Origin of the sequence: Staphylococcus condimenti (genome assembly GCF_001618885.1) — a bacterium.
Taxonomy (GTDB): domain Bacteria; phylum Bacillota; class Bacilli; order Staphylococcales; family Staphylococcaceae; genus Staphylococcus; species Staphylococcus condimenti.
The window spans coordinates 57,672-519,044 of sequence record NZ_CP015114.1 but is presented as its reverse complement, the minus strand read 5'-3'; the positions used below and the strand labels follow the sequence as shown (position 1 = coordinate 519,044).

The window sequence follows — 461,373 nt, the reverse complement described above, 5'->3', positions numbered from 1 at the left end:
TTTTTGAAAAATGAATTTATTATCGGTGAAAAAACAGAGATTTGTGTAAAAAGAAGAAACTTAACTAAAGTACTTAAATATATTCCAGAGGGTTACCGCGTTCGTTATTTTGATACATATGGCAATACTAGTGATAAATTACGAGATATGAAATTTTCTGCATTAACTCATTTAGAAATTGATAAAGATAATAAAAACATAATGAGTATTTATGTGTATGATGTGCAGAATGATGAGTGGATGTTTAGATTTAATCATGGTATACGATTACCTGAAAAGCATATTTATTTTCATTCATTACCTTGGGGTGTAGATTACATCAAACCGGAAATTGTTTTGATGTATGAGCTGCTTAGACCAAGAGAATATGGTACTGAAGATAACAATAAAGCTGTGATTGATGCTTTGAGTTACTATCAATTTGTGATTCTAAAAGTAGTAGTGGGTGAGGAAAAATTGCATAGCGCCTTATCGGTTCATTATTAAAAAGCAAGAGCGTTGCCAAACTCACATGTCTGACAATACTCTTGCTTAAAATGATGAAATTTATAATTTAATTAATATTCTTTAAATTCAGATTATTCTGCTGGCGCTTTAATTTTATCTGCGCTGCAACAACAACCTTCATAAGTTGCACGTACAGCATTATCTGCATCTTTTACAGAAATACCGAACATCATTGAAATTTCAGAAGCACCTTGGTTAATCATTTTTAAGTTGATATTCGCCTTCGCAAGTGCCTCAGTGATTTTATTAGCAGTTCCAACCATTTGGCTCATTCCTAAGCCTACTACCATTAAAATTGCCAAATCACTTTCAATACTTAGTTCGTCAACGTCACACTGTTTTCGAATTTCATTTAGTACTTTGTTTTCTTTACCCTCAATTTGATGTGAACGCATAATAATACTTATTCCATCTATGCCAGAAGGCATATGGTCAAAAGAAATATCATTATCTTCTAAAACAGTTAATACTTTTCGAGTAAACCCAACTTGTCGGTTCATCAAATATTTGCTGATATTGATGACAGTGAATCCTTTATCACAGCTTAGACCGCTGATTAAATGATCGGGTTTTATTTCTCTGTCATAGCGAATATAAGTACCGGGATCTTGTGGTCTATTAGTATTTTTTATAACCACAGGAATACGTTCTTTTTGAACAGGTTGGAGTGCTTCATCATGGAAGACGCTGAAACCTGCATAAGATAATTCACGCATTTCGCGGTATGTGACTTCGCCCATGATTTCGGCATCTTTAATTAAATTAGGGTTGGCACGATATATACCAGAAACATCACTATAGTTTTCATAAAGTTCTGCACGCACACCGCGTGCTAAGATAGCACCTGTGATATCAGAACCGCCTCTAGGGAAAGTAACGATATTTCCTTTTTTTGAATAACCGAAGAAGCCGGGGACAATGATTTTTCCTTTAATATCTCTTAATTTATAAATATTATCATAAGACTCTTCTAATATTTGTGCGAATTGTGGAGTGTCAGTCACTGTTATACCAGCATCAAGAGGTGAGATATATGTAGTAGGCACACCTTGACTATTGTTATATTGAGCAATAAGACGTGCATTAAAATCTTCACCACACGATAGAAGCGCATCTTTTAAACGTGGAGAATGTTCGCGATATTTTTCAATACGCTCTTCCAAAATTGTTGAAAATTCATCTAATATTGCTGTGTCCATATTTAAATCATGAACAATATCAGCATATCGATTGATAATTTCATCTTTTTTATTTTGATAATCTAATCCTGCAACGCTTTTTTCATAGAGTCTAAGAAGTAAATCTGTAGTTTTGATATCTTCTGGATGCCTTTTTCCTGGTGCAGAAACCACAATGATTTTTCTGTCATCGTCACTATTAGCGATGTTTAACACCTTTTGAATTTGGCTTGCTGAAGCGACGGAACTACCGCCAAATTTAGCTACTTTCATATTAACGCAACCTTTCTTTAAATCTTAATAATTTACTGCTTTGTTTTTTGGGTTAAAAATGCTAAAATTTCAACATATTCCAAATTTTTTGAACTTTACAATTTTGATGAATGAATTTATACTAAACCATATTCAAGTATTTTTCAATAGTACAGTTGTTTTTTTAGAACGAACAAACGGAGGAATGAAGAATGAAGAAGTTAAACATCGCTTTGCTCGGTCTTGGGACAGTGGGCTCAGGTGTAGTTAAAATAATTGAAGAGAATCACCAACAAATCAAAGATACGATTCAAAAAGATATTCAAATCAAACATATTCTTGTACGTGATAAAAAGAAAAAACGACCTCTGAACATCAGTCAATATCATCTAACTGAAGATGTCGACGAAATCCTAAATGATGACGATGTTGATATTGTTGTAGAAGTAATGGGTGGTATTGAACCGACTGTTGAATGGCTGAAAAAATCTTTAGAACAAGGTAAGCACGTGATTACTGCAAATAAAGATTTATTAGCAGTCCACTTACGTACAATGGAAGATTTAGCACAAGAAAATGGTGTAGCGTTAAAATTCGAAGCGAGCGTAGCGGGAGGTATTCCGATTGTCAATGCGATTAATAATGGGTTGAATGCAAATAATATCAGTAAATTTATGGGTATTTTAAATGGTACATCCAACTTTATTTTAACGAAAATGACACAAGAAGGCGCAAGCTTTGAAGAAGCATTGGCTGAAGCACAAAGACTCGGCTTTGCAGAAGCAGATCCTACGGATGACGTGGAAGGTGTTGACGCGGCACGTAAAGTTGTAATTGTTACATACCTTTCATTTAACAGAGTTATTAATTTAAATGATGTCAAACGTACTGGTATTTCTGAAGTGACAGTAGATGATATCAATGCAGCTAAAGAACTTGGTTATAAAATTAAATTGATCGGTAAAGGTACGTATGAAAACGGTAATATTGAAGCTTCCGTTGCTCCGACTTTAATCGATGCAAGACACCAATTAGCATCAGTAGAAAATGAATTTAATGCTATATATGTTATTGGTGACTCTGTGGGTGAAACAATGTTTTATGGTAAAGGTGCTGGTAGCTTAGCAACAGGTAGTGCAGTGGTCAGTGATTTATTAAATGTAGCGCTGCAATTTGAATCAGACCTGCACACTTTACCACCGCATTTTGAATTGAAAACTGAAGATGCTAAAGAAATGATTGATGCAGATGAACCTACGAAATTGAAACAAAAGAACAGTTATTACGTTGTATTAAAGACAAACGGTGCTCCGCTTAAGCGCGTTGAAGAAGAAATCAAATCACAATTACCGCTTCACAAGTCACTTAAACTAAGTGAACATAATGCTGATACAGCAGCAGTGGTAGTTGAAGGCACAGATGTCCCAGTAAGCGACATCTTATCTCAAGGAAAATATCCAGTTGAAAAAGTATATCCAGTAGAAGGGGTTTAATTAATATGAAAAGATGGCAAGGTTTAGTTCAAGAATATAAGGATTATCTACCCGTAAATGAAAATACACCTAACGTAACTTTAAACGAAGGCCAAACTCCGTTAATTCATTGTGATACGCTCTCTGAAATGTTAGGCATTAATTTATTTGTGAAATTCGAAGGTGCCAATCCGACAGGTTCATTTAAAGATCGCGGTATGGTGATGGCAGTTACAAAAGCCAAAGAAGACGGCAAAAAAGTAGTTATTTGTGCTTCTACAGGTAACACTTCAGCTGCAGCAGCAGCTTATGCAGCTCGTTCAGGCTTAAAAGCAATCGTCGTAATTCCAGAAGGTAAAATAGCATTAGGCAAATTGTCACAAGCAGTAATGTATGGAGCTGAAATTGTTTCTATTGACGGCAATTTCGATGAAGCATTAGAAATTGTTAAAGAAGTAGCCGATGAAGGCGGCGATATTGAATTAGTTAACTCAATTAATCCATACCGTATTGAAGGTCAAAAAACAGGTGCCTTTGAAGTCGTGGAACAATTAGGTGGACATGCACCAGATGTATTAGCAATTCCAGTGGGGAATGCAGGTAATATTACTGCTTATTGGAAAGGTTTCAAAGAATTCAATGATAAACATGGCACAGGATTGCCGAAATTATTCGGTTTCCAAGCTGAAGGTGCTTCACCGATTGTACAAAATAAAGTAGTTAAAAATCCTGAAACAGTAGCTACTGCAATCAGAATCGGAAATCCTGCAAGTTGGGATAAAGCGGTCACAGCTTTAGATGAATCAAATGGTTTAATTGATAGTGTCACAGATGAAGAAATCTTAGAAGCATATCAATTATTGGCTTCAAAAGAAGGTGTATTTGCTGAACCAGCAAGTAACGCATCGATTGCCGGCTTAATTAAATTGCATAGAGCAGGCAAGCTGCCAAAAGATATTACTGTAACTGCAGTATTAACTGGTAATGGATTGAAAGATCCAGATACAGCTATCTCATTATTAGATAATCCGATTAAATCCTTGCCGAATGATAAAGAAAGCATCGTTAAATACATCAAAGGAGTTATGCATTAATGTCGGAACGTTTAAAACTTAAAGTACCTGCTTCTACAGCAAACCTAGGCGTCGGTTTTGATTCTATAGGGTTAGCATTGAATAAGTTTTTGTATGTAGAAGCTGAAATCAGTGATGATCAAAAGTGGCATTTCCATCATAAAGGAGAAAATCTGCATGACCTACCTACAGATGAAAATCATTTAATTTACCAAGTCGTACAATTCTTAGAAAAGCGATTTGAAGTTGCAGTCCCTCCTTTAAATATTACGATGCGAAGCGAAATCCCTTTGGCAAGAGGGCTTGGATCATCGGCTTCTGCTTTAGTAGCAGGTATTTATTTGGCTGATTTCTTCGGTCAACTGCAGCTATCAGAATTCGAAATGGTAGAAGCAGCAACTGAAATTGAAGGCCATCCAGATAATGTTGCGCCTGTAATTTATGGCGGAATGGTATCAGGATTTTACAATAATCATACTAATGAAACTTATATTTCGTTTATAGAACCGCCAAGAGTCAATTTAGTGATTACAGTACCGAGTTATGAATTGAAAACACGTGATTCAAGACAAGTGCTGCCTGATAGTTTTCCGCACGGAGAAGCTGTTCAATTCAGCGCCATCAGCAACACGATGTTAAGCGCACTGATTCAACACGACTATGTATTAGCTGGAAAATTAATGGAAATGGATGGTTTCCACGAACCTTATCGACAAAAATTGATTCCAGAATTTGAAAAAGTTAAAAGTATTGCTAAAGAATATAAATCATATGCAACAGTAATAAGTGGTGCTGGTCCGACGATTTTAACACTGATTGATCCATCTAAAAGTGGTAAGCTGGTCAGAAGGTTAAATAAAGAACTGAATGAATGCAGTTCTGAGATTATTACAATCAATAAAAGTGGAATTATTGCTGAAAAAGTTTATGAATAAAACTGAAATAGGTTATAATTTGATGTAATAGCTTGAAAGGAGCACTTACATCCCATGACTAAATATGAAATGATTGTAATGGATATGGATGATACTTTATTAACATCAGATAATGAGGTAAGTCCGAAAACGGCACAATACTTAATCAATCTTCAAGAAGAAGGATATCATGTTGTACTGGCTTCAGGCCGACCGACAGAAGGTATGCTGCCGATTGCTAGATCACTTAAATTGAATGAACATGATAGTTATGTCATTAGCTATAACGGTGGCAGAACAACGCGTGTTAAAGACGATGAGCTAGAAGATGAAAAAAGTATATCCAAAGATGATTTTGATAAGATTGTAGATTATTGCAGGGAGAACAAACTATTTGTTCTGACTTATCAAGATGGCCATATTATTTATGAAGGCACACATGAATACATGAATATTGAATCAGAATTAACAGGATTACCTATGAAAAAAGTAGATGATATCAAATCATTTATTCAAAATCCTGTTCCAAAAGCGATGGGGGTAGATTATGTACCTCATATCGAAGAAATTTTCCAAAGTTTAAATGGTGAATTTAATGCGCATGTAGATGTGACGACAAGCAAGCCGTACTTCTTAGAATTTATGGCACATGGTGTTTCAAAAGGAAACGCGTTAAGAGCACTTTGTAAGAAAGAAGATATAGACATCTCAAAAACGATTGCTTTTGGTGATAGTCTAAATGACTATTCAATGATAGAAGCAGCTGGCTACTCTGTAGCGATGGGCAATGCTAAAGAAGAATTAAAAGAAGCAGCAGATTACGTAACGCTCGATCACAATTCAGATGGTATTGTAGCAGCTTTAGAAAAAATATTGAAATAAAAAACAAAGGATACTCGTCTAGAATAAACGAGTATCCTTTGTTTATGTTTATTTTGCGGTATGTGTCCATTCATGCATTCCATGGTTGCGTTTAACAAGTGCATAAATATTATCAGCGGAATAATCTAAGTTGGTATAAACTGTTATGATATATGCAGATTGTCCAGTTTCAAATGGTTCATTGAGATACACATCTTTTAAGTGCTCAAATAGTGGAACCATCTGATCATGTTTCAAACTTGGATATTCTCTTAAAGTTCTTTTAACAAGGTTGCCTTGCTTATCTTCAAGAGATTGAACAACGATGACAAAACGTTCGTCTTCTTTCAAAACATCGTCAAATAAATTAGTTTGTCCTACCATGTTGTAACACCTCGATTTGTTCTTATTATTAATACTATTATACTACATATATTTCCTTGAGAAAATCAGTTAAATGAAAAACAGGTTGGAAATACCAACCTGTTTAAAGTATGTTACTTTTTATTAACTTTATTGAATTCTTGGAAACTTCTCAAGTCCATATCTTTTAAACGCACATACTTTGTTTTATTAACTGTTTTATGAAGTAGATATACTACAACAAGAATAACAATAGGCAAGAAGTCTTTCGTTAAACCGCCTGCATTTAACGTTACAATGTCCTCAAATGATCCTCCGACGAGTAAAAAGACTAACGTTGCTAAAACAATGATAGGGCCTAAAGGATACAACGGCGATTTATAAGGAAGCAGCTTATTGGCATCTAAATCTTGCGCTTTGATACCTTGACGCAAGCGTATAAGAGAACAAACAGCAGCTGCCCATATAAAGATAATAAGTTGTCCGATAATACCTAACAATGTAAATATTGTATCTGCGTAAAAATTAGCAATGATAATAACAGCAACTACAATAATGTATGTTGTTATAATAGCCGGAAGCGGCAGTTTAGTTTTTGAATGCAGATGACTTAAAAACTTAGGTGCTTGTTTTTCATTACTAAGTGAAAATAACATACGGCTTGTTGTATAAATACCAGAGTTGGCTGCTGATAATAATGAAGTTAAGATAACTGCATTAATAACTGATGCTGCAAAGGCGATACCTACTCTGTCAAAGACAATGGTAAAAGGACTTTGTGCTACAGATTCGCTTTTGTTTAATAATAAAGGATCTGTATAAGGCAAAATCGCTGAAATTACAGCAATCGATAGAATATAGAACAATAAGATTCTCCAAAATACAGATTTGATTGCACTCGGCATCGATTTTTCAGGATTATCAGATTCACCCGCTGTGACTGCCACAACTTCTGTGCCCCCGACAGAGAATCCAGCAACAAGTAATACACTTAAGAATCCGGATATACCACCGACGAATGGTGCTTCACCTGTAGTGAAATTTTTAAAACCGTACGTGTGGCCGCCTAAAATACCGAATATCATTAAAATACTCACAACAATAAATATGATAATAGTTGCAACTTTAATTGCAGATAACCAGAATTCAGCTTCACCAAAGGCTCTGACTGTAAAAATGTTCAATAGCAATAATAACGTGATAAAAATCAAACTCCATGTTAATGGAGAAAAGAATTTAAAAGTGTCCCAATAATATAGTACGTTAGATGCGATAATGACATCTACACTTGTTACAAGCGACCATATTGCCCAGTAGAGCCAACCTACCGTAAAACCGAGAGAAGGATCGATGAATCGTGTTGAATATGAACTAAATGATCCTGAAACTGGATAAAATGTTGCCAATTCTCCAACTGATGACATTAAGAAATACAACATTATCCCAATTACTACATAGGCAAGAATAGCACCGCCGGGTCCAGCTTGAGAAATAACTCCTCCAGTTGCAATAAATAGACCGGTACCGATTGCACCCCCAATAGCAATCATTGATATATGCCGGGAACTCAGCCCCCTGTTCATTTTGTTTTCATCCATAAGCGTTACCTCTAATCTTAAATTTTAAAAATGATATGTAGTCTATTTTAATCGTTTTTTAAATAGTTATCAATGGAATTTAGGACTTTAAAGCGAAAAAATTTAAAAGATTCAGAAAAATAAAGGGGATTTCTTTTCAGATCCTCTCTATCACAGCAAAAAAGGATAGGGGATAGACAAAACTGCCTTAAAGGTGTATATTGAATACCCGTTAAAAATAAAAAAAGTGAACTTAAACGTTATATTTAACGGTAAGTTCACTATCGTCGTTTCGTCGTTATCATTTTGAAAAGATAACTTAATTTCATTAGATTATTTAGTTTCGCGGTGTAATGTATATTTTTTTAATCTTGGACAATATTTCATTAATTCAATACGTTCAGGATTGTTACGTTTGTTTTTAGTAGTAATATAATTACGGTCGCCGCATTCTGTGCAAGCTAAAGTTACGTTTACGCGCAATGTAGACACCCTTTCTATTAAGTTATTAGCAATACTTACGCACTTAAATTTACCATAATCATGCATAACGTGCAAGATATGGTTTGAATAATGGTGCATAAGCTCAATGTATTCTATTCTATAGAAAAAATTCCAATTAGTAAACAACTTTGCTCGGAAAAATGAGCAAAATGTATTGATAAAGTCCAAATTTGTGTTATGATATAAATCGTAATAATTACGATTATAAACAATTATTAATGAAAGGTAGGAACTTTAATGGCAAAAAAATCAAAAGTTGTTAAAGAACAAAAACGAGAAGAACTCGTTGCTAAATATTACGCAAAACGTCAAGAGTTGAAAGCTAAAGGTGACTATGAAGGTTTACAAAAATTACCAAGAGATTCATCACCTACACGTTTAACTCGCAGATGTAAAGTTACTGGAAGACCACGTGGTGTAATGAGAAAATTCGAAATGTCACGTATCGCATTCAGAGACCATGCGCATAAAGGTCAAATTCCAGGCGTTAAAAAAGCAAGTTGGTAAGATTATCAACCATATAATGAGTGCTTAGTTTTAGAATACACATTTCTTTTATGAAATGTGTTCTTTTTTGTTCAAATTTAACTCGAAATATGAATTTTTAGTTGGTAAATTGTACTCCTAGATAGTATGATATACATTGGATATTTTGGAAAAAATAAATAAAGAGTATGGGTAAGGTGTTTTAAATGAAGATATTTGATTATGAAGATGTACAATTGATTCCAAATAAATGTATCGTAAAGAGCCGTTCAGAGTGCGACACAAGCGTTCAATTCGGTCCTAAACGATTCAAATTGCCAGTCGTACCAGCAAATATGCAAACAGTTATGAATGAAAAATTAGCTGAATGGTTTGCTGAAAACGATTATTTCTATATTATGCATCGTTTTGATGAAGAAGGTCGTATTCCTTTCATCAAAAAAATGCAAGATAAAGGATTATTCGCATCTATTTCAGTAGGTGTTAAAGATAAAGAGTATGATTTCGTTAAAGAATTAGCAGAAGAAGGATTAAAACCGGAATATATCACAATTGATATTGCACATGGACATTCAGAACAAGTAATTAATATGATCCGTCAGATTAAATCTTATTTGCCTGATACTTTTGTAATTGCAGGAAATGTAGGTACACCTGAAGGAGTAAGAGAACTTGAAAATGCAGGAGCAGATGCTACTAAAGTAGGTATCGGACCTGGACGTGTATGTATTACTAAAATTAAAACTGGTTTTGGTACAGGCGGTTGGCAATTAGCTGCTATTAACCATTGTAGCAAAGCAGCTCGTAAACCAATGATTGCTGATGGCGGTATCAGAACACACGGTGATATTGCTAAATCTATCCGCTTCGGTGCTTCTATGGTTATGGTCGGATCATTATTTGCTGCACATGAAGAATCACCTGGAGAAACTGTTGAATTAGACGGTAAACTTTATAAAGAATACTTCGGCAGTGCGTCAGAGTTCCAAAAAGGCGAACATAAAAATGTTGAAGGTAAAAAGATGTTTGTTGAACATAAAGGTACATTAGCTGATACATTGACTGAAATGCAACAAGACTTGCAAAGTTCAATTTCATATGCAGGCGGTAAAGATTTAGATTCTTTACGCAAAGTAGATTATGTCATTGTGAGAAATTCTATTTTCAACGGTGACAGAGACTAAGGTTTTGTACTAATGTGCGGAGGTGTCCAAAATTAGAAAATGGTTTGGACTAGTCACGGTGTTTTTACTTATCGCATTATGCATGCCGGTAAAAGAAACACCGTGGATGGAACATATACAAGAACAAGCAAGAGGCAAAATCCAAGCTTTAGCAGCAAAAGAAAGCGTCAATGATGAAGCGTTGAAAGTTCCTGACAAACAAGATTTTGCGATTAGAAATATTCAGATGAATATGGATAAAACGCAAGTGGAAAAACAGTTAGGACAACCTCAAAGGGTAACTGCCAATGAATATGGTTTGAAATGGTATACCTATCATAATCAATATCATTCATTTATCATGATCAGTTATATTGATAACAAAGTAAATGCGATGTATACGAACCAAAATGTTATTTCGTCTAAATCTAAGATTAAATACGGAACACCACAAGATACTGTCCGAACACGCATGGGCAAACCGCTAGATTCAATTACTAAAGGGAATTATCGATTTGAGTTAGATAATGATGAGTATGATGTGTTTAATAAAGACAATATATATACGACTGTATTTTATGATCAACATGAAAATAATCAAGTGAAGGGACTCTTGCAAGTGAGTAAAACAATGGAGAACCGTCTAGCACAGCAATATGGAGCACCTTCATCTTCACTTGAAAAAGGTTTTGAATTACAAGATTTTGATTTAGTCAATTCAGAACGTGTTCAAAAAGATAAATCAGTATTAAAATACAATCAACCATTATCGGATACTGCACGTAAACATAGTAAGGATATGGCAGATAATCACTTCTTTGATCATAATAACCTTAAAGGTGAATCACCTTTTGATAGAATGCAAAAAGATGGCATCGAATATCAATCAGCAGGTGAAAATTTAGCTTATGGCCAACAAAGCAGTATTTTCGCACATGAAGGTTTGATGAATTCAGCGGGCCATCGAAAAAATATCTTGCAATCTAACTTTAAGAATTTAGGCGTGGGTGTAAGTTTCAACGAAGAGAGACAACCGTTCTGGACAGAAAACTATACAGGTTAAAAAAATAAATCACCTCGGGTCTGAAAAATTTCAGTCCTGAGGTGATTTTTACGTTCTGGATATTAAGAAGAGATAATATGCAAACAGAAAAGGTATATTATAGTTCTCTGAATAAACCTACAACTTTACCTAAAACGGTAACGTGTTCTAAATAAATAGGATCCATCGTGCTGTTTTCTGGCTGCAAACGATAACGATGTTTCTCTTTGTAGAAACGTTTTACAGTAGCTTCATCATCTTCAGTCATTGCTACGATAATATCGCCGTTTTCAGCAATTGTTTGGCTGCGGACAATGACTTTGTCGCCATCGAGAATACCAGCTTCAATCATACTGTCTCCAACTACGTTTAAGATGAAAATGTCGCTATTATGAGTAGAAGTTAAGTGTTCGGGAAGCGGGAAATATTCTTCAATATTTTCAACAGCAGTAATAGGAACACCGGCAGTAACTTTACCGATTACAGGAACATGGATAGTACCTTCCATTTCAGCATTTTCTTCAAGTTGGTCACTTACAATTTCAATTGCTCTTGGTTTTGTAGGATCACGTCTGATGTAACCTTTACTTTCAAGTCTGGATAAATGTCCATGTACAGTTGAACTAGACGCTAATCCGACAGCTTCTCCAATTTCTCTTACACTTGGCGGATAACCTTTTGTATGGACAACTGTTTTTATATATTCATAAATTTCGCTTTGACGTTTCGTTAATTCTGTCATATTAAAGCACATCCTCTTCTAGTTTGTTCTTATTATAGCATGCGAACAGCACATTTACAAACATTTGTTCGCAAAAGTATTGACAGCGAACAGTCGTTCTGATATTGTGTTAATACAAACAAATGTTCTGGGAGTGTTGGAAAATGATTAAGAAATACCAATCAGCTTTTTTAGCTTATTCTGCAGTGTTGTTAACTTCTTTTGTACTATTCTCAGCTTTTATTATAAGTGCAAACCAAACAGATGGCAAAGAACAAGTGTACGAAATGACAGATCATACAATATCGACTAAAGCAGAACAAAAAGCCGAACGTGAAGGATATATTAAAGCAGATGGCGAACAAGAAAGTAAACCTTTAATAGCTGTTCTGCATTAAAATCTTTAGTTCTAATGAAGTGTATTACCTGTTGAAATAGGGAAAACAAAAATAAACAGAGTATCATTTTTGTTTTAAAGAATAATTTGATATTATAAATGATTATTAACGTGATGGAGGGTATACACATGTCTGAAGAACATAAAAGAACAATTAATAGAATTAATGAACTTTCTAAGAAGAAAAAAGAAGAAGGTTTAACGAAAGAAGAAGCTAAAGAAAGAGCGGAATTACATCAAAAATATCTTGATACTTTCCGCGAAGGATTTAAGCAACAAATCGAAAATACGAAAGTATTAGACCCTGAAGGTAACGACGTAACTCCGGATAAATTGAAAAAGATACAACGTGATCAAAATAAAAGAAGCTAAAATCAAGAGTTGAATTTGATTTCGAATATAGAACCATACCGCCTCAGCGTAGTGTTGAGACGGTATTTTTTTATAAAAAAGTAAAAGAGTAATTAATTTATTTAGATTGGTAACGGTTTCATAAGAACAATAAATGTAAAACCAACTATAGATAATGTATAATGGCATAAAATGATGCTGTATAGAAAGGAAGTTTTATTGATGTTTGACAAAAAAGATGAACTTGCAGTTAATACGATAAGAGCATTAAGTATTGATGCAGTTGAGAAAGCAAATTCTGGTCATCCAGGTTTACCGATGGGTGCTGCGCCAATGGCATATACGCTTTGGACACGTCATTTGAACTTTAATCCTAATTCAAATGAATACTTTAATAGAGATAGATTCATCTTGTCTGCAGGACATGGTTCTGCATTGCTTTACAGCTTACTTCACGTATCAGGCAGCTTAGAATTAGAAGAGTTGAAACAATTTAGACAATGGGACTCTAAAACACCTGGACATCCTGAATTTAGACACACACAAGGTGTAGAAGTTACAACAGGTCCACTTGGCCAAGGTTTTGCTATGTCTGTGGGAATGGCAATGGCTGAAAATCATTTAGCAGGTAAATTCAATAAACCTGATGCAAACGTAGTAGATCATTACACTTATGTATTGGCTTCTGATGGTGACTTAATGGAAGGTATCTCTCATGAAGCAGCTTCATTAGCAGGCCACTTGCAATTAGATAAATTAATTGCACTTTATGATTCAAACGATATCTCATTAGACGGCGACTTAGATAAAGCCTTCTCTGAAAACATCAAACAACGTTTTGAAGCATATGGTTGGAATCACATTTTAGTTAAAGATGGTAATGATTTAGAAGAAATCAATAACGCTATCGAAGAAGCTAAAAAACAAAAAGGACCTACAATGATTGAAGTGAAAACTGTTATTGGTTATGGTTCACCGAACAAATCAGGTACACATGGTGTGCATGGTGCACCACTAGGTGAAGATGAACGTAAATTAACAATTGAAAACTATCATTTAGATCCTGAAAAACGTTTCTACGTTCCAGATGAAGTCTACGATATTTTCAATAACACAATGTTAAAACGTGCTGATGAAAATGAAGCAGCATGGAAAAAATTAGTAGATAAATATTCAGAAGAATATCCTGAACTTGCTGATGAATTCAAAAAAGCAATCAATGGAGAATTACCAAAAGATTATAAAGAATATTTACCAGAATTCGAAGTTGGAAGCGAAAGCGCAACAAGAGCTGATTCAGGTGAAGTAATTCAAGCATTAAGTGAACATGTTCCTTCATTCTTTGGTGGTTCTGCTGATTTAGCTGGTTCTAACAAATCAAATGTAAAAGAAGCAGTAGACTATGATCGCAATACACCTGAAGGTAAAAACATCTGGTTTGGTGTACGCGAATTTGCAATGGGTGCTGCTGTAAACGGTATGGCTGCACATGGCGGATTAAACCCATACGGTGCAACATTCTTCGTATTCAGCGACTATTTAAAACCAGCATTAAGATTGTCAGCAATCATGGGATTAAATTCAACATTCATCTTCACACATGATTCAATCGCTGTAGGTGAAGATGGTCCAACTCACGAACCAATCGAACAATTAGCTGCATTACGTTCATTACCTAATATGAATGTTATTCGTCCAGCCGATGGTAACGAAACACGTGTAGCTTGGGAAGTTGCATTAGAAACTGAAAACACACCAACTTCATTAGTTTTAACACGTCAAAACTTGCCTGTTTTAGATGTACCGAAAGAAACAGTTGAAGAAGGCGTTCGTAAAGGTGCATATGTTGTTTATGAATCAGATGCTGAACCAGAATATTTATTACTTGCTACAGGTTCTGAAGTGAGCTTGGCAGTTGAAGCAGCAAAATCATTTGCTGAAAGCGGTAAAGGTATTCGTGTAGTATCAATGCCTAACTGGCACGCATTCGAACAACAATCAAAAGAATACAAAGATGAAATCCTTCCACCTTCAATTACAAAACGTTTAGCTGTAGAAATGGGTGCAACACTTGGTTGGCATAAATATGTCGGCTTAGAAGGCGAAGTATTAGGAATCGATAGATTCGGTGCAAGTGCTCCAGGCGGCTTAGTTGTTGAAAAATATGGTTTCACAAAAGAAAATGTGCTTAAGTTATTGAACAATCTATAATAAATGCAATACAATGTAAGTAAGAGAGAGCTATTCCATACTTGAAATACTGTGTATGACAGTTAAAATTTCAACGGGCTAGGAATAGCTCTTATTTTGTGAATTCAATACAATAGTGTAATAGAACAACTTGAAATGAATTTATAAGTTTAGTAAAATGCTAAAGGATAAAGAAAGTGGGTGAGACAATGGCAACTTGGTTAGCAATTCTTTTAATTGTTGCTGCACTTATCATCGGTTTAGTTGGTGGTTTCTTCCTAGCAAGAAAATATATGATGGATTATCTTAAAAAGAACCCGCCAATCAATGAAGAAATGTTAAGAATGATGATGATGCAAATGGGTCAAAAACCATCTCAAAAGAAAATCAATCAGATGATGACGATGATGAACAAAAATATGGATCAAAAAATGAAATAATCTATTATAAGAAAAAGAAACTTTGCCGACTCACTGGTTAAGTTTCTTTTTTTGTTCATATTAAAAAGTTAAATGAGAAATCATTGAATAATAGCCTAGTTTATAGACAATTTTATAGTATACAAAGGTAACGGGTATATTTAATTAAATTAAAGAAATGGAAGTATAAATAAAATTATCTTGAAAAAAGTGAACGTTTTATATGGAAAATTTGAGACGCAATGATATACTATACAATGATTTAAATTAAATATTTAACCATGTAAAGAGGGTGTCATTGTGTTATATCTCGTATTTTCTATCGGTATAGCATTCATAATGGGCGCTGTTGTTATAGTAATTAGAATGAAAGCACAACAATTTCCTGTTAATGAAAAGAAATTAATTTTACCACCTATATTTATGTCTACAGGTGCATTAATGTTCGTTGTTCCTTATTTTAGATTATCAGGTATGGAAATTATTGAAGCGATTATTTTAGGTGTACTTTTTTCAACAGTACTAATCTGGACATCTCGTTTTGAAGTAAAAGGTTCAGAAATCTATATGAAACGTTCTAAAGCGTTTCCGATTATTTTAATCTCATTGCTCGTTATCAGAACATTTATTAAAGTGGTTGTCAGTAATCAAATTGATCCTGGACAACTTGCAGGAATGTTCTTCTTGCTTGCATTCTGTATGATTTTACCATGGAGAATTGCTATGTTAATGAAATATAAAAAACTGAAAAAAGAACTTATAAATTAATACATTTTTACAAAAATGGGCGCTTTCTTATTTAGAAAGCGTCTATTTGCTTAAAAAGGGTATGGTATTAAAAGAAAATTATTAAACGAGGGTGATTAAGTTGAAACTTAAACATGTTGTAAGTTTAATCGGTGTTATTATAGCTGGACTAGCATTAACGTTTTCTTTCTTCCAAAAATTATATTAGTAATAAAATCAGTTGAATAAATGAAAACCAAACCGCTTATTTTCAATGAGAAGATAGGCGGTTTATTATATAATTGAGATATTGAGGTGATTCTTTGAAAGTTATACATACAGCTGATTGGCATCTAGGTAAAATTTTAAATGGCCAGTCATTTTTAGAAGATCAAAAGTATATTTTAAAACAATTTATTAAAGCCATGGAAACAGAAAATCCTGATTTGATTGTCATTGCAGGAGATTTATATGATACAAGTTATCCAAGCAAAGAAGCAATCCAACTATTAGAAACTACAATTAGTGAATTAAATTTGAAGTTGCAAATACCCATTATTATGATAAGCGGTAATCATGATGGTAAAGCACGATTAAATTACGGCGCTTCTTGGTTTGAGCACTCACAACTCTATATTCGTACAGAATTAGCGACAATGCATCAACCTATTTCATTTGAAGAAGTGGATTTTTATACGTTGCCTTTTGCGACGTTAAGTGAAATGCAACATTATTTCCCTGATGAAAATTTAAAATCTTATGATGAAGCAGTAGAATGTTGTTTAAAGCATATGAGTGCAGAGTTAGATAAAAATAAGTTGAATGTATTAATTGCCCATATGACCGTTGCAGGAGGAATCAGAAGCGAATCAGAACGACCTTTAACAATCGGTACTGTTGAGCAAGTACCAGAGAAATATATGGCGCATTTTGATACTGTGATGCTTGGGCATTTGCATCATCCGTTTAGTATCCAATCGAATTATGTTTTTTACAGCGGCTCGCTTTTACAGTATTCTTTTTCAGAAACAAACCAGCCGAAAGGTTACCGCCGTGTTTTATTAGAACTGCCGCATGAAGTAAAGAGTACTTTCGTAGCGATGCATCCTTTACGAGAACTTGAAGTGATAGAAGCAACTTATGATGATGTCGTTCAAGACAGAATTACAGTTAAAAATAAAGACAATTATATCCATTTCAAATTAAGTGAGATGTCACATATTTCAGATCCGATTATGAACATTAAACAACTATATAAAAATGTCCTCGCATTAACTAATGATTCTCAAACTTTTGAACACCAATTTACAGATCGTGAAATAAAAAAATTACCCGATCAAACTATCATCGAAACTTTCTATGAAGAAATGACACATAAGGATTTATCAGAAATACAAAAGAAAAAAGTAACACAGCTGCTGAATGAAATTATGAGAGGTGACAATATATGAAACCATTAAGACTTCATTTGCAAAATGTCGGTCCTTTCATGGAAGAAACGATAGACTTTACTCAACTGAAAAATAATGAGCTTTTTCTCATCAGCGGTAAAACGGGTTCAGGCAAGTCAATGTTATTTGATGCAATTGTGTTTGCTTTGTACGGAAAAGCATCAACAGCTTCAAGAAAAGAAGCAGCATTAAGAAGCCACTTTGCTGATGGAAAATCTCCAATGGAAGTAGAACTTGTTTTTCAATTGAAAGATAAGCAGTTTAAAGTTGTAAGACAAGGTGCATTTGTCAAAGAAGGTAATAAAAATCCAACAAATCCTAATTTATCCATTTATGAGCTGGAAGATGGAAAGTATGAACTGAGAGAAAGCAAAGTGACTGCGGGTAATAATTATATAGAAAGTTTGTTAGGTGTTGATATAGAACAATTTAGACAATTGTTTATTCTTCCTCAAGGAGAATTTAAAAAGTTTCTTTTTTCTAAGAGTTCTGACAAGCAAGAAATACTTAGAACCTTATTTAACACAAATCGATTTGAAGCATTGCAGCAAAAATTAGTGAATCAAAATAAAGAAGAAAAGAAAAAAATTGAAGCAAGACACCAACAAATCGAACAGTTATGGAATAAAGTAGAGGATTTTGAAAACGAAAGCCTGCAAGCACATAAAACACTTCCGAGTATACAAACTGAAAAATTATTAAATGCGATTCCTGATTTTGAAAATATTGGAAGAGATATTTATAAGGATTTAGAAAAAGAAAAAATACAACAAGAAGAAATTAAACAAAAAGCTGAAACATCTTATAGAAATGCTGAAGATTTAAATCAAAAAATGAATAATCAAAAAGCGTTAATAGAGGAATTAAAAGAACTTGAAAAACATGAATCTGAAATTGAAGCGCTCGAAATAAAACTGAAAAAAATACAAGAAGTACGACCACTGCATCAAATCGTCGAAAATATCGATGTACAAACTCAAAAGTTGAATGAATTAAATGTTAAGTGTGAGGAAGTTGAAAATAATATTCACCAAAACCAATCTAGTCTGCAGAAAATTACAGAAGAACAAAAAATACTGTTTGAAAGAGAAAATGAGATAGAAATGCAGCGTAAATTCATCAATGATACGCAGTATTTTTACCAAAATATTAAACAATACCAAAGTGCATATAATTCAAAAAATCAAGTGCAGAAAGATTATGAGCAATCGAAAAAAGATTTAGCTGAAAATGAACAGTTATTAAGTGAAATCCAAGCGATACATCAAAATGAACGACCTGATTATGAAAGACTTAATCATCTTACGCAACAAATGTTTGATTTGAAACAACAAATTAAAGATACAAAAGAAATTATAGAAAAAGATAAAGAACAAAAACAACGCTTAGAAAAAATAAAAGTATTAGAACTAGCGATGACCGACAAAACTCAAAAGTTAGATGAAGTTCAAGAAGCAATTTCACAATTTAATACAAATCAATTGGAGCTGGATAACCAAGAAGCAATGATTAAAAAACTTCAGTCGATGCTGCAACCTGGAGATCAATGTCCTATTTGCGGTAATACTATTAATTCATTGTCAGATCATTTGGACTTTGAACAATTAAAAGCTCAAAAAGAAAAACTGAACTACTTGAACGAAAATAAAGAAGCTATTCGAACTGCATATTCAAAATTAGAAGCTGAATATAGTGTCCTCAAAAATGAAAGCGACAAGTATAACCTCAAAGAATATCCGGACAATAACCAACGAACACTTGATGAGTTGGATGAACAATTCAAAAAAGCAGAAAAAGACAAGCAGTACCAAGATGACCGTAATAAAGAAATTGAAAAAACACAAACTCGAGTTCAGGAAATTAAAGAAGCGATTCAAAATCTTCAACTCGCGCTCACTCAGAAAAAAGCAGAGACAGAAAGAATTAATCGTTTAATTGAAGCGTTTGAAAATGGAACAGGTTTTAAAAAGACAGATGATTTTATATGCGATTTTATAAAAAAAGAAGAAGCTGTTGAAGCATACAAAAATAAAACTGAATCGTTGAAACAACAAGAAACAGATGCAAAACAAAAGTTAGCAGTTGAGCAAACAAAACTCACATCAGCACAAGATCAACTCAAAGAAACGAAAAAGAGAAAAAACAACTAGAACAACAATCTAAAATAGAGATGGATAATATCGGTATACAAAGCACTGAGGAAGTTCAAGAAATATTAGATTTGATGCCAGAAAAAAATCAAATTGAAACACAAATTAAATCATATAAAGAAAAGCAAAATAACTTATCGCATCAAATTGCTGAATTGAAAGCACATATTGGCAATCAAGAGAAACCGGATTTAGAAAGGTTATCAGAAGATCTTGAATCACAAAAGAACGTTCTTGAAGAAAAATCGAAGCGATTAAATGAACATGAATTTAAACTTCAATTAAATGATGGCAATTTCAAAGAAATAAAAGAATATATTGATGTCTTAGAAAAAGAATTATCTGAACAACAAGAGATTTTTGATTTAGCAGAAATATTATCAGGTAAAAATATTCAAAAACTGACGCTAGAAAATTATGTCTTAGTTTATTATTTGGAAATGATTTTAGAGTATGCTAATAAGCGTTTTATGAACATGACAAATAATAGATATATTTTAAAACGCAGCGAAGTTGTAACGCAAGGTTATAGTGGATTAGAAATTGTGGTATTCGATTCACATTCAAATAAAACCCGCCATATATCCACACTTTCAGGAGGAGAATCCTTCCAAGCGTCATTAGCTTTAGCGTTAGGATTAAGTGAAGTTGTACAACAAGAGTCCGGAGGAATTACTTTAGAATCTATGTTTATAGATGAAGGGTTCGGTACACTGGATCAAGAAACTTTGGAAACTGCATTAGATACATTGCTAAATATCAAATCAACAGGCAGAATGGTTGGTATTATTTCTCACGTGAGTGAGCTTAAACAACGGATTCCTACAATTTTAGAGGTCAAAACCGATGCATACCAAAGCACAACACAATTTAAGTTTTAACATATAAAAAAACGACTTGCGATTCAGCAAGTCGTTTTTATTTAGCTAGAACTAAAATTTCTTATTGTCAACATCTTCAGTTTCGGTGATGATGTCAGTTGTTTCGCTTGTAACAGTACCATTTTGTTGTTGTAATAAGTCTCTGATTTCAGTAAGTAAAACAATGTTTTCTTCTGGTTCTTCTTCCGCTTCTTCTTTTCTCATTAAAGTATTTGCTAATTTAACGAAAAGGAATAGGGCGAAAGCAACGATTAAGAAATCGATGACAGCTTGAACAAATAAACCGTACTTAATTCCCATGAATGACCAGTTTTTCGCAAAATCTACAGTACCGAAGATAACACCGATTAACGGCATGATGATGTACGTTACTAACGAAGTGATGATTTTGTTGAAAGCAGCACCCATTACTACAGCGACTGCTAAGTCTAATACATTCCCCTTAAAGGCAAACTCTTTGAACTCTTTAAACATAAGTATAGATATCCTCCTAAATTTACTAAAGTATATTATACAATAAATCTTTTAAGAAAAAAAATAGTTGTTTTGGGTCATTTTTACAAATTTTCGTAAAAGGAATAATTTTCGTTTTTTAAAACGCTTACATATTTATAAAGCGAAAAAAGGGGTATAGACCATAAGTATGATGTCTGATATAAAAAACAAATAATCAAATTAAGCTAAAAAATATTTATGATTTAATCAATAATTAATATATCATATATTTATTTTGGACAAATTTGATTATATGCTAGTCCTTTGTTATGCTAGTAAATGGTTTTTCACGAAAATGATTTTTTCTTATAAAATCAGTTTTATATTTTTTGGACAATAAAATAAATAGAAAGGGAGTAATTGATTATGAATTCTTCTCAGCATGGTAATAATGGCAAGAAGCTATCACCGGTATTTATTTACGGATCGATTCTAGTATTAATCGTTGTTTTAGCCGGAGCTATCTTTCCTAGCCAGTTTGACAAAATTACAAATAGCGTCAAACTTTGGATTACCAATGATTTGGGTTGGTATTACTTAATTCTAACTACGATAATCGTATTCTTCTGTGTATTCTTGATTTTCAGCCCGATCGGTAAACTTAAACTAGGGAAACCGAATGACAAACCTGAATTCAACACTATTTCTTGGTTTGCAATGTTATTCAGCGCTGGAATGGGAATTGGATTAGTGTTCTACGGCGCAGCTGAACCTATGGGAGATTTTGCTGCACCACCGAATGCTAAGCCAGAAACAGCACAAGCTTATACGGAAGCATTACGTTCTTCTTTCTTCCATTGGGGCTTCCACGCTTGGGCAGTATATGGCGTAGTTGCTTTGGCACTCGCTTATGCTCAGTTTAGAAAAGGAGAAGCTGGCCTATTATCTAAAACTTTACGTCCGATTTTAGGAGATAAAGTAGATGGACCTATCGGCACAATCGTTGACGTATTAGCAGTATTCGCAACAGTTGTCGGTGTTGCTGTATCACTAGGTATGGGTGCACTGCAAATCAATGGTGGATTAAATTACTTATTTGGAATTCCAAACAATGTTTGGGTTCAAGGTGTAATTATTATTATCGTTACAATTCTCTTTATCGCTTCAGCTTGGTCTGGCCTAAGCAGAGGTATCCAATATTTGAGTAACCTTAATATTGGATTAGGGGCAATATTAATGATTATCGCTTTAATTGTCGGACCAACAGTTCTTATTTTGGATATGATGACAAGCTCAACAGGTAGCTTATTCAATTCATTCTTATTCAACAGTTTTGACACTGCGGCATTAAATCCCCAAAAACGTGAATGGATGTCATCATGGACGCTATACTATTGGGGCTGGTGGTTAAGTTGGAGTCCATTCGTGGGTGTATTTATTGCCCGTGTTTCTAAAGGACGTTCAATCAGAGAATTTATGTCAGGCGTATTGCTAGTACCAGCAATTGTCAGCTTTATTTGGTTCAGCGTGTTTGGTGTACTAGGAATTGAAACTGGTAAAAAACACCATGAATTATTCAAAATGGCGCCTGAAACTCAATTATTCGGTGTGTTCCATCACTTGCCAATGGGCTTTGTATTATCTATTGTAGCGCTATTGTTGATTGCTTCATTCTTTATTACATCAGCAGACTCAGCAACATTCGTTTTAGGTATGCAAACTTCATTCGGTTCGTTAGAACCATCATCTTATATCAAAGTTTCATGGGGTATTGCACAATCACTTATCGCTTTCATTCTGTTATTTTCTGGTGGAGATACAGGATTAAACTCATTACAAAGTGCTGCGATAATCAGTGCGTTGCCATTCTCCATTATCGTTATACTGATGATGATCAGCTTCTACAAAGATGCGAACCGAGAACGTAAATTCTTAGGCTTGACATTAATGCCTAATAAACATCGCTTAGAAGAATATGTAAAATATTCTCAACAAGATTATGAAGAAGATATTTTAGATAAACGTAAAGCGCGTCAACAATCAGAACAATCTCATTCATAATACTAGGTAATAATGAACTACCTCGCAAATTATGCGGGGTAGTTTTTTTATTGAAAATAGCAGGGTTAATTGAAAACAATTCTCAATCAATAAAAGATACTTATTACACGAGGTGTATATGATAAATAATACTTATACTTACTGATTAAAAAACAAAAACGATTTAGAAGCGTTTTCTACTGTTTAATAGTTGTAATCCCTTACTTATATCTATACAATTTAGATAAAGGCATAATATTGAATCAGGGGGGATTATACATGTCTTCTAACTTAAAAGAGCAAGCAAAGAAAACGTTTTCTCTTAATGACAAAACGTACACTTATTATGATTTGCAAGCATTAGAAGAACAAGGTTTAACAAACATCAACAAATTACCATACTCAATTCGAGTATTGTTAGAATCAGTTTTGCGTCAAGAAGACGGGTTTGTTATTACTGATGAGCATATCGAAGGGTTATCAAAATTCGGCAATGGCGGAGAAGGCGAAGTTCCATTCAAACCTTCACGCGTAATCTTACAAGACTTCACTGGTGTTCCAGCTGTAGTAGATTTAGCTTCATTACGTAAAGCGATGGATGATGTAGGTGGAGATATTAACAAAATCAACCCAGAAGTACCAGTTGATTTAGTTATTGACCACTCTGTACAAGTTGACAGCTATGCTAATCCTGATGCTTTACAACGTAACATGAAATTAGAATTTCATCGTAACTTTGAACGTTATCAATTCTTAAACTGGGCAACTAAAGCATTCGATAACTACAATGCAGTACCACCAGCAACTGGTATCGTTCACCAAGTAAACTTAGAATATTTAGCAAATGTTGTACATGCTAGAGACGTAGACGGCGAAACAGTAGCTTTCCCTGATACATTAGTAGGTACAGACTCACATACAACAATGATCAATGGTCTTGGCGTTCTTGGCTGGGGTGTTGGCGGTATCGAAGCTGAAGCAGGTATGCTTGGCCAACCTTCATATTTCCCAATTCCAGAAGTTATTGGTGTACGTTTAACAAATGCATTGCCTCAAGGCGCAACTGCAACTGACTTAGCGTTACGCGTAACTGAAGAATTACGTAAAAAAGGCGTTGTAGGTAAATTCGTTGAATTCTTTGGTCCAGGTGTACAACACTTACCATTAGCAGACCGTGCTACAATCGCTAACATGGCTCCTGAATACGGCGCTACATGTGGTTTCTTCCCAGTAGACGAAGAATCTCTTAAATATTTACGTTTAACAGGTCGTTCTGAAGAACAAATTGAACTTGTTGAAGAATATTTGAAACAAAACCATATGTTCTTTGATGTAACAAAAGAAGATCCATCATACACAGATGTTGTTGAATTAGACTTATCTACTGTTGAACCTTCTTTATCAGGCCCTAAACGTCCACAAGACTTGATTAAATTAGGCGACATGAAAGAATCATTCGAAAAATCTGTAACTGCACCAGCAGGTAACCAAGGCTTTGGTTATGATGAATCAGAATTCGATAAAAAAGCTAAAATTGAATTTGAAGATGGCAGAACTGCTGAAATGACTACTGGTGATATTGCAATTGCTGCGATTACATCATGTACAAACACATCTAACCCTTATGTAATGTTAGGTGCTGGTCTAGTAGCTAAAAATGCTGTTGAAAAAGGCTTGAAAGTTCCTGAGTTTGTTAAAACTTCATTAGCACCAGGTTCAAAAGTTGTAACAGGTTACTTAGCTGATTCTGGTTTACAAGAATATCTTGATGAACTAGGATTCAACTTAGTAGGTTATGGTTGTACAACTTGTATCGGTAACTCTGGTCCGCTTTTACCAGAAATCGAAAAAGCAATTTCAGGAGAAGACTTATTAGTAACTTCTGTATTATCAGGTAACCGTAACTTTGAAGGACGTATCCATCCATTAGTAAAAGGTAACTACTTAGCATCACCTCCATTAGTTGTGGCTTATGCTTTAGCAGGTACTGTTGATATCGACCTTCAAAATGATTCATTAGGTAAAGATAAAGACGGAAACGATGTTTACTTGAAAGATATCTGGCCTTCAATTAAAGAAGTAGCAGATGCAGTTGATAGTGCTGTTACACCTGAATTATTCCGTGAAGAATACTCAAATGTATACACTAACAACGAAATGTGGAATGAAATTGATGTAACTGATGAGCCATTATATGACTTTGATCCTAAATCAACTTACATTCAAAACCCAACATTCTTCCAAGGTTTATCTAAAGAACCTGGTACAATCGAACCATTGAAAAACTTACGTGTAATGGGTAAATTCGGTGATTCTGTAACAACTGACCATATTTCACCAGCCGGTGCAATTGGTAAAGATACTCCTGCAGGTCAATACTTGCAAGAAAACGATGTACCAATCAGAGAGTTCAACTCTTACGGTTCAAGACGTGGTAATCATGAAGTAATGGTTCGTGGTACATTCGCGAATATCCGTATTAAAAACCAATTAGCTCCTGGTACAGAAGGTGGCTTCACAACTTATTGGCCAACTGATGAAGTAATGCCGATTTATGACGCTGCAATGAAATACAAAGAAGACGGTACAGGCTTAGTTGTATTAGCAGGCAATGACTACGGTATGGGATCTTCACGTGACTGGGCAGCTAAAGGTACAAACCTTTTAGGTGTTAAAACAGTTATCGCGCAAAGTTACGAACGTATTCACCGTTCAAACTTAGTTATGATGGGTGTACTTCCATTACAATTCCTAGATGGCGAATCAGCTGACAGCCTAGGATTAGACGGCAGAGAAGAAATTTCTGTTGATATCGATGAAAATGTAAAACCTCATGACAAAGTTAAAGTAACAGCGAAAAAAGAATCAGGCGAAGTTGTTGAATTTGAAGCAATCGCTCGTTTCGACTCACTGGTTGAATTAGATTACTATCGTCATGGTGGTATCTTACAATTAGTATTACGTAAAAAATTACAAGACGCTTAAGTTAACCATTAACTTTAGACTTGAATAGATTGAGGCTGAGATAGTGTCCTTACTATCTTAGTCTCTTTTATTTGTGATATGATAATTTAGCAAATGAGTACAGAAAGCGTGGTAAAAACATGATTTATAGTATTACTGAAATTGAAGCAAGATACCAAGAAACCGATAAGATGGGCTTCATCTATCACGGTAATTATGCGACGTGGTTCGAAGTCGCACGTACCGATTACATTAGCAAGTTAGGTTTTAATTATGCGGATATGGAAAAACGCGGTATTATCTCACCTGTTACTGATTTAAATATTAAGTATATTAAACCTGTGACTTATCCAGAAAAAGTAAGAATCAAAACGTGGGTAGAACGTTATTCTCGCATTCGCTCGTTATATTGTTATGAAATTTATAATGAAAATGATGAAGTTACTACAAAAGGTTCTACAGAATTAATTTGTATGACAGAAGATACACGTACACCTATACGTTTAGATCGTCATTTTCCAGATTGGCATGAAACTTATCAAGAAGTTGAAAAAAGAAATAGAGCTGGAGAAAATTTCGAGGTTACAAACGGAATTGAATAGATAATAAAAACGCGCAGCTGATTTAACAACTGCGCGTTCAATCTAACTCTATATTTTATGACGCATGAGAAGCGTTATTGTGTACAAATTCTATTTCATCGCGATTATCTACATCAATAGTTAAATCTTCACCATCGAAATACCATAAGTCTTTTTCGGCAATAATGACATCTACTCCATTGAAATCTTGTTCAAATCCGATTTCTACGGCTTGATCTGATTTATTGTCAATGTTAAATGCTGGACTGAAACCTTGTTTTAATTGTTTCTCTCCACCATAACGTACAAAAAATTTGATAGCTTTATCTGATTGCGGCAACTCAAATTCATCTTTAAACCATTTCACTGCGTTATCTGTAAGTTTGAATTCCATGGTAAAAACTCCTCTCATTATTACCGGATATTTATAAATCAAAGTGAGTGATGATTTATATAATGCATTATAACCGTTTTGGTGTGTAATTTAACATGAAATCGCAAAATTTTTTAGAAAAATTTACTCAGAGTACAAATATTCTTCATAATTGATTTAAAATAATAAAAACCGGAACATTAAAATGCCCCAGTTTGTTTCATTTACATCCATTTAATTTTAGGTTCCTCACCTTTAAAGATACGTACGATATTGGAACGGTGTCTGACAATCAAGAGGATTGCTACAACCACACTTACGGCCAATAGGATGTAATCATGAATAATCAGTGATCCGATGACACAGCAAATAGCCGCAACAATACTTGATAAAGATACGTATTTTGTTAAATACAAAGTAAGGAAGAAAATTGCTGCTAATATTAATAATAATATTGGGGCAACTCCTAATACGACACCCGCACTTGTTGCAACGGCTTTACCACCATGAAATTTCAAGAAAATCGGGTAAACATGGCCTAAAATCGCAAAGACACCGACAATTAATCCATGTGTGAAAAACTCACTGATTGAACCTGTCGGATGTACTGGGAACCATAACGGGAAGAAAACCACAATAAAACCTTTAAATATATCTAAAAATGTTACGGCAAAACCTGCAGGTCGTCCTAACACACGAAAGCTGTTTGTGGCGCCTGTATTGCCGCTTCCAAATTGTCTGATGTCTTTCTTGAAGAAAATTTTACCGATGATAACTCCGCTCGGAAATGAACCTACAAGGTAGGCGAGCAAAAGCATAAGCACAATCATCATTTTGCATGACACATCCTTTGTTGATGATAACGTTATTTTACCATATCTGAGTTATAGTTTGAGAACCTATCAAAGAAATTTTTCTACACATTTTACAAATGATAGAATAAAACGTCAATATATGAAAAATACAAGATAGAAATTTGTATACACAAGAATATATTTTACACATAACTCAAATTGATACGTCATTAAAAATAATTTCTGGCTTGCAATTTGCCAGATTTTAAGTAAGAATGTTTAATGTAATGTTTTATAAACGAACGTATGTTTGTAGGAGGCGAAGAATCGATTGGCAACAAATAAACGACAAAATTATTCGGATGATTCAATTCAAGTTCTTGAAGGATTAGAAGCAGTCCGCAAAAGACCGGGGATGTATATTGGGTCAACCGATAAAAGAGGTTTACACCATTTAGTATATGAAATCGTTGATAATTCAGTCGATGAAGTATTGAATGGTTTCGGTAATGAGATTAAAGTAACTATCAATAAAGATGATAGTATTACAGTAGAAGATAACGGACGAGGTATGCCGACGGGTATTCATAAATCAGGAAAACCAACTGTTGAAGTTATCTTTACGATATTGCACGCCGGCGGTAAATTCGGCCAAGGCGGCTATAAAACTTCTGGTGGTTTGCATGGCGTTGGTGCTTCAGTAGTCAATGCATTAAGTGAATGGCTGGATGTAGAAATATATCGAGATGGATATATTTATGAACAAAAATTTAATAAAGGCGGATTGCCTGCAACAGGATTAGAAAAGAAAGGGAAAACACGTAAAAAAGGTACGAAAGTCACTTTCAAACCTGATCCTGAAATCTTCAAATCAACAACAGCCTTCAACTTCGATACATTAAGCGAACGTTTGCAAGAGTCTGCATTCCTTCTTAAAAATTTAAAAATTACTTTGACAGATTTACGTTCTGGTAAAGAGCGAGAAGAAATCTATCATTATGAAGAAGGTATCAAGGAATTTGTAAGTTACGTCAATGAAGGAAAAGAAGTTTTACATGATGTTTCTACATTTTCTGGAGAATCACATGGTATCGAAGTAGATGTTGCCTTCCAATACAATGACCAATACTCTGAAAGTATCTTGAGTTTTGTCAACAACGTACGTACCAAAGACGGCGGAACACATGAAGTCGGATTCAAAACAGCGATGACACGTGTCTTTAATGATTACGCTCGTCGAATTGGTGAATTGAAAGCAAAAGATAAAAACTTAGAAGGTAATGATATTCGTGAAGGTTTAACTGCAATTATTTCGGTACGTATTCCTGAAGAACTATTGCAATTCGAAGGACAAACAAAGTCGAAATTAGGAACTGCAGAAGCGCGTAGTGCTGTAGATTCTGTAATGGCAGAAAAGTTGCCTTATTATTTAGAAGAAAAAGGACAACTTTCAAAAGCGCTTGTAAAAAAAGCAGTAAAAGCACAACAAGTCCGTGAAGCTGCACGAAAAGCGCGTGAAGACGCTCGTACAGGCAAGAAAAATAAGCGTAAAGATACATTGTTATCGGGTAAATTAACGCCAGCTCAAAGTAAAAATACTGAGAAAAAAGAATTGTATCTTGTAGAGGGTGACTCTGCAGGCGGTTCAGCTAAATTAGGCCGTGACCGTAAATATCAAGCAATTCTGCCTTTACGCGGTAAAGTCATCAACACAGAAAAAGCACGTTTAGATGATATCTTTAAAAACGAAGAGATTAATACTATCATCCATACAATCGGTGCAGGGGTTGGTAACGAATTCAAAATTGAAGACAGTAACTATAACCGTGTCATTATTATGACAGATGCTGATACAGACGGTGCGCATATCCAAGTATTGTTGTTAACTTTCTTCTTCAAATATATGAAACCACTCGTACAAGCAGGACGTGTTTTCATCGCATTGCCGCCACTTTATAAATTAGAAAAAGGAAAAGGCAAATCTAAAAAAGTAGAATATGCTTGGACAGATGATGAATTAGAAAAATTACAGAAGAAACTTGGTAAAGGATTCAGCTTGCAGCGTTATAAAGGTTTAGGTGAAATGAACCCTGACCAATTATGGGAAACAACAATGAATCCCGAAACTAGAACGTTAATCAGAGTCCAAGTCGAAGATGAAGTGCGCTCATCCAAACGTGTAACGACACTGATGGGCGATAAAGTAGCTCCGAGACGTGAATGGATTGAACGCCATGTTGAATTCGGACTTCAAGAGGATCAAAGTATTTTGGAAAATGACGAAATCCAAATATTAGATCAAGATGAATACGGTGAGGAGGAAGAGAATTGAGCGAAATTATCCAAGACCTTTCGTTAGAAGATGTAATTGGTGACCGCTTCGGCAGATACAGTAAATATATCATCCAAGAACGTGCATTACCTGATGTACGTGACGGATTAAAACCTGTACAACGTCGTATTTTGTATGCGATGTACGACAGCGGTAACACTTACGATAAAAACTTCCGAAAAAGTGCCAAAACAGTCGGTGATGTTATCGGTCAGTACCACCCGCATGGTGATTCATCTGTTTATGATGCAATGGTACGTTTAAGTCAAGAATGGAAATTACGTCATGTCTTAATTGAGATGCATGGTAATAATGGTAGTATCGATAATGATCCACCTGCTGCGATGCGTTATACAGAAGCAAAATTAAGCCAGTTATCAGAAGAATTGCTGCGTGATATCAATAAAGACACAGTACCTTTTGTACCGAACTACGATGATACTACAACAGAACCTATGGTGCTCCCAGCAAGATTCCCGAACCTTTTAATCAATGGTTCTACAGGTATTTCAGCAGGGTATGCAACAGATATTCCGCCGCATAATTTAGGTGAAGTCATTCAAGCTACACTGAAGTATATTGATAATCCTGATATTTCAGTCAACCAATTAATGAAATATGTGAAGGGACCTGACTTCCCGACAGGCGGTATTATCCAAGGTGTAGACGGCATTAAGAAAGCCTACGAAACAGGAAAAGGCCGCATTGTTGTACGCTCTACTGTAGAAACAGAAACGTTAAGAAGTGGACGCCAAGAATTAATTGTCACTGAAATTCCATATGAAGTGAATAAAAGCGCCCTTGTGAAAAAAATCGATGAATTACGTGCTGATAAACGTGTGGATGGCATTATTGAAGTACGTGATGAAACAGATAGAACAGGTTTACGTATTGCGATTGAATTGAAGAAAGATGTAAATAGCGATGCCATCTTAAACTTCTTATATAAAAACACAGATTTACAAATCTCTTATAACTTCAACATGGTCGCAATTAGTGACGGCCGTCCTAAATTAATGGGAATCCGTGAAATTATCGACAGTTATTTAAATCACCAAATCGACGTTGTCACTAAACGTACACGCTATGATTTATTCCATGCTGAAAAACGCATGCATATTGTAGAAGGTTTGATGAAAGCTTTATCAGTATTAGATGAAGTCATCGCAATCATCCGCGGTTCTAAAAATAAAAAAGATGCAAAAGATAATTTAGTAGCTGAATTTGATTTTACAGAAGAACAAGCAGAAGCGATTGTGACTTTACAATTATATCGTCTAACAAATACTGACATTGTTGCGTTAGAAAAAGAACATGATGAATTAGAAGCTAAAATTAATGATTTACGTAATATTTTAGATAATCACGATGCTTTGTTAAATGTGATTAAAGACGAATTAAAAGAAATTCGTACACGTTTCAAAACAGATCGTTTGTCTCGTATTGAAGCGGAAATCGCTGAAATTAAAATTTCTAAAGAAGTCATTGTTCCAAGCGAAGAAACTATTTTAAGTTTATCTCGCGATGGATATATCAAACGTACGTCTGTACGTAGTTTCAATGCAAATCGTGTAGATGAAGTTGGCTTGAAAGAGGGCGATGCATTACTGCGTCACCTTGAAACCAATACACAGCATATTGCTTTAGTCTTTACGAATAAAGGGCGATACCTCTATCTTCCAGTGCATAAATTGCCAGATGTAAAATGGAAAGATTTAGGTCAGCACATTTCACAACTCGTGCCGATTGAAAATGATGAATATGTGCTTGATGTCTTCACAGAACCAGACTTTAAACAAAAAGCTGATTATATCATGGCGACGAAAAACGGCATGATTAAGAAAAGTGAACTTGAACTCTTTAAAACAACACGCTTTAATAAACCATTAATTGCGATGAAATTAAAAGACAATGATGAATTAATCAATGTGATGCGTATTGAAGCAGATCAACTGATTACGATTGTGACACATACAGGTATGTCACTTACTTATTCAACAGATGAATTATCTAGTACCGGTTTACGTGCAGCTGGTGTTAAATCTATCAACCTGAAAGACGATGATGTGGTAGAAATGACACAGCTCATTCAGCCGAACGACACGATATTGATGGCGACACAACGCGGTGCTGTTAAACGCATCGGATTTAAAGTTTTATCAGAAGCCAAACGAGCACAACGTGGTATCAAGCTTCTGAAAGAATTGAAGTCAAGACCACATCGTATTGTTGGTGCTGATGTTATCACAAACCCAGAAAGTATCTATACTATTTATTCAAATAAAGATAGTTTTTCTGGAAAAGTAAGCGATATACATCTTACTGAACAATATACGAATGGTTCATTTGTAGTGGATACAGATGAATTCGGTGAAGTGAATGCACTATCTGTTAGTGCGCTTGATACTTCAAAGGATGAATAATTAAATGAATTGCTGTTTGAATAGGTTACGACCTACTCAAACAGCTTTTTTAATAAGTGAAATTCTATACTTTTCAAAAAAATATAGTCAGGAATATTGTAAGATGATAAAATAGAAAATAGATTAACCAAATAACAAGCGGTAAACATTCTCTTGCAGAATTGAACCACTTGCTATTTTTTTGATTTAAAGGAAATAGAAATTTGAGTCTTATCGCAAGGCTTGAATTTCAAATTCAATGTGTAACGTTTTACATAAATTTAAAGAGAATATGAGGTTTTAACATTGAAAGACTTTGATAGTTTAATCCCTGGTTGGTTTAAAGCCTTTATCAGTGTTGGAAATGATTTAATTTGGTCACAATACTTGATCGGCTTATTGCTGACTGCGGGAATTTTCTTTACCATCAGTTCTAAATTTATCCAGTTCACATCATTTAGAGAAATGCTGCGTGCATTAGTTGAAAAACCCGAAACACTAGAAAACGGCGAGAAAGGTATTTCTCCTTTCCAAGCATTCGCAATCAGTGCGGGCTCTCGTGTAGGTACTGGTAATATTGCGGGTGTAGCAACTGCAATTGTGCTGGGTGGTCCGGGTGCAGTATTTTGGATGTGGATTATTGCTTCAATTGGTGCAGCAAGTGCCTTTGTAGAAGCAGTGTTAGCTCAAGTATATAAAGTGCCTGATAAAGACGGCGGATATCGAGGAGGACCTGCGTATTATATTACAAAAGGTCTTAATCAAAAATGGTTAGGTATTGTTTTTGCAGTCTTAATTACTGTAACGTTTGCTTTTGTATTTAATACAGTACAAGCTAATACGATTGCAGAATCATTGAATACACAATACCATATTAGTCCTGTAATTACAGGTATCATATTAGCAGTATTAACAGCAATTATTATCTTCGGCGGTGTGCGCAGTATCGCAACATTATCTTCTATTATTGTACCGATTATGGCAATTATCTATATCGGTGTGGTTCTCGTAATTTTAGCGATGAACTATGATCAAATCATCCCGATGCTTGCGACAATCTTCAAAAATGCATTCGGCGTTGAACAAGCAACAGGCGGTGCTGTCGGTGCAGCTGTATTACAAGGAATTAAACGTGGTTTATTCTCTAATGAAGCTGGTATGGGTTCGGCTCCGAACGCGGCTGCAACAGCAGCGGTTCCACACCCAGTTAAACAAGGTTTATTGCAATCTTTAGGTGTATTCTTCGATACAATTTTAGTATGTACAGCTACAGCGATTGTTATCTTGTTATATGGCGGTTTGAAATTCGGTGAAAGTGCACCTCAAGGTGTCGCTGTAACACAATCTGCATTAAATGAACATTTAGGCAGTGCAGGCGGTATTTTCTTATCAATCGCAATTACATTGTTTGCATTTTCATCTGTTATCGGCAACTATTACTATGGTCAATCTAATATTGAATTCTTATCATACAATAAGACAATATTATTTATATTCAGATGTTTAGTTGTAGTGCTTGTATTCTTCGGTGCTGTTATTAAAACTGAAACAGTATGGAGCACAGCAGATGTATTCATGGGCTTGATGGCTATTGTTAACTTAGTTGCAATCATCGGTTTATCGAATATTGCGCTTGCGGTTATGAAAGATTACTTCAGACAACGTAAAGAAGGTAAGAAACCAATTTTCAAACCAGAAAACTTAGATATTAATTTATTCGGTATTGAATGTTGGGGAGATCCATCAAAACAATTAACGCGTCGTAAATAAATATGACTCAGAACATCGAAGCTGCTTCGATGTTCTTTTTTTATAAAAACACTTCAAATTCTATCTCAAGTGGATAAAAGAATGTGGTAGAATGGACACTAATATTGAATAAGTATATTCTGTTTTAGAATAATGAGTACTATAATAATGATAAGAACGTAACAGAAAAGGTGGTTAGCATGAGCAACTACGTCATAGAGAAAGCACTTAATAATAACGTCATTATCTGTACAGACGACCGGCACCATGAAGTTGTTCTGATTGGTAAGGGTATCGGCTTTAATAAAAAGAAAGGGATGGAACTTTCTGATTCTGTAATGATTGATAAAGTTTATAAATTAGAACAAAAGAAAGATCAAGAACATTACAAAGCATTAGTTGAAATTGCTGATGATAAAGTCCTGCAAACGATTATTGAAGCAATGGATATCATTACAAATGCTGACCGAACTGTAGTAGATAAAGATTTGATGGTTGCACTAACGGATCATATTATTTTTGCGTATAAACGTATTAAACAGCAGCAGTTCATCAAAAATCCTTTCTTGATTGAAACGAAACAGCTCTACTCTGAATCCTATGAAATTGCTGTTAATGTGATTCAGCATTTAAATAAACTTTTAGATATTGAGTTTCCAGAAGATGAAATTGGTTTTATAGCATTGCATATTGCAAGCAGCAAAGATGATTTATCAATGCATGAAGTTCGTTTGACAAATGAGATTATTAATAAAAGTATTTTGATTATGGAACATGATTTGAAATATAAAATTGATACGAATTCAATTCAATACCAGCGCTTTATCCGTCATATCCAATTTTTAATCAGACGGCTGCAAAAAGGTGAAGTGATACAAGTTAATGACGAATTCGGAAACATGTTGAAAGCGCATTATCCGCTATGCTATAATATAGCTGTTAAAATCATTAAAATGATGCAGCAGCATCTGGATGTGGAAGTATATGAAGCGGAATTAATCTATTTAACACTGCATATCAATCACTTCACACAACAAAATGAAAAGAATACGAACGTGTAACTAATTCGATTAGGCATGAGTGATGAAGTTTGGAGCAATCCAACTTTCTTACTCATGCCTTTTTTGTTTGCTGTTGAATCTATTCTTGATATTTACAATTTCATATTTGGGAGGAAACTTTTATGTGGAAAAAGTTTTTCGGCCAGTTGCAACGTATTGGTAAAGCTTTAATGCTTCCGGTTGCAATCTTGCCAGCAGCAGGTTTACTGCTCGCATTAGGTAATGCATTTCAAGGCGATGCATTGCAAAGCCTTATGCCATTCATTAAAGCAGAAGGTTTTCAAAATGTCGCAAAAATGATGGAAGGTGCTGGCGGGATTATCTTTGATAACTTGGCCATTATCTTCGCACTTGGTGTTGCCATTGGTTTAGCGTCAGGTGATGGTGTTGCAGCGATTGCAGCGTTCGTCGGTTTTATCGTTTTAAATAAAACGATGGGAATGTTCTTAGGGGTTACACCTGAAAAAGCAGCAGATGCTGCAACAGGATTTGCCAACGTATTAGGTATACCTACACTTCAAACAGGTGTGTTCGGCGGTATCATTATCGGTGCGCTGGCCGCTTGGTGTTATAACAAGTTTTATAACATATCGTTACCGAGTTATTTAGGATTCTTTGCTGGTAAACGTTTTGTGCCGATTATGATGGCAACATGTTCGTTTATTTTAGCTTTCCCGATGGCGATTATTTGGCCGTCAATCCAAGGTGGATTAAACGTGTTCAGTGAAGGGTTATTAGCATCTAACACAGGTCTTGCCGTATTCTTATTCGGTTTCATCAAACGTTTATTGATTCCATTCGGATTGCATCATATTTTCCATGCACCATTCTGGTTTGAATTTGGATCATATAAAAATGCAGCAGGACAAATTATTCACGGTGACCAACGTATCTTTATCGAACAAATCCGTGATAATGTACCTTTAACAGCAGGTAAATTCATGCAAGGTGAATTCCCTGTGATGATGTTCGGTTTACCGGCAGCAGCTTTAGCGATTTATCAAACAGCTAAAAAAGAAAATAAAAAAGTGGTCGCAGGTTTAATGTTATCAGGTGCATTAACTTCATTCTTAACAGGGATTACTGAACCTTTAGAGTTCTCATTCTTGTTTGTAGCACCATTATTATTCTTTATTCATGCTGTGTTGGATGGTCTATCATTCTTAATTTTATACTTATTAGACCTTCATCTCGGTTATACGTTCTCAGGTGGATTCATCGACTTCTTCTTACTCGGAATATTGCCGAATAAAACACAGTGGTGGTTGGTTATCCCTGTAGGATTGGTTTATGCAGCGATTTACTATATTATCTTCCGCTTCCTTATCGTTAAGTTTAACTTCAAAACACCAGGTCGTGAAGATAAAGAAGTTAAATCTTCAAACGTAGCAGCGAGTGAATTGCCATTCAAAGTGTTGGATGCTATGGGTGGAAAACCTAACATTAAACACTTAGATGCTTGTATCACACGCTTACGTGTTGAAGTCAATGACAAAGCAAAAGTAGATGTTCAAGAATTAAAAGACTTAGGTGCATCAGGGGTACTTGAAGTAGGCAATAATATGCAAGCAATCTTCGGACCGAAATCTGATCAAATCAAACACGATATGCAGCAAATTATGGATGGTAAAATTACATCGCCAGAAGAGACAACTGTCACTGAGGAAGGCGATAAAGAAACAGCTGAAATCGCAGCAGCAGGCGGCGGTGTTGTATATGCACCGATTAAAGGTGAAGTTGTGGATATTGCAGAAGTACCAGATAAAGTTTTCTCTGAAAAAATGATGGGTGACGGTATCGCAATCAAACCTGAAACAGGAGAAGTCGTGGCACCGTTTGATGGCACAGTTAAAATGGTCTTCCCGACTAAACACGCTATTGGTTTAGAATCTAAAGATGGTATCGAATTATTGATTCACTTCGGTTTAGAAACAGTGAAATTAGAAGGTAAAGGCTTCGATATCTTAGTGAAAGAAAATGAAAATATTGTATTAGGTCAACCATTAATGAAAGTTGATTTAGATTACATCAAAGAGAATGCAGATAGTACAATTACGCCGATTGTTGTAACGAACTTAAATGGTCGTACGATGGAAGTATTGCAACATGGTGAAGTTAAACAAGGTGATAAAGTTATTTTAGTGAAATAACATCACTACTGCGATAAATGATAAAAGTATAAATTCTTTGCATGTGACAGATTTCAGACATGGACAATGAACCTAGTGAAGCTGGTTTTGTTCATGTCTTTTTTAGAATTTACAACTTAGGAGGAAACAATGAAAAATCTGTTAAAAAGGTTTTTCGGTCAGTTACAACGAATTGGTAAAGCATTGATGCTGCCAGTTGCGATTTTACCGGCTGCTGGTATTTTATTAGCATTTGGTAACGCGATGCACAACGAACAAATCTTGCACTTTGCGCCATGGATGGAAAATCATTATATTCAATTAATCAGTCAGATTATGGAATCTTCAGGACAAGTTATTTTTGACAACTTGCCATTGTTGTTTGCGATGGGTACTGCACTCGGATTAGCAGGCGGAGATGGTGTAGCAGGGATTGCAGCTTTAGTCGGATACTTGATTATGAGTGCGACGATGGGAAAAATTGCAGGTATTACGATTGATGATATTTTCAGTTACGCAGATGGTGCGAAAACACTGGGGCAATCTGCTAAAGATCCAGCGCATGCTTTGGTTTTAGGTATACCGACATTACAAACAGGTGTATTCGGAGGTATTATTATCGGGGCACTTGCAGCATGGTGTTATAACAAGTTCTATAATATCCAGCTCCCTCAATTCTTAGGCTTCTTTGCAGGTAAACGTTTTGTGCCGATTATTACATCTCTTGTAGCAATCGTGACAGGGATTGTATTAAGTTTTGTTTGGCCGCCTGTACAAGATGGTTTAAACAACTTATCTAATTTCTTATTAGGTAAAAACTTAGCATTAACGACTTTTATTTTCGGTATTATTGAACGTTCTTTAATTCCGTTCGGTCTGCATCATATTTTCTATGCGCCATTTTGGTTTGAATTTGGACATTATGTTAATGAAGCGGGCAACTTAGTACGTGGTGACCAACGTATATGGATGGCGCAATATCAAGATGGTGTTCCATTTACATCTGGTGCATTTACAACAGGTAAATATCCATTTATGATGTTCGGTTTGCCGGCAGCAGCATTTGCGATTTATCGTCAAGCCAAACCAGAACGCCGTAAAGTAGTCGGTGGGTTAATGTTATCTGCTGCTTTAACATCATTTTTAACGGGTATTACTGAACCTTTAGAATTCTCATTCTTATTTGTCGCACCGATTCTTTATGTGGCACATGTTATTTTAGCAGGTACTTCATTCTTGATTATGCACTTGCTGCATGTTCAAATCGGTATGACATTCTCAGGCGGATTTATCGACTACATTCTATATGGTTTATTATCATGGGATCGCTCAAATGCATTATTAGTTATTCCAGTAGGTATCGTGTATGCTGTAATTTACTACTTCTTATTCACATTCTTAATTAAAAAATTAAACTTGAAAACACCAGGTCGTGAAGATAAAGAAGTTGAAAGTAAAGATGTTTCTGTTAGTGAGTTACCGTTTGAAGTATTAGAAGCAATGGGCAATAAAGAAAATATTAAACATCTAGATGCTTGTATTACGCGTTTACGTGTAGAAGTCAGAGACAAAGAATTAGTAGATGTAGAAAAATTAAAACAACTTGGTGAATCAGGTGTGCTTGAAGTCGGTAATAATATGCAAGCGATTTTCGGACCGAAATCTGATCAAATCAAACATGATATGCAGCAGATTATGGATGGCAAGATTACTTCTCCAGCTGAAATAACTGTTACAGAAGATGGAGATGTCGAAACAGCTGAAATTGTAGCTGAAGGCGGCGCATTGATTTACGCACCGATTACAGGTGAAGCGGTTGATTTAAGTGAAGTGCCAGATAAAGTCTTTTCTGCAAAAATGATGGGTGACGGTATCGCAATCAAACCTGAAACAGGAGAAGTTGTTGCACCGTTTGATGGTACAGTTAAAATGATCTTCCCGACTAAACATGCTATCGGTTTAGAATCTAAAGATGGCATTGAACTTCTGATTCACTTCGGTTTAGAAACGGTTAAATTAGAAGGAGAAGGTTTTGAAATCTTAGTGAAAGAAAATGAAAATATCATCTTAGGTCAGCCATTGATGAGAGTAGATTTAGATTACATCAAAGAACATGCAGATGATACAATCACTCCGATTATTATTACAAATGCAGGCAGCGCAAATATCGAAGTCTTGCATACAGGAAAAGTAGAACAAGGTGAAAAGTTAATTTTGATCAATAATTAACATACTGTGAATTGAAAGGGCAATCTGATACAGGTTGCTCTTTTTTGTATTTAGCAGACGACGTATAATCAACACTTTTAAAAAATTGTTCGGTTTCTTTTAGAATAGGCGTGGTAATATATATAGGTAAAACAAGCATTTTAGCATTAAAAGTTTCTTTTTTTACAAAGAAGCGATAGAATATGTTTAATTAAGCACAAGGAATGGTGAATTATATGGCAAATAACGATAAGCCACAGCGTTTCTCATTGAGTGAAACACGTTTTATGAAATTTATCGGAGGCAAGAATTTGTTATTTGGCTTAGTCATGTTGATACTTATCGGTATTACGATTTTTATTTTTGATAAAGTCTCATACATATTCCAGCCTTTTGTGATTATTTTTAATACCATAGCGGCACCTGTTATTCTAGGACTCATTCTCTTTTATTTATTTAATCCGATTATTAATCTTATGGAACGTTATCGTATACCAAGATTATGGGGAATTATTATTTTATACTGTGTCGCAGCAGCAGTCATTGCATTGATTGTTAACTTATTAATTCCTATTATCGGCGGTCAAATTAAAACTTTCAGTCATCATATGCCGCGATATGTTGATAAATTCAATGATATTGTTGATCAGGTGACGAGCATGTCGAAAGGTACAGGATTATCCAACTTTTACGGTCAGATTCAAGATCAATTAGATAAGTTTGCTAGAAAAGTACCAGGGATGGTTTCAGATTATTTTGATGGATTCGGAACAAAAGTGATGTCGTTTGCTGAAGCGGTTGTTAATGTCGGAGTAGTTTTGGTTACAACACCATTTGTACTCTTTTTCTTCTTAAAAGACGGTCATCACTTTAAAGAAACAGCAATTAAAATCGTACCGCCGAAATTCCGTCAAGATTTTCATGAAGTGATTGAAAGCATGAGCTTGCAAGTAGGTTCATACATTCAAGGACAAATGTTTGTATCATTATGTATCGGTATTCTGCTGTTTATCGGATATTCGATTATCGGATTAGATTACAGTTTAGTGCTTGCATGTATCGCAGCAGTAACAAGTGTAGTGCCTTATTTAGGTCCTACCATTGCAATTTCACCTGCGATTGTCATTGCATTGATTACTTCACCGATTATGTTATTAAAATTAGTAGTTGTATGGACATTAGTTCAATTCTTTGAAGGTCACTTCATTTCACCTAACGTAATGGGTAAAACTTTAAAAGTCCATCCATTAACAATTATTTTCGTGCTTTTATGTGCCGGAAATCTATTAGGTGTTGTCGGTGTAATTCTAGCAATACCAGGTTATGCTGTCTTAAAAGTGTTAGTGATGCATCTCTTTGATATCTTCAAACGTCGCTATAACCGTTATTACGGTCAGGATTCGGAACCTTATGAAGTATCAAGCGAAGAGTGGAAAGATAATCCTAACAACGAAGTACGTTAATACAGGAAATCAAACAGGCAATGACACTTTTGTTAGGTGTGATTGCCTGTTTTTACATTTTTAAAATTTTAGGAATGTGGTATATTTCTATTATGTAGTTTGGAATTATTTGTTAACAAATGAATCAAATAATTAATTTCTGATAAAATAAGAAAAGAGAATTGAGTGAAAAAATGTCAAAAGAATTAAAAAGCCGTCTCCTGACAATTGCGAAAGTGGTTTTTGCGACCGTATTATTCATTATCGTTGCCTCCATTTTGTACCAAGAGGTTTCTAAAATGGATTTCAAAAAGGCGTTTATTCTTTTTGAAAAATTAAACAGAGCAGAATTAACAGGTGTATTTGCGTTAGGCGGCGCCTCTATCTTACTGCTCAGCTTTTATGACTTTATTATGGTACGTACCTTGAAATTGAAAATATCAGCAGGGAAGATATTCAGAATCAGCTATATCATTAATGCGCTGAACTCCATTATTGGTTTTGGGGGTTTCATTGGTGCAGGCATGCGTTTGGCCATTTATAAAAATTACACTAAAGATACCAAAACACTGATGCATTATATATCATTAGTTTTATTATCTATGCTGACAGGATTAAGTTTTTTATCTATTCTTGTTGTAACGCATATCTTTAATGCCTCGCATCTTCTAGATAAATATCAGATTGTACATATCATGATGTATATCGTGGCCTTATTCTTGCCGGCCTTTATTATTTTCACAATTAAGAAACCCGTGCAAAAAAATCATCGTTTAACAGGTGTCTATTTAACACTGGTTTCTGCAGTTGAATGGATTGCAGCAAGTACTGTCTTGTACTTCTCATTACGTGTTGTGCATTTAGAGGTACCTTATACATCTGTAATTGGTATCTTTATTATTGCTGCAATTGCAGGTCTGATCAGTTTTATTCCAGGTGGATTCGGTGCCTTTGATGTCGTGATTTTAGTAGGACTGAAATATTTAGGGTTACCTGAAGAAAAAATAGTTTTAGGCCTCTTAATGTATCGTTTTGCGTATTACTTTATTCCGCTTTTAATTTCAATGATATTATCCATTTTTGAATTCGGAACATCTGCAAGACGTTATATTGAACAATCTCGTTACTATACACCGGCTAAAGAAGTTACATCGTTTTTATTCTCATATCAAAAGTCAATGTTCTCTAAAATTCCTTCATTATCTTTAGGTTTACTCGTTGCGTTGACGAGTTTAATGTTCTTGTTGAATAACGTATCGATTATTTATGATGGATTATATGATCCTAACCATATGTTTTATTATATTATCGTAACGATTCATACGAGTGCTTGTTTAATTTTAATGTTGAATGTACGCGGTATTTTCAAACAAAGCCGACGCGCTATTTTATTTGCACTCGTTGCGATTATTTTAATATTCGGAATCACGCTCTACTTGAATACATCGATATTGTTGATGTTTTGGCTCGTTGTTTTATTTGCATTGCTGGTTTACTCATTCAATAAAACAACAATTTTAAAACGCCCATTACGTATGCGTCATATTGTAGCGATGTTTATTGTCAGTGCACTGATGCTGATTTTGAACCACTATGTCATTAAAATCGTGCTGAATGCTTTAGATGCCTATAAAATTGAGCTGGATACGTCTTTATTGCGCTATTATCTATGGATGACTGCGATTGTTATCTTTATCATCGTCGCATTTATTGTATGGTTATTTGAACAAGCTTATTCTAAAGCACGTCCAACACCGGATTTTGAGCGTTGTTCAGAAATTATCGAACAATATGGCGGCAACTATTTAAGTCACTTGATACACAGCGGAGACAAAGATGTCTTTATGGATGATTCACAAGAAGCATTTGTTATGTATCGTTATAAATCCAATACACTGGTTGTATTAGGAGATCCTATCGGTAATCCAGCACGTTTCAATCATTTATTGGAATCGATTTATGATTATGCACTTACAATGGGTTATGAAATCATCTTCTATCAAGCAAGTGATCGTTATATGCCTTTATATCACGATTTTGGTAATCAGTTCTTTAAATTAGGTGAAGAAGCGGTTATTGATCTGACTACTTTTACGACATCAGGCAAAAAACGCAGAGGTTTCAGAGCAACCTTAAATAAAATTACAGATCAAGAAATTGAATTCGAAATAGTAGAACCGCCGTTTTCAAAAGAAATGTTTGCTGAGCTTAAACATGTCAGTGATGCATGGTTGGATGGCAAAAATGAAATGCATTTTTCTGTAGGTCAGCTTACAGAAAGCTATATCTCAAAAGCACCTGTCGGTATCTTGAAAGAAAAAGACGGCCGAATTATTGCATTTTGCAGTTTAATGCCGACGCACTATAACGATTCCATTTCAATTGATTTGATCCGCTGGCTGCCGGATGTTGATTTACCGTTAATGGATGGTTTGTATCTGCATATGCTGTTATGGGGTCAAGAACATGATTATAAAGCGTTCAACATGGGCATGGCGACACTTTCTAACGTAGGCCAAACTGAATTTTCATATTTGAATGAACGTATTGCCGGTCGCATTTTTGAACATTTTAATAATTTATACCGCTTCCGAGGTTTAAGACAGTATAAAGAAAAATTCAAACCGAATTGGGAACCGAGGTACTTAGTGTATTCAAGACATAGTTCGCTTGGACAGAATATGGTCAAAGTACTTCGTGTCATCCGTTCTAAAAATTAGCAGCTTAATATTAAACCTGATTGTCTGAATAAAGGCAATCAGGTTTTTTGCTTTAGAAAGATTGACTATAATCAAGCTGCTTTATTAAAAAAGTGTGAAGCCAGGATAAATTTATTTAAATTTCAGAAAAATATGAATAGTCTGTTGACAACCGACAAGATAAGTTTTATACTCTGAATTAAATTAAATAAAACTTATCCAGAATGGTGGAGGGACTGGCCCGACGATACCAGGCAACCTATTTAAGTTAGGTGCTAATTCCAGCAGGTGAAGACCTGAAAGATAAGAGATCTTTAAGTCTATCTTTTCAGGTAGGCTATTTTTTTATGTTAAATAAGGAGGAAATGGAACATGACAAACGATTTTAAATTTGAGACATTACAATTACACGCAGGACAAGAAGTGGATTCCGCTTCAAATTCGAGAGCAGTACCAATTTACCAAACGACATCTTTTACATTTGACGACACACAGCACGCAGCAGATTTATTTGGTTTAAACGCACTGGACAATATTTATTCTCGTTTAACGAATCCTACCGTAGCAGTATTTGAAACACGTGTAGCGGAATTAGAAGGCGGTTCTGCAGGGGTAGCCGTATCTTCTGGTATGTCAGCAATTACGTATGCAGTACAAACTGTTGCTGAAGCAGGAGATCATATTGTAGCAAGCTCAACATTATATGGCGGTACATTCACATTATTCAACCATACTTTGCCAAAATACGGAATCGACGTTTCTATTGTCGACAGCAAGAATTTAGATGAAGTGAAAAATGCGATTAAAGATAATACAAAAGCTATCTACATCGAAACTATCGGTAATCCTGAAGGTAACGTAGAAGATGTAGAAGCATTAGCGGAAATTGCGCATGAAGCAGGTATTCCTTTAATCGTGGATAATACATTTGCTTCTCCCTATTTATTCAGACCGATTGAACACGGTGCGAATATTGTAGTTCATTCTGCAACTAAGTTTATCGGCGGCCATGGTACTTCTATGGGCGGGGTTGTTGTAGATGGCGGCAACTTTGACTGGAAACAAAATGATAAATTCCCTGGATTGACAGAACCGGACCCGTCTTATCATGATTTAGTATTTGCGGATGCTTTTGGTGAAGCGGCGTTAGCATTTAAAATCAGAACAACATTATTACGTGATACAGGTGCTTGTTTGTCTCCAATAAATGCTTTCTTATTACTTCAAGGTTTAGAAACATTATCTCTCAGAATGGAACGTCATGTTGAAAATGCTGAGAAAGTGGCTGAGTTCTTGAATAATCATGAAAAAGTAGAATGGGTAAAATATGCAGGTCTGCCTACAAGCGAGTATTATGATTTAAAAGAAAAATACCTTCCTAAAGGTGCATGTTCTATTTTCACTTTCGGTGTCAAAGGCGGTTATGATGCAGGTATCAAATTTATCGAGTCCTTAGAATTGTTCTCATTGCTTGCGAATGTAGGGGATGCGAAATCATTAGTGATTCATCCTGCTTCTACAACGCATGCGCAATTAACACCTGAAGAACAATTATCTGCAGGTATTACGCCTGAAACAATTCGTATTTCTGTAGGACTTGAGCATATTGATGATATCCTTAATGACTTAGAAAAAGGATTAGACGCAATTTAAAATGCTGTTTACTGAAGGAATTCCTATTCTGCCTGCATTAAAAGCGGAACATACCGCTTTTACAGATCAACGGATTAGTAAGGGGTTGAATCTGTTGATTGTTAATTTGATGCCGATTAAAGAGGATGCTGAAAGACAACTGTTACGTTTATTCGGACAAACGGATCATTCAATTAATGTTGATTTTATTTATCCTGTCACACATCAAAGCCGAACTTCTTCTAGTGAACGTGCTGCGCAGTATTATAAGGAATTTGATGATATTAAGGATCATTATTATGATGGTTTGATTATGACAGGTGCGCCTGTTGAACATCTTTCTTTTTCTGAAGTAGATTATGTTGAGGAATTGAAAGAAATCTATGATTGGTCTGATACGCATGTGAAACAGCGTATGTTTATTTGCTGGGGCGCACAGTTTGCGCTGAATTATCGATATGGGATTCAAAAAAGGATGTTCCCTGAAAAGATGACGGGCATTTATCGTTATCATATTATGCAAGAACATCCTGTATTAGAGGCGATTCCTGAATACATTATTCCGCAATCGCGCGGGTCTTATATGGATCCTTATGAGGTGATGGGGGAAGCGGATTTAGATGTGATTACGTATAGTCCTTATACGGGAATGGATTTTATCTCTAATCAAGCGCAGACGGATTTATATATCGGCGGTCATTTTGAGTATGAAGCGGATACGTTGCTGAATGAGTATGTGAGAGATAGAGAGAAGAATGGGGAAGCGGCTGCTAAACCTAAAAATTACTTCCGTGGAGACACACTTAAACCACTGCCAGCATATTGGATTCCATATGCACAGCAATTATTTCAAAATTGGACTGATATGATGGAAAAAAATAGATGGCGCCATGATGAAATTAATATTTTAGAATGATAATAGATTGTTTATAAAGAAAATATGGTAAGAGAGTCAAAAACAAGAGGCTCTCTTACCATATTTTTATATTGCTTATTGACTTTTTTGCTGCTTGATTGCTTCGCGTTGTTGTTCTTCTTCAGCAAAACGTTCAGGATTCTTTTTATAAAAGTCTTGATGATATTCTTCTGCTTCATAAAATTCAGAAACAGGTAAAATTTGAGTGGCAATCGCTTTATCTCGATCAATCGTAGATTTTAGTTCTTCAATATATTGTTCTGCAGTTTCACGTTGATCTTCGTTCGTATAGAAAATAGCAGTACGATATTGAGAACCGCGATCTTGATATTGTCCTTCTGCATCAGTAGGATCGATGACAGAGAAGAAAATTTCTAATAATTTATGATAAGAAAACAGAGCCACGTCATATTCTACTTTAACAGTTTCTAAATGGCCTGTTTCACCTTTTTTTACTTCTTCGTAAGTCGGATTTTCTACTGTGCCGCCCATGTAACCAGATGTCACTTTTTCAATGCCATCATATGAATCGAAAGGCTGGGTCATGCACCAGAAACACCCGCCTGCAAAGTATGCAGTATTGATATTCATGTTATCTATCCTTTCTTTTTCTGGGACCTTAGTACCATTTGCCTATAAAACACTTGATTTTTAAAAGAAATTTATATAACTTTAGTATGTATTAATTATATTACATAGACTGTTAATTTTGAAGATATAAGGTTGGTTAAAATGACTGAAGAAGACAAACAAAAAGAAAATTATAAAAGAAGTAACAACAATCCACCTCCACCTCGCAAAAAAAGAGTGAAGAAAAAGATACGCAAATTGCCTTTTATTTTACTTGGTGTACTTATTATTTTTATAGCGTTTATTGTTTATGCTGTTTCAGGGTACAAAAGTGGTATCGATTACGCGAAAAAACATAATTCAAATATGAAAGTTCAAAAATTTAACGGTCCTGTTAAAAATGATGGAAAAATTTCAATTCTGCTCTTAGGTGCTGACAAGTCTGACGGCGGTAAATCTCGTACAGATTCAATTATGGTTGCACAGTATGATTATATTCATAAAAAAATGAAAATAGTATCTGTGATGCGTGATACCTACGCTAAAATACCCGGCTATAGAGATTATAAAATTAATGCAGCTTATTCATTAGGCGGACCTGAATTATTACGTAAGGCATTGGTAGAAAATTATGGTATTGATCCAGAGTACTATGCGGTAATTGATTTTAAAGGTTTTGAAAAAATGATTGATGAATTAGCACCCAAAGGTGTGCCTATTGATGTAGAAAAAGATATGTCTGAATTAATCGGTGTTTCATTGAAAAAAGGTCATCATAACTTAAATGGTAAAGAATTACTTGGTTATGCACGTTTCCGTCATGACGCAGAAGGTGACTTCGGGCGAGTGCGCAGACAGCAACAAGTAATCCAAGCACTTAAACAAGAGATGACAAAACCAGGTGCAATATTTAAATTGCCAAAAGTAGCAGGTATTTTAAGAGGTTATCTAAATACTGATATTCCAGATTCTGCCTTGATGCAAACAGGTATTAATTTTGGTATCAGAGGAGATAAGGATGTTCAGACACTAACTGTTCCGATAAAAGGAACATACCAAGATATCCAGACTGCTGAAAGCGGCAGCGCATTAGAAGTAGATAAACCGAAGAACAAAAAAGCGATTCAAGAATTTTTAAATGATAACTCTAAAAAGGGTAATCAGCAAAGTAAAAAATAATTAAAAAGCCTGAGAAGTTAAGTTCAAAACTTAATTTCTCAGGCTTTCTTTTTTAAGTATTATTGATCTGATTTTCTTACGCCGCCCACACCATAATGAGTAGGTTTCATTTCTTCTAATACAACGCTGATAGCATTGCGGTCTGCTTTAGTTGTTCTTTCTACAGCATCTGTTACTTCTTTTACTAAATCTTTTAATTGTTCATCAGAACGACCTTCGATTAATTTGATATTCACGAGTGGCATGTGAATTCCTCCTTTTGTTTAGTTCATAGTTATTATAGCACTTTTAAATTAGAATATTCAAAATTTGAACTGCAACCAAAAACAGAACATTTGTTCTCAAAAATGTTGAACAAGAACGTTTGTTCGTATATAATGAAATTATCAAGTTGCGGGGGCGATAATATGTATGATTATCATTTGTTAGAGGACAGAGATATATTGTGTATTGATCAAAAAAGTTTCTTTGCAAGTGTTTCGTGTATATCTAAAGGGCTCGATCCCATGAAAACAAAATTGGCAGTTGTTGCAGATACCAAACGTCAAGGTTCTGTTGTATTAGCAGCAACCCCGCCATTAAAAGAAATTGGTATTAAAACAGGTTCAAGGTTGTTTGAAATACCGCATCGTAATGATATTTACATTATTAATCCAAGTATGCGCAAATATTTAGATGTATCAATTATGATTTCTAAAATCGCTTTACAATATGTTCCTCCAGAGGATTTGCATCAATATAGTATTGATGAGTTTTTTATGGATGTGACAGACAGTTATCATCGGTTCAGCAGTACACTTCATTCTTTTTGTATCAAACTCATGAAAGAAATTTATGATAAAACACAAATTTATTGTACTGTAGGTATCGGTTCTAACATGTTGCTGAGCAAGTTGGCAATGGATATTGAGGCAAAACATCAGCCTAATCGTATTGCTGAATGGTGCTACCAAGATGTTCCTGAAAAATTATGGAATATAAAACCGCTTAATAAATTTTGGGGTATTAATAAACGAACAGAAAAGAAATTAAACAAGCGCGGTATTTTTACTATTGGAGATTTAGCACATTATCCTTATCGATATCTTAAAAGAGATTTTGGAATAAAAGGTATCGATATGCATCTGCATGCACACGGAATAGATCAAAGTAAAATCCGAGAAAAATATAAGACTACTAACCCTTCTATATGTAAAAGCCAGATTTTGATGCGAGATTATGAATACAACGATGCCAAAGTTGTAATGCAAGAATTAATAGAGGATGCAGCAATGCGGGTTCGAATACGCAAAATGCGTGCGCGTACAATTCATTTTTCTTTTGGTTATAGAGATGGAGGCGGTGTACATAAACAATTTACATTACAAGAGCCGACCAATTTAGATAAAGAAATTTGGGAAATGGTTGAAAAATGGGCGGATAAATTATGTGAAAAAGATATGTTGTACCGCACTCTAAGTATTTCGTTGACACAGTTTGTACCTGAAGGTATTCAGCAATTAAATCTATTTGTGGACGAATATGAAAGAAAACGAAGTGAAGCTTTAGCTAAAACCATCGATCAACTTCAACAAAAGTATGGAAAAGGGATTGTATCTAAAGCAGTTTCTTACACAGATGCGGGAACCAAGTATGGACGCCTTGGTTTAATGGCAGGACATAAAATGTAAAAAATGAAAAAAGCTCGTTGTCCTTATCAAAGTAGGATAACGAGCTTAATGCACTAGTTTTATAGGCTATAAGTGTCAAATTCATGTAATGATTCTATTCCAGATTCGCGATCTTCAGGAGATTTGAAACTGATACGCAATGCACCATATATATCTTCTCGAGCTTCTACAATATTTATGTTACTTATAGAAATATTATGTAAACCCAATATAGAAGTGACTTTGCTGATCATACCTGGTTCATCAGGGATGTCGACATAGAGTTCATAAGAACTAGATACCGCACCAGGTGTTTTAGCAGGCAATTGATTGCGGTAATTACGTGCATTTTCAAAAAATTCATAGATACTATCACTGTCTTCAGATTCGATTTGTGCTTCTAATGTTGCAAGTTGTTTTTGCCATTCACGTATGCCTTCAAGGATATATGATTTATTTTCATGCATGATATCTCTCCACATTTCTGGACTGCTGCTTGCAATGCGAGTAATATCACGAAATCCTCCAGCTGCTAATTGTTGAATCAAAGGGGAGTCTTGTTGGTGATCTCGACTTAAATTAACTAAAGAAGAAGCTGCAATGTGCGGGATGTGGCTTACTATACTTGTTACAAAATCATGTTCAGAAGGGGATGTAGCAATAATCTTAGCCCGTGTTGCTTGTAAAAGATTTTGGATTTTTTCTGATGCTGCATCATTTTCAGGTTCAGAATGTACAAGAACATAATACGCATTTTCAAATAAATTCTTTTTAGCGTTTAAAATCCCGGATTTATGGCTTCCTGCCATAGGATGTCCGCCCACTAAGTGAATATCTTGTTCTAATAATTGTTTTTCAAAACCTTGGATTGTTCCTTTAGTACTGCCTGTGTCTGTAACGATTAAACCAGACTTAGTCTTAATATCAGATAAATTTTGTAAATACTCAACAGTTTGTTGAACAGGCGTAGCATAGATAATAATATCTGCTTCAGCAACTGCTTCTGTATAGTCTTCCGCTTTTTTATCAATTAAACCTATTGAAAGTGCTTTATCTAACTGGCTAGGGTTTGTATCATAGGCTGAAACTTCAATGTCTTCTTGATAATATTGAAGATTACTAGCAAGACTGCCTCCAATTAAACCCAGACCTACAAACAAAATATTTTGTGTCAAAAGACTCACCTCTGTCGAAATTTTCAGAATAGCGATATTATAGAGGAAATATCCCGATGATGCAAGTAGGAATAAAGTGAATTCAATTTCTATTTTCGTTTTAAATCGGTACAATAAACACAAGGAGGGGTTAAAATGGTTAAACAAATTTTAGAAACAATCAAAACTTTAACTGAAATTCCAAGTCCATCGGGAGATGCTTACAAAGCCATTGATTATGTGAAGGATTTTGCAGAAAAATTAGGATACCCGACGAGCGTTACAAACAAAGGAGCTTTAATGATTACTGTAAGAGGGGAAAATGATGTAGAACAACGTTGTATTACAGCACACGTTGATACTCTCGGTGCAATGGTTAAAGAAATTAAAGAAGACGGCCGATTGGCCATTGATTTAATCGGCGGTTATGCTTACAACGCAATTGAAGGTGAATATTGTACGATTCATACTGATTCTGGAAAAAACTATACAGGCACAATCTGTCTACATGAAACTTCTGTCCATGTTTATAGAGATAACCAAAATATTCCAAGAAATCAAGAACATATGGAAGTGCGAATCGATGCTGTGACACATAACGATGAGGATACACGTAAATTAGGTATCGAAGTAGGCGATTTTATTAGTTTAGATCCTAGAACAGAAATTACTGACAATGATTTTATCAAATCACGTCACTTGGATGATAAAGCAAGTGTAGCGATGATTATGGAGTTTTTGAAAGAAAATAAAGAAAATGGAAAAGAATTGCCTTATACAACACATTTTTATATTTCAAATAACGAAGAAATCGGTTATGGTGCAAATGCTTCAATTCCAAGTAAAGTTGTTGAATATATTGCATTTGATATGGGCGCATTAGGTGATGGACAAACTTCAGATGAATATACGGTATCCATCTGTGCTAAAGATGCATCAGGACCTTATCATAAAAAGCTGCGTCAACATTTAACGCAATTATGCGAAACAAACAAAATTCCTTATAAAGTTGATATCTATCCGTATTACGGGTCGGATGCATCAGCGGCATTGCGTTCAGGTGCTGATGTGAAACATGGTTTATTCGGTGCAGGTATTGAATCTTCACACGCTCTAGAGCGTACACACATCACATCCATAGAAGCAACTCAGGCACTATTAAAGGCTTATATCTTTTCTGATATGGTGGAAGATTAAAAGACAATTGTTAGTTTTTTGTAAAGATGACAGAAAATTTAGAGTTGAGTGTTGACATTCTATAAAACCAAGTGTAAGATACTAACTACATTATTAAAAAATTAAAAGTAAACGTAGCTGATATGTTTTGTAGCACACAGAAAACTGATGGTTGATGTAAATCAGTACAGCATATTATGTGAATTGGGCTTTTGATAGAATGCTTAAAACTTAAATATAAGAATGAGAACATTTTAAATGTTGAACTAAGGTGGCACCACGGTAACACGTCCTTATTGGGAATAGTGTTATTGTGGTGTTTTTTAAATTAAAAGAAAATACAGTGATGAGATAAAATGAAGTAGATCAGCAGATAAGAGAATTCAGAAAGTTAGTGGTGGATGCGAACTAACCTCTCTGCTGAACGAAATGGGTTTTATTGGAAGCTGCAAATTAAATCGGGAAATGAGTGAGCAGTTATAGTTAACTGCTAACAAAGGTGGTACCGCGCAGAGAGCGTCCTTGTTTAAATACAAGGGCGCTTTTTTGTCGCCGAAAGGAGAGAATAGGTAAATGGAAGTTGTATACGATAGATTGAATGCTGATATTACACCAGAAGCATTAGCACAATTAAGAGATAAGAAAATCATTTTAGAAAGTGCAAGTCAAAATAAAACGAAAGGGCGCTATTCAGTAGTTGCTTTTGATATATACGGTGACGTAACACTTACTGAGGATAAACTGACAATACGCACGCCAAATCAAACAATTACAGAAACTGAAGCGCCTTATGAAAAATTAAAAGATTACGTCCAAGAATATTATGCTGAAGTAGAAGATGAAGAATTAAAAGATTTGCCTTTCATTTCAGGTTTTATTGGTTCTTGCAGCTTCGACTTAGTCAGACACGAGTTTCCAGTATTAAAACGACGTGAAATCAATTCAGACCCAGAGCAAGCTGATGTGAAATTAAACATGGTTGAGAATGTATATGTATTTGATCATTACAAAGAGTATCTCTATGTAATCTCTACTAACTTATTCTCTAAAGAACATAAAGGTGAAGTAAAACAGCGTGTACAAAACCAAGTACAAGCATTACAGGATATTGTATTGTATCAACCTGATACTTCATTCCATGCATCGCAGAAAGAAATAATTCCGAATATTCCTGATAATCAGTTTATTCAGACAGTTTCTCGATTTAAACAGCTTATTACTGAAGGAGATATGTTCCAAGTCGTACCATCTAGAATATATCGTTATAAGCATGAATTCGGAGAGAAGTTGCAGCCCTTATCATATCAACTTTATCGCAAATTGAAACGACAAAATCCTAGTCCGTATATGTATTATTTAAATATTGATAATCCAATTATTGTAGGTAGTTCACCAGAAAGCTTTGTCAAAGTAAAAAATAATGAAGTTGTTACAAATCCAATCGCTGGAACGATTAAACGTGGTGCTACTAACGAAGAAGATGAAGCAAATGCAGCGCAACTATTAAGTGATGAAAAAGAATTAAGCGAACATCGTATGTTAGTCGACTTAGGACGTAATGACATTCATAGAGTAAGCCAAACAGGCACATCAAAAATTGAAAGATTGATGGAAATTGAAAAATATGAACATGTCATGCATATCGTAAGTGTAGTTACAGGTCAGTTAAAAGAAAAGACTTCACCAATGGATATCATCGCAAGCTTATTGCCAACAGGAACAGTATCAGGAGCACCTAAGTTAAGAGCAATCGAACGTATTTATGAAGTGCATCCATATAAAAGAGGCGTTTATAGCGGAGGTGTTGGTTACATTAACTGTAATCACGATTTAGATTTTGCATTAGCTATTCGTACAATGCTGATTGATGACACATACGTCAATGTGGAAGCAGGCTGCGGTGTGGTATATGACTCAGTTCCAGAAAAAGAACTACAAGAAACATTGTTGAAAGCCAAAAGTTTATTGGAGGTTACACCATGATTTTAATAATAGATAATTACGATTCATTCACTTATAACTTAGTAAATATCGCAGCAGGTTTTACAGATGTAGTTGTGAAATACCCGGATGATCCAACGGTATTTGATTTAAATCCAGATGGCATTATAATTTCACCGGGACCTGGGCATCCAGAAGATACTGAAGATTTAAAAAATATCATTAATCATTATCATGAATTACCAATCCTTGGTATTTGCTTAGGATCACAAGCACTGACTTGCTATTACGGTGGAAAAGTCATTCAGGGTGAAACAGTGCTGCACGGCAAAATTGATACTATGCATCAAACAAAACAAACAGTTTTATATGAAAACTTACCAGAATCATTTAAAATCATGCGATATCACAGTCTGATTAGTGACCCAAAAACATTTCCTGAAGTATTAGAAATCACAGGTGAAACTGCTGATTGTATTCAATCTTTTGCACATAAACAATATCCGCATTACGGAATTCAGTACCATCCAGAATCATTTGCTACAGAACATGGAGCCGATATTATTCAAAATTTCATTCATAATGTAGAGAAAGGGGCGCATCGCCATGACACTCATTCAAAAAATTCAACAACAAAACAACTTAACACAGCAGGACATTAATGAATTTATCCAAACACTGATAAACCCTGATATTGCAAATGAGGAAAAAGCTGCACTATTAGCAGAATATACAAATCGCCCATTAAATCAAGTTGAAGTGACATATTTAGTTCAAGCTATGATTCAAACGATGTATCCAGTTCAACCGGTTTATCCTGAAGCAATGTGTGTATGCGGTACAGGCGGCGATAAGTCAAATAGCTTTAATATCTCTACAACAGTTTCTTTCGTAGTTGCAGCAGCAAATGTGAATGTACTTAAACATGGTAATAAAAGTATCACTTCCGCTTCAGGCAGCAGTGACTTACTTAATAAAATGGGAATTGCTGCAACGCTTGTCCCAAATGTAGAAGAAAAAATGAATCAGACAGGATTAGCTTTCTTAAATGCCACAGATACTTATCCTGTAATGAAACATATTCAACCAATTCGAAAAATGATGGATGGTCCAACCATTTTTAATATTTTAGGACCAATGATTCACCCTTACCAATTAGATTATCAAGTAGTAGGTGTCTATAACCCGGATTTCGTTAAAACGATGGCAGAGACATTATATGATTTGAAACGTAAACGTGCCATTGTGCTGCACGGGGCCAACGGTATGGATGAAGCAACATTATCAGGCGATAATCTCATTTATGAAGTTAATCAAGAAACAGGTGTAACATCTTATTATTTAAACGCAGAAGATGTCGGTTTGAAACCAGCAGAAAATGAAACACTTCGAGGCGGTACACCTGCTGAAAACTTAGAAATTACATTAGATATACTGACAGGCAAAGATCATTCCAGTAAACGTGATGTTGTTGTTTTGAATGCGGGTATTGCTTTATATGTATCTGAAAAAGCAGAGTCTATAAAAGAAGGTGTAGCGCTTGCACAACAACTTATAGATGACGGTAAAGCATTTGAACAATACAAGAAAACAGGAGGCCAAGTATATGACCATATTGGATGATATTGTCGCATATAAAAAAGAATTACTTGAAGATGGCTATTATGATGACTTATTAAGAAGTTTGCCATATACAGATGTCAGATATAAGAAAAAATTAAGCACACGATTAGCAGAAAGAGAACGATTGTCGGTTATTGCGGAAATTAAATCTAAAAGCCCTTCAGTTCCTGTTTTACCTAATCGAGATTTAACAAAGCAGGTCAAAGAATATGAAGAATATGGCGCTCAAGCTATTTCAGTGCTGACAGATGAATATTACTTTGGCGGAAGTTATGAGAGATTAAACAAACTTACTAAAGAAACAGATTTACCAGTGCTGTGCAAAGACTTTATGATTGAACCGATTCAAATTGATGTTGCGTATAAAGCAGGTGCTTCAGTCATATTGCTTATCGTTAATATTTTAACCGATGATCAAATGCATGAATTATATCAATATGCTAAATCTTTAGGGTTAGATGTATTAGTTGAGGTGCACAGCAAACAAGAATTACGTCGTGCATACGATTTACATCCTGAAATAATTGGCGTTAACAATCGTGACTTAACACGATTTGTAACGAAAGTCGAACATACCAATGAAATCCTAGAAAATAAACGTAAAGGATACTACTACATTTCAGAAAGCGGCATTCATAATAAAGAAGATGTCGAAAAAATTGTAGGTTCAGGAATTGACGGTATATTAGTCGGAGAATCATTGATGAAATGTGATAACCTTGCTGAATTTTTACCGAGCTTGCAATTAAAAAAGGAGTGACAGTATGTTCTTAAAATATTGCGGCTTTCAAACACAAGATGACATTAAATACGCAGCCGATCAACAAATAGATGCCATAGGATTTATTCATTATCCTAAAAGTAAAAGGCATCAATCTATCGATGAAATCGAAATACTTAGTAATTTAGTGCCAGACACTATTTATAGAGTGGCAGTTGTAGTAAATCCCGCTGACGATATTATAAATCAATTGCTGAGCAGAACGAATATTAATGCAATCCAGTTTCATGGTGATGAAGATAGGGTGATGCTGCGATGGTGTAAAAATAAATACCCTGATGTCAAAATCATCAAAGCATTGCCTGCTGATGATGCTATATCAGAGCGTATACAGTATTATAAAAAAGATACAGATTTATTTATTATCGACACGCCTTCGATTCATTACGGTGGTACGGGACAATCATTTGATTGGCGGATTTTAGAAGAAATAAAAGATGTTCCGTATTTAGTTGCTGGCGGTATGACAAAGAAGAAAATCCAAGAATTTGAAGCATTGCATTTGAATGCTACAGGTTATGATATTGCAAGCGGAATCGAAACAGATGGAACTAAAGATCCGGTGAAAATGAAAGAAATCTCAGAATATATAAAAGGAGAGAAACAAATATGACAAAAGACACAAAACAACCCATTCAAACAGAAGTTGATGAATTAGGATTTTTCGGAGAATACGGTGGACGTTATGTTCCTGAAACGTTAATGCCAGCTATTCAAGAATTAAGACAAGCTTATGAAGAAGCTAAAGATGATCCAGCATTCCAAGAAGAATTAGCAGGTTACTTAAAAGACTATGTAGGACGTGCTACTCCGCTTACTTATGCTGATTCATACACAAAACAACTTGGCGGCGCTAAAATTTATTTAAAACGTGAAGATCTGAACCATACAGGTGCACATAAAATCAATAATGCGTTAGGACAAGCATTACTTGCTAAACGAATGGGCAAAAAGAAATTAGTTGCTGAAACTGGTGCCGGGCAACATGGAGTTGCGAGTGCTACAGTAGCTGCATTATTTGATATGGAACTTGTTGTATTTATGGGAGAAGAAGATATTCAACGACAAGCATTGAATGTTTTCAGAATGGAATTATTAGGCGCAAAAGTAGTATCAGTCACTGATGGTCAAGGTACGTTATCAGATGCTGTAAACAAGGCGCTGCAATATTGGGTCAGTCATGTTGAAGACACTCACTATTTATTAGGATCAGCATTAGGACCAGATCCATTCCCAACTATGGTGCGTGATTTCCAAAGTGTTATCGGCAGTGAAATCAAAGAACAATTACAAGAAAAAGAAGGGCGTTTACCAGATGCGGTTGTAGCATGTGTAGGCGGCGGTTCTAATTCAATCGGTACATTCTATCCATTTGTTGAAGATGAAAGTGTTAAATTATACGGCGTAGAAGCAGCAGGTGATGGTGAAGATACAGACAAGCATGCACTTGCCATCGGTAAAGGTTCTGTAGGTGTATTGCATGGTACTAAGATGTATCTTTTACAAAATGAAGAAGGACAAATTGGTCTTGCACATTCTATCTCTGCAGGATTAGATTATCCTGGTATCGGACCTGAACATAGCTATTACAGTGATATCGGCCGTGCTGAATATCCAAATGCTTCTGATGATGAAGCGATGGAAGCATTAGTACGCTTCACAAAAGCAGAAGGTATCATCCCAGCTATTGAAAGTGCACACGCATTAAGTTATGTAGAAAAATTAGCGCCGACGATGGATAAAGATGAAATTATCGTTGTAACAGTTTCTGGGCGTGGAGATAAAGATATGGATACTATCAGAAAATATATGAAAGAAAGAGGTGCTGATAATGAGTAAATTATTCATTCCTTATATCATGGGCAACAAAGATTTTATTTCTAATTTGAAAGTATTAAGTGAAGAAGGGGCAGATATTGTAGAAATCGGCTTGCCATTCTCTGATCCGGTTGCTGATGGCCCTACTATTATGGAAGCAGGGAATAAAGCAATTGAAGAAGGTATGAATGCACACAAGATTTTACAAGAGTTAAAAGCACATAAAGAAGAATTAAAAGATACGAAATATGTACTGATGACATATTATAATATCATTTTGCACTATGGTGAAGAACAATTCATCAAAGATTGTGAAGCAGCAGGTGTGTATGGTTTAATCATTCCTGACCTGCCATTTGAATTAGGAGAACAATTGAAAGAACGTTTTAAAGAAAGCAGTGTTAAAATCATTTCATTGATTGCAATGACCGCTTCTGATGACCGTATTCAAAAGATTGCACAACATGCAGACGGCTTCATCTATACCGTTACAATGAATGCAACAACTGGAGAAAATGGTCAATTCCATCCAGAACTGCAAAGCAAAATTGAATATATTCAAGAAAATGCCGATGTACCTGTAGTAGCTGGATTTGGAATCAGAAATCCAGAACAAGTATCAACATTATCTGAATTTACAGATGGTATCGTCATCGGCAGTGAAATTGTAAAACGTTTTGCAAATGACAGCGAAACTTCAATTCGTCAATATTTACAAAGCATTCGTCGTGCATTAGATGAAACGAAAGCAGCAGCAAATTCATAAAATATTTGATTTTAGAGACTGGAAAAGAAATATATTCCAGTCTCTCTTTTTTAGGAGTTATCATAAGCAACATACCCTGGCTGCATGTTATGATAAAAGAACAAGGAAAATATGAAGTGTTAAACAAACATTAAAAATAACAAAAATTAATATTGCAGCGTTGCACTGAATACATAAAAATTCATTCCATATTTTGAATGGTTTCAATTTTAGTTTTTTATACGGGTATTGTATAATGGTTAAGATTGAAATTTATACTTGCAAATGATAAATGAAATAGAGAATACGAATTAGGAGTTATTAAAATATGAAGTTTACCAATTTAACTACAGCTGAATTCGGAGCATTTACAGATCAAATGCCATACAGCCATTTTACACAAATGGTTGGTAATTATGAGTTGAAAGTTGCTGAAGGAACTGAGACACACCTTGTAGGCGTGAAAGATAACAATGACAACGTTATTGCAGCATGTTTACTCACAGCTGTACCAGTGATGAAATTCTTTAAATATTTCTACTCAAATAGAGGACCTGTTATTGATTACGAAAATAAAGAACTGGTTCACTATTTCTTTAGAGAATTAAAAGCTTACGTTAAGCAATATAATGCATTATATATGCGTGTTGATCCATATTTACCTTACCAATACCGTAATCATGATGGTGAAATTACTGGTAATGCAGGTAATGATTGGATTTTTGATAAAATGGAAGAGTTAGGCTATCATCATGAAGGATTTACAACAGGTTTTGACCCAATTATCCAAATTCGTTTTCATTCAGTTTTAGACTTAAAAGATAAATCGCCACAAGATGTATTGAAAGGCATGGATAGTCTACGTAAACGAAATACGAAAAAAGTAAAACGTAATGGCGTTAAAGTCCGCTTCTTGGGCGAAGAAGATATGGATATTTTCCGTGGATTCATGGAAGATACAGCAGAAGCTAAAGATTTTGATGACCGTGAAGATGCCTTTTATTATCATAGATTAAAACATTATAAAGATCGTGTACTAGTACCGATGGCTTATATTGATTTCGATGAATACTTGAAAGAATTGGGAACTGAGCAAGATAATTTAGAAAAAGAAATTAATAAAGCTGTTAAAGACCTTAACAAAAATCCAGATAATCAAAAAGCGGCTAAAAAGAAAGAAAATCTAGAAAAACAATTAGAAGCACATCATCAAAAAGTCGCAGAAGCCAGAGACTTACAGCAAAAACATGGTAATGAACTTCCGATTTCAGCTGGGTTCTTTATTATTAATCCATTTGAAGTTGTGTATTATGCTGGCGGTACTGCAAATGAATTCCGTCATTTTGCAGGCAGTTATGCGGTACAATGGGAAATGATCAATTATGCAATTGAGCACGGTATCGATCGTTACAATTTCTATGGAATCAGCGGTCATTTCACAGATGATGCAGAAGATGCTGGTGTAGTTAAATTTAAAAAAGGTTTTAACGCAGATGTGATTGAGTATGTTGGAGACTTTATTGCACCTATCAATAAACCAATGTATAAACTCTATACAACTTTGAAAAAAATCAAAGATAGATAAACATAAGGTAGAAGGGAAATAAATCAATGAAATTTACAGAGTTGACAGTTAAAGAATACGACAATTTTGTTCAAAATCCATCACTCGAAAGCCACTATTTCCAAACTAAAGAGAATATAGGGACGCGTGAAGCTGACGGTTTTGAAGTGGTGTTATTAGGGATTAAGGATGATGACAACCAAGTAATCGCAGCAAGTTTATTCTCTAAAATTCCGACTATGGGAAGTTATGTTTATTATTCAAATCGTGGACCGGTCATGGATTATAGTGATTTAGGTTTAGTAGAATTTTATTTGCGTGAGTTAGAAAAATACTTGCGCCAACACCAATGCCTATATGTGAAGATGGATCCGTATTGGATTTATCAAATCTATGACAAAGATGTTAATCCTTTCCCAAGCCGACAACAAAATGATGCGATTGTAAACTTATTTAAAGCGCATGGTTATCAACACCATGGTTTTACAACACAATATGATACATCAAGCCAAGTGCGTTGGATGGGTGTATTGGACTTAAAAGATCAAACACCTGCATCTATTAAAAAGAAATTTGATAGCCAACGTAAACGTAATATCAATAAAGCTATTAATCATGGAGTTAAAGTGAAATTCCTTGGTCCAGACGAGTTAGTTCGTTTCTTCAAATTGTATCGTGAAACAGAAGAACGCGCAGGATTCGTATCAAAAACAGATGACTATTTCAAAAACTTTATTGAACATTACGGTGATAAAGTTTTAGTACCTTTAGCTTATATTGATTTAGATGAATACATCAAAACATTGCAAGAAGGGCTTAACGATAAAGAAAGCCGACGCGACCAAATGATGTCAAAAGAAAATAAATCAGATAAACAATTGAAGAAAATATCTGAACTTGATAAACAAATTGATCATGACCAAAAAGAAATGCTTAAAGCAAGCGAATTACGCCAAACTGATGGTGCTATACTTGATTTAGCAGCAGGTGTTTACTTCACAAATGCTTATGAAGTTAACTATTTCTCAGGCGGATCTTCTGAAAAATACAATCAATATATGGGTCCTTATATGATGCATTGGTATATGATTAACTATTGTTTCGAACACGGGTATGAAAGATATAACTTCTATGGCTTATCAGGCGACTTCACTGAAAACAGTGAAGACTATGGCGTTTATCGATTTAAACGAGGATTTAATGTACAAATAGAAGAGTTAATCGGGGATTTCTATAAACCGATCCAAAAAGTAAAATATTGGATATTCACAACATTAGATAAAGTTAGAAAGAAAATCAAAAAGTAACTCAAGCTACTGAAACCAAGGAAGATGCAGTAATGTCATGCGAAAGTAATCGGATATCATTGCAAACCTATGAAATGGAGTAGGGAAGAAAGAACATAAAAAGATGCTTTTAAGGAAGTCCTTAAAAGCATCTTTTCTATATCATCAAGATTAATGTGCAAATGCATCGAAGATATAGTTTATACCGATAAGTAAGAACATTACACTTACGAAGAAAGCAACTGCTAAAGCACCTAATAAAGGATTGAATAATAAGATGATACCAGCGATAACACCGATGATATTAATTAAAACTGAGAAGAAATGGTACCATTTACTTGTGCGTTCTTCAGGTGTAACAACAAAAATACCGAGTACAGAACTGAATATAAACCAGAATGCAAATACATAAATAACAAATGTAGATCCGGCATTTGGGAATATGATAAGCAAGATACCGAAAATAATATTAAGAATACCTAATAAAATTGTCCAACCACCAGATATTCCAACAAAAGCTTTTGTTAATCTTCTGAAAAAGATTTCCATAATACCGTTAGCAATAAAGAAAATACCAATGAGCCAAGTAATCGCAAAAATATTTTGAATTGGGAAACTAACCGCTAAAATTGCGACAATGACGAATAAAATCCCAATAATGATACTCGACCATCTTATGTTTTTAGTTGACATAAATATTAACACCTCATTATAAAAGTATATATTCAAGAAATACCCTTTAAGTGAAGTAATATGTAAAAGTAAAGTAAAAAATATAAAAAAATGTGTCTTAATAGTGAATAAAGTACATGTTTTATTGATAGGCTTAAGTGTAACAGCAAAGCTTAACCATAAGAATAATAGCAAGTATGCTCAAATTATTGACTGATTCTTGATTATTATCAATAATTGAGTAACTTTGATATAAATGTTAATTAAAAAGTTGCAGATAACAACATTTAAGAACAGAATAAATATAACTATATCTATGTTATGTAAACTAAAATAGATATATATTTTAGTTTAGTTCTGTGGTTTAGGGTTTTGAAATATTGATTATTACCTATGATTAGCTATATTGCAGCAATGATCGAACTGATATTGAATCTATTGCAATTAGAAAAATGGAACTTCAAAATACGCTTTTGATAATAAAACGTTCCAATATACGTATTATTGATATATGAGTAAATATAACGTATTGATTGATGTATTAAATCAATCACAATAATTCATTATTATAGGTATGTAGATTCAGCTTAAATACAATGTAAACAGATATGTATCAAGATTGTGGTACGATTTAGGATGCTGAGAGAACGTCTGAGTTGCATTGAGAAATGCTTGAGATGGATATTTGTACGTTGACGTTACAATTAGAATTGCATGATGAGACACAAAAATGAATCTCAATAAAGTGTGTTATGAAACTTCATTTAAAATCATAGATCTAACAAGTTATTAATGAAAACAAGCTGAGCTACTGGTGAAATTATAAAAGAAGCTCCGAGAAATTAATTCGTATGTAACACAGTAGATTGAAGTTAAAGCATAAAGTATAAACATAAAAATCAGCGCTAAAAATGAAATATAGATTGTATTAGTAAAAACAGCAGAAAGACAGATATATAGGACAATGATTTTCCTTTTTCTTATTTTAGTTTACATAATATATATTATAGGAAGTTATATATAGAACGGAAGAGAGTGCTTTGCTTAACCCTATTTATACTTATATGTCTTATTTTGTTATGTTATTGAACTTGCTTCGTTTGTCTATATGTTAACGAGTTCTAATTCTAGTCGTTTATGTGTTTGTAATTATATAGTCATTAGGTTTACGTTTCGACTATATCGATATGTAATCGTAATTACACTAATATATAGCAGCTAAAGTAAGTCATATGAAACTATGTATAAGGATACTTATACATATAGGGATTTGAATAACTGAGTTAATGATATAGATACTATATGGACATACCTTAAAATCTTATTTAGTTTACATAATCTAAAATACACTATTAAAAACACACCAGATGTTTATATCCGGTGTGTTTGCTGTATTATTCTTGATAGACATCTATTAATGATTTGGTATAATCATCACGTTCTGCACTGAATATATCTTTTGCTTTAAAATCATCTACAATTGTGCCGTGATTTAATACAATCATACGATCAACAATTTGATAGAGTACTGCAATATCATGCGAAATGATAATCATCGTGGATTTTTGTTCTTTATGAATATTCTTTAATATATCGATTAATTTACGTTCAGCAATTACATCTAAACTTGCTGTTATTTCATCACAAATTAAGATATCCGGCTGCAACATCACTGTTCTGAGTACATTAAAGCGTTGTAATTGACCACCACTAACTTGATCTGGATATCTGTTTAATAAAGTTGTATCTAAATCTAATTTTTTCATGAGCGGCAACACAATTTGATCAAAAGAATATTCAGCATTCGCGTAGTACTTCAATGGTTCTTCAATTGCAGTTCTTAGTTGTTGTCTAGGATTAAAGCTTTGAGTTGCTTGCTGGAAAATGGGTAGAATACGTTCTGTATCACTTTCTATTACACCTTGAACTGGATGTAATTCACCTAATATTAAATCCATTAGCGTACTCTTTCCAGAGCCGCTCTCCCCTATAACTCCAACTAACTCCCCCGCCGATATAGTTAGATTAATATGGGTTAATACTTCTTGATCAGGATAAGAAAATGCTACATTTTTAAGTTTAAGCATCATCATCTTCCTTTCTGATCAATTGACTGCGGGCGTTAAATAATTTTTTGGTATATGGATTTATTGATGCGTTATTAAAGTAATCTAATGACCCATGTTCAATGGTTTTACCGTCATTTATAACGTGAATGTTATCAGCGTATTTTAAGACATGTGAAAGATTATGTGTAATAAGAAGCAGCGTTGTGTCATGTTCTTTTGCAATATGTTGTATCAGTTCCATAATTCGATTGCCATTAATTACATCTAAAGCAGCGACAGGTTCATCAGCTATTATCAGTTCAGGTTCCAACATTAAGACACTTGCGATATACACTCTTTCTAATTGTCCTCCTGACAACATAAAACGATATTTCCCTAATATTTCTTCGCTGTCTAAATTAACCCATCCGAGTGCCCTTTCGATTTGTTTAAGTGCTTCACCTTTGGATGCATCACGATGTGTACGATATATCGCTATTAATTGTTTTTTTAATTTAGTATGATCGTTAAAACTGCTAGCATAGTTTTGAGAAATATAGCCGATTTTGCTGCCTAGTAAATGTCTTACATTTTGTACTGGCTGCCCTTGGTACAAATAACTGTCGAAGGTCACAGTCAAATCGGTTGGATATTGTTGTACGAGTGCACTTACAGTTAAACTTTTACCTGATCCACTTTCACCGATTAACACATTGACTTTATTTTTTAAAATATCGATATTTAAATCTTTGATAAGAGACGCTCCATCTCTATCTGTAATGTTTAAATTATGCAATTGTAAGAGATATTCAGTCATATAAATCCCTCTTTTCAGATAATCTGTCACGTAATGCATCACCAGCTAAATTGAATAATAAAATTGTTAATGCAATCATGAATGCAGGCGCAATGAGCATAATTGGGTGTTGTGTAAGAAAGTCTCTGCCTGCTGAAAGCATTGCACCCCATTCTGGAGAAGGCGGCTGTGCGCCTAATCCCAAGAATGATAGAGACGAAATATATAATATAATTTTACCAACATCAACAATCATTAAAACGATTAATGATGGAATGACTTGCGGTAAAAGATGTTTGAAAATAATGATATGTGTTGGAGTGTGAAATAAACGCGCGAGTTGAATGTAATGTTTACTCATTTCAGTATTTACAATAGCACGCGTTACTCTTGTATATGTCATCCAATTAAGTATGGTGATTGCAATCACTAAATTCCATATACTTGGTTTGAAGAAACTGGCGAAGGCAATCATCAGTACAAACTCTGGAATACCAAGACCGATATCAATTACACGCATGATAATTGTATCGAGGATACCTTTTTTATACCCTGCAATCAGTCCTAATGGTACACCGATGATTACAATCATCAAGAGTGTCATAATGGCAATGGCTAAAGTATAACGTGCACCTATCATAATACGCGCATATAAATCTCTCCCATAATCATCTGTGCCTAACCAATGATGAAGACTCGGATTTTGTAATGCCTCATCTAAATGAACTGTAAGCGCTTTGTCAGTAGATGTAGTGAATTGCAAAATGATTAAGAGCAGTATATAAATGATAAATAAATAGAAAATAAAGTTTTTCCACTTGAATTTCATCGTTGTTTCACCTGCCCTTTACGAGAATTACGTAATCGCGCTTTCTTTTTCAGATGAATATAACGTTGTTTCGGATCTAAAAAGAGCACTATAATATCAGCGATTGCATTAGAAACAACAACAAAGCAGCCGATCATCAAAACGGCGCCTTGTACAACAGGATAATCTCTAGAGCGAATACTTTCTACTAAGAAATAACCGATACCAGGTATATCAAATAAATTTTCAATGACAACAGTACTGCCGATTAACCCGCCCACTGACATTCCTAATATGGATATAACAGGTATTAAAGCAGGCTTGAAAATATCTGCAAAAAGGATATAACGCTCTGACATACCTCGTGATCTAGAAGCAGCAACTTCTTTGCTTTGATATAAATCAATCAAAGTTGAACGCATTAAGCGCACATGATATGCACATAATCCGATACTTAAAGCAATGACAGGCATAATATAACCAGCAGCTGAATCAATGCCTGAAGAAGGCATTACATGCAACTTTTGAGAAAATAGATAGATTAAAATAATATCTAAGAAAAATGAAGGAATACTGACAAAAGCAGACGTTAATATTCTTATCAAACGATCTATCCAAGTATGATAATAAACAGCAGCCAATGTGCCTAAACTAACAGAAATCAATAATGTAAGTATTAACGTAAACCCTGCGATGATTAAAGTTGGCGGTGTAAAGTAAAACAATTCAGATATTACAGGTTCGCCTGTTTGAATACTTGTACCGAAATCTAAATGCAGAATATGCGTGAACCATTCCCACCATTGAAATAATATAGGTTGATTCAACCCTAATTTATCCCTGACAGCATCTATTTTATCTTGAGAAACATTGGCAACATCGATATGAAGTAATTTATTTACTGGATCCCCAGGCGAAAGTTTCATCAGGATGAAAGTAATGGTAGAAAGGACAAATAATACAATGATCATTTGCCCTAATCTAGAAAGTATTTGTTTAATTATCATTTTTCTTTATCTACCTTGTAATCAATCAAGTAAATGCCTTCAGGTGTAACTTTGAAGTTTTTAACATCTTTATTGATGGCATCAATTTGATCGTTATACGTAATATAACTATTTGGTACATCTTTCTTAGATACCTTTAAAATTTCGTTTGTGAGTTCATGACGTTTGTTTTTATCAACTGTGTGGTTCAATTCATTAATGAGTTGATCAACTTTCTTATTATGATAATCTCCTTTATTAACAGCACCCTCTTTTTTATAAGCCATATTAAAGAAGTAACCTGTATCACCGCGTGGGATGGTGCCGAAGCTATACATTGAAGCATCCCAGTCTTTTTTATTTTTCAAGAATCCTTCGATATCATCAACGTTTTGTATTTTAATATTGATATTTGCTTTTTTAGCATCGGATTGAATAACTTGGGCAATTTTTGTTAACTCAGGTCGGCCAGAATATGAAGAGACATTTATAGTAAGTGGATGTTTTTTAGAATAACCCGCTTTTTCCATCAAAGCTTTTGCTTCTTTCAAGTTTTGTTTATGTACCTTTTTGTCTTGAATAAAGTCTAATTTTGTATTGAATGGACCCGTAGCTGGTTTTGCGTAATTATTAGCAATTTTAGAAGTGATTTGTTCACGGTTAATTACATTATCTAGCGCTTCTCTCACTTCTTTAGTCATTTTTGGACTTGTATGATTATAAAGAAGTAATGAAGTTCTGAACCCAGATGTTGCTTTTAATTCTGCATTTTTAGATGATTTAACAGATTTAATTTTATCAACAGGTACATTAGTTGTGATATCTGTTTTCCCAGATAGAACATGATCTGTACGAGAACTGCCATCTTCATTAAATGTAACAGCCAGATGTTCTAACTTTGGTTTGCCCTGCCAGTAATCTTTGTTTTGATTTAAATCTATTTTTTGTGAACGTTTAAAATCTTTGATAGCATAAGGCCCTGTTCCTACAGGTGTCTTTTTCACATCTGATTTGGCTTTTGTATCATATATTGCAGTGAATGGACTCGCTAATTCTGATACTAATTCTGGAAAAGCTCCGTTTGTTTTAATAGTAACTTCTTGTCCTGAAGATTTGATAGATTGAATAGGTAAAGTGGCTTTCAGCAAGTCACTCTCTTTTAATCCTTTTTCTAAACTGTCTTTTACAGCTTGGCCTGTTAATTTATGCCCATTTTGGAATTTGATATTATTTTTGAGTGTAAGTTTTAAAGTATCGTCAGAAGGTTGTTCATAGGATTTAACGAGATATGGTTGGATTTTTCCATCAGATGAGGTTTTAAAAAGTGTTTCAGCAGCACCGATAGAAACGGGTACATCTGTATCATAAGGTGCTAATGTATTCGTTTTTAAAGGGAGTTCTATATTCAGGTTATCGGCTTGATTATGATTTTCCTCACTTTTACTGCAACCAGTAAGAATTAAAACACCTGCAGCTGTGGAGCAAATAAGTTTTTTCAATGTAATCATCCTTTCATCTCTTCATAACACTATGCTTTAATATTATAATACTAATCAATATTATTTGAAAGAAAATAATAAATTATAATTTCAAAAGAGTATACTTACACTGAAAAAACAAAAAATAGTAAGGTGTTTAGTTTACCCTACTATTTTCTAACGTATTATTTTCGATTGTGGCGATATAATCGCTCATGTCGTTCATCTGCTTTTCGTTCTTGTTTAGCTAAACGTTTTTCTAATCGTTTACGTCTCCAATTTCTTGTGAAATACCAAATAAGAAAGCTTTCAATTAAGCTGATGATTGCCATAAATGCGGCATATCCTAGTAATGGTTGGTACGTAATTTTTATAAAATTAGGGATAAAGAATGCCAATACTCCTAAAATGATAAATGTTGCAATTGCGGGAGCAACCCACTTTCCTAGTGCTAATCCGCAAAATGCTGTAAGTATAAGCACTATGACTACTGAAATCCACAAGAAATTCGGCATATCAAATATCGTCATAAAATTTCTCCTCTCATTATTATGAGAATTTAATGATTTTCTTTCTTTTTATTGTACCTTAATCTATATTAAATCAAAACTATATAGCAATTGGCGCGAGATGCTTTCATAGTTTGCATGTTGTATACTTTAATTATATTTAATTCTAAATTGCAGGAGGAATGCAAAATGAGTCAAGGATTACCATTAAGAAAAGATATTCCTGAGCAAGAAAAATGGGATTTGTCTGATCTGTTTGTATCAGATGAGGCATTTTATCAGACTTTAAATGATGTATTAGAAACTACAGAGCAATTTAAAGATAGATACTCTGGACAACTTGAAACTGTTGAAAATGTAAAAGCGGCTTTACCTGAGTTAAGTGAAATTCTTATTCAAATAGATCGTCTCGGCAATTTTGCAGAGATGCGTTATAGTGTTGATACTACTGATGAAGCTGGACAAAAATTGAGTGCGAAATTAAGTACTTCTTATGGAAAGATTGCAAGCAGACTTGCTTTTGTTGAATCTGAAATTTTAGCTTTGTCCGATGATCAACTTGATCAGTTAATTGCAGAAACACCTTATCCGCACTATTTAAAAAAATTGAAAAAACGTAAACCGCATCAACTTTCGTATGAAGTAGAAAAAACGTTAGCAGCCCTTTCTCCTACATTCAGTGCTGCTTATGATATGTATGGTATCACTAAGATGTTGGATATTCATTTTGAAGCATTTGAAGTGGATGAGCAACAATATCCATTAGATTATGCGACGTTTGAAAATGAGTATGAGGATAATCCGAATACAGAGTTCAGACGTAAAAGTTTCCGCTTTTTCAGTGATGCATTACGTAAATATCAAAACACGACTGCTGCGATTTATAATGCACATGTGCAACAAGAAAAAATTGAAGCGGATTTAAGAGGTTATGATTCTGTAATTGATTATTTATTAGAAGAACAAGAAGTAACGCGTGAAATGTATGATCGTCAAATCGATGTTATTATGAGCGAACTAGCACCTATTATGCAGCGCTATGCAACTCTATTGAAGGAAGTTCACGGTCTTGAAAAAATGAAATTTGAAGACTTGAAGGTTTCTATTGATCCTTCTTATGAACCAGAAATTTCTGTTGAAGATTCTAAACAGTATATTTTTAATGCGTTGAAAGTACTTGGCGATGATTACTTGCAAATGGTACAAGACGCTTATGAAGACCGTTGGATTGATTTTGCTCAAAATAAAGGTAAAGAAACAGGTGCTTATTGTGCAAGTCCGTTTGCTTCACACAGTTTTGTATTTATTTCTTGGACTGGAAAAATGAATGAAACTTTTGTTCTTGCACACGAGTTAGGTCATGCTGGACATTTCAACCTAGCACAAAGTCATCAAAACTTCCTTGAATCTGAAGCATCAATGTATTTTGTAGAAGCACCTTCAACAATGAATGAAATGTTAATGTCTAATTATTTATTCGAAACAAGTGATGATCCGAAATTTAAACGCTGGGTTATCGGTTCAATTATTTCACGTACTTATTATCATAATATGGTTACGCACTTATTAGAAGCAACCTATCAACGTGAAGTATATCGCTTGGTTGATCAAGGAGAATCATTAACAGCTTCTACGTTGAATGAAATCACAAGAAAAGTTTATCAAGATTTCTTTGGTGATGCTGTTGAAATTTCAGATGGTGCTGAATTAACTTGGATGCGTCAACCGCATTACTACATGGGCTTGTATTCTTATACGTATTCAGCAGGATTAACAATTGGTACGGTAATGTCTCAACGTATTAAAAATGAAGGTAAACCTGCTGTTGAAGATTGGTTGAATACCTTAAAAGCTGGCGGCAGCATGTCACCTGTTGACTTAGCAAAAACTGCGGGTATTGATATCACAACAGATGCGCCATTAAGAGAAACGATTTCTTATATTGGATCTTTAGTAGATGAATTAGAAGTACTTACTAAAGAAATTGAACAAGAAAACAACTAAATTATATAAACAAAAACGGGGTATCACCTTTATGGCGATATCCCGTTTCTTGTTTAAATATAAGATTCGTATGTTTCTCCTGTAATGTAGTAATAGATATTTTCAGCGATATTCGCAATATGATCGCCGATTCTTTCTAAGTGTCTGGCTGCTAGATGAGCTTGACCTGCTACAAAAGGATCATTATCAATCAGATAAGTTGTATTGACGATATCTTTGTATAAATCATCAATGTCTTTATCTCGTTCTATAATTTCTAAAATTAAAGTAACATCTTTATTTCTAAATGCAGTATCGAGGTCTTTCAACATTAATAATGATAAATCCCCCATTGTTTTTAAACGAGTCAGAATATAGTGGTCTGTAATTTTAACTCGTTTACGAATTTTAGCAATGCTTGCTGCATTATCTCCAATACGTTCAAATTCAGAGGCAATTTTTAAAGCTGCAATCATCATTCTTAAGTCAGTCGCAATAGGTTGTTGTTTCGTAATCAGCATAATTACTTTTTCATTGATTTCATCTTCTAATTGGTTAATATCTAAATCACGTTTAATGACTTGACGAGCATAGTTGCGATCCTCTTTACTTAGTGAAGCTACAGCACATTCAATACTGTAATACACTTTGAGTCCGAGGTTACGCAAGTCTTTGATTAAGTCTTTTAATTGCTCTTCATAATGTTGACGAATAACTGTCATTAACCGAAACGTCCTGAGATGTAGTCTTCTGTTTGTTTATCTGAAGGATTAGAGAAGAGCTTATCAGTGTCGTCATATTCATTTACGTAACCATTTAAGAAGAATGCTGTTTTGTCTGAAACACGAGCTGCCTGTTGCATGTTATGAGTTACCATGATGATTGAGTATTGTTCTTTTAATTCTTGAACTAATTCCTCAACTTTTAATGTTGAAATTGGGTCAAGTGCTGATGTTGGTTCATCCATTAAGATAACATCTGGTTCAATTGCTAAGCATCTTGCGATACAAACACGTTGTTGTTGACCACCAGATAAACCATAAGCATTTTCATTTAATCTATCTTTCAATTCATCCCAAATTGCAGCACCGCGCAGTGATTTTTCAACGATTTGATCTAATGTTTTTTTATCTTTAATACCATGGATTTTAGGTCCGTATGTGATATTATCATAAATTGATTTTGGGAATGGGTTTGGTTGTTGGAAAACCATACCTACATTTGTACGTAATTTTTCAACAGATTGTTTTGAGCTGAAAATATCATTACCGCGATATAATATTTTACCTGCTGTTTTAACAGATGGTACTAATTCAACCATTCTGTTTAACGTTTTGATATAAGTTGATTTACCGCAACCTGAAGGTCCGATAATTGCTGTTACATTATTTTCTAAAATATCTAAATTGATATTTTTCAATGCATGATTTTCCCCGTACCATAAGTCTAAGTTTTGAGTAGAATAAACGACGTCTTTTTTAGCATCCTCTTGTTTTCTTTCTTGAGGTGTTTTTTCAGCTTGTCTTTCAACCTTGATTGGTTGGTCGTTTGTGTCTTGTCCTTTTTTATTTTTAACTGTTTCCATTGTTAAAACTCCTTTATGAAAAAGTAATCGTGAGTCTTATATTGACATGATTAATATTTTTTACTGAATTTGTTTCTTAAGAATATTGCTAAGCCGTTCATTGCAAGTAACAAAACTAATAGAACGATGATACCTGCTGATGCAACGTGTTGGAATGCCTCTTGAGGCATTTTCGCCCAGTTGTAAATTTGAATCGGCATTGCTTGGAATTGATCGAAAATACTGCTTGGTAAACGAAGTAAAATTGTTGGAATACCAATTAAAATTAATGGTGCTGTTTCACCTAAAGCACGTGATAATGAAAGGATGAAACCAGTTAAAATACCAGGCAATGCTGCAGGTAATACAATTTTATAAATCGTTTGCCATTTGTTTCCTCCAAGACCATATGATGCTTCACGTACTGATTTAGGTACTGCACGGATAGCTTCTTGGCTTGCTACGATAATTACCGGCAAGATTAGTAACGACATTGTTAAAGCTGCTGCTAGAACTGATTTTCCGAGCGATAAAGATTCGATACCCATGCCACGTACAAAAATCGTAAGACCTAAAAGTCCGAATACAACAGATGGAACGCCGGCTAAGTTTGAAATACTAATTTTGATGAAGCTTGTAAACGCATTATCATGTGCGTATTCTTCTAAATAAATTGCTGTACCTACACCTAAAATAATAGAGATAGGAATAATTGTAATCATCAACCATAATGTTCCGACGAATGCACCTTTAATACCAGCCATTTGCGGCATTGAAGATGAGAAATTAGTAAAGAACGATGGTTTTAAATATGGAACACCTTTTATTAGTGTGTCGAGTAATAATGTTGCTAAAACGAGTAATCCAATTAATGTACAACCAAAGAATACCCATTTAAGAATTTTGTTTTTTGTAATTCTACTAGAAATATTTTTTTCGACTTTATTTTGATCCACAAGTGCATGTGTTTCTTTTGGATTTGATGATGCTGTAGTCGCCATCTTAATACTCCTCTCTGAAACGTTTTGAAATCCATTGTGAAATTAAATTCATTACAAGTGTAAAGAGGAAGAGTGTGAACCCTACTGCATAAATACTGTAATAAATATCTGAACCGAACGTTGCGTCACCAGTTGCAACCTGAACAATATAACCTGTCATTGTTTGGATTGAACCCGTTAAGCTGAATGACGAATCTGGTGTACTACCAGCAGCTAATGATACAATCATTGTTTCACCAATTGCTCTTGAAATTGCAAGAACAATTGAAGCAACGATACCTGAAATTGCAGCAGGTAATACTACTTTTAATGACACTTCAAATTTTGTTGCACCTAAACCTAATGCACCTTCTCTGATTTTGTTTGGAACTGATGCCATAGCATCTTCACTCATACTTGTAATAAGTGGAATAATCATAACACCGACAACCAATCCTGGACTTATAGAGTTGAAACTTCCTAAATCTGGGAAAAGGTGTCTCAACGTTGGAGTTACAAACGTTAATGCAAAGAAACCGAAAACAATAGTTGGAATACCAGCTAAGATTTCTAAGATAGGTTTAATGATACTGCGCATACGCTTTGAAGCATATTCGCTTAAGTAAATTGCTGCGCCTAATCCAACAGGTACTGCAAAAATTGTTGCAATAAACGTTACTTTCAATGTACCTAAAATTAAGGCCCAAATTCCGTATTTCGGTGATGATGAGAATGGATTCCATTCTTTAGTGAATAAGAATTCAGTAAGTGAAACACGTGTAAAGAATGTGATTGTTTCAGTTAAGAGTGTGACTAAAATACCTATTGTAGTTAAGATTGAAATAATAGCGATTATAGCTAAAATGATAGGTACTAATTTATCACTTATCCCTCTTTTTTTCCTTTGGTTATTTGCGATCATCTCTCTGATAGATCCTTGAGATTTCATAATTCCCTTCTTCCTTCCCTTGGAATAATTAATAAGTTTTAATAGAGTTGTTTTTCAATGAAATAAGTACACCCGAGACACAGCTCGGGTGGACAAGTACATATGTGAAAGAGGTTTAAAGCCTCTAACTGCAAAGTGATGTTCAACTTGAGTGTTGCTGTGATTATTTAGTTAAATCTTTTAACTTTTTAAGTTGGTCATCATAGTCTTTTTTAGGAAGTGCTACATATCCAGCTTTTTCAGCTGATTTACCTTTATCTTCAAGTACAAACTTCATAAATGTATTAAATGCTTTGTTATCTTTTAGTTTTTTGTCGTTAGTGTAGATGTATAATGGACGACTTAAAGCGTATGAAGAATCTTGGATTGTTTTCTTAGTTGGTGCAATTGCTTTACCATCTTTACCTTTGATTTTAACTTCTTTCAACTTATCTTTATTTTGTTCGTAGAAGTTATAACCGAAGTAACCAATACCTTCTTTGTTGTTAGTAACAGATTGAACGATTACGTTAGTATCTGCATTTTTCTCAGCTTTGATATCACCTTTATCCATTACTTCTTCACTGAAGAAATCATAAGTACCATGAGATTGGTCAGGTGAGAATGCTTTGATTTCTTTTGAAGGATATTTAGGATTAACGTCTTTCCAAGTTTTAGCTTGTCCAGAGTAGATTTTTTTCAAATCATCAATTGTTAATTCTTTAACGAAATCATTGTCTTTGTTAACTGCGATTGTTACACCGTCTTGAGCGATCTTGAAGGCACTGAATTTAACATTTTTATCTTCCAATTTCTTTTTCTCTTCTGGTTTAATAGGACGTGATGCATTTGAGAAGTCTGTTTCGCCAGCGATGAATTTTTCGAATCCGCCACCAGTACCTGATGTTGCAGATGAAACTGTAATGTTTGGATATTTTTTATTAAATTTCTCATTTAAAATCTCGACAATTGGTCCTACAGTTGAAGAACCGTCACCTTTAACTTCTCCTTTAGCGTCACTTTCCTTGCTGTCTCCGCCGCCGTTACCGCCGTTGCCACATGCACCTAATAATAATGAAGCACCAATTACTGTAGTTCCTAATACTTGCCACTTTTTCATTGTAAGAAATCCTCCTAAAAATAAACATTTGAGCTTTGTGAATTTTTTGTTTGCTCAAGCTGTATGTAATTACTTTCAACTCATATATTACATGCGCTTTGTTAATTGAAAATAGAGGAATTGTAAATAAATCATTAATGGTAACAGTGAAATTATTTACAATCTTTACAAAGTTAACAATCGTATTTAAAACCCTGATATGACAACGTTTTAATAATGCTTTAATATTAAGTTCATAATTGCTCAATGGAAAATTAGTGAATATTTTTTTGGAAGATTTTAGAAAAAGATTTAGATGTGAGAAAAAATGAAGAGATTTTGTAGTATAAAATTTGATTTTGCTTTATTTTTTACAGCTGTGTTACAAATGAAAATAAAAAAACTAGGGCTAAACACCCTAGTTGATTAAATATTTGTATCTAATTAGTTATTCTCAGAAGCTGCAATAGCTTCCCCTTTTTTAGTTAAACGTATTTTACCAGTTTCGATATCAATAATTTTCTTTTTATAAAGATGGCCTATAGCGCGTTTGAATGAACCCTTGCTCATATTAAACACTTCTTTGATTGCTTCAGGACTCGATTTATCCCAAAATGGTAACTCTCCATCATATTCTACAAGTAAATCAAAAACAACTTGTCCATCATCATCAAGACGCTCATGAGCTAACGGTAAAAATGAACCATTTAATTCACCTTTCTCATTGTGACCGATGATACGTACTTCTACAAGTTCGCCTAATCTTGGTTCTGATTTACGTTCTGTTTCGTGAACGAAGATTTTATACCCATCTTTGGATAATAAGAAACTGCCCACTTTTAATACACGATACGGACGAGCTTCAATTATTTTGTTTTGTAACTCATCATTATGAACTGGAGTGAACATTTGACTGACTATTGTTTCAGAGGCTAATCGTGCAAACATTTGTTTTTCACTATCAATACGAAGTGTTGCCAAGACATAATCACCATTTTGCGGCCATAACGATTTTACTTTCGGTAGATCTTCCCAAGGAATTAATACCTCTCTCGGCAATCCGGCATCTACTTTAGCACCATCTCTGTCTGTTTTTAATACTTTTACATAATCATATTTACTTGTTGTAATATCAGGCATATTTTGTGTTGCGAAAAGTTCGCCTGAACGGTTTGGATAAATGAAGAAACTATACTCTTCACCAATTTCCAATTGATCATCTTCGTCAACTTCGGATTGATTTAATTTCACTTTTTCGCCGTTTGGGCCTTCCAATTCATAAGTAGAACCATTTAACCCTACAACTTTGAGAAATTCTATTGATCCGATAATATCATTATCTCTTATAGCCATATAAACTCCTTTGTCTTTCAGTATTAGAAATATTATAACATGAGTAAGTAATAGAATTACAGTTACAACAAAAATAGCATCACTTTTACTTTATTTACAATGAAGAAACACGTCAAAAACATAGTCCATCGAAAGAATTGCTTATCTGTGGTATAATTCATGCGTTAGAAATATCAATTAATGGAGGAAATTCATGTTACAAGTTACTGATGTGAGCTTGCGATTTGGTGATCGCAAATTATTTGAAGATGTAAATATCAAATTTACAGAAGGTAATTGCTATGGTTTAATCGGTGCAAATGGTGCTGGTAAATCTACATTTTTAAAAATACTTTCAGGCGAGTTAGATTCACAAACTGGTCATGTTTCTATGGGGAAAAATGAAAGATTAGCAATTTTAAAACAAGATCACTTTGCTTATGAAGACGAACGTGTTCTAGATGTTGTTATCAAAGGTCATGAACGTTTATTTGAAGTGATGAAAGAAAAAGATGAAATTTATATGAAACCAGATTTCAGCGATGAAGATGGTATTCGTGCTGCTGAACTTGAAGGCGAATTTGCAGAAATGAACGGTTGGAACGCTGAAGCCGATGCTGCTACACTTCTTTCTGGTTTGGGTATTCCTGCTGAATTGCATGATAAGAAAATGTCTGAACTTGAAAACAATCAAAAAATTAAAGTGTTATTAGCCCAAAGTTTATTCGGCGACCCAGATGTTTTATTACTGGATGAGCCTACTAACGGTTTAGATATTCCTGCAATCAGCTGGTTAGAAGATTTCTTAATCAATTTTGAAAACACAGTTATTGTTGTATCTCATGACCGTCATTTTTTAAATAATGTATGTACACATATTGCTGACTTAGATTTCGGCAAAATCCAAGTGTATGTCGGAAATTACGATTTCTGGTATCAATCAAGCCAACTAGCTCAAAAAATGGCGCAAGAACAAAATAAGAAAAAAGAAGAAAAGATTAAAGAATTGCAAGAGTTCGTTGCACGTTTCTCTGCTAACGCATCTAAATCTAAACAAGCAACAAGCCGTAAGAAACAATTAGAAAAAATTGAATTAGACGATATTCAACCTTCTTCACGTCGTTATCCATTTGTTAAATTTACACCAGAACGTGAAATTGGTAATGATTTATTATTCGTTGAAAATGTTTCTAAAACAATTGATGGCGAAAAAGTACTCGACAATATTTCATTTACAATGGATCCTAATGATAAAGCAGTTTTAGTCGGTGATAGCGAAATCGCTAAAACAACATTATTGAAAATTTTAGCTGGTGAAATGGAACCGGACGAAGGTACAGTTAAATGGGGTGTAACGACTTCACAAACATATTTCCCTAAAGATAACTCAGCTTATTTTGATGGTGTTGATATGACATTAGTTGATTGGTTACGCCAATATGCTCCTGAAGATGAGCAAACTGAAACATTCTTACGCGGCTTCTTAGGACGTATGCTATTTAGCGGCGAAGAAGTTAAGAAAAAAGCTAGTGTGTTATCTGGGGGCGAAAAAGTACGTTGTATGTTAAGTAAAATGATGCTTTCAAGTGCTAATGTACTTTTAATGGATGAACCTACAAACCACTTAGACTTAGAAAGTATTACTGCAGTGAATGATGGATTAAAATCATTTAAAGGTTCAATTATTTTCACGTCTCATGACTTTGAATTTATTAATACAATCGCAAATCGAGTGATTGATCTTAATCCAAAAGGTGCTGTTTCTAAAGAAATCAGTTATGAAGAATATCTTAAAGAAACTGGTGTGTTAAGTTAATTTATTCATTGATAAAGGTTGGGATTTAATTCCAACCTTTTTTCTATGTTTTAATGTTTTGATTTAGGTTATAATGTTTTTAGCAAGGTAAGGATGAATGCGAAATGTATATACGCCCTACTTTTGTAGTATTTACACATATTTAGTAAATAGGATTCAGAATTGAGGTTTTTTTCAGTAAATTTTTAAAAATCTTAAATTTCTGGTTTACATCTTAAATCTAACTATGTATAATGTGAGACATACTAATTGAATAACTATTTTGATGAGGCGCATCAATCATAAGTATTTGTCGTATTAACTGTCTGCTTACAGTCGGCAAAGAAAGGGTGAGATGCCGAAGTAATCATAAAGGCGAGTTATGGTTATTGGACTTTCAGGTTAAGAGCTAAAAGTCTGTCATTATTACCAAATAATGGAGTGCATCACTTGTATATAAAACTACGAGCAAGTTCGCATTCCGGACTTGCTTTTTTATATATGTGATTCTCCCCTATTTTCGAGGAGGACATTTAAGAAATGAAGAGAAGTGTTTTAAAATTCGGCGGTTCGTCGGTCAGTGATTTTACGAAAATTAGAAATATTGCTGAAATGCTGAAAAATAGAATAGAGAATGACGAACAATTAATTGTAGTGGTCAGCGCTATGGGGAAAACAACTGATCAACTCATGGAAAATGTTGCTGCATTAACAGCTGAACCAAAACAACAAGAACTTGCCCTATTACTTACAACTGGTGAGCAGCAAACAGTTTCATATCTGTCGATGATTTTAAATGACATTGGGGTCAATGCAAAAGCAATGACAGGTTATCAAGCCGGAATTAAAACAGTAGGTCATCATTTGAAAAGTAGAATCGCTGAAATCAATCCTGAAACATTTGATAAAGCTTTTGAAAAAAATGACGTTTTAGTTGTAGCAGGATTCCAAGGTATTAATGATGAGTTTGAAATTACAACATTAGGACGCGGCGGATCCGATACAACTGCTGTAGCCTTAGCGGCCGCAAACAATACACCTTGTGAAATCTATACTGATGTTGATGGTGTTTATGCAACAGACCCGCGTGTCTATAAAGATGCAAAACGACTCAGCGTTGTTTCTTATGAAGAAATGATGGAAATGAGCGCATTAGGTGCAGGTGTATTAGAAACTCGCAGTGTAGAGTTAGCAAATAATTACAACATTCCATTGTATTTAGGAAGAACATTATCAAATGTGAAAGGAACGTGGATTATGTCACAAACAGAAATTTTAGAAAAGAAAGCAGTAACCGGTGTTGCATTAGATACACATATGATGCACGTTACAATCAGCTATCCTCTTTCAGATAACCAATTAATGACAGATTTATTTTCAGAATTAGAAGAAGGACAAGTAAATGTTGATATGATTTCTCAAATCGTCAATCTAGATGGGCTGCAGCTTTCTTTCTCTATTAAAGATACTGACTTAACACAAATTAAAGGTATTTTAGAAAAATTGTCAGAAAGTTATAAAGCTTTAGATTATAAATTAAATGATGAATATGCAAAAATTTCTTTAATCGGTTCTGGTATGAGAGATATGTCTGGCGTAGCTTCAAAAGCATTTATAAGTCTTATTAATGCAGGCGTTCCTTTTTATCAAACGACGACATCAGAAATCAGTATTTCTTATGTTATTGATGCTAAAAATGGCGAACGTGCTGTTGAAGAATTGTATCAAACTTTTGATATTTAAATTTATCCGTTCTATAGCAACTCAGAAATTACAGTGGAAGCAAAACTTTTCCACCTTTAAATAATAAAATGGAGTGAAGTAAATATGGCAAAATTAGCAATCGTAGGTGCAACAGGTTTAGTAGGAAGAAAAATGTTAGAAACAGTAGATCGTAAAAATATCCCGTTTGATGAACTTGTATTATTTTCATCACCAAGATCTGCAGGCACTAAAGTTGAATTCCAAGGAGAAACATATACAGTTCAAGAATTAACAGATGAAGCGGCAAGCGAACATTTTGATTATGTATTAATGAGTGCTGGTGGCGGAACAAGCGCACACTTCTCCCCTATTTTTGAAGAAGCAGGTGCTATTGTTATTGATAATTCTAGCCAATGGAGAATGCATGATGATATTGATTTAGTTGTTCCTGAAGTAAATGAACCGAAGTTTACACGCGGTATCATTGCTAATCCTAACTGTTCAACAATTCAATCTGTAGTTCCATTAAAACCACTAGAAGATCAATTCGGATTAAAACGTGTAGCTTATACAACATATCAAGCTGTATCAGGTTCTGGTGTAGCAGGTAGAGAAGATTTATTAAATGGTGAAAAAGGTGAAGCGCCTAAAGCTTACCCTCACCCTATTTATAATAATGTCCTTCCTCATATTGATGTTTTCTTAGAAAACGGATATACAAAAGAAGAACAAAAAATGATTGATGAAACACGTAAAATTTTAAATTTACCAGAACTAAAAGTAACTGCTACATGTGTACGTGTACCAGTTCAAGATAGTCATAGTGTTGAAATGGATGTAACTTTAGACAAACCTGCCACTGTTAAAGAAATCCAAGAGTTATTTGAAAAAGATGACCGTGTTGTGCTTGTAGATAATCCTGAAAACAATGAGTATCCATTAGCGATTAATTCTACAGGTAAAGACGAAGTATTCGTTGGTCGTATCCGTAAAGATGATTCATTAGATAACACATTCCATATTTGGGTAACTTCAGACAATTTATTAAAAGGTGCAGCATTGAATACCGTTCAAATTCTAGAACAAGTTTTATCATTGAAAGGAGTTTCTTAATTATGAGTCGTTTATTTGAAGGAGTTGGAGTAGCTTTAACTACCCCATTCACTAATAATGAAATTGATTACGAAGCACTTGAAAAACATGTTGATTATTTATTGGATAATAATATTCAATCTATAATTGTAAATGGTACTACAGCTGAAAATCCTACATTATCCGATGAAGAAAAAGATGAAGTACTAAAAGCTGTTGTAAAACAAGTTGATGGACGTGTTCCTGTAATTGCAGGTACAGGTACGAATGCTACTAAAAAATCATTAGAAGCATCATTACGAGCAAAAGAAATCGGTGCAGATGCAATTATGCTTATTACACCATATTATAATAAAACGAGTCAACGCGGTTTGATCGCTCATTTTACTACAATCGCAGATGCGGTAGGTTTACCAGTTATCCTTTATAACGTACCTTCTCGTACTAATATGACAATTGATGTAGATACAATGGTTGAATTGGCTAAAAATCCATTTATTGTAGCAATCAAAGATGCAACAAATGACTTTGATTACCATAATAAATTGAAAGAGCGTTTAGATTTATCAGAGTTTTCATTGTATAGCGGTAATGATGATAATGTTGTACGTTATTTTGCTGAAGGCGGAAACGGCGTAATTTCAGTTGTTGCGAATGCGATACCTGGAGATTTCCAAGTGCTATATGAAAAAGCAAAACGTGGAGAAGCAATTGATAAAGACTTTGAACCAATCAGCAGATTATTGAATGCATTATCTGTAGACGTGAATCCTATTCCGATTAAAGCACTTACTGCAGTTGAAGGATTTGGGAATTATGAAGTACGTCTACCGCTAGTCACATTAGAATCATCTGATCGTAAACAATTAGAAGAAGCGTATGCAAAATATAAAGCAGGTGAACTATAATGAAGATTTTGTTAATCGGATATGGTGCAATGAACCAACGTGTAGCGCGTCTTGCTGAAGAACAAGGACATGAAATAGTAGGAATTATTGTTCCTGACAGAGATAACGACTACCCTTATCCAGCTTTTGCCCATATTAGTGAAGCTGAATCAGCAGATGTTGCGATTGATTTTTCAAACCCAGAATTATTGTTGCCACTTCTTGATGAAGACTTTGAATTGCCGCTTGTAGTTGCTACTACAGGCGAAAAAGAAAAAATTACTGAAAAACTTGAATCATTAAGTCATAAAATGCCTGTTTTCTTCAGTGCTAATATGAGTTACGGCATTCATGTTCTGACAAAATTATTAGAAGTAGCAGTTCCTCTTTTAGAAGGATATGATATCGAATTAATCGAAGCGCATCATAACAAAAAGGTAGATGCACCAAGTGGTACGCTTGTTAAATTGTATGATGTCATTAAAGAATTAAAGGATAATGTAAATCCTGTATATGATAGACATGAAAAAAATGAAAAAAGACAACCTGATGATATCGGAATCAGTGCGATTCGCGGCGGCACTATTGTGGGTGAACATGATGTGTTATTTGCAGGCGTTGACGAAACGATTGAATTAACACACCGTGCTCAATCCAAAGATATCTTTGCAAATGGTGCTTTAAAAGCTGCGGAACGATTGGTTGCAAAACCTAAAGGGTATTATACATTTGATAACATTAATAATTAATAACAGAGGAGATGGAATTTAAATGGTTAAAGATTTTTCAGCTGAGGAAATTATTCAATATATTAGTAATGCAAAGAAATCAACACCGCTTAAAGTATATGTAAATGGTGTATTAGGACAAGTTACCTTCCCTGACAATTTCAAAGTTTTTGGAAGCGAAAATTCAAAAGTGATTTTCTGTGAAGCTTCTGATTGGGAAGATTTCTATAATGACAATAAAAACTATATTGAAGAAGTAGAAATTGAAATGGATCGTCGTAATTCAGCTATTCCATTAAAAGATTTACGTAATACAAATGCACGTATTGAACCAGGTGCATTTATCAGAGAACATGCTGTAATCGAAGATGGTGCTGTAGTTATGATGGGTGCTACAATCAATATTGGTGCTGTTGTTGGAGAAGGCACAATGATTGATATGAATGCTACTTTAGGTGGACGTGCCACTACTGGTAAAAATGTCCACGTTGGCGCAGGTGCAGTGTTAGCTGGCGTAATTGAACCGCCAAGTGCCTCTCCTGTTATCATTGAAGATAATGTATTAATTGGTGCTAATGCAGTTATTCTTGAAGGTGTTAGAGTTGGAGAAGGCTCAATTGTAGCTGCAGGTGCAATTGTAACCCAAGATGTACCTGCCGGTGCTGTAGTTGCAGGTACACCTGCAAAAGTAATTAAACAAACTTCTGAAGTTGAAGACTCTAAACGTGAAATTGTTTCAGCATTACGTAAGTTGAATGACTAAGTGATTTATCACACTTATATAATTTTATGATTAATTAAAAAGGCGTATTGTGTGCGTTGTATAGAGTAGCACATACGCCTTTTATACATATTATAGTGAATAAAGGAAGGATATTATGACTCAAAGTGAATTAGAATTTGTTATTGAACATCGTCGCCATTTACATCAAAATCCCGAATTAAGTTTTCAAGAGTTTGAAACTACAGCACACATTATAGAATTTTTGGAAGCCCTCGGAGTTCCTTATACTCGTCCATTAGAAACAGGAGCAATTGCTTATTTAGAAGGAAACAGCCAGCATACTATCGCTTATAGAGCTGATATTGACGCCCTACCTATACATGAAGAAAATGAAATTGATTTCAGAAGTAGTAAAGATAACGTCATGCATGCTTGCGGCCATGATGGTCATACGACTGCTCTGCTTTTATTTGTTAAACGTTGCAAATCATTGGCTGATAAAGGAGAGCTACCTCATAATGTTGTTTTTATATTCCAACCTGCAGAAGAAACAGGCGGTGGTGCAAATCACCTCATAAAAGCTGGCGCATTTGAGCAATACCCTATTGAAGCCATTTTCGGTATACATGTGATGCCTTTCAATGATGAAGGAACAGTTACAATACTTAATGAGGAAATCACTGCAAGCGCTACTGAATATAGATTTTTCCTAGAGGGTCAATCAAGTCATGTAGCTAATAAAGAACAAGGACTTTCTTGTGGTGAAGGATTGCAGCATGTATTAAATCAAGTTAGTACAATTCAACAATACCACCTTAATGGATTGCAATATAACATTGTGCATATTGGACGATTTGAAGCTGGAGAAGCTATTAATACAGTCCCTAGCCACGGTTACTTAGAAGGTACAATACGTACGTATGATACTGAAGATTTACAAATTGTAAAAGATCAAATGACTAAAATTGCACAGAGTGTTCAACTATTGTTTGGCGTTAATTGTGAAGTGAAGTTTGAAGAAGGATATCCCCCTACTTATAATGATCCAAAATTACATGATCAAGTTGTAAACGCATTGCATAAAGCAGATTTTGAAGTGGTGGAATTAGATAAGCCTTATTTATTTGGTGAAGATTTTAGTTTCTATAGTCAAATTGCACCAAGTTACTTCGCATTCGTAGGTATTCGAAATGAAGAAAAAGATTGGGTTCATGGTTTACATACACCTAAACTTAATTTCGATGAAAGCCAACTTATTCGTATTGCCGATTATTATGAGAACTTATTGTTTCAGTATGGTCAGGAGGGTTAAATATGACAGCAGTTTGGTCAGTTGATAGAAAGAAATTTATTGATAATGCAAAACAAGTAAAAGCAAATCAAAATTTAATGGCAGTTGTTAAAAACAATGCTTATAACTATGGATTGGAATTTTCTGTAAAAGCATTTCAAGAAGCTGGTATTGATACGTTTAGCACAACTTCATTGAAAGAAGCAGTTAGAATCAGAAAAATAGCGCCTAAAGCAACTATCTTTTTAATGAATGCTGTATATGATTTCGATACAGTGCGCAATAATGAAATTCATATGACCCTCCCCTCTTTGAATTTCTATAATAAATATAAAGAAGATTTGAAAGGTATTCATGTACATTTAGAATTTGAAAATCTTTTACATCGTTCTGGGTTGCGAAATTTAGATGAATTTAAAGAAGTACTTCAAGATCATGAACAAAATAAAAGTGATGATAAAATGGTAATTTCAGGTATTTGGACACATTTTGGGTATGCTGATGAATTTGATGTACCTGAATATGAGATTGAAAAAGAAGCATGGTTGAATATTGTTCATTCACTTTTAGAAGAAGGATACGAATTTGAATTAATACATGCACAAAATAGTGCAGCTTTTTATCGTGAAAATCAACAGCTTTTACCCAATCATACACATGGGCGTGTAGGTATCGCTTTATATGGCTCTCGTCCATACAGCAAATTATCAGAAGACCAAATTCAACAATCGCTTACTGTTAAAGGAAATGTTATTCAAGTGAGAGATGTTCAAAAAGGCAAATATTGCGGATATAGTTTTGCTTATGAAGTAGAACAAGATCATACAAAACTTGCTGTAGTTGATGTTGGATATGGAGATGGAGTATTACGAACTAGAGCAAAACATGAAGCTATAATCAATGGTAAACGCTACCCGATTAAAGCGTTGATGATGAGTCATATGTTTGTAGCTGTAGATGATTCAGTTACTGCAGAAGACGAAGTCGTATTATATAATGAAGATATGCGTATAGATGAATATACGTTTAAAGGGGTCGGCGCGAATTCTGAGCAATTAAGCGCGCTAAACCATGATTCTTTAATAAAGGAGATCAGATAAAATGGTTGTAGAATATAAAAACGGCGAATTGACAATGGGCGGCACAAGCTTAAAAATGATTGCTCAAAGTTTCGGTACGCCTACTATTGTTTATGATGAAGATCAAATCCGCAATCAAATGCGACGCTATAAAGAAGCATTTGACAAAAGTGGTATTGATTATAATATTTCTTATGCGTCAAAAGCATTTACATGTATTCAAATGGTGAAATTAGTACAAGAAGAAGGTCTAGATTTAGATGTTGTTTCTGAAGGTGAACTTTATACAGCTTTAGAAGCTGGCTACAATCCATCGCATATCCATTTTCATGGTAACAATAAAACAAAGCATGAAATCCAATATGCTTTAGAAAATAAAATTGGATACTTTGTTATTGATTCATTAGAGGAAATTGAATTAATCGATAAATATGCTTCTGATGTTGTAGACGTTGTTTTACGCGTTAACCCTGGCGTTGAAGCACATACTCATGAGTTTATCCAAACTGGTCAAGAAGACAGTAAATTTGGTCTTTCTATTAAACATGGTCTTGCAGATAAAGCCATTCAAAATATTAATTCAAGCAAACGTTTAAATTTAAAAGGGATTCACTTCCATATTGGTTCACAAATTGAAGGTACAGACGCAATGATTGAAACTTCCAATATTGTAATTCAATGGCTAAAAGGTTTAAATTTAGAAGTTGATTTGTTAAATATTGGCGGAGGATTTGGTATTCACTATGTTGAAGGTGATGTAAGTTTCCCAATTGAAACAGGTATTAAAGAAATTACAGATGCATTAAAAGATATCGCTGAAAAAAACAACTACCCTCTTCCAACAATCGGTATCGAGCCAGGACGTTCAATTGTCGGCGAAGCAGGTGTTACTTTATATGAAGTAGGCACAATCAAAGAAATACCGGGTGTAAATAAATATGTATCAATTGATGGAGGGATGAGCGATCATATTCGTACTGCATTATATGGAGCTAAGTATGATGCTTTGCTTGTAAATCGCGAAGAACCTGCAAACGATACAGTTACGATATCTGGTAAGCTATGTGAATCTGGGGATATTATTGCACGTGATGTTAAACTCCCTGAATCTGTTCATCGCGGAGATTATTTAGCTATTCTTTCAACAGGTGCGTATCATTATTCTATGGCTTCAAATTATAATCAAATGCAGAAACCATCAGTATTCTTCATCAAGGATGGAAAAGCAAGAGAAGTTATTAAACGTCAATCATTACGACAATTAATCATTAACGACACTAAATAATGAATAGATAAACTGAGATAGTTGATTTAAAATTTGCTATCTCAGTTTTTTAATTGCTTATGAGTTTAGTAGTATTGAAGGCAAAATAAAAAACACTTTACTAGCGTAAAGTGTTTTAAGTGATAATCAATAAAAGTAATCTATTAATTATAGTTTAACAACGTTTGCAGCTTGAGGACCGCGGTCGCCTTCAACTACTTCAAATTCTACTGCTTGACCTTCTTCTAATGATTTGTAACCTTCTTGGTTAATTGCTGAGAAGTGTACGAATACGTCGTTTTCTCCTTCAACTTCGATAAAACCGAATCCTTTTTCAGCGTTGAACCATTTAACTGTACCTTGTTTCATAATTTGTGAAACCTCCAAGACTAAAATTCAATATGCGTTATTCGCATATTACAAAAAATACTTAAAAATTCAGATTCTGTTTATCGCAAGTATTGTGCAGATCTTTCTTTGTTAAAAATCACTTCTCAACTGTATTATGTATAAGCTACAGGTGGATAATTAACTGTCATTGACTCAACAATTTATAAATCGTACGATACCACCCTTGCTGAAAATGCAAAAGTAATGCTATCAGTATGTTTCTATATATGTTTGAGCTAAATATTCTTTGCAATATGGAATAATACTATTGCTTAAGACCAATTATAGTCTATTCGCCTTACCAATGCAATACAAATAGTAAAAATTAATTAGTCAATAATTGGAAGGTCATAATAAACTTCATCATTACATAAAACAATGAAACTATAAAATATTTGCATATCTTCATCGCAATCCTCACAAAATCTCATATCACAATTATTGTAAAAAGCGTAAATGTTATATTTTCCTTTTACAAAATTGTCATATTTTAATTTGGACCAGCAAATTAATTCTTTATATTTTTTTACCATATCTTCATAAGAAGAGAATTGATATTGTTCAGTGATTAAATCTCTCCAATCATCAAACAACCACCAACCTTCATAATCCGCTCTGATTTTATTTACAGTCCACATGACTAAATCCCCTTCCAGTCAAAAACTTTTCTATTTAATTTTAACTTTCGTAAAAATAATTTCAAGCAATGTGAACTGAGCAACAAAAGTTATAGTGTTGTAGTAAATATTAGGATTTTCCCCTAAAAATTCGTATAATATAAAAAAGAGGTGATCTTATGCAACATAGAAAAATTCAAGTGTTTGGACAAGTTCAAGGTGTAGGATTCAGATATTTTACCGAACGTCTTGCACAAAAATATAACATTGTGGGAACAGTTCAAAATGTTGAGCAATATGTAGAAATATTTGCACAAGGTGAAGAGAATGAATTAGAACAATTTACTCAAGCTGTCATTGAAGGAGCTTCCCCTGCTTCAAAAGTAACTGATTATAAAATAGAACAACTAGATATAGATTCATCTTTAAAAAGATTCAGAACTATTTAAAAAGGAAGATGTAAATTGAGATATTACATTTCTCGAATTTATGGAACGCTTATAGGAGTTCCAGCTGCAATTGTCGCTTGGGTCACAAGTTTATATGCATTCGATATATCATTTATATATGATTTTGGTATTGGTATAGCAGCATTTTTTGCACTATATGTACCGACTCAATTGCTAACATCTAAACAATATTTAAAAGAAATCGGGTTAACTCGCAGAGATTTTCGTTTTGTGCGTCATCAATTAGGAAATGCACAAATTAAAATTCGTAAACTTCTGCGTTCTTTCATAAATGTTCGTTCAATTAAAGATTTTAAACAGGTAAATGAAATTCATCGTTTAGCACGAACTATTTATTTCACAGTGAAACAACAACCACAAAAATTTTTTATTGTAGATAGCTTTTTTTATTCTCATTTAGATAATGCACTGAACTTAATTGAAAGCTATACACGCCTTTCAAGGATGCCTGGAAAATCAAAAGAAGAAAAACAAAAATTAGAACAAACACGTATTACCTTAGATGAAGTAAAACGCACACTGGTTGCTGATTTGAAAAGATTGAACGAAGATGATTATAATCGTCTAGATGTTGAAATGGAAATGAATAGAATAGAGCAAAATCGTAAATAAAAGCGAAAGGAGAAACTTAAATGCCGAATGAAAAAGATATACCGAATCATCCACAATTAGAAAATGACATCAGTACAGACCAAACTTTAGTAGAATCTAATAAAGAGTTTACACCAGAACAACAACAAAAAATCCATGATTTAGCTAATCAAATTGAGCCGTTGAATTATGATTCATTGATGAAATTCGGTTCTAATGCACAATCTAGTATGTCTCAGTTTTCTCACAAAATGTTGAGTGAAGTTAAATCTAAAGACACTGGCCCTATCGGTGATACTTTAAATCAATTAATGCTTAAATTGAAAGAAGTACAACCAGATGATTTCAAAGAAGGCAAAGATTCTTTTATTAAAAAAATCTTTAAACGTGCTAAAGCATCAGCTAATGAGATTTTTTCAAGAATGCAATCTGTCGGTTCACAAGTAGATCGTATTTCTATAGAATTGACAAATCACAAAGATTCATTAAATAGAGATATTCAATTATTGAATGGTTTATATGATCAAAATAAAGATTATTTTGATGAATTGAATTTATATATTGCTGCTGCACAAGAAAAGAAACAAGATATTTTAGAAAAAGAATTGCCAGAAAAACGTAAAAAAGCTTATGAATCTGGAAATCAAATGGATATTCAAGAAGTGGCAGACTTAGAGCAATTTGCTGATAGATTGGATAAGCGCATATATGATTTACAGCTATCACGACAAATATCTTTACAAACTGCCCCGCAAATTCGTATGATTCAAAATGTGAATCAAACTTTGGCTGAAAAGATTCAAAGTTCAATATTAACAAGTATTCCATTATGGAAAAATCAAATGGCAATTGCTTTAACATTGATGAGACAAAGACAAGCAATGTCAGCACAACGTGCTGTAACAGACACAACCAATGACTTGCTCACTGCTAATTCTGAGCTTTTAAAACAAAATGCAGTTGATACAGCAGTTGAAAACGAACGCGGAATTGTTGATATTGAAACATTAAAATCTACACATGAAAATATCATTGAAACAGTTGAGCAAACATTGCAAATTCAAGCTGAAGGACGTGAAAAACGTCAACAAGCAGAAAAAGAATTACAACATCTTGAAAGTGATATGAAAGAAAGATTGCTAACGATGAAAGATAATAAAATTCAATAAGCAATCATATATACGGTTATCCCTATAATTAAGGATAATCGTTTTTTTGTAGAGTAGTTCATGATTCTGTTTGCACATATGCTCATTGGGTATTTATAACAGAACGGATAATAAAGGAGTACGACGATATGGCTCAACATTTTCATAAAGGTATACTATTTTATCATCAAGCAGCAGGACAAGGTAACTTGTATAAATCCTTAGGTCAAGTTACTGAATGTCTAACTCAAATGTGCGATGATTTAACCTTGAAATTAAGCAAAGAAGAAGGAGATATTGCTAAATTTTGTGATGACTTAATAGAAAAACAAAACGGAATTAGTTATGATGTTTTCTTTGTATTAGGTGGAGATGGTACAGTAAATGAATTGGTAAATGGTGTAGCTCGTAATGATTTAGAAATACCGATCGGAATAATACCTGGGGGAACATTTAATGATTTTACTAAGACCCTTAACCTCTCCCCTAGAACACCTGCAGCTGCAAACGAATTATTAAATTCTAAAATCAAGTCGTTTGATGTATTAAAAGTAAATGATACGTATGCATTGAATTTTGCAGGAATCGGTATGATGGTTCAAAACTCAGAAAATGTAGATGCAAACAAAAAAAGGATTTTAGGGAAATTCAGTTATGTTTTTACAACATTAAAAGTAATCGCTAACCCAGAAACGTATCAGTATACGATTAAAGCAAATAATGAGGAGTATTCAGGTGAAACTTCTATGATACTAATTGCTAATGGCAACTACGTTGGAGGAAGTAGAATTCCACTAGAAGATCTTTCCCCTTGTGATGGTGAAATGAACATCTTCATTTTCAAGAATCATAATATGAGTTTGATTAAGGACTTTTTCCAAGTAAAAGATAGTTTGAGATGGAACGATATTACGGAAAATATCAGATTAATCACGACGGATGAAATGAAAATGGAAACACACCCTTCTACTAAAATAGATATAGATGGTGAAATTATGTTCGATACACCAGTTGATATAAAACTATTAAAAGATAAAGTCAAATTACTCTATATTGATGTAAATAATTAATTAAAAGCTGGCCTTCATTGAGAAAGCCAGCTTTTTTAAGTGATATAATTATTCTTTTTCATAAACGATTGGTTTTTGGTTTTTAAACCCTAGACTAATTAGATAGCCGATAATTAAAGCTAAAATTGCAATTGGGAACCATTCTAAACTGTGTTCAACTAAAGGAAGGTTTTTCCATACATTCAATTGGATCCATCCATTTGCAACTGCAACACTGATGATTGAAACGATTGTTACAACGCTGATTGTAAATTGCTGCACAATAGGTTTCATTGGAACAAAACGTGCCATTAAAATCAACAATACTGTCGTAATACCGATTGGATATAAAATACTTAATACTGGAACTGATAATGAGATAACTTGGTTCAATCCCATATTTGCAAGTACCAAACTAATTAAAGTAAATACAACTACATAAGTTTTGTAAGAAATCTTAGGAATAATGCTATGGAAATATTGACTTACTGCCACTACAAGTCCACAAGCTGTAGTTAAACATGCAAGTGCAACAATAATTCCCAATAAGTATTTACCGAATTCACCATATCCTGTGCTAGCAATTGTTGTTAAAAGATAAGTACCGATATTTTGATCTGCATCAGTCAATTCTTTTAATTTTGCTGCTGAAACCACCATATGGTTTCCAATAAATCCTAATGAAATATAGATGAACATTAAACCTGCAGCAGCAATCACTCCAGCCATTGCTGTTTGTTTAAAAATTTGGTTAGCATGTGTAATACCTGTTGACTTAACTGCATTGACTACAATCATAGAAAAGGCAATAGCTGCAATAGCATCCATTGTTAAGTAACCATTAGTGAAACCTTGTCCAAAACCTGCAAGATTTGAAGTATAAGCTTCTGATCCTGGACTTGAAGGATTTCCGCCGAAATCTACAAAGCCTTTGATAATCATAGCTACAATTGTAATTAATAGCACTGGTGTTAACAATGAACCGATACGATCAACCATTTTACCAGGACTTAAACATAAATATAGTACAACTGCAAAATAGATTACTGTAAATATAAATAATCCGATGGGACTATGACTATGTGTAATTGGTGTGATTGTCATTTCAAATGATGTTGAAGCTGTACGCGGAATAGCGAACAACGGTCCGATTGTTAAGTAGATTGCTACTAAGAAAATTACTGAAAAAACAGGTGAAACTTTATTAAAAGATCCGATATATCCTTCTTTGTCTAAAGCCCCTACTACCACACCTAATAAAGGCAATCCGATACCTGTTATGACAAATGCTAGAATTGCTGGCCAGAAATAATGACCGCTATCTAAACCCAAATTAGGTGGGAAAATAAGGTTTCCGGCACCAAAGAAAATAGCAAACAAGGTAAACCCGATAATCCATGTGTTTTTATTCATTTTTATGTGCTCCTTCTATTACGATAAAGTCTTAAATAATATTGTTTAATTTTAGCATACAGGTTTTCAGAAATCTATATAAACTTTCTGAAAATTTAAAAATCGAACGTGTTAATGTTTAACAACGCTTGGTTTCAAGTTTTTTTATTGAGAGCTGCATACTAATATAATTATAAGAAAATGTAAAACACAGATAAGAATTCTCATAATCATTCTTATCTGTGCATAGAATCATATCACAATTAATTATTGTATCATTTATACAGATTTCAGCAACAATTTTTTTAGAAGTGGTGACAACTGACTTGGCAGATTTTCAACACCTTCTACAAATAATGAATATTGACCATAAATATTGTGGATTGTTGTTTCGATATCTTCAGTAATTGGTTCTTGACTTAAAAATACATTAAAGACTTCTAAGCCATATTTTCTAGCTTCTTCTACAGCCTCGTAAGTGTCGATAATACCATCTTGATCATAATTGTAAGCAGATGGTTCACCATCTGAAAAGATAATTAGAAAACGTTGATGATGTGGACGTTGTAAGAGTCGTTCGCTCGCGACACGTATCGCTACTCCATCACGATTATCATCTTGCGGTTTTAAAGCCATAATACGCGGACTGTCTTTTGAAATAGTTGAATAATCGTAATCAATAATTTCATCTATAATATTAGGTTGTTTTTCATCATCGGCTTCAAAGGCATCTTCATTGAATGCTAATATTTCATGTTTAACATTTAATGATTTTAATGTTTCATGGAATAGTACAACACCTTTAATTGTTTCTTCCATTTTATCGAACATACTCGCAGATGCATCTATAAGCAAAGTAAATGTAGCATCAAATGAACGACTTAAATCTTGTTTTTTATAAAACATTTTATATTGGTCATCAATAAACCAATTAATCAAGTCTTTTTGCAGTCGTCCTTTTGTTAAATTATAACGTGCATCAATTTGTTCCCTATCGATAGTTTTTTGAATAATTTGTGTTAAGTCCTTAATTTCAATTTGCACATCTTTATGCACTTCGTGATATTCTGTAATGTATTCTGGTAAAATTTCAGGAACATTCCATTTAATTTCAACATTTTCATTTATACCACGTAAAGTAAAAGGTTGATTGCCGCCTGTTTGACCGCCTTCTTGATTATCAATTGTATCATTTGATCCTTTACCTTTTTTAGCTGTCATATCTGTCATATCATCTGAGGCATCACCTTCACGCGCTGTATCATTGTCACTCACAGCTTCACTATTTTCACCTTCATGTAATTCCATTTCCAAATATGCGCCGCCTTGAGATTTAGAATCCTCAGCTTTTGTTTCAGCTTCTGCAGTTGCTATATCATCTTCTTCAGATGAACTGTCATTACCATCCACATTACTTGCATCTGTTCGTTTCAAATCTTCAAAAGTTTGTTCTTGTAATTCTTTATATACTTTACGAGGGATATGATAGTATTCATTTAGCATATCTTCATCTAAAAGTTCATCCAACTGAAAACAAATTCTTTCGGCTAAATATTTATTATCTTCAGAAGTATAATTCATAAAGAAATTCGGTAAATAAAGATACATATTTTGAATAATAGGATCTAAATCAGGACGTATTGATGGAACATCGTAAAAATCTTCTGTTAAAAGAGATTTTTCCAAGTATAAAAAAATTAAATCTGTATATGTTGTTTTAGTACGATATACGTTAATTTGAGATTCTGTAAAGTTGAGACGAATTTGTTTCCTCATCTCGATCGCTTCTTTCATACTTGGACGAATGCGCTTAATTGCATTTAATACGCGCATATCTTCAAGCAACTTGAAAATTTGTTGGAAGAAACTTTGATGTATGAATTCTGTATTATCCAATACTTCATTCACAATAAATTCATCCATGAGTTGATATCCATAAGTTGCAAGCAGTACGTCTGTTTTCAAACCTGTAATCTCAATTTGACTTGGACGATGCGTCCAAAAAACACTCGCAATGAGTTCATTGTTAATAGGGTCATAGTAAGGAAATTTTTGGATTTTTACATGAGTTTGATTATTTTTCAATAATAAGCGCGCTAAATCTTGCAGCATCATTACTTTTTTAGCATCTAAGATTTCATCATTAAATTTGATAAATCGATTGCTCATAATTATCCCTCACTAGAAATTCAATTCGATTGCATTGATTATTGCTTGTTGTTCACGCTCATCTTCTAATTTATCAATAATTGCACGTTTAACTGCACGTTCAATAGGCATTACAGTAGCTAAATCACTTAAGTCGATTAGTGCACGAATACTTGCAGCTTCTTCTGATATTTGCCCTTGTTTAGACATAGTGCGTAAATCTTCATTAAATGCAATGATTTTAGAAATTAATTGCTCGTCTTCTAATAAACTTTGCTCTTTGATAACGCGTTTCAAAATTTCGCCATCAATATAGTCAACTTGGATGACTACAAAGCGGTTTTTTAAAGCTTCATTCATTGGAAGTGTCCCAACATAACCTTCATTGATAGCAGCAATGACATTAAATCCAGGTTTTGCTTTGATGACTTCTCCTGTATATGGATTCGTTAAACTACGACGATAATCTAATACACCATTTAGTATTGGTAATGTTTCTGGCTTTGCCATATTGATTTCATCAATATATAAAATGTGCCCTTCTTTCATTGCTTGAATTACAGGACCATCTATAAAAACAATTTCTTGATTACCATCAGCACTTGTTTGAATTGTTTTAAATCCTAGTAAGCTTTCAGCATCTAAATCTACAGAACAGTTTACTTGGTGCATTGGAACATTGACTTTTTCACTTAATGTTTCAGCTAATTTTGTTTTACCAGAACCTGTAGGGCCTTTTAGTAAAATGTTTTTATTCAATCGCATCATTGAATAAGCATCGCCGAATACTGACTGATCTGAGTTAATGTATTGGTGTTGTTCCATCATTCATTCTCCTTTATGAATACTAAAAAATAGACCGGGGCATTGAAATAAGCCCTAGTCTCTTTATTTTATATAATTATTATTTTTAAATTATACTTCTTTAAAGTAATCTTTGTAATAACCGCCGACTTTTCCTGAATTATCAATGATTTGATAATATTCTTCAGTTTCATTGATGACATCATATTGTTTTCCAACTGTCAGCATATCAGAAACGGTAAATTTCTTTGCGTCTGTGTGAATTACTTCTACTTTCTTAATTGGTTCTTTATCTTTCCATGTTTCGTGTAACATCATATCAAACATTCCTTTCTTCGGTAATTTTAAGCTTTTTCGTGTGTAAAAATAAATGATAAACCACTATTTTCTGTGATTCTAAGTGATTCTGAATCATCTTGTTTCAGTGTTTGGTATGGAATACCTATAGATTCTAATTGTTGCAGTGCTTTACGATATTGTTCTTTAGAATCGATACTGATTTCAATTTGATCAACTGCACCGTATTCAGGAAGTGGTATATTTTCTGCTGCTTCAAAGATGTGTAATTCCCCACCTAATCCGCCTTCACCTAAACGGAACACTTGTACTTTAAAATCGGCATCAGTTGTAGGTGCGTATTCAGCAAAATGTTCTAGGCCGAATACTTGAGATAAAATTGAAGTCGTTAGCAATAATTCATTTACTTGTATAATGACGGGACCTAAACCTTGTACTTGATGAAGCGGATTAACAGTACTGTTTTCTGATGGCATTCCTAACGGGACTCCACTATTATGTTCATTAGAATATATATCAATAAACTGACCATTATTGTCTTTAAACTCAAAATGCTTATGGTTGTTCATTTCAATTATCTCACCGTGCTTGATATCATGAGAATCTAAAATCTCTTGATATTCTTCTAGACCTGAATCAGTCGGTGTTCTCAGGCCAAAACTGAGTACTTGATTTGTTTCAGCTGTATAATTTGGCACTTCAATAAAATGGATTCGTGTACCAGGACTTAAATCAGCATCTCCAAAACGAACTGCATTTTTTGAACTTTGTTCTTCATAATTCAAGCCTAAAACATCATGAAATAAATTGATGGTTTCCGATAAATTTTGCGTACCAACTGTAACACTTCGTAATCCTGCCATAATACCCCACACCTTCTTATATGTTTTCCTAATCATTATAACTTATTTGAGTTAATTTTTATATGATGAGATGATTATTTGAATAGAACCTTAGAATTAAAGGTATAATAGTAATATAATAGATTAAAGTGGACATTGAGTATTGCTCTAAATAAAGGAGATGAGTAGCATGGTAAACTTTATGATACTCTTTGCGATTACAGTTTTAGTCGCCGCATATTCTGGTATTATGTATTTTACTGGCACAATTAAAGAAAATGCTAGGCTAAAAAAATCACATTATGGTGTACTGTGTATTGTTTTTATAATATTAGCAGTAATTGAATTAATCGTTTATAACGTTATGTGACAAAATATTAAAACAGCGACAATTTTTTGTCGCTGTTTTTTATTTTATATTGTTGAAACGTTGTATATTATTAATCGATATTCACAATAAGCTCTTCTTGAATTATGCTCAGTATTTAAACTTCTGAACTTCCCTTTTATAAATTTTGTATTCTACGAGCAAAGTTATAATATCTTTTTAATACCATTTGGCTGTATTCAGTTTTATGTATAAAAATACGACGACTATAAAAGCCGTCGTATCAACGTTTATAACATCTATTAAGTTTAAGATTAAGATTCTAATAGTAAATCTTCTGGATTTTCAATAAGATCTTTAATTGTTTTCAAGAATCCAACTGCTTCTTTACCATCAATAATTCTGTGGTCATAGCTTAATGCTAAGTACATCATTGGACGGTTTTCAATAGTGTCTTTATCGATAGCGATTGGACGAGTGATGATTGAATGCATTCCTAAAATAGCAGCTTGGCTTCCGTTAATGATTGGAGTAGACATCATTGAACCGAAAATACCACCATTTGTAATTGTGAATGAACCATTCATTAAATCACCAAGTGATAATTTATTATCACGTGCTTTAACAGCTAAGTCTGCGATTGAGCTTTCAATTTCAGCAAAGTTTTTCTTATCACAGTCACGTACGAACGGTACAATTAATCCATTGTCAGTAGATACAGCAATACCAATATCATAGAATTGTTTAGTAATCATATCATCGCCATCGATTTCAGCGTTAACTGCAGGATATTTTTTCAATGCTGCAACTGCTGCTTTAGTGAAGAATGACATAAATCCTAATTTTGTTCCATCATGATCTTTGATAAATTGTTCTTTTTTACGTTTACGTAAATTCATAACATTTGTCATATCTACTTCATTGAATGTTGTAAGCATTGCAGTGTTATTAGATACTTCTAATAATTTTTTAGCAGCTGTTTGCTTACGACGTGACATTTTTTCACGTACAACTGGTTTAGTAGGTTCTTGATTTTGTTTTTTGGCAGGAGCCTCTGATTTAGAAGCTTGGCTACCTTGGTTTGATTGTCCGCCTTGTTGTTTACGATCAATATCGTTTTTACGAACAACATCAGAATTTTTAGCTTCAACTTCGCTTAAATCAATACCTTTTTCACGTGCATATTTACGTGCTGAAGGTGTTGCATTAACGCGTTGATCACTGCTTGAACTGCTTTCTTCTTTAGAAGAAGATTCTGATGCTGCTGGTTGTGATTTTTCTTCTGTTTTTTCTTCTGATTTAGAAGTGTCTTCTTTAGAAGAAGTATCTTCTTTTTTATCTTCAGAAGATGATTGTGATGGGCTTCCGCTGCCTTCCCCAACTGTTGCAATTGCTTGCCCAACTTCTACTGTATCTCCAGCTTCTGCTAATAATTCTTGAATTACACCTGCTTCTTCAGAAACGACCTCAACATTTACTTTATCAGTTTCTAATTCAACAACTGCTTCACCTTTATCTACTGAGTCACCTGGATTTTTTAACCACTCAGCAATTGTACCTTCCGTAATAGATTCTGCTAACTCTGGAACTGTAATCTCAGACATACTATTTCCCCCTAATTTTTATTAAGACTCTCTTCAATAATAGAGTTTTGAACAAGTTTATGATTTTCGCCGTCACCTTCAGCTGGTGCAGAACGCTTAATACGACCACTATATTGTAATTCGTATTTATCGCTTGCTAAGTCACTTAAGTAAGGATATACAAATGACCAAGCACCTTGGTTTTGCGGTTCTTCTTGAACCCAAGCAATTGTTTCAAGATTTGGAAGTGAGTTAATTACTTCGCTGATCTCTTCAACAGGGAATGGATATAATCTTTCTACTGCAACGAGTAAAATAGAATCATCAGGTTCTTTTTGCAAGCGTTCTTTTAAGTCGATAAATACTTTACCTGAAGCTAAAATAAGTTTTTTAACCTTTTTCTCTTCGTGTGCTTCAGGAAGAATAGGTTTGAAGTAACCTTCTGTAAATTTGTCGATTGTATCTGCAACAGTTTTATTTCTCAATAAACTTTTTGGTGACATTACTACTAACGGACGCATAGCATCTGTGTCTAAGCTTGCTGCTTGCGCACGTAACAAGTGATAGTAATTGGCACTGCTTGACAAGTTAACAACTGTTGAGTTGTTTTCAGCTGAAGATTGTAAGAAACGTTCTAATCTTGCTGATGAATGTTCAGGTCCTTGTCCTTCATATGAATGAGGTAGGAATAGTGTCAATCCAGAACGTTCTCCCCATTTGGCATAACTGCTGAATAAGAAGTTGTCAAACATCATTTGTGCCATATTTGCGAAGTCACCATATTGTGCTTCCCAGATATTCATAGTACCCTTGTTCTCTACATTATAACCATATTCAAAGCCTACTACCGCAGCTTCAGATAATGGTGAGTTGTGTACATCAAATGAAGCTTTTTGGTTCGGAACATTTTGTAATGGAATATATTCGTCGCCGTTGTCTGGATTATGCAATACTGCGTGTCTGTGGCTGAAAGTACCACGTTCACTATCTTGGCCTGTTAAACGGATTGGTGTGCCGTTTTGCATGATTGTAGCAAATGCTAATTGCTCAGCTTGTGCCCAATCTACTAAGCCATCTTCTTTTTCAAATGGTTCTCTACGTTTTTCAAGAACTTTGTTTAATTTTTTCAATACTTCAAAGCCAGTTGGATAAGTTAATAAAGCATCGTTAATTGTTTTAAGATCTTCATAAGATACATTAGTCTTATCTGGTTTAAGTGGTTCATCAATACCTTCAGGCTTAGACATATCTTTTGTTGTAGTTTTATCATTCTTATCAATTTTATCATGCGAATTACGCAATTCTTTTTGAACATCGTCTAGAACTTGGTCCATTTCTTCTTTAGAAATGACACCTTCATCTACAAGTTGTTCACCATAAATCTTATCGACAGTAGAATGCTTACGAATCGCATGGTATGGAATTGGGTTAGTAATTGACGGTTCGTCCATTTCGTTGTGACCATAACGACGATACCCTACTAAATCAATGACAACATCTTTATGGAATTCTTTTCTGAAGTCCATAGCTATATCAATTGCTTCAATTGTAGCTTCAACATTATCAGCGTTAACATGCATGATTGGTATATCATAACCTTTTGCTACATCAGTAGAATATGTTGTTGAACGTCCATCTTTAGCTTCAGTTGTAAAGCCAATACGGTTGTTCGTGATGATATGCAATGAGCCCCCAGTAGAATATCCGTTTAAGTTGCCTAAATTCATAGCTTCGAAATTGATACCTTGTCCAGGATAAGCTGCATCACCATGAATTAAAATAGGCATTGATTTTTTGAAATCAGTTTGCACTTTTCCGCCTTCATGTGTGTCATCTTGAACTGATCTAGTTTTACCTAATACAACAGGTGCCACGATTTCTAAGTGACTTGGGTTGTTTGCAAGTGAAATACGTTGTTCAGTACCATAAGTATCAGTTGTTTTGATACCGCCCAAATGGTATTTAACATCGCTTGTCCAAGCATTACCAGATGTCAGTTCCAGACTTCCATCCTCAGGTAAAAATTTCATTGGATCTGTGTGCATAAATTCAGAAATCATCATTTCATATGGTTTTTCTAAAACGTGTGTTAACACATTTAAGCGACCGCGGTGAGCCATACCAATTTGAATATTTTTAATTTCTTCTTTTGCTGCACGTCTTAATGTTTGTTGCAACATCGGTACAAGTGTATCTACACCTTCAATAGAGAAACGTTTTGCTCCTACGAAGTTTTTATGAAGATACTTTTCAAACCCTTCTACATGTGCCAATGTTTTGAAAAGATTAATTTTTTCGTTTTTGTTTAAATTTGCTTTATATGGCGTTTCAATACGTCGTTTGAGCCATGTACGCTCCGTATTATTATTGATATGTGTGTATTCAAAAGCAATTGGTCCTTTATAACGTTTCTCCATACGTTTAATTGCTTCATATGCGTTGTCATAAATATCAGAAAAATGATCTGATACTATTCCTGGAGAAATTTTTTCTAAATCATCTTTAGAAAGGTTGAAATCTTCAATTGTCAATTTAGGAACGTGTTTACGTTCTGGTCGATTGACTGGATAAATATCTGCTTGCAAGTGCCCGTATTGTCTGATGTTATCAACTAAACGCATAACTTGTTTAATTGTACTATCGCTAGAACTAGATGCAGGACTCGCAGCTACCTCTCTGTTGTCGTTATTGATTGTACTAAATAAAAATTGTAAATCTTCAGAGACTGAAGTTGGATCTTGTAGATATTGATCATATAAATCTATGATAACCCCTAAGTTAGCTCCGAAATTTACAGGTGCTTCACTTACCTGTTTGTCTTTCGTCATATTACTCCCTCCACAATATATTGAAACGCTTACAAATAAATAATATCATTAAATCTTCACAAATTAAAGGGAGAATAACCAATTGACGCATAGAAAAAGAGCCGTAATGACGGCTCTTTGTAAACATATATAAACTATAATTTCAAAGTAAACAAATTGAGTATAATTATTATTTAGGTAATAAGTTGCACATTTATTAAATATTGAAAGTAATACTGAAAGTTGTGTAAGAATTCACTTCACTTTTAACTTGAATCGATCCATTATATAAACTTACTATTTTGCTTGCAATTGACAATCCTAGTCCATTTCCGCCTTGCTGTCTTGAACGTGACTTATCAACTCGATAAAAACGATCAAAAATAAAATCTAATTCTTCTTTCGGTATACCAGCACCATGATCTGTAATTTCTATTGTTGCTTGACGGTTTTTTAAACTAGTTGAAATATCAATTTTTTTATCTCGAATATCATATTTAATAGCGTTATCTAAGAAAATCAATAATACTTGTTCTAACTGATATCGATTAATATCTAAAATTATTGGTTTGTTGGATGGGTTGAATGTAAAAGTATAGTCAGGATGCAATTGCTTAAGGGATTTAATACGTGATTTAATCTCATTATTCACATTGACAGGCTCTACATCTTTGGCGTCTTTATAGGTAGATTCTTTAGTAAGCATTAGTAATTCTTCTACAAGTTTCGTAATACGATTCATCTCTTCAATTGTTATATTTAAGGATTCTTCCAAAATTTCAGGATCTTTTTTGCCCCATCGCTTAATTAGATTTAAATGGCCTTGTATAATTTGTAAAGGTGTTCGTAACTCGTGAGATGCATCTTCTACAAATTGTGTTTGTTGATTAAAGAGTTCTTCTATCTGTAACATCATATCATTAAATGTATCAATCAAATCATTGGTTTCCTCGTAATTAGTGGGTAGTTCCAACTTCTCTTGGAAGCCATCTCTTCTGATTTTCCGCATTTTATTGGCCATTATGATAATTGGTTTTGCAATTTGGGCAGAAAATATATAACTGATTGTAGATGTTATTATAATTGCTATAACTCCAAACAATACCGACAATATAACAAGTGAATGCATAACGCTGTCATAACTTGCAAGAGAATGGATAATTACTGAATATCCTTGGAACTTATCAGTATCAATCGGATGTGAAACAACTAAAAAATTTGCATTCTTTAAATGAACAACATAAACACTATGATATTTTGATGGTTTTATTTGTTTGGTGTCATTTATATATTCACCCATAGTTGAAGTATCAGCTATTTTTTTGCCGTCTTCATCAAATAACATTACTTTCTGGAAATTTCCCAATGAAGCATTTAAATCAAGGGGTGTAACATTTTCCAATGATTTTGTTGCTAATAAAGAAGAAACATTATCAGCACTTTTTTCCGCATCATTAATTTCATTATCGCGTAATGTAATACTTAAGAAATAAATAATGACAAGACTAAAGATAAATATTATAAGAAAAGTAATACTCGTTGTAACAAGCATCCATTGTGTTTTTAATTTTCGTTGTTTCATTGTCTGATCACATATCCGACACCGCGGACAGTTTCAATTACTTTTTCCTTGTTAAAAGGTTTTAATTTATTTCGCAAGTATCGAATGTAGACGTCTACAACGTTTGTTTCAACCTCACTATCATAACCCCACACATGATTTAAAATTTGTTCACGCTGCATAACATGATTTAGATTTTCTGTTAGCAATTGTAATAAATCATATTCAGTTTTTGTAAGTTCGAGTTCTTGTCCATCGATTGTCACACGAAAAGCTGCCTTATCGATTTCAATACCTTTAATTGTAATTGTATCTTTAACAGGCTGCCTTCTCAGAGTAGCACGTATTCTTGCCAATAATTCTTCAATATCGAATGGTTTTACAATATAATCATCTGCACCGTAGTCTAAACCTGCTACTTTATCATATGTATCACCCTTAGCAGTAATAATGATAATAGGCGTTGATTTAACTTCGCGAATTTTTCTGCATATTTCTAAACCATCCATATGAGGAAGCATTAAATCTAATAAATATAAATCATACTCTTTAGAAAGTGCAGTCTTCAAACCTTCTGCGCCATCATTCTCAATATCAACTTCATAATTTTCATGTATCAACTCTAATTCAATAAAACGTGCAAGATTTTGTTCATCTTCTACGATTAAAATTTTTGTCATGGTAAGCACCTCAAAATAGATTTTAACACAAACGAGATATCAAGTATTTAAATAAGCAGATAGCTATTAAAGATATTCATTTTTGTGGTCCTTGTATCAAAAAAAAGAAAATTTAAAAAAATGGATATTTCTAATTGACAATCATTCTCACTAATGTATAATAGTAATTGAAAATGATTATCAATACCAAATGAGACATCCCCCCACAATTTCGTTCTTATAGTATTGGTCATTTTCATATCCCCTTTTATATATGCCCGTAAATACTGACGTTATGGTTATACATAACGTGACATACTTACCGATTTTGCTTTTATCAGCAAAATCGGTTTTTTGATTAATAAAAAAGCATTCATGAAACTTTCTCAATTGAGAATTTATCATGAATGCTTTAATCATATTTTAATTAGAAACGAATTGGTTTTAACTTACCTTTGAAAAATACAGAGACTGTCAAGATACAAATGAGTCCAGCAGTAATTCCGCCTATTATATCAGTTGGATAATGAACGCCTAAATAAATACGAGACAGACAAATCATTGCAATCATAAAAATACAGAATGATGTCATCATGACTCTTGGAGTACCATGCAAATAGCGAGATGCAATAAATATGATACTTCCGAAAAATGAAGTAGAGCCCATTGCGTGTCCGCTAGGGAAACTATATCCGCCGATTTCAACTAAACGTAATTTTGATGGGCGCTCTCGGTCAAATGTATTTTTCATTATCGGATTTGAAATACTTGATACTGCCATCACAATTGCAAAGAATAAAGCATCAATTTTCATTTTACGTAATAATAAATAACTGACTACACATAGTGAAAGACAAATCATTGAAAACACTTCTCCAACCCAAGTTGCTCCCATAAAAATACTTGTTGTAATTACGCTATGCGATGCATAAATTAAATCATAGACTTCGGTATCAATCCAGTTGCCGATTCTACTTTGATGGAAAGCAGCAATAACACTGAATATTAAAGTGAATACCAAAATTAATGAAATCCTTTTAATTCGGCTCAATTAGCTTTCCCTCGTTTCCTTTTGATTAGTATCTTTTAAAAGTTTATCAAGTAAATCTTCTTTGGTGAATAATTGATGATATTCATGCATTTGCTTTTCAATATTATTTCTATTAGATTCGATTGCATGTAGAGATTCTATAAAATTAGCTGTATCAGCTTGATCTTCAGGTAATGTTTTGGCATAACCTTTATTTTGGAAGTTTTTGGCATTGTCAATTTGATCTCCGCGTGACTGATCTAAACCTAATGGGATGAGTAACATAGGGATATTTAGCGTTAAGAATTCATAAATAGCATTTGCACCTGCTCTGCTGACAACTGTATCAGTTATTGCCAATAAATCTGTCAATTCGTCTGTTACAAATTCAAATTGCTTATATCCTTTTCGTTGAATTGTTTCATCCATTAATCCTCTGCCTGTTAAATGAATGATTTGATACTCTTTTAATAATGTATCTAAGTTTTGACGTATTAATTCATTTATTTTCTTACTGCCTAAACTACCACCCATTACTAATAGCACTTTTTTATCGTCATTAAACCCTGTAAGTTGAAAACCATTTGCACGACTTCCTTCTTTTAAGTCATCACGTACAGTGGCACCTACGAAATCGGCTTTGTCTTTTGGCAAATATTTTAAAGTATCTTCAAATGTTGTATAAATCTTTTTAGCAAATTTCAAAGAAATTTTATTAGCTAAACCTGGTGTAATATCTGATTCATGAATTACAACAGGAATATTTAATGAACGTGCTGCAATTACTACAGGCACAGATACAAATCCGCCTTTTGAAAAAAGAAGATCAGGTTTCTGTTTTTTTAATACTTTGCGTGCATCTAAAATGCCTTTTAGTACTTTGAATACATCTTTAATATTTTCTACAGAAATGTATCTACGCAACTTACCACTTGAAATTGGAAAATATTGAATTCCTGGAAGTTGTGATTCAATCATCTCTCTTTCAATACCATTTTTAGAACCTACATAGAAAGTTTCGTATCCTCTTTCTTGGGCGATCGGAATCAAACTTAAGTTGACTGAAACATGACCGACCGTACCACCGCCAGTAAATGCAATTTTCGTCATTTTTTTATACCTCTATTCTTCTTCTAAAATTCTATAATATGCATAAAAAGGTTCTTCTTTATCAAAAGGGTGATAATCTAAATCAGCTTCGCCTACTTTTTTAAAACCGAATTTTTCAAAAAGGTTTTGTGCTCGACGATTTACTGCATACGTGTCAGTCAAAAGAACATGTATATCATGATCTAATGCACGTTTTACAGCAAAATCAAAGAGTGCGGTTGCTGCCCCTTTATAATCCGGTGAACCTGCTAACCTATGAATTACGTAACCGCCTTTTCTATCAATAGGCCATTCAAGTTCATCATACCATTTCGACTGATTTTGGTCGATAACTATATAACCGTAAATCTTACTTTCTTCTTCTAGTACAAACAAAGATTGATTTGCAATATCTTCCTCGAAATGTTCAATTAATGGATATTTTTCATCCCATTGAGGATTATTATCTTGTTGCATAATTTTCTTAGCATCTTCTGTTAACTCTGATATTGATTTTAAATCATTATGTGTAGCTGTACGTATCATATGGTTTGCCCCTTTATTTTAATTTTTTCAATAAAGTTTTAAGAACCTCATCATCTTTACTAGATTTATCAACTAATTTTTCAGTGAATTTACGATTGGTTTCTTTATCAAAAGTACCATTTACATCGAGTTTATTGTCTTTTTGGAAAGATTCAACTGCTGATTTTAAAGTAGCATCAAAATCATTATTTTCAGTTCCAGTATTATAATTCAAAGCTTTCAAACCAATTTTAATTGATTTTACATTTTTATTGTTATCTCCCTCTTTTAATATCTTGTCATCTGGAATCATGCTTAATGACTGATATTTAGGTGCAGAAATTTTAACGTCCGGTTGAATACCTTTACCGTGTATATAGTGACCTTTCGGAGTTAACCATTTCATCTCAGTATATTTGAGTAGAGATCCATCTTTATACTCTTTAGTTGTTTGTACAATACCTTTACCGAAAGTTTTGTCGCCGTAAATTTTAGCTTTTTTATAATCTTTCATTGCTCCAGTGAATACTTCTGAAGCACTCGCAGAACCTTCATTAACTAAAATAGAAACTTGCATATCTTTAGCTTCTTTTAAAGGATCACTTGGTGCACGCACCACTTCTGTTTCATTACCCTTTTGTAGTTTTACTACAGGTTTATTTTTATCAATAAAAATATTCGACATTTTTACAGCTTCATTTAATAAGCCACCAGGGTTATTTCTTAAACCGAGAACAATTTTTCTCACACCCTCATTATGTGCTTTTTTAATCCCTGTTTTTAGTTCGGATGCTGTATTATCTTGGAATTTGTTGATAGTGAAAATACCTACATTCCCTTCTTTTTTGTATTCAACACTTTTAACATGAATTTTATCTCGCTTGATTTTAAGTGTATGTTCTTGGTGTGCACGTTCAATCGTTAGAGTTACAGTTGTACCCTTTTTACCGCGTACCATTTTAACTACATCTGTAAGCGGTTTTCCCTTAATGGATTTACCATTAACTTTTTTAACGATATCTTTTGGTTTTAAACCAGCTTTTTCTGCCGGAGATCCTTTCATTGGGCTTGTTACACTGATTTGATGATTTCGTTCTTGCATTTCAGCACCAATTCCTACAAAATCACCTGAAACATCTTCATTAAATGATTTTGATTCGTCAGTCGTCATATATTGAGAATATGGATCTTTTAATTCTTTGACCATTCCGTCGATGGCAGCTTCTGATAATTTATCTGGATTTTGATGCTTGTAGTAATCATTTGCTAAAGTACCGTACGCAGATTCTACTTTTTTGAAAGATTTTCGTTGATCTGCATCTAATCCGCTCATTTTATGTGAAATAGCAATTGTTGATAATACTGTTAAAATAACAGTTATTAAAATAATAGCTATTAAAAAAATGATAAATTTCCAACGCTTAATTTTAAATATTTTCGGAGAGTTATGTAAGTCTTTTTGTTCTTGGTTTTGAGACTGTTCATTATTTTGATTTTGAACCAACTTTAAGTCTCCTTTCTAGAAATATGTTCTTTTGCGCTCCAATTCAGTAAATGAAACGATAATTAATTTTACCAAATACATAGTAATCATCAAGAAATATTATCTTAAGCACAATAAAAAGGATTGATGCACGAACATCAATCCTTTTTAAACGTATTAAAATTTTAACCACTCTTGATATTCTTCGTATAAGTCGTCAAAGACAAACATTGGTTCACTTATAGACGCTTCAGTTTCAATGTAATCTGATAATGAGTGAAAATCAGACTCATGTTTAGGAAAAGACAAATCATCAAAGATTTGCTCTGCCAACTTTCCTTTTGCATCTGGCCGTCCTCGTACTGTTAATGCAAATTGATAAAAAGAATAATCTTTCATTATGACATCGTCACATCAATAACTTTTGTTTCATTTCTTTCTAAGTGATCATTTTTTTGAATATCAATATTTTCTGTTTGGTCAGTATTAGTAATAATGACTGGAGAAATAATTGATTTTGCATTTTGATTAATAAAATCTAAATCAAATTCTACAAGCGGATCACCCACATTTACAGTGTCACCGCTTTCAACCAATACTTTAAAACCTTCTCCGTTTAATTGAACTGTATCTAAACCAATGTGAAGTAATAACTCTAATCCATTATCAGCTTTAAGACCTAAAGCATGGCTAGTAGGAAATACATTATCTACTTTGCCATCAATTGGTGATACAACAACACCTTCAGTTGGTTCAATGCCAAAACCTTCACCCATCATTTTTTGAGCAAATACTGGATCTGGGATATCTTCGATATCTACAAATTTGCCTGTAATAGGAGCATAAATTTCAATATGCTTATCTGCTTGGTTTTCTTTACCGAATAATTTTTTAAACATAATTATTTCTCTCCTTAATCCTTGAAATGCGGAATTAAATCGCCGTATCCAAGTTCTTCTAATTTATCATAAGGAATAAACTGGACAGCAGCAGAGTTAATGCAATATCTCAAACCGCCAGTTTCAGCTGGACCATCATTAAATACATGGCCTAAATGACTATTACTGTCTTCTGAACGTACTTCAGTTCTTACCATACCAAATGATTTGTCAACAAGTTCTACCACTTCATCATCACTTAATGCTTTAGAAAAACTTGGCCAACCACAGTCAGATTCAAATTTTTCTTCTGAAGTGAATAATGGCTTACCTGATAATTTATCGACATAGATTCCTTTTTCAAAATGATTCCAGTATTCATTTTGAAAAGGTGGTTCAGTTCCATTTTCTTGAGTTACAAGATATTCGAGATCGTTTAGTTCATCTTTATTTTTTTTAAGCATCTTGATTCCCCCAATGTTTTTCTATAAAGTCTTTTCGTCCAGAACCTTTTTGGTATTGTTCGTAATGCATAGGATTCTTTTTATAATAATCTTGATGATAACCTTCAGCAGGATAGAAATTTTTGTAAGGTTTAACTGGAGTGATAACTGGTTTATTAAACACCATTTGTTCATTTAATTCTTGAATTTTAGCTAAAGCAGCTTTCTTTTGATCTTCATCATGATAAAAAATGACTGGTTCATAACTTTCACCACGGTCGAAAAATTGTCCTTTGTCATCAGTAGGGTCGAAAGTTTTAAAATAAACGTCCAAAATATTTTCAAATGAAGTGACTTCCGGGTCATATTCTATTTGTACTGCTTCTACATGACCTGTTGTGTTTGTACAAACTTCTTCATAAGTTGGATTTTCTACATGTCCGCCACTGTATCCAGAAACTATATTTTTAATGCCAGGATACGAAGTGAACGGTTTTACCATGCACCAGAAACAGCCACCGGCTAATGTTGCATATGCCAAAATAATTCCTCCATTCGATTTCTAGTTAATCCTTAAGTTACCACGAATATTTAGATTTTTCTATTAGTTTGCTTTGGATAATATACAAAGCTGTATTTTTTAAGAACGTAAAAAAGTTAGTCCAAGTGCACCTTGTCCTGTATGTGTAGAAATTACAGGAGTTGTGAAGTTAACCATATATTCTGGAGGGTTATCGCCATTTACAAATTGCTCTTTTGCTTTTTCAACAAAATCAAGAGCATTTGCATGAGTGAGACCTACTTTCTTAAGTGAATGATTTTCTAAGAACTTCATTAAATCTTTTTTGATAAATTGCAGACTTGCTTTTTGAGTACGGGGATTGTGCATTAAATTAATGCGCCCATCTTCAAGTGAACCAGTCGGTTTTAATCTCATTAGATTACCAATCATGCCTTTAGCTTTACCAATACGGCCGCCTTTGATTAATTGTGTTAATTGCCCAATAACAACATATACTTTGATATTGCTCTGTAGTTGTTCCACTTTTTCCACAATTTCTTCAGTAGAAAATCCTTCATCAATCCACTCAACAATATGTTCAAGTTGTGCACCTAAGCCATAAGAAATAGATTTTGAATCAATTACTGTTACATTTGAGTCTGTCATTTGGCTGGCTTGATAAGCAGTTTGATAAGTTCCGCTTAATCCAGATGTCATATGGATGCTGATAATTTCAGACCCATCTTTTCCTAACTCATCATATAATTCGATAAATTTACCAATAGGAGGCTGACTTGTCTTAATGTCAGCATCATCTTCAATGAGGCGAATCACCTCTTCAGACGAAACATCTATTTGATCGATATATGATTCGCCATCTATTGTTAGATTTAAAGGAACTACATGTATATCGTGTTCCTTTAAATATTCTTGAGGTAAATCTGATGTTGAATCTGTAACAATTTTTTTACTCATATAAAAGCCCTCCTATTGATCCTTACGAACTAAATGTAAAAATGTATGTGGAATTGTATTTTTTTCATCTAGTTCCCCTTTAACTGCTGATTCTACTTCCCAATTCTCAAAAGTATAAGGCGGGAAGAATGTATCACCTTGAAACTTATCTTCTACAACAGTAATATACATATCATCAACTTTATCTATAAATTCTTCAAATAAGGTTTGACCTCCAAATATAAAGACGTGGCCTGGTAAATCGTAAATCTCAGCTAAATCATGAATAACATCCACACCTTCAGGATGAAAAGTAGAATTACGTGTTAATACTACATTTCTGCGATTAGGAAGAGGTTTTCCAATAGATTCATAAGTTTTACGACCCATAACAAGTGTATTACCTGTTGATAATTTTTTAACGTGTTTCAAATCATTAGGCAAATGCCAAGGTAATTGATTATCTTTCCCAATGACCCTGTTTTGATCATGTGCTACAAGGATTGATAAAGTCATTAAAAGATCCCCTTTCGTTTTTCTGTAAATTGAGAAATTGGTTATACTGCGATAGGCGCTTTAATTCCAGGATGAGATTGATAATTTACAATTTCTAAATCTTCATATTGAATATCAAAAATTGATTTATCTGTATTGATTTTTAATTGCGGCGGTTCAAAACTTTCTCTTGAAAGTTGTTTTTGAATAGCATCTATATGATTTGAGTAAATATGTGCATCTCCAAATGTGTGAACAAATTCTCCGACTTCTAAACCGCATTCTTTAGCTACTAAATGTGTTAGTAAACTATAACTCGCAATATTAAAAGGTACTCCTAAGAAAATATCTGCACTTCTCTGGTAAAGCTGACAACTTAATTTGCCATCTTGTACGTAAAATTGAAACATTGTATGACATGGCGGTAAAGCCATTGTATCAATTTCTGATGGGTTCCAAGCAGATACAATATGTCTGCGTGAAGTTGGATGTTTTTTAATTTGTTCAATAACAGTAGCAAGTTGGTCATAATGTTCACCATCTGCACCTACCCAATCACGCCATTGTTTTCCATATACATTTCCTAAGTTTCCATGTTTTTCAGCGAACGCGTCATCATTTAATATATTCTTTTTGAATTTTTCCATTTCTTCTTGATAACGTTCATTGAACTCCGGATCTTGTAAAGCACGATGACCAAAATTGGTCATATCAGGACCTGTATAATCTTCTGATTGAATATACTTTTCAAATGCCCACTCGTTCCAAATATTGTTATTGTATTGAAGTAGATATTTAATGTTTGTATCTCCTTTTATAAACCAAACTAGTTCAGTAGCTAATAATTTAAAAGAAACTTTTTTTGTAGTTAGTAATGGAAATCCTTTTGATAAATCAAATCTTAATTGGTGGCCGAATTTTGAAATTGTTCCTGTATGTGTACGATCATCACGTTCATTTCCGATTTCGAGAATCTCTTTGCACAAACTATGGTATGCTTCATCAAACGTATTCATAAAAGCCTCCTCCTTTTTATGGATATCTTTATAGAAAAAGGGACAAATGATGTTCTGTAAGTCATTTGTCCCTTTCCATTACATGATATTAATATGATAACTTAGCAATTTTCGTCAAACATATCTTTAATATCCATGCAGATATCTTGAATATCTCTGCCTTCTATATATTCACGTGGCATAAAGTGTTTAAGTTCAGTACCTTTGAATAAAGCGTATGAAGGGCTGGATGGAACTTGTTGAATAAATTCTCTCATCGCTTGTGTAGCTTCTTTATCTTGACCTGCAAAAACAGTAACCTTATGATCTGGTTTTTTGTCATTTTGTTCAGCGACTGCAACTGCTGCAGGGCGCGCTAAACCAGCAGCACATCCGCAAGTAGAATTAATGACTACGAAAGTTGTTTCGTCTTCTCCAACGTTTTTCATATAATCATTTACAGATTCTGCTGATTCTAAACTTTCAAAATCATTTTGAGTTAATTCACTTCTCATACCTTGTGCTAACTCTTTCATATATGCTTCATATGCATTCATGCATAACCACTCCTTGTAATTATTATAATTTATTTTACATGAATTTTGAACATTTGTAATGCAACTGATTTCTCAAAAATATAATTATTTATTTCGATTGGCTATTTGTTTCCATACAGAGCCTAATGCTTCGTCTCCATTTTCAATTCTTGAAATAGCCATTTGAATTTGTAATTTCACTTCGTAAGCATCATCATTTTCATGAGCTCTTAAAGCAGGTAGTTGTGCCTCCCCGCCTTCATCAAAAATAAACATTGCAGCACGCCAACGTACAATTTTTTGTGGGTCATCTAATGCTTTTTCCATTTCCGGCAGTGCTTCCTTATATCCTAAATCACTTAACCCATCTCCTGCTGTGCGTCTTACACCAGGATTTTTATCATTTAATCCTTGGTAAAGATACGGTAAAACAGATTCATCTTCAACCATACTAGCTAAAACAACTGCTTCACGTCTGATAGGTACTTTCGGATGGTCCAATGCTGTTTCTAACAGTGGATAATCTGCTTTTGTAGGCGTTGGGAATGATTTCAACATTCTAAGTTGCGCTTTCCAATCTTCAGCTTGATTAAATTCATCAAGTGTTACATGTTGATATTGAGTTGAAGGGACTACAATTTCTGTTTGTAATGCCTCTTTAAGTAATTCATCTAACTTTTCAGTTGGATAAAGTGCAATGATTTCTTCTTCAACCTCTGACATCACATCATCTATATCGCCATATCGAGTTCCTAAGTCTTCCCATTTACGCATGAAAACAACATTATCATCATCTTTTTGTGCATCTAACATAGTATCCACAAATTTAGCGGGTAGTTGTTTTCTTTCTTCCTTTTCAGTAGTAGATAATTTAATTTGATAAGGAATACCTTTGAAAACTAAAACTTCTGCTTTGATTTCGCCATAATGTTCATCTGGTACAGGTTCATCCGTTTTTCCGGCTCCTGCATCGTCATTTAAAACAGCAGTGATTTTTGGAAGTACTTCTTCCCAATCTGCTTTTGGTGTTTTATCTATCGCAAGGAAATCAATAACGTAAAATATTGATTTTACACCTTCTAAATCTAATAAGTGATTAATAAATTCTGGCTGTCCTTCTTTAACTTCAGTGTATGTGGAGGATTGATTGTCCTCTCTTTGTTTATTTAATACTACTTTCATAGTATTAGGACTTGGTGTCGGTTCTATGCGAACGATCTCCATCGATATTCCCTCCAGTTATTGTAATTCGTTGCCAAATTGCTTGATTTGTTTTCCTACTGAACACTCATAAATGCAAAAGTGATGTGCATATGTTTTGCCGTGTTCTTTTCGATTATATAGTTTCAATTCACAGTTTTTGCAATAAGTGTTCAGTAATTCATCAATAGAATCAAGCGCCTTTTTTTCTGATTTAGTAAAAATAATCGTCACTCCCTTATTAATTGATACTTTTACGATTATAGTTTCTAGACGATTAATTTTAGCATCATTATATCACGAGAGCAGAATGAGTTCATCTATTGAAACTATCATTAATGAAATAGACATTGCATTCAGTAAATAAATCTAATAGAATATATAGGTTGAGTTTGCGGTTTCTAAACACCCGCATTATCAAAATTTAGGAGGAATAATATGTTTTTTAATGAAATAATGGGGATTATCGCATTCCTAGTAACCTTTACTTTAATGGTAACAATGTTTAGATTGTTCGGTAAACAAGGCTTAATAGCATGGGTGGCTATGGGGACAATTATAGCCAATATTCAAGTTATTAAAACGGTTGATATATTTGCGATATCAGCAACTTTGGGTAACGTGATGTTCGCATCTATTTATTTAGCAACTGATATTTTAAATGATATCTATGGTAGAAAAGTGGCAAAACGAGCTGTTTGGATGGGATTCACTTCGTCATTAATAATGATTATATTAATGCAATTATCCTTACACTTCATTCCTGCCCCTGAAGATATGTCTCAAAAAGCTTTGAGCACAATTTTTAATATTGTACCTCGAATTGCGTTAGGTTCAATTATTGCATATATAATAGGTCAGCATATTGATGTGTTTATCTTTAATGCAATCAAAAAAGTATTTAAATCAGATCGTACTTTTATTATAAGAGCTTATGGAAGTACAATTTTGAGTTCAATTATTGATACAGCATTATTTGTATGTATTGCTTTCATCGGCTTACTGCCTGGTAATGCAGTTTTTGAAATATTTATAACTACTTATATTTTAAAACTTGTAGCTACTATTTTTAACGTACCTTTTGGATATCTAGCAAAATCAATGTATAGAAACGGTAAGATTCAAGCGAAAGATGAAGGATATTAATAAAAGGGTAATGATAAATGTAGTGATACATTGAGGTGATAGATATGGCTAAAATATTTTTTGATGCTGCTGTAAAAGGCAACCCTGGACCTGCATCAATTGCAGTGGTAATTGTTGAGGAATCAAATCATCAAATATATACGAAAGATATTTCACCAACAGATAATCATTCTGCTGAGTGGGAAGCATTTATTTTTGCATTAGAAAGTGCTGAACAACAGGAAATTGATACTGCGTTAGTTTCAACAGATTCAAAACTTGTTGTAGATAGTCTAGAAAAAGGTTTTACAAATAATGAAAAGTTTAAACCTTATCTAATGGAAGCAGCCAAAAAAATGAAAGTCTTTGATTTATGTTTGATTAATTGGATACCTCGTGCACAAAATAAAGAGGCAAATCACCATGCCCAACAAGCTTTATATCAACAATTAAAATAAACAGGAATGAACAAAACCTCACAATGATGTGTTTTGTTCATTCCTGTTTTTCATTTTAGAATGGCATGAATTCTCTATTGATAAACTTGCTTGAAACTTTTAAATCATTATCGTCGCAAATTTGTATAGCATTAATATAATCTACTTGATATTTCATTTTGTTAAATAACGCATCTATATCTAAAGGAACTTCAGTATGGATGGCAGCAAGTTGTTTAGACAATTTTAAATCATCCATGTGGCTGATAATTTTCTTTTGCTGGCCAGGTGTTAACTCATCAATATGATTTATAACATTTTCAACAGATTGGTATTGTTGAATCAATTTTAATGCAGTTTTTTCACCAATACCCTTTACGCCTGGGTAGCCATCTGCACTGTCGCCCATAAAAGCTTTAATATCAATAAGTTGAAGCGGATTTAAATTATATTCCTCTTGATATCGTTTTAAATCATATCGATTATAGATATTAAATCCTTTTTTGGTTAACCAAACTTGAACATTTGGATTGATGCATTGTAAAATATCTTTATCTCCAGTAACGATATAAATTTCATTTTCTTTTGATAAATTGTTACTTAAAGTGCCTATTACATCATCTGCTTCATAATTTTGCACACCTATATTTATAAAACCTAATGCCTCTGAGATTTGCTTAACTAAATCAAATTGCGGCTTAAGTTCATCGGGTGGCGCTGGACGGTGTTGTTTATAACTTGTAAACACTTCATTTCTGAAAGTTTGTTGTCCCATATCCCAACATACAGCAATATGAGTTGGATCAATGTCATCGATAGCCGAAAAAACATGTCTGACAAATCCTTGCACACCATTTGTAGGTGTACCTTCCCTATTTCTCATAAATTGGTTATGGATACTTGTAGCATAGAAATGACGAAATAAAAGCGCCATTCCATCTACAAGCAATACTCTATTACTCATGTAATTATCCTCTTTCTAAATTATAAAATTGATTTTAATTCTGCATGAGCTGAATCAATTTGCTTAATTAGTGATGTATCTAACTTAACTTTAAGCAATTCTTCAGCTTGTTGATGTATTTCATCTGATATTGCTTTTATTTGTTTTTCAGCAGTTTGGCCCATCAACTTCACTTGTTGTTCTAATTGTTGACGTAAAAGATTAATATCATCTTGCAATAATTCTACAGTATTCATTGTAACGTCTTCTTGGATTTCTTTTTGTGCTTTTGGTTGTAATAAACGTTTCTTAGACAATTTTTTTGGAAGCGATTGATACATTTGCTCAAAATCAATGTGTAAAGTATCAATTTCATCTTTATTCATATCGATATTAAAATGAGGATGTATCAATATGTGCAGTTGATTTAATTGTTTAACCACTGGAGCTAGTTGCTCTTCTAATTGTTGATTCAAGAACTTTTTAATGCGCTCAGCTATTAATGTTTGTTCCATATAAAGTCTTGCATGAATTTGTTCTAAGTACGTTTTTACTGCAATGCGTTTTTCATCTTCAAAATCTTTATTCTTAGTCATTTGGGCATTAAATACAGTTCTGACTTCATCAAAAAGTTGAAGTTTCAAGCGTTCATTTAAGTGATAAATTTGATCTTCTACTTCGTTATAAGCATGTTGTTTAGCTGTTGATAAAGTGGTTTCTGGAATTGCACCCTTCTGGTTGATTTCTTGTATTTTAGATTGGCGTTTTTCCATTTCCTGACGATTATTTTGGAAATCCTCAGACATTTCAGCAAAGGAATTGCTGATTTGTTCTAATTGTGATTTCATTTGATGTTGTAAAACTACTTTAGATTCAACAGAAGCAAAATAATCTAAACTTTCTTTGAGTTTATCTATGCCCTCATCGCCTTCTTTTAATGAACGTCTGCTGGAAACAGAATAGATATCTGCAGGCATGTTTACTTGTTCAAGAGCATCTGATACATAATCTTCAACAGCATCTAAATCACTTTGGGATTCAGCTAAGTCAACAGCGTTTATAATCATTTTGAACGTTTGGTTTTCGTTTAATTGATTCATTTCTTTCATATACTCGATAAAGGCTTTGTCATTATCCGTAAATGAATGGTTGAAGTAGCTGACATATAAAATTAAGTCTGAAGAAGTCAAAATCTTTTCAGTTTCGTTAGAATGTCTTTGGTTATTTGAATATAAACCTAAAGAATCCACGATAATTTTATTCTTAAGCCAATCAATAGGTAATTTTAAATGAACTGTTTCGACAAATGCAGCATAAGCATCTTCAGCACTCCATTTTTTAACTTCATCTTGATTAATATTGTGAGTAAGACCATCTTTTAACATATCTTGATATAACTCTAATTGTGATTTAACTGGTTTACAAAAGCTAATTGTTCCTTTTTCAAAGAGTTTTTTAAAGCAGTTGTATCAGTATCTTTAAAATCATTTAAATTATCAAAATGAAATTGTTGTGTTTCTACAAGTTGATTTAACTCTGCTAATAATTGCTCTTCTTTTTTTAATGTAATCGCACTTGAATCGCCATAAGAAAGTTCTGTTGTAGCAGCTGTTGTCGGATTCGGTGAACTTACAAGATAGTTATCACCAAGCAACGCGTTTATTAAACTGCTTTTACCAGCACTGAACGTACCAAAAACGCCGATTTTCACAATCTGTTGATCCATTCTTTCGATTGCTGCATTCAAATCATCTTTTGTTTGTTGGAAAAGCGGTACTGGTTCAATAATTTCAATACCTTTCTTGATTACAGAAAGATCAATATTTTCCTCTTTATCATTATGAGTTGTTTTGTTCGCTTTTTCTTTTCGTTCAGGTTGTTCTAATTCTTCTTTTGTATATTTGATTTCAGTACGATCAATCAACTTATCTAATGAGTCGTCTAAATGAATATAATAATGTTGATAATTATGTGTTTCTAGAGATTCTTGCAATTCACGTAATTTGATATATTTTTCGTATTCGCTATAATCAGTAGATTCATCTTCTGCTTCAATGTTTTGTGACTCTGCATATTTTACTGCATCTTTTAAAAGCGGATTAGAATCTTTTTTCACATAATTATGGATTGCTTTGACTACGTCATCACAGAAATTTAATACATATTGATTACTGATACTCATCTGTTCTTGATACAAATCAGAAATCAACGTTTTTGGAATTTCATAATGCTGGTTTAAAATAGCGTTGCTTACAGATGATTGATTAATGAATCTAGTTAAGAATGACATGTCTTCACGCATAGGCTGTCTTACTTGTTGATTCACTAAATCTTGTAATTCAGACATTACGTTTTCTAGACGAGCCTGACGTTCTTCTTCGGTTTTTTTCTTTTTGTTAAATAGACCTCCGACTTTAAAAGTCTTTACCCTACTCTCCAAATACACTCTTATTTTTTCTCGCATTTCATGGGGCATAAGATAAGCATTATCCAGAATTTTTTTACGTTGATATTTAAGATAATTCATTAATTTTTCAGGATCATTCAGTAATTGTGCTTCTTCACTTACTGATTTATTTTGTTGGAAATTTAGATATGCTTGATCGAATTGTGCTTCTTCAATATCTAAGATACTTAATATATCTTGCATTTCAGATTGAATATACGAAAGCTGATCATCAGTAATAAATTCCGTAATACGTTTAATATAATCTTCCATTGATTCTCGATGATTATCTTGATAAACCAAGAAATCTGACAGTTCATTAATTTGGTTTTCTGGATAATCAAATTTTGATACATAGAATGTTCTTAGTATATCTAAATCCCATTCATTAATTGCATTATCAATATTTTGTTTAAACTCTGAAAATGATAATTCATCATCATTATGCTTATCAATTTGATTGATTACAAAGACAACAGGAATCCCTGCATGATTAAGTCGTTTCATAAATTGAAAGTTCATAGCAGATTGTACATGGTTATAATCGACAGTATAAAATACGATGTTACTTGTGAACATGAATTGTTCTGTAGAAGCTTGGTGCAATGATACATTTGAGTCAACTCCAGGTGTATCTTGTAAAGTGAAACCTTTGTTGAATTTATTAGAATCGAATTTTATTTCTACAGATTCAACATCCCCGTTTTGTCTGTTTAATTGTTTAACTTCTTCATAATCACTGAGTTTTGTATATTTTTGTCCCTCTAAGTTCGCAATAATTTCACTTTCGTCTGATACCGAAACAATCGCTGTATTACTTGTTGTCGGCACAGGAGAACTTGGTAAAATTTCTTGTTCTAATAATAAATTGATTAGAGTAGATTTACCGGCTGAAAAGTGACCTACAAAAGTCAAAGTGAATTGATTTAAATATACTTTCTTGATGACTTGATTAATAATATGTACTAAATCTTCATGATTAGATTTTTCTACTTCCTTTTTTAATTTATATAAAATATCTAATTGGTTCGTACTAGACATATATGTTGTTCCCCTTTTTTAATAACGTTGTGTTAATTGTATAACAAAAGCGTCAGACTCTAAAGGATAATATTCTTTCTTAAACAAAATCAAAAAGACACTTAAATTTCTTTCATCATAATTGATGAGATTTAAGTGTCTTTTAATGCATTATGTTGCAGGGTTATTATCTTTTTTCATTTGAACGTATTGGGAGATACAATAAACTATAATACCTGCCCAAATGAATATAAATGTAATTAATTGATTAATATCAAACGCTTCTTTATAAACAAAAATACCTAGAATAAACATTAAAGTAGGTCCTACATACTGGATGAAACCCATTAGAGATAAAGGTATTCTCCGTGCACCTGCAGAAAAGCTGATAAGTGGTATTGCAGTGATAGCACCTGAAAATAATAACCAGAAAGTAGGCATATTAAAACCGACCGTTGTTTGATGTGTAGTCCATAGATAAATGATATATATTAAAGCAGCAGGTGTGGTTACAATACACTCATACGTGATACTGCTGAGTGCATCTATTGGTACAATTTTTTTCAGTAAACCATAAAAACCGAATGATAATGCAAGCATGATTGAAACGATAGGAAATTCTCCTATTTTGATGGTCATGTATAATACGCCGATAACAGCAAATATAATGGCCAACCATTCCATTTTAGTAAAACGTTCTTTTAGGAATATCATCGCTAAAAGAATGCTGACTAATGGATTAATATAATAACCTAGGCTTGATTGTAAGACATGATTATTGTTTACAGCCCAAATAAAAGTACCCCAGTTTATCGTTATAATATAACCAGCAGCAGTTAAAGCAATAATCTGCTTCACTGTTAATAACTTTATGTTATTAATAAATTGTGTGTATTTACCCATCGCATAGATTAAAACAACCATGAATATCATAGATAAGATAATTCTGTATGCAAGTATTTCAAATGGACCTATATCGTTAAGTAACGACCAGTAAATAGGAAGAGTGCCCCATAAAATATATGCTATTAAGGAATATAATATTCCGCGTTTAAATTCTTGGTTCAATAGTAGTCCTCCTATTCAGTTGTATTTATTTTTTGTTTGCCCAATATTGGTAATACGTACATTCAATGTAACCATTGAATAATTTTCTGCGTTTTGTTGCTTTGCGTTGTGTTAAAAACTCAAATTCTTTATTGCTTGTTAAAATGTATTCTGAAAGATTTGGATGTTCTTTCATTAACTTACCTAAATAACGATACATTTCTTCAACTTCTTCACGATCTCCGATACGTTCGCCATATGGCGGATTTCCTATAAGTGCAATAGGTTTGTCAGTATGGATATCTAAAGTATTGACATCTTTCACTTCAAAATGGATAACCTCGCCTAAACCGACTTCATCAGCGTTTCGTTTTGCGATTTCAACCATTTCATGATCGATATCATATGCATAAACTTCAACTTCTTTATCGTAATCAGCTTGTTGATCTGCCTCATCACGTAATGTGTCGTAAAGTCCTTCTGGCATAATGTCCCAAGTTTCTGAAACGAACGAACGGTTAAATCCAGGGGCAATGTTTTGCGCAATTAAGCAAGCTTCAATTGCTATTGTACCTGAACCGCAGAAAGGATCGATTAATGGAGTGTTTCCGTTCCAATTCGCTAAACGAATTAAGGCTGCAGCAAGTGTCTCTTTGATAGGTGCTTCACCTTGAGCAAGTCTATAACCGCGTTTATTCAAACCTGATCCGGAAGTGTCAATCGTTAATAATACTTGATCTTTGTGGATTGCAACTTCAACGGGATATTTAGGACCAGTTTCATCTAACCAGCCTTTATGTGAATATGCTTCTTTTAATCGTTCTACAATTGCTTTTTTAACAATTGCTTGAACATCAGGAACACTGTGTAATGTAGATTTCACACTTCGACCTTGCACAGGGAAATTGCCGTCTACAGGGATGATTGTTTCCCAAGGTATATTTTTAGTTTGTTCAAATAATTCTTCGAAAGTTGTGGCTTTGAAGCGGCCTATTACTATACGTACTCTATCTGATGTGCGTAACCAAAGATTACTTTTCGCAATGGCTTTTTCATCACCTTCAAAGAATATTCTGCCGTTCTCGACTTCAGTTTCATAACCAAGTTCATTGACTTCTTTAGAAACTACTGATTCAAGACCCATGGGACACACAGCTAATAATTGATACATGCGCATTTTCCCTTCCTTCTCTATAATATTTCCTTTTCAATTGTAGCAGAGTTTTCGTATCTTATGTGGAATGTTTCTGCTTTTTCAAATCAAATTAAAAAAGCTCTCCGTCGCGGGAGAGCTAAACTAGTAATGATATCTCTGTAAGCCATGTTCTGTACCTTAGTACTCATCACGTGCACTAGTATGCACTGGTACGCCGGTGGTAACCATCTGTCTGAAATACCGATTCATGTACGGTGATTTCCTCGTTTATACGTTGAATTCCGCTAAACAAGTGCTCCTACCAAATTTGGATTGCTCACTCGAGGGGTTTACCGCGTTCCACCTTTTATATTTCTATAAAAGCTACGTCACTGTGGCACTTTCAAGCTATTTTAACCTTATTCTAAGAACTTAGGTTATTTCGCTGCCGTCATATTGCCTTGACTTATTGTTTCATCAAGCACGAACACTACAATCAATCTCAGATTGTGTGAGCATGGACTTTCCTCTATATCGCTATAGCGATTACCCGAAATATCACTTTTAAAATTATAACACGGTTAATCAAGCATGGTAAAGGCAATCTTAAATAGATAAAGTATTCAGATTTTGATTACTTATCTATTTAAGATTTTATTTACCGAATACTGCTTTTTCTAAATTAGAAATGCGTTTTAAAATGTCTACATTATTCGTACTCGCATTTGATGAGAAATTCTTGTTTTCTTGTGGTCTAGAAGTTGCAACACGTAAACGCAATTCTTCAAGTTCTTTTTTTAATTTGTGATTTTCTTCATTTAACTTAACGACTTCACTATCTAAATCGGCCATTTTTTGATAGTCTGCAATGATGTCATCTAGGAATGCATCTACCTCTTCCCTTCTATAGCCGCGGGCAAGAGTTTTTTCGAAATCTTTTTCATAAATATCTTTTGCTGATAACTTTAAAGATACATCTGCCATTTTTTTCTCCACCTCATTCGAAACTTTCTTCTTCTGACCACTGCAAATCATTGATGAAAACGTTAATTTCATCAAATGTTACAATATCACAAGTATAATTTGTTTGTTCTGCAAAATCAACTAACATCCGCTTGAAGAACTTTGGGCTCGCTTCCTGTTCTTCATTATATAACAAAACTGTTATATCTGTATGGTCTAACATAAATTGATCAGTTTGTTTAAATTGAAAAGGCCCTTCATATGGAGCATGGTGAACAGATTCAGTGAAATCTGCTTTTTCGAAAATTTTTTGATACTGGATTTGGCTTTGTTCATTCCACCGTTCAGTATGATTTTCAAAAGGAGTGATAATACCTAATTTTAAATCCGGGTATTCATCTTTTAGTGATATAACTACTTCTGCTGTCCACATTTCGATGCCCAATTGCCCTTGTATTAATACCCATTCCAATCCTTCTTCAACCAAAGACTTAATCTTATTTTTTATAAATGCTTTTAAATATTTGATTTCTGGTGCATTTTCCTTAAAAATATTGAGCTCATATGATTTATATCCTGTTATATAAGCAGTTTTAACCATATTGTTTTTCACTTTCCTTTATATAATTCAAGTCGTATTTCACACTTTTAAGTTTATCCATAAAAACTTTTCTGCTTGTACCAGAATAGTGGCATTCCACAGATAAAGTTTCAAGGTTTTGTATCAAGATTTGGTATTTCATTTTATTCATATAAGGAAGTGAAACGATAAGTTCTGCTTTACTGTTCAGTTTGTCAATTAGCGCATCAATTTCTTTCGTAAAAGGTACAACGTCGTTATGAAAAGAATACTGAGTGCCTTCACGTGCGTTTTGATATCTGTCTTTCATCATTTGTGTATATCGAATCAATTGTTGAACGACTTTATACATCATTTATAACCCCCTGCTACTTTAATTTATCATAATGAATAGGATACGTCATTCAGGTTAAGCCTTGTTGTAATGGACTTTAGTTTGTGTATTATGCTAAATAACGTTAAAATTAATGACATATACATATATGATTGGATAAGTTGAAGAGCTTCAAATAACTTATTTTATTCTTAGTATATAAATATGTTCACGGAATTTGCATAAACCTGTCAGTTGTGTATAATGATTACGGTTTTACAAACCTATTGTGTGGTGAAAATAATGAATTATCCAAATGGCAAACCATTTAATAGAAATAAGACTAAAGTTGGACGCACAAATGACCATATGTCGAGTAAAATCAAATATGGTGGTCGCGGTATGACTTTGGAAAAGGAAATAGAATTAACGAATGATTACTACCTTTCGATAGGAAAAGCTGTTATTCATAAGAAACCGACACCAGTCCAAATCGTGGACGTTTCTTATCCAAAACGCAGTAAAGCAGTCATCAAAGAAGCATATTTCCGAACACCTTCTACAACTGATTATAATGGAATTTATAATGGCTATTATATTGATTTCGAAGCAAAAGAAACTAAAAACAAAACTTCTTTTCCTTTGCAAAATATACATGAACATCAAGTCATGCATATGAAAGCAGTGCACGAACAAAAAGGTATCGCTTTTCTTCTTATACGTTTTAAAACTTTGGATGAAGTGTATCTATTACCATATGTACCATTTGAGTATTTTTGGAAAAGGTATCAACAAGAAATAAAGAAATCAATTACAGTTGAAGAAATTAGAAAAAATGGTTACCATATTCCTTATCAGTATCAACCACGTTTGAATTATCTCAAAGCCGTTGATAAGTTGATATTAGATGAAAGTGAGGACCGCGTATGACGGAAAGAAAAGGGACTTCCAATTCAAAAAATGGAAAGTCCGGTAAAAAACAGAATAAGAGTATTAAAAGGACAATCATCAAGATTATTGGCTTTATACTTATTGCCTTTATCGTTTTAGCACTGATTGGGGTCCTTTTATTTGCATATTACGCATGGAAAGCACCTGCTTTTACTGATGCGAAATTGCAAGACCCTATTCCAGCTAAGATATATGATAAGAACGGTGACTTAGTTAAAACGCTTGATAATGGTCAGAGACGAGCGCATGTGGATTTGAAAGATGTTCCAACCCACATGAAAGATGCAGTATTAGCGACTGAAGATAACCGATTTTACAAACATGGCGCATTAGACTATAAACGTTTATTCGGCGCTGTCGGTAAAAACATTACAGGTGGCTTCGGTTCACAAGGTGCATCTACTTTAACACAACAAGTTGTTAAACGTTCATTCTTAACAGACCAAAAATCAATTGGCCGTAAAGCACAAGAAGCGTACTTATCATATCGCTTAGAGCAAGAATATAGTAAAGATGATATCTTCCAGATTTATTTGAATAAAATTTACTATTCTGACGGTGTTTATGGTGTTAAAGCAGCAGCGAAATACTACTTCGATAAAGACTTGAAAGATTTAACTTTACCTGAAGAAGCTTATTTAGCTGGTTTACCTCAAGTGCCAAACTTGTATAACGTATATGATCATCCTAAAGAAGCGGAATCACGTAAAGATACAGTCTTATACTTAATGCATTATCATCACAGAATTTCTGAAGCTGAAATGAAAAAAGCACAAGATACTCCTATCGAGAAAAATCTTGTGAAGCGTAATGCGGAACAACGTTCGATCAAGGCTGATAATAAAGATTCAGAAATGGATTCTTATGTGAACTTTGTTAAAACTGAGTTGATGGCTCACCCTAAATATAAAGATAAAAATTTAGGTGATATCTTGAACAGTGGTGTTAAAATTTACACTAACATGGATTCTAGCGTTCAAAAATCATTACAAGACCATATCAACAATGGTAATTATTATAAAAATGATGACCAACAAGTCGGTTCTACAATTGTAGATAGTAAAAATGGTGGACTTGTAGCTATTTCAGGCGGCAGAAACTTCAAGGATGTTGTCGATAGAAACTTAGCAACAGACGCTCACCCTACCGGCTCATCATTAAAACCATTCTTAGCATATGGACCTGCAATTGAAAATATGCAATGGGCTACAAACCATGCTATCCAAGATGAGTCAGAATATATGGTAGACGGAACGACGTTCCGAAACTATGATACGAAGAGTCATGGTACTGTATCGTTATATGATGCATTGAGACAAAGTTTCAACATCCCGGCACTTAAAGCTTGGCAACAAACTAAACAAGATGCTGGCGGCGATGCACCTAAGAATTTTGCTAAAAAAGTAGGCCTTAACTATCAAAGTGAAATTGGTCCATCAGAAGTACTCGGTGGTTCATCTTCTGAATTCTCACCTACAGATTTAGCATCTGCATTCGCAGCTTTAGCTAATGGCGGTGAATACAACCAAGCTCACGCAATCACTAAAGTAGTTGATCAAGATGGAGCAACAACTGAATTTGATTGGAAGCATCACAGAGCTATGCACGATTACACAGCATATATGCTGTCAGAAGTCTTGAAAGGTACATTTGAAGCTTGGGGTTCTGCATATGGACACGGCGTTTCAGGTGTTAACCTAGCAGCCAAAACTGGTACAGGTACTTACGGCAGTGAAACATATCAACAATACAACTTACCTGATAATGCAGCTAAAGATGTGTGGATTAATGGTTTCACCCCTAAATATTCAATGTCAGTTTGGATGGGCTTCAATAAAGTAAAAGATTATGGTGAAAATTCATTTGTTGGTCATAGTGAACAAGAATATCCACAATATTTACTTGAAGATGTAATGTCAGACATTAGTCCTCGTGACGGTGCAGATTTCCAAAAACCTTCTTCTGTTGAAGGATCAAGTAAAGAAGATTTATCTGTTGCTGGACACCCAGATAACGACACTACTGGCAGAAAAGTTAATGGTAATGGTACTGCTGTAAATGGTGGTAGCAGCAGTAGTAACAGCGGTTCAAATAATAGTTCTGGACAAAGCAGCCAACAAGGTAATAATAGCCAAAACAATAGTAATCAACAAAGCGGGAACAACAATCAACAAAGTGGAAATGCATTAACTAAATTCTTTAACCTTAATGCAATTTTCAATAATAAAGCATCATAACAAAAAAGTGCAGTTGCTAGAATTATTTTTCTAGCACTGCACTTTTTATTTTTTTTGATGCGCTTGTCTAGTTTTATAGGCAGCATTCATTTTAATTAGTTCAGAAGCTAAGGTTTTCATTTGTCGATACCCCATGAAATGATGACAACGTTCATTAATATATTCAAAGCGTTCTTTAAAATTTATTGGAACGATTGGATAATTGTCGAGACTATCAAAATCAATACTAGATATATTATTGATTTCACAGAAATAACTTTGTAGTAAATAAAAATAAGCATCAAGCTGACTTTTTCCTTCTTGTGAAGTCAGTCTTTTATTTTTTGAAAGTTGATCAAGGGATTCTTCTTGCTTTTCAAAGTCTGATTTCGTAATCAAATTTAACAACTCCTATGATTTTTCGGCTTCTTTTTTAATCTTCTGTCTAAACCTTTTTTGCCCTTCTCTACATTCATTGAATAATGGACAAATATCACATTTCGGTGCTCTAGCTAAACAATGATAACGCCCGAAGAAAATGAGTTGATGATGACTTTTGGTCCATCTATCTTTAGGTATAATAGAACAAAGTCTGTTTTCAACTTCTTTTACGCTATCTTTCCAACGGCAAATACCTAGTCTTTTGGAAACTCTTTCAACGTGTGTATCTACAGCTAAAGCAGGTTCACCAAAGGCCACGCTCATTACGACATTTGCAGTCTTTCGACCTACACCAGCTAAACTTTCTAAATCAGCTCGATCATGAGGTACTTTACCATCAAATTTATCAATCAATGAGTGGCATAGTTTTTTAATATTTTTAGCTTTGTTTCGATATAACCCAATTGAACGAATATCTTGTTCAAGTTCTTCGAGGCTTACATTTATATAATCTTGCGGCGTTTTATATTTTTGAAATAACTTAGCCGTTACTTTGTTGACTAAAACATCTGTGCATTGAGCTGATAACAAGACCGCAATTGTAAGTTCAAAAGGATTGTCATGTTTTAATTCACACTCAGCATCTGGAAACATTTCAGCGATGACGTCAATCATACTCAATGCTTTCTTTTTGCTTAACATTTAAGAGTCCCCCTCGTTTAACCAATCGAATTTGGGTATATTTTTTACAGTATGTTTCATTTGAGGTGCATGATATTGTTGACTGATTTTTTTAGATTCATCAACTGTTTTGACATTGTTCTTTTTCCAATTCAATAATATTCGATCGATGTATTTAAAGTTAACTTTCTCCTGACTCAAAGCCTCATTAACTGCAGCTTGGATTACTGAAATATCATGTTTATCAACATCAATCCATTGATTTAAAGTATCAATTTCAATTGGTGAAAGCGGACGCCCAAAAGATTGTTCGATAAATTGAAAAAGTTCTTTAAAAGTCTCTTCATCCGATTGTTCTTTTTGATTTAAAGCTTCTTTTTCTAGTATCTTTTTAAATGAATTATAAAATCCATCTAAATCCATAAATTCTGCAAAACGACCTTCTTCATCTTTTTGGACAGTTAGGTTAAATAAATCAAGTTGTATTAATCGTTGAATTACACCAGTTACTTCCCGTTCTTTCATTGTTGTTCCCTGGCATAAATATTGAATTGAGGGTTGCTTATTGGAATGTTCATTCTCATAGATAAGTTTCATTAAAATAACTAAATCAGTTTCTGTTAAGCCTAGTTCGCTATAATGATCTAGTAATTCTCTTCTAAAAACCATCGGACGTTTTCGCAAAAAATTTATATCCAAATCCATATCCCCTTTCTATTTGAAAAGGCCCAGCCGAATGAAAGAAAGAAAAATCATTTGACTGGACCATTATATATTTTCTGTTGGCAATTTAATATTATGGGTATAATCGGTTCAATAGACGTGGGAATGGAGCTGTTTCTCTAACGTGTTCTACACCAGAAATCCATGCTACTGTTCGTTCTAATCCCAGACCAAATCCACTGTGCGGAACTGAGCCGTAACGACGTAAATCTAAATAATAGTTATAACTTTCGCGATCTAATTGATGTTCTTCAATACGCTCTTCTAATAAATCTAAATCATTAATACGTTCAGAACCACCAATAATTTCACCATAACCTTCGGGTGCAATTAAATCTGCACATAATACAGTATCCTCATTTTCAGGGTTTGGCTGCATATAGAATGGTTTGATTTTAGTAGGATAGTTAGTGATGAAAACAGGTAAATCATAATGATTCGCGATTGCTGTTTCGTGCGGAGCACCAAAATCTTCGCCCCACTCAATGTCATCGAATCCTTGTTCTTTTAAATATTCAATAGCATCATCATAAGTGATACGTGGGAACGGCGTTTTTACTTTTTCTAATTTAGAAGTATCTCTATCTAAAATTTTCAATTCAAGTTCACAATTTTTAAGTACTGATTGTACTACATGTGTAACATATTGTTCTTGAACTTCTAAACTGTCAGCATGTTCATAAAATGCCATTTCGCCTTCAATCATCCAGAATTCGATTAAGTGTCGGCGTGTTTTAGATTTTTCAGCACGGAAAGTTGGACCGAAAGAAAATACTTTTCCATAAGCCATAGCTGCAGCTTCAAGATATAATTGACCACTTTGAGATAAGAAAGCATCTTCATCAAAGTATTTAGTATGGAATAGTTCACTTGTACCTTCAGGTGCGCTTGCTGTTAAAATTGGCGGATCAATTTTAACAAAACCAGTTTCATGGAAGAATTCGTATGTTGCACGTATGATTTCATTACGAATTTTCATTACTGCGTGTTGTTTTTTTGAACGTAACCATAAATGACGATGGTCCATTAAGAATTCTGTACCGTGATTTTTAGGTGTAATTGGATAATCATGTGCTTCTTGAATAATATCAATTGATTTCACTTGCATTTCATATCCTAAATCTGAACGATTATCTTCAGTGATTGTACCTGTCACATAAAGTGAAGATTCTTGAGTAATATTTTTTGCAGTAGCGAAAGTATCTTCATCCACTTCTGATTTTACAACGACACCTTGCATAAATCCTGTGCCATCACGAAGTTGTAAGAATGCAATCTTACCGCTTGAACGTTTATTATGCAGCCAAGCACCAATTGTTACTTCTTGGCCGATATGGTTCTTAGCTTCTTTAATTGTTGTCTTCATAACCAAACTCCTATACTTCATTTGTATTATTTTTTAAGTTCATAAAAAGAACTTTATTTAAATCGAATTGATAATTTTATCGATTTTTCACGTTACATTAATTTAAACCCGACTTTATTTTATCAAAATTACCGTCCTACTTCTAGTTGATAATTTTTACTATGTTTTTAAATTTTTCAATATTTTTCCAAACTGTTGAATATTTCCATTCACTTTTTTAAAGGACTCTAATGCTTGTGTGAAAAAATGCTGGTAATTACTTTTAATAAGACGATCATCAAAAGAAACAATGATTCCTTTATCATTTTCGTTTCTGATTAATCGTCCAAGTCCCTGTCTAAAACGAATAACAGCATCTGGTAAGACATAATCTTTAAAAGTTGAAACGAATTCAGAATCCATTAACCAATATTTTGTATTGTTTTGGTTCATAAATGGTAGTTTAGCAATCATTACACATTTAATACCGTCACCTTGAAAGTCGAAGCCTTCAAAGAATGTCCCTGTTCCTAGTAAAATTGATTTATCAAAACTATTGAATTGTTGTGCGATTTTGTAATTTTGATTATTATTTTGCTGCGATAAAATAATATAATCTTCAAAATCAGGTAATTCATTCAGCAATTCCTGCACGTGATACATCATTTTATAGCTCGTAAACAGAACTAAGCATTTAGACTGTGTCACATTTACGTATTCTGTAATATAACTTACAATCGCATGTTCATATTTTTCCACGTCTTTGTAATGATAAGGTGCAACATCATCGGGGATAAATATTGTTGCTTTGTTTTCGTTTTTCACTACATCATCTATGATAAATGTGTTAAAGTGCTCATCCTCTTTAAACCAGTTTTTAAATGATTCAAAAGAACGATTAAAAGTTAAAGTACCCGAAATGAAAGTAAGTGATTTAAATTTATCAAGTATTTGTTGAGTCAATATATCTCTCACTTTGTAATCTTTGACATAAATTGTAATCGTTGATTTTTGTTCCATATTTTTAATAGATAAGAAACAAGTATGATTATCTTTTATGCTTTGTTCAATCGCACGAAAATGATCATTCAAATATAGTAGATGCTTACGTACTGATTTAATAGTTTTATGACTCATACCATTAAAATACTCTAACGTTAAATTGAGTTTATGAATGATATCGTGTATATCTTTTAAAATTGGAGCAGTGTCAAAATTATTTACAAAATGTATTTTGTGATTATCATCGTCATGGATATCTGATTCATGGATAATATCAAATATTGTTGTAAATAATTTTTCATTCAACTCGTGTATATCATTTATTGCTGATTTCAAGCCAAAAACGTCTATTGGTGGAATATCTAATTGTTCTAAAATTCTCTTTTGTTCTAAATTATCAACTGCTTTTAGCAACTTCTCATTTTCTGTTTTGCCAATAAGTCCTAATTGATATTTGATATCCGAGTAGCTTAATTCATTCGTTACTTGATCTAACGCATAATCGGGTAATCGATGTGCTTCATCTACAATACAATCTTCAAATAATTGATAGATACTATTTTCTTGAGATGCATGTATTAAATGAGCGTGATTAGTAATACCGATTTGAATATTTTGAGCATTCCTTTTTAAGAAATTATAGTAATGAATATCGTTACGGACAGGCACATAAGTCTCTGATTTTTGTTCCAGATACATTTTTTGCCCGCCTTTAAGATTCAACTCTTGAATGTCTCCAGTGTCTGTTTGAGTTATCCAAACAAGTAATTCCATTTTTAATAATGACACATCATAATTTTGTGTTTCATCTTTTAAAATTTGGCTGATTAAGCCTAAAGAAATATAATCTCTTCTACTTTTTATAATTGCTGCGTTGATACGATAACCTAATACTTGCTCAAGTGTCGGTATATCATGTTCTAACAGCTGGTTTTGCAGTAACTTAGTGTTTGTAGATATCATGACATGCTGTTTTGTTTCAATATTATACATTAAAGCGGCAATCAAATAAGCTAAGGATTTTCCTGAACCCAATGGTGCTTCTATAAGCGCTTTCTCACTATGCATCAATTGATCCAATATTGTTTCAGCTAAGTAAAGTTGTTGCGGGCGGAAAGTATAATCTAATGCCTTAATCACTTTTCTATAAAAATCTTCAGTTGTCCCTTCGAAATCAATTTGAGGTGATTTAAAGTCAACTTGCTTTTTATAAATGATTTGTTCAAACTTTTCATACTTGTTATCTAATGGTTGCGTGCCTTTTTGGCGTACCATTTCAAAAATAACATCGTGTAACTGATATTTTAAATTTTTACTTAAATAATAAAGTTGTTTTAGTGTATCAGCTGGTAAACCATATAAAACATTAAAAGCTTTAATCATCAGTTTAGCTGTCGTTGCTGCATCTTCGTCAGCGCGGTGGGCATTTTCCAATGGAATATCATGATATTCCGCTAATTCGCTAAGTTGATAGCTTTTATCTGTTGGGAAAGCAATTTTAAATAGTTCTACTGTATCAATTACCTTCCTAGGTTGGTAAGTTATATTGCTTTTTTTAAAAGCTTTTTTTAAAAAAGTTAAATCAAAGGCAACATTGTGAGCAACAAACACACTGTCTTTCATTAATTCATATATTTCTTCAGCCACTTCATTAAAGTAAGGTGCCTGCGTTAACATTTGATCTTCTATTGAAGTGAGTGCTTGTATAAAAGGTGGTATTTCCAGGTCTGTTTTTATTAAAGAATGATAAGAACCAACAATCTCAAAACCTTTCACAAATGTGATACCGATTTGAATAATATCATCATAGTCTTTTTGATTGCCTGTTGTTTCTAAATCTACCACGGCATAAGTTGTTTGACCCACACTATCGCCTCCTTTCTATAAATCTATATCTGCACTCATTAATCGATGCTTTTCGCCTTTTTCATCTTCAACGAGTAAAAATCCATCTTTATCTATACCTATTGCTTTACCCGGAAATTGTTCATCATTTTCTGTGAACTTTAATTTTCTATTCCAAATATTTGAGTGTTCGATATATTCTTCGCGTATGGATTCAAATGGAACAGTCAAAAATTGAATATAGCGCTTATTAATATTTTCTAATAGGTATTTCAAGAAAGCATAGCGATTTACTTTTTCATCAAAATGATTAAATATACTTGTAGCTCGGTGAGCAATTTCATCAGGAAATTCACTGGCTTCTTGATTCATATTAATACCTATTCCACAAATGACAGCTTCGATACCATCGCTATTTGCAGACATTTCTGTAAGGAAGCCACACACTTTTTTATCACCTATATAAATATCATTAGGCCATTTTACTGCGACTCTGTCATTAGAGAATTCTTGAATTGTTTCTCTGATTGCGAGTGCCATAAATAGATTGAAAGTCGTAATCATTGAAAAAGGAACATTTGGACGGAAAACTGCACTCATCCATAGGCCTTTGCCTTTAGCAGAATCCCATGGTCTATTAAAGCGTCCACGTCCTTTTGTTTGTTCATTACTTAATACAAGAATACTATCTTGATTTCCAACAAGTTTTTGTTTAGCCGCAAGTTGTGTGGAATCGATAGTTGGGAAAACAAAAGTTTCTTGGAAGAATCCTTGCGCATCAACTATTTTTTCTACAATACCCGGATACCAAATATCTGCCAATTGTTTAAGTTGGTGCCCTTTCTGGTTTACAGAATTAATTTCACAACCCTCTGCTTTTAACTGATCAATTATTTTTTTTACTGAAGTTCTAGAAATATTTAATTGCTCAGCAATTGTTTGCCCTGATACAAATTCTGGTTGATTTTCATATAATATTTGTACGACATCTTGACTATATTTCGACATGTGTTCTCACCCAATTTATGATTTCACTTTTTTGATTTGGAATTTCTTGGTTGATAATGGCACATTCAATTTCACGCAGCACATTTTTCAACCAAGGTCCTCCTTTTAAATTTAAGGACTCTAAAATATCTTTACCATTTACCATCATATCACTACGTTGGTGTATGATTAAATTTTGGTTTATATCATTTATAGTTTTAATATTAAAAATAAGCGGATGTCCTAATTTAATCTGATTGGCTGCTAATGTATCTCTCATATCCAGTATATAAGAAAGTATTGAGATACCATAATCATAAACGAATACCTTTAACGCTTTCTTAGTTTGAATTTCTGGCAGCTTTTTTAAAATTGTTATATATTTCTGGATTTCTTTCTTACTATCATTGCTTATTTTTAGTTTTGATAATGAAATATTTGAAGGTTGTTTGAATAACATTATTGCAATTAACATCTCTAATTTAATAGGTTCATTAATCTTGATATCCTCAGTGTCAAATGAATTGAAAAACGGCACATATTTAAAGAATTGTAATTCATTTAATAAAGGATAAACAACTGATGCATCCGTTCCTTCTAATAATTTGCGTAATTCTATTATAATACGTTCAATTGATAAATATTCAGTGTCAGCAATTTTTTCTTGCATGGCATTATAAGTGTTACAATCAATATCAAAACGTAATTGCGATTTGAAACGCAATCCACGTAAAATACGCAAAGCATCCTCATCAAAACGCTCATAAGGGTTACCCACTGTTTTTATCAATTTATTTTGTATATCAGTATATCCGTTGAAATAATCTTTAATATTAAATTGATTATCCATAGCTATCGCATTAATTGTAAAATCACGGCGTTCGACATCTTTATATAAATCTCTGACAAAAATGACTTCGTTAGGTCTTCGATGATCCTCATACTCACCCTCAGCTCTAAATGTTGTCACTTCATAATTTTCGCGGTTATATACGACATTAATTGTGCCATGTTCTTTGCCAATGGGAATAGTATGAGCAAAAATACTTTCTATTTCATCAGGAGAAGCACTTGTTGTAATATCAATGTCATGTATCGGTCTACCCATTAAATAGTCACGAACTGCTCCTCCTACATAATAGGCTTCAAATCCATTATCTTGAATTTCTTGTAAGATTGGGGCTGCTTTTAAAAATAAATCTTTATTCATAATTAATCCTCTAGCATTTGTTTATAGTAATATTCATATTGATCAGCAATTAAATCCGAATTAAAACGTTCTGAAATATCTTTAAGCATATTTTTACGTATTTTTTGATATAAAGTATTATCGGTTAATAATGAAATAGCATATTCACTTGCTTTTTCACTGTCCCCTATATCCACGACAAAACCAGTTTCTTCGTGTTTAATAACTTCTTTAATTCCGCCTGCTGTAGAACCAATAGGTACAACTCCTGTCTTCATTGCTTCAAGCAGGGTTAAACCAAAACTTTCTTTTTCACTGAGCAGTAAAACTAAGTCAGACATTTGGTAAAATTGATTCACAAATTCTTGCTTGCCTAGAAACATAACGTCATTTTGAATGCCTAAATCTCTAGCAAGTTTTTTCATCTCCATTAACTCAGGTCCATCGCCTAAAAGTAATAATTTAGATGGAATGCGATCATGTACTTTTTTAAAGGTTTCTAGAATAGTATCAATACGTTTAACTTGTCTGAAATTAGAGACATGTATTAAAACTTTTTCGTCTGGATCAATACCATACAATTCTTTTAATTTATCGTTCCTTTTGGTTGGAAAATCTACTTCACGTACAAAATTATAGATAGGTTCAATTTCCTTTTTAGTACCAATAATTTCTTTTGTCTGTTTAGCCAATGATTGACTGACGCTGGTCACTACATCACTATTTTCTATACCGAATTTTATAGCATCTTTTAACGAATGATCATATCCTAGGACTGTTATATCAGTACCGTGCAATGTGGTCATAATTTTTACATCTTTCCCAGACATTTGACGTCCTAAAATTCCGCATATTGCATGTGGTACAGCATAATGCATATGTAAGATATCTAAATCATATTCTTTAATAACGGAGGCTATTTTGGTACTGAGGCTGATGTCATAAGGTGGATATTGAAATACAGCATATTGATTTACTTCAACTTGATGAAACGTAATATTTGGAAGTGGTTTACGGATACGAAACGGTAAGTTTGAAGTGATGAAGTGTACATCGTGGCCACGTTCAGCGAGAATTATCCCTAGTTCAGTCGCAATGATGCCAGAACCTCCCATAGAAGGATAACATGTAATTCCTATTTTCATAATTATAAAGTCGCTCCTTTGTATACCATCATTTACGTTCAAAGCGATTTTTATCACGTATATTGAATTTATGCATTGTTTCATTGAAACTTTCTGTCATATCAATATCAAGTGAATTTGCGATACATAGTAGCACAAATAAATTATCACCTAACTCAGCTTTGATGGTATTTTCTTCTTCTGTGTCTTTCTTTTTCTTTTCACCGTAGACATGATTGATTTCCCTAGCTAATTCGCCTACTTCTTCTGTTAAACGTGCTAAGTTAGCTAAAGGTGAAAAATACCCTGCTTTAAATTGACCGATGTATTGATCAACTTCTTTTTGCATTTCTTCCATTGTTTTCATTTCAATCATCTCCTAATTCTATTATTTATAGTATATCTCATATTTTTTAGTTATGCATTTTTAGCGGATTTCAAGCAACAAAAAAACCTTGCCGAATTATCGACAAGGTCTCATTATATTAATAAGTTTAATTATCACTAGAACGAGCTATTAAGATAAATCTTAATAATTCAGCTACAGCTACTGCAGTTGAAGCAACATAAGTCATTGCAGCTGCAGTTAGAACTTTGCGCGCATGTTTATATTCTTTATCATTTACAATATGCAACGCTTCAATATTTCGCATTGCGCGTTTACTTGCATCGAATTCAACAGGCAATGTAATAATCGAGAATAATACAGCAAATGCCATTAAGAAAATACCAATCCATAATGCTGTAGAACCAATTGCCATCTGCATAGATGTCAAAATGATACCAGCCATGATTAATAGATATGATAAATTACTGCCGATATTTGCTAATGGGAATAAAGCATTTCTGAAGCGAAGGAAGAAATATCCTTGCTGATGTTGAATTGCATGTCCCACTTCATGCGCTGCTACAGCTGTGGCAGCAACACTTGGACGACTGTAGTTCGCAGGAGATAAACGAATTACTTTTTTAGATGGGTCATAATGGTCTGATAAGAAACCTTCGCCTTCTAAAACTTCTACATCATTTATACCATTGGCGTTTAAAATTTCTTCAGCCACTTCTCGTCCAGTTTTGCCGCTTGTAGAACGAACTTGTGAATATTTTTCATAAGTTGATTTAACTTTGTGCTGAGCCCAAAGCGGTAAAATCATTAATATAGCAAAATAAATAATAAGACTAATGAAAGACAAAATTCTCACTCCTTTATAACATTATTTTACTGAGAACGTAAAGATTGGTCAAACAATATGTGTTGAGTCCATTTCCCTAAGTAGAAGTATAATAATATACTAACGCTGCTTAAAATAAAAGCAATATAGGCTACTAGCTCTAGATGAGAATCTATAAATGGATAAAATGGAAACTGCATGAAAACGTAATCTATTAAATCATTATGAAAAATCCAAAGTATTGATATGATTCCGCCAAATAAACTTATTTTAAATCTTGGGTAGAATATAATAGCTTCTAAAGCCATAATACCATGTGAAATCAGCAACATCATCCCGTTAATAGAAATCTCATCGTATTGATAAAATAGTATAAGATTCATGACTACAGCCCACACACCATATTTTATGAGCGTCATAAATGCTAACGCTTCTATAATAGAATTGTTTTTTCCAAGTAATAAAAAAATCAAAGCAATACATAAAAATAAGGATGCTGTAGGACTGTCAGGTATAAAAATTTGGAAATACCAAGGTGCAGTTTTTAATTGACTTCCATACCATATATAACCATATATCGTTCCTAATATATTGCACAATAATGCAAACAAAAGAAATGGGCGAGAATAAATCGCCCATCTCCACCAATTTGATAATGTCATAATTTCAATCCTTTGTTGGGAAATTGATTGATCTTGCTTTAAGTGTATTTAATAAATGAGACAATCTATAGAAATATTCAGAGTCATGTATCTGCAAGCTAATATCAATCGTATTTTGCAACCTATTCATCAACGATATTTCAGCTTGCGGTGTCATAGTGACAGCATATAAATCATGGAGGTGCAATGAATAGTCAGGAGAAAGTAATAATTGTGACAAGAGTATTTCGTCTAATCTGATATCTCTATGCGGCAAATTGATTTTAATATCGAATTTAGGTTTTTCATAAGCAATATGTCTGAATATCTCATTGGTATTTCTATAATCTACTTGTTTATCGTAATATTGAATTGCTATTTTTTCTGTATCGACAACAGATATTTCTAATGTATGATGATTGGGTATAGATTGGTCTACAAAATATATATCATCTAATCGTTCAACATCAGATTTTATTAGATTAAGTAACCATACGCTTATTCTAGATTTAAACTTATATTGAAATAATAAATATTCAATAAAGTTCTTTTTCTTTAAATTGAGACTTTCTTTATCAATCATATTTGCTTCACCAACATCTTAATAAAGTTGAAGACGTTCTGCTTCTTGTTGCCATTCTTCGTTATTTGGATCTAATTCTAATAATTTCGGCAACAATGCTTTTGCTTGTTCAATTTGTCCTGTTTCAATCAAGAAGAAGTAATAGTCGCCAAGAAAATCAGGATTATTTTCATAGGTTGGTTTTGCCATATCGAAGAAATGTTGTGCTTCTTTATCTCTTTCTTCTGCTCCTAATGCATAAGCTAAATTCCACATGAATCTAGGATCTAAATCATCTTCATTAGCAAATTGCATCAACGAAATAATACCTTCATTGTTTTCTTGTGTTCGATACAAACTACTTAATTCAATTAAAGGTTCTTGATAAGAACTGTCTAATTCAAGTGCTTTTAGTAACAACTCAATACCATTTTGCTGATCGCCATGATCGATTTCTATTTTACCAGTAGATAACATTAATTCTTTATAAAATTGATTTAAACGTAAGCCTTCTTTACCTACTTCGATTGCTGATTTATAATCTTTTTGTTGTAAGTATAGTTGTTGAATATAATAATAACCTTGCATGAAGTCTGGATCTTTATCCATTAATGTACCCATAATTTTAACAGCTTCTTGCAATAAGTCATTTTTTTCATATGCTAAGGCTTTCTTCATATAATCTTCAGAGGTCATATCTTGTTCTGAGATTTCTTCATAAAGCTTAACAGCATCATCATAATTACCGCTCTGCAAGGCACTATCTGCCATACGTGCATATAGATTCACGCCGTTTACCATGTATTCACCTGTTTCAAGTACAGTTTCATATTCTGCTGAAGCACGTAAATACTGACCATCAAAATACATTAATTCAGCTAGTGCAAAGTGTAGAACTGGGTCATTTTGTTCAAGTTCAATAGCTTCTTCTATTTTATCGATAGCTACTTCTAACATGTTTATTTGTTGGTATAAATCAGCTTCTAGCATTAATCTTTCAGTTGATAGATCAGCTTGGCTCAGATATTCTAATGCTTCATCTGTCTTATCCTCTGCAATTAATCCTTCTATAAAGTAACTCAAAAGTTCAGTTTCATCAGGGAATTTATTATATAATGCACGGAATACTTCTAATCCTTGAGGGGTTAATCCATAATTATATAATGTTTCACCTAATAAAAATAATGTATCATCATCTGATGTTGTAATCGCTTCTTCAACTCGACTATCCAGATTATCTATTTTTTGCAGGTGTATATCATCGATTAATTTATTTGTGTCTTCCATAATATTATCCTTTCTGTGAAATCGATTTTAATAACGGTAAGAATTCAGGGAAAGAAGTATTAACTGAATCAAAGTTTTTAATTGCTAATGCTTCATCACTTAATAAAGATGCAATAGCAAGGGTCATGCCGATGCGATGATCGGTATATGAACTTACTGATGCAGCATGTTCAAATTTTGAGGGGTGAATAATAAAACCGTCATTAGTCGGATGTACTTCGAATCCAAGCAAACCTAGTTCGTCTGATGTTGTTTCAATACGGTTTGTTTCTTTATACTTCAACTCTTCAGCATCTTTGATAACACTTGAACCTTTTGCTTGCGTACATAAAAGTGCTACTATCGGTATTTCATCAATTGCACGCGTAATAAGTTCTCCAGATAGCTCTGCAGGTTGCAAATCAGGAGTATATTGTATTCTGATAGATGCAGTAGGTTCTGAAGTACTTGTTTGGTTAATAATTTCAATATTCCCCTTCATTTCTTTTACGATATCAATAATACCCGAACGTGTCGAATTCATGCCTACATTATGGATAGTGATATCACTGCCAGGTGTAATCAAAGCGGCGACTATAAATAATGCTGCTGATGAAATATCTCCTGGTACTGTAAAGTCTTCGGCTTTAATCGATGTAATTGATTCTGGAATAGTTTTAATCACAGTGCCGCTGATTTTTAGCGGGATGTGATAGTGCTCAAACATTGTCTCAGTATGATTTCTTGTAATGCCGATTTCTGTTATTGCTGAAGCACTTTTAGAAAATAAACTCGCAAACAAGATTGCGCTTTTTACTTGTGCGCTAGCAACAGGCATTTTGTAGTCAATACCATGTATTTCAGATGGATTTATTACAAGTGGTGTATAGTTATTTTCTATGCCTGTAATTGAAGCACCCATTTCTTTTAACGGATCAATTACCCGATTCATTGGACGTTTTCCAATGGATTCGTCACCTGATAGTACTGACTGGATTCCTAGACCGCTTAATAAGCCTGCCATAATGCGTGTAGTGGTCCCTGAGTTGCCAGTATATAAAGTTTGATGCGGAGTTTTAAAGTTTTTATAACCAGGCGAAGTGACAATTACTTTATCATCTTTAACTTCAAATTCAACGCCCAACAATTCAAAGATTTTCATCGTTCTTAAACAATCTTCAGCTAGAAGCGGTTTTGTTATTATAGATTGCCCTTCGGCCAAAGAGCTTAACATGATTGCACGGTGAGTCATTGATTTATCACCTGGAACCTCAAATTCCCCTTTTAAAGGACCTTGTAACTTAATTGTTTCAGTTTTAGTCATTCATTTCACTCACTTTAGGTAATTTTGTAATGTTTCAAAAGACTTCTCGAGTATTTCGTCATTAACATGCGTAACTTCAGGGTTTCCGATATCTTTTAATAATACCATTTGAATACCGGATTTATCATTTTTCTTGTCTTTAGACATTAATGATAATAATGAATTAAAGTTGCTGTTTAAGACTATTTCAATAGGATAATTCAAGTTTTTGAAATAGTTAATATAGTGCATAATGTCATACTGTGTATTTAACAATTCATTTGCAACAATGAATTGATATAAAATACCGATTATAACAGCATGCCCATGAGGTATTTTTTGGTTATATTCTATCGCATGTCCAAATGTATGGCCTAAATTCAAAAACTTACGTTTTCCTTGTTCATGTTCATCTTCTAGTACTATATTTAATTTTGTTTGAATACCTTTGAGTAAAAATTCATCTAAATTTTCAAGTGATTCTAACGCTTCTTTATTAGGAAAAGCAGTTTCAATTTCTAATTGAGCATCTTTACCGTTTAATAGTGCATGTTTATATACTTCAGCGTACCCGCTAGATATTTCTGTATAAGGTAATGTGTTCAAAAACTCTAAATCATATAAAACTGCTGTTGGACGATAAAAAGCACCTACTAAATTTTTTCCTTGTGGTGTATTTATCCCCACTTTTCCACCAACACTTGAATCGTGCGCTAATATAGTTGTAGGTACCTGAATAAAGTCTACTCCTCTTAAAAGAGTTGCAGCAACAAAACCTGCAAAATCTCCTGTGACACCGCCACCAATTGCAACAATACAAGTGTTTCTTGTAATACTCTGTTCTAATAGTTCTTCCACAATTTGTTGATAAACAGGAAAAGTTTTAGTTGTTTCATTGCCCTCGACTTTTAATAGATGTGTAAATTGGTCTGAACTAGCAGAAGATAGTGCCTGTTGAATTTTTTCTGGAAGTGCATGCTCAACATTTTTATCTACAATAAATACAACGTCTCGATATGGTGAAAGTAAATCTTTTAATTCTGTAGTCGCATTATTTTTTATTATAATTGGATAGTTATTACTTTTATAAGTTGTCATTAATTCCATTTGAAATCACCTTTTTTAAAATTCAATATTGCGCAAGCGTCTCTCGTCAACTTGTTGTTGCAACTGTTCCATATAGTTAGATTGAAACTCTTCTACTAATGTCTTTGTAATTTCAAATGCAACAGCATGCTCACATACAATACTAGCAGCAGGCACAGCACAGCTGTCCGAACGTTCTATTGTAGCTTTAAACGGTTCTTTAGTTTCAATGTCAACTGAGGCTAACGGTTTATATAAAGTAGGTATAGGTTTCATTACACCATTTACGATGATAGGCATACCATTACTCATACCACCTTCTAAACCTCCTAAATGATTAGAAGCACGTGTGTAACCTTCTGTTTCATTATAAAGAATTGGATCTTGAATTTGACTTCCTGGTTTTTCAGCTGCTTTAAAACCTTCACCAAAGCTTACACCTTTAAAGGCATTGATACCTACTACACCTTGAGCGATTCTACCATCAAGTTTACGGTCATAGTGTACATAACTTCCAACACCTACTGGCATATTTTCTACAATGACTTGTACAACGCCTCCTAAAGAATCTCCGTCTTTTTTGGCTTGATCAATTTTGTCTCTGATTTCTTGTGCGATATCTTCATTTACAACACGTACATCATTACTGTCTTCATGTTTTTTTATAGTCTCTAAATCGTAATCTGTATCATCTTTGATACCTCCGATTTCGACAACACGACTTAATACATTTATGCCAAGTTGTTTTAATAAGATTTTGCAAACAGCGCCTACAGCAACTCTTGCAGCCGTTTCACGTGCTGATGAACGTTCTAATACGTTTCTTAAGTCACGGTGGTTATATTTAATACCTCCGATTAAATCCGCATGCCCAGGGCGTGGTTTAGAAATAGTACGTTTCATTTGTTCTTGTTCTTCTTCAGAAATAGGTGCAACACCCATAATGTTTCTCCAGTGTGTGAAGTCATCATTTGTTACTACAATTGTTACTGGACTGCCAAGCGTATATCCATTTCTAACGCCGGATACAATTTCGACTGCATCTTTTTCAATTTTCATTCTTCTACCGCGTCCATATCCACCTTGACGTTTAAACATCTCTTCATTTATGTCCTCTGCGGTAATTTTTAAATTGGCAGGAACACCTTCTATGATAACTGTTAATTGAGGACCATGGGATTCTCCCGATGTTAAAAATCTCATTACGCTTTCACTCCATTCAATATTTTAAGTTACTATTATTAAGTATACCCTTTATCATATCATAGGTAAAAAGTATGAAGTACAAAAAATTTTTATAAAAGACGAAGGATTTAGAATCTTTTGATAACTTTATGGAAATTAAGTGAAAAAATAAACCAGATTGAAATAGAAAATTTCAATCTGGTTTATTTGGATAAAATGAATTTTTAAATGTATACTTTATATTAATTTTCGTATAACCATTCTTCGTCGTTTGCAGTGTAAACACTTAGTTCATTAGGTTCGAACCAAAGGCTGATTTCTCTCTTAGCAGATTCAACTGAATCTGATCCATGAATCACATTACGCCCTACAGTAAGTCCTAAGTCACCTCTGATAGTGCCTGGTGCTGCTTCAGTTGGATTTGTTTTACCAATCATATTTCTTGTTACTTCTACTACGTTATCTCCTTCTACTACCATAGCAAATACTGGTGCTGAAGTAATGAATGAAACTAAACCTTCGTAGAATGGCTTATCAGCATGTTCACCATAATGTGTTTCTGCTTTTTCTTTGGAAACAGTCATAAATTTCCCGCCAACAAGTTTTAATCCTTTTTTCTCTAAACGAGTGATGATTTCACCAACTAATTTGCGTTGTACGCCGTCTGGTTTAATCATTAGAAAAGTTCTTTCCATTTCTCAAATCCTCCTGAATAATTGTGTATTTTGATGCGTTAAATTAAATACAATATAATTTTAACAGTTTAGTGAAACGCTTTCAATAATTATTTGCCTGATTTATCAAGCGTTTCGAGATTCCATACGTTTGATTAGTTTTTTAAACCAAGAGGATGCTGGACTGATTTCAAGTTCATCCAAAATTTTTAGAGCCTTATTGAGATAATGCTTACTGATTTCTTTTGAAGTTTTTATGCTTTCTGATGTTCGAATATAATCAACACAGTAGTCAAAGTCTTCTTTTGGACTACTAGGACTTAAAGATTTAATCACTGCTTTGAATTGAGGGTTTTTTCTCGTTTCTAAAAGCACCGGCAATGTAAGATGTCCGTTCATTAAATCACTGCCGACAGGTTTGCCAAGTTGTTTTTCGGTGCTTGTAAAATCTAATACATCATCTACAATTTGAAAGCTCATTCCAATATAATGGCCTATACGTTTTAGTTTATTAGCAGTCTTTAAATCTGCATTCGCAGACAATGCTCCAAGCTCAGTTGCAAGTTGTATCAGCAAGGCTGTTTTACGATTAATCCTACGTAAATAATTTGTAATGGTTTGATTACTATTGAATTGGTCTTGGAATTGGAACAATTCACCTCTGCACACATCTACAATAGCATTCGATAAAATCATATGTATTCTTTTATCTTGAATTGAAGAAATATTATTAAGTGCCAGTGCCAATAAGTAGTTGCCGGTTAAAATGGCAGTTTCTTGATCCCATTTTTTACTAATTGTAAGACGCCCTCTTCTTTTATCACTACGATCAATGACATCATCATGAACTAATGTAGCCATATGAATAAGTTCCAAAGAAACAGCTATTTTATAAGTATCTTCGTTTCGAGGGTCTACGCCATACTCACTACTTAATATAACAAATGAAGGACGGACTCTTTTACCACCTGATGATAGTAGATGCAAAGACGCTTCTTCTAAGATAGGGTTACTACTTTTTATAGTATTTTTTAATTCTTTTTCAATTTTCTTAATCTCTCTATTAATGTTCAACTTATCCACATTAATCACCTTTTGCTGTTTCTTTTTCCTTATATCCTAAATGCATCGCTGCTACCCCGCCAGTAAAGCTTTTGATTTCAACATTTTTAAATCCAGCAAGTTGAAAAAGTGCTTTTAGTTCATCACGATCTGGGAAGTTGAATGCAGATTGTTGTAACCACTCATATTCCTCTTTTGATTTAGCAAATAATTTACCAAAAATTGGCATTATAAATTTAAAATAAAGTTGATAACCTTGTTTGAAAACAGGAATGGTTGGTTGACTTGTTTCTAAACATACAGCCATTCCACCTGGTTTTAGTACACGATTCATCTCTTTTAAGGCAATTACATAGTCAGGAATGTTTCTGAGTCCAAAACCTATAGTGACATAATCAAATTCATTATCGTCAAAAGGTAAATCCATTGCATCACCTTGTACAAGTTGAATATTAGACATATTTTTAGTCTTTTCTTCTCCAACTTTCAGCATATTTTCACTGAAATCTAATCCAATTACTTCTCCTGTAGGACCAACAGCTTTACTTAATGCAATTGTCCAGTCCGCAGTACCACAACATACGTCTAAAGCTTTGCTTCCTTTTTTAACTTGCATTGACTTCATAACACGTTTACGCCAAACTTTATGTTGTTCAAAGCTGATGATGTTATTTAGTTTATCGTAATTTGTAGATATGTTTTGAAATACTTTATGGACTTTCTCTTTTTCTGCTTTATTTTTAGCCATTTTAATTACCTCTACTTTGTTTTATGTTACTATTCATTTCTTCAAAAATTTGATTGAGTTCTGTTTCTGAATATTCTTTTAAATACGCTGGATGATTTTCGGCAGCATACACTGTTAAACTTTCTGTAATACCGCTTAAGTCTGATTGCGGTTTGAAATGTTGAATGGTAATCGTCGGAAATATAGTTTCGATGTAAAGAATTGCATCTTTAATTTTTTCTCTATCTAGTTGTTTATAGTGTAATGAAGTTTTAAATTCATTCACTTTTATAATTGCACTGCTCATTGCTTCTAGATATGCTGAATCATTAATTTCAGCAGTAAGAGTATAAAAATGCGCACTAATTAAATCTCCGATTAATATTGCATTCTTAGACAAATTATTGCCGGAAATAGAATCGAGATGACTCATAGATGTATCTATCGCGAGGCATGCCAATTTTGTTTGAATCGGAATGTTTTGTTCATCAAGTACATGAGCCAATTGTTGATTGTAATGAATTGGTTCATGACTATGTATGCCATTAAGTTTTTGTTGTATTTGGTTTTTTAATGTACTTAATGTTGAATCCATGTCTGCACCTCACGTTATTAATCAATAATTATCTTAACATTATATAAACAAAAATAAAATCACTTTTGTTCAGCTGACGGTTTTATTCTGGTTTTTAGAGTTTTTCAATCAAAGTAATTCTATAAACGGCATTTTCTATGTATATGTATTTTTTCTATAATTTTAAAGATAAAAAGAAAAGCCCCGAAGAGGGCTTTTCTTTTAAGTATTTATTCCATTATTTAACTGCATCTTTCAATGCTTTACCAGCTTTGAATGCTGGAACTTTACTAGCTGGAATATCAATTTCTTTACCAGTTTGCGGGTTGCGACCTTTACGGGCAGCGCGTTCGCGTACTTCGAAGTTACCGAAACCGATCAATTGTACTTTTTCACCTTTAGATAATGAGTTTTGAATTGATTCGAATACAGCATCAACTGCTAAACCAGCTTCTTTTTTTGTTAATTCAGCTTGTTCTGCAACAGCGTTAATTAAGTCTGTTTTGTTCATTATGAGTCACCTCCCCAAGGGTTTGGTAATGATATTGTTATATCATTATGGTATGACTTTAACACAAGGGCTGTAGCAATCGCAATCATTTATAAGCGCAAAACCGCGATTTATAAGGATTTTTGCCAGTCTATGTGTAATTATACTATATATGGAAAATAATATGGTATTTATTCTGACTTCTTATCTCTTCCCATTAATAGCTTTAAGCTTTCATCTAATGGCACTTGTTCAAATAATACACCATAAAGTGCGGAAGTAATAGGCATCTCAATATTTCTTTGTTTTGCTAAATGATATACAGATTCAGTTGTATAAAAACCTTCTGCCACCATGTTCATTTCCGAAAGTGCTTCATCAACTGTTTTGCCCTGGCCAATTTTAAATCCGAGTGTATAGTTTCGTGAATGTGTGGATGTACATGTTACGATTAGATCACCAATGCCGCCTAAACCTAAAAATGTCATAGGATCGGCACCTAATTCTTCACCTAAACGGCTTATTTCTGCAAGCCCTCTAGTCATCAAAGCAGCTTTAGCATTATCACCGAATCCCATACCTGATACGATACCGCTTGCTACAGCAATGATATTTTTTAATGCGCCGCCAAGTTCTACACCGACTAAATCGTCATTTGTATAAACACGTAAGTAATCATTCATGAAAAGATCTTGAATCAGTTTGCTGACTTTAGGATCTGGAGAAGAGGCAGCTACTGTAGTTGGTTGTTGAATAACTACTTCCTCAGCATGGCTCGGTCCTGACAAGACTCCGATTCCTCCATTATGTTCAGGAGAAAGTGAATCTTGAATCATCTCAGAAACACGTTTGAAAGTAGCATTTTCAATCCCCTTCGCGACATGTATGAACACTTTTTTAGAATCTAATAGTGAATCTATATTTTTAATGACTTCTCTAATGGCTTTTGTAGGTAATGCAATTAAATAAGTATCTGAAAAATTAACGGCTTCATCTAGATTGGATGTTGCTCTAATAGATGTATCTAATTGCGCCCCGTTTAAATAACGCGAGTTACTATGGTACTGATTCAACTCATCAATACTTTGTTTGTTTTTCCCCCACATTAAGACATCGTGACCGTTTTGTGCAAGCACATTGGCAAGAGCTGTACCAAAGCTGCCCATGCCGAATACGGCGACTTTACTCATAAAATCATCCTCCCAAAATTTTGAATCACTAGTTTCTTTTTCTCGGAATAATTCGTATTGGTGTACCTTCAAATCCGAATGCATCTCTAATTTGATTTTCTAAATATCGTTTGTATGAAAAGTGCATCAATTCTGCATCATTAACAAATACTACAAATGTAGGTGGTTCTATTGCTACTTGCGTTGCATAGAAGACTTTTAATCTTCTGCCTTTATCTGTAGGTGTTGGATTCATAGAAATTGCATCAGTAATAACCTCATTAAGAGTGGAACTTTGAACACGTTTTTTATGATTCTCACTAGCTTCTTTTATAAGTGGGAATAACGTACGTAAACGTTGTTTTTCTTTAGCTGACACAAACGCGATTGGAGCATAGTCTAAAAATTGGAATTCTTGACGGACTTTGTCTTCGAATTTTTTCATTGTTTTACTATCTTTTTCCAATGTATCCCATTTATTTACCACAATAACGACTGCTTTACCTTCTTCATGAGCATACCCTGCAACTCGTTTATCTTGTTCAATGATTCCTTCTTCTGCGTCAAGTACAACTAAAACTACGTTAGATCTTTCAATAGCTTTGAGTGCACGTAGAACAGAATATTTTTCGGTAGATTCGTATACTTTACCTTTCTTTCTCATACCAGCAGTGTCAATTAACACGTAGTCTTGGTCTTCATATGAATATTCGGTATCAATTGCATCTCGCGTTGTGCCGGCAATATTAGAAACAATGACACGGTCTTCACCTAAAATGGCGTTTACAAGGCTTGATTTTCCAACGTTAGGTCGACCAATTAGGGATAATTTAATTGTATCTTCATCGTATTCATCGTCTTCTTCATCTTTGAAGTTATTTGCAACTTCATCTAATAAATCCCCTAATCCTAAACCGTGTGATCCTGAAATTGGGAATGGTTCACCGAATCCTAATGCATAGAAGTCGTAAATATCTGTACGCATTTCTGGATTATCAACTTTATTAACAGCTAAAACAACTGGTTTATTGGTTTTATATAGCATTTGGGCAATCATTTCATCAGTTTGTGTCAAACCTTCTCTTTGATTGACCATAAAAATTATTACATCAGCTTCATCAATAGCAATTTCAGCTTGCGCTCTAATCTGAGTTTGGAATGGTGCATCAGTTAATTCGATACCGCCAGTATCGATAACGTTGAAATCATGTGTCAGCCATTCTCCACTAGAATAAATACGGTCTCTTGTTACACCAGGTGTATCTTCAACAATTGAGACACGCTCGCCGACGATTCTATTGAAAATTGTCGATTTTCCTACATTTGGACGACCAACAATTGCTACAACAGGTTTAGTCATAAGCTAACTTCCTCTCTTTAATATATCTAATTAATTTTATCACATGCGCTATTTAAAGCAAAAGATTAATTGAAATCAAAAAAAGCCAAGACTGAGACGCGCACAATAAATATACACTGTCTACAGTCTTGGCATAATTTAATAAATCAAACCTTAAAATTTAAGGTTTTTTAATTTGTCACCGAATACTTCACCTAAAGTAGGATTGTCATCGTCATCGTTGTTTTCGATATAATCACGAGATTCATCATCATCAATTTGCAATACCTCTTCTTCAGGTAATGCAGCTTTGATTGATAATGAAATACGTTCATTTTCTTCATCGATGCTTAAAACTTTAACAGTGACTTCTTGGTTTGGTTCAAGTACTTCACTTGGTGTGCCGATATGCTTACGGCTGATTTCTGAGATATGAACGAGTCCTTGAACGCCAGCTGCAATCTCAACGAATGCACCGAAATCAGTTAAACGTACTACACGTCCTTCAATAATTGAATTAGCGTTGATTTCACCTTTAATGCTTTCAAAAGGACTAGGTAAAGTATCTTTAATAGAAAGTGAAATGCGTTCAGAATCTTGTTCGACAGATTTCACTTTTACATTAACTTTATCGCCTACAGATACAACGTCTTCTGGTTTATCAACATGTTCGTGAGAAAGTTCAGATACATGAACTAAACCATCAACGCCGCCGATATCAACAAAAGCACCAAAGTTTGTTAGACGAGCAATTGTACCTTCAATTACATCTCCTTCTGATAGAGATGATAATAATTCAGCTTTTTTAGCTTCATTTCTTTCTTGTTCAACTGCTTTTCGGCTTAGGATGACGCGATTATTTGCTGGATCAAGTTCTTCAACTCGTAATTCTAGTACTTGTCCATCAAAGCTTGAAAAGTCTTCAATGAAATCAGTAGAAATTAATGAAGCTGGAACAAAACCTCTTTGTCCTACATCAACAACTAAACCGCCTTTAACGACTTCAGTTACTTTTGCTTCTATAATTTCATTGTTATCTTGTTTTTCTTGTAAATATTCATAAGACTTCTCTTGTTCTAATTGACGAATTGAAAGGATATATGCACCTGATTCATTTTCTTCGTCAACTTCCACTTTAGTCACATACGCTTCTACTGCGTCCCCTTCTTTCACCACTTCGTTAGGGCTGTCAATATGATGCGTTGATAATTGACTAATTGGAACGATACCGCTAAATTTGCCTCCGTCGACATCCACAATCACTTGTTTTTCTTCGACTTTTTGGACTTGTCCAGAGATTTTATCTCCTTCTTTGATTTCATTAATCATTGATTCATTGAATTCTTCAGTCATCTTGTATGCCTCCTTGTACACTACATAATTATAACATCTTACAAACTGACAGAATTGTCAAGAAATTTAACTCTATTCATTTTTATAGTAAAAATTTCTTAAATATCTGTGGTAATAAATATATTTGGATGGTGTACCCGTGTACATTTATTCTCTCTACTTATATACCACAAATATTCAGTTTTAATAATAATTATACCGATTTATTGAAAAAAATATTTAAGACTCTACTTTGTCAATCAAATTAGATATAATTTCAGTTACTTGTTCTATAGATTTTCCTGTTGTATTGACTGTTACGGCATCATCTGCTTTACGAAGTGGAGATATTTCTCTGTTCATATCATAATGATCACGTGCTTCAATTTCTTTTTTTAATTCATTTAGAGAGGAAGGAATCCCATGTTCTTCATTCTCCTTTTGTCTTCGTTCGGCACGCTCTTCCACAGAAGCTACCATATAAATTTTTAATTCTGCATCAGGTAATACTACAGTACCAATATCTCTTCCATCCATCACAATTCCTTTTTCTGCAGCTAATTGTTGTTGAACTTCTACAGCAAAAGTTCTGACCGGTTCTTTTGAAGCAACGTATGAAACATTTTGCGTAACTTCATTTGAGCGAAGAAAGTCAGTGATATCTTCGCCATTTAAAAGTACACGTTGCCCTTTATCTTCGTCATATACAAGCTTTAAAGAAACGTCTTCAATTAAAGATTGAAAATCATCATTCTTACCTTCTTGTAAATATTTATATGTGATGGCACGATACATTGCTCCTGTATCAACATAAATCATTGAATGACTTTCAGCGACTCTGCGTGCAATTGTACTTTTCCCAGCAGCCGCAGGTCCATCAATTGCTATATTAATTAAGTTCATATTTAGAAAACCTTCCTTGTCGTTTTATCTTATATATTTTATCATAAATACGTATACAAAATATAGGAGCGTTGTTTATGAAAAAAATCTTAGTTATCCATACTGGCGGGACAATAAGCATGTCTGAGGATGAAACAAATAAAGTAATTGAAAATGAACAAAATCCAATCTCAAAACATCAAGATGTTATTAGTCGATATGCTGATGTAACTGAGATTAATCCAATCAATTTACCGTCTCCACATGTGACAATTGCTGATGTTGTAAAATTACGAAACATTATAGAAAAAACAAGTGAAAATAATGAATATGATGGTTTCGTCATCACTCATGGAACTGATACATTGGAAGAAACAGCATACTTATTAGATTTAACTACTAAAACTGAGAAACCTATTGTCATTACTGGAGCAATGCGTTCTTCAAATGAAATCGGTTCTGATGGACTATATAATTTTATTTCTGCTTTGCGTGTTGCTGTTGATAATGATTCATCAGATAAAGGTGTTATGGTTGTGTTTAATGATGAAATACATACTGCAAGAAATGTTACAAAAACTCATACGTCAAACACTAATACTTTCCAAAGTCCGAACCATGGCCCGTTAGGTGTTTTAACTAAAACAAGTGTGCAGTTTCATCACCGTCCATACAGTCACGAAATTTTGCATAAAGTGGACTCAGAGTTATATGTACCAATTGTTAAAGCATACATGGATATGAAAAGTGATGTCCTTAAATTCTATAGTGAACAAAATGTAGACGGTATAGTTATTGAAGCGTTAGGTCAAGGTAACTTACCTCCAAGAGCTCTTGAAGGATTGATGGCTTGTTTGAATAAAGGGATACCTGTAATTCTTGTATCGCGTTCATTTAATGGGATTGTTGGTCCTATTTATGCTTATGAAGGCGGTGGCTATGATTTAGAACAACGCGGAGTTATATTCTCAAATGGTTTAAATGGTCAAAAAGCACGATTGAAATTATTAGTCGCAATAAGTAATCATCTTAATGAAAAACAATTAAAATTATATTTTGACGCACAAGTTTAAAAAAGCAGTTACCAGTCAATTTGCTTCAACTGGTAACTGCTTTTTGATTTTTTCCGTTATGATTCTAGAGGTGTTTGTTTTTTTGCAATAATATTTTGAGCAATGATTCCGCCATGGAATTTACCATTTTCGATAAATATTGTATTGGCATCATTACCTGCAGCAATTACACCTGCAATATAACAATTATCTACATTTGTTTCATATGTTTCTTTATCGTAAACTGGCGCAGTACCATACTCATTAGTTTTGATGTCAATCCCAATATTTTGTAAGAATTCATAGTCTGGATGATAACCAATCATCGCAAATACATAGTCATTAGGAATTTTGTATGTTTCACCATCTTGAATATAAGTAACACTGTCTTCATCGATTTTAGTAACCTCAGCATTAAAATGCATGTCAATTTTTTCATGTCTCACAAGGGATTCAAAGTTGGGTAGAATCCATGGTTTAATTGCTGAAGAATAATCTGCACCCCTATATAACACTGTGACATTTGCACCAGCTTTTTCTAATTCAAGTGCAGCATCAACTGCAGAGTTTTTACCTCCGATTATAACAACGTTTTGATCAAAATATGGATGTGCTTCTTTAAAGTAATGGAATACTTTTGGCAATTTAGCACCTTCCACTTCTAAATCATTATGTTGTCCATAATAGCCAGTAGCTACTGTAAGGAATCTGCATTGATAAGTATCTTTCGTCGTTGTAATTGTAAATCTTTTACCAATTTTTTTAACTGTGAGGACCTCTTCAAACGCATGTATATCAAGCTGATGATATTTAACAACTTCTCTGTAATAAACTAACGCTTGATTTCTGTGGGGTTTATATTCTTCAACTATAAAAGGCACATCCCCGATACTTAATTTGTCACTAGATGAGAAAAAAGTTTGATGTGTCGGGTAATTATAAATAGCTTCAACCACATTTCCCTTTTCAATCACTAGCGTTTCAATTCCTTTTTTCTTTTGCTCGATTGCAGCACTTAGTCCGCATGGACCTCCGCCAATAATAATACTTTCAACTGTTTGCATCGTATTGTCCTCCTTCACTCACCCCTAATATTATATCAGTCATATTTAAATTTAAAAGAGTTTTACTTGATTTAAAGGTATAGTATTCCATAAAAATAAAACTCCGCAATGAAATTAGATATTCATTGCGGAGTTTTAAAATACTATTGTGGAATCACAAGCTGTTGGCCATTTGAAATATTATTACTGTTTAAACCATTTGCACGTTTGATTTTATCTACGTTTGCTTGTGTACCTTCTCCGTAATAACGGATTGCGATACGATAAAGATTTTCTTTACCATAAACAGTGTGTGTTTGACCACCTTGTTGTGCTTGTGTATTTTGGTTTTGGTTATTTTGATTATATTGACCATTTTGTTGGTTTTGCTGACCTTGTTGATCTTGATTATAACCGTTTTGATTATTCATATTATCTGAACCATTAGCATCATTTTGTGCTGTAGGATCATTTGAATTTGCATTGTCGTTAGTATTGCTGTCGTTATTTGCTGAATCATCAGATTGGGCATTGTTGTCTTCAGATGTATTTGCATCATCTTTAGATTTGTCATCTTTCTTGTTGCTTGCAGAAGATTTATCTTTTGCATCATCTTTTTTATTGTTTTTAGAATGGTCAGCCGTTTTATTATCGTTGTCACCCTTGTGATCGCCTTGGTTTGTTAAGGCCATACCACCGAAAATAGCAATAGCGGCAATGATAATTAAACCTAATAACAATGGTAATAACTTTTTAAAGCCGCCTGACTTTTTAGGTTCATTGTTATTGCCATCTTCATGACCATTATTATTCCCTGAACCATTACCGCCATTTCCGCCGCCACCATTACTTGAGGCATTTACAGAAGATGCGCCCGCTGCTCCAGCAGCGCCTGCTGCGGTACCCGCAGCTGCAGTTTTTCCAGCTTTATTTTTAGTATGCTTATCTTCGTTTTCTTTTTTATCATTCTTTTTGTTATTTTCTTTATTTGAATGATCTTTAGCTGCTTTACCAGCAGCAGCTCCGCCGACTGCAGCAGCACCCACAGCAGCTGCTTTTCCAGTCTTATTGCCCTTTTTATCTGTATTAGCTGATTCTTTTTTATTATCTTGTTTGTCTACTGATTTATCATTTTTTGCTGCTGTACTTCCTGCAGCGGCACTTGCTGTTTTGTCAGTTTCTTTTTTCTTTGTGTCGCTTTCTTTAGATTTATTAGCTGATTCATTTTTATTTTTATTTTTATCTGCTTGATGCTTAGCAGCAGCTCCACCTGCTATTCCTGCTGCTCCAGCAGCCGCGGCTTTTTTACCAGTATTATTTGACTCATTATTTTTATTATTTTTATCTTTACTATCGTAAGATTCAGCTGAACGATCATCTAAACTTCCAACTTCATCTTTATTATTTTGGGATTTAGTGTCATTTTTATGATTTTGTTGAAGTTTTTTTCCAACAATGCCTCCACCTACACTAGCAGCGGCTGCACTATTCCCTTTATTTTTTGAGTCGCTTTTTTCAGTAGAAGTATTTTTCTCTTCAGCTTTTTGTTGATTGTCTGTATGTACCTCTTCTTGTTTACTAGTTTCTTCTTGTTTGTGAGTAGCCGTTTCTCTTCTTCTGCGACGTCTACGTTGTGATCCTCTAGGAGGAAAATGTGTTGCTCCCGTTTTAGGTTCTTGATTGTTTGTTTCACTAGAATCAACTGACTTGTCTGATTCTTCTGTTGTTCCCTTGTCTTCATTAGAATGGGAAGGATCAATTGATTGACGGTTACGTTCAAAATCGTCTTTAAAATTATTGTTAGACAACGCCATCATCCTTTCTATTTAAATTAATTACTGTATTTCATATGTAGTACTCATACCCCAAATATGAAAGCTGAAAATCTAAATCTTGGTAATATTATTATAACTTGTGCTGATATGCTTAGCCAAACAAAAAATGTGTATTGAAACATGTTTTTTGATTAATATTACATTTAAATTCTTAGTAAGCTTCTTATCAACCTTATGTTACAGAAATTCATCGTTTAAAACAGTTGATTTTAGAGTGTAAGTAAACTACGTTCTATCCACATTAACATTTATTATGGATAAAAAATTTAATTATTTGTGAAGATTTGATTGAGTTTTTCTAAATAGTTCATTTTTCGCGTTACTTTTTTAGGGTTTTTCACATTTATAATTTCTTGGATTCCATCATTATCACAACAAGATTCAGGTTTTTGTACATTTTCACCAAAATAAGACATTAAATATTCTCTTCTGCAAGTAGTGAGGTTTTTGTAACCCAACATTCTAATGTACCCTTCTTTTTTACGGGATTCTGAACGTTGGAATATTTGATGAATTTCATTAATAGAATATCTGGTACGTAAAACGTCAATAATACTTTGTTTTTCGACAGGTAACAGCATACCGTTTTTATATGCATTTATATCTGCGTCTGTAATCATATCTGAAAAAAGCAATGTTTCTAACAGGAATGCATCATCCGATTGATATAAACTAATTGCTTGGCTGTATATGCCATCTCTACCTGCTCTGCCAATTTCTTGTATATAGCTTGATGGGCTCGTAGGAAGGTGGAAATGTATGACTGTTCTTATATCGGGTTTATTAATCCCCATTCCGAAAGCACTGGTTGCAACAACAATAGGAATATCGTTTTGAATAAATTGTTGTTGCACTGTTTGCCGTTCTTGATAAGACATATCACCATGATATATTCCAGTTAAATAACCTGCTTTATATATTTCTTGTGCAAGTTCTCGACATTTTTTCTTTGACGATACGTAAATAATTGTGGGGCCGCTACAGTTGATTTTTTCTAATAGCCACTTCATTTTTTCATTATCATTGTCAAAATTGAAATGTGTTAAGGATATATTGCTACGATCCATTTTCGTTTTGATTTCACGAAATTGAGTATTTACCACTTCGTTCAAATCTTCTTTTAAATGCTTTGGAGCTGTAGCAGTCAAGGCTAATACAGTTGCTTTTGGGAATCGATCAGTAATTTTACCTACAAGTGCATAATGGGGTCTGAAATCATAACCCCACTCTGTAATGCAATGTGCTTCATCCAGAACAATCAAACCTAAATCTATGTCACGTAGAAAATTGATATTATCACGGTTTAAAATGAACTCAGGACTTAAAAAGATAAACTTTGATTTTTTTATAAACTTAAGATTTTTATTCTTTTCTTCTAAACTCATCCCAGAATGTACGTAACATACGGAACGTTCTCCTTTTTTCTTCATTTGCATCACTTGATCATCCATTAATGATATTAATGGAGATATAATCAACGTAGGTTTTTGATTGATATAAGTTGGAAGTTGATAGCATAAACTCTTACCACTGCCAGTAGGTAAAATACCTAAAGTATTTTGATTATCTAGGACACTCTGAATGATTGCTTCTTGTCCAGGGTTAAAATCATCAAATCCAAACCACTCTTGTAATGCTTTTTGTAACATGGTCACTCCTCCCTAGAAAAACGTACGATAGCTAATTTAATTTCGAAATAACTGTGATCTGGAAATTTTAATTTGAATTCTTTTAGTCGTTCTTCTTTGTTATTTTGATAAAATGATTTAAATGCAGAATAAAAAGTTTGATTTATATATAAATCATAATTAGAAAGATATCCTTTAATAAAGAGCTCGAGCACATGATCTTCAACTGTATTTTCTTTTACGCTTTCAATAACAGCAATTTCCTGCATATTTTTATCATTTTTAAGATGACGATAAGTTTCATATGCATTTTGTGATAATTCAGGCAAAATGATTGTTTTATGTAAAATTTTAAATTTTTCTTTATCTTCTATTTGATTCATCATTTCAACTAAATCATTCATTTTTATTCTGATTAATTCTTCATCTGAAATTAATTCGATCATTCCCACCTGTTGATTCGTATACATTGTTTCTTCGTATCCTTGTAAAAAATAATGAAGAATGGACAATTCATTGTTAGAATTTATAGATGCAAATAGATTGTATATTTCTTTTTCAAATAACTTCTCATCATTATTATTTAAAATTTGATAATAAAGTTGCTTGGCTTTCTTTTGCACTTTTTCAATCTGTGAAACAGGTATAAATGAAAAGCTTTGATGCTGATGATTCGAAATTGTTTGAGTTAATAATTGGATGACTTGAAATGTTTGTTGCAAACTCTCAAAAGTGTAACGCGGTGAAACTTTTAATGTATTGCTGTTACTGTTATTATTTTCATCAGTGTCATTGAATATTCGGTCGAATGATGGATATTTTAAATTTGGATGACTGTGATATAATGATAAAAGTTGTTGGCTACATGCATCAAAATAAGTTTGATGAGTTTTAGCACCAACGATTATATTATAAAGACTTTTATCAGTTTTATAATGATAAGCATTTGTTTTTATGTATTGAATTATTTCTTTCAAGTCAATCATCACCTTAATAATCTGTTGTATTGAAAAAAGAATTTCTGGTGTTAAAATAAAAATTACGTTATAAGTGTAGCATTTTTATAAAAGGAGGCGAAGTAAAATTGGCTAAATATACGATTGTAGATATGGATACATGTATTGCATGTGGTGCTTGCGGTGCAGCAGCTCCAGATATTTATGACTACGACGATGAAGGCATTGCATACGTGATTCTTGATGATAATGAAGGTACCGCTGAAGTACCTGAAGAATTATATGAAGACATGGAAGATGCACTGGAAGGTTGCCCTACTGATTCTATTAAAATAGCAGATGAACCTTTTGATGGAGATGCACTAAAATTCGAATAATGATAGTCAATCGTCAATTCAGTTAGTATTCTTCGCTAATTATAGATTGAATGGAAGAGATCAAAACATATTGCTTGTTTTGGTCTCTTTTTTAATTAAAAACCCAGAAATTATTTTTCAAATTTCTGGGTTTCTGAATATTAATAACTTAATGCTTTTTTTAGTCGTTTATATAGTAAAAGGAAAATAGCTGATACTGCAATTCCTTTTATAATGTTGAATGGGATAATACCTGATACTATAATTATTTTTAAATTTTTCACTACATCTGAAAGATTCATAATCATTCCGTATAAAGGTAATAGAACAAAGTAGTTTAAAATGCTCAATATTAGAGTCATAACTAAAGTGCCTGCAATTAAGCCGATAACTAAGTTCCATTTGCCTTTAATTAATTTACTTACATAAAACGCAGTAAGTAAAAAACTGACTGCAGCTGAAAAGTTTGCTACAGGTCCGATTGGATCCCCCATATTGAAAAGGAAGTTAAGTAAATTTTTAATAAGTTCTACAATAACTCCTGCCACTGGTCCAAATAGAAATGTTGCAAGCAATGCTGGAACATCACTAAAGTCCAATGTTAAGTATGGTGGTAAAAATGGCAGCGGAAATTTGATAAACATCAAAATAAACGCGATTGCACTCATCATACTTATAATGATTAAGCGTTTGTTTTTTTGTTGATTCATAAATACTCCTTCCATTCATCTTACGCGAATAGGAGGAATTTAAGCACAACAAATAAACCCTCCATCTTCTCCCATCCAGACTATACTGTCGGCTCTAGAATCTCACTAGATCAGCCATATTTATAATATAAATACAGGTCGCAGGCTTAATTTACTGCCGGTTGGGACTTTCACCCGACCCCGAAGATGAATTTCATTATTATTTTATTTTCTTATCTATTATATCGGATTAGATACAATCATTCAATTCGATTGCTTAAAAAAAGCATCCAGTAAAATGGATGCTTTAAAAATAGTATTAATTATTTTTTGGCGGCTTAGGCAATTTAATTATAAATGTAGTCCCTTCACCTAAACGGCTTTTTAAGTCAATCGTTCCACCTTGTGCTTCAATAATCATGCGACAAATAAAGAGTCCTAATCCTGTTCCCTCTTTACCACGTTTTCGAGAAGCATCTACTTTATAAAATCTATCGAATACTAAATCAATATGCTCAGGTGCAATGCCGCTGCCTGTATCTGCTACATACAAAATGTCGTATTTATCAGATTCTGAAGCACTGATAGTAATCGCGTCTCCCGGTGAAGTATAACGAGAAGCATTGTCCACTAAATTTGTTAATACTTGCTCCATTCTATCTGTATCGTAATACCAAAGTTGACCAGATGTATCAGGTGCTAATTTAATATCAATTTGTAAATCTTCAGCTTGTTGTCGATATTTCAATTGCATACGCTCTAACAAATCATCAATAGGTTGTACTTCTTTATTAACTGATAGGCCTTCTGCGTCCATTCTCGCTACATTTAATAATTCATTTACGAGACGATTTAAACGCTGCGTTTCGTCCAGTACAATTGAAAGTGAATCTCTGATTTCATCAGGTTCTGAAACAACCCCATCAACAATTGATTCTGTATAACCTTGTAATAAAGCAATTGGTGTACGTAATTCATGAGATACATTAGCTATGAAATCTTTTTTCATTTGATCCAATTGATGTTCATTGGTCATGTCTCGAATAATCGCTACAACACCGCTTTGATTCGGCTGAAATTGTTCGATGTAACTCATGATAACGACATAAAATCGATTATTCACTTCGTAGTCTTGGAATTGAATTTCTTTTTCTTTGAATGTGCGATCCATTTGGTCAGTAAATTGTTCTTTTTTAGTAGTTCGAAGCTGTTCAGCCATTTTTTTTGCCATTTCATTAGAAAGAATAATTTCTCTTTTTTCGTTGATACCTAACACGCCTTCTACCATCGAATTGATTAGGCTGTCTCTGATATTTTTAGAAGCTGATATTTCATCAATATGTCTTTGTATATCACTACTCATTATATTGAAGGAATGTGCTAGTTCTCCTATTTCATCTTTTGAATTGATATCATTGACTTGTGAATAGTCACCTTCAGAAAGATTTAGAGCTTGCGTGCGTAATTGGCGAAGCGGTTTTGTAATTCGTGATGATAAAAAGAATGCAAAAACAGTGGTAATAATTAAGAAAATTACAGCTGTTACTAAAATAATAATAGTAATGACATTATTTGTATCATCTATACTTTTAAGGTCTTGATAAATGAATACAGCACCATGGGGGTTATTTGTATCAATTTTTGTCGGATAGCCAAGTAATACGTATGTTCTGACTTTCCCATCGACTTTTAATTTAATGTGCTGTGATGTTTTTTTATTATTAGTAAATACTTTTTGATATTTCGGGTTTTTAGTAATAACATTCATCATTTCATTTTTTAACTTAGAGTGAGAATTATAATATTCATCATTCTTATTTTTCATGATGATTAAACCACTCGGATCTTCAATTAAAGCTTTACTATGTTTAATAGCTAATGACTTATTGTCTGATTCTTCAAGTAACATGCTAATTCGTTTAGCATCTTTTATTAAAGATTGCTCAGTATCTTGCGTATAATAGTTTTGAATAAAAGTAATTAAGGCTGCACTTAGTAAAATTAAAACTGTCGTTACTATAAGAATTATAGTTAACCACAGTTTTATGACAACACTATTAAGTCGTTGCATCATTATTGTTGACCTCAAATTTATAGCCTACACCCCACACGGTTTGTATCATATGTGCTGCATCAGAAGATACGCGGTTCAGCTTTTCTCTTAGACGTTTAACATGAGTATCTACAGTACGCAAGTCACCGTAGAATTCATAATGCCAAACATCTTTTAATAATTGTTCACGATCAAAAACTTTGTTAGGTGTTTTGGCTAAGAATATTAAAAGTTCATATTCTTTAGGTGTTAAATTGACCTGAGTGCCATCTGCAAGTACACGATGTGCATCATTATCAATGACAAGGTGTTTAAATTCAATCAAGTCTCTTGCGTGAGGTTCATTTTGTTCTGAAGTTGCTGTTAAAGTGCGTCTAAGTAATGCTTTAACTCGCAAGACTACCTCACGTGGTGAGAAAGGTTTGACAATATAATCATCTGCACCTGATTCGAATCCTTCTACGCGATTCGTTTCTTCGCCTTTTGCTGTTAGCATTATAATTGGTGTGTCTTTGTATTCTCTCAAACGGTTTGCAACTTCAATACCATCTAGTTCAGGAAGCATTAAATCTAGTAAGATACAAGCATAATCAGTATTTAATGCCTTATCTAATGCTTCTTTGCCGTCTTGAGCTTCTTCGATATCAAAAGATTCTCTTTCTAAATATAATTTAAGCAGTCTTCGAATTCTTTCTTCATCATCAACGACAAGTATTTTTGTCATAATTATTGTTACCTCCCATGTGAGTATCCAAAAGTATTGATATGACTCAACAAATAAAGTAGATACATAATTTGGGTATCTAGTATGAATTTATTTGTTCATATCTTTTATTTTTATTGGATAATTAAGATTTGACTGTATCATTGTTTAGGCGCCAATTTTATTTAGCTACTTTATAACAAATGACTTTTCACTTCAATATATATTATATCATAAGCATATATCAACAAGATAATTGAAACTTATCGGCTGCTTTATTTTCATAATATATTTAAATGCCCCAATAAGCACATTGTTTTTATGAATCTATTAGCCGTTTTCCGCTAAGTTTCTAAGCTTTTTCACTTCATGCGGTGTCAGCACACGACCTTCTCCCGCATTTAGTCCTTTAAGTGTAAGGAAATCTGCAAGTTCAATCCGAGATAATTTTGATACCTCGTGACCAAAATGTTCGAACATACGTCTTACTTGTCGATTTCTTCCTTCTGAGATTGTAATCTCTACAACAGTTGTGTTTTTTTCTTTATTTTGGTTTTTAATTTTAACTTCAGCTGGACCGGTTTTCCCATCTTCTAATTGAACGCCTTTTTCTAGAGCTTTTACTTCATCTCTCATCAAATACCCTTTTAATTTAGCAACATATTTTTTCTTGATTTTATATCTAGGATGCGTCATTAAATTAGTAAATTCTCCATCATTTGTTAATAATAAAAGCCCTGACGTATCGTAATCTAATCTTCCAACTGGATAAATACGAGTTTCTAAGTCATCAAAGTAATCAGTTACAACTGTTCGACCTCTATCATCAGAAACACTCGTGATGACTTGCGCTGGTTTATAAAACAAAATGTATAATTTGTCTTCTTGTTCAAGTTTAACGCCTTCAACTTCTACATTGTCTGATGCTTTAACTTTCGTACCTAATTCTGTAACAGTTTCACCGTTAACTTTAACTTTGCCTTCAACAATTAAAGTTTCTGCTTTTCTTCTTGAAGTATAACCGCTATTTGCAATTCTTTTTTGTAATCTTTCTAATTCTTTACTCATTATTATCTCCTTTTTGGTTAATCAGATTATTGAAAAATGATTCGATTTCTTCTTCCTCTTCTTCTGTTGTTGGAAGTTCATCCAAATTTGTCATACCAAAAACATTTAAGAATAAAGGGGTTGTATAAAGTTGCTGACTGCGAGAATTATCTTCAACTTTAGCTTCAACTAATCCTCTCGCAATCAATGTTTTAGCTGCACCATCTGAATTTATGCCACGTATAATTTCAATATCACTTCTAGTTACTGGTTGATTATAAGCGATAATTGATAATACTTCCATTGCAGCTTGTGAAAGTTTCATATTTGATTGATTCTTCACCAATTTTTCTACATAAGATGCAACTTCTGATTTTGTAGTTAAAACTAATGTAGAACCATATTGTTGAATAATTAAACCTGGAGAATTATAATTTGCAACAAGTTCACTTAAAGCTTCTTCAGAAATCTCTAAGATTTCCGTGAGTTGTTCAATTTCCAACCCCTCGTCACCTGCTGTGTATAATAATCCTTCAAGTATTCCTTTAAGCTCCAATACCATAGTTTACACCTCTAGTAATGTTAATATCTGCAAAATCTTTAACTTGGTTAATTTGTATAATTCCCGTTTTCGACATTTCTAGTATAGCCAAGAAATGTGTAACGACTTCTTCTGTATTCTCATTGAAAGTAAACAAACTAAAAAAGTTAATGGAGCTAGAAACTGCAAGTTTTTCAGTGACTTGTTTAGATGCTTGTTCAATCGTAAAAGTTTCTTTTTGAATCGTAACACTTTTAGGCGTGTTGAAAGATGTTCTTGTTTTGATTCTTTGATAAGCCATAATTAATTCGGTTAAATCAATTGTTTGAGTATCATCCCAAGTTTCTATAGATTCTAAATGACTTAGATCGGTCGGATGCTTGCTGTAAAATTGCTCGCGCTGCTCTTTGAGTTCATTTAGAAATTCAGTATATTCTTTGTAATTTTGATACTCAATTAAACGACCTACTAAGTCTTCCCTTGGATCTTCAATCTCATCATCTATTTCAGTATCATGTTGTGGTAAAAGCATTTTACTTTTAATCATCAATAATTCAGAAGCCACTACTAGATATTCACTCGCTATATTAATTTCTAGTTTTTTCATTGCATGAATATAGTTCATATATTGCTCTGTTAAAGCTTTCATTGGGATATCATAAATATCGATTTCATACTTATGTATTAAATGGAGTAATAAATCTAAGGGACCATTGAAAGCATCTAGTTTAACTTCGTACATTTCTTTCTGCTACTAAAAACATATTCAAATGTCATTAGAGAATTTCTCTTTTCAACGAGGTTGATTCCATTTGAAATCAAGTCTATAAACCTCTCCCAGAGCGTTACTTCCGATGTAGCCCACCGTAGTTTGAAACTTTATAGAGACATTTAAATTGTGTGATAACCTTTCAGCAGTTTTCCTTTCTTTATTTTTATTACACTATCACGATGTAATCTGTTGCTTGTTTCAAATTAATACTGGCATTGTTATCTCTGTCTTAAATCATTCCAAAATGATGATAATGGTACGTTCTTTGATTCAAAGACATGGGTTGTATGTGGCCGCAATCCGAACATATTTGACTGGAGGGATAGAATCTGTCGACATAGCGTAATTCAATACCATAATCATGGCATTTGATTTTTAATCATTCAACAATGTAACCGAGTCCGATCTGTTGAAAACTATTGGCCCATCTTTTGTTTCTCATCATGCCTTTGCGTTTGATTTTTCTTTTAATGTTTTTAATACGTCGGTATAATCTTTGTACTTTCAACAACTGCTTATTCCAATTATGAGAACCTTTTTTCTTCCTGGATAATTTTCGTCGTTGTCTTTTCAAAGATTTATCAAGTTTAACAATCGTTTGATTCGTTTTGAAGCTTCTGATTTTCACACCGGAGGGTGTGAATACAGCTTCTTTCAGTCCCAAATCAATACCGATGTCCTCTGTCTGTTTTGATTTAAAAACAGGAGAAAGGCGTTGATCAACTAATACCGAGACATAATATCTGTCATATTCTTTAACAATGGTTGCGGATTTTATATTATTTGTTAGAATGTAACCTTTTTCTTTTATTTTAGTACATCCCATTGCGATGGGTTCGCAGCCCGATTGTATGCTGTATATTTACGATTAGACGGATTGGAAACAGCATTGCTTATTTTTCCAATTATGTCTTTAGTCTTATACATCATTGTCACCTCAATTCAATTATAAATATATTTGGATATGCTTATAATCGTTTGATTGTATTATTAGTAACAGTCTTACTCCTTCTTTAATTGCATATTGCGTATATCATTCAGTAAAATATTATACATGAATGCTGAAAATAAATAAATGAGAAGCAGGAGGTGAATAAATTGAATGAAGCACTTTTGTCATTTTATTATCAATTTCATGCGCAACAACACTATTTTTTATGTCATGACATTTTAGAAGAAGCATGGAAGGAACAACCCGACTTTACAAAAGAGGATGCAGTAGTCAGCTTAATTTTATGCGCTACAGGCTGTTATCACTTTAGAAGAGGCAATTGCAAAGGGGCTGCTACATTATTTAAACGTGCTTCTCGTGTGGCAAATCATAATTTGAGCAATTTAGAGCAATTAGGTTTAAAGAAACATAAGTATATAGAGTTACTAGCTCAATTAGAAAAACAAGCAGCTCAAAATAACACGTTCCAAGTTGTAGAATTACCTCTATTAAAATCTACAAAAAACAGATTGAAATCCAAATATCCTGATTATCAATTGATGACGAAAATAAATGACTCTCCTTATATTTACGACCATCATTTATTAAGAGATCGTCATGCAGTTGAACTTGCTCGCAATGAGGCATTAAAAAGACGAAAATTAAAATAATGCACACCCAATTTTCGAATGGATGTGCATTATTTTAAACAGTCAGGCTCTTGGATGGAATTCATTATACATTTTTCTGATTTGTGATTTTGAAACATGTGTGTAAAGTTGAGTTGTAGAAATATCCGAATGGCCCAACATTTCTTGTACAGCTCTCAAATCAGCACCATTTTCAAGCAAATGCGTCGCAAATGAGTGGCGAAGTGAGTGAGGTGTTAATTTCTTATTAATATTTGCTTTAACACCATATTGTTTTATAAGCTTCCAAATACCTTGTCTTGATAAAGGTTTACCATGAAGATTTAAAAATAATACATCTGTTACAGTTTGTTTTAACAGTTGCGGACGCACTGTTTCAATATATTTTTTTAAATAATCGATTACAGTTTCGCCTAAAGGTATGATTCTTTCCTTACTCCCCTTACCGAAAACACGCACAAATCCCATTATTAAATTCACATCTTCAACACGAACATGTATCAATTCAGTCACCCGCATACCAGTCGCATATAATAATTCCAGTATTGTTCGGTCTCTATAACCATTATTTTTAGATAAATCAGGTGTTTCAAGCAAAGCAAGAACATCCTCTACATCTAGAACATCAGGCAACCGACGTTCATACTTAGGTGTTTCAATCAATACAGTCGGATCTTTAGCTGCATAACGCTCTCTTAATGCAAATTGATGGAAACTTCTGACTGTAGAAATAAAACGCGCTATTGATTTAGCTGAATGGCCATCGTCATGTAAATATCCTAAACATTGTTGAATAATCTCACGATCAATAAAATCTATATTATTAATCTTTTTTAACACTAAATATTCTTTGTATTTATTCAAGTCCCGTCTGTAAGCACCAATCGTATTAGCGCTTAATCCTTTTTCAATTTGAATAAATTTTAAATATTCTTCGATAACAACATCATAACTTGTTTCCATCACATTTCACCCTCTTACTATGTCAAACTTCTTTCTTCTTTTGCTGGCATTCGCTGCAAATACCATGAAAAGTAAGACGATGATCTAAAATTTTAAAGTTAAACTCATTTTCAACGCGTTCTTCAACTTTCGGCAATAAATCTTCAGCAATTTCTTCAACTTTTCCGCATTCCATACAAACTAAGTGATGATGGAAATGTTTTTCGCCTTCTTTTTTCAAATCAAATCGTGATACGCCATCTCCAAAGTTGATTTTATCCACGATTTTTAACTCAGCAAGCAACTCCAATGTTCGATAAACAGTTGCCAGTCCGATTTCTGGTGCTTTGTCTTTTACTTTTAAATACACATCTTCAGCACTAAGATGATCAGATTCATTTTCAATCAAAACTCTTAAAGTTGCTTCACGCTGTGGAGTTAATTTATACGATGATTGTTGTAATTGTTGCTTCACGCGTTTTAATCGTTCTTCCACGGAAGCCTCACTCCTCTACTAATAATTATAATCATTTTAATTTGTTTAATGACTCAACTATTAAATTACCAGTATTTTGTTAAAAAAGCAACTCATTCTCACTACTTATTTATAATGATTATAAATTGATAATAGATGTTGAAGTGCAATTAAAGTTTTAGCATCTGTAATTTTCAGATTTGCTACTAAATCGTTGATTTCATCTATACTTAACTCAACTTGTTCAACGAATTCATCAGGGTCTAAATGGATAGTTCCTTTCTCTAATTTATCAGTAAAATAAATTGATATTTTCTCATTTGCAAAACCTGGTGAAGTATATACGTCAGCGATTAGTTCTAAATCTTTTGCGATATAACCTGTTTCTTCTTCTAATTCGCGATACGCTGCTTCTTTAGGATCTTCTCCCTCTTCTAATTTACCCGCCGGTATTTCGAGCAATACTTTTTCAACAGGTTTACGAAATTGTTTTACAAATACTACTTTGTTTTCAGGCGTTAATGCGCACACAGCTACAGCTCCTGTGTGATTTACAATTTCACGTTTAGAAGTGTCACCGTTCGGTAATAACACTTCATCTACATCAACATCGATAATTTTCCCGGAATAAATATTCTGTTTACTAAGTGTTTTTTCTATTAAGTCCATAATAATCACGTTCCTTTTAACTATTTTGATTTATTGCTAAACTAGGATTGTTAGACAACTAAAGTGTATCGAAAGGAGTAACAACATGCAAAAGAATGTTTTAAAGAATGGTTTAGAGATATCTGAATTAGGATTAGGCTGCATGAGTTTAGGTACCGAGAAAAAGCATGCACAAGCTATTATAGAACGTGCTATTGAATTAGGGATTACTTATTTTGATACAGCTGATATGTATGATAAAGGGATAAATGAAAAATTAGTCGGAGAGATTTTAAAACCGTATCAAAATACACATGATATTGTAATTGGAACCAAAGTAGGTAATCATCTTAAAGATGATGGAACCACATTTTGGGACCCGTCAAAAAAGCATATAAAAGAAAGCGTCAAACAATCTCTCAAAAATTTAGGTGTCGATGAGTTGGATTTATATCAATTACACGGCGGTACTATAGATGATCCATTAGATGAAACTATCAGTGCTTTTGATGAATTAAAACAAGAAGGACTTATTCGTGCGTATGGTATTTCTTCTATTAGACCTAATGTTATCAATTACTATTTAGAACATAGTGATATTGATACTTGGATGGCTCAATTTAACCTAATTGATAATCGTCCTGAAGATTTAATTCAAGCTGCTCATAAAAAAGGTGTAAAAGTTTTAGCTCGCGGGCCTGTTTTTAAAGGACTTTTAACAGCTTCAAGCAACCAAGTTTTAGATGATAAATTTGAAGATGGTATTTTTGATTACAGCTACCAGGAGCTCGGCAGTACAATTGCCTCTTTAAAAGAGATTGAACATAATCTAACAGCATTAACATTTAATTATCTACGTTCTCAAGATGTATTGGGCTCTATAATAGCTGGTGCAAGTAGTGTAGAACAGCTCGAAGAAAATGTGAAAAACTTAAATATCGATTTAGATTTCAATCGAATTCAAGCAGCACGCAAACGTGTCAAAGATCTTCACTATACAAATCATTTAAATTAATTGCTGGAAAAGAATGACGCTTCGTCATTCTTTTTTATTGTTAAATAGTGACGGAAATGTTTTTTCGATTTTTCTTGGCGCTAATTGATAAAATTTGAGAAGTGTATACAACCATTTAGGTCTGTTGATTTCAAATTTATTCTTCAACATACTATCGATGATGTCTTCAGCCAGTTTGTCTGGGTCTAGCATGATGTTATCTACCTGGACTGCATATTTTAAAGTGGGATCGGCTTTTGCATGAAATGGTGTACGTATCGGTCCTGCATTTACTAACATAACATGGTAATGTGGATGTTCTAGCCGGTAGGTATTCAAAACTTGATTTAATCCTGCTTTACTTGCAGCATAATGACCGCTATATACTTGTGTTGAGAAAGCGGCTAAGCTGCTTATACCAACAATATAAGGATGTTTTCTAAAATATGAAGCTAGGTGTTTCAATAGTACATTGAAATTAATAAGATTGATCTCATAGGTCTCTATCATTTCCTTTTCCTCATGTGTATCTATCGACTTAAAATAACCCAAACCTGCACTATGTATCAGTCCATCAATGGAATCTTTCTGAAAGGTTATTTTTTTAATGTCTGAACGAGAATTTAAATTACATAATTGAACGTTTAATAAATGTGCATTATATGGATAATAAATTTTATTGAATTTATCAATGTTTCTAACAAGTAATGTAACCTTTGCGCCTCTTTTTAATACAGCATTTGTTATTGCATAACCTAACCCGCTTGTACCGCCTGTTATTACAAAGTGTTTCCCAATTAAATTTTTCATCAAAAGCTTGAATCCCCCTCTTTTTTTATGCTACGAAAATGTTTGATTAAAAGGATAATAGGTAAATAATAACATTGTTGTGTAAAATATGTGCATTAATTGTGCTATCATATAAATAAACTTAACACTAATACAGGGAGTGCTAATTAAAAATGAAAATTGTATTTTATGGTTCAGGCAATATGGCACATGCTATTTTTTCAGGCATCATCGATTTAAATGTGATTGATCCCAATGATATATATATTACAAATCGTTCCAACGAAGCTGTACTTAAGGGGTATGCTGATGAATTAGGCGTAAATTACAGCTACGATGATGCTGCTTTATTAGCAGATGCAGATTTTGTATTTTTAGGTACTAAACCTTATGATTTTGAATCTTTAGCTGACCGTATTCGCCCATATATTACTGAGCGCAATAAGTTTATCTCTATAATGGCAGGTATTTCGATTCAATATATCCGTAAAGAGTTAGGTCATGACAATCCTATTGCGCGTATTATGCCTAATACTAATGCACAAGTTGGTCATTCAGTGACTGGATTAAGTTTTTCAAAAAATTATCCGGATGCGGACCGTCAGAAAGTGATAGATATTGTTAATGCTTTCGGATCAGAGATGGAAGTACAAGAAGATGCGTTGCATCAAGTAACAGCGATAACAGGAAGCGGTCCTGCCTTTTTATATCACGTATTTGAAAAATATGTAGATGCTGGTGTAAGACTTGGATTAGATAAAGAAGAAGTAGAAGAATCAATTAGAAATTTAATTATTGGTACAGGAAAAATGATTGAGCGTTCAGATTTGAGCATGGAACAATTAAGACAAAATGTTACCTCTAAAGGTGGTACAACTCAAGCTGGACTTGATGCATTATCACAACATGATATCGAAGGTATATTTGAAGATTGCTTTAATGCAGCAGTAAAAAGAAGTAAAGAACTTTCAAATAAGGAATAATAAAAAATTGCCGAGGCAGAATTTGATGAGAATTCTGCCTCGGCAATTTTTATATTTCAAAAGTATCAAAATCTCTTACAAATTTAAATTTTAAATCCGGGTAATGATTCTGTAATTCGGCATAGATGACATCTATATCACTTAGGTTATATCGGTTACTTATATGATTTAATAAAGCTTGTTTTGAATTTGATACTTCAAGCAAATGTAAAACGTCATTGATATGACTATGATGGTGACTATCTGCTAAGGTCTTATCTCCATCAATATATGTAGCTTCATGCACTAACAAATCAACGTTATCTGCTAATTTCAATTCATTTTCACAAGGCATAGTGTCTCCGAAAATTGCAATTTTCGGCCCTACCTTTTCTTCTCCTTTAAAATCAGAAGATTGATAAACTTTGTCATTGAAAATAAATGAGTCAGAGTTTTTAACCTCTTGGTATTTTGGGCCCGGCTCCATACCAATCTCACGTAATGAAGCAACATCTATTTTCCCTGGTGTTGTAGGAGCTTCTATTCTATATCCGAATGAAGGAACACCATGATTTAAATTATAAGCAGATACAGTAAATCCTTCGTGATGGTAATGTAATTGATCATCTATTTCTATAAAGGTCACTGGATAATTTAATCTGGATAATGAGGCTTGAAGCGTTATTTCAACATAATTTTTAATACCTCTTGGGCCAACGATAGTTAATGGTTTATTTTCACCGCCCTGAAAAGAACGACTTGTTAAAAGCCCAGGTAACCCATAAATATGATCACCGTGCATATGGGTGATAAAAATGTGATTTATTTTACCAAGTTTTATAGAATGATGTAATATTTGATGTTGCGTTCCTTCCCCTACATCAAAAAGCCAAATAGAGTTAGAATAAGGTTCAAGGTTGAGCGCTATTGCTTGTGTATTGCGTTCTTTAGTCGGCAATGCGGCACCTGTGCCGAAAAATGTAATTTCCATATCAACGCTCCTCTCTATATAGGTAAGTTTACCATATAATTAGAATTACAATCACTCATAAATTTAAGCAAAAATGTGTTATAACAATTCAGCATAGTCTATAATAATAGCATAACTTATTTAGAATTGAGGTTTTGAATCTTGAGTACAAAAAGAAAGCATATACCATGTTTGATTACAATATTTGGAGCTACTGGCGATTTAAGCCATCGTAAGCTATTCCCATCTCTTTTCCACTTATACCAACAAGATAATTTAGATCAACATGTAGCAATCATTGGTATTGGCCGACGAGATTATTCTAACGATGAATTTCGTAAACAAGTTAAAGCATCAATACAAGCTCACGTAAAAGATACAAAACACCTTGATCAATTTATGGAACATGTATTTTACTTCAAGCATGATGTAAGTGACGAGCAGAGTTATGATGAGCTATTGCAATTCAGCAATAAATTGGACTCTGAATTCGGATTAGAAGGCAATCGACTATTTTACTTAGCTATGGCGCCTAATTTCTTTGGTGTAGTAACAGACTTCTTGAAATCTTCAGGTTTAACTAAAACTCGTGGATTTAAACGTCTAGTTATTGAAAAACCATTTGGTAGTGATTTGGCATCTGCAGAAAAATTAAATAAGCAAATCCGTAAATCATTTAAAGAAGAAGAAATTTATCGTATCGATCATTACTTAGGTAAAGATATGGTTCAAAATATTGAAGTGTTAAGATTTGCTAATGCTATGTTCGAACCGCTTTGGAATAATAAGTATATTTCAAATATCCAAGTGACTTCTTCAGAGGTTCTAGGAGTTGAAGACCGCGGCGGTTATTATGAAACAAGTGGCGCATTGAAAGATATGGTACAAAACCATATGTTGCAAATGGTAGCGTTATTAGCAATGGAACCACCTATAAGCTTGAATAGTGCTGATATTCGTGCCGAAAAAGTAAAAGTATTAAAATCATTACATCCGCTAGGTTCTGAAGACGTGCGAACTAATTTTGTCAGAGGTCAATATGGGCCTGGTGAAATTAGCGGACAACCTGTTATCGGCTATAGAGAAGAAGATCGTGTAGCAGATGATTCAGATACCCCTACTTTTGTATCCGGAAAAGTTATGATAGATAATTTCCGTTGGGCAGGAGTACCATTCTACATTAGAACTGGTAAAAGAATGAAGCGTAAATCAATCCAAGTTGTAGTTGAATTTAAAGAAGTACCAATGAATTTATATTATGAAAAAGATAAGCATTTAGATTCAAACTTACTTGTTATTAATATACAACCTAATGAAGGTGTTTCCTTACATTTAAATGCCAAGAAAAATGTTCAAGGTATTGAAACAGAACCTGTACAACTTTCATATTCTATGAGTGCTCAAGATAAAATGAACACGGTAGATGCTTATGAAAACTTATTATTTGATTGCTTAAAAGGTGATGCGACTAACTTTACGCATTGGGAAGAATTAAAATCAACATGGAAATTTGTTGATGCAATTCAAGAAGAATGGGATCAAGTTATTCCAGAGTTCCCTAACTACAAATCTGGAACTAATGGACCACTTGATAGTGAATTACTTTTAAGTCGAGATGGATTCCATTGGTGGGACGATATTCATTAAGAATTAACTGATAACGAATAGTTAAACAAATAGACAAGTCTGTACCTTAAATATAAAGTACAGACTTGTCTATTCTTTAACCCTTTTTTAAAAGCAAAAAAATAGAAAATACGGTATAATAAAAAACAATAGTAATTTAAGGTAGTTTTAGGAGTGAACAGTTTGGACGTTATCAAGCAAATACAGCAGGCAATTGTTTATATCGAAGATCGAATTATTGAGCCTTTCCATTTGCAAGATTTAAGTGATTACGTCGGTCTTTCTCCAATGCATCTTGATCAATCATTTAAAATGATTGTTGGACAGTCTCCAAGTGAATATGCTGAAGCAAGAAAACTTACAAAAGCTGCCGAAGATGTAATACAAGGCTCATATCGTTTAGTAGATATTGCTAAAAAATATCATTATAAAGATACTAATGAATTTGCAAATGCATTTAGTGATTATCATGGAGTTTCACCAATTCAGGCAAAGATAAAACAAGATGAATTGCATATGCAAAAACGATTATATATAAAAATTTCAACAACGGATCACCCTCCTTATACATATCGTTTAGAAACTTCAAACGCTTATACTTTGGTAGGGCATGCAAGATTCGTTAATACTGAGGATTTAAGTAATCCTTTTGTTGTTGCAGATTTTATAGAAGACTTGTTAAATGATGGCAGAATTGAAGAATTAAAAAAATATAATGATATAAGTCCTCACGAGTTATTTGTTGTGAAATGTCCCTTAGATAATGGAGCTGAAATATTTGCGGGTGTTCCGAGTGAACGCTACCCTGCTCATCTAGAAAGTCGCTATTTGCCTTCTAGACAATACGCAAAATTCAATTTACAAGGTGAAATAGATTTTGCGGTTAACGAGGCATGGCACTATATTGAGACAAGGTTACAATTAACATTGCCTTATGAACATAATAGCTTGTATGTTGAAATTTACCCTTTTAATATTTCTTTCGAAGACCCTTTCACTAAAATTCAATTATGGATTCCGATTGACCCAGATGTTAGTAATGATTAAATAAAGAAAGACACGATTGATGATTTCAACCGTGTCTTTCTTTATTTTATATAATTATTTTTCTTCAGCCCAATGAGTATGGAAAGTACCTTCTTGGTCTTTACGTTGGTAAGTGTGAGCACCAAAATAATCACGTTGAGCTTGAATTAAGTTTGCCGGTAAGTTTTCTGAACGATAACTATCATAATAGTTGATACTTGCAGCAAAACCTGGTGTTGGAATACCATTTGCTACACTTTCAGCTACAACATCACGTAGCGCTGATTGATAGTTTGTAACAACATCAGTGAAATAAGGATCAAGTAATAAGTTTTGAAGTTCTGAATTATTATCATAAGCATCTTTAATTTTTTGTAAGAATCGTGCACGTATAATACAACCAGCTCTCCAGATCATTGCTAAATCACCAAGTTGTAAATTCCAATTATTTTCTTCACTTGCTTTACGCATTTGAGCAAATCCTTGAGCATAAGAGCAAATTTTACTCATGTACAATGCTTTACGAATTTTTTCTAAAAATTCTTCTTTATTACCATTAAATTTAGGTGACGGTCCGTCTAAATGTTTAGAAGCTTCAATACGTTCTTCTTTCATTGAAGAAATAAAACGAGCAAATACTGATTCTGTAATAATTGTCAATGGAATACCTAATTCTAGAGCATTGATAGAAGTCCATTTTCCTGTACCTTTTTGGCCAGCTTTGTCCATTACTTTCTCTACTAATGGTGTACCGTCTTCATCTAATTTATTAAAGATTTCGCCTGTAATTTCGATTAAATAACTATCAAGTTCACCATTATTCCATTCTTTAAATGTTCTAGCAATTTCAGAATGAGACATATGCAATGCATCTTTCATTAATGAATAACTTTCAGCGATTAATTGCATATCAGCATATTCAATTCCGTTGTGGACCATTTTTACATAATGGCCAGCGCCGTCAGGTCCGATATAAGTTACACAAGGAGCTCCATCATCAGCTTTAGCAGAAATAGCTTCTAAGATATCAGCAACCTTATCATATGCATCTTTTTGACCGCCAGGCATGATTGAAGGTCCAGTTAAGGCGCCAACTTCTCCGCCTGAAACACCAGCACCAATGAAATTAATGCCGCTTTCTGCTAATGCTTTATTACGACGGATAGTATCTTGATAATTTGTATTACCGCCATCAATTAAAATGTCACCATCATCTAATAATGGTAATAAACCTTCAATAGTTGCGTCAGTTGCAGGTCCTGCTTTAACCATCAATAAAATTTTGCGAGGACGTTCTAAAGAGTTAACGAATTCTTCTAAAGAATATGTGGGGTGAATATTTTTTCCTTTAGACTCTTCAACCATTTGTTCAGTTTTTTCTTTTGAACGATTGTAAACCGATACTGAATAACCACGTGATTCAATATTCCAAGCTAAGTTTTTACCCATTACGGCTAAGCCGACTACACCTATTTGTTGCGTCATATTACTTACCTCTCTTATTAAAAATTTTCTATCTCATTGTATCATAATTTAAGGGCTTCCTCACTTAATCGAGCTTACTTAGAGTTACTTACAATTTTTACAATTTCAATAAGTTGTTCAGCTAATAAATTTAATGATTTTATTTCCATTCTCTCCTCTGTAGTATGGATATTTTCATAGCCGATTCCAAGTATGACAGTCGGTAAACCTAAAGCATTAATAATATTGCCATCTGAACCACCGCCAGATATGACTGTATTGCCGCTTAAACCTAATTGTTCAGCACTTTTAATTGCGATTTGAGTAACTTCAGCTTCTTCAGAAACTTTAAAGCCTTGATAGCTTTCTTCGATTTCTACATCTGTAGTACATCCAAATTCTTCAGCTGTATTTTTGAACACTTCCTCCATATGATGTATCTGATCGATGATTTTTTGTTTTGAATGAGATCGTGCTTCGGCATGCAATGTTACTTCATCTGCAACGATATTAGTAACTGAGCCGCCATGAAAACTACCGATATTTGCTGTTGTTTCCTCATCAATTTGTCCTAGTTTCATTCTGCTTACTGCTTTTGCAGCGATGTTAATGGCGCTTACACCTTTATTTGGTGTACTAGCATGCGCTTTTTTACCATGAATAACTGCAGCTATTTTCATCTGTGTAGGTGCTCCTAAAACTGTCGTGCCGACTGGTGCACTAGCGTCAACAGCATATCCGAATTTGGAATCTAATAAATCTGGATTTAATGCTTTTGCGCCTAATAATCCTGATTCTTCACCAACCGTAATCACAAATTGAATCTGACCATGCTTAATATTATTTTCTTTTAAACTTCTAATCAATTCGAAAATTGCTGCTAGGCCTGCTTTATCATCTGCACCTAACACTGTAGTACCATCCGAATAAATATATCCATCATCTTTTACGATGGGTTTTACATTGATTCCTGGGATTACAGTATCCATATGACTTGTGAAATAAATTTTATCAATTTGATTGGCATTAGTATTAACCGCAGGTAAAGTACATACTAAGTTATTTGCACCTAATTCATTTTGTTCACCTGCATGGTCTTCTTTAACTTCTAGACCTAAATTTTCAAATTTCTCTTTTAATATTGGTTGGATTATTTCTTCATGCCCTGTTTCTGAATCAATTTGTACAAGTTCTAAAAATGTATCGAGTAAACGTTGTTTATTTATCATGTGTATCCTCCTTCGCTTATAATATAAGTGTATATGAATATTTAATTTCGGAAAACTTATATGTTTCAAAAAATGAAGTAAGTTTATGATATAATAGTGAAAAATCATGAGCATTGCAAAGTCATTCTATGTAGTTTAAAATATAGAAAATCATGCTGAAAAAGAGTAATTGCTAGAGGAGAGTTAAAATTGTTTAAAGGTAAAGTATCTAAGGTAGTTATTATCGTAATGTTAGTTGCAGTTATTGTTGCGCTTATTTTATCAAGTTTAGCACCATTGATGCAGTAATTGAATTAATTAAAAAACTCGCACAGACATATTTTTATAATATATCTGTGCGAGTTTTTTAATACTAAACTTCATGATACAATTTTAATGATCCAAATTGGGATTTAACTTGCAAATATCTTTCTAATTCATTAACGATTTGTATTTCATTAGCGCGATTTATCAAAACTTCCTTACTTTCAGGCAATGGTTGTTCGTATAATTCAATATGCAGATCATATAATGAATATAACCTCATTGCTGTATAATCATTACTGTTAACATTTTTGGCTATTTCCGCAAATAATTTACCTAATCGATGTAAAATTATGTCTTCTGATTGCATTGACTTTAAAATTTGCTGAATACGTTCAATTATTTCTAACTGTTCTTCTCGCATATCGAAATAGTGATAATAGGAATTTTCATTACGTACATAATGGTTTTTTACATCACGGAAAGCAAAAGATTTCGCCTTTTGAATCTCAGTTGATACTTCCTTTAAAGGAACTTCTAAACTATAATTTACATCAAAACAGGTTTTACTGAATGTATAGAATATTTCAGTAAACTGTTTTTCGATTTTATGTTTATATTCTTCTAATTTATTATCCATACTTGGCATTATCATATTCATTAAAAATGCTATCCCAAGCCCAACTATAAGTAGTAATACTTCATTTACAAATAAATGAACATCAATCACTTTTGCATTAAATACATGTAAGAGAATAACGCAACTTGTAACTATTCCTTCTTGTACGCCTATCATTACAGTGAGTGGAATAAAGAGTAGTACGATAAGTCCTAATACAATTGCATTTTGACCAAGCAAGCTAAAAATAATAGAACCTAATATAAGTATGAGAATACAGGATACAAAACGTGAAATAATTGCTTGTAGGGAATGTACTTTTGTGTGTTTAATACATAAAACAACTAAAATGGCACTTGAAGAAAAATTATCTAGACCAATTAATTTGGCAATAATTATTCCCAGTGCCATTCCTACAGCAGTTTTAATCGTTCTAAATCCTATTTTATAGGGATTCAAACGTTTCATCTGCTTTTCCTCTTATCGTTCTTCACAGTATTTTTCAAATAAGTTTTGAAGTTGATTGATTACATCCATGATATCATGACCTTCAATTTGATGACGTTCTATCATTTCTGTAATTTTACCATCTTTCATAAGTGCAAATGAAGGACTTGATGGTGCGTAACCTTCAAAATAATCGCGTGCTTGTTGTGTTGCTTCTTTGTCTTGACCTGCAAATACTGAAACTAATCGATCAGGCATTTTATCATAATGTAATGCATGTTCTGCAGCTGGTCTTGCAATACCACCTGCACATCCGCATACTGAGTTAATCATAACTAAAGTAGTTCCATCTTGTTTGAAAACAGAATCTACTTCCTCTGGAGTTGTTAATTGTTCATAGCCAGCGTTTTCAATTTCATTGCGTGCTTGCTTTACAACATCATTCATATATAAATCGAAGTTTAAATCCATATCGATATCACCTTTCAGTTCTTAGTAGAGTTCATACTTTATTTTACTAATTAATTAAGTAATCTTCAACAGGCTTGTTCATAATAGAAAAGATGGTTTAATAAATATGTGTATGTTCTACTGAATATTGTTCAATACGGTTTTTGATAAAATTCATAAATCTTCCTGCTTGTAACCCGTCTAGTATTCGATGATCTAATGAAATACAAAGATTAACCATACTGCGTATTGCTATCATATCATCAATTACAACAGGTTTTTTTACAATAGATTCAACTTGCAGAATCGCTGCTTGTGGATAATTAATAATTCCCATTGAAGAAACTGAACCAAATGTTCCTGTATTATTAACAGTAAAAGTTCCTCCGCTCAAATCATCTTGTGTTAATTTATTTGTTCTTGCTTTTTGAGCTAATGTATTAATTTCACGCGCAATTCCCTTAATAGATTTTTCATCAGCATTGTGGATTACCGGTGTAAATAATTTATCTTCAACAGCAACTGCGATTGAAATATTTATATCTTTGTGTATCTTAATTTCAGAACCCTGCCAACTACTATTAAGCATTGGAAATTCTTTGAGCGCTTCAGCTGCAGCTTTTACAAAGAAGGCAAAGAAAGTAAGGTTGTAACCTTCTTCTTTTTTGAATTTATTTTTATAGTGATTACGTGTTTTTACTAAATTTGTAGCATCTGCTTCGATCATCATCCATGCATGTGGAATTTCTGTTACGCTTGTAACCATATTTTTAGCAATCTGTTTTCTAATTCCATTGACCGGCATAGATTCAGAATTTAATGTATCAGTATCACGAGATTGTGAAATCTCAGTATGTTCAACATCAGCTTTTTGAATTGGTGTTTTATCTTGGACATTTGATTGTTCAAGCATCATATCTGGGTTTTGAATAACATTTTCAATATCTTTTTTGGTTACTCTACCCTCAAAACCTGTCCCTTTTACTTGAGTTAAATCGATTTGATGTTCGGAAGCTAATTTGAAAACTACCGGAGAAAAACGTCCATTGTTTAAAGGTTTATTTGAATCTTCACTTTTCAAATTATTATCATCTTTCTTAGAATCGACATTTTCATTAGAAATTTTCTCGTTTTTAACGTCTTCTTGTTCTTTTTTTATATTAGCTTCAGAATTATTTTCGTTTTCTGATTCAATTTCACAAATTGGTGCTCCGACTTTAATTGTTTCACCAGCATTGACTAATATTTTAGTGATAGTACCTGCTTCAGTTGATGGAACCTCTGCTGTAACTTTATCTGTAATTACTTCACAAATAGGTTCATATTCTTCTATTTTATCTCCTACTTCAACTAGCCATTGTTCAATTGTTCCTTCGTGTACACTTTCACCTAATTTAGGCATATTGATTTCCATTTGTAGTCCTCCTAGCGATTAAAAGCGCGCTAATTCAAGCATTTTTTCTTTGATTTTATCTGGATTCATCATAAATTCATCTTCTAAAACAGGAGAAAAAGGCATTGCTGGAACATCTGGACCAGCAAGTCGCATGATAGGTGCATCTAAATCAAATAAACAATTTTCAGCTATTATAGCTGATACTTCAGACATAATACTACCTTCTAAGTTATCTTCTGTCACTAGTAGGATTTTTCCAGTTTTTTTAGCACGTTCTATGATTGTCTCTTTATCAAGTGGATAAACTGTGCGCAAATCAACAATTTCTGCGTCAATACCTTCTTCATCTAACACATCTGCTACTTGCAAACAATAGTTTACACATAAACCATATGTAAATACTGTTAAATCTTTGCCTTCACGTTTAACATCCGCTTTACCTAATGGAACTGTATAGTATTCTTCTGGTACTTCTTCTTTTAATAAACGATAAGCTTTTTTATGTTCAAAATAAAGTACTGGATCATTTGATTCTACTGAGGCTAATAATAAACCTTTTGCATCGTAAGGATTTGAAGGTATTACAATTGTTAGTCCAGGAGTTGATGCAAAGACACTTTCGATACTTTGTGAGTGATATAGACCACCATGAATTCCACCACCAAATGGAGCGCGGATAGTTAACGGTACATTCCAATCGTTGTTAGAACGGTATCGCGTTTTTGCAGCTTCACTCATAATTTGATTAGTTGCTGGCAAAATATATTCAGCAAATTGAATTTCTGCAATTGGTCGCTTACCAAGCATTGAAGCACCAATTGCGGTACCAACAATGTTTGATTCAGCTAAAGGGGTATCTATAACACGTTCAATCCCAAATTTTTCTTGTAAACCCAAAGTTACACCGAATACGCCGCCTTTTTTACCGACATCTTCACCTAAAACAAAAACATTAGGATCTTTTTCCATTGCTTGGAAAATAGCTTGTTGAATAGCGGATAAATAAGTTAATTTAGCCATTATTGAACTCCCCCTTTTTCATAGACAAATGTATATGTTTCGCTTGGATCTGGATAAGGAGAAGCTTCAGCTTCTTTTGTTGCCTTTTGAACAATATTTTTATTATCTTTCTCGATTTCAGCTAACCAACTCTCATCAATAATTCCAAGTTCTAATAGATGTGTTTTAAATTTCACATTACAATCTTGTGATTTTAATCCTTCACGAATTTCTGCACTACGATATTTGTCATCATCATCAGAAGAATGTGCAGTCATACGTGTGCACATGGCTTCTAATAATGTCGAACCGTCTCCGTTAATTGCTCTTTCTCGAGCATCATGCATTGCTTTGTACATAGCAATCGGATCATTTCCGTCGACTCTTTCTCCATGAATACCATAGCCAAGTGCTCGGTCTGACAACTTTTCAGCTGCATATTGTAGATTTGTTGGAACAGAAATAGCATATTCATTATTTTCTATAACGCAAATAAACGGTAGCTTTTGAACACCTGCAAAGTTCAATCCTTCATGAAAATCGCCTTGATTAGAAGTACCTTCCCCTAAAGTAGCCATGGCAATATTAGGCTTTTTATCCATTTTCAAAGCAAGAGCTGCTCCTACACCTTGCAGTACTTGTGTACCAACCGGTGAACTTTGTGAAAGAATATTTACTTCTTTTTTACTATAATGAGAAGGCATTTGTTTGCCTGCCGAGTTGATATCATCACGTTTACCAAATGCAGACATCATTGTTTCAGTTGGCGTAATACCTAGATAAGTAATTAATGCTAAGTCCCGGTAATACGGCGCTGAGACATCCCCTTTTTCCATTGCAAAAGCCATGCCGATTTGAGCTGCTTCTTGACCCTGACAACTTATGACAAAAGGGATTTTACCAGCTCTATTTAATAGCCACATTCTTTCATCTAACTTACGGCCTAAATCCATCCATTTGTACATTGATTTTAAATCTTCTTCAGTTAACCCGACAGATTTATAATCCATCATAATAATTTCCTCCTTAATTTAAGCATGAACTGATCGTTTTGATGCTTTAAGCCCAGCTTCCATTAACACTTCAGATAATGAAGGATGTGCATGTGTTGTTAATCCTAACTCAAGTGTTGATCCGTTCATAAATTGCAATAATGCAATTTCATTTATTAACTCCGTAACATGAGGACCTATCATACTTAATCCCAATACAGAATCAGTAGATTGATCTACAACAATTTCACAAAATCCATCTTGTTGATCTGCATCCTCAATTACTGCTTTACCAATAGCTTTAAAAGGTATTTTAAAAACTCTTGCTTTTTTGATATCGGCTTTTTTTGCTTCATCAAGAGTCATGCCGATAGAAGCAATCTCAGGATAAGAATAAATACATCTTGGGATAGTATTGTAATCGACTGGGATAGCCTTATCCTCGAACATAAACTCTACTGCTGCTGTTCCTTCTTTTGATCCAGCATGTGCAAGCTGAAGTTTTCCAATACAATCCCCTGCAGCAAAAATATGCTGTTCAGCAGTTTGCTGGTTTTCATTTACTTCAATAAATCCTTTAGAATCTAATTTGATTTTTGTATTATTAAGCCCTATATCTGAAGTGTTAGGTTTTCTGCCAACTGCTAAAAGCAATTTATCAGCTGTCACATTAAGCTCGTTATTATTAATTTCTATAGATTCATTATTTATTTTGATATTGTCTTCAGAAAGTAATACATTTTCGTGAATTTTAATACCTCTTTTTGCGAAATGGTCCTTTAAATTACTAACAATGCTTTTGTTTTCATTCGGTAAAATACTTTCGCCAGCTTCAATTACGGTGACATCTGTTCCGAAATCGTTGAGTAATGAAGCAAATTCTATTCCTATCACACCACCACCAACAATTACTATAGAATTTGGCAGTTCTTTTGATTTAAGCAGATCAGTACTTGAAACGATTGTCTTATGATTGAATTTTAAAAACGGGAGTTCTGCAGGTTGTGAACCTGTTGCAATTAACACGTAGTCATTTGGAATTAATTCAGACTCTCCATTTTCATATTCAACGGAAATAGTACCTGGTCGAGGAGAAAAAATTGAAGATCCTAAGATTCTTCCATTACCGTTATAAATATCAATATGATTATGCTTCATTAGATGTTCGATGCCTGTATACATTTGTTTTACAATTTCATCTTTTCTATCTAATATTTTACTGTAATTAATTGAATATTCATCTGTATCAATACCGTATAACGATGATGTTTTTACAGTATGTAATACTTCTGCTGATTTTAATAAAGACTTTGTAGGAATGCAGCCTTTATGTAAACAAGTTCCACCTAATAACTGATTTTCTACTATAGCGACTTTTTTTCCTAATTGAGATGCACGGATACCTGCTACATAACCTGCAGTTCCGCCTCCCAATATCACTAAGTCATATTGTTCTTCTGCCATAATCGAACCCCTAACTATAATTTTTTACTTGTTCTTTTTTATTAATAACATCATCTACTCTGATTGCAAGTGACTCCATCTCTTTTTCGCCCGGATATACTGTCATAGGGGCAATCCAATTAACATAATCACTTAATTTTTTAGTGATTAACTCGCTCTTAGCTATTCCGCCAGTTAATATAATTTGGTCAATGGACCCTTTTAAGCTAACTGCGCGCTCACCTATTTGCTTTGCTATTTGATAAATCATTGCATCAATTGCTAAATGAATTTCTTGGTTTTTTTCATATTCTTGAATTAGTTGCTTTATGTTATTACTTCCACATAAAGCAATAAGTCCTGATTCTTTACTTAATATATTATTTAGTTCTTTCGGTGTTAAATTTTGCTGATATGCCCAATGATATAATGCGTCATTAGGGAGATTACCTGCGCGTTCAGGACTAAGTGGTCCTTCTCCTAATAATCCATCATTAACATCGATAACTTTACCTTGTTTATGAGCACCTATGGTTATACCGCCACCCATATGAGCAACTATAACATTTACTTGGTCGTATGACTTTTTTATCGACTGTGCATATTCTCTAGCAACAGCTTTTTGATTCAGCGCATGAAATATACTCTTTCTTTGAATGTCTTTCACGCCAGTTATACGAGCAATATCCATTAATTCATCTACTACTACCGGATCAACCACATAAGAAGGGATATTTAATTTTTGGGATAACTTGAATCCGATTACGCCGCTTAAGTTTGAAGCGTGTACTATATATTTAAAAGTACGTAAATCATTATACATCGTTTGGTTGATAAAATATGTTCCACCAACTATAGGTTTTAATAATCCTCCACGACACGCTATTGCATTTATAGTGTTTAAAGAAATATTATTTTCATATAAAAATGATTCTATTGATTTTACCCGATAGGTTTCTTGTTCTAATAATGAAAGTTGAGTAATACTTATATCATGTTGCAATAATTCCTCTGCAACACAGACCTTATTATTAAAAACTGCTACCTTTGACGAAGTGCTTCCTAAGTTAATTATTAAAATTTGCGACATGTTTTCACCTGCTTCAGTTTAAATTCTACGATGATTTTAAAATCTCAATAGTGCTTATTAAACTAACCCTTTATATTCTACCTTATGTAATGTGATTTTTTAAAGTAATCATGATATATTATTATAACTTGTTACCATCAAATAGTTATTTTCCAATAAAAAAAGTTCTTCTTCTAAAGCGAAGGAGAACTTATAAAAGTATTAAGTTATAATAGCGTTCTTAACGCGAGAATAGCTGAATTAACTTTATTTTCTTTTGTATCAGCGCGTGATGTTAAAATAACTGGAAAAGTAGTTCCCAAAATTAAACTTGCAACTTTTGCATGCGCAAAATAAGTTAGTGATTTATATAAGGTATTTCCAACATCTAAATATGGAACTATCAATGCGTCAAGATCACCTGCTATTTCTGATTCTATACCTTTTTCGATTGCACTTTCTTTATCAATCGCATTGTCAAAAGCAAATGGACCTTCAACATTAACAAATGTATCATTAGAAAAATGCATGGAAATTTCAACGGCATCTATGGAAGAAGGTATTTTACTAGTGGGTTTTTCTACTGATGATAACAAACCAATATTTAGGTGACTGTAGCCAATATTTTTTGAAAAACGTTCTATATTATTAATCATTTTTATGCGGTCATCAATACTAGGTGAAATATTAAGTGCTACATCACTTATCATCAACATTTTATGGTAAGACGGAATTTCAAAACAAGCAATATGATTTAGAAAATTATTTTCATCAATAAATGATTTATGTTGTAAAATGAAAGACAATATTTCTGCAGAGGAAACATTACCTTTCATTAATACATTTATAGTCGAATCTTTTAAATCAGCAGCACACTTGTGATATACCATTTCCTTTTCTTTATAAGTTCTTAAATGAATGCGATTTAAAAAATCGCCGTCTATATTAAATGAACGTATTAATTCAGTCGGATCTTTTATTCCATACAAAGTCACATGAGTATTTGTTTGTTTGAGAATTTCAATCACAGCTGAAATGATTAATTCATCATCAGCAAACAATACACCAATATTTCCTGATAATGATTTAGAATCTGATACTAAAGTTTGGAATTGCATTTTTCAAACTCCTCTCAAACTAATATTTATATTGCAGAATGATTTTGTTCTATCATTTCTTTTGCATTTTCTCTTGTGATTTTAGTAACATTAGCTCCTGATATCATACGTGCTACTTCATCAATTCTAGCGTCGCCTGTTAGTTCTTTAACATTTGTCGTTGTTCTCTCATCTGAAGATGCTTTACTAATTAATAAATGGTGATTACTCATTGAAGCTACTTGTGGTAAATGCGATATACAAATTACTTGTATAAATTGGGAAATATCTCTCATTTTTTCAGCCATCTTCTGTGCTGCTATTCCTGAAACGCCTGAATCAACTTCATCGAATAATATTGCTGTTTGCCCTCTCGATTTAACAAAAATACTTTTTAAAGCTAACATAATCCTTGATAGCTCACCGCCAGAAGCAATTTTACCTAAACTTTTTAAAGGCTCTCCTTTATTAGGACTGATAAGTATCTCTACCTTTTCAATACCCTCTGAATTAGGTTCATCAAGCGCTTTGAATGAAATTTCTAAATTTGCATCCTTCATTTGTAAATTTTGTATCTCTTCAACGATATGATCTCTAAGCTCCCTAGCAACTATACGTCGTTCTTTAGAAAGTAATTGACCGTCATTTAATAATTTTGCTTTTAACTTATTAATCTCTTCTTTTAAATTTGCAGTACTCTGCTCATAATTTTCAATTTTATCAATCTCACTAATTAATTTATCTTGGTATTGAATTAAATCTTTAATGTCTTTACCGTATTTTCTTTTTAAGTTATTTAAGAGATTCATTCTTGATTCTAATTCGTTTAAATACTGTTCATCAAACTCAGTATTTGAGATTTCATCGTATAACTGATGTTTCGCATCTTCTAAAGTGTAATAAAATTGATCAACTTGTTCTTTTAATTCTTTGAAGTCATTTGGGATAATTTCATTTATTGTATCCAATTGTTGACTTAATTCATAAAGTCTATCTGGAATAGCTTGTTCATCTGTTAATGTAGAATGTGCGGCATTTAAGGCAACACTTAAATTTTCAGAATTTTGAATGCGTTTTATATCAACCTCAAGTTGCTCGATTTCATCTTCTTTTAAATTAGCTTCTGATAATTCTTCCGCTTGGAATTTCATTAAATCCAAACGTTGTAATAAAGCTTGATCGGCAGATTCTAATTCATTCAATTCGTTTTTCTTTGTTTTATAAGTTTGATAGGTATCTTGATATTGCTTAAGGTATTGATCATATTTTCCGTCAGCATATGAATCTAATAGTTGCAAATGATATTTTTGTTTTAACAATGATTGAGTTTCATGCTGGCCATGGATATCTAATAGTTCTTGCATTATTAATCTTAAATCATGTAAAGTTACGTTTTGATTATTGACTTTACAAATGCTTTTTCCTGAACTGAATATTTCTCTCTTTACTAAAAGAAAATCTTCATCTATATCAATATCTAATTCTTTTAAAGTTTCAATTACTGATATATTATCATCGATATCAAAAATTCCTTCTATTGTTGATTTTTTTTTACCATGACGAACAAAATCCGAGGAAGCACGCATTCCAATTAGTTGACCGATAGCATCGATAATAATAGATTTACCTGCACCTGTTTCTCCGCTTAAAACTGTCAAACCATCTGAAAAATTAATTTCTAATTCATCAATAATGGCAAATTGTTTAATTGTTAATGTTTGTAACATGGTATATCGCTTCCTTATAACAAATTAAAAATCCGAGTTTTTATGGCATTTGCAGATTCTTCATCATGACAAATTAACAGACAGGTATCATCACCGCATATTGTGCCTAAGACTTCTTCCCAATCTATTTGGTCAAGAATTGCACCGATGGACTGAGCATTGCCCGGTAATGTTTTTAATACAAGTAAGTTTCCTGTTCCTTCTATATTGACGAAAGAGTCCATTAAATATCTTCCTAATTTTTCAAGCGGATGATATTTGCGATCGTTAGGTAAACTATAAATATACTGTCCTGTAGGTGCAGGTACTTTAATAAGTTGTAATTCCTTAATATCTCTGGAAACTGTTGCTTGTGTTACGTTTAAATCGAATTGATTTAAACGTCTAACCAATTCATCTTGTGTTTCAACTTGTTCAGTGGAAATAATTTCTCTGATTTTTATATGTCTAACCGATTTTTTAGCCACTAATTAACACCTCAAATTACGAATATTTATACATTTATATTATCATAATATTTATAAGAATAGCTAGTTTAAGTCCCATTTACGTAAACTGATTTTTGTATATGATTGTATCTTTATTAACAAACTTCATAATTACAAATAAGCTGAAACCATTTTTTGATAGTAGCTTTTCAAAGTAAATTATGATCTAAATAAAAATTTACTTTGAAAAACATGATTTTAATAGTCTCAGCTTATTTATTAATTTAATGGTCTCGATTATAGAATAATTTAGTAAGCTCTTCGAGTTGTGCTGTATCGTAACCTGAATTTTTCAGTTGAGCTAAAGAATTTTCCGCTTGGTTAACATGATATTCAAGTTTAATTTCAGTTTCATCTTGGCCTAATAAGGTTACGTAAGTATTTTTATGATTTTTTTCGTCGCTACCTACTGGTTTTCCTAATTTCTTTTCGTCCCCATAAACATCAAGCAAATCATCTTTAATTTGGAATATCAAACCTAGATGTTCGCTATAATTATAAAGAATATTAGAAATCTCATTAGTTGGCTTTACTATTGTTACAGCCGCCATAATTGCAAAAGTTAATAATGCTCCAGTTTTCTCTTTATGAATTTGTTGGAGTGTTTCTAGTGAAATCTTTTTGTTTTCACTTTCCATATCTAGAGTTTGACCGCCAATCATACCTAAATGACCACTCGCATTGGATAAAGATCCAACTAATTTAATTCGTGTCTCAGCATCCAATAAAGCATCGGTACTAATCAGATGAAAAGCTTTAGTAAGTAAAGCATCACCAGCAAGCAAAGCTTTCCATTCTCCATATATTTTATGGTTTGTCGGTTTACCTCTTCGATAATCATCATTATCCATTGCAGGAAGATCATCGTGTATTAAGGAATAAGTGTGAACCATTTCTAACGCTATAGCTGTTTGTAATCCCTTACTGTAATCAGAGCTGTCAGATAACATTTTAAGTGTTTCAAGTAATAATAAAGGGCGTATACGTTTTCCTCCTGCTTCAAGAGAATAACGCATACTTTCTTCGAGATTTGTATCGAGTGGCGAGCAAGGTATGGATTTTAAAAGTAATTCGTTTATTTGTTTTATAATTAAATTATTCATCTGTTTGCTCAGCTTCTTCTCCATCGTTATCTTGCATTAATTTATTCACTTTTTTTTCAGCGTTTTTTAATGTTTCATCACATGAAGCTGATAATTTCATACCTTTTTGATATAAATCAAGCGCATCTTCTAAAGGCACAGCTTCATTATCTAATTTTTTTACAATCGATTCTAACTCTTCCATCATTTCTTCAAAAGTTTGCTTATTACTCATTATGGTTACACCTTACTTTCTTGACGATTGCATCTACAGTTCCATCTTTCATCTGTAAATTAATTTCATCATCTTTTTCTAATGACTGAGTACTCGTAATCACATGATCATCTTTATTAACTATAGTATATCCTCTCAACATTGTATTAGAGGGGCTTAAGCTATTTAAATTTTCTATTCGCTGGTTGAGCCTCTTTTTTGAATTGCTTATTATAGTAATAATTGATTTATTTAGTAAATCATTAAGTTGCAACCTTGCTTGCATTCCTTGTAACGTTCTTTGTTTTAAATCTTTCAAGTTAATACGATTGGTAAGTAATTCTATTTGTTGTCGTGCATAATTGAGTTTTGTAGTTATTGATAGATTTAACTGACGTTCAAATTCATCTTTTTTTTGAATTTGTTGATCATACAATAATGAAGGTTGCTTGAATTTATAATAAGAAGCAACATGTTCTAAATGTTTTTTCTTATTATTAATCAACTGAATTATATGTCTGGATAAATTAAGTTCTGTTTGCTTTATATATTGACTTAATTCAACTTGATCAGGTGTTGCGATGACCGCTGCTTGTGTTGGAGTAGCAGCTCTGATATCTGCAACAAAATCACTTAATGTAAAATCTGTTTCGTGTCCCACAGCAGAAATCACAGGTGTTTTTGCTTCAAAAATTGCTCTTACTACCTCTTCTTCATTAAAGTTCCATAAATCCTCAATTGAACCTCCGCCACGACCTACAATCATCACATCAGCATTTAAAGTGTCAGCATATTTAATTTTATCAACTATGTCATCTTTTGCTTGTTCACCTTGAACTAATGTACTTATCTGAATTTGTTCAACTAATGGGTATCTACTATTAATAGTGGAATAGATATCTCTAATTGCTGCGCCTGTACTTGCTGTGAGCACTGCAATCTTTTTCGGAAATCTTGGTATTTCTTTTTTGTATTTAGAATCAAAAAGACCTTGCTTTTTCAACTCTTTTTTTAACGCTTCTAATTTTTGATATAAATTCCCAATCCCATCTAAGTGCATCTTATTGACATAAATCTGATAATTCCCTCGACGTTCGTAAACAGAAACACGTGCTTCGATAAGTACCTCGTCACCTTCTTTAGGATCGAAGTCCAGCTTACTAGCATGAGCTTTGAACATCATTGCGTTTACTACGGTATTTTTATCCTTTAAATTGAAGTAGAGATGCCCACTGCTATGTTTTTTAAAATTTGAGAGTTCTCCTTTTAACAAAACAGACTGCAAATGAGGGTCTTGATCAAATTTATATTTAATGTATTTTGTTAATGCGGTAACACTTAAGTAATCGGACATTTTCATCACTCAATCTTATTAATTTAAATTGCTTAATACGCCGTTAATAAAACGATAATGATCATCATCGCTGTATTGTTTCGCAAGTTCAACTGCTTCATTAATAATAACTTTTGGAGGAGTATCACTATTAGCTAGTTCAAAGGCGGCCATGCGTAAGATGATGCGATCGGTTTTAAGTAAACGAGAAATTTTCCAGTCTTTTAAATTGTTTTGAATTTTTTCATCTAGGACCGGCTCATGGTCTTTTACACCTGAAACTAACCAATGAATAAAATCAAATTCTAAGTCAGGATAGTCATCTTTAATAAAATTGATTGCTTCATCAATAGATAAATCTGTATTTTCCATTTCAAGTTGGAATAATGCTTGAAATGCTTGGCTTCTTGATTCTTTACGACTCATATGGAGTAACTCCTTTTTCTTATTTCTTTGTATTTTCAACTTCGATATGTGTAATATGAATATTGATTTGCTTAGGTACAATTGTTGTCATAGTACTTAAAGAATTGAAAATTGTTTCTTGGATTTTCGTAGCTGTTTTAGAAATGTTAATGCCATATTTGAATTCACAGAAAACATCTATATAAATACCGTCATCTTTCGTTTCTAATTTAATACCTCTTGTTAAATTTTTACGATTTAATTTCTCTGGTGAAGCATTTTTCAGTTCTGCAAAGTGTCCATGTAACCCATCTATTTCTGAAGTCGCAATACTGGCAATAGAAATAAGTACTTCTGGTGATATTTCAACTTTGCCTAAATCTTTATGAGAATTATCTAAGACTTTTACCATGAAATTACCTCCTCATATAAACTATTCTTCATTCATAATATTATTTTGCTCTAGGAACTTGGTGCTATACTCTCCGCCTCGGAAAACATCGTTTTGTAGAAGGCGTATATGGAAAGGAATAGTGGTATCAATGCCAAGAACTAAGTATTCACTTAATGCACGCATACCTGCCATAATTGCTTCTTTTCTAGTTGGTTCATGAACGATTAATTTTGCAACCATAGAATCGTAATATGGAGGGATTGTGTAGTTAGTATAACAAGCAGATTCAACTCTTACTCCATAACCGCCTGGCGCTAAGTACTGTGTGATGTTTCCTGGGGAAGGCATAAAGTTTTTGTACGGATTTTCTGCATTTATACGAAACTCCATTGCATGTCCGTTTATTGTAATATCGTCTTGTGTGAATGGAAGAGGCTCACCCATTGCTACTAATAACTGTAACTTCACTAAATCAACACCTGTTACCATTTCAGTCACTGGATGTTCCACTTGTATACGTGTATTCATTTCCATAAAATAAAAATCATCAGTATCTAAATCATAAATGTATTCAATTGTACCTGCATTTTCATAATTCACTGCTTTAGCAGCTCTGATAGACGCAGCTCCCATTTCTGCTCTCTTTTCTGCTGTTAAAATAGGAGAAGGAGCTTCTTCAACAAGTTTCTGCATTCGACGCTGTATTGTACAATCGCGTTCGCCTAACTGAATAACATTGCCATATTGATCACCTATTATTTGGAATTCAATATGTCTAAAATTCTCAATAAACTTCTCTAAATAAAGGCCGCCGTTACCAAAAGCAGTTTCAGCTTCTTGTTGAGTCATTTTATATCCATTTTCAAGCTCTTTTTCGTCTCTTGCTACACGAATTCCTTTTCCGCCGCCCCCTGCTGTTGCTTTGATGATTACTGGGTAACCAATTTCTTCTGCAGTTTTTTTAGCATCCTCTATTGATTCGACTAAACCATCACTACCTGGAACTACAGGTACATTAGCGCTAATCATTTCTTCTTTTGCTACATCTTTAATCCCCATTTTTTGGATTGATTCATAGCTAGGGCCAATAAATTTTAATTGACAAGCTTCACATAATTCTGCAAAGTCCCCATTTTCTGATAGAAAACCGTAACCAGGGTGAACAGCGTCACAACCAGTTGAAGTAGCTATTGATAAAATGTTTGGGATATTCAAGTAAGAGTCTTTTGATTGTGTAGGACCAACACAGTATGCTTCATCCGCCATTTGAGTATGTAAAGCGTCTTTATCCCCTTCAGAATAAATTGCAACTGTATGTAGACCTAGATCTTTGCAGGCTCTTATTATTCTTACAGCAATTTCACCGCGGTTTGCGATTAATACTTTTTTCATAATTACTTCACCTTAAATAACGGTTGGCCATACTCTACCATTTGTCCGTCTTCGACTAATATTTCAGTAATTTCCCCAGAGATTTCAGCTTGAATTTCATTAAATAACTTCATAGCCTCTAAAATACAAACTGTTGTATCATTTGATACTGTATCTCCTACTTGAACATAAGCACCTTCTTCAGGCGATGGAGATTTATAAAATGTTCCAACCATAGGAGCATTTATTGTTTTACCACTGTCTTCTTCTACTGAAGAAGATGCACTATTGCTTTCAGTAATCTCATTTTGGGAAGTGGCTGGTGGCGCAGCTTGTGTTGGGACTGGTTGTGATGAAATCTGAGGTGTAATAATTTCTCTTTCTTTTTCTTTCTTTAAATTAATAATACTTCCTTTATTGTCTTCTATATTAATTTCAGTAAGGTTCGAGTTATCTAAGATTTCGATTAACTCTTTAATTTCTTTAAAGTTCATAATACTGCTCCTTCAGATTGTTTTTACTCTTCCTGTACATTTTACTTGAGTGAAAACCCCAATTCAAGCATATCAATGTAACATTGCACAGAGTCCTTTTTATAAATATTATTGATTTTATTATAAGAAAAACCCCTCTTTTCTTAAATATCAATAATAAGTGCGAATAAAATTATAACATAATCTTTTCACAACTTGCTTGAAAACTGATATTTAATCAAAGAAAGGTTAATTAATTTAATATGGTATTAAGCTCTTGAAACATAGCTGCCATCGCCAGTGTTGATGACAAGTACATCTCCTTCATTTACAAAAAGAGGCACATTTAAAGTATATCCTGTTTCTACCGTTGCAGATTTTGTTGCGCCAGTAGCAGTATCACCTTTAACACCAGGTTCTGTTTCAGTTACTGTTAATTCAACAGTTTTAGGTAATTCTACACCGATTGTTTCGCCTTCATATGTTTGAATTTGTACTTCCATATTAGCTTTTAAGAATTTTAACTCATCTTCAAGATAATCTCCAGGAAGTTCAGTTTGTTCAAAAGTTTGATTGTCCATAAATACATGCATATCTCCATCGGCATATAAATATTGCATGCGACGATTTTCAATCATTGCTGGTTCTACTTTTTCTCCAGCACGGAAAGTTTTTTCTTGGATTGCTCCTGTACGTAAATTACGTAATTTTGAACGTACGAACGCTGAACCTTTACCTGGTTTTACATGTTGGAAGTCGATGACTTTCCAAATGCCATTGTCTACTGAAATTGTTAAACCTGTTTTAAAATCATTAACCGAAATCATTCAGTTTCCTCCTCATATACGCTTTCATTATAAAATAATAAGGTCTTTTGTGCATTTAGTAAAGACTTCATTTCCATTTTCAGTAATTATTATATCATCCTCAATTCTTACACCGCCTAATCCTTCTATATAAATACCCGGTTCTACTGTTACACAATTATTTGGTACTAATTTTGTTTTAGCAGTTTTAGCAAGCATAGGCTTTTCATGGATTTCAAGTCCGATACCGTGACCAGTTGAATGGCCGAAATATTCACCATAGCCATAATTTTCGATGATATCCCGTGCAATTGCATCAGCTTCTTCTCCAGTCATACCTGCTTTAATTTTATTTACAGCGGTTTGTTGAGCTTCTAATACAATATTATATATTTCTATCAATTTTGGATCAGGTTGTCCAATAGCAAATGTGCGAGTAATATCTGAAACATAACCATTATAATAAGCACCAAAATCTAGCGTAATCATATCACCTTCTTCTATTTTTTTGTCACTTGCAACTCCATGTGGTAGTGCGCCGCGATAGCCGGAAGCAACAATAGTATCAAAAGATGGACCGCTAGCTCCTAGACGTAACATTTTGCTTTCTAATTCAGCCTTTAACTCTTGTTCAGTCATACCCACTTTTGCAATAGATAGAATATACTCATAAGTTTTATCAACTATCTCAGCAGCTTTTTTAATAGTGTTGATTTCTTCTTGATCTTTTATAGCTCTAATATCTTCAATAGCATCTGAAATACTTTCGAATGAAACATTGTCTTGATTTAATTCAGTATAAGTATCATAACTAACTAAATGGCCTTCAAAACCGACCTTTTGAACATCTAATTGTTTTAACACTTCAATAACTTCTGGTACTAATCCTTTTGAACGTTTGATAATTTCAAAGTCAGGAGCTTGATCTGAGGCTTGGTCAATATATCGAAAATCTGTGACTAAATAATTATTTATTGGAGTAATAACTAATGCACCGCTTGTGCCTGTGAACCCCGATATATATCTACGATTGTAATCAGAGAGTACAATAATCGCATCTAAATTTTTTTCTGAAAAAAGATATCTTAACTTATCAACTTTTGACATTTTGATTCCCCCTATGTAATAAACAACGATAATTTTCTGATTTATGAATATTTTTTATATTATGACTAAAGTTTATCATAAACACGTACTGAACTATAAGTTTATGGGTTGAATATTCCAAATTATTAGCTATATTCTTTTGATTCTCATCTTTAAATGGCTTTAATAAGATTCTGCTCGGTGAATATGATAGTATATTAATATAATTATTGCTTAGGGATTGGAAGATTGTTATGAAAAAAGTGTTAACTACTGTGCTTGGAGCATCTATACTTTTAGCTGGTTGCGGGAGTCAAAATTTAGGCCCCTTAGAACATAAAACAACTAAGCTTAGAGAAAAAAATCATCAACTTAAATTAGATAATCAAGAATTAAATCAAAAAATTAGTGATTTAAAGGAAAAAGAAAAATCATTAAAAGCTGATAAGGAAAATACCAAAGCAGCAGCGAAAAATGATTTGAAAACAAAATCTGCAAATGCTTCTTCAAAATACTATCAACAAATTACTCAGACATTAAATGATTATCATAATGTAGAAGCAGATGTTGAAAAAAATAAGCGTAATGAAAAAATTGTAAGTAAATTAGATAAAACAGTAACAGATTTACAAAGTGCTCATGATAAATACAAGTTAGACCGTGAGCAAGGAGAAATGTCAGAATCAGATAAAGCTGAGGATAAGGACATCCAAAACTTAAATAACAAATTGGTTAATTCATTTAAATCTATTCGGGATGGTTATTCAGAAAAAGATAAGAAAAAAATTAACCAAGGTCAAAATCAACTTTCACAAATAAATGTGAAAAACCCTCAACCCTAAATCAATAGTTTTAAAGAGGTGAAATGACAATATGATAAAAAAAGGATTGTTTTATTCAATTTTACTTGTTGCATTGATAGGTTTAATTATAAATTTAGATGCAATTTTGTTTTCATTAGTTAGAATGGTAATCAGCTTAGCAATATTAGCAGGTATTGCTTATTTAGTTTATTTCTTTTTCTTTTAACTGAAGATCAAAGAAAATATAAAAAAGCGCGTTGGAGATATAAATGGCGTAATAGATAAAAGTATAGCTTGCGATGTTTAGATAAAAACAACGCAAGCTATATTTTTATTTTCTATATGTCCATTCATCAGATTTGTATTTTTCTTCTAATTTTTTGATTTCTGCTTTTTGAGCTTCTGTTAATATCAAAGGTTTAAAATTTATGTTTAATCCTTTTTGGAACCCCTTTTCAAATGCATCTTCCATTTGTTTTAAGGTAATCTCTGATTCCGAAATATCATTTATTGCAACAGCTTTATCCGTGAAAGCAGTTTTCATTTTATCTTTTAAACGTTCGTTTTTAAAAATAAACATATCAAACAAGTCATCAACATCTATATCCTTTAAAATAGAACCATGTTGCAAAATAACGCCTTTTTGTCTTGTTTGTGCACTTCCTGCTATTTTTCGACCTTCTACAACAAGTTCGTACCAACTTGGCGCATCAAAACAAACAGAACTGCGAGGTTGTTTTAATTTTTCTCGTTCTTCTTTGCTTCTTGGAATTGCAAAATAAGTTTCGAAGCCAAGTTCTTTAAACCCTTCGAGTAATCCTTGTGAGATTACCCTATATGCCTCAGTAACAGTTTTAGGCATATTTGGATGAGATTCTGACACTATCACACTATATGTTAGTTCCTTATCGTGCAGAACCCCTCTACCTCCTGTTTGTCTTCTAACAAGTCCGTAGCCCTTTTCATTTACTTTATCAATATCAATTTCTTTTTTTAATCTTTGAAAATAGCCGATTGATAAAGTTGCTGGGTCCCAAGTATAAAATCGAATTACAGGATCGATTTCACCTCGTGAAACAAAATTAAGTAACGCTTCGTCCATTGCCATATTATAATATGGATCATGGCTACCTGAATTTATAAAATTCCATGTTTCTTTCAATTTAAAAATCTCCAATCACCTTGAATTAACTGTTCTGTATGTATATTAACATATTAAATTAATATTCGTTCATTCATTACTCATATAAATAAAAAAGACTTATATTGTTCGAGAAAAACATTTTGATAATTGCATGAAACAGTCTTATAATTATAGTATCGGTAAATTAGGGAGGAAGCAAAATGAGTAACTTTTGGTTTATCATTTTAGCTGTTTTAATTATTATCGCTTTATATATGTTAATCCAGTTTTTTATCAACCGAAGAGCTGTTACTGAATTGAATCAGGATGAATTTCATAATGGACTACGTAAAGCTCAAGTTATTGATGTAAGAGAAAAAGTTGATTATGATTATGGTCATATTATTGGAGCAAGAAATATTCCAATGACTTTGTTTAGCCAGCGATACAAAGGTTTGAGAAAAGATCAACCGATTTATCTAGTTGATGCTAACGGTGTTGCAAGCTATCGTGCCGCACGTATTTTAAAGAAAAATGGATATACAGATATCTATATGCTTAAAGGCGGCTATAAAAAATGGACTGGTAAAGTTAAAGCAAAAAAATAATATACAGCAAAACCTGTTAACAGCAATATCTTTAAAAGATAATTGCTGTTTTTTGCATATAAAACCCCTTGCCTATTTTTAAAAAGACAAGGGGTTTAGTGCTTTTATTCTTTTTCTTCATGAAGATTATCAAATTTCAATACTGGATGACGTGCTGCTTTTGTTTCATCCAATCTATCGATAATAGTATTATGAGGAGCTTCAAGAACTTTGTCTGGATCCTCTTTTGCTTCATTAGCAATTTGAATCATAGCATCACAGAAGTAATCTAATGTTTCTTTAGATTCTGTTTCTGTTGGTTCAATCATCATACCCTCTTCAACATTAAGTGGGAAATAAATTGTAGGAGGATGAACTCCAAAATCAAGAAGACGTTTGGCCATGTCTAACGTACGCACACCTTCTTTTTTCTGTTTTGAACCACTTAATACGAATTCATGTTTACAGTACTGAGAATAAGGGATTTCGAATGCATCTTTTAAACGGGCTTTAATATAATTTGCATTAAGTACTGCTGCTTCAGAAACTTCTTTCAGTCCACTATTGCCCATTGTGCGAATATAAGTATAAGCACGTAAGTAAATACCGAAGTTACCATAGAATGGTTTAACGCGACCGATTGAATTTTCAATATCATTATCATATCGATACGTATCTCCATCTTTTATAACCATTGGTTTTGGTAAGAAACTAGCTAATTCTTTCTTAACTCCAACGGGTCCAGAACCAGGTCCACCTCCACCATGTGGACCAGTGAATGTTTTATGCAAGTTTAAATGAACCGCATCAAAGCCCATATCTCCTGGACGAACTTTGTCCATAATCGCATTTAAATTGGCGCCGTCATAATACAATAAACCACCAGCATCATGGACAATTTTACCAATTTCCATGATATTGTGTTCAAAAATTCCTAATGTATTAGGATTTGTTAGCATTATTGCAGCAGTATTTTCATTGACTAAACGTTTCAAGTCTTCAACGTCTACCTCGCCATTTTCGTCTGATTTAACTGTTACAGCTTTGAAGCCAGCAAATGCTGCTGATGCTGGATTAGTACCATGAGCTGAATCAGGAACAATAACCTCGTCACGGTGTCCTTCACCATTTTTTTCATGATAGGCTTTAAAAATCATGAGTGCAGTCCATTCACCATGTGCACCTGCAGCTGGTTGTAGTGTCACTTCATCCATACCAGTGATTTCTTTCAATTCTTCTTGTAAACTATGAATAATTTCTAAAGAGCCCTGAACTTGAGATTCCTCTTGCAATGGATGAGATTCTGCGAAACCTGCAATACGAGCTACTTTCTCATTTATTTTCGGATTATATTTCATCGTACATGAGCCTAGGGGGTAAAAACCAGAATCTACACCAAAGTTTTTGTTTGAAAGTTCAGTATAATGTCTAACTAAATCTAATTCAGCAACTTCAGGAAACTCTGCTTTATTTTTACGAATAAATTTTTCGTCTAATAACTCTTCAACAGCATTGTTATCAATTTCTTTTTTTGGTAAAGAATATGCATATCTTCCTGCTCTAGAACGTTCGAAAATTAATGGGCTTGATTTACTAACCATTAATTTCACCTACTTTCTTTACAAAAGTATCAATTTCATCTTTTGTTCTTAATTCAGTAACAGCAATTAGCATTGCTTGTCCTAATTCTTCGTTTACTTCACTTAAATCAAAGCCGCCAATAATACCTTCTGATAACAATTTATCATTTACTTCTTTAACTGGTTTATCTAATTTAATGACAAATTCATTGAAAGAAGTGCCTGGTAATACTTCAATTCCTGCATCTTTAAATTGATTTTTCGCATAATTGGCATTTTCAAAGTTTTGTACAGCAATGTCTTGAAGACCTTGTTTGCCTAAAGCCGACATTGCGATAGAAGAAGCAAGTGCATTAAGTGCCTGATTAGAACAAATGTTAGATGTTGCTTTGTCGCGACGGATATGTTGTTCCCTTGCTTGTAAAGTTAAAACAAAGCCACGATTTCCATGATCATCTTCTGTTTGTCCTACTAGGCGCCCTGGTACCTTACGCATTAATTTTTTAGTTGTGGCAAAGAATCCACAATGTGGTCCACCAAATTGTGCTGGGATACCAAATGGTTGTGTGTCGCCTACTACGATATCAGCACCAAACTCTCCTGGAGGTGTTAATAAACCAAGTGAAAGCGGGTTTGTATATACAATAAATAATGTTTTTTTATTTTTGATTAATGATTTGATTTTTTCTAAATCTTCTATAGAACCATAGAAATTTGGGTACTGTACAGCAACTGCGGCTGTTTCATCATCAATTGCATTTTCCAATTTTTCTAAATCAGTGATTGTTCCATCTAAATCAACTTCTACAATTTCATAGTCATTTCTGATTTTTGAATATGTGTGTAGAACTTGTAATGCTTGATAATGTAACCCTTTTGATACAACAATTTTGTTCTTTTTAGTTTGACTGAAAGCTAAAATACAAGCTTCAGCAAAAGCAGTTATTCCATCATACATAGAAGAGTTTGCTACATCCATACCAGTTAGTTCACAAATTAAAGTTTGGAACTCAAAAATAGCTTGCAGTTCGCCTTGTGAGATTTCTGGTTGATAAGGTGTATATGCAGTATAAAACTCTGAACGTGAAATCATTGCATCTACTACTGCTGGAGTATAATGATCATAAACTCCTGCTCCTAAGAATGAAGTATGATCTTCTTTTGTTATATTTTTATTAGCAATACGACTTAATCTTTTAAATAGAGTTGTTTCATCTTCTCCATTTGGAATATCTAATTCCCTATCAAGCAGAATTTCTTTAGGAACATCTCCAAATAATTCTTCAATAGAGTTAGCTCCAATTGTTTCTAACATTTCTTGTTTGTCTTTTTCAGTTAACGGTATATATCGATGACTCACCACTGCCACCCCTTTACTAATTATTTACTAATTTGATTTTTCTTAACTATTTTAGCTTTAACTTGTCTTTTTCTGATTTGTACAAGTAATTCGCGGCCCATTTCAAACTCATCACGCTTAATAATTGCTAATGCAATTCCTTTTCCAGTTGCAGGAGATTGAGTACCAGATGTTACTTCACCTATTTTATTTCCATCAAGATCAAGTACATCATATCCAGTTCTAGGAATGCCTTTATCTAACATTTCTAAACCAATAGTACGTTCCTCTGATCCATTTTCTTTTTGTTCTTTTAAAACTTCTTTTCCAATGAAATCAGCATCAATTAATGGTTTTGCAGCAAATGCAATGCCACCTTCATATGGTGTGATATCTTCAGATAAATCTTGCCCGTGTAAAGGAAGGCCTGCTTCTAAACGTAATGTATCTCTTGCACCTAAACCAGCAGGTACAAGTTTTTCATTTTCTAATAGACCGTCCAAAATATCAACTACATCTTTAGAATCACAATAGATTTCAAAACCATCTTCACCTGTATAACCTGATTGAGATAAAATGATATTTTTCCCGAAAATTGTAACATCCTTTTTGAAATCAAAAGGTTTCATATCAGTGACATCTACATCGACTAAACTACCCACATAGTCGCGTGCTTCAGGACCTTGAACGGCTAATTGACCATATTGATCAGATACATTTTCAACTTTCACATCGAAGTTTTTAGAATGTGAGTTAATCCATTCAAAATCTTTTTCTGTATTAGCTGCATTAACTACTAATAAATATTTATGATCATCTAATTTATAAGTAATCAGGTCATCAATAATACCACCTTTTTCATTACATAAAGCAGTATATTGAGCTTTGCCATCAGTAAGTTGATCAGTATCATTTGAAAGAATGTATTGAATGAAATCGGCAGCATCTTTACCTTCAATTAAAACTTCGCCCATGTGACTAACATCAAATATTCCCATAACTTCCCTAACTGCGTTATGTTCTTCTTTGATGCTAGAAAATTGAACTGGCATTGCCCATCCACCGAATTCAACAATTTTAGCATTGCTCTCAACGAAACGATTATAAAGTGGTGTCTTTTTTAAATCATTTGACATCTTGCAACCCCCTATATGTGATTAAATATTAAAAACAGGATAGCAAATAAAATTGCTACCCTGTAGTTACCTTCAGGAACGCGTCACAGTATTATCCTTTTGCCTGAGAGATTCGAACAATTATCTTGCCCCTTCGGCGATAAATTCTGACAATTTACTGCAAAACGAATTCCTCATAAATTAGCCAAAACTTATGCTCTCCAATACTGATCATCCGCATTTAAAATTTTCATCAGATTTTGATACAAAATATTAATATCGATATTTGTATCGATTCTACTGAATGCGATTTCATTATATCGTGAAAGCCTAGATAAATACAACCTTTTTAAATCATCAAATGCTTTATTTGAAGCGTTCGGTCGATTATTATCATTTTTTATTCGATTATAAATAATTTCGATATCTGTATCTAACCAAATTATATTGTTTAAATTTGATAAAGTATTCATAGCGGAAGCACTTTCAACAATACCACCGCCTGTCGATATTATATCGTATTTTTCTAACGATTCGTATAAATATTGACCTTCTAATTCACGAAATTGACTTTCGCCATCTTCTTTAAAAATTAAAGGGATACTTTTTCCAACTGCTTCCTCAATAACTTTATCTAAATCTGCAAAAGTTTTATTTTCGTGATAAGCAATGTATTCAGCTAGTGTTGATTTTCCAGTTCCCATAAAACCTATAAAAATAAGCGGTTCATTCTTTTTGATTTGTTTTTTCATGTATATCACCTTTACTGATGAGACTTTGTACTTTCTCAGTGTAATACAAATTTAAATTGTGTATTGTCTTTAATTTTAATCCAAATTGAATGCTATAGGAAGTGATTATTAAAACAATCAACATGAAAACTATTGTAGTGAAAGGTAAAATATATCCGTTTAGTCTATATAAAGAGCGTTTTATAATATTCTTGATTGTCTTCAATTAAAATTATATCCACCATAATGTATTTATTGTTTATTTTTGCGATTTTAAAATCTTTAAGATTTTGAAGTAAAGTAATATTTCCTTTTCCATCGATAGTTTTATATATCTTTTCTTTCGTAAAAGTATAGTTAGTGAGTTCATCTTCGTGTTTAACAACTAGATGATTGTTTTCTACGGTAATATTTTTTATTGGGATGTCGTTAAGTTCTCTAGTAATATCTTGAGCAAAAAATTCAAAATTTATGAGTGAAGTATCATTTACTTGTTTATTCAATACAGTCACTGTTTGAAATAGAGGCGGTATTAAACTAAGTACTATGCAAAATATACTGAAAGAAAACAACATTTCTATTAACGTGAAAGCATTAAATCTATTATTTTTGTATGCAATGTCTTTTTTTAGTTTTTTTATCAAAAGCACAAATCTTTTCATAATTATATTTAACAGAAAAGTTTGCTATTTCAACTCCTTCCTTTAACTCATCATACTTAAATCGATTTAACGAGATAAGAATAATACGGTTCATTTCTGCAATATCTAATTCATTTCGATATTGCTGATGTTGATTTATGATAAAAGGAAAAAATAGTAAAATTAATGTGATCACCAAACCAAAAGAAGTAAAAGCATCTAACAAAAAGGATGCCTTAAGCTTTTTGTTTTTCAATTCGCAAACTACCCTTTTCAATATGAAAAATAAATCGGAATAATGTTTGATCAAATTTAATGTAAATAGATCCAAATCGATTTAATTGTCCATTTTTATTAATGGTTACAATATTCATATTATGATTGTCTTTTATTATTCCGTTTTCTAATCGAATAAAAGCTAGGTTTTTTCTATCTTCAACCACCTTTACTTCATTGCTTCCGCGGTTAAATAAGAGTGTAATACTATTTTGATCCTTAATTGCCTTTGATTTTAAATATATAATTTGCGATGCAAGGTGTTTTGCTTTCGATTCACTTTGTATATTAATGTATTGAGAACCATTAAGCGCAGAAACGCTTAATAGAGTAAATAAACTTACCAAAGAAAGAACTAATAATGTTTCTAACATCGTAAAACCACTATATTTTCTAGCTAATTGAAGCTTCACCATTTTTAATTGTTATACTTTCTCCAGATTTACATTTCTTTTGCCCTTCCTTTAGATAACCTTGTGTTACAAGTTCATCGATAGAATTGGGCTTTTGGTTATTTTTAAGTGTAAAGGCTTCTATTTGACTATTCACCATTTTTTGCTGTGCCTCACAACCTGTAGATTGAACATGTTCAGATTGCTTAGCAATGTTAGGTATAATCAAAATTAATAATACACTGATAACCAACAATACGAGCAACATTTCTAACAATGTAAAAGCTTTTAAGTTTTTATTTTTAAATAATAAGTAATATTTTTTCATGTTTGGTTCCTTTCAAATTATTTAATAGATTGCATCATGTCAAACATAGGCAACATAATAACAAGATATAGAGAAACTATAAGCAATCCTAATAGTAAAAATATAATTGGTTGAATTAACTTGATTTGCTTATTTATTTTAGTTTCAATTTGGCTCAATAAAATTTGGCTGTAAATATTAAGTTCTATTTCAAGTTTGCCACTTTTTTCACCTTGTTCAATGAATTGAATAAGTTCATTTTGAAAGCAACTTAATCTTTTAAATATTTCTGGAAGTCTCATCCCGTTTTCTATATTGTTGACTGTAAATTCGCCAATATATTTAAGAAATGGATCAACACTTTGATTAATATATATTTTTGAAATCTGTTGTAACATAATACCATTTCGAAAAAATAAGGAGAGTTCATTAGCTATTTGGTATGTTTTGAATAACTTAAAATACGTATTTATAATAGGTATTTTAAGTATAAATTTTAGTCTTTGTCTAATAGACAATTTGTAGTATATAAAACAAATCATCATTAATAATGAGGAGCAAGTAGCAATAAATATTAAAATGATATGTGGGAAGTGTTTAATAAATTCATTTAAAAAATTTAAAGTTGGAGATAGTTGAATGTCCATTGTGGTATAAATTTGTTGGAATTCGGGGAGTATAAAGTGATTAATTCCAAATAGCATAGTCATAAAAATCATAACTAAAATCAAAGGGTATTGAATTGTCTTAATAAATCTTTGCTTTGTTTCAATTTTTCTTTTTAAAAAATGAAATCCATCCTGTAAATTTTCTGTGAGTACACCATATTTTTCAGAAAAATAAATTTGCATGATAATTGTTTGAGGAAACTTTAAATATTTGAGTATAGAGTAACAAGTTGCTCCCTGATTAAGAAGTTGGATAATTTCCTTGCTCGTTTCTTTTTGTTTATATTGAATGTGCATATTTAAGAATATAAAACATTCTATCAAAGTAAAACCATGATTCAATAAAATATTTAATCGATATAATAATGTAAGTTGTTCTTTTGCACTTAGCTTTTTATTAGGAATTATAGAAAAGTTAAGTATATCTTTTAAGTACTTCTTCACAGATAACACCTTCTTCACTCATTTGAGTTAACACTTTGCTTAACTTCATAAAATGCTTAGGCATTGTGTGGTCATGTTTGAAGAAATATTGAATATCAGACTGATACATCGTTTCATAAGCCAATTCTCTGCTTCCATGCTGATTAGTTACGAGACGTTGATTTGAAATTAGAGCAATGGATTGTTGTGCTTCTTGAGGAGATATACCCATTTCTAATAACCTCAATAAAGCACCTTCACAATCATTTGAATGCAAAGTGGATAGTACCAAATGTCCGCTTAATGCTGCTTGAATTACACATTTTGCAATATGAGCATCCCTTATTTCTCCGATGAGAATTATATCGGGATCACAACGCAATATAGCTTTGAATGAATTTTCATAATCAATACCTGCTTTTTCGTTTACTGAAATTTGAGTAATACCTGAAATCCTTTTTTCAACCGGATCCTCAACAGTAATAATATTTAGGTGTAAATTTTTCAAAGCAAATGAAACCATTTCATACATCATAGTGCTTTTTCCAGATCCAGTTGGACCTGTAAATAAAATAAGTCCTTGTTTTTTATTCATTAGATGATAGAAATGTTTTGGTCCATCACAATTACCATCTTGATAGAAATATTGTGGAGAAAGTCGTATGACACAACTCTCAATTCCTAAAGATAGCGGTAATGTTGAAATACGTAAATTAAACAATTTTTGATGCTTAAAAGTAGTCTGTCCACTTTGCGCTTGATGATAATTAGACACATCGAGACCTGCTTGAAATTTCATAAATGTAAGTAACTTTGAATATGTCAGAATCTCTATGTTGTCATAATTTATCAGCTCATCATGAATTCTGAACTTAATTAAAACTTCTTTTTCGATAGGAATAAAATGAATGTCAGAAACATTTTTAGAAATAGCATCTGTCAGAATTGTATCTAAAAGTCTTTTCATAAAAAATCACCTCCTACAATAATAAACGTAGGAGGTGTCCTTATTTCTTTAATTATTTTAACTTTTTTAATTTATCCATGAAGATAAGGATTCATTTGTTCGTCATTTACAGTTGTAGACGGGCCATGTCCTGGATATAAAGGTAAATCACCATCAATTTCAAATATTTTATCTTGAATAGAATCTACTAAAGTTTCATAGTCTCCACGATATAAATCTGTACGACCTATACCATTGTTAAATAGCGTATCGCCTACTACTGCAAAATCATTAAATACATATGTTAAACTTCCTGGTGAATGGCCGGGAGTGTGCAATACATCAATTTCAAATCCGCCTATTTTATTAGGACCTTCCTCTAACGGTTGAGGCGATGCATTACTTATCACTGGTTCTAAACCATATTGCTTGAATTTTGCTGAGCCGTTTTTACTAGGGTCTAAGAAGAAATCAAATTCTTCTGTATGAAGGTAAACGGGCACATCAAATTCCTCTAACACTTCGTCTAAAGCACCAATATGATCAAAGTGTGCATGGGTTAAAATAATAGCTTTTAATGGTTTGTTAATTTCATTTAATTTTTTAATAATTTTATTTCCATCACTAGAAGGGTCTACAAGTAAAACATTGTTCTCATCTTCTATAAAATAGGTGTTTGTATCTGCAATACCTAGCGTCAAAGAAGAAATATGCATTATTTTTCACCACTCATTTTATCTAATTGATTTTGAACTGATGTTAGCTTATCGTTCATTTTACGAGATTTATCACGACGATCATCAATTCTTATATTAGTACATACCCGGTCTACCCCTTTATTAAAGGGTAATTCATGAATGGCTTGAACTACAGTAAACAAATCTTTTAAATCACCTTCTATCAATGTATTCATTGGTGTCAATTGATAATCGATTAAACCTTGTTCTTTATACTCTTTTAATTTTGTTTGAATTTCTGCAATATATTTACTCACACTTGGTCCCTCAGTACCTACAGGTATGACTACAACGTCTACTATTGCCATTATTCAACACGCTCCTCATCAATTACGTAAGTTTTAATTAAACCAGCTGCTCCTGCAATTCCAGCATCATTTCCAAGTTGGGCTTTAACAATTTCAGTCCCGTTTTGAGCAGGAGTGAATGTTAAATTGCGATATTCTGTTTTAATATTTTCAATTAGAATATCTCCTGCTTCTGACATTCCGCCACCTAAAATAATGTATTTTGGATTACTCATAACACTGATGATACTACAAGCATAAGCAATATAGTTTGCCACTCTTTCAGTTATAAACAAACAGAATAAATCACCTTTTTTCGAAGCATCAAATACATCTTTAGCTGTTACTCGGTCTTCTTTAATAAGCTCTAAAATTGAAGATTTAATAGTTAATTTAGGATGATAAAATTTAACTAAGTTAACAACTCCTGTTGCAGAGGCAACAGTTTCTAAACAACCATATTTTCCACAATTGCAAGCAAATCTTTGATCAAAATCTACTCGGAAATGTCCAATTTCTGCACCAGAACCGTTATGTCCATGTACTAATTTTCCGTTTGAAATAATTCCGCCACCTACACCTGTTCCCAGTGTGATTGCCACTACATCATCGGCATCATGGCCAGCTCCTTTATGCTTTTCGCCTAATGCTGCTGCATTAGCATCATTATCTACAAAAACAGGAAAACTAACATATTGAGATAAAATTTCTCTGATATTTACATCTCCTGGCCAATTTAAATTTACTGCTCCGTGTACTATTCCAGTTTCGAAATCGACAGGACCTGGTACTCCTACTCCTAAACCAATTACATCTTCCATTTTAAAATTAAGCTCATTTAATTTTTGTACAAAAGCACTATAAATGTTCTTGAGTAATACAACGCCTGTCGGATCACTGATATCTGTTTGTATTGACCACTTCGCTAGTCTGTCTAGATGATTATCAAAAATTCCTAATTTACATGTTGTACCGCCAACATCAGCTGCCAATATTAAATTTTTCATTACTTACTCATCCTTCTTTGATTGATAATTAGAATACATTTAATGAACGTCTCTTTGGATATAAGTTGATATTCGTGGAGTTCTCTAATTTCTTGTTCCATCATTTCGAGCATATCGTGTTTATCTTTAAAATAGACAATAAATCCGAATTGCTTTAATAACTGTTGCACATCATAAAAATTATTTATCTCTTGATTCATTTTCTTTAGTCATCTCTTCTTTAAGATATTTATATTTTTTATTATGCGGGTTATTTTTATAAGCAACCTCAATATGTTTTAATGCAGATTTTTTATCACCTAATGAACGATTCGCAATCGCGAGTTCGTAATGCAGTATGCTAGAGTTAGGATAATATTTGAGGCCTCGTTCCCAAGTAGAAATACCTTCAGCTTTAGAATCATTAGTTGCTTTAATCAGCCCACTCAAATAATAAGTTTCATCATCTTCATAACCTTTGTTCATCGTATGTTCAACAAGTTTTTCTGCTTTATTATAATTCCCTTGACTCATTTCGTCTTTAATTAACTTATCATAAATATTGTCTTCTTTGATAGTTAAAGTTCTTATAATTAGGATAATAATTATTAAGACAAAAACTCCTGTTAATATCCAAAATTTTTTTCGATCTATATTGAAATAGAAACCGATAAAAGTAATTAGAATACCGCCAATAAACCCGCCTATATGAGCATAAATATTCACATTGGAAATAAATAAAGAAATAATTGTCAATATTATTAAAACGCCAATAAGCTGAAATAATGTCTTCCGGTCATATTGTTTACTTATATACATCATTGCGAAAAGAGAACCAATCAGTCCGAAAATTGCTCCACTAGCACCTACTGAAATAGATACATTATCTATTGCGAGTGAAACAAGGTTACCAAATATCCCAGAAATCATATAAATTCCTAACATTTTCCAATGACCAGCTATTGCTTCTACAAGTTTGCCGAAAATAAATAGTGAAAGCATATTCATGAGTATATGTTCAAAATTAAAATGTAAGAACATTGAGGTTACGAGGCGATACCATTCGCCATGCACTACGTTAAAATGTACTAATCCACCTAGATCAATTAAACGTGTGTCTGAAAATGCATTCAAAACCAAAAACATTATAAGCCATACTATAATATTTATAGATATCAAAGAATATGTTATAGGCGCAAATTTCATCATATATTTTTCAAGTGGATTCGAACTTAAAACTCTTCGCTTATAGTAAAGAGAGGTTTTGTCATCTTTTCTTATATATATTTTTTTGAATAATGGATTAGGGAATATATTATTCAAATCCTTTGAATTACGAATTACATTAAATTTCGTTTTCAAAGGATGGACTTCATTGAGATTTTCGTAAGTAAACATTTTTTCTGTAAGATAATTAAATACTACCTCATTTACTTTGAAACCAGTATAATCCTTTATTTCTTCTTGATGTTCTAAAACACGACTTTTATCAAAGCGTAACTCCTGCGAACTACTAACATCTGTTTTGAAAATTACTAATTTTTGTTTTTGCTTATTGCTTAACCAAATTTCTCTATCTTCTTTATCTCGATATACAATTTGATAATTTAAATACTTTATCCAGTAAAATATAAGTTTCCAAAATTGTTTTTCTATTGTCATGATGCCTCCAAATAACTTACTTTGTTTCTGCTACTATCAAATGTTCAACCTTCTCATCATGATTTTCAGGTGTAAAATCGTTGTTTATTTGAAGGTCATAAATAAGACTTACTGACTTTGTTTTGTGCTTATTTAAAAATTTATCAAAATATCCGCCCCCGTATCCGATACGATATCCTTGTTCATTGAAAACTACACCGGGCACTATTAATAGATCTAAATCATTTGTTTTTTTAGTATCCGCATTGACAAATTTAATTCCTTTTTCATCAACGGACAAACTTTCTAAGTCAGTTAAATTTTGAAAAGTCATTTTCTTTGTTGAATATTCAGTCGAAGGAACAAAAACTTGTTTTTTTAGTCGTAGCATTTCCTTAATAATTGGATATGTATTAACTTCATGGTCCATAGCCAAAACGATTCCTATTTTCTGTGCGTTTATAAATTCTTTTGTTGAATAAAGTTGTTCTGCAAGCCACTGATCAGCACGATTCTTAATACTTATATCTATATTTTTCATTTGTTGTAAGGTTTCTTTTCTAAAATCAGATTTTCTCATAATCCACCTGCTTTTCAGTTTTATTGTTATATATATTATAACGTTTATCAGACTTTGTGTCATTAAAGGGAAAATTAAGGTTCTATACTAAATCGGACTGGTGAGAAAATCACTCGTCCGATTTTTTGATATAAAAATAGCGCAATTATCTTTATAATTTAAAGTGACCAAACCCAAATTAAAGGAGATAAGTTGCGCCTATGAATCATTTTATATCAACTACACTGGGAATTAAAGATAAAAATATAGAATTCGATACTAAGGTTGAAGAAAAAGAGTATAAAGGAAAAACGTGTCTATTCTACTTTGGAAAATTGACGTACGTTCCTGAGCACTGTGAAAACTGCGGCTTTAAAAATACCGAGTACTCCATTATAAAAAATGGAATGAAGAATTCCCGTATTACGATACCTAAGGTATCTGAAAGACAAGCCTATTTGAACCTGAAGAAGCAGCGTTTTTACTGTAAGCACTGCTGTACGCACTTCACTGCTGAAACAAAAATAGTTGAGAGACATTGCCATATTTCGGATAATACCCGTTTAGCTGTTTTGCAGAAAGCTACCGAAATCCGTTCTCAAAAATCAATTGCTGAATCGTGTGCTGTCGGGGCTTCTACAGTTGCTCGGATGATAGATAAAGCTGCTTCTCAGATTGCTCAAAAGCCGTTCAGCGCTTTGCCTGAACATTTAATGATGGATGAATTCAAAAGTGTCAAACATGTCAGCCATAATATGAGTTTTATTTATGCTGATGCTGTGTCCCATCGTATCGTAGATATTGTTCCCGATCGCAGATTGGCAGCTCTGAAAACGCACTTTTATCGTTATTCACTAGCTGAAAGACAACGTGTGAAGACGGTATCTATCGATATGTACGAACCTTATATGTCTTTGATCAACGAAGTATTCCCTAATGCCAAAATTATTATAGACCGATTCCATATTGTACAATCATTGAATCGTGCTTTGAATATGACTCGTGTCAGTGTTATGAATACTTTCCGAAATAACGACAGACCGCTTTACAATAAATATAAGCGTTACTGGAAACTGCTTTTGAAACCTTATGAACAATTGGAGATGTTCGAATATAATAAAGTTCCTCTGTTCAAACAATGGAAAACCACCAAAGGAATTGTAGATTTCTTATTGGATTTTGATGATAAATTGTTAAACACGCATCACTATGTCCATCAGCTGCGTTACGCTTTAAAAGAAAATGATGAACAGTTATATACATCAACCATACAGGCAATAACCATGGGAAACATTGCCCCCAAACTTCAAATTTCCATCAGAACACTTAAAAATTATCATGACATGGTACTGAATACTTTGGAATATTCGAATCTGACCAACGGTCCGCTCGAAGGTATTAATAATAAGATCAAACTGATAAAAAGGGTTTCTTTCGGTTATAGAAACTTCACTAATTTGCGCAATCGTATTATTTTATGTACGAGACTTTTTTCCTCGAATCCTAAAAAAGAGATTAAGCAGCTAAAAGCTGCTTAACCTCTATAATTTGAGCCACCAGTCCTATTTGACAGAGAGCCAAAATTAAAAACTGGCACTCACCAGTTTGATTATCTTCTCATAATATTTACGCTTTTTAGCGTTTATTTTATGAAAAAATACTGCTATGAGTGCCAGTTCAGATTATTTTTTATTTTTAAAGTAATAGTTGATAACATCTCTACCTAAATCTCCGCCTTGTAACCAAGGTTCTGGGACAGGTTGATTTGTATATACAATTGAAAATGCGAGTTTAGGATTGTCTTGAGGTGCATAGCCAATATACGTGGAGTTAACTCTAGGCTCTCCATCTTGGAATACTTCAGCGGTTCCTGTTTTCCCAGCTGATGGTACTACAGTATTGTGGAAACTTTGATAGCCTGTACCAGGTTGTTTATTGAATGCCATATCAAAACCTTCTTGTACCTCTTTTATTTGATCAGGAGTATTATTAACTCTATTTAGTACATTACCGTTTATTTTATGTTTAATAGGACCAAGGTTATCTTTGTTCGTTGCTTTCCTAATTTCTAAGCCCACATGAGGCTGTATACGATAACCATTGTTCGCAATAGTAGACACATACTGCGAAAGTTGCAGTGGTGAATAAGTATCATATTGACCGATTGCTAAATCGAGATAGTTACCACTATTAGTATCAAGTTTTTCTATTTGCCCAGCAACTTCATTTGGTAAATCAATACCTGTTTTAACACCTAATCCAACTTGGTTTAAGCCTTTTCTTAGTTTTTGTCCAGCATCTGAAATATTATTTGGAAGTGCCATATTATAATGATATGGATCTTTTGCTAATTTTAAAGCTGTTTTAAACATATAAACGTTAGATGAATGCATCAAGGCTTCTTTATCGTTTATGTTAACTTTACCATTTTGGTTAAAGTATGAACGCTTAGTTAAGCCTCCTTGGAAATGCAGTGGTTCATCGACCATTTCTTCACCAACATGTATTGCTCCATTTTGATAACCAGCAAGTAATGTGCCACCCTTAACGGAAGAACCAACAGTATATTGAGAAGTAAAATTCCCTATATCATAATCAGTCATTTCTCCATTCGGTTTAATTTTCTTCCCTGCCATTGCTAAAATATCACCGTTTTTTGGATCTTGAACAACAATCATTGCAGTGTCCATGTTTTTAGCACCTTCGCCGCGTAATTTATTAATTTGTTTTTCTAATAAATCTTCAACTTTTTTCTGTAAATCAATATCGATTGATAAAACTAAATCATCACCACGTGATCCCGGATTGATAACCTCTGTGTTTGTAATCGCACCTGACTTATCAGTGGTATATTTCATTTCTTTTTTCTTTCCTCTTAAAATACTTTCGTATTGATATTCTAGATATGATTTACCAACACGATCATTTCGAGAATAACCCTTAGATAAATAATAATCAGTTAATTCTTTTGGTATGCCTTCTTCGGTTGTAGAAACATCTCCATAAAGACCTTTTAATAGATCGCCATATGGGTATTTTCTGTCCCAATCCATCGAAGTATTAATACCAGGTAATTTTGATAATTGTTGAGATACTGCAGCATATTCTTTATCCGTTACATCTTCGTTTTTAATTGTTTGAGGATTTAACGTAGAACCTGCCATCATTTCTCTATAAATTGCCAGAACTTGTAAATCTTTTTTAGTTAACTGATTTAATTGCTTTTTCTTTATTTTCTGATGTAGTTCTTCATCATATTGATCTTGAGATATGTCGCCATTGTTCAACATTTTCTCTTCTTTTTTCATCATTTCTGCAGCTTTATCAGGGTGCAATTGAATCCAATAGTCTTGTTTATCTCTAGTAGTGATACGATCAGTATTCATTTTAATAAGTTTTGATAAACGTTTTGCTGTATTTAGAATTTCTTTTTGTGACGTTTTCCGCCCTCTAGTGTATGTAATAGACTTTTTAGATGCATTATCTACAAGAATTTTACCATTTCGATCAAGAATTCTTCCTCTTGGTACAGACTCATTGACAGTAATATTTTCATCATTTTGATTAGTTGTTTGTAATGAGAACCTTGTGCAATTTGTAAGTAACCTAATCGTAAAACAATAATTACAAATACTATGACGACTAAACCAAAGAAGAAATTGATTCTTTTGTCCATCAAATTTCTAGTTTTTTCATCATTTGTTTTTTCTTTTAATCTTTTTAGCAATCCAACCTACCTCAATTCAACAGTTCTCTAAACAAATGATATATGAAAACTGAACTTTTTTCTATGATTTACATTGATTTCCTTCTATAAATTTAATTTTACAAAATAAGCTGTAGTTTATATGAATTATGTAATAGAAAAACAGCAATCGGAGTTCCGATTGCTGTTTTCATTATAAAACGACTCATTTATCATGAATTATTTTATTTTGTTGCAGCTTCATAAAGTTCATCAACTTTATTCCAGTTTACAACATTCCAGAATGCATCAATATAATCTGGACGTTTGTTTTGATATTTAAGGTAGTAAGCATGTTCCCAAACATCAAGTCCTAAAATAGGAGTTTTGCCTTCTGTAATTGGGTTGTCTTGGTTTGGAGTAGAAACGATTTCTAAGTTACCGTTTTTATCTACAACTAGCCAAGCCCAACCTGAACCAAATTGTCCAGCAGCTTTTTTAGCAAATTCATCTTTGAATTTGTCTAAAGAACCCCATTCTTCTTTGATTTTATCAATTACTGTACCTTTTTCTTCAGAATTAGGTGTTAGAAGTTGCCAGAATAATGAATGGTTTAGATGTCCACCACCATTATTACGAACTGCAGTTTGGATGTCAGATGGTACGCTGTCTAAATTTGCAACGATTTCTTCGATAGATTTATTTTCTAAATCAGTACCTTCGATTGCTGCATTTAATTTTGTTACATAAGTGTTGTGATGTTTGTCATGATGGATTTCCATTGTTTCTTTATCGATATATGGTTCCAATGCATCAAACTCATATGGTAAATTTGGTAATTCAAAAGCCATAAATAATCATCCTCCTAATTTGTTTTCACCTTTACTATATCAAGTCATTTGCAGCGTTACAATTTTTCTGCTTAATATTGGCTTGATAATGGGTTCTTTTGCTTCCTCTTTTAATTTATCACATTGCAGTATCTCTTAAACATTAAAAAAAACAGATTCTAAGAAATTAGATAGAATCTGTTGAATAGATATTTATTGACAATTTTCGCATATACCATAAACTTCTAATTTATGAGTATGAATTAATACACCAGGTAATTGAGCTTGAATTTGTTCCATTGGACAATAATCAATAATCTTAGTATCACCACATACTTCACAAATAAAGTGATGGTGATGATGATGTGCACATGCAATTCTGAATTTCATTTCGCCATCTAGTTCTGTGTTTTCAATGATACCTAAATCTTTGAATAAATATAGATTTCTATAAATAGTATCAAAAGAAATGCCTGGGAACTTCGCATCCATCCTTTGTTGTATTAATTTTGCACTAATATATTTATCTTCGTTTACAAATATATCGATAATCATTTTTCTTTTATCTGTGTATTTATGTCCTTCGTCTTTTAAAATTTTAATAGCATCAGTTGTGTTCATACTAATTAACTCCTTTTTTAAACTTCACTCGCAATGTTTGTAAAAGCATTGTGGCTACTAAAATCAATACTAATAGTACTACTATGACCCCACCAGGTGATAAGTTTAAATAAAAGGCTATAATGAGACCTCCAATAACTGAAGCCTCTCCTAATATAATGCTAAAAACAATAAGTTGCTTGAATCCCTTGGTTATTCTCATAGCGATTGCTACAGGAAGCGTCATAAGAGCACTTACTAAAAGTATACCTACAACACGCATCGATGCTGAAACAACCATTGCCACAATTATAATAAATAGAAATTGTATCCACTTTGGAATACCTATAACGTTACTATATTCCTCATCAAAAGAAAGAATAAATAGTTCTTTGTAAAATGAAAATATAAATGTTAATACAATAATAGCAACAATTAATACAGTAACCATATCACTTAAAGAAACAGCGCTAATTGACCCAAATAATAAACCTACAAGCTCCTGATTAAAACCGTCAGCTAACGATATGAAAATTGCGCTTAAACCAATACCTGCACTCATGATGATGGGTATTGCGATTTCTTGATAGTTTTTGTAGGATGTTCTTAATTTTTCTATTAACAGTGCACCTACTACTGCAAAAAGAATTCCACCCCACATTGGATTAATTGAAGCAAATAATGGTGATAATGTGGTAAGAAGCATACCGAAAGATATTCCACCTAAAGTAACATGGCTTAATGCATCTGCAATTAAAGATAATCTACGTACAACGATAAATGCACCAATAAATGGGGCGATAAAACCTATTAAAATACCGCTTATTAGAGAGTACCTCATAAAATCAAAGTTTAATAAAGCATCAATCATTAATTACAGCACTCCCTTTCGTGTTGATGATCTACGAATTTAACTGGATAACCATAAATTTTAGAAATCTCTACTTGATCTAAAGATTTGAATTCTTTTGCAGAACCATGGAAATGTAAATGTTTATTTAAACAAGCAACTTGAGTAGCAGTGTCTACAACTACACCAATATCATGAGTAACTAAAATTATTGTTACACCTTCTTGTTTAAGTTGTTCTAATGTATCATAGAATTCACTAACGTGTTTTGCATCGATACCATTAGTCGGTTCATCTAATATCAGTACAGATGGATTTGATATTAAAGCGCGTGCTATTAATACCCGCTGTTGTTGTCCCCCTGATAATTCAGCAATATTTTTATGGAGCAAAGATTCAATATTTAGGCGTTTTAATATGTCTTTTACTTTTTGAACATCTTTTTTATTAAACCATTGAAATAAGCGCTTTTGTTTAGTTAATCCGCTTAATACTACTTCTTTCACGCTTGCTGGAAATCCAGCATTGAAGGCAGATGCTTTTTGAGAAACATAACTTATTTTCAAATCTGATGCTTTTCTTTGATATTTAATACCATCGATAAACATCTCGCCAGTTTGCAACGGTAATAATCCCAACATTACTTTAAGTAAAGTAGATTTTCCAGCACCATTTGGACCCACTATTGCTAAGAAGTCACCTTTATAAATTTTGATATTAATATTTTCTAAAACTTGCTTTGTACCAAAATGGTAATTGATATTTTTTAATTCAAAAACAGGGGTTGTCATGCTTTCACCTCGCTACAAATATAACCTTGTTTCCTAATTATGTAAATTGTAATGCTTACGATTAACAGGATAAAATAATAAGGCAAAATAATTTTGCCTTATTATCATGATTAAATTATTCTGACATTATTATTTCTTTCATATTCGGGTTAAATGTTTGGCTTTCTAACATTTCGATTTCATGTTTATATGGTGGTCGTTTATTTTTTTTATCTTCCCCAACAAACGGTGTTTCTAAAATTTTTGGTATATTTTCAAAAATTTCATGATGCACAATATAATTCAAAGCATCAAAACCGATATGACCAAAGCCTATATTTTCATGACGATCTTTATGTGCACCTATTTCATTTTTACTATCATTTACATGTAATACTTTGATTCTATCTAATCCAATTATGTTGTCAAATTCTTTCAGTACAGAATCGAAATCATCTTTAACTTTATAACCTGCATCATGAGTATGACATGTATCAAAACATATAGATAGACGGTCATTTTGAGTCACACCATCAATAATTTGAGCAAGTTCTTCAAAAGTTCTACCAACTTCTGAGCCTTTACCAGCCATTGTTTCCAAAGCAATACGAACATCATTTTCATTCGTCAGTACTTCATTTAGACCTTCAATGATTTTTTTGATACCTGCTTCAGAACCAGCTCCTACATGAGAACCAGGATGCAGTACTATATCTTTAGCACCTATAGCCTCAGTTCGTTCTATTTCTTTTTGTAGGAAATCAACACCTAATTCAAACACATGCGGTTTTTGAGTATTTGCGATATTGATAATATATGGAGCATGTACAACAATATTTGATAAGCCATATTCTTTCATTGCTTCATGTCCAGCTTCAATATTTAAATCTTCAATGGCTTTACGACGTGTATTTTGTGGGGCACCTGTATAAATCATAAATGTTTTTTCATTCAATCGATGCGCTTCTTCAGCTGAACCTTGCAGCATTTTTTTACCATTCATAGAAACATGAGATCCTATTAACACTTTTTTCCACCTGACCCTTATTTATTTTTGCGTTGCTCTCTATTTTTTCTTTTGCTGTATTGCTTGCGCTCTTTTCTTTTTAAATCTTCTAGTTCTCTCTTGAACTTTTTCTTATATCCTGGCTTTACTTTTTTCTTGTTGCCACGTTTAATTTTACGTTTAACTTGAGTAGTTAAATGATCGTCTTTTTTTGTACGTGTTTTACGAGTGTTGTGAGCTTTGATAGGTTTTATTTCTCCGTTTTTGATATCAACATCTTTGAAATGGTAACCTCTATCCTCAATTTCGCCTATTAATTCCTCTTCATCTGGTGCAAATAATGTAAAAGCTTCACCTTTATATTGACCGCGACCAGTACGACCTACACGATGAGTAAAGAAATCAATATCTTTAGGAACATCAAAATTAATCACATGACTAACACCTTCAATATCAATACCTCTTGAAGCTAAGTCGCTTGCAATTACATATTGAAAATCTAAGTTTCTAATTCGCTTCATTTGTTGTTTACGTTCGCGTGGTGATAACCCACCATGAATCATACCTATTTTTAATCCATCTGCAATTAGTTCTTCAGCTAATTCATCTGCACTTTCTCTGCTATTACAGAAAATGATACATAAATATGGATTCAAAATATCAATAAGCGCTTTTGTTTTATCAACTTTTGCTGTCCCTTTTGTAGGTATAAGGTAAAAATCAATATTTTTTTTATTTTGTGTTTTGCTGTTTACTTCAATTAATTCGGGTTGATTTAAATATTTATTTAAAAATGGGTGTAATGATTTTGGAATTGTTGCACTAAATACTGCTATATTAGCATCCTCTTCTAACCTAGAAGCAATATGGTCAACATCTTCGATTAACCCTAAATCTATCATCAAATCAGCTTCATCTACAACTAAATAGTTTGCCAAATGAGCATGTAAGGTACCATCTTTTGATAAGTCATTGATTCTAGTAGGAGTACCAATGACTAATTGCGGTTGAACATTACAACGTTGTTTATCTCTTTCAAAGTCCGTTCCGCCGATAAAGAGAGAGACTTTTATATCATTTTTAAATTCTGTTAAATGTTGTGCAGCTTTAAATAACTGCTGAGCTAACTCTCTTGTTGGAGCTACCACAATAGCTTGTGGTTCTTGAATTGAAGAATTGATTCTTTCAATCAATGGCAATAGAAACGCATGTGATTTACCTGTACCTGTTTGTGATTGACCGATAATACTTGTACCTTTTAGAATTTTTGGAATAACTCTTTGTTGGATTTCTGTTGGCTGATTGAAATTAAGATCTGTTACAGCGTCTATAAGTTTTGAGTCCAATCCAAATTGTTCAAATGGGTGCTGTTTTGCCATAAGAATCCCTCCTTTTTATTTTTTATAAATAATTAAATGGGTCTGTATTAATCTTAGAAGCATTAATTTTGAATGATGGTTGTTCTAACCATTCTTCTAGTAAGTGTTTTAATCCTCTTTTCATAACATATTCGCTATAATGATTTATATCTAGTAAATTTATATTTTCAATTTCAGCATCTAAAGCATCATGATGTTTTATGTCCCCAGTTACGAAAACATCTGCACCTTTACTTTTTGCGTATTCTTCATAACCGATACCAGACCCGCCTATTATTGCAACGTTTTTTACAAGTGTATTTGGATTACCTGTAAATCGTACACTTGGTATATTTAAGTTTTTTTTAGCTTTTAATGCAAATTCTTTTAAAGTCATTTGTTGACTTAACTTTCCAATTATACCCAATCCTCTGTCTAATCTTTTAGTAAGAGGCAAAAAGTCATAAACAGGTGTTTCATATGGGTGTAATGATTGAATATATTTTTCTGCTTTCTCACGTTGATGACTTTTAATCATAAATTCAATTTTAACTTCAGTAACTGTTTCTATTTCATTTCTTTTACCAATATAAGGGTTAGCTTGTTCAGTTGGTTTAAATTGTCCATTACCTTTAGAAGAAAAGAAACAATATTTATAATTGCCTTCTGAAGCAAAACCAGCTTCACTCATTTTTTGTTTGAATTCAGATGCATTTTCTTCTGGAATAAATACTTGTACTTTAAAATAATTTTCTGATTGGGGTTCGAGAATTTCGGTATCAATGACATCTAACGATTGTGCTAACATCGCATTTACACCTTTTTTATATACGTCTAAGTTTGTATGAAGGGCGATTAGTTGAATATTATGAGAGATAAGTCGTCTAATAATAGTTCCATAGCCGCCTTCATTTATATTGGTTACCCCTTTAAAAATAAGTGGATGGTGCGCAATAATCGTATTAATATTTTTTTCAATGGCTTCATCTACAATTTCTGCAGTACAATCTAACGCTGTTAATATACCAGTGATTTCTTGGTTTTCATCGCCAATAAGCAACCCGACGTTATCCCAATTTTCTGCTGATGAGAAAGGAACATGCTGATTAATAATATTAAGTAATTCTGAAGTTTTCATTTTACCACCTCTTGAATCATTTTTATTTCTTTATTAATCTCATTTAATCTGTTAGAATGCTTACTTTCATCTAAATTTTGCACGATTTTTTCTAAAGCTTGTAGTTCTCTTTTCCATTTTTTAATAAACAAATCATTTTTTTGTCTTAATAAAATTGGTCCGAATTTTAAATCGAATTCATCCATAAATTGATTTCCGTTTTCAGCTATAACTATTTCGTAAACGTGACCATTTTCTTCAATTAATGATTCATCAATTATATAATAACCAATTTTTGCTATTGCTTTTCTTAGAGTAATTGTTTGGATATTACTTTGTAAAATAAGTCGAGGGTGGTTTTGTAATTTAGATTCACCACTTTCAATTATAGAAGCAATTAGCGGCCCACCCATTCCGCAAATTGTTATTGAATCAATGTTATTATTTAAATCGAGAACTTCTAATCCATTTCCAAGTTTAACATCAATTCTATTATCAAGACCATATTTTTTAACATTAATTTTTGCAGCTTCAAAAGGCCCTTTAACTACTTCTCCTGCTATGGCATGTTTACAAAGGTAATTTTCGATTGCATAAATTGGTAGATAAGCATGATCTGAACCAATATCTGCGATATTATCTCCTTTAATATACTGGCTGACTTTTAGTAATCTTTGGTTGATTGAATTCATGATTAATTCTCCTCAAAATAATAAAAAAAGCGAAACAATAAAACTGTTATGTTTGTATGCAAGTACAATACATGCATTAAGAAGATACTTTTAATTAAGACCTTCTTAACCAAACATATTCAGCTTATTGTCTCGCTTAGCTTTACATAATTAGTCCATAAAATCTTTTAATCGTTTACTACGGCTAGGATGTCTTAGTTTTCTTAATGCCTTAGCTTCGATTTGTCGGATACGTTCTCTTGTAACGCCGAATACTTTACCGACTTCTTCCAAGGTACGAGTTCTACCATCATCTAAACCAAAACGCAATCTTAATACATTTTCTTCTCTATCTGTCAATGTATCTAGTACATCTTCCAATTGTTCTTTTAATAATTCATAAGCAGCGTGGTCTGAAGGACTTTGAACTTCTTGATCCTCAATGAAATCTCCTAAGTGACTGTCATCTTCTTCGCCAATTGGTGTTTCTAATGATACTGGCTCTTGAGCAATTTTTAATATTTCACGCACTTTTTCAGGCGGTAAATCCATTTCTTCACCAATTTCTTCAGGCGCAGGGTCTCTACCTAAATCTTGAAGTAATTGACGTTGTACTCGTATCAATTTGTTAATAGTTTCGACCATATGCACTGGAATACGTATAGTTCTTGCTTGGTCTGCAATAGCACGTGTGATTGCTTGACGAATCCACCATGTAGCATACGTAGAAAATTTAAATCCTTTGCTAAAATCGAATTTTTCTACGGCTTTGATGAGTCCCATGTTACCTTCTTGAATTAAATCTAAAAATAACATTCCGCGCCCAACGTATCTTTTAGCAATACTAACTACTAAACGTAAGTTTGCTTCAGCTAAACGAGCTTTAGCCACTTCGTCACCCTGCTCAATACGTTTTGCTAATTCTATTTCTTCTTGTGCATTTAATAAGTCAACTCGACCGATTTCTTTTAAATACATACGCACTGGATCGTTTATTTTTACTCCTGGAGGCGCACTCAAATCATGAGGATTTAATTTTTCGTCTGTATCTGAGCTGTCTTTTTCATTGACAAGATTGATATCATTATCATTTATTTGGTCAAAGAATTCATCCATTTGGTCAGAATCCATATCGAAATTCTGAAGTTTTTCAGCTATTTCTTCATGGCTTAGATGACCTTCTTTTTTACCCTTATCTAATAATTGCTTTTTAACATCTTCCAAAGTCAATGTGGGATCGATGGTTTGTTTCTTAACTACTTTCACTTGGTTTTCAGACATAAAAAGGCCTCCCGAAATTAATATAAGCACATTCTTATAACTAACAAAAATAAATATATTTTTCACTTGTTAATTCATTAATTAATTGTTACTTCATTCTATTCTTATTCATCCTTACTATCTTTTCTAAATAGTACTTTTGTAATTCTAAATCACCAATTCTAGCTGCTTCTCTTAGTTTTTCATTAAGAGACTCAGGTGTGTCATCATTACGATCACTAGTAATAATATTAAGGTAGTCTTGAACCTCATGTTCATAAGGATTGCGATTTAATAAGAGATTGTCAAGAGAAATTAAAGTTTCTCTGTCATCCTCTTTATTACTATATAATAATGCAGTACTCAAATCGTAATGTTCATTTTCAGCATAATAGTCGTGCAAAATATTAAATATACTCTCAAATTGACTATTTGTAAAGTCTTCTGCTTCCAATTCCTCATTAAACTCTAAAAAGACATCTTTATTAAACATAAAATGTTTTAATAATTTACGTTCCGCATCTTCTTTTTTTGTATAATGCTTAGGTTCAGTAGAAAGTTTTGATAACTGAGACGAGTAATTTTGAGGTATTTGAGATGAATGCATAGCTACTTCATTATTTAGACTGTCAAAGCTAACTTTAAACAATTCAGAAACGTCTTGCAATACTTTTTTTTGCAGAATTCCAGATTGCATTAAAGAAATATCATCTGTTATTTCTTTAAGGTATTTTTCATATGCCATATCATTATGCTCAATTTCTTCTTTGTGCAAATTAACTTTATATAATACAAATGCTTTTCTTTCATGATCTAAATAGTTTTTAAATGCTTCTTGTCCATATTTAGAAATATATTCGTCAGGATCCATTTTTGAAGGCATTTGAACTACAAAAACATTCAATCCTTCTTTCAGTAGAGCCTGTCCTGTTTTTAATGTTGCTTCTTGTCCAGCAAAATCACCATCAAATAACAAAGTAACATTGGAAGTTAATTTTTTTATAAATGTCATATGCTCTTGTGAAAGTTGTGTACCCATACTTGCTACTACTTGATTGACACCCGCTTGGTCAGCTTTAATAACATCCATAAAACCTTCTAACAGAATCAACTCGTTTTTTTGGCGAATAATCCTTCTTGCACGGTCTACATTATATAATAATTTTCTTTTTTGGAAAATTGGAGTTTCAGGGCTATTTAAATATTTTGGTTCTTGATTTTTATATGTTCGTCCGGAATAACCTACTGTTCGTCCTTGAGCATTCTTTAACGGAAACATAACTCGATCACGAAATCTATCATAATAACTAAAATTTTCTTCGTTTCTAGAAAGTAAGCCTGCTTCGTAAGCTAACTCAATGTCATACCCTTTTTTTTGTAAAAAATCATGGCAAAAATGTGAGCTGTCTGGTGCATAGCCAATTTTTCTTTCTTTCAATAATTTTTCTGTAAATCCTCTGGATTTTAAATAGTTTAATGCTTCTTCCCCTTCAACAGTTTTCATCAGAATATAATGATAATAGTCTTCCATAAGTTCATGCATTTTTATCATCATTAAATCATCAGAGGCAATTTGGTTTTGTACATCTGATTGACTGACATCTATTTTTATATTTACCCTTTCTCCAAGCTCTTTAACAGCTTCTACGAATGAAACACCTTTAATTTCTTGTGTGAATTGAAAAACATTCCCACCTTTTTTACAACCAAAGCAATGGCATATTTGTTTATCTTCCGAGACAGTAAATGAGGGTGTTTTTTCATCATGAAAAGGACACAAACCAATATAATTGCGTCCTCTTTTTTCTAATTTTACATATTCGCTTACTATATCTAATATATCTGTTTTATCTTTTATTTCATTGATTACCGATTGTTCTATTCGCAAACTAACCACCTGTATAGATTTAGTCATATTATTATATCATTTTATGTGATTTAAGAAAGTATTTTGCTTAAAAATATATTGAATTCAAAAACGCTGATTTTTATTATCAGCGTTTTAATCTTTATTCAGATTTATTTGCTTTATTTTGTTCAATAATATACATAATATCATTTGCAGTCTCTTCGATCGCTTTATCAGAAACATCAATCACTGGGCAACCAATTTTGTTTACAATATTATCAAAATACTTTAATTCCTCTTGAATTCGTTGTCCAGTAGCATATCTTGCAGAGTCACCTAGGCCTAATTGTTTTAATCGCTCTTTCCTGATTTTGTTGAGTTTTTCCTCACTTATTTTTAAAGCAATACATTTTTTGGGATCAATTTCAAATAATGCTTCAGGTGGATTAATTTCAGGCACTATTGGAATATTCATTACTTTATATCGTTTGTGAGCTAAGAATTGGGATAATGGTGTTTTAGAAGTTCGAGAAATACCTAGTAAGACAATATCAGCTTTTGGTAATCCTTTAGGATCTTTTCCATCATCATATTTGACTGCAAATTCGATTGCTTCAATCTTTTTAAAGTAAGCTTCGTCAAGTTTATGAACAATACCTGGTTCACAGTATGGTTGTTCATCAATTTTATCAGTTAGTATGCTCATTAGCGGACCCATGATATCCACATGTTTAATTTTATTTTCAGCTAATCGCTCTTCCATATACTGTTTAATGTCCGGTTTAACTAATGTAAATACTACGATATTTAATTCATTTTCTTTGGCCAATTCAATTACTTCATCTACGTTTTCATTTGTTTCTATATATGGGTAACGTACGATTTCGCTTTTGAAATTTTTAGAATTGAATTGGGAAACACACGCTTTTGCAACTTGTTCTGCTGTTTCCCCTACTGAATCAGATGCAATAATTATTTTTATCTTTTGCATTAAAAAATTCACCTACTCATCAAAAATAGATACAAATAATTTTGTAATTGTTGTTTTGGATATACGTCCGATTGCTTCAAGCTTGCCATTTTCTTTACCTCTCACGATAGGTATAGAATCGATTTCCTTTTCTATCATTAATTGAGCAGCTAATACGAGTAAATCATTTTCTTTTACGTATGTCAGATTTGGCATGCGTGTCATTATAACACTAATCGGCATAGTATGTATATCTTCCCCAATCATCGATGCTCTTAACAAATCTTTTCTAGAACACACACCGATGAAATCATAGTTTTGATTAACAACAAACAAGGTGCTGACGTCTTCAAGGAAAATAGTACATATTGCTTCATAAACCGACATATCACTTTTCAAAATAATTGGTAGCGATTGATAATCTTTTACAACATATTGTCTTAATTTTTCAGTTAATAATTGATTTGTTGATTTTCCGGAATAAAAGTAACCAACACGTGGTCTCGCTTCTAAAAAGCCTGACATAGTAAGGATTGCTAAATCAGGTCTTAATGTAGCCCTAGTTAAACTTAATTGTTCGGCAATTTTCTCTCCAGTTATCGGTCCATTGTGTTTTACTATTTCAACTATTTCACTTTGCCTATTACTCAGTTCTATATGTCTTCACCCCTTCACACTACCCTATTATTATAACTTTTTTCCTACGAAATGTATTATATAATGAGTCATACTAATTTTCCAATTATTATTATCTCATTATTTGGGGTCAATATGAAGTGTAATCGAAGTATTGAGTTTTTTAATAATTTATTGACTTATTGGGTTCTATAATTTTATATTTTAAAGTGTTTCGACATATAAAATCATTGATTACCTGTCCAATTATATCTTTTATCTCGTAAATGATATATTTACTTGTATTTAAATTAGTGATGCATTAGAATGGGTAATGAAGCGAGTTAAGGATGGTGAAAGCTTAACAAATAAATTGGCCTGACAATTTAATAATCTAAGCGAGTGTCTACACTAATTTGGGTGGAACCGCGGGTTATAATTAATTATGTTAAATTAAAATAACTCGTCCCAAGATTTCGAAATGTATGTTTCGTTATCTTGGGGCGTTTTTTTATTTGAAAAGAGGAGTGTTGAAAAATGGCAAAAGATATGGATTCTGTTGTACAACTTGCGAAGCACAGAGGATTCGTTTTTCCGGGAAGTGAAATTTATGGCGGTTTATCAAATACGTGGGATTATGGTCCACTAGGAGTTGAACTAAAAAATAATATTAAGCAGGCATGGTGGAAGAAGTTTATTTCTCAATCACCATATAATGTTGGTTTAGATGCTGCTATTTTAATGAATCCTAGAACTTGGGAAGCTTCAGGCCACTTAGGAAACTTTAATGACCCAATGATAGATAATAAAGATAGTAAAATTCGTTATCGTGCAGATAAATTAATTGAAGATTACATGCAGAATGAAAAAGGTGACGAAAATTTCATCGCTGATGGATTGAGCTTTGACGAAATGAAACGCATTATTGATGAAGAAGGAATTAAAGATCCGGTTAGTGGTACTGCAAATTGGACTGATATTAGACAATTCAACTTAATGTTTAAAACTTTCCAAGGTGTTACTGAAGATTCAACAAATGAAATATTTTTACGTCCAGAAACAGCACAAGGTATATTTGTAAATTACAAAAATGTACAACGTTCTATGCGTAAAAAGTTACCATTTGGTATTGGTCAAATCGGTAAATCATTCCGTAATGAAATTACACCAGGTAACTTTATATTCAGAACACGTGAGTTTGAACAAATGGAATTAGAATTCTTCTGTAAACCAGGAGAAGAAATTGAATGGCAAAGCTATTGGAAAGCATTTGCTGAAAAATGGTTGTTAGATTTAGGTATCAAAAATGACAGTATCCGTCTTCGTGACCATGATGAAGATGAGTTATCTCACTATTCTAATGCAACTACTGATATTGAATACAAATTCCCATTTGGCTGGGGAGAACTTTGGGGAATTGCAAGCCGTACTGATTATGACTTAAAACAACATAGTGAATTTTCAGGCGATGATTTCAAATATCACGATCCTGAAACAAATGAAAAATACATTCCTTATTGTATTGAACCATCCCTAGGTGCTGACCGTGTAACATTAGCTTTCTTATGTGATGCTTATGATCGTGAAGGTGTCGAAGGTAGTAAAGATGAAAGAACGGTATTACACTTCCACCCAGCAATAGCACCGTATAAAGCAGCTGTTTTACCATTAAGTAAAAAATTATCTGAAGAAGCAATTAAAGTATATGAACAATTAAGTGAGAATTTCACAGTTGATTTTGATGAATCTCAATCAATTGGTAAACGTTATCGTCGTCAAGATGAAATCGGTACACCTTACTGCATTACTTTTGATTTTGATTCACTTGAAGATCAACAAGTAACAGTTCGTGATAGAGATTCAATGGAACAAGTTCGTATGCCAATTTCTGAACTTAATGATTTTATCTCTGAAAAAGTAAGATTCTAATATATATGAAGAGAGAACGCCGTACCTCGACAGATACGGCGTTCTTTTCATTTTCAATTATTTTCTAATCTTTTTAATTGGTTTATTAGTTTTTGACTTTTAAAGAAAACACCAGAATATTCTCTATATAGCATAATTAATAAATCTGACATTTCATTTAAAATATCTTGATGTATATTAAGTTGATTCATTTTATTGATGGGCAATTTTTGTAAAATATCCATTAAATAAAAGGTTTTATTTGAAATGTTAATTGCATGAGGGTCGCGGTCAGTAAATTGATTAGAAATTACACCATGAAATTTAAAACTAAATGCAATCAATTTAGATTGATCAGTTTCGCCTGAGATTGAACATTTATCAAAATTAATACTAAAACCAAATGCCGGCATTTTTTTTAGTAATACTATAACTGACATCAATTGTGCACTGTCTTTTTTATTTATTCGATTTAAACAGAACTCTAAGAGGTCAAAATTGAATTGAGAAATCTCTTCATCTTCCATTGATTTGTCTATTATTTCAGCACATAAGGCAGCATAGCTACTTTCATATATATCTAATCTCAACTGATAATTTTGATTGATAACATCTATTGAGTTCAAAACACCAAGACCTCTCAGCTTAGCATAAATAAATAACCCATGGACAAATAACTGTGTATTTGCTTGCAAGCCAGTCTTGCTTTTTTTGGCCCTCCTAACCATTAATGGAACTTTTGCACCATTTTCGTTTAAAATCGTGATGATTTTATCGGATTCTCCATAGTCGACAGATTTAATGATAATTCCTTTTTGTTTCATCAACATTAGAGGATTCACCGACCTTTTCTAATTAATCTTGGTCTTCAATATAGCCCATTTGACGGATGAAATTGACTTTATTACGCCAATCTTTTTGAACTTTTACCCAGAGGTCAAGATACACTTTTGATCCTAATAAATTTTCAATATCAATTCTGGCTCTTTTTCCAATCTCTTTTAATTTTTTACCGCCTTTGCCAATTACAATCCCCTTTTGAGAATCTCTTTCAACATAAATAGTTGCTTCAATTCTAACTTTGTCTTCAGATTGTTTTACCATACGGTCAACATTGACACCGATTGAGTGTGGAATTTCTTCGCTTGTTAGATGTAATACTTTTTCACGTATTAGTTCACTAACCACAAATTGTTCAGGGTGATCAGAAATTTGACCATCTGGATAATATTGTGGGCCATCTGGCATATATGATTTCAGCACATTAATAAAGTGATCTACATTTAACCCTTCCAATGCTGACATTGGTACGGCTTCAGTAAAACGCATATGTTTCTCATAACTTTCGATAATGGGCATTATTTGGTCTGGGTGCACAAGGTCAATTTTATTAATAACTAAAAATACTGGAGTTTTAATATTTTTTAACATATCCATTATATATTCGTCTCCACGACCAATTGCTTCATTAGCATTGACCATAAAAATAACAGCATCTACTTCAGTAAGTGTATTTTTAGCGACTTTCATCATATAATCGCCTAATTTATGTTTAGGTTTATGAATACCAGGTGTATCAACAAAAATTATTTGAGCATCATCTTCTGTCATTACACCATGAATTTTATTTCTTGTTGTTTGAGCTTTATCTGACATAATTGCAATTTTATGTCCTAAAACTCTATTCATAAATGTAGATTTACCTACATTAGGTCTGCCTATAATAGCAACAAACCCTGATTTATGTTCTGTCATATATTCAAATCCTTTCCTGAAAATCCTAATGGAAGCAAGTCATTTATATTAGTTTCAATCATATCGCCTTTATGGTTAGTAAGATAGATTGGCATATCATCATCGCATAATTCTTTAATCACTTGGCGGCAAGAACCGCATGGTGATGATGGTTTGTCTGCATCTACTGTAATTGTAAGAGACTCAAAATCACCAGGCTTATAACCCTGGCTTATTGCTGCGACTAAACTTGAACGTTCAGCACAAATAGCCTCTCCATATGCAGCATTTTCAACATTTGCTCCAAAAAATTCATTTCCATCTTTCGTCCGTAAATATGCTCCTACTTTGAATTTGCTATAAGGTGAATAAGAGCGGTTTTGAGCCTCTCTTACTTTTTTAAAATGTTCATTTGTATAAGTCATATAATTTCCTCTTTTATAGATTATTTAAAATGTAAGGGATAAAAATTATAAGACCAATGGTACCTGCGGCTATTGAGATAATTAGTACGCTTAAAGCTGCTGTATCTTTTGCTCGCTTAGCAAGAGGCTTATATTCATCCGTTACTAAATCTACTACGTATTCTACTGCAGTATTTATTGCCTCAAAAGCTAATACCAATGCAATCACTAATATAATTACTATCCATTCTATCTTTGAAATACCAAAGAAGATGCCAGCTAATATTACAATAACTGCAGTAATTAGATGTAGCAGAAAATTCAGGTCTTTTTTTATTATAGTTATTAAACCTTGAATAGGATATTTAAATCGTTTCATTAATTAATCTCTCGTCAAACCATAATTATCTAAAATTAATTTTTGGCGCCCAAACATTTCTTTTTCATCGGATTCATTCATATGATTATATCCTAATAAATGTAAAAAGCCGTGTAACGCTAAAAAACCTAACTCTCTTTCAAACGAATGTCCATATTCATCAGATTGTTCCTTAGCGACATCAGCACAAATTATAATATCTCCAAGAACTCGAGGCATATCTAAACCTTCAATCTCTGGCTCATCTTCTTCTAATGCAAATGAAATTACATCTGTTACTTTATCTTTGTTTCTATAGTCTCTATTAATTTCTTGAATCTCTTGTTTATTTACAAATGTAACAGATAGTTCTGCATCATCTTCAATATTTTCTTCTTTCTTTGCAAATGTAAGCAAGTTATCAATTTGTTGATACCATTCTGTATTTACTTCACCAGTATGGTCTGTAAAATCAATCGTAAACATTTTGATTATTCATCCCCTTCATAACGGTCGATTATTTTACTAACAAGTGGATGACGTACGACATCGCTTTGATCTAATTTTTGAACGCTAATACCTTTTACTCCAGCTAATCTTTTAACTGCTTGTTTTAAACCGCTTTTAATTCCTCGTGGTAAGTCAACTTGCGTCATATCACCAGTAACTACCATTTTAGAGCCAAAACCTAATCTAGTTAAAAACATTTTCATTTGTGCATGGGTTGTATTTTGAGCTTCATCTAAAATAACAAATGCATCATCTAAAGTGCGTCCACGCATATAGGCTAATGGTGCAACTTCTATAATGCCTCTTTCAATAAATCTAGCAGTTTGTTCAGGTCCTAAAACTGTATGCAAGCCGTCATATAAAGGTCGCAAATAAGGATCAACTTTTTCTTTTAAATCACCGGGTAAAAATCCTAATGATTCACCAGCTTCAACAGCCGGACGAGTCAATACTATTCTTTTAACATTACCTTGTCTTAATTCTTTCGCAGCATAAACAACAGCTAAGAAAGTTTTGCCTGTTCCTGCTGGTCCAATACCAAAAACTAAATCATTATGCTTCATTGCATTTAGATATAATCTTTGTCCCATAGTTTTGGCACGAATTGTTTTACCATATGCATCTTTTGTAATTGATTCATCATATAAATCTACAAGATGATTGATTGAGCCTTTCTGAGCCATTTTAATTGCTGCTTCTACATCTTTGAGGTTGATTGATACACCTTGGTCTATTACTTTAAGTAAGTTTTTGATAACAGCTTCTGCTTTTTCAATTTCCTCTTGTTGTTGCCCTTTTACAGCTATTTCTTGCCCTCTCGCATGTATAATAACTTCAAACGCTTCTTCAATTGCTTGTATGTTTTCATCATTATTTCCAATTAGAGCTTGGGCTTGATTGATATCATCAATAACTATTATTCCTGGCATACATTAACTCCTTTTCGTTGATACAGCTATCATGTAGTCTGTAGTATTAAATTTAAGATGCAGAATATTACTTCGAACGGAATTTTACGGACTTAGTTATAATTCCTACATATTCATACTCTTATTATATCATGTTCTCGTGAAATAATAATCCGATAATGATTGTGGATAAAGCTAAAAAAAGATTAGAAGCCAAAAATTGGCATCTAATCTTAGTTATTTTTATTGAAGTTGTTTTGGCTTTTTTAAAATTTCAGACCATATAATTCCATTCAATATTTCATCGTCATCAAAACGCAAATTTTGATTTTGTCGATTTCCTAACATGGTTTTATCCGAAAATAATTGTTTTAATCTTGCCTGTTTAGCTCGATTTGAAAGGTATTTATCATTAATTATTTTTTGCGCACGTCTTTCAATTATGGCTAATTGCTTTTCTTTTTCGCGATCTATGTCTGATCTATATGAAGTTAATTCATTATTTAATGAATTGTTCAATTCTTCAATAGCTTCCAAGTCCTTTTGGCTCACATTTCGAGGTTGTGTTCTATTTTCTTCAACTTGATTAGTCGTCCTATCGTCTCTCCGATTAACATTTCCACTTTCATTTCTTCTAGGCTGGTTTGTACTCGATGGTTTTTCATTTGAAGACTTCTTTGAAGAATCATCAAATTCTCTTTGTAATTCTTCAAATGTTTCTCCTAGTTGCTCGAAAATACTTTTCTTCTCTTTTCTTTCAGCACTTGGCTGCTGTCTTGGTTGTTTTGTCCTAGGCTGTTGATTTTGACGCTTTTTGTGACTTTTATCATTAATTGCAGTAATTAATGAAATTACAATACTAATAATAAAAATTATGAGACCAATACTCATTTAATCACCTCTTTTACTTATCTGGTGACTCGTTATCATTTGAATGTGTTCTTTGATTAATTGACTCACGCATTCCTGTATCAGCTTCAATATTCTTTAAATTATAATAATCTTTCACACCAATATTACCTTTTCTAAGTGCTTCAGACATTGCTAATGGTACTTCAGATTCTGCTTCTACAACTTTTGCACGCATTTCTTGTACTCTTGCTTTCATTTCTTGTTCAGAAGCTACAGCCATAGCACGGCGTTCTTCAGCTTTGGCTTGTGCAATATTTTTATCAGCCAATGCCTGCTCAGTTTGTAAATCTGCACCGATATTTTTACCGATATCTACATCAGCAATATCAATTGATAAAATCTCAAAAGCTGTACCAGAGTCTAGCCCTTTGCTTAAAACAGTTTTTGAAATATTATCAGGGTTTTCTAAAACTACAGTATGATGCTCACTAGAACCAATAGTCGAAACAATACCTTCACCCACACGAGCAATAATTGTCTCTTCACCTGCACCCCCAACTAATCTAGAAATGTTAGCACGTACTGTGATTCTAGCTTTAGCTTTTACTTCAATACCGTTCATTGCTACACCCGTAATAAATGGCGTTTCAATTACTTTAGGATTAACTGACATTTGAACAGCCTCAAGTACATCACGTCCAGCTAAGTCGATAGCGGCACCTCGTTCAAATGGAAGATTAATGTCGGCACGTTGTGCAGCAATGTTAGCGTCTACAACTCTATCGACATTACCGCCTGCTAAATAATGAGATTCAAGTTGGTTAGTTGTAAGGTTTAAACCAGCTTTATGTGCTTTTATTAATGGTGCGATTACTTTTCGTGGTGAAACACGTCTTAAACGCATTCCAATTAATGTACCGATATTTACTTTTACACCTGCAGCAATTGCTGAAATCCATAATCCAATTGGTACAAATGAAAATAAGATCAGTAATGCAATTATTGCTATCACAATGATAATAATAAGTGGTATTAACATATAGACTCTCCTTTATAATTTAACTATTTTGAGGTAATTCCCTTACTACTACTCTTGTACCTTCAACTTCGGTAACTTTTACTTTAACACCACGTTGAATAAATGTACCGTCTGATACAGCATCAATACGCTCATCATTTAAAGATATTATACCTGATGGTCGAAGTTCTGTAAGAGTTTCAGCAGTTTGACCTACTAAATTAGAGCGGTCATCATGTGAAGTATATCCAGCTTCAGAAGTCGTCGAATCCCTTAATATAACTTTTTCAAATAAAGATATTTTTTTGTTAAATCCTTTCACCAATATCACCCATTCAATAATTGATAAAATAAATGCAATAACAACATTTATTAACATCCATAAAAGATTATCTCCTAGCATAATAATGCTTATAGTAATTAAAATAATACCTATTATTCCGATAATTGCTCCAACTACAAAAAATTCAATGATGAGAAGTATTACGCCAATAATAAAAAGACCGATTGAAATTAATGATACTTCTCCTTGAATCAAATAACCTAAAAAGAGTATTAATAATGATAATGCAGCGATAATTCCAGCAAAATTTGTACGTTTTGAATAAAGTTGATATAGGAAACCTAGAAAAATGATGCAAGTTAGGATTAGTGATACAAATGGGCTTGTAATAACCTCACCTATGTGTTGCATAAAGGGGCTTTGACTAGTCTGAAAAACTGAAATATTATGTAAAATTTCAGTTGGATGTGACATAAATTCACCTCGCTCTCATTTTTCATTATACATGACTGCTTAATAGAATTATAGTTATAAAAGAGTGAATTTATAGAAAATATATTTTGATATACTGGCAAAAGAAAAAGGCCATAGATACTACCTGAATCGGTAATATTTATGACCTTCGAAAACTGCATTTATATAATTCATATTTGTTGTTGAGGGAGTCAACAGACATATCAATTATTTAAATTTACGTTTACGTGCAGCTTCTGATTTCTTTTTACGTTTAACACTTGGTTTTTCGTAAAATTCACGTTTACGTACTTCTTGAATTGTACCGCTTTTTGAAACTGAGCGTTTGAAACGGCGTAAAGCATCTTCAAGTGATTCGTTTTTACGGACTACTGTTTTAGACATCTGTATTTCCCTCCCTCCAAATATCAACGGAACTTTATTTTCATATGCATAACATAACTATATGCTACGCATTCATAAGTATAATATATATGATAGTTGGGGTCAATTAGAATAATTAATTTTTTGAATCTTAAATAATAGCAGTAAATTCGCTACGGTTAGATGCATGGTCAATTACTCTGACTACATGGCCTTGACTCAATGGATATCCAGCTTGTGTAATTTTAACACGAACTAACTCTCCAATTAGTGAATCATCACCTTCAAATTCAACTTTCATGTAATTATCAGCATACCCAACTAGTGTTCCAGGTGCTTCCCCAGACTCTTCAGGTATTACTTCTAATACTTCATTTTCAAAATGAGAAGCATATTCTTTAGCTAACTGATTGCTTAATTCAATTAGTTTATGAACACGTTCATTTTTAATGCTTTCATCAATTTGATCATCCATTCTAGCTGCAGGAGTACCTGTACGAGCAGAATAAGGGAAAACATGAAGTTCAGAAAAATGATGTTTTAGAATAAAATCATACGTTTCTTGAAATTCTTCTTCTGTTTCTCCTGGAAAACCAACAATAACATCACTTGTTACAGCTAACCCAGGTAATGCTTTGTGTAATTTCATCAAACGTTCAGAAAAATGAGCCATTGAATATTTTCTGCGCATTCTTTTAAGTACAGTATCTGAACCTGATTGAAGTGGTACATGTAGATGACGTACTACTTTATTAGAATTTGAAATAACATTTATAACTTCATCAGTTAATTGGCTAGCTTCAATTGATGAAATTCTAATACGTTCGAGCCCATCAATAGTTTCAAGATCACGTAATAATTGTGCTAAATTATAATCTTTTAAATCTTGACCATAACCGCCTGTATGAATACCTGTTAGTACAATTTCTTTGTATCCTGAATTCACTAATGTTGTTGCTTGTTCAACTACTTTTTCTGGATCTCTAGACCGCATTAGACCACGCGCCCAAGGAATAATGCAAAAAGTGCAGAAATTGTTACAACCTTCTTGAATTTTAAGAGACGCGCGTGTTCTATCAGTGAAATACGGTACTTCTAATTCTTCGTATTTTCTATTTTTCATAATATTTCCAACACCGTTTATAGGTTGGCGTTCAGTCTTGAATTCTTCAATATAATCAAGTAGTTTTGTACGATCCTGTGTACCTACAACGACATCGACTCCAGGAATTTCCATTATTTCAGCAGACGAAGTTTGTGCATAACAACCTGTAACACAAACAACAGCATCTGGATTTTTTCGAATAGCACGTCTTATGATTTGTCTACTCTTTTTATCTCCGGTATTCGTTACAGTACATGTATTTATAACAAAGACATCTGCGTTTGTATCGAATTCTACACGATCATACCCAGCATCTTTAAATAATTGCCAAATCGCTTCAGTTTCATAATGGTTAACTTTACACCCTAATGTATGAAAAGCTACAGTTGACATCATTTTCACCCCATTAATTCTTTTTCATAACTTATTGCACTTAACGCATACAACGGAGCAGTTTCAGCTCGAAGAATTCGTTTGCCTAAACCTACTATTTCACTGTTTTCTTGAAATAATTCGACTTCTTCTTCACTCAGTCCACCTTCAGGACCAAAAACTATTAAAACACGATCGCCACTTTTGAATTGTTGTAGTGTTTTTTTAAAATGACTTATTTCTCCTTCTTTTGCAGCGTCTTCGTATGCGACAAGCACATAATCATATTTATCTATATTAACATATACTTGCTTTAAATTCGATATAAATTCGATAGTAGGTATAATTAAACGATAACTTTGTTCGGCAGCTTCTTTAACAATTTTATTCCATCTTACTAATTTTTTCTCGATTTTATTTTGATTAAGTTTCACAATAGATCGATCCATTTGTACAGGAATAAAATGAGAAGCACCAAGTTCAGTACATTTTTGCAGAAGCCATTCATATTTATCTGCTTTTAATAAGCCACTACAAATTGTAATCTCAACCGGTAATTCGGTATCAGAATTTAACTCTTCACTTAATTCAATTTCTATCTTTTCGTTATGTATAGAAATTATTTTGCTCTTATACACTTCACCATGATTAAATGTAACGATTATAAAATCACCTGATTGATTTCTCATTACATTATTAATATGATGTATATCTTCTTTTTCAGTTATAAAAAAACGCTGATTTTTATCAGCGTTTTGATTTATAAAATATCTTTGCATATTAATTGCTCACTTTCTCTCCAACGATACATACCCAACCGTTGTCGTGATTAATAGAAATGATATTGAAACCTACACGCTTCATATGTCCAATAATTTCATCACTTTTCTCTTCAATAATTCCCGAAGTGATAAAGCGACCCTCTTCATTTAAAGTATTATAAGCGTCTTCTATCATTTCTTCAATAATATGAGCTAAGATATTCGCGATAACAACATCATATTTATTTGTTTCGCCTTTTAATAAATTGCCGGTTGTCGTTTCAATTGCATCTTCACATGAGTTTTTTTCGAAATTTTCTTTAGCTACTCTAACAGCCAATTCATCCAAATCCACTGCTTTAATATGTTTTACTCCAAGCAAATGACATGCGATACTTAAAATTCCTGAACCTGTACCCACATCAATAACTGTATCAGTGGATTTAACATATTGTTCAATAGCATTTAAACACATGCTTGTCGTTGGATGATCACCCGTTCCAAATGCCATACCAGGATCTAATTCAATACAAAGTTCGGAATCACTTTCCTTTTGGTAGGTTTCCCAACTAGGTACTATTGTAAAATTTTTAGAAGCTTTAAAAGGATGGAAATAATTTTTCCATTCATTTTCCCAATCTGATTCTTTGATTGTTTGTTCATTATAATTAAAAATATTTTCATCTAGATTTTCTAGCGCTCGTACATTACTCAAAATTATATTTTTAAGTTCTTCAGAATAATCTATTTCATTAAAGTATGCTTTAATACGAACTCCTGTATCGGGATAATCGCTTGGATCTAGTTCATAAATTTCACCAAATTTATCGGCTAATTCTCCATCTAAATCTTTAGAGTCTTCAATCACTACACCATTTGACCCATTTTCTTCTAGTATATTTGTTACAAACTCTTGCACTTCATGATTAACAACAATTGAAACTTCCATCCAGTTCATAGCTATCTATTCTCCTTTAAAGAATCTACGAGCACGTTCTTTGAAATTTGTCGGTTGCTCAGTGATTTCTTCACCGCTTACTTCTGCGAATTCGCGCATTATAGATTTTTGTTTATCATTTAATTTTGTAGGTGTTACTACATTAATATTAATAAATAAATCACCATATCCATAACCATGAACATTTTTAATACCTTTTTCTTTCATACGGAATTGTTTACCATTTTGAGTACCTTCAGGAACACTTAGCATAACATGCCCTTTCAAGGTAGGAACTTTGATTTCATCTCCTAAAGCAGCTTGCGGGAAGCTTACGTTTAAATTATAGAAAATATCGTCGCCTTCACGTTCAAAAGTATCAGAAGGTTCTACACGGAATACAACGTATAAGTCGCCTTGAGGTCCTCCATTGTGTCCTGGAGCGCCTTCCCCTGCTAAACGGATTTGTTGATCATTGTCTACGCCTTCAGGTACTTTAACTTTAATTTTGACATTCTTAGTTTCAGTTCCTTTACCATGACAAGTTGGGCATGGTTCTTCTATTTCTTCACCTGTTCCATTACAAACAGGGCAGACTTTTTCAGTTCTTACACGACCTAATATAGTATTTTGTTCTACTGAAACATGACCTGATCCATTACAGTAATGACATGTTTTTTTCTTAGACCCTGGTTTAGCACCAGAACCTTCACAAGTCTCACATTTTACTTGTTTTCGAATTGAAATTTCTTTTTCAGTACCAAATGCAGCTTCTTCAAAGGTTACTGTCATTGTATATTGTAAGTCATCACCTTTACGTGGTGCATTAGGATCTCGTTGTGCACCACCACCAAAGAATGAGCTGAAAATATCTTCGAAACCGCCGCCAAAACCGCCAAAGTCTTGACCGCCGCCGAATCCTTGTCCGCCGAATCCTCCCTGAGGACCATCATGACCGAATTGGTCGTAATTAGCACGTTTATTTTCATCGCTCAATACTTCATAAGCCTCAGTTATCTCTTTAAACTTTTCTTCGGCACCTTCTTCTTGATTAATATCTGGGTGATATTTTTTGGACAATTTACGGTAAGCTTTTTTGATTTCGTCTTTTGACGCATCTTTGCTGACACCCAAGACTTCGTAATAGTCTCTTTTTGCCACTGTAATCTCTCCTTATCTATAAAAAAACATTTTTCAATTTTTACACTTATAAAGTATAGTTGTTTAAATAATAAAAAGTCAAAGCCAATGACAATTGACTTTGACTTAAATTTTAATTCAAGAAGCCGCAACGTATATTCGATTTTAATGCAGCTTTTAAAATTGATATAAAAATCAATTATTTGTTATCTTTTTTATCGTCGTCATCTTTAACTTCAGTATACTCAGCATCTTCAACATCGCTTTGATTTGAACCATTAGCATCTTCTTGTTGAGCTTGCTGTGCTTGTTGATATACTTTCATAGACAATTCTTGAACAACTTTTTCAAGTTCTTCTTTTTTAGTTTTAATGTCTTCTAAATCTTGACCTTCTAGTGCAGATTTCAATGCTTCTTTTTTATCTTCAGCTTGTTTTTTGTCATCCTCAGAAACATTGTCACCTAAATCTTTAAGTGTTTTATCAACTTGGAATACTAAGCTGTCAGCTTCATTTCTAAGGTCACTTTCTTCACGACGTTTTTTATCTTCTTCAGCATTTTGTTCAGCATCTTTAACCATGCGATCAATCTCATCATCTGATAGAGCAGAGCTTGATTCGATTGTAATATTTTGTTCTTTATTAGTTCCTAAGTCTTTAGCAGTTACATTAACGATACCATTTTTATCAATGTCAAATGTTACTTCGATTTGTGGAACTCCACGTGGAGCTGGTGGAATATCAGTTAATGAAAATCTTCCTAAAGTTTTATTGTCAGATGCCATAGGACGTTCACCTTGTAGCACATGAATATCAACAGCAGGTTGATTGTCTGCAGCTGTTGAGTAAACTTGAGATTTAGATGTTGGGATAGTTGTGTTTCTTTCGATTAATGTGTTCATACGTCCACCCATAATCTCAATACCTAGTGATAATGGTGTAACATCTAATAATACAACATCTTTAACATCACCAGAGATTACGCCGCCTTGGATAGCTGCACCCATTGCAACAACTTCGTCTGGGTTAACACTTTTATTAGGTTCTTTTCCAACTTCTTTTTTAACAGCTTCTTGTACAGCTGGAATACGAGTTGAACCACCAACTAAAATTACTTCATCAATATCATTGCTTGATAAACCAGCATCACTTAATGCTTGGCGAGTTGGTCCCATAGTACGACGTACTAAATCATCTGATAACTCTTCAAATTTAGAACGAGTTAATGTGATTTCTAAGTGTAATGGACCACTTTCTCCAGCTGAAATGAATGGTAATGAAATTTGAGTTTGAGATACTCCAGATAAATCTTTTTTAGCTTTTTCTGCAGCATCTTTTAAACGTTGCAATGCCATTTTGTCTTGAGATAAGTCGATACCATTTTCTTTTTTGAACTCTTCGACAAGATAATCAATAATGACTTGGTCGAAGTCATCGCCGCCTAATTTATTATCGCCAGCAGTAGATAATACCTCGAATACGCCATCTCCTAGTTCAAGAATTGAAACGTCGAAAGTACCGCCACCAAGGTCAAATACTAATACTTTTTCGTCTTGTTCAGTTTTATCTAAGCCATATGCTAAAGCTGCTGCTGTAGGTTCGTTAATGATACGTTCTACTTCTAAACCTGCAATTTTACCAGCATCTTTTGTTGCTTGACGTTCAGCATCATTAAAGTAAGCTGGTACTGTTATAACAGCTTTATCAACTTTATCACCTAAGTAACTTTCAGCTGTACTTTTTAAATTTTGTAAAATCATTGCTGAAATTTCTTGTGGTGTGTAATTTTTTCCATCAACGTCTACTTTATGATCAGTACCCATTTCACGTTTAATAGATTGGATAGTATTAGGGTTTGTAATTGCTTGACGTTTAGCAACTTCACCTACTTGTGTTTCACCGTTTTTGAATGCTACAACTGATGGTGTTGTACGAGCACCTTCTGGATTTTGAATAACTTTAGGTTCGTCGCCTTCTAAAACAGCTACGCAAGAATTTGTTGTACCTAAGTCAATACCTATAATTTTACCCATAACTAAAAATTCCTCCTATTTTCATTTGTTGTTTAGTTAATTAAAAATAATTATTGGTTTACCTTTACCATTGAAGGTCGTAATACACGATCTTTCAATTTATAACCAGTTTGAAGTTCTTGAGTAACAGCATTTGATTCAAATGAATCGTCTTCATCTTGCATAACAGCTTGATGATAATTTGGATCAAATTGTTGACCTACAGCTTCAATTTTTTCTAAACCATTTTCTTCTAAAGCTCTTAATAAACTCTCATAAACCATTTGAACCCCTTTTTGGAGAGATTTAAATGATTCATCCTCACCTTCAATTTGAAGAGCACGTTCTATATTATCAATTGTAGGAAGGATGTCTGTAAGAACACTTTGAGCTTGATAAGTTTTTAATGTTTGATTTTCATTTTGAATACGTCTTTTATAATTTTCAAATTCTGCATAAAGACGTAAATATTTTTCTTCTTGTTCGTTTACTTCCTCTTTTAATTGTTGAATTTCCTTTTCTTTATCATCAACTTCTGAGGAATCATTTTGAACATCTTCTTCACTTACAGTTTTTTCAATTTGTTCGTCAGTATTCGAGTCTTTTGCTGTGTTATCCTCTTTTTCAGCAAATTCTTCATTATTAACTGATTGATCTTTTTCTGTCATTTTCTGTCCTCCAATACTACTTAATTACTAGACTTTATATAGTAATTGAATCACATTTTGATAACGCATAGCTGTCGGTCCAATAACTGCTACGTGTCCTTTAAGATGATTGTCTATGTGATAATCGCTTAGAATAATAGAAATATCTTCTAAACCATTATCGATTTCTTGACCAATCTTTACATCGATACCAGATTGATTATCATCTTCAAATAATTTCAATATCTTATTGGACTCTAAATATTGAAGAATTTGTTGGATGGAATTAACATTCTGTTCATTCAAAGTATCAATTAAATTTGCTTTACCACCAAAGAAAATATCAGTAGTAGAATCATTTAATCGTTGATTTAACAATTCGATTAACTGATTGATAATCAAATAGTCATTTGAATGTCTAAATGTCTCATCTGAAAAATCACTTTTCTCATCAGCATTAAATATACTTTTAATATAGTTAGCTATTTGAACTAACCGGTTTTTAGAGATTTTTTCAGGGACTGCTAATTGCAGGTGTTCTACATTGCCTGATTCAAACACAATTACCATTATAACTAAATGGGCAACTGTGTTAAATAAATGAATATCAGTTATTAAATCTTTTGACTGATTCGGTTTCATAATCAACGTAGTATATTTAGTTGACATTGACAATTCATTTGCATAAACACTTAATGCATTTGATAAATTGTAATTATTATCAGCTAATATTTTATTTAAACGTTGATTATTGTATTCTGTCCGAGGAGAAGTATTTTCCAACAATTGGTCTACATAATATCTAAAACCTTTAATTGATGGCGATCTTCCAGAAGAAGCATGAACTTTTTCAATTAATCCCATGTCTTCTAAAAGTTTCATTTCATTTCGAATGGTCGCCGGACTTACATTAACTTGATGTCTCTCAATAACTGTTTTAGAGCCTATAGGCAAACCATAATCAACATAATCTTCAACAATGGCATTCAGAATGCTCTGTTGTCTATTGGTAATCATGTTTCCACCTCATTAGCACTCTCTTCTCTCAAGTGCTAATTATAATTTATCAAATTGGTCAAAGTAAGTCAATGTTAAAGCATTAGTAATGAAAAATGTTCATATTAATCGATTAAAAAAGCTTCAAAGACTTCATTGCCTATAACTTTTCCACGTTCAGTCAATTTAACATATCCATCAGTATCTTTGATTAATCCTTTTCTGATTAAATCTTGTAACTCTTTGGAATAAACATCATCAAGGCGTTTATTAAATCTATTTTCAAATATCTTTTTTGAAACACCTTTATTCATTCTGAGTCCTAAAAACATCTGTTCTTCAATTTGTTCTTTGAAATTTGGAATTGTAGATTGAAGAATGGGTTTTTCTGCATTTTCAATTTTTCTGATATAGTGATTAACTGGATTTACATTTGTGTATCTTACACCATCTACATATCCACTTGCGCCTGCACCAAACCCATAATAGTATTCATTTTTCCAATAAACTTTATTATGCTCTGATTCATGATTGACTTGGCTGAAGTTTGAAATTTCATATTGATGCATATTAGATTTTTGAATTTTATCAAGTAATAATTCATACATTTCTTCACCCAAGTCTTCATTAGGCAGCTTTAATTTACCTTTTCTATACATGTTGTAAAATTGTGTTTTGGGTTCAAGAATTAAACCATAGCTTGAAATATGATTAATGTCCATAGAAAGTGCTATATCTAAGCTTTCTTCAAATTGGTGTATTGTTTGTTCAGGTAAATGATACATTAAATCCAAACTAATCGAATTAATATTGAATTTATTCGCTAGATTCACTGCTTGGTATATATCATTTGTATTATGAGTTCTACCAAGTATTTTTAATAACGATTGGTCAAATGTTTGTACACCCATAGATAGACGATTAACTCCATAATCTTTTAATAATTGAACTTTTTCATTTGTAAGTTCATCAGGGTTTGCTTCAAAAGTATATTCATTTTTAATAATGTAGTTATCATTAATTGCTTTTAATAATTTTTCTAATTGTTTAATACTTAAAGCTGTCGGTGTACCTCCTCCGACAAACATTGTATTTAATTCTTTCTTTTCAGGTTGTCTAAATTCTTTGATTAAACAATTTAAATATTCATCCACAGGCTGGTTATGAATAAAGTACTTATTGAAATCACAATAGGTACATATTCGTACGCAAAACGGAATATGAATATAAGCGCTTTTTGTTTCCATTTGTTTACTCCTTTGCGGATTGAATTTCAAAATAAAAAGGTGGGACATTTAATTCGCCCCAACCTTATTATTAATCTTCATCCATTTTTAATACAGCTAAAAATGCATCTTGTGGAATTTCGACATTTCCTACTGCTTTCATTTTAGCTTTACCAGCTTTTTGTTTTTCTAATAGTTTTCGTTTACGGCTAATATCGCCACCATAACATTTAGATAAAACATTTTTACCCATTGATTTTATATTAGTACGAGCTACAATTTTTTGTCCTACAGCAGCCTGTACTGGAACTTCGAATTGTTGGCGTGGGATTAGTGTTTTTAGTCTTTCAACTAATGCTTTTCCACGTTCATACGCAAATTCTTTATGGACAATAAAACTTAATGCATCTACTTTATCTCCATTTAGAAGTATATCCATTTTAACTAGATCACTTTCTTTATATCCTGTTAATTCATAATCAAAAGAAGCATACCCTTTTGTATTTGATTTAATTTGGTCAAAAAAGTCAAATACAACTTCTGATAAAGGTATATCATAAATGATATTCACGCGGATATCATCTAGGTAATCCATATTAATAAATTGTCCTCGTTTACGTTGGCAGAGCTCCATAACTGCACCTACATAATCATTTGGAACCATAATAGTTGCTCGAACATAAGGTTCATATATTTCATCGATTTGGTCTCTTTCAGGCATTCTAGAAGGATTATCAACGATAACCTTTTCTCCATTTTTCAAAATGCATTCATATATTACAGATGGTGCTGTTGCAATTAATTCAATACCAAATTCTCTTTCAATACGCTCTTGAATTATCTCCATATGCAACATGCCTAAGAAGCCAGTACGGAAACCAAAACCTAATGCTTGTGAGGTTTCTGGTTCAAATTCAAGTGAAGCATCATTTAATTGCAACTTCTCTAAAGCTTCTCGTAAATCATTATATTTTTTATTATCAATTGGGAACAGTCCACAAAATACCATTGGGTTCATTTTTTTATAGCCTTTTAAAGGTTGTTCTGCGGGTTGATCAGCATGCGTGATAGTGTCACCTACACGAGAATCATCAACATTTTTAATGCTTGCAGTAATGTAACCTACGTCACCGACTGTTAATTCATCAACTGGCAATTGTTTTGGTGTATTAATTCCAACTTCTGTAACTTCAAATTCTTTACCACTAGCCATCATTTTGATTTTATCACCAGCTTTTACAACACCATCTACTATTCGTATAGAAGAAATTACTCCTCTATAAGGATCATACTCCGAATCAAAGATAAGTGCTTTAAGCGGTGCAGACGGATCACCATCTGGTGCAGGTATAGTTTCCACAATTTTTTCCAAAATTTCATCTATGCCAATATTAGATTTTGCACTCGCAAGAACAACGTCGTCTTGATCTAAACCAATTACGTCTTCCAATTCTTGTTTGACACGTTCTGGTTCTGCTGCTGGTAAGTCAATTTTATTCACAACAGGAAGTAATTCTAAATCATTGTCTAAAGCAAGATAAACATTTGCTAATGTTTGAGCTTCAATACCTTGAGCAGCATCTACAACTAATATAGCACCTTCACATGCAGCTAATGAACGTGAAACTTCATATGAAAAGTCGACGTGTCCTGGTGTGTCAATCAAATGAAAAATATAAGACTCGCCATTTTTAGCGTCATACTTAAGTTTTACTGCATTTAATTTAATTGTAATACCTCGTTCGCGCTCTAAATCCATTGAATCTAGCAGTTGTGCTTGCATATCTCTAGTTTCTACGCTTTTTGTATTTTCTAAAATTCTATCTGCCAATGTAGACTTTCCGTGGTCAATATGGGCAATAATAGAAAAATTACGTATATTCTTTTGACGTTCTAAACGTTCTTCATTGTTCATTCTATCTACTCACTTTCGTATTATTCAATAGACCGTTATGTATGATATCTTTGATATAATAACGTGTTTACGTATTTAATGCAAACTATCTTAATCTATTAAGAACTCTCATCATTAGTCTCTATTTTACTTTAAATTACGTTATCTTGAAACCCATAGTTAAAATAAATGATTGCAGTTTAATAGTACATTTGATAAAATATTTCTTGTTGTAATCAAATATTTATTTGATGAGCATAGATCACTTTTAGGAGGTGACATACAATGCCAAATATTAAATCTGCTATTAAACGTGTAAGAACAAATGAAACAGCTGAAGCAAGAAATATTTCTCAAAAAAATGACATGCGTTCAGCAGTGAAACATGCAAAAGCAGCTATCGCTGAAAATGCTGATAACAAACAAGAATTAGTACGTGTTGCTGTTAAGAAAGTAGATAAAGCAGCTCAAGCTAACTTAATCCACAATAACAAAGCTGACCGCATTAAATCACAATTAATGAGCGCAGACAAATAATGAAAAAGTTCAAGCAATTGCTTGAACTTTTTTATATTGATAAAATAAATAGTTCTAAAATTAATTGTTTATCCATATATGATGACTTTAGTTTATAATCTGTCTCGGCACACGCATTTATTATACGCATTAATTGTCTTAAATCGTATTGTCGAGATGTTCTAAGCGCAAGCTTCACGCGGAATGGATGTGCCCCAACAGTCTTGGCAATTTGTTGTTGACTATAACCTTTTTTACCTAAAATTTTACATTGATAATATAACCTAAAATTACTTGTGATTAAAGCTAACAATTTGATAGGTTCTTCTTTCATTATAATTAAGTCATTAACTAAATTTATGGCCTCTGATTTTTGCCCTCTTTGAATATAATCAGTTAGCAAGAATACATTTTGCTCTAAACTTCTATTAACTATTGTTTCCACATCTTGTTTTACAATAGTAGGACGGTCTCCTAAAAATAAAATTATTTTTTCAAGTTCTTGTTTAATTAAATTAAAATTAATACCTGTCAATTCAATAAAAAGATTTAAAGCATCTTGCTTAATGTCTTTATATTGATGATTGAGCTCATTTTTAATCCAATTCTTTATTTCATCCTCAGACATTTGTTCTATTTTAATAATCTTAGTTTCTTTTTTAACGTTTTAACTAATTTTTTTCGCTCATCTAATTTTTGATTATAGACTTCAAATATAACTAAAGTTTGGCCATCGTATTTTTGAATAAATTCTAATAACTGATCTATATTTTGATTAAGATCTTTTGGTCCTTTGTCTCCAGTGAATAAATATGCATTCTTAATAACGACAACTTTTTTATCAGAGAAAAAAGGAAGCGTAATAATTTCCTCAATACAAATATTAATTTCTGTTTCTGTCAGGTCAAAGCTAACAAAATTAAAATCATCTTTGGGTTCTTGTAAATAAGCATCCACTATTTCTTTTGATTTTTTTTCGATTAATTCAGGTACCTCTCCATATATTGTAATGATATTTTCTTTCACAAATAGCACCTCTCAACAAATTACATACTTTAAAATTATAGCACTTAAGAACTAAGAATCACACCATGATTTCTTAATGCTCTGTTAATACTTGTATTTCATTATCTAGAGTAAAAGTAATCTGGCCATCATGTTGAGTATTATATATTTTAGAACCGACTTGATTTAGCCGATTTATAACTTCTTTATTAGGCAATTTATATGTGTTATTTTTTCCACTAGAAATAACACTAATACGAGGATGTATCTTATTTATAAATTTGTCACTTGAACTTGTTTTACTACCATGATGACCTACTTTCAAAATATCAATTCTAGGTATTAGATAATTAAGTAATAGTTTCGATTCGTTTTTAACCGTAGCATCTCCAGTAGTTAATATATTATATTTAGGTGTTTTAATGATTGCCATTATAGAATGGTCATTTAAATCCTTGCTTTCGTTGTAAATAGTATCTAAAAATTGTATTTTATTTTCATCGATTGTAATTTGATTGATATCTTCAAAATTAAGCAATTTAATATGGTTTTTATCGCAAGCATCTTTCAAAGAGTATAATGACTTATTAGGATAACTTGGGAAGTTCACGATGATATTTTTAATTTTTATATGGTTGATTAAGTATTCAAGTTCGCCGATATGATCAGCATGTGGATGAGTGATAATAATATAATCCAATTTATTGATGCCTCTTTTCTTAAAAGTAGGCATAATATGATATTTACTAATGGAATTAGAATTTACTTCTTTATTTTTACCAAATTCAAAGATATCTCCTTCTTTTGTTGCTTTACCGCCAGTATCTATTAAAACACGATGCTTAGTTTTAGTTTCAAAAAGAAAAGAATCACCTTGGCCAACATTTAATGCTGTAAATCTAGTCTGAGGTTGAGTTGTTAATTTTGTAATTAAAATACTACCTATAATAAAAGTTATAACAGAACTTTTGATAAAATTGTTTGTAAATAAAGTGATAATTAATATTATCCAAATTACAATATAAGTTACGTAAAAATGATTTAACTCACCTATAAACCAGCGAAATTGGTCGAAATACTTAAATATTTTTATTAAATACTGATCGTGTAGTGAATAGAAAAAATTAATTAAACTTACTAGCAAAGTATTAGTGGTAAATAACTGGATGTAGATATAAGTGAAAATTGCGAGTGGAAAAAGAATTAACGAGTAATATGGTATAAATAACATATTTGAAATAAACCCAATCCATTGAATTTGATTAAAATAATAAGCGCTAATTACAAAAGAAGAAACTTGAGAAATAAATGTAATAGCTAATGCAGACTGTATATTATTAAAAGATTTCAGAATTGGTGCAGAGATAAGAATAAAGAGAGTTATTAAGAAGGAAAATTGAAAGCCAATGTCAAATATAATTTTTGGTGATGAAAAACATAATATAATAAACACTATTGCGAGAATATCAATTAAGGAAGTATAAAGTTTTTTGGGGAGTATAATTGCAAAAGTCATACATAATATTGCTCTTAAAGCACTTGGAGCAAAATTTGTATAGTAAGCAAATAAAAATAAAGTAAAAATTATTAGGAACTGTGTGATGAACCTGGGGACGTTAATTCTATTTAAGCAATAATAAAAAATAGCAGCTATGACAACAACATGAGAACTGCTTACCGCAAGTAAATGATATATACCTAACTCTTTTTCGATATCTAAGCTTTCAGAACTTATGTAACTTACATCCCCTGTTATCATAGCAAAGGTATTTTGCCAGTACGGAGTATAATCACGCAATCTTTTTAAAGAATAATGTTTATGAAGTGCAATATATTCTGATATGCTACTTGCCTTTTCAGTTTTACATTTAGAAATATCAAATTTATTAAAAGTTGCTGTAGGCTTGTTACCAACTGACATATCATTATTAATTTTGCCAGTTACATAGCATTTAGAATAATCAGGAAAATTTTCAAAACTTTTAAGTTCTGATATTTGTTTTGGAAAATAAGTAAAGGTAATAAATTCACCATTGACTAGTACCTTGCCTAAGATAAATTTATGATTTTTCACATGGATCTCTTTAAAAGTGTAAATATCAGATATTTTTTTGTTATTCTTAAACCAATTTATTTTATCATTTTCGTTGTTTTCATAAATAGAAAACCAATAATTACTTATTGTAGGTTGACATAATATAAATATTGTTAGTAATAGATGTACTTTTCTCCTAATAATAATCAATATTAAAAAGCCAGCAAGCATTATAGCAAGTGGCTTATTATAAATTAGTAAGATGCCGTTTAAAAATGCTAAAGCTATATAAATCAAATGATTGTCACTTCTTTGTTAGGTATTCTGCTACTTGTCTCGCATCAAATGGTATCTTTTTATATTCTATCCCGGATTGTTCTAGCAGTTGAATTGCATATTCATGGTTATGGTAATCTTGAGCATAATATATTCTTTTAATTCCTGCTTGTATTATTGATTTAGTACAATTCAAGCAAGGAAAATGAGTTACATATATAGTAGCGCCTTCAGTAGAAACACCTTGTTTTGCACATTGTAATAATGCATTCATTTCAGCATGTATTGTTCTAATGCAATGGTTATCTTCCATCAAACATCCTTCGTCAATACAGTGAACTTCACCTGCTACGGATCCATTGTATCCTCCGGCAATTATTCTATTGTCTTTTACAATTGTTGCACCAACAGATAATCTAGTACATGTTGACCTCAATGATAATAGATGACTTTGTGCCATAAAGTATTCTTCCCATTTTATTCTGTCCATCTATTAGTCCTCCTGTCGTTAAACTTAGAATAATACTATTTTATTACATTTTCACTATATTTCATATTATGATTTTTAAACTGTCAAATAATCTTTCAGTTTTTCGTAGGTTTTGTCACCAAATCCTTTTATTTCTTTCAATTGATCAATTTTATTAAAACTGCCTTTAGTTTCTCTGTATTCTATAATTGCCTTTGCTTTTGATGGACCTAGACCAGTTATAGACGTTAATTCGCTTTCTTTAGCAGTATTTAAGTTAATTTTTTGCTGATTTGATGTAATACCACTCGTTGCACTAGTATTATTTACTATTTGTGGGTTTACTGCATCCTTACCTTTTTCCGGTATATAAATCATCTTTTGATCTACAAGTTTTTCTGAAAGATTAATCAGATTTAAGTCAGCTTTGTCAGTGGGTTCAGCCTTTGAGAGAACATCTTTTATTCTTTGTGTATCTGACATTTCGTATACATTAGGATGTTTAACTGCTCCTTTTATATCGACCATGACTTTCTTAGATTTAATATTAGGATCTGATACTTTTTTACTTGCTATTTGCTGTTCATCATTTTGATATTTCTTGACGGCGTTATTCTGAGAATCCACTGTGTTTTTCTCTTCTATTTTTGTAGATGATTCGTCTGGTTTAAAAATTATTAATAATGCAATTACCGATACAATCAAAATTATTGCTAGATATCTAAACTGCTTATAATTTTCAATATAAAGTTTCAACTTCTCAAACATAAAAAATCACTCCTTTATAATATAAACGATCAAAGGAGTGATTTTACTTTATTTTTTTACTATAAAAAACAATCTATCGCTTTCAGGATTATGGTTATTAGAATCAAAATCATAAAAGGTTGTTATATTTTGAAATCCAACTTGTTCCAACATATTTTTGTATTCATTTTCATCATATGTTTTTTGATAATGTTCTTCATCAAATCGACGATAACTACCATCTTTTTGCTTTTCAAAGAATGTCATATAATGCCAAACGCTATTGGGTTCGTCTCCTGCTATTGCATCCCAACCAAGAAAAACATGTTCTGTTTCATCAATATAACTTTGATTATTAAACAACGTATTCATCTTATACACTGTATGAACATCAAATAGAAAAAAACCATCTTCATTTAAATGATTATAAACTTGTTTGAATGTATCCACTACGGCATTATAGCTATTTAAATAATTTAATGAATCGCAAAAAATTGTAACGACGTCAAATTTTTCTTTGAGATTGAAATTAGACATATCACCTTCAAGCCATCTCACCTCATCAGACTTTTGTGATGCCATCACTAACATATCTGGACTTAAGTCCATTCCGGTAACTGGACCGAGTTCAGTTAATTGATGTGTCAAACTGCCAGTTCCACATCCTAAATCTAAAATTGAACTATTATTTTTTACAGTCGATTTTACAATTTCCAACCATGATTCATATGGTTGATCTAAAGTCAGCTCATCATAATATTGGCTAAAATCATGATACTGCTCCATTATTAATATGCTTCCTCATAAGTTTGCATTGGCGCATCACGATAAAGCTTTTCAATATTATAGTAACTACGCTCATCCTTATGGAATATGTGTACAATTACGCCTGATAAATCAAGAAGAACCCATCTTGCTTCATTTAAACCTTCGAATACAGTAATATCTACACCTGCTTTATCTGCCGCTTCTTTCACCGCACGCGCAATAGCCTGCACTTGACGTTCGTTATTCCCATGGCAAATCACAAAATAATCCGCCATATCATTAATACCTTCTAAATTTAATGAAATAACTTCTTCTGCTCTTTTACTCTCGACAGCTTCAACTGCCAATTTTAAAATTTCTTCTTTTTGCATTTAATCATCCTCTATTCTTTCATCACTGAAATTATAGTAATTCAAACAATCAATCGTTGCTTTATAAACACTGATATCATTACCGATTAAGAATAAAACCGTTCTTTTAGAAATCTCATAAATTGTTTTATCTAGATTACCAGGTTTAAAAGCCATTTCTCTAATCTCTTCCACACCAGGAATCGTTCTCTTAGGCTCGATATAATCAGCGATAAAGACAATTTTTTCAGTCTTTGTCATCTGAGCACGGCCCGTCGTATGATATTTAATGGCAAGTAAAACCTCTTCATCATCAATATCATACTGTTCTTTCATCATAACTGCACAAACTGGACCATGTAAAATTTCGGAACCATAACTTAATAAATCATTATCCAAATCATATTGGCGTACAATTTGATACATTGTACCTAAATCCTCATATTTCGCATAATCATGTAAAATACCAGCTAGTTCAGCTTTTTTAACATGCCCATCATGAATTTCAGCTAATTTTTTTGCTGTCTCAGCCACACGTAGAGAATGCTTATAACGTTTTTCTGGTAATTTATCCTCTATAAGCTTTATTGCCTTCTTAGCTTTCATATAATCGCTCCTCCCTGATATAGTCTTCAACTTTTTTAGGCACCAAGACTTCAATCGTTTGTTGATTTTTGACTCTTTCTCTAATGAGCGAAGAACTGATATCGATTCTTGGAATCCGGACACTAATCATTCCCGCTTCCACCTCTTGTTCTGCCTTGTCTCTATTCACAACCACAAACGTCACAAGTTCTTTCAGCGCATCTATTTGATACCAGCGATTTAACTGTTCATATTGATCTGTTCCAATTACAAAATAAAGCTTTGCATCTCCTAATTCCTCTTTCAAAGCACGAATTGTATCATACGTATAACTGTCACCCTTACGTTCGATTTCAGCTAAACAAACTTCACCAAAGCCTAATTCAGAGGCAGCAAGTTCTAACATATGAATGCGGTGTCTGGTATTCAACTCAGTTCGATGTGCTTTTAAAGGCGACATATAACTTGGCAAAAACAAAAAGCGGTCAGGTTTTAAAGTATGATAAACTTCGCTCGCAACAACAGCGTGCGCAGTATGAACTGGATTGAATTGGCCTCCATATAAAACAACAGATTGAGTCATGTTATGGTAATTCGATTTGTTTATTTTCATTCGATTCTTTGTATAAGACAATCATAGAACCGATGATTTGAACTAATTCACTATCTGTTTTATCACTTACCGCTTCAGCCAATTCTTTTTTATCATCCATATTATTTTGCAGAATATGAATTTTAATCAATTCACGATTCTCTAATATTTCATTCAATTGCTCAATCATATTATCATTTAAACCCGATTTCCCAATTTGGAATGTCGGTGTAACATGATGCGCTTGACTTCTTAAATATCTTTTTTGTTTTCCTGTTAACATTTAATCTCTCCTTTGTAATTGTTTTAACACAGCAGTTTTCATCGCTTTTATATCTGCTGTTTCACCCGTCCATATTTTAAAACTTTCAGCCCCTTGATTGACAAACATATCAAGACCATTATAAATACGATTCCCTTTAGCTTCTGCTAATTTCAAAATTGGTGTTTTATACGGTATATAGACAATATCGCTCACTAAAGTATCAGGAGCGAGATGATCTAAAGAAATAACTACATCTTGATTATCACTCATGCCAGCAGGCGTTGTATTTATCACAATATCAAAATCACCAAGTTGTTTTTCTGCCTCTTGCAATGATAAAGTATTTACCTTTAAATCCCAATTATCGAATCGAGACATCGTACGATTTGCAACAGACAATGAGTGTTCTGCAATTTCATTCAATGCAGCAGCAAGTCCTTTGCTCGCTCCCCCCGCACCGATCAATAAGATACGTGCATCTTTTAATTGAGGATAGACGCGTTTTAAGCCTTTAACATAACCGATGCCATCCGTATTATAACCAACCCATTTACCATCAACAATTTTAACTGTATTAATCGCTCCGATTGTTTTAGCATGCGCATCCATCTCATCTAAATATGGAATAATACGCTCTTTATGCGGTATTGTAATATTAAATCCATCTATCTCTTTTTCAGCCATAATCTCTTTAATTAAATGGAAATGCTTAGGCGGAATATTGAGTGCTTCATACGTATCTGTGCGGGCTGAAGCATCAAAGTTCGCCTGATGCATAATTGGAGATAAGGAATGTTTAATCGGATGGCCGATGACTGCAAATTTCATATCTATCACCTACATGATTGAATTTCTAAGCACAACATCAACAGATTTCGGTACATGTACTACAACCTTAGCTCCAGGTCCGATTGTAATAAATCCAAGTCCTGAAATCATCACGTCACGCTTTTCTTTACCCGTTTCTAGTCGTACTGCTTTAATATCATTTAAATCGAAGTGATCTGCTTGATTAGGCGGCGTTAAAAGATGACCTAATTGTGTTTGCCATAATGTATCTGCTTTTTCAGTTTTTGTTCGATGTATATTCAAATTATTTGAGAAATAGCATACAAGCGGACGCTTACCGCCTGAAATGTAATCGATACGTGCTAAACCGCCGAAGAATAATGTTTGATTTTCATTTAATTGATAAACACGTTGTTTAATTTCTTTATTCGGCATAATTTGTTTTAATTCTTTATCCGAAACATAATGTGTCATTTGGTGTTCTTGAATAATACCGGGTGTATCAAACATAAATGTTTGGTCATCTAGCGGAATATCTATCATATCTAATGTTGTCCCTGGAAAACGAGATGTTGTGACGACATCTTTTTCACCGACGCTATGTTCAATCAACTTATTAATTAAAGTAGATTTTCCGACATTAGTTGTACCGACAATGTAAACATCTTCATGATTGCGATATTTATCTATAGCTTCCAGCAGTTCATTTATTCCATAGCCTTTTTGTGCAGAAAGTAGAATTACGGCTTCTGGATCTAATCCATATTTTTTCGCTGTTTTTTTCAACCATTCTTTTACACGGCGTTTATTGATTTGTTTTGGCAGCAAGTCAATTTTATTTGCTGCTAAAATCACTTTTTTATTACCAACAATACGTTTTAGAGCGTGTATGAAAGATCCTTCGAAGTCAAAAATATCGCACACATTGACGACGAGTCCTTTTTTATCTGCGAGATTATTTAATAAATCTAAAAAATCATCACTATCCATACCGACATCTTGAACTTCATTATAATTTTTTAATCTGAAGCAGCGTTGGCAGATTACATCTTCTTTGTGTAAACTGTGTGCTGGAACATAACCTGGTTTTTTAGGATCTTCTGATTGCAGCGGTGCACCGCAACCGATACATTTAAGCGTTTCAGTCAATCAATTTTCCTCCCATTTAATATAGCCTTTTCTTTTATATCTGTTTAACAATCTGCGTTCTATCAAGCGATTGAATTTTGTTATAAAACCGTCTGTTTTCTTTACAGGAACAACCATAACGGTATACATGCCGCGACGATTGCCTCCGATGACATCTGTCATCATTTGATCGCCTATGACCACTGTTTCTTCTGGTTTTAGGCCCATATGTTCACAAGCGCGTTTAAATGATTTGCCCATCGGTTTTCGTGCTTCAAAGATATAATCAACATTCAACGGTGTGCAGAAGCTTGCAACACGTTTTTGATGGTTGTTTGAAACGACTGTTACTTTAATATTTAATTCATTTAATTTATTAAACCAATGTATGACAGCAGGTGTAGGATCTGCTTCATCCCATCCTACGAGTGTATTATCTAAATCGGTAATTACACCGCGGATACCTGATTGTGCTAATTCGTCAAAATTAATTTGATGAATATTTTGTACATAAGCATTCGGCATACAAAGTTTACTTAAAATACCCATTACTGATTTCACCTTATCCTTATAAAGATTTCAACATTTCTAATACAATTTCACTTGAAGACTTAGCTGCTTCTCCAATAAATTCATCAAATGTCATATTCGCTTCGCCATTGGCTAAATCTGATACTGCTCTTGTAATAATAAACGGCACTTTAAATTGATAACATGTTTGTGCAATAGCAGTGGCTTCCATTTCTACAGCCATTGCATCCGGGAAGTTTGTTTTAATTGTTTCTCTTTGGCTGACTTCACCGATGAAGCTGTCGCCACTGACAATTAAACCGAGCTTTCCATTCATCTCTTTTTGTTCCACAACAGATTGGGCTAATGTTATTAAATCATCATCTGCAGCATATGCGATAGGCATATTAGGGATTTGTCCTAATTCATAACCAAATGCAGTGGCGTCAGCATCATGGTATGTAGCTTCTGTACTGATTAATACATCACCGATTTCTAATGAGTGATCTAATGCTCCAGCTGACCCTGTGTTTAAAATAACATCTGGAGAGAATGTATTGATTAATAAAGTTGTAGATAGTGCAGCATTTACTTTACCGATACCGCTGAGTGTCAAGACCACCTCTTGATTATCGATGTAACCTTTATAAAATTTTGCATGTGCAATTGAAATTTCTTCGAGATCTGTTATTTTTTCTTTTAAGATTAAAATCTCTTCTTCCATAGCACCTATAATACCTATCATGACTTCTTCCCCTTTCTTATCTGTATCACGCTTATTTTATCATAATTTCTAAAATGCCACGAATGAAGCTGTTTATGTTTAAATACGTGATTTTCATCATATCTTTTTAAGCACAAAAAAAGTTGGCGCTTTATGATGAGTTGAGAAAACCTGTGAAACACATAAGCCTTCATCTCATATAAAGTACCGCCAACTTTATCATGTCCATTCAGTTTTTATGTTTCTTGAAATTCAAGAATGCTGATTATCTTATTGTGATTGAATGTTTGTGATTTTAACTTTCATTTCAGCACCGTTTGGAAGCGGCACACGTACTTCATCGTCTAAATGTTTGCCGATTAAACTTTGTGCAATCGGTGATTCATTAGAAATTTTACCGTTGAATGCATCTGCTTCAGCAGATCCTACAATTTGGTACACTTCTTCGTCGCCATCTGGGATTTCAATAAATGTAACAGTTTTACCGATTTGTACAACATTGTTATCTCCTGTATCTTCAATAATCAAAGCGTTTCTGATCATATGCTCGATACGTTGAATATCTTGTTCGATAAATCCTTGTTCATCTTTCGCAGCATCATACTCTGAGTTCTCAGACAGGTCACCGAAAGAACGTGCGACTTTAATTTTTTCAACGACTTCTGGTCGTTTAACTGTTTTTAATTCTTCTAGTTCTTGTTCTAACTTCTCAAAACCTTCTTGTGTCATTGGATATTGTTTTTGATTTTCCATATTGGCATCTTCCTTTACTCAAAAGTTACTGTTGATTGTTAATCAATGATTGGACTTTAGTTGTCATTATGTCGATTGCGACTTTATTACTTCCGCCTTCAGGGATAATAATATCCGCATATCTTTTTGTCGGTTCGATAAATTGGTTGTGCATAGGACGCACCACATTTAAATACTGTTCTATTACCGATTCCATTGAACGACCGCGTTCTTTTGTATCACGCATTAATCGTCTTAAGATACGTAAATCTGCATCTGTATCGACATAAATCTTCACATCCATTAAATCTCTTAATGTTTTGTTTTCAAGTGCAAATATTCCTTCTACGATAATAACATCTTTAGGTTGAAATGCAATGGTTTCAGCACTTCTTGTGTGATTGACATAATCATATGTCGGAACTTCTACTGGGATGCCATTTCGTAAATCCATTAAATTTTGAATCAATAAATCATTATCGAAAGCGAATGGATGATCATAGTTGGTTTTCAACCGTTCTTCAAAAGTTAAGTGGGATTGGTCTTTATAATAGTAGTCTTGTGCAATTAATGCAACACTGTGACCTTCTAAATTATGCAAAATTTCATTTGTAACAGATGTTTTTCCAGAACCTGAACCGCCAGCGATTCCGATAATCGTTGTAGCATTCATGATTATACTTCCTTTCGCATCATGTTGTTAGGATAAATCGGATGATCGACTTTGAACTGCACGATTTGCAACGGATGACGTGCTGCATCTAGTTCGTTGCCTTCTTCATCATAAATTGTCTCAACGATTTGTTTGAAGCCTTCAATTTCTGGACCGAAAAATTCTACTTCTTGTCCAGGTTTAAAGTGATTTCGTTGTTGAATTGTCGCTATTTTAGTTGTTTCATCATAATCTAAGACTAAACCGCAGAAATCATAAGGAGATTTTTTATTAGATTCATTGCCGAACATTTGTTGTTGATAACCAGGTGTGCCTTCAAAGAATGAAGAAGCAGTGTCTCTGTTAGCGCACTTATCTAGTTCAAACAGCCATTCTGGTTTGATTTTGAAGTTTTCCGGATCTTCAGCATATGCATCAATCACTTTACGATAGACAGAAACAACGGTTGCGATGTAATGGATAGATTTCATACGGCCTTCAATTTTGAGTGAATCGATGCCTAAATCCATCATATTCGGAATAGATTCAATTAATTTCAAATCTTTAGGGCTCATCGCAAATGGTGTGACTTCTTCGTCTTTGTAAAATAAATCAAGTTCTCCATCTTCATCTACTTCTAATAAATCATAATCCCAACGACAGCTTTGACAACATCCGCCTCGGTTGGAATCCCGTGCTGTCATATGGTTGCTTAATGTACAACGTCCTGAATATGCGATACACATTGCACCATGAATAAAGGCTTCGATTTCAATATCGACTTTTTCTTTCATTTCTTTCATTTCCATCGCACCTGTTTCACGAGCAAGTACAACACGATCTAATCCTTCTTCTTTCCAATACTCAATTGCTTTATAGTTGCTTAGTGATTGTTGAGTAGAAAGGTGGATTTCTAATTTCGGTGCTACGGTTTTACATGTTTCAATAATTAATGGGTCTGCCACAATAATACCTGTTGCACCAGTAGCTTCAAGATTTCTTAAATAGTCTTCTAAGCCGTCCATATTTTCATCATGAGCTATGATATTGGTTGTGACATAGATTTTAGCACCGTATCGATCAGCAAATTCTACGCCTTCTTTAATTTCTTCCATCGTAAAATTATCAGCATTTGAACGCAATCCATATTCTTGGCCGCCCAAGAACACAGCGTCTGCACCATAATGTACTGCAATTTTTAATTTTTCTAAGTTTCCGGCAGGTGCCAGCAGCTCAGGTTTTTTCATTTGGCTTTTTGGTTTTGACTCTGCTTTTTCAGCTTGTGTAATCAAGCCATCGCCTCCCTTAATATACTGTATGTTTGAATAAGAACCCTTCATCAAATGGTCTATGTTCAGGTTGAATTGCTTCAATCGGGTCTACAAGCATGAATTTTTCATCTTCATAAGCTTCAGGGTCTTCTTGATACAAGTCAATTGCCTCTCTGTACTGTTCAGTACATACATTGATGTATTCTTCTGTATGTAATACACCATCTATTTTTAAACTGTCAATACCCGCTTCTAACAACGGCTCAAGCTCCTCTATCAAACAAATATCATTCGGAGACATAATATGTGTACCGTTATAGTCTTCAAAAACAGGATATTGATTTTCACGTTCTTCATCATAAAGCAGTAATTGTTTATCACTATCTTCATGATTGCGTTGAATCTTCATTTGACGGTCTTGGAATGTATAATAATTACCGAGCAGCATACGTTTTGATTGGAACATACAAGTCATACCATGTACTTGTACTTCAATTTCTACATCTGCATGTGCTTTAATATTTAAAATTTCTTCTAAGCTCAATTCGCGTGCAAGCACTGCACGTTTGGCACCACGTTTACCCCAATAATTACACTGGAAGTAATTTGTTACGATAGTTTCTGCATCCCAATTCAAAGGAATAGGATTTTCTTGTGCTTTCACATACATCACAACAGCCGGATCTCCGAAAATAATACGGTCGACTTTGATATCATGTAAGAATTGAATATAATCTTCTAAAGCATTCAAATGGTAATTGTGGAAAATACCATTGACTGCAGCATATGCTTTTTTACCATTCTCGTGAATAAGTTGTACTGCTTCTTTCATTGCATTTCGATCAAACTCACCGGCAAGACGCAGGCCGAATTTTTGTTCGCCTATTACAAAGGCATCTGCACCTTTTTCAATCAACACTTCAATATGTGATAATGATTTAGGTGTCACAAGTAATTCTGTCATTTTGACTCTCCTTTTATCGCGATGGCTAAACCATCTTCTATATCTAAAAAGTTTGTTTCAAAGTGTGGATTGTCATTTAACCATGCATTAAACTTTTGAATTTTCTTTACCATCTGTTTCACATTGCGACTTCTGACCACGTCAATATCAGCTACAAAATCATGATATAAAATATTATCTATAATGACGAGTCCGCCTTCTCTGAGCAATGGAGTATAGAGCTCGAAGAATTTTTGAGATTGTGCTTTTGCGGCATCAATAAATATCATATCGAATGTTTTATCTTGAACACGCTCAAATGTCTCTCTTGCATCCCCTTCAATCATATGGACTTGTGAGCCATAAGGGTATTGCGCAAAATTTTCTTTAGCGGCACTTTGCATTGTTTCGTCTCGTTCAATTGTCCAAACTTGAATATCTTGATTGACAGATGCAAAATGCATTGCGCTATAGCCGATAGCAGTTCCAATTTCTAAAATACGCTCACTATGATGTATTCGTATCAACTGTTTAATCATATCCAACGACAAAGGATGGATTATCGGAACATTATTTTTTTCTGCGTAAGGTCTTAACGCTTCTAATTCATGCGGATGTTTCTGCGATAAATTAATTAAGTAATTTTCATTTTTATCCATAATACGCTTCCTTCATCGAAAATTAACAAAAAGAAATCAGCCTTTATGACTGATTTAAAGATGTTACCAACTTCATAAACTTTTTCTTATAATTTAACTTTACATATTTTACCATAAAAGTGCTTTAAAATTAAGTGCTGACTTCAGATTGTTGTAAAATTATCTTTTCAGTTAAAATATAACGTACTTGCAGTTAAAAAATGCGAAATTTACGGGGGTTAGAACACTTGTTCGGATTGATGTATAAAGAAAAGACGGAGCTTGGTGCTCCGTCTTTTTGAAAAGTATTATTCCATTTCAGTATTAACGACTTCTTCAATCATGTCCCATTCTTCTTCAGTGTCGACTGGTAAGAATTTGCCGCCGTCGCCTTCTTCATCCGGCACATTAATCATCGGAATTAATTCAATCATATCATCATCATCTGATGATTCGCCTTCTTCAGCTAAAATCACATATTCTTTATCGAATTCTGGATGATAAAATTCTAATACTTTACGATATAAAACTTCATTACCTTCTTCATCGTATAATGTTAAAAGTTCCTCATCGTTATTGATTTGTAATTCTGCATCTTGATTATTATTTTTTTCAGACATAAATAACGCTCCTTTTTCAGGTTTATTGTAGTGAATCTAAATAACCTTGCAATATAAACACAGCAGCCATTTTATCAATTACTTTCTTACGTTTGCTTCTTGAAACATCCGCTTCTAATAATGATCTTTCTGCCGCCATGGTACTAAGGCGTTCATCCCACATTACCACTTTGAGATCCGGTAACATTTTCAGAAGTTCTTCCTTGTATTTTAACGAAGCTTCGCCTCTAAATCCAATAGAATTATTCATGTTTTTCGGCAATCCTATTACAACAGTGTCTGCATCTTCTTTTTTTATGATTTCTGCTAACTTTGTAATACCTAATTCATTTTCTTCTTCATTGATTCGGAGTGTATCTAAGCCTTGAGCGGTCCAACCCATTAAATCACTGACAGCAACGCCGACTGTTTTACTGCCTACATCTAAACCTATAATTTTATGTGATAGCATAATTAATTATCTTTAGACGCATTCAAGTAATTTGAAACAAGTTCTTCCATAATTTCATCGCGGTCGATTCTTCTGATTTGATTTCTTGCCTCATTATGACGCGGTATATAAGCAGGATCTCCAGATAATAAATATCCGACAATTTGATTCACAGGGTCATATCCGCGTTCTTTCAAGGTATTATATACATTTGTCAACACTGATTTAACATTTTCTTTTGGGACATCTTCAAGATTAAATCGCATTGTTTTATCATAATTGTTCATTTTCTTACACACTCCTTCTACATTAGTAGGCTGATACATATACCATTCTACATGAGAGTGCGCTGAAGTTATAGCGATTTAATATAGTTTTTAATGAATTGTAATGACTCTGTTATCTTGCTTGGATCGCTGCCGCCGCCTTGAGCCATATCCGGACGGCCGCCGCCTTTACCTCCGACAACAGGTGCCATATTTTTAATTAAATCGCCTGCTTTGACTTTATCTGTTTCTGCTTTAGGTACAGTTGCGACTAATGCGACTTTCTCACCAACATCGCTTGCTAAGATAATCACTGTATCTTGTAATTTAGATTTAAAATCATCCATTGTTTGACGTAAGGATTTTGCATTCTCTGCATCAACTTGCAATGCTAATACTTTTAAACCGTTGATTTCTTCGATTTGGTCATCGATACTGCCCATTTTCAATGCAGTAATTTCTTGATTACGTTGTTCTAATTGTTTATGCAATTGTTTTTCGTTGTCGATGAGTTGAGTTACTTTTTCAGCAACTTGGTCATCTTCTTTTGCTTTGACTTGTTGTTTGACTGCTTTAAATTTATTTTGAACACTTTCAAGATATAAGAATGCAGCTTTACCTGTTAATGCTTCGATACGGCGTACACCTGCACCAGTACCTGATTCGCTGACAATCTTGAATAATCCGATTTCAGAAGTATTTTGTACATGGATACCACCGCATAATTCGATTGAAAATGGTGACATGTCTACAACACGTACGATATCGCCGTATTTTTCTCCGAATAAAGCCATAGCACCAGATGCTTTTGCTTCTTCAATCGGCATTTCTTTGATTGTAACGTCAATACCTTTCCAGATTTCTTCATTGACACGACGTTCGACTTGTTCTAATTCTTCTTCAGTTACCGGACCGAAATGAGAGAAGTCAAAACGTAAGCGGTCTCCTTCAACAAGTGAACCTGCTTGGTTAACGTGATCGCCTAAAACTTCTTTTAATGCAGCATGCAATAAGTGTGTAGCACTATGGTTTTTCTTAATATCTCGTCGATCTGCATGGTTCACGGATGCTTCAACTTCAGCACCTTCAGACACCTGTCCGAATTGAACTACGCCTTTATGCAAGTTCTGACCATTCGGTGCTTTTGTAACTTCTGTCACTTCAATTTCAAAGTTTTCATTGCTCACTGTACCTTGGTCTGCGACTTGACCGCCGCTCACCGCATAAAATGGTGTTGCTTCTAATACAAAGAATACAGTATCTCCTGCATCTGCTTTTTCTACACGTTCGCCATTTACAATAATATCTGTAATTTTTGTGTTTTGATCCATGACTTCATAACCTGTAAATGTGCTTTGCGTTTTAATATTTTTTAATACTTCGCTTTGAATTTGCATAGATTCTGATTTTTGGCGTGCTTGACGTGCACGGTCTCTTTGTTTTTGCATTTCCGCTTCGAATGTTTTCATATCCACAGTTAAACCTTCGTTGTCTGCAATTTCTTCTGTCAATTCAATTGGGAAACCGTATGTGTCATAAAGTTTGAATGCCTCTTTACCATTGATAACATTGCCGCCTGCTTTGGCATCTTTAATCATATCGTTTAAGATTGCAAGACCTTCTTCTAATGTTTCGTGGAAGCGTTCTTCTTCAGATTTAATTACACGTTTGATGAAATCAGCTTTTTGTTTTACTTCTGGATAATAAGGTTCCATGATATCTGCGACTGTGTCGACTAATTGATACATGAATGGTTCATTGATATCTAGAGATTGACTGAAGCGTACTGCACGGCGCAGCAAACGACGTAATACATAACCGCGTCCTTCGTTTGCAGGTAAAGCACCATCACCAATTGCAAAAGCAATTGTACGGATATGGTCTGCAATGACTTTGAAAGCAACGTCTTGTTCTGCATTTTCTTGATATTTTTTACCAGAAATTTTTTCCACATCTTCAATAATCGGCATAAATAAGTCAGTTTCGTAGTTCGTACGTACATTTTGTGCAATAGAAGCCATACGTTCCAGACCCATGCCGGTATCAATATTTTTATTTGGAAGCGGTGTGTACGTATGATCTTTATTGTGGTTGAATTCACTGAATACTAAGTTCCATACTTCGAGATAACGTTCATTCTCGCCACCTGGATACATTTCTTCAGCTGGATCGTCTTCACCATATTCTGGTCCGCGATCATAGAAAATTTCTGTATTCGGGCCAGATGGTCCTTCACCGATATCCCAGAAGTTGCCTTCAATACGAATAATACGGCTTTCTTCTAATCCAATAACATCATGCCATAAATCATATGCTTCTGTATCTTCTGGATGAATCGTTACATATAATTTTTCTGGTTCCATACCCATCCAACGATCACTCGTTAAGAATTCCCATGCAAACTCAATCGCTTCACGTTTGAAATAATCACCGATAGAAAAGTTGCCTAACATTTCAAAAAATGTATGGTGACGTGCTGTGAATCCTACATTTTCAATATCATTTGTTCTGATTGCTTTTTGAGAGTTGACAATTCTCGGCTTTTTAGGAATTTCTCGTCCGTCAAAGTATTTTTTCAATGTTGCAACGCCTGAATTGATCCATAATAAAGAATCATCATCAATCGGTACAAGTGGTGCTGAAGGTTCTACCATATGTCCTTGTTCTTTGAAATAATCAATAAAATTTTGTCTGATTTCACTTGCTTTCAACTGCTTCATATAATCCTCACTCCTAATTTACGATGTTTAAGCTCCGTATACTTGTGCATAAAAAAATACATTCATCCTCTAAAGGGACGAATGTATCGCGGTACCACCCTAGTTATGTGTGTGATTCAACACAACACATCACTCATTGTTTTATACGGACTGACATAAAGTAGCGTTCATCAATGTTTGCGATACCTTTCACCAGCCGGCACCTCTCTCAAGCATAGTACATTGACTACTCATCTTTATGCGAATTTAGTTTTATTTTAGATGGATGGTGAGTAAATGTCAATTATATGTCGTTTCGAAGATGTTTTTATTTATCATTCGCGAAACTATAAGGTGTGACATTACCCATTCCAATCATCGGGTCAATTTCAAATATTGTTTCTTCTGATAACGCAATGACTTTTGAATTTTGTTCTGCAATTATCTCGTTTGTATCTATATCATTTTCTGTTTCATTTGTTGTTTCGCTCATTTCTGTACCGAAATAATCGCGCAATAGCTGTGCCATACGTGTCATCCGCACTTGACCATAGGTTTGCATACCAATATCAAAGGCTTGACTGTCGCCTAGAAAAACTAAAGATTGTTTAGCTCGCGTTAATCCTGTATAAATAATCGGTCTTTGCAGCATGCGGTAATATTGTTTGACTACCGGCATTATCACAATTGGAAACTCTGAACCTTGCGCTTTATGAATGGAAGTACAATAAGCATGCGTAAGTTCCATCATATCTTGTTTGGTAAATGTAATTTCATTTCCATCAAAATCAACGACTAACACATCTTTATTCAATTCATTTTCTTTTGCCCAAAAGATACCTTGAATGACGCCAATATCTCCGTTAAAAATATTATCGCTTGGTCGATTAACTAATTGCAGTACTTTATCGCCTTTTCGAAAAACAACATCTCCGAATTCGATTTCACGTGTATCTTCTTGTTTAGGATTTAAAATGTCTTGAAGTACTTTATTCAGACGCTTAATACCAGCACTGCCTCTGTACATCGGTGCAAGTACTTGAATATCACTCATATCATAACCTTTTTTCACAGCTGAGGTTACCACTTTATTAACTACATCCGGTATTTGATCGGCACTGCATGGTATAAAACTGCGATCATGAAATCGTTGTGTAATATCAATTGGCTGTCCCAGTTTCATTTTATGTGCTAATTCAATAATACTAGAACCGTCTTGTTGGCGATAAACTTCAGTTAGATTCACACGCGGCACTACTTTAGAATCAATTAAATCTTTAAATACTTGCCCTGGACCTACTGAAGGTAATTGATCTTCATCTCCTACTAAGATGACTTGCGCATCAATTGGAACGGCATTTAAAAATTGGTGGAACAGCCATGTGTCGACCATAGACATTTCGTCGATAATAATCAGCTTAGCGTTGATTTCATTTTCAAGAACGTCTTCTGGTTTTGTTTCTTGGCTCCAACCGATTAATCGATGTATCGTCATAGCTTCTAATCCCGTAGATTCTTGCAATCTTTTAGCAGCTCGGCCTGTTGGTGCTGCTAAAGCGACAGGATAATCATCTTCGTTATAATCATCATAATCAAGAGACAGACCATGGATTTCAGCATATAATTCTACAATACCTTTAATCACAGTTGTTTTACCTGTACCAGGCCCGCCTGTTAACAGCATGACTTTAGAATTTATAGCAGTTTCAAGTGCTTCTTTTTGAGATGCAGCATAATTTACATTATTGACATCTTCAATTTCTCCAATGTGTATCTGCAGGTCTGATTGTTCAATTGTCTCTAGTTTTGTTTGATGTGCTTCAATGCGATATAAATTTTGTACACTTTTAACTTCTGAATAATATAAACTTGGTACAGAAAGTGTTTCATCTGCTTCTACCAACTTTTCTTCTTCAGTCAGCTGTACAATCATCTCTTCCAACAATTGGGCATCAATGGATTCGCTATGCACTTGAGATAAAGTATCTTGTGAAGCTTCAATCACATAATCTTTCGGCAAATACGTATGTCCTTGTTTAATACATTCTTCCTCAATTGTATATAATAATCCTGCTTTTAATCGTTCAGGATCATTGTATTCAATACCAAGATTCTTAGCTAAAGTATCAGCTTTATTAAAACCGACCCCTTTAACATCATAGACAAGCTGATACGGATTCTTCTCAATTTCAGTGAGTGTTTCAACTTGGTAAACTTGGTAAATATTCATCGATAATTTAGGACCGAAACCTAAATCATGCAGACGAATCATGATTTTTTCAACTTCTTGATTACTGTAAATTTGTTCTGCAATTTGTTTTTGCTTTTTCTTAGACAGATGCGGTACTTCTGCCAATACTTGTTCATCATCAAGAATTTTATTAATCGCATTTTCACCAAGTGTGTCGACGATATTTTCTGCTGTTTTTTTCCCGATGCCTTTAAATAAATCACTTGAGAGATAACTTACAATCGCATCTTTAGTTTGCGGCAGTTCTTTTTCAAAGGTCTCAGCTTTTAATTGCTTGCCATATCGAGGGTGAGTGACAGCTTGACCTTTAAAAGTATAAACATCTCCTTCCGCAATTTCAGGAAAGAACCCTACAACGGTCGGCATACTATCAAATTCTTCATTTGTCTCGATTGGATCTACTTTTAATACAGTGTAAAAGTTTTCTTTATTTTGAAAAAGAATAGCTTCAACTGTACCTTTGACCATTGAATAATCAAATAATGTAGGGTTGCTCAAATGTTATTCCTCCTCTTGATCAAGCTGTTTGAACATTTTAATCGCATGTTGACTTAATAAATGTTTAGGATCAATTTCAATCGCACGTTCAAAATACGGCATTGCTTCCTCTGTATTTTCCGTCTTCATATAGCCTGCTAATCCGCGATTATACAGTGCATCTGTATTTTCAGGATTTTGTGAGAGTACTTTATCTAATTGCTCAACAGCTGCATCAAATATTTCTAAGTGGCACAGCACAAGACCATATTGAAACTGGATTTCTTCATCGTTTTTATCATCAAGTTCTGATGCACGCATTAAAAACGGCATTGCTTCTTTAAATGCGCCTAATTGATTGAATGACATACCAATCATGTAATTGGTATCCGCTTCATCCACACCTTTTTGCAAGGCTTGCTGATACAATTTAATCGCATCGTTGAAACTTTCAGCATTATAGTAAACATTAGCCAGATTATAATAAATCGCACCATTGTCTGGATCTATAGTTAAAGCTTTTTGGAAAAATTTTTCTGCTTTTTCTACTTCTCCTGCTTCAGCAAGCAATATACCTGAGTTGATATAATTTTCAATTGCTTCAGGGTTTTCTTCAATATTTTCAAAAAGTGCTTTTAAAGCTTCTTCAAACTTACCTTCTTTAATGAGTTGATAGATTGCTTCTTGTTTCATTTTTTAATCCTCATTTCTATCTCATTTCAAATATATATTTTAACAGATATGATGTATATTATGTAAAAAAAGAGACGAGGTAATATTCTCGTCTCTATACTATTCATTTAAACAATATATGTTAATTGTCCTGCTTCTTTATATACATCATCGATTGTTGCACCGCCAAGGCAAACATCACCGTCATAAAGTACAACTGCTTGTCCCGGTGTGATAGCACGGACAGGTTCATCAAAATCAACACGGATTTGGTTTTCTCCGATACGTGTAACTGTAACTTTTGTATCTTTTTGACGATATCTGAATTTCGCAGTGCATTCTAAACCATCTGTTAAATCGATATCATTCACAAGTGATACATCTGAAGCTATTAAGTAATCGCTGTAAAGTGCATCGTGATGGAATCCTTGTTCTACATATAAAACATTATCTTCCAAATTTTTACCTACAACAAACCATGGGTCTCCATCTCCGCCGATACCTAAACCATGACGTTGACCGATTGTATAATACATCAATCCGCTATGTGTTCCCATTTTTTTGCCGTTTAATGTACGCATATCACCTGATTGTGCTGGCAAATAGTTAGATAAAAATTCTTTGAAATTGCGTTCGCCGATAAAGCAGATACCTGTTGAATCTTTTTTCTTAGCTGTTGCTAAGTCTTGTTCTTCTGCGATACGACGGACTTCAGATTTTTCCATACCGCCTAGTGGAAACATTACTTTTGATAACTGTTCTTGTGTTAATTGATTTAAGAAATATGTTTGATCCTTATTGTTATCAACACCGCGCAGCATTTCAACATTTCCATCTTCATCACGTCTTACTTGCGCGTAATGGCCTGTTGCAACATAGTCAGCACCTAATTTCATTGCATGATCTAAAAATGCTTTGAATTTAATTTCTTTGTTACACATTACATCAGGATTCGGTGTACGTCCTTTTTTATATTCATCTAGGAAATAAGTAAATACTTTATCCCAGTATTCTTGTTCAAAGTTGACAGCATAATATGGGATGCCGATTTGGTTACAAACTGCTATTACGTCATTATAATCTTCAGTTGCAGTACAAACGCCATTTTCATCAGTATCATCCCAGTTTTTCATAAAGATACCAATGACATCATATCCTTGTTCTTTCAGTAAGTGGGCTGTAACTGAACTGTCAACACCGCCAGACATACCTACTACAACTCTTGTATCTTGGTTGCTCAAGTTTATTCCTCCTTAAATCTATGATAAATTTTTTGAATTTCTGCTACGATATATTTAATTTCCAAGTCAGTTGTTAATTCATTGAAACTGAAACGGATAGATTGTTTTGTTCTAGGGTCTTCTCCATACATTGCTTCTAATACATGAGAAGGCATTGTAGACCCTGCTGTACAAGCCGAACCAGATGAAACACTGATATTAGCTAAGTCTAATAAAGTCAGCATTGTTTCCACGTCAATAAACGGAAAGTATAAATTTAAAATATGACCTGTTGTATCTGTCATAGAACCATTTACTTCAAATGGAATACTGCGTTCTTGGAGTTGTACTAAAAATAATTCTTTCAAATTCATAAGATGCACATTATTTTCATCACGTTGTGCATCTGCGATTTTTAATGCTTCAGCCATACCTGCAATTTGAGGCATATTTTCAGTACCTGCGCGACGTTTTGTTTCTTGACTACCGCCAAGTTGTGAGAACTTAATCGGTGTTTTCTCTTTCACGAGCAGCATTCCTACACCCTTTGGTCCTCCGAATTTATGTGCAGTGACACTCATTGTATCAAATTCAAATTCGTCAAATTTGATAGGTAAATGCTCTATAGCTTGTACTGCATCTACATGCAGCAGTGTATCGTATTGCTTCACAATTTCTTCTATGTCATACATCGGCTGGACAGTGCCGACTTCATTATTCACAAACATTATAGACATTAAAATCGTATCTTCGCGCATCACGTTTTTTAATTGGTTTAAATCAATAATACCTTCTTGGTTCACATCTAAATAAGTAACTTCAAAACCTTCTTTTTCAAGCTGTTCAAAAACATGCAATACTGAATGATGTTCAATCTTAGAAGTAATGATATGCTTTCCTTTATGTTGATTTGCATACGCTAGACCCTTAATTGCAGTATTATTTGATTCTGTTGCACCACTAGTAAAAACAACTTCATTCGGCTTAGCACCTATATAAGATGCAATTTCTCTACGTGACGCATCTAAATATTGACGTGCATCTCTGCCGACGCTATGAATGGATGACGGATTGCCATAATGATGTTGATACATTTCCATCATTTTATCTATAACTTCTGGTTTTATAGGAGTGGTTGCTGCATAATCTGCATATACTTCCATTAGTCAGACACTTCCTCACAATTTTATCAATGTTCCAATTCTAGCACCATCATGTCAATTTTTCTAGTGCTCTGTTTCATTTTCATTATAACATCTGAAAATTAGTTGATAAGCAGTTAAATACTTTCTTTTGAATACCACTGTTATAATTGAGACATGATTATAAAAGGAGGCAAAATTTGTGAGTGATATAAAACTTTCAGCTTTAAACTTAGTACCTATTCGCGAAGGCGGAGATGAAAAAGAAGCAATCGATGATATGGTGACTCTTGCTCAAAATTTAGATAAATTAGATTATGAACGTTACTGGATTGCAGAACATCACAATGCGCCTAATTTAGTAAGCTCTGCAACTGTATTGCTGATTCAACATACATTAGAACATACTTCAAAAATACGTGTGGGCTCTGGAGGAATTATGCTTCCAAACCACGCACCATTAGTAGTGGCTGAACAATTCGGTACATTAGAAACAATTTACCCGAATCGTGTAGACTTAGGTTTAGGAAGAGCCCCTGGTACTGACATGATGACAGCAAGTGCATTAAGACGCGATCAGCATAATGGTGTTTATGCTTTTCCTGAGGAAGTTGCACAATTAAAAAAATTCTTTGGTCCTGAAAATCAACAAGGCTACGTAAGAGCTTATCCAGCTGTTGATAAAAATGTACCTTTATATATTCTCGGTTCTTCAACAGATTCAGCCCACTTAGCAGCAAGACAAGGGTTGCCTTATGTATTTGCTGGTCACTTCGCTCCACAGCAGATGAAAGAAGCGATTGCGATTTATAAAGAATTATTTGAGCCTTCTGATGTACTCGATAAACCATACGTTATTGTATGTTTGAATGCTATCGTAGCAGAAACAGATGAAGAAGCGAAAAAATTATCTACTACTTTAGCACAAGTGATGATTAGTATTGCACGAGGCAGAATGGAGCCGCTTCAACCGCCAGTTGATGATTTAGCATCTGTTTTAACACCTGCTGAATTACAAATGGCTGAAAAACGTGCTCAAGACTCTTTAATCGGCTCAGAAGAAACAGTCAAAGCACAAATCGAAGACTTTATTGATTTCTATGGTGAAATTGATGAGTTGATGGCTATCAGCTACATTTATGACAAAGACAAACAAATCGACTCATTCAAACGCTTGAAAAAAATAATTAAAGACTTATAAAAAAAGGCGCCTGTGATAGGCGCCTTTTTTAGATATTACTTATCTTTATTAAATTTATCTTTTAATTTATCAGTGAAGTTTTTTGCTTTATCAGCAACTTCATCGATTTTTTCGTTCATTTTACCAGATGTTTTATCTGCTTTGCCTTCTTTTTCTAAATCTTTATTATCAGTAGCGTTTCCTACTGTTTCTTTAACATTGCCTTTGGCTTGTTCAAATTTATTCTCTTCATTATTAGCCATGTGGAATCCCTCCAAAGCATTTTATATTATTTTGTATTTCATATTATCCATTTAGCAATCACTTTAAACATTATTAAGGCTTATCTGGACCACCATGTTTAACCAATTCTTCATGCATTTCATCCATTACATGCTGGCCTTTTTCTTTTTTGGATTGATGTTTTTCCAATTTTTTCGAATCTGCATGTTTTTTCGCATAAGCTTCATAATCTTTGATTTTATTTTTTTCATCTTTCATGATTATCGTCCTCCTCAAGTTACACTCTATGATGTAAAGCTTTGTTGTCACATAACTTAATATACCCTTCTAAAATAATATATAAACAAAAGAAATAAAATTATTATATATTTGCACAAAAAGCATCAAAAAAGCTTACCAACCTAACAGAAGTTGGTAAGCTTTTCTTATTTAAATATAAAACATATAATTATCGAGTTTATCAGAATCATTAAATTCCACTAAGTATTTAAGCGTTGTACCATCAAGTACTTCTCTGACTGCATCGCGCATACGTAACCACAATTCTTTTTGAGCTGGTGGTTCAGAATCTATACTTTCAACAAATGAAATCGGGCCTTCTAATAGACGGATAATATCGCCTGCTTTTATCTCATCAGCTGGTACACGAAGTTGATATCCGCCTTTTGCACCGCGGACACTTCTAATTAACCCAGCATTTCTTAACGGTCCAACTAATTGCTCTAAGTATAGATCACTAAGATTATTCTCTTCAGCTATTGTCTTTAATGATACACAACCTTGCCCTTCTCTTTTAGCAAGAGAAATCATCAAGGTCAGACCATATCTCCCTTTTGTTGAAATTTTCATGTTATTACCTCGCTTAATCCGATTTAGTTTTATTCAATTTTAGCATTTTTTACGTTAATATAGTAACAGAAAGGTGTGATTCGAGATTGAATAATGAACCTCTAGCTTCAAGAATGCGTCCACAGAACCTGGATGAGATTATTTCACAACAGCACCTTGTCGGCCCAAAAGGAATTATTAGACGAATGGTTGATTCGAAACGTCTCACATCCATGATTTTCTATGGTCCGCCAGGAATCGGCAAAACAAGTATTGCAAAAGCCATTGCAGGTTCTACCCAATTCAAATTCAGACAGCTCAATGCTGTTACCAATACAAAAAAAGACATGCAAATGGTAGTTGAAGAAGCCAAAATGTCTGGCCAAGTTATTTTATTGTTAGATGAAATTCATAGATTAGATAAAGCTAAACAAGATTTCTTATTACCTCATTTAGAAAATGGCAAGATTGTTTTAATCGGTGCTACGACTTCTAACCCTTATCATGCTATCAATCCTGCTATTCGTTCTAGAGCCCAAATCTTTGAACTTTATCCTTTAGATGAAAATGATATTCGTACTGCATTAGAACGTGCACTTTCTGAAAAAGATCGTGGTTTAGCTGAATATAATGTCAATATTGATGATGACGCGCTTCAGTATTTCTCAACTCAAAGCCAAGGCGACGTAAGAGCTGCGTTAAATGCATTAGAACTTGCCGTATTAAGTACAAAACCAGATGAAAATGGTGAAGTTCATATTACATTGCAAGATGCAGAAGATTGTTTGCAAAAAGGCAGTTTCATGAGTGATAAAGATGGAGATATGCACTATGATGTAATGAGTGCATTCCAAAAATCGATACGCGGCAGTGATACAGATGCAGCTTTACATTATTTAGCACGCTTAATAGAAGCCGGCGACTTGCCAACTATTGCGAGAAGATTACTTGTTATCAGTTATGAAGATATAGGTTTGGCATCACCTGGAGCAGGACAACGAACATTGGCAGCAATTGAAGCTGCAGAACGTTTAGGTTTTCCAGAAGCACGAATTCCACTAAGCCAGGCTGTCATCGAATTGTGCTTGTCACCTAAATCTAATTCTGGTATCACAGCCATTGATGCTGCATTATCTGATATTCGCAAAGGACATGCTGGTCAAGTTCCTGACCATATTAAAGACGGTCATTATGCCAGTGCTAAAAAGTTAGGAAGAGCCATTGGTTATCAATATCCGCATAACTCTGAAAATGGTTTTATACCACAACAATATTTACCGGATAAATTAAAAAACAGACAATATTACCATCCTAAATCTACGTCTAAAGCTGAACAGCAATTTAAACAGGTATATGATAATATTTCTAAACAGCAAAAGAACTTATAAAAAGGTTGTATAATGAAAAGCCGAGACATAGTGATACTATGTTCTCAGCGTTTCTGTTATACAACCTTTTATTTATCTTGTTTACGATCTTTAATACGCGTAACGGGTATATCTTTTAAAATATCGTTAATTACATAACCCGCAGAAATCAATCCTACTACACTTGGAACAAATGCATTTGATGAAGGTGGAATTTGCCCTTTTCTTGTTGCTGCATTTTTATCACCAACAGTTTCTTTTACATCTTCACGAATCACAATAGGGCTTTCATCAGAAAAAACCACAGGTACACCTTTTTTAATACCATCTTTTTTCAGTTTTTGACGGATAATTTTAGCGATTGGATCTGTATTTGTTTTAGAAATATCTGCAACTTGGAATCTAGTCGGATCTGTTTTGTTAGCAGCGCCCATACTAGAAATAAGTTTAACATCACGTTTCAAACATTCTTTCATCAAATGTACTTTGTACATAATCGTATCACTGGCATCGATAAAATAATCTATATCATAGTCATTAAATAATGCTTCATACGTATCTTCATTATAAAACATATGCAATGATGTCACTTTACAATCTGGGTTAATTAATTTAATACGTTCTTCCATTAATGTTACTTTACTTTGACCGATTGTAGTGGTTAATGCATGTAGCTGACGATTGACATTAGTGATGTCAACATCATCTTTGTCTATTAAAATAATATGGCCGATATTAGTTCTAGCAAGTGCTTCTGCAGCAAAAGATCCTACACCGCCGACACCTAATACTGCGACAGTTTGTTTTTTGAGTAAATCTAATCCTTCCTTGCCATAGGCCAATTCATTGCGTGAAAATTGATGCTTCATTTTAGTACTCCTTTAATTCTTACTTTTACATCTATTCATTATAGCAAATTCTAATTTTAAGTATACCGCAGCTAAAATTTTGTGAATAAAAAAATACGCAGAACCGAAGTTCTGCGTACGATAGAATCCGTTGTACCGTAGTTATAATAGCTTGATCATTTTGGCCTGCTATATACAGGTGGGTGCCCTGTTTCTTGTTTTGCAAGTCCTCCTAGTGAGGCGTGTGCGCTGCAAGAAAACCTATTGGGCTCCCTGATCAAAGAGTGTTAGGTCAAAATACATACAGCAAACTACGAATATTTCAGACGACTATCTTATGAGTTAATATTACCACATTCTACCTTAATTGCAAATTTAAACCATCGAAATTTCAAATTTTTTATTAATGACGAATGCGTAGTGATAGTTCCTCTAATTGTTTATCTGAAACTTCGCTTGGTGCTTGTGTCATTAATGAAACTGCTGATGCTGTTTTAGGGAATGCAATTGTATCACGCAAGTTATTACGTCCAGCAAGCAGCATTACGAAGCGGTCTAAACCTAATGCAATTCCGCCATGTGGTGGTGCACCATATTTAAAGGCATCTAATAAGAAGCCGAATTGTTCTTGTGCTTGTTCTTTTGTGAATCCAAGTACTTCAAACATTTTTGATTGGATATCTGCATTATGAATTCTGATAGAGCCGCCGCCAAGTTCATAACCATTTAAGACGATATCATACGCTTTGGCTTGTGCTTTTTCAGGTGCAGAATCTAATTTATCCAAATCTTCATCTTTAGGTGATGTGAATGGATGATGTGCTGCAACATAGCGTTTTTCATCTTCATCATATTCAAGTAACGGCCAATCTGTTACCCATAGGAAGTTAAGTTTGTTATTATCGATTAGTCCTAATTCATGTGCTAATTTCACACGTAATGCACCTAAACTTTGAGCTACAACACTTGGTTTGTCAGCTACGAACATCACTAAGTCTCCTGGTTCAGCACCAGTTAATTCTTTAACTTTTTCAATATCTTTATCTTCGAAGAAGCGTGCAATTGGGCCGCTAAAGCCATCTTCAACAACTTTAACCCAAGCTAAACCTTTTGCACCATAAATATTTACAAATTCTGTTAAAGTGTCCATATCTTTACGTGTATATTTATCTGCAGCGCCTTTTGCAGCAAGTGCTTTAACTTCTCCGCCTTTTTCAACAGTATCTTTAAATACTTTGAAATCCATAGTACGTCCAAGTTCAGAAACGTCTTTTAATTCCATATCAAAACGAGTATCAGGTTTGTCTGAACCATAACGTGACATTGCTTCTGCATATGTCATGCGTGGGAATTGCTCAGTAAGTTCAACACCTTTAACATCTTTCACTACTTTTTTAAGTAATGCTTCACCCATTTCCATAACATCTTCTTGATCAACGAAGCTCATTTCTACGTCGACTTGAGTGAATTCAGGTTGTCTATCTGCACGTAAATCTTCATCACGGAAGCATTTAACGATTTGATAATATTTATCGAAACCGCTGATCATTAACAATTGTTTAAATAATTGCGGAGATTGCGGCAATGCATAAAATTGCCCTTCATGAACACGAGATGGTACTAAGTAGTCTCGTGCACCTTCTGGTGTAGATTTTGTTAATACAGGAGTTTCGATATCAAAGAATCCATCTCCATCTAAGAATTCACGTACTGAACGTGTAATTTGATGGCGCATTTTAATAGTTTGTGCAAGTTCTTGTCTTCTTAGGTCTAAATAACGATATTTTAGACGGATGTTTTCATCCACTTGTTGGTTTTCATCATTAATTGAAAATGGAGGTGTTTGTGCTTTGTTAATGATATGAATATGATCTACTTGTACTTCCACGTTACCTGTATTGATTTTAGGGTTTACTGTTTCTGGATCACGTTTTGTAACTGTACCTTCAACTTCAATTACATATTCACTACGAATAGATTCTGCAATTTCTAATGCTTCTTTTGAAAAGTCAGGGTTAAATACGATTTGTACATAACCTTCTCGGTCACGTAAATCTACGAAAATTAATCCACCTAAATCTCTGCGGTTATGAACCCAACCTTTTAATGTGACACGCTGTCCTAATAAATCTTCTGTTACTAGACCACAATATGTTGTTCTTTTACTCATAAATTACTTCTCTCCTTGTTTTTCTTTCTTATTTTCAAAATAAGAAACTAAGTCAGCTAAATGAATAGAATCAGATTCTCCGCTATCCATATGTTTTATATCAATATTGCCATCTTCAAGTTCTTGATCGCCGATAACAATTGTATATTCTGCCCCTACTCGGTTTGCTTGTTTCATTTGACCTTTAATTTTTCGTTTCAAATAATCTTTATCAGCTTTGATACCGTGATGACGTAAATCGTTTAATAGATTAACTGCATATCTATCGGCTTTTTCACCCATTGTTACAATGAATAAATCTAAGTGTTCATCTTCTTCGATTTCTATACCTTCTTCTTCTAAAGCCAATAATAAGCGTTCGATACTTAAAGCAAAACCAATACCAGTTTGTTTTGGTCCATCTAATAATTCGAGCAGACCATTATAACGGCCTCCTCCACATAAAGTAGTAATGGCACCATCATAATCAGGACTATCAATCATCAATTCAAAAGCAGTGTGTGTATAATAATCCAGACCACGAACTAAGTTTGGATCTTCAACATATGGAATATTCAAGTCATCTAAATATTGTTTCACTTGGTTGAAATATTCTTTTGATTCTTCATTCAAGTAATCAGTGATGCGTGGCGCTGTTTTTACCGCTTCTTTATCTCTATCTACTTTACAATCTAGTATACGCATTGGATTTGTATACAAACGCGCTTGACAATCATTACAGAAAGTATCAATGACAGGTTCAAAATGTTCAATCAACGCTTTATTATATTCTTTGCGTGAATCAAAATCACCCACACTATTAATTACTAGTTTAAGGTGTTTCAAACCGAATGATTGATAAATATGCATCACCATAGCAAGAATTTCTGCATCAATACTTGGATCTTGCGCACCAATCGCTTCTACACCAAATTGATTAAATTGTCGATAGCGCCCTTTTTGTTTACGTTCATAACGAAACATCGGTCCATTGTAGTAAAGTTTAATAGGTTGATTTGGATCACCTTGCATTTTGTTTTCAATATATGATCGCACAACCGCTGCTGTTCCTTCTGGACGAAGTGTGATACTTCTATCACCTTTATCTTTAAAAGTATACATTTCTTTTTGAACTACATCTGTAGAGTCACCCACACCTCTTGCGAATAAATCAGTGCTTTCAAAAATAGGTGTACGAATTTCTTTATAATTATATAATTCCATTAATTCATCAAGTTTAGTCTCGATATATCTCCATTTTCTACTTTGATCTGGTAGAATATCTTGCGTTCCACGAGGGATTTTAATCATAATGTCACATCCTTTTGTAAATAAAAAAACCCTTGCATGATATCGCTATCACACAAGGGACGAATACTCCGTGTTGCCACCCTAATTGAGCCGAATTAATAAACCAGACTCCACTTTAAACAATTAACGTATGTTAGACGGAAGTTGACCTTTACAAGTCTCACTTCACCTCTTCTTGTGTTCAATAGTGACAAAATTACTCTGAATAATCTTTCAGCCAAGGATTATTTCTCTATTTGCATTTCTTAATGTCCATTCAAGAATTATAACGGTTTTAATTATTTTATTCAGATACTATCATAACGATTTTGCCCGTTGATTGCAACTATTTAATTTGAGAAGTATGTTCTAAGGCCATCAACAATAGCTTGTTCAACGATATGACGATGTAGTTTATCTGTTATCATCATTTCATCTGTAGGATTGCTAATATAACCTAATTCAATCAATACTGCTGGTATTTTTGATTGGCGCAGTACTTGATAATTTTCTTGTCTTGCGCCTTTTGGAGAAAGTATTGCTTTCTTTTGAATACTCATGCTTAGTGCTTCAGCCAAGCCTTCTTGTTGTTTTTTATACCAATAGACTGTAACGCCATTTGCATCAGAAGATTTCAGCGCATCATTATGTAAACTGATAAATGCATCTCCACTTAATTTTCTATCTTTAAGTTTGACATATTCATCTTTATCACGCGTCATTTTGACCTTTGCACCTTCTTGCTCAAGCAACTTCTTTAGTTCTAGACCTGTTTTAAGGGTATAAACTTTTTCTAAAGATTTAGAAGGTGTTGAACTGGAGGCACCCTGGTCTCCACCTCCGTGACCAGGATCCAGTACAATCACTTTATTTTTTAAGGGTTTTGCATTCGGGTCGTTATCTGGTTCGATATCTAAATCAGTGTGCCAGCCAGCAACCCATCCTTTTTCCTTGCCGTCTTGAGTAGAAACATACAACCACTTCCCTTTTTTATCAAGTTGTTTGAATGTTTCTCCTTTGTCTGCAGGAAATATTTCAGGATAGACCGCATTCGGACCAGTTCTTAACTCAGCATCTTCTTTCATTGTGACTTTATCATCATGATCAGCTTTATAATTCGCTACTACAATAATGATAAATAATAGAACAATCAACGCAATCAATGCGATAAATATAGGAATCGGTTTGAGTTTACGTTTCTTAAACCAATTTTCTATTCGATTCATATAATTTTGCCGTCCTGACTTTCATAAATAATTGTTACAGGACCATCATTCGCAATATCAACAAGCATATCAGTTCCGAACTCTCCAGTTTTTACTTCTACACCGTATTGGCGCAGAGCTTCATTCAATGCTTCGTATAGACGATTTGCTTCTTCTGGTGGTTTTGAATTAGAAAATCCTGGACGATTTCCTTTTTTTACATCTGCATACAGTGTAAATTGTGAAATTGATAATATTGCACCTTCAACTTGTTGTACATTTAAATTTAATTTTCCATTCTCATCTTCAAATATACGTGCATTCACAATTTTTTTGGCTACTGCTTCAACATCTTTTTCAGTTGAATCTTGACCTACACCTACTAAGAGACAAAGTCCTTTTCCAATTTCTTCATGAATAGATTCATTCTTAACAGATGCTTGTTTAACACGCTGTACTACTATTTTCATATTTTAACACCTCTGTTAGTTCCAAACTCTTGTTACAGTATAAACATCTCCAAGTTGTTTAATACGTTCCACAACTTTAAAGACTTCGTTTACATTTTTTACCATGACACTTAAATTAATAATTGCATTTTTTTCTACATCAGACTTACCTGAAACTTTAACTAGATTACTATCTGTTGCATTAACAGCTTGCAAGACTTCATTCAATAATCCATTTCGATCATAAGCCGTAACTTCTAAATCAACTTGATATCTTTGTGTAGAATCTTTTGATTTCACCCATTCAACATCAATTAATCGTTCAGTTTCACTTTTGATATTCGGGCAATCTGTACGATGCACTTTAATTCCGTGTCCTTTGGTAATATATCCTACAATATCATCACCTGGAATCGGGTTACAACATTTTGATAACTTGATCAGTACATTTTCGATTCCTTCAACATATACACCGCTGTCTGTTGTGATATGGTCTTTAATCGGAACTGATTTTGTGACCTCTTGTGCTGCATTCAAGGCTTTTTGTTTATCTAATATACGTTGCTTTTCCGTCAATTTATTCACTATTTGAGATGATGTAACACCGCCAAATCCAACAGCTGCAAATAAATCATCTTCATTTGAAAAGTTATATTTTTGATTAACGGCTTCAATATTTTCTTCTGTCAAGACGTCTTCAACTTTAAATCCTTGATCTTTAATCTCAGCTTCCACCATAAATTTACCTTTTTCGATGTTGGAAGAACGGTCTTGCTTTTTGAAAAAGCTTTTGATTTTGCTTTTAGCGCTTGAGGATTTAACAATTTTCAACCAGTCTCTACTTGGTCCATATGAATGTTTGCTCGTTCTAATTTCGACAATGTCGCCTGTTTGCAATACATAATCAATTGGTTCAATTTTACCATTGACCTTCGCACCGATCATTTTATTGCCGACTTCACTGTGTACTGCATATGCAAAATCAATCGGCACCGCACCATATGGTAATTCAATAACATCACTTTGCGGTGTAAATGCGTAGACTTTATCGCTTTGTAAATCGAATTTCAATGATTCCATAAATTCTTGGGCATCATTTGCTGTTTTATCTGCTTCTGCTAAATCTTTAAGCCATGATAATTTTTGTGCATAACCAGAATTATCATCCGTCACTTTCTTGCCTTCTTTATATGCCCAGTGAGCTGCAACACCATGTTCAGCAATTTCATGCATTTCTTGTGTACGAATTTGAATTTCTAACGGATCGCCATTAGGTCCAACTACGGTAGTATGCAAGGATTGATACATATTTTGTTTCGGCATTGCGATATAATCTTTGAAACGTCCCGGCATCGGTTTCCATAAAGTATGCACTAAACCAAGTACCGCATAACAATCTTTAATAGAATCAACAATAATACGTACAGCTAATAAATCAAAAATTTGATCGAATTGTTTCTTTTGTTTCATCATTTTTCGATAGATACTGTAAATATGCTTAGGACGGCCATTGATATCGCCATTAATTTGCATTTTATCCATTTCTGATCTGATTCTATCGATAGCATTGGTGATATATGCTTCACGTTCGCTGCGTTTCTTTTTCATTAGATTAACTATTCGGAAATATTGAACGCCGTCGATGTAACGTAACGCAATATCTTCAAGTTCCCATTTGATTGTGTTAATACCTAACCGATGTGCTAATGGCGCATATATTTCTAACGTCTCTTTAGAAATACGGATCTGTTTTTCACGCGGCATTGCTTTTAAAGTTCTCATATTATGCAATCTATCGGCTAATTTCACTAAAATAACACGAACGTCTTTAGCAATCGCAATGAATAACTTACGGTGATTTTCAGCTTGCTGCTCTTCTTTCGAACGATATTTAACTTTCTTAAGTTTTGTTACACCTTCTACTATCATTGCGACTTCATCATTAAACATCGCTTTTACATCATCAAATGTGTATGGAGTATCCTCAATCACATCATGTAAAAAACCAGCAACAATTGTTGGTCCATCCAAATGCATTTCTGTTAAAATTCCTGCAACTTGAATAGGATGCATGATATAAGGCAGACCGTTCTTTCTAAATTGTCCTTGATGTGCTTCATAAGCAATATGATAGCTTTTCAGCACGTGTTCATATTCTTCCTCACTTAAATAGGATTTAGCTTTATACAACACTTCGTCTGCACTATATGGATATTCATTATTCACATTAGACACCCCCACATATTCGTTTACCTTTTAAATGTTCTTATGAGGTATGTTAAATAGAATCCAATTTGAATTTATTTAAGTATTTAAAAAACTGCGAAAGGTTACCATCTCTCGCTTAAATACTTTACCTCGAACCTAATTTACCTATTAACCACATTTATTAAATAATACTTATATATTACTATAAATGGAAAGATAAATGAACCTTTTGCATTTATATACGTATTTTGAACCATGTTTGTTCTGACACTTATTGATACAACTGGCTTTATCATCATTTATCATACACAATTAATAACTCAAAAGAATAAGAATAAATCGCATACCACGACAATCGAGTAAGCGATTTATAATCATGTTGCTATTTAATTATTCATCATAAGAAATTAAACTTAAAACTTCGTAACCATCAAGCTTATCGATACCATGCAAGTATTTTAATTCTATAATAAAGGCAATACCTACAACAATACCACCTAATTCTTCTACAAGTTTAATTGTAGCTTCAATTGTTCCGCCTGTTGCTAGCAAATCATCAGTAATTAATACACGTTGACCTGGTTTAATGGCATCCTTATGCATCGTAAGTACATTAGTGCCATACTCTAAATCATATTCATAACGAATAACTTCACGTGGTAATTTTCCTTCTTTTCTTACAGGAGCAAATCCAATACCCATTGAATATGCAACCGGACAACCAATGATAAAGCCGCGTGCTTCAGGTCCGACAACAATATCCACTTGTTTTTCACGCGCAAATTCTACAATTTGATCTGTTGCATAACCATATGCTTCTCCATTATCCATGATTGTAGTAATGTCTTTGAAATCGACACCTTCTTTTGGCCAATCTTGTACTTCTGACACATATTGTTTTAAATCCATATTATCTATTTCCTCCTAATTACTTTGCTAGCTGGTCTTTAATCCAAAGTTTAACTTTTGAGAAATCATCGTAAAGTAAAAATTTTTCTACATCAATACGTTTCATTCTTGCTTGATAGAGACGACTAGAAGTAATTTCTTTCTTTTCTACATCTTTGTTCACAGTTATTATACCATTATTATCTTTAATGAAATTTAATTCATTAAAAACTTTAAGCATAAAGATTAGAACTTGCGGTTTCACATTCAGGTACTCACTTAATTGCATACCATCCTGTTTTAAATCCACTTCATTTTTTGCAAGCAATGCTTTATAGCAAGCTTTGAATTTATCTAGGTTCGGTAATCCATCAAAATAAATTGAATTTTGATGATTCAACTCTAAAATAATTTGGCTTTCTACAATTGAAGTTAAAGTCGATTGCATAGACTCAATTGTAAGTGGCAATTCTTTAAAAACATAACGCTCATATTGGTTAGGAATCATATCCCCATAAAAATATTGATGTTCATGGTCTTTATTTGATTTTTTGTTAACAATTTCAGCTGTAAGCAAATCGTCATTTGAAATAATATGTTGTCTGGCTTTGCCTCTGAAATCTAAAATTTGAAGTGCCTCTGATGCCATATCTTGAACCATAAATTGGGGAGATTGATTACCATTCCATTCATTGATTTGTAACGTACCAATCATGTTAATGGGCTGATTGGGTTCAATTTGATTTGCATATTCACCATGCTGCCAATAAAGGCTTTGAATTTTTGAGTCGCCAATTGTCATTTTAAGGTGCTTGCCTTCTTGTCCTATTCCCTTTGCTTGAACAATTTTAGCATTATTCAATTGAAAAAGCGGACTTGTGAAATCTGTCCCAAAAGGTCTCAGTTTTTGAATATCTCTAATATTTTTTACTGTAATTTCGTTTTCTTCCAAAAGTAAGTCCACAGTTTTTCGTGGAGAAAGGTCCTTTTCTTTTGAAATTTCTTTCATGTGCTCATTCAGTGCAACGCTCAACTTTTCTATATTTTCGATAGGCAGCGTCATTCCTGCAGCCATATGATGACCGCCGAATTTAGTTATTAATGCACGTTCTTTATCCAAAATGTCATACATTGATACTTGTTCAATACTTCTAGCTGAACCTTTTGCAAAATTTTGTGCCGTATCAATATTTAAAATAATCGTTGGCAAACCATATGTTTCAACGACCTTCGAAGCTGCAATTCCTAACACACCTTCGTGCCAATTCTCTTGTGCTAAGACAAGAAATTGATTACCTTTCTCTACTTGTTCGGCCGCCATTAATACAGCTTCATCCGATATTTCTTTAACAATATCTTTTCTTTCTTGATTGAAATGTTCAACTTGCTCAGCAAGAAACTCCGCTTCTTCATCATTATCAGACATCAGTAATTCAGCTGCTAAACTTGCATCATCTAATCTGCCGACCGCATTTAGTCTTGGTCCAATCACAAAGCCGATTGTTTCTTCAGTAATTGTATCTTTATAACCTGCATTATTTAACAATGCTTGAATCGATGGATATTGCGTTTGATTCAGTATATCTAGTCCATCTTGTACAATTGCACGGTTTTCATCAGTTAATGAGACCAAGTCAGCAATCGTACCAATAGCAGCTAACGCTGAATAATATGGCGAAGGATGATCTAATAAAGCTTGTGCTAATTTCAATGCAACACCTGCACCGCTTAAATATTTGAAAGGATAATTAAACTCTGGATGCATAGGGTGAACAATTGCAAAAGCTTCAGGTAATGTTTCTCCAATTTCATGGTGGTCTGTAAGTATAACATCCATACCTAATTCTTGAGCTGTTTTAATTTCAGAATGACCTTGTATACCGTTATCCACTGTTATGATAAGGTTAATACCTTCATCGTAGGCGTTTTTAAATGCTGCTTCATTCGGGCCGTAACCTTCTGTAAAGCGATTGGGTATGTACCAACCAACTTCAGCCCCTAATTCCTGTAAAACAGAAACTAAGATTGTAGTTGAAGTCACACCATCCGCATCATAATCTCCGTAAATTAAAATACGTTCATGATTATCAATTGCTTTATTGATACGATCAATTGCTTTTTTCATATCACTCATTGTATAAGGATCGTGCTTAATCGAGGATTTTTTTAATAAGGCTGCAATCTCTTGTTTATCCGTAATATTTTTACTTTCCATAATTTTACGGACAATAGGTGTTAATTTCATTTCTGATGCGATTTCATCTGAGATTTTATTAGTATTTTGTTGTAGGTCCCATTTAAATTTAGCTTTAATCATAAATCGGCTTCCCTCATTTCCACATGTCATTATACAAAAGAACGCTCTAAATAAAAAGCAACTTCTCTATCTTAACATTTTTTAAATAGAAAAACTCCCGGAAAGAATTCCGGGAGCTCAATAACAAATATAAATTATACAAGTATTTTTTCATCGTTACTGCGTTTTTCACGATAAACCACTAATTTATGGTCTGGTGATTTCTTAAGTTGACGTTTTTTCATCATACCCCATAACGGAACTGCGATAAAGATAGATGAGAATACACCAGAAATCAATCCGATAAGCAACGCTAATGAGAAGTTGAAGATACTAGAAGCACCGAATATCAATAGTGCAACTACTACAATTACAACTGTTAATACTGTATTTATAGATCTTGTCATTGTTTGTCTGATTGAATGGTTTACAATACGATCAATTTGTTCAGGCTTTGTGATTACTTTGATTTTACGCAAGTTCTCGCGAACCCTGTCGAACGTCACAATTGTATCGTTGATTGAATAACCGATAATTGTCAGTACGGCTGCGATAAATGTTACATCAACTTCTAATCTGAATAAGCTGAACACTGCAACAATCATAAAGGCGTCATGTAGTAATGCCAATATTGATGAAAGTCCCATGCGCCATTCAAATCGTAATGAAATGTAAATAATCATACCGATTGAAGCGTATATTAATGATAATAATGCGTTCTTAGCAATTTCTTGACCGATAACAGGTGATACTGTATTTACAGTCGGATCATTGCCGAATTTTTTATTTATCGTTGTTTTAACTTTAGCAACTTCATTTTTACTTAAATCATGCTTGAATTGAACAGAAGCACTATCGTTATTTCCAGATAGAGAAACTTGGTCAGGTTTCATACCTGCTTTTTCCAACGTACTCGTTACACTTTGTTGTGTTATCTTATGATCTGCTTTCATATCAACACGAGTACCGCTCGTAAAGTCAATTCCTAAATTCAATTTGAAAATGAAGAGAATAATTACGCCAGCTAAAATAACAATACCGCTGAACCAAAACAATGGTTTGGCCAATTTCATAAAGTTCCAATGATCATATGGTGTTTTCAATTCATACACATCGATTCCTTCACTGAGGTCATGTCTGTCTTTCTTATTAACACCAAATAACCAGAAACTTTTCTTAAAGTAATTTGATTGTACTAGCAATGATAATAAGATACGTGTTAAGAATACTGCTGTAACGAAACTCATTAATATTGCAAGCAATAGCATTGTAGCAAAACCTTTTACAGCACTTTCACCAAAGAAGAACAATACAGCTGCTGCTAATACAGTTGTTAAGTTGGCATCAAGTATTGTAATAAAGGAGCTTTTATTCGCTTTATGGAAAGCTTGTTTGAGGGTTCTTCCAATCCTCAATTCATCTTTTATACGTTCATACATAATAATGTTAGCATCTACTGCCATACCTACACCTAATACCAACGCGGCTAATCCTGGCAATGTTAACACACCATGTATAAAGTTAAATGCTACAAGCGTGATGTAAATATATGTTGTTAATGTAATAACAGCAATAATACCTGGCAATCTATAGAAGCCGACCATGAATAGATAGATAATGCCGACACCTAATAATGAACCGAAAATTGTTTTATCTAATGCATCTTGACCGAACTGTGCACCAACTGAGTTAGAATATAATTCTTTCAAGTGAACTGGCAATGAACCAGAGTTCAATAAGTCAGCAATTTGTTTTGCTTTTTGAACACCTTTTTCACCATTGAATCCACCAGAAATTTCAACACTGTCTGAATTGATTGGTTGGTCTACTGATGCAGCTGATACATATTTAGGATCTTTTTTATCTTTTTCTTTTTGATAACTGTCGCCTTTTTCATAATCTAACCAAACGACCATCACGTTATCTTTACGTTTAGAAATCTCTTCTGTTACCTTTTTGAATTTCTTACTATCTTTCAGTTTAAAAGTAACGGCAGGTTGGTTTGTATTTTGTTTGAATTCTTGTTTTGCAGAACCTTGGACTAAATCTTTACCTGTCAATTTAACATGATCATCAGAATCACGAATTGTCAAATTGGCTTGAGAAGATAAGATGTCTCGTGCTTCATTTTGATTTTTAACACCGGCTAATTGAACACGAATCCGATTATTATTTTCAACTTGAATTTTAGGTTCGGAAACTCCGAGTACATTGACCCTATTTTCTAAAGTTTTAGCTGTCGCTTGAACAGCCTTATCGTCAATTTTCTCACCTTTTTCGAGTGGATTAACTTGATATAAAACTTCAAATCCACCTTGAAGGTCCAATCCTAAACGGACGTCTTTAACTACACTCTTATAGGTTGCTGCCATACCTGCAAAAAGCAGAACAACCAACAGTAAGAATGTAATTATTCTACTGTTTTTCTTCACATGAACACCTCATTATTTACTTATGTAAATAGCATACTCGATTATTCAAACCTACTGCAAGTCAAAACAGAACAAATAACACGTTTCTCGTTCAATTGCAGTAATTGAATGAACTTTACAAGCGTACTATAACTTTACTTAACTTTCAAAACACCCGATTTTATAAATTTAATCGACGCAAACGCAATAGATTTAAAAACGTATTACTTTAAGTGTTGTTTATAATATTAAATTTAGAGTTAAGTCGTGTACCAATGCTTCATTATACACGCTATTTTTTCTTTTTAAAACATTGTATTAAAAACGCAACGCAAAAGTAATATTCCTTACAATTAAAAACACCTCCTATTATATCCCGAAGATAAATAGGAGGTGTTTATATAATCAATATTATGTATATAGGAAAGCCCTTAACCTTGTAACCTATATGCATTCAATATTGTTTTAATATTTAGTCTGGATTTACTTGTTTGATTGCAGGCTTTTCAAAAGTTAATTGAGTGCCTTTATCGTTTACAGAAATCACGACTGTAGTTTCATCTAAAGAACGTACAACACCTTTAATACCACCAATTGTAGTTACGTGTTGACCCGCTTCTAAACGGTTAATCATTTCGCGGTGTTCCTTTTGACGTTTTTGTTGTGGTCGAATCATAAAGAACCACATAAGAGCTAATAATGCAATAGGTAAAATAAGACCAGTTAAATTCACAAACATTACTCCTTTAAAAGTTTTTAGGATTTTCTACATTCAATCCATATTGCTCAAAGAATTCCTCTTTAAAATCTAAAAGACGATCTTCCCTAATGGCCTGTCTGATATCCTCCATTAATTTTAACAGAAAATAAAGATTATGGTAAGTAGTAAGACGTATACCGAAAGTTTCTTCGGCTTTAATTAAATGTCTTAAATATGCGCGTGAATAATTACGACATGTATAACAATCGCAATTAGGATCAAGCGGTCCTAAATCATCGGCATACTTTGCATTTTTAATGACCACACGACCTTCTGATGTCATACAAGTACCATTACGCGCAATTCGTGTCGGTAATACACAATCAAACATGTCCATACCTCGAATACTGCATTCAATTAATGCATCGGGTGATCCGACACCCATTAAATAACGCGGTTTATCTTTAGGCATAAATTGTTCAGTGTGTTCCACCATATCATACATGACAGGTTTAGGTTCGCCCACTGACAACCCACCAATTGCGTACCCAGGAAAATCTAATTTGACCAGTTCTTCAGCACTTTGTTGGCGTAAATCTTTATATTCACCGCCTTGAATAATACCGAATAGTGCTTGGTCTTCAGGACGTGCATGTGCTTTTAGACAACGTTCCGCCCATCTTGTCGTTCTTTCTATAGAATCTTTGACATATTTGTATTCAGCTGGCATCGGCGGACATTCATCAAAAGCCATCATAATATCTGAACCTAGATCATTTTGGATTTCCATTGATTTTTCAGGGCTTAAAAATAGCTTAGAACCATTTTTATGGTGTCTGAAATATACGCCTTCTTCTGTGATTTTTCTCAAGTTACTCAAGCTGAATACTTGGAAACCGCCAGAATCTGTTAAAATTGGTCCATCCCAATTCATAAATTGATGCAGTCCGCCCGCGCGTTTAATTAATTCATTTCCAGGTTGTAACCATAGATGGTATGTATTACCTAAAATGATTTTTGCATTGATGTCATGCAATTCTTCCGGACTCATTGTTTTTACTGTGGCTTTGGTTCCTACTGGCATAAACATTGGTGTTTCAAAAGAACCATGAGGTGTGTGTACAATACCGAGTCTTGCTCCAGATTGTTTACACGTTTTTATGTGTTCATATGTTACTGCAGGCTTCACCTGTTTTCAACTCCCTTAAATAATTAGCATCGCATCACCGAAGCTGAAGAAACGATATTTCATTTCTACGGCTGTACGGTATGCATGTAAGATATACTGTCTTGAACTGAAAGCAGAGACCAACATCACTAAAGTTGATTTCGGCAAATGGAAGTTTGTAATCAATCCATCAATTGCTTTGAATTCAAATCCAGGATAAATAAAAATATCAGTCCATCCGCTTGCAGCAGTAAATCTATCATAATCTCGGCGAATCGTTTCTAAAGTTCGTGTAGATGTTGTTCCGACAGAAATAATGCGCTTGTCGTTTTGCTTGGTTTGGTTTAATAAATCAGCTGTTTCTTGTGTCATTTGGTAATATTCGCTATGCATTTCATGGTCGTCTATATTATCTACACTTACAGGTCTGAATGTACCTAAACCTACATGTAAAGTGATGAAAGCAAGATTCACACCTTTAGCTTTCAGTTCATCTAATAATTCATCTGTAAAGTGAAGACCAGCCGTCGGTGCAGCGGCTGAACCTGTCGCTTTAGCATAGACTGTTTGATATCTGTCTTGGTCTTCTAAGCGTTCTTTGATATATGGAGGTAAAGGCATTTCACCAAGTTCGTCTAAACGTTCTTGTAAAATTCCATCATATGAAAGACGCATAATTCTGCCGCCTTGTTCTAGTTCCTCAATACATTCTGCTTCTATTTTTCCTTCGCCAAATGATAACTTTTGACCGACTTTAATCCTTTTGGCAGGTTTAAGCAATACTTCCCAATCATCGCCTTCAATTTGTGTCAGCATCAACATTTCAACTTTGGCTTTAGTTTCTTGTTTAACACCGAACAATCTGGCTGGCATTACTTTTGTATCATTTAATACTAATGTATCTCCTGGATTAATATAATCAATAATATCTTTAAAATGACGATGTTCTAATTCACCATTTTCTTTATGCAGCACTAATAATCGACTTGTATCTCTGTCTTTTAAAGGTGTCTGTGCTATCAACTCTTCTGGCAAATCATAATCAAATTCTTCAATATTCAAAATTGTCCCTCTTTCTATTCTTCGCTTCAAAATGCTCATATGCTAATGGTGTTGCTTTTCGTCCTCTTGGCGTACGTTCTAGGAAACCTTTTTGTATCAAAAATGGCTCATAGACATCTTCAATCGTAATTCTTTCTTCTCCGATTGAAACAGCAATTGTATCTAAGCCAACTGGACCACCATTGTATTGATTGATAATACAATTCATCATTTTATGGTCAATATAATCTAATCCATAATCATCGACTTGTAATAATTGCAATGCACGTTTAGTTGTTTCGATGTAAATCATGTCATCTTCATTGACTTGTTGGAAGTCTCTGACTCGTTTTAGGAGACGATTGGCTATCCTTGGTGTGCCGCGACTTCTTTTAGCTAATTCAATCGCACTTTCTTCGTCTATTTTTGTGTTTAGAACTTCTGCTGTACGAATAATGATATCTTTCAACTCAGATTCTTTATAATATTCTAAGCGCAAATGTACACCGAAGCGATCACGAAGCGGTCCTGTTAAGCTTCCTGCTCTTGTTGTTGCTCCAACTAATGTGAAAGGAGGTAAATCAATTCGAATACTTCTAGCTTCTTCACCTTTTCCAATTACAATATCTAAATAAAAATCTTCCATTGCTGGATATAATACTTCTTCAACTACACTGCTAAGTCGATGTATTTCATCTATAAACAATACATCACCAGGTTGTAAACCAGATAATATAGCAGCTAAATCTCCAGGACGTTCAATTGCTGGTCCTGTTACAGTACGAATGTTGACTTCCATTTCATTAGCAATAATATTTGATAGCGTTGTTTTACCTAAACCTGGGGGACCAAATAATAAAACATGATCGAGCGGCTCTTCTCTCAACTTAGCTGCTTTGATAAATACTTCCAAATTCGATTTAATAGAAGCTTGACCAATATATTGTTTTAAGAAATGAGGTCTTAATGATAATTCAAATGATGATTCATCTTCATGCAGTGATTGGTCTACCATTCTATCATCCATTTCTGTCCCCTCCATTTCGTTATATTATGAAACAAGTATTTTTAAGCCTGCTTTTACAGCTTCATCTACTGAAGTATATGATTCAGCTTGCAGTTTTTTCTCAACTTTATTTAATTCACGTTTAGAATAACCCAATGCCTCCAAAGCTAATAAAGCTTCATCTAAGATAGGTGATGCTTGATTAGTTTCAGGACCGCCGAAGTTGAGTAATGTCTCGGAATTTTCCTCAGTAATTTGAACTTTGCCTTTCAAATCTAAAATAATTTGACGTGCTGTTTTTTTACCGATTCCAGGAAACTTCGTTAAATAGGCCTCATTTTCATTTTCTATTCCGATTTTAACTTCATTAGGTGTACTTGCAGCCAAAATTGCTAAAGCAGACTTGGGACCGATACCTGTTACTTTATTTAAGCTTAAAAACATGTCTTTTTCTTCTTCGCTCATAAACCCATACAATAATTGTGCATCTTCTCTCACAACTAAAGAAGTATATATAGTCACTTCTTGCTGATAATACTGTTGAAATCTGTAAGAGTTAGGGGTTTGAATTTCATAACCCACACCATTTGTTTCTACAACAACGTGTGTTGGAAATAATTGTGATAACTTACCTTTTATATATGCGTACACGTGGTCACTTCCTTACATCGACATACTGATTATTTCAACTTTATATACATTGTCTAAATTACGTAATTCAAAGATAACATCTTCAATAGAAGTTGGACTGCCAGCTGAATTGATAGATAACGTAATAGTTGCTTTATCTTCCATAGGTATACTTTGATGAATCGTAAGTACTGACATATGGATTTGTGAAATAGTATTTAAAACTTGGGCGAGCATACCGACTTTATCATGTACATAAAGTATAATTGTAAACTCTTTAGTTTCTTCAACCTTTTCATCTAAGGGAAAAATTGTGTCTTTATATTTATAAAAAGCACTACGAGATAGCCCAAATTCTCTAACAGCTTCATATATTGAGAGTTCAGGATTTTCTTTAAGTGCATCCTTAATTTGCAATGTTTTAATAACTGACTCTGGCAACACATCTTCTCGTATCAAATAGAACTTTTTAACATTTTTCTCGTCCACTTAGACACCTCTATTCCACAAATTCAAACTCTCCACCAAGTATTCGAACAATATCACCATTTTTAGCGCCGCGTTCTCTTAATGCATCATCAATACCCATTGAACGCATTTGACGTGCGAATCGTCTTACAGCAGGATCACTATTAAAGTCAGTCATCTTGAACATACGTTCAATTGCTTTACCACTAACAACATAAGCTGCGTCATCATCACGAGTGATTGTGAATGTATCTTGTGAAGGTGTATGTTTGTATAACACTCTGTTAACACCAAGTGCTTCATCGTCTTCTTTAGTAAAGTCAACATCTTTATATTCATCCAATTTATCAGCAATTGCATAAAGTAATTGGTCTATGTTTTCTTTAGTGTATGCAGAAATAGGAATAATCTCTACATCATCGCCTACTTCTTCTTTAAATAATTCTAAATTATCTTCGGCATCTGGTAAGTCCATTTTATTCGCAACTATAATTTGAGGTCGATCTTCTAGATGTTGGCCATAAGATTCTAATTCTTTATTAATTGTTTTATAATCTTCAAGTGGATCTCTGCCTTCTGAACCGCTCATATCAATAACATGTACAATTACTTTCGTTCTTTCGACATGTCGTAAAAATTGATGGCCTAATCCTACACCTTCTGAAGCACCTTCAATTAAACCAGGTAAGTCTGCTAATACAAAACTTCTTCCATCTGGTGTAGAAACCACACCTAAATTAGGTTTGATTGTAGTAAAATGGTAAGCGCCAATTTTCGGTTTTGCCTTTGAAACAACAGAAAGTAACGTTGACTTTCCAACACTTGGAAAACCTACCAGACCAACATCGGCTAATAATTTCAATTCTAATGTTACTTCTATTTCTTCACCAGGTTCACCATTCTCACTGAAATCTGGTGCTGGGTTTCTCGGAGTGGCAAAACGCGAGTTACCACGACCGCCTCGTCCACCTTTTGCGACTACTGCACGTTGACCTGCTTCTACTAAATCTGCTAAAACTTCTTCTGTTTCTGCATCTTTAATTAATGTGCCTGGCGGTACTTTGAGTACTAAATCTTCAGCATTTTTTCCATGCATCTTACTGCCTTGTCCGCCTTCACCACGTTTTGCTTTGAATTGGCGCTGGTATCTAAAATCAAGTAAAGTTCTTAGACCTTCGTCCACTTCAAATATAACAGAAGCTCCACGACCGCCGTCACCGCCTGCTGGACCTCCGAATGGAACATATTTCTCTCTTCTGTATGCTGTAATTCCATTACCGCCGTCTCCTGCTTTTAATAATATTTTGACTTGATCGACAAACATGTTTCTCACCTCTTTTTTATTATTTTCCGTTTGAAATATCTTAATTATTATATCATTTTTCCTGTATTCAGAGAAATAAAGACAAAAATAAAACACCAGAAGTATGACTTCTGGTGTTACGTTAACAAAAATTACTCAGCTACAGCGTAAACTGAAACTTGTTTTTTGTCACGGCCTTTGCGTTCGAATTTAACAACGCCGTCGATTTTAGCGAATAATGTATCGTCGCCACCACGACCTACATTTTCACCAGCGTAAATTTTAGTTCCGCGTTGACGGAATAAAATTGAACCGCCTGTTACGAATTGACCGTCAGCACGTTTAGCGCCAAGACGTTTAGATTCAGAGTCACGTCCGTTTTTTGTAGAACTTACCCCTTTTTTAGATGCGAAGAATTGCAAGTTTAATTTTAACATCTGAGTACACCTCACTTATAATTTAATTTTATATTATCGTGATACTCATCTTCAATTGTTTGAAGTGAGACGAGCATTGCTTGCAAGATTAATTGTGCTTTTTCATCGTTAACTTGAACACTTCTGTAATGGAAATAACCTCCATCATCATCGTAATCAATATCAGGTCTTTCAGATGTTAATCCCATGATGGCGTTAACACTTCCAAACAAAACTGCTGAGGCACCAGCACAGACAATATCATGACCATACTCGCCATGTTCAGCATGACCATCCATGATGACATCTGTTACTTGACCATCTTCATTTAACGATATATCAATATTAATCATTATTAAGCGTTGATTTTGTCAATTGTTAATTTAGTGTATGGTTGACGATGGCCTTTTTTACGTTTAGAGTCTTTACGACGTCTGTAAGTAAACACAGTAATTTTTTTACCGCGACCTTGTTTATTTACTGTAGCAGATACTGTAGCACCTTCTACTGTTGGAGCACCAACTTTTACAGAGTCTCCACCTACAAATAATACTTTGTCAAAAGTAAAAGCATCGCCTTCATTTACGTCTAATTTTTCTACGTAGATTTCTTGACCTTCTTCTACTTTAATTTGTTTACCGCCTGTTTCGATAATAGCAAACATACTTTGCACCTCCTATATAATAAGTCACGCCATATATAGGTGATATTTTATAAATATACTTAAACCTATATTTGAGCGGTTGTATGTAGCTATAAACTACTCAACTGCTAAAGCTTACCATCCTCAAGCTTGTCTGTCAATTGAAGAATCTAATTTTTTTATAAGTTTTCTTGCTGGCACAAAAAGAATGAGTAGTAATAATAAATTAATAACAGCAGTCGGTATGATTCTCAATAAAATGAAATCAAAGAAGTTGAAATGGATAATACCTAACAATCCATAAATAATCACTGTATAAATTTCAAAAATAATAATAAAAATCCAAATCCCGAAGAAAACCATTGAATGATCTCGATAGTATACTTTAAAGAAATAATCCATCAAAACAACGAACAGAACATAACCGAAAGTATTAAGTCCATAAATTGTTCCATAATACAAATCCGTTGTCAGACCGAAAATAATAGCTAAAGTAATTGCAATACTCGGTTTCTTATAGATAGTAAGAATCAAAAGATACATCAATAAAAGATGTGGCACAAAGACAATTTCTTTATTTCCTATATTCATAGGTATTATCAGTGCAATTATTGAATCAACATAAAATAAAAATGCCCCAAATAAAAAATAACAGAATGTGCGCATTATTGCTCACCGCTTTCATCCGGTAACGTTTTCGGATTTCTCTTTGCAACATATACATGATCCAAGTCACTTAAGTTTGCAGCTGTTTTAACACGTACTTCTTTAGCGAGTCCATATTCATCATTATCAACTTTAGTAACTTCACCAATATATAAATTGCTTGGAAGTTGATTCGCAAGACCACTAGTTACTACTTTATCACCTTTGCTAATTTTGTCTTTATTATCAATATCACTAATCACAAGTTCGTTTGTTTTACGATCAAAATGGTTAATCAAACCAAAAACATTTTCAGATTTATGTTGAATATTTACTGAAATTTTTCCAGCTCTTGAATTCGTAGAAAGTAAATCAACTTGTGATGAGAATTGATTCACTTTAGAAATACGACCAACTAAACCTTCAGAGGTAATTACTGCCATGTTGTTTTTTACTCCAGCTTTCTCCCCTTTATCAATAATTGCTTTGTTCATCCATTGGTCTGGATTTCTAGCAATAACTGTTGAACTGATTGGATCGTATTCTGAAATGTCTTTGATCTTCAATTCTTTTCGAAAATTTTTATTTTCTGTTTTTAAACGTTGATTTTCTGTTTCTAACTGCTTAATTTTATTAGCATCTTTCTTAGAACTTTCCCCATCAAACAATCCGTTAATTGACCCTGTAACGATATGTATTGGATAGGATATTGCACGTTGCGGAACAGATACTGTATCACCTACATATTGCTCCACAGAAGATTGATGATGTGATCTGATCGATAATCCTATCAAAGCTATAAATAGAATTAGAGAACAGAAAATAACAATCAACTTGTTATTTTTAAAAAACTTGGACAACCTGAACACCTCTAATACCTCAAAATTTCATATCATAACTTATTTTATATCACTGTACCAAGTAATTAAAGCACTAACCCCTTTTATTTATATATACTTTACATTAAAAAGGAGTATCGGCAAATTTATAGCTTCTAAATTTGCCGATACTCTATAAATAACTTGAAATTTTAATTCACCTTAAAAAATCAAATGAAATATCTTATTTAGTTAGCGAGTTATTTTTTTGCTTTATCCTCACTTTTTTCGTTATCTTTTTCATCTTCTTTATATAGCGTTTCTTCTTTTCTCCATTGCTCGAATAATTTTTGAGCTTTTGATTGTTCGTCAGCATTCTTTCCATTGTTTTGCTTACTCATACATAACCAACCCTCTCTAAAATTGATTCAACCATAGGTTAACGTAATCATATTTCTTTTTCAAGATTATCACTTACAACAAAATTTTAATAAGCGTTCATTGGTTTCATTTCAATATTTTGATGAAGTGCATTTAAATCTTGTTGCAATTCAATTTCAGTTGCATAAACACGGATTTCATCGGAGCCGAATTGATACATTATAAATTGGTTGCCTCGTTGTCCAATTAAATACTTGTCATTGTAACCCATTCTGCTTAAATCACTGACATGCATAAATTCTTTTTTATTTATCATGTTAAATATATTTTTAACTTGGCTTGCAGGCATATTATTAAGCAAATCATTTTCTTCCACTGCATAATGTTGTCCAGGCTTAAATTCATCAACTGGAACACTTTCATTACTATAAGATGAATGTACTCCTTTATTACCTACAGGGTTCCATTCTTGATCTTTCAAAAATGGCGCATATTTCAATGCAAAAAATACGATAACAATGATACCTGCTACAGCGATGATATTTTTTATCAAATTTAAAATAAACCTCATTTTTGCACCGCCTATTATTCTTATCCATTTATTTTAAAATATAGCATGAATTTATACATCGGCCTAGAGAATGATAACCTTAATATGACTCTGGTCTGATGCGTAAGTGAAACAAATAAGCTAAAATTAAATAAAAGGAGTGGCATCGATGACAATTTTATCATTAATTTTACTTGTATTACTTGTAGTTTTACTATTTAGAGTTGGATTGTCAATATTAAGATTTTTAATCAAAGCCGGAATACTCGTATTAATTATATATTTAGCTTATCAAGGTGTCATTTGGATTATGGCATATATACAAAATCATCCGCTTTAATTTTAATATTCTAGATTTAAATACCAAACCTAATTGCGCTAAAGCAGTTAGGTTATTTTTAGTCGTCAAAATATCCACCTTCAACCATACTTAAATACTTTGCATCACCGATAATAATATGATCAAGCAGTTCTATTCCTAAAACTCTCCCGCATTCTTGCAATCGCTTTGTAGTCAAAATATCTTCTTTAGAAGGAGTAACATCTCCTGAAGGATGATTATGTACTACGATTATCGCATTACTTGACCATTTGATTGCTGCTTTAAATACTTCACGCGGATGTACGATTGAAGAATTTAAAGTTCCTACAAATATCACTTCATGACGTATTACTACATTTTTAGAATTTAAAAACAACACTTCAAATTGCTCATGTGTCAAATGCATCATTCTGGACAAAAAATAATCAGCTGCATCTTGCGGGGAAGTTATTTTTACTTTTGCATCTAAATCGGGTACATACATTCTCTCTCCAAGTTCAAATGCTGCTTTTAAAATGATTGCTTTGTTCAATCCTATTCCCTTAACTTTCATAATATCATTCAATGATAATAACTTAAGTTCTTTCAAACTTCTTGCCATCTTTATCAAATCCTGAGCCACTTCGATACTCGAATGTCCTTTTCGGCCTGTATTAATTAATATAGCGAGTAATTCTGAATCAGCTAAATGAGCTGCTCCTTTTGCCATGAGTTTTTCTTTCGGCTTATCGTTTTCTGGTAATTGTTTAATCATCATAAATATCACCCTTATATATAGAAATATCTAACTAAAATAGGATAAAAAATCGAAATACACAAAAAAGATAAAAAGATATACGGAATAAGTGGAACTTTAGTTATCTTCTTTTTGAATATACGAATTATAAAAAATGAAAATATACCTGCGAGTATGAAAGTAATACAAAATAATAAGTAGAAAAATTGATAAGGTGTGACCAGAGTGAAAAGAGAAAATATAGCAATATCGCCATATCCTATACTTGATTTTGAAAAAATGAATAGTAAATGCAAGAGAATTATTAAACTTATTTGATCAATAAAAATATGATTGGATAATACTATGATTACAATATACATAATAAGAATAAAATGGAGTGGAATTGAATAGGTTTGAATATCATAAAGTGCTGCGGTTAATAATAAAAGATAGGAAGCTACAAAAAGAGTAGAACTCAAACTAAGAAGATGATTGTAAATCAATATGACGGGGAGTATGGCAGCCAATTCGCCAAGGAGATGAATGAAAGGAATATTCTTTTTACAATAATGACATTTACCTTTTAAAAATATAAAACTAAATATAGGTATCAAATCGACGAATCTTAATACATGACTGCAATTTTCACATTTCGAACGTAATCTCAAATAAGAAAAGTCTAATTTGCTAACATGACAAAGTTGTAAAAGAAAGCTTTCTAAAACTACACAAAAAACGCCCGAAAAAATAAACGACAATATATGAATCCCCCTTTTCTAATTGATATAGATGATTATATCGGCTCTATATTTTAGAATCAATTAATTTAATTATAAAAATTGTTTTATAAAAAAACGTGGAGGTTATGTTCTATTTTTTCATTTTTCACATGCACTTATCATAAAAAATACAAACAGTAAAAAGGAGATGAAGCACATAGTGAGTGTGTTTCATCTCCTTTATTAATTTAAGAATTAAAATTTACTTTTGCCTTAACTTCACTAATAAAATATAGACTACCTGTAATAATTAAAGCATCACCTTGATAATTTTCAATAAAATCAACATAATTATCAACTAAGATTGTTTCAAATGTTTCAGCATCTGCAGCAATTTCTTCTTTTGGTTTAGCTCTATGGAAATCAAAATCTGTCACATAAATATGATCTGAAATTGTTTTCAGTTCCTCTAACATATGAGAAATCGGTTTGCCACTCACAGCTGAAAACAAAATATCAACTTTTTCTTTGTCGTAATATTTTTTTATTGTGTCTATAAGTGCATCAACACTTTCATTATTATGAGCACCATCTATAATCATTAATGGTTCTTCTTTTACTTTTTCAATTCTTCCAGTCCAACTCACTTTTTCAATCGCATTAATCATTTTGTTGAAATCGAGTTCAATTTGACCTTGTTCAAATAAAATGATAAGTGCCGTAATTGCAAGTGCAGCATTTTCTTTTTGATGTTCACCCAACATATTTAAAGCGATATTTTCAAGTTCATAATCTTTAAAACGATAAATAAATTCATCTTCTTCAGAAACTATTGAAATGTCCCTATCTAATTCAAATGCAGGTGCATCTTGCTTTTCAGCATATTCTCTAAAATACTTTAAAGCTTCTTCATTTTTAACTGCATATACAAAAGGTACATGGTGTTTAATAATATCGCCTTTATCTTTTGCAATATCTAAATAACTTGAACCAAGTAGATCAGTATGATCTAAACCGATACTTGTGATAATAGACATGATAGGTGCAAACACATTAGTGGAATCATTTTTAATTCCCAATCCCGCTTCTATCACCACAAAATCAACTGGACGAATTTCTCCAAAATATAAAAACATCATGGTAGTTATAATTTCAAATTCAGTTGCAGTACCATATTCAGTTTCTGCTTCTAATGCTTCACTTACTGGTTTAACTCGCGATACCAACTCCACAATCACATCATTACTGACAGGTTCTCCATTTAAACTAATGCGTTCGTTAAATGTTTCAATGTATGGCGAAGTAAATGTACCGACATCATAACCATTTTCGACTAAGGCTGAACGTAAATAAGCAACAGTAGAACCTTTGCCGTTTGTTCCCCCTACATGGATACCATTAATGCGGTTTTCAGGATTGCCTAAACGTTGCAACATCCATTCCATACGCTTAGTGCCTGGTTTAATACCAAACTTATCCCTTTCATGGATCCAATATAAGCTGTCTAGGTAATTCATAATCAGGACTCCTATGCTTTTAATTGTTCAATTCTAGCTTTAACGCTATCAAATTTTTCTTGATAATCATGCTTTTTAGCTTTTTCTTCGTTGATGATTTTTTCTGGAGCTTTATTTACAAAGTTTTCATTAGATAATTTTTTATCAACACGATCTAACTCACTTTGCCATTTATCAAGTTCTTTTTCTAAACGTGCAATTTCTTTATCCATATCGATTAAACCTTCTAAAGGCAAGATAACTTCACCTGCGCCGACAACTGAAGTCATAGCTTTATCCAGTGTTTCAATGTCAGTAGAAATCACAAGCTCACTTGGATGTCCGAATCTTTCAAGATAGTGCTGATTTTCATCTAACATTTGTTTAATTTCAGCATCTTTCGTTTTAATATAAATCGGAATCGCTTTAGATAATGGTGTATTGACTTCTGAACGTGCTTGTCTTACAGCTTTAATGATTTCAACCACATATTGCATCGCTTGTTTACTTTCTTCAAACATGTATGCTTCTTCCACTTCAGGCCAAGCACTTGTCACGATTGTTTCACCGACATGCGGCAAGTTTTGCCAAATTTCTTCAGTCACAAACGGCATATATGGGTGCAGCATACGCATTGTACGATCTAATACATAACTTAAAACTGAACGTGTAACTTGTTTTTGCGCTTCATCTTCACCATTCATCGGAATTTTACTCATTTCAATGTACCAGTCACAGAATTCATCCCAAATAAAGTTATATAAAGCACGGCCTACTTCACCAAATTCATAGCGATCGCTTAAATCAGTGACAGTATTAATCGTTTCATTTAAACGTGTCAAAATCCATTTGTCAGCTAATGAAAGATTTTTACTTAAATCAATATCTTCAAATTTAAATTCTTCACCAATATTCATAATGCTGAAACGTGCAGCATTCCAGATTTTATTGATAAAGTTCCAAACAGATTCTACTTTTTCTGTTGAATAACGTAAATCATGACCTGGTGATGAACCTGTAGCCAAGAAATATCTTAAGCTGTCTGCACCATATTCATTGATAACATCCATAGGATCTACACCATTACCTAATGATTTACTCATTTTCCGGCCATCTTCAGCACGAACTAAACCATGTAATAATACATCATCAAATGGGCGTTCTCCTGTAAATTCAAGCCCTTGGAATATCATACGTGCTACCCAGAAGAAGATAATATCATATCCAGTTACAAGTGCATTTGTAGGATAATAACGTTGATAATCTTCAGATTCTACGTCAGGCCAACCTAATGTTGAGAATGGCCACAATCCGCTTGAGAACCAAGTGTCTAAAACATCTTCATCTTGAACCCAATTCTCTGCATCTTCTGGTTCAGTTTCACCTACATAAATCTCTCCAGTTTCTTTATGGTACCAAGCTGGTATTTGATGACCCCACCATAACTGACGAGAAATAGTCCAGTCTCTGATATTTTCCATCCATTGATTAAATGTATGTTCAAAACGGTCTGGTACAAAATTAATACGGTTGTCTGTTTTTTGATTATCTAATGCTTGTTTTGCGAGAGGTTCCATATTTACAAACCACTGTGTAGATAAATACGGTTCAACTACTGCACCAGTTCTCTCAGAGTGACCAACTGCATGCACATGATTTTCAATTTTAATGACTAAATCCTGGTCTTTTAAATCTTCCACTAATTGTGTACGGCATTCGAAACGATCCATACCTTCGTATTTGCCAGCCTTATCGTTCATCTTACCTTCTTCATCCATCACAATAATTGATTCCAAATTATGTCTTTGACCGATTTCAAAGTCATTCGGGTCATGTGCTGGTGTTACTTTCATTGCACCACTACCAAATTCAACATCTACATATTCATCTGCAAGAATAGGTAATTCACGGTTTACAATTGGTAAGATAACCTTTTTACCGATAACATCTTTATAACGTTCGTCATTAGGATTAACGACAATAGCTGTATCACCTAACATAGTTTCTGGACGTGTAGTCGCAATTTCTATATAACCTTCTCCATCTGCATACGGATATTTAAAATGATAGAATTTACCTTCCACATCTTCATGAACGACTTCAATATCTGATAAAGCAGTACGTGCTTCAGGGTCCCAGTTGATTATACGTTCACCACGGTATATCAGACCTTTATTATACATATCCACGAATACTTTTCTGACTGCTTTACTCAAACCTTCATCTAATGTAAAACGTTCTCTATCATAATCCAGGCCTAATCCTAATTTTGCCCATTGTTGACGAATGAAAGATGCATACTCATCTTTCCAACTCCAAACTTCTTCAAGGAATTTTTCGCGTCCAATATCATGTCTTGAGATACCTTGTTCATTTAATTTTGCTTCTACTTTAGCTTGAGTAGCAATACCAGCATGATCCATACCTGGTAGGTATAACGTGTCGTATCCTTGCATACGTTTCATTCTAGTTAGAATATCTTGTAAAGTTGTATCCCATGCGTGTCCTAAATGTAATTTACCAGTTACATTTGGGGGTGGAATAACAATTGTATATGTTTCTTTTGATTTGTCACCACTTGGTCTGAAATAACCTTTTTCAACCCATTCTTGATAACGTCCGGCTTCTACTTCAGTCGGATTATATTTCGGTTTCATTTCCATAGAGCTTCCTCCTTAAAAATAAAAACACCCGTTCCTAAATATAGGACGGATGTTCCGTGGTACCACCTAAATTCAACATAGCATCTGCTATGAAGCACTTATATTGATTAACGCTCAATTTACGCTTTATCCTACTTTGTTTCAAATAAAGATCCTAGCGGGCTACCTTCAGCAGTTTTATTATACATTTTCACCAACCATGTACTCTCTATCAAATAAAAGACTGCATACTCTTCCCGATTTCTATTATTCACTTACTTATTTATAGTATAATAGAACTACAAAATAAGTCAATGAGGTGACAAAAAAATATGACAGAATGCGCTTTTGGAACAACGGATCCAATCTATAAAGAATATCATGATAAAGAATGGGGACAACCGCTTCATGACAGCAGAAAACTTTTTGAATTAATGGCTTTAGAGTCTCAACATGCAGGACTTTCTTGGCTCACTATTTTAAAAAAGCGCCCTGCTTATCGTGAAGCTTTTTACCATTTTGATCCTGAAAAAATTGCCTCTATGACAGATGAAGATATCGATAAACTCATGGAATTTCCGGGGATTGTCCATTATCGAAAGAAATTAGAAGCCATTGTGAGTCAAGCTAAAGGCTTTCTTGAAATCGAAAAAACACATGGTAGTTTCAGCGAGTTTTTATGGTCTTATGTTAATCACCAGCCTATTGATTTAAAATATAAAACAACAGCTGATCGTATCACTGTAGATGAGCGTGCTAAACAAATGTCTAAGGATTTAAAAAAATATGGATTTAAATTTATGGGACCTGTAACGATGTTCTCATTTTTAGAAGCTGCCGGTTTGTATGATGCCCATTTAGAAGGCTGTTCTTTCAAACCGACCCAATATTAAATATATGAATACAATCAATTGAACGAAGGTGAAATTAATGAAAATTTTAATTATAGCTTTTGATCCGTTTGGCGGAGAGAAAAAAAATCCTGCTTTAGAAGCTATAAAATTATTACCAGAACATATTAAAAACCATCAAATCACAAAATTAGAAATACCTACAGTTTTTCATAAATCTTCTGATAAAATAGCTGATAAATTAGAACAAGAATATTTTGATGCAGTTATTGCAATTGGACAAGCTGGGGGTCGTTTTAACCTGACACCTGAGCGTGTCGGCATTAATATTAATGATGCCCGTATTCCTGATAATGAAAATAACCAGCCGATTGATATACCTATTCAACAAGATGGTGCACCTGCGTATTTTTCTAACCTGCCTGTCAAAAAAATGACTCAGGCAATTAAAGATGCTGGTATTCCAGCTGCTTTATCCAACACCGCAGGTACCTTTGTATGTAATCATATTCTTTATCAACTTGGATATTTACAAGCTACAAAATATCCTGATCTACAGTTTGGATTTATCCATGTTCCATTTATTCCAGAACAAGTAATCGATAAACCTGATAAACCTTCTATGTCCTTAAGCAGTATTGTAACAGGATTAGAAGCTGCGATAGGTGTCATTTCTGAAGACAATCAAGATATTAAAAAGGCACTAGGTGAAATTCATTAATATAGAAAAACTGCCTCTTTTCAATTCAGAGGCAGTTTTGTTTATTTTTTGGACGAACGTTCTGTATAGTTCAAGAAATATTTTATCGCTGGTGCAATTAGGAATAAGATGAAAAAAATTCTGAAGATGTGGAAACTAGAAATAATCGCTACATCTGCATGTGTTTCTAATGCGACAAGTACAATTTGGCTCATTCCTCCCGGTGCGGCACCTAAGAATAAATCATTTAACGACATGTGGTTAAATAAATGAACAAAATAGACCATGACGAACGCACATAAAATCAGCATGATATTTTGAAAAGCGATTGCAATAGCAACTCTTCCTTTCAAATCACTTAATAATTTAGAAATTTGAATTCCGATTCGAATCATATAGGCAACTTGTGCACCTGCAATTAGATAATTGTCTAAGGTAAATGTAGCATTCGTAATCATATTCCAAGCAATTAATACTACAATAGGAGCTAATAATTGCTTAGTTGGAAAATTAATTTTATCCATTAAGATATAAACAACTGCTACAGCTACAATTAAGAAGACGATTTGCCAAATTGAAAGTGCTTCGCTGAGCGGTTTTAATTTTACCGCTTTTGCCGCCCCGCCTGTTGAACTTCCGCTAGACATAAAATATGAAAGCATCGGAATTAAAATCACCACAAATATAATACGTGAGGTTTGCGTCAGACTTACGACTAAAATATTTGCGCGTTTATCTTCTTCAGCCATGATTAACATTTGACTTAAAGCGCCTGGTATTACGCTTAATAACGCGGTTTCAGTATTAACACGTGCAATCTTTTTAAAGAAATAAGCAATTAAGATTGCTAACACTAGCAATAACACTGTAACTAAAATAATAGAAAACCAGTTTTGTGCAATATCATTGACTACTGTTTTGGTAAAAGTTGAACCAATTTGCACCCCGAGCAATATCAGTCCAAGTTGGCTGATCCAAAATGGCCATTGTATATCTAATTTAAATACTCTGATACATATAATGCTGGCAATAATTGGACCAAACATAAATGGCAGCATGATATGCAAAGCTGAAAAAATCAAACTAATAACTACTGCTAATAATAAAACAATCATATTATTAAGCCATTTTTTATTCACTTTTATCACTATCCTTAAATCGCCGACTTCTCTTTCGATAGGTTAATGATAACATTTTTCATTAATTCTCGTTACAAAATTGCCCAAAAATAAAAGTACACACCTAATGGTATGTACTTTTATAATTTTTCGAGTTATTTTTATTAATTAATTATTAGTTATTCTTTCAAAGGCTTTATCAAATGCTTCGATTGTACGTTCAATATCTTCTTTTGTATGTGCTGTTGATAAGAAAGTACCCTCAAATTGAGATGGTGGTAAGAAGACACCTTCTTTAGCCATTTCACGATACATTTCAGAGAATAGTTTTAAATCACTTTTATTCGCTTGTTCAAAGTTAGTCACTGGTCCATCGTTTAAGAAATAACCAATCATAGAACCTGCTCTATTTACTGTCATTGGTACATTATGTTTTGCAGCTACTTTTTTCAATCCTTCTTCAAGCAAATCTCCTAATTCATTGAAATATTCATAGCTTTCTGGCGTTAATTGGCTTAATGTTTCATAACCACTAGTCATTGCTAATGGGTTTCCTGATAATGTACCTGCTTGATAAATTGTACCAACAGGAGCAATTTTATCCATGATTTCTTTTTTACCACCGAATGCACCTACAGGTAAGCCGCCTCCAATAACTTTACCTAAGCAAGTTAAATCTGGAATGACGTCAAAATAACCTTGTGCACAGTTATAACCTACTCTGAAACCAGTCATAACTTCATCAAAGATTAGTAAAGAACCATATTCATTCGTAATATCGCGTAAGCCTTGTAAGAAACCTTCAACTGGCGGTACAACACCCATGTTTCCTGCAACAGGCTCAACGATAACTCCTGCAATATCGTCACCATACAATTCAAAAGCTTTACGAATAGCATCTAAATCATTGTAAGGAACAGTAATTGTACTTTTGGCAGTGCCTTCAGGTACTCCTGGAGAATCAGGTAAACCTAAAGTTGCGACACCAGAACCAGCTTTGATTAATAATGAATCACTGTGACCATGGTAGCAACCTTCAAATTTTACAATTTTGTCTCTTCCAGTATAACCACGAGCCAAACGAATTGTATCTTGTGTAGCTTCTGTACCAGAAGATACCATTCTGACTTTTTCAATAGAAGGAACGCGATCTATCACTAATTCAGCAAGTTTGATTTCTTCAAGTGTTGAAGCACCAAAACTTGTTCCTTTATCAACTGCTTTATGCAAGTTTTCAATTACTTGCGGATTTTCGTGTCCTAGAATTAAAGGACCCCAGCTTAGTACGTAATCAATATATTCATTGCCATCGATATCGTAAATTTTTGAACCTTTACCATGATCCATAAAAATAGCTGGCATATCTACAGATTTAAATGCACGAACGGGGCTGTTTACACCACCCGGCATAAGTTGTTCTGCTTTTTCATAGGCTTCAATAGATTTTTCGTAACCCATTTTAATCCTCCTTCTTATCTAAATAACGGCAGATATCTTTAGAGAAATAAGTAATAATCATATCTGCGCCTGCACGTTTCATAGAAGTCATTTGTTCCATCACGATTTGTTCTTCATCAATCCAACCTTGTAATGCAGCAGCTTTAGTCATGCTGTATTCCCCGCTTACATTGTAAGCAATAACTGGAACATTAGTTCTCTCTCTTACATCTCTGATGATATCTAAGAAACTTAATGACGGTTTCACAATCATCATGTCTGCACCTTCATGCAAGTCACTTTCAAGTTCTAATAAAGCTTCACGACGATTTGATGGATCCATTTGATAAGTTTTGCGGTCTCCAAAAGATGGTGTTGATTCTGCAGCATCACGGAATGGACCATAGAAACTTGAAGCATATTTAATGCCATAGCTCATAATTGGAATATTATAGTATCCTGCTTCATCTAAACCTTTTCTGATTTCTGTGACGAAACCATCCATCATATTACTTGGAGCGATAATATCTGCGCCCGCTTCAACTTGAGAAACTGCTGTTTTCACTAGAAGCGGTAATGATTTGTCATTATCAACATCATGAGTATGTTCATCAATTAAACCGCAATGACCATGATCTGTATACTCACATAAGCAAGTATCAGCAATTACTAACATATCTGGATATAATTTTTTAGATTTACGTGTTGCTTGTTGAACAATACCTTCATGCGCATATGCACCAGTGCCTACGGAATCTTTTTCATTTGGAACACCGAAGAAAATGACAGCTCTGATTCCTAAATCATAAGCTTCTTTCAACTCTTCATCCAAACGGTTCAAGCTGATTTGATAAATACCTGGCATGGAAGGAATTTCTTCTTTAACGTCATCTCTTTCCACAACAAATATTGGATAAATCAAATCTTCTTTTCTAACGTGATTTTCTCTGACAAGGCTACGGATTGTTTTATTTGCACGTAGTCTTCTATGTCTATCAAAACTCATTTACGATTCCTACTTTCTTTAATAATATTTAATAATCCATCAATCGTTTGTTCTTCAGCTATTTTTGCGGTATAACCATATTCTGCTATTTTCTCAAAAGTAGGCTTACCAATTGCATAATAATTATAATTTGAATCAAGATTCAAGTTTTTAGCTTCTTTGAAAAAATAATCTGCTGCAGAAGAACTTGCAAATGCTATGCCGCTTGCAAGATTTCTTTTCAGTAAAGAAATGGCTTGTTCTATATTTTCATTGTAAGCCTCTGGTTTATATAAATCTATTTTAGTGACCTCCGCATTTTTTTCTTGAAGTTTAGTTTGTAAATATGGCCGTGCAGCTGCACTGCTAGGAATAATAATTCTGTTTCCTTTATTCACTTCGAACTCCTTTATAAACCCTTCTTGAGAAAAATTTTCAGGGAAAAAATCAACAGATATTCCAACTTGATTACAGTAATCTTTTGTTTTTTTACCAATAGCAGCGACATGATCAACTTTTAATTGTTGAAAATAATCACTAAAATATTTCACAGCATTTTTAGATGAAAAGATAATCCAGTCATAATGATAATTTAATAACTCTTCGTCAAAGGACAAGGTTCTTATTTTTATAAACGGAAGATGGATAATATCTTCATAATCACTTTTTAAATTGCTGGATTGCGTCATAATCACTGGCGCCTGCATTCGTAATCAACTCCGATGTTTATGAATTACGACTCTTCATTCAGAGCATCAATAATTTCTTTTGCACCTTGTTCTTTTAAAATGTCGCTGACTTCTTTGCCAAGTTCAACAGGATCATTTCCAGTCACAGTTTGCTCAAATCTTTCTTTTCCATCTGGAGACATAATTAACCCAGTAAAAGTCAAACGACCATTATCATCAACTGTCGCATATCCTCCAATCGGAACTTGACAACTTCCGTTCATTTCTTTTAAGAAAGTACGTTCAGCTGTTACACATTCAGCTACTTGTTGATTATGAACTTTACTCAATAAGTCTAGAAGTTCTGTGTCATCACTTCTGCATTCTATACCAAGGGCTCCTTGCCCGATAGCCGGTACAAGTAGTTCAGGATCTAAATATTCAGTTACAATATCATCTGACCAACCCATTCTGCGAAGTCCAGCTGCAGCTAAAATGATAGCATCGTAGTCTTCAGTTTCTAATTTACTCAAACGCGTATCAATATTACCCCGAATCCATTTAATTTCCAAATTAGGATATTTCGCTAGAATTTGTGCACCACGTCGTAAAGAACTTGTTCCAACAATACTTCCATCCGGTAAATCTGCTAATTGAACATGATTTTTCGAAATAAATGCATCAAATGGAATTTCTCTATCAGGAATACATCCTAAAGTTAATCCATCTGGCAATTCGCTTGGCACATCTTTTAATGAGTGAATGGCCATATCTATTTCGTGATCGAACAACTCTTGTTGGATTTCTTTCACAAATAAACCTTTACCGCCAACTTTAGATAATTGTTTATCTACGATACGGTCGCCCTTAGTTACTATTTCCTTTATTTCTATATCTAAGTCAGGTTCTACTTTCTTTAATCTTTCAATAAATTGACGACTTTGCGTCAATGCTAATTTACTTCTGCGCGAACCAACCACAAGCTTACGCATAAATATTCCTCCAATTCAATCTGGTCATTCACTAACCAAAAAAGTTTGGGAAGTGAGAGATAAATATTAAGTTAAACATACTGAACATATATATCAACATATTAAACAAGACTTGGTTTAAGGGACTTACCCATTTTTTAGTACGCAAAATTATATATACGGCATAACAAATCATTAAAATAATTGATGAAATGACTTTCGGATCAAGCAAAATTGCTAACCCTATTGTTTGAAAGCCCCACTGTGCACCTAAAATCACACCGATAATCAAAATAATTAAACCGATGAGTGTCGAATAAAACATCATTTTCTCTAGGTTGTACACACTGCCTATTCTAAAATACTTTTGGTCAAAATGCTTCTGTTTAAGGTTACGATATTGAAGTACATACAAAGCACCGTTAACAAACGCTAAAGAAAATAATGCATAACTGATAATAGCTAGTGATACATGAATAATTAATAATTCATGATTCACATTAAATTCAGCATGTTGAATAAACGTTTCATTCGGTCTGAAAGTATGAATAGTCATAACAACAAAGCCAATTGCATTGAACAAAAATATTGAGAAGTCCAGTTGTTTAACAACGCTGATAACTATCGAAATGGATAATATCAGCCAATTTAAAAAATAGAATACATCAAATACGGAGCCTAGAGGCACCGATTGCACACTATTCACATATAAAGACAAAGAGATTGTTTGAAACAACCAAACAATCCCCAATGTATAAAAACCTAACATTCTAATTTTATGATTCTTCTTAAAAAAATCATAAAAATAGCAAGAAATACTGAGTAAATATATCAGCAACGTTACTTCATGGAAGCGTACGAAAAATATATCTTGCATATCATCACCATACTAAGGCTGTTTATTCAAAACCTAAAATATGTCTTGCCGAGAGTTTTCGTTCTTTTTTCGCTAGACTCTTTTTATATTCACTTTCAGCTTCGATATCGAAAATGTTTTGAAACAGCTCTAATTTTTCACTGCTATTCTTATCGTTACTCAATTCTTTTGCCTGTTTAATAGGGTCTTTCAACATTTGATTGATAATACTTTTAGTATGTTTAGAAATCACTTTACGTTCACGTTCGCTTAAATCCGGTAATTTTCGGTCAATACTATCCATAGTATCTTGTTGAATATGCATTGCTTTTTCTCGAAGTGCACGGATTACAGGAACAACGCCCAACATATTAACCCAATCATTATGTTCATTAATCTCTGCTGGTATTTGTTCAGCAATTTGATCTGCAGCTGCTTGACGTTCTCTTAAGTTAGCATCTACTAAACCTTTCAAATCATCTATATCATAGCTGAATACATTCATATCTGATTCAATTGCTGGATCTATATCTCTAGGTACCGCAATATCTATTAACACCATAGGCTCATGACGACGTTGGTCTAAAACATTATTCATCATTTCTTGAGTAATTACATAATTTTGTGCACTTGTTGAACTGATTACAATATCAGCGTTAACAAGTAATTCATTTAAATTACTTAAATCTGCATATTGTGTTTGATGTTTTTCAGCAAGTTGCTGTGCACGTTCTTTAGTTCTGTTCACAACTGTAATATTATCGATTCCAGCACCCAACAAGTTAAGCAATGAAAGTTCGCTCATCTCGCCTGCTCCTACAATTACAGCATGTTTTGATTTTAAGTTTCCAAATACTTTTTTAGCGAGTTCTACCGCCGCATATGAAACACTGACTGCATTATCAGCAATATCAGTTTCATGGTGCGCACGTTTTGCGAAAGTAATCGCTTGTTTGAACAAATGATTGAAAATTGTTCCAGTCGTACCTTCTTCTTGAGCTATAAAGAATGCATCACGCATTTGGCCTAAAATCTGTGTTTCCCCCAACACAATAGAATCTAGTCCAGCAGTGACTCTAAATATATGTTCTACAGCTTCATCCCCTACAAAAGCTTCAGACATCTCTTTGATTTCATCAACTTCTAAACCGAACTTACGTGCTAAAAAGCGTTGGATATAATAACGTCCTGTGTGTATTTGGTCAGCAACCGCATAAACTTCTGTGCGGTTGCAAGTTGATAAGATAACATTTTCTAAAATCGATTTAGTTTCGAATAAATCGAGATGCGATTCACGTATGGCATCAGCTTTGAAAGCAACTTTTTCTCTAAGTGCTACATCAGCGGTACGATGGTTGATGCTTATCGCAATTATATGCATTTATAACGCCCTCCATACTATTGACAATACTATAATTATAACACACATGATTAAGCCATAAAGATATCAATACATATTAATTATAAATATTCTAATCTAGCAATTTTTCTATTCATATTTTCGACAAAATTAGGGTATTGCTACTTTAAAAATTCAAAAAAGCGCCATATTTTTTAAATGAAATAAAGTTTTGGCTTCACTTATAATAGTATTTCCCTGATTCACGAAAAATAACAGCGTCTTTTTTATAATATTATCATGTAATAATTATTATAAATATCTTTCTATGGTATCCCAAATAACTTGCTGATTTTTATTATTTATTGAAGAATAACTGATAATTGCATCTTCCTCTTCAAGTTCCAATTTATCTTTTATGTTTTTTAAGTGTTTTTGGACTTTACCTTTTGCTATTTTATCTTCTTTAGTTGCAATGATTAAAACAGGCAAATCATAATACTTTAAGAAATCATACATAAGAATATCGTCTTCAGTTGGGTTATGTCTGATATCAATTAATTGAATAACCAGTTTTAATTGTTCACGTTGAGTGATATATTTTTCAATCATTTTACCAAATTGTTCACGTTGCTTTTTGCTTACTTTTGCATATCCATATCCAGGAACATCTACAAATATCATTTGATCATCTATATTATAAAAATTCAAAGTTTGCGTTTTTCCAGGTTGCTGTGAAGTACGTGCCATATTTTTACGTCCTATCATACTATTGATAAAAGTAGACTTTCCTACATTTGAACGTCCAGCTAATGCAACTTCATCTAAATGTGTTTCAGGATATTGCTCTGGTTTGACTGCACTGATCAATAATTCAATATTATTTGGATTAACTTTCATGTTTTCCCTCTTTTCTATTTATCTTTCTCTACATTGTCGCGTTATATTATATCAGATTTCCATACGCTATTGATATACTTCTAAAGACAAAAAAATACACCTCGAATCACTCAGTATTGAGTAATTCGAAGTGTAAGTTTAATTAATCAATTAAGCTGAAGTTTTTTCTAAATTAACTTCGTTACCTTCAGCATCATATAGTTCCGGATTAGCTTCATTATTAATTGTATTATCTGTAATAACAACTTTTGCAACATCATCAGATGATGGAATATCATACATAATTTCAATTAATGATTCTTCAATGATAGAGCGTAATCCACGTGCACCAGTTTTACGTTCGATTGCTTTTTCTGCAATTGCAGTAAGCGCTTCTTCTGTAAATTCAAGTTCTACATGGTCTAACTCTAACATTTTTTTGTATTGTTTAACTAATGCATTTTTAGGTTGAGTTAAGATATTTTTCAATGCAGCAATATCTAATGTTTCTAGGTTTGCAACAATTGGGATACGACCAATAAATTCTGGGATTAATCCGTATGATTGCAAGTCTTCAGGACGAATGTGTTCAAGTAAAGCACTTTCGTCATATTTTGCTGCTTCATTGCTTGCAAATCCGATTACCTTTTCACCTAAACGACGTTTGATAACTTCATCAATACCATCAAACGCACCGCCTAAGATGAATAAGATATTTGTTGTATCGATTTGGATAAATTCTTGGTTTGGATGTTTACGTCCACCTTGTGGCGGAACACTTGCAGTAGTTCCTTCAAGAATTTTAAGCAATGCTTGTTGTACACCTTCACCAGAAACATCACGTGTGATAGATGTGTTCTCAGATTTACGTGCAATTTTATCTATTTCATCGACATAGATAATACCTTTTTCAGCTTTATCAATGTCAAAGTCAGCTGCTTGAATTAAACGTAATAAGATATTTTCAACATCTTCACCTACGTAGCCTGCTTCAGTTAGGCTTGTAGCATCTGCAATTGCAAATGGTACATTTAATGTTTTAGCCAAAGTTTGTGCTAGCAATGTTTTACCACTACCAGTTGGTCCGATTAATGCGACATTACTTTTTTGCAATTCAACTTCATCATCTTTTGGTCCAAGTTGTTGAATACGTTTATAGTGATTATAAACAGCAACAGATAAAGATTTTTTCGCTTTATCTTGGCCAATAACGTAATTATTAAGTTGATCCATAATTTCTTTAGGAGTCGGTAAGTCTGTAAATTCTTCTGTAGCTGTTTGCGCAAGCTCTTCTTCTACAATTTCTGAACATAATTCGATACATTCATTACAAATGTAGACACCACTTCCAGCAACAAGTTTTTTAACTTGGTCTTGGTCCTTACCACAGAATGAGCATTTTAATTTTTCTTCATCTTCATTGAATTTGAACATTATTTTTTACACCCCTATTACATAAAGACTATACTAAAACACTCTCAATGTTGCAATTGATGTGTTTATAACCTTTATAAATAATACTAAACTTTCACCTTATCATACAAACTTGGGTAATAAAGTTTCTATAAAGGCGATTCAGTATATATGTCTATTTTATTTAAATCTTGTGTCCTTGATATATTTCTCATATTCCGAATATATCATGAATACTAACTTATGCAACAAAGTTGCTTACAAACACTATAGCACAAGTAATTCTAAATCGAAATTATTCCGATTATAAATCAACTGTAGAGGATGAGATAGCAATTGAATAACTATCTCATCCTCTACATGTTTAATTATACAAATGATTCTTTATAGATTATTTATCTTCAGATTCTTCTTCAGTAGCTTCTGAAGCTTCCACTAATTTAGCATCATCTAATAATAAGTCGATTACTTTTTTAACACGTACATCGTCTTTTACGATATCTGTGCTTCCAAGTGTTTTCTTAATATCTTCAACAGAGATATTGAATTGAGTGCTCATCGCTTCTAATTCTTTATCAATGTCTTCTTCAGTAGCTTCAACTTCTTCTGCATTAGCAATTGCATTTAAAGTCAAGTTTGTTTTAACGCGTTCTTCAGCGTCATCTTTCATTTGTTCTCTTAATTGAGATTCATCTTGACCTGAAATTTGGAAGTAAGTTTCTAGATTTAAACCTGATTGTTGAATACGTTGTGCAAATTCTTGCATCATACGATCCAATTCATTGTTAATCATTGCTTCTGGAATGTCTACTTCTGCATTATTTACTGCTTTATTGATAGCTTCTTCTTTTTCAGCATTTTCAGCGTTGACTTTCTTTTCTTCAGATAAACGTTTACGAAGATTTTCTCTGTATTGTTCAACATTGTCAGCATCAGAATCTAACTCATTAGCGATTTCATCATCTAATTCTGGAACGTTTTTATATTTGATTTCATTGATTTTAACTTTGAATGTAGCTTCTTTACCAGCTAATTCTTCAGCATGATATTCTTCTGGGAATGTAACTTTAACGTCTTTTTCATCGCCAGTATTTAATCCTACTAATTGTTCTTCAAAGCCAGGAATGAACATGCCTGAACCGATTTCTAAATCGTAACCTTCAGCTTGTCCGCCTTCAAATTGTTCACCATCAACATAACCGTCAAAGTCGATATTAACAGTGTCGCCTTCTTCAACTGAACCATCTTCTTTGATTACCATTTCAGCTAAATGACCCAAACTGTGGTCAATTGCTTCTTGTAATTCTTCGTCAGTTAAATCAGCATTTTGTTTTTCGATTTCAAGACCTTTGTATTCACCAAGTTTTACTTCAGGTTGAACAGTTACAGTTGCATCGAATTTTAAATCTTTACCTTTTTCGATTTGATTTACTTCGATTTCTGGTTGATCAACTGGTTTAATACCTGTTTCTTCGATAGCTTCGCCATAAGCTTCAGGAAGCAAGATGTCTACTGCATCTTGGTATAAAGCTTCTACGCCAAAACGTTGTTCGAAAATTTGACGAGGTACTTTCCCTTTACGGAAACCAGGAATGTTGACTTGTTTTACTACTTTCTTGAATGCTTGATCAATTGCTTGATCTACTTTTTTAGCTGGAACAGTAACTGATAATACGCCTTGGTTACCTTCCTTTTTTTCCCATGTTGCTGTCATGTATAAAAACCTCCATGATAATCCTATTTTAATTTTTCAACTTCATCATTATAGCATACGTATAATACGGTTACAAACGTTGTGATTAGCGTGTTTAACCATGATTACACACAAAATGGATAAAGTGACTATTGCTCTACAATATTTATCAATTACCCTATTTTTTATTTAATATTCTCTTGTACTTTCTCAATCCAATTATTTACTTCTTCATTAATGTTTTCAGTTTCAACGAATTTTAAATTCAACATTTTTTCAATATATACATAAAAACTGTTGACCCAATCCTTTATAGAAGCAACATTTTCTATTTCTAATGGATATAATGCAATTGAAAAGTTTTGGAGCATTTGCGCGATTTCACTGCGTAATTGGTCTCCATAGTTACTTTCAAACCTTTCCATTACATTAGGAATTACTTGTTGTGTAAAAGCTGCATATTCAAGTCCCGGCAATTGGTCAGGTCTGACATTAAATTCAACATCATATTTTGTAAACTGAATTTCATTATTATATTGACCTTTTTTCAAATACTCTAAGATAATCGTTTGAACATTTGAGTGGTATTGCTGTGAGGATAATAAGTCAGCAAATGTATCTGTAAACCCATATTGTCCTTCATGCATCAAATCAAAAATCAAATATAACTGTTGGTCTATCTTTAAGTTTGAAAAATCTTTCATTCTTGCAATATAACGTTTTTTATTTTCATTTAGCTGCATCTGAGCATCTTCTTTAATAGGAAACAATTGCATGCGTATATTATGATCTTTAACTTGATCAATGATTTGATTAAATACTTCTACACACTCAAAATATTGTCCTAAGCCATGTAAACTCGTCATATAATAAACCATTAATCTATCATAAGCATCATAACCTTGTTTCAATAATATGATTGCTTCTTCACGTAATTCTAAATATTGTTCCATTCGCAACAACATTTCACATTTCAGTAAAGCAAGTTCAGTTGTTAATTCAAACTCTCTTTCATAATTCATGAAAGCATCATACATTTGTTCATATTTTTCTTGTTCGAAAAAAGTTTTAATATCTTTGATTAACTTTTCATTGTTTTGCGGAAACGGAATGATATCTGACATTGATTACACCTGCTTTTAATTAAATGCTTTCAGTATTAAGGCACTCCATGTTTCAAAGTCATCATAGTTTTCAATACGTCCTTGGTGCATCCAGTTGATTTTAAGTGTATCTGTTTCTTTAACTTCTACATTTTCAGTATCAACACGAATTTTAAATACGATACCTAAATGCACCTCACCTACTTCATTCGTATCATCGTTGATAAACCCTAAATATTCCATATTTTGAGTTTTACTTGAACTTAGTCCGATTTCTTCTTCTAATTCTCTTTGTGCATTTACTCGTAATACTTCATTGACATTTTGTGCATCTAATACATCATTCATGTGTCCACCGACACCGATAGAAGATTGTCCGTGCAAACGCTCTTCACCGCCGCCTGAAAGACGTTCATATACTAATGTTTCTCCTTTTTCGTTTTCTAAGAGGCAATAAGAAATGAGTTGTTTAAATGCTGGATCTTCTTCCATATCCCCTCGACGTTTAACTTCATACTGATCGAGTGTATCAAAGATCTTTTCACCCACCGGATCATTTTTAGATAAAAATCCATTAAATGCATTTTTCTCATGATTAAAAACAATTTCTCTTGGAACTACAATAATTTTTTCATCAAATTTAGACATCAGTTTCTCCTTTATTCTTTTGTTATGTACTTGCTTGTATTTTATCAAAGATTTGAAAATACAGTAAAGACGAAGTCATTGTCTTCAAATAAAAAACACTCAACCATCGAATTTCTATCAATGATTGAGTGTTTTTTAAGATAAGCTTATTTTAAAGCAGCTTTTGCTTTTTCTACTAATTCACCGAAAGCTTTGTCATCTGAAATAGCGATTTCAGAAAGCATTTTACGGTTGATATCGATATCAGCTTGTTTCAAGCCGTTCATCAATTTAGAGTAACTCATACCGTGGTTACGAGCTGCTGCATTGATACGTGTAATCCATAATTTACGGAAATCACGTTTTCTTTGACGACGGTCACGGAATGCATATTGACCTGATTTCATTACTTGTTGTTTTGCTGTTTTATATAAAGTACGTTTTGCGCCGAAGTAACCTTTTGCTAATTTGATTACTTTTTTACGACGTGCTCTTGTTACTGTTCCACCTTTAACACGTGGCATATTGAATTCCTCCTTGGTTATGTTAATAACACTTATATTTTAATTAATTATGACGAAAGCAACCTTTATTGAAAAAGCTGTTGCTTTTTTATTTCTGAATTACTCAATTATTTTTTGTAAGCTAATAATTGTTTTACACGTTTCATATCACTTTTAGAAACTAAGCTAGCTTTACGTAATTTACGTTTTTGTTTAGTGCTTTTGTTAGCAAATAAGTGAGATGTGAAAGCTCTTGAACGTTTTAATTTACCAGAAGCAGTTCTTTTAACACGTTTAGCTGCTCCGCGGTGTGTTTTCATTTTAGGCATAATGAAATTCCTCCTGTAAAATTATAAAAATTATTTTTCTGCTATTGGTGCAAGCATGATAAACATTTGACGACCTTCCATTTTAGGACGTTGTTCAACTGTAGCGATATCTTTACATTCATCAGCAAATTTCTCTAATACACGTTGACCAATTTCCTTGTGTGTAATGGCACGTCCACGGAAACGAATTGAAACTTTACATTTATCGCCTTTGTTTAAGAATTTACGTCCGTTTTTCAACTTAGTTTGGAAATCATGTTCCTCAATAGTTGGGCTGAGACGAATTTCTTTAACATTGATAACTTTTTGTTTCTTTTTCATTTCTTTTTCTTTTTTCTGTTGCTCGAATTTATATTTGCCGTAGTCCATAATACGAGCAACAGGAGGTTTAGCATTTGGTGCGACAACTACTAAATCTAAACCTACACGTTCAGCCATTTCTAATGCTTCACGTTTTTGTTTTACACCGATTTGTTCACCGTCTTGACCAATGACACGAATTTCTCTTGCGCGAATTCTTTCGTTAACTTGCGTTTGATCCTTTGCTATGGTTAACACCTCCGTTATATTTACGAAATATTCCAAGTAAAAAGAGCGGACACAGAAGTGCCCGCTCTTTCTCCATTACTCAACATGATAAGATTACCACGTTGTATTGGACCTGCCAACAGCTTTGATGCGTCGCTACAGGTGAGAAGCGGGAAGCTTCTACTTGGTTCGTTTCGTATTCAACGTATATAATCATATCAACTTAGAATTATAAAGTCAATCATTTTTTTATTTAAATTGGCTCATGTCCACATCTTGACGTAAATCTACATCTTTTAAAGGGATTTTTTTAGTTCTATATCTTAATTTATGATAGATAAAGAATGCTAAGAATACTGGAATTCCCATATAAGTGATGAGGAAACGATTAAAATCAAAGTTACCAGTTTTGATGAAATCTACATCTTGCCCAATAATTACAATCACACATAAAACACCAGCAAAAATCGGTCCGAACGGGAACCATTTTGCTTTATATTTCAATTCATGTTTATTATAGTTCTGAACTTTAAACGCACGTCTGAATCTATAATGACTGATTGCGATACCGACCCAAGCTATAAATCCAGTCATACCACTTGCTGCTACAATATATTCATAAGCGCCTCCGCTTAATTTTTGTAATAAGAATATAGCAACCACAACAATACCTGTTGCTAATAATGCAATAAACGGCACACCGCTTTTAGAAGTTTTTCCAAATACATCTGAAGCTAATTTATCTTTACTCATAGAATAAAGCATTCTTGTTGATGCATACATACCAGAGTTACCAGCTGATAATACTGATGTTAAGATAACAGCATTCATAAATGAAGCAGCAAAAGCTAAACCAGCATTTTTAAATACCAATGTAAATGGTGAAGTCGCAATATCATCACCACCACCCATTAAAGCTGGGCTTGTGTAAGGTATAATCATACCAATTACAAAGATAGCTAAGATATAAAACAGTAAAATTCTCCAGAATACTTGTTTAATAGCTTTCGGCACAGCGCGTTCAGGATTTTCAGATTCCCCTGCTGTAATACCAATCAATTCAGTACCTTGGAATGAGAACCCTGCAATTAAGAATACACCGAGTATTGAAAGTAAACTTCCTCCGAGACTTCCGCCAAGGATCGGACCTTCACCTGAATTAAATGTTTCAAATCCGATAAATTTACCGCCCATGATACCTAAAATAGTTAAGATACCAATAATAATAAATACAATAACTGTTACTACTTTAATTAACGCAAACCAATACTCACTTTCGCCGTAAACGCGAACTGATAAAGAGTTAAGCGCAAATATAATTAATAAGAATAAAATACTCCAACCCCATGCGGGCATACTTTTCATTGGTGACCAATATTGAATAACTTGTGCAGCAATTGTTACATCAGCTGCTACTGTAATAACCCAGTTAAACCAATAATTCCACCCTAAGGCAAACCCAAGTGATGGGTCGACAAATCGTGTTGCATACGTACTAAATGAACCTGAAACAGGTAAATACGTAGCCATTTCTCCTAATGAAGTCATTAAGAAGAATACCATTACACCAATAATCGCATATGCCAACAGTGCTCCTAGTGGTCCTGCATCATGAATTGCTCCGCCAGAAGTAACGAACAAACCTGTTCCGATACATCCGCCTATCGCAATCATGGAAATATGACGATCTTTCAGGCCTCTTTGGATGCCTGCATCTTGACTGCTTTTGTTTTCCATAAACGTATCCTTTCTTAGGATTAGAGGCTTGCAATTAAATAAAAAACAATGGTTGCAAATTCTAAGATATGCAACCATTGTTCGACTTTATAAATATACGGTAGCACATCACATTTTGTGACAGTCCAGCTCCTATTCGGAAACTGTCCCAATATACAATAGTTATGGTTATTATATATTTCGGCATCTTTGCCTTTGACTCATTCAACATTCGCTCCATATAGCTTCTGACAAGTTAATCATCAAAGATGCAACCTCTAACACTTTTTTTAATATTTATTCAACTACATTGTAATATACCTTAAACAATCATTTATTTCAAGGTCTTAATTTTGTCTTTGTTTTTTTAAACGAATTTCATCTACTAAATTCCAGATAAACTCATCTTTTTCTACAGTTTCTTGATCTTTTGAACCATATTTTCTTACATTAACTTCATTATTTTCAATCTCTTTATCACCAATTACAAGTTGGTAAGGAATTTTGTGCATTTGTGCTTCACGGATTTTGTAACCCATTTTTTCATTACGATCATCAATTTCAACACGTACACCTTGAGATTTCAATTCATCTTGAATTTGTCTTGCATAGTCATAATGCAAATCAACATTTACAGGGATGATTTCAACTTGTTTTGGCGCCAACCAAGTTGGGAAAGCACCTTTTGTTTCTTCAGTTAAGAATGCTACAAAACGTTCCATAGTAGAAACTACACCACGGTGAATAACTACAGGACGGTGTTCCTCTCCATCTTTTCCGATATAAGCCAAATCAAATCTTTCAGGTAATAAGAAATCAAGTTGTGCAGTTGATAAAGTTTCTTCTTTACCCATTGCAGTTTTAACTTGCACATCAAGTTTCGGGCCGTAGAAAGCTGCTTCGCCAATTGCTTCTTCATATGGTAAGCCCATTTCATCAACCGCTTCTTTTAACATTGATTCTGCTCTTTCCCACATTTCATCATCGTCAAAGTATTTTTCTTTATCTTCAGGATCACGATAACTTAATCGGAAGCTGTAATTTTCAAAACCAAAGTCTTCATATACATCAAGAATCAATTCAACAACACGTTTGAATTCTTCTTTGATTTGGTCTGGTCTTACAAAGATATGAGAATCATTTAAAGTCATACCGCGAACACGTTGAAGTCCAGACACAGCACCACTTGCTTCATAACGATGCATTGTACCTAATTCAGCAATACGAATAGGCAATTCTCTGTAAGAATGCGGTTTGTTTTTATAAATCATCATATGATGCGGACAGTTCATTGGTCTAAGTACCATTTCTTCTGTTTCATCTAACTTCATCGGCGGGAACATGTCGTCTTGATAATGATCCCAGTGTCCAGATGTTTTATAAAGTTCTACATTTGCCATAACAGGAGTATAAACATGGTCATAACCAAGTGCTACTTCTTTATCAACGATATAACGTTCAATTTCACGACGAATTGTAGCACCGTTCGGCAACCATAATGGTAACCCTGCACCTACAAGCTGGCTGTTCATAAACAAGTCTAATTCTTTACCGATTTTACGGTGGTCACGTTCTTTACGTTCTTCTAACATTTTTAAGTGTGCTTTCAAATCTTTTTTATCGAAGAAAGCAGTACCATAAATACGTTGAAGCATTTTATTATTACTGTCGCCTCTCCAATAAGCGCCTGCAGTTGATAATAATTTGAATTCTTTAATTTTAGAAGTTGACGGGACATGCACTCCGCGACATAAATCAGTAAATTCACCTTGTGAATATAATGTCACTGACTCATCTTCAGGAATCGCATCGATTAATTCTAATTTATAAGGATCATCTTTAAAGAATTCTTTTGCTTCTTCACGACTCACTACTTTGCGTTCAATTTTATAATTTTCATTCACAATTTGTTTCATTGTTTTTTCGATTTCAGGGAAGTCATCAGAAGAAATTTTAACATCTGTATCAAAGTCATAATAGAAGCCGCCATCAATAACTGGTCCAACTCCGAATTTAACATCTCCATACAAACGTTTTAATGCTTGTGCCATTAAATGAGCAGTAGAATGACGTAAAACTTCTAACGCTTCATCACTGCCAGGTGTCACAATTTCAATTGAGCCATCTTCTTCTAATGGTCGAGTTAAATCCACCATTTTATCATTGAATTTACCAGCTACAGCTTTTTTACGAAGTCCTGGGCTGATTGATTGAGCAATTTCCTCAGTAGTAATTCCTTTGTCAAACTCTGTACTGTTTCCGTCTGGGAAAGTAATATTGATTTTATCCATTCATAAACGCCTCCAATATATAATCCTCTACGTAAAAACAAAAAAACCTCCTCCCTAATAAAGGGACGAGGTTATCGCGATACCACCCTAGTTCAGACAAATACATGATTCCCGCATGTATTTATCTATCTCTGCATAAGATAACGGTCTTGAGCCGGATATTCATTACGAATATCGATATCAACGAGGGAGTAACGAATTGCGTTGATAATTGCATTCTCATCAATAGCAATTTTCTGTGTATCAAGAAGCCATTCATCTTATCCTCGATTTTTTACGTTAATTCAGATTTATCTTTATTATAACTCATTTTTTCAAAATTTCAATCGTCACGATAATTCTCTCCAACAAGTTCATATGGAGTTGCTAACGATTTTATACGTTCCATAATTCTAGCAGCTTTGGTCTCTTCTGCGCCATTACGCGTTATAGAAAGATGATGTTCAAGTGCATTAAAATCTAAATTTGAACTGAACAACGTGGGAAGTTCATGCACCATCCGATAATGAAGTAATGGTCCGATGACTTCATCTCTCACCCACGGCGTCACTTCTTCAGCACCAATATCATCAAGCATTAATATATTCGCTTCTCTGATTCGCTGCAATTTCTTTTCGTAAGAACCATCTTTGAAACCATTTTTCAAAGTACGAATAAATTCAGGCAAATAAACAATGGTCGAAGGTATTTTTTTTGATTTCAATTGATTGGCAATAGCACCTAAAATAAAAGACTTGCCTGTACCAAATGAACCATAAAGATATAATCCCTTCACATTTTCTTTTTCTGCAATCACATCTTTACAAAACTTATCAGCTACCATTGCAACATTCAATCTATCCCGCTTATCCATATAAATATCTTTTAATTTAGCATTCAATGTATCTCTTTGCATATGATGTGAAGTAATAAGATGTGCTTCTCTTTGTTCTTCATCATGTTTGATCTTGCATGGACACGGTAAATATTTGATTTTAATACGACCGTTTTCAATATAAAGTTCAGGTACATGACCTTTTACAAAATTCGGACAGTCTGCAAAATCATGACCATCATAGTGTTTTTGCTGGTCTTTATATTCTTGTAAAATATTCAGATCCTCATCAATCATTCGATTCGTTAACTCTGATTGATGCGTTTCTAAAAATTGTTTTACATCTGGATCATTAATGACATCTTTCTTGATTTTTTCAAACCTTTTTTGAAAATCAGGAGATGTCTGCATTATATTACTGAACCGCTTCATTCGTCATCCTCCTTCCATGTTTCATTTAAATGTTTTAAAAAGTTCGCTCTATCTTGAGCTAAGCTTTGATCATCAGAATCAGATTGCGTTTCGTTTTTTTTGCCGCGTCTTTTTTTATGATCTCCTCTAATCAACCACTCTGGCGTGATTTCTTTTGATACCACTTGCTGACCATAATTTTTAAAGTTACGCTGACTATTGTTTTGTTTCGCTTTACGTTGTTTTTCAGCTTTTTTCATTTCTTTTACGTGATGATATGCTTGTTCAGCAGATGCCAATTCTTTCTTTTTCCAATTAGAAGCAATTTCTTGAATATATGACTTTGGTAATTGCATATCATTATTTAACATGACATATTGAAGCAGCATGTTGATAACCCCAAAAGGTAATTGTTCACGTACCATCAAATCTTCAACCATATACTTTTGTTTCAATGTAGGCTCAGATTTAGACCAACTTGCTAACATATCAATTGGACTTGTTGTGTCCATTAATTCAAACCAGCTCTCAAACTCTTCTGGCGTTTGCGGAGCTTTGGTTAATTCAACAACTTCTTGTTTTTGTGTATTAGTAGACTGCAATTCAACTTTAGACTCTAATGACGGTAATTGATTTTCATGTTCAATTGCATAGAAAGAACGTGCTTGTTTTCTTAATTCTTCATAAGAAATACGCTGGCCGCTCGTTAAAGATTTTAAAATCAATCCCTTCATTCCTTCTGGAGTGATGCCATATAAAACAGCAAGTTGAGTAATAAGACCCTTGGCTTGTTCTTCAACGATTTCTGAACTGACAAAGTGGTTGCTTAATAATTGATATAGCGTCTCAAAATCAAATTGAACTCTGTCTAGATTGATACCTTTGTATGAAGCAGTTTGTTTAATATTATTTTTTTGAACATCATCAAAAGCTTGGTTAGGTACTTTAAAAACATCAATGAAATTTCGTGTTACTTCTTGATAGTCGCTTAAATTCATTTGTTGTTGTTCAAAATATCGTCTCAATTGATGAAAGCGGTTTTTGTCCACTTCTTTATAAAGATAGACTGAAAGCATCGGATCATTAAAAAACTGCTTAGGTGTAGGCGGCTGAATCAATTCGTATACAAAATGAGAGTTTTCTTTACCGTGTTTGACGAAAGTTTTAATTAACCCGATTGCTTCTAGCAGGTTCATTTCTTCACGAAAATCTCCTAAATTGATTTTCAGTTCGCTCATAATGACATAATGGCTTATTGATTGATTAGAATCTAAATTCGCAAATTGTGATAAGTAGTGGTATATACCAACAGCTTGTGTTCCGATTAAGGGTGTCATCAATCGATTCAATACTTCTAACTGCGTTTCAGATAATTTATCAGGTTGAAGTACATTGAACGGATCTTGCGGTCGAATACCGAAATCATCTTGACTAAACATGATTAATTGTCACTCCGTTTGTTCTTTTCTTGCAATATACCTTGCATAGATTCGAGTAACTGATCAACATCTTTAAATTCCTTATAAACTGAGGCGAAACGGACATACGAAACTTGATCGACATGCATCAATAAATTCATTACATGTTCTCCTATTTCTCTAGAAGATACTTCTGCTTGGCCTTCATCTCGCAAACGCCATTCTACTTTATTGGTAATATCTTCAAGTTGCTGATAACCGACTGGACGTTTTTCACATGAACGAACTAGCCCGTTTAAAATCTTATCTCTTAAGAATTGCTCGCGTGTGCCATCTTTTTTGACAACAATCAGCGGGCTCATTTCTATATGTTCAAATGTTGTAAAACGTGTGCCGCAATTTTCACATTCTCGTCGTCTACGGATTGCATTAACTTCATCTGCATGTCTGGAATCAACTACACGAGAATGTGTTGAATTACATTTAGGGCATTTCATTCATTTTCACCTCTCATATTAATTATGCCTATTATACTATAATCTTTCTTCACACAAAAGAAAGCGAAACATTTATGATTGATTGCACTAAAAAACCAGCTGATTGGAGCCCTACTTCCAATCAGCTGGTGAAAATTTATGAAATTAACTCGCAATTAAGCTGTTGCTTTTTCTTTAGTATTTAATAATTCGCCGATTTGCACTGCAATATCAACAACACGGTTTGAATAACCCCATTCATTATCATACCATGCGATAACTTTTACTTTTTTATCATCCATAACCATTGTTGACATTGAATCAACAATTGCAGAATTAGGGTTTGTATTAAAGTCTACTGAAACTAACGGTTCATCTGAAACAGCTAAAACACCATCTAAATCAGCATCTTCAAAAGCTTTATTAACTTCTTCTGCTGTAACATCTTTTTTCAAATCTACAACTAAATCTACTAATGAAACGTTTTTAGTCGGTACACGTAATGCCATACCATGCAATTTACCTTCTAATTCCGGTAAAACTTCTTTAAGCGCTTTAGCAGCACCTGTTGAAGTAGGAATAATGCTTTCGTTGCATGAACGTGCACGACGTAAATCTTTATGAGGATTGTCAATGTTTTTTTGATCATTTGTAATTGCATGTACAGTTGTCATCAAACCATTTTCGATTCCAAAGTTATCATTCAATACTTTTGCAACTGGACCGATACAGTTTGTAGTACATGAAGCATTACTGAAAATGTCATACTCTTCAACATCTAGGCTGTCATCATTTACGCCTTTAACAACCATTTGAACATGACCGCCTTTTGATGGTCCAGTCAATAATACTTTTTTAGCGCCAGCATTGATATGTGCAATTGCTTTATCGCCGTGGTTGAATTTTCCTGTAGCTTCTATGACAATATCGATATCTAAATCTTTCCAAGGTAAGTTTTCCGGATTACGGTCTGAAACTAATTTAATATCATGACCATCGATACGAATGCCCTCTTCAGTTGGCTCTACCTCACCATCATATTTACCATGAGTCGTATCGTATTTTACTAAATGTGCAATTGTTTCTGGAGGATAGCTCGCATTAATAGCTACTACGTTTAAATCATCATTTTTAGAAGCAATACGCAGTACCATACGTCCTATGCGTCCCATTCCGTTAATTGCAATATTCGTTGTCATAAAAAGCACCCCTCGTTTTTATATGTGTTATACTTTATGGAATCAGTATAGCATAATCGCAGAAAAATGAAAGCGTTTTACAAAAATAAATAAAAAAATTACTTATCATTTACGATAAGTAATTTTAACTGTATTGAAACAAATGAAAAGGCTTACTTATTCTTCATCCTGATTATATGCAGCTTGTTGAATATATCCCTCATCCATTAATAATTGTTCCACATTTTGTTTTAATTCCAATAAAGTACCTCGATTATCAATTACATGATCAGCCATACGTCGTTTTTTATCAATTGAAATTTGACTGTAGACTCTAGCTTTTGCTTCTTCTTGAGATAAGTCATTGCGTTCCATCAATCTTTCAACTTGGATACTTTCAGATGCATATACTAACCAAGTTTCATCTACTGTATCTTGCAAGTTATTTTCAAACAATAGCGGTATATCCATAATGACGTTATAACCTTCGCTTAAATATTGTTCTTTTTGTTCATTCATGATTTCTCTAACAATTGGATGGATGATTTGGTTAAGTTCTTTACGTTTTTTAGCATCATTAAATACAATTTCTCCAATATATTTACGGTCCATTTCTCCATTTTGATCAACGGCTTTGTCACCGAATACTTGTTTTACTTGTTGTAAGCCTTCTGAATCTTTTTCAACTGCTTCTCTGGACGCTACATCTGCATCTACAATTTTAAAGCCATGAACTTCCAAAAGATTAGATACTGTAGATTTACCAGTACCAATTCCACCTGTTAATCCTATCACTTTTCCCATAAAATGACTCCTTCTTACTATTTTTGGCATTGTGGACAATAGTGTGTGTTTCTGCCCGCAATGACTTTTGTTTGAATCGGTCCGCCGCAAGCTGGGCAAACTTTCTTTTTATATACATTTAAATAATTCTGCATTTCTCCTGTTTTACCATCAGCGTGACGATAAGAGGAAATGCTTGTACCGCCATTTTCAATACCTAAACGTAATACTTTCACTACTTCATCAAATACACGTTGTTGTTCATCCGCATTTAGTGAATTCACACTACGTTCAGGATTGATTTTTGCATTAAACAAAGCTTCACAAGCATATATATTTCCGCATCCTGCAATAACTTTGTGATCTAAAATCACCTGTTTAATCGGTTTATTTTGATATATTTTTTTATTTAACTGATGTTGAAAATACGCAAGAGCTTCTTCATTAAACGGTTCTGGTGCCATTTCGGAAAAAGAAGAATGCGCAGATAAATCTGCTACATTCTTAATTTCACCAAAACGTCGTATATCTGAATATATAAGCTGTTTACCATTACTTAATTTAAAATTGACATGCCAATGTTTTTTGTAGTTTGGGACAATAATATCTTCTAATGTATCAACAACAAAGAAACCACCTGACATCCCTAAATGACTTACTAGCACTCTTTTGTCATTTTCAGTTTCAATATGAAAAAGTATATATTTACTTCTTCGTTCAACCTGTGTAATTTTATAGCCTTCTGAATATAATTTAAACATTGGTAAATCTATTTGTTTAATAATCGTATCTTTTCCAATTTCTTTCCCGTTGATGACAGCATCTGAGAATTCAACTTCATCAATACGTTGATTTAATACTAACGGTTCAATGCCGCGTTTTACATGTTCAACTTCTGGTAATTCCGGCATTCAAATTCCTTCTTTCTATTTTGCATCATACCATGTAGGACCATAATTTGTGTCTACTTGTAAAGGTACGTCTAAATCGATCGCATTATCCATTATATCTTCAATAAATGCACTAAATGCTTCTACTTCTTCTTCAGGAAGTTCAAAAATCAACTCATCGTGTACTTGTAATAGCAAATGTGCATGAAAATCTTTATTTTTAATTTCTTTATCAAAATTAACCATAGCCAATTTAATAATATCAGCCGCACTTCCTTGAATTGGAGTATTCATCGCTGTTCTTTCAGCAAAACTTCTGCGATTAAAATTACGACTCGTAATATCTGGAATATATCTGCGACGATGTAATAGTGTTTCAACATATCCTTTAGCTTTAGCATCTTTAACAATATCACTCATATATTGTTTTACACCTGGAAAGCTGTCTAAATAATCATCAATAAATTGCTTTGCAGCTTTTCTTGTTATACCTAAGCTTTGGCTTAAACCGTAATCACTGATTCCGTATACAATACCAAAGTTGACTGCTTTTGCTTGTCTGCGCATTAAACCATCTACTTCATCAGCTTCTACTCCAAATACTTTCATTGCAGTCGCAGTATGAATATCATGACCTTCTCTGAAAGCTTTTATCATACTTTCATCTTGTGTGATGTGTGCAAGTACACGTAATTCGATTTGAGAATAGTCAGCTGACAAGATAACATTGCCCGCTTCTGCCGGTTTAAACGCTTTACGAATTCTGCGTCCTTCTTCTAATCTCACTGGAATATTTTGTAAATTTGGATCTACAGAAGATAATCTTCCAGTTTGGGCTAATGTCTGATTGAAATGTGTATGGATACGATGATCTTTTTGAATAACTTTTTGCAAACCTTCGATGTAAGTCGATTGTAATTTAGAAAGCTGACGATATTCGAGTATATCATCTATAATAGGATGTTCGCCTTGTAATTGCTCAAGCACATCTACTGCAGTTGAATAGCCTGTTTTTGTCTTTTTAATAACAGGTAGTTTAAGATTTTCAAAAAGCACTACTCCTAGCTGTTTAGGTGAATTAATATTAAAGTCTTCACCTGCAGATTCATGTATACGCGCTATTAAGGTATCTAATTTACCTTGGATTTCTTTTTCCATTTCTTTTAATTCATCCACATCTGTATAAATACCCAATTCTTCCATTTCACCCAAAATACGTGCAAGCGGCAACTCTAATGACTCAAACAAATCAAGCTGATTATATTCTTCAAGCTGATCATACATAATTGGCGTACTTTCAGAAATTGCATCTAAAATAGAAGCAATATAAGTATCTAGCACCTCATCTGCAGGAATTTGTCTTTTACGTCCTTTGCCATATATATTTACTTCTTCGGCCACGTAATTTTGACCATAGTTATGAACAACTGAATAAACATCATCAATGCTTCTTGATGGGTCTAAGATATAACTTGCTAACATGATATCAAACGAAATATTTTTAATATCAATATTAAGTCGGTGCGCCTCTGCATAAGTTTTTTTAGCATCATATACACGTTTTCGAGTTTGATCATTTTCTAACCATTTTACTAATTCTGGAAAATTTTGGACTTGATCAGCATTAATGACAACAAAATGCCCATCTGCTTGAAGTCCGAACTTTAGAATATCTGCAGTTAAATAATCGCCTTCATCCACTTCAAAATGAATGGATGCTTCTGATAAATCATTGAAATTAATCGCATCAAAATCATGTTCTATTTTATATTCTCGTTTTTCTTCAGTTTTATCTTCTGCATCTACATCGATTTGATTCAACATTTGCTTGAAATCCAATTCCTTAAACAAATCAATTTTTGCAGTTTGATCTGCGTCTTCAGGTAATTTAGTATCTTTTAACGATACTTCAATCGGACTATCACGTTTGATTGTGGCCAATTGCTTACTCATAAATGCATCTTCTTGTCCATTTTCAAGTTTTTCTTTTAATTTTTTACCTGATACTTCATCGATATGTTCATACAAATTTTCAACAGTATCATATTGGTTCAAAAGCTTAATTGCCGTTTTTTCTCCTACACCCGCGATGCCAGGAATATTATCGGAAGTATCGCCCATAAGCCCTTTCATATCAATAATTTGAGAAGGTTTTAAACCATTATACTTTTCAGCTATGAATTCAGGCGTATAGTGATCAACATCTGTAACACCTTTTTTCGTATAATAAATTGTCACATTGTCTGAAGCCAGTTGTGTTAAGTCTCTGTCTCCTGTCACTATAATAGTTTTAATACCTGCTTTGTCAGCCTCTTTGCTTAATGTTCCTATGATATCATCCGCTTCATAATTCTCTAATTCATAATGCTTAATCTGATAAGCATCCAATAATTGACGGATTAAAGGAAATTGTTCGCTCAATTCTGGTGGAGTCTTTTGTCGACCACCTTTATAATCACCGAATGTTTCATGTCTGAAAGTTGTTTTGCCTGCATCAAACGCAACTAAAAAGTTTGTCGGCTGTTCTTCTTTTTTTATCTTTTCTAATAACATAGCGAATCCATATACAGCATTTGTATGAATGCCCGCACGATTTGTCAAAAGAGGTAAAGCATAAAATGCGCGGAAACTTAAACTATTTCCATCAATTAATACTAATTTTTCCACGTGATAACCTCCTGAATTGATTTAACTTTATTTTATCATAAGTCTTGATTTACTCACAAAATAAGCGCCGGAATCACTTCCGACGCATATATTATTTATGAATTTCGTGTTTTGTTGTCAAAGAAAATAATTCGGAATGTAGTACCTACGCCTACTTCACTTTCAATCTGGATACGTCCTTGATATGCTTCTACAATATGTTTCGTGATGGATAAACCAAGTCCAGTACCGCCAGAATCTCTGCTCCGTGCTTTATCCACTCTATAGAAACGTTCAAAAACATGTTTTTGTTCTTCTGGTGCAATACCAATACCATGATCTTCTACTTCTAATATGCGTTTTTCATCTTGTTGGTAAACCCGTACATGCACGGTACTTTCATCCGAAGAATAATTAATCGCATTGCTTACTAAGTTTGTAACTACTTGCGCAATTTTTGAAGCTTCAGCATCAATCATCACGTTACTTTGAATATCAGAATCAATTTCTATTGCTTTTCTTTGGGCATAAGCATATAGCGTATTCACAGCCGTTTGCGTCACTTCTGATAAATCAACACGTTCTGTTCTGATTTCAGTTTGCTGTTCAATATGAGATAAATCTAATAAATCTTCAACTAATGATTCAATACGATTTGACTCTTTTAGGATAATATTTAAAAACTCATCTAAAGAATTCTCATCATTTTTTGCACCATCAATCAATGTTTCAGCAAAACCTTTAATCGATGTAATTGGTGTTTTCAATTCATGCGAAACATTCGCTACAAATTCACGACGTAAATTTTCAAGCTTTTTAAGGCTCGTGATATCATGCAAGACCACAACCATCCCCTGCAATCTTTTTTTATTGCGGGATAGAATCGGTACACATGCAGTATCAAAATATTTTTCATGAACATTATTAATGTATACTTCAATCTGTTCATTAATCGTTTTTTCAGTTTTGAATGCATTGATGATTAATGTGTTTAGTTTGCCTTGAATAACTCTATTGTAGTTTTTATTCACAACACTTATTTCTGGATTGAACATATCATAATATGCTGTGTTTGCCACAACAATTTTCCCATACTTATCAATCATTAAAACTGAACTTGGAATGTTTTCTAATGTTGTTTTCAAACGGTTTGATTGAATTTTTTGTTCATTGTGCATTTTTTGTAAGCGACGTGCTAATTCGTTCGTCGTTACAAAAAGCGCACGTGTTTCTTTCACATTACTTTCAGGAACACGGATATGATAGTGTCCTTGTGCTAATAATTTCGTAGCATAAGTGACATCGTTAATCGGACGAATGTAGGTTCTGTTTATATTTCTAACAATTAAAAATACAACTGCTAATATAAACATTCCTATAATCACGATATATTTCCATGCTTCAAATTGTAATTGTGAAATTTCATTATTATAACCTGTAATAATAATGTGATGATCTGTGTCAATATATTTATAAGTGAATCGATGATTACCTTTGTGTGTATCGTAAAGTAAATTGGATGGATTGCCGACAACATTAATATTCTCATTAGCTGGTACATTGTTTCCAGCTCTGAATAAAACTTTATGATCTGAATTCCTATGTACAGTAATCGCAAAATCATTTAATCGAGCATATTCTTTTATAGCTTGATTTTGATGATTTTGATAGGACTGATTGACTCTTTCGGCATCATTTTTTAGATTTTCACTATCTCTAGAAGAAATAGTAGTATAAATAGCATGATTAATAAGTAATCCTAATGCGATGAGACAAGAAATAATTAATGTTACCAGCGTAAGCAGTAATCTGGTATAAAACTTCAATTAGCAGATTTCGGTCTTTCTAATTTATAACCTAAACCACGGACTGTTTTAATAAGTTTCGGCTGCTTAGGATTTTCTTCCAATTTATCTCTTAAATGACTGATATGCACATCAACAATACGTGAATCACCGGTAAATTCATAATTCCACACAGAATTCAACATATGTTCTCTTGTAATGACTCTGCCTTGTCGCTCAATCAAATACAATAACAATTCAAATTCTTTAGGTGTCAATTCTAATAGTTCATTGTTTTTATATACTTCAAAATACTCGGGTCTAATCTTGATGGAACCAATAATAACATCCTCATTATCATTCTCGTCTTCTTTGACGTTTTGAACTTGTTGAGAACGTCGTAAAATAGCTTTTACACGTGCAACTACTTCTCTAGGTGAAAATGGTTTAGTCATATAATCATCTGCACCAAGCTCTAAGCCCAGTACACGATCAAATTCATCATCTTTGGCAGTCAACATTAATATAGGAACTAAGTTCTTATCAGAACGAATTGTTTTGCATACTTCAATGCCATCCAATTTAGGAAGCATTACATCTAAAACTACCAAATCTGGCTGTACTGCATCTAACTTTTGAAGTGCTTCTTCTCCATCATAAGCAACTTCTACAATATAACCTGCAGTTTCCAAGTTGTATTTCAGCAAAGTTACAATTGATTGTTCATCGTCGACTACTAAAATTTTTTGAGACATGGTCGTACCCCCTGTGTATTTTTCAACCTAATTATAACTTATATTTTCATAAAGATAACATACTATGTATTAACTTTACAAAAACTTAACAATTAGTTCATAATTTGAATTTTTGCGATTTCAAAAAATAAAAAAGCTATACTGCCTGAGTCGACAGTATAGCTGTAATGGATTATTGATTACAGGTTCTTAATCAATTCATCAGCAAATTCTGATGTCTTAACTTCAGTTGCACCATCCATCATACGTGCAAAGTCGTAAGTAACAACTTTAGAAGCAATTGTTTTTTCAATTGAATCTGTAATTAAGTCAGCAGCTTCTTGCCAACCTAAGTGTTCTAACATTAACACTGCACTCAATAATTCAGATGATGGGTTAACTTTATCTAAATCTGCATATTTTGGAGCAGTACCATGAGTTGCTTCAAAAATTGCATGACCTGTCTCATAGTTAATGTTTGCACCTGGTGCAATACCGATTCCGCCAACTTGTGCAGCTAATGCATCAGAGATATAGTCACCATTCAAGTTCATAGTTGCAACTACATCATATTCAGCTGGACGAGTTAAAATTTGTTGCAAGAAGATGTCAGCGATAGAATCTTTAATAATAATTTTACCGTCTGCTACTGCTTGGTCTTGAATTTTGTTTGCTTCATCTTTACCTTTTTCATCAACTAAACGATCATATTGTTGCCATGTGAATACTTTATCGCCGAATTCATTTTCAGCTAAATCATAACCCCATTGTTTGAAAGCACCTTCAGTAAATTTCATGATATTACCTTTGTGTACTAAAGTAACAGATTTACGATCGTTATCGATTGCATATTGGATAGCTGAACGAACTAAACGTTCTGTACCTTCTTTAGAAACTGGTTTAACACCAATACCTGAAGTTTCAGGGAAACGGATATTTGTTGCGCCCATTTCATCTTGTAAGAATTTGATTAATTTTTCAGCTTCTGGAGTGCCTTCTTTAAATTCGATACCTGCATAAATATCTTCAGTGTTTTCCCGGAAGATTACCATATCAGTATCTTCAGGACGTTTTACTGGAGAAGGAACACCTTTAAACCAACGTACAGGGCGTAAACAAGCAAATAAATCTAATGTTTGACGTAATGCTACGTTTAATGAACGGATACCGCCGCCGATAGGTGTTGTTAAAGGTCCTTTAATCGCAATTAAATATTCTTCGATTGTATCAAGTGTTTCTTGTGGTAACCATTCACCAGTAGTGTCATAAGCTTTTTGACCTGCTAGAATTTCTTTCCACTCAATTTGTTTTTCGCCATTATAAGCTTTTTCTACAGCAGCATCTAATACACGACGTGATGCTCTCCAGATATCCGGTCCAATTCCATCTCCGATGATGAATGGGATAATTGGGTTATTTGGTACTAGTAAACCGTCTTCTTGTTTAACAATTTTTTCTGGTGCCATTAATAATTCCTCCGTTACTTAAAATATTAAATCTTGAATTTCAGAATCTAAATCAAGATGATCTATCTTTCTTCAATTGGAACATATACACGATTAGTTTCACCAATATATTTTGCACGTGGTCTCATAATACGGTTATCTCTATATTGTTCAAAGATATGTGCTAACCAACCTGAAGTACGGCTGATTGCGAAAATAGGTGTGAATAAGTCGTGTGGAATATTCATACTATGATAAACAGTCGCACTATAGAAATCAACGTTAGCAATAATACCTGTACGTTCTTTCATAATATCTTCAATTTTTACTGAGATATCATACAAGTGTTTTTGACCTGTTTCATCTGTGATTTTCTTACTCATTGTTTTTAAATATTTCGCACGTGGATCACCATCTTTGTATACGCGGTGACCAAAGCCCATAATTTTTTCTTTATTTTCGAATTTTTTGTCTAAATATGGTTCTACATCATCAACTGATTTGATTTCAGATAACATATTCATAACACGTTCGTTTGCACCACCGTGCAATGGCCCTTTTAATGAACCGACTGCAGCAACAATACCTGAGTACATATCTGATAATGAAGATACTGCACAACGTGCTGTAAATGCTGATGCGTTCAATTCATGGTCTGCATGCAATACTAAAGCTTTGTTGAATGCTTCTTCTTCGATATCAGTTGGTACTTCCCCACGTAACATATATAGGAAGTTAGCTGCATAGCTTAAACCTTCTTTAGGTTTAACTGGATCTTTACCTTCACGAACACGTTGGAATGAAGCAACTAATGAAGCCATTTTTGCTTGAATTCTGATTGCGCGTTCTAATTTTTCTTCGTCTGTTTCACTTTCAGCATTTTCATCAAAATGTGCAACGTATGAAACAGAAGTTCTTAATGCTGTCATTGGATGAACATGATTAGTAGCATAATCTTCAAAATGCTCATAAACTTTATCATCTAATGTTGCATATTTGTATAATTTTCCTTTCAACTCATCTAATTCTTCTTGCGTTGGAAGTCTGTAATTCCAAAGTAAAAAGACAATTTCTTCAAATGAAGCATTTTCTGCTAAATCATCGATGTCGTAACCGGCATATGTCAGTTGGCTATCGATAATTGAGCTCACTTTCGTTTCAGCTGCAATTACCCCTTCTAAACTTTTTTGTAATTCTGCCATATTAATTTCCCCTTTTCTATAACAAATTGAAATGGCTTTCATTTAGTATTATATCCAATTATCGCGATTTTGTGAACAATTAAGCAACTCTTATATTCATGTAATTATACATGCCAAGCTAGTATTTGTAAGGATTTCATCACTAAAAGGCCCTTCACTAGTACACTTATTACATTTAAATTGCTTTAAGTGCCTTAAAATACACTTTTTATGATGTGTCATTTTAAATATTTATCATTCATTATAACTATAATTCATTGTGAATTGCATGAAAATTTGCATTATTTGCAAAAAACATTTGTCATTACTTCCAAATATGTGCATATTATTTATGAGGTGCAAAAAGGGAGTTGTTATGAATATGGCAAATAATAATTTACAAAGAGAACTTAGCAATCGTCACATTCAGTTGATTGCAATTGGCGGCGCAATCGGCACAGGGTTATTTTTAGGGGCAGGACAAACGATTGCTATGACAGGTCCTTCCATATTATTAACATACATTATCATCGGGTTAATGTTGTTTATGTTTATGAGAGGATTAGGAGAAATTTTAATTTCCAACACTAATTTCAAATCATTCGCAGATGTTACAAACGAATATATCGGGCCTTTTGCAGGGTTTGTAACTGGATGGACATATTGGTTCTGTTGGATTATAACAGGGATGGCAGAAGTTACCGCAGTTGCTAAATATGTAAGTTTCTGGTGGCCGCAAATCCCGAACTGGGTAAGTGCATTATTCTGTGTACTACTACTGATGGCATTCAACTTATTTAGTGCCAAAATTTTCGGAGAATTAGAATTCTGGTTTGCTATTATCAAAGTCGCAACAATTATTGTATTGATTGTGGTTGGGCTTGTAATGATATTAATGGCATTCAAAACACAATTCGGACATGCTTCATTCACTAACTTGTATGAACATGGTATTTTCCCTAAAGGGGCTACAGGTTTCTTCATGTCCTTCCAAATGGCATTATTCTCATTTGTAGGGATTGAAATTATAGGGGTAACTGCTGGAGAAACTAAAGATCCAACTAAAACAATACCGAAGGCTATCAATAGTGTGCCGATGCGTATTCTTTTATTCTATGTTGGTTCATTAGCAGTGATTATGTCTATTATTCCTTGGAATAAAATAGACCCTTCAGAAAGTCCATTCGTTCGTCTATTTGCTTTAGTAGGTATCCTATTTGCAGCAGGTATTATCAACTTTGTTGTATTAACAGCAGCTGCATCATCTTGTAACAGCGGTATTTTCTCAAACAGCCGTATGTTATTTGGTTTAGCGAGACAAGAACAAGCACCACCAATTTTCAGATCTACAAATAAAAATGGTGTACCTCATATCGCAATTTTTGTTTCTTGTGCGCTATTATTAGTTGCAGCATTATTGAACTATATTTTCCCTGATGCAACATTAGTATTTACGTATGTAACTACTATTTCAACAGTATTATTCTTAGTTGTATGGGGATTAATCATCTATGCTTACATTAGATATCAAAAGCGTGAACCAGAACAACACAAAAAATCACCTTATAAATTACCAGGTGGCAGAATTTCAGGCTACATTATCTTATTATTCTTCATCTTTGTGTTTGCGTTACTATTTGTAAACCCAGTAACACGTGTAGCAATCTTCATTTCACCTATTTGGTTTATCTTATTAGGATTCATGTACTGGAGATATACACAACAAGTTAAGAAACATCAAGGGTAATTTTTATTAATTCAAGCACCTTTATTTCAATAAATAGAGAATGGGTATCTTTATCAGAAGATACCTGTTTTTTATTACATATTAGTATCTGACTATTATTACAATTTTGATACAATCCATATGTATACAAAAAAGCCTCAAACCTGAAAAAACAGGTTTGAGGCTTTTCATTTATTGATTACTTATTATTAAAGTACGTTTGCATAACCGTCATATACACGACCAGTATTAGCATCAACAGTAATCACAACATCATTTGCGATTAATTTTGTGGCATTATTTGCACCAACGATTGTTGGAATACCTTGTTCTAATCCGATGATTGCACTTGGTGAAGTAATACCGCCTTCTTCAGCAACTAAACCAGCTGCTTGTTCAATATAAGGTACGAATGTTTCATCAGTTGAATGCGTTACGATGATTTTGTTTGAAAGATCTCTTCCTTCTAACTCAATTGCATCTTGAACAACGATTGCATTCCCTACTACTGAATTACGACCAACACCTTGGCCTTTAACAAGTTCGTCACCAACTAAATGTAATTTCATCATGTTAGTTGTACCTTTTTCACCAGTCGGTACACCAGCTGTGATAATTAATAAATCACCGTTTTGAACACGACCAGTTTCAATTGCTGTAGCTACCGCATTATTTAATAATGCATCAGTAGTTTTACGTCCTTTTTTAACTACTGGGAACACACCCCATACTAATGCTAATTGACGTGCAGTTTCTGGGCTAGGTGTAACAGCAATAATATCTGAATGCGGACGGAATTTAGAAATTGTTTTAGCTGTTTTACCACTTTCAGTAGCTGCTACAATTGCTTTAACTTTTAGGTTTAGTGCTGTATGTGCTACAGAAACACCAATTGCATTTACTAAGTTAGTTTCTTCTAATTTAGTTCTGTCATTTAATAATTTTTTATAATCTTGGGCAGCTTCAGCAGCAACTGCAATGTTTCTCATTGCTTTAACTGCTTCTTCAGGATATAAACCAGCAGCAGTTTCACCAGATAACATAACTGCATCTGTACCATCATAGATAGCGTTTGCTACGTCACTTGCTTCAGCTCTTGTAGCACGTGGGTTACGTTGCATAGAGTCTAACATTTGAGTTGCTGTAATAACTGGTTTACCTAATTTATTACATTGTCTGATTAAGTCTTTTTGGATAACTGGTACATTTTCAGGTGGAATTTCAACACCCATGTCACCACGAGCTACCATTAAACCATCAGATACCTCTAAAATTTCTTTAATGTTATCGATACCTTCTTGGTTTTCAATTTTTGGAAGAATACTAATGTTTGTGTTGCGTTCTTCTTCTAAAATTTTACGGATATCTAAAACGTCACTTGGACGACGTACAAAACTTGCTGCGATAAAATCAACATGCTCATCAATACCAAATCTGATATCATCTGCATCTTTTTCTGTGATACCTGGTAAATTTACTTTTACATTCGGTAAGTTAACACCTTTTTTGTTTTTAATTTCACCAGAGTTTAAGACTTCACATAGTACTTCGCCTTTTTCTTTATCTTTAGCTTTAACTTCTAATTCTACAAGACCATCATCAAGTAAAATGAATGAACCGATTTCTACGTCATTAATAAGATCTTCGTAAGTCACTGAGAATTTATCAGCTGTACCTAATACTTGTTTCATGCTGACAATAACATCATTACCTTTTTCTAAATTGATAACGCCGTTTTCCATGTCATGAGTACGAATTTCTGGCCCTTTTGTGTCAAGCATAATTGCGATTGTTTTATTCAAACGTTGTGATACTTCACGGATACGTTCAATACGCGCTTTATGCTCAGCATGATCACCATGTGAAAAGTTTAAACGCGCAACATTCATGCCAGCTTTCATTAATTTTTCTAACATTTCTTCAGATTCTGATGCAGGTCCAATCGTACAAACGATTTTAGTTTTTCTCATTATTAAAGCCTCCTAATAAATTCACTATAAATTAATATAAATTAAATTGATAGTTCTTGTGCAAGTTTATACATTTGTTTATCAAATTTACTTCCTTTGTTATTAAAAATGTCTTCAAACTTAGTTTGTGTAAGTTGGTTTTGTTTAATACCTACACCTAACGCAGTTTTACCATCCATTAATAATTCAACTGCATGTCCGCCTAATCTTGATGCTAATACTCTATCTTGACCAGTTGGGCTTCCTCCACGTTGAATATGACCTAAAACTGATACACGTGCATCGACGTGAATGTATTTTGCTAATTCATCAGCACATACTTGTCCGCCCATAACACCTTCTGCCACCACGACAATAGAGTGTTTTTTCCCACGTTTTATACCAGTTTCAATTTTTTCAGCAACATCTTTAATATCTACTTTTTCTTCAGGAACAATGATTGTTTCAGCTCCGACAGCTAAGCCAGCCCATAATGCAAGATCACCACAATCTCGTCCCATTACTTCAACAATAAACGTACGTGCATGGCTTGAAGCTGTATCTCTGATTTTATCCACAGATTCAATAATAGTATTCAATGCTGAATCAAAACCGATTGTGTAATCAGTTCCTGGAATGTCATTGTCGATTGTACCAGGGATACCGATAGTTTGTATTTCCGGACATTCTTCACTGATGCGTTGCGCACCACGATAACTACCGTCTCCACCTATTACAACAAGTCCATCGATCCCTCTAGCGCGTAAATTCTCAATTGCTTTCGCACGCACTTCTTTGTCTTTGAATTCTGGACAACGTGCAGAATATAAGAATGTACCACCTCTTTGGATAGTATCACCCACTGATCCTAATTCAAGTTTCTTAAGATCATCATTGATTAATCCTAGATAGCCTTGATATACACCATAAACTTCAATCCCATTATAAATAGCTGTACGCACAACTGCTCGAATAGCAGCATTCATTCCCGGTGCGTCTCCGCCACTTGTTAAAACTGCAATTTTTTTCATGACGACTGACCTTCCTAACTTGTATGATTTACATTAAAAATACCATAAAAATAGAGGCTTATCCATAGAAATACAATGCATTCTATAATGTAAACGTTTTATATTTATGATTTCGAAATATAGCCACATTCTTTATTATATTCTTGTGAAAATCAATAGATAATTCTAGTATATTTTATTATAAACAATACAGTCATTTCTTATAGAAATTTTGGTTGAAAGATGTAGTCATTTCCAAATAATTATCATTTGAAAAGTAAAAAAGAGATTCTATATCGCTAAAAAGCGTATAGAATCTCTTTACCCTTATTGTTCTTTAAATTCACCAATTTGACGGAATTTTTCAAAACGATCATCAGCAAGTTCTTGCCCATTTAATGCTTCAAGTTCTGATAACTGTTTCGTAAACGCTGTTTTAATACGTTCAGCTTGCAGTTCAACATCCTTGTGTGCACCACCGAGCGGTTCTTGAATAACATCATCTATAATTTGTAGCTCTTTTAAGTCTGGAGCTGTAATTTTCATTGTTTCAGCAGCGATTTTGGATAAGTTGCTATCTTTCCATAACAACGCTGCTGCGCCTTCAGGTGAAATTACAGAGTAAGTACTATTTTCTAACATTAACACACGATTAGCAATACCAATACCTAAGGCACCCCCGCTACCGCCTTCACCAATAACTAATGAAATCACAGGTACTTTTAAACTTGCCATTTCAATCAAATTCTTAGCGATAGACTCACTTTGTCCTCTTTCCTCTGCTGCTTTACCTGGATATGCACCTTTAGTATCAATAAATGTGAAAATTGGACGACCGAATTTTTCAGCTTGCTTCATCAAACGCAATGCTTTTCTATATCCTTCAGGATGTGCCATACCAAAATTACGATAAATATTATCTTTAGTATCTTTACCGCGCTGTTGTCCAATTACTGTGACAGGCTGACCATTTAAATAGCCGATGCCACCAATCATCGCAGGATCATCACGATAATTTCTATCACCATGTAATTCTATAAATTCATCAAAAATATATGAAATATAATCTAAAGTAGTTGGTCTTTCTTGTAATCTAGCTAATTGTACACGATCCCATGGTTTTAAATGCATGTATATTTTTTCAGTTTCTCTTTCTAAAGACGCTTCTAACATGTCAATTTCCTCTTGTAAATCGACATCATTTTTCTCTTGCGATTCTTTCAAAGCATCTATTTTATTTTTTATTTCAAATAATGGCTTCTCAAAATCAAGCATCTTTATTCACCTCTTGTCCAGCATGCATTTTTAAAATTGTTTCTAAAGTGCTTCGCATTTCTTTTCGATGAACTACTTTATCTAATTGACCGTGTTCTAATAGGAATTCTGCAGTTTGGAAATCATCTGGCAACTTTTCATTAATTGTTTGTTCGATAACTCTGCGGCCTGCAAAACCAATAAGAGCTTTGGGTTCAGATAAATTAATATCGCCGACAGAAGCAAAACTTGCAGATACGCCGCCTGTTGTCGGATTAGTAATATATGAAATGTATAATAGTCCAGCATCAGAATGACGTTTCAATGATACACTTGTTTTCCCCATTTGCATCAATGAGATAATACCTTCTTGCATTCTGGCACCGCCGCTTGCTGAGAATAAAATAAATGGCAGACGATGTTCAGTACAATAATCTATAATTCGACAAATTTTTTCACCAACTACAGATCCCATACTGCCCATTCTGAATCTCGCATCCATAACCGCAACACCATATTCAACACCGCCTAATTCAGCTGTACCAGTCACAACCGCTTCGTCTAAGCCTGTTTTTTCTTGGTCTTTTGTAATTTTTTCTTCATATCCCGGAAAATCTAAAGGATTTGCAGAAGTCATCCCTTTATCAAATTCTTTAAAAGTTCCTTCATCCGAAATTGCCTCAATACGTTTATATGCAGTCAACGATAAGTGATGGTCGCAATTGAAACATACATTGAGATTTTCAGAAAGTTCTTTGGTATACATGATTTTTTTACAATTTGGGCACTTCGTCATGATACCTGTCGGAACATCGTTCTGTTTTGAATCTTGCACAGTAACATATTTTTTCTTTTTACTGCCTCGATTAAAAAAATCTTTAAACATTGGTCAACCTCCACACCACTATTATGCCGCTTCTAACCGCATAACAGCTCTTTGAAAAATAAATTTTCTAATTAAATATCAGTTAATCTCATCGTTTTATTGTATATTTCATCTGGATCAACTTCAACCCTAGACACTCCAGATTCCATAGCAGCCTTAGCAACATTACGTGCAACTGATGGTGCAACACGTCTGTCAAATGGCGCTGGAATACAATAATCCGGTGATAATTCATCAGGCTGAATTAAATCTGCAATCGCCGAAACAGCAGCTTGTTTCATTTTTTCATTAATATGTGTTGCTTCGACATCCAAAGCACCTCTGAAAATACCTGGGAACGCCAAAACATTATTGATTTGATTAGGGAAATCTGAACGTCCAGTTCCCACTACTTTAGCCCCTGCTGCTTTAGCATCATCAGGTGTAATTTCAGGGTTAGGATTGGCCATTGCAAATATAATACTGTCTTCATTCATTGATTTTACCATATCTTGAGAAAGTGCGTTTGCTACAGACACACCAATAAATACATCTGCACCTTCAATCACATCCGAAAGCTTACCTTCTTTTTTATCTTTATTTGTCCATTCTGCTACAAAATCTTTTGTAGGATTCATACCATATGGACGTCCTTCATAGATAGCGCCTTTAGAATCGCACATAATCATATTTCTAACACCATATGAATACAATAATTTAACAATAGCAATACCTGCTGCTCCTGCGCCATTTAATACCACTTTGATGTCTGAAAGTGATTTATCTGTAATTCGTAAAGCGTTCATCAAACCTGCCATTGTAACAATGGCTGTACCGTGTTGATCATCATGAAAGACAGGAATTTTTGTTTCTTTTTTCAAACGATTTTCAATTTCAAAACAACGAGGTGCTGAAATATCTTCTAAGTTAATACCGCCATAATTAGGTTGTAAATATTTTACTGTTTTAATAATTTCTTCAGTTTCTGTTGTATCTAATGCAATCGGCACCCCATTGATACCAGCAAAACTTTTAAATAGTACAGCTTTACCTTCCATGACTGGAATACTCGCCTCAGCACCAATATTTCCAAGCCCTAAAACAGCTGTTCCGTCAGTAATTACAGCTACTGTATTGCCTTTTGCTGTATAATCATATACTTTACGAGGATCTTCATAGATTTCTTTACATGGCTCTGCCACGCCTGGAGAGTAAGCTAAGCTTAATTCTTCTTTGTTGGTCACTTTTACTTTAGGTGTAACTTCTAGTTTCCCTTGATTCTTTTTATGCATTTCAAGTGCTTCATCTCTTAAAGACAAGTAAATCGCTCCTTTGTTTTAACTATTTTAAAAAACTAAATGACACTTGGATCATCTGTATTTAAAATGTTTATATGATTTAATTTATAACTTATTGTTAGTGTCTTTTTATCATACAAGTTTTGGTATTTATATCAAAATATAAAACGATTATAACACAATTATCCCTTTATCTAAGAAAGGTTTATATTAATTATAACTTTCTCTCTCTTTTCATTTTGTAATTAAAAAATGCTAAGCATTGCGCTTAGCATTGAATTAAATGTATCAGATTAAATGATTCTGACATTTTCCGGCGGAATGGCCTCAATAAATTTTTCAATTGTTTCTATATTTCTTTCTACTGCACCTATCTGTTCCATTCTATTATCTTTTACATGATATAAATTTACTGGAATTGTATCGCGATTATTCATTATTTCTGCATTATCGAAATCTAACATGTTTTCGTCTACATTACGTAGGACTAACATTTTTGCAAACTCGAATTTTTGCTGTTCAAAGGTATCCAAAGTTTCTAATTGATTGATAATTAACTGTGACTGGTTTTGACGTTCCTCAAATTTACCACGCACAATAAATGTATCATGCTCTTCCAAAACATTTTCAATTTGTTTAAAAACATTCGGGAATATGACACCGTCTAATGTTTTGATACCGTCATTCAAAGTTACAAATGCCATAGGTTGTCCGTTTTTAGTACGTATACGGTTCATTTTATCAACTTGAACTAATATGGGTTGATTATTCTTAGCATTTGAAAGTTTATATATACCAAGTAGCTGTTTATTTTCAAATAATTTTTCAATCGGATGTTTCGAAATATAGAAACCGAGATGTTCTTTTTCAAAATCACTTAATACTTTATCAGGCAGTTCTTCTTTTTCTTGATAACTTTCCTTAGGAGTAACAAATTCAAACAACAGTTCGTCTTGTTCTACGTTATTTGCTCCATCCAATACTTGATCTAATGTCGATAGAAGTGTTGCACGATTTTCATTGAACTGATCAAAAGCTCCCACTAAAATAAGTGATTCCAACAACTTACGTGTTTTAACTCTATTTGGCAATCTCCGCGTCAAATCAAAGAAATCCTTATACTTTCCATGCTCATATCTTTCATCCACTATGGCCTTCACACTTTGATACCCGACGCCTTTAACAGCACCGAGCGATAAATAAATACCTTTTGAAGTTGCTCTATAATACCAGTTGCTCTCATTAATATCAGGCGGTAGTATTTTTAGATTTATTGATTTTGCTTCAGTCACCATTAATTCAGTTTTCTTATCATTACCGATTGAGTTAGTCAGTATATTGGCATAGAAATAATTCGGATAATGCACTTTTAAATAGGCCATTGTATATGCAATTTTTGAATAACTGACCGCGTGTGCTCTAGGAAATCCATAATCCGCAAATTTTAAAATTAAATCAAATATTTGTTTGCTTAATTGTTCTGAATAGCCGTTTAAATTTGCTCCATCAATAAAATGTTGTCTTTCACTTTCAAGTACAGCTCTATTTTTCTTACTCATCGCACGTCTTAAAATATCCGCTTCACCATAACTGAATCCTGCGAATTTACTCGCTATCTGCATAATCTGCTCTTGATAAATTATGACGCCATACGTATTTTTCAGAATAGGTTCTAAATCTGGATGCAGATATTGTACTTTTGATGGATCATGACGTCTCGTAATATAAGTCGGAATTTCCTCCATTGGCCCAGGTCGGTATAATGAAGTCATCGCTACAATGTCTTCAAAATGTTGCGGTTGCAATCTTTTTAAAGCTTGTCTTACACCTTCTGATTCTAATTGGAAAAGACCTGTTGTATCTCCGCGTGAAAGCATTTCAAAAACTTTAGGATCATCAAATGGGATTGCTTCTATATCGATAGAAACATTCAAATCTTTTTTTACTTGATTAATTATTTGATGAATAATAGATAAGTTTTTCAATCCTAAAAAGTCAATTTTCAATAGCCCTAATTTTTCATCTTCCGTCATTGTCCACTGTGTCAATAAACCTGTATCCCCCATCAATAATGGGACGTGTTCATATAAAGGGCGATCATTAATTATAATACCTGCAGCATGAGTTGACGTATGTCTTGGAAGACCTTCTAATTTTTTACTTAACTCAAACCATTTTTCATGCCGATGATTACGATGGACAAATTCTTTGAAATTTTCATTTTGATACGCTTCGTTGAGAGTAATGCCTAATTTAGATGGGATTAACTTGGAGATTTCACTTAGTGTAGATTCTTCAAACCCCATAATTCTGCCGACATCTCGTGCAACTGCTTTTGCGAGCAGATGCCCGAATGTCACAATACCAGACACATGGTAATCACCATATTTCTCTTGCACGTATTGAATGACTTTTTCACGTCGTGTATCTTCGAAATCGATGTCAATATCTGGCATTGTGACACGTTCTGGATTCAAGAATCGCTCGAAAAGCAGATTATAACGCAATGGGTCTATCGTTGTTATATTTAATAAATAACTGACAAGCGAACCTGCAGAAGAACCACGTCCAGGCCCTACCATGACATTATGTGTTTTGGCGTAATGGATTAAGTCACTAACGATCAAAAAGTAGTCTTCATAACCCATTTTAGTAATAATATTGAATTCATACTCTAAGCGTTCACGGTATTTTGGCTGATCAAGATTCATTTTTTTTAATGATTGCTCTAAAATTTTCCATAAATACGTTTTAGAAGAACTATTATCCGGTGTTTTGAATTGAGGTAGAAGCGGTTGATGATAATTAATTTCTGCAGTACATAACGCTGCAAGCGACTCAGTATTTTCAATAATATCAGTCGATAATCCTAAATCCTCTACTTCTTTTTGAGAATAAAAATGGGCATGATGATTATTACCTGTATTCACTAAATCTATCGTTTGATTATCCTTAATTGCATTTAAAGCACTGAGTGTGTCAGCATCTTCAGAATTGAGATATCTTGCCTCTTGCAAGTACACCATGTTCAAATCTAATCTTTCAGCTGCGCCACTGCTTTGATGATCAACATACAAATCAGGGTGCTGCTCAAAATGATGCACAAGGTTCATTTGTTCGGAAGTCACATTTTTAAAAATAATAACTACGTCATCTTGATATTTTTTCAACCATTCAATTGGTGTTGAGTATTTTTCTTGTACCTTAATAGCAGAAGACAATTGATAAAGCGACTTCAATCCCGCTTCATTTTTGGCAAGCAAAACAGTTTCTAACTCAGTAAGTCCATCACTTAAATGAACTGTCATACCAAAAATAGGTTTAATACCCGCCTTGATGCTTGCATCATAAAATTGAGGAACAGCATGCAGTACATTTGTATCTGTAATTGCCAAAGACTCATAACCTTCTTGCACAGCCTTTTGGATAACATCCGTAACTTTTAAACTTGAATTGAGCAAGTCATAAGCAGTATGAATATTAAGATTTGCCTTCACTGCAACCATTCCTCCTTTTAATCATTAATTCTCTTCAGCTCTTTTATTTAATTCAGCTGCAAGTGCATCAAATTCTTGCCAACTATCTACTGAAACACCTGATGCATTCGGATGACCACCGCCTCCAAATTTTTGAGCGATATCATTGATAACAATTCCTTTTGAACGTAATCTGCAACGAATTTCAGAACCTTCATCTACTGCAAATACCCATACTTTTAAACCGCGTAAATCTGAGATTGTATTAACAAATTGAGAAGCTTCATTAGGTACTAAACCATATTGTCTCAAGACATCTTCAGTAATTTGCACTTTCGCAAATCCATTTTCATTCAAGTCGAAGTTTTGTAAAACATAGCCTTGGAACGGTGCTAATTTAGGATCCTTTTCAGCCATCTTATTTAATTCTGCACTGTGGTCAAAAGGATATTTCAATAGTTCAGCTGCAACTTGCATTGTATGCGGTGTTGTATTGTTGAAGAAGAAGCGTCCTGTATCTCCGACAATTCCTAGATATAACAGTTTGGCTGTATTTTCATTGATAATAGATGAATCATTAAAATATGAAATCAAATCAAAAATAATTTCACTTGTAGAGGAAGCATCTATATTAACGTAGTTTAAGTCTCCGTATTGATCAACTGGCGGATGATGGTCTATTTTAATCAATTTTTGACCTTTATCAAAACGCTGATCATCAATTCTAGGTGAATTTGCTGTGTCGCAGACGATTACAAGCGCATTTTTATAATCATCATCTTTCACTGCATCAAAAGTTCCCATGAAATCTAAAGAAGGTTCACTCTCACCTACTGCATAGATTGTTTTATCAGGAAATTTTAATTGAAGATAAGATTTTAAGCCTAATTGTGAACCATAAGCATCCGGGTCTGGACGCACATGTCTGTGAATAATAATCGTATCTGCATCTGCAATGGTATCCATAATTTCATTAAAATTGTTCATTTTTACGTCTCCTCTTCTATCTAGCTTTCCAACATTTGACATATTGTCAATGCTTTAGCCACTGGTGTTTGGCCGTTCATCATACTGACCTCTATTTTAGCAAAATGCCGTCCTATATCTAACATGTTGTATTGTATTTCTAGTTCAGTTTCGATCGAAACTGTTTTCAAATACATGATACTTAAACTTTCAATCATAACTTCTTGTTTTTTTAATTGGCGCATTTTATAACGAATCGTTTCTTCAATGATTGCCACAAATGCTCCTTTACTTAATGTACCGTATTGGCTTGTTAATTGAGGTGCGACATCGACAGTAATACTATCTTTATTTATAGAAATATATTTAGCGACTTGATCATTAATCGTTTCGCCTACTTGCGGTTGTCTGCCGATTAATTGCATCGCTCTTAATACATCCTCACGAGATACGACTCCCAACAACTTTTTATTAATCGTAGTGACAGGCAAAAGTTCAATCCCTTCCCATATCATCATATGTGCGCAACTCGCAACAGTCGTTGAATTCTGCACGTTCAAAACAGGTTTTGTCATTACTTTTTGAATACTTTCATCAGAATCTTTCGCAATTATATCCTTACTTGTAACAATACCAACTAGTTTCCAGTCATCATCTACTACAGGAAATCGAGAGTGGCCTGTTTGTTGTGAACGCTTTTTCAAATCAGACACTAACATATCTTCTTTCGCTACTGTTTCTTCTGAAACTGGCTTAACTATATCTTCAACAATCAAAATTTCTTTTCGAATAATTTGATTGTACATCGCTCTGTTAATCATATTTGCTACTAGGTACGAATCATAATTTGACGAAAGAATCGGAAGGTTATGTTCGTCAGCATACTTTTTAATTTCAGGAGTTGTATTAAAACCCCCTGTAATAAGCACTGCGCTGCCGTGTTTTAAGGCTTCCATTTGTACATCAGTTCGGTTACCGACTATTAACAATGTATGTTTCGTTAAATATTTAACCACGTTCTCAAGTTTCATAGCTGCTATCGCAAATTTAGTTAACGTATTATGCAAACCATCTCTACCTGCTAATACTTGACCATCAATGATTTTTACAATTTCACCAAATGTAAGATGTTCGATTTGTTCACGACTTTTCTTTTCAATTCTTACAGTGCCTACTCTATCTATTGTTGCAACTAAACCTAATTGCTCAGCATCTTTAATAGCGCGATATGCTGTACCTTCTGAAACCTCTAAATCTTTAGCAATCTTTCTTACAGAGATTTTCTTTCCTACAGCTAAAGATTCGATATGTGCCAGAATTTGCTCATGTTTTGTCATCTTACTTCCCTCATTCTCTGCTTTCTCTTATTATCATTATAACTTGCTTTACTCTAAAAATCGAAACAATATCACAAGTGATTTTAACATTTGATTGAAACCTTCTCTAATATAAGAATTTAATTTAGCAAGAAAAAGCTTTTTAATAATTTGGACATAAATTTAATTGGAAAAATTGTTACATCTTTATTAGAATAGAAACTAAGGAGGGATTGAGATGTATAAAAACATACTACTCGGTGTTGACACGGATTTAGAAAATAAAAAAGCACTGGAAAATGTTCAAAAATTATCTGGAGAAGGCACAATTGTTACAATTTTGAATGCGATTTCAGAACAAGATGCACAAGCATCTATTAAAGGTGGAGTTCATTTAAATGAATTAACTGCAGAGCGAAGCAAAGATTTGCAACCGACGCGTGATATTTTAGATGAGTACGGCATTGATTATGATGAAATCATTGTGCGCGGCAACCCAAAAGAAGAACTTGTGAAATTTGCGAATAGCGGCGACTATGATGTTTTAGTTGTAAGTAACCGCAAGGCTCAAGCGAAAAAGAAATTCGTATTAGGCAGCGTCAGCCATAAAGTAGCTAAACGTGCTCATATCCCTGTATTAATTGTTAAATAATAAAAATGCTTGTACAGCAATTAAACTGTACAAGCATTTTTGGTTTCAATTTAATCAAATTTCACTTCTTCACCTGGTTTTAATATTTGAACTTCACCTTTATTTACTAATTTCTTGAAGTCTTCTGGATTTTGTTCAATATAAGGGAAAGTATCATAATGAATTGGCACCGAAATTTTAGGTTGAATAAATTCATTAATCGCATAACTTGCATCTTCAATTCCCATCGTAAAGTTATCGCCGATTGGAACAAAACATACGTCTACTGGATGACGATCTGCAATTAACTTCATATCACTGAATAATCCTGTATCGCCGCAATGATAAATTGTCTTGCCATCTACTTCTAAAATTAATCCAGTAGAAGCACCTAAATAAACAGGAATTCCGTCTTCATTCGTTAAACTTGAGCTGTGAAATGCTTGTACATATTTCACTGAACCAAATTCAAATTCCCATTTACCGCCAATGTTCATAGGATGCACATTTTCAACACCTTGTGATGTAGATAAATAATCTGCTACTTCAGCTAAACCTACAACAGTGGCATTATTTTTTTTAGCTATTTCTACAGTATCTCCAAAATGATCTCCGTGACCATGTGTCAATACGATATAATCGACTTCAACTTCTTCTGCATTCAAATCAGATAATTCATTACCTGTAATAAATGGGTCTACGATGACTTTCTTGCCGTTCGCTTCAAAATAAATTGTTGATTGTCCATGGAATGATAATTTCATTAATAATCCCCCTATGTTCATTTTATTGATTATATTATAACATCTTCCCTCTTTTCACTAAAAACAATCCCTCACCTTTTGAATTATATGCGAATGTAGACTAAACTATAATTAATTATAAATATGGAGGTTGATGGATTGTGAAGACAGATGAAATAGTAAAAGAAATACGTAATCAAGACGCAGGTGCTGCTTGGATTACGACACCATTAAATGTTTTTTATTTTACAGGCTATTTAAGCGAGCCGCATGAACGTTTATTAGCTTTGTTAATTACTGCTGAAGGTGAACAAGTTCTTTTTGTTCCAAAACTTGAAGTAGAAGAAGTAAAAGCATCTCCATTTAAAGGCAAAGTTGTAGGAAATGCAGATGGAGAAGACCCTTTCAAACTAGTAGATTACCATTTTGATAAATTACTCGTTGAAAATGAACATTTAACATTAAAACGTCAAAAAGAATTAATTGATGGTTTTGGTGTTGAAACTTTCGGAGATATTGACGGAACGATTAAAGCCCTTAGAAACGTTAAAACATCAGAGGAAATCGATAAAATCAAAAAAGCAGCTGAGCTTGCTGACAAATGTATTGAAATCGGAGTTAACTTCTTAAAAGAAGGTGTAACTGAAAAACAAGTCGTACGCCATATCGAATATGAAATCCAAACAAAATACGGCGTAGATCAAATGAGCTTTGATACTATGGTTTTATTCGGCGATCATGCTGCTTCACCGCATGGTGTTCCTGGTGACCGTGAATTGCAAAAAGATGAGTATGTACTATTTGATTTAGGTGTCGTTTATGAGCAATACTGCAGTGATATGACACGTACAGTACCTTTTGGTACTCCTGATCAAAAAGCTAAAGAAGTATATGATATCGTGCTTAAAGCTGAAAAAGAAGCGATTGATATGATTAAACCAGGTGTTGTAATTGGAGACGTTGATAAGAAAGCGCGCGGTATTATATCAGAAGCAGGCTATGGCGAATATTTCGTTCACCGTTTAGGTCACGGCCTAGGATTAGAAGAACATGAATATCAAGATGTAGCTTCACATAATACGAATAAATTTGTTCCAGGTATGGTCGTTACAGTTGAACCAGGAATTTATGTTCCTAATGAAGTCGGTGTTCGAATTGAAGACGATATTTTAGTTACAGAAGACGGACACGAAATATTAACACACTACGAAAAATAATACTTTTAAAAAACAGGTTTGCTAATATGCAAATCTGTTTTTTATAAGAAAAAGCTCCAACATATTCTGTAAAACCCTAAACAGAATTGCTGGAGCTTTTATATTGATGTTTATTGAGGAAAACTAATTCATCCTCTGTGACATCCCATTAATTATTCTAATTGAATTAAATTAATGCTTTATCTACTGGTGTATACGGAAGATCAAGCGCTTTAGCGACACCTTCATTTGTAACTTTGCCGTCATAAACGTTTAATCCTAAAGATAATGGTTGGTTATCACGTAATGCATCTAAATAACCTTTGTTAGCAATTTGCAATGCATAAGGTAAAGTAGCATTGTTTAAACCAACTGTAGAAGTACGTGGAACCGCACCTGGCATGTTAGCTACTGCATAGTGAACTACACCATGTTTGATATAAGTTGGATCATCATGAGTAGTGACATGGTCTGAAGTTTCGAAGATTCCGCCTTGGTCAATTGCAATGTCAACCATAACTGAACCGTCTTTCATTTGTTTAACCATATCTTCAGTAACTAGTTTTGGTGCTTTTGCACCAGGAATTAATACTGCACCGATTACAAAGTCACTGTTTACTACAGCTTCTTCGATATTCAATGGGTTAGACATGATAGTGTTAACACGTCCATCAAATAAATCTTCAAGCTCTTGTAAACGTTTAGGGTTAACGTCTAAGATTGTTACGTTTGCACCTAAACCTAAAGCGATTTTAGCAGCATTTGTACCTGCTTGGCCACCACCGATAATTGTTACATTACCTTTTGGAACACCAGGAATACCAGAAAATAAAATACCTTTACCTCCGTAGAATTTTTGCAAGAATTGCGCACCGATTTGCGCTGCCATTCTTCCTGCAACTTCACTCATTGGTGTTAATAATGGTAATGAGTTATCTGGCAATTGAACAGTTTCATAAGCAATTGCTACAACTTTGTTGTCAGCTAATGCTTGAGTCAATTCTTTGTCGTTTGCCAAGTGTAAATAAGTGAATAAGATTAAATCTTCTCTGAAGTATTGATATTCTTCTTTGATTGGTTCTTTAACCTTAATAACCATTTCTACATCCCAAGCTTCTCCGGCACTATTTACAATTTCAGCACCTACAGCTTTATAATCTTCATCCGTAAAGAATGAACCTTCTCCAGCAGTGTGTTCGACAAGCACAGTATGCCCTTTCTCAACTAATGCATGCACACCACTTGGTGATAAACCTACTCTGTTTTCATTATTTTTTATCTCTTTTGGAATACCTATTTTCATTCCGTACACCTCCCATGCATTATCGTAACGCGAATAGAGTGAAAGCGCAATCATTATGCTAATAAATATCGATAAGTTTAAATTATTACGAATTATAAGAATATTGCAACCTTCACTTAATTGTAAATATTTCGTTTTATATAATAGTTTCTAATATTCTGTCAACTGTGATAAAATAAGATTGAATAGAAGAAGGAGGTCATTTACGATGTTAACTTACAAACATATTTTAATCGCCGTTGATGGATCACAAGAAGCAGAATGGGCATTCAATAAAGCGGTAGAAGTTGCAAAACGTAATGATGCTAAACTCATTATTACAAATGTTATTGATTCAAGAACGTATACTTCTTATGAGGTCTATGACGTTCAATTTACTGAGAAATCAAAACAATTCTCAGAAGAATTACTTAAAGGTTATAAAGAATTCGCACATAATGAAGGCGTAAAAGATGTAGAAACATTATTAGAGTTTGGTTCTCCTAAAGCAATTATTCCTAAAAAAATTGCTAAAGAAGTAGACGCAGACTTAGTAATTTGCGGTACATCTGGTTTAAATGCTGTTGAAAGATTTATTGTAGGCTCTGTATCTGAAGCAATTGTACGTCACTCTCCTTGTGATGTGTTAGTTGTTCGTACAGAAGAAATGCCTGAAGATTTCCAACCACAAGTTGCAACAGAAGAATTACGCAAACAATACCAAGCAAGATAATAAATAAGTATATACACAGTGAAATATTTAAGTTAAAACAACCCAGAACAGATGTTAAAAGGTCTGTTCTGGGATTCTTTTTGCAAAAATAACAAAAAAATCCAGTTGATAGCTTTCTCTTATTTATAACAAGAAACAAACTATCATCTGGATTTTTTAATTATAAGCTGCCGAATTTAACAGCATCTCTTGCAATCATAACTTCTTCATTTGTTGGAATAACAATGACTTTTACTGGAGAGTGAGGATAATTGATAAACCCTTCAGTGCCATGTAATTGAGCATTTTTCTTAGGATCCCAATAAACACCCATGAATTCTAGACCTTCTAATACACGAGCACGTACTTCATCAGAATTTTCTCCAACACCGGCTGTGAAAATTACAACATCTACTCCATGCATTTTAGCTGCATATGAACCAATGTATTTATGGATTCTTGAAGCGAAAACATCTAATGCAAGTTGAGCACGTGTTTTGCCTTCTTCAGCATCTTGTTCTAAATCACGCAAGTCACTTGAAGTACCAGAGATACCAAGTAGACCTGATTCTTTGTTTAAGATGTCTAATACAGCTTCTGCACTCTTACCAGTTTTTTCCATAATATAAGGAATTAATGCTGGGTCAATATCACCTGAACGTGTACCCATAGTAACCCCTGCTAACGGTGTGAAGCCCATTGAAGTATCAACTGATTCGCCGCCGTCGATTGCAGCGATAGATGCACCATTACCGATATGACATGAAATGATACGTAATTCCTCAATTGGTTTTCCTAAAATTTCAGCAGCACGTTGAGATACATATTTATGACTCGTACCGTGGAAACCATATTTACGAATACCGTAGTCTTTATAATAATGGAACGGTAAACTGTATAAATAAGCTTGTTCTGGCATAGTTTGGTGGAATGATGTATCAAATACTGCCACATGCGGGATACTCGGCAATAGCTTGCGGAATGCACGAATACCCATCAAGTTCGCTGGGTTATGCAATGGTGCAAGTTCAGTAAGTGATTCAATTTGTTTTTCAACATCATTTGTAACCAATGCTGATTCAGGGAAAAGTTCCCCACCGTGTACAACACGATGACCTGTGCCATCGATATCATTAATATCACGAATAATACCTAAATCGATTAAATTATCTAACATGACATTTACAGCTTGTACATGGTCATTAATTTCTTTTTCATCTGTAAATTTACGACCGTCATATTCAACAGTAATCTTTGAACCTTTGAGACCGATTCTTTCAATTAATCCTTTACTGACTAATTTCTCTTCAGGCATTTCGATAAGTTGAAATTTCAATGATGAGCTGCCTGCGTTAATCGCTAAAACTAAATTTGACATAAGATTATGCCTCCAATTTTTCCATTTTCTTTTACCATATCTATTTAACCATTAATACAGTTCAAATACAAGATTGTTACAGTTAAATTTTGTGATGATTTTGTTGCAGCCACTCGTTTAATTCACCCATAAATTTTTGGAATTGTTGAGGATCTTTGAAATCAGGAATATTAGCAAGCAATACCTCAACAGAGTGCGTTACGCCACTTTCTTTTTTCTGTAATATCAAAATAGATTTACGTGAATTTTCACTCTTGAATAATGTTTTGGGAAGGTTTAAAAATGCTTGCATTTCTGTATCTGTTGCAATGAATTTTTCAAGCTGTTTTACATTATCTCCTTCAAAGATATTGCTAGGTACTACTAAGAAAGCATAACCGCTTCCTCTTAACGCTTCTACAGCCTGTTCAATCAATAGATAATGTGCATAACTATGCCCTTCTTCAAAACCAAGTTTCATTTCATGACTGCGATCATCTACCGGATAATATCCTACTGGAAGATCCCCGATTACTACATCCGCTTCTTCGAAAGGTAATGGCATAATTGCATCTTGAGGATAAACATCAAAAGGTATTTCTAAGAAATTAGCAAGATGTACACTGACGCGTGATAAAACAGGATCTACCTCAACTAAATGATGCATTAAAGTTTGTTCTTTCAATACCTCATGAACCGTTGCACTTAAATGACCGCTACCGCTTGTCAAATCAACAATGTTTAATTCTTTTTTGCCTTCAGTAAATCTTTCAACTAAATAACCTAAAATTAAACCAATTGAATCTGGTGTAATTTGATGATTGGCTTGAATTTCTTGTTGTTGCATCAGACTGAGATATGCGAATTGAAAAGCTTTACGTCTGTCTGCTAGAGTGGCTTGTTCTAATAACTCTCTGTTATTTTGATAGATATCTTCCATTGCTAATCCAAGATTCTCTATAAAACTCTGTCCGTTCTCCTCATTTAATGCTTTTGTCTTACTATCTAATTCTTGAAACAATCGTTCCATTATAGTTTTTTCTTCAGCCATATTAAAACCCTTCCTAAAAAGACTGCTCATAATCAATGAGTACTACTAGCACTAATTATGAGCAGTCTAATCTAATATTTATTTACAACAACTATTTGTCTTATTTATTAGTCTAATTCTTTATAAGCTTTTAAAGCTGATTCAAAATCAGGGAAGTCAGTTCCTTCACTCACGATTTCTGAATATACAACTTTATTATCTTTATCTAAAACAAATACAGAACGTGCTAATAATTCTAAACCTTCCATTAGCACACCGAAGTTTTTACCAAATGAATGTTTTTGGTAGTCACTTAATAAAATAACGTTATCTAATCCGCTTGCTGCACACCATCTTTTTTGTGCGAAAGGCAAGTCTTCAGAGATAGTTAATACAACGCCGCCTTCTTCAGAAGAAGCTTCTTCATTAAATTTACGTGTTTGTTTGTCACATACACCTGTATCAATTGAAGGCACAGCACTGATTAATTTTTTCTTGCCATCATAATCTTTTAGTGTCACTTCTTCTAAATCGTTGTTTACAACTGTGAAATCTGGCGCTGTTTGACCTTCTTCCACTGGGTTGCCTGATAATGTTACGGGATCTCCGCCGAATGTAATTTGTACCATAAAATAAACGACCTCCTAAGATTCTGTTATTTATTTCTACTACCCTAATTATAACGATATCAATCTTAGATGACCAATGATTATGGTTCGTACAGATATATTTTTTATAACTGAACAACCCATAAAGCCTCTATTTCCTGTACAAACAATATATACACTGCCCTATTAAAAAAGATGTCTTCAACTCATTACGAGTTCAAGACATCTTCTATACTTTATGACAACCATTGATATACATAATCATATATATTTTTCAAAATCAAAGCGCTTGTAACTATTACAAACAACGCTTTAACATAACCGACACCTTGCCGCAAAGCAAATTGTGCGCCAGCATAAGAGCCTATTATCATGCTTACTGCCATCAATAATCCAATGCCATAATCCACTTTTCCTAAAATGATAAAGAGCAATAATGCTCCAATATTAGAAGCAAAATTTAAAACTTTCGCATTGCCTGCTGCACTTAAAAAGTCAAAACCGACTATTAATAATGTAAATAGGAAAAATGATCCTGTACCGCCGCCTAAAAAACCGTCATAAAATCCGATACACAACAATACGATAGTAAATAAAAAGGCTTTGCCTGGTGAGAGCTTTTGATATGTTCTGATACTGCCCCAGTCTTTACGCATCAATGTATAAATCATTACCACTGTTAAAATTACTATAACAAGCGGTTTTAAAACTGATGCAGGTAAAAATGATGCTAAACTTGCACCGCCTGCTGCTGCTATGAATATAAAAGGAAACAGCTTGCCGACAATCTTTAAATCCACTTTACCTGATCGGATAAATTTCAATGCACTTGTCAGCGAGCCGAATGAACTTGCTAATTTATTAGTCCCTAATGCTACAGCTGGCGGCATACCGATGGCTAATAAAGCAGGTGTAGAAATCAATCCACCGCCTCCCACAACCGAATCAATAAAAGCAGCTAGGAATCCAAATACAATGACAACAATAATTAAAGTTATGTCCCATTCCATGTTGTATTATCCCCTTTGTTGAAACGAAGTTAGTACAAAAATTTTAAAATAAATCTTGCATTAACGTTTCAGTATCTTTATCTTTTTGACTTTGATAATCTTTAGTGATTTCAATTGTCTCAACGTTATTAACTGCACGATCAATCATTTCACTGAAGTCGAAAACCCCTTCATATTTTTCAACTTTTTTAAAATCTGGTTCAGTAACCGGATTTTTCGGCGTGAAAATAGTACAACAATCTTCAAATGGTTGAATAGACGTTTCATAAGTACCATATGCTTTCGCTTTAATGACAATATCTTCTTTATCTAACGTCAATAACGGTCTTAAAACAGGTGTTGTTGTTACATGATTGATTGCATAAATGCTCTTGAGTGTTTGACTGGCAACTTGACCCAAATTTTCTCCATTTACAATAGCATCTGCGCCGATATTATGCACAACTTTATCTGCAATGCGCATCATCATTCGACGAGTTGAAGTCATTGTATAACGATCATAGACTACTTTGTTGATTTGTTTTTGTACTTCTGTAAAAGGTACAATATGCAGTTTAATCGGACCAACATGTTCAGCTAAAATACGAGTCAGCTCAATAACTTTTTCTTTAGCTTTTTCACTTGTAAATGGCGGGCTGTGGAAATGAATTGCTTCGATTGTTACACCGCGACGCATAATTTCCATGCCAGCTACAGGAGAATCAATACCACCTGAAAGCATTAATAGAGTTTTGCCGCCTGTTCCAACCGGTAATCCTCCTGCACCATCAATCACACGATCATAGATATAAATCGCGTCTAAACGTACTTCTGTTTTGATTATATGATCTGGTTGACGTACATTGACATGTACTTGCGGATTGTTTTCTAAAACTGCACCGCCTAGAATTCGTTGTAATTGATATGTGTCATATTGGAATTGTTTGTCTGAACGTTTCACATCAATTTTAAAAGAGTCACCTTCTGCGTATGTTTTCGCAAAGTCGCTCGCTTGTGCTTTTGCTGTTTCTACATCTTTGTCGATTTTCATAACCGGACTGATAGATTTGACACCGAACACTTTACTGATACGTCTCATCATTTCCTCGATGTCTGCTTCTTTTGTTACTTCAATATACATTCTGTCTCTATTTGCTTTTACATTGTAGCCTTGAAGCGGCATTAACGCTTGTTTAACATTAGAACGCAATTTGTTCACAAACATTTTGCGGTTTGCACCTTTTAACGTTAATTCGCCATATCTGACTAAAATATGGTCATACATCATGGTTTTAGCAACTCCTTCATTTCTTCATATACTGTTTCGAATGCTTTTTTAAAATTCTTTATATCTTCATCAGAGGTTAAAGCGCCCATAGAAATACGGATACTTCCTTCGATGCGCGATTCTGAAATATCCATAGATAAGAGCACCTCATTCAAATGTCCACGTTTAGAAGAACATGCACTTGTTGTAGAAAGCATAACATCTAGTTTAGAAAACGCATTAACCAGCACTTCACCTTTTACGCCATCAAATCCTACATTTAAAATGTGAGGTGCACTATTTTGTGGTGAATTTATTTTCACACCTTTATAGTTTTGCATGAAGTGACGTAAATCCTCATTATAATTACGTAATCGTGTATTTAATTCATCACGATGCTGTACAGCATGTTTTAATGCTTTAACAATCGCAATATCTATAGGAAGATTTACTGTACCACTTCTCAATCCATATTCTTGTCCGCCGCCGTGGATAACAGGTTCAAGATTATGGATATTACGTACTAATAATAATCCTTGCCCTTTTAACCCATTAAATTTGTGTCCACTGAAACTCATGCTATCTACACGATTAAAAGTTAACGCAACTTTGCCAATTGCTTGTACTGCATCAACATGAAAATGCGCTTTTGGATAATCCTCTAACAACTCTGCAATCTCAGCAATGGGTTGTTCTTGGCCTGTAATATTATTCACTTGCATACATGTGACCAAACCAACACGATTGTTCATCAATGTCTTTAAATGTTCTATGTCAATCTTACCTTCTTTAGTAACTTTGACATATTTTAATTTAAATCCTTCTTCTTCTAGTTGTCTCATAACTTCTAATACAGATGGATGTTCAATTACTGAAACGATAATTTCATCAGCATAAGGCTTTCTATTATATGCTGCTCCTTTCAACGCCATATTATTGGACTCAGTCGCACCACTTGTAAATATGATATCAAAGCGATCTTCAAGTCCTAATATTTGGTCGATTTGTACTTTAGCTTGCTGCAATAATTGTTCTGCTTGTAAGCCAGCTTTATGTGGGCTGTTGGGATTAAAGTATAAATCTTGATTCACTTTAACATACGTATCTAATACATCTTGTGCAGGTTTTGTTGTTGCTGCATTATCTAGATAAATCACTTATAAGTCACTTCCACTTAATTTAATTCTATTTCTGTTCCGTCTCACTTCCAATTTTTATATTTTACCATACATCAGTAATTTCTCAATACACAAAAAATCCTGAAGCTTAAGTTAGCCTCAGGATTTTAGGATATCGCTATTGGTTTTGTGAAATCACTTCGTCTTCAATACGTTGTGAAATGCCAGGATCAACTGAATCTAATGCTTGCTCTGCAATTTCAATTGCACGTTTATAACGGTTGTTTTTAAATAAACGTTCCGCTTCATTCAAGCTCTTGTCTATACTGCTGTCATCTTTACGATAACGGTTGCCGTATTGAATTAATTTTTCAGCTAGTACTGCATTAACAAGTACATCTGTTGCTTCATTTTCAAAATTATTCATATGCAGTACCATTTTTGTAACTTTATCTTTCAAGTGTTTTACATTGATTGGACGCTCGCTGAATTGACTGTTTATCTCACGAACTTCATGATCAATTTCATTTTTCATGATAATAAATCGTTCAGGTACACTTGTTAAGTTCGAAGCCAGTAAACGTCGATAAACTTCTTCTTTTTTAGATTGTACACGTAAAATATTATCTTCTGCTTCTGCTTCATCTTCACGTAATTGAATTAAATGATTTTGAAGTTTTTCTTGTTTCTCATTAATCACTTGTACATGATCTTCGATGTATGCCAAATTGTCTTGAACTTCACTATATCGAACAGCTGATTTAGCCATTTCTCTTAAAATTTCATCATATACAGCAATTAGATTTTGAATTTCATTTTCAAATTGACGTACATTTTGGATATCTGTTTCATTAATATAGTAATTTTCGCGCACATATTCAATCTCAGTTTGAAGTGTATAATTCATATCTTTCGCTTTGAACAAATCACTTGTAATGACCTCTTTGGTTTCATCCACTTTATTCTTAGCTTTAACTTCATGTTCGATAAGATCATACATTTCATCCAATTGGTCATTTATACCAATCAATTTATTGTTGGCTTCTTCTAACTCCAGACGACTGATCATCGGTTCCACAAAACTTAATTCTGTTTTAAGAGTCTGTAACGTACTGTCAATTTTCACATGATCTAAATCATAACCTTCTACTTTCAAATCACGACAACCATATTTTAAATCTTGGAATTGACCAGGTAATTCTTTTTGCGCTTCTCGAATTAATTCTGGGATTTCTTCCATATCTTTCTTCAAATAATTCATGTCTTCATTTAAAGTAGCGATATGTTCATGAGCTTGACGATAATTCCCATCCTCTTTAAGCTCTGTATACTTTATCAGCTCTGGCTCAAATGATTCGATTTCTTTTTCAAGCGGATCTGCTGCTTCTCCAAATTGATGACGATTAGCGAGCACATCACGCTTCATCTCGCGATAGTTATTCTTACTTTCTTCATAAAGTCGATCGCTATCTTTATGTAAAGCAAGAATATTGTCAACTTCTTCTGAAAGTTTACTATGTTTCAATTCGTAGCGATCCAACAATGCATTTGCATCGTCAAGTTCTGATTGGGCTGCTGAGAATTTAAACTTATCAAAGTTTTCCTCAGCGTTATGAATTTTCTCTTCAACCGGGCTTAAATTTTCATTAGTATTATTTAATGATTCGCGCTTTAAGCGGTCGTGTTCTTGTTGTGTTTCCCCTTTTAGATTTAAACCGTCCAACTCACTCAAACGATCATCTAAAGTTAGTTTTTCAACCTCTATCTTGCGCTCTTCCGTTTGCTCAACCACTTGACGTTTTGAAGAACGGAGATAGAACATGATACCGACAACTACCAATGCTATGATGATAATTGCTAAAATGATATACAGTGCCATTGTTTTCTCCTCCTATTTAATCACTTCTTATTATAGCGTAATTTTGCGTGTCATTAAAATAAAAATCTTAACTTTCTTATAACAATCTCCTTACATTTGACCTAAAAAGCAGTTTGAATTGAAATAATTTATTAAAACATATTATAATATGAGAAATTCCAGATGGAAAAGAGGTCTTATTTGTGACTCAAACTACTACCAATTATAAATCTATCCAGCAGCAACTTGAAGGTTTGAACGCTGACGAAAAATATATGATAACTTTATTAAGCAATACTTCTGCATTATTAAATGAAAATCTATCTAATATTAACTGGTTAGGTTTCTATTTAATCGAAGATGGTCAATTAATTTTAGGTCCCTTCCAAGGACGACCTGCATGTACGCCAATTCAAATCGGTAAAGGTGTATGCGGCACTTCTGTTGAAAAAGATATTACACAGCGTATAGATGATGTACAGGCGTTCCCTGGTCACATTGCTTGTGATGCACGCAGTCAATCTGAAATTGTGATCCCAATGCATCGTAACGGAGAAGTGATAGGATTATTAGATATTGACGCACCTATTAAAGGGCGTTTCACAGCTGATGATCAAACAGGTTTAGAATCCATCATGAAGATATTAGAAAAACAAATTGCTCAAACTGTGAAATAACACAATAGATTCTACTATTTTCTATAAATGTATTGACTTTAACCGTGTAAATGATACAATACTCTTTGTGTGAATTAACGAAAGTAGCAGTTGTATATTATTAGGCGCTATGTTGTTCCCAATGCGGACGTGCCGTGTAACCGTAGCTATGAGGCGAGGACACATAAAACAACATATCTTGATAAGCATACAACACTCTTTTTTGTTTTTTCATAACAAATTCAAAAAAACAAAAGGAGGAGTCTTAATATGGCTCGATTCAGAGGTTCAAACTGGAAAAAATCTCGTCGTTTAGGTATTTCTTTAAGCGGTACTGGTAAAGAATTAGAAAAACGCCCTTACGCACCAGGACAACACGGTCCTAACCAAAGAAAAAAATTATCAGAATATGCAATTCAATTGCGTGAAAAACAAAAATTACGTTACTTGTATGGAATTACTGAAAGACAATTCCACAATACATTTATCGAAGCTGGTAAACAATCTGGTGTGCATGGTGAAAACTTCATGCGCTTGTTAGCTAGACGTTTAGACGCTGTAGTATATGCTTTAGGTTTAGCACGTACTCGTCGTCAAGCTCGTCAATTAGTAGGTCATGGTCATATTGAAGTAGATGGTAAACGTGTAAACATTCCATCTTATACTTTAAAACCAGGTCAAGTTGTCTCAGTTAGAGAAAAATCTCAAAAACTAGACATCATTCAAGAATCAGTTGAAATTAACAACTTCGTTCCTGAATACTTAGACTTTGACGAAGAAAAATTATCTGGTACTTTCGTGCGCGTTCCTGAACGTAGCGAATTGCCTGCTGAAATCAACGAACAACTTATCGTTGAGTACTACTCAGGTAAATAATAGAATTTTTCAAACACTGCTTTCCTCTTGGAGGGCAGTGTTTTTTTGATGTAAATCCAATCTGAAAAATGAGAAAAGCGAGAAACTATTTTCTAGTTTTCTCGCTTTTCCCTCTTACTTATTCTTTTTAGTTTTAATAATTCTGTAAATCATTACGCTAACAATTACAATAATCCAACTTGCTAATTCTTTTTTGTCTTTAAATTTTATATTGATATCCATATCAATGTATCGAGGAAAGAAATACAATGTGATTACATGATGCCCTTCTCTCTTCCTCCTGTTATTTTGATAATTTTATAATACATTAAATTAATTCATTAGTCTAACTCGAAATAATAATTAGGACCATCAGTAATAATACCATCTACACCAAAATCAATTAATTTTTGTATTTCTTCAATGTTATTGACTGTATAAGGCATTACTTCTAAACGATGCGCATGTGCCCTCTCAACAAATTTACGGTTCACTAATTGATAATTCGGGTTTACATATTTACAGAATTTAGCAATTTTATTGAAGTTAGGCATTCTCATTAAATATTTCTTCTTACTTAAAAGCAACCCTAATTCATACTCCCGTGTTATTTCAGCGATTTTTTGCATGCTCTTTTCATCGAACGATTGTATGATGACACGTTCTGGGCTCAAGCGGTATTCTTTTAGTTCGCGTAATAATATTTCTTCAATATTAGGATACTGACTTGTTTTTTTTATTTCTATCAACAAGGTAATATCATATGTTTGTACAAGTTTGACAACCTCACCAAAAGTCATGATTCTCGTACCTTCAAAAGTACTATCCTTCCACAGCCCGAAATCATAGCTTTTCAATTCATCTAATGTATAATTTTTAATATAACCCGTACCATTAGATGTACGATCTATTTTATCATCATGAATCACGACTAGTTCTTGATCTTTTGTCAGATGAACATCTATTTCCAACATATCGACATTTGAATTTAAAGCCGCTTTATAAGCGAGCAGCGTATTTTCAGGATAATCAATATTAAAACCGCGATGTGCGATTATTTTAAGTTCATCGTCAGGCTTAATTTTATTCATGTAATTCATCCTTTTTGGTAATAGACTTTAAAAACAATTTATCATATATAATTTGGAGGTAAAAGAAAAATGCCAGAACATGATTTTATTGTAAACACTCATTGGAGTGGCGGACGTGATGAAGTTGGACGCGCTACAGGTGATGTAATTAACGAAGAAATTTCGATTCCTGCTTCATTAGGCGGTCAAGGTGCAGGTACTAATCCCGATGAAATGCTTGTGGCAGCTGCTTCTTCTTGCTACATTATTTCACTAGCTGCAGCCTTAGAACGTGCACGTTTCACTTCTGTTTCTATCAATCAGCAATCCATAGGTACTGCTTCATTAAACAATGGTAAGTTTAAAATGGAGCGTATCACCCATAAGCCACAAATCTCAGTAAATAGTTCTGAAAAAGAACACCTTGAAAAACGACTCAATTCATTACTGAAAATTGCAGATAACAACTGCATGATTTCAAATTCCATACGTGGCAATGTTGAAATTAAAATCGAACCTACAATTTTATAAATCACGAAAGATGGTCATGCGAAATAAAACCTGTATTGCTTGGCCATCCTTTTTATAAATTGGATATTAATTCCTAATAAAGTTATCTAAAACAGCAACTGATATTTATCCCCCAAAATGAAAGCGATTACATATAATATTTTTGTTAAATTGCTTCAAATACTCTATTTTTGCACTGAAATTCACTTCCTTATTTTCAGAATATTTGATAAAATGAAACAATCTTGTTGTTAGGGGGAAATCTATATGTATCATCATCCATTGTTATTAACACCGGGACCAACTCCGATTCCGGAACGTATTCAACGTGTTATCCAAGAACCTATGATTGGTCATCGTACAAAAGAATTTGAGAAAGTAGCTGAAAAGGCTTATAAAGGGTTGAAGCCAGTTTTCGGTTCAGAAAATGACGTACTTATATTTACATCCAGTGGTACGAGTGCTTTAGAAGCGAGCATGGTAAATATAGTTAATCCAGATGACCATGTTGTTGTTATAGTTTCTGGGGCGTTTGGAAATCGTTTCAAGCAAATAGCTGAAACCTATTTCAATCATGTTCATGTTTACAATGTAACGTGGGGAGAAGCAGTTAACGTAAATGAGTTTATGGATTATTTAAACTCGTTACCAAAAAATGTAACAGCCGTTTATTCACAATATTGTGAGACATCAACGACTGTAGTCCATCCTATTCATGAATTAGGAAAAGCTATACATGAAAAATATCCAGAAACTTATTTTGTAGTAGATGGTGTCAGCTGTGTAGGTGCAGTAGATGTCAATCTTAAACGAGATAATATCGATGTATTAGTTGCAGGTAGTCAAAAAGCTTTGATGTTGCCGCCAGGATTAGCATTTGCTGCATATTCTGACAGAGCACGTGATCGTTTTGCTGAAGTAGAAACACCGCGCTTTTATTTAGATTTTAATAAATATATTGCTTCTGCTGAAAAAAATTCTACTCCTTTCACACCAAATGTCAATTTGTATAAAGGCGTAGCAGCTTATGCAGAGCTTGTTGAAGACGAGGGATTCAACAAAGTAATCGAAAGACATTATGTAATACGTGATGGACTACGGGCTGCACTTAAAGTTTTAGATTTACCACTACTTGTAGATGATGAACATGCTTCGCCTACTGTTACAGCCTTTGTTCCACCTACATCTGAGGAAATTTCCTCTATTAAAAATCAATTATTAGAACGCTTCAATATTACTATTGCTGGCGGTCAAGGAAAATTAAAAGGAAAAATCTTACGTATCGGCCATCTAGGGACAATTGATACTGCTGATATTTTACAATGCGTAAGTGCATTAGAAGTCATATTAACTGAATTACGAAATGAGTCATATATTGGAAAAGGAACAAAAGCTTATTTAGAGGTGGTTAAAGAATATGTATAAAATTTTAGTATCAGACCCTATCGCTAAAGAAGGGTTACAAACTTTATTAGATGATGAACAATTTGAAGTAGATATAGATACATCACTATCTCCAGATGAACTAATCGATAAAATCAAAGCATATGATGGCTTAATTGTAAGAAGTCAAACTCAGGTTACAGAAGATGTCATTGAAGCAGCAGATAATTTAAAAATTATTGCCCGCGCAGGTGTTGGTGTTGATAATATTAATAAAGATGCAGCAACAAAACGCGGAGTTTTAGTCATTAACGCACCGGACGGAAATACAATATCTGCTACAGAACATTCAATGGCCATGATTTTAGCAATGGCGCGTCAAATTCCTATGGCACATCAATCTCTTAAAGAAGGAAAATGGAATCGTTCACAATTTAAGGGTACTGAACTTTATCATAAAACTTTAGGAGTGATTGGAACTGGTAGAATTGGATTAGGCGTAGCTAAACGTGCTAAAAGTTTCGGCATGAAAATTATTGCTTTTGATCCATATTTAACTGCTGAAAAAGCACAAGAATTAGATATTGAACGTGCATCTGTTGAAGAAATTGCTCAAAAGGCTGATTTTGTCACAGTTCACACCCCTCTTACTGCTAAAACTATAGGTATGATTGGTAAAGAGTTTTTTGAACAAGCAAAACCGCAACTGCAAATCATTAATGTAGCACGTGGCGGTATTATAGATGAGGAAGCATTAGTTGAGGCGTTAGATAAAGAGTTAATTGCTCGAGCTGCAATTGATGTATTCACTCATGAACCAGCTACTGATTCACCATTAACTAAACATGATAAAGTGATTGTAACACCGCATTTAGGCGCTTCTACTGTAGAAGCACAAGAAAAGGTTGCTGTTTCAGTATCTAATGAAATTGCAGAATTTTTCCATACTGGAAATGTACGTCATGCTATAAATGCACCAAAAATGATTTTCGGCGAAGAAGATAAAGAACTACAAGATTATATTGATCTCTGTGATATGGCCGGTAAAGTTTGCATTCAACTTCTTGGAAAAGCACCACGCGAACTTAAAATTAAATTCAGTGGTGAACTTGTTAAAGAAGATACAAATATTTTGACACGTACTATTGCTAAAGGCGTTTTATCTCAAGATTTAGGCGATCGTGCAAATCTTGTAAATTCACTTTTCTTATTAAACGAACAAAATGTCGTCTATAATGTTGAAAAAGATGCTAAATCACGTTCATTTAATAATTACATCGAACTAACAATGATTAATCGCGATCAAGTCGTTACAGTTGGTGCAACAGTTCTAAATGGCTACGGCCCTCGTATTGTAAGAATCAATGACTATCCTGTCGATTTTAAACCTGCTAAATACCAATTAATTATTAATCATACAGACCGACCTGGTATTGTAGGTAGAACAGGACAAATTTTAGGTGAGTATGATATTAATATTGCTTCAATGCATTTAGGTCGTGTTGAAGAAGGCGGCGATGCAATGATGATTATTTCAGTAGACCATACAGTTTCTGAAGACATCATCAAAGCACTTTTCCAAATTGACGGATTTAAAAATATTCAATTTGTTGATTTAAGTAAATAACCATTTAAAAAACCAGCTAGTAGAAAAATCTACCTAGCTGGTTTTAACTTTCTATAACAATATTTTTCGAATATCTAATACGTTATCAACAATATAATCGGCTTGATGTGCTGTCAATTCGCTTTCCGCCGCCTTACCTTTTAATCCTGTTAATGTACCTATAAAAGTTGCATCTGTCGTATCTGCACTGAATAAATCAGCTAAAGAATCCCCTACTATAAATATTTCCTTTTTAGAAAATACATTTTTTTGATTTTCAGCATATTCTCGATAATTCGCTTCATTATTACCATTATAAGCAGTAATATAACTGAATGGATTAGGTTTGCCTAGAGGTTTTAACTCTGGAAACTTTTCTTCAGCTAATAAAACTTCAGAAGCAGTAGCAATATGGTGAGAATCAAAATATGAAGCAAGTCCTTTATCTTCAAAAGGAACAAGAGTTTCTGTTCTAGGACGCCCAGTAGCAATCGCAAGTTGATAACCTGCTTTTTTCAAATCACTAAGCAATTCTTGAATTTGGTCAATAGGCGCTAGTTCTGCTTCTTGATAGATATAACCTGTTTTAAAATCACTACGTGGTGTTTTGTCTTCCACTTTACGATATAGACGGTGTCCTAAATACCATTCTTGATATACTTCTTGAGCAATTTCCCATAATGGGCTTCTGATTTCAAACAATTCAGTATGAGTAGTATTCAATTCTTGTTCAGCATACTTTCTTAAATCACGATAAATTTGTGATTTTCCTGCTTCAGCATTTTCCAAAAAATCCAGGGGTTTAACAAAATCTAGATTATGGTCATTTAAACACTCTCCAAGATCTTGAATCGTCACATCAGTAAACGGATGCGCTGTCAAAAAAGCTTCTTTTTCTTCGGGCGATACATTTTTTAACAAATCAATCAAATGAATCGATAAAGCGATAAATAGCATGTCCCAGTTTGAATTCAAACCTCGTGATTTCATTGCATTTAATATTTTGTCTTGATCAAAAACAACTTGACGAATCAATGTAATATCACTATCTGCAATTTTATTAAATTCGACAGTCGGCATTAATTTTAAAAATTGCTGGCTCATCAAAATTTCATACACTGTTAATGCTGAGACATCAAAACAGCGTTCTTCACTTAAAAATACACCATCAACATCAAATAATACAGCTTTCATATTTACGCACCTACTTCAGAAAATTCAGATTAATGAGTATCATTATACAAATGAATACTTAAATAAGCAATAGAGCGAAGCAATCCTTTTTTAAAAAATTCATACTCCGCTCTAATTTTTTCTTTTAATTTTGTTCTATTTGTAATTCAACTTCATCAGCAACTTGTTGAACTTGCGTACCTATAATGACTTGAACGTTATGCTGACCGTTTGTTGTCACCCCTACTGCACCTGATTGGGTAATTTTATTTTTATCTATTTGATTGGTGTCTGCAACTTCTAATCTTAATCTCGTTGCACAATTTGTAAGTGAAGTAATATTTTCTTTTCCACCGAGACCATCAATAATTTGTCCTGCCATTTTTTCATACTTACGTGGTACACCTTCTGTACTAGTACTTTCAACTGATGATGAATTCGCTGTTTCCACTACTGGGTCAGCAATTTCATCATCACCGCGCCCTGGTGTATTTAAGTTGAAGATTTGAATGACTGCTCTAAACACAACATAATAAATCACGAAGAATACAAGTCCTTGAACCATCAACATCATTGGGTGATTTGCTACAGGATTCAACAATGATAAAACAAAGTCAATCAATCCTGCACTAAATGCAAATCCTGCAGTCCAATGAAAGATTGCTGCAATAAACAATGATAGACCTGTTAATAATGCATGAATAACAAAAAGTACAGGTGCTACAAACATGAATGCAAATTCAATCGGTTCAGTTACGCCTACAAAGAATGCAGAAATTGAACCAGCAAGCATCAATCCTGCTACACGTTTTTTCTGTTCTGTTTTTGCAGTATGATACATAGCCAAGGCGGCTGCTGGGATACCAAACATCATAACTGGGAAGAAACCAGCCATATAACGCCCAGTAACGCCTTTCACAGCATCATGCCCTGTTTGGAATTTAGCGATATCATCAATACCTGCTAGATTAAACCAAAACACTGAATTTAAAGCGTGGTGTAAACCAGTCGGTATTAATAAACGGTTGAAGAAACCATATAAAAATGCGCCAAAAGGACCAAAATTAATAATCCACTTACCAAAAGTTACAATAGCATCATAGACAAATGGCCATACGAAAAAGAAAATAATTGCTATGACAGATGAAAACATCGCTGTCATAATCGGAACTAAGCGCTTCCCGCTGAAAAAGATAATGCAGTCGGCAATTCAGTGGCGCTGAACTTGTTATAAGAATAAGCAGCAACCAATCCGACAATCAGACCCACGAATACATTTTGTCCATTCATAGCAGTAAATGCTTCATTGAGATTGTTTGGTTTAACATGTAATAACTCTGTTAGTTTTTCTGGAGATAATACGCCTGTTACAACAAAGAAACCGACAACTGCAGCCAATGTGACAGCGCCGTCATTTTTCTTAGCCATACCGAGTGCTACACCAATTGCAAAGAGTATACCGAGATTTTCCATAATTACGATACCGCAATTGAAAATAAATTGCCCAATTACTGAATTAGCTTGGAAAGCTTTAATAGCATTACCAATTCCAATCAAAATAGCTGCAGCCGGCAATACAGCAACTGGCAGCATCAAAGAGCGTCCTAAACGCTGTAAAAAATTAAACATTAATTTCACCTTATTTCTATATATATGTATGAAAACGCTTTAATTAAGCAGTAAAAAAGAGATAGTGCTATTTGATGTTTGTTGCGTTATCCATTGTTCAACATCGAACAAAAAACACTATCTCAATTATTTGCTACAATAATTCATTTAGTTCCTTTTGTAATTCTCTAGTTCTTTTTGTTACTTCTTGCGTAATATAATCAACTTTTTCATTACGCTTTTTCAAATGCTCTGGTAAATTTGCTGTATCAATCGGTTCACCAAATTTGATATGCGCTTTACCTGTAATCAATCCCATAATCTTATCAGGTCCTACATAAGCTGCTGGAACAATCGGAACTTTTGCGAGCATTGCGATAGTTGCAGCACCACGTTTTAAAGGTGTTTCTTCTGTTGTTCTATGTCCAGTTGGAAACATACCGATTGTTTTATTCTTTTTCAGTAAATTAACTGGTGTTTTAATTGTGCTTGGACCTGGATTTTCACGATCGACTGGAAAAGCATTAAGCGACTTCAAAAAACTACCAAAAAATTTATTATTGAAAAGTTCTTTTTTAGCCATATAATGAATTTGATTTGGATATAAAGCCATTCCTAACATAATCACTTCATTATAACTTTCATGATTGCATGTCACCACATAACGATGTAATTGCGGTACATTCTTTTTCCCATGAACTTCGAGTGATTTACACTTTTTGACTAATAACCAATACAGAATCCTGCTGATAAATTTATACATTTTGTCACCTACTATATTGAATGTTTGCTACTCAAATTTTATCATTATGCTATCTTGACAACAAGATAATTTGTAAACCTTTCTTTCCTTACCTATTTTATTTAATCGAAAATACACTAATTTGATTAATTTATTATCAAAATACTAGAAATAGACATTAAATCATTAGATAATATAAATAAGAAAAATAAATGGAGGTAAAAAATGACAGATTATTATAATCAAAATAATGAGAACACCCCACCACCTAGAAAAAAATTTCCTTGGTTCCGTGTTGTTTTAATTGCCTTGCTTTCTGGTATCATTGGTGCACTTTTAGTACTCGGTGTATTTAAAATAGGTGGCTTCCTTTCTGATCAAGCAAATAAGGGTTCGCAAGTACATGAATCTTCTCAGAATAAAGGCGGGAATGTTTTAGATGGTAAAAGTGATAAATATAAAACTGTAAATCAAATGTTGAATGACGTCTCCCCATCAATTGTCGGCGTGATTAATATGCAAAAAGCCCAAAGTCTAGAAGACTTCTTTAATGGCACTGCTGGGAAATCACAAGAAGCCGGAATTGGTTCTGGTGTTATCTATCAAAAATCAGGAAATGACGCTTATATTGTGACAAATAATCACGTAGTTGATGGCGCTAGTGAAATTAAAGTACAACTGCACGATTCAAAACAAGTAAAAGCTCGTCTTATAGGCAAAGATGCTTTAACAGACATTGCAGTTCTCAGAATTGATAACGCACCTGGCACAAAAGCAATCAGCTTTGCAGATTCTTCAAAAGTTAAAACAGGAGATAGCGTATTCGCGATCGGAAATCCCCTCGGACTAGAATTTGCAAACACAGTTACATCCGGCATCATTTCAGCCAATGAACGTACGATTGATACTGAAACTTCTGATGGTACAAATAAAGTTAATGTATTACAAACTGATGCTGCAATCAACCCTGGTAACTCAGGCGGTGCATTAGTCAACATCAACGGTGATTTAGTGGGTATCAACTCGATGAAAATTTCAAGTGACCAAGTTGAAGGTATTGGTTTTGCAATACCGAGCAATGAAGTAAAAATAACAATTGAACAACTAGTTAAACATGGTAAAGTTGAGCGTCCATCTATTGGTTTAGGTTTAATCAATTTAAGTGATATACCAGATCGTTATAAAGATGATTTGAATACGGATCGCACTAATGGTGTATACGTTGCTAAAGTTTCACATCAAGATGCGATTAAAAAAGGTGATATTATCATCAAAGCAGATGGCAAAGACATCAAGGACGATGCTGCATTACGTTCTTATCTATATGCAAATAAAAAACCAGGCGACACAATGAAACTTACTGTATTACGTAATGGAAACGAAAAAGAAGTAACAGTTACGCTTGGTAAAAAATAATATTCAATTTAAAAAGCTCTGGAAGTACTGATTTTTAAAATCAGGTTCCAGAGCTTTATCTTTTAAAATTAATTATATTTAACCATAAAGTATTTTTTCTTACCGCGTCTTACAATTGTAAACTCATTGTCAATTTTATCTGCTTCAGAAATTTCATATTTTAAATCTTGCTCGCGTTCACCATTAATATATATCGCACCATTTGATACATCTTCTCTTGCTTGTCGTTTAGAAGAAGAAATACCTGCTTCAACAATAAAATCTACAATATTAGTCGTATCGTTGTTGACTTCTGCTTGCGGTACATCTTTAAAGCCTTGACGCAATTCATCACTGCTCAACGCTTTTAAATCACCACTGAATAAAGCTTCTGAAATACGAATCGCATCATTAAGTGCATCTTCCCCATGAATGAAACGTACAACATTTTCAGCTAATGCTTTTTGACCTTCACGTAAATGCGGTGCTTCTTCCTTAGATTGTTCTAGGCGTTCAATTTCTTCTTTATCTAAGAATGTAAAGTATTTCAAGAATTTAATAACATCTGCATCAGATGTGTTAATCCAAAATTGGTATAATTCATACGGACTTGTTTTTTCAGCATCTAACCAAATTGTACCTGATTCAGATTTACCGAATTTTTTACCATCAGCTTTTGTTACCAACGGAATCGTAATACCATATGCCTCAGTTTGACCATACATACGACGCATTAATTCAATACCGCTTGTAATATTTCCCCATTGGTCAGAACCGCCGATTTGCACTTTACAATTATATTCGCGGTTTAAATGACCAAAATCAATAGCTTGTAAAATCATATAAGTGAATTCTGTATATGAAATACCATTTTCTAGACGAGATTGTACTGAATCTTTGCCTAACATATAGTTTACACCTACATGTTTACCATAATCTCTTAAGAAATCGATTAATGAAATTTTACCTAGCCAATCTCTGTTATTCACTAATTGAGCTGCTTCTTCACCAGAAAAATCAAATATCTTATCCATTTGTTTTCCAATACCGCGCACATTATGTTCTACTTGTTCTTCAGTTTGTAAAACACGTTCATCTGTTTTACCTGATGGGTCTCCAATCATTCCAGTGCCGCCGCCGATTAAAACAATCGGTTTATGGCCATGGTCTTGAAAACGACGTAATGTTAATAATGGCAATAAGTGACCAATATGCATACTATCTGCTGTAGGATCCACACCGCAATATAAAGTAACTTGCTCTTTGTTTAAAATATTTTCCAAGCCCTCAGCATCTGTTTGTTGATAAATAAGGCCACGCCATTCTAAGTCTTTTAATAATTCATTTGTCATGAATTGTCTCCTCCTCTTTTTCTTTTATTATTTATGATTTATATTTTTTGGATTATTGAAAAATAAAAAACCCTTACAGTTCAAATACTGTAAGGGCGCATTGATGCACGGTACCACCATACTTAAGGTTTCTCTACTTAATGATACGTTCATTAAATCAAACGTCGGATACTTATCAATCATAAGGCACCAGGTGTATTCGCTCATTTGCTATTGTTAGTTCACAGCACCCACTAACTCTCTGAAAACAGTCAAATCAGTTACTTTTCCTTATCCAAAACATATAATTTTAATTCAAGTATAAGTAACAGCTTATTAAAAGTCAACTTCAATTCGATTATGATATACTTACTTTAATATTGGAGGTTAATCATGAGAACATCACAACCTAGCCATTCTAACTCTGCCAAATCTCTTAAGTTATTTGAACTTTGGTATAAGAGAATTAAATATTTCTTTGTGAGTATTTTTGTTATCATCTTGCTTATTGTCAGCTTATCAGCAGGTTTATTATTAGGCTTTTTCATGAGTATGAGAGCAAACTCTGAAAATATTACAAATGCACAATTACGTGCTCACGTTTTACGGGTGCCAGGTGATGAACAAATTAATTACAAACAAAAAGATTTCTTAAAGCAATATGATGCGTCATTAAACCCTTTACTAGTCGGCCCTAAAAGTGTCAATGCTGTAATTCCTAAAGCATTAGTAGCTTCAGAGGATTCTCTTTATTATAAACACGATGGTATATTGCCTAAAGCACTATTACGAGCGATATTTCAAGATATATTCAATACAGAAGCATCATCAGGAGGCAGCACCATTACGCAGCAAGTGATTAAAAATCAAGTTTTGAATAACGAAAAAACTTATAATCGCAAAGCAAATGAAATTGTTTTAGCGATGAAGCTTGAACGTATAATGTCAAAAGAAGAAATTATGTATATCTATTTAAATATTGTTCCTTTCGGTCGCGATTATAACGGTGATAATATTACCGGTATTTCTTCCGCTTCATACAGTCTTTTCGGTAAACCGCCCAGTGATGTAAATTTACCTGAAGCAGCTTATTTGATCGGACTCGTTCAAAGTCCATACACATACACTCCGTACAATGAAGACGGTACTTTAAAAAAAGATGAGGATTTACAAATCAGTTTAAAAAGACAGCATTATGTATTATGGCGCATGAAAGTAGAAGGAGAAATCAACGACAAAGAATTTCATAAAGCAGAAAAATATAATATAAAAACTCATTTAATGACAAAAAGACCCTGATAGAGCGGAATACAAAATGTAATTCCACTTTTTATCAGGGCCTTAGTTTATTTTAATTAGAATAAACCTTTAGCATGTCCATCTTCAGTTACATCCATATTTAATGCAGCTGGTTTTTTAGGTAAACCTGGCATTGTCATAATTGCACCAGTTAATGCAACTATGAAACCAGCACCTGTTTTAGGTTGTAATTCTCTGATTGTAATTTCAAAGTCATTCGGCGCACCTAAACGATCTTTGTCATCAGTGAATGAATACTGAGTTTTAGCCATACATACTGGATAATTGTCCCAACCATTTTCTTTAATTTGTTTTAATTGTTTCAAAGCACCGCTTGTAAACGTTACTTTATTGCCACCATAGATATTAGTAACAATTTTTTCAATTTTTTCTTCGATTGGTAAATCTAAATCATACGTATGTTTGAAGTCATGTTTTTCATTTAAAACTTCTTGTACTTGTTTGGCTAATTCAACGCCGCCTTTGCCGCCTTTTTCCCACACTTCAGTTAAAGCAACACGTACACCGTTTTCTTTAGCCCAATCTTGTACAACTTGTTCTTCTGCATCAGTATCAGTTACAAATGCATTTAAAGCTACAATTGGTTCTACACCGAATGAACGAATATTTTTGATATGACGTTCTAAGTTAGCTAAGCCGTCTCTGACCGCTTGAACATTTTCTTCTTTCAAGTCGTCTTTTGCTACACCGCCATGCATTTTTAATGCACGAATTGTTGCTACAACAACCGCTGCACTTGGATCAAAACCTGCTTTACGTGCTTTGATATTCATGAATTTTTCAGCACCTAAATCTGAACCGAATCCAGCTTCTGTTACTACAATATCAGCAAGTTTGCGTGCAGTTTCAGTTGCAATAATTGAATTACATCCATGTGCAATGTTTGCAAATGGTCCGCCATGAATTAAAGCAGGTGTTCCTTCGATTGATTGTACCAAGTTAGGTTTAATCGCATCTTTTAAGATCATAGCAAGCGCGCCCTCAACTTTTAAATCTGCAACTGTCACTGGTTTACGGTCACGTGTGTAACCAACAGTGATATTTGCAATGCTTGCTTTTAAATCTTTTAACCCTGTACTTAAACAAAGAATAGCCATAATTTCAGATGCTACAGTAATATTGAAGCCGTCTTCTCTAGGTACACCTTGTGTAGGTCCGCCAAGACCAACTACAACTTTTCTTAATTCACGGTCGTTCATATCAAGTACACGTTTCCATTCAATACGTCGTTGATCGATACCGAGTTCATTACCTTGGTGGATATGGTTATCAATAAATGCAGCTAACGCATTGTTTGCGGTTGTGATGGCATGGAAGTCACCGTTAAAGTGCAAGTTAATATCTTCCATAGGCAATACCTGTGCATAACCGCCGCCTGTTGCGCCGCCTTTAATACCGAATACCGGACCTAGTGCAGGTTCGCGGAGTGCCATCATGACATTTTCTCCTAATTCATGGAAAGCATCTGCCAAACCAACTGTTACTGTAGATTTACCTTCACCTGCTGGTGTTGGGCTCATTGCAGTAACAAGTACGACTTTACCCTTATCTCCTTTGTCTTCTAGCTTATTGATGTCAATCTTTGCTTTGTAATGACCATATTGCTCTAAAGCATCCTCAGGAATACCAATCTTTTCAGCAATTTCTGAAATTGGTTTAATCGTAGCTTGATTTGCTATGTCTAAATCTGATAAATGAGTCAATTCATTCAGCCCCTTACTAAAGTAATAAAGTTACAGTATCGACAACTGTCTGTTGAACGGTTTTCAAAAAACACAACTACCTGTTCCCTCAATAACAAAGCCGCTGCGTTAGAGAACACAAAATTCAAGTGAAATCTCGCTAACAGGCAATGTTTCAACTGTAGGAAAAGCTTTTACATGTTCAATAATAACGAATTATATATTTATTGTCGAACATATTCATCAATTATTTTTTTAGCTTTCTTTCTTTTAATGTAAAAGTTCCATTCAAAATACTCTATAATAATTTTATTGTATTTTAATAGCATTTAATGCAAGCGCTTTCTTGTAATTTGCACATTCAAAAAAGAGATAAGCGCAAAGCTTATCCCTTAAAAGTTTATAATACATATTTAATCTTCCATTGTACTTAAATCGCCTTCTGGCAAATCTAATTCCCAGGCTTTAAGTACACGTCTCATAATTTTACCAGAACGTGTTTTTGGAAGTTTGTCTTTAAATTCAATCTCTCTAGGTGCTGCATGTCCTGACAAACCGTTTTTAACAAATTGGCGAATATCTTCTTTTAATTCATCATCCGGTTCATAACCAGGGTTTAACGCAACAAATGCTTTAATAATTTCGCCACGAACTGGATCAGGTTTACCGATAACCCCTGCTTCTGATACAGCAGGATGCTCAACTAATTTAGATTCTACTTCGAATGGACCAACGCGTTCCCCAGCTGTCATGATGACATCATCTACACGGCCTTGGAACCAGAAGTACCCATCTTCATCTTGATATGCAGAATCTCCTGAAACATACCAGTCTCCGATGAAGTAAGAATCATATTTCTCAGGATTTTTCCAAATCTTACGCATCATTGAAGGCCATCCTTTTTTAATTGCTAAGTTACCCATGCGATTTGGCGGTAATTCATTACCTTGGTCATCGACAATAGCCGCTTCAATTCCTGGTAATGGTTTACCCATTGATCCTAATTTGACATCCATAGAAGGATAATTCACAATCATATGACCGCCAGTTTCAGTCATCCACCATGTATCTAAAACAGTGTGATCAAGCACTTCTTTCGCCCATTTGATAACTTCTGGGTTAAGTGGTTCGCCTACTGATAAAACTTCACGTAATGATGATAAATCATATTTCTTAACAACATCATCACCCGCACTCATCAACATTCGCAATGCTGTTGGAGCTGTATACCAAACAGTGACTTTAAAGTCTTCAATCATACCGTACCAAGCTTCTGGAGAGAATCTTCCTCCAGCAATACAGTTTGTAACACCGTTTAACCAAGGTGCAAAAATACCATATGATGTACCAGTAACCCAACCTGGATCTGCAGTACACCAATAAATATCATCTTCTTGCAAATCTAATACATATTTTCCAGAGATGTAATGTACAATCATCGCATCTTGAACATGTAATACACCTTTTGGTTGACCAGTTGATCCTGAAGTATAGTGAAGGATCAGACCATCTTCTCTATCTAACCATTCAATATCAAATTGATCACTTGCCTCTTTTAATTCTTTTTTGAAATCTACATATTTATCATCAACATCATCATCATCTACAACAATAATTGTTTCTAAATTCGGCAGTTTATCTTGCGGAATGCGATCTAATAAATCTTTAGTGGTAACAATAACTTTTGCATCACTATTTTCTAATCGATCTGATACCGCTTTTTCCATAAATGCTTCAAACAATGGTCCGACAATTGCACCAGTTTTTAAGATACCGAATAAAGCAAAATATAATTCAGGTGTTCTCGGCATAAAGATAAATACACGATCACCTTTTTCAACATTTGCTTTGTTTTTCAAAACATTGGCTGCTTTATTTGAGTATTCTTGCATTTCCTTAAATGTATAACTTTCACGACGGTTTGCATCTTTATAGTTCAATGCAGTTTTATCGCCTTTACCATCATCTACATGACGATCAATACATTCATAGGCCATATTAACTTTACCAGTTTCATGCCAAGTAAATGCTTTTTCTACCTCTTTCCAATCAAAGTTCTTGTATGTTTCTTCGTAATCTTGAAGGTTATAATTACCTTCTCCCCCTTTGTATACATCGACTTTCATTTGAAATGCCCCCTTCGTTTGAAATCGTTTTCATAAGGCTATTATACAAAAACATGAGCTAACATTCAAAATATAATTATGATAATTCTGATTTTTGTGTTAATTATGTACGGAAAACATTATAATAGTATTAAATACACGAGGATAAAATATTGATTATTTTTAAAGTGAATCAAAAGAATTTGAAATTTCTATTTGTATTTTGAATATCTAAAAGGAAGTGGCGATATATGGAACATATCAAAACATATGTAAAGCAGGAATACACACGCAATGGTGAAAAATATGTCATTGAAGGTCCAGTACCGCGAGAAAAACTTGAAACAATGAGTTATGATGATGGGCTTGATGCTTTCAGAAAGCCGATTGAGCAATTTGAGGCAATCCAAGAAATAAGTGAATTGCCTGAAGGACGTATTTATGTTCTCCGTAAAGATAATAAAATAGTTGGTTATGTAACTTATCATTATCCAGATCCTTTAGAGCGTTGGTCGACGGGGAATTTACCCTATCTAGTTGAACTTGGAGCAATTGAAGTCGCCTTGCCTTATCGTGGAACTGGACTTGGCAGCGAGTTGATTAAACAAAGTTTAAAAGAAGACGAATTTGAAGATTACATTATTTTAACAACAGAATACTACTGGCATTGGGATTTAAAAAATTCCAAATTAGATGTTTATGAATATAAAAAATTAATGCAAAATTTAATGGCACAAGGAGGATTAGAAATTTTTGCAACGGATGATCCTGAGATAACAGGTCACCCAGCTAATTGTTTGATGGCAAGAATCGGTTCACGAATTAGTTTAGATCAGATAAAAGCATTCGATGATGTACGTTTTATGAACCGATTTTTCTACTAAAGGGGAGATTTTATGAGTCAAAAAAACAAACAAACGGGGTATGTTTATTCAAATCAACTTATGCAATATCGGTTTAGTAATGATCATCCTTTTAATCAGATGAGACTGAAACTGACTACAGAATTGTTAATCGATGCAGGTTTATTAAAACCAGACCAAATTATAACACCGCGTATTGCAACCGATGAAGAGTTGACTTTAATTCACTCCTATGACTATGTCAATGCAATCAAGCATGCATCTCATGGGATATTAAGCCCTTCTGAAGCTAAAAAATATGGGTTGGCTGATGAAGATACATCACAATTTAAACATATGCACCAGCATAGTGCACGTATTGTCGGGGGCGCTCTGAAACTTGCTGATATGATTGTGAATAACGAATTACAAAATGGTTGTCATTTAGGCGGAGGCTTGCACCATGCTTTGCCTGGAAGAGCTAACGGTTTTTGTATATATAATGATGTCGCTATTACAGCAAAATATTTATCTAAAAAATATGGTTTGCGCGTAATGGTCATAGATACAGATGCACATCATGGGGATGGCGTGCAATGGAGTTTTTATACTGATAATGATATTCTTAATTATTCAATTCATGAAACAGGAAAATTTTTATTTCCTGGTTCAGGTCACTATACTGAACGCGGCAAAGAACAAGGATTCAGTTATTCAGTGAATGTTCCATTAGAACCTTATACAGAAGATGAATCTTTTATAGAGTGTTTTAAAAAGACAGTCACACCTGTCGTCAAGTCATATCAACCTGATATATTATTAAGTGTACATGGGGTCGATATTCATTATTTAGATCCACTTACACACATGAATTGTACTTTAGATGCACTTTATGAAGTACCATACTATATTAAATCTCTTGCAGATACTTATACAAACGGAAAAGTAATGATGTTTGGCGGCGGAGGTTATAATATTTGGCGTGTCGTGCCTAGAGCTTGGAGTCATGTTTTTTTAAGTTTAATGGATCAGCCTATTCAACATGGCGATTTACCTGAAGAGTGGGTTGAAAAGTGGCAACATTACTCCCCTCTTGATTTGCCTACAACGTGGGATGATAAGCGTTTGGACTATATGGAAATTCCCAGAACCGCAGAGATTGCAGCTAAAAATTTAAAGCATGCAAATCAAGTTGCAAGCTGGTTTTAAAAATTTAAAAAGCACTTGGAATAGCGTAATTTATAACGCGTCGATTCCAAGTGCTTTTTAATTTATATATTATCGTGTTGTACCACGATATTCTATTCTATAAGGCAAGATAACATTCGATTCCGTAATGTCCTCATTATTCATATACTTCGTTAATAAACGCATACCAACTGCCCCTATATCATATAATGGTTGGATGACACTTGATAATTGCGGACGAACCATTTCAACGAGTCGCGTATTATTGAAGCTTACAACTTGCAGATTTTCAGGAATTTTCACTTCAGCATCTAAAGCTGCATGAACAATTCCGATTGCTTGTTCATCACTGATTGAAAGGATTGCATCGGGGTTATATTGTGAAATCGTATCAAATGCATTCAATCCATCTTTATAAGTTTCTTTACCAGTAAATTTCAATTTTTCATCTAATGATAAGTGATGTTGCTGAAGCACTTCTTCTAGGCCTTCTAAAACATCTGCTTCTGCTTTTTCAGAATTATTTCCACCAACAAATGCAAATTGTTTTGCACCTGTCTCAATTAAATGTTCTGTTACTTCTTTTGATGCTTGCTTATAGTCGATATTAACTGAAGCAATGCTATGGTCATCATCACTTGTACCTGATACAACAACAGGTACTGATGATGTTTCAATAAGTCTTTCTAATTCATCATCTAAAGTACCGCCTAAGAAAATAATTCCATCTACTTGTTTACTAAGCAGATTATTAAATATTTCTTTTGCTTTTTCTGGATCATTATCGGAATTAGAAATGATTGAATGATATTTATACATTGTTGCAATATCTTCCAACCCGCGTGCAAGCTGTGAATAATAGACATTTGAAATATCCGGGATAATTACCCCTACTGTTGTTGTTTTCTTGCTTGCTAAGCCTCTAGCGACCGCATTTGGTCTGTAGTTTAACTTTTTAATGACTTCATTAACTTTATCTCTCGTTTCAGGTTTTACATTTTGGTTGCCATTTACTACGCGAGAAACTGTTGCCATTGATACTCGTGCTTCTCTTGCAACATCGTATATCGTTACGGTCATGTTATCATCCTTTCTGTAAGCGTTTCAAATACTATTATAGTAAGTTTTCATAGCATTTTCAAAGTTTACCACAAATTCTTTCAGAGTTAAATTAATATAATCTTTTTGTCACTTATTTGTCAAAGAAATGAAACTTAAAAGAAGAATTTCATTATATTATTTCTCTGTTTTAATCAGACTCACTAATACTAAATTTTGCCACAATAATAAGCTTCTTCCAAATAACCTGCTGTATAAGCAGCGATATTGAAAGAAGCTATATCAAACTAATCAACTAAAATTAAGTTGATTTTTAGCGTAATTGATTATTATCATACATATCTGCTAATGGTTTTAATTCATTGTAGAATTTATCAAACTGTTCTAAATCCATTTGTTGGCCACTATCACTAAGCGCTACTGCTGGATCAGGATGAACCTCTGCCATTACCCCGTCAGCTCCAACAGCTAATGCTGCTTTTGCAGTTGGCAACATAATATCTTTTCTGCCAGTACTATGTGTTACATCGACCATTACTGGTAAATGTGTACCTTGTTTTAAAATAGGTACTGCAGAAATATCTAAAGTATTACGTGTTGCTTTTTCGTATGTTCTGATACCGCGTTCACATAAAATAATGTTGCTATTACCTTGAGAAGCAATGTATTCTGCAGCAAAGATGAATTCTTCAATTGTAGCTGACATACCTCTTTTTAATAATACAGGTTTATTTGTACGTCCTGCTTCTTTTAACAATTCAAAGTTTTGCATGTTACGTGCTCCAATTTGGAATACATCTAAGTAATCATCAGCTAACTCTAAATCAGCAGGAGTAACAATTTCACTTACAACATTTAAACCATATTTATCTTTCACATTTTTTAAGATTTTCAGACCTTCTAAACCTAATCCTTGGAAATCATATGGTGAAGTACGTGGTTTGAAAGCACCGCCACGGATAAATTTTAAACCTTTACTTTGTAAATCTGCAGCTACTTTATCTACTTGTTCTTGTGATTCTACTGAACAAGGTCCAAAGACGAATGATTTGTTACCATCACCAATTACGCCGCCATTATCGAATTTTACAATTGTATCTTCAGGTTTTAATTTTCTTGATACAATAAGATGCTTTTCGTGATCTGCTTTTTGTAAATCTGTGGATGCTTTAAAAATTTCTTTGAATAATTGTTTAATTACATTGTCGTTAAATGGACCATTATTTTTCTCAATTAATGCATTCAACATTACTTTTTCACGTTCAGGGTCATATACCTTAGTCCCCTGCTTACGTTTTTCTTCTCCGATTTTTTGTGCAAGTTCCCCACGTTTTACAAGAAGATCCAAAATTTGTTCATTAATGTCTTCGATTTCATTTCTGTACTGTTCCAACTTATTCATTACCTGGTCACCTCTATGTAATTATTTTGGCATCCAACTTATTACACTTTAAAGCGGTAAAAAATTGAATTTAACAAGTATTGTAGCAGTAAGTTTATTAAATTTCAACCTTTGCGGCTTAATAATCTCATATTTTAAATAATTTACAATTTTCACACATTTAATAAGGCCATGATACTACGCTTTTTACTTAATATCTACCAAAATTTAATAAAAATAAATCAGCCTTACCTTTGCAAGGCTGATTTATAATCATCTCTCTTAATCATTGAATGTTTTCTTTTCAATTTTTTTCTTAGTTGCTTCACCTTTTGGTTGATTTGATGTTTGTTTAGTTGTAGATTTTGCTTTATTAGCAGATTCGTCAGTTTTGTTCTTAGATGTAGATTTCGGTGAATTATTTTGACTTTGTGATTTTGTTTTTGTTGTTGTTTTTTGTGTTGTTGTTTTACTACCTTTTGCAGCAGGTTTTCGAGTTGTTTTAGTCGTTGTTTTTGTTACATCTTTTGATGAAGACGCTTTAGCTTGTTTAGTAGTTGTTGCTGCTGTCTTTTTAGGTGTATCAGTTGTTTTTGAAGTTTGTGTTTTCGTTGTAGTAGTATTGTTTACTGTTTTAGATTCTACTTTTGCTGTCGGTTCATCATTTTTTGTTGTTGATTTTTGAGAAGTTTCTTTTTTGTTTGCAGCTTTACTTGAAGCGCCTTCTACTTTTGTTGCATTAATGTTTTCTTCAGATTTACCTTCTTCTTTAGCGGCAACTTTAACTGCAGATTCATCATCTTTTTTTGCACTTACAACTGTATGTCCAGCAACGCTTTTACTTTCATTTGCATGGTTTTCAGTAGCTTTGTCATGCGTGATTACACCTTTATCCATTGAAGCTTTTTCATGTGTTTGTTTTGTACGTTTCTCTGCTGGTTTAGGTGATGGTTTTGATGATGACTTAGATTTAGTTGGTTTTGCTGTTTTAGTATCTGAATTTTTGTCTGAATCAACTACTGTTTTAGTAACTGACACTAATACAGGAACTGTAGCAAGTCCGCTTGCTTTTACTGGTGCTGCTTTGAAAAGTTCATTTACATTTGCGGCTACAGTGTTATCATTTTCAATCAATTTTGCTTTTTCTTTTGCTGCCTTAGCATTTCCTGCAGCTGTGAATTCAAGTGTAGCTGCCTCAGCTTTTGAAGTAGATGGTGTGCTGTCATCACCAGATACTTCTTCTTGAGCTTGTGGAGAAACGTCGGCTAAATCATGAGCAGCTGCTTCATTTCTGATTGCTTGCTTTTCAGCGCGTAATGTTTCAACATCATATTCTTGATCGTCATTTTTGACCTTTTGTGCAACTTCATTTCTAATTTGTTGCGCAACATCTTTCATGCCTTGAAGTTGGTCTTGTGCATTCGCTTTTAAGGCATCTGTTTGTGCACTTACTTTTTCTTTCATAGTTGGTTTGTCTTGTTCATATTTTTCTTCTACTTGTTGTTCTTGTTGTTTACGTTTTTTGACTTGATTTAAAATGAATCCAACTGCCGATCCGATAAAAGCACCTGCTATAAATCCAGATACGAAATCTTTACGTACTGTGTCAGCCATGGCTTCAACTTCATAGATTTCTAATTTAGCTTCATCATTTTTCTTTCTCATTTTTTGCCTCCTATAAATAAAAGCACTTAAACAAAGTTGATTCAACCTCATTTAAGTGCAATTTGTAAGTACTATAATTGATTATGTTTGAGCCTACAGATGAGGTATACAGTTCAATTGAACTACATTATACCATTTAGCCTCTGTAGTTTGCACTTTCTCTTTGTTGCTTTCTATATTGCCATTTATCAGCAATTTCCATCGCAACATTAGACCATTGGATGACTTGTGAAATTTTGTCTTCATTTTGAGAAATATTATGTGCAATTGAGTTTGTTACTCGGTCCACTGATCCATCTAAATCTTGGATAGAATCACCGATTCCTTTTACTCCATCAACTACAGAATTTAAGCGGTCCACTTTATCTTGAATATCTTCAGTTAAGCGGTTTGCTTTGTGAAGTAAGTCTGTTGATTCACGAGTAATCCCTTGTACTTGACCTTCGATTCCGTCAAGAGTTTTAGCAACATAGTCTAAATTTTTCTTAACAGATACTAAGACTAGCACAATTCCGATTACTAAAATTAAAAATGCTACTGCTGCAATTAGACCTGCTACAGGTAAAATCCAGTCCATTAAAAACGCCTCCTAAATAGCTTATGTCTTATTTTTTTAAAATACCCAAAGCAAAAATAGTATAAACATATTAAAATTCATTTGTTACGCCGTTATTTTCCATATAGGCACGCTCGATTTTTTGAATATCTCCTGCTCCCATAAATAAAATAACCGCATTATCAAATTCATTTAAAATGTTTACATTGTTTTCACCGATTAGCTGAGCACCTGGAATACGATCAATTAAATCTTGAATAGTTAAACTACCATCATGTTCTCTGATAGATCCGAAGATATCGCACAAGAAAACTCGATCTGCTTTACTCAAGCTCTCAGCAAACTCTTTCAAGAAAGCTTTGGTTCTTGAAAAAGTATGCGGTTGGAAAACAGCAATTACATCTTTGTTCGGATATTTTTTCCTTGCTGTCTCAATTGTAGCATTAATTTCACGTGGATGGTGGGCATAATCGTCAACTAATACTTGATTATGTAACTTTGTTTCATTGAAACGTCTTTTTACCCCTCCAAATGTTTCTAATGCCTCTTTGATGTTTTCTATATCAAGACCCTCAAGATAACATACCATGATAACTGCAAGTGTATTTAAAATATTATGATCACCATATTGAGGAGATAAAAATCGATCAAAATATTTACCATCGATATAAACATCAAACTGTGTACCATGCTCAGTAATTTGAATGTTATCAGCATAAATATCTTCATCTTTTTCTAATCCATAATAATAAATTGGAACGTCTGCTTTGATTTTTTGTAAGTGTTCATCTTTTCCCCATGCAATAATGCCTTTTTTTACGTTATATGCCATTTCTTGGAAAGCATTAGTAACATCATCAACATCTTTAAAATAATCAGGATGATCGAAGTCGATATTTGTCATTATTGCATAATCAGGACGATAGCTTAAAAAATGACGTCGATATTCGCATGCTTCAAAAGCAAAGAATTCACTTTGCGGAATACCTAAGCCGGTACCATCACCAATTAAGAAAGAAGTTCTTTTATCTCCGTTCATTACATGAGATAACAGACCAGTTGTAGATGTTTTACCATGAGCACCAGTTACTGCAATTGAAATATACTGTTCTATGACATGTCCTAAGAATGTTGGATAGTCAATAACTTCCAAATCTAACTCATGTGCACGTACAATTTCTTCGTGTGTATCTGAAAAGGCATTTCCTTGAATGATTGTCATGCCTTCTTTAATATTTTCAGGATTGAAAGGTAATATTTTGATCCCTTTATTTCTTAATGCTTTTTCTGTAAACACATATTGGTCTATGTCGGAACCTTGGACTTCATGACCCAAATCATGCATTATTTGGGCTAAAGAACTCATACCAGATCCTTTAATTCCGACAAAATGATAGTGTGTCATATTAACACTCCTTCTTTCTTATTCCTCATTTATTTCAGCTGAAGTTAAATAAACTTCTCTTGGTTTAGAACCATTGGAGCCTGAAATATATCCCAATTCTTCTAATTGGTCAACAATTCTTGCTGCCCTGTTATAACCGATTTGGAAGTGTCGTTGGATTAATGATGTAGAAATGTGACCTTCTGCAACCATAAATCTGCAAACTTCATCAAATAAATCGTCTTTAGATTGGGCTTTCGTTTGTTTTAATAATTCTTTTTCTTCAAACAAATATTCAGGTTGACGCTGTTCTTTAATAAAGTCAACAACAGCATCAATTTCTTCATCCGAAACAAAACTGCCTTGAACTCTAATCGGTTTATTCATACCATTACCAAGATAAAGCATATCGCCATATCCTAATAATCGTTCAGCACCGCCACTGTCTAGAATCGTTCTTGAATCCACACTAGATGATACCATAAATGCTATACGTGTTGGAATATTTGCTTTAATTAATCCAGTGATAACATTTACAGATGGTCTTTGTGTAGCAACCAGCATATGGATACCGCAAGCACGTGCTTTTTGCGCAATTCGCGCAATTGATTGTTCTACTTCTTGAGGTGCCATCATCATTAAATCTGCTAGTTCATCAATAACAATAACGATTTTTGGTAAACGCTGCTCGTAAGATGCTTTTTTATTAAACGCCGTAATATTTCGCACATGATATTGTGCAAACAACTTATAACGTTTTTCCATTTCATCTACAGCCCATTTTAAACTTTGTGTGGCCGCTTTTACATCCGTAATAACCGGTGATACTAAATGAGGTAATCCGTTATACGGTGCTAGTTCTACCATTTTAGGATCAATCAGAAGTAGTTTAAGCTCTTCAGGATGATTTTTATACAGCAAAGAAAGCAGCATACTATTAATAGCAACGGACTTACCTGAACCAGTTGCACCAGCTATAAGTGCGTGTGGTGTTTTTGCAATATCCATCAATAATGGTTCATTATTGATTCTATTACCCATGGCTACTGTTAACTTAGATTCGGCATTTTTGAATTTCGGACTTTCAATAATCGATCGTAAGTTAACCTTAGTAGGAGAAACATTCGGTACTTCTATACCTACTAAACTTGTGCCAGGTATCGGTGCTTCGATTCTGATATCTTTAGCTGCTAATGCCATTTTTAAATCGTCTTGTAATGCAGTAATACGAGATACCTTAACGCCTTTTTCTACAGATAATTCAAAACGAGTGACACTAGGACCTTCAGTTACATTTTTAACTTCTGCAGGTACATTAAAGTAATAAAAAGCATCATTAAGTTCTTGTTTTTTCTCTTCAATCCATTCTTCATCAATTTCATGAATCTCTGGATCATCGAGCAATTCTACACTCGGCAGTTTTAAATTAGGCCCTTTCCTAATGCCTTCATGCGCTGTTGCTTTAGATATTTTTATATCCTCTTCTGATGCAGCATCTTGATTTTGTTCTGCATGATTTATTTGAGATTGTTCTTCTATAGGTTTTTGTTCAACATGCAGTTGGTTCATACTTTCTGTTATATGACCCGCTTCTTTTTGTTTCGTATTATTTTCCTGATGCTCGCTTTTTTCAAAACTATTATTTTGTTTTTCATCTTGACCATTTTCAATTTCTGGTTTGTTTTCTTGAGTTGCTGTCTTCATAGTTGATGATTCATTTTTAATATCAGGTCTTAATGATGATGTAGATTTATGTTGATTTGCTTTTTGCATTCTTCGTTTATCTGAAGGTGTCATCATAACATTAAACGGTTTTGCCCCTTTACGAAGAGGTCGCTTTATCTCAGATATGTTGTCAGATTGATGACCTTCTGCTAAATCACTCTTATCATCTTCTTGCTTATCAACAGAATCATTTTTATCAGATGTTGTTTCTTCTGCAGAAATCGTTTCATCTTCAGAAGCAGCTCTTTTTGATTCATCATTCAAAGCATCATTATGATTTTTAGTACTTGATGTTTCTGATGGTGTATTGAATGACTGCTCTGGAACCAGTTTAGGTTCTAATGAGCCGCCTTCTTTGTTTTGTTCATTTGCATGTTCTGTTCTATCAACATCTTCTGTTTTATCTAATGATGCATCTTTTTGATAAGACGGTTTCAACTCTGGTTCTAATGATTTAAACTCTTTTTCTAAGTGAGTTTGATCATTATTATCTTCTATGCCATGTAGATTAGATTGAGCTTTCGGCTCAACTTTAGAATCATTTTCTGGCTTTAATGCAGGTTCATTTGTTGAAGTTGATGCTTGAACTTGTTGATCTTTGTCACTTTCTGACATTTCTTCAGTAACATCTTCAGCAAATGGAACACTAGTTTCTGATTTATTAATATGACTCTCTGTATGTTCAATCGGATCGTCATCCATTTCAGTATACTGAGCATCAGTAATTTCATGTTCAGCATTTTTTAATGGTTGTGCTGTTCCCGTTGATTTTGAAGTCGCTTCTGAATCAATATTATTTTGAGTCTCATCATAAATATTTTCATTTTCTGCTTCAGTTTCATCATTAACAATTTCCACATCTTTATCATCTATAGATTGAACTTGTTGAACGTCATCTAAATTGATTTCTTCATAGTCAAAATCTGAATTTAAATCATGTTCCTCTTCAGAAACGCCCGTTTTCTCTTCATTATCTATAGATTGTTTTAAATCATCATTAAAACTTTCTTGATTGCTCTCGTTATTTTCAGCAATTGCATCGTCTTCGTGGAATACAGAATCTTCTACATATTGTTTTGCTTGTTTAGCATACATATCATCAATCGCTTTTTGAATTGAATCAGTATCTTCTTGCTCACGCTTTTGTTGCAAAGCTTCTTTGAACTTTTTACGTTTTAAGAATTTACGTTCTCTTTCACGTCTGATTTCTTCAACAATTTGAGAAGCATAGATATTGTTAATATTGATAGTATTATCTGCTTTAGAATAATTAGGTGTCTCCTTCATTGTGTGTTGAAGTTCTTCTTGTGGTTCTGAAGTCGGTTCATGTGCTACATTATTTTGATCATCGGATGTTTTCTCTGTATTTTCATATCTTCTTGAACCATTCAATGGATCAGTCGGTATACGTTCATGCTTTTCATTGTCATCTTCTTTTTTAAATGTACCATCACTTTTAATTACACCATTTTCTAAAGGATGTCGTTTTTTGGTACCAAAGATTGCAGAAGGAACTTCTTCAGCTCTGAATTCACCGCTTCTATAATACACATCTTTTGCATCATAGGCAGACGTATAGTTTTGAACGCGTCGTTTATTAGATGTGTATGATGATTCTTTTGCAGGATTATGATGTTGTTGATTGGATCTTGAGCGTGAACTTCTTGAAGGCCGGAATTCACTTTGTTCTTGATAGTTGTGGTCTTCAAAATTACGTCTTCTTCTGTGACGTCTATTATCTTGTGGAATACTTGCTTCACGAGAAATCTCTTCTGAATGCGGCGCCTGAAAATCTGTATTTGAAGTATCTGTCTCATTACCTACATTTTCAGGATCATTCACATGCAAAGGAAATCGAAAATTACCTTTCGGACGATTATAAATATCATTATTTTCAGGAAGCAATGATTGACGATGACGTTCTTTTTCTTCTAATTTTTGTCGACGTTGACTGTATTTACGTTGATATACTTCTTCGTCATCTCCATCACTAAATAGTTTATCGAACCAGCTCATAAATTCACTTCCTTCCCAAATTTAATTATTCTTCAAAAAATGGTTGTCCAACTTGATAGTCGTCAGATAAGACCATAATCCCTTTTTCTTTTGGTGCATTCGGTAAATCTAATTCTTTCATTGAGCACACCATACCGCTTGATGCTACGCCTCTTAATTCTGCATCTTTGATGACCATGCCACTTGGCATTACAGCACCTACTTTAGCTACAACAACTTTTTGTCCCGCTTCCACATTAGGTGCGCCACAAACAATTTGTAATTCTTCATTACCAACATTTACTTTTAAAATGCTTAGTTTATCAGCATTAGGATGTTTTTCTTTTGTTTCAACATATCCAACTACAAATTTAGGTGATAAATCTGAATCTAATTTATCTTCAATGCCAGCATCGTTAAGTGTTTTTTGTAATTGGTCAACTAGTTCAGGCGTTAGTTTAATATGACCGTTACCTTCTAAAGATAAATGATTCGAGGCATTAAAAATGTTATAACCTACCACAGCGTTATCTTGAGTAATGCGGACTACATCGCCATATTGTTTATATTCAAACTCTCCTTGTGCAGGATCCAGTTGTAAAAACGCGACATCTCCGACACCATTTTTATTATAAAATAAATTCATTGTTATATCTCCTTACTACTTGTCGTTTTTATTATTTTTGTTGGTTTTATTATCTTTTACAGCACTGAGTTCTTGCACTACATTTGGACTGTTATCTTTTTTAGCTTTATTATTTTTAGCTAATATAAAGATAGGTTCGAAATGACCTTTGTCATATGCAAGTGATAATGAAGTGATTGGAACAAGACCGTTCGTGAAGAATTCCATCGTTAGATGCGCCATCACATCATATCCTGTTTTATTACGAATATCTGCGATAATTAATACATCTTGATGCGGTATTGCAACCAGCATCTCACCTTCGGCTTTTTCTTCAAATTGGTTAAGAAGCGGCGTGTTTAATATTCTGCTCGCATCATAACCATCATTTGTATTGATAAAGTAAAAAATATTGCCTTTTACTTCATCAGTTTTATATGTGGTATCAAGCTTACGAACGTTAAATAGTGCCATTTCCTTCACTTGTTGTGCCGTAGCATTCAACTGTTTCAACATGCTTTCATCGATTAAACGATACGATTTGCCTAAATCTAAAGCATAATAAATATTAGTTTCAGCTGTATGCTCATCTATAACAAACTTATGCCCTTCTTTCGTTTCTTTTTCAAAACTAGCTGCACGCATTACAGGCATAATTTTCAAATTTTGTATTTCATTTTGAGCTTGTTCGCTCATTTGTTCAATCGTTTCTGTAACATAATAAACAATTTCATCAACAATTGTTTCTTTTTTATCATTATATTTGGCAACAATCGGTGTTAATCTAATTGTTACGCCTTTCCCGTTATCTTTTCTTGCAATGCGCAACGTATCTTCATCACGATTAAATGAAAAATTCACATTTAAATGTTTTAAACGTTCTTTTAATTTATCTCTCATTTGAAAGACATTCATATTTTAACACTCCTAATTACATACCTTTATATAGTTTACCGTAAAAATACCCTTAGGAACAGAAAAAATACATAATTTCCTAAGGGTATTTTGATTTAAATATTATTTATAAATTCATCGATTTGTTCAATTGTTTTACGATCTTTACTCACATAACTACCTACTTGTTCTCCATTTTCATATACTAGAAAACTAGGGATACCCATAATACCAAGTTCAACGTATAAATCGATGAACTGCTCTCTATCCACTGATACAAAAGTAAAGTTTTTATGATTCTCTTCTAATTCAGGTAATCTGGGTTTAATGAATCGGCAGTCTACGCACCAATCAGCTGTAAACATAAATACAGTTTTACCTTGTTTTAATTCATCAAATTGCATAACAGATTCTAAAGTTTTCATTTTTTCATCTTCTTTCTGGGTTTAAGAATATTGTAAACGTTCGATTTGATCGTTATCTAGTGATTTGACTGATTCAAACAATAATTGTCTCGCTGCATAGTAATCGCGAATATCAAATACTGAATCAGAACTATGAATATATCTTGCACATACACCAATTACAGCTGTAGGGATACCACTATTAGCTTTATGAATTTCACCGCCATCAGTGCCGCCTGGTGAAATATAATATTGGTGATTGATATTTTGTTTATCACATAATTGAAGCAGATAATCTCTAAATGATGGTTTCAAAATCATTGTGCCGTCTTTAATACGAATCAACGTGCCTCCGCCTAATTTACCTGATAGTTGCTGGGCACCTTTCATATCATTTGCTGGCGAACAATCCACAACAAAAGCAATATCAGGATCGATTTGTTCAGCAGCTGCACGTGCGCCGCGTAATCCAACTTCTTCTTGCACATTCGCACCTACATATAAATCAACATCTAATTTTATGTCTTTAAATAATTTTAAAATTTCTATTGCTAATAAACAACCATAACGATTATCCCATGCTTTACCTGCATATCGATATTCAGAAAGTTGAATGAATTCAGTGTCAGGTACAATAGAATCACCAATTTCAATACCTTGGCTTCTAACTTCCTCTGCTGATTCACTTCCGATATCTAACATTAAATCTTTGATTTCAGGCAACCCTTCATTACCCGATCTGAAATGTTTTGGAATACTTGCCACAACACCAGTTACGATTTCATTATTGCGATTTTTAACCTTTAATCTCTGACCTTGCCAAATATCAGCTGCAACACCGCCTAAATTGGTGAATTGAATCATTCCATTATCTGTTATATTTGTAATCATGAAGCCTACTTCATCCATATGCGCAGCTATCATCACTTTTTTAGCATTCGGATTTTCTGATCGTTTAACTGCGTAAAAACCACCCATTTTGTTATAAACGAAATCGTCTGCGTATGGCTCCATCTCACTTTTTATGTAATCTTTCAAATCATTTTCAAATCCAGGCGCACTGTGGAATTCGGTTAATATTTTCATTTGTTTTAATGTTTTATTTTTTGTTAAGTCCATATTAAGGAGCCTCCTTATTTATTCATTAATGCCCTTCACTTATGATAGAATATTAATATAACGTAAGTGGAGGTATAAATTGAGATGTCTCGAAAAAAAATTTGGTTATTGTTAGTTTTACCAATCACAGTTTTAGTGAGCGGTGTATTAGTTTACCTCACTATACTAGGCACTAAAAAGTATAACCCATTCAAACTCATTGAAGAGGTTAAAAGTTACTTTATGAATGTAACTGGGTCATACATCGTCTCAGAACCTCAGCCTTTTGAACAAGACGGTATCGAATATGAAGTATATCGTGGCGGAGTGACTACTGAAAACCATGGTAAAGTCAGCAATTATGAATTTGTTGCTGATGCAACAAATGGTAAGATTATTAATATAAAAGAAGTATAATTCATTAGTTCTTAAATACTTAATAATCAACGATGCTTTCTTAAAAAAGAAAGCATCGTTTTTTATTATCTTTTAATCGTATCCTTCATTGTTTTATCTTTTTTATCATATTTAACTGCAAAATAATCAGCATCATGATAAAACAAGAACCAATAGTCATTTTGGATAAAATAAGGTATCAATCGCTCTTTTTCACGAATACTTTGCATTGGATAATCATCATATGAAGTTAACCATAGCGGATTAGAGTGTGCATGTGATGGGAAGATATCTGCCATATGCACAGCATGTTCATTATTACTTTCAATCGTTATGATACTATGGCCGAAACTATGACCGCCTGTATGCTGCATTTTAATACCAGGATAGGGCTCTATGTCATTTTCAAATAATATGACATTCTCTTTATAATCTCCTTGGTTCTGCGGCCAATATGTAGCTTTACTTCTAATATTAGGTGCATTGAACTCATGCCACTCATCTTGCTGGATATAATGAATTGCATTCGGAAATTGAGCATGACCTTCATTGTCTGTTAATCCAGCAGCGTGATCATAATGCATATGTGTCATCAACACAATATCTATATCTTCAGGTGAAAGATTATAATCCGCTAATTCTTTTTTTACAAAGCTTTCATTCTCAACGCCAGAATTACGCTTTTGTTTGTCAGTCAATTTACCATTTCCTAAACCAGTATCAATTAAAATGTTTTTATCTTCAGTCAGAACAAGGATAGGATGTGTAGACATTCTGACCTGATTTTTATCATTTGGTTCTAATTTACGTGACCATAATGGTTTTGGAACAGCACCAAACATCGTACCGCCATCCATATTTGTCATGCCACCATTCAAATAATGGATCTGAAAATTCCCTAATTTCATAATACCCCTCCATTTGAATCTAGTTAATTTAAGTATATGGCTTGTATTATCGAATTTCAAATTCATCAAATCAAAAAACTGCATTCATTTTGAATGCAGTTCATTATTTAATGGAACTTTGCTTCCATACGATAAATACGTGATCCTTTATCAGCAAATTTCCGTTCATATTCAGTTTCGATATTGTCTTCATCATCTTCATCGTGAAGGTTTAAATTAATTTTTGTAAAATACATTCCGAATTGAGACATGCTTTCTAGACTATAAGCGAATAGTCCGCGATTATCCGTTTTAAAATGTATTTCACCTTCATCTTTTAAAATCGCTTTATATAAAGCTAGAAATGAACGATAAGTCAAACGGCGTTTCGCATGTCGTTTTTTTGGCCATGGATCTGAAAAATTCAAATAGACACGATCTACTTCGCCATCTTTGAAATAATCTGTTAATTCCATAGCATCATTGCAGATTAATTTAATATTTTGCAAATCTTTTTCCAATACTTTATCCAAAACGCGAATCATAACATTTTTATCTCGTTCTAACGATACAAAGTTAACTTCCGGCTGTTGTGCAGCTAGTTCTGTAATGAACTGTCCCATGCCAGAGCCGACTTCTATATAAATAGGTTGATCTTTTTCAAACCACTCAGACATCTTACCAGCATGAGTACCATCAAGATCCACAACTGTATTATGTTTGCGTAAATAATCCTCTGCCCAAGGTTTATTTCTTAATCTCATTTGATAATTCTCCTCAAATAAATACGTTGCTGTTCATTACTTCATTTAAGAATTTCAGCCAAATATTCATATCTTTATAGCGTTTTTGTTCTTCATTCCACTCTACTAATCCAATAGCTTGAATTACTGTATACCATTTCATACGTTTGCTTAAATCTAGAGATTCTTTTGCCCCGTACTTTTCAAGCCATTCAGACCATTCACTTTGAGGAACGTAATTGTAAAGCAGCATACCGATATCAATCGCTGGATCTGCTAACATCGCACCTTCCCAATCCACTAGATATAATTCATCATGATCTGACAATAACCAATTGTTATGGTTTACATCACCATGAACTACTGTATAAAAGCGAGGGTCTAAATTAGGCTTATGTTCTTCAAGATAAGTTAATGCTTTTCTAATTACATGATGTGAAAGCACTTGTCTTGAAAGCGAAGTATTGATTTTTTGGTATAAAATATCTGGAGTTATAGGTTCCATTTCCATACGCTTCAACATTGTCAAAAGCGTTTTAGAGCTATGAATCTTTTTAAGCAGTTTTGCTACTCTTGTTTGATTCATCTCTTCGAAAGTAAGTTCACGCCCGTTCTTCCAATGTTGTGCGGTTACAACTTCTCCAGTTTCTATCCGCTTAGTCCAAACTAATTTAGGTACAATGCCTTCTGCAGATAAAGCTGCGATAAAAGGATTTGAGTTTCTTTTTAAAAATAATTTTTGCCCATCTTGTTCAGCCATATAAGCTTCACCAGATGCACCGCCAGCAGAATCCAATGTCCACCCTAACTGATAAAACTGCTCCAACACGTTCACCTCGCTTTCAATTAGAAAATGGCTCAAGAATGGTATTTCAAGAGCCATATTTTACATTTTGCAAATAACATTTTAATCCGTTCATACCTTTAGCACTCATTGTTAATTTTATAGTTTTTAAAGTCTCATTTCAACCAAAAATGAGAAACTAAAAGACACATTTTACCTTCTATGAAACATTCATAATAGGTACTTAATCTTATGATTTTCATGAATTAATTTCTCGAATTGCTGCGTTTTATTTTTATACTTTATAATGCAGCGACAATTAAAAATTATAACACAAATTAGTGCATAACGTTGGATTTTATGTCCATATATTTAAAATTTATTTATTGTGACTTTCTTCAATTTTCTGACTAAAGCCTTCTTGAAGCTTACGTGTTATCGGACCAACTTTACCTTCTCCTACTGCTTCACCGTCTAATTTAATAACTGGCATAACTTCAACAGAAGTACTAGAAACGATAATTTCATCTGCATTTTTCAAAAAGTCGACAGTAAACGTTTCTTCTTTAAAAGGAATATCTGCTTCTTCTGCCACATTTTTAATTACCTGACGTGTAATGCCATTAAGAATAAAGTTATTGATTGGATGTGTATAAATCACACCATCTTTAATCGCATAAACATTACTAGAAGCACCTTCTGTCACCGTATCGCCACGATGTTGAATAGCTTCTGCTGCATTATATTTCACTGCATATTCTTTAGCTAAAACATTACCAAGCAAATTCAAACTTTTAATATCGCAGCGTAACCAGCGAATATCTTCAACTGTTACCGCAAAGATACCATTCTCAAGTTCTTCAAACGGTCTGCCATAACTCTTTGTAAAAGCCATAATTTGCGGTTTTACATCTGGTCCAGGGAAAGCATGATCTCTAGGTGATGCGCCTCTTGTTGCTTGGATATATATTCCGCCATTTTGAACATTATTTTCATCAATTAAAGATTGTACTGTTTGCGTTAAAGACTCAACAGTTTCTTCTAAATCGATATCGATTTCTGCAGCACTGCGTAAAAATCTTTCAAAATGTTCTTTAACTGTAAATAAAGTTCCATCATAAACACGGATGTATTCATAAATACCATCGCCAAAATTATATCCTCTATCGTTATACGGGATGTTTGCGTCTTTTTCATCTACAAATCGGCCATTCAATAACACTTTATTCGTCATATAGTCATTCCTCCACACATAATGCATATAGCGCTTCTAAATAAATGCTAGTTGCATTGAATAATTGTTTTTTAGTGATGTATTCATTTCTTTGATGCATTAAATCTTCTGAGTCGCTGAACATCGCTCCGAATGCTACACCTTTATCTAGGTTACGTGCATATGTGCCGCCGCCAATCGTATATGGTTCTGTCATATCTCCAGTTTGATTACGATATGCTTGTACAAGTGTTTGTACAAAAGGGTCATTTTTATCAACGTAATGAGGGCGTTGTACTTTACCTAAATCTAATTCAAATCCCAATTCTTTTACTTCATTTGTAAAGCGTTTAATTGCGTCATCAAATTCAAATCCTTCAGGATAGCGTAAATTGATGCCGTATTCTCCGCCTTTATCTTTTGAATATGAAATAATACCGATATTCGTTGTTAAATCTCCCATTTTATCAGTATGGAATTTCATACCCATTTTTTCTCCAAAGTGTGATTCAAATAAATATCTTTCACTTAAGTCCGTAAATTTTGCTGCTTGAGCATCTAAATTCAGTTCATTTAAGAAATGAATTAAAAATAATCCAGCGTTTAATCCTATTGATGGAACCATACCATGTACAGCTTTACCTTTTAAGCGTAAAACTAAAGTATCACCATCTAATTCACTTGTGCCATTTAAATCATGTGCATCTAAATAGTTTTGGTACAATTCTGTGATATCAAGATCTTCTGCTTTTACAGTCAGACGCGCTACTGCTTCATCAGGCACCATATTATAACGTTGTCCAGATTCAAGCGATTCTAATACTACATCTGCATGTTTTTCTTCTGTTGAATCATTTTCTTGTTTGATATCAAATGTTGTTATACCTTTTTCACCATGGATTGCTGGGAATTCAGCATCCGGTGCAAAACCTAAACCAGGCATTTCTTCAGATTCAAAATAACGGTTTACACCTATCCAATCAGACTCTTCGTCTGTACCTACAATAATGTGTACACGCTTTTTCCAATCAACATTCATATCGTTTAAAATTTTAACTGCATAATATGCTGCAATTGTAGGCCCTTTATCATCCAAAGTTCCTCTAGCGATAATCGCATTTTCAGTAACTGTAGGTTCAAAAGGAGGTGTATCCCATCCATCTCCTGCAGGCACAACATCGACGTGACAAAGAATACCGAATAAATCTTCACCTTTACCGACTTCGATTCTTCCTGCAACATGATCTACATCATGTGTAGCAAATCCATCACGTTCTGCAAGTTGATACATATAATCAAGCGCAGCTTTTGGTCCTGGTCCGAGCGGTGCATCAGATGTTGCTTTACTATCATCTCTGACACTTTCGATTGATAGCAATCCGGATAAATCAGCTATAATTTGATCTTCATATTCTTGCACTTTTTCTTTCCACATTCGTGATCAACTTCCTTCTCAATTTTTAGTTCACTCTCTATTTTACCCTAACTAATTCTCAAACAACAGTAGTAACTCAATAAATTTTCTGTCAATTTCATCCAGAGTTGATTTGATAGGTTTTATAAGAAGAAATTTTTATTTTCGGTTTTAAAGTAAAAAAAGAGCCTTAGCAATCAAACTAAGGCGCTGTTAAATCTTATTATTTATTGTCATTATCTGAAGATTTATTTTCATTATTCTTTAAATCTTCATCAGTTACAATTCTGATGTTGTGTCTTGGTTCATCAGATTGTTTTACGTCATCTAAAGTTGGTGCTGACGCATCTTGATTGCCGTTACTGAAGCGGTCTTTTTGTTCTTTTACAAATCCTTTAGGATCTTGTTTTACTTTTTCTGCATATCCTTTAGGATTTTCTTTAACTTCGTTAAAAGTTTCAGATGCATTTGATGCGATTTGAGAAGCTAAATCTTTTGCGTTTTGCTTATAAGATTCTGGGTTCTCTTTATATTTATCATATTCATTTTTTAATTTTTCTCTGCTGTCTTTTCTAGTTAATAATACTGCTGCAGCTGCTGCTCCGATACCTACAACTGCCTTTAAAAAATTACTTGATTTTGCCATAACTATCACCTTCACTTTTTATTGTTTAACCAATTCCAATTCTTCTTCTGTAAGTTCTCGATAAGAACCTTTAGAAAGATTAGAATCCAGTTTGAGTTTTCCAATTTGAACCCGCTTTAAATTCAGTACCTCATTATCGATGGCATGAAACATCCTTTTCACTTGATGGTACCGGCCTTCTTGAATTGAAACTGATACTATTTTTTCATTTTCTGTTCGTTCTAGTCTTGCTGGTTTTGTTTTTCCATCAGATAATTCAATACCCTCAGCAAATTTTTCGATATCATCATCTGATATAAAATGCTTTGCTTCTACTCGATAAATTTTAGTTACATGCTTATTCGGGCTCATGATGTCATGATTAAATTGACCATCGTTGGTTAACAATATCAACCCTTCAGTATCTTTGTCTAGTCTCCCGACTGGGAAAATTTTTAAATGTTGAAAGTCTTTAATCAAACTGACTATTGTAGGTTGTTCATCATCTTCAGTTGCAGAGATATAACCTGCCGGCTTATTCAGCATAATGTAGACTTTATCAACATACTCTATCAAATTTCCATTCACAGTAATTTCATCTGACTGAGGATCGATTTGTGCTTTACTCTGTTTTTCATTTTTGCCATTTACTTGAACCTGGTTTTTCTTTAATAATTGTTTTACTTCGCTTCGCGTACCGACACCCATATTAGCTAAAAATTTATCTAGCCGCATTATGAAATTCTTAACTTTCTACGAATTTTACCAGGTAAATCTCCTAAGAATTGGTCTGCTAATCTTGTTTTCAATGTGATACCTCCATAAATGGCAATACCGACTATTACTCCTGCAACAACAATGATTAAACTGCCGATTTTTGATTGTGGCGAAATAAATAGTTGTAATAACCAAAATGTTAATTCAACACCGATCATCATAATGAAACCATAAATGAATATTTTAGCAAATTGAATCAAGGTTTCTGTAAATGTAAATTTCGCATATTTTTTCAAAATAATGAAGTTGCAGATATTTGCAAACAACAATGCAATAGCGGTACTTAAAATTGCTCCTGCTGTATGGAATGCAACTATTAGCGGAATATTTAATAACGCTTTTAAAGCAACTGCAGCAACAATTACAAACACCGTTAATTTCTGTTTATCGATACCTTGCAGCATAGAAGCCGTGATACTTAATAGAGAAATTAATATAGCCACTGGCGCATAATAAAATAGCAGCATACTGCCGTCACCATTATAGCTGTAGAATACTGTATACAATGGTGATGAAAGTGCCATAATACCTAAACTTGCTGGTACTGTAATAAACATAAGTACCCCAAGTGACGTACGAATTTGTCTATGCATTTCATGCAATTGGCCTGATTCATATGTCTTTGTAATGTATGGAATCAAGCTGATTGCAAAACCTGCTGCTAAAGATGTTGGAATCATTACAATTTTATTCGTTGTCATATTAAGAATTGTAAAGAAGTAATCGTGTAGTTGTTGAGGAACCCCTGCAATATCTAATGCGTTATTGTGTGTTAATTGGTCTACGATGTTAAATAATGGGAAGTTCAAACTCACGATGACAAACGGAATACTATAAGAAATGATTTCTTTATACATTTTTGTATAAGGTACGTCGATACCAGTATGATCTGATGCCGTCATTTCATCCATAAACGGTTTTCTTTTTCGCCAATAATACCAAAGGGTCAAAATACCCGCAATAGCACCGATTGCTGCAGCAAATGTTGCAACACCATTGGCTAATAAAACAGAACCATGGAAAACGTTTAAAACGAGATAGCTTCCTACTAAAATAAAGATAATACGTGCGATTTGTTCTGTGACTTCAGAAACTGCAGTAGGTCCCATTGATTTATAACCTTGGAATACACCGCGCCAAGTAGCGAGCAGCGGGATGAAAATTACTACCATACTGATAATTCTAATTATCCAAGTGATATCAGCGACAGTCCAACCACCTTCAACATTAGATTTATGTGCTAATGTTACTGACGCAATCATTGGTGATAAGGCATATAAAATAATAAAACCTAACACACCTGTAATACTCATCACTATAAAACTTGAGCGATATAATTTCTGACTGACATGATATGCCCCTATTGCATTGTACTTAGCAACATATTTAGAAGCGGCTAATGGTACACCAGCTGTTGCCACTGCAATTGCGATGTTATAAGGCGCATATGCATAGTTGAACGGGGCCAAATTCTCTTCTCCACCTATAATCGCATAGAACGGTATAATAAAGAGTACACCAAGTATTTTGGTAATCAATATACTTAGCGTAAGTAGAAAGGTCCCTCTTACTAGTTCTTGACTTTCATTCATGACACTCTTCCTATCTGATATTAAGATTTAATTATATTTTACCACCAACAATTGTTGGCAACTACTTTTTTTCATATGTATTATAGCCTAAAATAGCCTTAACAGAAATGAAAATTCAAAGAATTAAACAACAGTTTTGACTATGCCATAATATAACAGTAAAGTAAATCAATTATACATTCGAGAATTTACGTTAACGCATTTTCATAATAAAAATCAAATTTAAAGGAGGCACAATACACATATTCAACGATTTAAGGAAGATTGTGTATTATTTAAACATGTATCAAACAATAGTTATCGGCGGAGGACCTAGCGGTTTGATGTCTGCTGCTGCCGCAAGCCAACATTCAGATAAAGTTTTACTAATAGAAAAGAAAAAAGGTCTTGGCAGAAAATTAAAAATATCTGGGGGCGGACGTTGTAACGTTACAAATCGTCTGCCTTACGATGAAATTATTCGCCATATACCTGGAAATGGCAAATTCCTCTATAGTCCCTTTTCAGTATTTGATAATGAATCTATTATAGAATTTTTTGAATCACGCGGCGTTAAATTAAAAGAAGAAGATCATGGCCGAATGTTTCCTGTTTCGAATCGTGCTCAGGATGTCGTTGATGCATTGATAAATGAATTATCCATAAATAAAGTAGAAGTACTGGAAGAAACAGCGATTAAAAATATCAAAAAGACTGACGATCTCTTTATCATCACCGATGCTGAAGGCAACGAGTATACTTCTAAAACAGTAGTAATCGCTACAGGTGGTACAAGCGTTCCCCAAACCGGTTCAACTGGAGATGGATATAAATTCGCAAAAGGATTAGGCCATTCGATTACAGAGCTTTTCCCTACAGAAGTGCCTATTACTTCTAAAGAATCGTTTATTATTAGAAAAACATTAAAAGGTTTGAGCCTAAAAGATGTTTCATTATCTGTTTTAAGAAAAAACGGCAAACCTCGTATCACACATCGTATGGATATGCTTTTTACACATTTTGGTGTAAGTGGACCTGGCGCGCTTAGATGCAGCCAGTTTGTATATAAAGAACAAAAATCTCAGAAAAAACAAGAAATCCAAATGCAATTGGATGTATTTCCAGATGAAAAAGAAAATGAATTACAAAATCGCATCAAAAAACAAATTCATGATACCCCTGATAAATATATAAAGAATAGTTTACGCGGAATGATTGAAGAACGTTATCTCAACTTTATCTTAGAACAAGCTGGTGTTGAAGAAGATACAACTGGCCATCATATTTCTAATCAACAAATAGCTGAAATTGCACACCTTTTCAAAACGTTTACTTTTACAGTCAATGGAACCTTGTCGATTGAAAAAGCATTTGTCACAGGCGGAGGTGTGTCCATAAAAGAAATAGAGCCTCATACAATGATGTCTAAAATAACACCTGGATTATTTTTATGCGGTGAAGTTTTAGATATCCATGGCTATACTGGAGGATATAATATCACTAGTGCATTAGTTACAGGACGTGTTTCTGGAATGAACGCTGGTATCTGTCAAAATTAAAAAGCAATATAAAAATAAGCCGGGCCAGTTGTTAACTGACTCGGCTCAAATTTTAATTAAATACTATCTATTTCTAGACCTTCGTCTCCCCATGCTTTCATGCCGCCTTCGACATTCACTGCATGCACTTCAGGTTTATGTTGATTCAAATATTCGACTACTCTGCCGCTTCTGACTCCTGCAGCGCAAACAAAGTAATACGTATCATTAGTATTAAAATCATCTAAGTGATCTGGAATTTGATCCATTGGAATTGTTGTGGCATTCGGAATGATGCCAGTAGCAGTTTCCTCATCTGTTCTTACGTCCACAACATGTACCGGTGAATGTTCTAACATTTTCTTTTTTAATTCATCCGTAGTAATAGATTCCATTTTTATTTCCCCTTCCTTAATTATTTTGCAACAATATTGACTAATTTTTGAGGAACGGCAATTACTTTTTTAATGTCTTTATCCCCAATATCTAATTTAACATTTTCATTTGTCAATGCAATGTCTTCCATTTGTTCTTTTGATGCATCTTTAGGGATAAATGCTTTTGCTCTTACTTTACCGTTAACTTGAATTACAATTTCTACTTCATCGTCTACAAGGAATGCTTCATCATAATCAGGCCAAGGTTGGTATGTGATAGTTTCATCATGACCAAGTTTTGACCATAGCTCTTCACCTAAATGAGGTGCAATCGGTGCTAACATTTTTACAAAACCTTCAACATACGGTTTATATAATTGTTCTGCTTTGTAACTTTCATTGATGAATACCATTAATTGACTGATAGCTGTATTGAAGTTCAATGTTTCAAAGTCTTCAGTGACTTTTTTAACAGTTTGGTTGTATACTTTTTGCAATGATTTATCATCTGTATCAACAACTTTAGATGTTAATGAACCGTCTTCATTAATAAGTAATCTCCATACACGGTCTAAGAAACGACGAGAACCATCTAAACCTTTTTCACTCCAAGCAATTGCTGCATCAAGCGGTCCCATGAACATTTCATATAATCTTAAAGTATCTGCACCATGTGAACGTACAATATCATCAGGGTTAACGACATTACCGCGAGATTTACTCATTTTTTCATTACCTTCACCCAAAATCATACCTTGGTTGAATAATTTTTGGAATGGTTCTTTTGTAGGTACGACACCCATATCATAAAGCACTTTATGCCAAAATCTTGCATATAACAAGTGAAGAACAGCGTGTTCCACACCGCCGATATATAAATCAACTGGCAACCAATGTTTTAATTTTTCAGGGTCTGCTAACATTTCTTCATTATGCGGATCGATATAACGCAAGTAGTACCAGCAACTTCCAGCCCATTGCGGCATTGTATTTGTTTCGCGACGGCCTTTCATACCTGTTTCAGGATCAACCACATTCACAAATTCATCGATATTCGCCAAAGGAGATTCACCTGTTCCAGATGGTTCAATTGAATCTGTCTCAGGGAGCAATAAAGGCAATTCATCTGTAGGAACAGTTGTCATTGTTCCATCTTCCCAGTGAATAATAGGAATTGGTTCACCCCAATAACGTTGACGACTGAATAACCAGTCACGTAATTTATAATTCACTTTTTTCTCGCCGGCACCTTTTTCTTCAAGTAACTGAATTGCGCGTGAAATTGCTTCTTCATTATTTAATCCGTCTAAATCACCTGAATTAATATGAGGACCGTCTCCTGTATATGCTTCTTTTGAAACATCTCCGCCTTCAATAACTTCTTTAATCGGCAAATCAAATTTTTGAGCAAATTCATAATCACGTTCGTCATGAGCAGGTACTGCCATTACAGCACCCGTACCATATGAAGACAATACATAATCAGCAATCCAAATCGGTAATTTTTCGCCAGATAAAGGATTAATTGCATAAGCACCTGTGAATACACCAGATTTATCTTTTGCTAAATCTGTTCTTTCTAAATCTGATTTCATTGAAGCTTCTTTTTGATAAGCTTTGACTTCTTCTTGATGTTCTGGTGTTGTGATTTCATTTACAAGTTCATGTTCAGGACTCAACACTGCAAATGATGCACCATAAATTGTATCTGGTCTTGTAGTAAATACTTCGATCTTTTCAGGACGTCCTTCAATTTCAAAAGCAACCTTTGCCCCTTCTGATCGTCCAATCCAGTTACGTTGCATATCTTTGATAGATTCAGGCCAATCTAAATCATCTAAATCTTCGAGTAAACGATCAGCATACTCAGTAATTTTTAGAACCCATTGGCGCATTGGTCTGCGGTATACAGGATATCCGCCACGTTCTGAAACGCCATCAACGACTTCTTCATTTGATAGAACTGCTTTTAATTCTGGACACCAGTTAACTGCTACTTCATCAACATAAGCCAATCCTTTATTATATAATTGGATAAAAATCCATTGTGTCCATTTATAATAATCCGGATCTGTAGTATTTACTTCACGATCCCAATCGTAACTGAAACCTAATTCTTGAATTTGACGTTTAAACGTTTGAATGTTTTGGTTTGTAAATTCACGAGGATTATTTCCAGTATTCAATGCATATTGCTCTGCTGGCAAACCAAACGCATCCCACCCCATCGGATGCAAAACATTATATCCTTGCATACGCTTATAACGAGAAATAATATCTGTAGCTGTATATCCTTCTGGATGCCCTACATGCAAGCCAGCACCTGAAGGATATGGGAACATGTCTAAAGCATAAAATTTCTTTTGACCTAGATTATCATTTGTTTTAAACGTTTTGTAATCTGCCCAATAATCTTGCCATTTCTTTTCAATTTCTTGATGATTAAAACTCACTTTGCTTCCTCCTAATCAATAAAAAATACAACTCAAACTATTATGATTTTGTCTTATGAAGGACGACATTTGCCGCGGTACCACCTTCATTCGTATTTCTACGCACCTCATCCATAATAGCTCGAGCTGTATTATTCATAAATTTATTCGTTGGTAAGTTCATTTAAATGCCTCAGCTAGTTCGCACCGACCACCAGCTCTCTTTATGAGTTTTTAAACTACTACTCCATATACATCTATTACTATATTTTATTCTCTCTTTAAATGCAAGCTCTTAACGTTATTGTTTGTGACAATGCACTTAATTTAAAAAGTGATTTTTAATGATTAAATACAAAGGCAGATATACTTTGAAACAGTTCTTTATTTATACGATTAATTTAATTATCCTTATATGGCTTTTTTCTTTTGAATATCACTGCAGTCTTTTTAATAAAATAAAAACGTGCACATCCTCAAAAAGGAAATGCACGTTTCATTTTTTCTATTTAGTTATTTAGTTCTGTTTTATCTAAATTTTTATCGTAAATCATTAGGAAGAATATTGAAATCGCTAATAATCCTATCATAGATAAAAACATTACTTGCATATTAAATGTATCTACCAACACACCGCCAATTAAAGGCCCAAAAGCTTTACCAACTGTCGAAGCAGAGTTAACAATACCTTGGTATGAACCTTGACGACCTTCCGGTGCTAGTTGATTTGCTATCGTCGGCACAGCTGGCCAAACAAACATCTCACCTAGGGTAAGAATAATCATACCGATCATAAATATTGAAAATTGCTCTGCAAAACTTGTAATAAAGAAAGATAAGATAAATACAAAAATACCTACAAGCATCTGCATTTTCAAATTGCCCTTTAAAAGTCGTATAACTGGATAAATTAAAGGTTGTGCTACCAAAATCATGATACCATTTACAGTCCAAAGCAAACTGTATTGGCCCATCGAAATATTTAATTCTTGTGTAAATGAAGCTATTGTACTTTCCCATTGAATATATGCTATCCAGCAAATAGCAAACATTACACAAAGTAAAAGCAGTGCTATAAAACGTTTGCGATACTTTTTAGCAGCCCATTCATTAGTATCTGGTATTTTGACTTTACCTTTATATTTGATATTGAATTGTGTCACTGCTACGAAAAAGAAAGACACGTACATCAATAAATTCGCAATAAAGATATAATTAAAACTGAGTTCTGCTACAAACCCGCCCATTGCTGCACCAAATGCTACTCCTATATTTTGAGCTAAATAAATCGCATTAAATGTTTGGCGTCCACCGTTCGGCCAAACTACACCTGCCATTGCATAAATTGCTGGAATAATAATACCGCCGCCAAATCCAAGCATTACTAACCATACTGCATACCATGGCCACCCATGAAAGAAATTAAGTAATGTTGTGGCACATAAACAAACGACGGTTCCTAACATAATAGTTCTAAATCCACCTAATTTGTCAAATAGTGTTCCTCCTAATAAGTTGCCAACTACCATTCCTAGTGAATTTACCATTAAAACCACACCAGCTGTGGTTAAACTTTTATCTAATTCTTGGCTCATATAAATTGTATTTAAAGGCCATAAAAAGCTTGCACCTGTGATATTAATTGCCATACCTATTACAAGCCACCATACTTCTTTAGGCATGTTCATTTTGCAACACCCGCTTTCTGTCTGTTTATAGAAAATACGTGACAAATTTTTCATTAAAAAATCAAAGAAATTTCCGTATACGCTAAAGTTAAACGCACCGAAAATTTCAAATTAAAGCAATTAAGTTAAATGTGATTTTTTGCAACTAGTAAATAATACTACACTTGCATGAGTAATTAAACCCTTTTATCATAATCCCATCAAACATAAGTACTTAAATTATGGTAAAATCTTACAATGGATTAATTTATAGAAAGGAAAATGTCATATGGGTCAATATTTTACGTATGCATTTGAAGATAAACGTTACCATACATGGAATTACCATTTAAAAAATAAATTTGGTCGTAAAATTTTTAAAGTTGCATTAGATGGCGGTTTCGACTGCCCGAACCGCGATGGTACAGTTGCACACGGAGGTTGTACTTTTTGTTCTGCAGCAGGAAGCGGTGATTTCGCCGGCAACCGTGCAGATCCGATTGATGTACAATTTAAAGAAATCAAAGAAAAAATGCATGAAAAATGGCATGACGGACAATATATCGCTTATTTCCAAGCTTTCACAAATACACATGCTCCAGTCGAAGTATTAAAAGAAAAATTTGAACCTGTATTAAAAGAACCTGGTGTTGTCGGTTTATCAATAGGTACACGACCTGACTGTCTGCCCGATGACGTGGTTGAATATCTAGCTGATTTGAACAAACGTACTTATTTATGGGTGGAACTTGGTTTACAAACTGTCCACCAAGAAACTTCTGATTTAATTAATCGCGCTCATGATATGCAAACGTATTATGATGGAGTTGCAAAATTGAGAAAACATAATATCAATGTATGCTCTCATATCATCAATGGTTTGCCTGGGGAAGATTACGATATGATGATGGAAACAGCAAAAACAGTTGCACAAATGGATGTACAAGGTTTAAAAATCCATTTACTTCATTTATTAAAAGGGACACCAATGGTCAAACAATATGAAAAGGGTATGCTTGAATTTATGACGCAAGAGGAATATGTCAGTCTTGTTTGCGATCAATTAGAAGTAATACCACCTGAAATGATTATCCATCGTATTACTGGTGATGGACCTATTGATTTAATGGTAGGACCTATGTGGAGTGTTAATAAATGGGAAGTTCTCAATGCAATTGATGCTGAACTCGCAAGACGTCACTCTGCTCAAGGCCAGCATTTCAAGAAAAAACAGGAAGTAAAATAATCAAATGAAAGTAGAACGTATTTTACCATTTGCTAAGTCACTTATCTTATCGCATATTAATGAGAATAGTACAGTTATAGACGCGACGTGCGGTAATGGACACGATACATTATTTTTGGCTCAGCACGTTCCAAATGGAAAAGTTTATGGCTTCGATATTCAAGAAGAAGCTATTAAAGCTGCGCAATTAAAAGTCGAAAACTTTAACAACACTATTTTAATACATGATGGTCATGAAAATGTAATGCAATACATCGAATCATCTGACTATCCTGTCGATGCGGCTGTATTTAATTTAGGCTATTTACCAAAAGGTGATAAACACATTGTCACAGAAGCTGATACTACTATCAAAGCAATAGAGGATATTTTTGAAATGTTATCATCTGAAGGAATTATTGTCCTCGTTATCTATCCAGGACATCCTGAAGGAAAAATAGAGAGTGAGACAGTATATCAGTACCTTAAAAATTTCGATCAACAAAAAGCACATATATTACAGTATGGTTTTATTAACCAACGTAATAACCCGCCTTATATTTGTGCCATCGAAAAAAGATAAAAATCAATAAAGCAAAACGTCCGCAGAAATTAAAAAGTTCTGCGGACGTTTTGCTTATTTAAAATTATTGAAATAATTTATCTACACTTTTTGTAATATCTTTTAAAACTTCAACTGAATGGTTAAATTCTTCAGTTTCTTTGTCATTTAATGGTGTTTCATAAATTTTAACTGCACCTGCACGGTTTACAAGTGTTGGAACACCAATATAAACATCTTCGTTGCCATACTCACCTTCTAAATAACTAGATACAGTCAATACAAGGTTTTGGTTGCGTAAAATTGCTTTAGTAATATGAAGTAATCCCATAGCAATACCATAATATGTTGCGCCTTTAGCTTGGATAATATCATATGCTGCATCACGCGTATTTAAGAATATTTCTTCGATACGTTTTTCTTTTTCTGGGTTACTTTTTAAAATATCGTGTAAATTTTGTCCAGCAATACTCGCTTGAGACCATACTGCTAACTCAGAATCACCATGTTCACCAATAATACTTGCATTTACACTTTCAGGTGCAACGCCGAATTCTGCACCTAATTCGTATTTGAAACGTGCTGTATCTAAAATAGTACCTGAACCTATAACACGCTCTTTAGGTAAACCTGAAACTTTTTTAGTGACATAAGTTAATACATCTACTGGGTTTGCAGCAATCAAGAAAATACCATCAAAACCGCTGTCCATAATTTGACCCACAATTGATTTGAAAATCTTAGTATTTTTTTCAACTAAATCAAATCGCGTTTCACCTGGTTTTTGGGGCGCACCAGCTGTAATTACAACTAAATCTGCATCAGAGCAATCTGCATATGATCCTGCTTTAACAATTGACGGTGATTCTCCATAAGGCATGCCGTGATTCAAATCGAGAACGTCACCTTTAACTTTTTCTTCAGCAATATCAACAATGAAGAATTCATCTGCTACACCTTGTGCTACCATAGCAAAAGCATAACTTGAACCAACAGCGCCATCGCCCACTAATACTACTTTATTTGCTTTTATATTTTTCATATTACTTACCCTTCCTTTTTCAAAAATCACTTTCCTTATGTGATTTATTTCACATAATAAAGATACCAGTTATCGTTGTGAAAAGCAATCATTTTTCTTCATTCTAACGATAATATTTTAAAAATTTTTATTTTAGGAAAAGCTATTAAAAAAACCAGCAACAATTGTGGAAAAGTTGCTGGTTACACTGCTTTATATTTCAATTTGATCATCAACATCATTAGGTATAAATCCAAGCGCATTCACTTTATTATTTAAATAACTTAAAATATAACGCATTACTAAAGGACGCTCTGGTTCGTTATGAATCTCATGATATAAACCATCCCAAGCTTTAAAATAAAGCTCATCAGATTTGACCCGATTTTTAATTTCTAAAATGGCTTCAGTTTCTAATACCTTGTCATCTTTACCAAACATTAAACACATCGGAATACTTTGGATATCTTCCAAATGCTCCATTGTCTTTTTCATTACATTTACTACTTCTTTATACCAATGATAAGAAACTTTTTTCAACATCAATCCATCTTGTTTTGTTTCTTCTATTACCTCTTCATTTCGCGTTAAATGCTCAGGCTCAATACCTAAATTAAAACGCATATCTTTAACACCCGCACCCACATTTGATGTCAGCATGTTCTTTCGTGTTTTATTATTTTTTTGAAAAGCTACAAGTGGAGATAAGAGTATAATACCTTCAATCGGTAATTCTGTTCTTTCAAGTAAGTTTAATGTAATTAAACCGCCTAATCCTACACCCATTAAAAATGTGGGCAACTTATATTCACTTGCTATTCTTAACCACTCTAGGATATGTTCGTGATAGACTTCAAAGTTGTCAATTTGACCTTTATTAGAACGTGATGTCTGACTTTGACCTGGCAAGTCACCCATAATAACATGATATCCATTCCTTCTTAATGAAGTAATGACATATGCATATCTTCCAGTATGTTCTAATAAATTATGAGCAATAACAATAACTCCTTTTGCTTCACTTTCTGTTTCCCACTTCCACATATCAACGACTACCCTTCTACTAATAATATTTAAATCTATTGTATCAAAAGGAAGTCCTTAAAATCTATTTTGAGCACAGTACCTTTCTTTAAAATCGAGTATTATTTAAATCATTTGATGAAAAATTATTTTAACATTGTTTACTGATTTTGTAATATTTTAATATATAGTGTACTTTTATATATTGTTAACGTTTTCATACATTATTGAAACATGATACACTAATTTCAATATAGTTGTATGGGAGGAATTACTATGTCACTTGTCAAAGATTTTTTTATCGGATTATCTAATAATACATTTTTAAACAATTCAGCTAAGAAATATGGGCCAGTGCTCGGGGCAAGCAAAGTTGTAGTTGGCAATTCATTAGATGATCTTATTAAAACAATCCGTGAATTAAACGATAAGGGGATTACAGTGACAGTTGACTGTCTTGGTGAATTTGTTGGTACTGAAGAAGAGAGTTTAATTGAAAAAAACATTATCCTTAAAGTCTTACAAGCCATGCATGATAACGATGTTAAAGCACATCTATCAATTAAAATCAGTCAGTTGGGTGCTGAATTTGATTTAGATTTGGCTGAAAGAAACCTTAGAGAAATTGTTGCTAAAGCAAAGGAATTAGATAATAGACACGTTAACATCGACACAGAAAAATTTGAAGGTCTTGATGACATCTTACATGTGTTAGATGATATTTCAAAAGAGTATGATAACGTCGGTACTGTTATCCAAGCTTATCTATATACAGCTACTGATATGGTAGAAAAATACCCGCACATTCGATTACGACTCGTTAAAGGTGCTTATAAAGAAAATGCATCTATTGCATACCAAAATAAAGAGGATATTGATGCGAACTATATTTCTTTAATCGAAAAAAGACTGAAAAATGCGAAGAATTTTACATCTATCGCAACTCACGATGATAAAATTATCGATCACGTGAAAAAATTTGTTGAAGAAAACAATATCAACAGAGATGATTTTGAATTCCAAATGTTATTTGGATTCCGTACTGACCTTGCATATGCTACAGCAGACGAGAATTATAACTTCTGTATTTATGTACCATTTGGTGATGATTGGTTTGGTTACTTTATGAGACGTTTAGCAGAACGCCCGCAAAACTTAAATTTAGCAGTAAAAGAATTTGTTAAACCTAAATCACTTGCAATAACTGCTGGTGTAATCGCAGCAGTTATAGGAGTGACTACAGCAGCAACTGCTTTAATTAAAAAAAATAAATAAAAATAAAAAGGAAGAAACTAAGTTATCAAAACTCAGTGTTTCTTCCTTTTTTAAAGCAATAAAATTAAATTGATTTCAATAAGTTTGCCATTTCAATTGCAGCCATCGCCGCTTCTGCCCCTTTATTTCCTGCTTTAGTACCTGCACGTTCAACTGCTTGTTCTATTGTTTCAGTTGTAAGCACACCGAAAATAACAGGCAAACCACTTGTATCACTGACTTTTGACACGCCTTTTGCAACTTCATTACAAACATAATCATAATGAGATGTTGCACCGCGAATCACACAGCCGAGTGTAATTACTGCATCATATTTTCCAGTCTCTGCAAGCTTTTTGGCAGCTAAAGGAATTTCAAACGCACCAGGCACATAGGCTACATCAATTTTTTCACTATCTACTTCATGTCTTACGAGTACGTCTTTAGCACCATCTAATAAACGTCCTGTAATAAAGTCATTAAATCTTGATACTACAATTCCTATTTTTAAATCTTGTCCTAATAATTTCCCTTCAAAGTTCATTCTCAATTCCTCCAATTTTCTTATATAGTACTTAAAGCATATGTCCCATTTTTTCTTTTTTTGTTTGCATGTAATCATGGTTATGTTCGCATTCAGGAACGATTAATTCAATTCTTTCTGCGACATCAATACCATAGTGCTGCATACCTTTGAATTTTTCTGGATTATTACTTAATAAATTTATTTTCTCGATACCGAAATGTTTAAGAATTTCAGCAGCATGATAATAATCACGTAAATCTTCGCCAAAGCCTAGCGCTAGATTTGCTGTGACAGTATCATAACCTTGTTCAATCAGTTCGTATGCTTTCAATTTATTAATCAATCCAATTCCTCGACCTTCTTGTGGCAAGTAGATAACCATTCCGTCATGTTCATCTATATATTTCATAGATGCTTCTAATTGTGCACCGCAATCACATCTTTGACTATGGAAGATATCACCTGTCAAACATGAAGAATGAATACGTACATTTTCTACTTTTTTAATGTCGCCTTTAACAATCGCCACAATTTCCTCATGTGAATAATCAGATTCAAAACCATACATATCAAAAGTACCGAAATCAGTCGGCAACTGTACTTTTGCTTTAGCATGCATATGTTGCTCATGAGTTCTGCGGTAATGTACTAATTCTTCAATTGAAATCATTTTTAAATTATGTTTTTCTTTGAAACTCTGCAATTGTTCTCCCTTAGCCATTGTTCCATCTTCATTCATGATTTCACAAATCAACCCAGCAGGTTTGGCACCTGTCATAGATGCTAAATCAACTGCAGCTTCAGTGTGGCCGTTTCTTACTAGCACACCGCCTGGTCTTGCAATGAGTGGGAAAAGATGTCCAGGACGATTAAAATGTTCTGGTTTAGACTCATCAGAAATAAGTGCTTTTGCTGTTAACATTCTTTCATTTGCACTAATTCCTGTCGTTGTATCTATATGATCAACACTTTCAGTAAAAGCAGTACCGAAGGCATCACTATTATCTTTAACCATCGGTGTTAAATTTAATTTTTCAGCTAGTGAAGGTGCTAATGGTGCACAAATAAGACCACGTCCTTCTTGTGCCATGAAATTCACAGTATTATCATTCATATATTCAGTTACAGCTATCAAATCGCCTTCATTTTCACGATCTTCATTATCTACTACAATGACGCTGTTGCCATTTCTTAATTCTTCAACAGCAGATTCTATACTATCGAATATCATTTACATTCACTCCTCTTAAAATCCGAACTGACTTAATTTTTCTCTTGTTAATCCAGATTCATTTTTTGAAATTGCCTTTTGTACATACTTAAATAACATATCTGCTTCTAAATGAACTTTATCTCCAATTTTTTTCGTACTCAGAATCGTTGAACGTTTTGTTTCAGGAATTAAATGAATATCAAATTGACCCTCACCTAACCGGAAAATTGTCAAACTCACGCCATCTACAGTAATAGAACCTTGTTGGACCATTTGGTTCGTTAAATCTGGAGTGCATTGGATAGTGACAATGTTAGAATTTGCTGAAGGTTGAATCCGCTTAATTGTACCTACTTCATCAACATGTCCAAGAACAAAATGACCGCCAAAACGGCCCTGACTTGGCATTGCACGTTCTAAATTTACTTCACTGCCTTTACGCAGCTCAGAAAGATATGTTTTATTTTCAGTTCCTTTGATGACTTGAACATCAAATGTTTTTTCAGTAAAAGAAATTACAGTTAAGCAAGCACCATTTACGCTGATAGAATCACCGATATGGATATCTTCTAAAATATCATCACATTCAATTGTCAGACTCATGACATTTTGCTTAGAAGAAGTTTGAACAACTGTACCAACCTCTTCTACAATGCCGGTAAACATATTAAATCACTTCTTTCTTAGTGAAACTTTAATATTTTGATCGATGATTTCAGAATGGGCAATTTCAAATTGAGGGATTTTATCCAAAGAAAGTACTTCTTCTGTTTGATAGAATTGGTATTTCCCTGAACCTCCAATAACTTTCGGGGCGTAGTAAATAATAAGTGTTTGAACACACTCTGATTGGAGAAATTGTGAAGATACATTCGGTCCGGCTTCTACATAAAGTGAACCGATACCTTTATCATATAAATCACGTAAGATATTATGGATAGAACATTCTTCTAACTGAATAATCTTGATATTATCAGGATGTTCTTTATTTTGTAATGCTTTATTTTCTGTATACAACCAAACTGGCGTTAATCGGTCATGAAACATATTTTGTCTAAAACTTAAACGACCACTTCTATCTAATATCACTCGGATAGGTTGGCGTTCACCTTCTATTCTGACTGTTAAACTCGGGTTATCCACTTCTACTGTTCCTGCTCCTGTCAATATCGCATCATGACGTGCACGGTTTTTCAAAACATCTTGTTTTACATCTGGATTGGTAATCCATTGACTTTGACCAGCGTCCGTCGCTTGTTTACCATCCAAACTCACACTTACCTTTAATGTAACTTCTGGAATTTTAGAAACTTTAGCAGCAAAGAAATCTCTATACATTTTCTCTGCTTCAATATCATGCTGATATTCCACGTCAATGCCTGCTGATTTTAAAATCTCATCACCCGGCGAATCTAATGTAATATCTTTCATTGCATAAACCACTTTCGATATTCCAGCTTCAATTATCTTATTGACACAAGGCGGAGTTGAACCATAATGTGTACATGGTTCTAAAGAAACATAAATAGTACCGCCACGCGCTTGATCCCCTGCCATATCTAAAGCTTGGACCTCAGCATGCCGTTCACCCTGTTTCAAATGTGCACCGAGACCGACAATTCGGCCTTGATTGACAACAACAGAACCTACAGCAGGATTTACACCAGTTTGTCCTTCTGCCATTTTTGCCAGTTGTATTGCATTGTCTAAAAATCGATTCAAACAATCACCTCATTAAAAAACCCGCTGCCAACCAAAATTGGGCAACGGGAAAGAATTTATCATAGATTATTAATATTAGTAGTTGATTTAATAAAATTGCGTACTTAAATAAGCCGAATCAAATTAAACCTCACATATAAAATTAATAAATGAGTTTTATATTTAATGACGTCTTCATTCTTTCTCCCATCCAGACTTTACTGTCGGCTCTAGATTCTCACTAGATCAGCCATGTTCTATATAGAACACAGGTCGCAGGCTTAATTTACTGCCGGTTGGGAATTTCACCCTGCCCCGAAAGAATTTTTATGAAATTGTTTCTGAATCAATTCGAGTTATATAAAATCTTAACTCATGTTTTAATCATATCTTAAAATTATCAATCTTACAATAATAAAAACTTACTTATCGATTTTCTTGATGAAATGCATAGAGACTTTCAACAGCTTGAACAGACTGACGGACAATCATATTAACGCCATTTCGCGCTTGATTTATTCCATTTGTAATCTGGCCTATCGCAATCAAATGAGGTAACGTGCCGTGTCTTGGACTTATAACTTGATTCGTCTCCGGAACAATTTGAATACCGCCCATTGGATGCGCCTGTACAATCTGTCGATTCGCAATATCGACAATAAATCCATCATCATCATCCAAATCCTTTAGTTGCGTTCTTGGTCCAGTTGCATTAATAACCACATTATAATAATCTGGTTCATCTTGATCAGGATATTCAAAAACATATACTTCATTTTCATAACGAACATTTTCTAAATCTTTTTTGACCACCACATGCCCAGCTTCAATTTCTTCAATCAACAATCGTGCAGTTCGAGGCGGCATTGGATTAGAATTAGCTTTTAAAATCGGCATATATTTTTTCATAAATGCTTCTTGGTCTTGTAAACTCAAGCTATTCCAAATCCAATTCATATTTTCTTTTATAGTTTCAAGCAAACTTTGAAATACTCCTAATATTTCAGGATGAGATAAGTCATACTTTAAATCTTTAACTGGATCTCCTACTTTGCGATGGATTAATGCTTCTAGCGGTATATCATACGTTTCACATTCTTTTTCGAACAATCGAATCATAGATTCCAAAGGTACCACTCCAAAATGTGAACGTAAGATTTTATCAAAATTTTCTTTTGTAATATGTTTAAGTGTGATATCAATCATATTACCACGCACACTTGGAAATTCGCCGTGCCGACTCGTTGCAGTGATAGGTAAATTCGGATGATGTTTTACGACATATCGAATGACATCTAAACTTGATAATCCAGTGCCGATAATTGCGATATCATCTGTATCTTTAACATCATTCAAGGTTTCATATGTAGGGTACGGCGATTTAATATATCCCTTTAAACCTTTTAAATGATATGGATCATGATATGCCATCGTTCCTACTGTTAAAAAGACATAGTCATATTGTCTGCACGCTTCTTGTTGATGATTTGTACATACAAAATATTGTATTTTAGCATTTCTTTCAAAACCTTGTTCAAGATACATTTCAGTCGCTTTTTCAGTAATCAAATGAATATTGTCATATTCTCGGTCAAATTTTTCTAAGTAACTTTTCATGTAGTGACCAAAAACAAATCTAGGTAAATATGTAGCATTTTCAAACTTAAATTGATTTTGACTTTCATACCAGTTGAAAAACTCAGCTGCGTCATGAAAATTTAACGACATATCCTTACTTGGTAAATTAATAAGCAGTTGTGAACTATCATTTTGAAAAGGTACACCTTGCCCCATATTTTGCGGATCATCATATACATCGATGTCTAATTCTTTAAAATATGAATGAGACTCTAATTGACGCAGGATACTTACACCAGCTGTCCCCATCCCAATAATTGCAACGCGCATTTTAATACCTCCTCGTTTTTTTCATATTACTCTTCATGTTACTTACTATTATGCATTAAAAATAAATAAAGCGAAACAATTAAAACTGTTTTGTTTTAATTGTTTCGCCTTATTAAATTACCTTTATTTATTGATGTTGTTTATCGTCTTTATAGACAAACAGTTTAAAATACTTACCTTCAGTATTTATTTTTTTATAAAAATCTGCAATTAATGATGCATTGCTTTCTGCCCATTTAATATCAGTAGCATATTGATGCTCTCCTGGATTTTTTGGATTCCATCTCATACTGTACAGTGTATTTTGATCTGGATTAGATAAGAAATGAGAATGGATAAAGTCAGCCCCGCCGTCAATTGCTTTTTCAGGTGTATCCCAATTATGTTTTTTTGCATATTCTGCACCTGTTTTAATAGGATCTTTATCTAATGCACCAACACCATAGAAATTGTAATACTTCTTACCATCTATTTCGACACCTTTAGATAAATCACTTTTAACAGCACCAGTTTCTAAAATAGCATGTGAAATTAAGTATACCTCATTAACATGTCGTTTCTTAGCTGCTTTCATAAAATCATCAGTATGAGCAAGCAATGTCGGACGATCAGCCAACATACGCTTTATGCGATTTTCATCAATACCTTGATATTTTGATAAATCTAAGAATTGATATCTTTGCACTTTATCATTGATAAAGTTTTTACTATCCATCGCTTTTTTAATTTCCGTACCTGTTGCATCATGCCAAATATCATTTTTGTCTGATACTTGCTGGCTTGTATAGTTATCAATTTGTTTTTTAGCTGCTTTATCGAGTGTGACATCAAGATGTTCAACAGTCTCAACTTTCTTTACGTGTTTAAACAAAACCTGATCAGAAATCATCGAAAAGAAAATCCAGCCAGCTGCAGCTAAAATAACAAGCAACCCTATAATCGAAATAATAGAGCCCTTCTTATGCTTCGTCATAATTACACCTCTTAGGTCAAGTTGAATTATTAAATTATAAATTTTGTTAGTATATTTTATCTCTATATTAAGTATAAAATATTTCAAACTCTCTATTCATTATCTTATCATATCTTAGTGGGTGTCATGGCTTTGAAGTCAGAATGTAATATTGTTGTATTCTCTGCCTAATATTTTGATATTTTCAGTAATATTTTTAATGGCATTTCTCATTTTAAGATTAAAATAACCTGTTTAACACAGCATATTACTGTCATAAACAGGTTACTTTTATTTTCTATTATTTTAACAGTATCAACAATTTGAATATATTATTAATTACTCAGGACGTTTATAATCCATCATGATAAAACTTGCTGCTTCTGACTTATTTTTATAATAATAGCGATTTAAATCAATTGTTCCTTCAATTGTTCCATCACGATACATCATTTCATTAGTCATATTATTTATCATTACAAAATCCGAGCAATCTTTAATCATATCCAATTCGTCGTGACGTGCAAAAAAGTGTTCTAAGTTCAAATGTGCGTAATCCATAGAATCCTCCCGTCTTTTTAAATGATGCTGAATTTCATTAATTAGTTAATTTTATCCTTGAATCTTTATAAAAATTTTTATTTCTGTCCTTCTATTTAACACCTATTTTGCTTATTAAGCAAATGAAAATCATTGGTTGAACATTTATGATGAAATTAACCAGAAATAATAAGATAGTTACATATCTATACGAGGTACCGCATTGAATATTGAATATCAAATCAATCGAAATAAAAAGATTATATTTTCGCTCTTACGAAAATATAACATTCGTTACGATACCGATGAATATGCGCAGTTGTTAACAATTAAAATGTGGAATTTAATTCGTCAATTTGACATGTCCATACATGATAGCATGAGCCGTTATTTATTTCAAAGACTTCATTTTTATCTGATTGATATCTTTAGAAAAAAGAGTCGACAGCTTAAAACGTGTACATTAGAAACAACACTTAACGATACCGAAGTTTATCATAAAATCTCCCATCATTCATTACCATTGATTATGCGAGACTACTTTCATTTACTCAATGAACAAGAGCGGTTATGGCTGAACTTAAAACTTTATGGTTATAAACAATTTGAAATACAAAAGTTGATGAACAAATCAGCCACTACAATACGAAAATATCAAAATTGTGTTCGCAGAAAACTAGAACCGCTTCGCTATATTATCCAAGGAGATTTAAATCATGCATGATACTAAAAAGCAGCCCATCATTTTATATATGGCTAATTATCCGCATCAATGCTTTCAAGTAGAATGTGTATATAATATTTTTCGTAAACTGACGAAAAATTCTATTAAGCATTATTTGAATTTACTTACACGTATGTATCCATTACCTAAAAATGTAGTCTCAACAGATTTAAAACAAATGTTGAACATTCGGAAACATTTGCCGATTATTATTAATGCTTCAACTATTTTATTTCCTATCAAACACAAACGTGCTTCTATGCAATACTTTATTAATGGTATGCAAATTACGGGGATAAAAAAAGAAAATCAGCAAACACGGCTGATTTTTACTAATGGAAAACAACTGGTCATCAAAGCGCCCTACCAGTTTATTCATCGCAAATGGTTAGAATGCATTTTTCTGCATCACTTTATTTTTATTGGACATGATTAAAACGATATTCTAGTAATTTTTTCGTAAAGAATGCAGTAATTATTCTAATTAAATAACAAGAAATGATAATAGCTGCAATAGCACCTATCATTATAAATATGAGTTGTATTGTTGATAAATGTGTTTGTGGATCAATGAAGTAATTGACCACGTTCAAACTTGTTAATAATCCAAATAAAAATAGTCCAAGTAACAAAGCATTCGCAAGTAACATGCCGACTATCATTACAAATAAAAAACTAATGCCGTGTGTTTTATCAGAAAAAACGTGCTGCTTTAAAAATAAATTTGAAAATTTAACAGGTTGGCTTAATATTTTTGAATTTGCTTGGTTTTGACGTGCTTCTTTCAGAAATTGATTTAATTTTATTTTTTCTTTTTTATTCAAAAACCATAAACGTTTTTTAACTTTGGTTTCGAATATTTCTCTTTTCATACACTTATACACCTGCCCTTGATTTACATTAAAAAAGAGGCGGAAATAGTTTAAGACATTTAGACTTAATTACTATTTCTGCCTCTATTTTAATATATTCTGTATTATAGAGATACTCTTTTTTTAATTATAGGATTGAAAGTCCGGATTTTTGGATGTCTTTTGCAAATCCTTTTACTGTATCTACTGATAATTCATTTACGTCTCTGCCGATATTAGGGATTTTGCTGATTACACCTGATGGACATGTAATAATATCAGCACCGATTTCATCTGCTTGAATAACATTTAATAATTCACGGCAGCTTGCCCATAATAATTTAACGCCATCTTTTGAATGTGCAATTTCCACTGATTCTTTCATTAATGGAAGCGGATCTACTCCTGTATCTGCAATACGACCAGCAAATACTGAAATGTAAGTTGGAACACCTTCAGTTACAGCTTCTGTAATCGCTTTAACTTGGTCTAGAGTATAAACTGCAGTTACATTCAGTTGAACGTTATCTGCTGATAATTTTTTAATTAATGGAATGGTAGATTCACCATTTGTTGTTACAATCGGAATTTTAACAAATACGTTTTTACCGTATTGTTTTAAAATTTCTGCTTCTTTTGCCATTGTTTCTAAATCATCAGCAAATACTTCAAATGAAATTGAAGCATCAGGAATTTCACGAACTGCTTCTTCAGCAAATGTTTTATAATCTGTTACACCTGCTTTTGCCATTAAGCTTGGGTTCGTTGTGAAGCCGTCTACTTCGTTATTTTTGTAGGCTGCTTTCATTTCTTCAATATCTGCACCATCTGCGAATACTTCTACATTTAAATCTGCTTTTACCATAGAATGAGTTCCTCCTATCATTACTACAAACTTTCATTCCTTTTCAATAACTTGATTATAACACGCACAAAAATAAAAGGCGATTTTGCGAACTCGAACATATTATTTTTAGAATTTGTAAAGAAATGGTTTATCTCTATTTCAATATGATAATATGGAAGAATGGATAGAAATGGAGGTTGTCATGGCAAAATCAAAACTTTATTTTTATATTACGCTTTTATTGATTATTATTAGTTTTTACTTCAATATGCGTAATCCAATACTCAATAATCAGTTTGATTCTATCGTTAAAAAAATATTGATCAGCAGTATTGTAAATGCAATTATCTTAATTGTTGCGATTATCTTTGCAGATAAATCTATGAAACTTTCAAAAGACAGACCTGATTGGATTCGTCCTGCAAGCAAGTTTTTACCTTATCTGTTATTAATTACGATTATCCTTCATATTGCTTCTTCACTTATATCATTCGGTCTTTTAAAATAATTAAAACTGTTTGACAATGATTTTAAATCCTACAATAATTTAATTATTAATCAAGAATGAGGCGGTAAAGTGCAATATTTATATGTATTTATCGGTGGCGCATTGGGCGCACTGATAAGATTCGGCTTATCACAATTGAATCAAGGAAGCGGGTTCCCTATCGGCACTTTCATTGCTAATCTAGCTGGCGCATTTTTAATGGGCTTAATTACAGCACTAGTTTTGAAAACTTTCCAAAAAATCTCGCTTTTAAAAAAAGGAATAACAACAGGATTTTTAGGAGCTTTAACTACATTTTCTACTTTCCAATTCGAACTGGTACATATGTTTGAACATCATAACTATGCATTACTTGGTATATATGCGATTACAAGCTATACATTTGGAATCCTATTATGCTATATCGGAGGAAAATTAGGAGGTGCACTAAGCCATGATTAAAATTTTGCTCATCATGCTTGGTGGCGGTTTAGGTGCAGTCGTTCGAGCTGCTATTACACAAGCATGCAGCCGTATACCTTCTGAAATTCCGATAGCTACCCTAATTGTTAACTTAGCAGGTAGTTTTGCAATTAGTTTATTAAGTGGTTTTGCTCTTTCTAATGAATGGGCTTCTCCATTATTAATTGTTGGATTTTTAGGTGGGTTAACAACGTTTTCTACCTTATCTTTAGAGTTGAAAAACTTGCTGATTGAACAACCAAAACCTACATTATTTATTATGTATAGTGCATTACAATACCTCCTTTGTTTTGTCGCTTGTTGGTTCGGTTTCCTTATTGCAAATTAAAAGAAACACTTGAGAACATATAAATTTATGTTCTCAAGTGTTTCTTTAATTAGTTATAAATTTTGAAATAATAGGTTCGACCTTTTCTTTACCTACCAAATTTTCAATCCATATTTCTGGAATAGCTTGATAACCGTATAATAAACCTGCAATACTCCCAGTAATAGACCCGACAGTATCTGTGTCGCCGCCTAGATTAACTGCTTTAAGTACAGCATCTTTAAAATTATCAGAATTGCCGACACACCATAAAACAGCTTCTAAAGTATCTACTACGTATCCAGAAGAGTGTATATATTTTTTAGATAGTTGATTGAATTCTGGCTGTAATTTTTTTCGAAATAACATTTATATTCATCAAAAAGTACAGAGTCATGCTTAAGATACATATTTAATTCTTTGTTTGTATTTTCAACACTCACTTTAAAAGAATGTCCTAAAGCAATGTGTCGCAAAATTTCTATATAAATGATTGAAGCAGTGATTGCACGCGGATGACCATGTGTAATACTTGTATAGTCGATTACTTTGTTGAAAATTTGATTTAATGCCATCTCTTCAGATAAACACTTGGTTAATGGTGCAATTCTCATCAAAGCACCATTTCCGTTATTATATTCTGACTTGCCGCCACACTGTTCTGCTGGCGTACCATTTTCATATCTTTTAATTGCCTGTGTTGTAGAGTTGCCAACACCAAATGCTTCACCGAACGGTGTTAAATAACCATCATTTAGATAGCAAACAAATTTTTGCATTAAACTATCTATATCGCCATGATTATTAATATTTTCTGCTAAGCATAAAGTTAGCGAACTGTCATCTGACCATGTTCCAGGAGGTTGATTACACGAACCGTAGCCAATCATACCATCAATATTAAAACTGCCTCTATCTTTAAATTCGACAGGCACGCCTAACGCATCCCCTACCATTGCACCATATAACATTCCTTTATAATCAGCCATTTAAGTCACCTTAATCGTTATGTCCAGAATAATCATCGGGATCTGGTCCAACACGCTTTTCTTCGTTTAAATTATCTAATTGCTCCATTTGTGAATCTGACAATTCAAAATCAAACACTTCTAAATTTTCTTTAATACGAGAAGGTGTCACGGATTTAGGAATAACTACAACATTATGTTGAATGTTCCATCGGATGATAACCTGAGCAGGTGATTTGCCTACTTCATTTGCGATTGTTTTTAATGTATCATCAGCTAAAATTTGAGCATTCATTAATGGCGACCATGATTCCATTTGAATACGTTGCGCTTGTAAATATTTTCTTAAATCTTCTTGTGCTAAATATGGATGAAATTCTACTTGATCAATAACTGGTTTAACAGAAGCATGTGAAAGCAGTGTTTCAAAATGATGTGGTTTAAAGTTGCTAACACCAATATTTTTTACTTTGCTATCTTTGAGTAAATCTTCCATCCCTTTCCAAGTATCAATCATCACATCTTCGTCCATACCAGGCCAATGCATTAAATATAAATCTAAGTAATCTAAACCTAATTTATCTAAAGATGTTTGGTAAGCATCTGATACATTTTCTCTACCATAATCTTCTAACCATAATTTGGATGTAATAAATAAATCTGAACGTTTTAATCCAGTAGAAGCTAGACCCGCTTTAATGCCTTCTCCTACTTTTTCTTCATTTTCATATATCATTGCAGCATCAATACTTCTATATCCTTGTTCTATTGCATATTGTACTGCTTCTTTAGCTTGTTCATCATTTTCAACACGGTATGTACCTAAGCCGACAATCGGCATTTTATTTCCGTTATAAAATTCAATAAATTCCATTATATTCATCTCTCCCTGTTATTCATAATTCCACTATACCTTATGTTTGTCCGACGTTGCATCTATTCAAACTTTAAAACGCAAGAAAGCACTATCCACGTAAAATACGTAAATAGTGCTTTTGCTCATTAATTGAATGATTCGATTTCTTCCATAATACGAGATAAATCTTCAACATTATATTGAATGCGTCCATGGAATACAAATTTATTAAAGTATTCGTCTAATTGTTCTGGGCCTACTAATACTTTAGTATTTGTATTTTGAACGTAGTTAGAAATAGTCACAGCACCTTCATTTTTAGGATTGAAATAAAGTAACGCCATTGGTGTATATTTCAAATCCAATTCACGACGTAAAGCATCTGCTAACTGTTCAACATAATTCAATTGTTTTGAATAGTTCACAAATGATGCAGTCTGTTTATCATCATTTTCATCTAAAACTAATGTTTGCGGTGTACGCGGATCTAAATCCAATACATTAAAGACGTGTTCAATTGTCGGTAATTCAGCAAATTGCTTATTGCTGATTCCATTGTAAACGTGTCCTTTTAAGAGTTGAGAATCAATAATGTATAAACCAGTACGTGTTAAAACTAAATGACTAATACGTTCTATGTCATTCATATCATTCTTTGGCAAGAAGATATTTGCCATAATATGCATATCTTCTGGGCGAATACGTTTTTCTTTCACTAAACGCTCTCTGATACCAATAAGACGCATGTCAGTGATGTATTCGCTATGATTTTTTGAAAAAAGTTTCAGTGCGTCGATTTCACGATCTTTTGAATCAACCGTAGCATCAAAATCAGCTCGTTGTTTCGTTACCGTTTTCTTATGTTCGACACGCTCTTTTTCAAGCTCATCTTCGTAATTATCTTTCAAGCTTTTTTCTTTCGCTTCATATTGTTCTTCTGCTTGTTGTTGTGCTTTCTTTTTGCTGCTTAATGCAGTTAAGAATAATATTAAGAAAATAACAGCTATTACTATCGCTGCAACTAAACCAATTTCCAATGGTCCCATACATATTCCGCTCCTTTACTTGTCTTAAATATCATTATAAAGGAAAGTTTCGATTCTATCGATAATAATCCTGAATTTCATTTAAAAATTGCAGAAATTATGCTTGGACCGCTTCTTTCAATAAATCCACTTTGTCCACACGTTCCCAAGGCAATGCAACGTCTGTACGGCCAAAGTGACCATAAGCTGCAGTTTGTTTATAAATAGGACGTTTTAAATCTAACATTTTGATAATACCAGCTGGACGTAAATCAAAGTTATCACGCACAGCTTCGACCAATTTACTTTCAGAAACTTTACCAGTGCCGAAAGTATCAATTGAAATTGAAACAGGCTCTGCTACACCGATAGCATAAGCAAGTTGAACTTCGCATTTATCTGCAAGCCCTGCTGCTACAATATTTTTTGCTACATAGCGTGCTGCATAAGCTGCTGAACGGTCTACTTTTGTTGGATCTTTACCACTGAAGCATCCACCGCCATGACGTGCAAAACCGCCATAAGTATCTACAATAATTTTACGGCCTGTTAATCCAGCATCACCTTGTGGTCCGCCAATAACAAAACGGCCTGTCGGATTAATAAAGAATTTAGTTTCATCATCTAATAATGATGCTGGTACAATTGGGTCAATCACATGCTTGCGGATATCTTCTTGAATTTGATCAAGTGTTACATCTTCAGCATGTTGTGTTGAAATAACTATTGTATCAATACGTGCTGGTTTATCATTTCCATCATATTCAACTGTAACTTGTACTTTGCCATCTGGACGCAAGTATTTTAAAGTCCCGTCTTTACGTACATCTGATAATCGTTTTGCTAATTGATGTGAAAAGTAAATCGGTGTCGGCATATACGTATCTGTTTCATTTGTCGCATAACCGAACATTAAACCTTGATCTCCTGCACCAGTAGCTTCGATTTCTTCCTCACTGATTTCATTTCTATATTCTAAAGCACGATCTACCGCTTGTGCGATATCAGGTGATTGTTCATCAATTGCTGACATAACTGCCATTGTTTGGCTGTCATAACCATATTTAGCTCGCGTATAGCCGATTTCCTCAACTGTATCTCTTACTACTTTTGGAAAATCAACATAAGTCGCTGTAGAAATTTCCCCGACAATCATAGCCATTCCCGTAGTGACTACTGTTTCGCATGCAACTCTGGCATTCGGATCTTTCTTCAATAATTCATCCAAAATAGCATCTGAAATTTGGTCTGCTATTTTATCAGGATGTCCTTCTGTAACAGATTCTGACGTAAATAATCTTCTATTATTCGACATAACTGACTCCTTTTGATTTTTAATTACGAAAATTCTCTATCTATGAGCTCAAATTAAAAAGGGCTTTCCACTATAAACATAGAGAGAAAGCCCTTTGACGTCCTTTCGCTCTTATCGTTCAAACGTCTTTATCTGACATTTGCAAACGGTTTGGCACCTTTCTCCATTAAGAAGAGGTTGCTGGGCTTCGTTGGGTCCATGTCCCTCCGCCACTCAGGATAAGAGAATCCGTTACAAATAATACTACCCAAACAAAATTAAATTGTCAATTACACGAATTGAATTTCACAAATCCATTGTGGAATAATGGCAATATTATGTTATACTATGAAAATGTAAAGGCTTACAATTTATTATATTACTTACGCGCTGGAGGGGTTTTTTAAAATGGCAGTAGATGCACAAACAAATTTACAAAAGTTGAATCACTTGATTGAGAAACCATCATCACTATTTCAACTAACAAAAACGCAACTTTACAACAAGATTTTAGACAATAATGAAGGCGAATTGACAGAATTAGGAGCAATTAACCAATTGACTGGTCAATATACAGGACGCTCTCCTAAAGATAAATTTATTGTAAACGAACCTTCCTATAGAGATGCAATTGATTGGGGTTCAGTCAACCAACCAATTGAAGAAGAAAAGTTCTTAAGACTTTACGATAAAGTTTTAGATTACTTAGATCAAAAAGATGAACTTTATGTTTTTAATGGTTATGCAGGAAGCGACCAAGATACACAACTGCGTTTGACAGTAGTAAACGAAATGGCTTGGCATAACTTATTTGCACATAATATGTTTATTCGTCCTGGTTCAAAAGATGAAGCAGAAAAAATCAAACCAAACTTCACAATTGTTTCAGCTCCACACTTCAAAGCTAATCCTGAAGAAGATGGAACCGCTTCTGAAACATTCGTAATTATCTCATTCAAACACCGTATCATTCTTATTGGGGGAACTGAATATGCCGGTGAAATGAAAAAAGGTATCTTCTCAGTAATGAACTACTTATTACCTCAACAAGATATTATGAGTATGCACTGCTCTGCTAACGTAGGTGAAAAAGGCGATGTAGCTTTATTCTTCGGTTTATCAGGTACAGGTAAAACTACTTTATCTGCAGCACCAGATCGTAAATTAATCGGTGATGATGAACATGGTTGGAATAAAAATGGTATTTTCAACATTGAAGGCGGCTGCTATGCTAAAGCAATCAATCTTTCAAAAGAAAAAGAACCTCAAATTTATGATGCCATCCGTTACGGTACAATTTTAGAAAACGTAGTTGTTGAAGAAGATGGAAATGTCGACTTCGATGACAATAAATATACAGAAAATACACGTGCAGCATATCCGATTGATTATATCGATAACATTGCAAAACCTTCAAAAGCTGCACATCCTAATACAATTGTATTCTTAACTGCAGATGCATTCGGAGTATTGCCTCCAATCTCAAAATTAACTAAAGAACAAGCATTATATCATTTCTTAAGTGGATTCACTTCAAAATTAGCTGGTACAGAACGCGGTATTACAGAACCCGTACCTTCATTCTCTACATGTTTCGGTGCACCATTCTTGCCATTAAATCCAAAGAGATATGCTGAATTGCTTGGTGAACTAATTGATAAGCATGAAGTTGAAGTATATTTAGTTAACACTGGTTGGACTGGTGGTAAATACGGCGTTGGTCGTCGTATCAGCTTAAAATATACTCGTCGTATGGTAGATGCAGCGATTAAAGGCGAATTAAAAAATGCTGAATTCGAACAAGATGAAGTATTCGGATTGAATGTTCCTAAAGACATTAAAGATGTTCCGAAATCTATCTTGCAACCAATTAACGCTTGGAGTAACCAAGATGCTTATCGTGAACAAGCCCAAGACTTAATTTCTCGTTTCGTAGAAAACTTCAAAAAATTTGGAGATGACAGCAAAGAAATCGCTGAAAAAGGCGGATTTAAAGCTTAATTAAACCTGTTTTTAACCCGGAATGGATGTCAAATCCTTTCCGGGTTTTCTTATACACTGTTGTGATTTTCAATTTTTTCCATCCATTGATGAATTATTTCAAGTACTTCCTTTAACGCTTTCGGTCTAGGTATATGCCCTTCTGACATTTGATAAAAGGTTTGATAATTATGACCGATTTTTTCTAAATATGCTTCTAAGTGATAACCTTGATGTATCCCTACTTGTTGATCCTCGCCACCATGTATTATAAGTATTGGAGGACTGTTTGAATCAATATATTGCAGTGCTTCTCTCTGTTGATAAGCTGTTTCATCTTTTTTAGGATGCCCTACCATTCTTCGCAACATTCCACGTAAATCTACACGCTCTTCATACATTAAATGTAAATCTGTAACACCACCCCAAATGATATAACTATTTGCCGGCAAATGTTGAAATGTTAATAATCCTTGTAGTCCGCCACGTGAAAAACCAACAACATGAACGTAAGCATTTGGATAGAGTGATTTTAAAATATCCATTGCTTTTGTCACATCGTGCAGGTCTTTTCCAGAAAATTCATCTCTACCTTCACTGCCGTTATTTCCTCTATAATAAGGGCCGAATACCAATGTATTAGGATCTGAAAATTGCAATAAACGTCCAGTACGAACGCGTCCAACTTTCCCCTTTCCGCCACGCAAATAAATAACTATACGATTTACCTCTTGTTTAGGGGTAAGCATAAGTCCTTTGACATTCAGTTGATCCACTTTATAAGTTACTTCTTCACCCATATGTGTCTTTAACTCGATCGGCATACGTTTTTTATTGATAAAGTCCAAGTTGATTCACTCTTTCTGCACATTTTAAAATCACTTCATCTGTGAGCAAATAGCTCTTTTCTTTTTCATCAATAGTATCTAAAGAATGAACGACTACAGGGCCCTTTGTTTCAAGATAATCCTGTTTGCCTTCAATTGCTTTGACATTTATCGCAAACACATCTTTTGTAAACCATCGTTTGCCACTTGGATGGTAAACAGTATATTGGGCTATATATTGCATATCTTGAATAACTGCACCTGTTTCTTCAAATAATTCTCTTTTGATTGCACATTCGCTCGTTTCATTCTTTTCTATTTTGCCGCCAGGAAATTCAATACCACGTTTTTTATGGTTAGTTAATACATATTTACCTTGATATAGCGGGATAGCAAGAACGTGTTCTCCATTCGCTTGATCATCAGAATCAGTAAAATGCATCTCAATCTTATTATTAAATTGATCATTTGTAATCACGTTCTATCACATTCCTTTGATTAATATGCTAAAATATAAATCGTTATGAGTTGGATTTACTTTCATTCTTAAGAGTTGGAGGGATAACTTTGAAAAAACTCTTTCTCGGCATCATTTGGGTGTATCAGCATTTTATTTCACCGCTCACTCCACCAACTTGCCGTTTCTATCCTACTTGTTCTAATTATACAAAAGAAGCAATAGAGGTACATGGACCTATTAAAGGTGCATGGTTAGGTATAAAACGCATTTCAAAATGTCATCCGCTTCATAAAGGCGGTTTTGATCCTGTACCTTTAAAAAAGGACCATAATCATCAGCATTGCGAACATCATCACCATCATTAATAACGTTTCAACTGATTTTTGTTGATTACTGGGGGCGCAAATTCAATGCGCCCTTTATTTAATATACCGTTTTCTTCTGTAAATTCTTCTGCAAAATAGTAACCATACGGCGTAATATCACCAGGATAATCTCCTAATCGGCTTAGATAAGCTGTAAAATAACGACTCAGGCCATATTCATACATGCCCCCAATCACAACTTTAATATCCTCTTGATGCAATATTATAATAGCTTCCAATATGCGATCAATACCGCCTAAACGAAATGGCTTTAATATAACAGTATTTACATTGTAATTTTCAATATAACGCAGAATTGAATCTATATCTAGCGCTTTTTCATCTAAAGCTATTGACGGAATTGTCTCTTTTTCTACATCATTCAAATCGTTCAAGTCTCTAAATGGTTCTTCAATGTATAAAATATCAAAACGTTTTTTAATTTCTTGTAAGTTTGGAATATCATCTTGATTCAATGATTCGTTAGCATCTAATGCCAGAAGTGGAGATGATTGCAATTGCTGTAGCTTTTTTAAATCATCAACTACATTATCTGACCATTTCAACTTAACCCTTTTGGGTTCTGTTTTTTGTAATACCTCGAACTGTTTATCAGATAATCCACTTGCTGTCGCACCATATTCAACAGAAAATGATTCCAAATTATAAAATGCTTGATAGAGTGCCATAGCTGCAGTACTTCTTGCAGCTGGTTGCATTGATAATTTATCTAAAATTGTTTGGGCTGCATTAAAATCATCAATATCTTTACCCAATACTTCTTCATCAAACCAGGATTTCAATGCGTTATGCACAGATGTTATCGTTTCTTTATCGTACCAATCTGTTTCAAAGGCATTGCATTCACCAAAGTAGCTGCGCCCTTCTTGATCAACCATTTCAATAATTAATGCTTTTCGTGTATACATTTCAGTCTTAGGTGTTTTTATCGAATTTTTAAAAGCAGCTTCAAAAGTATAAAAATTTAACGTTTTAAATCTCATTTATTATTCCTCAATTGAACCGCGCTTTAACTTCCCAGTAGAAGTATATGGTAAAGTTTCTACGCGTTGATACGTTTTCGGCACTTTATATTTTGCTAATTCTTGTTGTAAAAAATGTTGAAGTTTATTTTCATCAATATCAGATTCACTCACATAATACAATTTCGGTACTTGTCCCCACTCTGCATCCTCGACACCGATACACATCGCATCATTCACATTTTTATAACGTTTAGCAGCACTCTCAATTTCAAATGGATAAATATTTTCTCCTCCACTTATAATTAGATCCTTTCGACGATCATAAATCATCACATTGCCTTCTGAATCAATTTTTGCAATATCACCTGTTTTAAAATAACCATTTTCAAAAGTATCTGTTAATTTTTTTGGATATAGATATCCATTAATCACATTATCACCTTTTAACAAGAGTTCTCCATGGCCTTCATGATTAGGCTTGGTGATTTTGACATCTACATTTGGGCTCGGTTTGCCAACTGTGTCTGGATTGAATTTCAACATGGCAGGAGAAGCTGTTAAAAATTGTGAACAAGTTTCTGTCATACCAAATGAATTATAAATTGGTAAATGATACTGAAGAGCCTCTTCAATTAAAGCATGAGAAAGTTTAGCACCACCCAAGAGTATTTTTTCTAAATGACAAGGTTCAGTTAATCCTGCATCCATCATCCATTTCAAAGTTTGCGGTACAAGTGAAATGTGTGTAATATTTTCACCCTTAATAATTTCAAGTATTTGATCTGCATCAAATTTATTCACAATTCTAACTGTAAAACCTTCAATCATACTTCGCAATAAGACGCTCAAACCTGAGATATGATATATGGGCAATACAGATAACCATTTGGTATTTTGATCGAAACCTAAACTTTCTTTACATCCGATTGCACTTGCTAGATGATTATTAAAAGTTTGCGGCACTGCTTTTTGTGGTCCTGTTGTGCCTGATGTAAACATAATTGAAGCGATACGTTCTAAATCCATAGGAATTTCATATGTTTCAGTTCCTCGCTTCGCTTCGAGCTCTGACCATGAAATAATATTGAAACCATCTATATTTAACGGAAGAATTGCGATAATCGTATCAGTATCTACGGATTTTAATTGTGCAGTTATTTCTTTATCCGTTAATCTTGTATTAATCATTACTGCCTCAATTCCCGCTAACCAAGCACCATAAATAATGAGAGCCGAATCAAGACGGTTATCTATATAAAATGCGATACGTTTTCGATTAAGTTGATGCAACACATAAGCATATTGCAACGCGGTTTCATAGACGTTCATATATGTAAGTTTTGTGTCGCCGTCTTCGAGTGCAATATTTTCTGGAACTCTTTCTGCATTTCTTTTTAACCATAAATCCATCACTTTTTCCTCCTTGTTTCTCTACATTTTCTATTTTATCAAAGAATTTATACTTAAGATGGTAATTCGCTTTAAAACAAAATAAATCCGAGAGTTAATACTCTCGGATAAAAATGTTAATTGAGTAATTGATTCAATTTATCTTTAATATTTTGTAATTTACTATCAATATCATTAAGCAGTCCGTCTACTTTAGATTGATTTTCACCATTTTGTTGGGCTTGATTAGCCTCTTTTAATTTATCTACTGCATTCTGATATTGATCAGTTAAGTTATTATCACCATTATTTGTTGCTTTATCTTTCAATTGATTGACTTCATTTTGAGCAGAATCAATCGCGTTTTGACTATTTTGACCGTTTTGGATGTTATTTTTAGCACTTTCAATCTTTTCTTTGATAACTGTTTCTTTTTCTTTGATGACTTCTTTATAATTATTTGTCACATTCGGTTTGTTTTGATTATTAGATTGCTGTGTCTGTTCTGACTGTTGATTCTGATTAGCAGTTTGGTCATCATTTTTCGGTTGCATCATGTTCTTTACGATAAAGATGGCAACAACAATTAATAAGATAACTACAATTGCTGCTAACCATTTTTTCCCTTTGTTGCTTTTACGATTTTCTTCTTCTAACATACGTTCTCTGCGATAATCGCGTTCGTTATAATAACGCCCATCTTCATCTGAACGACGACGGTACTCTGCTTCTCGACTATCTTCAGGAGGTCTGTCATACTCATCTTCCCTATAGTCATCTCGGTTATTGCGATAATAATCATCTCGACGATTATCTCTGTGATTATCATAATCACGATTATTTCGGTCAGATCTTCTCATTTAAATCACCTTATTTCCATTTTTATTTAGTGAAAAATTAATATTTATTATCTTTAGTATACCATTTAACAAAAGGATAACCCTCGTATAAAAGTCCTATATGCTAAAATATTATGCATTGCGCTAGTATCTAATTTATAAGATAATAGTTTAGATACTTGTTTGAAGTGAGGGAACATAATTGCATTCAAAACCACCTAAAAGTCTTAATTACTATATTAAATACACAATCACATGTCTACTTGTTTTTATCATTATTTGTTTTTTATACGTTAATTATGGTACAAACCTTTTTCAATTGGATGTTCCTAAAAATTCTTCGATGTACTACCTTATTCATTTAGATTGGAAAGGTTATGCAAATGCATATACTGCTACTTTAACTACTATTATTATCCCTTTATTATTAATTGGTTTAGCACTTTTTCTTTTGTCTAGAATAATAAACGGGCGATTAAAAAAGATGCTGTTAAAAGTAATGCCAATCATAATCTTTTCAGCATTATTTGCATTGATTTTCATTCCACTCTTATTTGTGTTGAATGTAACACACTTTTCTTTTATTGCTACATTTTTATCTTTTTTAGCCTTATCTAAACCAGCTATGGTCAAAATGTATCATTTCAGCCGTAAAAGTGTCAGTGAGATTAACCAACCCATTTCACTAGAAGAACTTAAAGAAAAAGAATCTAACAATCAAAAATAAAAAAGTAACCACGGTAGCTAGTCTTGTACACTACTGTGGTTATTTCATGTTGGTATCGCATGGTAAATCTCAACTTATTTCGTAATGTTTTATGGTGTTGAATTTCGTTTCAATATTTATTTTTCACAATTTTCAAAATATTAATTGCAATTTAGTTCATTATTATTTATGATTATTAATAAATAGCACGATAGTTCTACAAAACATTATTACGACCCCTGTTTTATTCTCTAAATTACAAATAAAAATAGAATAGAGGAAAAATCATGAAAAAGCTTATATGGTTGTTTTTAGTTAGTCTCATTGTGTTAGCTGGTTGCGGAGAAAAAGGAAAAGAACATAGTCAAGAAAATAAGAAACCGGAAATTAAAAAATACAGTTACCATCCTATCGGTACTGAAGAAGAAGTTAAAGATAAAGCTGCTAAAGTCAGAGACGAAAAACGAAACGGAAAATTTGATTCTAGTAAATATTATGATGATTATGAGTATGGTCAAATTTTTCAAAGGGAGGCACAACCTCTTACGGATACCAATTCTAGGGTTCATCAAATGGTCAATAATTTGAAGCAAAATGATGACCGTATTGATGAGGCTGATACTAAAGAAGTGAAATCAGAAATAGATCCAGCATTGAAAGAATTAAAGCAAGCAATGGATGATAGAAAAAATAGAGGTAAAGAAGTTCCTCCGCAATTTAAAGATATGGATGAAAATTACTTTAAATCCGTTGAAATTTTTTATAGCTCTTTCAAAGACCTTGAAAATGTTATCGAGCATAAAAAGCAATATTCTAAAAATGAATTAATCGAACAATCCGATGTCTTTAAACATAATATGGAAGTTTCAGAAAAATATTTTAGACACACAACTAAATTAATTGAAGCTGCTAGTCAATCGTATTAGTTAATGAACGCTTATTAGTATCCAAGTAAAACTGCTGATGAAAGCGAGCAGTTTTTTAGATATGACAAAAAAGCACCATTGTATTCACCGAAAATAGTGAAAACAACAGTGCTCAAAATAGCGGAAGGTGAGGGATTCGAACCCTCGAGACGCTTGTGGCGCCTACACACTTTCCAGGCGTGCTCCTTCGGCCAGCTCGGACAACCTTCCATTAATTAAAATTATATGTAATTAAATAAAAAATCAGAAACGATACTTCGTTTCTGATTGAATGACTCCTACGGGACTCGAACCCGTGTTACCGCCGTGAAAGGGCGGTGTCTTAACCGCTTGACCAAGGAGCCGTGGCTCCACAGGTAGGACTCGAACCTACGACCGATCGGTTAACAGCCGATAGCTCTACCACTGAGCTACTGTGGATTAATTAAAATGGAGCGGGTGATGGGAATCGAACCCACAACATCAGCTTGGAAGGCTGAGGTTTTGCCATTAAACTACACCCGCATTAACGATTATGGGGCGGCTGATGGGAATCGAACCCACGAATGTCGGAACCACAATCCGATGTGTTAACCACTTCACCACAACCGCCAGACAAAGTTTAAAAGAATGGTTCAGGACAGAGTCGAACTGCCGACACATGGAGCTTCAATCCATTGCTCTACCAACTGAGCTACTGAACCTTATATTTAAAATGGCGGTCTCGACGGGAATCGAACCCGCGATCTCCTGCGTGACAGGCAGGCGTGTTAACCGCTACACTACGAGACCAAAGTAAAACTATGTATTGCGGGAGGCGGATTTGAACCACCGACCTTCGGGTTATGAGCCCGACGAGCTACCGAACTGCTCCATCCCGCGGTAATATTATTAGTAATTTGTACTACTTTATTAGTATATCATGTATTGTTAAGTAATGTCAAATCTTTTTTAACAAAATATGAATTTTATTTTTAAAACTTAAATCTTGTTTCGTATTTGTAATCTCTTTTTTCAAGACAATAACTAGTATATTAACTTTTATCCCTCGAGTCAACCACATTCCAACATAAATAAGTGTAATAAATATATAATTACTATAAATTTTTATTTTTAGTGAGCAATTGGCTATTTTTTCCCGCTTTTTTATCATTTAATCCTTAACTTTCCGTTTAAATTTCTTATATTTTTAAGTTAATCTCCCCTATTTCATAATTAAAAAAAGATCGAAATAAGCATTTATATCTTTATTCCGACCTTTCTATTGCTGCTCTATTATTTATTTTGAAATAGTAGCTAACCATGCAAATTTATTTTTTTGTACAATATCAAGATTTAAATCTTGATCATCTACAATTTGTTTTAAATCCTCAATGTAAGTGTAGTATTCAGTTTGTAAATCTTCAGTTAAGTTAAAGAATTCTTGGTTGTTATAATATTTAATTAAATCTTGCTTGTATTTTTCACTTTCAAACATGGTATCTAAAATTAATAATTTTCCATCTTCTTTTAATGATTTCATCATCGTTTTAATCGCATCATATTTTTCTTCTGGTTTTACATGATGGAACGCAAACGAAGTGACAATATAATCGAATGGTTGATCAAATGGTATATCAAAGAAATGACCATATTGTACGTCCAAATTTTTAGTTTCATTCGCAATTGCTCTCATATCATCAGATGGATCTATAGCTGATACCTCTCTGCCTTTATCTTTTAACATCAATGTTAAATTACCAGTACCAGCACCTATTTCAAGCACTCTGCCTTCAGCTGTACTTGCAAGTTCATTCAACATTTCAGAATAGTTGATAAACACGTCTCTATATTCTTCGTTTTCCCCGTTAACAGTGGCATCATATTCCGGTGCCCACTTTTTAAAAATTTCCATAAATTCCATTTCCCGATAACACCTCAATTCCGAGTATTTCGATATATATTATAGCTCATAAGTATTTCAAAAACAAAACAAATTATCTACAATATAAAAGTTTAAATACTCTGAATTTAAATGCAATTCAAATATATTTATAAAATAAAAGCGCCAACACAATGCTGACGCTTTACAAATTACTCTATTATTTCTTCAGTATTAGCAATAAATCCTTGTTCATCCAAATCTGCAATTGCATTTTCTAAAATTTTTTCAGTATCTGCTGAAATCATATGCAGATGAAAACCATCTGTCAATTTTGCCAACATCGTACCTTTAAACTTTGTCATCTCTTCAATAAATGTATTTATATCCTCATGTGTTTCAATCATTAATTCAGCACGTATATTACCATATACCGGATGCTCTACAGATACATCATCCACCATTGCACCATTATCCACAACAATAGCCAGTTCTTTTTTCATTTCCTCAAAATCGTGCTGACACATAATTAAGCGTTTATGCTTTTTTCCTTGAGGCTCAATATCTAAAAAGTAACCTTTGCTAGTAGAATTTATCGCGTAATCTTTTGTTTTTAAGTGCGAGATATCTTTCACAATTATTTGTCGAGAAACACCAAATCTTTTGCTTAATTCCGAGCCTTTAATCGGCTCGTTTGTCAGCTTTAACAGTTCTACAATTTCCTCTCTTCTTTCATCAGCTTGGCTCATCCAAGGCCACCTCTTTTAATATATTCTCTAATTGATCAAAACATTGTTCTAATTCATTTATTGTCGTATTTTTAGACAATGAAACTCTAACATATTGATCAGCTTCATGACTTGTAGTTTCAATTTTTTTTAATAATCCATCACTTAATAATAAACCATGACCACATGCTGTTCCAGTAGAAATGCATATATTTCGGCTTGATAGTGTCTGCATTACATATTGACCTTCGTATAAAGGCGTCAACATTCCTAAAATATGCGGCGCATGCAAATCATATTCTAAAATTGTAAAACCTAATCTTTTTGCACGCTTTAAAGCATACTGATATAAGTTTAATAAATGTTCATATTGAGGGTTCAAAGATAAAGCTTTTGTCATCGCTAAAATACTAGGTACATCTAATGTCCCATTTCTAGTACCTTCTTCATGAAAATAATGAATGTTGATGGGTCTTACAGATTTATGTTCAATAAGCAAAACACCGCTTCCCTTTGTTCCATTGAACTTATGACCAGAAAATGTATAAGACGTAAACTTTTCAATATCAATATCTGATATTTTATGAACAGCTTGAACACCATCCACATGAATAGGTATATTTTGTGTTTCCCCTATCATTGCAATTTCATTTACTGGCAATTTATATCCCGTTTCTGAACTAACATGCTGTGCAATTAACAATACCGTTTCATCTGTTATTAAAGACTTCAATCCTTGCAAGTCAATTTCTCCGTTTTTACTTAGTGACATTTCAACTATTTCAAATTGTTTACGAAATGGTTCTAAGGCTGCAGCAATGGACGGATGTTCATATGGTGAGACAATAACGCGTCCTTCTGGTGCTTGCTGTAAATAAGTACTGATTGCAATTTGATTCGCATGAGAACCACTTGTCGTAAAAATAACTTCTTTTTTAGTATTAAAATGTTCTTGAATGAATTTTCTGCTGGAATTTAAAGCTTCGCGTACCATCTCTCCGCCTGCATGTAAACTCTCACTATTATAAAACAACGCTTGTTGCGCTTCTTGATAGATATCCAAGACTTCTTTTGATGGTTGTGTTGTTGATGCATTATCTAAATAAATCATACCGCTTCCCCCACTTGCATTTATCTTGATTATATGACAAAATCATTGCATACATTCATGTTAACATATTTGTATATATTATTGTAAATAGAGGTGTAAACATGACACGGGTTATAATCGTTGGAAGTGGTATTGCTGCACTTTCATTCATTCGTCACATTAAGCACGAAATTGAAGTCATTTGTATAACTAAAGATCAACTCTCAAAAAACAACAGTAATTTTGCACAAGGCGGAATCTGTTTTTCAATGCATGAAAATGATGAAGGTCTAGCACATAGTCTAGATACATATGAAGCGGGTGCGAAAATGGGAGATCTAAGCGTCATTCAAAAAGTCATCGCTAAAAGCTATCCGTTAATTCAGCAATTAATAGATGAAGGCCTTGCTTTTGATACTAACACAGCAAATAAAGAATTAGATTATGCGATGGAAGGTGCCCATTCTAAGGCAAGAATATTACATTCTGGTGGTGACCAAACTGGTAAATTCATTGCTAAACATATGGTCGCACACTTGTCTCACCCTAACGTAACAATTATCGAAGATACTGAAGTCATAGATTTATTGAAAAATACTGAAAATGAAGTTTGTGGTGTTTTAGCCCTTGGAAATCAAAATGAATTTCATACTATTGAAGGAGATGCAGTCATTTTAGCAACAGGTGGAATTAACAACGTATTTCCGACGCATTCTAACATCCCAGATACTTTAACATCAGGTCCAATCATAGCTTTACATCATAACTTAACGTTAGAAAGTATGGAAATGATTCAATTTCATCCTACTTTATTAGGCAAGCCATATGAAGCATATAGCTTAGTTTCTGAAGCAGTACGTGGTTCAGGTGCAGTTTTAGTTAATGAAACAGGTTTCCGGTTTATGGATTCAATACATCCAATGAAAAGTTTAGCACCAAGAGATATTACCAGCCGTGCTTTATATCATCAACAAATGCAAGGGCATGAATGTTTTTTAGACATTAGTCGAATTCCTAACTTTGAAACAAGATTTCCTACTATTTATGCAGCTGTTCAAAAGCATTACCCAGGTGCGATGAAAGAACACCGTATTCCGGTTACACCTGGAGCGCATTACACTGTGGGCGGTATTCAAAGCGAAATAAACGGCAAAACAAATTTGAATAATGTTTATGTAATTGGTGAAGCAGCTTGTACAAACTTTCATGGAGCAAACCGTTTAGCGAGCAACTCTTTACTAGAAGGTCTGGTTATGGGAGCAATGTGTGCTGACAAAGTGAATAAAACTATTACACCTATAGATTCCTCTCACTTTCACGCAGGCGTTAAAATACCAGATATTTCTGAAGAAACGATTCATCAAATACAACAGCAAAGCTTTGAAATATTAGGTGTCGAAAGAAACGGTCAACAAATGAAAGACTATGCTGAAACAATTCAACATGCACTTTTAAGCTGTCCTTTGACCGAGAAAGTAACAAAATCCAATTGGCAACGCTATTGTGTTGCTAAAACACTTCAAATAATTTGTGAATCTGCGCTTGCACGCGAAGAATCAAGAGGCGTTCATTATAGAATAGATTTTCCAATACAAAATTCAAATTGGCAAAATTTAAAGGTAGAACTGAATTCAGGAGGCAATGAAAATGTTAAATCCATTACTCGTCAAAGAGAAAATCACTCAATTTTACATTGAGGATAACCAATATGGAGACTTGGCAACACACATCTTTGATCAGACACAAGAAGGTACACTTACATTAAAATCAAAAGATGAAGGTATTTTTTGTGGTGAAGTGATTATAAAAGAAGCATTTCCCCTACTCGATTCAAATGTTGTGATTAATCTTAAAGTAAAAGATGGAGAAGCTGTATATCCTAGTGATATTATCGCTGAAATTAAAGGTCCAGTATATGTATTATTAACGATGGAACGTATTGTATTGAACTTGATACAACGCATGTCAGGCATCGCAACGCAAACAAAACAGATAGTAGATAAAATCACCCATACCTCAACGAATATTGTAGATACGAGAAAAACAACACCAGGTTTGGGTATTTTTGAAAAATATGCAGTGACAGTCGGCGGCGGCTTAAATCACAGACGTTCTTTAAATGATGGCTTGATGTTAAAAGACAATCATATTGCTTTTAGCAAATCTATGGAAACTGCTATTGCCAATGCCAAAAAAGTAATTGGGCCAATGGATAAAATTGAAGTTGAAATAGAAAATGAAGAAATGCTGAAAACAGCTATTGATAAACACGTAGATATTATTATGTTCGATAATCAAAAACCAGAATGGATAGCTGAACATTTAAAATTAGTACCTGATACGATTCAAACAGAAGCATCTGGTAATATTAATGCTTCTAACGTTGTAGCATATGCTGAAACTGGTGTCGATTACATTTCAATGGGTTCTCTATTTTACGCGCAAAGTGCGCTCGATATTTCTGCAAAGGTTGTGATCTGATGTTTAACCCAATATTATCTGTATCAAAATCAATCCCTGAAAAGTATTTACAAATGTCACAAGAAGAATTAGAAAATCACATTCAAGCAATTAAAGACAAACTAGGCAATCGTTTATTTATGCCAACACACCATTATCAAAAAAATGAAGTTGTTCAGTTTGCAGACATTACTGGAGATTCTTTAGAATTAGCAAGAATCTGCAAAGAAAATACTGAAGCAGAATACTTTGTATTCAATGGCGTTCATTTTATGGCAGAAACTGCAGATATCTTAACTGATGACAGCCAAGATATTTATTTACCGGATTTATCTGCAGGCTGTTCTATGGCTGATATGGCAAATATTACACAAGCCTTACATGGTTACGATGTACTTACTGAAAAGTTTCATTTAGATATATTACCTTTAACGTATGTCAATTCAACAGCAGCGATTAAGAAGTTTGTTAGAGAGCATGGCGGTTCGTGTGTAACTAGTGGTAATGCTAAATCAGTTGTAGATTGGGCCTTAAATCAAGGTAAAGTCATTTTATTCTTACCTGATCAGCACTTAGGACGTAATACTGCCTACGATTTAGGTATTCCTTTAGAACAAATGGCAGTATGGGATCCGATTGCGAAAGAGTTAATTTACGAAGGCGATTTAGAAGATTTACGTATTGTGCTATGGAAAGGTCATTGTTCTGTGCATGAAAAGTTCCACAAAGCGCACATTGATATGGCACGTGAACGCGACCCTGAAATTAACGTTATTGTTCACCCCGAATGTGAATTTGAAGTTGTTCAAGCTGCAGATTATGCAGGTTCTACACGTTATATTATAGAAACAATTAAAAATGCACCAAAAGGTTCACGTTGGTTAATAGGAACAGAGATGAATTTAGTAAATCGATTAAAAGAAACTTATACTGATATCACAATTGATTCTCTTAACCCACTTATGTGTTCATGTTTAACAATGAACCGTATCGACTTACCACATCTTGCATGGTGTTTAGATAAAATATTAGACGGCAACAAAGACAATATCATTAAAGTTGATGCAGAGACAGCTAAATATGCTGAAGAAAGCCTAGACCGTATGTTAAGTATCACTTAATAACAACATTTTAATCCGTAAAAAAGAGACATGCCTGAACAGGCGTGTCTCTTTAATTATCTAGACATTTTTTTCATCATATTATTTTTCAAAGCTAAAAATGTATCATAACCATTATCAGTAGTAAAATGGCCGCCCTTTTTAATCACACGACTTTTACCACCTAATTTATCAATCAACGCCTCAGTATCTTTATATGGCACGTAAGGATCGTCTGTAGAACATAAGCCATAAAAATAATCAATTCGTTCTCTCAAACCTTCATAGTCTAGAGTAACATTTTCCACTTGAAGATCTTTATCAATGTCTTTTGCTTCAGGACCGAAACCAGCAATGCTGAAAAAGCCCTCAATTCTATATTCATTATGAATATCAAGATATTTCAACCCTGCTAATGTACCGAATCCATGAGTTACAAAATAAGTATCATGCTTCTCGATTTTAATTTGTTCATTTAGTTGTTCCAACCATTCATCGATATTAACAGGCGTTGAATGTTCAACATCACAAATGTCCATATCATAGCCTTCTAATCTTAAAGATTGTTCTAACCATTCGTACCAATTAGAATGTGAATTGGCACCTTGACTATGAATCAAAATAATTTTCGTCATAACCCTCACCCTCACTCAATAGAAAAAGACCTGAAATATAAGGTTCATCTTGTTGCATCTCTACAAAGAACCTGTCTTCAGGTCATTTCTTTTATTGTCATTTGTTTTGTTATAAGATGTTATATTTATTACACAATTGTTTTTCTAATAAAAATAGATTAATCTCATAACTTCCAAAGGTCAATACCATTATTAAAATATTCACAGATTGTATTTATTTCACTTCACAACCGCAGCTAATTCTTCGATTGCATCTTTACCTTGTTGAATACAATCGGGCAAACCAACCGCTTCAAACCCTGCTCCTGTAATTCTCAGATGTGGATAATTTTGACGGATATGTGTTTGAATGTCACGGACATGCTGAATATGACCTACATGGTATTGCGGCATACTTTTAGGCAATCTATTTACTATTGTAAACTCTGGATTCCCTTTAATAGTCATCATTTGACTCAAATCTTTTCTCACTGTTGAAACGATTTGTTCATCATTCATTTCTTCTAAAATATGATCACCAGGCTTACCTACATAAGCACGCAATAATACTTTGCCTTTTGGTGTCGTAAACGGCCATTTTTTACTTGTCCATGTACATGCAGTGATACGTGTATCAGACGTTCTAGCTATCACAAAACCTGTACCATCATATGTGTTTTCAACATCTTTTTCATCAAACGCCAATACTACCGTTGCAACTGAAGTACTGTCCATTGCTTTAAAATAATCAAAAGCCGGATCTTCACTGAACCATTGCATAAATGTTTGATGCGGTACTGTTACTAATACACCGTCATAAAAATGCTTTTCACCGTCGAAAACAATATCATAACCACGTTGTGAGCCGATAATATCTTCTACTTTAGTATTATATATTACTTCAGTGTCTTGTTTTTTTACAGCTTGCTCTAGCGCTTCAATAAATGAACTTAAACCATGTCTGAATTGTTTAAATTGACCTTTAGGCGCACCAGGATAGAGTTTTTTCTGACTTTGACGCACTTGTTTTTCATGACGCATGCCTTTAATTAAGCTGTTGTACTGCTCTTCTCGTTCTTTGAAATTCGGAAAAGTACTCATTAAACTCAAATCATCAATATTTGTGCCATAAATACCACCCATAAGCGGTTCAATTAAATTTTCCAGTACTTCATCACCAAGTCGTTCTCTGAAAAAGTGACCTACAGAAATATCACCATTCTGCATTTCTACTGGTTTTTTAAATAAATCCATTGCTGCACGAATTTTACCTTTAACAGAAATCAATTTTGTACTGATAAAAGGTTTAACATCAGTAGGAATACCCATAATTGAGCCGCCAGGAATAGGATACAAGTGATTGTTTGCATAAATATAAGATTGGCCTGTTTGATTCGTAATTAAATCGTCGCCTAATCCGATTTCTTCAGCCAATTCAGTCATAATTTTTTTTCTGCCCAAATATGATTCAGGACCTAATTCGATTGTATAGCCTTCTTTGCGGTAAGTTTGAATTTTACCACCGGCACGGTTAGTTGCTTCTATGACCTCAACATCAAATTGCGGATATTCTTTTTTTAAATAATACGCCGCTGACAATCCTGTAATACCTGCACCGATAATTGCAATCTTCTTAGTCATGTTGACCCACTTCTTTCACTGAAAAAACTGAATAAACTTCATCAGCCATAGCACCGATAAATAAAGGATCGGTATTTGGCATAGGCGGACGATGATACGCTGCACCAATTTCATCACAAACCACTTTACATTCATGGTCGTTATCATACAGTACTTCCAAATGATTGCATACGAATCCGACTGGTGTATAAATAAAGTGCTTGTAACCATGTTCTTGATACAAACTGCGCGTTAAATCTTGTACATCAGGTCCTAACCATGGAGTACCCGTATTACCTTCTGATTGCCAACCTTGTGCTGCATGTTTAACATTCGATAGTTCTTCAAGTAAATTTTTAGTGTCTGTTAATTGTTGAGGATAAGGATCATGTGATTCCATAATCATTTTTTCAGGCAAACTATGCGCTGATACAACAAGAACTGTTTCATCTTGCTCTTCTTCTGGAATATCAGATAATGTTTGATTGATTTGTCTTACCCAATATTGAATAAATTTAGGCTGTTGGTAAAAGCTTTTAACATGCATTAAGCGAATGCCGTATTTTTCTGCTTCTTTATCTGCTCTTTTATCATACGAACCAACTGAGAAGTTAGAAAAATGAGGTGCAAGCACAATGGATACTGCCTCTTCAATACCATCTTCATTCATTTGTTTTAACGCATCTTCAATGTATGGATTGATATGTTTTAAACCGATATATAATTTGAACTCTATGTCTTTGTCTTTATACATTAAATTCAAATTATCTTTTAATGCTTCTGCTTGCTCATCTGTAATTTTTGCAAGTGGAGAGATACCACCGATAAATTTATAACGATCTTTTAAATCTTGCACTTCTTCTGGTGAAGGTTTTTTGCCGTGACGTATATCTGTATAGTACGCCTCTATATCACTTTCTTTATATGGCGTTCCATAAGCCATCACTAATAGACCAACTGTTTTAGCCATTTTAAACCCTTCCTTTACCAATCATTTTTCTTACTTTCTTTTTGTATAATCGTGAACATATGCTGTAATTTGTTTCAATGTATCCGGTTTTACTTCTGGGAATACGCCGTGTCCTAAATTAAAGATATGCTTTCCATGCTGCATACCTTCATCTAATATTTTATCTAATCTTGGTTGTATTACATCCCATGGTGCCAGTAATAATGAAGGATCTAAGTTTCCTTGAATCGTCTTCTCAACTCCAGAATTTGATGTTTCTTTAATTGTTGTACGCCAATCAATACCTAAAACATCAATCGGTAAGCTGTTCCACTCTTCAATAAGATGCGTTGCATTCACACCGAATAATATAATCGGTACATCATGCTGTGCTTTAATACCTTTAATCAAACGTTCCATTGAAGGTTTAATGTAATAATTGAAATCAGCTGCATTTAAAGCACCAATCCAAGAATCGAAGATTTGAATCAGCTCTGCACCTGCTTCAATTTGAGCACTTGCATAAGTAATTGACATATCCACTAAATGATCCATTAAAGCAAACCAAGTTGCCTCATCTCTATACATCATTGCTTTTGTGAAATGATAATTTTTAGATGGTCCGCCTTCTATCATGTAACTTGCTAACGTAAAGGGCGCACCTACAAATCCAATTAATGGCACATTCAACTTTTCTTCTGTCAAAAGTTTGATGGTATCCAATACGTAAGGCACATCTCTTTTAGGGTCAATCTGACCTAACTTTTCAACATCTTGTACAGTCTTTATCGTATTACTGATTACAGGACCTATACCTGATTTAATTTCAACATCTACCCCAATTGGTTTTAGGGGTGTCATAATATCTTTATATAAAATAGCTGCATCAGTTTGATAGTTATCAACAGGCAAATGTGTAACATAGGCACATAACTCAGGTTGATGTGTAATTTCAAATAACGAATATTTCTCTTTTAAGGCACGGTATTCCGGCTGTGATCTTCCAGCTTGGCGCATGAACCACACGGGCGTATGCGCAACCTCTTCTCCCTTAATCATTTTTAAAATTGTATTATTTTTACTATGCACCTCAATGTCCTCCCACAATATAATCATTCTAATCTATCATAGCATATCACTAGATTATGCGTATTTTAAACCTTTTAAATGTCATAAAAATGACATAGTAAGATGACCTAACTTTTTAAATCCAACCTATATTATGACATACTTTAACTAGAGTCTCATTCAACATACTCATTAAATTTGTAGACTATTCTTTGTGTTTTAATACCACTTATTTGATTTATTAAGATATAATAAAATCACTAGCACAATTATATAGCTAGCAAATCGTATTATTACATCGTATAATTAAGAGAAAAGGGGGAATTTACCATGAAATTTTATGCCTCATATGGTACTTTCGGATACCTCAACCAAATCAGACTTAACAACCCAGACCACCACTTATATTTATATTCAGCAAATGATACATCATTAATTTTTGAAGAAACAGATATGCCGAGCGCGCTTAAAGAACCGCTTACTTATGACGTTCTTTCATCTGTTAATGAATTAGAAGAAGATGGTTTCTTCGCAGTAGTATTTATCCCTACAGCAGAAGACCATTCATATCAATTAGAAAAACGATTAATGGGATTGACATTAGATTTTGATAAGTTCCCAGGCTTTAAATGTTATCGTTTCTTAAAACCGGATAAAGGAACTACTTACAAAATTTATTTCGGTTTTTCAGAGCGTCAAGCTTATGAAGATTTCAAAGCGTCTTCTATTTATCAAGAAAACTTCTCAAAATCTGCATTATCTCAATTCTTCGGTTCTAGTGGACAACATTCAAGTTACTTTGAACGTTACCTCTACCCCGTTGATGATAAGTAATGATGTAAGTAAATAAAAACAACGCCAATTAACTTATTGTTAATTTGGCGTTGTTTTTATTTTAGTCGCGTAATAATGTTTCTTGATATTTAAGTTTCTTCACAATATTTCTGATTGTTAACCAGCCTACAATAAAGAACACGAGTGCTGCATAAAATTGTGCAGGGAATAAAATTACGTATGTGATTGCTAATATTATCCCTATTGCAAACATGATATGGTATAAAAATTGACCGTATCCTTTTATTACATTCTCTTCTGGTACAGGCCAGACTTGCGGCCATAACCCGTAAGCTTGTTGAGTATAAAATTGTGCTGTCTGTAAGAGAATAATATACATAAACAATGCACCTACAATAAGCGAAATCCACATCTGCGATAACCATACCATCAATATCAATGCGATAATAACTAATCGTAAAATAATGTTGAATGCATCTTTGCCTCTTAAGAAACTGCGCTTAAACAAGAACAAATACATTTGATTAGCATTGTAATTTTTAGCACTTGGTCTAGGTAATATAAAGTCTAAGTAACGTCTGCGTACTGCTTGAGAACGCAGATGCTTTACATCAGTAAACATATTGACGAATTTGTAGTAATTCATATGATGCTGTGCTTCAATCGCAATCAGTGTTTCCCAAGCAAACAATTTTTTCTGATTTGAACGTTTCAGTCCAAATATACCTAACGCAAATACAACAAGCAATAAAACGCCCCACAATTGATGTAATCCTAAAATAAGTTCATAAGTTAATGTGAAGCAAACCCATTCTATCAAAAGAATAATCCATCCAGATAATCTTGCTTGTATCCATTCGAGTTTTGCATATAAACCAAGATACGGAAAAATGAGTGCGGTGATTGCAAATACAATATAATAAACAATATTATCGTGGTCTAATGTATTGAATAACGGAAATAAAATGACCAAGGCTGCAATCTGCATCATAATTCTGCCGAGATAACTATACATCAAGCTATATCTCATATAAATAGACATATGCTGTTCAAACGGTAATAAAAATAAACGGTCCGCTTCTTTTAATAATGTACGCAATGGAAATAAGGAAATTGCAGCAACTGCCATACTTGCTAAAAGTGCATAAGGTATACCTTCTGGAATATGTTTGAGCCAGTTGTTGTAACCCATCATGAATGCACCCAGTAAAATTAATAGGAATATTGAAAAATGGCCATTAAAAATAAACTTATTATAATACGCTTTTTCTTTACTGATTGCCTGACGTCTTTGATTAAATAACGCAATCGCACGATGATCTGTCATACTTGTTGACCACCTCGTGTGACGTGGATGTAAATATCATCTAATGTTTTTCCATGCAATCCAGTTTGTTCACGTAATTCCTCAAGGTTGCCAAATGCAACAATTTTTCCCTCGTCTAAGATAATAAAGCGATCACAGTAACGCTCAGCTGTAGCTAAAATGTGCGTACTCATTAAAACAGTTCTGCCTTCGTTTTTCTTTTCTACCATTAAATCTAACATGGACTGAATACCGAGCGGATCTAAACCTAAGAACGGTTCATCTATGATATAAAGTTCTGGATTAACAATAAATGCGCAGATAATCATTACTTTTTGCTTCATTCCTTTAGAAAAATGACTTGGAAAGATTTGAAGTTCATTTTCTAATCGGAATGTTTTGAGAAGCGGATTTGCTCGCTCCATTGCGGTATTTTTATCAATTCCATAAGCCATAGCGGTCATATCAATATGTTCTTGTAGCGTCAGCTCTTCATAAATAACTGGTGCTTCTGGAATATATGACAATTTATGTCGATATTCTTCAATGTTATCTTTAATATTTGTTCCTGAAATAGAGAGTTCACCAGAACTCGGTGTTAATAAACCAAGCATGTGCTTAATCGTAGTACTTTTTCCAGCTCCATTTAAACCTATGAGCCCTACTATCTCTCCATTTTTTAATTCGAAGTTAATATCTTTAATTACAGGCTTTTTACCATATCCGCCTGTCAGGTGTTCTACTTTTACAGTCATATTTGTAACCTCCAACTGTTTTTTATTGTACCAAAAAGTCTTTGAAAAAACCTAAAGTTTTACCCCTCTGCATGACTGTTGTTCCTATTGAATGCTATAATTAAAAATAAGTATAAAAATTAAGGAGTGAATTGTGATGTCAAAAACGATTTTCAGCAAAATCATTGATGGCGAAATTCCAAGTTTCAAAGTTTATGAAGATGAGTACGTTTATGCATTTTTAGATATTTCACAAGTTACAAAAGGTCATACTTTGCTTGTTCCAAAAAAACCATCACCTAATATTTTCGAAACAGACCCTGAAACAATGGAACATATTGGGGCAGCATTACCTAAAGTTGCGAATGCAATTAAAAAAGCATTTAATCCAGATGGTTTGAATATCATTCAAAATAATGGTGAATATGCAGATCAATCTGTTTTCCATTTACACTTCCACTTCTTACCAAGATACAAAGATGATATCGATGGTTTTGGTTATAAATGGATTACACACGAAGAAGAAATTGATGATGATAAAAAAGCTGAAATTGCCCAACAGATTCAAGCACAATTTGAATGATTAACCTTAAAAAGGGTATTATCAAACTATATCAATTTTGAACATCAAATTAATTAAGGAGAGTAACTTATGAGAGTAATACGCGTATTGGCCGGGTTAGCTGCTGGGACTGCTGCTGGACTTGCTGTCACTGCTTTTAATAAAAACGAGTCAAAAGTAAACCAAACTGAATTTGATAACAGTACTCGTGAATTAAAACAATCAACAAATAACCTTACTAATTATTTTAATCAAATCAAAGTCGAATCAAAACAAGTTAAAACAATTGTTGATGAAGTTAAAACTTTGATTAGTGATTTTATGAAAGATATTAAACCGAATATTAATCATATTCAAGAAAATATCGAAGACTTGCAAAAACGTGGAGAAGTTATTTCAGAAGTGATGCAAGAACCTACAAAAAGTCCATCTAAAAGAAATATAACACCATACAATCCTAAAACAACTGCTGTAGGATATGGTAAAAAAGATACAATTCATCATCAGCAGTCATCTGAAGCAAGCGAAGTTGGTTCAAAGGAAACTGACAAGGCTGAAACTAAATAGAACTACAATTAATTCGACCAAATTCAATATGCTTTTGGTCGAATTTTTTACTCTTATCCCCTGAAAACCCACTTCTTTATCCTCTTAATTTTAAACCTTTTAAACTTTTACATAAAATTACAAATTAAACTCTTGACTCTTTTCATTTAAAGATAGATAATACGTAAGTATGTTATAAGAACGGTAAATAAAAACCCTTTTTATATTACTTTGTGAGGAGGTATCGTTATGTTTTTATGTGCTCGCCGAATCGATATCAATACAAGATTCGGATTACCGCGTATTATTTTTATGGCGATTGTTACTACAATTATTACTTTTTTAATCAGTTATGAAATTATGATTTATTTTTCGGATAAACAAATAACAGACCAGCATTTTTTCTTATTTGTAATTGCAGCTTTATTACTTTATCCAGTTCATAAATTAATTCATTTAATCATCCTAGCACCTTATTATAAACACATTAAAAAGAAACGTTTATCCAAACGTGCTTGGATTCCAATTTATAATTTGTATATCAACAACCCGATTAATAAATATTATTTTTGCATTTGCCTTATCACTCCATTAGTTGTAATCACTGCAGCTTGTATATATTTTGGCCAAGCTTTTCCGGAATATGGACATTATTTCATGTTTCTGCTTGCCTTAAATGCCGGTTTCTCTGTAATGGATGTGATGTATTTGAAACTGATTTTGTTTTCAAATGAAGGTAAATATATTGAAGAACACTGTACTGGATTTAACATTTTAAATAAATACGATTATCCAACTGACAGACACTTCAATTAATCAATGCTAAGGATTCGACTTCGGTCGAATCCTTTTTATTTTTATACAATCCTATTTATAACACATATGAATAATCAATAAAATTAATCATTTAATAACATCACTACCCTTTATTTTTATAGTACTTTGGTCGTACTATGTATAAGATTAATTTGTATAAGGTTGATAATATGGTATATTAACATTGTTATATTTTAATAAAGGAGTTTAGAGATGAAATCATTTAAGAAGATTATGATTCCTGTAACAGCAAGCGCTGTGTTACTTGGCGCATGTGGAAATCATGCAACTGACTCAAAAGAAGATGTCTTAATCTCTTCTAAAGCCGGAGATGTAAAAGTCGAAGATGTTATGAAAAAAATTGGTAATGATCAAATAGCGAACAGCTCTTTTGAAATTTTACTTGGAAAATTATTAGAAAAGAAATACTCTGATAAAGTAGATACAAAAGATATCGATCAGCAAATAAAAGACGAACAAAAGCAATATGGCGGTAAAGATCAATTTGAAAGTGCCTTAAAACAACAAGGTATGTCGCTAAATGATTATAAAGAACAAAAGAAACTTCAAGCCTATCAAAAACAATTGTTGATGGATAAAGTGAAAGTTTCTGATAAAGAGTTAAAAGATGACACTAAAAAAGCTTCACACATCTTAATCAAAGTTAAAACTGATGATAAAGATAAAGAAGGCTTAAGTGATAAAGATGCGAAGAAAAAAGCAGAAGAAATCCATAAAGAAGTTGAAAAAAATCCAGATAAATTTGGTGAAATTGCCAAAAAAGAATCGATGGATAAAGCAAGCGCTAAGAAAGATGGCAGCTTAGGATATGTAATCAAAGGACAAATGGTTAAACCGTTTGATAAAGAGTTATTTAAATTGAAAGATGGACAAATTTCTGATGTAGTCAAAACAGATTACGGTTATCATATAATCAAAGCAGATAAACCAACTGATTTCTCTTCTGAACGCAGTAAATTGAAATCTCAAATTATCCAAAATAAAGTACAAAAAGATCCTCAAATCTTAGTAGATGCATACAAAGATCTATTGAAAGAATATAAAGTTGACTTTAAAGATAGAGATATTAAAAAAGCTGTTGATGACTCTATCTTAAACGCAGATAAACTAAAACAACAATCTCAAGGCGGCGCTGAAGGCAGCCCAAGTAGTGAAAGTTCTGGCGAAGGCATCTCAACACCTTAATAAATCTTGAAGATAAAAAATGAGCCCCACTATTGGGACTCATTTTTTGATTAGAATAACAAAAATTAATCTAAACTTTCAGGATTATAAAATTGTCTATGCTCAAGTGCAAATATTTTTTCAGTAAACTGCCCTTTTCCTGTCTTTTTAAATGCTTTGCTAAACATGTTCATTCTAGCGTCGATGTTATCAATATAGCATAAGATTTCCGCTTCTTTTAACATCGGTAATTTTGGAGAACCATATTCTAATTTACCATGGTGAGAAAGAATCATATGTTGCAACAACATGACTTCTTCACCCTCAATACCTAATTCATCAGCTGTTTGAGATACTTCTTCGCTTGCTAAAGAAATATGACCTAACAAATTACCTTCGACAGTATATGAAGTAGCGACAGGACCACTTAACTCTTTAACTTTTCCAATGTCATGTAAAATAATACCGCTATATAATAAACTACGGTTTAATAAAGGATAAATATCGCATAAACTTTTAGCTATCTGCAGCATTGTAAGCACGTGATAACTAAGACCGCTCGCAAAGTTATGGTGGATTGAACTTGCTGCTGGATAAACGAAGAATTCGTTATTATATTTTTTCAATAAGTGTCTGGTAATCCTTTGTAATTTGCTGTTTTCAATATCTAATAAGAAATAATCAATTTGTTCTTTGATTTCGTCTGGTGTCAGCGGTGCACCATCTATAAAGTCTTTTGCAGATAAATTATCTGCAGCTTCAGCAAGCTTGAACTGATTTACTTTCATTTGTTTGCGCCCTCGATAATTAATAACATCACCTTTTGCACGAATGATAGTTTCAGGCTTCAACACTTCCATGTCTTGCTTCGTTACTGTCCAAACCTTAGCTTCTATTTCACCGCTTTTATCTTGTAAGAATAATGTCATATAATCTTTTCCTTGTGCAGTGACACCTTGTGTTGCTCGGTGAATCAAAAAGAAATGATCTACTGAGTCGCCTGGTTGAAGCTTTTCAATATTTCTCATTATTTGCCTCCTTCTTCAATTTTTTCTAATATTACTTTTTGTTTCGTTGGAACAAAGTTATCTTTTGTACAAGTGAAATACAATACTTGATAAGTTTGAGCCATTTCTTTTATATAATCCATCATTGCAGCTTTTCGCTGTTTGTCAAAATGTACAAATGCATCATCAATAATAATCGGCATTGAATAGTACGGTCGTAAAATTTTAATCAAGCTTAAGCGTAACGAAATATATAAAAGCTCTTTTGTAGATTGGCTGATTTCAGTCGGTTGATACATTTGACCATTTTCATGTTTAACCATGACATTATCGTTTGCATAGGTCACTTGTGTATAACGACCTTGTGTTAAGCGACTAAAGATGTTTGTAGCTTCATCTATAACTTGAGGAAGTCTCTTATCTTTAATCTGTTGAATATGTGCATCTACTAATGATTCTAAATAGCTTAAACTTGCCCAATCTTTGGCATTTTCATTAAACTGATTTTTCAACATATGGTAACGATGTCTTAACTGAGTTAATGTATCATCTGTTTCCATATGATTGATTTGTGCATTTAAATCACTGACTTCACTTTGCAACGTCAAGAATTGATCGTTATAATCATCTACTTGTTTTGCTAATGTTGTGTTTTCATCTTCCAACTGCACTTTAGTTTTATCACTTAATTTTGATGCATCATCATACATAAAGTTTTGATTTTCTAAATACTTATTTAAATCATGATAACGGCTATGGTTGCTTTGATAAGTTTGGAAACGATTATGATAACGATAGAAAGCTTCTTCATTATCAACTTTCACATGATTAAATAAGTTATCGATAAGATTAGTATTTTCATTTAAATGTGTATTAAGCTGATTTAATTCTTTCGTAAGCAAATCAATATTTTCGTTATTTCTTATCCATTTTGCATGGTTGTCTTCAGCTTGTTTCAACCAGCGTTTTACATCATGGAATAATGAAGATTGCTTATAATCAATGATTTGATTTTTTGTTAAACGATTAGCATGTTCGTAAAATTTATCTATTTTTGACTGCAATTCATTTTGTTGTGTTTTTAATTGCTCTAAATGATGTGTTATTACTTGAATACGCTCTACCGTCTTTATACCATCTAAAATTAAACTATCTGTCATTTTAGGCGAAACATGTAAACCTGATTTGATTTCTGAAATATTATCTTCAAGTTGTTGATAACTGATATTAGCTTCATCCAATTTTTCTTGAGTTAATGCTATTTTATTATCCAGTACTTCATTTGCTTTTTTGATGCTATGATTTTGTTCTCTCAAACGATGCTGTTCATCTAAATCAAAGTTTAAATCATATTTACTTTCAAGTTCAGCATTTTGCTTTTCTAATTGTGAAATCTCTGAAGTAAAGGCTTCACTATGACCCACTTTAGTTGATTTAACCATAATAGCACCAATAATGAACCCTATAGCAGCGATTCCAAAAATTACAGCAAAAATTACAGCTTGTGTTACAAATGAAAATACTGCTAAACCAGCACCTATTATTGCTAATAAAACAAAAGTGATACGTAACATTTTTTGTTTACGATCTCTTTCTTGCTGCTCTATATCAAAAGCATCTTTCATTTTTTGATATAAGTTCTTTTTCTCTTTGAGTTCAAATGATTGTTGATTATATTGCTTTTTCTTTTCAAACACTTCGTCAGGAACTAAAGCATTTTTCACATCTTCTTGTTCTTCTTGTATATTTGCTTGTTCAATTTCTTGTTCTTCTAAAGTACGTTTAAGTTGCGTAATATATGACGCTTGCTCGTTTTTATCTGAAATTTGACGACTCGCATAACTCTTGATGCTTTCTGAAACATCAACATTATCATGTGTTTCTTTCCAACCAATATTCGATTTTAAACTTTGTACTTCACGTTCTTTTTCTTCAATTTCTTTTGTAACACTTTTCAAATCATTTTCTAATTGCTTAATTTCATCTTCTTGTTTAGCAATTTGATTCAGAGCATCGATGTCAGACATTTTAGGTACATCAATCTGATTATTTTCGTTTTTCAGCTGATTTAACTTTTCTTGGCGTAGACCGATATCTTTTTTCAACTGATTATTTTGTTGTTTAGAAGTCTCGTATCTTTCAATACCTTGTTCGGGAAAATCGAGAGGTTCAATATTCAATTCATGTTCCAATGCTTTCCATTCTTGTGCTTGATCATGTAATGCAAGTTCTTTTTGTTTAGCTTCGTGCATTTTAGAAAGCTGTTGTAAATTTTGATGTAAATGGTTTAACCGGCGTTCTGCTTTATCTTTTTCGTCAATCAAACGTTGATAAGAACCTAAATTACTTTCTTGTTCACGAATTTGACTTTCTAACTCATTCAACTGTTCAACTTGCTGATTAATAATTGGATTTTTACCTGAACGTTTATATAATTCATTTTTACGTTCAGCCAATTGCGTGCGCATTGTTGTAAATTGAGTTGATCCTAACGCTCCAGCTTGTAATAAATATTCTTGCAATTGGTTTTCATCCATATTGCGATTAATATTTTGCAATCCTAATACATCAAATGAATAAATACCTTTATAAGTAGATTTATCAATATAATTTAATTTCTTTTGAAGCCATGCTTCATCACGAATGCCGCCATTTTCTAAATAAACTTTGACATCACCTTGTGCTGCACCTTTAATTCGTTCAACTTCGATTTCTTGCCCATCATCTAATGTTATATATAACTTACCGCCGTATTGGTTTCCTAATCTTGGTTCAAATCGCGGTTCGCTTTCGCGCTTAGTCGGAAAACCAAATAAAATAGAATGTATAAAAGCTTGAATCGTAGATTTCCCTGCTTCATTTTCACCAAAAATCTCTGTCAGTGAATTATTGAACTGAATTTTACGTTCAACAAATTTTCCGTATCCATAGATATCTAATGCCTTGATTCTCACTGTTTATCACCTCTTAAGTCCGACTTCAATAAAGATTCCGCCCGATTTATCAACTCGGTTTTATCAAATTCATTATAGTTATCAAGATATTTTGATGCCTTCGGATTCAAATATAAATCGTTCATAGCATGTTCAAATACTTTTTCATCACTTTTTAATTCTGTTGAAAATTCTTGAGCAATCGGCCTTGTCTCATCATCTTTGTATGTGATAATCAAATCTTCAACATATATAAATTGTGTTTGATTTTCTTCATATTCACGAATCATTTCTTCAACTTGGAGAATATCTTGAGAAGGTACTGGTGCATCACTATCAATT

The 461,373-nt window shown here is 33.6% G+C and carries 436 protein-coding genes, 8 tRNA genes, 2 other RNA genes, 8 pseudogenes, 7 riboswitches and 3 other annotated features (2 of these 464 running past the window's edge); of the genes and pseudogenes, 113 read left to right on the top strand and 341 right to left on the bottom strand.

Annotation, left to right across the window (positions count from 1 at the left end):
* Nucleotides 1-486, top strand: partial view of a hypothetical protein gene (locus A4G25_RS02625; RefSeq protein ID WP_047131177.1) — the 3' portion only. The gene continues 102 nt to the left of window position 1, outside the view; 486 of the gene's 588 nt are visible here — the last part of the coding sequence; the start codon falls outside the window, past its left edge; the stop codon is at nt 484-486.
* 92 nt (nt 487-578) lie between these two features.
* Here A4G25_RS02625 and A4G25_RS02620 read toward each other — a convergent pair whose 3' ends face one another.
* Complete coding sequence (locus A4G25_RS02620) at nt 579-1,958, bottom strand: aspartate kinase (RefSeq protein ID WP_047131176.1); 1,380 nt, start codon at nt 1,956-1,958, stop codon at nt 579-581.
* Nucleotides 1,959-2,149: 191 nt separating this feature from the next.
* On the opposite strand from A4G25_RS02620, the gene A4G25_RS02615 reads away from it, so the two are divergent.
* Genes A4G25_RS02615 through A4G25_RS02600 form a run of 4 tightly spaced genes read left to right on the top strand, consistent with a single transcriptional unit; the run spans nt 2,150 to nt 6,278 of the window.
* Nucleotides 2,150-3,430: a homoserine dehydrogenase gene (locus tag A4G25_RS02615; RefSeq protein WP_047131175.1), complete on the top strand. Its 1,281-nt coding sequence runs from the start codon at nt 2,150-2,152 to the stop codon at nt 3,428-3,430.
* Between the two features lie 5 nt (nt 3,431-3,435).
* A complete protein-coding gene (gene thrC / locus A4G25_RS02610) occupies nt 3,436-4,503 on the top strand; it encodes a threonine synthase (RefSeq protein ID WP_047131174.1) in 1,068 nt (355 codons plus the stop codon).
* Entirely contained in the window at nt 4,503-5,417 is a 915-nt protein-coding gene (thrB, locus tag A4G25_RS02605; protein ID WP_047131173.1) for a homoserine kinase, read from the top strand. Before thrC ends, thrB begins: the two co-directional genes overlap by 1 nt.
* Nucleotides 5,418-5,471: 54 nt before the next feature.
* Nucleotides 5,472-6,278 (top strand): Cof-type HAD-IIB family hydrolase, encoded by an 807-nt coding sequence (locus tag A4G25_RS02600; protein WP_047131172.1) that lies wholly within the window; start codon nt 5,472-5,474, stop codon nt 6,276-6,278.
* 48 nt (nt 6,279-6,326) lie between these two features.
* Here A4G25_RS02600 and A4G25_RS02595 read toward each other — a convergent pair whose 3' ends face one another.
* The 3 genes from A4G25_RS02595 to rpmG form a co-directional block, all read right to left on the bottom strand.
* Nucleotides 6,327-6,641, bottom strand: coding sequence for a hypothetical protein (locus A4G25_RS02595; protein WP_047131171.1), 315 nt, complete (start codon nt 6,639-6,641; stop codon nt 6,327-6,329).
* A gap of 113 nt (nt 6,642-6,754) precedes the next feature.
* Nucleotides 6,755-8,218, bottom strand: coding sequence for an amino acid permease (locus A4G25_RS02590; RefSeq protein ID WP_047131170.1), 1,464 nt, complete (start codon nt 8,216-8,218; stop codon nt 6,755-6,757).
* A gap of 312 nt (nt 8,219-8,530) precedes the next feature.
* The gene (rpmG, locus tag A4G25_RS02585) at nt 8,531-8,680 is read right to left on the bottom strand and encodes a 50S ribosomal protein L33 (protein ID WP_015900225.1); all 150 of its coding nucleotides are present in this window, start codon (nt 8,678-8,680) and stop codon (nt 8,531-8,533) included.
* A gap of 258 nt (nt 8,681-8,938) precedes the next feature.
* On the opposite strand from rpmG, the gene rpsN reads away from it, so the two are divergent.
* The 3 genes from rpsN (at nt 8,939) to A4G25_RS02570 (ending at nt 11,413) form a co-directional block, all read left to right on the top strand.
* The gene (gene rpsN / locus A4G25_RS02580; protein WP_047131169.1) at nt 8,939-9,208 is read left to right on the top strand and encodes a 30S ribosomal protein S14; all 270 of its coding nucleotides are present in this window, start codon (nt 8,939-8,941) and stop codon (nt 9,206-9,208) included.
* A gap of 185 nt (nt 9,209-9,393) precedes the next feature.
* Nucleotides 9,394-10,371, top strand: a complete 978-nt coding sequence (guaC, locus tag A4G25_RS02575) for a GMP reductase (protein ID WP_047131168.1) — start codon at nt 9,394-9,396, stop codon at nt 10,369-10,371.
* A 22-nt stretch (nt 10,372-10,393) separates the two neighbouring features.
* The gene (locus tag A4G25_RS02570) at nt 10,394-11,413 is read left to right on the top strand and encodes a CAP domain-containing protein (RefSeq protein ID WP_070704885.1); all 1,020 of its coding nucleotides are present in this window, start codon (nt 10,394-10,396) and stop codon (nt 11,411-11,413) included.
* 97 nt (nt 11,414-11,510) lie between these two features.
* Here the strand turns inward: A4G25_RS02570 and lexA are convergent, their stop codons facing one another.
* Nucleotides 11,511-12,134, bottom strand: coding sequence for a transcriptional repressor LexA (lexA, locus tag A4G25_RS02565; protein WP_047131166.1), 624 nt, complete (start codon nt 12,132-12,134; stop codon nt 11,511-11,513).
* Between the two features lie 143 nt (nt 12,135-12,277).
* On the opposite strand from lexA, the gene sosA reads away from it, so the two are divergent.
* The 8 genes and pseudogenes from sosA to A4G25_RS13375 all read left to right on the top strand — a co-directional run.
* Complete coding sequence (sosA, locus tag A4G25_RS02560) at nt 12,278-12,511, top strand: DNA damage-induced cell division inhibitor SosA (protein WP_047131165.1); 234 nt, start codon at nt 12,278-12,280, stop codon at nt 12,509-12,511.
* Nucleotides 12,512-12,639: 128 nt separating this feature from the next.
* Nucleotides 12,640-12,882, top strand: a complete 243-nt coding sequence (locus tag A4G25_RS02555) for a DUF896 domain-containing protein (protein ID WP_047131164.1) — start codon at nt 12,640-12,642, stop codon at nt 12,880-12,882.
* A 201-nt stretch (nt 12,883-13,083) separates the two neighbouring features.
* Nucleotides 13,084-15,072 carry a transketolase gene (tkt, locus tag A4G25_RS02550; protein WP_047131163.1) on the top strand — a complete coding sequence of 663 codons (1,989 nt, stop codon included), beginning with the start codon at nt 13,084-13,086 and terminating at the stop codon, nt 15,070-15,072.
* A 188-nt stretch (nt 15,073-15,260) separates the two neighbouring features.
* The gene (locus A4G25_RS02545; protein WP_015900233.1) at nt 15,261-15,491 is read left to right on the top strand and encodes a YneF family protein; all 231 of its coding nucleotides are present in this window, start codon (nt 15,261-15,263) and stop codon (nt 15,489-15,491) included.
* Nucleotides 15,492-15,770: 279 nt separating this feature from the next.
* Nucleotides 15,771-16,238 (top strand): CcdC family protein, encoded by a 468-nt coding sequence (locus tag A4G25_RS02540; RefSeq protein WP_047131162.1) that lies wholly within the window; start codon nt 15,771-15,773, stop codon nt 16,236-16,238.
* A 281-nt stretch (nt 16,239-16,519) separates the two neighbouring features.
* The gene (gene sbcD / locus A4G25_RS02535; protein WP_047131161.1) at nt 16,520-17,647 is read left to right on the top strand and encodes an exonuclease subunit SbcD; all 1,128 of its coding nucleotides are present in this window, start codon (nt 16,520-16,522) and stop codon (nt 17,645-17,647) included.
* Nucleotides 17,644-18,270 (top strand): annotated as a pseudogene (locus tag A4G25_RS13420) (AAA family ATPase); the annotation flags it as partial. The gene sbcD and the pseudogene A4G25_RS13420, both read left to right, overlap by 4 nt.
* Nucleotides 18,271-20,114: 1,844 nt before the next feature.
* Nucleotides 20,115-20,678: pseudogene (locus tag A4G25_RS13375) on the top strand (SbcC/MukB-like Walker B domain-containing protein); the annotation flags it as partial.
* Nucleotides 20,679-20,729: 51 nt separating this feature from the next.
* Here A4G25_RS13375 and mscL read toward each other — a convergent pair.
* The gene (mscL, locus tag A4G25_RS02525; RefSeq protein WP_047131159.1) at nt 20,730-21,152 is read right to left on the bottom strand and encodes a large conductance mechanosensitive channel protein MscL; all 423 of its coding nucleotides are present in this window, start codon (nt 21,150-21,152) and stop codon (nt 20,730-20,732) included.
* A 387-nt stretch (nt 21,153-21,539) separates the two neighbouring features.
* On the opposite strand from mscL, the gene A4G25_RS02520 reads away from it, so the two are divergent.
* The 3 genes from A4G25_RS02520 (at nt 21,540) to menI (ending at nt 26,719) form a co-directional block, all read left to right on the top strand.
* Nucleotides 21,540-23,174 carry a BCCT family transporter gene (locus A4G25_RS02520; protein WP_047131158.1) on the top strand — a complete coding sequence of 545 codons (1,635 nt, stop codon included), beginning with the start codon at nt 21,540-21,542 and terminating at the stop codon, nt 23,172-23,174.
* 258 nt (nt 23,175-23,432) lie between these two features.
* Nucleotides 23,433-26,138: an aconitate hydratase AcnA gene (gene acnA, locus A4G25_RS02515; protein WP_047131157.1), complete on the top strand. Its 2,706-nt coding sequence runs from the start codon at nt 23,433-23,435 to the stop codon at nt 26,136-26,138.
* Nucleotides 26,139-26,257: 119 nt separating this feature from the next.
* Nucleotides 26,258-26,719, top strand: coding sequence for a 1,4-dihydroxy-2-naphthoyl-CoA hydrolase MenI (menI, locus tag A4G25_RS02510; protein ID WP_015900241.1), 462 nt, complete (start codon nt 26,258-26,260; stop codon nt 26,717-26,719).
* Nucleotides 26,720-26,774: 55 nt separating this feature from the next.
* Here menI and A4G25_RS02505 read toward each other — a convergent pair whose 3' ends face one another.
* On the bottom strand, nt 26,775-27,092 hold the full coding sequence (locus tag A4G25_RS02505) for a HesB/YadR/YfhF family protein (RefSeq protein ID WP_047131156.1): 318 nt from the start codon (nt 27,090-27,092) through the stop codon (nt 26,775-26,777).
* A gap of 203 nt (nt 27,093-27,295) precedes the next feature.
* Complete coding sequence (gene plsY, locus A4G25_RS02500) at nt 27,296-27,904, bottom strand: glycerol-3-phosphate 1-O-acyltransferase PlsY (RefSeq protein ID WP_047131155.1); 609 nt, start codon at nt 27,902-27,904, stop codon at nt 27,296-27,298.
* A gap of 292 nt (nt 27,905-28,196) precedes the next feature.
* Between plsY and parE the strand changes: the two genes are divergently transcribed.
* The 10 genes from parE (at nt 28,197) to A4G25_RS02450 (ending at nt 46,435) form a co-directional block, all read left to right on the top strand.
* A complete protein-coding gene (gene parE, locus A4G25_RS02495) occupies nt 28,197-30,197 on the top strand; it encodes a DNA topoisomerase IV subunit B (RefSeq protein ID WP_047131154.1) in 2,001 nt (666 codons plus the stop codon).
* Nucleotides 30,194-32,620 carry a DNA topoisomerase IV subunit A gene (gene parC, locus A4G25_RS02490; RefSeq protein ID WP_047131153.1) on the top strand — a complete coding sequence of 809 codons (2,427 nt, stop codon included), beginning with the start codon at nt 30,194-30,196 and terminating at the stop codon, nt 32,618-32,620. Before parE ends, parC begins: the two co-directional genes overlap by 4 nt.
* Before the next feature lie 285 nt (nt 32,621-32,905).
* The gene (gene alsT / locus A4G25_RS02485) at nt 32,906-34,369 is read left to right on the top strand and encodes a glutamine transporter AlsT (protein ID WP_047131152.1); all 1,464 of its coding nucleotides are present in this window, start codon (nt 32,906-32,908) and stop codon (nt 34,367-34,369) included.
* Between the two features lie 179 nt (nt 34,370-34,548).
* On the top strand, nt 34,549-35,409 hold the full coding sequence (gene glcT, locus A4G25_RS02480) for a glucose PTS transporter transcription antiterminator GlcT (RefSeq protein WP_047131151.1): 861 nt from the start codon (nt 34,549-34,551) through the stop codon (nt 35,407-35,409).
* Between the two features lie 122 nt (nt 35,410-35,531).
* A complete protein-coding gene (gene ptsG / locus A4G25_RS02475; protein ID WP_047131150.1) occupies nt 35,532-37,559 on the top strand; it encodes a glucose-specific PTS transporter subunit IIBC in 2,028 nt (675 codons plus the stop codon).
* A gap of 138 nt (nt 37,560-37,697) precedes the next feature.
* Nucleotides 37,698-39,767: a glucose-specific PTS transporter subunit IIBC gene (ptsG, locus tag A4G25_RS02470; protein WP_167542110.1), complete on the top strand. Its 2,070-nt coding sequence runs from the start codon at nt 37,698-37,700 to the stop codon at nt 39,765-39,767.
* A 215-nt stretch (nt 39,768-39,982) separates the two neighbouring features.
* A complete protein-coding gene (locus tag A4G25_RS02465) occupies nt 39,983-41,209 on the top strand; it encodes an AI-2E family transporter (RefSeq protein ID WP_047131148.1) in 1,227 nt (408 codons plus the stop codon).
* A gap of 173 nt (nt 41,210-41,382) precedes the next feature.
* Nucleotides 41,383-43,908: a bifunctional lysylphosphatidylglycerol flippase/synthetase MprF gene (gene mprF / locus A4G25_RS02460; RefSeq protein ID WP_047131147.1), complete on the top strand. Its 2,526-nt coding sequence runs from the start codon at nt 41,383-41,385 to the stop codon at nt 43,906-43,908.
* Nucleotides 43,909-44,099: 191 nt separating this feature from the next.
* Nucleotides 44,100-44,197, top strand: a riboswitch (SAM riboswitch).
* 62 nt (nt 44,198-44,259) lie between these two features.
* The gene (locus A4G25_RS02455) at nt 44,260-45,540 is read left to right on the top strand and encodes an O-acetylhomoserine aminocarboxypropyltransferase/cysteine synthase family protein (protein WP_047131146.1); all 1,281 of its coding nucleotides are present in this window, start codon (nt 44,260-44,262) and stop codon (nt 45,538-45,540) included.
* Between the two features lies 1 nt (nt 45,541).
* Nucleotides 45,542-46,435, top strand: a complete 894-nt coding sequence (locus A4G25_RS02450; protein ID WP_047131145.1) for a homoserine O-acetyltransferase/O-succinyltransferase family protein — start codon at nt 45,542-45,544, stop codon at nt 46,433-46,435.
* Between the two features lie 75 nt (nt 46,436-46,510).
* Here A4G25_RS02450 and msrA (A4G25_RS02445) read toward each other — a convergent pair whose 3' ends face one another.
* Nucleotides 46,511-47,026: a peptide-methionine (S)-S-oxide reductase MsrA gene (gene msrA, locus A4G25_RS02445; protein ID WP_047131144.1), complete on the bottom strand. Its 516-nt coding sequence runs from the start codon at nt 47,024-47,026 to the stop codon at nt 46,511-46,513.
* A gap of 141 nt (nt 47,027-47,167) precedes the next feature.
* On the opposite strand from msrA (A4G25_RS02445), the gene A4G25_RS02440 reads away from it, so the two are divergent.
* Nucleotides 47,168-48,184 carry an LCP family protein gene (locus tag A4G25_RS02440; RefSeq protein ID WP_047131143.1) on the top strand — a complete coding sequence of 339 codons (1,017 nt, stop codon included), beginning with the start codon at nt 47,168-47,170 and terminating at the stop codon, nt 48,182-48,184.
* 59 nt (nt 48,185-48,243) lie between these two features.
* Here the strand turns inward: A4G25_RS02440 and A4G25_RS02435 are convergent, their stop codons facing one another.
* Nucleotides 48,244-48,429, bottom strand: coding sequence for a 2-hydroxymuconate tautomerase (locus A4G25_RS02435; RefSeq protein ID WP_047131142.1), 186 nt, complete (start codon nt 48,427-48,429; stop codon nt 48,244-48,246).
* Nucleotides 48,430-48,591: 162 nt separating this feature from the next.
* Here A4G25_RS02435 and A4G25_RS02430 point away from each other — a divergent pair, with 162 nt between their 5' ends.
* Entirely contained in the window at nt 48,592-49,854 is a 1,263-nt protein-coding gene (locus A4G25_RS02430; protein ID WP_047131141.1) for a Y-family DNA polymerase, read from the top strand.
* A gap of 59 nt (nt 49,855-49,913) precedes the next feature.
* Here A4G25_RS02430 and A4G25_RS02425 read toward each other — a convergent pair whose 3' ends face one another.
* Entirely contained in the window at nt 49,914-51,008 is a 1,095-nt protein-coding gene (locus tag A4G25_RS02425) for a prephenate dehydrogenase (protein WP_047131140.1), read from the bottom strand.
* A 135-nt stretch (nt 51,009-51,143) separates the two neighbouring features.
* Here A4G25_RS02425 and A4G25_RS02420 point away from each other — a divergent pair, with 135 nt between their 5' ends.
* The 10 genes from A4G25_RS02420 to A4G25_RS02375 all read left to right on the top strand — a co-directional run bounded on the left by A4G25_RS02420 (nt 51,144) and on the right by A4G25_RS02375 (nt 61,942).
* On the top strand, nt 51,144-52,184 hold the full coding sequence (locus A4G25_RS02420) for a M42 family metallopeptidase (protein WP_047131139.1): 1,041 nt from the start codon (nt 51,144-51,146) through the stop codon (nt 52,182-52,184).
* 552 nt (nt 52,185-52,736) lie between these two features.
* Complete coding sequence (locus A4G25_RS02415) at nt 52,737-54,146, top strand: anthranilate synthase component I (protein WP_047131138.1); 1,410 nt, start codon at nt 52,737-52,739, stop codon at nt 54,144-54,146.
* The gene (locus tag A4G25_RS02410; protein ID WP_047131137.1) at nt 54,143-54,766 is read left to right on the top strand and encodes an anthranilate synthase component II; all 624 of its coding nucleotides are present in this window, start codon (nt 54,143-54,145) and stop codon (nt 54,764-54,766) included. Before A4G25_RS02415 ends, A4G25_RS02410 begins: the two co-directional genes overlap by 4 nt.
* Nucleotides 54,711-55,727 (top strand): anthranilate phosphoribosyltransferase, encoded by a 1,017-nt coding sequence (trpD, locus tag A4G25_RS02405; protein WP_047131136.1) that lies wholly within the window; start codon nt 54,711-54,713, stop codon nt 55,725-55,727. Before A4G25_RS02410 ends, trpD begins: the two co-directional genes overlap by 56 nt.
* Entirely contained in the window at nt 55,711-56,487 is a 777-nt protein-coding gene (gene trpC, locus A4G25_RS02400) for an indole-3-glycerol phosphate synthase TrpC (RefSeq protein WP_047131135.1), read from the top strand. The genes trpD and trpC overlap by 17 nt, the downstream gene beginning before the upstream one ends.
* Before the next feature lie 4 nt (nt 56,488-56,491).
* Entirely contained in the window at nt 56,492-57,121 is a 630-nt protein-coding gene (locus A4G25_RS02395; protein WP_047131134.1) for a phosphoribosylanthranilate isomerase, read from the top strand.
* The gene (gene trpB, locus A4G25_RS02390; protein WP_047131133.1) at nt 57,118-58,347 is read left to right on the top strand and encodes a tryptophan synthase subunit beta; all 1,230 of its coding nucleotides are present in this window, start codon (nt 57,118-57,120) and stop codon (nt 58,345-58,347) included. The genes A4G25_RS02395 and trpB overlap by 4 nt, the downstream gene beginning before the upstream one ends.
* Nucleotides 58,340-59,092 (top strand): tryptophan synthase subunit alpha, encoded by a 753-nt coding sequence (gene trpA / locus A4G25_RS02385; protein WP_047131132.1) that lies wholly within the window; start codon nt 58,340-58,342, stop codon nt 59,090-59,092. The genes trpB and trpA overlap by 8 nt, the downstream gene beginning before the upstream one ends.
* A gap of 307 nt (nt 59,093-59,399) precedes the next feature.
* Nucleotides 59,400-60,656: an aminoacyltransferase gene (locus A4G25_RS02380; protein WP_047131131.1), complete on the top strand. Its 1,257-nt coding sequence runs from the start codon at nt 59,400-59,402 to the stop codon at nt 60,654-60,656.
* Nucleotides 60,657-60,682: 26 nt separating this feature from the next.
* Complete coding sequence (locus tag A4G25_RS02375) at nt 60,683-61,942, top strand: aminoacyltransferase (protein ID WP_047131130.1); 1,260 nt, start codon at nt 60,683-60,685, stop codon at nt 61,940-61,942.
* Nucleotides 61,943-62,092: 150 nt separating this feature from the next.
* Here the strand turns inward: A4G25_RS02375 and A4G25_RS02370 are convergent, their stop codons facing one another.
* The 7 genes from A4G25_RS02370 to A4G25_RS02340 all read right to left on the bottom strand — a co-directional run bounded on the left by A4G25_RS02370 (nt 62,093) and on the right by A4G25_RS02340 (nt 69,239).
* A complete protein-coding gene (locus A4G25_RS02370; RefSeq protein ID WP_047131129.1) occupies nt 62,093-62,614 on the bottom strand; it encodes an HdeD family acid-resistance protein in 522 nt (173 codons plus the stop codon).
* A gap of 1,373 nt (nt 62,615-63,987) precedes the next feature.
* Nucleotides 63,988-64,680, bottom strand: a complete 693-nt coding sequence (locus tag A4G25_RS02365; protein WP_047131128.1) for an ABC transporter ATP-binding protein — start codon at nt 64,678-64,680, stop codon at nt 63,988-63,990.
* Nucleotides 64,673-65,458 carry an ATP-binding cassette domain-containing protein gene (locus A4G25_RS02360; RefSeq protein WP_047131127.1) on the bottom strand — a complete coding sequence of 262 codons (786 nt, stop codon included), beginning with the start codon at nt 65,456-65,458 and terminating at the stop codon, nt 64,673-64,675. Before A4G25_RS02360 ends, A4G25_RS02365 begins: the two co-directional genes overlap by 8 nt.
* Nucleotides 65,451-66,266, bottom strand: coding sequence for a nickel transporter permease (gene nikC, locus A4G25_RS02355; RefSeq protein WP_047131126.1), 816 nt, complete (start codon nt 66,264-66,266; stop codon nt 65,451-65,453). Before nikC ends, A4G25_RS02360 begins: the two co-directional genes overlap by 8 nt.
* Nucleotides 66,263-67,249 carry a nickel ABC transporter permease gene (gene nikB / locus A4G25_RS02350; protein ID WP_174531727.1) on the bottom strand — a complete coding sequence of 329 codons (987 nt, stop codon included), beginning with the start codon at nt 67,247-67,249 and terminating at the stop codon, nt 66,263-66,265. Before nikB ends, nikC begins: the two co-directional genes overlap by 4 nt.
* Nucleotides 67,249-68,739 (bottom strand): nickel ABC transporter substrate-binding protein, encoded by a 1,491-nt coding sequence (gene nikA, locus A4G25_RS02345; protein ID WP_371093613.1) that lies wholly within the window; start codon nt 68,737-68,739, stop codon nt 67,249-67,251. Before nikA ends, nikB begins: the two co-directional genes overlap by 1 nt.
* Nucleotides 68,740-68,894: 155 nt before the next feature.
* The gene (locus A4G25_RS02340) at nt 68,895-69,239 is read right to left on the bottom strand and encodes a hypothetical protein (protein ID WP_047131124.1); all 345 of its coding nucleotides are present in this window, start codon (nt 69,237-69,239) and stop codon (nt 68,895-68,897) included.
* Nucleotides 69,240-69,407: 168 nt separating this feature from the next.
* Between A4G25_RS02340 and pepF the strand changes: the two genes are divergently transcribed.
* Nucleotides 69,408-71,222: an oligoendopeptidase F gene (gene pepF / locus A4G25_RS02335; RefSeq protein ID WP_047131123.1), complete on the top strand. Its 1,815-nt coding sequence runs from the start codon at nt 69,408-69,410 to the stop codon at nt 71,220-71,222.
* 53 nt (nt 71,223-71,275) lie between these two features.
* Here pepF and phoU read toward each other — a convergent pair whose 3' ends face one another.
* The 6 genes from phoU to cvfB form a co-directional block, all read right to left on the bottom strand.
* Nucleotides 71,276-71,923, bottom strand: a complete 648-nt coding sequence (gene phoU / locus A4G25_RS02330) for a phosphate signaling complex protein PhoU (RefSeq protein ID WP_047131122.1) — start codon at nt 71,921-71,923, stop codon at nt 71,276-71,278.
* Complete coding sequence (gene pstB / locus A4G25_RS02325) at nt 71,923-72,786, bottom strand: phosphate ABC transporter ATP-binding protein PstB (RefSeq protein WP_047131121.1); 864 nt, start codon at nt 72,784-72,786, stop codon at nt 71,923-71,925. Before pstB ends, phoU begins: the two co-directional genes overlap by 1 nt.
* A gap of 50 nt (nt 72,787-72,836) precedes the next feature.
* Nucleotides 72,837-73,766 carry a phosphate ABC transporter permease PstA gene (gene pstA / locus A4G25_RS02320; protein WP_047131120.1) on the bottom strand — a complete coding sequence of 310 codons (930 nt, stop codon included), beginning with the start codon at nt 73,764-73,766 and terminating at the stop codon, nt 72,837-72,839.
* 1 nt (nt 73,767) lies between these two features.
* Complete coding sequence (gene pstC / locus A4G25_RS02315; protein ID WP_371093614.1) at nt 73,768-74,667, bottom strand: phosphate ABC transporter permease subunit PstC; 900 nt, start codon at nt 74,665-74,667, stop codon at nt 73,768-73,770.
* Nucleotides 74,668-74,857: 190 nt separating this feature from the next.
* Entirely contained in the window at nt 74,858-75,793 is a 936-nt protein-coding gene (locus A4G25_RS02310) for a PstS family phosphate ABC transporter substrate-binding protein (RefSeq protein ID WP_047131118.1), read from the bottom strand.
* 423 nt (nt 75,794-76,216) lie between these two features.
* A complete protein-coding gene (gene cvfB, locus A4G25_RS02305) occupies nt 76,217-77,125 on the bottom strand; it encodes an RNA-binding virulence regulatory protein CvfB (protein WP_047131117.1) in 909 nt (302 codons plus the stop codon).
* A gap of 193 nt (nt 77,126-77,318) precedes the next feature.
* Here cvfB and A4G25_RS02300 point away from each other — a divergent pair, with 193 nt between their 5' ends.
* From A4G25_RS02300 to lysA, 9 genes are all read left to right on the top strand, one after another.
* Nucleotides 77,319-78,920 (top strand): ABC-F family ATP-binding cassette domain-containing protein, encoded by a 1,602-nt coding sequence (locus A4G25_RS02300; protein ID WP_047131116.1) that lies wholly within the window; start codon nt 77,319-77,321, stop codon nt 78,918-78,920.
* A gap of 257 nt (nt 78,921-79,177) precedes the next feature.
* Nucleotides 79,178-79,354, top strand: a riboswitch (Lysine riboswitch).
* Nucleotides 79,355-79,439: 85 nt separating this feature from the next.
* Nucleotides 79,440-80,642 carry an aspartate kinase gene (locus A4G25_RS02295; protein WP_047131115.1) on the top strand — a complete coding sequence of 401 codons (1,203 nt, stop codon included), beginning with the start codon at nt 79,440-79,442 and terminating at the stop codon, nt 80,640-80,642.
* An 84-nt stretch (nt 80,643-80,726) separates the two neighbouring features.
* Nucleotides 80,727-81,716 (top strand): aspartate-semialdehyde dehydrogenase, encoded by a 990-nt coding sequence (locus tag A4G25_RS02290; protein ID WP_047131114.1) that lies wholly within the window; start codon nt 80,727-80,729, stop codon nt 81,714-81,716.
* A 2-nt stretch (nt 81,717-81,718) separates the two neighbouring features.
* Nucleotides 81,719-82,603, top strand: coding sequence for a 4-hydroxy-tetrahydrodipicolinate synthase (gene dapA, locus A4G25_RS02285; RefSeq protein WP_047131113.1), 885 nt, complete (start codon nt 81,719-81,721; stop codon nt 82,601-82,603).
* Entirely contained in the window at nt 82,603-83,331 is a 729-nt protein-coding gene (dapB, locus tag A4G25_RS02280; RefSeq protein ID WP_047131112.1) for a 4-hydroxy-tetrahydrodipicolinate reductase, read from the top strand. Before dapA ends, dapB begins: the two co-directional genes overlap by 1 nt.
* Nucleotides 83,332-83,353: 22 nt before the next feature.
* On the top strand, nt 83,354-84,073 hold the full coding sequence (gene dapD, locus A4G25_RS02275; RefSeq protein ID WP_047131111.1) for a 2,3,4,5-tetrahydropyridine-2,6-dicarboxylate N-acetyltransferase: 720 nt from the start codon (nt 83,354-83,356) through the stop codon (nt 84,071-84,073).
* A 115-nt stretch (nt 84,074-84,188) separates the two neighbouring features.
* Nucleotides 84,189-85,346, top strand: a complete 1,158-nt coding sequence (locus A4G25_RS02270) for a M20 metallopeptidase family protein (RefSeq protein ID WP_047131110.1) — start codon at nt 84,189-84,191, stop codon at nt 85,344-85,346.
* Between the two features lie 2 nt (nt 85,347-85,348).
* Complete coding sequence (locus tag A4G25_RS02265) at nt 85,349-86,425, top strand: alanine racemase (RefSeq protein ID WP_047131109.1); 1,077 nt, start codon at nt 85,349-85,351, stop codon at nt 86,423-86,425.
* Between the two features lies 1 nt (nt 86,426).
* A complete protein-coding gene (lysA, locus tag A4G25_RS02260) occupies nt 86,427-87,689 on the top strand; it encodes a diaminopimelate decarboxylase (RefSeq protein ID WP_047131108.1) in 1,263 nt (420 codons plus the stop codon).
* Between the two features lie 147 nt (nt 87,690-87,836).
* Here lysA and cspA read toward each other — a convergent pair whose 3' ends face one another.
* Nucleotides 87,837-88,037, bottom strand: a complete 201-nt coding sequence (gene cspA, locus A4G25_RS02255) for a cold shock protein CspA (protein WP_015900294.1) — start codon at nt 88,035-88,037, stop codon at nt 87,837-87,839.
* A 350-nt stretch (nt 88,038-88,387) separates the two neighbouring features.
* The gene (gene msaA, locus A4G25_RS02250) at nt 88,388-88,696 is read right to left on the bottom strand and encodes a regulatory protein MsaA (protein ID WP_047131107.1); all 309 of its coding nucleotides are present in this window, start codon (nt 88,694-88,696) and stop codon (nt 88,388-88,390) included.
* 158 nt (nt 88,697-88,854) lie between these two features.
* Here msaA and A4G25_RS02245 point away from each other — a divergent pair, with 158 nt between their 5' ends.
* From A4G25_RS02245 to A4G25_RS02230, 4 genes are all read left to right on the top strand, one after another.
* Entirely contained in the window at nt 88,855-89,124 is a 270-nt protein-coding gene (locus A4G25_RS02245; RefSeq protein ID WP_047131106.1) for an acylphosphatase, read from the top strand.
* 15 nt (nt 89,125-89,139) lie between these two features.
* Nucleotides 89,140-89,757: a 5-bromo-4-chloroindolyl phosphate hydrolysis family protein gene (locus A4G25_RS02240; protein WP_047131105.1), complete on the top strand. Its 618-nt coding sequence runs from the start codon at nt 89,140-89,142 to the stop codon at nt 89,755-89,757.
* Nucleotides 89,758-89,777: 20 nt separating this feature from the next.
* Complete coding sequence (locus A4G25_RS02235) at nt 89,778-90,905, top strand: toxic anion resistance protein (RefSeq protein ID WP_047131104.1); 1,128 nt, start codon at nt 89,778-89,780, stop codon at nt 90,903-90,905.
* A 128-nt stretch (nt 90,906-91,033) separates the two neighbouring features.
* The gene (locus A4G25_RS02230) at nt 91,034-91,954 is read left to right on the top strand and encodes a diacylglycerol/lipid kinase family protein (RefSeq protein ID WP_047131103.1); all 921 of its coding nucleotides are present in this window, start codon (nt 91,034-91,036) and stop codon (nt 91,952-91,954) included.
* A 48-nt stretch (nt 91,955-92,002) separates the two neighbouring features.
* Here the strand turns inward: A4G25_RS02230 and brnQ3 are convergent, their stop codons facing one another.
* From brnQ3 to A4G25_RS02205, 5 genes are all read right to left on the bottom strand, one after another.
* Nucleotides 92,003-93,346: a branched-chain amino acid-like transporter carrier protein BrnQ3 gene (brnQ3, locus tag A4G25_RS02225; protein WP_047131102.1), complete on the bottom strand. Its 1,344-nt coding sequence runs from the start codon at nt 93,344-93,346 to the stop codon at nt 92,003-92,005.
* A gap of 258 nt (nt 93,347-93,604) precedes the next feature.
* Nucleotides 93,605-95,494, bottom strand: coding sequence for a vWA domain-containing protein (locus A4G25_RS02220; RefSeq protein WP_047131101.1), 1,890 nt, complete (start codon nt 95,492-95,494; stop codon nt 93,605-93,607).
* 12 nt (nt 95,495-95,506) lie between these two features.
* A complete protein-coding gene (locus A4G25_RS02215) occupies nt 95,507-96,298 on the bottom strand; it encodes an ATP-binding protein (RefSeq protein ID WP_047131100.1) in 792 nt (263 codons plus the stop codon).
* Between the two features lie 90 nt (nt 96,299-96,388).
* Entirely contained in the window at nt 96,389-96,592 is a 204-nt protein-coding gene (locus A4G25_RS02210) for a DUF6501 family protein (protein WP_041613113.1), read from the bottom strand.
* 29 nt (nt 96,593-96,621) lie between these two features.
* Nucleotides 96,622-97,437 (bottom strand): VOC family protein, encoded by an 816-nt coding sequence (locus tag A4G25_RS02205; protein ID WP_047131099.1) that lies wholly within the window; start codon nt 97,435-97,437, stop codon nt 96,622-96,624.
* Between the two features lie 169 nt (nt 97,438-97,606).
* On the opposite strand from A4G25_RS02205, the gene A4G25_RS02200 reads away from it, so the two are divergent.
* On the top strand, nt 97,607-97,786 hold the full coding sequence (locus A4G25_RS02200) for a hypothetical protein (protein ID WP_047131098.1): 180 nt from the start codon (nt 97,607-97,609) through the stop codon (nt 97,784-97,786).
* A 272-nt stretch (nt 97,787-98,058) separates the two neighbouring features.
* Here A4G25_RS02200 and odhB read toward each other — a convergent pair whose 3' ends face one another.
* The 19 genes and pseudogenes from odhB to A4G25_RS12780 form a co-directional block, all read right to left on the bottom strand.
* Entirely contained in the window at nt 98,059-99,348 is a 1,290-nt protein-coding gene (gene odhB, locus A4G25_RS02195) for a 2-oxoglutarate dehydrogenase complex dihydrolipoyllysine-residue succinyltransferase (RefSeq protein WP_047131097.1), read from the bottom strand.
* Between the two features lie 11 nt (nt 99,349-99,359).
* On the bottom strand, nt 99,360-102,155 hold the full coding sequence (locus tag A4G25_RS02190; protein ID WP_047131096.1) for a 2-oxoglutarate dehydrogenase E1 component: 2,796 nt from the start codon (nt 102,153-102,155) through the stop codon (nt 99,360-99,362).
* Nucleotides 102,156-102,351: 196 nt separating this feature from the next.
* Nucleotides 102,352-103,716, bottom strand: coding sequence for a HAMP domain-containing sensor histidine kinase (locus A4G25_RS02185; protein WP_047131095.1), 1,365 nt, complete (start codon nt 103,714-103,716; stop codon nt 102,352-102,354).
* Nucleotides 103,713-104,375 (bottom strand): response regulator transcription factor, encoded by a 663-nt coding sequence (locus A4G25_RS02180; RefSeq protein WP_047131094.1) that lies wholly within the window; start codon nt 104,373-104,375, stop codon nt 103,713-103,715. Before A4G25_RS02180 ends, A4G25_RS02185 begins: the two co-directional genes overlap by 4 nt.
* Before the next feature lie 107 nt (nt 104,376-104,482).
* Nucleotides 104,483-104,608: pseudogene (locus A4G25_RS13180) on the bottom strand (hypothetical protein); the annotation flags it as partial.
* Between the two features lie 173 nt (nt 104,609-104,781).
* Nucleotides 104,782-105,405, bottom strand: a complete 624-nt coding sequence (locus A4G25_RS02170; protein ID WP_047131092.1) for a phosphatase PAP2 family protein — start codon at nt 105,403-105,405, stop codon at nt 104,782-104,784.
* Nucleotides 105,406-106,494 carry an undecaprenyldiphospho-muramoylpentapeptide beta-N-acetylglucosaminyltransferase gene (locus A4G25_RS02165; protein ID WP_047131091.1) on the bottom strand — a complete coding sequence of 363 codons (1,089 nt, stop codon included), beginning with the start codon at nt 106,492-106,494 and terminating at the stop codon, nt 105,406-105,408.
* 12 nt (nt 106,495-106,506) lie between these two features.
* The gene (locus A4G25_RS02160) at nt 106,507-107,019 is read right to left on the bottom strand and encodes a GNAT family N-acetyltransferase (protein ID WP_047131090.1); all 513 of its coding nucleotides are present in this window, start codon (nt 107,017-107,019) and stop codon (nt 106,507-106,509) included.
* Between the two features lie 13 nt (nt 107,020-107,032).
* Nucleotides 107,033-108,502 carry a S41 family peptidase gene (locus tag A4G25_RS02155; RefSeq protein WP_047131089.1) on the bottom strand — a complete coding sequence of 490 codons (1,470 nt, stop codon included), beginning with the start codon at nt 108,500-108,502 and terminating at the stop codon, nt 107,033-107,035.
* Nucleotides 108,503-108,658: 156 nt separating this feature from the next.
* Nucleotides 108,659-108,880 (bottom strand): YozE family protein, encoded by a 222-nt coding sequence (locus tag A4G25_RS02150; protein ID WP_047131088.1) that lies wholly within the window; start codon nt 108,878-108,880, stop codon nt 108,659-108,661.
* On the bottom strand, nt 108,880-109,380 hold the full coding sequence (locus tag A4G25_RS02145; protein WP_046099333.1) for a PTS sugar transporter subunit IIA: 501 nt from the start codon (nt 109,378-109,380) through the stop codon (nt 108,880-108,882). Before A4G25_RS02145 ends, A4G25_RS02150 begins: the two co-directional genes overlap by 1 nt.
* A gap of 14 nt (nt 109,381-109,394) precedes the next feature.
* Complete coding sequence (msrB, locus tag A4G25_RS02140) at nt 109,395-109,823, bottom strand: peptide-methionine (R)-S-oxide reductase MsrB (protein WP_047131087.1); 429 nt, start codon at nt 109,821-109,823, stop codon at nt 109,395-109,397.
* Nucleotides 109,816-110,349, bottom strand: coding sequence for a peptide-methionine (S)-S-oxide reductase MsrA (gene msrA, locus A4G25_RS02135; RefSeq protein WP_103163103.1), 534 nt, complete (start codon nt 110,347-110,349; stop codon nt 109,816-109,818). The genes msrB and msrA (A4G25_RS02135) overlap by 8 nt, the downstream gene beginning before the upstream one ends.
* A 93-nt stretch (nt 110,350-110,442) precedes the next feature.
* Entirely contained in the window at nt 110,443-111,279 is an 837-nt protein-coding gene (locus A4G25_RS02130; RefSeq protein ID WP_047131085.1) for a DegV family protein, read from the bottom strand.
* A gap of 12 nt (nt 111,280-111,291) precedes the next feature.
* A complete protein-coding gene (locus A4G25_RS02125; RefSeq protein WP_047131084.1) occupies nt 111,292-111,774 on the bottom strand; it encodes a dihydrofolate reductase in 483 nt (160 codons plus the stop codon).
* Nucleotides 111,775-111,815: 41 nt separating this feature from the next.
* Nucleotides 111,816-112,769: a thymidylate synthase gene (locus A4G25_RS02120; RefSeq protein ID WP_047131083.1), complete on the bottom strand. Its 954-nt coding sequence runs from the start codon at nt 112,767-112,769 to the stop codon at nt 111,816-111,818.
* A 101-nt stretch (nt 112,770-112,870) separates the two neighbouring features.
* The gene (gene brxA / locus A4G25_RS02115) at nt 112,871-113,305 is read right to left on the bottom strand and encodes a bacilliredoxin BrxA (protein ID WP_047131082.1); all 435 of its coding nucleotides are present in this window, start codon (nt 113,303-113,305) and stop codon (nt 112,871-112,873) included.
* Nucleotides 113,306-113,389: 84 nt separating this feature from the next.
* Nucleotides 113,390-114,508 (bottom strand): conserved virulence factor C family protein, encoded by a 1,119-nt coding sequence (locus tag A4G25_RS02110; protein WP_047131081.1) that lies wholly within the window; start codon nt 114,506-114,508, stop codon nt 113,390-113,392.
* 15 nt (nt 114,509-114,523) lie between these two features.
* Entirely contained in the window at nt 114,524-114,718 is a 195-nt protein-coding gene (locus tag A4G25_RS12780; RefSeq protein ID WP_075140949.1) for a zinc-finger domain-containing protein, read from the bottom strand.
* 204 nt (nt 114,719-114,922) lie between these two features.
* On the opposite strand from A4G25_RS12780, the gene A4G25_RS02105 reads away from it, so the two are divergent.
* Nucleotides 114,923-115,630: a queuosine precursor transporter gene (locus A4G25_RS02105; RefSeq protein WP_047131080.1), complete on the top strand. Its 708-nt coding sequence runs from the start codon at nt 114,923-114,925 to the stop codon at nt 115,628-115,630.
* 44 nt (nt 115,631-115,674) lie between these two features.
* Nucleotides 115,675-116,067 carry a ribonuclease HI family protein gene (locus A4G25_RS02100; protein WP_047131079.1) on the top strand — a complete coding sequence of 131 codons (393 nt, stop codon included), beginning with the start codon at nt 115,675-115,677 and terminating at the stop codon, nt 116,065-116,067.
* A 55-nt stretch (nt 116,068-116,122) separates the two neighbouring features.
* On the opposite strand, the gene A4G25_RS02095 is transcribed toward A4G25_RS02100, so the two are convergent.
* The 8 genes and pseudogenes from A4G25_RS02095 to A4G25_RS02060 form a co-directional block, all read right to left on the bottom strand.
* The gene (locus tag A4G25_RS02095; RefSeq protein ID WP_047131078.1) at nt 116,123-117,010 is read right to left on the bottom strand and encodes a 5'-3' exonuclease; all 888 of its coding nucleotides are present in this window, start codon (nt 117,008-117,010) and stop codon (nt 116,123-116,125) included.
* A gap of 20 nt (nt 117,011-117,030) precedes the next feature.
* Nucleotides 117,031-120,476, bottom strand: a pseudogene (locus A4G25_RS02090) (dynamin family protein).
* Between the two features lie 150 nt (nt 120,477-120,626).
* Nucleotides 120,627-121,523 carry an EamA family transporter RarD gene (gene rarD / locus A4G25_RS02085; protein WP_047131077.1) on the bottom strand — a complete coding sequence of 299 codons (897 nt, stop codon included), beginning with the start codon at nt 121,521-121,523 and terminating at the stop codon, nt 120,627-120,629.
* Nucleotides 121,524-121,548: 25 nt separating this feature from the next.
* Complete coding sequence (locus A4G25_RS02080; RefSeq protein ID WP_047131335.1) at nt 121,549-122,673, bottom strand: THUMP domain-containing class I SAM-dependent RNA methyltransferase; 1,125 nt, start codon at nt 122,671-122,673, stop codon at nt 121,549-121,551.
* Nucleotides 122,674-122,812: 139 nt separating this feature from the next.
* Nucleotides 122,813-123,195: RNase P RNA component class B (rnpB, locus tag A4G25_RS02075), an RNA gene on the bottom strand.
* A gap of 96 nt (nt 123,196-123,291) precedes the next feature.
* Nucleotides 123,292-123,621: a cell division regulator GpsB gene (gene gpsB / locus A4G25_RS02070; RefSeq protein WP_047131076.1), complete on the bottom strand. Its 330-nt coding sequence runs from the start codon at nt 123,619-123,621 to the stop codon at nt 123,292-123,294.
* Nucleotides 123,622-123,634: 13 nt separating this feature from the next.
* Nucleotides 123,635-124,201, bottom strand: coding sequence for an SLOG family protein (locus A4G25_RS02065; RefSeq protein WP_047131075.1), 567 nt, complete (start codon nt 124,199-124,201; stop codon nt 123,635-123,637).
* Nucleotides 124,194-124,535: a DUF1798 family protein gene (locus A4G25_RS02060; protein ID WP_052766726.1), complete on the bottom strand. Its 342-nt coding sequence runs from the start codon at nt 124,533-124,535 to the stop codon at nt 124,194-124,196. The genes A4G25_RS02065 and A4G25_RS02060 overlap by 8 nt, the downstream gene beginning before the upstream one ends.
* Nucleotides 124,536-124,796: 261 nt before the next feature.
* Here A4G25_RS02060 and recU point away from each other — a divergent pair, with 261 nt between their 5' ends.
* Nucleotides 124,797-125,423 (top strand): Holliday junction resolvase RecU, encoded by a 627-nt coding sequence (recU, locus tag A4G25_RS02055; RefSeq protein ID WP_047131073.1) that lies wholly within the window; start codon nt 124,797-124,799, stop codon nt 125,421-125,423.
* Nucleotides 125,420-127,681 carry a transglycosylase domain-containing protein gene (locus A4G25_RS02050; RefSeq protein ID WP_047131072.1) on the top strand — a complete coding sequence of 754 codons (2,262 nt, stop codon included), beginning with the start codon at nt 125,420-125,422 and terminating at the stop codon, nt 127,679-127,681. Before recU ends, A4G25_RS02050 begins: the two co-directional genes overlap by 4 nt.
* A 45-nt stretch (nt 127,682-127,726) precedes the next feature.
* Here A4G25_RS02050 and A4G25_RS02045 read toward each other — a convergent pair whose 3' ends face one another.
* The 25 genes from A4G25_RS02045 to cmk form a co-directional block, all read right to left on the bottom strand.
* Nucleotides 127,727-128,059 (bottom strand): YpoC family protein, encoded by a 333-nt coding sequence (locus A4G25_RS02045; protein ID WP_047131071.1) that lies wholly within the window; start codon nt 128,057-128,059, stop codon nt 127,727-127,729.
* 12 nt (nt 128,060-128,071) lie between these two features.
* Nucleotides 128,072-128,743, bottom strand: a complete 672-nt coding sequence (gene nth, locus A4G25_RS02040; protein WP_047131070.1) for an endonuclease III — start codon at nt 128,741-128,743, stop codon at nt 128,072-128,074.
* On the bottom strand, nt 128,744-129,421 hold the full coding sequence (locus A4G25_RS02035) for a DnaD domain-containing protein (RefSeq protein WP_047131069.1): 678 nt from the start codon (nt 129,419-129,421) through the stop codon (nt 128,744-128,746).
* Between the two features lie 97 nt (nt 129,422-129,518).
* A complete protein-coding gene (gene asnS / locus A4G25_RS02030) occupies nt 129,519-130,811 on the bottom strand; it encodes an asparagine--tRNA ligase (RefSeq protein WP_047131068.1) in 1,293 nt (430 codons plus the stop codon).
* A gap of 159 nt (nt 130,812-130,970) precedes the next feature.
* Nucleotides 130,971-133,658, bottom strand: a complete 2,688-nt coding sequence (locus A4G25_RS02025; protein WP_047131067.1) for a helicase C-terminal domain-containing protein — start codon at nt 133,656-133,658, stop codon at nt 130,971-130,973.
* Nucleotides 133,659-133,673: 15 nt separating this feature from the next.
* Nucleotides 133,674-134,645 (bottom strand): biotin--[acetyl-CoA-carboxylase] ligase, encoded by a 972-nt coding sequence (locus A4G25_RS02020; protein ID WP_047131066.1) that lies wholly within the window; start codon nt 134,643-134,645, stop codon nt 133,674-133,676.
* Nucleotides 134,632-135,834, bottom strand: coding sequence for a CCA tRNA nucleotidyltransferase (locus A4G25_RS02015; protein WP_047131065.1), 1,203 nt, complete (start codon nt 135,832-135,834; stop codon nt 134,632-134,634). The genes A4G25_RS02020 and A4G25_RS02015 overlap by 14 nt, the downstream gene beginning before the upstream one ends.
* 2 nt (nt 135,835-135,836) lie before the next feature.
* Nucleotides 135,837-136,958, bottom strand: coding sequence for an N-acetyl-alpha-D-glucosaminyl L-malate synthase BshA (gene bshA / locus A4G25_RS02010; protein WP_047131064.1), 1,122 nt, complete (start codon nt 136,956-136,958; stop codon nt 135,837-135,839).
* A 28-nt stretch (nt 136,959-136,986) separates the two neighbouring features.
* A complete protein-coding gene (locus A4G25_RS02005; RefSeq protein WP_047131063.1) occupies nt 136,987-137,304 on the bottom strand; it encodes a nucleotide pyrophosphohydrolase in 318 nt (105 codons plus the stop codon).
* A gap of 127 nt (nt 137,305-137,431) precedes the next feature.
* Nucleotides 137,432-138,130: a zinc metallopeptidase gene (locus A4G25_RS02000; RefSeq protein ID WP_047131062.1), complete on the bottom strand. Its 699-nt coding sequence runs from the start codon at nt 138,128-138,130 to the stop codon at nt 137,432-137,434.
* 26 nt (nt 138,131-138,156) lie between these two features.
* On the bottom strand, nt 138,157-138,771 hold the full coding sequence (locus A4G25_RS01995) for a DUF1405 domain-containing protein (RefSeq protein WP_047131061.1): 615 nt from the start codon (nt 138,769-138,771) through the stop codon (nt 138,157-138,159).
* Nucleotides 138,772-138,775: 4 nt separating this feature from the next.
* The gene (locus A4G25_RS01990) at nt 138,776-139,333 is read right to left on the bottom strand and encodes a YpiB family protein (RefSeq protein ID WP_047131060.1); all 558 of its coding nucleotides are present in this window, start codon (nt 139,331-139,333) and stop codon (nt 138,776-138,778) included.
* An 18-nt stretch (nt 139,334-139,351) separates the two neighbouring features.
* Nucleotides 139,352-140,599 carry a tetratricopeptide repeat protein gene (locus A4G25_RS01985; RefSeq protein ID WP_047131059.1) on the bottom strand — a complete coding sequence of 416 codons (1,248 nt, stop codon included), beginning with the start codon at nt 140,597-140,599 and terminating at the stop codon, nt 139,352-139,354.
* A 4-nt stretch (nt 140,600-140,603) separates the two neighbouring features.
* Complete coding sequence (gene aroA, locus A4G25_RS01980) at nt 140,604-141,902, bottom strand: 3-phosphoshikimate 1-carboxyvinyltransferase (protein ID WP_047131058.1); 1,299 nt, start codon at nt 141,900-141,902, stop codon at nt 140,604-140,606.
* Nucleotides 141,903-141,911: 9 nt separating this feature from the next.
* On the bottom strand, nt 141,912-142,988 hold the full coding sequence (gene aroB, locus A4G25_RS01975; protein WP_047131057.1) for a 3-dehydroquinate synthase: 1,077 nt from the start codon (nt 142,986-142,988) through the stop codon (nt 141,912-141,914).
* Nucleotides 142,989-143,003: 15 nt separating this feature from the next.
* The gene (gene aroC / locus A4G25_RS01970; protein ID WP_047131056.1) at nt 143,004-144,170 is read right to left on the bottom strand and encodes a chorismate synthase; all 1,167 of its coding nucleotides are present in this window, start codon (nt 144,168-144,170) and stop codon (nt 143,004-143,006) included.
* 224 nt (nt 144,171-144,394) lie between these two features.
* Nucleotides 144,395-144,847: a nucleoside-diphosphate kinase gene (gene ndk, locus A4G25_RS01965; protein ID WP_047131055.1), complete on the bottom strand. Its 453-nt coding sequence runs from the start codon at nt 144,845-144,847 to the stop codon at nt 144,395-144,397.
* A gap of 105 nt (nt 144,848-144,952) precedes the next feature.
* The gene (locus A4G25_RS01960; protein WP_047131054.1) at nt 144,953-145,909 is read right to left on the bottom strand and encodes a polyprenyl synthetase family protein; all 957 of its coding nucleotides are present in this window, start codon (nt 145,907-145,909) and stop codon (nt 144,953-144,955) included.
* Nucleotide 145,910: 1 nt separating this feature from the next.
* The gene (locus A4G25_RS01955; RefSeq protein ID WP_047131053.1) at nt 145,911-146,636 is read right to left on the bottom strand and encodes a demethylmenaquinone methyltransferase; all 726 of its coding nucleotides are present in this window, start codon (nt 146,634-146,636) and stop codon (nt 145,911-145,913) included.
* Between the two features lies 1 nt (nt 146,637).
* Nucleotides 146,638-147,210, bottom strand: coding sequence for a heptaprenyl pyrophosphate synthase subunit A (locus A4G25_RS01950; protein ID WP_047131052.1), 573 nt, complete (start codon nt 147,208-147,210; stop codon nt 146,638-146,640).
* A 217-nt stretch (nt 147,211-147,427) separates the two neighbouring features.
* On the bottom strand, nt 147,428-147,700 hold the full coding sequence (locus A4G25_RS01945) for an HU family DNA-binding protein (RefSeq protein WP_047131051.1): 273 nt from the start codon (nt 147,698-147,700) through the stop codon (nt 147,428-147,430).
* A gap of 170 nt (nt 147,701-147,870) precedes the next feature.
* Entirely contained in the window at nt 147,871-148,869 is a 999-nt protein-coding gene (locus A4G25_RS01940; RefSeq protein ID WP_047131050.1) for an NAD(P)H-dependent glycerol-3-phosphate dehydrogenase, read from the bottom strand.
* A gap of 28 nt (nt 148,870-148,897) precedes the next feature.
* Complete coding sequence (gene der / locus A4G25_RS01935) at nt 148,898-150,208, bottom strand: ribosome biogenesis GTPase Der (RefSeq protein WP_047131049.1); 1,311 nt, start codon at nt 150,206-150,208, stop codon at nt 148,898-148,900.
* A 153-nt stretch (nt 150,209-150,361) separates the two neighbouring features.
* Nucleotides 150,362-151,540, bottom strand: a complete 1,179-nt coding sequence (gene rpsA, locus A4G25_RS01930; protein WP_047131048.1) for a 30S ribosomal protein S1 — start codon at nt 151,538-151,540, stop codon at nt 150,362-150,364.
* 219 nt (nt 151,541-151,759) lie between these two features.
* The gene (gene cmk / locus A4G25_RS01925; RefSeq protein ID WP_047131047.1) at nt 151,760-152,422 is read right to left on the bottom strand and encodes a (d)CMP kinase; all 663 of its coding nucleotides are present in this window, start codon (nt 152,420-152,422) and stop codon (nt 151,760-151,762) included.
* A 77-nt stretch (nt 152,423-152,499) separates the two neighbouring features.
* Between cmk and A4G25_RS01920 the strand changes: the two genes are divergently transcribed.
* Nucleotides 152,500-153,474 carry an asparaginase gene (locus tag A4G25_RS01920; RefSeq protein WP_047131046.1) on the top strand — a complete coding sequence of 325 codons (975 nt, stop codon included), beginning with the start codon at nt 152,500-152,502 and terminating at the stop codon, nt 153,472-153,474.
* Nucleotides 153,475-153,530: 56 nt separating this feature from the next.
* On the opposite strand, the gene ypdA is transcribed toward A4G25_RS01920, so the two are convergent.
* The 4 genes from ypdA to A4G25_RS01900 all read right to left on the bottom strand — a co-directional run bounded on the left by ypdA (nt 153,531) and on the right by A4G25_RS01900 (nt 158,945).
* Nucleotides 153,531-154,517, bottom strand: a complete 987-nt coding sequence (gene ypdA, locus A4G25_RS01915; RefSeq protein ID WP_047131045.1) for a bacillithiol disulfide reductase YpdA — start codon at nt 154,515-154,517, stop codon at nt 153,531-153,533.
* 143 nt (nt 154,518-154,660) lie between these two features.
* Entirely contained in the window at nt 154,661-156,304 is a 1,644-nt protein-coding gene (locus tag A4G25_RS01910; RefSeq protein WP_047131044.1) for a LysM peptidoglycan-binding domain-containing protein, read from the bottom strand.
* 293 nt (nt 156,305-156,597) lie between these two features.
* Complete coding sequence (locus A4G25_RS01905) at nt 156,598-157,980, bottom strand: RecQ family ATP-dependent DNA helicase (protein ID WP_047131043.1); 1,383 nt, start codon at nt 157,978-157,980, stop codon at nt 156,598-156,600.
* Between the two features lie 2 nt (nt 157,981-157,982).
* Nucleotides 157,983-158,945 (bottom strand): helix-turn-helix domain-containing protein, encoded by a 963-nt coding sequence (locus tag A4G25_RS01900; RefSeq protein WP_047131334.1) that lies wholly within the window; start codon nt 158,943-158,945, stop codon nt 157,983-157,985.
* Between the two features lie 98 nt (nt 158,946-159,043).
* Between A4G25_RS01900 and A4G25_RS01895 the strand changes: the two genes are divergently transcribed.
* A complete protein-coding gene (locus A4G25_RS01895; RefSeq protein WP_047131042.1) occupies nt 159,044-159,292 on the top strand; it encodes a ferredoxin in 249 nt (82 codons plus the stop codon).
* A 140-nt stretch (nt 159,293-159,432) separates the two neighbouring features.
* Here the strand turns inward: A4G25_RS01895 and A4G25_RS01890 are convergent, their stop codons facing one another.
* The 8 genes from A4G25_RS01890 to A4G25_RS01860 all read right to left on the bottom strand — a co-directional run bounded on the left by A4G25_RS01890 (nt 159,433) and on the right by A4G25_RS01860 (nt 165,902).
* On the bottom strand, nt 159,433-159,981 hold the full coding sequence (locus A4G25_RS01890; protein WP_047131041.1) for an ECF transporter S component: 549 nt from the start codon (nt 159,979-159,981) through the stop codon (nt 159,433-159,435).
* A 59-nt stretch (nt 159,982-160,040) separates the two neighbouring features.
* Nucleotides 160,041-160,173: riboswitch (FMN riboswitch) on the bottom strand.
* Nucleotides 160,174-160,279: 106 nt separating this feature from the next.
* On the bottom strand, nt 160,280-162,031 hold the full coding sequence (locus tag A4G25_RS01885) for an ATP-binding protein (protein ID WP_169746295.1): 1,752 nt from the start codon (nt 162,029-162,031) through the stop codon (nt 160,280-160,282).
* The gene (locus A4G25_RS01880) at nt 162,018-162,737 is read right to left on the bottom strand and encodes a response regulator (RefSeq protein ID WP_047131039.1); all 720 of its coding nucleotides are present in this window, start codon (nt 162,735-162,737) and stop codon (nt 162,018-162,020) included. The genes A4G25_RS01885 and A4G25_RS01880 overlap by 14 nt, the downstream gene beginning before the upstream one ends.
* 309 nt (nt 162,738-163,046) lie before the next feature.
* The gene (locus A4G25_RS01875) at nt 163,047-163,784 is read right to left on the bottom strand and encodes a pseudouridine synthase (RefSeq protein ID WP_047131038.1); all 738 of its coding nucleotides are present in this window, start codon (nt 163,782-163,784) and stop codon (nt 163,047-163,049) included.
* A complete protein-coding gene (gene scpB, locus A4G25_RS01870; protein WP_047131037.1) occupies nt 163,777-164,325 on the bottom strand; it encodes an SMC-Scp complex subunit ScpB in 549 nt (182 codons plus the stop codon). The genes A4G25_RS01875 and scpB overlap by 8 nt, the downstream gene beginning before the upstream one ends.
* A complete protein-coding gene (locus A4G25_RS01865; protein ID WP_047131036.1) occupies nt 164,309-165,046 on the bottom strand; it encodes a segregation and condensation protein A in 738 nt (245 codons plus the stop codon). The genes scpB and A4G25_RS01865 overlap by 17 nt, the downstream gene beginning before the upstream one ends.
* Before the next feature lie 259 nt (nt 165,047-165,305).
* Nucleotides 165,306-165,428, bottom strand: coding sequence for a zinc ribbon domain-containing protein (locus tag A4G25_RS13370; RefSeq protein WP_418080436.1), 123 nt, complete (start codon nt 165,426-165,428; stop codon nt 165,306-165,308).
* A gap of 27 nt (nt 165,429-165,455) precedes the next feature.
* On the bottom strand, nt 165,456-165,902 hold the full coding sequence (locus A4G25_RS01860; protein WP_047131035.1) for a transposase: 447 nt from the start codon (nt 165,900-165,902) through the stop codon (nt 165,456-165,458).
* 263 nt (nt 165,903-166,165) lie between these two features.
* Here A4G25_RS01860 and A4G25_RS01855 point away from each other — a divergent pair, with 263 nt between their 5' ends.
* Complete coding sequence (locus A4G25_RS01855) at nt 166,166-166,678, top strand: DUF309 domain-containing protein (RefSeq protein ID WP_232011922.1); 513 nt, start codon at nt 166,166-166,168, stop codon at nt 166,676-166,678.
* Between the two features lie 42 nt (nt 166,679-166,720).
* On the opposite strand, the gene xerD is transcribed toward A4G25_RS01855, so the two are convergent.
* The 3 genes from xerD to A4G25_RS01840 form a co-directional block, all read right to left on the bottom strand.
* Entirely contained in the window at nt 166,721-167,620 is a 900-nt protein-coding gene (gene xerD, locus A4G25_RS01850) for a site-specific tyrosine recombinase XerD (protein WP_047131033.1), read from the bottom strand.
* A 22-nt stretch (nt 167,621-167,642) separates the two neighbouring features.
* The gene (gene fur, locus A4G25_RS01845) at nt 167,643-168,095 is read right to left on the bottom strand and encodes a ferric iron uptake transcriptional regulator (protein ID WP_046099301.1); all 453 of its coding nucleotides are present in this window, start codon (nt 168,093-168,095) and stop codon (nt 167,643-167,645) included.
* Nucleotides 168,096-168,200: 105 nt separating this feature from the next.
* On the bottom strand, nt 168,201-168,743 hold the full coding sequence (locus A4G25_RS01840; protein ID WP_047131032.1) for an NUDIX hydrolase: 543 nt from the start codon (nt 168,741-168,743) through the stop codon (nt 168,201-168,203).
* A gap of 85 nt (nt 168,744-168,828) precedes the next feature.
* On the opposite strand from A4G25_RS01840, the gene A4G25_RS01835 reads away from it, so the two are divergent.
* The gene (locus A4G25_RS01835) at nt 168,829-169,737 is read left to right on the top strand and encodes an aldo/keto reductase (protein ID WP_047131031.1); all 909 of its coding nucleotides are present in this window, start codon (nt 168,829-168,831) and stop codon (nt 169,735-169,737) included.
* A 24-nt stretch (nt 169,738-169,761) separates the two neighbouring features.
* Here A4G25_RS01835 and A4G25_RS01830 read toward each other — a convergent pair whose 3' ends face one another.
* Entirely contained in the window at nt 169,762-170,526 is a 765-nt protein-coding gene (locus A4G25_RS01830; protein WP_047131030.1) for an SDR family NAD(P)-dependent oxidoreductase, read from the bottom strand.
* Nucleotides 170,527-170,678: 152 nt separating this feature from the next.
* Here A4G25_RS01830 and proC point away from each other — a divergent pair, with 152 nt between their 5' ends.
* Nucleotides 170,679-171,488 carry a pyrroline-5-carboxylate reductase gene (gene proC / locus A4G25_RS01825; RefSeq protein ID WP_047131029.1) on the top strand — a complete coding sequence of 270 codons (810 nt, stop codon included), beginning with the start codon at nt 170,679-170,681 and terminating at the stop codon, nt 171,486-171,488.
* A 49-nt stretch (nt 171,489-171,537) separates the two neighbouring features.
* On the opposite strand, the gene rnz is transcribed toward proC, so the two are convergent.
* Nucleotides 171,538-172,458, bottom strand: a complete 921-nt coding sequence (gene rnz / locus A4G25_RS01820; protein WP_047131028.1) for a ribonuclease Z — start codon at nt 172,456-172,458, stop codon at nt 171,538-171,540.
* A 141-nt stretch (nt 172,459-172,599) separates the two neighbouring features.
* Between rnz and zwf the strand changes: the two genes are divergently transcribed.
* Together zwf and A4G25_RS01810 are read left to right on the top strand one after the other, a co-directional pair.
* Nucleotides 172,600-174,084, top strand: a complete 1,485-nt coding sequence (gene zwf, locus A4G25_RS01815) for a glucose-6-phosphate dehydrogenase (RefSeq protein WP_047131027.1) — start codon at nt 172,600-172,602, stop codon at nt 174,082-174,084.
* Between the two features lie 162 nt (nt 174,085-174,246).
* The gene (locus tag A4G25_RS01810) at nt 174,247-175,110 is read left to right on the top strand and encodes an AraC family transcriptional regulator (protein WP_047131026.1); all 864 of its coding nucleotides are present in this window, start codon (nt 174,247-174,249) and stop codon (nt 175,108-175,110) included.
* A gap of 54 nt (nt 175,111-175,164) precedes the next feature.
* On the opposite strand, the gene gndA is transcribed toward A4G25_RS01810, so the two are convergent.
* The 21 genes from gndA to A4G25_RS01705 form a co-directional block, all read right to left on the bottom strand.
* Complete coding sequence (gndA, locus tag A4G25_RS01805; protein ID WP_047131025.1) at nt 175,165-176,574, bottom strand: NADP-dependent phosphogluconate dehydrogenase; 1,410 nt, start codon at nt 176,572-176,574, stop codon at nt 175,165-175,167.
* A gap of 74 nt (nt 176,575-176,648) precedes the next feature.
* Entirely contained in the window at nt 176,649-177,782 is a 1,134-nt protein-coding gene (locus A4G25_RS01800; RefSeq protein WP_047131024.1) for a M20/M25/M40 family metallo-hydrolase, read from the bottom strand.
* Between the two features lie 352 nt (nt 177,783-178,134).
* Nucleotides 178,135-179,112 (bottom strand): aromatic acid exporter family protein, encoded by a 978-nt coding sequence (locus A4G25_RS01795; RefSeq protein WP_047131023.1) that lies wholly within the window; start codon nt 179,110-179,112, stop codon nt 178,135-178,137.
* Nucleotides 179,113-179,124: 12 nt separating this feature from the next.
* Entirely contained in the window at nt 179,125-179,562 is a 438-nt protein-coding gene (gene brxB, locus A4G25_RS01790) for a bacilliredoxin BrxB (protein ID WP_047131022.1), read from the bottom strand.
* 97 nt (nt 179,563-179,659) lie between these two features.
* Nucleotides 179,660-180,955: a dihydrolipoamide acetyltransferase family protein gene (locus A4G25_RS01785; RefSeq protein WP_047131021.1), complete on the bottom strand. Its 1,296-nt coding sequence runs from the start codon at nt 180,953-180,955 to the stop codon at nt 179,660-179,662.
* 18 nt (nt 180,956-180,973) lie between these two features.
* Nucleotides 180,974-181,957 (bottom strand): alpha-ketoacid dehydrogenase subunit beta, encoded by a 984-nt coding sequence (locus A4G25_RS01780; protein WP_047131020.1) that lies wholly within the window; start codon nt 181,955-181,957, stop codon nt 180,974-180,976.
* Nucleotides 181,957-182,949, bottom strand: a complete 993-nt coding sequence (locus A4G25_RS01775; RefSeq protein ID WP_047131019.1) for a thiamine pyrophosphate-dependent dehydrogenase E1 component subunit alpha — start codon at nt 182,947-182,949, stop codon at nt 181,957-181,959. Before A4G25_RS01775 ends, A4G25_RS01780 begins: the two co-directional genes overlap by 1 nt.
* Before the next feature lie 18 nt (nt 182,950-182,967).
* Nucleotides 182,968-184,392: a dihydrolipoyl dehydrogenase gene (gene lpdA, locus A4G25_RS01770; protein ID WP_047131018.1), complete on the bottom strand. Its 1,425-nt coding sequence runs from the start codon at nt 184,390-184,392 to the stop codon at nt 182,968-182,970.
* Nucleotides 184,393-184,402: 10 nt separating this feature from the next.
* Nucleotides 184,403-185,461 carry a butyrate kinase gene (gene buk, locus A4G25_RS01765; protein WP_047131017.1) on the bottom strand — a complete coding sequence of 353 codons (1,059 nt, stop codon included), beginning with the start codon at nt 185,459-185,461 and terminating at the stop codon, nt 184,403-184,405.
* 206 nt (nt 185,462-185,667) lie between these two features.
* Nucleotides 185,668-186,558, bottom strand: coding sequence for a phosphate acyltransferase (locus tag A4G25_RS01760; protein ID WP_047131016.1), 891 nt, complete (start codon nt 186,556-186,558; stop codon nt 185,668-185,670).
* Nucleotides 186,559-186,584: 26 nt separating this feature from the next.
* Nucleotides 186,585-188,264: a DNA repair protein RecN gene (recN, locus tag A4G25_RS01755; RefSeq protein ID WP_047131015.1), complete on the bottom strand. Its 1,680-nt coding sequence runs from the start codon at nt 188,262-188,264 to the stop codon at nt 186,585-186,587.
* Between the two features lie 14 nt (nt 188,265-188,278).
* Nucleotides 188,279-188,731, bottom strand: a complete 453-nt coding sequence (gene ahrC, locus A4G25_RS01750) for a transcriptional regulator AhrC/ArgR (RefSeq protein ID WP_015900393.1) — start codon at nt 188,729-188,731, stop codon at nt 188,279-188,281.
* Nucleotides 188,732-188,976: 245 nt separating this feature from the next.
* A complete protein-coding gene (locus A4G25_RS01745) occupies nt 188,977-189,879 on the bottom strand; it encodes a polyprenyl synthetase family protein (RefSeq protein WP_236683183.1) in 903 nt (300 codons plus the stop codon).
* Nucleotides 189,848-190,072: an exodeoxyribonuclease VII small subunit gene (locus A4G25_RS01740; protein ID WP_103163141.1), complete on the bottom strand. Its 225-nt coding sequence runs from the start codon at nt 190,070-190,072 to the stop codon at nt 189,848-189,850. The genes A4G25_RS01745 and A4G25_RS01740 overlap by 32 nt, the downstream gene beginning before the upstream one ends.
* Nucleotides 190,062-191,402 carry an exodeoxyribonuclease VII large subunit gene (gene xseA / locus A4G25_RS01735; protein WP_047131012.1) on the bottom strand — a complete coding sequence of 447 codons (1,341 nt, stop codon included), beginning with the start codon at nt 191,400-191,402 and terminating at the stop codon, nt 190,062-190,064. The genes A4G25_RS01740 and xseA overlap by 11 nt, the downstream gene beginning before the upstream one ends.
* A gap of 18 nt (nt 191,403-191,420) precedes the next feature.
* Nucleotides 191,421-191,807 (bottom strand): transcription antitermination factor NusB, encoded by a 387-nt coding sequence (gene nusB / locus A4G25_RS01730; protein WP_047131011.1) that lies wholly within the window; start codon nt 191,805-191,807, stop codon nt 191,421-191,423.
* 19 nt (nt 191,808-191,826) lie between these two features.
* Nucleotides 191,827-192,198 (bottom strand): Asp23/Gls24 family envelope stress response protein, encoded by a 372-nt coding sequence (locus A4G25_RS01725; protein WP_047131010.1) that lies wholly within the window; start codon nt 192,196-192,198, stop codon nt 191,827-191,829.
* A 21-nt stretch (nt 192,199-192,219) separates the two neighbouring features.
* Entirely contained in the window at nt 192,220-193,572 is a 1,353-nt protein-coding gene (gene accC / locus A4G25_RS01720; protein WP_047131009.1) for an acetyl-CoA carboxylase biotin carboxylase subunit, read from the bottom strand.
* A 2-nt stretch (nt 193,573-193,574) separates the two neighbouring features.
* A complete protein-coding gene (accB, locus tag A4G25_RS01715; protein WP_047131008.1) occupies nt 193,575-194,045 on the bottom strand; it encodes an acetyl-CoA carboxylase biotin carboxyl carrier protein in 471 nt (156 codons plus the stop codon).
* A 248-nt stretch (nt 194,046-194,293) separates the two neighbouring features.
* Nucleotides 194,294-194,851, bottom strand: a complete 558-nt coding sequence (efp, locus tag A4G25_RS01710; RefSeq protein ID WP_047131007.1) for an elongation factor P — start codon at nt 194,849-194,851, stop codon at nt 194,294-194,296.
* A gap of 27 nt (nt 194,852-194,878) precedes the next feature.
* Nucleotides 194,879-195,937, bottom strand: coding sequence for a M24 family metallopeptidase (locus A4G25_RS01705; RefSeq protein ID WP_047131006.1), 1,059 nt, complete (start codon nt 195,935-195,937; stop codon nt 194,879-194,881).
* A gap of 233 nt (nt 195,938-196,170) precedes the next feature.
* On the opposite strand from A4G25_RS01705, the gene A4G25_RS01700 reads away from it, so the two are divergent.
* Both A4G25_RS01700 and A4G25_RS01695 read left to right on the top strand, forming a co-directional pair.
* Nucleotides 196,171-196,758, top strand: coding sequence for a putative periplasmic lipoprotein (locus A4G25_RS01700; RefSeq protein WP_047131005.1), 588 nt, complete (start codon nt 196,171-196,173; stop codon nt 196,756-196,758).
* Between the two features lie 34 nt (nt 196,759-196,792).
* A pseudogene (locus A4G25_RS01695) lies at nt 196,793-197,004 on the top strand (SA1362 family protein).
* A gap of 46 nt (nt 197,005-197,050) precedes the next feature.
* Here the strand turns inward: A4G25_RS01695 and A4G25_RS01690 are convergent.
* Entirely contained in the window at nt 197,051-197,881 is an 831-nt protein-coding gene (locus tag A4G25_RS01690) for a lipoate--protein ligase family protein (protein ID WP_047131004.1), read from the bottom strand.
* Between the two features lie 182 nt (nt 197,882-198,063).
* Between A4G25_RS01690 and A4G25_RS01685 the strand changes: the two genes are divergently transcribed.
* Nucleotides 198,064-198,450 carry a rhodanese-like domain-containing protein gene (locus tag A4G25_RS01685; protein ID WP_047131003.1) on the top strand — a complete coding sequence of 129 codons (387 nt, stop codon included), beginning with the start codon at nt 198,064-198,066 and terminating at the stop codon, nt 198,448-198,450.
* 104 nt (nt 198,451-198,554) lie between these two features.
* On the opposite strand, the gene gcvPB is transcribed toward A4G25_RS01685, so the two are convergent.
* From gcvPB to A4G25_RS01605, 16 genes are all read right to left on the bottom strand, one after another.
* Nucleotides 198,555-200,030, bottom strand: a complete 1,476-nt coding sequence (gene gcvPB, locus A4G25_RS01680) for an aminomethyl-transferring glycine dehydrogenase subunit GcvPB (protein WP_047131002.1) — start codon at nt 200,028-200,030, stop codon at nt 198,555-198,557.
* Nucleotides 200,023-201,369: an aminomethyl-transferring glycine dehydrogenase subunit GcvPA gene (gcvPA, locus tag A4G25_RS01675; protein ID WP_047131001.1), complete on the bottom strand. Its 1,347-nt coding sequence runs from the start codon at nt 201,367-201,369 to the stop codon at nt 200,023-200,025. The genes gcvPB and gcvPA overlap by 8 nt, the downstream gene beginning before the upstream one ends.
* A 20-nt stretch (nt 201,370-201,389) precedes the next feature.
* Nucleotides 201,390-202,484, bottom strand: coding sequence for a glycine cleavage system aminomethyltransferase GcvT (gene gcvT / locus A4G25_RS01670; RefSeq protein ID WP_047131000.1), 1,095 nt, complete (start codon nt 202,482-202,484; stop codon nt 201,390-201,392).
* An 81-nt stretch (nt 202,485-202,565) separates the two neighbouring features.
* Nucleotides 202,566-202,698, bottom strand: a riboswitch (glycine riboswitch).
* Entirely contained in the window at nt 202,676-203,215 is a 540-nt protein-coding gene (locus tag A4G25_RS01665; RefSeq protein ID WP_152650907.1) for a shikimate kinase, read from the bottom strand. It overlaps the preceding riboswitch by 23 nt.
* A gap of 164 nt (nt 203,216-203,379) precedes the next feature.
* Complete coding sequence (locus tag A4G25_RS01660) at nt 203,380-203,769, bottom strand: ComGF family competence protein (RefSeq protein ID WP_257722037.1); 390 nt, start codon at nt 203,767-203,769, stop codon at nt 203,380-203,382.
* Between the two features lie 28 nt (nt 203,770-203,797).
* On the bottom strand, nt 203,798-204,091 hold the full coding sequence (locus A4G25_RS13035) for a hypothetical protein (RefSeq protein ID WP_047130998.1): 294 nt from the start codon (nt 204,089-204,091) through the stop codon (nt 203,798-203,800).
* Nucleotides 204,072-204,485, bottom strand: coding sequence for a prepilin-type cleavage/methylation domain-containing protein (locus A4G25_RS01650; protein ID WP_232011920.1), 414 nt, complete (start codon nt 204,483-204,485; stop codon nt 204,072-204,074). The genes A4G25_RS13035 and A4G25_RS01650 overlap by 20 nt, the downstream gene beginning before the upstream one ends.
* A gap of 19 nt (nt 204,486-204,504) precedes the next feature.
* Nucleotides 204,505-204,831, bottom strand: coding sequence for a competence type IV pilus major pilin ComGC (comGC, locus tag A4G25_RS01645; protein ID WP_047130996.1), 327 nt, complete (start codon nt 204,829-204,831; stop codon nt 204,505-204,507).
* A gap of 17 nt (nt 204,832-204,848) precedes the next feature.
* Nucleotides 204,849-205,922, bottom strand: coding sequence for a competence type IV pilus assembly protein ComGB (comGB, locus tag A4G25_RS01640; protein WP_047130995.1), 1,074 nt, complete (start codon nt 205,920-205,922; stop codon nt 204,849-204,851).
* Nucleotides 205,894-206,868, bottom strand: a complete 975-nt coding sequence (gene comGA / locus A4G25_RS01635; RefSeq protein ID WP_047130994.1) for a competence type IV pilus ATPase ComGA — start codon at nt 206,866-206,868, stop codon at nt 205,894-205,896. Before comGA ends, comGB begins: the two co-directional genes overlap by 29 nt.
* 71 nt (nt 206,869-206,939) lie before the next feature.
* The gene (locus A4G25_RS01630; RefSeq protein WP_047130993.1) at nt 206,940-207,563 is read right to left on the bottom strand and encodes an MBL fold metallo-hydrolase; all 624 of its coding nucleotides are present in this window, start codon (nt 207,561-207,563) and stop codon (nt 206,940-206,942) included.
* Nucleotides 207,563-207,892 (bottom strand): MTH1187 family thiamine-binding protein, encoded by a 330-nt coding sequence (locus A4G25_RS01625; protein WP_047130992.1) that lies wholly within the window; start codon nt 207,890-207,892, stop codon nt 207,563-207,565. Before A4G25_RS01625 ends, A4G25_RS01630 begins: the two co-directional genes overlap by 1 nt.
* Entirely contained in the window at nt 207,892-208,878 is a 987-nt protein-coding gene (locus A4G25_RS01620) for an ROK family glucokinase (RefSeq protein ID WP_047130991.1), read from the bottom strand. The genes A4G25_RS01625 and A4G25_RS01620 overlap by 1 nt, the downstream gene beginning before the upstream one ends.
* On the bottom strand, nt 208,878-209,078 hold the full coding sequence (locus tag A4G25_RS01615; protein WP_047130990.1) for a YqgQ family protein: 201 nt from the start codon (nt 209,076-209,078) through the stop codon (nt 208,878-208,880). The genes A4G25_RS01620 and A4G25_RS01615 overlap by 1 nt, the downstream gene beginning before the upstream one ends.
* Entirely contained in the window at nt 209,059-210,519 is a 1,461-nt protein-coding gene (locus tag A4G25_RS01610; RefSeq protein WP_047130989.1) for a rhomboid family protein, read from the bottom strand. The genes A4G25_RS01615 and A4G25_RS01610 overlap by 20 nt, the downstream gene beginning before the upstream one ends.
* Before the next feature lie 16 nt (nt 210,520-210,535).
* Nucleotides 210,536-211,078, bottom strand: a complete 543-nt coding sequence (locus A4G25_RS01605; RefSeq protein WP_047130988.1) for a 5-formyltetrahydrofolate cyclo-ligase — start codon at nt 211,076-211,078, stop codon at nt 210,536-210,538.
* 200 nt (nt 211,079-211,278) lie between these two features.
* Between A4G25_RS01605 and A4G25_RS01600 the strand changes: the two genes are divergently transcribed.
* Nucleotides 211,279-212,595, top strand: a complete 1,317-nt coding sequence (locus A4G25_RS01600; protein WP_063164607.1) for an ISL3 family transposase — start codon at nt 211,279-211,281, stop codon at nt 212,593-212,595.
* A gap of 144 nt (nt 212,596-212,739) precedes the next feature.
* Here the strand turns inward: A4G25_RS01600 and A4G25_RS01595 are convergent.
* The 13 genes and pseudogenes from A4G25_RS01595 to A4G25_RS01535 form a co-directional block, all read right to left on the bottom strand.
* A pseudogene (locus tag A4G25_RS01595) lies at nt 212,740-214,784 on the bottom strand (peptidoglycan D,D-transpeptidase FtsI family protein).
* A 203-nt stretch (nt 214,785-214,987) separates the two neighbouring features.
* Nucleotides 214,988-215,593, bottom strand: coding sequence for a superoxide dismutase (locus A4G25_RS01590; RefSeq protein ID WP_047131773.1), 606 nt, complete (start codon nt 215,591-215,593; stop codon nt 214,988-214,990).
* Nucleotides 215,594-215,785: 192 nt separating this feature from the next.
* Entirely contained in the window at nt 215,786-216,193 is a 408-nt protein-coding gene (locus A4G25_RS01585) for a Fur family transcriptional regulator (protein WP_047131774.1), read from the bottom strand.
* 1 nt (nt 216,194) lies between these two features.
* Entirely contained in the window at nt 216,195-217,043 is an 849-nt protein-coding gene (locus A4G25_RS01580; protein ID WP_047131775.1) for a metal ABC transporter permease, read from the bottom strand.
* Nucleotides 217,043-217,813 carry a metal ABC transporter ATP-binding protein gene (locus A4G25_RS01575; protein ID WP_047131776.1) on the bottom strand — a complete coding sequence of 257 codons (771 nt, stop codon included), beginning with the start codon at nt 217,811-217,813 and terminating at the stop codon, nt 217,043-217,045. Before A4G25_RS01575 ends, A4G25_RS01580 begins: the two co-directional genes overlap by 1 nt.
* A 115-nt stretch (nt 217,814-217,928) precedes the next feature.
* A complete protein-coding gene (locus A4G25_RS01570; RefSeq protein WP_047131777.1) occupies nt 217,929-218,819 on the bottom strand; it encodes a deoxyribonuclease IV in 891 nt (296 codons plus the stop codon).
* Between the two features lie 17 nt (nt 218,820-218,836).
* Entirely contained in the window at nt 218,837-220,177 is a 1,341-nt protein-coding gene (locus A4G25_RS01565) for a DEAD/DEAH box helicase (RefSeq protein WP_047131778.1), read from the bottom strand.
* A 22-nt stretch (nt 220,178-220,199) separates the two neighbouring features.
* A complete protein-coding gene (locus tag A4G25_RS01560; RefSeq protein WP_047131779.1) occupies nt 220,200-221,294 on the bottom strand; it encodes a Nif3-like dinuclear metal center hexameric protein in 1,095 nt (364 codons plus the stop codon).
* Nucleotides 221,291-221,965, bottom strand: a complete 675-nt coding sequence (locus A4G25_RS01555) for a tRNA (adenine(22)-N(1))-methyltransferase (protein ID WP_047131780.1) — start codon at nt 221,963-221,965, stop codon at nt 221,291-221,293. The genes A4G25_RS01560 and A4G25_RS01555 overlap by 4 nt, the downstream gene beginning before the upstream one ends.
* Before the next feature lie 150 nt (nt 221,966-222,115).
* Nucleotides 222,116-223,225 (bottom strand): RNA polymerase sigma factor RpoD, encoded by a 1,110-nt coding sequence (gene rpoD / locus A4G25_RS01550; RefSeq protein WP_015900431.1) that lies wholly within the window; start codon nt 223,223-223,225, stop codon nt 222,116-222,118.
* A gap of 88 nt (nt 223,226-223,313) precedes the next feature.
* Complete coding sequence (gene dnaG / locus A4G25_RS01545; RefSeq protein ID WP_047131781.1) at nt 223,314-225,092, bottom strand: DNA primase; 1,779 nt, start codon at nt 225,090-225,092, stop codon at nt 223,314-223,316.
* Between the two features lie 121 nt (nt 225,093-225,213).
* Nucleotides 225,214-226,044, bottom strand: coding sequence for a pyruvate, water dikinase regulatory protein (locus A4G25_RS01540; RefSeq protein ID WP_047131782.1), 831 nt, complete (start codon nt 226,042-226,044; stop codon nt 225,214-225,216).
* A 12-nt stretch (nt 226,045-226,056) separates the two neighbouring features.
* Nucleotides 226,057-226,680: a transcriptional regulator CcpN gene (locus A4G25_RS01535; protein WP_075140943.1), complete on the bottom strand. Its 624-nt coding sequence runs from the start codon at nt 226,678-226,680 to the stop codon at nt 226,057-226,059.
* Between the two features lie 495 nt (nt 226,681-227,175).
* Here A4G25_RS01535 and A4G25_RS01530 point away from each other — a divergent pair, with 495 nt between their 5' ends.
* Nucleotides 227,176-228,567 (top strand): glycine--tRNA ligase, encoded by a 1,392-nt coding sequence (locus A4G25_RS01530; RefSeq protein WP_047131784.1) that lies wholly within the window; start codon nt 227,176-227,178, stop codon nt 228,565-228,567.
* A 53-nt stretch (nt 228,568-228,620) separates the two neighbouring features.
* Here A4G25_RS01530 and recO read toward each other — a convergent pair whose 3' ends face one another.
* The 19 genes from recO to lepA all read right to left on the bottom strand — a co-directional run bounded on the left by recO (nt 228,621) and on the right by lepA (nt 246,560).
* On the bottom strand, nt 228,621-229,376 hold the full coding sequence (gene recO, locus A4G25_RS01525) for a DNA repair protein RecO (protein ID WP_047131785.1): 756 nt from the start codon (nt 229,374-229,376) through the stop codon (nt 228,621-228,623).
* Between the two features lie 25 nt (nt 229,377-229,401).
* Entirely contained in the window at nt 229,402-230,301 is a 900-nt protein-coding gene (gene era, locus A4G25_RS01520) for a GTPase Era (RefSeq protein WP_047131786.1), read from the bottom strand.
* Nucleotides 230,298-230,705, bottom strand: coding sequence for a cytidine deaminase (gene cdd / locus A4G25_RS01515; RefSeq protein ID WP_047131787.1), 408 nt, complete (start codon nt 230,703-230,705; stop codon nt 230,298-230,300). The genes era and cdd overlap by 4 nt, the downstream gene beginning before the upstream one ends.
* 13 nt (nt 230,706-230,718) lie before the next feature.
* Nucleotides 230,719-231,063: a diacylglycerol kinase family protein gene (locus A4G25_RS01510; RefSeq protein ID WP_047131788.1), complete on the bottom strand. Its 345-nt coding sequence runs from the start codon at nt 231,061-231,063 to the stop codon at nt 230,719-230,721.
* Nucleotides 231,064-231,066: 3 nt separating this feature from the next.
* Nucleotides 231,067-231,528 carry an rRNA maturation RNase YbeY gene (ybeY, locus tag A4G25_RS01505; RefSeq protein WP_047131789.1) on the bottom strand — a complete coding sequence of 154 codons (462 nt, stop codon included), beginning with the start codon at nt 231,526-231,528 and terminating at the stop codon, nt 231,067-231,069.
* Nucleotides 231,529-231,533: 5 nt separating this feature from the next.
* On the bottom strand, nt 231,534-232,481 hold the full coding sequence (locus A4G25_RS01500) for a PhoH family protein (protein ID WP_047131790.1): 948 nt from the start codon (nt 232,479-232,481) through the stop codon (nt 231,534-231,536).
* Between the two features lie 222 nt (nt 232,482-232,703).
* Complete coding sequence (locus A4G25_RS01495; RefSeq protein WP_047131791.1) at nt 232,704-233,351, bottom strand: hypothetical protein; 648 nt, start codon at nt 233,349-233,351, stop codon at nt 232,704-232,706.
* A gap of 13 nt (nt 233,352-233,364) precedes the next feature.
* On the bottom strand, nt 233,365-234,351 hold the full coding sequence (floA, locus tag A4G25_RS01490; RefSeq protein WP_047131792.1) for a flotillin-like protein FloA: 987 nt from the start codon (nt 234,349-234,351) through the stop codon (nt 233,365-233,367).
* A gap of 19 nt (nt 234,352-234,370) precedes the next feature.
* Nucleotides 234,371-235,024 carry an NfeD family protein gene (locus tag A4G25_RS01485; RefSeq protein WP_371093337.1) on the bottom strand — a complete coding sequence of 218 codons (654 nt, stop codon included), beginning with the start codon at nt 235,022-235,024 and terminating at the stop codon, nt 234,371-234,373.
* Between the two features lie 270 nt (nt 235,025-235,294).
* Nucleotides 235,295-235,471, bottom strand: a complete 177-nt coding sequence (rpsU, locus tag A4G25_RS01480) for a 30S ribosomal protein S21 (RefSeq protein ID WP_000048060.1) — start codon at nt 235,469-235,471, stop codon at nt 235,295-235,297.
* A gap of 130 nt (nt 235,472-235,601) precedes the next feature.
* A complete protein-coding gene (mtaB, locus tag A4G25_RS01475) occupies nt 235,602-236,948 on the bottom strand; it encodes a tRNA (N(6)-L-threonylcarbamoyladenosine(37)-C(2))-methylthiotransferase MtaB (protein WP_047131794.1) in 1,347 nt (448 codons plus the stop codon).
* Nucleotides 236,949-236,953: 5 nt separating this feature from the next.
* Nucleotides 236,954-237,706 carry a 16S rRNA (uracil(1498)-N(3))-methyltransferase gene (locus tag A4G25_RS01470; RefSeq protein WP_047131795.1) on the bottom strand — a complete coding sequence of 251 codons (753 nt, stop codon included), beginning with the start codon at nt 237,704-237,706 and terminating at the stop codon, nt 236,954-236,956.
* Between the two features lies 1 nt (nt 237,707).
* Nucleotides 237,708-238,646, bottom strand: a complete 939-nt coding sequence (prmA, locus tag A4G25_RS01465) for a 50S ribosomal protein L11 methyltransferase (protein WP_047131796.1) — start codon at nt 238,644-238,646, stop codon at nt 237,708-237,710.
* Between the two features lie 6 nt (nt 238,647-238,652).
* Complete coding sequence (dnaJ, locus tag A4G25_RS01460) at nt 238,653-239,786, bottom strand: molecular chaperone DnaJ (RefSeq protein WP_047131797.1); 1,134 nt, start codon at nt 239,784-239,786, stop codon at nt 238,653-238,655.
* A gap of 178 nt (nt 239,787-239,964) precedes the next feature.
* Nucleotides 239,965-241,797 (bottom strand): molecular chaperone DnaK, encoded by a 1,833-nt coding sequence (dnaK, locus tag A4G25_RS01455; protein ID WP_047131798.1) that lies wholly within the window; start codon nt 241,795-241,797, stop codon nt 239,965-239,967.
* 50 nt (nt 241,798-241,847) lie between these two features.
* Nucleotides 241,848-242,444 (bottom strand): nucleotide exchange factor GrpE, encoded by a 597-nt coding sequence (gene grpE, locus A4G25_RS01450; protein ID WP_047131799.1) that lies wholly within the window; start codon nt 242,442-242,444, stop codon nt 241,848-241,850.
* 27 nt (nt 242,445-242,471) lie between these two features.
* Nucleotides 242,472-243,440: a heat-inducible transcriptional repressor HrcA gene (hrcA, locus tag A4G25_RS01445; RefSeq protein WP_047131800.1), complete on the bottom strand. Its 969-nt coding sequence runs from the start codon at nt 243,438-243,440 to the stop codon at nt 242,472-242,474.
* A gap of 104 nt (nt 243,441-243,544) precedes the next feature.
* Entirely contained in the window at nt 243,545-244,666 is a 1,122-nt protein-coding gene (gene hemW, locus A4G25_RS01440; RefSeq protein ID WP_047131801.1) for a radical SAM family heme chaperone HemW, read from the bottom strand.
* Between the two features lie 70 nt (nt 244,667-244,736).
* Nucleotides 244,737-246,560: a translation elongation factor 4 gene (gene lepA, locus A4G25_RS01435; protein ID WP_047131802.1), complete on the bottom strand. Its 1,824-nt coding sequence runs from the start codon at nt 246,558-246,560 to the stop codon at nt 244,737-244,739.
* A gap of 264 nt (nt 246,561-246,824) precedes the next feature.
* Between lepA and rpsT the strand changes: the two genes are divergently transcribed.
* Nucleotides 246,825-247,076, top strand: coding sequence for a 30S ribosomal protein S20 (gene rpsT / locus A4G25_RS01430; protein ID WP_046099252.1), 252 nt, complete (start codon nt 246,825-246,827; stop codon nt 247,074-247,076).
* 31 nt (nt 247,077-247,107) lie between these two features.
* Here rpsT and holA read toward each other — a convergent pair.
* From holA to A4G25_RS01300, 26 genes and pseudogenes are all read right to left on the bottom strand, one after another.
* Nucleotides 247,108-248,081: pseudogene (holA, locus tag A4G25_RS01425) on the bottom strand (DNA polymerase III subunit delta).
* Nucleotides 248,082-248,154: 73 nt separating this feature from the next.
* A complete protein-coding gene (locus A4G25_RS01420; protein ID WP_047131804.1) occupies nt 248,155-250,392 on the bottom strand; it encodes a DNA internalization-related competence protein ComEC/Rec2 in 2,238 nt (745 codons plus the stop codon).
* 7 nt (nt 250,393-250,399) lie between these two features.
* Nucleotides 250,400-250,861, bottom strand: a complete 462-nt coding sequence (locus A4G25_RS01415; protein ID WP_047131805.1) for a ComE operon protein 2 — start codon at nt 250,859-250,861, stop codon at nt 250,400-250,402.
* Nucleotides 250,862-250,936: 75 nt separating this feature from the next.
* Nucleotides 250,937-251,608, bottom strand: coding sequence for a helix-hairpin-helix domain-containing protein (locus tag A4G25_RS01410; RefSeq protein WP_047131806.1), 672 nt, complete (start codon nt 251,606-251,608; stop codon nt 250,937-250,939).
* Nucleotides 251,609-251,656: 48 nt separating this feature from the next.
* Nucleotides 251,657-252,373, bottom strand: a complete 717-nt coding sequence (locus tag A4G25_RS01405) for a class I SAM-dependent DNA methyltransferase (protein ID WP_047131807.1) — start codon at nt 252,371-252,373, stop codon at nt 251,657-251,659.
* A gap of 2 nt (nt 252,374-252,375) precedes the next feature.
* Entirely contained in the window at nt 252,376-252,726 is a 351-nt protein-coding gene (rsfS, locus tag A4G25_RS01400; protein ID WP_046099248.1) for a ribosome silencing factor, read from the bottom strand.
* Complete coding sequence (gene yqeK / locus A4G25_RS01395; RefSeq protein ID WP_047131808.1) at nt 252,727-253,311, bottom strand: bis(5'-nucleosyl)-tetraphosphatase (symmetrical) YqeK; 585 nt, start codon at nt 253,309-253,311, stop codon at nt 252,727-252,729.
* A complete protein-coding gene (locus A4G25_RS01390; RefSeq protein WP_047131809.1) occupies nt 253,301-253,873 on the bottom strand; it encodes a nicotinate-nucleotide adenylyltransferase in 573 nt (190 codons plus the stop codon). The genes yqeK and A4G25_RS01390 overlap by 11 nt, the downstream gene beginning before the upstream one ends.
* A 1-nt stretch (nt 253,874) precedes the next feature.
* Nucleotides 253,875-254,165 (bottom strand): ribosome assembly RNA-binding protein YhbY, encoded by a 291-nt coding sequence (gene yhbY / locus A4G25_RS01385; protein ID WP_015900464.1) that lies wholly within the window; start codon nt 254,163-254,165, stop codon nt 253,875-253,877.
* A complete protein-coding gene (aroE, locus tag A4G25_RS01380) occupies nt 254,166-254,975 on the bottom strand; it encodes a shikimate dehydrogenase (protein WP_047131810.1) in 810 nt (269 codons plus the stop codon).
* 9 nt (nt 254,976-254,984) lie between these two features.
* Complete coding sequence (gene yqeH / locus A4G25_RS01375; protein ID WP_047131811.1) at nt 254,985-256,085, bottom strand: ribosome biogenesis GTPase YqeH; 1,101 nt, start codon at nt 256,083-256,085, stop codon at nt 254,985-254,987.
* Nucleotides 256,086-256,613: a YqeG family HAD IIIA-type phosphatase gene (locus A4G25_RS01370; protein WP_047131812.1), complete on the bottom strand. Its 528-nt coding sequence runs from the start codon at nt 256,611-256,613 to the stop codon at nt 256,086-256,088.
* A gap of 19 nt (nt 256,614-256,632) precedes the next feature.
* On the bottom strand, nt 256,633-257,319 hold the full coding sequence (gene mtnN / locus A4G25_RS01365) for a 5'-methylthioadenosine/S-adenosylhomocysteine nucleosidase (RefSeq protein ID WP_047131813.1): 687 nt from the start codon (nt 257,317-257,319) through the stop codon (nt 256,633-256,635).
* A gap of 249 nt (nt 257,320-257,568) precedes the next feature.
* Entirely contained in the window at nt 257,569-258,051 is a 483-nt protein-coding gene (greA, locus tag A4G25_RS01360) for a transcription elongation factor GreA (protein WP_047131814.1), read from the bottom strand.
* 25 nt (nt 258,052-258,076) lie between these two features.
* Nucleotides 258,077-258,703 carry a uridine kinase gene (udk, locus tag A4G25_RS01355; RefSeq protein WP_047131815.1) on the bottom strand — a complete coding sequence of 209 codons (627 nt, stop codon included), beginning with the start codon at nt 258,701-258,703 and terminating at the stop codon, nt 258,077-258,079.
* Nucleotides 258,704-258,705: 2 nt separating this feature from the next.
* On the bottom strand, nt 258,706-259,929 hold the full coding sequence (locus A4G25_RS01350; RefSeq protein WP_047131961.1) for a peptidase U32 family protein: 1,224 nt from the start codon (nt 259,927-259,929) through the stop codon (nt 258,706-258,708).
* A 58-nt stretch (nt 259,930-259,987) separates the two neighbouring features.
* Entirely contained in the window at nt 259,988-260,917 is a 930-nt protein-coding gene (locus A4G25_RS01345) for a peptidase U32 family protein (protein WP_047131816.1), read from the bottom strand.
* The gene (locus tag A4G25_RS01340) at nt 260,914-261,555 is read right to left on the bottom strand and encodes an O-methyltransferase (protein WP_047131817.1); all 642 of its coding nucleotides are present in this window, start codon (nt 261,553-261,555) and stop codon (nt 260,914-260,916) included. The genes A4G25_RS01345 and A4G25_RS01340 overlap by 4 nt, the downstream gene beginning before the upstream one ends.
* A 287-nt stretch (nt 261,556-261,842) precedes the next feature.
* Nucleotides 261,843-262,154 (bottom strand): DUF1292 domain-containing protein, encoded by a 312-nt coding sequence (locus A4G25_RS01335; protein ID WP_047131818.1) that lies wholly within the window; start codon nt 262,152-262,154, stop codon nt 261,843-261,845.
* Between the two features lie 22 nt (nt 262,155-262,176).
* On the bottom strand, nt 262,177-262,605 hold the full coding sequence (ruvX, locus tag A4G25_RS01330; RefSeq protein ID WP_047131819.1) for a Holliday junction resolvase RuvX: 429 nt from the start codon (nt 262,603-262,605) through the stop codon (nt 262,177-262,179).
* Between the two features lie 2 nt (nt 262,606-262,607).
* Nucleotides 262,608-262,871 (bottom strand): IreB family regulatory phosphoprotein, encoded by a 264-nt coding sequence (locus A4G25_RS01325; RefSeq protein WP_047131820.1) that lies wholly within the window; start codon nt 262,869-262,871, stop codon nt 262,608-262,610.
* 68 nt (nt 262,872-262,939) lie between these two features.
* Complete coding sequence (gene alaS / locus A4G25_RS01320; protein WP_047131821.1) at nt 262,940-265,570, bottom strand: alanine--tRNA ligase; 2,631 nt, start codon at nt 265,568-265,570, stop codon at nt 262,940-262,942.
* Nucleotides 265,571-265,877: 307 nt separating this feature from the next.
* Entirely contained in the window at nt 265,878-268,298 is a 2,421-nt protein-coding gene (gene recD2, locus A4G25_RS01315; protein WP_047131822.1) for an SF1B family DNA helicase RecD2, read from the bottom strand.
* A gap of 3 nt (nt 268,299-268,301) precedes the next feature.
* Entirely contained in the window at nt 268,302-268,970 is a 669-nt protein-coding gene (locus tag A4G25_RS01310; protein ID WP_047131823.1) for a tetratricopeptide repeat protein, read from the bottom strand.
* Nucleotides 268,971-269,077: 107 nt separating this feature from the next.
* Nucleotides 269,078-270,190: a tRNA 2-thiouridine(34) synthase MnmA gene (gene mnmA, locus A4G25_RS01305; protein ID WP_047131824.1), complete on the bottom strand. Its 1,113-nt coding sequence runs from the start codon at nt 270,188-270,190 to the stop codon at nt 269,078-269,080.
* A gap of 2 nt (nt 270,191-270,192) precedes the next feature.
* Entirely contained in the window at nt 270,193-271,332 is a 1,140-nt protein-coding gene (locus A4G25_RS01300; protein WP_047131825.1) for a cysteine desulfurase family protein, read from the bottom strand.
* Nucleotides 271,333-271,513: 181 nt separating this feature from the next.
* Here A4G25_RS01300 and A4G25_RS01295 point away from each other — a divergent pair, with 181 nt between their 5' ends.
* Complete coding sequence (locus A4G25_RS01295; protein WP_047131826.1) at nt 271,514-272,512, top strand: LLM class flavin-dependent oxidoreductase; 999 nt, start codon at nt 271,514-271,516, stop codon at nt 272,510-272,512.
* A 35-nt stretch (nt 272,513-272,547) separates the two neighbouring features.
* Here A4G25_RS01295 and A4G25_RS01290 read toward each other — a convergent pair whose 3' ends face one another.
* The 3 genes from A4G25_RS01290 to cymR all read right to left on the bottom strand — a co-directional run bounded on the left by A4G25_RS01290 (nt 272,548) and on the right by cymR (nt 273,583).
* A complete protein-coding gene (locus A4G25_RS01290; RefSeq protein WP_047131827.1) occupies nt 272,548-272,754 on the bottom strand; it encodes a CsbD family protein in 207 nt (68 codons plus the stop codon).
* Nucleotides 272,755-272,827: 73 nt separating this feature from the next.
* The gene (locus tag A4G25_RS12930; RefSeq protein WP_156483151.1) at nt 272,828-272,992 is read right to left on the bottom strand and encodes a hypothetical protein; all 165 of its coding nucleotides are present in this window, start codon (nt 272,990-272,992) and stop codon (nt 272,828-272,830) included.
* A gap of 171 nt (nt 272,993-273,163) precedes the next feature.
* Nucleotides 273,164-273,583: a cysteine metabolism transcriptional regulator CymR gene (cymR, locus tag A4G25_RS01285; RefSeq protein WP_047131828.1), complete on the bottom strand. Its 420-nt coding sequence runs from the start codon at nt 273,581-273,583 to the stop codon at nt 273,164-273,166.
* Nucleotides 273,584-273,669: 86 nt separating this feature from the next.
* On the opposite strand from cymR, the gene A4G25_RS01280 reads away from it, so the two are divergent.
* On the top strand, nt 273,670-274,950 hold the full coding sequence (locus tag A4G25_RS01280; protein WP_047131829.1) for a replication-associated recombination protein A: 1,281 nt from the start codon (nt 273,670-273,672) through the stop codon (nt 274,948-274,950).
* A gap of 68 nt (nt 274,951-275,018) precedes the next feature.
* On the opposite strand, the gene A4G25_RS01275 is transcribed toward A4G25_RS01280, so the two are convergent.
* The 24 genes from A4G25_RS01275 to A4G25_RS01165 form a co-directional block, all read right to left on the bottom strand.
* The gene (locus tag A4G25_RS01275; protein ID WP_047131830.1) at nt 275,019-275,798 is read right to left on the bottom strand and encodes a tRNA threonylcarbamoyladenosine dehydratase; all 780 of its coding nucleotides are present in this window, start codon (nt 275,796-275,798) and stop codon (nt 275,019-275,021) included.
* 120 nt (nt 275,799-275,918) lie between these two features.
* Nucleotides 275,919-276,109, bottom strand: a non-coding RNA gene (ssrS, locus tag A4G25_RS01270) — 6S RNA.
* A gap of 71 nt (nt 276,110-276,180) precedes the next feature.
* A complete protein-coding gene (gene aspS / locus A4G25_RS01265) occupies nt 276,181-277,947 on the bottom strand; it encodes an aspartate--tRNA ligase (RefSeq protein WP_047131831.1) in 1,767 nt (588 codons plus the stop codon).
* A 3-nt stretch (nt 277,948-277,950) separates the two neighbouring features.
* Nucleotides 277,951-279,237, bottom strand: coding sequence for a histidine--tRNA ligase (gene hisS, locus A4G25_RS01260; RefSeq protein WP_047131832.1), 1,287 nt, complete (start codon nt 279,235-279,237; stop codon nt 277,951-277,953).
* Nucleotides 279,238-279,566: 329 nt separating this feature from the next.
* A complete protein-coding gene (locus A4G25_RS01255; protein WP_047131833.1) occupies nt 279,567-280,442 on the bottom strand; it encodes an N-acetylmuramoyl-L-alanine amidase family protein in 876 nt (291 codons plus the stop codon).
* Entirely contained in the window at nt 280,439-280,891 is a 453-nt protein-coding gene (gene dtd / locus A4G25_RS01250) for a D-aminoacyl-tRNA deacylase (RefSeq protein ID WP_047131834.1), read from the bottom strand. Before dtd ends, A4G25_RS01255 begins: the two co-directional genes overlap by 4 nt.
* A gap of 15 nt (nt 280,892-280,906) precedes the next feature.
* A complete protein-coding gene (locus A4G25_RS01245) occupies nt 280,907-283,096 on the bottom strand; it encodes a RelA/SpoT family protein (RefSeq protein ID WP_047131835.1) in 2,190 nt (729 codons plus the stop codon).
* Nucleotides 283,097-283,468: 372 nt separating this feature from the next.
* Nucleotides 283,469-283,987 carry an adenine phosphoribosyltransferase gene (locus A4G25_RS01240; RefSeq protein ID WP_047131836.1) on the bottom strand — a complete coding sequence of 173 codons (519 nt, stop codon included), beginning with the start codon at nt 283,985-283,987 and terminating at the stop codon, nt 283,469-283,471.
* Nucleotides 283,988-284,006: 19 nt separating this feature from the next.
* Entirely contained in the window at nt 284,007-286,283 is a 2,277-nt protein-coding gene (gene recJ, locus A4G25_RS01235) for a single-stranded-DNA-specific exonuclease RecJ (RefSeq protein ID WP_047131837.1), read from the bottom strand.
* 134 nt (nt 286,284-286,417) lie between these two features.
* Nucleotides 286,418-288,694, bottom strand: coding sequence for a protein translocase subunit SecDF (gene secDF, locus A4G25_RS01230; protein WP_047131838.1), 2,277 nt, complete (start codon nt 288,692-288,694; stop codon nt 286,418-286,420).
* 451 nt (nt 288,695-289,145) lie between these two features.
* Nucleotides 289,146-289,406, bottom strand: a complete 261-nt coding sequence (gene yajC, locus A4G25_RS01225; RefSeq protein ID WP_082107853.1) for a preprotein translocase subunit YajC — start codon at nt 289,404-289,406, stop codon at nt 289,146-289,148.
* Between the two features lie 13 nt (nt 289,407-289,419).
* On the bottom strand, nt 289,420-290,562 hold the full coding sequence (tgt, locus tag A4G25_RS01220; RefSeq protein WP_015900497.1) for a tRNA guanosine(34) transglycosylase Tgt: 1,143 nt from the start codon (nt 290,560-290,562) through the stop codon (nt 289,420-289,422).
* A 15-nt stretch (nt 290,563-290,577) separates the two neighbouring features.
* Nucleotides 290,578-291,603, bottom strand: coding sequence for a tRNA preQ1(34) S-adenosylmethionine ribosyltransferase-isomerase QueA (gene queA / locus A4G25_RS01215; RefSeq protein ID WP_047131840.1), 1,026 nt, complete (start codon nt 291,601-291,603; stop codon nt 290,578-290,580).
* Entirely contained in the window at nt 291,593-292,609 is a 1,017-nt protein-coding gene (gene ruvB / locus A4G25_RS01210) for a Holliday junction branch migration DNA helicase RuvB (RefSeq protein WP_047131841.1), read from the bottom strand. Before ruvB ends, queA begins: the two co-directional genes overlap by 11 nt.
* A 24-nt stretch (nt 292,610-292,633) precedes the next feature.
* Nucleotides 292,634-293,239: a Holliday junction branch migration protein RuvA gene (gene ruvA / locus A4G25_RS01205; protein WP_047131842.1), complete on the bottom strand. Its 606-nt coding sequence runs from the start codon at nt 293,237-293,239 to the stop codon at nt 292,634-292,636.
* 12 nt (nt 293,240-293,251) lie between these two features.
* Nucleotides 293,252-293,707 (bottom strand): ACT domain-containing protein, encoded by a 456-nt coding sequence (locus tag A4G25_RS01200; RefSeq protein ID WP_047131843.1) that lies wholly within the window; start codon nt 293,705-293,707, stop codon nt 293,252-293,254.
* Between the two features lie 10 nt (nt 293,708-293,717).
* Complete coding sequence (gene obgE, locus A4G25_RS01195) at nt 293,718-295,010, bottom strand: GTPase ObgE (protein WP_047131844.1); 1,293 nt, start codon at nt 295,008-295,010, stop codon at nt 293,718-293,720.
* A 131-nt stretch (nt 295,011-295,141) separates the two neighbouring features.
* Nucleotides 295,142-295,426: a 50S ribosomal protein L27 gene (gene rpmA / locus A4G25_RS01190; protein ID WP_015900503.1), complete on the bottom strand. Its 285-nt coding sequence runs from the start codon at nt 295,424-295,426 to the stop codon at nt 295,142-295,144.
* An 11-nt stretch (nt 295,427-295,437) separates the two neighbouring features.
* Nucleotides 295,438-295,758, bottom strand: a complete 321-nt coding sequence (locus tag A4G25_RS01185; protein WP_047131845.1) for a ribosomal-processing cysteine protease Prp — start codon at nt 295,756-295,758, stop codon at nt 295,438-295,440.
* Between the two features lie 2 nt (nt 295,759-295,760).
* Entirely contained in the window at nt 295,761-296,069 is a 309-nt protein-coding gene (gene rplU / locus A4G25_RS01180; RefSeq protein ID WP_047131846.1) for a 50S ribosomal protein L21, read from the bottom strand.
* Nucleotides 296,070-296,081: 12 nt separating this feature from the next.
* Nucleotides 296,082-296,160: a sequence feature (ribosomal protein L21 leader region), on the bottom strand.
* Between the two features lie 32 nt (nt 296,161-296,192).
* Nucleotides 296,193-296,714, bottom strand: a complete 522-nt coding sequence (gene mreD, locus A4G25_RS01175; RefSeq protein ID WP_047131847.1) for a rod shape-determining protein MreD — start codon at nt 296,712-296,714, stop codon at nt 296,193-296,195.
* The gene (gene mreC, locus A4G25_RS01170) at nt 296,714-297,553 is read right to left on the bottom strand and encodes a rod shape-determining protein MreC (protein ID WP_047131848.1); all 840 of its coding nucleotides are present in this window, start codon (nt 297,551-297,553) and stop codon (nt 296,714-296,716) included. Before mreC ends, mreD begins: the two co-directional genes overlap by 1 nt.
* Before the next feature lie 218 nt (nt 297,554-297,771).
* Nucleotides 297,772-297,912 carry a hypothetical protein gene (locus tag A4G25_RS13030; RefSeq protein ID WP_165380054.1) on the bottom strand — a complete coding sequence of 47 codons (141 nt, stop codon included), beginning with the start codon at nt 297,910-297,912 and terminating at the stop codon, nt 297,772-297,774.
* A gap of 86 nt (nt 297,913-297,998) precedes the next feature.
* On the bottom strand, nt 297,999-298,463 hold the full coding sequence (locus tag A4G25_RS01165; protein ID WP_047131849.1) for a DUF4930 family protein: 465 nt from the start codon (nt 298,461-298,463) through the stop codon (nt 297,999-298,001).
* Nucleotides 298,464-298,611: 148 nt separating this feature from the next.
* Here A4G25_RS01165 and A4G25_RS13025 point away from each other — a divergent pair, with 148 nt between their 5' ends.
* Entirely contained in the window at nt 298,612-298,782 is a 171-nt protein-coding gene (locus A4G25_RS13025) for a hypothetical protein (RefSeq protein ID WP_015900510.1), read from the top strand.
* A gap of 58 nt (nt 298,783-298,840) precedes the next feature.
* On the opposite strand, the gene radC is transcribed toward A4G25_RS13025, so the two are convergent.
* From radC to A4G25_RS01150, 4 genes are all read right to left on the bottom strand, one after another.
* Nucleotides 298,841-299,521, bottom strand: a complete 681-nt coding sequence (gene radC / locus A4G25_RS01160) for a RadC family protein (protein WP_047131850.1) — start codon at nt 299,519-299,521, stop codon at nt 298,841-298,843.
* An 11-nt stretch (nt 299,522-299,532) separates the two neighbouring features.
* Nucleotides 299,533-300,240, bottom strand: coding sequence for a prepilin peptidase (locus A4G25_RS13365; RefSeq protein ID WP_160298051.1), 708 nt, complete (start codon nt 300,238-300,240; stop codon nt 299,533-299,535).
* 209 nt (nt 300,241-300,449) lie between these two features.
* Nucleotides 300,450-301,718: a bifunctional folylpolyglutamate synthase/dihydrofolate synthase gene (locus A4G25_RS01155; protein ID WP_047131851.1), complete on the bottom strand. Its 1,269-nt coding sequence runs from the start codon at nt 301,716-301,718 to the stop codon at nt 300,450-300,452.
* Between the two features lie 11 nt (nt 301,719-301,729).
* A complete protein-coding gene (locus A4G25_RS01150; RefSeq protein ID WP_047131852.1) occupies nt 301,730-304,360 on the bottom strand; it encodes a valine--tRNA ligase in 2,631 nt (876 codons plus the stop codon).
* Between the two features lie 38 nt (nt 304,361-304,398).
* Nucleotides 304,399-304,613 (bottom strand) — a binding site (T-box leader).
* A gap of 58 nt (nt 304,614-304,671) precedes the next feature.
* Here A4G25_RS01150 and A4G25_RS01145 point away from each other — a divergent pair.
* Nucleotides 304,672-305,232 (top strand): DNA-3-methyladenine glycosylase I, encoded by a 561-nt coding sequence (locus A4G25_RS01145; RefSeq protein ID WP_047131853.1) that lies wholly within the window; start codon nt 304,672-304,674, stop codon nt 305,230-305,232.
* A gap of 37 nt (nt 305,233-305,269) precedes the next feature.
* Nucleotides 305,270-305,911 carry a pyroglutamyl-peptidase I gene (gene pcp, locus A4G25_RS01140; protein ID WP_047131854.1) on the top strand — a complete coding sequence of 214 codons (642 nt, stop codon included), beginning with the start codon at nt 305,270-305,272 and terminating at the stop codon, nt 305,909-305,911.
* A gap of 41 nt (nt 305,912-305,952) precedes the next feature.
* On the opposite strand, the gene A4G25_RS01135 is transcribed toward pcp, so the two are convergent.
* From A4G25_RS01135 to A4G25_RS01000, 28 genes are all read right to left on the bottom strand, one after another.
* Nucleotides 305,953-307,029, bottom strand: a complete 1,077-nt coding sequence (locus A4G25_RS01135) for an AbrB family transcriptional regulator (RefSeq protein WP_174531715.1) — start codon at nt 307,027-307,029, stop codon at nt 305,953-305,955.
* 147 nt (nt 307,030-307,176) lie between these two features.
* Nucleotides 307,177-308,466: a glutamate-1-semialdehyde 2,1-aminomutase gene (hemL, locus tag A4G25_RS01130; protein ID WP_047131855.1), complete on the bottom strand. Its 1,290-nt coding sequence runs from the start codon at nt 308,464-308,466 to the stop codon at nt 307,177-307,179.
* 1 nt (nt 308,467) lies between these two features.
* Nucleotides 308,468-309,451 carry a porphobilinogen synthase gene (gene hemB / locus A4G25_RS01125; protein ID WP_015900520.1) on the bottom strand — a complete coding sequence of 328 codons (984 nt, stop codon included), beginning with the start codon at nt 309,449-309,451 and terminating at the stop codon, nt 308,468-308,470.
* Nucleotides 309,448-310,137 (bottom strand): uroporphyrinogen-III synthase, encoded by a 690-nt coding sequence (locus A4G25_RS01120; protein WP_047131856.1) that lies wholly within the window; start codon nt 310,135-310,137, stop codon nt 309,448-309,450. The genes hemB and A4G25_RS01120 overlap by 4 nt, the downstream gene beginning before the upstream one ends.
* A gap of 26 nt (nt 310,138-310,163) precedes the next feature.
* Entirely contained in the window at nt 310,164-311,090 is a 927-nt protein-coding gene (gene hemC, locus A4G25_RS01115; RefSeq protein ID WP_047131857.1) for a hydroxymethylbilane synthase, read from the bottom strand.
* A gap of 31 nt (nt 311,091-311,121) precedes the next feature.
* Nucleotides 311,122-311,946: a cytochrome c biogenesis protein gene (gene ccsA, locus A4G25_RS01110; protein WP_047131858.1), complete on the bottom strand. Its 825-nt coding sequence runs from the start codon at nt 311,944-311,946 to the stop codon at nt 311,122-311,124.
* 22 nt (nt 311,947-311,968) lie between these two features.
* Nucleotides 311,969-313,306 (bottom strand): glutamyl-tRNA reductase, encoded by a 1,338-nt coding sequence (hemA, locus tag A4G25_RS01105; RefSeq protein ID WP_047131859.1) that lies wholly within the window; start codon nt 313,304-313,306, stop codon nt 311,969-311,971.
* A gap of 270 nt (nt 313,307-313,576) precedes the next feature.
* The gene (gene yihA, locus A4G25_RS01100) at nt 313,577-314,164 is read right to left on the bottom strand and encodes a ribosome biogenesis GTP-binding protein YihA/YsxC (protein WP_047131860.1); all 588 of its coding nucleotides are present in this window, start codon (nt 314,162-314,164) and stop codon (nt 313,577-313,579) included.
* Between the two features lie 150 nt (nt 314,165-314,314).
* Nucleotides 314,315-315,577: an ATP-dependent Clp protease ATP-binding subunit ClpX gene (clpX, locus tag A4G25_RS01095; protein ID WP_047131861.1), complete on the bottom strand. Its 1,263-nt coding sequence runs from the start codon at nt 315,575-315,577 to the stop codon at nt 314,315-314,317.
* A gap of 370 nt (nt 315,578-315,947) precedes the next feature.
* A complete protein-coding gene (gene tig / locus A4G25_RS01090) occupies nt 315,948-317,270 on the bottom strand; it encodes a trigger factor (protein WP_047131862.1) in 1,323 nt (440 codons plus the stop codon).
* A gap of 164 nt (nt 317,271-317,434) precedes the next feature.
* Complete coding sequence (locus tag A4G25_RS01085; RefSeq protein ID WP_047131863.1) at nt 317,435-318,373, bottom strand: hypothetical protein; 939 nt, start codon at nt 318,371-318,373, stop codon at nt 317,435-317,437.
* A 15-nt stretch (nt 318,374-318,388) separates the two neighbouring features.
* Nucleotides 318,389-319,000 (bottom strand): NUDIX domain-containing protein, encoded by a 612-nt coding sequence (locus tag A4G25_RS01080; RefSeq protein ID WP_047131864.1) that lies wholly within the window; start codon nt 318,998-319,000, stop codon nt 318,389-318,391.
* A 146-nt stretch (nt 319,001-319,146) separates the two neighbouring features.
* Nucleotides 319,147-319,503: a 50S ribosomal protein L20 gene (gene rplT, locus A4G25_RS01075; RefSeq protein ID WP_015900530.1), complete on the bottom strand. Its 357-nt coding sequence runs from the start codon at nt 319,501-319,503 to the stop codon at nt 319,147-319,149.
* A gap of 107 nt (nt 319,504-319,610) precedes the next feature.
* The gene (rpmI, locus tag A4G25_RS01070) at nt 319,611-319,811 is read right to left on the bottom strand and encodes a 50S ribosomal protein L35 (protein ID WP_015900531.1); all 201 of its coding nucleotides are present in this window, start codon (nt 319,809-319,811) and stop codon (nt 319,611-319,613) included.
* 30 nt (nt 319,812-319,841) lie between these two features.
* Nucleotides 319,842-320,369 (bottom strand): translation initiation factor IF-3, encoded by a 528-nt coding sequence (gene infC / locus A4G25_RS01065; RefSeq protein ID WP_015900532.1) that lies wholly within the window; start codon nt 320,367-320,369, stop codon nt 319,842-319,844.
* 22 nt (nt 320,370-320,391) lie between these two features.
* Nucleotides 320,392-320,531, bottom strand: a sequence feature (ribosomal protein L20 leader region).
* A gap of 57 nt (nt 320,532-320,588) precedes the next feature.
* Nucleotides 320,589-322,076 carry an amino acid permease gene (locus A4G25_RS01060; RefSeq protein WP_047131865.1) on the bottom strand — a complete coding sequence of 496 codons (1,488 nt, stop codon included), beginning with the start codon at nt 322,074-322,076 and terminating at the stop codon, nt 320,589-320,591.
* A gap of 93 nt (nt 322,077-322,169) precedes the next feature.
* Nucleotides 322,170-322,344, bottom strand: a riboswitch (Lysine riboswitch).
* Nucleotides 322,345-322,402: 58 nt separating this feature from the next.
* Nucleotides 322,403-324,346 (bottom strand): threonine--tRNA ligase, encoded by a 1,944-nt coding sequence (gene thrS, locus A4G25_RS01055; protein WP_015900535.1) that lies wholly within the window; start codon nt 324,344-324,346, stop codon nt 322,403-322,405.
* Between the two features lie 322 nt (nt 324,347-324,668).
* Entirely contained in the window at nt 324,669-325,592 is a 924-nt protein-coding gene (gene dnaI / locus A4G25_RS01050) for a primosomal protein DnaI (protein ID WP_047131866.1), read from the bottom strand.
* Nucleotides 325,589-327,010, bottom strand: coding sequence for a replicative helicase loading/DNA remodeling protein DnaB (locus A4G25_RS01045; RefSeq protein WP_047131867.1), 1,422 nt, complete (start codon nt 327,008-327,010; stop codon nt 325,589-325,591). Before A4G25_RS01045 ends, dnaI begins: the two co-directional genes overlap by 4 nt.
* Nucleotides 327,011-327,012: 2 nt before the next feature.
* Complete coding sequence (gene nrdR / locus A4G25_RS01040; RefSeq protein WP_047131868.1) at nt 327,013-327,486, bottom strand: transcriptional regulator NrdR; 474 nt, start codon at nt 327,484-327,486, stop codon at nt 327,013-327,015.
* A gap of 155 nt (nt 327,487-327,641) precedes the next feature.
* Entirely contained in the window at nt 327,642-328,664 is a 1,023-nt protein-coding gene (locus A4G25_RS01035) for a glyceraldehyde-3-phosphate dehydrogenase (protein WP_047131869.1), read from the bottom strand.
* 156 nt (nt 328,665-328,820) lie between these two features.
* Nucleotides 328,821-329,447 carry a dephospho-CoA kinase gene (gene coaE / locus A4G25_RS01030; RefSeq protein WP_047131870.1) on the bottom strand — a complete coding sequence of 209 codons (627 nt, stop codon included), beginning with the start codon at nt 329,445-329,447 and terminating at the stop codon, nt 328,821-328,823.
* 17 nt (nt 329,448-329,464) lie between these two features.
* Complete coding sequence (mutM, locus tag A4G25_RS01025) at nt 329,465-330,337, bottom strand: bifunctional DNA-formamidopyrimidine glycosylase/DNA-(apurinic or apyrimidinic site) lyase (protein ID WP_047131871.1); 873 nt, start codon at nt 330,335-330,337, stop codon at nt 329,465-329,467.
* 15 nt (nt 330,338-330,352) lie between these two features.
* A complete protein-coding gene (gene polA / locus A4G25_RS01020; protein ID WP_047131872.1) occupies nt 330,353-332,983 on the bottom strand; it encodes a DNA polymerase I in 2,631 nt (876 codons plus the stop codon).
* Nucleotides 332,984-333,078: 95 nt separating this feature from the next.
* On the bottom strand, nt 333,079-334,788 hold the full coding sequence (gene pnpS, locus A4G25_RS01015; protein WP_047131873.1) for a two-component system histidine kinase PnpS: 1,710 nt from the start codon (nt 334,786-334,788) through the stop codon (nt 333,079-333,081).
* Nucleotides 334,785-335,501 (bottom strand): response regulator transcription factor, encoded by a 717-nt coding sequence (locus tag A4G25_RS01010; RefSeq protein ID WP_047131874.1) that lies wholly within the window; start codon nt 335,499-335,501, stop codon nt 334,785-334,787. The genes pnpS and A4G25_RS01010 overlap by 4 nt, the downstream gene beginning before the upstream one ends.
* 179 nt (nt 335,502-335,680) lie before the next feature.
* Entirely contained in the window at nt 335,681-336,946 is a 1,266-nt protein-coding gene (gene icd / locus A4G25_RS01005) for an NADP-dependent isocitrate dehydrogenase (protein WP_047131875.1), read from the bottom strand.
* Nucleotides 336,947-337,008: 62 nt separating this feature from the next.
* Nucleotides 337,009-338,127 (bottom strand): citrate synthase, encoded by a 1,119-nt coding sequence (locus tag A4G25_RS01000; RefSeq protein WP_047131876.1) that lies wholly within the window; start codon nt 338,125-338,127, stop codon nt 337,009-337,011.
* Nucleotides 338,128-338,488: 361 nt separating this feature from the next.
* Between A4G25_RS01000 and A4G25_RS00995 the strand changes: the two genes are divergently transcribed.
* Nucleotides 338,489-339,853: an amino acid permease gene (locus A4G25_RS00995; RefSeq protein ID WP_047131877.1), complete on the top strand. Its 1,365-nt coding sequence runs from the start codon at nt 338,489-338,491 to the stop codon at nt 339,851-339,853.
* Nucleotides 339,854-340,041: 188 nt separating this feature from the next.
* Here the strand turns inward: A4G25_RS00995 and pyk are convergent, their stop codons facing one another.
* The 8 genes from pyk to A4G25_RS00955 all read right to left on the bottom strand — a co-directional run bounded on the left by pyk (nt 340,042) and on the right by A4G25_RS00955 (nt 351,987).
* A complete protein-coding gene (pyk, locus tag A4G25_RS00990) occupies nt 340,042-341,802 on the bottom strand; it encodes a pyruvate kinase (RefSeq protein WP_047131878.1) in 1,761 nt (586 codons plus the stop codon).
* Nucleotides 341,803-341,843: 41 nt separating this feature from the next.
* On the bottom strand, nt 341,844-342,812 hold the full coding sequence (gene pfkA / locus A4G25_RS00985; RefSeq protein ID WP_047131879.1) for a 6-phosphofructokinase: 969 nt from the start codon (nt 342,810-342,812) through the stop codon (nt 341,844-341,846).
* A gap of 306 nt (nt 342,813-343,118) precedes the next feature.
* On the bottom strand, nt 343,119-344,066 hold the full coding sequence (locus tag A4G25_RS00980) for an acetyl-CoA carboxylase carboxyltransferase subunit alpha (RefSeq protein WP_047131880.1): 948 nt from the start codon (nt 344,064-344,066) through the stop codon (nt 343,119-343,121).
* On the bottom strand, nt 344,059-344,931 hold the full coding sequence (gene accD / locus A4G25_RS00975) for an acetyl-CoA carboxylase, carboxyltransferase subunit beta (protein ID WP_047131881.1): 873 nt from the start codon (nt 344,929-344,931) through the stop codon (nt 344,059-344,061). The genes A4G25_RS00980 and accD overlap by 8 nt, the downstream gene beginning before the upstream one ends.
* A gap of 71 nt (nt 344,932-345,002) precedes the next feature.
* A complete protein-coding gene (gene ystJ, locus A4G25_RS00970) occupies nt 345,003-346,229 on the bottom strand; it encodes an NADP-dependent malic enzyme (protein ID WP_047131882.1) in 1,227 nt (408 codons plus the stop codon).
* A 272-nt stretch (nt 346,230-346,501) separates the two neighbouring features.
* The gene (locus A4G25_RS00965) at nt 346,502-349,705 is read right to left on the bottom strand and encodes a DNA polymerase III subunit alpha (protein WP_047131963.1); all 3,204 of its coding nucleotides are present in this window, start codon (nt 349,703-349,705) and stop codon (nt 346,502-346,504) included.
* A gap of 24 nt (nt 349,706-349,729) precedes the next feature.
* Nucleotides 349,730-350,671: a DHH family phosphoesterase gene (locus A4G25_RS00960; protein WP_047131883.1), complete on the bottom strand. Its 942-nt coding sequence runs from the start codon at nt 350,669-350,671 to the stop codon at nt 349,730-349,732.
* A gap of 20 nt (nt 350,672-350,691) precedes the next feature.
* Nucleotides 350,692-351,987 carry a DRTGG domain-containing protein gene (locus A4G25_RS00955; RefSeq protein ID WP_047131884.1) on the bottom strand — a complete coding sequence of 432 codons (1,296 nt, stop codon included), beginning with the start codon at nt 351,985-351,987 and terminating at the stop codon, nt 350,692-350,694.
* Between the two features lie 217 nt (nt 351,988-352,204).
* Between A4G25_RS00955 and A4G25_RS00950 the strand changes: the two genes are divergently transcribed.
* Nucleotides 352,205-352,618 (top strand): universal stress protein, encoded by a 414-nt coding sequence (locus A4G25_RS00950; protein ID WP_047131885.1) that lies wholly within the window; start codon nt 352,205-352,207, stop codon nt 352,616-352,618.
* Between the two features lie 50 nt (nt 352,619-352,668).
* Here A4G25_RS00950 and A4G25_RS00945 read toward each other — a convergent pair whose 3' ends face one another.
* Nucleotides 352,669-353,361, bottom strand: coding sequence for a metal-dependent hydrolase (locus A4G25_RS00945; protein ID WP_047131886.1), 693 nt, complete (start codon nt 353,359-353,361; stop codon nt 352,669-352,671).
* Nucleotides 353,362-353,501: 140 nt separating this feature from the next.
* Between A4G25_RS00945 and A4G25_RS00940 the strand changes: the two genes are divergently transcribed.
* On the top strand, nt 353,502-354,557 hold the full coding sequence (locus A4G25_RS00940) for a M24 family metallopeptidase (protein ID WP_047131887.1): 1,056 nt from the start codon (nt 353,502-353,504) through the stop codon (nt 354,555-354,557).
* Between the two features lie 166 nt (nt 354,558-354,723).
* On the opposite strand, the gene ald is transcribed toward A4G25_RS00940, so the two are convergent.
* Nucleotides 354,724-355,839 carry an alanine dehydrogenase gene (gene ald / locus A4G25_RS00935; RefSeq protein ID WP_047131888.1) on the bottom strand — a complete coding sequence of 372 codons (1,116 nt, stop codon included), beginning with the start codon at nt 355,837-355,839 and terminating at the stop codon, nt 354,724-354,726.
* A 208-nt stretch (nt 355,840-356,047) separates the two neighbouring features.
* Here ald and A4G25_RS00930 point away from each other — a divergent pair, with 208 nt between their 5' ends.
* Nucleotides 356,048-356,551 carry a universal stress protein gene (locus tag A4G25_RS00930; protein WP_047131889.1) on the top strand — a complete coding sequence of 168 codons (504 nt, stop codon included), beginning with the start codon at nt 356,048-356,050 and terminating at the stop codon, nt 356,549-356,551.
* Nucleotides 356,552-356,711: 160 nt separating this feature from the next.
* Here the strand turns inward: A4G25_RS00930 and A4G25_RS00925 are convergent, their stop codons facing one another.
* The 7 genes from A4G25_RS00925 to ezrA form a co-directional block, all read right to left on the bottom strand.
* Complete coding sequence (locus A4G25_RS00925; RefSeq protein WP_047131890.1) at nt 356,712-357,908, bottom strand: acetate kinase; 1,197 nt, start codon at nt 357,906-357,908, stop codon at nt 356,712-356,714.
* Between the two features lie 82 nt (nt 357,909-357,990).
* Nucleotides 357,991-358,938: a class I SAM-dependent methyltransferase gene (locus tag A4G25_RS00920; protein ID WP_047131891.1), complete on the bottom strand. Its 948-nt coding sequence runs from the start codon at nt 358,936-358,938 to the stop codon at nt 357,991-357,993.
* Nucleotides 358,939-359,045: 107 nt separating this feature from the next.
* On the bottom strand, nt 359,046-359,546 hold the full coding sequence (gene tpx / locus A4G25_RS00915; RefSeq protein WP_015900563.1) for a thiol peroxidase: 501 nt from the start codon (nt 359,544-359,546) through the stop codon (nt 359,046-359,048).
* A 215-nt stretch (nt 359,547-359,761) separates the two neighbouring features.
* On the bottom strand, nt 359,762-360,535 hold the full coding sequence (locus A4G25_RS00910) for a TSUP family transporter (protein ID WP_047131892.1): 774 nt from the start codon (nt 360,533-360,535) through the stop codon (nt 359,762-359,764).
* Nucleotides 360,536-360,578: 43 nt separating this feature from the next.
* Nucleotides 360,579-361,802: a tRNA uracil 4-sulfurtransferase ThiI gene (gene thiI / locus A4G25_RS00905; protein WP_047131893.1), complete on the bottom strand. Its 1,224-nt coding sequence runs from the start codon at nt 361,800-361,802 to the stop codon at nt 360,579-360,581.
* A complete protein-coding gene (locus A4G25_RS00900; protein WP_047131894.1) occupies nt 361,799-362,938 on the bottom strand; it encodes a cysteine desulfurase family protein in 1,140 nt (379 codons plus the stop codon). The genes thiI and A4G25_RS00900 overlap by 4 nt, the downstream gene beginning before the upstream one ends.
* 139 nt (nt 362,939-363,077) lie before the next feature.
* Nucleotides 363,078-364,778 carry a septation ring formation regulator EzrA gene (ezrA, locus tag A4G25_RS00895; protein ID WP_047131895.1) on the bottom strand — a complete coding sequence of 567 codons (1,701 nt, stop codon included), beginning with the start codon at nt 364,776-364,778 and terminating at the stop codon, nt 363,078-363,080.
* Nucleotides 364,779-364,960: 182 nt separating this feature from the next.
* Here ezrA and A4G25_RS00890 point away from each other — a divergent pair, with 182 nt between their 5' ends.
* Nucleotides 364,961-365,434, top strand: a complete 474-nt coding sequence (locus tag A4G25_RS00890; protein ID WP_047131896.1) for a GAF domain-containing protein — start codon at nt 364,961-364,963, stop codon at nt 365,432-365,434.
* Between the two features lie 249 nt (nt 365,435-365,683).
* Complete coding sequence (gene rpsD / locus A4G25_RS00885; protein ID WP_015900571.1) at nt 365,684-366,289, top strand: 30S ribosomal protein S4; 606 nt, start codon at nt 365,684-365,686, stop codon at nt 366,287-366,289.
* Between the two features lie 320 nt (nt 366,290-366,609).
* Here the strand turns inward: rpsD and A4G25_RS00880 are convergent, their stop codons facing one another.
* Entirely contained in the window at nt 366,610-367,359 is a 750-nt protein-coding gene (locus tag A4G25_RS00880) for a glycerophosphodiester phosphodiesterase (RefSeq protein ID WP_047131897.1), read from the bottom strand.
* Between the two features lie 69 nt (nt 367,360-367,428).
* On the opposite strand from A4G25_RS00880, the gene A4G25_RS00875 reads away from it, so the two are divergent.
* From A4G25_RS00875 to serA, 3 genes are all read left to right on the top strand, one after another.
* Nucleotides 367,429-367,869, top strand: a complete 441-nt coding sequence (locus tag A4G25_RS00875) for an SACOL1771 family peroxiredoxin (protein WP_047131898.1) — start codon at nt 367,429-367,431, stop codon at nt 367,867-367,869.
* 246 nt (nt 367,870-368,115) lie between these two features.
* Nucleotides 368,116-369,273 carry a pyridoxal-phosphate-dependent aminotransferase family protein gene (locus A4G25_RS00870; protein ID WP_047131899.1) on the top strand — a complete coding sequence of 386 codons (1,158 nt, stop codon included), beginning with the start codon at nt 368,116-368,118 and terminating at the stop codon, nt 369,271-369,273.
* A complete protein-coding gene (gene serA / locus A4G25_RS00865; protein WP_047131900.1) occupies nt 369,266-370,858 on the top strand; it encodes a phosphoglycerate dehydrogenase in 1,593 nt (530 codons plus the stop codon). Before A4G25_RS00870 ends, serA begins: the two co-directional genes overlap by 8 nt.
* Nucleotides 370,859-370,909: 51 nt before the next feature.
* On the opposite strand, the gene A4G25_RS00860 is transcribed toward serA, so the two are convergent.
* The 3 genes and pseudogenes from A4G25_RS00860 to A4G25_RS00850 form a co-directional block, all read right to left on the bottom strand.
* A complete protein-coding gene (locus A4G25_RS00860; RefSeq protein ID WP_047131901.1) occupies nt 370,910-372,031 on the bottom strand; it encodes an HAD family hydrolase in 1,122 nt (373 codons plus the stop codon).
* A 124-nt stretch (nt 372,032-372,155) separates the two neighbouring features.
* Nucleotides 372,156-373,639: pseudogene (nagE, locus tag A4G25_RS00855) on the bottom strand (N-acetylglucosamine-specific PTS transporter subunit IIBC).
* Nucleotides 373,640-373,772: 133 nt separating this feature from the next.
* Nucleotides 373,773-374,381 carry a lysophospholipid acyltransferase family protein gene (locus tag A4G25_RS00850; protein ID WP_047131903.1) on the bottom strand — a complete coding sequence of 203 codons (609 nt, stop codon included), beginning with the start codon at nt 374,379-374,381 and terminating at the stop codon, nt 373,773-373,775.
* A 204-nt stretch (nt 374,382-374,585) separates the two neighbouring features.
* Here A4G25_RS00850 and A4G25_RS00845 point away from each other — a divergent pair, with 204 nt between their 5' ends.
* Complete coding sequence (locus A4G25_RS00845) at nt 374,586-375,776, top strand: S1C family serine protease (RefSeq protein ID WP_047131904.1); 1,191 nt, start codon at nt 374,586-374,588, stop codon at nt 375,774-375,776.
* Between the two features lie 68 nt (nt 375,777-375,844).
* Here A4G25_RS00845 and tyrS read toward each other — a convergent pair whose 3' ends face one another.
* The gene (gene tyrS, locus A4G25_RS00840) at nt 375,845-377,107 is read right to left on the bottom strand and encodes a tyrosine--tRNA ligase (protein ID WP_047131905.1); all 1,263 of its coding nucleotides are present in this window, start codon (nt 377,105-377,107) and stop codon (nt 375,845-375,847) included.
* 372 nt (nt 377,108-377,479) lie between these two features.
* On the opposite strand from tyrS, the gene A4G25_RS00835 reads away from it, so the two are divergent.
* The gene (locus A4G25_RS00835) at nt 377,480-378,385 is read left to right on the top strand and encodes a biosynthetic peptidoglycan transglycosylase (RefSeq protein ID WP_047131906.1); all 906 of its coding nucleotides are present in this window, start codon (nt 377,480-377,482) and stop codon (nt 378,383-378,385) included.
* Nucleotides 378,386-378,441: 56 nt separating this feature from the next.
* On the opposite strand, the gene A4G25_RS00830 is transcribed toward A4G25_RS00835, so the two are convergent.
* Both A4G25_RS00830 and acsA read right to left on the bottom strand, forming a co-directional pair.
* Nucleotides 378,442-380,109, bottom strand: a complete 1,668-nt coding sequence (locus tag A4G25_RS00830; protein ID WP_047131907.1) for a formate--tetrahydrofolate ligase — start codon at nt 380,107-380,109, stop codon at nt 378,442-378,444.
* 392 nt (nt 380,110-380,501) lie between these two features.
* On the bottom strand, nt 380,502-382,214 hold the full coding sequence (acsA, locus tag A4G25_RS00825) for an acetate--CoA ligase (RefSeq protein WP_047131908.1): 1,713 nt from the start codon (nt 382,212-382,214) through the stop codon (nt 380,502-380,504).
* A 230-nt stretch (nt 382,215-382,444) separates the two neighbouring features.
* Between acsA and A4G25_RS00820 the strand changes: the two genes are divergently transcribed.
* On the top strand, nt 382,445-383,077 hold the full coding sequence (locus tag A4G25_RS00820; protein WP_047131909.1) for a GNAT family N-acetyltransferase: 633 nt from the start codon (nt 382,445-382,447) through the stop codon (nt 383,075-383,077).
* 12 nt (nt 383,078-383,089) lie between these two features.
* Entirely contained in the window at nt 383,090-384,244 is a 1,155-nt protein-coding gene (locus tag A4G25_RS00815; RefSeq protein WP_047131910.1) for an acetoin utilization protein AcuC, read from the top strand.
* A 69-nt stretch (nt 384,245-384,313) separates the two neighbouring features.
* On the opposite strand, the gene ccpA is transcribed toward A4G25_RS00815, so the two are convergent.
* The 10 genes from ccpA to A4G25_RS00765 all read right to left on the bottom strand — a co-directional run bounded on the left by ccpA (nt 384,314) and on the right by A4G25_RS00765 (nt 397,030).
* Entirely contained in the window at nt 384,314-385,303 is a 990-nt protein-coding gene (gene ccpA / locus A4G25_RS00810) for a catabolite control protein A (RefSeq protein ID WP_047131911.1), read from the bottom strand.
* Between the two features lie 292 nt (nt 385,304-385,595).
* Nucleotides 385,596-386,684: a bifunctional 3-deoxy-7-phosphoheptulonate synthase/chorismate mutase gene (locus A4G25_RS00805; protein WP_047131912.1), complete on the bottom strand. Its 1,089-nt coding sequence runs from the start codon at nt 386,682-386,684 to the stop codon at nt 385,596-385,598.
* A gap of 261 nt (nt 386,685-386,945) precedes the next feature.
* Nucleotides 386,946-388,328, bottom strand: coding sequence for a hypothetical protein (locus A4G25_RS00800; protein ID WP_047131913.1), 1,383 nt, complete (start codon nt 388,326-388,328; stop codon nt 386,946-386,948).
* 136 nt (nt 388,329-388,464) lie between these two features.
* Entirely contained in the window at nt 388,465-388,905 is a 441-nt protein-coding gene (locus A4G25_RS00795) for a DUF948 domain-containing protein (RefSeq protein ID WP_047131914.1), read from the bottom strand.
* A gap of 70 nt (nt 388,906-388,975) precedes the next feature.
* Nucleotides 388,976-390,289 (bottom strand): UDP-N-acetylmuramate--L-alanine ligase, encoded by a 1,314-nt coding sequence (gene murC / locus A4G25_RS00790; protein WP_047131915.1) that lies wholly within the window; start codon nt 390,287-390,289, stop codon nt 388,976-388,978.
* 18 nt (nt 390,290-390,307) lie between these two features.
* Nucleotides 390,308-394,009: a DNA translocase FtsK gene (locus tag A4G25_RS00785; RefSeq protein WP_047131916.1), complete on the bottom strand. Its 3,702-nt coding sequence runs from the start codon at nt 394,007-394,009 to the stop codon at nt 390,308-390,310.
* 25 nt (nt 394,010-394,034) lie between these two features.
* Nucleotides 394,035-394,634 carry a YtpR family tRNA-binding protein gene (gene ytpR, locus A4G25_RS00780; protein WP_047131917.1) on the bottom strand — a complete coding sequence of 200 codons (600 nt, stop codon included), beginning with the start codon at nt 394,632-394,634 and terminating at the stop codon, nt 394,035-394,037.
* A gap of 15 nt (nt 394,635-394,649) precedes the next feature.
* Nucleotides 394,650-395,528 (bottom strand): DUF1444 domain-containing protein, encoded by an 879-nt coding sequence (locus tag A4G25_RS00775; RefSeq protein ID WP_047131918.1) that lies wholly within the window; start codon nt 395,526-395,528, stop codon nt 394,650-394,652.
* A gap of 95 nt (nt 395,529-395,623) precedes the next feature.
* A complete protein-coding gene (locus A4G25_RS00770; protein WP_047131919.1) occupies nt 395,624-395,932 on the bottom strand; it encodes a thioredoxin family protein in 309 nt (102 codons plus the stop codon).
* A gap of 21 nt (nt 395,933-395,953) precedes the next feature.
* Nucleotides 395,954-397,030, bottom strand: a complete 1,077-nt coding sequence (locus A4G25_RS00765) for a M42 family metallopeptidase (protein WP_047131920.1) — start codon at nt 397,028-397,030, stop codon at nt 395,954-395,956.
* Nucleotides 397,031-397,114: 84 nt separating this feature from the next.
* On the opposite strand from A4G25_RS00765, the gene A4G25_RS00760 reads away from it, so the two are divergent.
* A complete protein-coding gene (locus tag A4G25_RS00760) occupies nt 397,115-397,426 on the top strand; it encodes a hypothetical protein (RefSeq protein WP_047131921.1) in 312 nt (103 codons plus the stop codon).
* A 65-nt stretch (nt 397,427-397,491) separates the two neighbouring features.
* On the opposite strand, the gene A4G25_RS00755 is transcribed toward A4G25_RS00760, so the two are convergent.
* From A4G25_RS00755 to A4G25_RS00720, 8 genes are all read right to left on the bottom strand, one after another.
* Nucleotides 397,492-398,313: a YtnP family quorum-quenching lactonase gene (locus A4G25_RS00755; RefSeq protein WP_047131922.1), complete on the bottom strand. Its 822-nt coding sequence runs from the start codon at nt 398,311-398,313 to the stop codon at nt 397,492-397,494.
* Nucleotides 398,314-398,420: 107 nt separating this feature from the next.
* Complete coding sequence (trmB, locus tag A4G25_RS00750) at nt 398,421-399,056, bottom strand: tRNA (guanosine(46)-N7)-methyltransferase TrmB (RefSeq protein ID WP_047131923.1); 636 nt, start codon at nt 399,054-399,056, stop codon at nt 398,421-398,423.
* A 13-nt stretch (nt 399,057-399,069) separates the two neighbouring features.
* Nucleotides 399,070-399,861 (bottom strand): phosphotransferase family protein, encoded by a 792-nt coding sequence (locus A4G25_RS00745; RefSeq protein ID WP_046099168.1) that lies wholly within the window; start codon nt 399,859-399,861, stop codon nt 399,070-399,072.
* A gap of 337 nt (nt 399,862-400,198) precedes the next feature.
* Nucleotides 400,199-401,053: a D-amino-acid transaminase gene (gene dat, locus A4G25_RS00740; RefSeq protein WP_047131924.1), complete on the bottom strand. Its 855-nt coding sequence runs from the start codon at nt 401,051-401,053 to the stop codon at nt 400,199-400,201.
* A 4-nt stretch (nt 401,054-401,057) separates the two neighbouring features.
* Nucleotides 401,058-402,467 (bottom strand): dipeptidase PepV, encoded by a 1,410-nt coding sequence (gene pepV / locus A4G25_RS00735; RefSeq protein ID WP_047131925.1) that lies wholly within the window; start codon nt 402,465-402,467, stop codon nt 401,058-401,060.
* 202 nt (nt 402,468-402,669) lie between these two features.
* On the bottom strand, nt 402,670-403,092 hold the full coding sequence (locus A4G25_RS00730) for a YtxH domain-containing protein (protein ID WP_047131926.1): 423 nt from the start codon (nt 403,090-403,092) through the stop codon (nt 402,670-402,672).
* Nucleotides 403,093-403,110: 18 nt separating this feature from the next.
* Nucleotides 403,111-403,806, bottom strand: a complete 696-nt coding sequence (locus A4G25_RS00725) for a pseudouridine synthase (RefSeq protein WP_047131927.1) — start codon at nt 403,804-403,806, stop codon at nt 403,111-403,113.
* A complete protein-coding gene (locus A4G25_RS00720; RefSeq protein WP_047131928.1) occupies nt 403,806-405,440 on the bottom strand; it encodes a putative polysaccharide biosynthesis protein in 1,635 nt (544 codons plus the stop codon). Before A4G25_RS00720 ends, A4G25_RS00725 begins: the two co-directional genes overlap by 1 nt.
* A 281-nt stretch (nt 405,441-405,721) precedes the next feature.
* On the opposite strand from A4G25_RS00720, the gene A4G25_RS00715 reads away from it, so the two are divergent.
* On the top strand, nt 405,722-406,978 hold the full coding sequence (locus A4G25_RS00715; protein WP_047131964.1) for a BaiN/RdsA family NAD(P)/FAD-dependent oxidoreductase: 1,257 nt from the start codon (nt 405,722-405,724) through the stop codon (nt 406,976-406,978).
* Nucleotides 406,979-407,034: 56 nt separating this feature from the next.
* Here the strand turns inward: A4G25_RS00715 and A4G25_RS00710 are convergent, their stop codons facing one another.
* The 3 genes from A4G25_RS00710 to A4G25_RS00700 form a co-directional block, all read right to left on the bottom strand.
* The gene (locus tag A4G25_RS00710) at nt 407,035-407,352 is read right to left on the bottom strand and encodes a rhodanese-like domain-containing protein (protein WP_047131929.1); all 318 of its coding nucleotides are present in this window, start codon (nt 407,350-407,352) and stop codon (nt 407,035-407,037) included.
* Between the two features lie 20 nt (nt 407,353-407,372).
* A complete protein-coding gene (gene leuS / locus A4G25_RS00705; protein WP_047131930.1) occupies nt 407,373-409,787 on the bottom strand; it encodes a leucine--tRNA ligase in 2,415 nt (804 codons plus the stop codon).
* 488 nt (nt 409,788-410,275) lie between these two features.
* Complete coding sequence (locus A4G25_RS00700) at nt 410,276-411,454, bottom strand: MDR family MFS transporter (RefSeq protein ID WP_047131931.1); 1,179 nt, start codon at nt 411,452-411,454, stop codon at nt 410,276-410,278.
* Nucleotides 411,455-411,722: 268 nt separating this feature from the next.
* On the opposite strand from A4G25_RS00700, the gene mnmL reads away from it, so the two are divergent.
* Nucleotides 411,723-412,679 (top strand): tRNA modification radical SAM protein MnmL/YtqA, encoded by a 957-nt coding sequence (mnmL, locus tag A4G25_RS00695; protein ID WP_047131932.1) that lies wholly within the window; start codon nt 411,723-411,725, stop codon nt 412,677-412,679.
* Nucleotides 412,680-412,683: 4 nt separating this feature from the next.
* Nucleotides 412,684-413,241, top strand: a complete 558-nt coding sequence (gene mnmM / locus A4G25_RS00690; RefSeq protein ID WP_047131933.1) for a tRNA 5-(aminomethyl)-2-thiouridylate-methyltransferase MnmM — start codon at nt 412,684-412,686, stop codon at nt 413,239-413,241.
* Nucleotides 413,242-413,305: 64 nt separating this feature from the next.
* Here the strand turns inward: mnmM and A4G25_RS00685 are convergent, their stop codons facing one another.
* Both A4G25_RS00685 and A4G25_RS00680 read right to left on the bottom strand, forming a co-directional pair.
* Nucleotides 413,306-414,262 carry an L-lactate dehydrogenase gene (locus A4G25_RS00685; protein WP_047131934.1) on the bottom strand — a complete coding sequence of 319 codons (957 nt, stop codon included), beginning with the start codon at nt 414,260-414,262 and terminating at the stop codon, nt 413,306-413,308.
* 192 nt (nt 414,263-414,454) lie between these two features.
* Nucleotides 414,455-415,285 (bottom strand): alpha/beta fold hydrolase, encoded by an 831-nt coding sequence (locus A4G25_RS00680; RefSeq protein ID WP_047131935.1) that lies wholly within the window; start codon nt 415,283-415,285, stop codon nt 414,455-414,457.
* A gap of 255 nt (nt 415,286-415,540) precedes the next feature.
* Here A4G25_RS00680 and A4G25_RS00675 point away from each other — a divergent pair, with 255 nt between their 5' ends.
* Entirely contained in the window at nt 415,541-416,539 is a 999-nt protein-coding gene (locus A4G25_RS00675) for a proline dehydrogenase family protein (RefSeq protein ID WP_047131936.1), read from the top strand.
* Nucleotides 416,540-416,603: 64 nt separating this feature from the next.
* On the opposite strand, the gene ribH is transcribed toward A4G25_RS00675, so the two are convergent.
* The 7 genes from ribH to A4G25_RS00640 all read right to left on the bottom strand — a co-directional run bounded on the left by ribH (nt 416,604) and on the right by A4G25_RS00640 (nt 423,379).
* Complete coding sequence (gene ribH / locus A4G25_RS00670) at nt 416,604-417,062, bottom strand: 6,7-dimethyl-8-ribityllumazine synthase (RefSeq protein ID WP_047131937.1); 459 nt, start codon at nt 417,060-417,062, stop codon at nt 416,604-416,606.
* Between the two features lie 31 nt (nt 417,063-417,093).
* Complete coding sequence (locus A4G25_RS00665) at nt 417,094-418,275, bottom strand: bifunctional 3,4-dihydroxy-2-butanone-4-phosphate synthase/GTP cyclohydrolase II (protein WP_047131938.1); 1,182 nt, start codon at nt 418,273-418,275, stop codon at nt 417,094-417,096.
* A gap of 15 nt (nt 418,276-418,290) precedes the next feature.
* A complete protein-coding gene (ribE, locus tag A4G25_RS00660) occupies nt 418,291-418,923 on the bottom strand; it encodes a riboflavin synthase (RefSeq protein ID WP_047131939.1) in 633 nt (210 codons plus the stop codon).
* A gap of 6 nt (nt 418,924-418,929) precedes the next feature.
* Complete coding sequence (gene ribD / locus A4G25_RS00655; RefSeq protein ID WP_047131940.1) at nt 418,930-419,979, bottom strand: bifunctional diaminohydroxyphosphoribosylaminopyrimidine deaminase/5-amino-6-(5-phosphoribosylamino)uracil reductase RibD; 1,050 nt, start codon at nt 419,977-419,979, stop codon at nt 418,930-418,932.
* A 174-nt stretch (nt 419,980-420,153) separates the two neighbouring features.
* Nucleotides 420,154-420,285, bottom strand: a riboswitch (FMN riboswitch).
* 99 nt (nt 420,286-420,384) lie between these two features.
* Nucleotides 420,385-421,866: an FAD/NAD(P)-binding protein gene (locus A4G25_RS00650; protein ID WP_047131941.1), complete on the bottom strand. Its 1,482-nt coding sequence runs from the start codon at nt 421,864-421,866 to the stop codon at nt 420,385-420,387.
* A 127-nt stretch (nt 421,867-421,993) separates the two neighbouring features.
* Nucleotides 421,994-422,839 carry a peptidoglycan release complex glucosaminidase SagB gene (sagB, locus tag A4G25_RS00645; protein WP_047131942.1) on the bottom strand — a complete coding sequence of 282 codons (846 nt, stop codon included), beginning with the start codon at nt 422,837-422,839 and terminating at the stop codon, nt 421,994-421,996.
* Between the two features lie 318 nt (nt 422,840-423,157).
* A complete protein-coding gene (locus A4G25_RS00640; protein WP_015900622.1) occupies nt 423,158-423,379 on the bottom strand; it encodes a hypothetical protein in 222 nt (73 codons plus the stop codon).
* A 202-nt stretch (nt 423,380-423,581) separates the two neighbouring features.
* Here A4G25_RS00640 and A4G25_RS00635 point away from each other — a divergent pair, with 202 nt between their 5' ends.
* Both A4G25_RS00635 and A4G25_RS00630 read left to right on the top strand, forming a co-directional pair.
* Nucleotides 423,582-424,082: a sigma-70 family RNA polymerase sigma factor gene (locus tag A4G25_RS00635; RefSeq protein WP_052766744.1), complete on the top strand. Its 501-nt coding sequence runs from the start codon at nt 423,582-423,584 to the stop codon at nt 424,080-424,082.
* Nucleotides 424,075-424,518 carry a competence protein ComK gene (locus A4G25_RS00630; RefSeq protein ID WP_052766745.1) on the top strand — a complete coding sequence of 148 codons (444 nt, stop codon included), beginning with the start codon at nt 424,075-424,077 and terminating at the stop codon, nt 424,516-424,518. Before A4G25_RS00635 ends, A4G25_RS00630 begins: the two co-directional genes overlap by 8 nt.
* On the opposite strand, the gene A4G25_RS00625 is transcribed toward A4G25_RS00630, so the two are convergent.
* Nucleotides 424,502-424,954 (bottom strand): hypothetical protein, encoded by a 453-nt coding sequence (locus A4G25_RS00625; protein WP_047131944.1) that lies wholly within the window; start codon nt 424,952-424,954, stop codon nt 424,502-424,504. The two genes, A4G25_RS00630 and A4G25_RS00625, sit on opposite strands and share 17 nt — an antisense overlap.
* A gap of 127 nt (nt 424,955-425,081) precedes the next feature.
* On the bottom strand, nt 425,082-425,798 hold the full coding sequence (locus tag A4G25_RS00620) for a transaldolase (protein WP_047131945.1): 717 nt from the start codon (nt 425,796-425,798) through the stop codon (nt 425,082-425,084).
* Nucleotides 425,799-425,982: 184 nt separating this feature from the next.
* Here A4G25_RS00620 and A4G25_RS00615 point away from each other — a divergent pair, with 184 nt between their 5' ends.
* The 3 genes from A4G25_RS00615 (at nt 425,983) to A4G25_RS00605 (ending at nt 427,078) form a co-directional block, all read left to right on the top strand.
* Complete coding sequence (locus tag A4G25_RS00615) at nt 425,983-426,288, top strand: hypothetical protein (protein ID WP_047131946.1); 306 nt, start codon at nt 425,983-425,985, stop codon at nt 426,286-426,288.
* Nucleotides 426,289-426,357: 69 nt separating this feature from the next.
* Nucleotides 426,358-426,729, top strand: coding sequence for a fluoride efflux transporter CrcB (gene crcB, locus A4G25_RS00610; protein WP_047131947.1), 372 nt, complete (start codon nt 426,358-426,360; stop codon nt 426,727-426,729).
* Nucleotides 426,722-427,078 (top strand): fluoride efflux transporter FluC, encoded by a 357-nt coding sequence (locus A4G25_RS00605; protein WP_047131948.1) that lies wholly within the window; start codon nt 426,722-426,724, stop codon nt 427,076-427,078. Before crcB ends, A4G25_RS00605 begins: the two co-directional genes overlap by 8 nt.
* Nucleotides 427,079-427,123: 45 nt before the next feature.
* On the opposite strand, the gene A4G25_RS13295 is transcribed toward A4G25_RS00605, so the two are convergent.
* The 5 genes from A4G25_RS13295 to metK all read right to left on the bottom strand — a co-directional run bounded on the left by A4G25_RS13295 (nt 427,124) and on the right by metK (nt 431,221).
* Nucleotides 427,124-427,426, bottom strand: a complete 303-nt coding sequence (locus A4G25_RS13295; RefSeq protein ID WP_250636757.1) for an ADP-ribosylglycohydrolase family protein — start codon at nt 427,424-427,426, stop codon at nt 427,124-427,126.
* Nucleotides 427,351-428,046, bottom strand: a complete 696-nt coding sequence (locus tag A4G25_RS00600; protein ID WP_250636756.1) for an ADP-ribosylglycohydrolase family protein — start codon at nt 428,044-428,046, stop codon at nt 427,351-427,353. The genes A4G25_RS13295 and A4G25_RS00600 overlap by 76 nt, the downstream gene beginning before the upstream one ends.
* 10 nt (nt 428,047-428,056) lie before the next feature.
* Nucleotides 428,057-428,899 (bottom strand): aldo/keto reductase, encoded by an 843-nt coding sequence (locus A4G25_RS00595; protein WP_047131949.1) that lies wholly within the window; start codon nt 428,897-428,899, stop codon nt 428,057-428,059.
* 128 nt (nt 428,900-429,027) lie between these two features.
* Nucleotides 429,028-429,927, bottom strand: coding sequence for an NERD domain-containing protein (locus A4G25_RS00590; protein WP_047131950.1), 900 nt, complete (start codon nt 429,925-429,927; stop codon nt 429,028-429,030).
* Between the two features lie 97 nt (nt 429,928-430,024).
* Entirely contained in the window at nt 430,025-431,221 is a 1,197-nt protein-coding gene (gene metK / locus A4G25_RS00585; protein ID WP_047131951.1) for a methionine adenosyltransferase, read from the bottom strand.
* Nucleotides 431,222-431,329: 108 nt separating this feature from the next.
* Nucleotides 431,330-431,446: riboswitch (SAM riboswitch) on the bottom strand.
* A gap of 162 nt (nt 431,447-431,608) precedes the next feature.
* Between metK and pckA the strand changes: the two genes are divergently transcribed.
* Nucleotides 431,609-433,201: a phosphoenolpyruvate carboxykinase (ATP) gene (pckA, locus tag A4G25_RS00580; protein WP_047131952.1), complete on the top strand. Its 1,593-nt coding sequence runs from the start codon at nt 431,609-431,611 to the stop codon at nt 433,199-433,201.
* A 50-nt stretch (nt 433,202-433,251) separates the two neighbouring features.
* Here the strand turns inward: pckA and A4G25_RS00575 are convergent, their stop codons facing one another.
* Nucleotides 433,252-434,028: an alpha/beta hydrolase family protein gene (locus tag A4G25_RS00575; protein WP_047131953.1), complete on the bottom strand. Its 777-nt coding sequence runs from the start codon at nt 434,026-434,028 to the stop codon at nt 433,252-433,254.
* Nucleotides 434,012-434,485, bottom strand: coding sequence for an RNA deprotection pyrophosphohydrolase (ytkD, locus tag A4G25_RS00570; RefSeq protein WP_075140937.1), 474 nt, complete (start codon nt 434,483-434,485; stop codon nt 434,012-434,014). The genes A4G25_RS00575 and ytkD overlap by 17 nt, the downstream gene beginning before the upstream one ends.
* An 89-nt stretch (nt 434,486-434,574) precedes the next feature.
* Here ytkD and yidD point away from each other — a divergent pair, with 89 nt between their 5' ends.
* The gene (gene yidD, locus A4G25_RS00565; protein WP_047131954.1) at nt 434,575-434,832 is read left to right on the top strand and encodes a membrane protein insertion efficiency factor YidD; all 258 of its coding nucleotides are present in this window, start codon (nt 434,575-434,577) and stop codon (nt 434,830-434,832) included.
* Here yidD and menC read toward each other — a convergent pair.
* From menC to A4G25_RS00550, 3 genes are all read right to left on the bottom strand, one after another.
* Entirely contained in the window at nt 434,829-435,836 is a 1,008-nt protein-coding gene (gene menC, locus A4G25_RS00560; protein WP_047131955.1) for an o-succinylbenzoate synthase, read from the bottom strand. The two genes, yidD and menC, sit on opposite strands and share 4 nt — an antisense overlap.
* 3 nt (nt 435,837-435,839) lie before the next feature.
* Nucleotides 435,840-437,228 carry an o-succinylbenzoate--CoA ligase gene (menE, locus tag A4G25_RS00555; RefSeq protein ID WP_047131956.1) on the bottom strand — a complete coding sequence of 463 codons (1,389 nt, stop codon included), beginning with the start codon at nt 437,226-437,228 and terminating at the stop codon, nt 435,840-435,842.
* Nucleotides 437,229-437,344: 116 nt separating this feature from the next.
* Nucleotides 437,345-438,067, bottom strand: a complete 723-nt coding sequence (locus A4G25_RS00550; protein ID WP_047131957.1) for a hypothetical protein — start codon at nt 438,065-438,067, stop codon at nt 437,345-437,347.
* A gap of 478 nt (nt 438,068-438,545) precedes the next feature.
* On the opposite strand from A4G25_RS00550, the gene A4G25_RS13175 reads away from it, so the two are divergent.
* Nucleotides 438,546-438,773 (top strand): hypothetical protein, encoded by a 228-nt coding sequence (locus tag A4G25_RS13175; RefSeq protein WP_232011955.1) that lies wholly within the window; start codon nt 438,546-438,548, stop codon nt 438,771-438,773.
* Nucleotides 438,774-439,039: 266 nt separating this feature from the next.
* Nucleotides 439,040-439,678: a hypothetical protein gene (locus tag A4G25_RS00540; RefSeq protein WP_047131959.1), complete on the top strand. Its 639-nt coding sequence runs from the start codon at nt 439,040-439,042 to the stop codon at nt 439,676-439,678.
* A gap of 121 nt (nt 439,679-439,799) precedes the next feature.
* On the opposite strand, the gene A4G25_RS00535 is transcribed toward A4G25_RS00540, so the two are convergent.
* The 11 genes from A4G25_RS00535 to A4G25_RS00480 form a co-directional block, all read right to left on the bottom strand.
* Nucleotides 439,800-439,888: transfer RNA gene (locus A4G25_RS00535), tRNA-Ser, on the bottom strand.
* A gap of 62 nt (nt 439,889-439,950) precedes the next feature.
* Nucleotides 439,951-440,022: transfer RNA gene (locus A4G25_RS00530), tRNA-Glu, on the bottom strand.
* Nucleotide 440,023: 1 nt separating this feature from the next.
* Nucleotides 440,024-440,098: transfer RNA gene (locus A4G25_RS00525), tRNA-Asn, on the bottom strand.
* Nucleotides 440,099-440,108: 10 nt separating this feature from the next.
* Nucleotides 440,109-440,182: transfer RNA gene (locus tag A4G25_RS00520), tRNA-Gly, on the bottom strand.
* 11 nt (nt 440,183-440,193) lie between these two features.
* A tRNA-His gene (locus tag A4G25_RS00515) sits at nt 440,194-440,269 on the bottom strand.
* Nucleotides 440,270-440,288: 19 nt separating this feature from the next.
* Nucleotides 440,289-440,361, bottom strand: a tRNA-Phe gene (locus tag A4G25_RS00510).
* Between the two features lie 12 nt (nt 440,362-440,373).
* Nucleotides 440,374-440,449, bottom strand: a tRNA-Asp gene (locus A4G25_RS00505).
* A 16-nt stretch (nt 440,450-440,465) separates the two neighbouring features.
* Nucleotides 440,466-440,539 (bottom strand) — tRNA-Met (locus A4G25_RS00500).
* A gap of 397 nt (nt 440,540-440,936) precedes the next feature.
* Nucleotides 440,937-441,560: a class I SAM-dependent methyltransferase gene (locus A4G25_RS00490; RefSeq protein ID WP_047132998.1), complete on the bottom strand. Its 624-nt coding sequence runs from the start codon at nt 441,558-441,560 to the stop codon at nt 440,937-440,939.
* A gap of 170 nt (nt 441,561-441,730) precedes the next feature.
* Nucleotides 441,731-442,267: a transcription repressor NadR gene (locus A4G25_RS00485; RefSeq protein ID WP_047132997.1), complete on the bottom strand. Its 537-nt coding sequence runs from the start codon at nt 442,265-442,267 to the stop codon at nt 441,731-441,733.
* Entirely contained in the window at nt 442,254-443,357 is a 1,104-nt protein-coding gene (locus A4G25_RS00480; RefSeq protein WP_047132996.1) for a cysteine desulfurase family protein, read from the bottom strand. Before A4G25_RS00480 ends, A4G25_RS00485 begins: the two co-directional genes overlap by 14 nt.
* A gap of 101 nt (nt 443,358-443,458) precedes the next feature.
* On the opposite strand from A4G25_RS00480, the gene A4G25_RS00475 reads away from it, so the two are divergent.
* Genes A4G25_RS00475 through nadA form a run of 3 tightly spaced genes read left to right on the top strand, consistent with a single transcriptional unit; the run spans nt 443,459 to nt 446,917 of the window.
* Entirely contained in the window at nt 443,459-445,033 is a 1,575-nt protein-coding gene (locus A4G25_RS00475) for an L-aspartate oxidase (RefSeq protein WP_047132995.1), read from the top strand.
* The gene (gene nadC, locus A4G25_RS00470) at nt 444,984-445,817 is read left to right on the top strand and encodes a carboxylating nicotinate-nucleotide diphosphorylase (RefSeq protein WP_047132994.1); all 834 of its coding nucleotides are present in this window, start codon (nt 444,984-444,986) and stop codon (nt 445,815-445,817) included. The genes A4G25_RS00475 and nadC overlap by 50 nt, the downstream gene beginning before the upstream one ends.
* Nucleotides 445,817-446,917: a quinolinate synthase NadA gene (gene nadA, locus A4G25_RS00465; protein WP_047132993.1), complete on the top strand. Its 1,101-nt coding sequence runs from the start codon at nt 445,817-445,819 to the stop codon at nt 446,915-446,917. Before nadC ends, nadA begins: the two co-directional genes overlap by 1 nt.
* Before the next feature lie 56 nt (nt 446,918-446,973).
* On the opposite strand, the gene A4G25_RS00460 is transcribed toward nadA, so the two are convergent.
* The 4 genes from A4G25_RS00460 to hemE all read right to left on the bottom strand — a co-directional run bounded on the left by A4G25_RS00460 (nt 446,974) and on the right by hemE (nt 451,195).
* A complete protein-coding gene (locus A4G25_RS00460) occupies nt 446,974-447,531 on the bottom strand; it encodes an RBBP9/YdeN family alpha/beta hydrolase (RefSeq protein WP_047132992.1) in 558 nt (185 codons plus the stop codon).
* Nucleotides 447,532-447,750: 219 nt separating this feature from the next.
* Nucleotides 447,751-449,151, bottom strand: a complete 1,401-nt coding sequence (hemY, locus tag A4G25_RS00455) for a protoporphyrinogen oxidase (protein ID WP_047132991.1) — start codon at nt 449,149-449,151, stop codon at nt 447,751-447,753.
* Nucleotides 449,144-450,100: a ferrochelatase gene (gene hemH / locus A4G25_RS00450; protein ID WP_047132990.1), complete on the bottom strand. Its 957-nt coding sequence runs from the start codon at nt 450,098-450,100 to the stop codon at nt 449,144-449,146. The genes hemY and hemH overlap by 8 nt, the downstream gene beginning before the upstream one ends.
* Nucleotides 450,101-450,130: 30 nt before the next feature.
* Nucleotides 450,131-451,195, bottom strand: a complete 1,065-nt coding sequence (hemE, locus tag A4G25_RS00445; RefSeq protein WP_103163163.1) for a uroporphyrinogen decarboxylase — start codon at nt 451,193-451,195, stop codon at nt 450,131-450,133.
* Between the two features lie 282 nt (nt 451,196-451,477).
* Here hemE and A4G25_RS00440 point away from each other — a divergent pair, with 282 nt between their 5' ends.
* Nucleotides 451,478-451,981, top strand: a complete 504-nt coding sequence (locus A4G25_RS00440; protein ID WP_047132988.1) for a hypothetical protein — start codon at nt 451,478-451,480, stop codon at nt 451,979-451,981.
* A 61-nt stretch (nt 451,982-452,042) separates the two neighbouring features.
* Here the strand turns inward: A4G25_RS00440 and ecsB are convergent, their stop codons facing one another.
* Together ecsB and ecsA are read right to left on the bottom strand one after the other, a co-directional pair.
* Entirely contained in the window at nt 452,043-453,269 is a 1,227-nt protein-coding gene (gene ecsB, locus A4G25_RS00435; protein WP_047132987.1) for an ABC transporter permease EcsB, read from the bottom strand.
* A complete protein-coding gene (ecsA, locus tag A4G25_RS00430; RefSeq protein WP_047132986.1) occupies nt 453,266-454,003 on the bottom strand; it encodes an ABC transporter ATP-binding protein EcsA in 738 nt (245 codons plus the stop codon). The genes ecsB and ecsA overlap by 4 nt, the downstream gene beginning before the upstream one ends.
* Before the next feature lie 136 nt (nt 454,004-454,139).
* On the opposite strand from ecsA, the gene A4G25_RS00425 reads away from it, so the two are divergent.
* The 4 genes from A4G25_RS00425 to prsA all read left to right on the top strand — a co-directional run bounded on the left by A4G25_RS00425 (nt 454,140) and on the right by prsA (nt 457,112).
* Nucleotides 454,140-454,565 carry an HIT family protein gene (locus A4G25_RS00425; RefSeq protein WP_047132985.1) on the top strand — a complete coding sequence of 142 codons (426 nt, stop codon included), beginning with the start codon at nt 454,140-454,142 and terminating at the stop codon, nt 454,563-454,565.
* A 69-nt stretch (nt 454,566-454,634) separates the two neighbouring features.
* On the top strand, nt 454,635-455,111 hold the full coding sequence (locus A4G25_RS00420; RefSeq protein WP_047132984.1) for a hypothetical protein: 477 nt from the start codon (nt 454,635-454,637) through the stop codon (nt 455,109-455,111).
* A gap of 228 nt (nt 455,112-455,339) precedes the next feature.
* Complete coding sequence (locus A4G25_RS00415) at nt 455,340-455,906, top strand: DUF3267 domain-containing protein (RefSeq protein ID WP_047132983.1); 567 nt, start codon at nt 455,340-455,342, stop codon at nt 455,904-455,906.
* 213 nt (nt 455,907-456,119) lie between these two features.
* Complete coding sequence (gene prsA / locus A4G25_RS00410; protein WP_047132982.1) at nt 456,120-457,112, top strand: peptidylprolyl isomerase PrsA; 993 nt, start codon at nt 456,120-456,122, stop codon at nt 457,110-457,112.
* A 65-nt stretch (nt 457,113-457,177) separates the two neighbouring features.
* Here the strand turns inward: prsA and yhaM are convergent, their stop codons facing one another.
* The 3 genes in view from yhaM to A4G25_RS00395 are tightly spaced (each overlapping or abutting the next) and all read right to left on the bottom strand, a layout consistent with a single transcriptional unit that may run on beyond the window.
* The gene (yhaM, locus tag A4G25_RS00405; RefSeq protein ID WP_047132981.1) at nt 457,178-458,119 is read right to left on the bottom strand and encodes a 3'-5' exoribonuclease YhaM; all 942 of its coding nucleotides are present in this window, start codon (nt 458,117-458,119) and stop codon (nt 457,178-457,180) included.
* Entirely contained in the window at nt 458,119-461,052 is a 2,934-nt protein-coding gene (locus tag A4G25_RS00400; RefSeq protein WP_047132980.1) for an AAA family ATPase, read from the bottom strand. Before A4G25_RS00400 ends, yhaM begins: the two co-directional genes overlap by 1 nt.
* Nucleotides 461,049-461,373, bottom strand: partial view of a metallophosphoesterase family protein gene (locus tag A4G25_RS00395; RefSeq protein WP_047132979.1) — the final stretch only. Its footprint extends 866 nt past the window's final position; the window shows 325 of its 1,191 coding nt (coding positions 867-1,191); its start codon lies beyond the right edge, outside the window; it ends in the stop codon at nt 461,049-461,051. Before A4G25_RS00395 ends, A4G25_RS00400 begins: the two co-directional genes overlap by 4 nt.

Coding starts and splice junctions, on each gene's coding strand:
- A4G25_RS00440 (WP_047132988.1), top strand. CDS start 451,478: ATGAAATTTTATGCCTCATATGGTACTTTCGGATACCTCAACCAAATC.
- A4G25_RS00765 (WP_047131920.1), bottom strand. CDS start 397,030: ATGGACTTAACAAAAAATAAAACATTAAAACAAATGAAAATATTAACC.
- A4G25_RS13175 (WP_232011955.1), top strand. CDS start 438,546: ATGCCAATCATAATCTTTTCAGCATTATTTGCATTGATTTTCATTCCA.
- brxB (WP_047131022.1), bottom strand. CDS start 179,562: ATGGATTTAAACTTCGATTTATATATGAATGATGTTGTAAAGCAAGCA.
- A4G25_RS01045 (WP_047131867.1), bottom strand. CDS start 327,010: ATGTTTAGTCAAGATGATTTCGGTATTCGACCGCAAGATCCGTTCAAT.
- hemW (WP_047131801.1), bottom strand. CDS start 244,666: ATGGAAACAAAAAGCGCTTATATTCATATTCCGTTTTGCGTACGAATA.
- A4G25_RS01620 (WP_047130991.1), bottom strand. CDS start 208,878: ATGAAAAATTTAATATTGGCAGCTGATGTTGGCGGTACAACATGTAAA.
- A4G25_RS00875 (WP_047131898.1), top strand. CDS start 367,429: ATGCCAGAACATGATTTTATTGTAAACACTCATTGGAGTGGCGGACGT.
- thrB (WP_047131173.1), top strand. CDS start 4,503: ATGTCGGAACGTTTAAAACTTAAAGTACCTGCTTCTACAGCAAACCTA.
- gpsB (WP_047131076.1), bottom strand. CDS start 123,621: ATGGCAGATGTATCTTTAAAGTTATCAGCAAAAGATATTTATGAAAAA.
- A4G25_RS01700 (WP_047131005.1), top strand. CDS start 196,171: ATGAAAAAAGTGTTAACTACTGTGCTTGGAGCATCTATACTTTTAGCT.
- A4G25_RS01945 (WP_047131051.1), bottom strand. CDS start 147,700: ATGAACAAAACAGACTTAATTAACGCTGTTGCAGAACAAGCTGAATTA.
- tyrS (WP_047131905.1), bottom strand. CDS start 377,107: ATGACAAATGAATTATTAAAAGACTTAGAATGGCGTGGCCTTATTTAT.
- A4G25_RS00850 (WP_047131903.1), bottom strand. CDS start 374,381: ATGTATAAATTTATCAGCAGGATTCTGTATTGGTTATTAGTCAAAAAG.
- A4G25_RS00665 (WP_047131938.1), bottom strand. CDS start 418,275: ATGATATTCGATAGTATAGAATCTGCTGTTGAAGAATTAAGAAATGGC.
- A4G25_RS00960 (WP_047131883.1), bottom strand. CDS start 350,671: ATGAACAATTTTAATGAAATTATGGATACCATTGCAGATGCAGATACG.
- A4G25_RS01165 (WP_047131849.1), bottom strand. CDS start 298,463: ATGAGGTTTATTTTAAATTTGATAAAAAATATCATCGCTGTAGCAGGT.
- A4G25_RS02360 (WP_047131127.1), bottom strand. CDS start 65,458: ATGACTGAATATCTCTTACAATTGCATAATTTAAACATTACAGATAGA.
- A4G25_RS02220 (WP_047131101.1), bottom strand. CDS start 95,494: ATGAGCAATCGATTTATCAAATTTAATGATGAAATCTTAGATGCTAAA.
- A4G25_RS02465 (WP_047131148.1), top strand. CDS start 39,983: ATGGCAAATAACGATAAGCCACAGCGTTTCTCATTGAGTGAAACACGT.
- A4G25_RS01350 (WP_047131961.1), bottom strand. CDS start 259,929: ATGAAAAAACCTGAGCTGCTGGCACCTGCCGGAAACTTAGAAAAATTA.
- A4G25_RS00820 (WP_047131909.1), top strand. CDS start 382,445: ATGGAACATATCAAAACATATGTAAAGCAGGAATACACACGCAATGGT.
- A4G25_RS00910 (WP_047131892.1), bottom strand. CDS start 360,535: ATGGAATGGGACATAACTTTAATTATTGTTGTCATTGTATTTGGATTC.
- A4G25_RS00710 (WP_047131929.1), bottom strand. CDS start 407,352: ATGGAATCTATTACTACGGATGAATTAAAAAAGAAAATGTTAGAACAT.
- A4G25_RS00785 (WP_047131916.1), bottom strand. CDS start 394,009: ATGAGCTGGTTCGATAAACTATTTAGTGATGGAGATGACGAAGAAGTA.
- A4G25_RS00685 (WP_047131934.1), bottom strand. CDS start 414,262: ATGAAAAATATAAAAGCAAATAAAGTAGTATTAGTGGGCGATGGCGCT.
- pepV (WP_047131925.1), bottom strand. CDS start 402,467: ATGTGGAAAGAAAAAGTGCAAGAATATGAAGATCAAATTATAGCTGAT.
- pcp (WP_047131854.1), top strand. CDS start 305,270: ATGAAAATTTTAATTATAGCTTTTGATCCGTTTGGCGGAGAGAAAAAA.
- A4G25_RS01120 (WP_047131856.1), bottom strand. CDS start 310,137: ATGCAGGCGCCAGTGATTATGACGCAATCCAGCAATTTAAAAAGTGAT.
- murC (WP_047131915.1), bottom strand. CDS start 390,289: ATGACACACTATCATTTTGTCGGAATTAAAGGATCTGGTATGAGTTCT.
- A4G25_RS02060 (WP_052766726.1), bottom strand. CDS start 124,535: ATGATGTATAAAGTCGTTCAACAATTGATTCGATATACACAAATGATG.
- A4G25_RS02295 (WP_047131115.1), top strand. CDS start 79,440: ATGAAGAGAAGTGTTTTAAAATTCGGCGGTTCGTCGGTCAGTGATTTT.
- A4G25_RS01950 (WP_047131052.1), bottom strand. CDS start 147,210: ATGGATTCAACATTAAGTACATTAAAAAACCAAATACAACAAAAACTT.
- A4G25_RS01875 (WP_047131038.1), bottom strand. CDS start 163,784: ATGAGTAAAGAATTAGAAAGATTACAAAAAAGAATTGCAAATAGCGGT.
- A4G25_RS00540 (WP_047131959.1), top strand. CDS start 439,040: ATGAAAAAGCTTATATGGTTGTTTTTAGTTAGTCTCATTGTGTTAGCT.
- rpsU (WP_000048060.1), bottom strand. CDS start 235,471: ATGTCTAAAACAGTAGTCCGTAAAAACGAATCACTTGAAGATGCTTTA.
- accB (WP_047131008.1), bottom strand. CDS start 194,045: ATGAACTTTAAAGAAATTAAAGAGTTAATCGAAATCTTAGATAACTCG.
- A4G25_RS02105 (WP_047131080.1), top strand. CDS start 114,923: ATGTTTTTTAATGAAATAATGGGGATTATCGCATTCCTAGTAACCTTT.
- A4G25_RS01900 (WP_047131334.1), bottom strand. CDS start 158,945: ATGATTGACTTGAAAGAAATAATTCAATACATAAAAACAAATGCTTAT.
- A4G25_RS01345 (WP_047131816.1), bottom strand. CDS start 260,917: ATGACAGAATTACTTGTGACACCTAAATCATTATCACATATTGAAGTG.
- A4G25_RS00675 (WP_047131936.1), top strand. CDS start 415,541: ATGTCACTTGTCAAAGATTTTTTTATCGGATTATCTAATAATACATTT.
- gcvPB (WP_047131002.1), bottom strand. CDS start 200,030: ATGGTTAGTAAATCAAGCCCATTAATTTTCGAACGTTCTAGAGCAGGA.
- ndk (WP_047131055.1), bottom strand. CDS start 144,847: ATGGAAAGAACTTTTCTAATGATTAAACCAGACGGCGTACAACGCAAA.
- gcvT (WP_047131000.1), bottom strand. CDS start 202,484: ATGTCAAATGATTTAAAAAAGACACCACTTTATAATCGTTTCGTTGAG.
- A4G25_RS01795 (WP_047131023.1), bottom strand. CDS start 179,112: ATGAAACGTTTGAATCCCTATAAAATAGGATTTAGAACGATTAAAACT.
- dapD (WP_047131111.1), top strand. CDS start 83,354: ATGGTTAAAGATTTTTCAGCTGAGGAAATTATTCAATATATTAGTAAT.
- A4G25_RS02145 (WP_046099333.1), bottom strand. CDS start 109,380: ATGTTTAAAAAATTATTCGGTAAAGAAAACCAAGCAGATAAGCATATT.
- comGC (WP_047130996.1), bottom strand. CDS start 204,831: ATGAAAAAATATTACTTATTATTTAAAAATAAAAACTTAAAAGCTTTT.
- A4G25_RS00755 (WP_047131922.1), bottom strand. CDS start 398,313: ATGAAATTAGGGAATTTTCAGATCCATTATTTGAATGGTGGCATGACA.
- plsY (WP_047131155.1), bottom strand. CDS start 27,904: ATGATGATTGTGCTTATGCTTTTGCTCGCCTACCTTGTAGGTTCATTT.
- A4G25_RS02615 (WP_047131175.1), top strand. CDS start 2,150: ATGAAGAAGTTAAACATCGCTTTGCTCGGTCTTGGGACAGTGGGCTCA.
- A4G25_RS01085 (WP_047131863.1), bottom strand. CDS start 318,373: ATGTCAGATATCATTCCGTTTCCGCAAAACAATGAAAAGTTAATCAAA.
- A4G25_RS00920 (WP_047131891.1), bottom strand. CDS start 358,938: ATGGCTGAAGAAAAAACTATAATGGAACGATTGTTTCAAGAATTAGAT.
- A4G25_RS01185 (WP_047131845.1), bottom strand. CDS start 295,758: ATGATTAATATTGATATATCGTTAAATGAAGATGGTCAAGTAACAGAT.
- A4G25_RS13295 (WP_250636757.1), bottom strand. CDS start 427,426: ATGTTATTTCGAAAAAAATTACAGCCAGAATTCAATCAACTATCTAAA.
- A4G25_RS13025 (WP_015900510.1), top strand. CDS start 298,612: ATGACAATTTTATCATTAATTTTACTTGTATTACTTGTAGTTTTACTA.
- rpmA (WP_015900503.1), bottom strand. CDS start 295,426: ATGTTAAAATTAAACTTGCAATTCTTCGCATCTAAAAAAGGGGTAAGT.
- A4G25_RS01510 (WP_047131788.1), bottom strand. CDS start 231,063: ATGAAACGATTTAAATATCCTATTCAAGGTTTAATAACTATAATAAAA.
- A4G25_RS00945 (WP_047131886.1), bottom strand. CDS start 353,361: ATGAAATTATCATTCCATGGACAATCAACAATTTATTTTGAAGCGAAC.
- menE (WP_047131956.1), bottom strand. CDS start 437,228: ATGGATTTATGGTTAAAAAGAAATGCAGAAAGAGTTCCAGAAAATATT.
- A4G25_RS01155 (WP_047131851.1), bottom strand. CDS start 301,718: ATGAATTACCTAGACAGCTTATATTGGATCCATGAAAGGGATAAGTTT.
- hemE (WP_103163163.1), bottom strand. CDS start 451,195: ATGATTATATTGTGGGAGGACATTGAGGTGCATAGTAAAAATAATACA.
- A4G25_RS01335 (WP_047131818.1), bottom strand. CDS start 262,154: ATGTCTGAAAAAAATAATAATCAAGATGCAGAATTACAAATCAATAAC.
- A4G25_RS01035 (WP_047131869.1), bottom strand. CDS start 328,664: ATGACAACGAATATTGCAATTAACGGAATGGGACGCATAGGACGTATG.
- radC (WP_047131850.1), bottom strand. CDS start 299,521: ATGATGATTAAACAATTACCAGAAAACGATAAGCCGAAAGAAAAACTC.
- A4G25_RS01555 (WP_047131780.1), bottom strand. CDS start 221,965: ATGAATTCAATCAACCAAAGATTACTAAAAGTCAGCCAGTATATTAAA.
- A4G25_RS00420 (WP_047132984.1), top strand. CDS start 454,635: ATGAGAGTAATACGCGTATTGGCCGGGTTAGCTGCTGGGACTGCTGCT.
- A4G25_RS01890 (WP_047131041.1), bottom strand. CDS start 159,981: ATGAATCAACAAAAAAACAAACGCTTAATCATTATAAGTATGATGAGT.
- hemA (WP_047131859.1), bottom strand. CDS start 313,306: ATGCATATAATTGCGATAAGCATCAACCATCGTACCGCTGATGTAGCA.
- A4G25_RS01275 (WP_047131830.1), bottom strand. CDS start 275,798: ATGAAGCATCAATTTTCACGCAATGAATTGGCCTATGGCAAGGAAGGA.
- A4G25_RS02545 (WP_015900233.1), top strand. CDS start 15,261: ATGGCAACTTGGTTAGCAATTCTTTTAATTGTTGCTGCACTTATCATC.
- accD (WP_047131881.1), bottom strand. CDS start 344,931: ATGTTTAAAGATTTTTTTAATCGAGGCAGTAAAAAGAAAAAATATGTT.
- A4G25_RS00680 (WP_047131935.1), bottom strand. CDS start 415,285: ATGTGGAAGTGGGAAACAGAAAGTGAAGCAAAAGGAGTTATTGTTATT.
- A4G25_RS02150 (WP_047131088.1), bottom strand. CDS start 108,880: ATGAAAGATTATTCTTTTTATCAATTTGCATTAACAGTACGAGGACGG.
- lpdA (WP_047131018.1), bottom strand. CDS start 184,392: ATGGCAGAAGAACAATATGACTTAGTGATATTGGGAGGCGGAACTGCA.
- recU (WP_047131073.1), top strand. CDS start 124,797: ATGAATTATCCAAATGGCAAACCATTTAATAGAAATAAGACTAAAGTT.
- A4G25_RS01495 (WP_047131791.1), bottom strand. CDS start 233,351: ATGAGTATTGGTCTCATAATTTTTATTATTAGTATTGTAATTTCATTA.
- rpsA (WP_047131048.1), bottom strand. CDS start 151,540: ATGACTGAAGAATTCAATGAATCAATGATTAATGAAATCAAAGAAGGA.
- ezrA (WP_047131895.1), bottom strand. CDS start 364,778: ATGGCACTGTATATCATTTTAGCAATTATCATCATAGCATTGGTAGTT.
- dat (WP_047131924.1), bottom strand. CDS start 401,053: ATGACGAATAAAGTGTTATTGAATGGCCGATTTGTAGATGAAAAAGAC.
- A4G25_RS02265 (WP_047131109.1), top strand. CDS start 85,349: ATGACAGCAGTTTGGTCAGTTGATAGAAAGAAATTTATTGATAATGCA.
- rplU (WP_047131846.1), bottom strand. CDS start 296,069: ATGTTTGCTATTATCGAAACAGGCGGTAAACAAATTAAAGTAGAAGAA.
- dapA (WP_047131113.1), top strand. CDS start 81,719: ATGAGTCGTTTATTTGAAGGAGTTGGAGTAGCTTTAACTACCCCATTC.
- msaA (WP_047131107.1), bottom strand. CDS start 88,696: ATGTGGACTGTAAATAAAATCAGAGCGGATTATGAAGGTTGGTGGTTG.
- serA (WP_047131900.1), top strand. CDS start 369,266: ATGTATAAAATTTTAGTATCAGACCCTATCGCTAAAGAAGGGTTACAA.
- pstA (WP_047131120.1), bottom strand. CDS start 73,766: ATGGCGACTACAGCATCATCAAATCCAAAAGAAACACATGCACTTGTG.
- obgE (WP_047131844.1), bottom strand. CDS start 295,010: ATGTTTGTCGATCAAGTCAAAATATTATTAAAAGCAGGAGACGGCGGT.
- A4G25_RS00480 (WP_047132996.1), bottom strand. CDS start 443,357: ATGATTTATTTAGATAATGCATCAACAACACAACCATCAAAAGAAGTC.
- A4G25_RS01775 (WP_047131019.1), bottom strand. CDS start 182,949: ATGATGGATTATAAATCTGTCGGGTTAACTGAAGAAGATTTAAAATCA.
- sosA (WP_047131165.1), top strand. CDS start 12,278: ATGATTAAGAAATACCAATCAGCTTTTTTAGCTTATTCTGCAGTGTTG.
- A4G25_RS01665 (WP_152650907.1), bottom strand. CDS start 203,215: ATGAAAAAACAAATCAAAAAGAATGAACCGCTTATTTTTATAGGTTTT.
- A4G25_RS01500 (WP_047131790.1), bottom strand. CDS start 232,481: ATGCCAGGAATAATAGTTATTGATGATATCAATCAAGCCCAAGCTCTA.
- A4G25_RS01080 (WP_047131864.1), bottom strand. CDS start 319,000: ATGTCTAAATTTGATGAAAAAATTATTGTAGTTCCAAGAGAAATTGTT.
- A4G25_RS02590 (WP_047131170.1), bottom strand. CDS start 8,218: ATGGATGAAAACAAAATGAACAGGGGGCTGAGTTCCCGGCATATATCA.
- A4G25_RS02205 (WP_047131099.1), bottom strand. CDS start 97,437: ATGGCAGGATTACGAAGTGTTACAGTTGGTACGCAAAATTTATCGGAA.
- A4G25_RS00980 (WP_047131880.1), bottom strand. CDS start 344,066: ATGCTTGATTTTGAGAAGCCATTATTTGAAATAAAAAATAAAATAGAT.
- mutM (WP_047131871.1), bottom strand. CDS start 330,337: ATGCCGGAATTACCAGAAGTTGAACATGTAAAACGCGGCATTGAACCG.
- brnQ3 (WP_047131102.1), bottom strand. CDS start 93,346: ATGAATAAAAACACATGGATTATCGGGTTTACCTTGTTTGCTATTTTC.
- A4G25_RS02200 (WP_047131098.1), top strand. CDS start 97,607: ATGGTAAACTTTATGATACTCTTTGCGATTACAGTTTTAGTCGCCGCA.
- trmB (WP_047131923.1), bottom strand. CDS start 399,056: ATGAGATTAAGAAATAAACCTTGGGCAGAGGATTATTTACGCAAACAT.
- A4G25_RS01010 (WP_047131874.1), bottom strand. CDS start 335,501: ATGTCTCAAAAAATTTTAGTAGTCGACGATGAACAATCAATTGTAACT.
- A4G25_RS01310 (WP_047131823.1), bottom strand. CDS start 268,970: ATGAAACAAGAAGCAATCTATCAACTCATTAAAGAAGGTAAGTTTGAA.
- yhbY (WP_015900464.1), bottom strand. CDS start 254,165: ATGTTAACAGGAAAACAAAAAAGATATTTAAGAAGTCAAGCGCATCAT.
- A4G25_RS00600 (WP_250636756.1), bottom strand. CDS start 428,046: ATGGCTGATTATAAAGGAATGTTATATGGTGCAATGGTAGGGGATGCG.
- clpX (WP_047131861.1), bottom strand. CDS start 315,577: ATGTTCAAATTCAATGAAGATGAAGAAAAATTAAAATGCTCATTCTGT.
- prsA (WP_047132982.1), top strand. CDS start 456,120: ATGAAATCATTTAAGAAGATTATGATTCCTGTAACAGCAAGCGCTGTG.
- floA (WP_047131792.1), bottom strand. CDS start 234,351: ATGTTAATACCACTTATTATTATCATTGTGATAGCAATAATTGCATTA.
- A4G25_RS01390 (WP_047131809.1), bottom strand. CDS start 253,873: ATGACTCAATCTGTTGTTTTATATGGAGGCCAATTCAATCCAGTTCAT.
- A4G25_RS01985 (WP_047131059.1), bottom strand. CDS start 140,599: ATGGAAGACACAAATAAATTAATCGATGATATACACCTGCAAAAAATA.
- A4G25_RS02415 (WP_047131138.1), top strand. CDS start 52,737: ATGGAAGTTGTATACGATAGATTGAATGCTGATATTACACCAGAAGCA.
- acnA (WP_047131157.1), top strand. CDS start 23,433: ATGTCTTCTAACTTAAAAGAGCAAGCAAAGAAAACGTTTTCTCTTAAT.
- A4G25_RS02065 (WP_047131075.1), bottom strand. CDS start 124,201: ATGGTTAAAACTGCTTATATAACAGGATATAAATCATATGAGCTCAAT.
- thiI (WP_047131893.1), bottom strand. CDS start 361,802: ATGATGTATGACCATATTTTAGTCAGATATGGCGAATTAACGTTAAAA.
- A4G25_RS00630 (WP_052766745.1), top strand. CDS start 424,075: ATGCATGATACTAAAAAGCAGCCCATCATTTTATATATGGCTAATTAT.
- A4G25_RS02520 (WP_047131158.1), top strand. CDS start 21,540: ATGAATTCTTCTCAGCATGGTAATAATGGCAAGAAGCTATCACCGGTA.
- A4G25_RS02050 (WP_047131072.1), top strand. CDS start 125,420: ATGACGGAAAGAAAAGGGACTTCCAATTCAAAAAATGGAAAGTCCGGT.
- hemY (WP_047132991.1), bottom strand. CDS start 449,151: ATGACTAAGAAGATTGCAATTATCGGTGCAGGTATTACAGGATTGTCA.
- lexA (WP_047131166.1), bottom strand. CDS start 12,134: ATGACAGAATTAACGAAACGTCAAAGCGAAATTTATGAATATATAAAA.
- xseA (WP_047131012.1), bottom strand. CDS start 191,402: ATGTCCGATTACTTAAGTGTTACCGCATTAACAAAATACATTAAATAT.
- glcT (WP_047131151.1), top strand. CDS start 34,549: ATGAGCAACTACGTCATAGAGAAAGCACTTAATAATAACGTCATTATC.
- recN (WP_047131015.1), bottom strand. CDS start 188,264: ATGTTACAAACATTAACAATTAAACAATTTGCCATTATTGATGAATTA.
- pstB (WP_047131121.1), bottom strand. CDS start 72,786: ATGGAAACAGTTAAAAATAAAAAAGGACAAGACACAAACGACCAACCA.
- A4G25_RS01760 (WP_047131016.1), bottom strand. CDS start 186,558: ATGCAATTCCAAACTTTAGTATCAGATTCTAAATCATTATCAGGAAAT.
- A4G25_RS00425 (WP_047132985.1), top strand. CDS start 454,140: ATGTCAAAAACGATTTTCAGCAAAATCATTGATGGCGAAATTCCAAGT.
- recJ (WP_047131837.1), bottom strand. CDS start 286,283: ATGATTAAAGCTAAATTTAAATGGGACCTACAACAAAATACTAATAAA.
- dnaI (WP_047131866.1), bottom strand. CDS start 325,592: ATGAAGCGGTTCAGTAATATAATGCAGACATCTCCTGATTTTCAAAAA.
- A4G25_RS01880 (WP_047131039.1), bottom strand. CDS start 162,737: ATGACAAAAATACTTGTCGTTGATGATGAAGAAAGAATTCGAAGACTG.
- A4G25_RS01290 (WP_047131827.1), bottom strand. CDS start 272,754: ATGGCTAATAATGAAGAGAATAAATTTGAACAAGCCAAAGGCAATGTT.
- A4G25_RS01990 (WP_047131060.1), bottom strand. CDS start 139,333: ATGATTGATAAAGAAAGTCTCAATTTAAAGAAAAAGAACTTTATTGAA.
- A4G25_RS02130 (WP_047131085.1), bottom strand. CDS start 111,279: ATGAGTAAAAAAATTGTTACAGATTCAACATCAGATTTACCTCAAGAA.
- ccpA (WP_047131911.1), bottom strand. CDS start 385,303: ATGACCGTAACGATATACGATGTTGCAAGAGAAGCACGAGTATCAATG.
- hemH (WP_047132990.1), bottom strand. CDS start 450,100: ATGGCTAAAACAGTTGGTCTATTAGTGATGGCTTATGGAACGCCATAT.
- nadA (WP_047132993.1), top strand. CDS start 445,817: ATGTTTAACCCAATATTATCTGTATCAAAATCAATCCCTGAAAAGTAT.
- guaC (WP_047131168.1), top strand. CDS start 9,394: ATGAAGATATTTGATTATGAAGATGTACAATTGATTCCAAATAAATGT.
- hisS (WP_047131832.1), bottom strand. CDS start 279,237: ATGATTAAAATCCCTCGTGGAACGCAAGATATTCTACCAGATCAAAGT.
- A4G25_RS02365 (WP_047131128.1), bottom strand. CDS start 64,680: ATGCTTAAACTTAAAAATGTAGCATTTTCTTATCCTGATCAAGAAGTA.
- A4G25_RS01585 (WP_047131774.1), bottom strand. CDS start 216,193: ATGAACACAACTGATGCTATTAAAATTTTAAAAGACGAAGGACATAAA.
- cspA (WP_015900294.1), bottom strand. CDS start 88,037: ATGAAACAAGGTACAGTTAAATGGTTCAACGCTGAAAAAGGATTCGGT.
- A4G25_RS00880 (WP_047131897.1), bottom strand. CDS start 367,359: ATGAATAAAATTAAGCCTGACGATGAACTTAAAATAATCGCACATCGC.
- nikC (WP_047131126.1), bottom strand. CDS start 66,266: ATGAAATTCAAGTGGAAAAACTTTATTTTCTATTTATTTATCATTTAT.
- A4G25_RS02310 (WP_047131118.1), bottom strand. CDS start 75,793: ATGAAAAAGTGGCAAGTATTAGGAACTACAGTAATTGGTGCTTCATTA.
- rpsN (WP_047131169.1), top strand. CDS start 8,939: ATGGCAAAAAAATCAAAAGTTGTTAAAGAACAAAAACGAGAAGAACTC.
- A4G25_RS02190 (WP_047131096.1), bottom strand. CDS start 102,155: ATGACGAAAGACAAACAGGTAAGTGAAGCACCTGTAAATTTCGGAGCT.
- yhaM (WP_047132981.1), bottom strand. CDS start 458,119: ATGAGAAATATTGAAAAGCTTCAACCAGGCGACTCAGTAGATCATTTC.
- A4G25_RS01840 (WP_047131032.1), bottom strand. CDS start 168,743: ATGGACTTAATAGAAAAAACACTTAGTAAACAGAATATTTATTCCGGG.
- A4G25_RS12930 (WP_156483151.1), bottom strand. CDS start 272,992: ATGAAAGATGAAAAAAATAAAATCAAAGATTATGAAGCTTATGCGAAA.
- A4G25_RS00715 (WP_047131964.1), top strand. CDS start 405,722: ATGTATCAAACAATAGTTATCGGCGGAGGACCTAGCGGTTTGATGTCT.
- A4G25_RS01745 (WP_236683183.1), bottom strand. CDS start 189,879: ATGGAGAAGAAGCTGAGCAAACAGATGAATAATTTAATTATAAAACAA.
- A4G25_RS02600 (WP_047131172.1), top strand. CDS start 5,472: ATGACTAAATATGAAATGATTGTAATGGATATGGATGATACTTTATTA.
- cdd (WP_047131787.1), bottom strand. CDS start 230,705: ATGACTTATACAAATGAACATTTTAAAAAAGTAAGAGAGGCTCAAAAC.
- hemC (WP_047131857.1), bottom strand. CDS start 311,090: ATGCGTAAGCTTGTGGTTGGTTCGCGCAGAAGTAAATTAGCATTGACG.
- metK (WP_047131951.1), bottom strand. CDS start 431,221: ATGTCGAATAATAGAAGATTATTTACGTCAGAATCTGTTACAGAAGGA.
- rplT (WP_015900530.1), bottom strand. CDS start 319,503: ATGCCACGTGTTAAAGGTGGAACAGTAACAAGAGCACGTCGTAAAAAA.
- thrC (WP_047131174.1), top strand. CDS start 3,436: ATGAAAAGATGGCAAGGTTTAGTTCAAGAATATAAGGATTATCTACCC.
- rpmI (WP_015900531.1), bottom strand. CDS start 319,811: ATGCCTAAAATGAAAACACACCGCGGAGCAGCTAAACGTGTTAAAAGA.
- A4G25_RS00625 (WP_047131944.1), bottom strand. CDS start 424,954: ATGAAAAGAGAAATATTCGAAACCAAAGTTAAAAAACGTTTATGGTTT.
- A4G25_RS00930 (WP_047131889.1), top strand. CDS start 356,048: ATGTTAACTTACAAACATATTTTAATCGCCGTTGATGGATCACAAGAA.
- era (WP_047131786.1), bottom strand. CDS start 230,301: ATGACAGAACATAAATCAGGGTTTGTTGCTATTATAGGCAGACCTAAT.
- sagB (WP_047131942.1), bottom strand. CDS start 422,839: ATGACGAAGCATAAGAAGGGCTCTATTATTTCGATTATAGGGTTGCTT.
- A4G25_RS00795 (WP_047131914.1), bottom strand. CDS start 388,905: ATGGACTGGATTTTACCTGTAGCAGGTCTAATTGCAGCAGTAGCATTT.
- A4G25_RS01370 (WP_047131812.1), bottom strand. CDS start 256,613: ATGGGTATTTTAAGTAAACTTTGTATGCCGAATGCTTATGTACAAAAT.
- ccsA (WP_047131858.1), bottom strand. CDS start 311,946: ATGCAAGATATATTTTTCGTACGCTTCCATGAAGTAACGTTGCTGATA.
- A4G25_RS02020 (WP_047131066.1), bottom strand. CDS start 134,645: ATGTCGAAATATAGTCAAGATGTCGTACAAATATTATATGAAAATCAA.
- A4G25_RS01835 (WP_047131031.1), top strand. CDS start 168,829: ATGCAAAAGAATGTTTTAAAGAATGGTTTAGAGATATCTGAATTAGGA.
- tkt (WP_047131163.1), top strand. CDS start 13,084: ATGTTTGACAAAAAAGATGAACTTGCAGTTAATACGATAAGAGCATTA.
- A4G25_RS02340 (WP_047131124.1), bottom strand. CDS start 69,239: ATGACGATATTTGATATGCCGAATTTCTTGTGGATTTCAGTAGTCATA.
- A4G25_RS01145 (WP_047131853.1), top strand. CDS start 304,672: ATGACAGAATGCGCTTTTGGAACAACGGATCCAATCTATAAAGAATAT.
- A4G25_RS01830 (WP_047131030.1), bottom strand. CDS start 170,526: ATGAAAAATTTAATTGGGAAACACTTTGTAATAACAGGCGGTACAAGC.
- cymR (WP_047131828.1), bottom strand. CDS start 273,583: ATGAAAATTTCAACAAAAGGGAGATATGGTCTGACCTTGATGATTTCT.
- msrA (WP_047131144.1), bottom strand. CDS start 47,026: ATGAATATCAATACTGCATACTTTGCAGGCGGGTGTTTCTGGTGCATG.
- A4G25_RS02455 (WP_047131146.1), top strand. CDS start 44,260: ATGACAAACGATTTTAAATTTGAGACATTACAATTACACGCAGGACAA.
- A4G25_RS02555 (WP_047131164.1), top strand. CDS start 12,640: ATGTCTGAAGAACATAAAAGAACAATTAATAGAATTAATGAACTTTCT.
- A4G25_RS13030 (WP_165380054.1), bottom strand. CDS start 297,912: ATGAGTAAGCAAAACAATGGAAAGAATGCTGACGAACAATCAAAAGCT.
- A4G25_RS01905 (WP_047131043.1), bottom strand. CDS start 157,980: ATGTTACAAAAAGCATTACAAGAGTGGTTTGGATTTGATGATTTTAAC.
- hrcA (WP_047131800.1), bottom strand. CDS start 243,440: ATGATTACCAATAGACAACAGAGCATTCTGAATGCCATTGTTGAAGAT.
- cmk (WP_047131047.1), bottom strand. CDS start 152,422: ATGAACTTAATTAATATAGCAATTGATGGACCTGCGGCTGCTGGGAAA.
- buk (WP_047131017.1), bottom strand. CDS start 185,461: ATGTCGCAAATTTTAATAATTAACTTAGGAAGCACTTCGTCAAAGGTA.
- A4G25_RS00460 (WP_047132992.1), bottom strand. CDS start 447,531: ATGACGAAAATTATTTTGATTCATAGTCAAGGTGCCAATTCACATTCT.
- A4G25_RS01605 (WP_047130988.1), bottom strand. CDS start 211,078: ATGAGAAAATCTGATTTTAGAAAAGAAACCTTACAACAAATGAAAAAT.
- pstC (WP_371093614.1), bottom strand. CDS start 74,667: ATGATCGCAAATAACCAAAGGAAAAAAAGAGGGATAAGTGATAAATTA.
- accC (WP_047131009.1), bottom strand. CDS start 193,572: ATGAAAAAAGTATTAATCGCAAACCGCGGTGAAATTGCTGTAAGAATA.
- A4G25_RS01530 (WP_047131784.1), top strand. CDS start 227,176: ATGGCAAAAGATATGGATTCTGTTGTACAACTTGCGAAGCACAGAGGA.
- A4G25_RS02420 (WP_047131139.1), top strand. CDS start 51,144: ATGGTTAAACAAATTTTAGAAACAATCAAAACTTTAACTGAAATTCCA.
- hemL (WP_047131855.1), bottom strand. CDS start 308,466: ATGGGTTACGAAAAATCTATTGAAGCCTATGAAAAAGCAGAACAACTT.
- A4G25_RS02215 (WP_047131100.1), bottom strand. CDS start 96,298: ATGGAACAACACCAATACATTAACTCAGATCAGTCAGTATTCGGCGAT.
- rpsD (WP_015900571.1), top strand. CDS start 365,684: ATGGCTCGATTCAGAGGTTCAAACTGGAAAAAATCTCGTCGTTTAGGT.
- A4G25_RS00760 (WP_047131921.1), top strand. CDS start 397,115: ATGTCTCGAAAAAAAATTTGGTTATTGTTAGTTTTACCAATCACAGTT.
- pyk (WP_047131878.1), bottom strand. CDS start 341,802: ATGAGAAAAACTAAAATCGTTTGTACGATTGGACCTGCATCAGAATCT.
- pepF (WP_047131123.1), top strand. CDS start 69,408: ATGAGTCAAGGATTACCATTAAGAAAAGATATTCCTGAGCAAGAAAAA.
- rsfS (WP_046099248.1), bottom strand. CDS start 252,726: ATGCAAAAAGAAGAAATTTTAAAATTGGCAGTTGAAGCTGTCGAGAGT.
- A4G25_RS00475 (WP_047132995.1), top strand. CDS start 443,459: ATGACACGGGTTATAATCGTTGGAAGTGGTATTGCTGCACTTTCATTC.
- A4G25_RS00640 (WP_015900622.1), bottom strand. CDS start 423,379: ATGGATTACGCACATTTGAACTTAGAACACTTTTTTGCACGTCACGAC.
- comGA (WP_047130994.1), bottom strand. CDS start 206,868: ATGAAAAGACTTTTAGATACAATTCTGACAGATGCTATTTCTAAAAAT.
- A4G25_RS01590 (WP_047131773.1), bottom strand. CDS start 215,593: ATGGCTTTTGAATTACCAAATTTACCATATGAGTTTGATGCATTGGAA.
- pfkA (WP_047131879.1), bottom strand. CDS start 342,812: ATGAAAAAAATTGCAGTTTTAACAAGTGGCGGAGACGCACCGGGAATG.
- aroC (WP_047131056.1), bottom strand. CDS start 144,170: ATGAGATTTTTAACATCGGGAGAATCCCATGGTCCTCAATTAACAGTT.
- menC (WP_047131955.1), bottom strand. CDS start 435,836: ATGAGATTTAAAACGTTAAATTTTTATACTTTTGAAGCTGCTTTTAAA.
- A4G25_RS01575 (WP_047131776.1), bottom strand. CDS start 217,813: ATGACAACCCCTGTTTTTGAATTAAAAAATATCAATTACCATTTTGGT.
- A4G25_RS02210 (WP_041613113.1), bottom strand. CDS start 96,592: ATGTTACACGAAACATGGAAAGATAAAGAACCAATTAAGAAAGTAGAA.
- A4G25_RS00725 (WP_047131927.1), bottom strand. CDS start 403,806: ATGCGGCTAGATAAATTTTTAGCTAATATGGGTGTCGGTACGCGAAGC.
- A4G25_RS01610 (WP_047130989.1), bottom strand. CDS start 210,519: ATGACAATAGAAAAACAATTTTGGAAACTTATATTTTACTGGATAAAG.
- lysA (WP_047131108.1), top strand. CDS start 86,427: ATGGTTGTAGAATATAAAAACGGCGAATTGACAATGGGCGGCACAAGC.
- ecsA (WP_047132986.1), bottom strand. CDS start 454,003: ATGACTGTAAAAGTAGAACACCTGACAGGCGGATATGGTAAAAAGCCT.
- A4G25_RS02180 (WP_047131094.1), bottom strand. CDS start 104,375: ATGACAAAAATTTTAATCGTAGAAGATGAACAAAATCTTGCACGTTTT.
- A4G25_RS00620 (WP_047131945.1), bottom strand. CDS start 425,798: ATGGTAAAAGCAGATTTAAATGTAGAAGTATTCGCAGATGGTGCAGAT.
- A4G25_RS01540 (WP_047131782.1), bottom strand. CDS start 226,044: ATGCAAAAGATAAAAATAATTATTGCATCTGATTCAGTAGGGGAAACA.
- ptsG (WP_047131150.1), top strand. CDS start 35,532: ATGTGGAAAAAGTTTTTCGGCCAGTTGCAACGTATTGGTAAAGCTTTA.
- A4G25_RS01920 (WP_047131046.1), top strand. CDS start 152,500: ATGAAAAAAATCTTAGTTATCCATACTGGCGGGACAATAAGCATGTCT.
- A4G25_RS00550 (WP_047131957.1), bottom strand. CDS start 438,067: ATGAGAAGATCTGACCGAAATAATCGTGATTATGATAATCACAGAGAT.
- A4G25_RS02165 (WP_047131091.1), bottom strand. CDS start 106,494: ATGACGAAAATTGCATTTACTGGCGGTGGTACGGTCGGTCATGTTTCA.
- efp (WP_047131007.1), bottom strand. CDS start 194,851: ATGATTTCGGTTAATGATTTTAAAACAGGTTTAACAATTTCAGTAGAC.
- A4G25_RS02185 (WP_047131095.1), bottom strand. CDS start 103,716: ATGAAACAACGAAAATTAAAAACACAATGGATGCTTGTTACAACGAGT.
- A4G25_RS01600 (WP_063164607.1), top strand. CDS start 211,279: ATGAATCATTTTATATCAACTACACTGGGAATTAAAGATAAAAATATA.
- A4G25_RS00485 (WP_047132997.1), bottom strand. CDS start 442,267: ATGAGCCAAGCTGATGAAAGAAGAGAGGAAATTGTAGAACTGTTAAAG.
- A4G25_RS01470 (WP_047131795.1), bottom strand. CDS start 237,706: ATGCAAAGATATTTTATAAATCAAAACGCTGATAAAAATCAGCGTTTT.
- A4G25_RS00605 (WP_047131948.1), top strand. CDS start 426,722: ATGATTAAAATTTTGCTCATCATGCTTGGTGGCGGTTTAGGTGCAGTC.
- bshA (WP_047131064.1), bottom strand. CDS start 136,958: ATGAAAATAGGAATTACATGTTATCCTTCTATGGGAGGTTCTGGCATC.
- A4G25_RS01630 (WP_047130993.1), bottom strand. CDS start 207,563: ATGCATATTTCTTCTTTGACGCTAGGTATTGCAGATACAAACACCTAT.
- A4G25_RS01485 (WP_371093337.1), bottom strand. CDS start 235,024: ATGCAACACATAGGTGAGGTTATTACAAGCCCATTTGTATCACTAATC.
- mprF (WP_047131147.1), top strand. CDS start 41,383: ATGTCAAAAGAATTAAAAAGCCGTCTCCTGACAATTGCGAAAGTGGTT.
- A4G25_RS01240 (WP_047131836.1), bottom strand. CDS start 283,987: ATGGATTTAAAACAATATGTGTCAGAAGTACAAGATTGGCCAAAAGAA.
- A4G25_RS00590 (WP_047131950.1), bottom strand. CDS start 429,927: ATGGGACCATTGGAAATTGGTTTAGTTGCAGCGATAGTAATAGCTGTT.
- A4G25_RS02435 (WP_047131142.1), bottom strand. CDS start 48,429: ATGCCACTCGTGAATATCAAATTAATCGAAGGTCGTTCTGATGAACAA.
- dapB (WP_047131112.1), top strand. CDS start 82,603: ATGAAGATTTTGTTAATCGGATATGGTGCAATGAACCAACGTGTAGCG.
- A4G25_RS00870 (WP_047131899.1), top strand. CDS start 368,116: ATGTATCATCATCCATTGTTATTAACACCGGGACCAACTCCGATTCCG.
- ypdA (WP_047131045.1), bottom strand. CDS start 154,517: ATGCAAACAGTTGAAAGTATTATTATTGGCGGAGGTCCATGCGGACTA.
- ruvX (WP_047131819.1), bottom strand. CDS start 262,605: ATGCTATCACATAAAATTATAGGTTTAGATGTAGGCAGTAAAACAGTC.
- recO (WP_047131785.1), bottom strand. CDS start 229,376: ATGTTGATGAAACAAAAAGGAATTATCATTAAATCTGTCGACTATGGA.
- A4G25_RS01940 (WP_047131050.1), bottom strand. CDS start 148,869: ATGAGTAAAGTCGCCGTATTCGGCATGGGCAGCTTTGGTACAGCTCTT.
- A4G25_RS01625 (WP_047130992.1), bottom strand. CDS start 207,892: ATGGCAATAGTAGACGTTGTAGTCATACCTGTAGGTACTGAGGGACCA.
- nrdR (WP_047131868.1), bottom strand. CDS start 327,486: ATGAAATGCCCTAAATGTAATTCAACACATTCTCGTGTAGTTGATTCC.
- A4G25_RS01995 (WP_047131061.1), bottom strand. CDS start 138,771: ATGACATTATCAAATTGGTGGAGATGGGCGATTTATTCTCGCCCATTT.
- A4G25_RS01340 (WP_047131817.1), bottom strand. CDS start 261,555: ATGGATAAAAATGAAAATTACTTAATTAATTTATCGCAGAAACATCCG.
- mreD (WP_047131847.1), bottom strand. CDS start 296,714: ATGCGCACATTCTGTTATTTTTTATTTGGGGCATTTTTATTTTATGTT.
- A4G25_RS02125 (WP_047131084.1), bottom strand. CDS start 111,774: ATGACTTTATCAATCCTTGTAGCACATGATCAAAACAGGGTCATTGGG.
- A4G25_RS01650 (WP_232011920.1), bottom strand. CDS start 204,485: ATGTTAGAAACATTATTAGTTCTTTCTTTGGTAAGTTTATTTACTCTA.
- A4G25_RS02160 (WP_047131090.1), bottom strand. CDS start 107,019: ATGATACGTACAGCTACACATAATGATTTAAAATCAATATCAGAGTTA.
- A4G25_RS00845 (WP_047131904.1), top strand. CDS start 374,586: ATGACAGATTATTATAATCAAAATAATGAGAACACCCCACCACCTAGA.
- msrB (WP_047131087.1), bottom strand. CDS start 109,823: ATGCTTAAAAAAAATAAAGATGAACTAAACGATCTCGAATATCTTGTA.
- prmA (WP_047131796.1), bottom strand. CDS start 238,646: ATGAACTGGATGGAAGTTTCAATTGTTGTTAATCATGAAGTGCAAGAG.
- A4G25_RS01885 (WP_169746295.1), bottom strand. CDS start 162,031: ATGCAACGACTTAATAGTGTTGTCATAAAACTGTGGTTAACTATAATT.
- A4G25_RS02110 (WP_047131081.1), bottom strand. CDS start 114,508: ATGGAGATCGTTCGCATAGAACCGACACCAAGTCCTAATACTATGAAA.
- A4G25_RS00650 (WP_047131941.1), bottom strand. CDS start 421,866: ATGCGCGTTGCAATTATTGGGATGGGGACAGCTGGTGTAAGTATCCTG.
- icd (WP_047131875.1), bottom strand. CDS start 336,946: ATGGCACCAGAAAAAATTGTTAAACAAGAAGACGGTTTACTAGTACCA.
- A4G25_RS02270 (WP_047131110.1), top strand. CDS start 84,189: ATGACTCAAAGTGAATTAGAATTTGTTATTGAACATCGTCGCCATTTA.
- coaE (WP_047131870.1), bottom strand. CDS start 329,447: ATGGGAAAAGTGATAGGATTAACAGGTGGAATTGGTACTGGTAAATCT.
- A4G25_RS00950 (WP_047131885.1), top strand. CDS start 352,205: ATGTATAAAAACATACTACTCGGTGTTGACACGGATTTAGAAAATAAA.
- A4G25_RS01580 (WP_047131775.1), bottom strand. CDS start 217,043: ATGATTGATGCTTTATTAAACTTTGATTTTATGAGGTACTCTCTAATA.
- brxA (WP_047131082.1), bottom strand. CDS start 113,305: ATGAATGCATATGAAGCATATATGAAAGAGTTAGCACAAGGTATGAGA.
- xerD (WP_047131033.1), bottom strand. CDS start 167,620: ATGGAAACAAGTTATGATGTTGTTATCGAAGAATATTTAAAATTTATT.
- A4G25_RS00955 (WP_047131884.1), bottom strand. CDS start 351,987: ATGACAAAACATGAGCAAATTCTGGCACATATCGAATCTTTAGCTGTA.
- A4G25_RS00775 (WP_047131918.1), bottom strand. CDS start 395,528: ATGAATGTCTTTCAAATGAGAGATAAATTAAAAGAACGTTTAAAACAT.
- A4G25_RS01060 (WP_047131865.1), bottom strand. CDS start 322,076: ATGGAAAACAAAAGCAGTCAAGATGCAGGCATCCAAAGAGGCCTGAAA.
- A4G25_RS01560 (WP_047131779.1), bottom strand. CDS start 221,294: ATGAAAACTTCAGAATTACTTAATATTATTAATCAGCATGTTCCTTTC.
- ruvB (WP_047131841.1), bottom strand. CDS start 292,609: ATGGATGATAGAATGGTAGACCAATCACTGCATGAAGATGAATCATCA.
- nadC (WP_047132994.1), top strand. CDS start 444,984: ATGTTAAATCCATTACTCGTCAAAGAGAAAATCACTCAATTTTACATT.
- rpsT (WP_046099252.1), top strand. CDS start 246,825: ATGCCAAATATTAAATCTGCTATTAAACGTGTAAGAACAAATGAAACA.
- trpC (WP_047131135.1), top strand. CDS start 55,711: ATGACCATATTGGATGATATTGTCGCATATAAAAAAGAATTACTTGAA.
- A4G25_RS00925 (WP_047131890.1), bottom strand. CDS start 357,908: ATGTCAAATTTAGTTTTAGCGATTAACGCAGGCAGCTCATCATTGAAA.
- nth (WP_047131070.1), bottom strand. CDS start 128,743: ATGTTAAGCAAAAAGAAAGCATTGAGTATGATTGACGTCATCGCTGAA.
- A4G25_RS01000 (WP_047131876.1), bottom strand. CDS start 338,127: ATGGCAGAATTACAAAAAAGTTTAGAAGGGGTAATTGCAGCTGAAACG.
- A4G25_RS00770 (WP_047131919.1), bottom strand. CDS start 395,932: ATGAAAACTTTAGAATCTGTTATGCAATTTGATGAATTAAAACAAGGT.
- A4G25_RS02595 (WP_047131171.1), bottom strand. CDS start 6,641: ATGGTAGGACAAACTAATTTATTTGACGATGTTTTGAAAGAAGACGAA.
- A4G25_RS00800 (WP_047131913.1), bottom strand. CDS start 388,328: ATGAGAAAGAAAAATGATGAAGCTAAATTAGAAATCTATGAAGTTGAA.
- A4G25_RS01860 (WP_047131035.1), bottom strand. CDS start 165,902: ATGGGATGTACTAAAATAAAAGAAAAAGGTTACATTCTAACAAATAAT.
- ribH (WP_047131937.1), bottom strand. CDS start 417,062: ATGAACTTTGAAGGGAAATTATTAGGACAAGATTTAAAAATAGGAATT.
- A4G25_RS01955 (WP_047131053.1), bottom strand. CDS start 146,636: ATGGCTAAAAATAAAGCAGAAAAAGAGAAAGTCCATAAAGTATTTCAA.
- dnaK (WP_047131798.1), bottom strand. CDS start 241,797: ATGGGTAAAATTATAGGTATTGACTTAGGTACAACAAATTCTTGCGTA.
- A4G25_RS01725 (WP_047131010.1), bottom strand. CDS start 192,198: ATGGTAAAAGTCTTAGATAATTCTCATAAAGATTTAGGCAAAGTTGAA.
- thrS (WP_015900535.1), bottom strand. CDS start 324,346: ATGGATAAAATCAATATTACTTTCCCAGACGGAAACAGTACAGAGTTT.
- A4G25_RS00615 (WP_047131946.1), top strand. CDS start 425,983: ATGGCAAAATCAAAACTTTATTTTTATATTACGCTTTTATTGATTATT.
- nikA (WP_371093613.1), bottom strand. CDS start 68,739: ATGATTACATTGAAAAAACTTATTTGCTCCACAGCTGCAGGTGTTTTA.
- mscL (WP_047131159.1), bottom strand. CDS start 21,152: ATGTTTAAAGAGTTCAAAGAGTTTGCCTTTAAGGGGAATGTATTAGAC.
- trpB (WP_047131133.1), top strand. CDS start 57,118: ATGACAAAAGACACAAAACAACCCATTCAAACAGAAGTTGATGAATTA.
- gndA (WP_047131025.1), bottom strand. CDS start 176,574: ATGACGCAACAAATAGGTGTAGTCGGCTTAGCCGTAATGGGTAAAAAC.
- ecsB (WP_047132987.1), bottom strand. CDS start 453,269: ATGACAGATCATCGTGCGATTGCGTTATTTAATCAAAGACGTCAGGCA.
- dtd (WP_047131834.1), bottom strand. CDS start 280,891: ATGAAAATAGTAGTACAGCGTGTTAAACAAGCATCTGTTAAGAATGAA.
- A4G25_RS02505 (WP_047131156.1), bottom strand. CDS start 27,092: ATGGAATTCAAACTTACAGATAACGCAGTGAAATGGTTTAAAGATGAA.
- A4G25_RS00720 (WP_047131928.1), bottom strand. CDS start 405,440: ATGAATGAAAGTCAAGAACTAGTAAGAGGGACCTTTCTACTTACGCTA.
- A4G25_RS02100 (WP_047131079.1), top strand. CDS start 115,675: ATGGCTAAAATATTTTTTGATGCTGCTGTAAAAGGCAACCCTGGACCT.
- A4G25_RS01785 (WP_047131021.1), bottom strand. CDS start 180,955: ATGGAAATCAATATGCCTAAATTAGGTGAAAGTGTACACGAAGGAACA.
- A4G25_RS02120 (WP_047131083.1), bottom strand. CDS start 112,769: ATGAATACGTTTGATGAAGCATACCATAGTTTGTGCAAAGAGATTCTC.
- A4G25_RS00415 (WP_047132983.1), top strand. CDS start 455,340: ATGTTTTTATGTGCTCGCCGAATCGATATCAATACAAGATTCGGATTA.
- A4G25_RS02245 (WP_047131106.1), top strand. CDS start 88,855: ATGCAACATAGAAAAATTCAAGTGTTTGGACAAGTTCAAGGTGTAGGA.
- rnz (WP_047131028.1), bottom strand. CDS start 172,458: ATGGAAATTACATTTTTCGGCACAGGTGCCGCATTGCCGACTAAAGAA.
- pckA (WP_047131952.1), top strand. CDS start 431,609: ATGGCAGTAGATGCACAAACAAATTTACAAAAGTTGAATCACTTGATT.
- A4G25_RS01615 (WP_047130990.1), bottom strand. CDS start 209,078: ATGAATCAAGAGATAAATAATTTTTATGATGTGCAACAGTTATTAAAG.
- A4G25_RS02300 (WP_047131116.1), top strand. CDS start 77,319: ATGTTACAAGTTACTGATGTGAGCTTGCGATTTGGTGATCGCAAATTA.
- A4G25_RS00805 (WP_047131912.1), bottom strand. CDS start 386,684: ATGAATAAGTTGGAACAGTACAGAAATGAAATCGAAGACATTAATGAA.
- A4G25_RS00700 (WP_047131931.1), bottom strand. CDS start 411,454: ATGAACATGCCTAAAGAAGTATGGTGGCTTGTAATAGGTATGGCAATT.
- ald (WP_047131888.1), bottom strand. CDS start 355,839: ATGAAAATAGGTATTCCAAAAGAGATAAAAAATAATGAAAACAGAGTA.
- mtaB (WP_047131794.1), bottom strand. CDS start 236,948: ATGTCAACTGTAGCTTTTCATACATTAGGGTGTAAAGTTAACCATTAT.
- A4G25_RS01685 (WP_047131003.1), top strand. CDS start 198,064: ATGAGTAACTTTTGGTTTATCATTTTAGCTGTTTTAATTATTATCGCT.
- rpoD (WP_015900431.1), bottom strand. CDS start 223,225: ATGTCTGAAAACCAAGTGAAAGTAGTTAAGAAACAAACCATCGATCCC.
- aroB (WP_047131057.1), bottom strand. CDS start 142,988: ATGGAATTAATGACAACTTATAAAAGTAATAACTATCCAATTATAATA.
- tig (WP_047131862.1), bottom strand. CDS start 317,270: ATGACAGCAACATGGGAAAAAAAGGAAGGTAACCAAGGCGTATTATCA.
- nusB (WP_047131011.1), bottom strand. CDS start 191,807: ATGAGTCGTAAAGAATCAAGAAGCCAAGCATTTCAAGCATTATTCCAA.
- A4G25_RS02005 (WP_047131063.1), bottom strand. CDS start 137,304: ATGAAAACAATGGAAGAAATGCAAAAAGAAGTTGATCAATACATCGGT.
- A4G25_RS01325 (WP_047131820.1), bottom strand. CDS start 262,871: ATGAACAATTATGATAAAACAATGCGATTTAATCTTGAAGATGTCCCA.
- aspS (WP_047131831.1), bottom strand. CDS start 277,947: ATGAGTAAAAGAACAACATATTGTGGTCTAGTAACAGAAGATTTATTA.
- A4G25_RS01660 (WP_257722037.1), bottom strand. CDS start 203,769: ATGTTGTTTTCTTTCAGTATATTTTGCATAGTACTTAGTTTAATACCG.
- acsA (WP_047131908.1), bottom strand. CDS start 382,214: ATGAAAGTCGATGTATACAAAGGGGGAGAAGGTAATTATAACCTTCAA.
- asnS (WP_047131068.1), bottom strand. CDS start 130,811: ATGAAGACAACAATTAAAGAAGCTAAGAACCATATCGGCCAAGAAGTA.
- cvfB (WP_047131117.1), bottom strand. CDS start 77,125: ATGGCTATAAGAGATAATGATATTATCGGATCAATAGAATTTCTCAAA.
- tpx (WP_015900563.1), bottom strand. CDS start 359,546: ATGGTACAAATTACATTCGGCGGAGATCCCGTAACATTATCAGGCAAC.
- A4G25_RS00595 (WP_047131949.1), bottom strand. CDS start 428,899: ATGGAATTTATTGAATTTTATAACGGAAATAAAATGCCGATTGTCGGC.
- A4G25_RS02230 (WP_047131103.1), top strand. CDS start 91,034: ATGGCTCAACATTTTCATAAAGGTATACTATTTTATCATCAAGCAGCA.
- greA (WP_047131814.1), bottom strand. CDS start 258,051: ATGGAAAATCAAAAACAATATCCAATGACACAAGAAGGTTTTGAGAAG.
- A4G25_RS00835 (WP_047131906.1), top strand. CDS start 377,480: ATGAGAACATCACAACCTAGCCATTCTAACTCTGCCAAATCTCTTAAG.
- A4G25_RS01255 (WP_047131833.1), bottom strand. CDS start 280,442: ATGAATCGAATAGAAAATTGGTTTAAGAAACGTAAACTCAAACCGATT.
- alaS (WP_047131821.1), bottom strand. CDS start 265,570: ATGAAGCAGTTGAAAGCAAGTGAAATCAGACAAAATTTTATTGATTAT.
- A4G25_RS01300 (WP_047131825.1), bottom strand. CDS start 271,332: ATGGAAGTATATGCAGATTATGCAGCAACCACTCCTATAAAACCAGAA.
- A4G25_RS02015 (WP_047131065.1), bottom strand. CDS start 135,834: ATGAATAAAGATTTATTTTTAAAAGCAGCCCCAATCTTACAAGAAATT.
- udk (WP_047131815.1), bottom strand. CDS start 258,703: ATGAATGCTACAACGATTATCGGAATCGCTGGCGGTTCAGGTTCTGGA.
- A4G25_RS02440 (WP_047131143.1), top strand. CDS start 47,168: ATGACTGAAGAAGACAAACAAAAAGAAAATTATAAAAGAAGTAACAAC.
- A4G25_RS00860 (WP_047131901.1), bottom strand. CDS start 372,031: ATGAAAGCTGTATTATTTGATGTTGATGGTGTATTTTTAAGTGAAGAA.
- A4G25_RS02620 (WP_047131176.1), bottom strand. CDS start 1,958: ATGAAAGTAGCTAAATTTGGCGGTAGTTCCGTCGCTTCAGCAAGCCAA.
- A4G25_RS02410 (WP_047131137.1), top strand. CDS start 54,143: ATGATTTTAATAATAGATAATTACGATTCATTCACTTATAACTTAGTA.
- A4G25_RS01415 (WP_047131805.1), bottom strand. CDS start 250,861: ATGGACAGAATAAAATGGGAAGAATACTTTATGGCACAAAGTCATCTA.
- aroE (WP_047131810.1), bottom strand. CDS start 254,975: ATGAAATTTGCAGTCATCGGCCATCCGATTAAACATTCCTTATCTCCA.
- menI (WP_015900241.1), top strand. CDS start 26,258: ATGATTTATAGTATTACTGAAATTGAAGCAAGATACCAAGAAACCGAT.
- A4G25_RS02395 (WP_047131134.1), top strand. CDS start 56,492: ATGTTCTTAAAATATTGCGGCTTTCAAACACAAGATGACATTAAATAC.
- ribE (WP_047131939.1), bottom strand. CDS start 418,923: ATGTTTACCGGCATTGTAGAAGAGGTTGGTACAGTTGTTCAAACTTCT.
- mtnN (WP_047131813.1), bottom strand. CDS start 257,319: ATGATAGGTATTATAGGTGCTATGGAAGAAGAGATTTTAATCTTAAAA.
- ytpR (WP_047131917.1), bottom strand. CDS start 394,634: ATGAATTTATTTTATAATAAAAATGGTGTCGGAGATGTCGCGTTTTTA.
- der (WP_047131049.1), bottom strand. CDS start 150,208: ATGACTAAACCTGTTGTAGCAATTGTTGGTCGTCCAAATGTAGGAAAA.
- hemB (WP_015900520.1), bottom strand. CDS start 309,451: ATGAGTTTTGATAGACATAGAAGACTACGTGCAAATAAAACAATCCGT.
- lepA (WP_047131802.1), bottom strand. CDS start 246,560: ATGAACAATGAAGAACGTTTAGAACGTCAAAAGAATATACGTAATTTT.
- yqeK (WP_047131808.1), bottom strand. CDS start 253,311: ATGAAAGCTAAGAAGGCAATAAAGCTTATAGAGGATAAATTACCAGAA.
- A4G25_RS02430 (WP_047131141.1), top strand. CDS start 48,592: ATGTATGATTATCATTTGTTAGAGGACAGAGATATATTGTGTATTGAT.
- A4G25_RS01565 (WP_047131778.1), bottom strand. CDS start 220,177: ATGGCAAAACAGCACCCATTTGAACAATTTGGATTGGACTCAAAACTT.
- A4G25_RS01865 (WP_047131036.1), bottom strand. CDS start 165,046: ATGTACGAAGTTAAACTAGATGCTTTCAATGGTCCCTTAGATTTATTA.
- A4G25_RS01705 (WP_047131006.1), bottom strand. CDS start 195,937: ATGTCAAAAGTTGATAAGTTAAGATATCTTTTTTCAGAAAAAAATTTA.
- mnmL (WP_047131932.1), top strand. CDS start 411,723: ATGGGTCAATATTTTACGTATGCATTTGAAGATAAACGTTACCATACA.
- A4G25_RS00730 (WP_047131926.1), bottom strand. CDS start 403,092: ATGGCAAAATCAAGTAATTTTTTAAAGGCAGTTGTAGGTATCGGAGCA.
- aroA (WP_047131058.1), bottom strand. CDS start 141,902: ATGACTAAAACTGAAACAATTAAGTTACAAGGTCCTTTAAAAGGGGAA.
- ybeY (WP_047131789.1), bottom strand. CDS start 231,528: ATGTTTACGATTGATTTTACAGACCATACTGGTGAAGTAAATACAGAA.
- trpA (WP_047131132.1), top strand. CDS start 58,340: ATGAGTAAATTATTCATTCCTTATATCATGGGCAACAAAGATTTTATT.
- A4G25_RS01780 (WP_047131020.1), bottom strand. CDS start 181,957: ATGGCTAAATTAACTTATTTATCCGCTATTCAACAAGCTATTTTCCAA.
- A4G25_RS02235 (WP_047131104.1), top strand. CDS start 89,778: ATGCCGAATGAAAAAGATATACCGAATCATCCACAATTAGAAAATGAC.
- A4G25_RS00815 (WP_047131910.1), top strand. CDS start 383,090: ATGAGTCAAAAAAACAAACAAACGGGGTATGTTTATTCAAATCAACTT.
- yihA (WP_047131860.1), bottom strand. CDS start 314,164: ATGAAAGTTAATCCAAATAATATTGAATTATTGATCAGTGCAGTCAAA.
- mnmM (WP_047131933.1), top strand. CDS start 412,684: ATGAAAGTAGAACGTATTTTACCATTTGCTAAGTCACTTATCTTATCG.
- A4G25_RS02290 (WP_047131114.1), top strand. CDS start 80,727: ATGGCAAAATTAGCAATCGTAGGTGCAACAGGTTTAGTAGGAAGAAAA.
- A4G25_RS01405 (WP_047131807.1), bottom strand. CDS start 252,373: ATGGAGCAGTATCATGATTTTAGCCAATATTATGATGAGCTGACTTTA.
- scpB (WP_047131037.1), bottom strand. CDS start 164,325: ATGGTATTGGAGCTTAAAGGAATACTTGAAGGATTATTATACACAGCA.
- odhB (WP_047131097.1), bottom strand. CDS start 99,348: ATGTCTGAGATTACAGTTCCAGAGTTAGCAGAATCTATTACGGAAGGT.
- A4G25_RS00995 (WP_047131877.1), top strand. CDS start 338,489: ATGGCAAATAATAATTTACAAAGAGAACTTAGCAATCGTCACATTCAG.
- A4G25_RS01410 (WP_047131806.1), bottom strand. CDS start 251,608: ATGTTTGAGAAGTTGAAACTTTATATTGAAAATTATAAGCAGTTTAGA.
- phoU (WP_047131122.1), bottom strand. CDS start 71,923: ATGACAGTTATTCGTCAACATTATGAAGAGCAATTAAAAGACTTAATC.
- grpE (WP_047131799.1), bottom strand. CDS start 242,444: ATGACAGAAAAAGATCAATCAGTTAATAATGAAGAATTTGCTGAAAAA.
- A4G25_RS02095 (WP_047131078.1), bottom strand. CDS start 117,010: ATGAGTAATAGAGTATTGCTTGTAGATGGAATGGCGCTTTTATTTCGT.
- A4G25_RS02080 (WP_047131335.1), bottom strand. CDS start 122,673: ATGTATCAATTATTAGCTGTGTGTCCCATGGGTCTTGAATCAGTAGTT.
- A4G25_RS02370 (WP_047131129.1), bottom strand. CDS start 62,614: ATGTCAACTAAAAACATAAGATGGTCGAGTATCATTATTGGGATTTTA.
- A4G25_RS02450 (WP_047131145.1), top strand. CDS start 45,542: ATGCTGTTTACTGAAGGAATTCCTATTCTGCCTGCATTAAAAGCGGAA.
- proC (WP_047131029.1), top strand. CDS start 170,679: ATGAAAATTGTATTTTATGGTTCAGGCAATATGGCACATGCTATTTTT.
- A4G25_RS02380 (WP_047131131.1), top strand. CDS start 59,400: ATGAAGTTTACCAATTTAACTACAGCTGAATTCGGAGCATTTACAGAT.
- trpD (WP_047131136.1), top strand. CDS start 54,711: ATGACACTCATTCAAAAAATTCAACAACAAAACAACTTAACACAGCAG.
- A4G25_RS01150 (WP_047131852.1), bottom strand. CDS start 304,360: ATGGAAATGAAACCGAAATATAATCCGACTGAAGTAGAAGCCGGACGT.
- A4G25_RS01800 (WP_047131024.1), bottom strand. CDS start 177,782: ATGATAAATAAACAACGTTTACTCGATACATTTTTAGAACTTGTACAA.
- A4G25_RS00490 (WP_047132998.1), bottom strand. CDS start 441,560: ATGGAATTTATGGAAATTTTTAAAAAGTGGGCACCGGAATATGATGCC.
- A4G25_RS02375 (WP_047131130.1), top strand. CDS start 60,683: ATGAAATTTACAGAGTTGACAGTTAAAGAATACGACAATTTTGTTCAA.